This is a genomic window from Hymenobacter segetis (assembly GCF_054776495.1).
The window spans coordinates 340785-802157 of record NZ_BAAHBV010000001.1; the positions used below are offsets into that span (position 1 = coordinate 340785).

Annotated in this window: 394 protein-coding genes, 3 tRNA genes, 1 other RNA gene, 1 pseudogene and 1 riboswitch (1 of these 400 cut by a window edge); of the genes and pseudogenes, 183 read left to right on the plus strand and 216 right to left on the minus strand. The window is 61.1% G+C overall.

What is annotated here, in order from left to right:
• The 8 genes from ACYU70_RS01490 to ffs all read right to left on the minus strand — a co-directional run.
• Positions 1-421: the 5' end (the start) of a DUF6056 family protein gene (locus tag ACYU70_RS01490; RefSeq protein ID WP_342295790.1), read on the minus strand. 1082 nt of this gene lie to the left of the window's left edge; the window shows 421 of its 1503 coding nt (coding positions 1-421); the start codon lies at positions 419-421; its stop codon lies beyond the left edge, outside the window.
• Positions 422-427: 6 nt separating this feature from the next.
• Complete coding sequence (locus ACYU70_RS01495) at positions 428-1486, minus strand: Gfo/Idh/MocA family protein (RefSeq protein WP_342295792.1); 1059 nt, start codon at positions 1484-1486, stop codon at positions 428-430.
• Positions 1487-1495: 9 nt separating this feature from the next.
• Positions 1496-2605 carry a DegT/DnrJ/EryC1/StrS family aminotransferase gene (locus tag ACYU70_RS01500; RefSeq protein ID WP_342295794.1) on the minus strand — a complete coding sequence of 370 codons (1110 nt, stop codon included), beginning with the start codon at positions 2603-2605 and terminating at the stop codon, positions 1496-1498.
• 85 nt (positions 2606-2690) lie between these two features.
• Positions 2691-3587, minus strand: coding sequence for a glycosyltransferase (locus ACYU70_RS01505; RefSeq protein ID WP_342295796.1), 897 nt, complete (start codon positions 3585-3587; stop codon positions 2691-2693).
• A gap of 31 nt (positions 3588-3618) precedes the next feature.
• A complete protein-coding gene (locus ACYU70_RS01510; protein WP_342295797.1) occupies positions 3619-4305 on the minus strand; it encodes a cell division ATP-binding protein FtsE in 687 nt (228 codons plus the stop codon).
• A 4-nt stretch (positions 4306-4309) separates the two neighbouring features.
• Positions 4310-4513, minus strand: a complete 204-nt coding sequence (locus ACYU70_RS01515; protein ID WP_208174678.1) for a fructose-6-phosphate aldolase — start codon at positions 4511-4513, stop codon at positions 4310-4312.
• An 83-nt stretch (positions 4514-4596) separates the two neighbouring features.
• Positions 4597-5253 (minus strand): fructose-6-phosphate aldolase, encoded by a 657-nt coding sequence (gene fsa, locus ACYU70_RS01520; RefSeq protein ID WP_342295800.1) that lies wholly within the window; start codon positions 5251-5253, stop codon positions 4597-4599.
• A gap of 94 nt (positions 5254-5347) precedes the next feature.
• An RNA gene (gene ffs, locus ACYU70_RS01525) (signal recognition particle sRNA small type) lies at positions 5348-5445 on the minus strand.
• Positions 5446-5721: 276 nt separating this feature from the next.
• Between ffs and guaA the strand changes: the two genes are divergently transcribed.
• The 3 genes from guaA to ACYU70_RS01540 all read left to right on the plus strand — a co-directional run bounded on the left by guaA (position 5722) and on the right by ACYU70_RS01540 (position 8368).
• Positions 5722-7257 carry a glutamine-hydrolyzing GMP synthase gene (guaA, locus tag ACYU70_RS01530; protein WP_342295801.1) on the plus strand — a complete coding sequence of 512 codons (1536 nt, stop codon included), beginning with the start codon at positions 5722-5724 and terminating at the stop codon, positions 7255-7257.
• Positions 7258-7438: 181 nt separating this feature from the next.
• Positions 7439-8134 (plus strand): type 1 glutamine amidotransferase, encoded by a 696-nt coding sequence (locus ACYU70_RS01535; RefSeq protein ID WP_342295802.1) that lies wholly within the window; start codon positions 7439-7441, stop codon positions 8132-8134.
• 18 nt (positions 8135-8152) lie between these two features.
• A complete protein-coding gene (locus ACYU70_RS01540; RefSeq protein WP_460615871.1) occupies positions 8153-8368 on the plus strand; it encodes a hypothetical protein in 216 nt (71 codons plus the stop codon).
• On the opposite strand, the gene dgt is transcribed toward ACYU70_RS01540, so the two are convergent.
• Both dgt and ACYU70_RS01550 read right to left on the minus strand, forming a co-directional pair.
• Complete coding sequence (gene dgt, locus ACYU70_RS01545; RefSeq protein WP_342295803.1) at positions 8365-9744, minus strand: dGTP triphosphohydrolase; 1380 nt, start codon at positions 9742-9744, stop codon at positions 8365-8367. The genes ACYU70_RS01540 and dgt overlap by 4 nt on opposite strands.
• 122 nt (positions 9745-9866) lie before the next feature.
• Positions 9867-12878: a M1 family metallopeptidase gene (locus ACYU70_RS01550; protein ID WP_342295805.1), complete on the minus strand. Its 3012-nt coding sequence runs from the start codon at positions 12876-12878 to the stop codon at positions 9867-9869.
• Between the two features lie 206 nt (positions 12879-13084).
• On the opposite strand from ACYU70_RS01550, the gene ACYU70_RS01555 reads away from it, so the two are divergent.
• On the plus strand, positions 13085-13513 hold the full coding sequence (locus ACYU70_RS01555) for a DUF1810 domain-containing protein (protein ID WP_342295807.1): 429 nt from the start codon (positions 13085-13087) through the stop codon (positions 13511-13513).
• 77 nt (positions 13514-13590) lie between these two features.
• Positions 13591-14106 carry an SdpI family protein gene (locus tag ACYU70_RS01560; protein WP_342295809.1) on the plus strand — a complete coding sequence of 172 codons (516 nt, stop codon included), beginning with the start codon at positions 13591-13593 and terminating at the stop codon, positions 14104-14106.
• A gap of 102 nt (positions 14107-14208) precedes the next feature.
• On the opposite strand, the gene ACYU70_RS01565 is transcribed toward ACYU70_RS01560, so the two are convergent.
• Entirely contained in the window at positions 14209-14889 is a 681-nt protein-coding gene (locus tag ACYU70_RS01565; RefSeq protein WP_342295811.1) for a DUF1361 domain-containing protein, read from the minus strand.
• 151 nt (positions 14890-15040) lie between these two features.
• On the opposite strand from ACYU70_RS01565, the gene ACYU70_RS01570 reads away from it, so the two are divergent.
• The 5 genes from ACYU70_RS01570 (at position 15041) to ACYU70_RS01590 (ending at position 20673) form a co-directional block, all read left to right on the plus strand.
• On the plus strand, positions 15041-16912 hold the full coding sequence (locus ACYU70_RS01570) for an ABC transporter substrate-binding protein (RefSeq protein WP_342295813.1): 1872 nt from the start codon (positions 15041-15043) through the stop codon (positions 16910-16912).
• Positions 16913-17061: 149 nt separating this feature from the next.
• Positions 17062-18360 carry a glutamate-1-semialdehyde 2,1-aminomutase gene (gene hemL, locus ACYU70_RS01575; protein WP_342295815.1) on the plus strand — a complete coding sequence of 433 codons (1299 nt, stop codon included), beginning with the start codon at positions 17062-17064 and terminating at the stop codon, positions 18358-18360.
• 28 nt (positions 18361-18388) lie between these two features.
• The gene (locus ACYU70_RS01580; RefSeq protein WP_342295816.1) at positions 18389-19297 is read left to right on the plus strand and encodes a hypothetical protein; all 909 of its coding nucleotides are present in this window, start codon (positions 18389-18391) and stop codon (positions 19295-19297) included.
• Positions 19298-19455: 158 nt separating this feature from the next.
• Positions 19456-19995, plus strand: coding sequence for a dCTP deaminase (gene dcd / locus ACYU70_RS01585; RefSeq protein ID WP_342295817.1), 540 nt, complete (start codon positions 19456-19458; stop codon positions 19993-19995).
• Positions 19996-20127: 132 nt separating this feature from the next.
• Positions 20128-20673 (plus strand): hypothetical protein, encoded by a 546-nt coding sequence (locus ACYU70_RS01590; RefSeq protein WP_342295818.1) that lies wholly within the window; start codon positions 20128-20130, stop codon positions 20671-20673.
• 111 nt (positions 20674-20784) lie between these two features.
• Here ACYU70_RS01590 and gldC read toward each other — a convergent pair whose 3' ends face one another.
• On the minus strand, positions 20785-21129 hold the full coding sequence (gene gldC, locus ACYU70_RS01595) for a gliding motility protein GldC (RefSeq protein WP_342295819.1): 345 nt from the start codon (positions 21127-21129) through the stop codon (positions 20785-20787).
• 120 nt (positions 21130-21249) lie between these two features.
• Positions 21250-22374 carry a DNA polymerase III subunit beta gene (dnaN, locus tag ACYU70_RS01600; protein ID WP_342295821.1) on the minus strand — a complete coding sequence of 375 codons (1125 nt, stop codon included), beginning with the start codon at positions 22372-22374 and terminating at the stop codon, positions 21250-21252.
• Positions 22375-22552: 178 nt separating this feature from the next.
• Between dnaN and ACYU70_RS01605 the strand changes: the two genes are divergently transcribed.
• Complete coding sequence (locus ACYU70_RS01605) at positions 22553-23464, plus strand: DUF2971 domain-containing protein (RefSeq protein ID WP_342295823.1); 912 nt, start codon at positions 22553-22555, stop codon at positions 23462-23464.
• A 10-nt stretch (positions 23465-23474) separates the two neighbouring features.
• Here the strand turns inward: ACYU70_RS01605 and gldG are convergent, their stop codons facing one another.
• The 4 genes from gldG to ACYU70_RS01625 all read right to left on the minus strand — a co-directional run bounded on the left by gldG (position 23475) and on the right by ACYU70_RS01625 (position 27689).
• Positions 23475-25211: a gliding motility-associated ABC transporter substrate-binding protein GldG gene (gene gldG / locus ACYU70_RS01610; protein ID WP_342295825.1), complete on the minus strand. Its 1737-nt coding sequence runs from the start codon at positions 25209-25211 to the stop codon at positions 23475-23477.
• Entirely contained in the window at positions 25211-25936 is a 726-nt protein-coding gene (gldF, locus tag ACYU70_RS01615) for a gliding motility-associated ABC transporter permease subunit GldF (RefSeq protein ID WP_342295827.1), read from the minus strand. The genes gldG and gldF overlap by 1 nt, the downstream gene beginning before the upstream one ends.
• 150 nt (positions 25937-26086) lie before the next feature.
• Entirely contained in the window at positions 26087-26995 is a 909-nt protein-coding gene (gldA, locus tag ACYU70_RS01620) for a gliding motility-associated ABC transporter ATP-binding subunit GldA (RefSeq protein ID WP_342295828.1), read from the minus strand.
• A gap of 1 nt (position 26996) precedes the next feature.
• Complete coding sequence (locus ACYU70_RS01625; RefSeq protein ID WP_342295829.1) at positions 26997-27689, minus strand: SDR family oxidoreductase; 693 nt, start codon at positions 27687-27689, stop codon at positions 26997-26999.
• Between the two features lie 120 nt (positions 27690-27809).
• On the opposite strand from ACYU70_RS01625, the gene ACYU70_RS01630 reads away from it, so the two are divergent.
• Complete coding sequence (locus tag ACYU70_RS01630; protein WP_342295830.1) at positions 27810-28514, plus strand: GIN domain-containing protein; 705 nt, start codon at positions 27810-27812, stop codon at positions 28512-28514.
• 14 nt (positions 28515-28528) lie between these two features.
• Here ACYU70_RS01630 and ACYU70_RS01635 read toward each other — a convergent pair whose 3' ends face one another.
• Complete coding sequence (locus ACYU70_RS01635) at positions 28529-29260, minus strand: SDR family oxidoreductase (protein ID WP_342295831.1); 732 nt, start codon at positions 29258-29260, stop codon at positions 28529-28531.
• A gap of 90 nt (positions 29261-29350) precedes the next feature.
• On the opposite strand from ACYU70_RS01635, the gene ACYU70_RS01640 reads away from it, so the two are divergent.
• On the plus strand, positions 29351-30082 hold the full coding sequence (locus tag ACYU70_RS01640) for an MlaE family ABC transporter permease (RefSeq protein WP_168674183.1): 732 nt from the start codon (positions 29351-29353) through the stop codon (positions 30080-30082).
• A gap of 77 nt (positions 30083-30159) precedes the next feature.
• Positions 30160-30975 carry an ABC transporter ATP-binding protein gene (locus tag ACYU70_RS01645; protein ID WP_342295834.1) on the plus strand — a complete coding sequence of 272 codons (816 nt, stop codon included), beginning with the start codon at positions 30160-30162 and terminating at the stop codon, positions 30973-30975.
• A 73-nt stretch (positions 30976-31048) separates the two neighbouring features.
• Here the strand turns inward: ACYU70_RS01645 and ACYU70_RS01650 are convergent, their stop codons facing one another.
• The 4 genes from ACYU70_RS01650 to ACYU70_RS01665 all read right to left on the minus strand — a co-directional run bounded on the left by ACYU70_RS01650 (position 31049) and on the right by ACYU70_RS01665 (position 34404).
• Entirely contained in the window at positions 31049-31585 is a 537-nt protein-coding gene (locus ACYU70_RS01650) for a metal-dependent hydrolase (RefSeq protein WP_460615872.1), read from the minus strand.
• Positions 31586-31716: 131 nt separating this feature from the next.
• Positions 31717-32349, minus strand: a complete 633-nt coding sequence (locus ACYU70_RS01655) for a bifunctional nuclease family protein (RefSeq protein WP_342299583.1) — start codon at positions 32347-32349, stop codon at positions 31717-31719.
• Between the two features lie 213 nt (positions 32350-32562).
• Positions 32563-33540: an electron transfer flavoprotein subunit alpha/FixB family protein gene (locus ACYU70_RS01660; protein ID WP_342299584.1), complete on the minus strand. Its 978-nt coding sequence runs from the start codon at positions 33538-33540 to the stop codon at positions 32563-32565.
• A 123-nt stretch (positions 33541-33663) separates the two neighbouring features.
• Complete coding sequence (locus ACYU70_RS01665; protein ID WP_342299585.1) at positions 33664-34404, minus strand: electron transfer flavoprotein subunit beta/FixA family protein; 741 nt, start codon at positions 34402-34404, stop codon at positions 33664-33666.
• A gap of 154 nt (positions 34405-34558) precedes the next feature.
• On the opposite strand from ACYU70_RS01665, the gene ACYU70_RS01670 reads away from it, so the two are divergent.
• From ACYU70_RS01670 to ACYU70_RS01700, 7 genes are all read left to right on the plus strand, one after another.
• Positions 34559-34897 (plus strand): tetratricopeptide repeat protein, encoded by a 339-nt coding sequence (locus ACYU70_RS01670; protein WP_342299586.1) that lies wholly within the window; start codon positions 34559-34561, stop codon positions 34895-34897.
• Between the two features lie 253 nt (positions 34898-35150).
• Positions 35151-35915, plus strand: a complete 765-nt coding sequence (locus tag ACYU70_RS01675; RefSeq protein WP_342299588.1) for a DUF937 domain-containing protein — start codon at positions 35151-35153, stop codon at positions 35913-35915.
• Positions 35916-36055: 140 nt separating this feature from the next.
• Positions 36056-37363 (plus strand): TolC family protein, encoded by a 1308-nt coding sequence (locus ACYU70_RS01680; RefSeq protein ID WP_342299590.1) that lies wholly within the window; start codon positions 36056-36058, stop codon positions 37361-37363.
• Between the two features lie 88 nt (positions 37364-37451).
• A complete protein-coding gene (locus tag ACYU70_RS01685; protein WP_342299591.1) occupies positions 37452-38531 on the plus strand; it encodes an efflux RND transporter periplasmic adaptor subunit in 1080 nt (359 codons plus the stop codon).
• A 113-nt stretch (positions 38532-38644) separates the two neighbouring features.
• Positions 38645-41803 (plus strand): efflux RND transporter permease subunit, encoded by a 3159-nt coding sequence (locus ACYU70_RS01690; RefSeq protein WP_342299594.1) that lies wholly within the window; start codon positions 38645-38647, stop codon positions 41801-41803.
• A 276-nt stretch (positions 41804-42079) separates the two neighbouring features.
• Positions 42080-45229: an efflux RND transporter permease subunit gene (locus tag ACYU70_RS01695; protein WP_342299596.1), complete on the plus strand. Its 3150-nt coding sequence runs from the start codon at positions 42080-42082 to the stop codon at positions 45227-45229.
• 183 nt (positions 45230-45412) lie between these two features.
• Positions 45413-46462, plus strand: coding sequence for a methyltransferase domain-containing protein (locus ACYU70_RS01700; protein ID WP_342299598.1), 1050 nt, complete (start codon positions 45413-45415; stop codon positions 46460-46462).
• 67 nt (positions 46463-46529) lie between these two features.
• On the opposite strand, the gene ACYU70_RS01705 is transcribed toward ACYU70_RS01700, so the two are convergent.
• The 12 genes from ACYU70_RS01705 to pseC all read right to left on the minus strand — a co-directional run bounded on the left by ACYU70_RS01705 (position 46530) and on the right by pseC (position 59678).
• A complete protein-coding gene (locus ACYU70_RS01705) occupies positions 46530-48017 on the minus strand; it encodes an oligosaccharide flippase family protein (RefSeq protein ID WP_342299599.1) in 1488 nt (495 codons plus the stop codon).
• A gap of 86 nt (positions 48018-48103) precedes the next feature.
• Positions 48104-49414, minus strand: coding sequence for a DUF7033 domain-containing protein (locus ACYU70_RS01710; protein WP_342299600.1), 1311 nt, complete (start codon positions 49412-49414; stop codon positions 48104-48106).
• Positions 49415-49498: 84 nt separating this feature from the next.
• Entirely contained in the window at positions 49499-50806 is a 1308-nt protein-coding gene (locus ACYU70_RS01715) for a glycosyltransferase family protein (RefSeq protein ID WP_342299602.1), read from the minus strand.
• The gene (pseI, locus tag ACYU70_RS01720) at positions 50806-51849 is read right to left on the minus strand and encodes a pseudaminic acid synthase (protein ID WP_342299603.1); all 1044 of its coding nucleotides are present in this window, start codon (positions 51847-51849) and stop codon (positions 50806-50808) included. Before pseI ends, ACYU70_RS01715 begins: the two co-directional genes overlap by 1 nt.
• Positions 51850-51972: 123 nt before the next feature.
• Positions 51973-52617 carry an HAD family hydrolase gene (locus ACYU70_RS01725; RefSeq protein ID WP_342299606.1) on the minus strand — a complete coding sequence of 215 codons (645 nt, stop codon included), beginning with the start codon at positions 52615-52617 and terminating at the stop codon, positions 51973-51975.
• A gap of 127 nt (positions 52618-52744) precedes the next feature.
• A complete protein-coding gene (locus ACYU70_RS01730) occupies positions 52745-54709 on the minus strand; it encodes an NAD-dependent epimerase/dehydratase family protein (RefSeq protein ID WP_342299607.1) in 1965 nt (654 codons plus the stop codon).
• The gene (locus ACYU70_RS01735) at positions 54681-55274 is read right to left on the minus strand and encodes a GNAT family N-acetyltransferase (protein WP_342299608.1); all 594 of its coding nucleotides are present in this window, start codon (positions 55272-55274) and stop codon (positions 54681-54683) included. The genes ACYU70_RS01730 and ACYU70_RS01735 overlap by 29 nt, the downstream gene beginning before the upstream one ends.
• Positions 55275-55397: 123 nt before the next feature.
• Entirely contained in the window at positions 55398-56144 is a 747-nt protein-coding gene (locus tag ACYU70_RS01740) for a class I SAM-dependent methyltransferase (protein ID WP_342299609.1), read from the minus strand.
• 28 nt (positions 56145-56172) lie between these two features.
• Positions 56173-57060 carry a class I SAM-dependent methyltransferase gene (locus ACYU70_RS01745; protein ID WP_342299610.1) on the minus strand — a complete coding sequence of 296 codons (888 nt, stop codon included), beginning with the start codon at positions 57058-57060 and terminating at the stop codon, positions 56173-56175.
• Positions 57057-57791, minus strand: coding sequence for a glycosyltransferase family protein (locus tag ACYU70_RS01750; protein WP_342299612.1), 735 nt, complete (start codon positions 57789-57791; stop codon positions 57057-57059). Before ACYU70_RS01750 ends, ACYU70_RS01745 begins: the two co-directional genes overlap by 4 nt.
• Positions 57791-58444, minus strand: coding sequence for a pseudaminic acid biosynthesis-associated methylase (locus tag ACYU70_RS01755; protein ID WP_342299614.1), 654 nt, complete (start codon positions 58442-58444; stop codon positions 57791-57793). Before ACYU70_RS01755 ends, ACYU70_RS01750 begins: the two co-directional genes overlap by 1 nt.
• Positions 58445-58496: 52 nt before the next feature.
• Positions 58497-59678 (minus strand): UDP-4-amino-4,6-dideoxy-N-acetyl-beta-L-altrosamine transaminase, encoded by a 1182-nt coding sequence (pseC, locus tag ACYU70_RS01760; protein WP_342299616.1) that lies wholly within the window; start codon positions 59676-59678, stop codon positions 58497-58499.
• 68 nt (positions 59679-59746) lie between these two features.
• Here pseC and ACYU70_RS01765 point away from each other — a divergent pair, with 68 nt between their 5' ends.
• The gene (locus ACYU70_RS01765) at positions 59747-61981 is read left to right on the plus strand and encodes a T9SS type B sorting domain-containing protein (protein ID WP_342299618.1); all 2235 of its coding nucleotides are present in this window, start codon (positions 59747-59749) and stop codon (positions 61979-61981) included.
• 83 nt (positions 61982-62064) lie between these two features.
• Here ACYU70_RS01765 and pseB read toward each other — a convergent pair whose 3' ends face one another.
• A complete protein-coding gene (gene pseB / locus ACYU70_RS01770; RefSeq protein WP_342299620.1) occupies positions 62065-63084 on the minus strand; it encodes a UDP-N-acetylglucosamine 4,6-dehydratase (inverting) in 1020 nt (339 codons plus the stop codon).
• A 162-nt stretch (positions 63085-63246) separates the two neighbouring features.
• On the opposite strand from pseB, the gene ACYU70_RS01775 reads away from it, so the two are divergent.
• Positions 63247-64719, plus strand: coding sequence for an MBOAT family O-acyltransferase (locus tag ACYU70_RS01775; RefSeq protein ID WP_342299622.1), 1473 nt, complete (start codon positions 63247-63249; stop codon positions 64717-64719).
• 8 nt (positions 64720-64727) lie between these two features.
• Positions 64728-65651 (plus strand): hypothetical protein, encoded by a 924-nt coding sequence (locus ACYU70_RS01780; protein WP_342299624.1) that lies wholly within the window; start codon positions 64728-64730, stop codon positions 65649-65651.
• Between the two features lie 71 nt (positions 65652-65722).
• On the opposite strand, the gene ACYU70_RS01785 is transcribed toward ACYU70_RS01780, so the two are convergent.
• Positions 65723-69124 (minus strand): T9SS type A sorting domain-containing protein, encoded by a 3402-nt coding sequence (locus ACYU70_RS01785; protein WP_342299626.1) that lies wholly within the window; start codon positions 69122-69124, stop codon positions 65723-65725.
• Positions 69125-69179: 55 nt separating this feature from the next.
• Positions 69180-70499, minus strand: coding sequence for a glycosyltransferase family 4 protein (locus ACYU70_RS01790; RefSeq protein WP_342299629.1), 1320 nt, complete (start codon positions 70497-70499; stop codon positions 69180-69182).
• Positions 70500-70656: 157 nt separating this feature from the next.
• Here ACYU70_RS01790 and ffh point away from each other — a divergent pair, with 157 nt between their 5' ends.
• The 3 genes from ffh to ACYU70_RS01805 all read left to right on the plus strand — a co-directional run bounded on the left by ffh (position 70657) and on the right by ACYU70_RS01805 (position 73909).
• A complete protein-coding gene (gene ffh, locus ACYU70_RS01795) occupies positions 70657-72021 on the plus strand; it encodes a signal recognition particle protein (RefSeq protein WP_342299630.1) in 1365 nt (454 codons plus the stop codon).
• Positions 72022-72334: 313 nt separating this feature from the next.
• The gene (locus ACYU70_RS01800) at positions 72335-73060 is read left to right on the plus strand and encodes a cytochrome b/b6 domain-containing protein (protein WP_342299632.1); all 726 of its coding nucleotides are present in this window, start codon (positions 72335-72337) and stop codon (positions 73058-73060) included.
• A gap of 15 nt (positions 73061-73075) precedes the next feature.
• Positions 73076-73909, plus strand: a complete 834-nt coding sequence (locus tag ACYU70_RS01805) for a molybdopterin-dependent oxidoreductase (protein WP_342299633.1) — start codon at positions 73076-73078, stop codon at positions 73907-73909.
• 102 nt (positions 73910-74011) lie between these two features.
• Here ACYU70_RS01805 and ACYU70_RS01810 read toward each other — a convergent pair whose 3' ends face one another.
• Complete coding sequence (locus tag ACYU70_RS01810; RefSeq protein WP_342299635.1) at positions 74012-74305, minus strand: hypothetical protein; 294 nt, start codon at positions 74303-74305, stop codon at positions 74012-74014.
• 90 nt (positions 74306-74395) lie between these two features.
• Entirely contained in the window at positions 74396-74572 is a 177-nt protein-coding gene (locus ACYU70_RS01815; RefSeq protein ID WP_342299637.1) for a DUF2256 domain-containing protein, read from the minus strand.
• Positions 74573-74725: 153 nt separating this feature from the next.
• Here ACYU70_RS01815 and ACYU70_RS01820 point away from each other — a divergent pair, with 153 nt between their 5' ends.
• Together ACYU70_RS01820 and ACYU70_RS01825 are read left to right on the plus strand one after the other, a co-directional pair.
• Entirely contained in the window at positions 74726-75469 is a 744-nt protein-coding gene (locus ACYU70_RS01820; protein WP_342299638.1) for a class I SAM-dependent methyltransferase, read from the plus strand.
• A gap of 95 nt (positions 75470-75564) precedes the next feature.
• Positions 75565-75993: an acyl-CoA thioesterase gene (locus ACYU70_RS01825; RefSeq protein ID WP_342299640.1), complete on the plus strand. Its 429-nt coding sequence runs from the start codon at positions 75565-75567 to the stop codon at positions 75991-75993.
• Between the two features lie 78 nt (positions 75994-76071).
• Here ACYU70_RS01825 and ACYU70_RS01830 read toward each other — a convergent pair whose 3' ends face one another.
• Positions 76072-76641 carry a DinB family protein gene (locus ACYU70_RS01830; protein ID WP_342299641.1) on the minus strand — a complete coding sequence of 190 codons (570 nt, stop codon included), beginning with the start codon at positions 76639-76641 and terminating at the stop codon, positions 76072-76074.
• Between the two features lie 157 nt (positions 76642-76798).
• On the opposite strand from ACYU70_RS01830, the gene ACYU70_RS01835 reads away from it, so the two are divergent.
• Positions 76799-78208 carry a hypothetical protein gene (locus ACYU70_RS01835; protein ID WP_460615873.1) on the plus strand — a complete coding sequence of 470 codons (1410 nt, stop codon included), beginning with the start codon at positions 76799-76801 and terminating at the stop codon, positions 78206-78208.
• 75 nt (positions 78209-78283) lie between these two features.
• Here ACYU70_RS01835 and ACYU70_RS01840 read toward each other — a convergent pair whose 3' ends face one another.
• Entirely contained in the window at positions 78284-79267 is a 984-nt protein-coding gene (locus tag ACYU70_RS01840; RefSeq protein WP_342297904.1) for a pyruvate dehydrogenase complex E1 component subunit beta, read from the minus strand.
• Positions 79268-79350: 83 nt separating this feature from the next.
• On the minus strand, positions 79351-81159 hold the full coding sequence (locus tag ACYU70_RS01845; protein WP_342297903.1) for a tetratricopeptide repeat protein: 1809 nt from the start codon (positions 81157-81159) through the stop codon (positions 79351-79353).
• 162 nt (positions 81160-81321) lie between these two features.
• On the opposite strand from ACYU70_RS01845, the gene ACYU70_RS01850 reads away from it, so the two are divergent.
• On the plus strand, positions 81322-81540 hold the full coding sequence (locus tag ACYU70_RS01850) for a PspC domain-containing protein (protein WP_046242767.1): 219 nt from the start codon (positions 81322-81324) through the stop codon (positions 81538-81540).
• 218 nt (positions 81541-81758) lie between these two features.
• Here the strand turns inward: ACYU70_RS01850 and ACYU70_RS01855 are convergent, their stop codons facing one another.
• The 13 genes from ACYU70_RS01855 to ACYU70_RS01915 form a co-directional block, all read right to left on the minus strand.
• Positions 81759-82811 (minus strand): glycosyltransferase family 2 protein, encoded by a 1053-nt coding sequence (locus tag ACYU70_RS01855; RefSeq protein ID WP_342297899.1) that lies wholly within the window; start codon positions 82809-82811, stop codon positions 81759-81761.
• A complete protein-coding gene (locus ACYU70_RS01860; protein WP_198070429.1) occupies positions 82801-83139 on the minus strand; it encodes a YbaB/EbfC family nucleoid-associated protein in 339 nt (112 codons plus the stop codon). The genes ACYU70_RS01855 and ACYU70_RS01860 overlap by 11 nt, the downstream gene beginning before the upstream one ends.
• 120 nt (positions 83140-83259) lie before the next feature.
• Complete coding sequence (locus tag ACYU70_RS01865) at positions 83260-84906, minus strand: T9SS type B sorting domain-containing protein (RefSeq protein WP_342297898.1); 1647 nt, start codon at positions 84904-84906, stop codon at positions 83260-83262.
• Between the two features lie 462 nt (positions 84907-85368).
• Positions 85369-86862: a histidine ammonia-lyase gene (gene hutH, locus ACYU70_RS01870; protein WP_342297897.1), complete on the minus strand. Its 1494-nt coding sequence runs from the start codon at positions 86860-86862 to the stop codon at positions 85369-85371.
• A 230-nt stretch (positions 86863-87092) separates the two neighbouring features.
• Positions 87093-88526 (minus strand): histidine--tRNA ligase, encoded by a 1434-nt coding sequence (gene hisS / locus ACYU70_RS01875; protein WP_342297896.1) that lies wholly within the window; start codon positions 88524-88526, stop codon positions 87093-87095.
• Between the two features lie 255 nt (positions 88527-88781).
• Positions 88782-89147 carry a hypothetical protein gene (locus ACYU70_RS01880; protein WP_342297894.1) on the minus strand — a complete coding sequence of 122 codons (366 nt, stop codon included), beginning with the start codon at positions 89145-89147 and terminating at the stop codon, positions 88782-88784.
• Positions 89119-89463, minus strand: coding sequence for a hypothetical protein (locus ACYU70_RS01885; RefSeq protein ID WP_460615874.1), 345 nt, complete (start codon positions 89461-89463; stop codon positions 89119-89121). Before ACYU70_RS01885 ends, ACYU70_RS01880 begins: the two co-directional genes overlap by 29 nt.
• 118 nt (positions 89464-89581) lie before the next feature.
• Entirely contained in the window at positions 89582-90433 is an 852-nt protein-coding gene (locus ACYU70_RS01890; RefSeq protein ID WP_342297890.1) for a hypothetical protein, read from the minus strand.
• Positions 90434-90669: 236 nt separating this feature from the next.
• Positions 90670-93210: a TonB dependent receptor gene (locus tag ACYU70_RS01895; RefSeq protein ID WP_342297888.1), complete on the minus strand. Its 2541-nt coding sequence runs from the start codon at positions 93208-93210 to the stop codon at positions 90670-90672.
• A 557-nt stretch (positions 93211-93767) separates the two neighbouring features.
• Complete coding sequence (locus ACYU70_RS01900; protein ID WP_342297886.1) at positions 93768-95216, minus strand: toxin-antitoxin system YwqK family antitoxin; 1449 nt, start codon at positions 95214-95216, stop codon at positions 93768-93770.
• Between the two features lie 120 nt (positions 95217-95336).
• A complete protein-coding gene (locus ACYU70_RS01905; protein WP_342297884.1) occupies positions 95337-96521 on the minus strand; it encodes an acetyl-CoA C-acyltransferase in 1185 nt (394 codons plus the stop codon).
• A gap of 148 nt (positions 96522-96669) precedes the next feature.
• Entirely contained in the window at positions 96670-97677 is a 1008-nt protein-coding gene (locus tag ACYU70_RS01910; protein WP_342297882.1) for a hypothetical protein, read from the minus strand.
• Positions 97674-98654 (minus strand): VWA domain-containing protein, encoded by a 981-nt coding sequence (locus ACYU70_RS01915; protein WP_342297880.1) that lies wholly within the window; start codon positions 98652-98654, stop codon positions 97674-97676. The genes ACYU70_RS01910 and ACYU70_RS01915 overlap by 4 nt, the downstream gene beginning before the upstream one ends.
• Before the next feature lie 229 nt (positions 98655-98883).
• On the opposite strand from ACYU70_RS01915, the gene ACYU70_RS01920 reads away from it, so the two are divergent.
• From ACYU70_RS01920 to ppk1, 7 genes are all read left to right on the plus strand, one after another.
• A tRNA-Ser gene (locus ACYU70_RS01920) sits at positions 98884-98971 on the plus strand.
• A gap of 79 nt (positions 98972-99050) precedes the next feature.
• Positions 99051-99124: transfer RNA gene (locus ACYU70_RS01925), tRNA-Pro, on the plus strand.
• A 19-nt stretch (positions 99125-99143) separates the two neighbouring features.
• Positions 99144-99217 (plus strand) — tRNA-Arg (locus tag ACYU70_RS01930).
• Between the two features lie 293 nt (positions 99218-99510).
• Positions 99511-101058, plus strand: coding sequence for a T9SS type A sorting domain-containing protein (locus ACYU70_RS01935; protein WP_342297878.1), 1548 nt, complete (start codon positions 99511-99513; stop codon positions 101056-101058).
• Between the two features lie 237 nt (positions 101059-101295).
• A complete protein-coding gene (gyrB, locus tag ACYU70_RS01940; protein WP_342297877.1) occupies positions 101296-103290 on the plus strand; it encodes a DNA topoisomerase (ATP-hydrolyzing) subunit B in 1995 nt (664 codons plus the stop codon).
• A gap of 69 nt (positions 103291-103359) precedes the next feature.
• Positions 103360-103740 carry a RidA family protein gene (locus tag ACYU70_RS01945; protein ID WP_342297875.1) on the plus strand — a complete coding sequence of 127 codons (381 nt, stop codon included), beginning with the start codon at positions 103360-103362 and terminating at the stop codon, positions 103738-103740.
• Between the two features lie 54 nt (positions 103741-103794).
• The gene (gene ppk1 / locus ACYU70_RS01950) at positions 103795-106149 is read left to right on the plus strand and encodes a polyphosphate kinase 1 (RefSeq protein ID WP_342297873.1); all 2355 of its coding nucleotides are present in this window, start codon (positions 103795-103797) and stop codon (positions 106147-106149) included.
• Positions 106150-106374: 225 nt separating this feature from the next.
• Here the strand turns inward: ppk1 and ACYU70_RS01955 are convergent, their stop codons facing one another.
• The 3 genes from ACYU70_RS01955 to ACYU70_RS01965 form a co-directional block, all read right to left on the minus strand.
• Positions 106375-107364: a Ppx/GppA phosphatase family protein gene (locus tag ACYU70_RS01955; protein WP_342297871.1), complete on the minus strand. Its 990-nt coding sequence runs from the start codon at positions 107362-107364 to the stop codon at positions 106375-106377.
• Between the two features lie 103 nt (positions 107365-107467).
• On the minus strand, positions 107468-108691 hold the full coding sequence (locus tag ACYU70_RS01960; protein ID WP_342297869.1) for a BamA/TamA family outer membrane protein: 1224 nt from the start codon (positions 108689-108691) through the stop codon (positions 107468-107470).
• Positions 108692-108940: 249 nt separating this feature from the next.
• On the minus strand, positions 108941-112660 hold the full coding sequence (locus ACYU70_RS01965; protein ID WP_342297867.1) for a BamA/TamA family outer membrane protein: 3720 nt from the start codon (positions 112658-112660) through the stop codon (positions 108941-108943).
• A gap of 112 nt (positions 112661-112772) precedes the next feature.
• Here ACYU70_RS01965 and ACYU70_RS01970 point away from each other — a divergent pair, with 112 nt between their 5' ends.
• Positions 112773-114269: an FAD-dependent monooxygenase gene (locus ACYU70_RS01970; RefSeq protein ID WP_342297865.1), complete on the plus strand. Its 1497-nt coding sequence runs from the start codon at positions 112773-112775 to the stop codon at positions 114267-114269.
• A gap of 239 nt (positions 114270-114508) precedes the next feature.
• Here ACYU70_RS01970 and ACYU70_RS01975 read toward each other — a convergent pair whose 3' ends face one another.
• From ACYU70_RS01975 to ACYU70_RS01995, 5 genes are all read right to left on the minus strand, one after another.
• Complete coding sequence (locus tag ACYU70_RS01975; RefSeq protein WP_342297863.1) at positions 114509-115066, minus strand: metal-dependent hydrolase; 558 nt, start codon at positions 115064-115066, stop codon at positions 114509-114511.
• A 205-nt stretch (positions 115067-115271) separates the two neighbouring features.
• The gene (locus tag ACYU70_RS01980; protein ID WP_342297861.1) at positions 115272-115505 is read right to left on the minus strand and encodes a hypothetical protein; all 234 of its coding nucleotides are present in this window, start codon (positions 115503-115505) and stop codon (positions 115272-115274) included.
• Positions 115506-115700: 195 nt separating this feature from the next.
• Positions 115701-116390, minus strand: coding sequence for an SIR2 family NAD-dependent protein deacylase (locus ACYU70_RS01985; protein ID WP_342297859.1), 690 nt, complete (start codon positions 116388-116390; stop codon positions 115701-115703).
• Between the two features lie 202 nt (positions 116391-116592).
• A complete protein-coding gene (locus ACYU70_RS01990) occupies positions 116593-117009 on the minus strand; it encodes a pyridoxamine 5'-phosphate oxidase family protein (protein WP_342297857.1) in 417 nt (138 codons plus the stop codon).
• Positions 117010-117123: 114 nt separating this feature from the next.
• A complete protein-coding gene (locus ACYU70_RS01995) occupies positions 117124-117831 on the minus strand; it encodes a hypothetical protein (RefSeq protein WP_342297856.1) in 708 nt (235 codons plus the stop codon).
• Between the two features lie 388 nt (positions 117832-118219).
• Here ACYU70_RS01995 and ACYU70_RS02000 point away from each other — a divergent pair, with 388 nt between their 5' ends.
• The 3 genes from ACYU70_RS02000 to ACYU70_RS02010 all read left to right on the plus strand — a co-directional run bounded on the left by ACYU70_RS02000 (position 118220) and on the right by ACYU70_RS02010 (position 121213).
• The gene (locus ACYU70_RS02000) at positions 118220-119590 is read left to right on the plus strand and encodes an AAA family ATPase (RefSeq protein ID WP_342297854.1); all 1371 of its coding nucleotides are present in this window, start codon (positions 118220-118222) and stop codon (positions 119588-119590) included.
• Between the two features lie 29 nt (positions 119591-119619).
• The gene (locus ACYU70_RS02005) at positions 119620-120123 is read left to right on the plus strand and encodes a hypothetical protein (RefSeq protein ID WP_342297853.1); all 504 of its coding nucleotides are present in this window, start codon (positions 119620-119622) and stop codon (positions 120121-120123) included.
• Between the two features lie 268 nt (positions 120124-120391).
• Positions 120392-121213 (plus strand): alpha/beta fold hydrolase, encoded by an 822-nt coding sequence (locus ACYU70_RS02010; protein ID WP_342297852.1) that lies wholly within the window; start codon positions 120392-120394, stop codon positions 121211-121213.
• A 181-nt stretch (positions 121214-121394) separates the two neighbouring features.
• Here ACYU70_RS02010 and ACYU70_RS02015 read toward each other — a convergent pair whose 3' ends face one another.
• From ACYU70_RS02015 to ACYU70_RS02025, 3 genes are all read right to left on the minus strand, one after another.
• Positions 121395-122105, minus strand: coding sequence for a pirin family protein (locus tag ACYU70_RS02015; RefSeq protein ID WP_342297851.1), 711 nt, complete (start codon positions 122103-122105; stop codon positions 121395-121397).
• The gene (locus tag ACYU70_RS02020; protein ID WP_342297850.1) at positions 122105-122683 is read right to left on the minus strand and encodes a nitroreductase family protein; all 579 of its coding nucleotides are present in this window, start codon (positions 122681-122683) and stop codon (positions 122105-122107) included. The genes ACYU70_RS02015 and ACYU70_RS02020 overlap by 1 nt, the downstream gene beginning before the upstream one ends.
• Before the next feature lie 93 nt (positions 122684-122776).
• Positions 122777-123493 (minus strand): pirin family protein, encoded by a 717-nt coding sequence (locus ACYU70_RS02025; protein WP_342297849.1) that lies wholly within the window; start codon positions 123491-123493, stop codon positions 122777-122779.
• 166 nt (positions 123494-123659) lie between these two features.
• Here ACYU70_RS02025 and ACYU70_RS02030 point away from each other — a divergent pair, with 166 nt between their 5' ends.
• Positions 123660-124331 carry an HAD family hydrolase gene (locus tag ACYU70_RS02030; RefSeq protein ID WP_342297848.1) on the plus strand — a complete coding sequence of 224 codons (672 nt, stop codon included), beginning with the start codon at positions 123660-123662 and terminating at the stop codon, positions 124329-124331.
• Positions 124332-124334: 3 nt separating this feature from the next.
• Here the strand turns inward: ACYU70_RS02030 and ACYU70_RS02035 are convergent, their stop codons facing one another.
• Entirely contained in the window at positions 124335-125183 is an 849-nt protein-coding gene (locus ACYU70_RS02035) for a DUF4846 domain-containing protein (RefSeq protein ID WP_342297846.1), read from the minus strand.
• 67 nt (positions 125184-125250) lie between these two features.
• On the minus strand, positions 125251-127743 hold the full coding sequence (topA, locus tag ACYU70_RS02040) for a type I DNA topoisomerase (protein WP_342297844.1): 2493 nt from the start codon (positions 127741-127743) through the stop codon (positions 125251-125253).
• A gap of 278 nt (positions 127744-128021) precedes the next feature.
• Between topA and ACYU70_RS02045 the strand changes: the two genes are divergently transcribed.
• From ACYU70_RS02045 to ACYU70_RS02075, 7 genes are all read left to right on the plus strand, one after another.
• Positions 128022-132422 carry a methyl-accepting chemotaxis protein gene (locus ACYU70_RS02045; protein ID WP_342297842.1) on the plus strand — a complete coding sequence of 1467 codons (4401 nt, stop codon included), beginning with the start codon at positions 128022-128024 and terminating at the stop codon, positions 132420-132422.
• A 41-nt stretch (positions 132423-132463) separates the two neighbouring features.
• A complete protein-coding gene (locus tag ACYU70_RS02050) occupies positions 132464-132994 on the plus strand; it encodes a chemotaxis protein CheW (protein WP_342297840.1) in 531 nt (176 codons plus the stop codon).
• A gap of 70 nt (positions 132995-133064) precedes the next feature.
• A complete protein-coding gene (locus ACYU70_RS02055; RefSeq protein ID WP_168674249.1) occupies positions 133065-133451 on the plus strand; it encodes a response regulator in 387 nt (128 codons plus the stop codon).
• A gap of 105 nt (positions 133452-133556) precedes the next feature.
• Positions 133557-135197 carry a chemotaxis protein CheA gene (locus tag ACYU70_RS02060; protein WP_342297837.1) on the plus strand — a complete coding sequence of 547 codons (1641 nt, stop codon included), beginning with the start codon at positions 133557-133559 and terminating at the stop codon, positions 135195-135197.
• A gap of 56 nt (positions 135198-135253) precedes the next feature.
• A complete protein-coding gene (locus tag ACYU70_RS02065) occupies positions 135254-135886 on the plus strand; it encodes a chemotaxis protein CheC (RefSeq protein ID WP_342297835.1) in 633 nt (210 codons plus the stop codon).
• A gap of 176 nt (positions 135887-136062) precedes the next feature.
• Positions 136063-137154, plus strand: coding sequence for an agmatinase family protein (locus ACYU70_RS02070; protein WP_342297833.1), 1092 nt, complete (start codon positions 136063-136065; stop codon positions 137152-137154).
• A 26-nt stretch (positions 137155-137180) separates the two neighbouring features.
• Positions 137181-137519 (plus strand): phage holin family protein, encoded by a 339-nt coding sequence (locus tag ACYU70_RS02075; protein ID WP_342297831.1) that lies wholly within the window; start codon positions 137181-137183, stop codon positions 137517-137519.
• A gap of 80 nt (positions 137520-137599) precedes the next feature.
• Here the strand turns inward: ACYU70_RS02075 and ACYU70_RS02080 are convergent, their stop codons facing one another.
• The 4 genes from ACYU70_RS02080 to ACYU70_RS02095 all read right to left on the minus strand — a co-directional run bounded on the left by ACYU70_RS02080 (position 137600) and on the right by ACYU70_RS02095 (position 143285).
• Positions 137600-138472, minus strand: coding sequence for a DUF4349 domain-containing protein (locus ACYU70_RS02080; protein ID WP_342297829.1), 873 nt, complete (start codon positions 138470-138472; stop codon positions 137600-137602).
• 179 nt (positions 138473-138651) lie between these two features.
• Positions 138652-139956 carry a UDP-N-acetylglucosamine 1-carboxyvinyltransferase gene (murA, locus tag ACYU70_RS02085; protein ID WP_342297826.1) on the minus strand — a complete coding sequence of 435 codons (1305 nt, stop codon included), beginning with the start codon at positions 139954-139956 and terminating at the stop codon, positions 138652-138654.
• A 132-nt stretch (positions 139957-140088) separates the two neighbouring features.
• A complete protein-coding gene (locus tag ACYU70_RS02090) occupies positions 140089-140826 on the minus strand; it encodes a DUF4290 domain-containing protein (protein ID WP_342297823.1) in 738 nt (245 codons plus the stop codon).
• A gap of 209 nt (positions 140827-141035) precedes the next feature.
• On the minus strand, positions 141036-143285 hold the full coding sequence (locus tag ACYU70_RS02095; RefSeq protein ID WP_342297821.1) for an ATP-dependent helicase: 2250 nt from the start codon (positions 143283-143285) through the stop codon (positions 141036-141038).
• Between the two features lie 102 nt (positions 143286-143387).
• On the opposite strand from ACYU70_RS02095, the gene ACYU70_RS02100 reads away from it, so the two are divergent.
• Positions 143388-143966 (plus strand): DUF3109 family protein, encoded by a 579-nt coding sequence (locus ACYU70_RS02100; protein ID WP_342297819.1) that lies wholly within the window; start codon positions 143388-143390, stop codon positions 143964-143966.
• Between the two features lie 102 nt (positions 143967-144068).
• Here ACYU70_RS02100 and ACYU70_RS02105 read toward each other — a convergent pair whose 3' ends face one another.
• Positions 144069-144527, minus strand: a complete 459-nt coding sequence (locus ACYU70_RS02105; protein ID WP_342297818.1) for a peptidylprolyl isomerase — start codon at positions 144525-144527, stop codon at positions 144069-144071.
• A 195-nt stretch (positions 144528-144722) separates the two neighbouring features.
• On the opposite strand from ACYU70_RS02105, the gene ACYU70_RS02110 reads away from it, so the two are divergent.
• Entirely contained in the window at positions 144723-145358 is a 636-nt protein-coding gene (locus ACYU70_RS02110; RefSeq protein WP_342297815.1) for a fasciclin domain-containing protein, read from the plus strand.
• A gap of 74 nt (positions 145359-145432) precedes the next feature.
• On the opposite strand, the gene rsgA is transcribed toward ACYU70_RS02110, so the two are convergent.
• From rsgA to ACYU70_RS02130, 4 genes are all read right to left on the minus strand, one after another.
• On the minus strand, positions 145433-146404 hold the full coding sequence (rsgA, locus tag ACYU70_RS02115; protein WP_342297814.1) for a ribosome small subunit-dependent GTPase A: 972 nt from the start codon (positions 146402-146404) through the stop codon (positions 145433-145435).
• Positions 146401-147654: a 3-deoxy-D-manno-octulosonic acid transferase gene (locus ACYU70_RS02120; RefSeq protein WP_342297812.1), complete on the minus strand. Its 1254-nt coding sequence runs from the start codon at positions 147652-147654 to the stop codon at positions 146401-146403. The genes rsgA and ACYU70_RS02120 overlap by 4 nt, the downstream gene beginning before the upstream one ends.
• Before the next feature lie 47 nt (positions 147655-147701).
• Positions 147702-148286: a peroxiredoxin gene (locus ACYU70_RS02125; RefSeq protein WP_342297809.1), complete on the minus strand. Its 585-nt coding sequence runs from the start codon at positions 148284-148286 to the stop codon at positions 147702-147704.
• A 163-nt stretch (positions 148287-148449) separates the two neighbouring features.
• Complete coding sequence (locus ACYU70_RS02130) at positions 148450-149733, minus strand: aspartate kinase (protein ID WP_342297807.1); 1284 nt, start codon at positions 149731-149733, stop codon at positions 148450-148452.
• A 339-nt stretch (positions 149734-150072) separates the two neighbouring features.
• On the opposite strand from ACYU70_RS02130, the gene fbp reads away from it, so the two are divergent.
• Positions 150073-151131, plus strand: a complete 1059-nt coding sequence (fbp, locus tag ACYU70_RS02135) for a class 1 fructose-bisphosphatase (protein ID WP_342297805.1) — start codon at positions 150073-150075, stop codon at positions 151129-151131.
• A 189-nt stretch (positions 151132-151320) separates the two neighbouring features.
• On the opposite strand, the gene ACYU70_RS02140 is transcribed toward fbp, so the two are convergent.
• From ACYU70_RS02140 to yihA, 3 genes are all read right to left on the minus strand, one after another.
• On the minus strand, positions 151321-151938 hold the full coding sequence (locus tag ACYU70_RS02140) for a DUF5606 family protein (protein WP_342297804.1): 618 nt from the start codon (positions 151936-151938) through the stop codon (positions 151321-151323).
• A 120-nt stretch (positions 151939-152058) separates the two neighbouring features.
• Positions 152059-152517, minus strand: a complete 459-nt coding sequence (locus ACYU70_RS02145) for an energy transducer TonB (RefSeq protein ID WP_342297802.1) — start codon at positions 152515-152517, stop codon at positions 152059-152061.
• 83 nt (positions 152518-152600) lie between these two features.
• Complete coding sequence (gene yihA, locus ACYU70_RS02150) at positions 152601-153221, minus strand: ribosome biogenesis GTP-binding protein YihA/YsxC (RefSeq protein WP_342297800.1); 621 nt, start codon at positions 153219-153221, stop codon at positions 152601-152603.
• A 435-nt stretch (positions 153222-153656) separates the two neighbouring features.
• On the opposite strand from yihA, the gene ACYU70_RS02155 reads away from it, so the two are divergent.
• The 4 genes from ACYU70_RS02155 to ACYU70_RS02170 all read left to right on the plus strand — a co-directional run bounded on the left by ACYU70_RS02155 (position 153657) and on the right by ACYU70_RS02170 (position 158401).
• Positions 153657-155906, plus strand: coding sequence for an OmpA family protein (locus ACYU70_RS02155; RefSeq protein WP_342297797.1), 2250 nt, complete (start codon positions 153657-153659; stop codon positions 155904-155906).
• A 178-nt stretch (positions 155907-156084) separates the two neighbouring features.
• Positions 156085-156813, plus strand: coding sequence for a bifunctional demethylmenaquinone methyltransferase/2-methoxy-6-polyprenyl-1,4-benzoquinol methylase UbiE (gene ubiE / locus ACYU70_RS02160; RefSeq protein WP_342297795.1), 729 nt, complete (start codon positions 156085-156087; stop codon positions 156811-156813).
• Positions 156762-157565 carry a type IX secretion/gliding motility protein PorT/SprT gene (gene porT / locus ACYU70_RS02165; protein WP_342297793.1) on the plus strand — a complete coding sequence of 268 codons (804 nt, stop codon included), beginning with the start codon at positions 156762-156764 and terminating at the stop codon, positions 157563-157565. The genes ubiE and porT overlap by 52 nt, the downstream gene beginning before the upstream one ends.
• A gap of 89 nt (positions 157566-157654) precedes the next feature.
• On the plus strand, positions 157655-158401 hold the full coding sequence (locus tag ACYU70_RS02170) for an SDR family NAD(P)-dependent oxidoreductase (RefSeq protein ID WP_460615875.1): 747 nt from the start codon (positions 157655-157657) through the stop codon (positions 158399-158401).
• Positions 158402-158462: 61 nt separating this feature from the next.
• Here the strand turns inward: ACYU70_RS02170 and ACYU70_RS02175 are convergent, their stop codons facing one another.
• Positions 158463-159113, minus strand: a complete 651-nt coding sequence (locus tag ACYU70_RS02175) for an alpha/beta hydrolase (RefSeq protein WP_342300818.1) — start codon at positions 159111-159113, stop codon at positions 158463-158465.
• Between the two features lie 23 nt (positions 159114-159136).
• The gene (gene cdd, locus ACYU70_RS02180) at positions 159137-159637 is read right to left on the minus strand and encodes a cytidine deaminase (RefSeq protein ID WP_342300817.1); all 501 of its coding nucleotides are present in this window, start codon (positions 159635-159637) and stop codon (positions 159137-159139) included.
• Between the two features lie 172 nt (positions 159638-159809).
• On the opposite strand from cdd, the gene ACYU70_RS02185 reads away from it, so the two are divergent.
• From ACYU70_RS02185 to ACYU70_RS02195, 3 genes are all read left to right on the plus strand, one after another.
• A complete protein-coding gene (locus ACYU70_RS02185) occupies positions 159810-161156 on the plus strand; it encodes a saccharopine dehydrogenase family protein (protein ID WP_342300814.1) in 1347 nt (448 codons plus the stop codon).
• Positions 161157-161226: 70 nt separating this feature from the next.
• The gene (locus ACYU70_RS02190) at positions 161227-162165 is read left to right on the plus strand and encodes a hypothetical protein (RefSeq protein WP_342300812.1); all 939 of its coding nucleotides are present in this window, start codon (positions 161227-161229) and stop codon (positions 162163-162165) included.
• Between the two features lie 68 nt (positions 162166-162233).
• A complete protein-coding gene (locus ACYU70_RS02195) occupies positions 162234-162926 on the plus strand; it encodes an ATP-binding cassette domain-containing protein (protein ID WP_342300811.1) in 693 nt (230 codons plus the stop codon).
• Between the two features lie 2 nt (positions 162927-162928).
• Here the strand turns inward: ACYU70_RS02195 and ACYU70_RS02200 are convergent, their stop codons facing one another.
• The 6 genes from ACYU70_RS02200 to ACYU70_RS02225 form a co-directional block, all read right to left on the minus strand.
• On the minus strand, positions 162929-163654 hold the full coding sequence (locus ACYU70_RS02200) for a tRNA1(Val) (adenine(37)-N6)-methyltransferase (protein WP_342300810.1): 726 nt from the start codon (positions 163652-163654) through the stop codon (positions 162929-162931).
• A 7-nt stretch (positions 163655-163661) separates the two neighbouring features.
• Positions 163662-164135, minus strand: a complete 474-nt coding sequence (gene rnhA / locus ACYU70_RS02205) for a ribonuclease HI (RefSeq protein ID WP_342300809.1) — start codon at positions 164133-164135, stop codon at positions 163662-163664.
• A 1-nt stretch (position 164136) separates the two neighbouring features.
• Positions 164137-164697, minus strand: coding sequence for a MarC family protein (locus ACYU70_RS02210; protein WP_241934125.1), 561 nt, complete (start codon positions 164695-164697; stop codon positions 164137-164139).
• A gap of 108 nt (positions 164698-164805) precedes the next feature.
• Positions 164806-165873 (minus strand): aminotransferase class V-fold PLP-dependent enzyme, encoded by a 1068-nt coding sequence (locus ACYU70_RS02215; protein ID WP_342300807.1) that lies wholly within the window; start codon positions 165871-165873, stop codon positions 164806-164808.
• 417 nt (positions 165874-166290) lie between these two features.
• Positions 166291-166737 (minus strand): type II 3-dehydroquinate dehydratase, encoded by a 447-nt coding sequence (gene aroQ, locus ACYU70_RS02220; protein ID WP_342300806.1) that lies wholly within the window; start codon positions 166735-166737, stop codon positions 166291-166293.
• Positions 166738-166763: 26 nt separating this feature from the next.
• On the minus strand, positions 166764-167141 hold the full coding sequence (locus ACYU70_RS02225) for a four helix bundle protein (protein WP_342300805.1): 378 nt from the start codon (positions 167139-167141) through the stop codon (positions 166764-166766).
• A 45-nt stretch (positions 167142-167186) separates the two neighbouring features.
• Between ACYU70_RS02225 and xerD the strand changes: the two genes are divergently transcribed.
• The 8 genes from xerD to ACYU70_RS02265 all read left to right on the plus strand — a co-directional run bounded on the left by xerD (position 167187) and on the right by ACYU70_RS02265 (position 177672).
• Positions 167187-168086: a site-specific tyrosine recombinase XerD gene (gene xerD, locus ACYU70_RS02230; RefSeq protein WP_342300804.1), complete on the plus strand. Its 900-nt coding sequence runs from the start codon at positions 167187-167189 to the stop codon at positions 168084-168086.
• Between the two features lie 280 nt (positions 168087-168366).
• Positions 168367-171387: an FtsK/SpoIIIE family DNA translocase gene (locus tag ACYU70_RS02235; protein WP_342300802.1), complete on the plus strand. Its 3021-nt coding sequence runs from the start codon at positions 168367-168369 to the stop codon at positions 171385-171387.
• 169 nt (positions 171388-171556) lie between these two features.
• The gene (locus ACYU70_RS02240) at positions 171557-172201 is read left to right on the plus strand and encodes a LolA family protein (RefSeq protein WP_342300800.1); all 645 of its coding nucleotides are present in this window, start codon (positions 171557-171559) and stop codon (positions 172199-172201) included.
• 68 nt (positions 172202-172269) lie between these two features.
• Positions 172270-173571: a DUF2851 family protein gene (locus ACYU70_RS02245; RefSeq protein WP_342300799.1), complete on the plus strand. Its 1302-nt coding sequence runs from the start codon at positions 172270-172272 to the stop codon at positions 173569-173571.
• On the plus strand, positions 173568-174881 hold the full coding sequence (locus ACYU70_RS02250; RefSeq protein WP_342300797.1) for a hypothetical protein: 1314 nt from the start codon (positions 173568-173570) through the stop codon (positions 174879-174881). The genes ACYU70_RS02245 and ACYU70_RS02250 overlap by 4 nt, the downstream gene beginning before the upstream one ends.
• Before the next feature lie 129 nt (positions 174882-175010).
• A complete protein-coding gene (locus tag ACYU70_RS02255; protein WP_342300795.1) occupies positions 175011-175643 on the plus strand; it encodes a NeuD/PglB/VioB family sugar acetyltransferase in 633 nt (210 codons plus the stop codon).
• A gap of 100 nt (positions 175644-175743) precedes the next feature.
• Complete coding sequence (gene trhO, locus ACYU70_RS02260; protein WP_342300793.1) at positions 175744-176685, plus strand: oxygen-dependent tRNA uridine(34) hydroxylase TrhO; 942 nt, start codon at positions 175744-175746, stop codon at positions 176683-176685.
• Positions 176686-176790: 105 nt separating this feature from the next.
• A complete protein-coding gene (locus ACYU70_RS02265; protein ID WP_342300792.1) occupies positions 176791-177672 on the plus strand; it encodes a nucleoside phosphorylase in 882 nt (293 codons plus the stop codon).
• Positions 177673-177837: 165 nt separating this feature from the next.
• Here ACYU70_RS02265 and ACYU70_RS02270 read toward each other — a convergent pair whose 3' ends face one another.
• Positions 177838-178143, minus strand: a complete 306-nt coding sequence (locus ACYU70_RS02270; protein WP_342300790.1) for a hypothetical protein — start codon at positions 178141-178143, stop codon at positions 177838-177840.
• A gap of 108 nt (positions 178144-178251) precedes the next feature.
• Entirely contained in the window at positions 178252-179265 is a 1014-nt protein-coding gene (locus tag ACYU70_RS02275; protein ID WP_342300788.1) for an acyl-CoA reductase, read from the minus strand.
• A gap of 196 nt (positions 179266-179461) precedes the next feature.
• Between ACYU70_RS02275 and ACYU70_RS02280 the strand changes: the two genes are divergently transcribed.
• The gene (locus tag ACYU70_RS02280) at positions 179462-179812 is read left to right on the plus strand and encodes a 4Fe-4S dicluster domain-containing protein (RefSeq protein WP_342300786.1); all 351 of its coding nucleotides are present in this window, start codon (positions 179462-179464) and stop codon (positions 179810-179812) included.
• A gap of 79 nt (positions 179813-179891) precedes the next feature.
• Here ACYU70_RS02280 and ACYU70_RS02285 read toward each other — a convergent pair whose 3' ends face one another.
• Both ACYU70_RS02285 and ACYU70_RS02290 read right to left on the minus strand, forming a co-directional pair.
• Positions 179892-181100, minus strand: coding sequence for an N-acetyl sugar amidotransferase (locus ACYU70_RS02285; protein WP_342300784.1), 1209 nt, complete (start codon positions 181098-181100; stop codon positions 179892-179894).
• Between the two features lie 135 nt (positions 181101-181235).
• The gene (locus ACYU70_RS02290; RefSeq protein ID WP_460615876.1) at positions 181236-182120 is read right to left on the minus strand and encodes a carbon-nitrogen hydrolase family protein; all 885 of its coding nucleotides are present in this window, start codon (positions 182118-182120) and stop codon (positions 181236-181238) included.
• A gap of 413 nt (positions 182121-182533) precedes the next feature.
• Between ACYU70_RS02290 and ACYU70_RS02295 the strand changes: the two genes are divergently transcribed.
• Complete coding sequence (locus ACYU70_RS02295) at positions 182534-185164, plus strand: valine--tRNA ligase (RefSeq protein ID WP_342301611.1); 2631 nt, start codon at positions 182534-182536, stop codon at positions 185162-185164.
• Positions 185165-185246: 82 nt separating this feature from the next.
• Here the strand turns inward: ACYU70_RS02295 and ACYU70_RS02300 are convergent, their stop codons facing one another.
• The 15 genes from ACYU70_RS02300 to ACYU70_RS02370 all read right to left on the minus strand — a co-directional run bounded on the left by ACYU70_RS02300 (position 185247) and on the right by ACYU70_RS02370 (position 198064).
• Positions 185247-185444: a hypothetical protein gene (locus tag ACYU70_RS02300; RefSeq protein WP_198068127.1), complete on the minus strand. Its 198-nt coding sequence runs from the start codon at positions 185442-185444 to the stop codon at positions 185247-185249.
• A gap of 109 nt (positions 185445-185553) precedes the next feature.
• Entirely contained in the window at positions 185554-186945 is a 1392-nt protein-coding gene (locus tag ACYU70_RS02305) for a dihydrolipoamide acetyltransferase family protein (RefSeq protein WP_342301609.1), read from the minus strand.
• A 258-nt stretch (positions 186946-187203) separates the two neighbouring features.
• On the minus strand, positions 187204-187599 hold the full coding sequence (locus ACYU70_RS02310; protein ID WP_342301608.1) for a hypothetical protein: 396 nt from the start codon (positions 187597-187599) through the stop codon (positions 187204-187206).
• 58 nt (positions 187600-187657) lie between these two features.
• Positions 187658-188263 (minus strand): hypothetical protein, encoded by a 606-nt coding sequence (locus ACYU70_RS02315; protein ID WP_342301606.1) that lies wholly within the window; start codon positions 188261-188263, stop codon positions 187658-187660.
• Between the two features lie 303 nt (positions 188264-188566).
• Entirely contained in the window at positions 188567-188971 is a 405-nt protein-coding gene (locus tag ACYU70_RS02320) for a hypothetical protein (RefSeq protein ID WP_342301604.1), read from the minus strand.
• 87 nt (positions 188972-189058) lie between these two features.
• Complete coding sequence (locus ACYU70_RS02325; RefSeq protein WP_342301603.1) at positions 189059-189421, minus strand: hypothetical protein; 363 nt, start codon at positions 189419-189421, stop codon at positions 189059-189061.
• Positions 189422-189573: 152 nt separating this feature from the next.
• The gene (accC, locus tag ACYU70_RS02330; protein WP_342301602.1) at positions 189574-190920 is read right to left on the minus strand and encodes an acetyl-CoA carboxylase biotin carboxylase subunit; all 1347 of its coding nucleotides are present in this window, start codon (positions 190918-190920) and stop codon (positions 189574-189576) included.
• A 126-nt stretch (positions 190921-191046) separates the two neighbouring features.
• Positions 191047-191514, minus strand: coding sequence for an acetyl-CoA carboxylase biotin carboxyl carrier protein (gene accB / locus ACYU70_RS02335; RefSeq protein ID WP_342301601.1), 468 nt, complete (start codon positions 191512-191514; stop codon positions 191047-191049).
• A gap of 83 nt (positions 191515-191597) precedes the next feature.
• The gene (gene efp / locus ACYU70_RS02340) at positions 191598-192161 is read right to left on the minus strand and encodes an elongation factor P (protein ID WP_342301599.1); all 564 of its coding nucleotides are present in this window, start codon (positions 192159-192161) and stop codon (positions 191598-191600) included.
• Positions 192162-192297: 136 nt separating this feature from the next.
• The gene (locus ACYU70_RS02345) at positions 192298-193308 is read right to left on the minus strand and encodes a beta-ketoacyl-ACP synthase III (protein WP_460615877.1); all 1011 of its coding nucleotides are present in this window, start codon (positions 193306-193308) and stop codon (positions 192298-192300) included.
• A gap of 148 nt (positions 193309-193456) precedes the next feature.
• The gene (gene plsX / locus ACYU70_RS02350) at positions 193457-194398 is read right to left on the minus strand and encodes a phosphate acyltransferase PlsX (protein WP_342299746.1); all 942 of its coding nucleotides are present in this window, start codon (positions 194396-194398) and stop codon (positions 193457-193459) included.
• A 119-nt stretch (positions 194399-194517) separates the two neighbouring features.
• Positions 194518-194748 carry a 50S ribosomal protein L32 gene (gene rpmF, locus ACYU70_RS02355; protein ID WP_241934098.1) on the minus strand — a complete coding sequence of 77 codons (231 nt, stop codon included), beginning with the start codon at positions 194746-194748 and terminating at the stop codon, positions 194518-194520.
• Positions 194749-194816: 68 nt separating this feature from the next.
• The gene (locus tag ACYU70_RS02360; protein ID WP_305031445.1) at positions 194817-195350 is read right to left on the minus strand and encodes a YceD family protein; all 534 of its coding nucleotides are present in this window, start codon (positions 195348-195350) and stop codon (positions 194817-194819) included.
• A 103-nt stretch (positions 195351-195453) separates the two neighbouring features.
• Positions 195454-196488 (minus strand): 4-hydroxythreonine-4-phosphate dehydrogenase PdxA, encoded by a 1035-nt coding sequence (gene pdxA, locus ACYU70_RS02365; protein ID WP_342299744.1) that lies wholly within the window; start codon positions 196486-196488, stop codon positions 195454-195456.
• Between the two features lie 118 nt (positions 196489-196606).
• Positions 196607-198064, minus strand: a complete 1458-nt coding sequence (locus tag ACYU70_RS02370; protein WP_342299743.1) for a leucyl aminopeptidase family protein — start codon at positions 198062-198064, stop codon at positions 196607-196609.
• Positions 198065-198266: 202 nt separating this feature from the next.
• Between ACYU70_RS02370 and rsmA the strand changes: the two genes are divergently transcribed.
• The 5 genes from rsmA (at position 198267) to ACYU70_RS02395 (ending at position 202593) form a co-directional block, all read left to right on the plus strand.
• Complete coding sequence (gene rsmA / locus ACYU70_RS02375) at positions 198267-199097, plus strand: 16S rRNA (adenine(1518)-N(6)/adenine(1519)-N(6))-dimethyltransferase RsmA (protein WP_342299741.1); 831 nt, start codon at positions 198267-198269, stop codon at positions 199095-199097.
• Positions 199098-199125: 28 nt separating this feature from the next.
• Complete coding sequence (locus tag ACYU70_RS02380; protein ID WP_342299739.1) at positions 199126-200091, plus strand: NAD(P)-dependent oxidoreductase; 966 nt, start codon at positions 199126-199128, stop codon at positions 200089-200091.
• Between the two features lie 101 nt (positions 200092-200192).
• Positions 200193-200669, plus strand: a complete 477-nt coding sequence (gene greA / locus ACYU70_RS02385; RefSeq protein ID WP_342299737.1) for a transcription elongation factor GreA — start codon at positions 200193-200195, stop codon at positions 200667-200669.
• Between the two features lie 161 nt (positions 200670-200830).
• Positions 200831-201661 (plus strand): nuclease A inhibitor family protein, encoded by an 831-nt coding sequence (locus tag ACYU70_RS02390; RefSeq protein WP_342299735.1) that lies wholly within the window; start codon positions 200831-200833, stop codon positions 201659-201661.
• A gap of 101 nt (positions 201662-201762) precedes the next feature.
• Entirely contained in the window at positions 201763-202593 is an 831-nt protein-coding gene (locus ACYU70_RS02395) for an alpha/beta hydrolase family protein (protein ID WP_342299734.1), read from the plus strand.
• A 5-nt stretch (positions 202594-202598) separates the two neighbouring features.
• Here ACYU70_RS02395 and ACYU70_RS02400 read toward each other — a convergent pair whose 3' ends face one another.
• Entirely contained in the window at positions 202599-204071 is a 1473-nt protein-coding gene (locus ACYU70_RS02400) for a DNA/RNA non-specific endonuclease (protein WP_342299732.1), read from the minus strand.
• Between the two features lie 120 nt (positions 204072-204191).
• On the opposite strand from ACYU70_RS02400, the gene ACYU70_RS02405 reads away from it, so the two are divergent.
• The gene (locus ACYU70_RS02405; protein WP_342299731.1) at positions 204192-204917 is read left to right on the plus strand and encodes a Bax inhibitor-1/YccA family protein; all 726 of its coding nucleotides are present in this window, start codon (positions 204192-204194) and stop codon (positions 204915-204917) included.
• Between the two features lie 431 nt (positions 204918-205348).
• On the opposite strand, the gene ACYU70_RS02410 is transcribed toward ACYU70_RS02405, so the two are convergent.
• Entirely contained in the window at positions 205349-205591 is a 243-nt protein-coding gene (locus ACYU70_RS02410) for a hypothetical protein (protein WP_342299729.1), read from the minus strand.
• A 75-nt stretch (positions 205592-205666) separates the two neighbouring features.
• On the minus strand, positions 205667-206578 hold the full coding sequence (locus ACYU70_RS02415) for an alpha/beta hydrolase (RefSeq protein WP_342299728.1): 912 nt from the start codon (positions 206576-206578) through the stop codon (positions 205667-205669).
• A 147-nt stretch (positions 206579-206725) separates the two neighbouring features.
• On the opposite strand from ACYU70_RS02415, the gene ACYU70_RS02420 reads away from it, so the two are divergent.
• A complete protein-coding gene (locus ACYU70_RS02420) occupies positions 206726-209293 on the plus strand; it encodes an alpha-amylase family glycosyl hydrolase (protein ID WP_342299726.1) in 2568 nt (855 codons plus the stop codon).
• A 190-nt stretch (positions 209294-209483) separates the two neighbouring features.
• On the opposite strand, the gene aspA is transcribed toward ACYU70_RS02420, so the two are convergent.
• The gene (gene aspA, locus ACYU70_RS02425; protein ID WP_342299724.1) at positions 209484-210890 is read right to left on the minus strand and encodes an aspartate ammonia-lyase; all 1407 of its coding nucleotides are present in this window, start codon (positions 210888-210890) and stop codon (positions 209484-209486) included.
• A 236-nt stretch (positions 210891-211126) separates the two neighbouring features.
• On the opposite strand from aspA, the gene ACYU70_RS02430 reads away from it, so the two are divergent.
• Positions 211127-212878, plus strand: coding sequence for a DUF885 domain-containing protein (locus tag ACYU70_RS02430; RefSeq protein ID WP_342299722.1), 1752 nt, complete (start codon positions 211127-211129; stop codon positions 212876-212878).
• A gap of 88 nt (positions 212879-212966) precedes the next feature.
• Positions 212967-213725, plus strand: a complete 759-nt coding sequence (locus ACYU70_RS02435) for a YdcF family protein (protein WP_342299720.1) — start codon at positions 212967-212969, stop codon at positions 213723-213725.
• Positions 213726-213796: 71 nt separating this feature from the next.
• Here the strand turns inward: ACYU70_RS02435 and ACYU70_RS02440 are convergent, their stop codons facing one another.
• The gene (locus ACYU70_RS02440) at positions 213797-215191 is read right to left on the minus strand and encodes an NAD-dependent succinate-semialdehyde dehydrogenase (RefSeq protein ID WP_342299718.1); all 1395 of its coding nucleotides are present in this window, start codon (positions 215189-215191) and stop codon (positions 213797-213799) included.
• A 273-nt stretch (positions 215192-215464) separates the two neighbouring features.
• On the opposite strand from ACYU70_RS02440, the gene ACYU70_RS02445 reads away from it, so the two are divergent.
• From ACYU70_RS02445 to ACYU70_RS02480, 8 genes are all read left to right on the plus strand, one after another.
• Positions 215465-216025 (plus strand): RNA polymerase sigma factor, encoded by a 561-nt coding sequence (locus ACYU70_RS02445; RefSeq protein WP_342299716.1) that lies wholly within the window; start codon positions 215465-215467, stop codon positions 216023-216025.
• 7 nt (positions 216026-216032) lie between these two features.
• Complete coding sequence (locus ACYU70_RS02450) at positions 216033-216944, plus strand: anti-sigma factor (protein WP_342299714.1); 912 nt, start codon at positions 216033-216035, stop codon at positions 216942-216944.
• Positions 216945-217077: 133 nt separating this feature from the next.
• On the plus strand, positions 217078-217617 hold the full coding sequence (locus ACYU70_RS02455; RefSeq protein WP_342299713.1) for a heme NO-binding domain-containing protein: 540 nt from the start codon (positions 217078-217080) through the stop codon (positions 217615-217617).
• Positions 217618-217661: 44 nt separating this feature from the next.
• Positions 217662-218000 carry an arsenosugar biosynthesis-associated peroxidase-like protein gene (locus tag ACYU70_RS02460; RefSeq protein ID WP_342299711.1) on the plus strand — a complete coding sequence of 113 codons (339 nt, stop codon included), beginning with the start codon at positions 217662-217664 and terminating at the stop codon, positions 217998-218000.
• 26 nt (positions 218001-218026) lie between these two features.
• Positions 218027-219076: an arsenosugar biosynthesis radical SAM (seleno)protein ArsS gene (gene arsS / locus ACYU70_RS02465; RefSeq protein ID WP_342299710.1), complete on the plus strand. Its 1050-nt coding sequence runs from the start codon at positions 218027-218029 to the stop codon at positions 219074-219076.
• A gap of 126 nt (positions 219077-219202) precedes the next feature.
• Positions 219203-219640: a rhodanese-like domain-containing protein gene (locus ACYU70_RS02470; RefSeq protein WP_342299709.1), complete on the plus strand. Its 438-nt coding sequence runs from the start codon at positions 219203-219205 to the stop codon at positions 219638-219640.
• On the plus strand, positions 219633-220283 hold the full coding sequence (locus ACYU70_RS02475) for a TIGR04282 family arsenosugar biosynthesis glycosyltransferase (RefSeq protein ID WP_342299708.1): 651 nt from the start codon (positions 219633-219635) through the stop codon (positions 220281-220283). The genes ACYU70_RS02470 and ACYU70_RS02475 overlap by 8 nt, the downstream gene beginning before the upstream one ends.
• A 96-nt stretch (positions 220284-220379) precedes the next feature.
• Positions 220380-221273, plus strand: a complete 894-nt coding sequence (locus ACYU70_RS02480; RefSeq protein WP_342299706.1) for a hypothetical protein — start codon at positions 220380-220382, stop codon at positions 221271-221273.
• Between the two features lie 150 nt (positions 221274-221423).
• Here ACYU70_RS02480 and ACYU70_RS02485 read toward each other — a convergent pair whose 3' ends face one another.
• From ACYU70_RS02485 to ACYU70_RS02495, 3 genes are all read right to left on the minus strand, one after another.
• Positions 221424-222785: a hypothetical protein gene (locus tag ACYU70_RS02485; protein WP_342299705.1), complete on the minus strand. Its 1362-nt coding sequence runs from the start codon at positions 222783-222785 to the stop codon at positions 221424-221426.
• A gap of 16 nt (positions 222786-222801) precedes the next feature.
• Entirely contained in the window at positions 222802-224259 is a 1458-nt protein-coding gene (locus ACYU70_RS02490; RefSeq protein ID WP_342299704.1) for a cellulose synthase family protein, read from the minus strand.
• 178 nt (positions 224260-224437) lie between these two features.
• On the minus strand, positions 224438-225136 hold the full coding sequence (locus tag ACYU70_RS02495; protein ID WP_342299703.1) for a glycosyltransferase family 2 protein: 699 nt from the start codon (positions 225134-225136) through the stop codon (positions 224438-224440).
• Positions 225137-225230: 94 nt separating this feature from the next.
• Between ACYU70_RS02495 and ACYU70_RS02500 the strand changes: the two genes are divergently transcribed.
• Genes ACYU70_RS02500 through ACYU70_RS02510 form a run of 3 tightly spaced genes read left to right on the plus strand, consistent with a single transcriptional unit; the run spans position 225231 to position 227179 of the window.
• On the plus strand, positions 225231-225686 hold the full coding sequence (locus ACYU70_RS02500; RefSeq protein WP_342299702.1) for a peroxiredoxin: 456 nt from the start codon (positions 225231-225233) through the stop codon (positions 225684-225686).
• Between the two features lie 7 nt (positions 225687-225693).
• Positions 225694-226149, plus strand: coding sequence for an SRPBCC family protein (locus ACYU70_RS02505; RefSeq protein ID WP_342299700.1), 456 nt, complete (start codon positions 225694-225696; stop codon positions 226147-226149).
• Between the two features lie 37 nt (positions 226150-226186).
• Positions 226187-227179: an alpha/beta fold hydrolase gene (locus ACYU70_RS02510; protein WP_342299698.1), complete on the plus strand. Its 993-nt coding sequence runs from the start codon at positions 226187-226189 to the stop codon at positions 227177-227179.
• 77 nt (positions 227180-227256) lie between these two features.
• Here the strand turns inward: ACYU70_RS02510 and ACYU70_RS02515 are convergent, their stop codons facing one another.
• Positions 227257-227772 carry a GNAT family N-acetyltransferase gene (locus tag ACYU70_RS02515; RefSeq protein ID WP_342299696.1) on the minus strand — a complete coding sequence of 172 codons (516 nt, stop codon included), beginning with the start codon at positions 227770-227772 and terminating at the stop codon, positions 227257-227259.
• A gap of 466 nt (positions 227773-228238) precedes the next feature.
• Here ACYU70_RS02515 and ACYU70_RS02520 point away from each other — a divergent pair, with 466 nt between their 5' ends.
• A complete protein-coding gene (locus ACYU70_RS02520; protein WP_342299694.1) occupies positions 228239-229093 on the plus strand; it encodes a hypothetical protein in 855 nt (284 codons plus the stop codon).
• Positions 229094-229864: 771 nt separating this feature from the next.
• Here ACYU70_RS02520 and ACYU70_RS02525 read toward each other — a convergent pair.
• The 3 genes from ACYU70_RS02525 to ACYU70_RS02535 all read right to left on the minus strand — a co-directional run bounded on the left by ACYU70_RS02525 (position 229865) and on the right by ACYU70_RS02535 (position 232984).
• Entirely contained in the window at positions 229865-231223 is a 1359-nt protein-coding gene (locus ACYU70_RS02525; protein ID WP_342299692.1) for a 4Fe-4S binding protein, read from the minus strand.
• A 174-nt stretch (positions 231224-231397) separates the two neighbouring features.
• Entirely contained in the window at positions 231398-231628 is a 231-nt protein-coding gene (locus ACYU70_RS02530) for a hypothetical protein (RefSeq protein ID WP_342299691.1), read from the minus strand.
• A 24-nt stretch (positions 231629-231652) separates the two neighbouring features.
• Positions 231653-232984, minus strand: a complete 1332-nt coding sequence (locus ACYU70_RS02535; RefSeq protein WP_342299689.1) for an NAD(P)/FAD-dependent oxidoreductase — start codon at positions 232982-232984, stop codon at positions 231653-231655.
• Between the two features lie 383 nt (positions 232985-233367).
• Here ACYU70_RS02535 and ACYU70_RS02540 point away from each other — a divergent pair, with 383 nt between their 5' ends.
• From ACYU70_RS02540 to ACYU70_RS02550, 3 genes are all read left to right on the plus strand, one after another.
• Positions 233368-234159: a DUF547 domain-containing protein gene (locus tag ACYU70_RS02540; RefSeq protein WP_342299687.1), complete on the plus strand. Its 792-nt coding sequence runs from the start codon at positions 233368-233370 to the stop codon at positions 234157-234159.
• A gap of 80 nt (positions 234160-234239) precedes the next feature.
• Positions 234240-234671: a hypothetical protein gene (locus tag ACYU70_RS02545; RefSeq protein WP_342299686.1), complete on the plus strand. Its 432-nt coding sequence runs from the start codon at positions 234240-234242 to the stop codon at positions 234669-234671.
• 295 nt (positions 234672-234966) lie between these two features.
• Entirely contained in the window at positions 234967-235674 is a 708-nt protein-coding gene (locus ACYU70_RS02550; protein WP_460615878.1) for a peptidase associated/transthyretin-like domain-containing protein, read from the plus strand.
• Between the two features lie 161 nt (positions 235675-235835).
• Here the strand turns inward: ACYU70_RS02550 and ACYU70_RS02555 are convergent, their stop codons facing one another.
• The 3 genes from ACYU70_RS02555 to ACYU70_RS02565 all read right to left on the minus strand — a co-directional run bounded on the left by ACYU70_RS02555 (position 235836) and on the right by ACYU70_RS02565 (position 238573).
• Positions 235836-237314, minus strand: a complete 1479-nt coding sequence (locus ACYU70_RS02555; RefSeq protein ID WP_342301509.1) for an APC family permease — start codon at positions 237312-237314, stop codon at positions 235836-235838.
• An 81-nt stretch (positions 237315-237395) separates the two neighbouring features.
• Positions 237396-237926, minus strand: a complete 531-nt coding sequence (locus ACYU70_RS02560; protein ID WP_342301508.1) for a hypothetical protein — start codon at positions 237924-237926, stop codon at positions 237396-237398.
• Positions 237927-237979: 53 nt separating this feature from the next.
• Positions 237980-238573: a hypothetical protein gene (locus ACYU70_RS02565; protein WP_342301506.1), complete on the minus strand. Its 594-nt coding sequence runs from the start codon at positions 238571-238573 to the stop codon at positions 237980-237982.
• 134 nt (positions 238574-238707) lie between these two features.
• Here ACYU70_RS02565 and ACYU70_RS02570 point away from each other — a divergent pair, with 134 nt between their 5' ends.
• The 3 genes from ACYU70_RS02570 to ACYU70_RS02580 all read left to right on the plus strand — a co-directional run bounded on the left by ACYU70_RS02570 (position 238708) and on the right by ACYU70_RS02580 (position 243152).
• Positions 238708-241470 carry a hypothetical protein gene (locus ACYU70_RS02570; RefSeq protein ID WP_342301505.1) on the plus strand — a complete coding sequence of 921 codons (2763 nt, stop codon included), beginning with the start codon at positions 238708-238710 and terminating at the stop codon, positions 241468-241470.
• Positions 241471-241684: 214 nt separating this feature from the next.
• Positions 241685-242749 carry an AAA family ATPase gene (locus tag ACYU70_RS02575; protein ID WP_342301503.1) on the plus strand — a complete coding sequence of 355 codons (1065 nt, stop codon included), beginning with the start codon at positions 241685-241687 and terminating at the stop codon, positions 242747-242749.
• A gap of 214 nt (positions 242750-242963) precedes the next feature.
• A complete protein-coding gene (locus ACYU70_RS02580; RefSeq protein ID WP_342301502.1) occupies positions 242964-243152 on the plus strand; it encodes a hypothetical protein in 189 nt (62 codons plus the stop codon).
• Positions 243153-243187: 35 nt separating this feature from the next.
• On the opposite strand, the gene ACYU70_RS02585 is transcribed toward ACYU70_RS02580, so the two are convergent.
• Both ACYU70_RS02585 and corA read right to left on the minus strand, forming a co-directional pair.
• Positions 243188-243856, minus strand: a complete 669-nt coding sequence (locus ACYU70_RS02585) for a helix-turn-helix transcriptional regulator (RefSeq protein ID WP_342301501.1) — start codon at positions 243854-243856, stop codon at positions 243188-243190.
• 232 nt (positions 243857-244088) lie between these two features.
• Positions 244089-245294 (minus strand): magnesium/cobalt transporter CorA, encoded by a 1206-nt coding sequence (corA, locus tag ACYU70_RS02590; protein ID WP_342301499.1) that lies wholly within the window; start codon positions 245292-245294, stop codon positions 244089-244091.
• Positions 245295-245486: 192 nt separating this feature from the next.
• On the opposite strand from corA, the gene ACYU70_RS02595 reads away from it, so the two are divergent.
• From ACYU70_RS02595 to ACYU70_RS02620, 6 genes are all read left to right on the plus strand, one after another.
• A complete protein-coding gene (locus tag ACYU70_RS02595) occupies positions 245487-246476 on the plus strand; it encodes a hypothetical protein (protein ID WP_342301497.1) in 990 nt (329 codons plus the stop codon).
• A 203-nt stretch (positions 246477-246679) separates the two neighbouring features.
• On the plus strand, positions 246680-247948 hold the full coding sequence (locus tag ACYU70_RS02600; RefSeq protein WP_342301495.1) for an MATE family efflux transporter: 1269 nt from the start codon (positions 246680-246682) through the stop codon (positions 247946-247948).
• A 35-nt stretch (positions 247949-247983) separates the two neighbouring features.
• Positions 247984-248937, plus strand: coding sequence for a glycosyltransferase family A protein (locus ACYU70_RS02605; protein WP_342301493.1), 954 nt, complete (start codon positions 247984-247986; stop codon positions 248935-248937).
• 29 nt (positions 248938-248966) lie between these two features.
• Positions 248967-250724, plus strand: coding sequence for a hypothetical protein (locus ACYU70_RS02610; protein WP_460615879.1), 1758 nt, complete (start codon positions 248967-248969; stop codon positions 250722-250724).
• Positions 250725-250892: 168 nt separating this feature from the next.
• On the plus strand, positions 250893-251873 hold the full coding sequence (locus ACYU70_RS02615; RefSeq protein WP_342298301.1) for an acyl-ACP desaturase: 981 nt from the start codon (positions 250893-250895) through the stop codon (positions 251871-251873).
• A 493-nt stretch (positions 251874-252366) separates the two neighbouring features.
• Complete coding sequence (locus tag ACYU70_RS02620; protein WP_342298299.1) at positions 252367-257265, plus strand: M4 family metallopeptidase; 4899 nt, start codon at positions 252367-252369, stop codon at positions 257263-257265.
• Between the two features lie 92 nt (positions 257266-257357).
• Here ACYU70_RS02620 and ACYU70_RS02625 read toward each other — a convergent pair whose 3' ends face one another.
• Positions 257358-258191 carry a bifunctional transcriptional activator/DNA repair enzyme AdaA gene (locus ACYU70_RS02625; protein ID WP_342298298.1) on the minus strand — a complete coding sequence of 278 codons (834 nt, stop codon included), beginning with the start codon at positions 258189-258191 and terminating at the stop codon, positions 257358-257360.
• 234 nt (positions 258192-258425) lie between these two features.
• The gene (locus ACYU70_RS02630; RefSeq protein ID WP_342298296.1) at positions 258426-258707 is read right to left on the minus strand and encodes a DUF427 domain-containing protein; all 282 of its coding nucleotides are present in this window, start codon (positions 258705-258707) and stop codon (positions 258426-258428) included.
• Positions 258708-258870: 163 nt separating this feature from the next.
• On the opposite strand from ACYU70_RS02630, the gene ACYU70_RS02635 reads away from it, so the two are divergent.
• From ACYU70_RS02635 to ACYU70_RS02655, 5 genes are all read left to right on the plus strand, one after another.
• The gene (locus tag ACYU70_RS02635) at positions 258871-259977 is read left to right on the plus strand and encodes a vWA domain-containing protein (protein ID WP_342298295.1); all 1107 of its coding nucleotides are present in this window, start codon (positions 258871-258873) and stop codon (positions 259975-259977) included.
• Between the two features lie 131 nt (positions 259978-260108).
• Entirely contained in the window at positions 260109-261659 is a 1551-nt protein-coding gene (locus ACYU70_RS02640; protein ID WP_342298293.1) for a sigma 54-interacting transcriptional regulator, read from the plus strand.
• A gap of 204 nt (positions 261660-261863) precedes the next feature.
• On the plus strand, positions 261864-262283 hold the full coding sequence (locus ACYU70_RS02645; protein ID WP_342298291.1) for a hypothetical protein: 420 nt from the start codon (positions 261864-261866) through the stop codon (positions 262281-262283).
• Positions 262284-262380: 97 nt separating this feature from the next.
• Positions 262381-263142: a COG4705 family protein gene (locus ACYU70_RS02650; RefSeq protein WP_342298289.1), complete on the plus strand. Its 762-nt coding sequence runs from the start codon at positions 262381-262383 to the stop codon at positions 263140-263142.
• Positions 263143-263223: 81 nt separating this feature from the next.
• On the plus strand, positions 263224-263718 hold the full coding sequence (locus ACYU70_RS02655) for a DUF4112 domain-containing protein (protein WP_342298287.1): 495 nt from the start codon (positions 263224-263226) through the stop codon (positions 263716-263718).
• Positions 263719-263778: 60 nt separating this feature from the next.
• Here ACYU70_RS02655 and ACYU70_RS02660 read toward each other — a convergent pair whose 3' ends face one another.
• Positions 263779-265512 (minus strand): M14 family metallopeptidase, encoded by a 1734-nt coding sequence (locus ACYU70_RS02660; protein WP_342298286.1) that lies wholly within the window; start codon positions 265510-265512, stop codon positions 263779-263781.
• A 299-nt stretch (positions 265513-265811) separates the two neighbouring features.
• On the opposite strand from ACYU70_RS02660, the gene surE reads away from it, so the two are divergent.
• Positions 265812-266678, plus strand: coding sequence for a 5'/3'-nucleotidase SurE (gene surE, locus ACYU70_RS02665; RefSeq protein ID WP_342298285.1), 867 nt, complete (start codon positions 265812-265814; stop codon positions 266676-266678).
• A 30-nt stretch (positions 266679-266708) separates the two neighbouring features.
• Here the strand turns inward: surE and ACYU70_RS02670 are convergent, their stop codons facing one another.
• The 3 genes from ACYU70_RS02670 to ACYU70_RS02680 form a co-directional block, all read right to left on the minus strand.
• Entirely contained in the window at positions 266709-266963 is a 255-nt protein-coding gene (locus ACYU70_RS02670) for a hypothetical protein (RefSeq protein WP_342298284.1), read from the minus strand.
• A 36-nt stretch (positions 266964-266999) separates the two neighbouring features.
• Positions 267000-268379 carry a sensor histidine kinase gene (locus tag ACYU70_RS02675; RefSeq protein ID WP_342298283.1) on the minus strand — a complete coding sequence of 460 codons (1380 nt, stop codon included), beginning with the start codon at positions 268377-268379 and terminating at the stop codon, positions 267000-267002.
• A gap of 185 nt (positions 268380-268564) precedes the next feature.
• The gene (locus ACYU70_RS02680; protein ID WP_198068200.1) at positions 268565-269245 is read right to left on the minus strand and encodes a response regulator transcription factor; all 681 of its coding nucleotides are present in this window, start codon (positions 269243-269245) and stop codon (positions 268565-268567) included.
• Between the two features lie 186 nt (positions 269246-269431).
• Here ACYU70_RS02680 and ACYU70_RS02685 point away from each other — a divergent pair, with 186 nt between their 5' ends.
• Both ACYU70_RS02685 and ACYU70_RS02690 read left to right on the plus strand, forming a co-directional pair.
• Positions 269432-270052: a phosphoglycerate mutase family protein gene (locus tag ACYU70_RS02685; RefSeq protein ID WP_342298281.1), complete on the plus strand. Its 621-nt coding sequence runs from the start codon at positions 269432-269434 to the stop codon at positions 270050-270052.
• A gap of 235 nt (positions 270053-270287) precedes the next feature.
• Positions 270288-271709 (plus strand): M28 family peptidase, encoded by a 1422-nt coding sequence (locus tag ACYU70_RS02690; protein ID WP_342298279.1) that lies wholly within the window; start codon positions 270288-270290, stop codon positions 271707-271709.
• An 80-nt stretch (positions 271710-271789) separates the two neighbouring features.
• On the opposite strand, the gene ACYU70_RS02695 is transcribed toward ACYU70_RS02690, so the two are convergent.
• A complete protein-coding gene (locus ACYU70_RS02695) occupies positions 271790-272632 on the minus strand; it encodes an OmpA family protein (RefSeq protein WP_342298278.1) in 843 nt (280 codons plus the stop codon).
• Positions 272633-272796: 164 nt separating this feature from the next.
• Between ACYU70_RS02695 and ACYU70_RS02700 the strand changes: the two genes are divergently transcribed.
• The 6 genes from ACYU70_RS02700 to ACYU70_RS02725 all read left to right on the plus strand — a co-directional run bounded on the left by ACYU70_RS02700 (position 272797) and on the right by ACYU70_RS02725 (position 279839).
• Positions 272797-274593: a S8 family serine peptidase gene (locus ACYU70_RS02700; RefSeq protein ID WP_342298276.1), complete on the plus strand. Its 1797-nt coding sequence runs from the start codon at positions 272797-272799 to the stop codon at positions 274591-274593.
• A gap of 59 nt (positions 274594-274652) precedes the next feature.
• Positions 274653-275345 carry a hypothetical protein gene (locus tag ACYU70_RS02705; RefSeq protein ID WP_342298274.1) on the plus strand — a complete coding sequence of 231 codons (693 nt, stop codon included), beginning with the start codon at positions 274653-274655 and terminating at the stop codon, positions 275343-275345.
• A 243-nt stretch (positions 275346-275588) separates the two neighbouring features.
• Positions 275589-276209, plus strand: a complete 621-nt coding sequence (locus ACYU70_RS02710; protein WP_342298272.1) for a hypothetical protein — start codon at positions 275589-275591, stop codon at positions 276207-276209.
• A gap of 91 nt (positions 276210-276300) precedes the next feature.
• Positions 276301-276912, plus strand: a complete 612-nt coding sequence (locus tag ACYU70_RS02715) for a DUF4920 domain-containing protein (RefSeq protein WP_342298271.1) — start codon at positions 276301-276303, stop codon at positions 276910-276912.
• A 143-nt stretch (positions 276913-277055) separates the two neighbouring features.
• Positions 277056-279179, plus strand: coding sequence for an NAD-dependent DNA ligase LigA (gene ligA, locus ACYU70_RS02720; protein WP_342298270.1), 2124 nt, complete (start codon positions 277056-277058; stop codon positions 279177-279179).
• A 138-nt stretch (positions 279180-279317) separates the two neighbouring features.
• Positions 279318-279839, plus strand: coding sequence for a hypothetical protein (locus tag ACYU70_RS02725; protein ID WP_342298268.1), 522 nt, complete (start codon positions 279318-279320; stop codon positions 279837-279839).
• A 163-nt stretch (positions 279840-280002) separates the two neighbouring features.
• Here ACYU70_RS02725 and ACYU70_RS02730 read toward each other — a convergent pair whose 3' ends face one another.
• Positions 280003-280938 carry a polysaccharide deacetylase family protein gene (locus ACYU70_RS02730; protein WP_342298266.1) on the minus strand — a complete coding sequence of 312 codons (936 nt, stop codon included), beginning with the start codon at positions 280936-280938 and terminating at the stop codon, positions 280003-280005.
• Positions 280939-281176: 238 nt separating this feature from the next.
• On the opposite strand from ACYU70_RS02730, the gene dapA reads away from it, so the two are divergent.
• Positions 281177-282061 (plus strand): 4-hydroxy-tetrahydrodipicolinate synthase, encoded by an 885-nt coding sequence (dapA, locus tag ACYU70_RS02735; protein ID WP_342298264.1) that lies wholly within the window; start codon positions 281177-281179, stop codon positions 282059-282061.
• Between the two features lie 335 nt (positions 282062-282396).
• On the opposite strand, the gene ACYU70_RS02740 is transcribed toward dapA, so the two are convergent.
• From ACYU70_RS02740 to ACYU70_RS02755, 4 genes are all read right to left on the minus strand, one after another.
• Positions 282397-283656: an O-antigen ligase family protein gene (locus ACYU70_RS02740; protein WP_342298263.1), complete on the minus strand. Its 1260-nt coding sequence runs from the start codon at positions 283654-283656 to the stop codon at positions 282397-282399.
• A gap of 44 nt (positions 283657-283700) precedes the next feature.
• Positions 283701-284444, minus strand: a complete 744-nt coding sequence (locus tag ACYU70_RS02745; RefSeq protein WP_342298262.1) for a (Fe-S)-binding protein — start codon at positions 284442-284444, stop codon at positions 283701-283703.
• Positions 284445-284456: 12 nt separating this feature from the next.
• On the minus strand, positions 284457-285308 hold the full coding sequence (locus ACYU70_RS02750; protein ID WP_342298261.1) for a hydroxymethylglutaryl-CoA lyase: 852 nt from the start codon (positions 285306-285308) through the stop codon (positions 284457-284459).
• A 72-nt stretch (positions 285309-285380) separates the two neighbouring features.
• The gene (locus ACYU70_RS02755) at positions 285381-285914 is read right to left on the minus strand and encodes a TapB family protein (protein ID WP_342298260.1); all 534 of its coding nucleotides are present in this window, start codon (positions 285912-285914) and stop codon (positions 285381-285383) included.
• 180 nt (positions 285915-286094) lie between these two features.
• Here ACYU70_RS02755 and ACYU70_RS02760 point away from each other — a divergent pair, with 180 nt between their 5' ends.
• The 3 genes from ACYU70_RS02760 to ACYU70_RS02770 all read left to right on the plus strand — a co-directional run bounded on the left by ACYU70_RS02760 (position 286095) and on the right by ACYU70_RS02770 (position 287410).
• On the plus strand, positions 286095-286340 hold the full coding sequence (locus tag ACYU70_RS02760; RefSeq protein WP_342298258.1) for a hypothetical protein: 246 nt from the start codon (positions 286095-286097) through the stop codon (positions 286338-286340).
• Positions 286333-286671 (plus strand): hypothetical protein, encoded by a 339-nt coding sequence (locus ACYU70_RS02765; protein WP_198068216.1) that lies wholly within the window; start codon positions 286333-286335, stop codon positions 286669-286671. Before ACYU70_RS02760 ends, ACYU70_RS02765 begins: the two co-directional genes overlap by 8 nt.
• 85 nt (positions 286672-286756) lie before the next feature.
• Positions 286757-287410 carry a cytochrome c oxidase subunit 3 gene (locus ACYU70_RS02770; protein ID WP_342298255.1) on the plus strand — a complete coding sequence of 218 codons (654 nt, stop codon included), beginning with the start codon at positions 286757-286759 and terminating at the stop codon, positions 287408-287410.
• A gap of 99 nt (positions 287411-287509) precedes the next feature.
• Here ACYU70_RS02770 and ACYU70_RS02775 read toward each other — a convergent pair whose 3' ends face one another.
• Positions 287510-289804: a T9SS type B sorting domain-containing protein gene (locus ACYU70_RS02775; RefSeq protein ID WP_342298254.1), complete on the minus strand. Its 2295-nt coding sequence runs from the start codon at positions 289802-289804 to the stop codon at positions 287510-287512.
• A gap of 188 nt (positions 289805-289992) precedes the next feature.
• Here ACYU70_RS02775 and ACYU70_RS02780 point away from each other — a divergent pair, with 188 nt between their 5' ends.
• Positions 289993-292065 (plus strand): M1 family aminopeptidase, encoded by a 2073-nt coding sequence (locus tag ACYU70_RS02780; RefSeq protein ID WP_342298253.1) that lies wholly within the window; start codon positions 289993-289995, stop codon positions 292063-292065.
• Positions 292066-292144: 79 nt separating this feature from the next.
• On the opposite strand, the gene ACYU70_RS02785 is transcribed toward ACYU70_RS02780, so the two are convergent.
• The 3 genes from ACYU70_RS02785 to ACYU70_RS02795 form a co-directional block, all read right to left on the minus strand.
• A complete protein-coding gene (locus tag ACYU70_RS02785) occupies positions 292145-292780 on the minus strand; it encodes a hypothetical protein (RefSeq protein WP_342298252.1) in 636 nt (211 codons plus the stop codon).
• Between the two features lie 195 nt (positions 292781-292975).
• A complete protein-coding gene (locus ACYU70_RS02790; RefSeq protein ID WP_342298251.1) occupies positions 292976-293416 on the minus strand; it encodes a DUF2147 domain-containing protein in 441 nt (146 codons plus the stop codon).
• 612 nt (positions 293417-294028) lie between these two features.
• Positions 294029-294925 (minus strand): C40 family peptidase, encoded by an 897-nt coding sequence (locus ACYU70_RS02795; protein WP_342298250.1) that lies wholly within the window; start codon positions 294923-294925, stop codon positions 294029-294031.
• 135 nt (positions 294926-295060) lie between these two features.
• On the opposite strand from ACYU70_RS02795, the gene ACYU70_RS02800 reads away from it, so the two are divergent.
• Positions 295061-296875 (plus strand): M61 family metallopeptidase, encoded by a 1815-nt coding sequence (locus ACYU70_RS02800; protein ID WP_342298249.1) that lies wholly within the window; start codon positions 295061-295063, stop codon positions 296873-296875.
• 102 nt (positions 296876-296977) lie between these two features.
• Here the strand turns inward: ACYU70_RS02800 and ACYU70_RS02805 are convergent, their stop codons facing one another.
• From ACYU70_RS02805 to ACYU70_RS02835, 7 genes are all read right to left on the minus strand, one after another.
• On the minus strand, positions 296978-298942 hold the full coding sequence (locus ACYU70_RS02805; RefSeq protein WP_342298248.1) for a KUP/HAK/KT family potassium transporter: 1965 nt from the start codon (positions 298940-298942) through the stop codon (positions 296978-296980).
• Between the two features lie 109 nt (positions 298943-299051).
• Entirely contained in the window at positions 299052-299741 is a 690-nt protein-coding gene (locus ACYU70_RS02810) for a hypothetical protein (protein ID WP_342298247.1), read from the minus strand.
• Positions 299742-299837: 96 nt separating this feature from the next.
• The gene (locus ACYU70_RS02815) at positions 299838-300470 is read right to left on the minus strand and encodes an FKBP-type peptidyl-prolyl cis-trans isomerase (RefSeq protein ID WP_342298246.1); all 633 of its coding nucleotides are present in this window, start codon (positions 300468-300470) and stop codon (positions 299838-299840) included.
• Between the two features lie 237 nt (positions 300471-300707).
• A complete protein-coding gene (locus tag ACYU70_RS02820) occupies positions 300708-300842 on the minus strand; it encodes a hypothetical protein (RefSeq protein ID WP_262905905.1) in 135 nt (44 codons plus the stop codon).
• A 120-nt stretch (positions 300843-300962) separates the two neighbouring features.
• Entirely contained in the window at positions 300963-301526 is a 564-nt protein-coding gene (locus ACYU70_RS02825) for a pseudouridine synthase (RefSeq protein WP_342298244.1), read from the minus strand.
• A 93-nt stretch (positions 301527-301619) separates the two neighbouring features.
• Positions 301620-302696: an OmpA family protein gene (locus ACYU70_RS02830; RefSeq protein WP_342298243.1), complete on the minus strand. Its 1077-nt coding sequence runs from the start codon at positions 302694-302696 to the stop codon at positions 301620-301622.
• Between the two features lie 178 nt (positions 302697-302874).
• Positions 302875-303750, minus strand: a complete 876-nt coding sequence (locus ACYU70_RS02835; protein ID WP_342298242.1) for an aldo/keto reductase — start codon at positions 303748-303750, stop codon at positions 302875-302877.
• Between the two features lie 214 nt (positions 303751-303964).
• On the opposite strand from ACYU70_RS02835, the gene ACYU70_RS02840 reads away from it, so the two are divergent.
• Positions 303965-305053, plus strand: a complete 1089-nt coding sequence (locus tag ACYU70_RS02840; protein ID WP_342298240.1) for an adenylate/guanylate cyclase domain-containing protein — start codon at positions 303965-303967, stop codon at positions 305051-305053.
• Positions 305054-305123: 70 nt separating this feature from the next.
• Positions 305124-305561, plus strand: a complete 438-nt coding sequence (locus tag ACYU70_RS02845) for a hypothetical protein (RefSeq protein ID WP_342298238.1) — start codon at positions 305124-305126, stop codon at positions 305559-305561.
• Positions 305562-305650: 89 nt separating this feature from the next.
• On the opposite strand, the gene ACYU70_RS02850 is transcribed toward ACYU70_RS02845, so the two are convergent.
• Positions 305651-307585, minus strand: a complete 1935-nt coding sequence (locus ACYU70_RS02850; RefSeq protein ID WP_342298236.1) for an acyl-CoA synthetase — start codon at positions 307583-307585, stop codon at positions 305651-305653.
• A 201-nt stretch (positions 307586-307786) separates the two neighbouring features.
• Between ACYU70_RS02850 and ACYU70_RS02855 the strand changes: the two genes are divergently transcribed.
• Positions 307787-308701: an outer membrane beta-barrel protein gene (locus tag ACYU70_RS02855; RefSeq protein ID WP_342298234.1), complete on the plus strand. Its 915-nt coding sequence runs from the start codon at positions 307787-307789 to the stop codon at positions 308699-308701.
• A gap of 830 nt (positions 308702-309531) precedes the next feature.
• Positions 309532-310050: an SgcJ/EcaC family oxidoreductase gene (locus ACYU70_RS02860; protein WP_342298233.1), complete on the plus strand. Its 519-nt coding sequence runs from the start codon at positions 309532-309534 to the stop codon at positions 310048-310050.
• Positions 310051-310320: 270 nt separating this feature from the next.
• Here the strand turns inward: ACYU70_RS02860 and ACYU70_RS02865 are convergent, their stop codons facing one another.
• From ACYU70_RS02865 to ACYU70_RS02890, 6 genes are all read right to left on the minus strand, one after another.
• Positions 310321-311322, minus strand: coding sequence for an NADP-dependent oxidoreductase (locus ACYU70_RS02865; RefSeq protein WP_342298232.1), 1002 nt, complete (start codon positions 311320-311322; stop codon positions 310321-310323).
• 299 nt (positions 311323-311621) lie between these two features.
• Positions 311622-312335, minus strand: a complete 714-nt coding sequence (locus tag ACYU70_RS02870) for a TRADD-N-associated membrane domain-containing protein (RefSeq protein WP_342298230.1) — start codon at positions 312333-312335, stop codon at positions 311622-311624.
• Between the two features lie 103 nt (positions 312336-312438).
• Entirely contained in the window at positions 312439-315858 is a 3420-nt protein-coding gene (locus ACYU70_RS02875; RefSeq protein WP_342298229.1) for a methylmalonyl-CoA mutase family protein, read from the minus strand.
• 75 nt (positions 315859-315933) lie between these two features.
• Positions 315934-316278, minus strand: a complete 345-nt coding sequence (locus ACYU70_RS02880; protein ID WP_342298228.1) for an SMI1/KNR4 family protein — start codon at positions 316276-316278, stop codon at positions 315934-315936.
• 95 nt (positions 316279-316373) lie between these two features.
• A complete protein-coding gene (locus tag ACYU70_RS02885; protein ID WP_342298227.1) occupies positions 316374-316781 on the minus strand; it encodes a GlcG/HbpS family heme-binding protein in 408 nt (135 codons plus the stop codon).
• Between the two features lie 253 nt (positions 316782-317034).
• Entirely contained in the window at positions 317035-317883 is an 849-nt protein-coding gene (locus tag ACYU70_RS02890; protein ID WP_342298226.1) for a hypothetical protein, read from the minus strand.
• A 462-nt stretch (positions 317884-318345) separates the two neighbouring features.
• On the opposite strand from ACYU70_RS02890, the gene ACYU70_RS02895 reads away from it, so the two are divergent.
• The 6 genes from ACYU70_RS02895 to ACYU70_RS02920 all read left to right on the plus strand — a co-directional run bounded on the left by ACYU70_RS02895 (position 318346) and on the right by ACYU70_RS02920 (position 327423).
• The gene (locus tag ACYU70_RS02895; RefSeq protein ID WP_342298225.1) at positions 318346-319764 is read left to right on the plus strand and encodes a BON domain-containing protein; all 1419 of its coding nucleotides are present in this window, start codon (positions 318346-318348) and stop codon (positions 319762-319764) included.
• Positions 319765-319853: 89 nt separating this feature from the next.
• Positions 319854-320084, plus strand: a complete 231-nt coding sequence (locus tag ACYU70_RS02900; RefSeq protein WP_342298224.1) for a hypothetical protein — start codon at positions 319854-319856, stop codon at positions 320082-320084.
• Positions 320085-320166: 82 nt separating this feature from the next.
• A complete protein-coding gene (locus ACYU70_RS02905) occupies positions 320167-321063 on the plus strand; it encodes a universal stress protein (protein WP_460615880.1) in 897 nt (298 codons plus the stop codon).
• A 98-nt stretch (positions 321064-321161) separates the two neighbouring features.
• Entirely contained in the window at positions 321162-323849 is a 2688-nt protein-coding gene (locus ACYU70_RS02910; RefSeq protein ID WP_342301342.1) for a cation-translocating P-type ATPase, read from the plus strand.
• Positions 323850-324180: 331 nt separating this feature from the next.
• Positions 324181-325005, plus strand: coding sequence for a universal stress protein (locus ACYU70_RS02915; RefSeq protein WP_342301341.1), 825 nt, complete (start codon positions 324181-324183; stop codon positions 325003-325005).
• 39 nt (positions 325006-325044) lie between these two features.
• Positions 325045-327423, plus strand: coding sequence for a phosphoketolase family protein (locus ACYU70_RS02920; protein ID WP_342301340.1), 2379 nt, complete (start codon positions 325045-325047; stop codon positions 327421-327423).
• Positions 327424-327590: 167 nt separating this feature from the next.
• On the opposite strand, the gene ACYU70_RS02925 is transcribed toward ACYU70_RS02920, so the two are convergent.
• Genes ACYU70_RS02925 through ACYU70_RS02935 form a run of 3 tightly spaced genes read right to left on the minus strand, consistent with a single transcriptional unit; the run spans position 327591 to position 330163 of the window.
• Positions 327591-328565 (minus strand): MlaD family protein, encoded by a 975-nt coding sequence (locus ACYU70_RS02925; RefSeq protein ID WP_342301339.1) that lies wholly within the window; start codon positions 328563-328565, stop codon positions 327591-327593.
• A gap of 47 nt (positions 328566-328612) precedes the next feature.
• Positions 328613-329395, minus strand: coding sequence for an ABC transporter ATP-binding protein (locus tag ACYU70_RS02930; protein WP_342301338.1), 783 nt, complete (start codon positions 329393-329395; stop codon positions 328613-328615).
• Between the two features lie 9 nt (positions 329396-329404).
• Positions 329405-330163 carry an MlaE family ABC transporter permease gene (locus ACYU70_RS02935; RefSeq protein WP_342301337.1) on the minus strand — a complete coding sequence of 253 codons (759 nt, stop codon included), beginning with the start codon at positions 330161-330163 and terminating at the stop codon, positions 329405-329407.
• A 258-nt stretch (positions 330164-330421) separates the two neighbouring features.
• Here ACYU70_RS02935 and ACYU70_RS02940 point away from each other — a divergent pair, with 258 nt between their 5' ends.
• Both ACYU70_RS02940 and ACYU70_RS02945 read left to right on the plus strand, forming a co-directional pair.
• Positions 330422-330925, plus strand: a complete 504-nt coding sequence (locus ACYU70_RS02940) for an Hsp20/alpha crystallin family protein (RefSeq protein ID WP_342301335.1) — start codon at positions 330422-330424, stop codon at positions 330923-330925.
• A gap of 234 nt (positions 330926-331159) precedes the next feature.
• Positions 331160-331576: a globin family protein gene (locus ACYU70_RS02945; protein ID WP_342301334.1), complete on the plus strand. Its 417-nt coding sequence runs from the start codon at positions 331160-331162 to the stop codon at positions 331574-331576.
• On the opposite strand, the gene ACYU70_RS02950 is transcribed toward ACYU70_RS02945, so the two are convergent.
• Together ACYU70_RS02950 and ACYU70_RS02955 are read right to left on the minus strand one after the other, a co-directional pair.
• Positions 331539-332237 carry a Crp/Fnr family transcriptional regulator gene (locus ACYU70_RS02950; RefSeq protein WP_342301333.1) on the minus strand — a complete coding sequence of 233 codons (699 nt, stop codon included), beginning with the start codon at positions 332235-332237 and terminating at the stop codon, positions 331539-331541. The two genes, ACYU70_RS02945 and ACYU70_RS02950, sit on opposite strands and share 38 nt — an antisense overlap.
• Positions 332238-332438: 201 nt before the next feature.
• Entirely contained in the window at positions 332439-333995 is a 1557-nt protein-coding gene (locus ACYU70_RS02955) for a L,D-transpeptidase scaffold domain-containing protein (RefSeq protein ID WP_342301331.1), read from the minus strand.
• Positions 333996-334389: 394 nt separating this feature from the next.
• On the opposite strand from ACYU70_RS02955, the gene lepA reads away from it, so the two are divergent.
• From lepA to ACYU70_RS02980, 5 genes are all read left to right on the plus strand, one after another.
• On the plus strand, positions 334390-336177 hold the full coding sequence (gene lepA / locus ACYU70_RS02960; RefSeq protein WP_342301328.1) for a translation elongation factor 4: 1788 nt from the start codon (positions 334390-334392) through the stop codon (positions 336175-336177).
• Between the two features lie 153 nt (positions 336178-336330).
• The gene (locus ACYU70_RS02965) at positions 336331-337242 is read left to right on the plus strand and encodes a bifunctional 5,10-methylenetetrahydrofolate dehydrogenase/5,10-methenyltetrahydrofolate cyclohydrolase (RefSeq protein ID WP_342299450.1); all 912 of its coding nucleotides are present in this window, start codon (positions 336331-336333) and stop codon (positions 337240-337242) included.
• A 203-nt stretch (positions 337243-337445) separates the two neighbouring features.
• Positions 337446-338027: a 7-carboxy-7-deazaguanine synthase QueE gene (locus tag ACYU70_RS02970; RefSeq protein WP_342299454.1), complete on the plus strand. Its 582-nt coding sequence runs from the start codon at positions 337446-337448 to the stop codon at positions 338025-338027.
• 8 nt (positions 338028-338035) lie between these two features.
• Positions 338036-340012 (plus strand): OmpA family protein, encoded by a 1977-nt coding sequence (locus ACYU70_RS02975; protein ID WP_342299448.1) that lies wholly within the window; start codon positions 338036-338038, stop codon positions 340010-340012.
• Positions 340013-340620: 608 nt separating this feature from the next.
• On the plus strand, positions 340621-340995 hold the full coding sequence (locus tag ACYU70_RS02980; protein ID WP_342299446.1) for a hypothetical protein: 375 nt from the start codon (positions 340621-340623) through the stop codon (positions 340993-340995).
• A gap of 86 nt (positions 340996-341081) precedes the next feature.
• Here the strand turns inward: ACYU70_RS02980 and ACYU70_RS02985 are convergent, their stop codons facing one another.
• From ACYU70_RS02985 to ACYU70_RS03005, 5 genes are all read right to left on the minus strand, one after another.
• Entirely contained in the window at positions 341082-342371 is a 1290-nt protein-coding gene (locus tag ACYU70_RS02985) for a citrate synthase (RefSeq protein ID WP_342299445.1), read from the minus strand.
• A 204-nt stretch (positions 342372-342575) separates the two neighbouring features.
• A complete protein-coding gene (mnmE, locus tag ACYU70_RS02990; protein ID WP_342299443.1) occupies positions 342576-343997 on the minus strand; it encodes a tRNA uridine-5-carboxymethylaminomethyl(34) synthesis GTPase MnmE in 1422 nt (473 codons plus the stop codon).
• The gene (locus ACYU70_RS02995; RefSeq protein ID WP_425293337.1) at positions 343994-344692 is read right to left on the minus strand and encodes a metal-dependent transcriptional regulator; all 699 of its coding nucleotides are present in this window, start codon (positions 344690-344692) and stop codon (positions 343994-343996) included. The genes mnmE and ACYU70_RS02995 overlap by 4 nt, the downstream gene beginning before the upstream one ends.
• A 96-nt stretch (positions 344693-344788) precedes the next feature.
• Positions 344789-345799, minus strand: a complete 1011-nt coding sequence (locus tag ACYU70_RS03000; protein ID WP_342299441.1) for a 3-oxoacyl-ACP synthase III family protein — start codon at positions 345797-345799, stop codon at positions 344789-344791.
• Positions 345800-345910: 111 nt separating this feature from the next.
• Positions 345911-347086, minus strand: coding sequence for a glycosyltransferase (locus ACYU70_RS03005; RefSeq protein ID WP_460615881.1), 1176 nt, complete (start codon positions 347084-347086; stop codon positions 345911-345913).
• A gap of 84 nt (positions 347087-347170) precedes the next feature.
• On the opposite strand from ACYU70_RS03005, the gene ACYU70_RS03010 reads away from it, so the two are divergent.
• A complete protein-coding gene (locus tag ACYU70_RS03010; protein WP_342299438.1) occupies positions 347171-347995 on the plus strand; it encodes a 2,3,4,5-tetrahydropyridine-2,6-dicarboxylate N-succinyltransferase in 825 nt (274 codons plus the stop codon).
• Between the two features lie 177 nt (positions 347996-348172).
• Here the strand turns inward: ACYU70_RS03010 and msrA are convergent, their stop codons facing one another.
• Complete coding sequence (gene msrA, locus ACYU70_RS03015) at positions 348173-348709, minus strand: peptide-methionine (S)-S-oxide reductase MsrA (RefSeq protein WP_305031167.1); 537 nt, start codon at positions 348707-348709, stop codon at positions 348173-348175.
• Positions 348710-349064: 355 nt separating this feature from the next.
• Positions 349065-349952 (minus strand): 3-hydroxybutyryl-CoA dehydrogenase, encoded by an 888-nt coding sequence (locus ACYU70_RS03020; RefSeq protein WP_342299432.1) that lies wholly within the window; start codon positions 349950-349952, stop codon positions 349065-349067.
• Between the two features lie 216 nt (positions 349953-350168).
• Here ACYU70_RS03020 and ACYU70_RS03025 point away from each other — a divergent pair, with 216 nt between their 5' ends.
• Positions 350169-350327 (plus strand): lmo0937 family membrane protein, encoded by a 159-nt coding sequence (locus ACYU70_RS03025; RefSeq protein WP_342299431.1) that lies wholly within the window; start codon positions 350169-350171, stop codon positions 350325-350327.
• A gap of 84 nt (positions 350328-350411) precedes the next feature.
• Here ACYU70_RS03025 and ACYU70_RS03030 read toward each other — a convergent pair whose 3' ends face one another.
• Positions 350412-351239 carry a hypothetical protein gene (locus tag ACYU70_RS03030; RefSeq protein WP_342299430.1) on the minus strand — a complete coding sequence of 276 codons (828 nt, stop codon included), beginning with the start codon at positions 351237-351239 and terminating at the stop codon, positions 350412-350414.
• A gap of 101 nt (positions 351240-351340) precedes the next feature.
• The gene (locus tag ACYU70_RS03035) at positions 351341-352963 is read right to left on the minus strand and encodes an ABC-F family ATP-binding cassette domain-containing protein (RefSeq protein ID WP_342299429.1); all 1623 of its coding nucleotides are present in this window, start codon (positions 352961-352963) and stop codon (positions 351341-351343) included.
• 284 nt (positions 352964-353247) lie between these two features.
• Here ACYU70_RS03035 and ACYU70_RS03040 point away from each other — a divergent pair, with 284 nt between their 5' ends.
• Positions 353248-353718, plus strand: a complete 471-nt coding sequence (locus ACYU70_RS03040; RefSeq protein WP_342299428.1) for a DUF4199 domain-containing protein — start codon at positions 353248-353250, stop codon at positions 353716-353718.
• A 332-nt stretch (positions 353719-354050) separates the two neighbouring features.
• Positions 354051-354311, plus strand: coding sequence for a hypothetical protein (locus ACYU70_RS03045; RefSeq protein ID WP_342299426.1), 261 nt, complete (start codon positions 354051-354053; stop codon positions 354309-354311).
• A gap of 67 nt (positions 354312-354378) precedes the next feature.
• Here ACYU70_RS03045 and ACYU70_RS03050 read toward each other — a convergent pair whose 3' ends face one another.
• Complete coding sequence (locus tag ACYU70_RS03050; RefSeq protein WP_342299424.1) at positions 354379-354792, minus strand: hypothetical protein; 414 nt, start codon at positions 354790-354792, stop codon at positions 354379-354381.
• Between the two features lie 127 nt (positions 354793-354919).
• Here ACYU70_RS03050 and ACYU70_RS03055 point away from each other — a divergent pair, with 127 nt between their 5' ends.
• Positions 354920-355714, plus strand: a complete 795-nt coding sequence (locus ACYU70_RS03055; RefSeq protein ID WP_342299422.1) for a murein L,D-transpeptidase catalytic domain family protein — start codon at positions 354920-354922, stop codon at positions 355712-355714.
• Between the two features lie 108 nt (positions 355715-355822).
• Positions 355823-356635, plus strand: a complete 813-nt coding sequence (locus tag ACYU70_RS03060; protein WP_342299421.1) for a M48 family metalloprotease — start codon at positions 355823-355825, stop codon at positions 356633-356635.
• A 248-nt stretch (positions 356636-356883) separates the two neighbouring features.
• Here ACYU70_RS03060 and ACYU70_RS03065 read toward each other — a convergent pair whose 3' ends face one another.
• Entirely contained in the window at positions 356884-357519 is a 636-nt protein-coding gene (locus ACYU70_RS03065; RefSeq protein ID WP_342299420.1) for an LON peptidase substrate-binding domain-containing protein, read from the minus strand.
• Between the two features lie 154 nt (positions 357520-357673).
• Between ACYU70_RS03065 and mtgA the strand changes: the two genes are divergently transcribed.
• Together mtgA and ACYU70_RS03075 are read left to right on the plus strand one after the other, a co-directional pair.
• On the plus strand, positions 357674-358435 hold the full coding sequence (gene mtgA, locus ACYU70_RS03070) for a monofunctional biosynthetic peptidoglycan transglycosylase (protein WP_342299418.1): 762 nt from the start codon (positions 357674-357676) through the stop codon (positions 358433-358435).
• Between the two features lie 105 nt (positions 358436-358540).
• Positions 358541-359008 carry a YybH family protein gene (locus ACYU70_RS03075; RefSeq protein WP_342299416.1) on the plus strand — a complete coding sequence of 156 codons (468 nt, stop codon included), beginning with the start codon at positions 358541-358543 and terminating at the stop codon, positions 359006-359008.
• 178 nt (positions 359009-359186) lie between these two features.
• Here ACYU70_RS03075 and ACYU70_RS03080 read toward each other — a convergent pair whose 3' ends face one another.
• Both ACYU70_RS03080 and ACYU70_RS03085 read right to left on the minus strand, forming a co-directional pair.
• Positions 359187-359594 (minus strand): hypothetical protein, encoded by a 408-nt coding sequence (locus tag ACYU70_RS03080; RefSeq protein ID WP_342299414.1) that lies wholly within the window; start codon positions 359592-359594, stop codon positions 359187-359189.
• Between the two features lie 111 nt (positions 359595-359705).
• On the minus strand, positions 359706-360230 hold the full coding sequence (locus tag ACYU70_RS03085; RefSeq protein ID WP_342299412.1) for a hypothetical protein: 525 nt from the start codon (positions 360228-360230) through the stop codon (positions 359706-359708).
• A 250-nt stretch (positions 360231-360480) separates the two neighbouring features.
• Between ACYU70_RS03085 and ACYU70_RS03090 the strand changes: the two genes are divergently transcribed.
• From ACYU70_RS03090 to ACYU70_RS03115, 6 genes and pseudogenes are all read left to right on the plus strand, one after another.
• Positions 360481-360759: a hypothetical protein gene (locus ACYU70_RS03090; RefSeq protein ID WP_342299409.1), complete on the plus strand. Its 279-nt coding sequence runs from the start codon at positions 360481-360483 to the stop codon at positions 360757-360759.
• Positions 360760-360768: 9 nt separating this feature from the next.
• Positions 360769-361116, plus strand: a complete 348-nt coding sequence (locus ACYU70_RS03095) for a hypothetical protein (RefSeq protein WP_342299408.1) — start codon at positions 360769-360771, stop codon at positions 361114-361116.
• A gap of 65 nt (positions 361117-361181) precedes the next feature.
• Positions 361182-362771: pseudogene (locus tag ACYU70_RS03100) on the plus strand (type I restriction-modification system subunit M).
• Positions 362772-362775: 4 nt separating this feature from the next.
• Positions 362776-364008, plus strand: coding sequence for a restriction endonuclease subunit S (locus ACYU70_RS03105; RefSeq protein WP_342299406.1), 1233 nt, complete (start codon positions 362776-362778; stop codon positions 364006-364008).
• A gap of 23 nt (positions 364009-364031) precedes the next feature.
• Positions 364032-367370: a type I restriction endonuclease subunit R gene (locus ACYU70_RS03110; protein WP_342299404.1), complete on the plus strand. Its 3339-nt coding sequence runs from the start codon at positions 364032-364034 to the stop codon at positions 367368-367370.
• Positions 367371-367449: 79 nt separating this feature from the next.
• Positions 367450-370800 (plus strand): SNF2-related protein, encoded by a 3351-nt coding sequence (locus ACYU70_RS03115; RefSeq protein WP_342299402.1) that lies wholly within the window; start codon positions 367450-367452, stop codon positions 370798-370800.
• 5 nt (positions 370801-370805) lie between these two features.
• Here the strand turns inward: ACYU70_RS03115 and ACYU70_RS03120 are convergent, their stop codons facing one another.
• Positions 370806-371909 carry an App1 family protein gene (locus ACYU70_RS03120; protein WP_342299400.1) on the minus strand — a complete coding sequence of 368 codons (1104 nt, stop codon included), beginning with the start codon at positions 371907-371909 and terminating at the stop codon, positions 370806-370808.
• A gap of 194 nt (positions 371910-372103) precedes the next feature.
• Between ACYU70_RS03120 and ACYU70_RS03125 the strand changes: the two genes are divergently transcribed.
• Entirely contained in the window at positions 372104-373225 is a 1122-nt protein-coding gene (locus ACYU70_RS03125) for a DNA topoisomerase IB (RefSeq protein WP_342299398.1), read from the plus strand.
• A gap of 99 nt (positions 373226-373324) precedes the next feature.
• Here the strand turns inward: ACYU70_RS03125 and ACYU70_RS03130 are convergent, their stop codons facing one another.
• A complete protein-coding gene (locus tag ACYU70_RS03130) occupies positions 373325-374866 on the minus strand; it encodes a hypothetical protein (RefSeq protein WP_342299396.1) in 1542 nt (513 codons plus the stop codon).
• 78 nt (positions 374867-374944) lie between these two features.
• A complete protein-coding gene (locus ACYU70_RS03135; RefSeq protein ID WP_342299394.1) occupies positions 374945-376561 on the minus strand; it encodes a hypothetical protein in 1617 nt (538 codons plus the stop codon).
• Positions 376562-376718: 157 nt separating this feature from the next.
• Here ACYU70_RS03135 and ACYU70_RS03140 point away from each other — a divergent pair, with 157 nt between their 5' ends.
• Positions 376719-378323, plus strand: a complete 1605-nt coding sequence (locus ACYU70_RS03140) for a hypothetical protein (RefSeq protein WP_342299391.1) — start codon at positions 376719-376721, stop codon at positions 378321-378323.
• On the opposite strand, the gene ACYU70_RS03145 is transcribed toward ACYU70_RS03140, so the two are convergent.
• Both ACYU70_RS03145 and ACYU70_RS03150 read right to left on the minus strand, forming a co-directional pair.
• Positions 378320-379039, minus strand: a complete 720-nt coding sequence (locus ACYU70_RS03145; protein ID WP_342299390.1) for a spheroidene monooxygenase — start codon at positions 379037-379039, stop codon at positions 378320-378322. The genes ACYU70_RS03140 and ACYU70_RS03145 overlap by 4 nt on opposite strands.
• A gap of 96 nt (positions 379040-379135) precedes the next feature.
• Positions 379136-379648 (minus strand): pyridoxamine 5'-phosphate oxidase family protein, encoded by a 513-nt coding sequence (locus ACYU70_RS03150; RefSeq protein WP_342299388.1) that lies wholly within the window; start codon positions 379646-379648, stop codon positions 379136-379138.
• Positions 379649-379890: 242 nt separating this feature from the next.
• Here ACYU70_RS03150 and ACYU70_RS03155 point away from each other — a divergent pair, with 242 nt between their 5' ends.
• Positions 379891-380490, plus strand: a complete 600-nt coding sequence (locus ACYU70_RS03155; RefSeq protein WP_342299386.1) for an acyl carrier protein phosphodiesterase — start codon at positions 379891-379893, stop codon at positions 380488-380490.
• 162 nt (positions 380491-380652) lie between these two features.
• On the opposite strand, the gene ACYU70_RS03160 is transcribed toward ACYU70_RS03155, so the two are convergent.
• Positions 380653-381168, minus strand: coding sequence for an FKBP-type peptidyl-prolyl cis-trans isomerase (locus ACYU70_RS03160; RefSeq protein ID WP_342299384.1), 516 nt, complete (start codon positions 381166-381168; stop codon positions 380653-380655).
• A gap of 227 nt (positions 381169-381395) precedes the next feature.
• On the opposite strand from ACYU70_RS03160, the gene ACYU70_RS03165 reads away from it, so the two are divergent.
• Both ACYU70_RS03165 and ACYU70_RS03170 read left to right on the plus strand, forming a co-directional pair.
• Positions 381396-382565, plus strand: a complete 1170-nt coding sequence (locus ACYU70_RS03165; protein WP_342299382.1) for an SMP-30/gluconolactonase/LRE family protein — start codon at positions 381396-381398, stop codon at positions 382563-382565.
• A gap of 151 nt (positions 382566-382716) precedes the next feature.
• A complete protein-coding gene (locus ACYU70_RS03170; protein ID WP_342299381.1) occupies positions 382717-384315 on the plus strand; it encodes a catalase in 1599 nt (532 codons plus the stop codon).
• A 74-nt stretch (positions 384316-384389) separates the two neighbouring features.
• On the opposite strand, the gene ACYU70_RS03175 is transcribed toward ACYU70_RS03170, so the two are convergent.
• The 3 genes from ACYU70_RS03175 to ACYU70_RS03185 form a co-directional block, all read right to left on the minus strand.
• Positions 384390-384851: a T9SS type A sorting domain-containing protein gene (locus ACYU70_RS03175; protein WP_342299379.1), complete on the minus strand. Its 462-nt coding sequence runs from the start codon at positions 384849-384851 to the stop codon at positions 384390-384392.
• A gap of 213 nt (positions 384852-385064) precedes the next feature.
• A complete protein-coding gene (locus ACYU70_RS03180; protein ID WP_342301007.1) occupies positions 385065-387056 on the minus strand; it encodes an AAA domain-containing protein in 1992 nt (663 codons plus the stop codon).
• Between the two features lie 84 nt (positions 387057-387140).
• Complete coding sequence (locus ACYU70_RS03185; protein WP_342301006.1) at positions 387141-387500, minus strand: hypothetical protein; 360 nt, start codon at positions 387498-387500, stop codon at positions 387141-387143.
• A gap of 518 nt (positions 387501-388018) precedes the next feature.
• Here ACYU70_RS03185 and ACYU70_RS03190 point away from each other — a divergent pair.
• Positions 388019-389593: an FAD-dependent oxidoreductase gene (locus ACYU70_RS03190; protein WP_342301005.1), complete on the plus strand. Its 1575-nt coding sequence runs from the start codon at positions 388019-388021 to the stop codon at positions 389591-389593.
• A gap of 41 nt (positions 389594-389634) precedes the next feature.
• On the opposite strand, the gene ACYU70_RS03195 is transcribed toward ACYU70_RS03190, so the two are convergent.
• The 8 genes from ACYU70_RS03195 to ACYU70_RS03230 all read right to left on the minus strand — a co-directional run bounded on the left by ACYU70_RS03195 (position 389635) and on the right by ACYU70_RS03230 (position 400786).
• Positions 389635-390744: a VWA domain-containing protein gene (locus ACYU70_RS03195; RefSeq protein WP_342301004.1), complete on the minus strand. Its 1110-nt coding sequence runs from the start codon at positions 390742-390744 to the stop codon at positions 389635-389637.
• 166 nt (positions 390745-390910) lie between these two features.
• Positions 390911-393253 carry a DUF5682 family protein gene (locus tag ACYU70_RS03200; RefSeq protein WP_342301002.1) on the minus strand — a complete coding sequence of 781 codons (2343 nt, stop codon included), beginning with the start codon at positions 393251-393253 and terminating at the stop codon, positions 390911-390913.
• Positions 393254-393361: 108 nt separating this feature from the next.
• Positions 393362-394264 (minus strand): NAD(P)/FAD-dependent oxidoreductase, encoded by a 903-nt coding sequence (locus ACYU70_RS03205; protein ID WP_342301001.1) that lies wholly within the window; start codon positions 394262-394264, stop codon positions 393362-393364.
• Between the two features lie 324 nt (positions 394265-394588).
• Positions 394589-395581, minus strand: coding sequence for a hypothetical protein (locus ACYU70_RS03210; protein WP_342300999.1), 993 nt, complete (start codon positions 395579-395581; stop codon positions 394589-394591).
• Positions 395582-395617: 36 nt separating this feature from the next.
• Positions 395618-396712, minus strand: coding sequence for an ATP-binding protein (locus ACYU70_RS03215; RefSeq protein ID WP_342300997.1), 1095 nt, complete (start codon positions 396710-396712; stop codon positions 395618-395620).
• 3 nt (positions 396713-396715) lie between these two features.
• Entirely contained in the window at positions 396716-399748 is a 3033-nt protein-coding gene (locus tag ACYU70_RS03220) for an SWIM zinc finger family protein (RefSeq protein WP_342300995.1), read from the minus strand.
• Positions 399749-399865: 117 nt separating this feature from the next.
• Positions 399866-400225 (minus strand): hypothetical protein, encoded by a 360-nt coding sequence (locus ACYU70_RS03225; RefSeq protein ID WP_342300993.1) that lies wholly within the window; start codon positions 400223-400225, stop codon positions 399866-399868.
• Between the two features lie 15 nt (positions 400226-400240).
• Positions 400241-400786, minus strand: coding sequence for a hypothetical protein (locus ACYU70_RS03230; protein WP_342300991.1), 546 nt, complete (start codon positions 400784-400786; stop codon positions 400241-400243).
• Between the two features lie 55 nt (positions 400787-400841).
• Here ACYU70_RS03230 and ACYU70_RS03235 point away from each other — a divergent pair, with 55 nt between their 5' ends.
• Both ACYU70_RS03235 and ACYU70_RS03240 read left to right on the plus strand, forming a co-directional pair.
• Positions 400842-401324 carry a hypothetical protein gene (locus tag ACYU70_RS03235; RefSeq protein ID WP_460615882.1) on the plus strand — a complete coding sequence of 161 codons (483 nt, stop codon included), beginning with the start codon at positions 400842-400844 and terminating at the stop codon, positions 401322-401324.
• Between the two features lie 76 nt (positions 401325-401400).
• Positions 401401-405096 (plus strand): AAA domain-containing protein, encoded by a 3696-nt coding sequence (locus tag ACYU70_RS03240; RefSeq protein ID WP_460615883.1) that lies wholly within the window; start codon positions 401401-401403, stop codon positions 405094-405096.
• Between the two features lie 33 nt (positions 405097-405129).
• On the opposite strand, the gene ACYU70_RS03245 is transcribed toward ACYU70_RS03240, so the two are convergent.
• The 4 genes from ACYU70_RS03245 to ACYU70_RS03260 all read right to left on the minus strand — a co-directional run bounded on the left by ACYU70_RS03245 (position 405130) and on the right by ACYU70_RS03260 (position 409965).
• On the minus strand, positions 405130-406050 hold the full coding sequence (locus ACYU70_RS03245; RefSeq protein ID WP_342301448.1) for an FKBP-type peptidyl-prolyl cis-trans isomerase: 921 nt from the start codon (positions 406048-406050) through the stop codon (positions 405130-405132).
• Between the two features lie 55 nt (positions 406051-406105).
• Entirely contained in the window at positions 406106-406537 is a 432-nt protein-coding gene (locus tag ACYU70_RS03250) for a ribosomal maturation YjgA family protein (RefSeq protein WP_342301450.1), read from the minus strand.
• Between the two features lie 26 nt (positions 406538-406563).
• A complete protein-coding gene (locus ACYU70_RS03255; protein ID WP_342301452.1) occupies positions 406564-407388 on the minus strand; it encodes an oxygenase MpaB family protein in 825 nt (274 codons plus the stop codon).
• Between the two features lie 258 nt (positions 407389-407646).
• Positions 407647-409965, minus strand: coding sequence for an efflux RND transporter permease subunit (locus tag ACYU70_RS03260; protein WP_342301454.1), 2319 nt, complete (start codon positions 409963-409965; stop codon positions 407647-407649).
• A 181-nt stretch (positions 409966-410146) separates the two neighbouring features.
• On the opposite strand from ACYU70_RS03260, the gene ACYU70_RS03265 reads away from it, so the two are divergent.
• The 4 genes from ACYU70_RS03265 to ACYU70_RS03280 all read left to right on the plus strand — a co-directional run bounded on the left by ACYU70_RS03265 (position 410147) and on the right by ACYU70_RS03280 (position 413011).
• Positions 410147-410386 carry a hypothetical protein gene (locus ACYU70_RS03265; RefSeq protein ID WP_342301456.1) on the plus strand — a complete coding sequence of 80 codons (240 nt, stop codon included), beginning with the start codon at positions 410147-410149 and terminating at the stop codon, positions 410384-410386.
• A gap of 116 nt (positions 410387-410502) precedes the next feature.
• Positions 410503-411606 carry a type I restriction endonuclease gene (locus ACYU70_RS03270; protein ID WP_342301457.1) on the plus strand — a complete coding sequence of 368 codons (1104 nt, stop codon included), beginning with the start codon at positions 410503-410505 and terminating at the stop codon, positions 411604-411606.
• 87 nt (positions 411607-411693) lie between these two features.
• The gene (locus tag ACYU70_RS03275; RefSeq protein WP_342301459.1) at positions 411694-412488 is read left to right on the plus strand and encodes a thymidylate synthase; all 795 of its coding nucleotides are present in this window, start codon (positions 411694-411696) and stop codon (positions 412486-412488) included.
• Positions 412489-412516: 28 nt separating this feature from the next.
• Complete coding sequence (locus ACYU70_RS03280; RefSeq protein WP_342301461.1) at positions 412517-413011, plus strand: hypothetical protein; 495 nt, start codon at positions 412517-412519, stop codon at positions 413009-413011.
• A 21-nt stretch (positions 413012-413032) separates the two neighbouring features.
• Here ACYU70_RS03280 and ACYU70_RS03285 read toward each other — a convergent pair whose 3' ends face one another.
• The 4 genes from ACYU70_RS03285 to ACYU70_RS03300 all read right to left on the minus strand — a co-directional run bounded on the left by ACYU70_RS03285 (position 413033) and on the right by ACYU70_RS03300 (position 418010).
• The gene (locus tag ACYU70_RS03285; protein WP_342301463.1) at positions 413033-413848 is read right to left on the minus strand and encodes an aminotransferase class IV; all 816 of its coding nucleotides are present in this window, start codon (positions 413846-413848) and stop codon (positions 413033-413035) included.
• Between the two features lie 98 nt (positions 413849-413946).
• A complete protein-coding gene (locus ACYU70_RS03290) occupies positions 413947-416427 on the minus strand; it encodes a T9SS type A sorting domain-containing protein (RefSeq protein ID WP_342301465.1) in 2481 nt (826 codons plus the stop codon).
• A gap of 68 nt (positions 416428-416495) precedes the next feature.
• Entirely contained in the window at positions 416496-417632 is a 1137-nt protein-coding gene (gene dprA, locus ACYU70_RS03295) for a DNA-processing protein DprA (RefSeq protein ID WP_342301467.1), read from the minus strand.
• 6 nt (positions 417633-417638) lie between these two features.
• The gene (locus tag ACYU70_RS03300) at positions 417639-418010 is read right to left on the minus strand and encodes a MerR family transcriptional regulator (protein ID WP_342301469.1); all 372 of its coding nucleotides are present in this window, start codon (positions 418008-418010) and stop codon (positions 417639-417641) included.
• 126 nt (positions 418011-418136) lie between these two features.
• Here ACYU70_RS03300 and alaS point away from each other — a divergent pair, with 126 nt between their 5' ends.
• The 6 genes from alaS (at position 418137) to ACYU70_RS03330 (ending at position 426697) form a co-directional block, all read left to right on the plus strand.
• A complete protein-coding gene (gene alaS / locus ACYU70_RS03305; RefSeq protein WP_460615884.1) occupies positions 418137-420818 on the plus strand; it encodes an alanine--tRNA ligase in 2682 nt (893 codons plus the stop codon).
• A gap of 133 nt (positions 420819-420951) precedes the next feature.
• Entirely contained in the window at positions 420952-421710 is a 759-nt protein-coding gene (locus tag ACYU70_RS03310; RefSeq protein ID WP_342300037.1) for a TonB family protein, read from the plus strand.
• A gap of 152 nt (positions 421711-421862) precedes the next feature.
• The gene (locus tag ACYU70_RS03315; RefSeq protein ID WP_342300039.1) at positions 421863-422789 is read left to right on the plus strand and encodes an SPFH domain-containing protein; all 927 of its coding nucleotides are present in this window, start codon (positions 421863-421865) and stop codon (positions 422787-422789) included.
• A 95-nt stretch (positions 422790-422884) separates the two neighbouring features.
• On the plus strand, positions 422885-423739 hold the full coding sequence (locus tag ACYU70_RS03320) for an energy transducer TonB (RefSeq protein ID WP_342300040.1): 855 nt from the start codon (positions 422885-422887) through the stop codon (positions 423737-423739).
• A 146-nt stretch (positions 423740-423885) separates the two neighbouring features.
• Positions 423886-425340, plus strand: a complete 1455-nt coding sequence (gene gatB / locus ACYU70_RS03325; RefSeq protein ID WP_342300041.1) for an Asp-tRNA(Asn)/Glu-tRNA(Gln) amidotransferase subunit GatB — start codon at positions 423886-423888, stop codon at positions 425338-425340.
• A 235-nt stretch (positions 425341-425575) separates the two neighbouring features.
• Positions 425576-426697 carry a TlpA disulfide reductase family protein gene (locus ACYU70_RS03330; RefSeq protein ID WP_342300043.1) on the plus strand — a complete coding sequence of 374 codons (1122 nt, stop codon included), beginning with the start codon at positions 425576-425578 and terminating at the stop codon, positions 426695-426697.
• 74 nt (positions 426698-426771) lie between these two features.
• On the opposite strand, the gene ACYU70_RS03335 is transcribed toward ACYU70_RS03330, so the two are convergent.
• From ACYU70_RS03335 to ACYU70_RS03355, 5 genes are all read right to left on the minus strand, one after another.
• Complete coding sequence (locus ACYU70_RS03335) at positions 426772-427521, minus strand: hypothetical protein (RefSeq protein ID WP_342300045.1); 750 nt, start codon at positions 427519-427521, stop codon at positions 426772-426774.
• Between the two features lie 56 nt (positions 427522-427577).
• A complete protein-coding gene (locus ACYU70_RS03340) occupies positions 427578-428096 on the minus strand; it encodes an acyl-CoA thioesterase (RefSeq protein WP_198068335.1) in 519 nt (172 codons plus the stop codon).
• 149 nt (positions 428097-428245) lie between these two features.
• Positions 428246-430474, minus strand: coding sequence for a M43 family zinc metalloprotease (locus ACYU70_RS03345; RefSeq protein ID WP_342300047.1), 2229 nt, complete (start codon positions 430472-430474; stop codon positions 428246-428248).
• Positions 430475-430629: 155 nt separating this feature from the next.
• Positions 430630-430848 carry a hypothetical protein gene (locus ACYU70_RS03350; RefSeq protein WP_342300049.1) on the minus strand — a complete coding sequence of 73 codons (219 nt, stop codon included), beginning with the start codon at positions 430846-430848 and terminating at the stop codon, positions 430630-430632.
• A 372-nt stretch (positions 430849-431220) separates the two neighbouring features.
• Positions 431221-431883 (minus strand): protein-L-isoaspartate(D-aspartate) O-methyltransferase, encoded by a 663-nt coding sequence (locus tag ACYU70_RS03355; protein ID WP_342300079.1) that lies wholly within the window; start codon positions 431881-431883, stop codon positions 431221-431223.
• A 159-nt stretch (positions 431884-432042) separates the two neighbouring features.
• On the opposite strand from ACYU70_RS03355, the gene ACYU70_RS03360 reads away from it, so the two are divergent.
• The 6 genes from ACYU70_RS03360 to ACYU70_RS03385 all read left to right on the plus strand — a co-directional run bounded on the left by ACYU70_RS03360 (position 432043) and on the right by ACYU70_RS03385 (position 438659).
• Complete coding sequence (locus tag ACYU70_RS03360; protein ID WP_342300051.1) at positions 432043-433464, plus strand: sugar transferase; 1422 nt, start codon at positions 432043-432045, stop codon at positions 433462-433464.
• A gap of 248 nt (positions 433465-433712) precedes the next feature.
• The gene (mnmA, locus tag ACYU70_RS03365; RefSeq protein WP_342300052.1) at positions 433713-434873 is read left to right on the plus strand and encodes a tRNA 2-thiouridine(34) synthase MnmA; all 1161 of its coding nucleotides are present in this window, start codon (positions 433713-433715) and stop codon (positions 434871-434873) included.
• Between the two features lie 39 nt (positions 434874-434912).
• On the plus strand, positions 434913-435716 hold the full coding sequence (locus tag ACYU70_RS03370; protein WP_342300054.1) for a hypothetical protein: 804 nt from the start codon (positions 434913-434915) through the stop codon (positions 435714-435716).
• Positions 435717-435760: 44 nt separating this feature from the next.
• Complete coding sequence (locus tag ACYU70_RS03375; RefSeq protein ID WP_342300056.1) at positions 435761-437455, plus strand: S8 family serine peptidase; 1695 nt, start codon at positions 435761-435763, stop codon at positions 437453-437455.
• Positions 437456-437599: 144 nt separating this feature from the next.
• Positions 437600-437923: a hypothetical protein gene (locus tag ACYU70_RS03380; RefSeq protein ID WP_216688795.1), complete on the plus strand. Its 324-nt coding sequence runs from the start codon at positions 437600-437602 to the stop codon at positions 437921-437923.
• A gap of 145 nt (positions 437924-438068) precedes the next feature.
• Positions 438069-438659, plus strand: a complete 591-nt coding sequence (locus ACYU70_RS03385) for a riboflavin synthase (protein ID WP_198068342.1) — start codon at positions 438069-438071, stop codon at positions 438657-438659.
• 104 nt (positions 438660-438763) lie between these two features.
• Here ACYU70_RS03385 and ACYU70_RS03390 read toward each other — a convergent pair whose 3' ends face one another.
• From ACYU70_RS03390 to hemF, 3 genes are read right to left on the minus strand one after another with little or no spacing between them, the layout of a single operon-like run.
• Positions 438764-439378, minus strand: a complete 615-nt coding sequence (locus ACYU70_RS03390; protein WP_342300059.1) for a flavodoxin family protein — start codon at positions 439376-439378, stop codon at positions 438764-438766.
• Positions 439379-439390: 12 nt separating this feature from the next.
• Positions 439391-439969: a phosphatase PAP2 family protein gene (locus ACYU70_RS03395; RefSeq protein ID WP_342300061.1), complete on the minus strand. Its 579-nt coding sequence runs from the start codon at positions 439967-439969 to the stop codon at positions 439391-439393.
• The gene (gene hemF, locus ACYU70_RS03400) at positions 439962-440879 is read right to left on the minus strand and encodes an oxygen-dependent coproporphyrinogen oxidase (protein WP_342300063.1); all 918 of its coding nucleotides are present in this window, start codon (positions 440877-440879) and stop codon (positions 439962-439964) included. Before hemF ends, ACYU70_RS03395 begins: the two co-directional genes overlap by 8 nt.
• A 153-nt stretch (positions 440880-441032) precedes the next feature.
• On the opposite strand from hemF, the gene ACYU70_RS03405 reads away from it, so the two are divergent.
• Positions 441033-443225 (plus strand): alpha-ketoacid dehydrogenase subunit alpha/beta, encoded by a 2193-nt coding sequence (locus tag ACYU70_RS03405; RefSeq protein WP_342300065.1) that lies wholly within the window; start codon positions 441033-441035, stop codon positions 443223-443225.
• A 68-nt stretch (positions 443226-443293) separates the two neighbouring features.
• On the opposite strand, the gene tamL is transcribed toward ACYU70_RS03405, so the two are convergent.
• Positions 443294-445945 (minus strand): translocation and assembly module lipoprotein TamL, encoded by a 2652-nt coding sequence (gene tamL, locus ACYU70_RS03410; protein ID WP_342300066.1) that lies wholly within the window; start codon positions 445943-445945, stop codon positions 443294-443296.
• Positions 445946-445959: 14 nt separating this feature from the next.
• Between tamL and ACYU70_RS03415 the strand changes: the two genes are divergently transcribed.
• Positions 445960-446718, plus strand: coding sequence for an RNA methyltransferase (locus ACYU70_RS03415; RefSeq protein ID WP_342300067.1), 759 nt, complete (start codon positions 445960-445962; stop codon positions 446716-446718).
• A gap of 182 nt (positions 446719-446900) precedes the next feature.
• On the opposite strand, the gene ACYU70_RS03420 is transcribed toward ACYU70_RS03415, so the two are convergent.
• From ACYU70_RS03420 to ACYU70_RS03430, 3 genes are read right to left on the minus strand one after another with little or no spacing between them, the layout of a single operon-like run.
• Complete coding sequence (locus ACYU70_RS03420) at positions 446901-448049, minus strand: hypothetical protein (RefSeq protein ID WP_342300069.1); 1149 nt, start codon at positions 448047-448049, stop codon at positions 446901-446903.
• Between the two features lie 24 nt (positions 448050-448073).
• Positions 448074-449171: a hypothetical protein gene (locus tag ACYU70_RS03425; protein ID WP_342300071.1), complete on the minus strand. Its 1098-nt coding sequence runs from the start codon at positions 449169-449171 to the stop codon at positions 448074-448076.
• Between the two features lie 11 nt (positions 449172-449182).
• Positions 449183-449743 (minus strand): RNA polymerase sigma factor, encoded by a 561-nt coding sequence (locus ACYU70_RS03430; RefSeq protein WP_342300073.1) that lies wholly within the window; start codon positions 449741-449743, stop codon positions 449183-449185.
• A 136-nt stretch (positions 449744-449879) separates the two neighbouring features.
• Between ACYU70_RS03430 and ACYU70_RS03435 the strand changes: the two genes are divergently transcribed.
• Positions 449880-450419 carry a hypothetical protein gene (locus ACYU70_RS03435; protein ID WP_342300075.1) on the plus strand — a complete coding sequence of 180 codons (540 nt, stop codon included), beginning with the start codon at positions 449880-449882 and terminating at the stop codon, positions 450417-450419.
• Between the two features lie 6 nt (positions 450420-450425).
• Here the strand turns inward: ACYU70_RS03435 and ACYU70_RS03440 are convergent, their stop codons facing one another.
• From ACYU70_RS03440 to ACYU70_RS03465, 6 genes are all read right to left on the minus strand, one after another.
• Positions 450426-451709: a chloride channel protein gene (locus tag ACYU70_RS03440; protein WP_342300077.1), complete on the minus strand. Its 1284-nt coding sequence runs from the start codon at positions 451707-451709 to the stop codon at positions 450426-450428.
• A gap of 49 nt (positions 451710-451758) precedes the next feature.
• Positions 451759-451832, minus strand: a riboswitch (Fluoride riboswitch).
• A 107-nt stretch (positions 451833-451939) separates the two neighbouring features.
• Positions 451940-453640, minus strand: coding sequence for a hypothetical protein (locus ACYU70_RS03445; protein WP_460615885.1), 1701 nt, complete (start codon positions 453638-453640; stop codon positions 451940-451942).
• A gap of 37 nt (positions 453641-453677) precedes the next feature.
• On the minus strand, positions 453678-454055 hold the full coding sequence (locus ACYU70_RS03450) for a cupredoxin domain-containing protein (RefSeq protein WP_342301472.1): 378 nt from the start codon (positions 454053-454055) through the stop codon (positions 453678-453680).
• Between the two features lie 54 nt (positions 454056-454109).
• Positions 454110-456377, minus strand: coding sequence for a heavy metal translocating P-type ATPase (locus tag ACYU70_RS03455; protein ID WP_342301474.1), 2268 nt, complete (start codon positions 456375-456377; stop codon positions 454110-454112).
• Between the two features lie 195 nt (positions 456378-456572).
• Positions 456573-456941: a CoA-binding protein gene (locus ACYU70_RS03460; protein WP_342301476.1), complete on the minus strand. Its 369-nt coding sequence runs from the start codon at positions 456939-456941 to the stop codon at positions 456573-456575.
• A 68-nt stretch (positions 456942-457009) separates the two neighbouring features.
• Positions 457010-457435, minus strand: a complete 426-nt coding sequence (locus ACYU70_RS03465; protein ID WP_342301477.1) for a hypothetical protein — start codon at positions 457433-457435, stop codon at positions 457010-457012.
• 143 nt (positions 457436-457578) lie between these two features.
• On the opposite strand from ACYU70_RS03465, the gene ACYU70_RS03470 reads away from it, so the two are divergent.
• On the plus strand, positions 457579-458256 hold the full coding sequence (locus ACYU70_RS03470; protein ID WP_342301478.1) for an RNA polymerase sigma factor: 678 nt from the start codon (positions 457579-457581) through the stop codon (positions 458254-458256).
• Here the strand turns inward: ACYU70_RS03470 and ACYU70_RS03475 are convergent.
• Positions 458253-459824, minus strand: coding sequence for an NAD(P)/FAD-dependent oxidoreductase (locus ACYU70_RS03475; protein ID WP_342301479.1), 1572 nt, complete (start codon positions 459822-459824; stop codon positions 458253-458255). The genes ACYU70_RS03470 and ACYU70_RS03475 overlap by 4 nt on opposite strands.
• A 149-nt stretch (positions 459825-459973) precedes the next feature.
• Between ACYU70_RS03475 and ACYU70_RS03480 the strand changes: the two genes are divergently transcribed.
• Positions 459974-461293, plus strand: a complete 1320-nt coding sequence (locus ACYU70_RS03480; RefSeq protein ID WP_342301480.1) for an MFS transporter — start codon at positions 459974-459976, stop codon at positions 461291-461293.
• Positions 461294-461373 lie beyond the last annotated feature (80 nt).

A 461373-nucleotide genomic window follows, 5' to 3' on the forward strand; every position in this document is an offset into this window, starting at 1 on the left:
GCCACGCGCCCGACCACGCCAGCGCCGCGCCCCAGCCCAGGCGCGCGGCCGTGAGAGTGCGCAAGGCCAGCGCCTGCACCCCCGCTGTGGCCCCAAACAACGCCAGCGCAAACCAGCGCACGCCCGCTTCCCAGCCATAGGTGAGCGGATTGAGGGCGGTGAGCCACAGCCCGGCGGTGTAGCGGCCGGTCCAGGTGGTGTAGAGGTGGCGCAGGGCGGGCAGCGCGCCCCGGTCGCGGGCCAAGGCCGCATTGCCATAGTCGTCCCAAAACGGCTGGTTGTACCCGCACAGCGCCAGATACGGCAGCAGGAGTACCGCCAAGGTCAGAAACACCACTGCCGGCTTGTGGGCCAGTAGCCAGCGCAGGCCCGCTCGCATCCTTGGGCTGATGGTATAATCGGAGTAGCGGGCGGAAGGCATAAGTGCTTAGTGAGCGCGGGAAATACTACCGGGGCCGGCTGGCCGCAGCGCGTAAATCCGCTCAATTATCTCCACCACTTTCAGGCCTTCCAGCGCATTGGTGGTGGCGAAGCTGCGGCGCTGCACGGTATCCACCACGTTTTCGATGACCTGGACGTGGTTGGCGGCCGAGCCCTGGAAAGGGCCGTAGTCGTTGGCGGGGCTGGTGGGGGGCAGCGTGGGCAGCTGGTAGTTTTCGAGGTGGCAATACTCCACCTTGTCCATGTACTGGCCCGCGATGCGCAGGCTGCCGCGCTCGGCCACAACGGTAAGGGAGCTTTCGAGATTGCGGTCCCACACGGCGGTGCTGTAGCTGAGGGTGCCGCTGCCGCCGCGCAGCAGGTCAAAGGTGACGAGGCCGCTGTCCTCAAAATCCGTCAGTCCTTCGTGGGTGAAGTCGCGGAACCGGGCCGAAATGTTGGTGATATCGCCAAACACCCAGTACAGTAAATCAACGAAATGACTGAATTGGGTGAACAGCGTGCCGCCGTCCAGCGCCTGCGTGCCCTTCCAGCCACCGGGCTTGTAGTAGCGCGCATCACGGTTCCAGAAGCAGTTCAGCTGCACCAGAAACACCTGGCCCAGGCGGCCTTCGTCGTACACCTGTTTCAGCCAGGCCGCCGGGGGCGAGTACCGGTTTTGCATCACGCCAAATACCAGCTTGCCCGTTTGCAAGGCCGTGTGCACGATGGTTTCGGCATCGGCCTTGTGCAGGGCAATGGGCTTTTCGATGACGACGTGCAGGCCGTGGCGCAGGCCGGCCACCGCCTGCGGGGCGTGCAGGCCGTTGGGCGTGGCCACGGTAAGCACGTCGGCGGCGGGGCCGGTTTGCAGGTATTCGTCCAGCGAAGCGAAGAACGGCACGTCCGGAAACTCGGCTGCAAGGTCGGGCTGGAGGGCGGCGCGCACATCAATCAGGGCCGCCAGCGCAGCACCCTCGTGGCGTGAAACCAGCGCCGCGTGGCGGCGGCCGATGTGGCCCACGCCGCAAATGGCAAAACGAACTTCAGGGGTAGAGTTGCTCACGAAACCGAATTAATTCCCAAAGAAAGCCCCAACGCGCCCGATGACGTATTCCTGCTGCTCCACCGTCAGCAGCGGATGAATGGGCAGCGATAGCACCGCCTCGCACAGCCGCTCCGCCACCGGAAACTGCCCCGCCCGGTAGCCTAGGTAGGCATACGCCGCCTGCGCATGCACCGGCAGCGGGTAGTAAATCATGGTCGGCACCCCGCACTTCTGGAGAAACAATTGCAGCTCATCGCGCCGGCCAGCTTCCTCCACCTGAATGGTGTACTGATGGAAAACGTGACTGCTGCGCTGGTCGCGGGTCGGGATGATGATGCCGGGCACAGCGGCCAGCGCCGCATCGTAGCGGGCGGCTACGGCCTGGCGGGCGGCCGTGTTGGCGGGCAGTTGCCGCAGCTTCACCCGCAGCAGGGCAGCTTGCAGGGTGTCGAGGCGGGAGTTGAGGCCGATGTGCTGGTGGTGGTATTTGCGGCTCTGGCCGTGGTTGGCGAGCTGGTGGAGCAGGGCCGCGCGGGCCGCATCGCGGGTGAGGAGCGCGCCGCCGTCGCCCAGGCCGCCCAGGTTTTTGGAGGGGAAAAAGGACGTGGTACCGATTTCACCCACCGCGCCGGCAAAAGCCGTTTCGTCGTTTTGGAACTGAAACGTTGCGCCAATGGCTTGGGCATTATCTTCAATCAGGGCCACGCCGTGGCGGGTGGATATCGTGCGCAAGGCCTCCAAGTCAGCACATTGGCCGAATAGATGAACGGCCACGATAGCGCCGGTGCGTGGCGTAATGGCCGCTTCCACCGCAGTCGGGTCAATGTTGAACGTATCAGGCAGCGAATCAACCAGCACTGGTTTCAAGCCCAGTAAAGCGGCGGCTTCCAGCGTGGCCACGTAGGTGAAGGCGGGGATGATGATTTCGGCCCCGGCCGGCAGTTCCAGGCTCATTAGGGCCAGGGTGAGGGCATCGGTGCCGTTGGCGCAGGGGATGATGTGCGCACCACCCAGGTACTCGCCCAGCTCGGCCGCGAACTGGCCCACGGCCGGCCCCTGGATGAAAGCCGCCGTATCCAGCACCTCCCGCATGGCCTCGTTCAAAGCCGGTTGCAGGGCCGCGTGTTCGGTCGCCAAATCGAGTAACTGAATAGGAGAGGGCGGGGCGGGAAGAATCAAAACAGAGCCAGAAAAAGAGGGTCGCCAAAGATACCGACCAAACTCAGGCCAACTCCCGCAGCAGCCAGTAGAGTTTCAGCAAATCGAGAAGTGGCAGGCGCGGCGCGGCCGAGAGCAGCTGGCGGCGCAACCCCGGCACCGCCGCGCCCAGCGTGGCCCGGGCCGCCGGGGCCAGCCCCAGCCGGCGCAGGCGCAGGGCCATTTGCAGCAGGCGCGAATCGGTGCCCAAACCATCCTGGCGGTACACCTGGGCCAAGTTGCGCACGGCCTGCTCACTTTTTTTTAGGAACACGGCGGCCGGCTCCAGCCCATCGTGCAGCACGGGGTTATCGAGATGTAGAATGGCGACCCGAGCCGCCGCCAACTCCACGCCGAATTTGGTATCCTCGTGGCCGTAGCCGGTCAGGCGCTCATCGAGCGGAAACCGCCGGAAAATATCGGCCCGAATCAACGCATTATTAATGGTAAGCTGGCCGTAGGGCGCGGCCTGGCGCACGGCAGCGGGCCGGGCTTCGCGGGCCTGGCCGTAGTGCCAGCGCAGGTATAAGGTGGGGTCGGCGGGTGGCGCGCTTTCGTAGCCGGTGCCGCCGATAAGCACGGCGGCGCGCCCCAGCGCAATGGTGTAGCGGGCCAGGAACTGATTGTCGGGCAGCAGGCTGTCGTTGTCCAGCAGCAGTAGCCACTCGTGCTGCGCGACGGCGGCCAGCTGGTTGCGGATGGCGGCGCGGCCCACATTCTGCGGCAGTTCGCGGTAGTTCACGCCGGGCAGGTTGCCCAATGGCCGGTTAAGCCGGCGGAATTCCTCACTGGAAAAATCATCCAGCAGCAGAATTTCTACCGGGCCGGGCCAGTCGGAAATCTGGGTGAGCAGCGAATGAATTAATTCCCTGACGGCGCGATTAAAAACCGGAATTAAAACGGATAAGCCGGCTGCTGCCATCGGTAAAATAATTCAGCTTGGTGGCTAAAAACTAAGCGCTAAAACGGCGGGCCGAATCCAGCAATTCGCCGTCTTTGCACGTCAGCACACGGTGCGGGTATTGCTCAATTAACTGGAAGTTGTGCGTAGCCATCAGAATAGCCGTGCCCGCATTATTAATCTCGCCGAACAGCTGCATGATGCTAGCCGAAACGTCTGGGTCGAGGTTGCCGGTGGGCTCATCGGCCAGGAGCAGCACGGGCTCGTTCAGCATTGCGCGGGCTATTACTACGCGCTGCTGCTCGCCGCCCGAGAGGCGGTGCGGCATCCGGTTGGCCGCGCCGCTCAGGCCCACGCGCACCAGCACGTCCGAGATGCGCTGCTGCTTCTGCGACTTGCCCTTCCAGCCCGTGGCGTTGAGCACGAACATGAGGTTTTCGGCCACCGTACGGTCGCTCAATAGCTGGAAATCCTGAAACACGATGCCCAGCTTGCGGCGCAGATACGGCACTTTGCTGGCGGGTAGTTTCGGCAGCGAAAAGCCCGCCACCGTGCCCATGCCGCTTTGCAGCGGCAGGTCGGCATACAGCGTTTTCAGCAGGGATGATTTGCCCGAGCCGGTGCGGCCCACGAGGTAGCAGAATTCGCCTTTTTCGAGAGCAAAACTCACGCCCTGTAATACGGCCTGTTGCTCCTGCATTATCGTGGCGTCGTGCAGCTCAATAACGTTCTCGGTCATACAGTTACAAACTCAACGGACGCAATTTGCCAAACTCCAGCCCCGAAATCACGGCGGCCAACTCCGTTTCCTTGCCTTCGAGGCCGTAGCGGTGCAGGTCCTTCAGCGGCCGGTCGGCCCGGAAATAGGCAATGAGCACAAAGGCTTCGTCCCGCAATTGAATGTAGTCGGGAATTTTGGCCTTGCCTTTTACTTTGATGATGTACATGGTGTGTAGCGCATGCTTTAGCTTGCGCGTTTGGATGGCCGATAATCTTCAACCGGGCGCAAGCTAAAGCATGCGCTACAACACTACGAATTTACCTTCTTGTGGTCGGCCAGGAACGTTGCCAAACCCTTGTCCGTGAGCGGGTGGTTCAGCAGCGCCATAATAACGTTGAGCGGGCAGGTCACCACATCGGCCCCGATTTCGGCGCACTGAATGAGGTGCGGCACGTGACGCACTGACGCGGCCAGCACCTCCGTGGGGTAGCCGTAGTTGCTGAAAATCTGCACAATCTGCTCCACCAGCTGCAGGCCATCGTGGCCAATATCGTCCAAACGACCCACAAAAGGGGAGACGTAAGTTGCGCCGGCTTTGGCGGCCAGCAGGGCCTGGCCGGCGGTGAAAATCAGCGTGCAGTTGGTCTTGATGCCTTTGTCGGAGAAGTACTTGATGGCTTTTACTCCGTCCTTAATCATGGGCACTTTCACCACGATGTTGGGGTGCAACTCGGCTAACTCCTCGCCTTCGCGGATGATGCCGTCGAAATCGGTGGCAATGACTTCGGCCGACACGTCGCCGTCCACCAACTCGCAGATTTGGCGGTAGTGGGCCATCACGTTGTCGATGCCGCGGATGCCTTCCTTGGCCATGAGCGAAGGGTTGGTAGTCACGCCGTCGAGGACGCCCAGCTCCACGGCTTCGCGGATTTCGGCCAGATTGGCGGTGTCGATGAAGAATTTCATGCGGTTGGGGAGTAAAAAAGTCGGCCCCAAAGCTACTCATTCGCCCGCCAAAATTGCGGAACAGAGCAGCGCCGGGGCCGACCAGAAAGGGCAAAAAAAAGCAAGCCAAAATCGCACCGCTACAACCACCTACCCTTGCTACCTTCCGGTCCTGGGGGAGTTCAGCGGGAGCTGGTCGTTCTGACTTGCCGATGCAAAGATAGGCAGGAAAGCGCCCGAACGACAACTCCCCTCCTTAAAAAAGGAGGGGACGCTGCCGCCCTGCGGCAGCTGGGGTGGTTGTACTCGTTGAACGACTGATGTATGAGCCGTGAAAAATTATTGAAAAAACTACTGCGGCTGGCTTTCTGCCATCGTTCAACCATCGTTCAACGGACACAACCACCCCAGCTGCCGCAATGCGGCAGCGTCCCCTCCTTTTTTAAGGAGGGGAGTTTTATCGTTCTATCTGCTCCCTACCTTTGCACCATGGAACGACTTATCATCCTTGATTTCGGCTCGCAGTACACGCAATTGATAGCCCGACGCATTCGCGAATTGCATGTGTTCTGCGAAATTCACCCCTACACCCACGCCCCGAACCTCGTCCTCAGTGATGATATTCGGGGCGTTATTCTTTCCGGCTCGCCGTGCTCGGTACGCGATGCGGATTCGCCCAACCCCGACCTGAGCCACATCCTGGGCCGGGTGCCGGTGCTGGGCGTGTGCTACGGCGCGCAGCTGCTGGCCCAGCAGGGCGGGGGCGAGGTGACGCCCGCCACCATCCGCGAGTATGGCCGGGCGCGGCTGTCGTCGCTGGATGTCGCATCGCCGCTATTGGCCGAAATGCACCTGGAATCGCAGGTCTGGATGTCGCACGGCGACACCATTGAGCGCCTGCCGGCCGGTTACAACATCATCGCCAGCACGCCGGAAGTGGCGGTGGCCGCCTTCAAAATTGAAGGCCAGGACACGTATGGCATCCAGTTTCACCCCGAGGTGACGCACTCGACGGAGGGCAAGCTGCTGCTGCGCAACTTCGTAGTCGACATCTGCCAGTGCGCCCAGACCTGGACGCCCGACCACTTCGTGGATTCGGCCGTGACGGCCCTGCAAAACACCATCGGTCCGGATGACCAAGTGATTCTCGGCCTTTCGGGCGGGGTGGATAGCAGCGTGGCGGCGCTGCTGCTGCACCGTGCTATCGGCCCGCGTTTGCACGGCATTTTCGTGGACAACGGCCTGCTGCGGAAGGATGAGTTTGCCAACGTGCTCAAAGCCTACGAAGGCCTCGGGCTGAACGTGACCGGCGTGAACGCCGCGCCGGAATTCTACGCCGCGCTGGCGGGCATCAGCGACCCGGAGGGCAAGCGAAAAGCCATTGGCCGCACGTTTATTGAGGTGTTTGACCGCGAGGCGCACAAGGTGCAGGGAGCCGCGTGGCTGGCCCAGGGCACGATTTATCCCGATGTAATTGAGTCGGTGTCGGTACACGGCTCGTCGGTGACCATCAAAAGCCACCACAACGTGGGCGGCCTGCCCGATGACATGAACCTGAAAATTGTGGAGCCGCTGCGCATGCTCTTCAAGGATGAGGTGCGGGAGGTAGGTGCCGCTCTGGGCCTACCCGCCGACATTCTCAACCGCCACCCCTTCCCCGGTCCCGGCCTGGGCATCCGCATCCTCGGCGACATCACGCCCGAGCGGGTGCAGCTGCTCCAGCGCGCCGATGACGTATTCATCAGCCTGCTCAAAAAGCACGACCTCTACAGCCATGTGTGGCAGGCAGGTGCCATGCTGCTGCCAATCCAGAGCGTGGGCGTGATGGGCGACGAGCGTACCTACGAGCAAGTGGTGGCCCTGCGCGCCGTGACCAGCGTGGACGGCATGACGGCCGACTGGGCGCACTTGCCTTATGAGTTTCTGGCCGAGGTGAGCAATAAAATCATCAACCAAGTGCGGGGGATTAACCGCGTGGTGTATGACATTTCGAGCAAGCCGCCGGCGACGATTGAGTGGGAGTAAACGCTCTTCCTGAATTTAAAAGAACGTCATGCTGAGCGCAGTCGAAGCATCTCTCCCGCAATAGCAAATCCTTTCGATTGGATTGCTTGCGCGGTAGAGATGCTTCAGCTGCGCTCAGCATGACGTTCTGATTTATTACCCAAAATCGACAGAAATTATGCGCTTCCACTGCCTCCAACACATGCCTGCCGAGGGCCCCGGCCACGCGGCCGACTGGCTGGCGGCGCACGGCCACTCACTCACGTTCACCAAGCTATTCGAGCCCAACCCGGCATTCCCGGCGCTGGCTGATTTCGATGGGCTGCTAATTCTGGGCGGGGCCATGAGCGTGCACGATGAGGACAAGCTGCCGTGGTTGCGCGCGGAGAAGGCGTTTATCCGTGAAGCGCTGCGGGCGGGGAAGATTACGCTGGCTATTTGCCTGGGGGCGCAACTGGTGGCCGAGGCGCTGGGCGGCGAGGTGCGGCCCAACCACGCGCCGGAAATCGGATTCTGGACGGTGCGGTTTTCGGCGAAGTCACTGGAGCACCCGCTGCTGCGCGGGTGGCCCGAAAAGGCAGCCATGCTGCACTGGCATGTGGATACGTTTACGGTGCCGCCGGGGGCCTTGCGGGTGGGGATGTCGGCGGCTACGGCTACGCAGGGCTTTGTGTGGGGCGATGGGGTGATTGGCCTGCAGTTTCACCCTGAGATGACGGTGCCGATGGTGGAGCAGCTTATGGCTGATGAAGACCACGAGCAGGCCGAGGAGCAGGAATTTGTGCAAACGGCGGAGCAGATTCGGGCCAAACTGAAATCAGTGTGGAAAGGGCGCAAGCTGCTGGAGTCGCTGCTGGAGAATCTGGTGGCGCTGCATGAGGGGGAAATAAATTCATAACCCAGAAAGCCGGTAAAAATGAACTCTCATTTCTTGCTTTTGGGCGGGCTTATTCTCTTTCTGGCCTTCTGTGCTTGGTTGACTTGGCCGGGGCACAAACCTGCTCCCGGGCAGATGCGCTGGAAATTTGCCTTAAAATGGGGTTGGTTTATGCTCACGCTGATATGCATCATTTTATTGATGCTCCTCTTTGTGATGCACTTGATTCAATATCCTTACGACGCCACCTACTAAAACCCCTTCGGCAGCTCAATCCCCTTAATCGTCTTGTATAAACTCAGCGCGTTCTGGTCGGTCATGCCGGCCACGAAATCGGTGAGCAGGAGTATTTTCTCGTAGGGTGAGACGTGGGCCTGGTGGCCTTCGGCGCGGAATTGCTCGGGGAGTAGCAGGAGCAGCTTACGGCTGCGGTGGCCTTGGCTTTTATCAAATACGGCGCAGAGGAAGGCATCGAGCAGGCCGCCGAGGACTTCGAAGCCAGCGGCTTCAATTTCGAGGACCGGGCGACTGCGGTAGAGCTGGTTGATGCTCAGGCGCTGCACTTCCTGCAAATCGGCCCAGCAGCTGAGTTCTTTGATGAGGGACTGGTCGTACTCGCCGCGCAGGATGGCGGGGGCGTGGTGGGCGAAGAGGGCGGCCAGCTCGTTCACCAGCTTGCCGATGAGGCGGGCACGGACGTAGCCCAGCTCCTCGCGCCAGTCGTGCCACTGCACGCTGCCGACGCGGCCGGCGGGGTCGTTGAGCATGCGTTTGAGCAGCGGCAGGCCGGTTTCGGGCGCGATGAGGCCGAGCTTGAGGCCGTCCTCGAAGTCGATGATGCGGTAGCAGAGGTCGTCGGCAGCTTCGACGAGGAAGGCCAGCGGGTGGCGGTGGTAGAAACCAGCGGCGGCATCTTTGGGCAGCAGGCCCAGTTCGGCGGCGACGTGCTGAAAGCGGGCGCCTTCGGTCTGGAAATGGCCGTATTTCTTTTCGGAAGCCCCGCCCACTTTGGCGGCCTCGGACACCAGGCTGGGCTTGGGATATTTGGTGAACGCGCCCAGCGTGGCGTAGGTGAGGCCCAGGCCGGCGGTGCCGGTGCTGTGCGCCGCGTAGGTGTGCGTGAGGATGCGAAAACCGGCCGCGTTGCCCTCAAAATGCTGCAAGTCGGCGATTTCGGCGGCGCTGAGCTGCGCCAGATACGGCGCGGCGGCGGAGCTGAGGAAGTAGCTGCTGATGGCGTCCTCGCCGGAGTGGCCGAAGGGCGGGTTGCCGATGTCGTGGGCCAGGCAGGCGGCGGCCACGATGTCGCCGCAGTCCTGGTCGAGGTTGGGCAATTGGGCCGCTAGTTCGGCATCAGCTTCCATTAAGTGGCGGGCGGCGAGGCGGCCCAGCGAGCGGCCCACCACGGCGGTTTCGAGCGAGTGGGTGAGGCGGGTGTGCACGAAATCGGTTTCGGGCAGGGGCATCACCTGGGTTTTGCGCTGCAAGCGCCGGAACGCGGAACTGAACACCACGCGGTCGTAGTCCTGCACGAAGGCCCCGCGTACGGGGGCGGCGCTGGCGGGCGGCAGCTGCTGGTCGGGGAAGCGGCGCTGCGAGAGCAGGCGGGGCCAAAGCATAGAAGCGGGCATGGAGTGCGTAGGGAAAAGAATGTTATTCTGTCATCCTGAGCGCAGCGAAGGACCTTATCACGCCAGAACAAGCCGCTCAAACGTGACAAGGTCCTTCGCTGCGCTCAGGATGACAATAATAATTACCGCGCCAGCTGCTCATCGAGCTGCCGGAAGGGGTTGAGCGTGTTCAGATTCAGGACAAACCGGATGCGGTCGGTGAAATCCTGGCGGCTGGCGGGGAAGCCGTTGGCGTACTGCGAGCCGGCCACGGGCAGGTAGAAGCTGAAGATATCGCGCACCACGGGCACCACCAGGCCGGCATCATAATAGAGGCGCTGGGCGGTGCGGGTGGTCGATTCGCTGGTGCGGAAATAGTCGTGGGTGGCCCCGAAATCGGCGAAGACGGCGAGGCGCGTGACCGGCAAATCGGCTTGCAGGTTGAGGGTGCTGAGCCACTTGGTATCGGCCACGGGCAGGAAGCCTTTGAAGGCGCCGTCGCGGTCGTCGGTCTGGTGGAGCTGGGCCGTGACGCCGTGCGATATCTGCTGGCGGTCGAGGAAGGCGGTTTGACGGCGGTAGTCGGGGCTGCCGCTCAGGCCGAGCACGAACTCGGGGCTGCTGGGCTGCTGTAGAAACCGGCCGCCGAACAGGCGCACCTGCACTTTGCGGCTGGGTGAGTAGAAACGGAAATAGCTGGTGCTGGCCCGTAGCAGCAAGGCCTGGCGGTTGTTGGCATCGTCGGCGCTGCTGGCAATCATGCGGTTCAAATCCACGGCGGCGCTCCAGCCTTGCAGGCCGTTGGCGTGGCTCACGCGGTAGTCCACGGCCTGAAACACACCGGTCCGGTTGCGGTCTTCATCGGCCACAATGGTGTTGGCCACGGTGAGGCGCTGCTGCGGGGCCGCGCCCGGCGCGTGGGGCCACGCAAAGCTCACACTCGGCTCATATTTAACGTAGCGCTCGAAACGCTGCACGCTCATGGCAATAGTTGCCTGCCGCGAGAAGTGCTGCGGCAGCACGTTGAGCTGGATTTGACCGATGCCATTCAGCTCATTCCGGCTGAAGCTGTACATGGGCATGGCCAGGTATTGCAGGCGCTTGGGGGCCAGCGGGCTATTATAGAACGCCGCGCCAAGCATGAATTTATCGGAGGTATTGGCCCCTAACACTGGCAGCCAGCTGATGGTGGCCTTGTCCCAGCGCTCCACGCTGGCCAGCGGCCGCAGGCGAATGGGGGTGAAGCGCGAAGGATGGTCGGCCACAGTGAGGCGGTCGTTGCGGCGGTTGAGTTCGGGCGTGACGTAGTTGGCATCCACCACGAGGGCGGCCACGTTGGCGCGCTTGAAGTTGAGCTGGCTGGTGGCTTCCTCCTCGGCGTTGGGGTCGGTGTTGCCGAAGGGCGTGGTCCAGAGCGTTTCGAGCACCTTGCCATTGGCATCGACGGACGATACCGGCACGGCCCAAGGCGTGGGCGAATCGGTGCGAACCAGCACCTTCACCAAGTCGTTGAAGCTGGCCAGGGTCTGCAAATCCGCATCGTAGTGCTGGGTATTGGTCATCATTCCCTGGAAAAACCAGCCCAGCTTCTGGCCCGTGCTTTCCTCAAACACCATCTGCATATCCTCGGGGTAGGGGTGCTTGAACTGCCACCGCTCGTAGTAGAGGTGCATGGCGGCATCGAACTTCTCCTGGCCCAGGTAGCCCGCCAGGTACTTCAGGAGCGAGCCCGTTTTCTGGTACACCACAATGCCGTAGTTCAGCGTGGTATAATCGGCCGAGGAGGGGCCCTGCACCGGCTGGTCGAGCCCCCGGCTGGCCAGGGCTTGGTAGGGCACTTGGTCGAAAGCCGACCGGGGCAGCTTCTCAAGGCCGAAGGTGCGGGCGATGCGCGGGCTCTGGGCAAAGCCCATGAAGCCGCCGGGCTTCACCGTGTCGAGCTCGCTCACGCGGCCTTCCACGTAGGTGTTCACGCCCTCGTCCATCCACGGGAAATCCCGCTCATTCGAGCCCAAAATGCCATAAAACCAGTTGTGGCCCACCTCGTGCACAATGGCGCTGGGCATGGTTACGGTCACCATCGGGTACTCCATGCCGCTGCCGGCACTCAGAGCACCATCCACGGCCGTGGCGGCCGAGTAGGGGTACTCTCCCACCCATTTCGAGTAATAGGTGAGGGCGTCGTTCACGTCCTGGAGGCCCTTTATCCACTTCGTGGCCTCTTTGTTGGTGAAGAGAACCCACGAGGTGACGGTGCGACCCGAGGGTAGCATCACGCCGCTTTTCAGCACGTTGAAGCGCTTATCGGCAAACCAGGCAAAGTCGTGGATGCGGTCCTGCTTGTAGCGCAGGGTTTTGGTGGTGGCGTCGGAAGCCGGGAATTTCAGGTCGGTGCCGAAATCCTGGGCGGTTTTCTTGGCGGCGGCGGTGGCGGCCAGGGCGTCCATGCGGGCGCGCTCGTCGGGGTTTTGCAGCTCGCCGGTGGCCCCCACGGTGTAGTTGGTGGGCAGGGTAATGGTGACGTCGAACGAGCCGAATTCGGAGTAGAATTCGCCCTGGTCGAGGTAGGGGATGGGGTGCCAACCGCGCCGGTCCAGCACCGCCGGCTTGGGGTACCACTGCGTAATCTGGTAGCTCTGCCCCACGTGCCCAAACCGCGAAAACGACGCCGGAATCTTCACCCGAAACGGCGTGCTAATGGTTGCGCTGGCCCCCACCGCCAGCGGCTGCGGCAGCACCAGCTTGGCAATGTCGGCGTTTTTGGGGTCGAATTCGAGCTTGGCCGCTTGGCCATTCACCTTGAAATCGAGCCCGTCGATAAAGCCCCGCCCCTCAGCTGGCGCAAATTGATACGTGCGCTTGCCGTCGCGCAATTGCTGCTTCGCAAAAGCCGTGGAGTTGTCCTTGTAAGCATTCGGCCACAGGTGAAACCAGATGAAGGTGAGGGCCTGTGGCGAGTGGTTGATATAAGTCAGTTCCTCGCGCCCGGTGAGGAAGTTGGTCTTGTCATCGAGCGTTACATCGATGGAATAATTGACTTCCTGCTGGAAATAAGGGCCGGCCACTTTGGACGGCGTGGGCTTGGGTGTGTGGCGCTGGGCCAGGGCCAGGCCGGGCAGCAGGGCCAGCAGGCCGACGAGTATGCGTTTGGTCATGCTTCAATGAGGGCTTGGGAGTAGCGTTGTGCCCTTGGGACGAAGCTACGGCGCGGCTGCTGACTGACCGCGCCAGCCGGTTTGCAAGTCGCTGCTTGGCTGATGCGAGCGCATGTATCGTAGAAGTAACCTATGGCGCGGCCAAGCGAAGTGGCCACCCCGCTGCTCAAACCATATTTATCCTGGGCACAGCCAATTAGCTTCCTATGAAAGACAACTTGGACCGATTCACCGACGCGCAGGACCGCAACTACCGTGATGCACTGGCCGAAATACGCAACGGCCACAAACGGACTCACTGGATGTGGTACGTTTTTCCCCAAATCCAAGGGCTGGGTAACAGCGAATGGGCGCAGTTCTACGCTCTAGTCGATGCTCAGGAAGCGAGGGATTACTTGTCGCATCCCGTTTTGGGTGCCCGGCTGCTGGAAATATGCCAGGTGCTACTTGGGCTGGCATCCAGTGATGCCCACGCTATTTTCGGCAGCCCGGATGACCTGAAGCTGAAGTCTTCGATGACGCTGTTTGCGTCGTTGGGTGCCAGCCCGGTTTTTCAGCAGGTGCTGGATAAGTTTTATGGCGGGGTTCAGGATGAAAAAACGCTGCGTATCCTGGCCGCATCGGCCAATTCCTGAACACCTTTGGTAATGAAAAGCTGACTGCCGCGATAAATGCTTCAGGAAGAAAAGGCAGGTCAGTTTATAGCCAAAGAATGGAAGCAAGACCGAAAATTGACGTGCCCCCAACTCCGGCAGATAAGGCTGCAGAGTTGCTCGCTTGGGGGGCGCTGGCCCTGCTTTGGGGCTTCACCGTCTGGAGTTTTTTCCACCTGCCCAATACGATTCCCATTCATTTCGACGCGGCCGGCGTGCCCGACCACTACGGCAAAAAAGACAGCATCCTGATGCTGCCGCTGGTGGCCACGGGGCTTTTTGCGGCGATGACGGCCATTGTAACGGCCTTCAGCAAATTCCCCCACGCCCTGAATTACCCTGTCACCATCACGCCCGCCAATGCGCTGGGTCAGTACCGCGCCGCCATCCGGATGGCCCGGGGCTTGAGAATCGGAATGGTGCTGATGTTTCTGCTGCTCGTGTTTCAAACCGCCCAAACTGCCACCGGCCGGGCCGATTCCCTGGGGGCGTGGACGCTGCCTGTCACGCTGGGGTTGCTGGTGGGGCTGCCGGGCCTGTGCTATTGGATTACCGTAGCCAGCGCACACAAGTAATGTGGAGACGAATTATTGCGTCTCGTCGCTGAACGATGACGTGGAAATGGCGCGGCCGACGAGACACAACTATGCGTCTCTACATTAAGCCACCGACGACGACTATTGCTCGTGCGTGCGTCCCATGAGCCGCACCGTGCCGTAGCCCACCATCAAAAACAACCCGAAAACCAGCGTCACGCCCCACGTGCCGGGGAAGGAAAAGGGGTGCAGAATCCGGTTCACAATATCAAAAAACAGCGTGAGCGGGTTGGTGAGGACGTCCCACGAGTTGAAGCGCAGGTAGCGGCCCAGGTAGATGCCGAAGCTGCTGAGCAGCAGCGCCACCGTGGCAAAGCCCCACCCGGCCCCGAAGCCCAGGCGCTGCTGCACCAGCCGCTGCATGTCGGAGAGGGAGGCGTAGGCCAGCATCAGGCCGTTCCAGGCGCAGCTCAGTATCAGGGCCAAATCGTACCAGAGCGGCACGCCGGGGCGGGTATCGAGGTGGAATAAATCGGTGAGGATGTAGGGCGCGTTGGGGAAAAACAGCAGCCACGCCGCGCCCACCGGCACCAGCATCCGCGCCCGCAACGGCCCCTTAGCCGTGCCCAGCATGGTGCTGAGCGCAAACGGCACCACGGCCAGAAACAGGTTCCAGAGCAGAAAGAGGAACGTGAGGCGGCCCGTCATCAGCACCCGGCCCGCCACCAGCAGGACACTCAGGGCCACGGACGCGGCCAGGACGAACACCAGCGTGAGCCGGGCGCGGGTGAAGGGCTGGCTGGAAAGGGTGGTTGCTTGCATAAGGTTAAAGTTAATGCCGAAGCGCCGGGCAATGGTTATTTCAATTCCGGCCAAACGACAACGCGCCGCCCGGCGGGCTGCGTGCCCGCCCCCGGCATTTATGGCTAATTTTGCACTGCTTACCACAGGGGCAAGCGTGTTTTCTGGTTCAATGACGTTTATTCCTTCGCTGCGGCGGTCGCTTCGGTGGCTGGCAGCCGGCCTGCTGCTCACCAGCCCCGCGCTGGCCCAAACGCCGGGTAAGCCCCAGCCGGCCAGCCCTGCGCCAGCTGCCAGGCCGCCAGTTGCTAAGCCGGCCACCGCTCCGCAAGCCAAGCCAGCGCCGGCTACCACTCAGCCGGCCAAGCCGCAGCCTGCTAAGCCCCAACCCACTAAACCCAAGCCCACCGCCGTGCCGCCCGCCGAAGCCGGCGTGCGCTACCGCAGCGGCAAAACCCAGCTCGATCAGGGCAACTACGCCGCCGCCCTCGCGCAGTTGGAGCCCCTCGCGCAGCCCACCGCCCGCTTCGCCCGCGCCGCCGATGCCGCCTACCTGGCCGCCGTGGCCAACGCCCGCCTCAAGCAGTGGCCCGAGGCTGAGCAGCTCCTCAACCTGCTCCGCACCGAGTACCCGGCTTACCCGAATATGCCCGATGCGCTGTTTCTGCAAGCGCAGGTTTCCTTTGAGCAGGAGGATTTCGATACGGCGCTCAAAACCCTAACCCAGCTGCCACCCGATAAGCTGGTGGCCGAGCGCGAGGCCATGAAGGCTGCCTATCTGCCGCGCATAAAGGAGCGCAACACTTGGCAGCGCAACCTGCGCCGCTACCCTGACGACATCACCTTGGCCCGCGCCTACGCCGACCACCTCATCGCCGGCGGGGCCTTCACCGATGCCGACCGCCCCCAGCTCGACGAGCTGATTGCCAAGTTCAGCTTCGACCGCGCCTATTACACGCCGCGCCCCCGGCCTGTCTCGGTGAAGAAAACCAGCTACAACGTGGCCGTGCTGCTGCCCTTCGAACTGAACGACCCCAGCTGGCAGACCCAGCGCAAAAACCAGTTCGTAACCGACCTGTACGCCGGCCTGCGCCTGGCCCAGGACAGCCTTCAGCGGGCCGGCCGACCCATCCAGCTTTTCGCCTACGACACCGGGGCCGACACCCTCACCCTGAAGCAAACCCTGGCCCTTCCCGAGCTGGCCGGTATGGACATGCTCATCGGTCCGGTCTATAAATCGGGGGCCAAGCTGCTGGGCCGCTACGCCCGCGAGCACCAGATTATCTGCGTCAATCCGCTCTCGCAGGATGGCGATTTGGTGCTCGATAACCCCTGGCACTACCTGTTTGCGCCCAGCTCGGCCACGCAGGGGCGGGTGGCGGCGCAGTTCGCGCTCAATGCCTTCGGAGCCGGCCGACCGGGCCTCGTGCTGTACGAAGACAGCAAGGACGACGCCGACTTCGCCACCGCCTACAAAGCCACGTTTGAGGAGCAGGGTGGCAAAATCAGCGCCCTGCGCCGCTTCAACCCCGATGTGGACGAGAGCCTCGCCGCCGCCTTCGCCGGGCCGGAATTGGCCGCCGCCAGCCACGTTGTGGTCGTGTCCGATAACCGCCGCATTGGCCCCTACGCGCTGCGGCTGGTGCAACAGCAGCCCGCTGCCACGCGCCCTGGCGTGCTGGCCCCCGGCTCCTGGCTCGATAACCCGCGCCTCGACGTGAGCCAGCTCAACGGCCCCGCCACCTACTTCATCCAGCCCAAATACTACGACGAGCAGGGGCTGGGCTTCCGCCGATTCCGGCAGCTGTATTTGCAGCGCCAGCACCTGCCGCCGTCGCTTTTCGCCAGTCAGGGCTTTGAAATGCTGCTGTATTTCGGCAACGTGCTGTTTCAGTATGGCCCGGCGTTTCAAACTGGTTTGTCCACCGCGCCGCAGGCCACGGGGGCCATCTTTGAAGGCGAAAGCTATCCCGGCGGCGCGCACGACAACCAGGTGGTGCCCATCGTCAAGCTCAGCGGCCTGGAGTATCAGGTGATGCGCTAGACCATTTTACAATTGATAAAACGTCATGCTGAGCGCAGCCGAAGTATCTCGCGTGCAGCAGTAATCAATTTACGAGTGCAACGAAGCGAGCGAGATGCTTCGGCTGCGCTCAGCATGACGTTCTGAACCGACTCAACAAAATCACTTTCATGCTCAACCTCACCACTTCCGCTGCCCTTTTCGAACGTGCCAAAACCCTCATTCCTGGCGGCGTAAACTCGCCGGTGCGTGCCTTTCGCTCGGTAGGCGGCTCGCCCGTTTTCATGCAGAGCGCCCACGGGGCCTGGCTCACCGACGTGGACGGCAACCAATACGTTGACTTCATCAACTCCTGGGGGCCGATGATTCTCGGCCACGCGCCGGAGGTGGTGCTTGATGCCGTTCGCGCCGCCCTGCCCAACTCGCTCAGCTTCGGCGCGCCCACGCACCGCGAGGTCGAAATGGCCGAGCTGATTCGCGAAATGGTGCCCAGCATTGAAAAAGTGCGCCTCGTGAACTCCGGTACGGAGGCCTGCATGTCGGCCATCCGCGCCGCGCGGGGCTATACCGGCCGCGCCAAAATCATCAAGTTTGAAGGCTGCTACCACGGCCACGGCGACGCCTTCCTGATTGCCGCCGGCAGCGGTGCCCTCACCGCCGGCGAGCCCGACTCGGCCGGCGTAACCCAGGGCGTGGCCCAGGATACCCTCACCGCGCCCTACAACGACCTGCCCGCCGTCGAAGCCCTCATCGCCGCCAATCCCGGCCAGGTGGCGGCCCTCATCCTGGAGCCCGTGGTGGGCAATATGGGCCTGGTAATTCCCGCCGAAGGTTTCCTGCAAGGCCTGCGCGACCTGTGCACCCAGCACGGCATCGTGCTCATTTTCGATGAGGTGATGACCGGCTTCCGTCTCGCGCCGGGCGGCGCGCAGCAGCTCTACGGCATCAAAGCTGACATGACGACGCTGGGCAAAATCATCGGCGGCGGCCTGCCCGTAGGCGCTTACGGCGGCCGCGAAGACATCATGAACTGCGTAGCCCCGGCCGGCAAAGTGTACCAGGCCGGCACCCTCTCCGGCAACCCCATGGCTACTGCCGCCGGTATGGCCCAGCTCCGCTATCTGCACGAGCACCCCGAGCTCTACACTGCCCTTGAAGCCAGCAGCGCCCGCCTCGCTGACGGTACCCGCCAGATTGCCGCCGAGCTTGGCCTGAACTACACCGTGAATCGCGTGGGCTCCATGTTCAGCTTATTCTTCACTGATAAGCCGGTGAATAATCTGGACGATGCCAAACACTGCGATACCGCCGCGTTCGGCCGCTATTTCCACGCTATGCTGAACCGGGGCATCTACCTCGCGCCCTCGCAGTTCGAAGCGCTGTTTGTGTCCACGGCCATCACCGATGAGATGGTGGAAAAATACCTGACCGCCTGCCGCGAATCGTTGAAAGAAGCTCACAGCTTGTAACGCACGTTAAATCTGCGACCTTTGCCCAATGCTAAAATTCCGTCTGCTAAGCCTGCTTTTGTTATTTGCGGCGTTTGCCCACGCCGAAACGCCCGCTCAGGCCAACAAGCGCCTCTTCGATAAAACCGTCGATGAGTTGAATTTCCGCACCATGGAAACGGTGTACGATAAGTCGTTCACCCGGGGCAAGTTTCCGCTCACGCTACGCACCGCCGCCGCCCGCCGCGCCTTCGATGGCTTCGGCGACAACAAGGCGCTCAAGCAGCTGTTTCTGAACTATAACGGCATTGCCGAGCGGTATAAAAACCGTTTCGGCAACGGCCCCCTCACGCTGGCGGAGTTTGATAAACAGCTGAAATCGGTACTGCTGGATAAGAACTTCGAGTTCTTCATTCACAACCTGCCGCGCGATGAGCGGGTGTCGCTCATCCGGGCCGAGCAGCGCCTCATTCAGCAGGCCAGCGCCCAGTTCAACGACTCCGGCGCGGCCGCTGGCCCCACCGTGCCCGTTGCCGATAACGGCGCTCAGCCCGAAGCCCCCGTCACCGCCCCGCTCACCACCAACGACACCGACGGCCCCCAGCCGGAAACCACGCCCGCCGCTACAGCCGACGACGAGGCCCCGCTCACCAGCGCCCCCGTGATGCCGTCCGGCCCCGCCCCGCACCACGACTGGCTCGACTACCTCACCCTGCTGCTGAGCCTAGCCAGTGCTGGGATGCTCTTCCACCTCATTACCAACGTGCTGCCCGGGCTGAATCGCCGCATCAATAACCTCAGCGCCGAGCCGGAGCCTGAACCAGAGCCCCGCAGCTTCGCCAGTCGCCTGCGGCCCAACCGCAACCCTGGCGGCCTGCGCGAAGACCGGTACGAGGACGACGAAGACGAGGAAACCGAAGGCGAGCCCGCCGGCCCGTACCGCCACGACGACGACTAAAATCGTGTGGCGACTTTTATCACATGCGCCAATAATTCGGTCATGCTGAGCGCAGTCGAAGTATCTCTACCGCAGCAGTAAACGAATTACTTGCGCAATAGAGATGCTTCGACTGCGCTCAGCATGACGTTCTTTTTAACCGGAATTAACAATCCCCAATGATTCTTACCGACCAGCAAATCCTCGCGGAAATCGAAAAAGGCACCATCGTTATCGAGCCCTACGACCGCAGCTGCCTGGGCACCAACTCTTACGATGTGCACCTCGGCAAGTACCTCGCCACCTACCGCGATGAGGTGCTGGACGCCCGCAAGCACAACGAGATTGATACTTTTGAAATCCCTGAGGATGAAGGGTACGTGCTCCAGCCCGGCCGCCTTTACCTCGGCGTGACGCAGGAATACACCGAAACCCACGCCACTGTGCCCTTCCTCGAAGGCAAGAGCAGCGTGGGCCGCCTTGGCATCGATATTCACGCCACGGCCGGAAAGGGCGACGTGGGCTTTTGCAACCATTGGACGCTGGAAATCAGCGTGTCGATGCCCGTGCGGGTGTACCGAAATATGCCCATCGGCCAACTGATTTACTTCACGGTGCAGGGCGATGTAAACACCTTCTACAATCGCAAGGAAAACGCCAAATACAACGACAAAACCGATAAGCCGGTAGAGTCGATGATGTGGAAAAATAAGTGGTAGAATATAGCGTTGAGGTAATTCAGGGACGATAATTCCGAACCGTGCCGCGCTTTTTTGCGTTGAAATCGGTGACTGCGCCGCTCAGGGCTGGCCCGGTCCTTGCGTAAGTGTGCAACTGAAACCCCTACGACGATGACGACGAAAACTGCTTTTGCTTCTCTTTTGCTGGCGCTTCTGGCCGGTTCTGCTGCCGCCCAGCAGGGGCCCAATAGCACCGTGGCCGTGCAGGACAAAACCCAGTCCAGCCCCCGCCTCAACCCCGTGCAAGCCCGTGCCGACCGCCTCAGCGAGCAGATGGTGCGCGACCTGCACCTCAATAACTACCAGGCCACCAAGCTCCGCGCCGTGAATGCCGATAAAATTGCCAAAATGGCGGCCATCGAGCGCAAAAACGCTGGTAACCAACGGCTGATTGATGAGCAGTGCAACGGTGTCTGCAAAGAGCGGGACCAGGAATTCCAGGCCTTCCTTAGCAATGACCAATACAGCAGCTACTTCGGCTCCCGTGGTGTCTACAATAAGACTGACCGGGATTTCGCCAGCCAGTCGGCCAGCATTTTGCTTACCAATTCGATACAGAACCCGTCGCCGGCCCGTGCTAACGACGCTTCTATTGCCCCAACTAGTACCCGGCCTACCAACCGCCCCGCTGGCAACCTTGGCCGCAATGCCCGATAAATTGTAGCGCACGCTTTGGCTTGCGCCTAAATATGAAAAGCCCTGCCGGATATATCCGGCAGGGCTTTTTTATGGGACTTCTGTTCTAGCATGCACAAGCTAGAGCCTGTGTTACAGGCGCTCCTGCGTTTGTTCCTGCTTATCCAGGTATTCCGACAGCTCTTTGCAAAGCGCGCGCATCTTGTTGGCCATTTCCTTGTCGTCGGTAGCCGTCACGATGTTCTCGGCCATCGAGCCAATGTTGTCGACCACGAAGCGCTTCATCTCGTCCACGGGCATGTCCTTGGTCCAGAGGTCAATTTTCATGGTACCAGCTTGCTCCCGGTCCCACAGCGCGATGTTGATGGCTTTGGCGAAGTGAATATCCGGCCCCGCATCGGTGGCCGACCAGCTGATGGCCTCAGGTACTTTGTTGTCGTCGAGGGCGATGCTGAAGCGTATTTCTGATTTTTTCATAGAGGGTAAAAATGTGTCATCCTGAGCGTAGCGAAGGACCTTACCAAATCAGAACGGCTGTCGTTCGGTGGTGATAAGGTCCTTCGCTACGCTCAGGATGACAGTTTTGGAGGCAAAAAGTTAGACGTAGTTGTTCAGCATCACCGGCATCACCAGCATCAGGATGCTTTCGTTGTCATCCGGCGTGGTGGGCATGAGCAGGCCGGCGCGGTTGGGTGTGCTCAGCTCCAGGGTGATTTCCTCGGAGTCGATGTTCGAGAGCATTTCGAGCAGGAAGCGGGCGTTGAAGCCAATTTCCATGTCCTCGCCGTCGTACTGGCAGGTGAGGGTTTCCTTGGCTTCGTTGCTAAAATCGAGGTCTTCGGCCGAAACCACCAGCTCGGAGCCGGCTAGGCGCAGGCGCACCTGATGAGTGGTTTTGTTGGAGTAGATGCTGATGCGGCGCACCGAATTCAACAGCTCCGACCGGTTGATGATGAGCTTGTTGGGGTTGCTCACCGGAATCACGTTTTCGTAGTCCGGGTACCGCTCGTCAATCAGGCGGCACACGAGGCGCATCTGGTTGAAGGAGAAGAAGGCGTTGCTCTGGTTGAACTCGATTTTCACCGGCGTGGCCTCCGAGGGCAGCGTGCCTTTCAGCAGGTTGAAGGCTTTGCGCGGGATGATGAGGTTGGCGGTTTGGCCCGCGCCCACGTCCTGGCGGCGGTAGCGCAGCAGGCGGTGGCCGTCGGTGGCCACGAAGGTCACCTGCGAGTCGGCCAGCTGCACGAGGATGCCGGTCATGGCCGGGCGCAGCTCGTCGGTGCTTACCGCGAAGATGGTTTTGTTGATGGCGCGGGCCAGCGACGAGGAGGGCATCTCAATCGGGGCCGAGCCCTTCACCACCGGCACGCGGGGGAAGTCGGCGGCATTCTCGCCGGCCAGCTTGTAGCGGCCGTTCGAGGAGCTGATTTCGATGGTATAGGTTTCCTCGTCCAGCGTGAAGGTGACGGGCTGGTCGGGCAGGTTCTTGAGGGTATCGAGCAGGATGCGGGCGGGCGCGGCGATGCGGCCGGTGTCGCGGGCCTCCACGGGCAGCTCGGTAATCATGCTCGTCTCCAGGTCGGAGGCGGTGATGGTGAGCTTACCGGCCTCAATTTCAAAGAGAAAGTTCTCCAAAATGGGCACCACGGGGTTGTTCGTAACCACGCCGTTGATGCTTTGCAGCTGCTTGAGCAGCGCGGAGGATGATACGATGAATTTCATGGTGCGAGGCTAGGGCTAGGAATTAGGGAGGGCAAAGATAGGGGGTGCGGTTGGGGTTTGGAAGGGGCGCGGTCAGGGAGAATGGAATGAGCAGGACAGACAAACTGATGTCAGAATAATCGGTAGCTCATTCTGAACTTCGACTTAACTTTTCAAGACGAAGTAACATTTTCTACCAATGCAATACCCGAAAAGACTCCAACAGGCCGCGAAGGATTTGAATGTGTCGATGCAGGAAATCACAGACGCATTAGCTGGTAGGGGACATTACGTCGAAAACAAGCCGACAACTAAACTCTCCGTAGAGCAACTAGATATTGTAGACGGAATTCTGAACGGTGGTAAAAGAGCTTCTTCATCAACTCTTGAAGTAAGTAGCCGAGATGCAACAACGTTTCAAAAGCTCGAATACATTAGGAGGAAAATTGGCCACCCCAAAACCTTTTTCAAGTATTTCGGGACACAAGACCATCATTTTTCTAGCTTAGAAGATGGGTACATTTACCTGTCTCCACCTTCCTATTTCAATGACCCATTCGATTGCTCACTTGACTTAGTAGATTTTTCCAGCCGTACTAATACGGACTTCAATAAAAGAGCTGTCGAACGATTTAAACAGCGAGTCAAGGACATTGGAGTATGCTGTTTCTCCAGAATCAATGACTCTATATTGATGTGGGCACATTATGCGAATAGCCACCGTGGTTTCTGTTTGGAATTCAGTTCTGATAGCGAGAATCCTTATGGCATCCATCCATTAGATGTATGCTATTCAGAAATGCTAGTCAAGCTGAACTTTCACAATCAGGCAGATGATGCCATTGCTAATATGATTTTCACAAAATCATTGGACTGGAAATACGAACAAGAAATGAGGTGTATTGCTGACGGCCTTGTCAGCCAGAATGATAGGAAAAAGCATTTTGATGCTTCAACAATGAAGGCCGTTTACCTTGGTGTCAAGTGTGAAGAAGTAACAAGTGAAAAGATAAAAGACATTGTCAGAAGAAAATATCCTTTGACAAAGGTGTATCAGGCATCAAAAAGCTCTGATTCTTTTTCGATTCAATTTGACACAGTGAGCATCTAAAGATTTGTTGCTACCCGGCAAACCCCGCATAGCGTCGCTTGCGCCGCCAGGCCCGCACGGCCCCGAAGACCCCCAGCAGCACTAGCGGCGCACCGAGGTTCAGCAACTGCCAGCGGCGGCGCTGTTCGGCCAGCTTCACTTTGTCGAGGGGGCGGAGGGTGATTTGCTTGCCGCGCACGGCGATGAGGCCGGTTTCGTCGAGCAGGTAGTCGGTGGCGTTCAGGACTAGCTCGCGGTTGGCGAATTCGGTGTTGGCGAGGCGGTCAAAGCCCAGGCGGTAGGGATTGCCGGTTTTGGGGTCAACTTCGGAGCGGATGAAGTCGCCATCGGAGAGGACGAGGATTTTGCTGGGCTTGGCATTGGCCGGCTTTTCGGGCTGAAACTGCAGGGTGCCGGGCCGGGCGCGGTTGGCGAAGAGCGAGGTGAACTGGCCTTCGAGCAGGTAGGCCACCGGCTGGAAACCCTTCTGGTAGAGCTTGGGGTTGGGTTCGAGGCGGGCGTCGTTGAAGTTGATGGGCACCGGGGCGGGCAGCACGCGGGTGTAGCGCGAGGTGGTCATCAACGGAGTTTTGCGGATGCCGGTGGCCTTCACTGTATCGAGGCTGCCCGTGAATTTCAGGTACACCGCGTCGAGGTTGCGGGTGATGGGGTGGGGGCTGAACTTGTTGATGAGCGGGTAGAGCTGCCAGGGCATGGGCTCTATTTTGGGCTTGTTGCCGTCCATGCCGGTCACGAGCGGAATTTGGCCGCTGTTGAGGTCGAGGAGCAGGTTCTGGTTCAGGCGCAGGCCGTATTTGAAGAACAGGTCGTCGAGGTTGAGGTTGTAGGGCGTGGCCAGCGCCACGCCGTTGCGGGCCACGCTGTCGAGGTCCACGCGCAGGGCATCGACGAAGAACATGGCCCGGCCGCCCTGGGTGATGAACTGGTCGAGCTTGAACTTGTCGTCTTCCGAGTAGGGCGTTTTTGGCTGGGCCACCACGATGGCATCGAGCGTACTCAGGTCATTGTCCTTCACCTTGCTCAGCGTCACGCGAAGCACGTCGTACTGCTGCTGCCAACTGCCGAGCATGTCGCCGGCCTGCACGTTGTCGAGCTCGCCGTGGCCTTCCACTACACCTATGCGCTTGCGCAGGGCCGGAACCAGCGTGCGGATGGTGCTGGCCAGTTCATATTCCAGCCCTTCGATGCTTTGGTTGAGGCGCACCTCGGCTGGTGCGGCTTGGTTGCCGCGTAGCAGGAGCACTGATTTATCGTGTCCGCCCACGCTCACCACGGCGTAAGGGAAAATGATTTTTTCGACGCGCTTGCCGTTTTCGGTGGCCCCGAGGTTGGTGGGTTTCAGGCCTTTTTTGAAGAGGGTTTGGTAGAAGGCGTTGCGGGCGGCTTCGGTGCTGCCGGCGCTGGGGTCGATGAAAATGTAGTTCAGATTGGCCCCGCCGTAGACCTGGAACTCGGTCAGGGTTTCGCGCACGCCCTGCTCCAGGCGGCGGAAGGCGGGCGGGAAATCGCCGGTGAGGTACACCGTGATGGTGACCGGCTGCTTGAGGTCGCGCAGCAGCTTCTTGGTCGCGTCCGACATGGTGTAGCGCTTTTCCTCGGTCAAATCGAGCCGGAAAAAGAAGCGCTGGGCCGTGAAATTGAACAGCAGCAGCAAACCCACTACCGCAGCAAACTGTAGCAGGTCGCGCTGCTTGCGGGAAGCCGGCACCGGAGCGGCCATCGGCGAATTTGTCAACGTATTTTCCATTACCAGTTACGACTCCGTAAAGCCAGGCGCGTGGCCTGCAACGCCACCGCCACCACGCTGAAGAAATAAACCAAGTCCCGCGAGTCAATCAAGCCCTTGCTCAGGTCGCGGTAGTGGGCTGCAATGCCCAGTTGGCTAACATAATAAGCCGAGCTGCCTTGCAGCACTGAGGCCAGCGAATCGAAGCCCGAATACACCAGAAAGCAGCCCACCACGGCCACCAGAAACGCAATAATCTGGTCGCGCGTGAGGGCCGAAGCCAGAATGCCAATGGCGGCGAACACGGCTGCCAGCAACGCCAGCCCCAAGTAGGAACCCACCGTGGCGGCCGAGTCGATGTTGCCCTCGGGGCTACCCAGTTTGTATACCGAGTAGTAGTAGAGCAGCGTGGGCACCAGCGCCAGCAGCGCCAGCAGCAGGCAGGCCAGGTACTTACCGCCAATAATCTGCCCGTCGGTTAATGGCCGCGTCAGCAGCAGTTCGATGGTGCCGGCCTTCTTCTCCTCGGCAAACGTGCGCATGGTGAGGGCCGGAATCAGGAACAGGAAAATCCATGGGGCCAGATTGAACAGCGTTTGCAGGTCGGCGTAGCCGTAGTCGAGCACGCTACTATCGGGGAAAACCCAGACGAACAGGCCGGTCGCAATCAGGAAAACCCCCAGCACCACGTAGGCCACGGGGGAGTTCAGGAAGGCGTTGAATTCTTTTTGGAGGATTGTTAGCATTTTTTGCCGTTTGTCATCCTGAGCACAGCGAAGGACCTTATCGCGTCCGCTTTGTCAGTTTGATGTCAAATAAATCAAATGATTTACTGCTTGCTGTTCGCTCATCATTAGGTCCTTCACTACGCTCAGGATGACAGGCGACTAAAATAGTTACTTCGTCAGTTCCCCAAACACTTCCTCCAGACTCTGCTGCTCCTGCCGCAGCCCCAGCAGAATCCAGCCTTCCTGCCCAGCCAGGCGCGACACGGCGGCGCGCACGTCGGTGCCCGGCGCGGTGCGCAGCAGTACCGCGCCATCGGGCGCTAACTCGACATGGCGTACATTGGGCAGCTTGGCTAGCTTGGCGGAATCAACTGCGCCCTCGAATTCGGCGCGGACTACGGTTTCGCCGGCGGCGCGGGCAGCCAGCTCGGCCACCGGGCTGTCGGCCACCAGCTTGCCCCGGCTGATGATAAGCACGCGCGAGCACAGCGCCGTGACTTCGGGCAGAATGTGGGTGCTGAAAATGACGGTTTTATCCTCGCCCACCTCACGGATGAGTTGGCGAATTTCCAGAATCTGGTTGGGGTCGAGCCCGGTGGTGGGCTCGTCGAGGATGAGCACGTCGGGGTCGTGGATGAGGGCTTGGGCCAGGCCCACGCGCTGCCGGTAGCCTTTGCTGAGCGCTCCGATTTGCTTGTTCTGCTCGCGGCTCAGTCCCACGCGGCGCACCAGCTCGCTCACTCGGTTGCGCAAGTTAGAGCCGCGCAGTCCGTGCACCGAGCCGATGAATTCGAGGTACTCGTGGACGTACATGTCCAGGTAGAGCGGGTTGTGCTCGGGCAGGTAGCCCACGTGGCGGCGCACTTCCAGGCTGTCGGTGAGCACGTCGTAGCCAGCCACGCGTACGGTGCCGGCGGTGGGGGGGAGGTAGCCGGTGGCAATTTTCATGGTCGTGCTTTTGCCCGCGCCATTCGGCCCGAGGAAGCCCACAATTTCGCCCTTGCCCGCCGTGAAGCTGATGTTGTCCACGGCATTCTGGGTGCCGTAGGTTTTGGTCAGGTGCTCGATTTCTACCATGTTATTTGACCTGCGCCGGGCGCAGTTGAATCTCGGAAATCATCGTGGTGTCTGGCGCTTCGATGGCATGTACAATGGCGGCCGCAATGTCTTCGGGCTGCATCTTGTATGGGTCGGGAGTGGCACCGGGCGCTTTGCCGTTGAAGTTGGTTTCGACTGAGCCGGGCATGACGCAGGTAACGCGAATGCCATCCGGCCGCACCTCCTTAAACAACGCATCCGAGAAGCCGCGCACCGCAAATTTGGTGGCGCAGTAGCCCGACATGCCGGCCGTGCCCGCCGTACCGGCCAGCGAAGCCACGTTCACGATGTGGCCCGTGTGCTGACGCTTCATTTGCGGTAGCACGGCGCGGGTGCAGAGAAAAGTGCCCAGCACGTTGGTGTCGAACATCGTTTTCCAATCCTCGGTCTTGAAGCCATCGACCTCGCCCATGATGCCTAGGCCGGCGTTGTTCACCAGCACATGGATTTCGGGGCCCAACTCGCGCTGGGTGTTGGTGAAGGCTTCGGTGATGGAATGCTCATCCTGCACATCGCACTCAAAAAACTGGAACCGGTCGTGCGCCAGGCCTTCGGGAGCTGAGCGCGCCCAGCCGGCCACGGCCGCGCCGCGCGCCAGCAGGGCTTCCACGGTGGCGCGGCCAATTCCTTTGCTTGCGCCCGTGACGATGGCAACTTTACCGGTGAGGTCCATTTATCTTTGGGAAAAGTAAGGCTGAATATGCGCAATACGAGTTTGCGGCCGCAAGTTAGCGGCCTGGGAGGGTTTGGGGTACCGCGCGGGCTGGGCCGGTTTGGATTAGGCCTGGTCTTAATGGCAGGATTGACTACCTGCGGCCCCGGCCACGGCACCGATTGCCTGAAAAGCACCGGCACCATCGTCACCCAGCGCCGTGAGGTAGATGCCGACCTGGTCACCGTCACGGCCTTCGACAACGTGGACCTGCGCCTCGTGCAGGACTCGCAGACCTACGCCGAAGTGCGGGCCGGCGAAAACCTCATCAGCGACATTGTGCTCACCCGCAAAGGCAACGCGCTCGAAATTACCAACACCAGCACCTGCAACTGGGCCCGCAGCTACGACACGCCCCGCGAAGTGACGCTGCACGTGCCGCGCATCCTCAACGTGTTTTTGCGCGGCCAGGGCAACACCAGCACCGTGGGCCAGTTTGAGCAGGATACCATCTTTTTTCACCTCATCGGGGCCGGCGACATGGACCTCAACGTAAAGGCCCGCCAGCTGTTCCTCGACCAGTACGAGCTGGGCGATATCACGGTGCGGGGCTCCACTGAGGGCTTGCGTTTCGACTTGGGTGGCTCGGGCCGGCTTTTTGCTCAGGGCATTACGCCCAAGCGTTGCTATTTTACCCTGACGCGCGACAGCGATGGCGACGCCCATGTCCGAGCCTCTGAGAACCTGGGCGGTACCATAGCCGGCAACGGCACGCTGTACTATGGCGGTTCCCCAACGGTCACGGACATTAAAATAACCGGCAACGGCAGCAAGAAAGCCGAGTAGTCTAACGGCTCAACTTATAAATCGCCCAGCTGCGGCCGAATCAGCAGCTCCTCCACCACGGCGTAGGGGGATAGGGAAAAAGCTGAAAACAAGGCCTCCGCAACGTCTTCGGCCTGCACAAACCGCTCCTTGGGCAGCTCCACACCGGCCCAGCTAGCCGTGAGGGTAGGGCCAGGTAACACGGCCGTAACGCGCACGCCGCTGGCTTTCAGCTCCTCGCGTAGGTTTTTGGTGAAGCCCAGCAGTGCGTGCTTGGAAATGCCGTAGGAGCCGCCATTCGGGTAAGCCGTGATGCTGGCCGTAGAGCAAACCGTGAAAATGTGCCCGTGGCCCTGCGCAATCAGGCCTGGCAGCAGCGGCAGCGTCACGTCATAAGCACTCAATAAATTAACGGCCAGCATCTGGCGCAGCTGGGAGCCGTCGGCGGGCTCATCCTGCAAGCGGCCGGGGATGAAGGCCCCGGCGTTGTTCACTAATACCTCAACGGGTAGCCCCAGGCCCAGCACAAAAGCCGTGAAACGGGCGCAGTCGCCCTGCTGGCTAAGGTCGGCGGGCAGGGTGTGCAGCACGGCCCCGGGAACTTCGGCCCGCAACTCGGTTGTAAGCGCGGCCAGGTCGGCAGCTGAGCGGGCGCAGGTGGCCACCGGATAGCCGGCCTGCAGAAAGCGCGCCACCACGGCGCGACCAATACCTTTGCTGCCGCCGGTGACGACAATTAATTTTTCGCTCGTTTGGGCTCTGTTCATCTGTTTTACGTAAGGTGGCGAAGCCCCCAAAGTTCTGCTTGCAGCAACCGCCGCGCCCAAACTTCGGTTTTTATTCTTCAACAAACTCTCATGCTTAAAACTTTCGGCTCGTTTGTCCTTTTCCTGCGGGGCATGGTCACGCGCACGGAGCGGTTCAGCGTCCTCTGGAACCGCACCATCGACGAAGCCATCCTCATCGGGGTCGATTCCATTGTCATCGTGTCCATCGTGTCGGCCTTCATCGGGGCCGTTACCTGCGTCCAGATTGCCTATAACCTGACCAATCCGCTCATTCCGCAGTCCACCATCGGCTACATGGTGCGCGAAATGACCATTCTGGAGCTGGCCCCCACCATCACCAGCATCGTGCTGGCGGGCAAAGTGGGGTCCAGCATTGCCGGCGGCCTGGGCACCATGCGCATCACTGAGCAGGTGTCGGCACTGGAAGTAATGGGCATCAATTCCACGTCTTACTTGGTGCTGCCGCGAATTCTGGCGGCGCTGCTCATGTTCCCGCTGCTGGTAATTCTAGCAATGCTGTTGTCCATTCTGGGCGGCTACCTGGCCGGCACCCTCACCGGCGTCATGACGGCCCAGGACTACATCGAAGGCATCCGCACCGATTTCATTCCTTACAACATCGTCTTCGCCCTCATCAAGGCCGTGGTATTTGCCTTCCTAGTATCGGGTATTTCGGCCTTTAAAGGCTACTACACCACCGGCGGTGCCCTCGAAGTAGGGGCAGCCAGCACCGGTGCCGTGACCAATTCCATCATCGCCATTCTCATTGCCGACTTCGCCCTGGCGGCCCTGCTGCTGTGATTTTGTTGTCAGCTGCTTGTTATTGATAAACGACAGGCGGACACCATCAAACTGACAACGAACAACTGATAACTACCATGATTGAAGTATCTAATATCGAAAAATCCTTCGACGGCACGCCCGTTCTGAAAGGCATTTCGTGTGTGTTCGAAACTGGCAAATGCAACCTGCTGCTCGGCGGCTCAGGCACCGGCAAAAGTGTGCTCCTGCAATGTATTGTGGGTCTGATGAAGCCCGACATCGGCTCCATCACCTTTGATGGCACGGTGTACACCAATAGCAAAATCGATATCCGCCAGGAAATCCGCCGCAAAATCGGGATGCTGTTTCAGGGCTCGGCCTTGTTCGACTCCATGACGGTGGCCCAGAACGTGGAGTTTCCGCTGCAGATGCTGACGCCCGAAATGTCGCCCGAAGAGCGGCGCGACCGGGTCGAATTCTGCCTCAAGCGCGTGGGCCTGGAAAATGCCGGCAACAAGATGCCTGCCGAAATTTCGGGCGGCATGAAGAAGCGCGTGGGCATTGCCCGCGCCATTGCGCCGCAGTGTACCTACCTATTTTGCGACGAGCCCAACTCCGGCCTCGACCCCGCTACCAGCATCAAAATCGACAACCTGATTCACGAAATCACTCACGAATACAACATCACCACCGTCATCGTGACCCATGATATGAACTCGGTGATTGAGATTGGCGAGCACATCATCTTCCTGCACCAAGGCAAAAAACTCTGGGACGGCACCAAGGACGAAATTCTGAACGCCAAAGTCCCCGAGCTGCGCGACTTCATCTTCAGCAGCAGCCTCGTGCGCGCCGCCAAGCGCGTCGATGAAGAAACCGAAGGCGGCATGGCCGCTTTCGCTGAGGAAAGCGAATCTGGCGGCGGTATCTAATCCCGTCATATTTCACAAAAAAAGCCCCGTCTCTGCTAAGAGACGGGGCTTTTTGCATAGCGTAAAGCACGGGTTATTCTGTTGGCAGCAGTAGTTTCAAGTGGCCCAAATGGTGCAGTCCGTGCCAGGCATACAGCGCCAGGGCTTGGTCGAGGGTCGACTTGCGCTGGTTGCCGGGGTGGTAGAACGTGCGCTGCCACTGCTCCTCGGTGAGGTGGTGCAGCAGCGTCACCCAGCGCGAATGCAGCGCCTCCAGCAGCGTCAGCGACACCGTTATGGGCGTGGCAGCCACATCGGGCAGTTCGGCCCAGGCCTGCTCGTCGTAGGGGCAGATGGTGGGGTTGTCCTCCGTCAGGGCCAGGCGGAAGCGGACGTAGCTGTTGATGTGCGAATCGGCGACGTGGTGGATTACCTGGCGGCCGGTCCAGCCGCCAGGACGGTAGGGGCGTTGCAGGCCCTCGCCGCCCACCTGGCGGGCCATGGCCGTGAGCTGAGCCGGCAGCTCGGCCAACTGCTGAATAAACGCCGTGCGTTCGGCAGGGGCGAGGGGGCTGGTGGGCAGCTGCGGCCGGCCAATGGGGTATTTGAGTGGGTCGAGGTTGGAGTCCATAACTGCAAAGAAAACGAAAACGCTGCCCCCGATGAGAAGGCAGCGCTTTCAAAAGGCATCAATAACGGAAACGGGAAAGCGGAACCACAAAAAATCTGTTTTATCCGCTAAAATCCGTTAAATCTGTGGTCTTAGCCGTTGCGCTTGTTCAACTCGTCGCGGATTTTGGCGGCTTTCTCGTAGTCCTCTTTTTCGAGGGCCTGGGCCAGCATTTTGGTCAGCTCGTCCAGCGAAACCTGGCCGCTGGGCTCGCGGGGCTCGGGCTGGGGACGGTTGGCGCGGGGCGAGTCCGTGTCGTTGTCTTCGTCCTCATCTTCATCGTCCTCCTCAGCTTCGCTTTCGGCTTCGTCGAGGTCGGAAAGGATAATGCCGGCTTCGCTTAGCACGCTTTCAACCGTATAGATGGGAACACCGAAGCGCAGGCCGATGGCAATAGCGTCGGAAGGCCGGGCATCGATATCGAATGTCGTCGCCCCGTCGGAGCATACAATGCGTGAATAAAAGACGCCTTCTTTGAGGTCAGAAATTACCACTTCCAGAATCACAACGTGCACGTGTTCAGCAAAAGATTTGAACAGGTCGTGCGTGAGAGGCCGATTGGGGCTAATCTTTTCTATCTGAATGGCAATGCTTTGTGCTTCAAACATGCCGATAATAATGGGCAAGCGGCGGTTGCCGCCCTTCTCGCCCAGAATCAGCGCGAAGGAGCCAGATTGTGACTGGCTGGACGAAAGGCCCAGGATTTCAAGCTGGATTTTTTTCAAGGGAATAAGGAACTGGGTGTCTTGGAAGCGGAAAGGAGGGAGGGGCCGGGCCGAAGCCGGTAGACAGGATGTACGTGCAAATAAAGAAAAGTCCGGGTATCTGCGGCCAAAACCTACCGTAGAAACCGGAAATGCTGAAAAAAGATTGGGGACCCGGCCCGCGGCTTCTTGCGAAAACCACCGGACCGAGTCCCCAATGCCTGCACAGTAAACCTAGTTAAGGGCCTTTACAGCGGCGGTTAGTTTGGGCAGTACGTCAAAAACGTCGCCCACGATGCCATAATCTGCCGCTTTGAAGAAAGGAGCTTCCGGGTCTTTGTTGATGACCACAATCACCTTCGAGCTATTCACGCCGGCCAGGTGCTGGATGGCACCCGAAATGCCGCAGGCAATGTACAGGTTCGGCGAGATGGTGATGCCGGTCTGGCCCACGTGCTCGTGGTGAGGGCGCCAGTCAACGTCCGATACGGGCTTGGAGCAAGCCGTAGCCGCACCCAGAGCCTTAGCCAGGTCCTCAATGAGGTGCCAGTTCTCGGGGCCTTTCATGCCGCGGCCACCCGATACCACGAGTTCGGCCTCGGGCAGCAAAATGCCGCCGGCTTGGTCCTGCATCACCACTTGCGTGGGCGCATCAGCAAAATCAGCGTCCGATAGCTGGGCTGCGAAGCTTACCACTTCGGCCGTTTTGCCAGCATCGTGCTTGGCTTCGGTCGAGTTTTTCTTCACGGCGATGATTTTGCGGTCACCACTCAGTACCACGTCCGAAAACGCCTTGCCCGAGAATGCGCCCCGCTTCACCGTGAACTGGCCGCCGTCGGTTTTGGGCAGCTCTACCACGTTGGTGGCCAGGCTGGCCTTCAGCCGCACCGAGAGGCGCGAACCTACTGCCGCGCCAATGTTGGAGTTAGCCAGTACGATGATTTTAGCCTGTTCCTGCTCGGCTGCCGTGGCGATGAGCTTCGTGTAGGCATTGTTTACGAAATCCTTGAGGCGGGGCTCAGCATCGTACAGCACTTTCGTGATGCCCTGCTCGCCGAGCTTGGCCAAGTTGGCCTCATTGGCTTCGCCTACGGCAATGGCCGTGGCGGTAGTGCCCAGTTGGGCAGCCACCTGCGCCCCGTAAGAGGCTACTTCGAGCGACGACTTTTTTACTTCGCCGTCGGCGCATTCAACTACAACTAATACAGACATGATTTTTATTTTTTGTCATCCTGAGCGCAGCGAAGGACCTTATCACGCTGGCGCTGTTAGAATTGGGGATTGCGACGAAAGCAGCCGTGATAAGATGCTTCCTCCGTCAGCATGACAGACGAATTAAATAACCTTGGCTTCGTTGCGGAGCAGCTTGATGAGCTCGCCGGCATTTTCAGCGTCGATGAGCTTCACGCCCTGCTTTTTGGGCGGCAGCGCGTACTCGGCTACGGTGGTGCGGGCGGGCTCGCCCACGGCGGTCACCACTTTCAGGGGCTTGGTGCGGGCCGTCATGATGCCGCGCATGTTGGGAATGCGGGGCTCGCACATGGGCTGCTGGCACGAGGCCACGAAGGGCGTGTTCACGGTCACGATTTCCTTGCCGCCTTCGATTTCGCGCTCCAGCGTGGCGGTGTTGCCGCTCATATCCAGCTTCATGGCCGGGGCCACGGTCGGGATGCCGAGCATTTCGCCCACCATGCCGTGCACCTGGAAACCGTTGTAGTCGATGCTTTCCTTGCCCATCAAAATCACGTCGTAAGCACCCTCTTTGGCAACGGCCGCAATCTGCTCGGCCACGAAGTAGGCGTCCTGCGGCGCGGCGTTCACCCGGATGGCGTCATCGGCCCCGATGGCCAGCGCCTTGCGGATGTTGGGCTCCGTGTCGGCTTCGCCTACATTCAGCACAGTTACGGTGCCGCTGCCGGCGGCTTCTTTCAGTTCGATGGCGCGGGTGAGGGCGTACTCATCCCAAGGGTTAATCACGAACTGCACACCGGCCTTATTGAACTCCTTGTTATCGGGGGTGAAGGCAATTTTGGTGGTCGTGTCGGGCACGTTGGAAATACAAACCAGAAACTTCATCTAAGCGGGATTAGGGTGGCGAAATCGAATGAAAAAGGCTGCATGCATAACAACCTATAGTAGCTTGCCGGTTTCCGGTAGCCAATCTTTAACAAGGGATATGCGGTGGAAAAGCCGCAATTTTGCCCCAAAGGTAAACAAAACTCCTGCCCTGATGAACACTCCGACCACTCGTTTGCAACAGTTATTGGCTTTCTATGCCGATGACCCCACCGATGCCTTCACCATATATGCCCTGGCTACCGAATACCGCGCCCAAGAGCCGGAACGGGCCTGGGAATTTTATCACAAACTCTTAACCGAACACCCCGATTACGTGGGCACTTACTACCACGCCGGCAAGCTTTTGGAGCAATTCGGCAAAAAGGATGAGGCCGAAAAAGTGTACCGCACCGGACTGAAAACGGCCCGCGCCGCCGGCCAGCAGCACGCTGCCAGCGAGCTGTTGCAAGCGCTGAATAGCTGCCTCGGGCTTGATTACGAGGACGACTAACGGTTAGGTAGCCTATAGAAAAAAAGCCCGGCAAACTGTCGGGCTTTTTTCGTTGGCTGAGTGCGGGATGGTATGCGAATTTGGCCTTTTATGCCTGAAAATGGGAAGAGCTTTATTTCATTCAGCAGGCAAATTTTGAGTTTGGTCGGGCAAATTTTGAGTTCCGCCGCGTACATAATGCTTATGCTATTACTATTTAGCTACTTTGCATCGATACCACGAGAAAGATTCTACCACATCTTCCTGTTCTGCCATGTCTGCACTGTTCTCTGCCATTGCCAAAGCCTTTCCCCGTGAGCTGATTAACCACCTGGCTGCCCGCCTGGGCGAGGGCGAAAACGGCATGAAGCGTGCCGTGGAAGGCGTGCTGCCCGTGATGATGGGCGGCATGGCCCGGCAAGCCGAAACCTCGGATGCCCAATTGCTTTTTGAATGGAGCAGCCGGGCCTATCAGACGACGCGGTACGGGCTGGGCAGCGTGACCGGAATGCTGGGCATTCTGGGCAGTGGCCAGGAGGCCGGCAGCGCCATGATGCAGGGCGAAACGCTGCTGCTGGTGTTGTTCGGCAATTCCTGGCAGACCATCGCCGCTTCGGTAAGCCGCTACGCGCAGGTGAAGCGCACCACAGCCAGCACGCTGCTGACGTTGGTGGGGGCGGTGCTGCCGGGCCTGCTGGGCCAGTATGCCGAGCGTAACCGGCTGTCGGCGGCGGCGGTTTCGGCGAATTTAATTGGCATCAAAAACCAGCTCAGCACCTTGCTGCCCCTTGATTTGCGGGCTGTGGCCGATGCCTTGGGCCTGACGGCCGGCACCCAGCCAACGAAGGGCCGGAACCGGGAAGGGCGGACTATTTCCTGGGCGCTGCTGCTGATACTTACGGCGTCCCTGGGCCTGCGTAGCACTCCCCCAGACCTGTGGGCCCATGTGCTGCCAACGGTTTCCTCGCAGCTGGTGCAGGGGTATTTGCTGGCGGTGCAGGTAGCCGGTGGAGTGGCCGGACTGACGCAGACCATGTAGGGGCCGCCCGGCCCGCAAAAAACTGGCCCCTTGAAAAATGGGTGTTCACCGAGGTTTAGCGGGCGTTCGAGGGGTAAAAGGAACATTCATTTTATCCTCATACAGGTACTGGCACCTTTGTCAGGAAATCAACGCCAATTATGTCCCGCTTTCCTTTTCTGGTTCTTTTTGGGGCGTGGTGCCTGGCCGCTCAGCCGGCAGCCGCCCAAAGCGCCGCGGCCGTCCAGGCCTCCCCAACTGACACCATTCGCCTGACGCTGCCCGACGCCGAGCAACGCTTCTTCCAAAACAACCTGGCCGTGCTGGCCCAGCAGTACAACGTGACGGTGGCCCAGGCACAGGCCGTACAGGCCCGGCTGATTGACAACCCCACGCTGTATGTAGAGCAGGACGTGCTGCGCCGTCGCATTGGCCGCCCTACGGTGCCAGAGGGTACCGCCAGCAGCCAGGCTGTGGTGACGGTGCAGCAGCTGTTTTCGTTGGCAGGGCGGCGCAAGGCAGCTGGCCAAGCTGCCCAGCAAGGGGCTGTGGTGGAGCAGTACAACCTCCAGGACCTGCTGCGCAACCTGCGCTACCAGCTGCGCACCACGTTCTACGACATCTACTTCAAGCAACAGACGCTGAAGGCTTACGCTACGGAAATTGCCTCGCTGACGCGCACCGTGGGCCTGTACCAAACGCAGTTTGAGAAGGGAAACATTGCGCTGAAAGAGGTGATTCGCCTGCGGGCTTTCCTCTTTACGCTGCAAAGCGAACGGCAAACCCTGCTCAACGACGTGGCTTCGGACCAGACCGACCTGCACGTGCTGGTGCGCGATGCGACAGGCACCCAGTTTGTGCCGGTGGTGGACGTGAACAAAACCCGCGACCTGAGTCTGAAAAGCTACTCGGAGCAGCAGCTGGCCGATACGGCCCTGGTGCTACGCACTGACCTGAACGCCCGCCGCGCCACCGTGGAGCAGCAAAACCTGAATCTGCGCCTCCAGCAAAAGCTGGCCACGCCCGACCTAGCCGTGGGCTACACCTATGACAAAGCCGGCTCCTACATCGACAACTACCAGGCCCTGACGCTGGGCATTGCCGTGCCGATTTTCAACCGCAACCAAGGCAATATTCAGGTGGCGAAGGCCCAGATTGCCGGTAGCAAGCTGCTGGTGGACCAGCAGCAGCTGGTGGTCCAGAACGAGGTGCACCAGGCCTACCAGCTGGCCGCCCGCAACGACGACCTTTTTCAGAACACCGACCGCGACACGGCACCCTTTGCGCGGCTGATGGTGGGCATTGAGCAGAGCTATGCCAAGCGCATTCTGAGCGTGGTGGAATACCTGGACTTTTTCGAGTCTTACAAGAATAACCTGGTGCAGCTGAACACCTTGCGGGCCAACCGCGTGCGGGCTTTTGAGCAACTGAATTTTGCTATCGGCAAGCCCATTTTCCGGGCCGAATAATTTCGGCTTAGCTACCGCCGCAACTGTCTTAATCCTGAAAATATCATAAGCTGCTGGCCCAAGGCCATTGGCTAACACCTACCTCCTGATGAACCGCTCCTTTCTAGCATTGCTGACCGCCGTAACCTTGGTTGGCTGCTCCAAACCCGAAGTCAAAGAAGAAAAGAAGGAGGGCTTCCGCCTGTCCGACACCATGATGCAGCAGATTGTGCTCGACACGGTGCGCCTGCGCCCAGTGCAGGACGAACTGGTGCTGACCGGCGAAATTGCCACCGACGGCGACAAAACGGTGAAAGTGTACCCGCTGGTGGGCGGCGTGGTGGAGCAGCTGAAAGTGCAGCTCGGCGACAAGGTGACCAAAGGCCAGGTGCTGGCCGTCATCAAATCGGGCGAGATTGCCGACGTGCAGAACCAGACTACCGCCGCCAGCTCCGACCTCGACATTGCCCGCAAGAACTTGGCCGTGGCCGAAGACATGTACAAAGCCGGCCTGAACTCAGAGCGCGACGTGGTATTGGCCCGCGCCGAGGTGACCAAAGCCCGCGGCACGGTGGGCAAAAACGTGAAGCAGCTCAGCGTCTACGGCATCGGGGCCGATGGGATGTACACGCTGCGCGCGCCGATTTCGGGCTTCATCACGGAGAAGAATGCGACTGACCACGAGCAGTTTAACAACGACAACGTGGGAAACCTGTTCACGGTGAGCGACCTGGACGATGTCTGGATTATGGCCAACGTGTTCGAGTCGGACATCTCGAAGGTGAAGGAAGGCTATTCGGCCGACGTGACCACGCTGAGCTACCCGGACAAGCATTTCCGGGGCAAGATTGACAAGGTGTTCAACGTGCTCGACCCCGACAGCAAGGTGATGAAGGTGCGCGTGCGCCTCGAAAACCCCGGCTATCTGCTGAAACCCGAGATGTATGCGCAGGTGCGCGTCGAGAACACGGAAGGGGCGAAGGCCCTGGCCGTGCCCGCCAAATCGGTGGTATTTGACAAGGACCGCAACTTCGTGATGGTGTTCAAGGACCGCACCCATGTCGAGACTCGGCCCGTGACCATCAGCAAAACGGTGGGCGATTACAGCTACGTGACCTCGGGCCTGAAGCCCGGCGACGTAGTGATTGCCAAAGACCAGCTGCTGGTTTACGACGAGCTGAACGACTAATCAGATAAGGTTGATATTGACTCCGAGCAATGGCTTTTTGGCCTTGCTCTGGGACAATACTGCCTTTATAATCTACCCAATCATCATTGTTTCTTCACTGTTAGAAACTGAAAATGAACAAGTTTATTCAAGGCATTATTGCCTTTTCGCTTAAGAATAAGGGCTTCATCTTCCTCATGACGCTCGTGGTGGTGGTGATGGGCATCGTGAGCTACCGGAACACGCCCATCGAGGCCTTCCCGGACGTTACCAACACCGAAATCACCATCATCACGCAGTGGCCTGGCCGCTCGGCCGAGGAGATGGAGAAGTTCGTGACTGTGCCCATCGAAATTGCCCTGAACCCGGTACAGAAAAAGGCCTCGGTGCGCAGCACCACGCTGTTCGGCCTGTCGGTGGTGAAGGTGATTTTTGACGATGGCGTGGACGATGCCTTCGCGCGCCCACAGGTGAACAACCTGCTGCGCGAAGTGGACCTGCCCGACGGCATCACGCCCGACGTGCAGCCGCCCTACGGCCCCACCGGCGAAATCTACCGCTACACGCTGGAAAGCAAAACCAAGACCGTACGCGAGCTCAAAACTCTGCAGGACTGGGTGATTGAGCGCAACCTGAAAGCCGTGCCCGGCGTGGCCGACGTGAACAGCTTCGGCGGCGAGGTGAAGGACTACGAAATCTCGGTGAACCCCGGCAAGTTGCAGGATTTCGGCCTCACGCCGCTCGACCTCTATACGGCGGTGCAGCGCTCCAACATCAACGTGGGAGGCGACGTGATAAACGAGGGCCAGCAGAACTACGTGGTGCGCGGCATCGGCCTGCTGAACAACATCTCCGACATCACCAACACGGTGATAAAGAACGTGAACGGTGTGCCGATTCTGGTGCGCGACGTGGCCAAAGTGACCGAAAGCGCCCTGCCGCGTCTGGGCCAGGTCGGCCGCGGCTTCGAGGACGACAAGCTGGAAGGTATCGTGGTGATGCGCAAGGGCGAAAACCCTTCGGAAGTCATTGCCCGCCTGCATGATAAGGTGGAAGAGCTGAACTCAAAAATCCTGCCGCCCGACGTGAAGATGAAAACCTTCTACGACCGGCAGCAACTCATCGATTTCTCGACGGAGACGGTGATTCACAACCTCATGGAAGGCATTGTGCTGGTCACGCTCATCGTGTTCCTGTTCATGGCCGACTGGCGCACGACGGTGATTGTGTCGGTGATTATACCGCTGGCGCTGCTGTTTGCCTTCATCTGCCTGCGCTTGCGCGGCATGAGCGCCAACCTGCTGAGCATGGGCGCGATTGACTTCGGTATCATCATCGATGGCGCGGTGGTGATGGTGGAAGGGCTCTTCGTGGCCCTCGACCATAAGGCGCATGAGCTGGGCATGGAGCGGTTCAATAAGCTCTCCAAGCTAGGCTTGATTAAGAAGTCGGGCCGCGAGATGGGCAAGTCGATTTTCTTCGCCAAAGCCATTATTATCACCGCGTTGCTGCCGATTTTTTCCTTCGAGAAGGTGGAAGGCAAGGTGTTCAGCCCGCTGGCCTGGACGTTGGGTTTTGCCCTGCTGGGCGCGCTGATTTTCACCCTCACGCTGGTGCCGGTGCTGGTGAGCATCCTGCTGAAAAAGAACGTGAAGGAGAAGGACAACTTCTTCGTGCGCGGCGTGAACAACGGGGCCAACCGTTTCTTCCGCTTCACCTACGCCCGCAAAACGGCCACGCTCATCATCGCCTTCGTTGTGACGGCCGTGGGCCTGTATTCCTTCTCATTCCTGGGCTCGGAGTTCCTGCCGGAGCTGAACGAGGGCTCGATTTACGTGCGGGCGCAGCTGCCGCTGAGCATCAGCCTGGAATCCTCAAACGAGCTGTGCAACCAGATGCGGCGCGACTTCCTGAGCTTCCCCGAGGTGAGCGACGTGGTGAGCCAGACCGGCCGCCCCAACGACGGCACCGACCCCACGGGCTTCTATAACAACGAGTTTCTGGTGCAGCTCAAGCACACGCCGGAAGTGGAGAAGAAGATGAAATCAAAGGCCTACCGCGAGGATTTGGTGGAGCGCATGAAAGCCAAGCTCGACAAGTTTACGGGCGTCGATTTCAACTTCTCGCAGCCTATTACCGACAACGTGGAGGAAGCCGCCTCGGGCGTGAAAGGCTCCATTGCCGTGAAGATTTACGGTACCGACCTGGCTACGCTGGAGGCCAAGGCCCGCGAGGTGTATGAGGTGCTGAAAACCGTGAAGGGCATTGACGACCTAGGCGTGTTGCGCAACATCGGCCAGCCCGAGTTCCATGTCGACCTCGACGAGCGCCGCATGGCCAGCTACGGCGTGAATAAATCGGACGCCAACTCGGTGCTGGAAATGGCCGTGGGCGGCAAGGAAGCCACACAACTGTACGAAGGCGAGCGCAAATTCCCCATCCGGGTACGCTACGAGCCCCAGTTCCGGCAGACGCCGGCCGAAATCGCGGCCCTGATGGTGCCCACCCAATCGGGCAAAACCATTCCGCTCTCCGAAATTGCCAACATCGGCTCCGTCACCGGCCCGAGCCTGATTTACCGCGACGACAACCGCCGCTTCGCTGCCGTGAAATTCAGCATCCGCGGCCGCGACATGGGCTCTACCATCAAGGAAGCGCAGGAAAAAGTGAACCGCCACGTGAAGCTGCCCGCCGGCTACGAGCAGAAATGGACCGGCGACTTCGAGAACCAGCGCCGCGCCCAGCAGCGCCTTACGCAGGTGGTGCCCATCTCGCTGGGCCTCATCTTCTTCATCCTTTTCATCCTGTTCAGCAACCTAAAGGATGCCGGGCTGGTACTGCTCAACGTGCCGTTTGCCATTATCGGCGGCATCGCGGCGCTGCTCATCACGCACACCAACTTCTCGATTTCGGCCGGTATTGGCTTCATCGCTCTGTTCGGTATCTGTATTCAGAACGGCGTGATTCTCATCTCCGTCTTCAAGCAGAATCTGGTCAAGAAGCACTCGCTCGACCATTCTATCAACGAAGGCGTGATTTCCCGGGTGCGCCCGGTGGTGATGACGGCCCTCATGGCCACCATCGGCCTGATGCCGGCCGCCATCTCAACGGGCATTGGCTCGGAGACTTCCAAGCCGCTGGCCATCGTGGTAATCGGTGGTTTGATAACGGGTACCATCCTCACGCTCTTTGTGTTCCCGCTGGTGTTCGAGCGCTTCTACCGCTCAGAGCACACCAAGTACGTGGCGCTGCCCGGCGAGCCCGGCTACGTGGAGCCGGTGGCTACGCACTAACCAGCTGTAGCGTGGACTCTGCGAGTCCGCGCCTGCCCGAACGACATCTGCTACGCGCGGACTCTCAGAGTCCACGCTACATAAAAAAAGCCCGCTGCCTTAACCAGGTGGCGGGCTTTTTTTATGCTTTCCGGCTTCATATATCCTTCACGGCTTCATAAAATCCTCATTGTTTTCTCATCAACTTTTCACCAGATTCTCATTTTCCGGCCGGCAACTATTCAAATAGGCCGCCATCGCAACTCGACACGTCGCTGCTTCCCACCACGCACTTGCATGAATAAGTTTATTTCCGGCATCGTTGCCTTCTCGCTGAAGAACCGCTTCTTCATCTTTTTCATGACGGCGCTGCTCGTCGCCGGCGGCACTTACAGCTACGTCCACACGCCCATCGAAGCGTTTCCGGACGTGACGAATACCCAGATGATTATCGTGAGCCTCTGGCCTGGCCGCTCGGCCGAGGAGGTGGAGCGGTTCGTGAGCACGCCCATTGAGGTGGCGATGAACTCGGTGCAGATGAAAAGCAACATGCGCAGTATCAGTATGTTTGGCTTATCGGTGCTCAAGATAAACTTCGAGGACAACGTGGAAGATTTCTTCGCCCGGCAGCAGGTGAACAACCTGCTGAGTGGGGTGAATTTGCCGGTCGGGTGCGACTCGCACGTGCAGCCGCCTTACGGTCCCACCGGTGAGATTTTCCGCTACACGGTGCAGAGCCGCACCGGCCGCAGTACCAACGAGCTGCTTGCCATTCAGGACTGGACGGTGGAACGGCAGCTGAAATCCGTGCCCGGCGTGGCCGACATCGCGGCCTTCGGCGGCACGCGTAAGGTGTACGAAATCAGCGTAAACCCTGCCATGCTGGCCAAGTACGACATGACCCCGCTGGAGGTATTCGAGGCCGTGCAGAAGTCGAACATGAACGTGGGCGGCGACGTGATTGAGAAGAACTCGCAGAGCTACGTGGTGCGCGGCATCGGCCTGCTCACCAAGCCCGAAGACATCGGTAACATCATCGTCAAGGACATCAACAACGTGCCCGTGCTGGTGCGCAACGTGGCCAAAGTGACTGAAAGCAACGCCCCTCGTGTGGGCCAGGCTGGGCTGGACGACCAGAGCGACGTGGTAGAAGGCATCGTCATCATGCGCAAGGGTGAAAACCCCGCTGAGGTGCTGGGCCGCGTGAAGGCTAAAATCGCCGAGCTTAACGAGAAAGTTCTGCCCAACGACGTGTACCTCAAAACGTTCTATGACCGCGACGTGCTGATGGACCACTGCACGCACACCGTAATCCACAACCTGATTGAGGGCATTGTGCTGGTGACGCTCATCGTGCTCATCTTCATGGCAGATTGGCGCACTACGCTCACGGTGGGCGTGGTGGTGCCGCTGGCGCTGCTGTTTGCCTTCGTGTGCCTGCGCCTTAAAGGCATGAGTGCCAACCTGCTGAGTATGGGCGCGATTGACTTCGGTATCATCATCGACGGGGCCGTGGTGATGGTGGAGGGCATTTTTGTGGTGCTCGACCACAAGGCGCATCAGGTGGGGATGGAGAAGTTCAACAAGCTGGCCAAGCTGGGCATGATTAAGAAGACCGGCGGCGAGCTGGGAAAGGCCGTGTTCTTTGCCAAGCTGATTATTCTGACCTGCCTGCTGCCCATTTTCGCTTTCGAGAAAGTGGAGGGCAAGATGTTCAGTCCGCTGGCCTACACGCTGGGCTTCGCCTTGATTGGCGCACTGATTCTGACCCTGACGCTGGTGCCAGTGCTGTGCTCGCTGCTGCTCAATAAGGATGTGAAGGAGAAGAACAACCCAGTGGTGAATTTCTTCGACAACATCGTAACCAGCGCTTTTGGCTTCACTTATCGCCACAAGCTGTTGAGCTTTGGAGTGACGATGGCCATTGTTGTGGCCGGTTTATATTCCTTCAAGCTGCTGGGTTCGGAGTTTCTGCCGGAGCTGAACGAGGGCGCGCTGTGGGTAGAAACCAAGCTGCCGATGTCGTCCTCGCTCACCGAAACCAACAAGATGGCGGCCAACTACCGCCGCATCCTGCGCTCATTTCCAGAGGTGACTTCGGTGCTGAGCCAGACCGGCCGCTCGAACGACGGCACCGACCCCTCGGGCATCTACTACGTGCAGGCGCAGGTCAACCTCAAGCCCAAGGAGGAGTGGAAGCGCAACATCACAAAGGAGCAGCTGATTGACGAAATGGACAAGAAGCTGAAGGAGTACCCCGGCATCATTTTCAACTACTCGCAGCCCATTATTGACAACGTGGAGGAGGCGGTGGCCGGCATCAATGCCGCGCTGGCGGTGAAGATTTTCGGCAATGATTTGAAGGAGCTCGACGGCAAGGCCAATGAGGTGATGAAAGTGCTCGGCGGCGTGCGCGGCGTGAAGGACCTGGGCATTCTGCGGAACCTGGGCCAGCCCGAAATGAGCGTGCGCCTCGACCAGACCCGCATGGCCGCCTACGGCGTGCAAACGGCTGATGCACAGACAGTAGTGGAGATGGCCGTGGGCGGCAAGGCCGCCACCCAGATTTACGAAGGCGAGCGCAAGTTTGACGTGACCGTGCGCTACCCCAAGCAGGACCGCGACACCGAAGCCAAGATTGGCGAGCTGCGCGTGCCCACCATCCGGGGCGGCAAGGTGGCGCTCAAGGAAATTGCCACCATCAAAACCGAAAACGGCCCGGCTTTCGTGTACCACGATAATGGTCAGCGCTTTATCGCCGTGAAATTCTCCATCCGCGACCGCGACATGGGCTCGACCATCGCCGAAGCGCAGAAGAAAATGGACCAGACCATCAAGCTCGGCAAGGGCTACCGCATTGAGTGGGCCGGCGAGTTTGAGAATCAGGTGCGGGCCACCAAGCGGCTCACGCAGGTGGTGCCGGTGTCGCTGGTTATCATTTTCATCCTGTTGTTCATCACCTTCGGCAACGGCAAGGATGCCGCGTTGGTGCTGGCCAACGTGCCGTTTGCACTCATTGGTGGCATCGCGGCGCTGCACATTACGGGTGTCAACTTCTCGATTTCGGCAGGCATCGGATTCATCGCGTTGCTGGGGATATGTATTCAGAACGGCATCGTCCTGATTACCGTATTTAAAGAGAACCTGCGCAAGAAGATGAGCCTGGCCGAAAGCCTGCGCCTGGGCGTGGCCTCGCGCGTGCGCCCCGTGGTGATGACGGCCCTCATGGCCATGATTGGCCTGTTCCCGGCGGCGCTCAGCACGGGCATCGGCTCCGAAACGCAGAAGCCGCTGGCCATCGTGGTGATTGGCGGGCTAGTAACGGCCACGGTGCTCACGCTGCTGATTTTCCCGCTCATCTTCGCCTTCTTCTACCGCGAAATGCACCAGGATGGCCCGGCACCCAAGCGCGTGAGTGAGGAGCGGCCGGTGCTGGTGGGAGCGTAGGCCTGTAGCGCGGGCTCTGTGAGTCCGCGCCCGTATGCGCCGTAGGGAACAGTTTAAACGAAAACCGGGCAGGCGCGGACTCGCAGAGTCCATGCGATAGTTGGAAAGAACTTCGGGCGTCCAAACCAGTTGTTCCCGGCACAACGTATTTTCGACCTCAACTATCGAATTCCCTCTCCAGATATGGCTTCTTCCGAAACCCGCGCTCAGGTGCAGGACTACTACGGTACCCAGCTGCAAACCAGCCAGGACCTGCTCACCAATGCGTGCTGCACCGACGATATTCCGTTGGCCCACCGCCGCATTCTATCGCAGCTGGAGCCGGAGGTGCTGGAGAAATACTACGGCTGCGGCGTGTGCATTCCCGAGGCCATTGAAGGCATCACGGTGCTGGATTTGGGCTCCGGCTCGGGCCGCGATGCGTATCTGCTCTCAAAGCTGGTGGGCGAAAACGGCCACGTTATCGGCGTAGATATGACCGGGGAGCAGCTCGACGTGGCCCGCCGCCACATCGACGCCCATACCGTCACCTTTGGCTACTCTAAACCCAACGTGGAGTTTCGCCACGGCTACATCGAAGACCTGAAATCGGCCAATATCGCCGACAATAGCGTGGACTTGGTGGTGAGCAACTGCGTGCTCAACCTGAGCACCGATAAGGAAGCCACCTACCGCGAGATTTTCCGGGTGCTGAAGCCCGGTGGTGAGCTATTCATCGCCGACGTATTTGCCGACCGCCGTGTGCCCGAAAACCTGCGCCAGGACCCGGTTTTGTACGGCGAATGCCTGAGCGGCGCTATGTACACCGAGGATTTCCGCCGTCTGCTGCTGCGCCTGGGCATCAACGACTACCGCCTGATGAGCAGCCGCCGCCTCACCATCAACAACCCCGAGATTGAGGCCAAAGTGGGTAATATCGGCTTCTACTCGCTCACGGTGCGTGCCTTCAAGCTCGACATCGAAGACAAGTGCGAAGACCACGGCCAGGTGGCTACTTACCTGGGCACCGTGCCAGGCCAGCCCCACCAGTTCGTGCTCGATGACCACCACACCTTCGAAACCGGCCGGCCCATGCTGGTGTGCGGTAACACGGCCGCCATGGTGGCCGACACGCGTTACGCGCCCCATTTCAAAGTGCTGGGCGATACCAGCCAGCATTTCGGTTTGTTCGACTGCGGGCCTTCGCCGGTAGCGGTGGCGGCGGGCGAGGCGGTGAGTGGCAGCTGCTGCTAAACAGCGTGTTTTTGCTTTAAAAAGAAGGGTGGGCCAGAAGATGGCTCACCCTTCTTTTTTGTAAGAATCAGCGCGTGAGTCGAGCTCGTAGGCTGGCCAACAAGTTGGCGGCCTCCGGCGCGGTGCCGGTGAGCAACACGCCGGCCCCGTAGAGCACCGTGAGCACACCGCCGCGCATGAGCAGCGTGAGCCAAGCATTGCCGGTTTCGGGCAGAACCCAGGCGATGAATCCTGCCACGGCTGCCACGGCCAAAATGCGTGCAATCTGGCCATCAAAGGGCTGCATACCGTAGTTGCGCCACACAAACCACGTCCGGATGGTGTTGATGCTCACCAGCGCGATGCAGTAGGCGAGGGCCGCGCCGGCCAGCTCCATACGCGGAATCAGCAGCCAGTTGAGGGCGACCACGGCGGCGGCGAGCGAGATATTGAACACCAAATCAAACCGGTAGCGCGGCGACGTAGCCACGATAATGCTGTTGACGCCCGTGATGCCATCAAACAGCCGGCCGGCTAGCAGCAAGAGCACGGCCGTGGTGCCCACCGCGAACTCGGGCCGGTGAATGAGGCCGTAAATGAAATTAAGATTCAGGCCAATACCTAATGCTAAGTAGCAGCCCAGCAGTGTGTTGATGCGCGTGCTGCGTCGGTAGAAATCGGCCATTTTAGCCATGTTGCCTTCTTTCCAGTATTCGGCAATGAGTGAAAACGCCGTCTTATAGAGCGCCCGGAAGGGCAGGACCAGCGCCGTACTCACATTGGTGGCAATGAGGTAGATGCCGGCCGCCGCCAGGCTTACTTTGGTGCCCACCATCAGGCTGTCAATGTTGAGCAGCACCGTGCCCGAGATGTTGCTCAGCAGCACGAAAGCCCCAAAACCCAGCATCTCACGCAGCGGCTTGATGCGCAACGCCGCCCGCGTGGGCCGCAAATGCAACTCACCAATGGCCGCCAGGTAGATTGCCAGCAACACCGCCACCACCGCGTAAGCCCCCACGTAAGCCAGTACGAAGCCGTGGAAGCTGATAACGCCCTGACTGTAAGCCACGGCGGCCCCCACCAGCATCAGCCGAAGCAGGATTTCCTGGCAAAAGGAGGAAAAGGATGTGTGATAGAGTGACCGCAAATAAGCATCCTGCAACGAGCCCAGCATAATGCAGCCCGCCAACGCAATGGCCGCTAGGTAGTGCGGCGAAAGCAGCGCCGCGTCGCCCTTAGCGTACCATTGCAGCAGCAGCGGCTTGCCCACCAGCATGGCCAGCGCCACCACCACAAAGCCCAGCAGCGGCGGCCCCAGTAGCAGCGGAAAGAAGCCCGCGTGGTTGCGCCCCTGATTCCGAAAAAATGGGAAATACCGGATGCCCATGTTGGCGAATCCGAAGGATGCCACCTGTGCCCCAATGGTCGCCATGGGCAGCAATACGCTGGCCGTGAGGCCAATCTGGGCCGGCGAGAGCAGGCGCGGCAGCACCAGAATGGTATTGGCAAAGCCGATGGCGAGGCCGACGTAGGAAATCAGGGTGTTGCGGATGCCCTGGCGCTGAACGATGCCCAATTAGGATGGTATTGAATGAATTGTAGCACATGCTTTTTGCTTGTGCCTTGCCTGACGGGCACAAGCTGAAGCATGTGCGACGGGCCTCAAAGTTCGGCCACAATCCGGCTTCCAGTGAGAAAAGCCGCCCCGCGCTGCTGCAAATAGCCCATTATTTCGGCAAACTGACGCGGGCCGGTCACCCGGTTGGCCGGGTCGAAATGGTCGTTGTGCCAGAGCACGGTGGCTACCCCACCGAACCGCTCAATCTCCTCAAACATGGGCCGGAGTGCGGGCATGATTTCCTCGGGTTGCAGCTGCAAGTAGTTGGGATGGTGCAAGGTAGCGTCCATCACATTGAGCGGGATTTCGAGGAAGCTACAGGCGGTACCCGTTGAGAAGTTGAAGGGAAAAAACGGCAAGCAATAGGAGTTGCGAAAGCCGAAATGCTCAGCAAATCCCAGGGTGGAATCATAGGCGAAGCTGCCGCTGGCCTCGACCAATGCGGGGGTCGTGCGGGGCTCCCAGCAGAGGTAGTGGAAGCGCAGGCCGTCACCGTCTGGTTTCAGGGTTGCTTTTTCCTGGTTCAATCGGACAGCCTCTTTCGCAGTGCCGATGCTGCCATGCAGGCCAATTTCAAAGCCCTGTTGCTGGAGTTGATGCAGGCGTTGGCGAAGGGCCGTGTTAAGGGCGTAGTCGGCATTCGGCGTGCCATTAGCACCTTTCCTAAGCTCTGGCAACATGAAAAAGGTAGAGGCCGCGCCGTATTCCGCCACGGTATCGGCCACGGTTTCCAGGTTGTCCCAAGCATCGGGCCGCGTCAGGTGCTGCCACAGCTGCTGGCCGAAATGCCAAAGCCGGCCCTGCTTCAGCGCGGCTTTAGCAGGCGCTTTCCAAGCACTGCGTAGGTTGTCGATGTCATGGGTGATGAAGGCCGCGAAAGGAGCCGTGCAGTCCCAGCGCCGGGGCTGCAGTGGCTGGCCAGTGACATGCTCCATGGCCGTTTTCAGCACGTCGAAGTAGTAGTTCACCACCGGCAGCGCCACGAAATCATAACTCTTTTGAATGCTGGCTGCATAGGGGAACCGCCCGTGCCGGTCGCGCATATCAGCGAAATATTCCTGCCAGCCGCTGAGTAGGTAGAAGGCCGCCGAGATGACATCGGCGTTGATAACGACACGGCCGGGATACCGGTCGAGCAGTGGGGACTCGGGCCGGCTATCGAAGAAAAACGGCACCCGCTGCCCGGACCATTCGCGGTAGTTCGGAGCTGCCGGGTAGGGGCTTTGGCCCTGAAAAAAGTCGTCCGCCAGGTCAGCCACTTCGATGGGCCGCTGGCTGCCAACGTAGCCAATCAGCTCCGATGGCACGTCCACATAGGCCAACTGAAAATGCCGCAACACATAGGCCAGCCGCATTTCGGTTGAAACCGGAACGGTGCTTATCGGGGGCGGAGTAGTGGCCGATGGCATGGCTTTTATTTGTATAAAACTAGACGATTATCAGCTGGTTGTGATGGATTGATTCAGCCAGTTGTTTAGCAGGTTTGCGGTGTGTAACTGGCTCCGGCCTTCATCGGGCGTGCCCAGCGTGGCGTTGTAATAAGCAGCGCGGAGGTAGAGGTCGGCGGGCTTGTGCAAGGCGTAGCGGCGCAGGGCGGCCGCCAGTTCGGCGGGTGTATCGGCACGCTCCACGAGGCCGCGCGCGGCATAGCCATAATAGTCGTTTGTGAGGGCAAAGGTGCCGAAGCGGAAGTAAATGCTGGCCACGTTCAGGAGCGTTGCTTCGAGGTGCGTGGAGGTGTCGGCGGCAACCAGCGCGTCCTGCCGTAGCAGGAAATCGAACACGTTTTCCTGGCGGGCGCTCGACCATTGCAACGCCGGCAGCAGCTTCCGCAGCGGCTCGAAGTCGCGGCCGTCGCTGGGGTGCGGGCGCAGGGTGAAGGTGAGGTGCGGCAGCTCGCGTAGCAGGTACACCAGCGTGTCTACCAGGGCCGGCATGGGGTCGTGGATGTTGCAGGCGATGCCTACCCGGCGCACGGTTGGGGCAGTGTTTTTCTGATTTAAATAAGCGTCGGCCTTGGGCATGCCCACCAACTCCACCCGGCCCTGCACGGGGCCGCATAGGCGGTACTTGTCCAAGGCATCCTGGCCTTCCAGTAGGCTCAGGTCGAAGCCCAGGGGTGGGAAGTTGGCACTCACACTGGCGTGTTGCACGTAGGCCGTGGGCACGCCCTCGGCGCGGCAGGCCAGCAGTAGGGAGCGGGTGTCGTCGTTGTGGTCGTTGGAGAATATCACGGCCCTGGGCCGGTAGTGCCGCAGCGCCCGCCGGTACACTTCGTAGTAGCCGATGGCGTAGAAAATGAAGTCAAAAAACCGCCAGGCCCGGCCGCCATCAGTTTTCAGCAAACCAAAAAACGAGATAGGAAATTGCCAGTAATACAGCAGCTTGCTTCGCAAGGAAAGCCGGTTCACTGCTGCGTTATAGCGCCCGATGTTCTTGCCTTGCCCCGCCACCAGCACGGCATCCGGCCGGGACTTTTGGATGAATTCCAGCGCGTCGTAGTTATTGGCACTCACCACGTAGAGCCATACCTTGCCGTGCAGGTCGTCGCGGTTTTTTATCGGCTTGATGATGTTGCCCACCAGTCGCAGGCCCGCGTAGCCCAGCACCCGCGCCAGTCGTTTTGCCGGGTTGGCTGGCGAAATATCGGCCAGCGCCGCCGGGGGCAGCCCCGCGAATATGGTAGTGAAGCGCAGCTGCAAAATGTCGCGCAGGCGCGGGATGAGCGGCAGGGTTCGGGCCGGCATTACAGCGCCTCCCAAGTCAACGGGGTGCCGGGTTTCAGGTCTTTGGCGGCTTTGCGGCCCAGCACCACGTCCCAGTGGCGCGGCCACAGGCCATCGCCGGGGCGAATGATTTTCAGGTTATCCGTGGTGAATTCCTCGCCCGCCGCAATGGGCTTGGCCACGTAAATGCTGCGCTTGTAGAGGCGGCTTTTCTCCTCACCGGTCTGGATGCAGAGCTGCACCGTGCCTAATGCCTGGTGGGCACGCTCGGTTTCCTCAACCAAGCTTTTTAACTCGTGCGGCTCCAATGAAAAGGCAGAGTCCACGCCGCCCTCGGCCCGGCTCAGGGTAAAGTGCTTTTCGATGACGCAGGCGCCCAGGGCCACGGCAGCCACGCTCGCGCCCACGCCCATGGTGTGGTCGCTCAGGCCGATGGGGCAGCCGAAAGTTTCGGCCAGCACCGGGATGGTGCGCAGGTTGGTATTGGCCGGTGAGGCGGGGTAGGTGCTGGTGCATTTCAGCAGCACCAGCTCGCGGCAGCCGGCTTCGCGCAACACCCGCACGGCATCGTCAATCTCGGCCAGGGTGGCCGCGCCGGTGCTCACAATCACGGGCTTGCCGGTAGCAGCTACCTTGCGCAGCAGTGGCCAGTGGGCATTTTCGAAAGAGGCAATCTTGTAGGCAGGCACGTCCAGCGACTCCAGAAAATCAACCGCTGTCTCATCAAACGGTGAGCTGAAGGCCAGCATGCCGTGTTGCCGGGCGCGGGCAAACAGCTCGGCGTGCCATTCCCAGGGCGTATGGGCTTCCTCGTAGAGCTTATACAGGTTCTTGCCTTCCCACAGCGACTGGCCTTCCTCGTCAATGGCAAAGCCGGTGTCCATCGTAATGGTGTCGGCGGTATAGGTCTGAAGCTTAAGGGCATCGACGCCGGCAGCGGCGGCGGCATCTACCAGAGCCAGGGCGCGGTCGAGGCTCTGGTTATGGTTGCCGGACATTTCGGCGATGATAAACGGCTTGTGCGCGGGGCCAACCGGACGGCCGCCGATGGTGATTTCGGTCATGGTTTTGGGGGGGGGCGAATCGGAAGCACAAAGGTACACGGGCTATCGCGCGATGTAGCGCGGACTTTTAGTCCGCGAGTATACTGGCTGCGCGGTGGAAGCCCCGCGGACTAAAAGCCCGCGCTACAACTCATCCAGCGAATGAATGCGGCGGTCTGCCTCATGTGCCGCATCGGCCTCGTAGTGGGCATAATTTCCGCGCAAAATCCGGACTGTTTTGAATCCCAGCGGCTTGATGCCCACAAAATCCTTGCGCACGTTGTCGCCCACGTAAGTCACTTCTTCCGGCTTCACACCTTCGCGCCGGCAAATCAGCTGGAAAACGTGCGGGTCGGGCTTGGCGCGGTGGCGGCCGTAGCGGTTGGTGAGGTAGGCGTGGCGCACCCGGCCGGTCAGGCCTAGCGCGGCCACTTTGCGGGCCTGCACTTCCTTGTGGCCATCGGTCACAATGTAGAGTGGCCAGTTGGCGAAGCGGGTGAGGCAGCGCTCAGCATCCGGAAATAAGCTCAGCGTAGGCTTGTGCTGCCGGTAGGTGCGTAGGCAGGCCGCCACCAGCGCCTTGCTCCACCGGCCGTGCTGACGTAGCACGTTATCAAAGACTTGCCCGCGCCCTTGCACGGCTTCCTCGGCAATCATGCCAGCTGCCAGGGTTTCGGCGGGCACGTCCAGTAGCGGGCTCAGAAACTCCGCCACGGCCCGGAAACCACTGTGCACGTAGCTCAACTCAGGGTACAGCGTGTCGTCGAGGTCGAAAACGAGAACGGGCATAAAGTAGGGTGCGGGGCTCGCCCCCGCCCGCCATTGAATGGTCACCTATGACTGACTGGTCGCTGGCTAAAAATTAAAATCTTTCAACGGCGGGCGGGGCAAGCCCTACCGGGTATGACCCCGCACCCTACACCGCTACCACTACATCGGTGGCCATTCGCACCTGCCGCAGTGGCCCCGCCACCGGCCGAAACGGAAACTGCTGCAAATCAGCCCCCGCCGCTTCCTGCAAAAACCAGAAGAACGAATCTACTCCCGCCGCGATGCCCAGCGTGGAGGCCCCGCCAAAACGGCTATTGCACTCGATGATGTGTAGGCCGTCATCAGGCGTGAGCAGCGCTTGCAGCACAAACGGGCCGTAGAGGCCCAGCTTTTCAATAATGGGCGTGAGGCGGGCCAGCAGTTGTGGGTCGTGGAAGGTGGTGGTTATCTGCGACTCGCCGCGCACTACCACGTCGCGGGTGCGGGCCACCAAGCCATGTACCCGGCCAGAGCGGCTCACGTAGCCATCCACGCTGATTTCGCGGCCTTGGATGAAGGGCTGGAAAATGGGCTCGGATAGGGTTTGGGCGTGGGCCACGGCGGCGGCGTAGGGCAGGTTGAGGCCCAGGCTGAGCGAGCCGGCCCCGTGCCGCTCCTTCACCACGAAGGCAGCGTTGGGATTGGGCTGGTCGCCGGCCAGCGTATCGATGCTGAGGCTGGTGGGGATGATGGGTAGCCCATTTTCCTGGCCGAAGGTGCTGAATTCGAGCTTGTCGAGGCAGCGCTGCACGGCTTCGGGCGGGCTCACCAGCACGGCAATGCTGGCATCGGCCAGGGCGGCGCGGTGCCGGCTCCAGAAAGCCAGTTCGCCGTCGCGGGTGGGGATAATGCGCGTTATGCCCTGGGTCTGGCAATGGCCGATGATGGCTGACAGGTGCTCGTCGGTCGTCATGGGCATCGCCCAGCTTTCATCTGTGAAGTGAAAGCCGAGGGCTTGCGGGTTGAGGTCGCCGCCCACGATTTTGATGCCTGGATTCAGGCGCTTGGCGGCATTTTTTACCGCATGGGCCAGCGGCACCTTGGCCGAAATACTGCTGATGAGAACGTGGCCCGGACCTTTCGCAGCCGATGCTTCGGTAGCAGCTAGGGTGTCCTGGCGGGCGCGCTCAAAGGCGATGATTTCAGGAATGGCTACTTCAAGCGTAGTTGGGGGTAGCCAGTCTATCTGGCTCGACCACAAAGTCATATCCGCTTGTGAAGCTTCAAACGGAATGTCAGAAGCCACGTATTTGGCCCGCATTCCGGGGAAGTTTTGCTTCAATACATCTACCACCTCGGCCACGCGGCGGGCGCGGCCGGTGCCTAGATTCACGAGGCCGGTCACGGTTTCGGCGGCGGCCAAGCGGAGCAGGCCTTCGGCCGTGTCGGCGGCGTAGAGGTAGTCGAAAAACGACTCGGCCCCATACACCGTGATTTCTTCGCCCGCCAGCAGCATCCGCACCCAGCGCGAGGTGATGTCGCGCCCGTTGCGCCCATAGCCGCGGTAGATGCGCGGGGCCACCGTGCTGAACTGCTGCGCCCGAAACGTGTCGAGAAAGCGCAGCTCGATTTCGTGGGCCAGCTTGGCCATGCCCGTCAGGTTGCGGGGCAGGATGGGGTCGGTTTCGCGTAGGCTGCGGGGCGCGGCCGGCACTTCCGTGAAGTTGTAGAGGGCCGGGTCGTAGATGAGGTAGCTGGAGGCGAACACCACGCGGCGTAGCGAGGGCAGGTCCTTCTGCACCGTCATCAGGTGGTGGCTGAGTTGCACATTGTGCCGGAAATTCTCCTCCCAGAAGCCGTAGGTTTCGGTGGAACGCTCGAAAGTGGCGGCGAGGTGGATGAACAAATCGGGCGCAAAATCTGCGATTTCCGCTTCGGTGAGGAAGTTTAAATCGCCCTGCCGGTACTGGAATTGGGCTGGGAAATCAACCGGACGCGGCTTGATGTCGCCCACCAGCACTTGGATATCAGCATTGAGCGTAGCCAGGCGGCGCGTCATCTCCTGACCAATTACGCCGGCCCCGCCGCTGATGAAAATTCGTTTAAAGGGCAATTCCAAAGGCTGTGGCATAGTCGGCGGCCAGTTGGCCGTGCATCAGTGAATCGGTAAAAGTACCCGGCGCAAGCTGGATATGCTGCCGCAAACGGCCTTCCAGCTGAAAGCCGGCTTCTTCCAGAATGGCAATGTGGGCCGGCCGGATGTCGTAAGTTTCGGTGAAAAGGCGGTTGAATTTCAAGCCCTCAAATGCCACCTGGCCTAGCAGGCGCAGGTGCGCCAGGAAATCCTGCCGGTATGTAGCTGCATCGGCCGCCCGCGTGGGTTCTACCAGAAACGAAACCTCGGCCCGCAAATCCAGCCAGGAAATATGGACCAAGCCGCCGTAGGCAATTAGCTCACTATCATGCAGCAGAGAAAAAAGCAATTGACCCGGCTTTTCCTGCTCAAATAGCGGCAATACTATGCGCTGAAAGTAAGTGTCTTGCTGCTCAGCGGTGAGTGGTGCGGCTTGGCGCAATACTTCCAGTTGCGCGTTGCGCCAGGCGCGGATGGGCTCCCGGTCCTCGTATCGGATGGGGATGAGGCGGTAGGCTCCGTAGCGGTATTCGGCTTGCGGGAGGGGGCGGAAGGTGGTCACGGGATGAAATTAAAGAACGTCATGCAGAGCGTAGCGAAGCATCTCGCGTGACTCAACTAATTCTATTTCAACAATTGAATTGCTACCACACGCGAGATGCTTCGCTACGCTCTGCATGACGTTCTACACCACCAAATAAGAAATCAGCGGGTTGAGCGGGCTGCGGCGCAGGGCGTAGTTGGCCACGCCAAACACCTCATCAAACGCCAGTGTTTCGCCGGGAAACTCGGGGCAGTTCAGCTCATCGAAAGCCACGATGGCCCCTTTGGTCAGGCGCGGCCGGATGGCTTCGAGGCAGGCCTTGGTGGGGGCGTAGATGTCGAAGTCGAAATAGGCGAAGGCGATGACGGTTTCGGGGTGGTCGCGCAGGTAGCGGGGCACGGTTTCGGAGGCGTCGCCGGCCACCAGTTCAAACTTGCGCTTGTGCGGGATGGGGCTGTCTGCCTCGTGCAGGGCCAGGATTTCGGTGAGGTATTCCTGGTAATTTTCGGTCACACCGTAGTCGCCTTCCTTTACCCGGTCACCGTCCTTCACATCCACCGATGGGAAACCGCCGAAGGTGTCGAATCCTATTATTTTCCGGTTGTAGTTGAACGGCTCGTAGATGCCGCGCAATGCGTGCATCAGCGCCAGGTTCTGGCCCCAGCGCACGCCGAATTCCATGGCTACCCCGTGCACCGGGATGATTTGCTGGTAGAGCTCGGTGAAGAACAGCAGGCGCGAAAACGTCTGCCGGTTCAGGTACAGGCCCAGATTGTTGAGCAGCTCGGTGTTCGGAATCGGCGACTCGCGCAGGGTTTGGGCGAAGCCTTCGCGGCGCGACTGCTCGGGCGCGGAAGCCCCGCTAAGCACGGAAATAGGAGAGGACATGGACATGATATGGGGCGTTGGCCAGCACTTAGGCCGGCTGCAAAAATGCAACAATACTGCGGCCCAGCCCAACGCCGGCCAGGGCTTCGTAATAGGCCGCCACAGCCGGTAGAGGGGCAGTGCGCAGCAGGAAGTTGTCCTGGGCCAAGCGGGCGCGGTGAGCGCCTTTCCCGGCCGTGCGGTCCATTACGTAGTTAGTGGCTGGGTTTAACAAGTTGAGGTCAATTGGTTGGTCGCCAATGATTTTAGCGACGCGCCAGTTGGTTGCTTCAGCAAGATTGCGCAGACCAGGCTGGGTGAAGTAGGATAGGTGGTCGGGCAACACAACCCAGAAGGTCCGGTCAATTTGGCCAGTGTCGAATAGGTGCTGTTGCAGAGCCGAGAAATCATTGGGCACATCAACCACCAGGACACCTCCGGGCTTGATTAGCTGCCGGCAAAGGTGCAGCAAGTCCGCCGGTTCGAGCACATGTTCCAGCACGTTATCGAGCCAGAGCACATCGAATTGCTGACCCGCTGCCACTAGCTTTTGCACTTCCTCATACAGGTCGCCGGTGCGCAGCTTTTCCCGTAGCGCCGGGTGAAACTTCTCCAAACTGAAGCTGCTGAAATCCAGCCCCAGCACGTCCCAGCCCTGCCGTTGGAAGTAGTCCAGCGCCCAGCCCTCGCCGCTGCCGATGTCAAGAAACGAGCCCGTACCCTTTGCCTCGCGTAGCTGCTCCAGCACCCAGTGGCGCAGGCGCAGCTTGCCTTCGATGTGCTCCAACTCCTCGGCCGGGTACTCGGGCTGGTAGGTGGTCAGGTTTTCCTGATAGTAGCGTTTGGCGTAGTAGTCGCGCAGCTCCTCTGGGGTAGGCTTGTGCTTAATTTCGTAGAAGCCGAACTCGTTCTGGCGCAGGGTATCGGGCAGGGTCATGTGGTTTTTTGCTCGATGTGCGCGTTCAGGGCCATTATTTCGGGGTGGGCTTCAAGCAGGGCCAGCAGGTCGGCCACGTTCAATTGGTCGGCGTGGTGCTGTTCGATGAGCGCCTTGAGCACAGCGTAGTCTTCGGCCGTATCCAGCGTGATGCGGAAGCGGCTGAAGTCGCCGCCGGGCCACACCTCGTCGCGGTAAATGACGCGGCCGGCGGTGGCCGGGTCGGCTTTCAGGTAGGGCGTGACGTGCTCCCGCTCGTAGGGCAGCGTGGCGTTGGCATAAGCCTCCGCCAGCATTTTCATCGAGAAAATCTCGAAATCCAGTCCGCGCGGGAAGGTGCGGACAATGGAATTGGAGCGGTACACCAGCGGGTTGCCTTCCTCCAGATAACGTTCTACGGCGGCCCCAATCAGCGGGCCATCCACCAGCGGGCAGTCGGAAGTGACGCGCACGATTACATCGAGGCCAAATTTCCGGGCCGTCTCGTAGTAGCGGGCCAGCACGTCGGCCTCGCTGCCCCGGTGGTAGGGGATGCCATTCGTTTCGGCGTAGGCGGCCAGCACGTCGTCGGCCGGCTCGGTGGTGGTGGCCAGGTAGATGGGCAGGCCGCTTTGCAGGGCGCGGGCTACGTGGTAGTCCAGCAGCGGGCGGCCGCCGGCGGGGAGTAGCACCTTGCTCGGCAGCCGGGTGCTGCCCATCCGCACCTGCGAGATGATGCCGGCGCGCTGCATTATTCGGAAATTTTTTCGAGCAGATACACCACGTCTTGGTTGCCGCGCTCCGCATCGTTGATGTAGGGATAGAGCTTTTGCTTCACCAAGCGCAGGTTCGGGAAGTGGTCCAGAAATACCTGGGCGAAGTCAGTTTTCCAGAGGAAGCCCTCATTGCCGCGGTACTTAATGGGCGTGGTTTCGGGAGCGTAATACTCGTAGCCCATGATGTAGCGGCGCGAGGTACGCACCATTTCGCCCATGATGCGCGGCAGGTCCTCGGGCGCGATGTGGATGAGCACGCCGTTGGTGCAGGTCACGTCGAAGTAGTTATCCTTGAAGGGCAAATCGAAGCCGCTGCCTTGCAGGATATTCACGCCGCGCACGAAATCGCGGGCTTTTTCCACGGCATACTGTTGCAGCTCAATGCCGTACAGGTTGGTGAAGCCTGCGGCTTGCAGGCCCACGAGCTGCATCCCGGTGTTGCAGCCCACTTCCAGAATCCGGGCCTCCCGGGGCAGGTCGCCGAGGAATTCGGCGTTCATCTCCAGCTTGGTGTGGCCGTAGAGGTCGCGGTAAAAGGAGTTCCACTCGTCGAGCGGGCGCGAGTTGCGGTCGGTGTATTCACGGCCGAAATCGCCGGACCAAAAGTCTTCTTGTTGGGTGTGCTGCAAGGGGAAGGTGTTATTTTAGAACTGGAATCAAAAGCGCGTCATGCAAAGCACCTTATCCTTCCTTCTGCGTTAAAAATTCGCTGATGCACGCCACCACGTAGGCCTGTTCCTCGTCCGTGAGCGTGGGGAAGAGCGGGATGCTGAGGCAGTGGGCGTAGTAGGTTTCAGATAGTGGGAAGTCGCCGGCCTTCCATCCTAGGTCTTCGTAGTAGGGCATCCGGTGCACCGGAATGTAGTGGACCTGAGTGAAAATCTGCTTGGTTTTCAGGAAGTCGTAGAGGCCTTTGCGGTCGGCTACTTCGATGATGTAGAGGTGGTAGGCGTGGCCGGGGCGACCGGGGGCCAACACGGTGAGGCCTAGCACCTGGGCAAAGGCGGCATCATACTGCGCGGCCAGCTGGCGGCGGCGGGCGAGGCCCTCATTGGCGCGGGCAAGCTGGCTGAGGCCGAGGGCGCAGTTGAAATCGGGCAGGCGGTAGTTGTAGCCGAGTTCCTGCATTTCCATGTACCAGCCGCCGTCGGGCGCGCGCCGCAGGTCGGCCGGGTCGCGGGTGATGCCGTGGGTGCGCAGGCGCAGCAGGTGATGGAACAGCGCCTCGGAGTTGGTCGTAATCATGCCGCCCTCGCCGGTGGCAATATGCTTGACGGGGTGGAAGCTGAAGATGGCCAGGTCGGCAAAGTTGCCGTTGCCGCAGCGCTGCTCCTGGCCTTTCGAGTCGATGAAAAAGCCGCCGGGCGCGTGGCAGGAGTCCTCAATAATCCAGAGGCCAAACTCATCGGCCAACAGCCGGGCTTCTTCCAGATTCACGGCCAGCCCGGCGAAATCAACCGGAATCAAACCGGTAAAATGGCCTTTCGGATGCGTTTCGAGCAACTCCCGCACCTTTACCAAATCAATCAAACCCGTTGCCGGGTCGATGTCGGCAAAGTGGACTTCGCCGCCGCAGTAGCGCACACAGTTGGCCGAGGCCGAGAAGGTGAGCGGCGTGGTGATGACGCGCTGGCCGGGCTGCACGTTGAGTGCCAGGGCGCAGAGGTGCAATGCGGCCGTGCCGTTGCTCACGGCCACGGCATAGCGGGCCCCTACGTAGGCGGCAAACTGCTTTTCAAACTCGGCCACGGTGGGGCCTTGCGTCAGGTAGTCGGCGTGCAGGGCGGCCGTGACGGCCGCGATGTCGGCCTCGGTTATGTGTTGGCGGCCGTAGGGGAGTGGCCGGGTGGGTTCAAAGCTCATGCAACCCAAAGATAGGGGGAAGGGTCGTAGCCAAGTAGAGCAGTGCATTTGCAATTACTTTTGGAGGAATGAAGAGACTTTTAAGCAAGCCCTGGCAATTGGCCTTTATGGTGGGGCTGTGGCTGACGCTAGCGGCACCCGTGCAGGCACAGCGTGAGTATTTTAACTGGCATTTTGGCGACAGCGCGGCCATTTCCTTCGTGTCTCCAACTCTGCAGACCACGGTGCTGCTCGATGGGCACGTAAAATTTCCACAGGGCGTGGCTTCGATGTCGGACGGGGCCGGGCGTTTCCAGTTTGCCTCCGATGGCTACGTGGCCTGGGACCGGACCGGCCGCCTTATGCCGGGCCGTAACGTTTCGCAGGTGTTGCGTCCCTACGGTTACAACCGCCGCCAGGTGATGGCCGTGCCCGCACCGGGTAGCACCTCGCGCTACTACGTGTTTGCCAGTCAGCGCGAGTTTTACGCCAACGAATTTCCGGTGAGCGGCAGCACGCCGGTTTACTTGCCCTATGTGGTGGTGGACATGACCATGCGCAATGGCCTGGGCAGCATTGTAGCGCACGACAGCCTGCAAATTCCCCTTGGCCTGGTACAGCGCGTTTCGGTGCCTAGCGGCCTGGGGTGCAACTGGGCGGCCGTGCGGCACGCCAATGGCCGCGACCTGTGGATGGTGGGCATTACGAGAGAAGGGCATTACCTGAGCTGGCTCCTAAACGCAAACGGCGTAATGGCTACGCCCGTGGTCAGCTCCACCAACCGCTGGTCCAGTATCAATGGCATTCTAAAGGCTTCGCCCGATGGCCGCGGGCTGGCCCTGCTGGTGAATGCATATGAAGTAGGTTTCTCGTGGGCACAGGGCCGGTTGGAAATCAGTAGCTTCGATGCCGCAACCGGCCAGGTAAGCAATGTGCAGGCGCTGCCCACCCGGTTCAAGGGCTACCGCTACCCACCGTCCAGCAATGGAACTTTTACAACGACGCTGCCCCGGCTGGACGGGCTGGAGTTTTCGCCCGATGGCGCACGGCTCTACGCCGATTCGGCCGGGGTCAACCTGCTGCAATACAATGTGCTGGCTGGCTCGGCTCAGGCCATCGACGATAGCCGTACGGCCATTCGGCCCGTGTCAGGCGTCAGCCCCACGGGCTACCTAACCGATATGAAGCTGGGCCCCGATGGCCGAATCTATCTCACGTACGGCGGCAGCGGCTTAATGAGCTGCATTGCGGTGCCCAACGCCCTAGGCCAAGCCTGCCAGTTGCAAGCGGGCAGCTTCAGCCTGCGGGGGCGCTCGGCAGGCACCGGCACGCTGCCGCTTTCTGCCAACGACCTGAACCTGCCACCCGTGGTGGTGGGCAGTGCCGGCAGCATTGCCGCCGGCAGCGGCTGTGCGGGCACCCTCATCCAATTCATGTCTTCGCTGAGCCCGTTTGTGACGGCGGCATCCTACGATTGGAATTTTGGTGACCCCGCTTCCGGTGCCCTCAACAGCAGCGGCGGCCAGGCTCCGGGGCATATTTACCAGCAGGGTGGTAGCTACACTGTCACGCTGCGCGTCACGGCCATCAGTGGCCAGCAATACATGGCCACGCAAACGGTCCAGGTGCAGGCCAGCCCGGTGGTGACGCTGGGGCCGGCCCTCCGGTCGGTTTGCCAAGGGCAATCCGTGGTGTTGAATCCGGGGCCACAGCCGGCCGGGGTCGTTTTTGCCTGGCAGGATGGCTCAACCCAGCCCACATTCCTGGCCCGGCAGCCGGGGCTCTACACGGTGCGCGTAACCAATGCGTTGGGCTGTAGCACCACGGCTAGCGCCCGCGTCGAATGGCTGGCCGCGCCGCCTTCCTTCCTGGGCAACGACACCACCATTTGTCTGGAAACGCCTTACCTGCTGCGGCCCCGTCGCCCGCAGCCCAGCGGCAGCACCTGCCTCTGGCAGGATGGCTCCACGGCGGCCAGCCTGCTAGTCCAAAGCCCCGGCCGGTACGAGCTGGAAACCACCAACGCTACGGGCTGCACCGAACGCTCTGCCATCGTCATTAGTGATGGCAACTGCCCGATGGTGCTGCCCAATATCATCACGCCCAACGGTGACCGGGAAAACGAATGTTTCGTCATCAAAAACCTAAGCACCAGCAACTGGCAGCTTGAAATATACAACCGCTGGGGCCGGCAGGTTTACCAGAAGCGCGGCTACGATAATACCTGGAATGCCCCCGGCCAGCCCAATGGTGTCTATTTTTACCTGCTGCGAAATGTTGTGACCGGCGAGCAGCGCAAAGGACAGCTGGAAGTTTCACGCTAGGCAAGCGGCACCATCTGAACACAAAAACGGCCACCCTTTTGGAGTGGCCGTTTTTGTTTGAAAGAAGTCGGTGACGCTACCTGCTACACCTGAAAATCGGCATCGACGTGCAGACGGATTTCGTCCCGAATCTGCTCCGCCGTCAGCCATTCCTCGTTGTTGAACGAATCGTATTGGAAGCCCAGCGGCACGCGCTTGCCGTCAAACTCCTCGATGAATTTGTCCACGTCCCAAGTGGGCATGGAGGGCAGAATGACGTAGTAGCGAGCCAGCTCGACGGTGCTCAGGGCGTCGGTTTCGGTAATCATGGCCTCGTGCAGCTTCTCGCCGGGGCGGATGCCCACGATTTTCTGCTCACACTCCGGGCCGATGGCGCGGGCCACTTCCGTGATTTTGTAGGAAGGAATTTTCGGCACGAAAATCTCGCCGCCCCAGGCGTGCTCCAGCGCATAAAGCACCAGGTCCACGCCTTCCTCCAGCGAGATGTTGAAGCGCGTCATGTCGGGGTGGGTGATGGGCAGCACGCCGGTGTGGCGCTGCTGCAAAAAGAAGGGCACCACCGAGCCGCGCGAGCCGATTACGTTGCCGTAGCGCACCACCGAAAAGCGCAAATCACGCTTGCCTTTCATGTTATTGGCCGCCACGAAGAGTTTATCGGAGCACAGTTTGGTGGCGCCGTAGAGGTTGATGGGGGCGGCGGCTTTGTCGGTGCTCAGGGCCACCACGTCCTTCACACCGCAGTCGAGGGCGGCATTAATCACGTTTTCGGCCCCGAAAATATTGGTCTTGATGCACTCCATCGGGTTGTACTCGGCGGCGGGCACCTGCTTGAGGGCGGCGGCGTGAATCACGATGTCGATGCCTTCGCAGGCGCGGTGCAGACGCTCGCCATCGCGCACATCGCCAATGAAATAGCGAATGGCCGGGTACTTGGCCGGGCTGAATTCCTGGCTCATCTCATACTGCTTCAGCTCGTCGCGCGAGAACACCACGAGGCGCTTCACCAGCGGAAATTGTTCGAAAACGGTGCGGACGAATTGCTTGCCGAAAGAGCCGGTGCCACCCGTAACGAGGATGGATTTGTGGTTGAGGTCGAGAGCCATGAAAATTGATAAGCCAAAACAGGACTGCAAAAGTAGTCGGCAGGAATGTAGCGTGGACTCTGCGAGTCCGCGCCCGGGCAAACGAGAACGGCCTAACACGGACTCGCAGAGTCCACGCTACATTCCCGACCTTTGGCCTGCGGAGCTGCTTCCGTGCCGCAAATGCTATTCAATTCCCTTCATTTCCTCGTCTTTTTCCCGATAGTCGTCGGGCTGTATTATGGCTTGCCGCCGCGCTGGCGCAACTCGCTGCTGCTGGTGGCCAGCTACTACTTCTACATGAGCTGGCGGGCCGTATATGCGCTGCTGCTGCTGGCCACCACGCTGCTCGACTACTACAGCGGCTACCGCATGAGCCAGCTGCCCACCAAGGCGCAGCGGCGGCCCTGGCTCTATCTTAGCCTGGCCAGCAACCTGGGTACGCTGTTTGTTTTCAAGTACTTCAATTTCTTTCGGGACAGCATTGCACAGCTCGCTGCTACACTTCACCTGCCCATTGGCACGGGGCCGGCGCTGGGGTTGCTGCTGCCGGTGGGCGTGTCGTTCTACACGTTTCAGTCGGTGGGTTACATCATTGATGTATACCAGGGCCGGCTGGAAGCAGAGCGGAATTTTGGGCGGTTTGCGCTGTTCGTGGCGTTTTTTCCGCAGTTGGTGGCTGGGCCCATTGAGCGCGGCGGGCATATGCTGCCGCAGTTCCGCCGCGAGCATGAATTTGATTATGCCCGCATCGTGAGCGGCCTGCGCCTCATGGCCTGGGGCCTGTTCAAAAAAGTGGTGGTGGCCGACCGGCTGGCCCTGCTCGTCAACCCCGTTTTCAACAATCCCCGCCAGCACCCCGAAGGCCCTCTGCTGGTGCTGGCCACGCTGGCCTTTACTTTCCAGATTTACGGCGACTTTTCGGGCTATACCGACATGGCCCGGGGCGCAGCGCGGGTGTTGGGCTTCGATTTCAACCTGAACTTCCGGCAGCCCTACCAGTCGGCTTCGGTGCCGGAGTTTTGGCGGCGCTGGCACATGTCGTTGTCAAGCTGGTTTCGGGACTACCTATATATCCCGCTGGGTGGCAGCCGGGTAGCACCAAGCCGGGCTTATTTCAACCTACTGGTGGTGTTCCTCGTGAGCGGCCTCTGGCACGGGGCCAACTGGACATTTCTGGTCTGGGGTGGCTTGCATGGCATGTATCTGGTGCTCAGCACCTGGGCAAAACCGTGGCGCGAGCGGCTGGCGCAGTTCACTGGGCTAGCGGCGCGGCCGGGCATGCGGCAAGGTTTGGGCGTGTTCATTACGTTCGTGCTGGTGGCCTACGCCTGGATATTTTTCCGCGCCAATACGCTGAGTGATGCCCTGTTCATCAGCCGGCATTTATTCAGCGGCTGGCAGAATCTGCACGGCCGGCAGCTCGCCACGCTGCTGCTCGATTTCTCCCAGCACTACCGACCCGAGCTGGCCGTGGCCGCCCTCGGCGTGGGCCTGATGCTATTGGTAGAATACTTCGCCAGCCGGCGCAGCCCGCAGGTGTGGCTGGCCGCGCAGCCCTTTGCCACACGCTGGGTGGGTTACGTGGGGCTCGCGCTGCTCATCCTCTACTTGGGCATTTTCAACAGCACTTCGTTCATCTACTTTCAGTTTTGAAAATGCTCGTGCGGACTGCTGTTTCAAAGTTGCTGCTGCGCCTGGGGCTGCTGGGCGGGGCGGGCTTGCTGGGCGCTATGCTGCTGGCCCCCGTGGTGCTGCGGGGTGGGGTCGATGCCTTTTATGGCCGATTCACGAGCCCGCCGGCCGGCTCGCTGATTTTGGGTACGTCGCGGGCGGCGCAGGGCATCCGGCCGGCGGTGCTGGCGGCGCAGCTAGGCGGGCAGTTCGAGGGGCCGATGCTGAACTATGCGTTCACGCTCACGCACTCGCCCTACGGCCCGGCCTACCTAGCCAGCATCCGCCGCAAGCTGCGGCCCGAGGTGCGCCACGGCCTGTTCATCCTGGCCGTCGACCCGTGGTCGTTGTCGCTCACCGGCCCGGAGGGGAGTTTCCCGGAAACCCAATCTTTTATCGGCCAGCTCCACCAAGTTAGCCAGAATCCCAACCTGCCTTACCTCACCCGCTACCAGACCAAGCCGCTCTACCGCCTGCCCCTCGACTACGCCACCGCCACCGAGCGCCTGCACCCCGATGGGTGGCTCGAAGTCAATATCGGTACTGACAGCGCCCAGGTGCGCGCCCGCACCGCCCGCAAATTGCAGGATTACCGCTTATTAGCGGCCAGCCAGCACCTCTCGAGCGGGCGCTTACAGGCCCTGCGCCAAACCATTGCCTTTCTGAAACCGCACGGCCGCGTGGTGCTGGTGCGCCTGCCCGTGGGAAGTTCATTGTTGCAATTAGAGCAGGTTTATCAGCCCGGGTTCGAGCAACTGATGCGCCAGACGGCCGCTGATTTTTCCGTACCATATCTGGATTACAGCGCCCGGCCCTACGCCACCACCGACGGCAACCATCTGCAAAGGGCGGCGAGCGCGGCTTTCAGCGAACAACTGGCCGAAGATTTAGCCGCCAGGCTTCAGAGAAAGTAATTTAACATCATAAGAAACAAAAAAGGCTTTCCAGATATCTGGAAAGCCTTTTTTAGTCAACTTAAGTGTGATTACTCCACTACTACCCGCTTGGCGATGGCGGCCGTGCCCAACTGAATACGTAACGTGTACACGCCTTTGGCCAAGTCTGCTACGTCAACGGTTGTGGCCGCACCGCTGTCAGCGAGTTGAATATTGCTCCGGACCTGCTGGCCCAGGCTATTGAACAGGGTGGCTTGTGCCGGGAGGCCGTTGGTCATTTTAGGAACCAGCACTGAGAAAGTAGCGTGGGCCGGGTTGGGGTAAAGCACTACATCGGCAGCCGCCAGTGCCGCGCTGGTGGCCAATGGACCAGCCGCCGGCCCAAACCGCAACTCAAAGCGCCCAACCAGCGCTTGGGCAGCTTGCTGTGCAGTCACCGTGAACGAGTAGCTGGCCTGCTGGCGTAGATTAATTTGCTGGTTGGTCTGGGCATCGACCAAGTAAGCATCCAGGCCGGTGGGGAGGTTGAGCAATTGCTCGGCACTCAGCGTGTAGCTGCCCGCAGCGGGCACGCCAATGCTTAGCGGCATGACCGTGGCAGCGGTGAATTGGGACAGGCCCGCAATGGCCTGGGCCAGGCTGCCGACGGGCAGCGCACCGAGGTTCAGGCCGCTGGAATTGAGCAATTTCACGGCATCATATTGGGAATCGAGGCCGGGAGTAGCCCCGGCTTCAGCGTACACAAACAGCGCATCAGCCGGGCCGGTGCTGCCTTGCAAGGCCAGCTGCACCAGTGGACGGGCATCGGCAGTGCCTCGGCGCACGGGTACCTGCATGGTGTAACTGGTGACGCGCTGGGCGTTGCGGAACGTGAGGCTGCCTGCCGACTGCCCCGCGCTCACTCGCACGAAAAAGCCCTGGCTGCTGCCAATAAGCGGGCTGCCGCCCACGCCGTTGGCGTAGGTGCGGTAATTTCCCTGGTATTGGTTGCTGCTCTCGAACACGTACATGGCCGCGTCGAGGTTGGGACGGTCGGTACCGTTTACCAGGCTCCAATCGAGCGGGGCAGGGTAGGGATTGCCTACGAAGGCCCAGCCAGCATCGGTGGCCGTTGCGCCCGTGTTGCGGGCCAGCGGCACGGTCAGGTCGCCGGTGTTAAGGGTGCCATTGAAATCAACCGTTTCCGAAGCCATGATATTCACGTTATAGCCACGGCCTGGCGTCAGCGCATCGGTAGTACCCGCCGGCGAAAACCAGCCCTTATCGAAGGCGCTGGAGGTATTAGTGGTAGTGGCCAGGCGGCTCTGGTCGTAGCCATATACCGTGGGGAACGGCTTAATCGACCCTGGCGTGGCCGAGGTATTGTAGGTGGCATTCAGCACCGGCGCGAAGCCGGGCGTTGCCAAATCGGCTACCGTAGTGGCTGCCACCGGGGCGCTGTAGTGCCGGTAGCCCAGGCCATTATTCACGCTGCGGTCGAGGTAGCGCTGCACCAGGGCCGTGCTGCCCTGCACAATGCCCGTGCTGCTGTTCACCACCAATGCCGTACCGGCCGCCCCCGAGGGCAGCGTCAGGCTTTTCCCATTTAGCACGAGATTGCCGGTACCGCCCACCGTGAGCACCTGCATCACCGTTTCGGCCGTATTCAGGGTCACGGTGTTGGCGTTGGTCGTGGTCAGGTTGCGAACCTGGCTGGGTAGGGCAGCCCCGGTCACCTGGGCCACGGTACCGTTATAGATATAGCTGGCATCGTTGCTGAAGCTGCGACTGCCCGTCAACTGCACCGAGCCGACGGCACCTGTCGCCTCAATCCCAGCTGCATCGCAGATGCCCAGGGTGCCGCCGGCCGCCAGCACAAAGCTGCCCGAGCCCGTCAGCGGCTGGCAGTTGGTCAGCAGCGTGCCGCCATCCTGAATCGTGAGGGTGCCCACCACCGTGAGGCCGCCGGTGAGGGTGGCCGTGCCCGCGCCGCCCGTAGCCGGGCCGGTGATGGTTACGTTGCCGTAAGTGCCGTTCACGTTCTGCGGGGTGCTCACCACGAGGTCGGGTAGCGCCGAAAGCTGATTAAGCCGGACGCTAATCGTGGCGCTGGCAAAGTTGGCCGCAAGAAAGTCCAGGTCGCCGTCGTTATCAATGTCGGCAGCAGCCACGCCATTGGGGTTAGTGCCTACTGATACAGTGCTGCTAGTGCCAAAAACACCAGCCCCGTTGTTCAGGCGCACGGTTACGTTGTTCGAATTAAAGTTAACCACGACCATATCCAGGTCGGCATCGCCGTCGAGGTCGGCGGCCGCGATGCTGGTTGGGCCGGCTCCGGTTGAATATTCAGTGCCGCCTCCAAAGCCGCCGCTGCCGTTGTTGAAGCGTACGCTGGCGTTATTGCTGCCGAAGTTGGCGCTCATCAAGTCCAAGTCGTTATCCCCGTCGAGGTCACCCAGCGCCACCCAACGCGGGCGGCTATCTAATACGGGGTCCGAACCGCCGCTGAAGGTACCGTTGCCGTTGTTCAACCGAATACTGACCGTAGAGCTGGAAGTGCCCCAGTTGGCGGTCAGCAGGTCTAAGTCGCCGTCGCCATCCACGTCGCCGGTTTGAATATTGAAGGGAAGCGTCCCAACGCTTATGGTTGAGCCGCCACTGAAGTTGCCTGCGCCATCATTCATTCGCACCATCACGTTGTCACTGGCTCCGTTGGCCACCAGAAAGTCGAGGTCGCCATCGCCATCCAAGTCCGCTGTGGTCACACTTTGGGGCTGGCTGCCTACCGTATAGTCGGTGCCGCCACTGAAAACGCCGCTTCCATTGTTGAAGCGCACGCTCACGGAATTGGCGTTGTAATTGGCCGTCAGCAGGTCCAGGTCGCTGTCGCCGTCAATATCAGCGGTTGTCACGCTGCGCGGCTGGCTACCCACGCTGGGGTTCGACCCGCCGCTGAAGCTACCGCTGCCATTGTTGAGCCGGACGCTAACCGAAGCGCCGCTGAAAGTGGGCGAGAGCAGGTCCAGGTCGCCGTCATTGTCCACGTCGGCCACCGTCACATTATAAGGACTGGTACCCACGCCCGGGTCCGAGCCGCCGCTAAAAGTGCCGTAGCCGCCGGTGGCCGCCGCCGTAAATTGGAAAAGACGCGGCGTAGCCAGCGCCCCGGCGCTGCTGCGGGCCGCAGTAGTTACGCCCACGCGCACAGTTTCGCCCGGCCGGAAATCGAAGCCGGGGGCAAACGTCAGCTGGTCGTTGTTGAGAGCAGTAGTCCCACTGGTATTCGTGCGCAACCCGCCACGCTGGCTGCTAAAAACCCGTAAGGCTGACTCCGAACCCGCCAGAAGCGGCTGGCTGAAACGAACGGTTACCGGCGTGGTACGAACCGCCGCCTTCTGATTGGCCATCGGCGAAACGGAGGTAATAATGGGCTGCGCCGCCGCTGACAGCATCAGCAGACTCGGTAGCAGCGTCAGTCCCGCAATTTTGACGTGGTAGAAACGTGTTGTCATAAAAAAGGAAAGGCGAATGGAAAGGAAAATGAGGCTAAAGTAAGTGGTTGAAAGTCTAGCTCCTATAGGATGCTACAAGTTCTGCCAACTGCCCCGCCAGCGCCCGGCGCGAGTACCGCGAATGGCTCACCGCCGGCAAATCGAGGCTTGGATTGCTGCGCCACTGTGCCACCAGCGCTTCCAGCGTTTCGCGCATCAGGGTGGTGTCTTCGTAAGGCAGGGCCTGGCCCGCGCCGCATTCCTGGAGCAGGTTGTCGGCATCGGAGCCGGCCGGGCCTACGCAGAGAATGGGCTTATTGGCGGCCAGATATTCGAATACCTTGCCGGGCAGGATGCCGAAATTGCGCGGCACATCGGGAATACCCATAAGCAGGACAGAGGCACTCAGCAGATATTCCACCGACTCATCGTGCGGCACAAAAGGAATGAATTCGGCGAGCTGCAGTAGGCCGGCCTGCTCAATCTGCCCGCGCAGCTGGGCCGAAACCTGCCCCACGAAACGCAGCCGCACCGGCACATCGGGGTGAGCGGCGGCGCAGGCGGCCACGGCTTCCAGCAGGCGGTTGATATGGTAGAGCTCGGTGATGGTGCCGGTGTGGGTGATGCGCAGGCAATCGGTGGGCGGCTGCGAGGGCTGGCGGAAATCCGATTCGTCGTAGCCGTTGGGCAATACGTGAAACTTCGCGGCCGGCACCTCCGGCAGCTTGGCTGAGAACAGCCGTTTGGTTTCGGGCGAGGTCACCAGCACGGCGTCGGCCTCGGTCAGCACCTGACGCTCGTAGCGCGCATCCAGCCAGGAAGCCAGGGGCGTGTGGTGCAGGTCTTTGTAGTAGTAAATATCCGTCCAGGGGTCGCGCATATCGGCCAGCCAGCGCAGGCCGTGGCGGCGCTTCAGCTCCAAGCCAATGAGCTGGGTAGAGTGCGGCGGCGACGACGTGAGCACGGCATCAAACTGCTCGCCGGCGGCCAGCAGTTTCTCCACGGCGGCCAGGGCATGGCGGTTCCAGCCCCGGCGTGGGTCCGGGATGAACAGGTTGCCCCGCACGAAGCGTAAGGCCTTCTGCATCAGGCCCGGCTTGCCTTCGTTGGCAAAGCCGCCGTAGGGCACGGCGCGGCCCGTCAGTTTCTTGTAGCTCTCAAAGGGCTCCGAGGTTTTGGTGCGGATGACGCGCACGCTGGGCGGCACCTCTGCCAGCAGGCTTTCATCCAGCACGGGGTAGGTGGCCTGGTCCACGGCCACGGTTATCACCGTGGGCTCCACGTTGAAATGGCCCAGGTGCTTCACAAACTTGAGGCATCGCTGCACGCCGGCCCCGCCCGACGGCGGCCAATAGTAGGTGATAACGAGCAGGCGCAGAGGGCGGGATGATGACACAGCAACCGGAAACAGAAAGCGGGCCGCGAAGGTACGCCCGCTGCCGGTTTTCGGCCTTTTATGGTTACTTTTGGGGTTCAGTTTCAGCCTGATTCCGAGGGGCCGCCCCGCACCAAATCAGCGTAATCAGTTCAATCAGCGCTAAATCAGCGATTCAATGTTCGATAATCTCTCCACCAAGCTCGACCGGGCCATTAAAACCCTTAAGGGCCAGGGCAGCATCTCTGAAATCAACGTCGCGGCCACCATCAAGGAAATCCGCCGCGCGCTGGTCGATGCTGACGTTAACTACAAGGTTGCCAAGGATGTAACCGATAAAATTAAGGAGGCTGCCATGGGCCGCGACGTGCTCACAGCCGTATCGCCGGGCCAGCTCATGGTCAAAATCGTCTACGATGAGCTCACCGAGCTCATGGGCGGCGAGAAGAAGGACATCACCATCAAGGGCGACCCGGCCGTAATTCTCCTCTCGGGCCTGCAGGGCTCGGGCAAAACCACCTTCGCCGGCAAGCTGGCCAGCTACGTGAAGAAGCAGGGCCGCAACGTGTTGCTAGTGGCCTGCGACGTTTACCGCCCGGCCGCTATCGACCAACTCAAGGTGCTCGGCGAGCAGATTGGCGTGGAAGTGTACTCGGAAGTCGAGAACAAGAACCCCGTCGAAATCTCGCGCAACGCCATCGACTACGCCCGTAAAAACGGCAAGAAAGTAGTCATCATCGACACCGCCGGCCGCCTGGCCGTCGACGAGCAGATGATGCGTGAGATTGAAGCCGTTAAAGCGGCCATCAACCCCAGCGAAACGCTGTTCGTGGTGGACTCGATGACCGGCCAGGACGCCGTGAACACCGCCAAAACCTTCAACGACCGCCTGAATTTCGACGGCGTGGTGCTCACCAAACTCGACGGCGACTCGCGCGGTGGCGCGGCCCTCAGCATCCGGGCCGTGGTGGAGAAACCCATCAAGTTCATCTCGACGGGCGAGAAGATGGACGCGCTGGACCTGTTCTACCCCGACCGCATGGCCCAGCGCATCCTGGGCATGGGCGACGTGATTTCGCTGGTCGAACGCGCTCAGCAGCAGTTCGATGAGGACGAAGCCAAGCGCATCAACGCCAAGATTCGGAAAAACCAGTTCAACTTCGATGACTTCCTCTCGCAATTGGAGCAAATCAAGAAGATGGGCAACATCAAGGACCTGATGGGCATGATTCCGGGCATGAGCAAGGCCATGAAGGACGTGGAAATCGACGATGACGCTTTCAAGCCGGTTGAGGCCATCATCAAGAGCATGACCAAGCAGGAGCGGGCCAACCCCGACCTCATCAACGGCTCGCGCAAAAAACGTCTGGCCAAAGGCTCCGGGACTGATATTCAGCAGGTAAACGCGCTGATGAAGCAGTTTGAGGATATGCGCAAAATGATGCGCACCATGAACAAAATGAGCCAGACAAAGGGTGGCATGGCCCAGATGGCCAAAATGATGGGTGGCATGAAAGGTGGTCCCGGCGGCATGATGCGCTAAGCCCTCAATACCAATTGAAGAAAGGCCCGGGCGTTGTGTCCGGGCCTTTTTTATGATTTCAAGGGGCTGAAAATTAGGCTATTTTAATAAAATCTGCGGATGCGGGAATTTTTTGGTGCAATTCTTGTTGGCATCCTCGTGAAAGAATAGTTTTTTAAGGTGTTTTGGTATGGAAAGAGGCATCCCTTTGGGGTGCCTCTTTTTTTTGGTGCATTGTGTAAGGAAGCCGCCCTGTCCGCGTCAGGCTGGGAAAGGAGCGGGTGTTGAGGCCCGGCGTACCTTGCGTTCGTTCTGTTGCACCTTTTGTGGTTTTATGAAGCAGCTTGTTGAAAAGCACCCGCTGGCCATTCGCTGGTTTCACTGGGTCAACTTCCCCGTTCTCAGCCTCATGATTTGGAGCGGGATGTGGATATACTGGGCCAATGACGTGTACCGTCTGGGCTGGGGCAAGACCACACTGGTCAAGTTCTTCCCGCAGTCGTTTTACGAGGCTTTCCACCTCGACCACAAGCTGGCGCAGGGCATGAGCTGGCATTTCGTGCTCATGTGGGTGTTTTTCCTGAACGGCCTGCTGTACGTGAGCTACACCATCTTTTCAGGCGAATGGCGCTACCTTCTCCCTAACCGGTATTCGTTTAAAGAAGCTATTCTGGTAACGCTGCACGACCTCGGGCTGTACAAAAAGCCGCTGCCGGTGCGCAAATTCAATGGCGCGCAGCAGATTGCCTACACCTCAGTCATCATTATGGGACTGGGCTCGTTGCTCACGGGGCTGGCCATTTACAAGCCCACACAGTTTAGCTGGCTTACACAATTGCTGGGTGGATATGAGTTTGCACGCATCATCCACTTCGCGCTCACCATTGGCTACGTGTTGTTTTTCATCGTGCATATCACGCAGGTAGTGCGGGCGGGCTGGAATAATTTCCGCGCCATGGTGGCCGGCTTTGAAATTGAGGAAGTCGACCCCGTCACGCACCAGGTGGTGGCTGGCCCCACGGCGCTGCCTGCCGCTGATGCTTCCCTTTCGCCCAAATAATTACCGCTGTTCGGTATGACTGACCATTCTTCCGCGCCCGCGCCGCTCGACGGCCCTGGTGCTCCGCTGCAATCCGAAGCGGCCGTGCTGGCTGAAGCCCGCCGCCGCTCGCGCCGCTCATTTATTGGGTTAGGGCTGGCTGGCCTGGCCGGCATTGGGGGCTGGCGCTGGCTGATTTCGCAGCCCGCCGATGAAGGCATTCCGCGGCCGTTGCGCAAGGTGCTCGATTTTAATAGCCGCCTCAGCCAGGCCTATTTCAAGGAAACGCGCCTGGCTCCCGAGTTCGCCCGCAGCCGTGCCAAAACGCCCCGCGAAAACGGCGACGTGGGGCTTGATGGCGATGTGGACCCCGCCACCTGGCGGATGCGTGTGCAGGGCTACGGCACCGGCAAAACCCAGGAATTTACGCTGGCCGACATCAAAGCCCTGCCCAAAGTGGAAATGACCACTGAGCTCAAGTGCATTGAGGGCTGGAGCGTGGTGGTGCACTGGGCCGGGGCGCGGCTGTCTGACTTCCTGGCCCATTACCCGCTGGCTACCCGCAGCGGCCGCCCGGCCGACCCGCTAAACCCGCCCGCCGACCTTGCGCCCTACGTGGGCATGCTCACGCCCGACGAGCAATATTATGTGGGCCTCGACATAGCCAGCGCCCTGCACCCGCAAACGCTGCTGTGCTACGAAATGAACGGCGAGCCGCTCACTTCTGCCCACGGTGCGCCTTTACGTTTGGTTACGCCGCTGAAATACGGCATCAAGCACCTCAAGCGCATCGGCACCATCGCCTTTGCCGATTCCCGCCCCAAAGATTATTGGGCGGAGTTGGGCTACGACTGGGATTCGGGACATTAGACACGGGCGCTGCAAATTGTCATTCCGACGAAGGAGGAATCTGAGTAAAACCGCTCAAACGGCCCTACTCAGATTCCTCCTTCGTCGGAATGACAATTTCTATTAATGCACCACGCGCACTTCGTAGCGCTCGGGCTGGCTGCCGAGGGCGGGCACGTGCCACGCGCCCACGCGGCTGGGGCCGTAGCCGAGGTTCACTTTCACCCATTCGTCGCGGGTGGGAAGCAGGGCGATAATTTCCTGCTCCAGTCGGGTGCGGTCTTGTTGCAGGGCGGCGGTGTTCTGGCCAGCGGTTTCGGCGGCTTTGCGCAGGGCTTTTTCCGCGTCCAGGAAGGCTTGCACCTTTTCTTCCAGCGGAATGAGGTTGGGATTGAGGTAGTCGAGGTTGGAGGCCATAAAAAAGCGGCTGGAAAATCAGCGAATTGGTAAGTGTACGGAGCTTTTCAACGCAGCCCCGGTCCCAAAAGATACGGCCGCGCTGCGCAGCTAAGCCGGAGCTGGGCCGGTGGTACCGGAGGCGGGACGGTTGCGCTGGCACTTTTCGCCACAGTATTTTACCTCATCCCAGTTAGCGCGCCACTTTTTGCGGTACTCGAATGGCCGGCCGCAGGTGACGCAGATTTTGGTGGGCAGCTGGCCTTTACGGAGTTTGGCTGGAAGCATAATGCGGGATTGAGCAGGGGTGTAGTAGCCAAACGCCCGGCCCCGGCGCGAAGTTTTGGGTAATTTTGACTGTTGTTAGGTTGTGAAGCGTAGTTGCCCCGAACCCCGGCCGTAGCGCGAACTCATTGCCCAACATGCGCTTTTAATTTCCTTATGACCACAACCACCGCCCCCGACGTGCTGGGCCAGGCCCTGCTCGACTACCACCACGGCAAAGCCGGCGCTACCGTCACCGTACATTGCAGCGCCGCCGATGACGAGCCGTTGCCCGCCGCCTACTTTTTTCGTACCGTGCTGCAAATGCCGGAACTGGAGCGCCTGGCCCTCGACGAAAGCCGGGGCCGCGTGCTCGACCTCGGGGCCGGGGCCGGCTGCCACAGCCTGGAACTGCAAAACCGGGGCTTCCAGCACGTGAAGGCCGTGGACGTATCGGCCGGCTCCGTGCAGGTGATGACCGAGCGAGGCGTGCGGACCGTGGCCCGCCACGATTTATTCGCCCCGCTGCCGCCCACCGAGCTGCCCTACGATACCATCCTGCTGCTCATGAACGGCCTCGGCCTGACCGGCACCCTCGATGGCCTCGACAAATTCCTGGCCCACGCCCGCACCCTGCTGGCCCCCGATGGCCAGATTCTGGCCACGTCCTCCGACGTGCGCTACCTCTACGAAGACGAGGACGGCGCGCTGCTCATCAACCTCAACGGCCCGTACTACGGCGAAGTCGAGTACACCCTCAGCTACGATGGCCGCACCGGCGAGCCCTTCCCCTGGCTGTTCGTAGATGCCGCGCTGCTTAATGACGCGGCCGAAACTGCCGGCTACACCGCCGAATTCCTCAGCGAGGATGAGAACGACCAGTATCTGGTGCGCCTCATGCCGCAAGGAGCGAAAGGTTAGCAGCCAGTTGCTGGTTGTCATTTATTGGCAACAAAAGGCCTCGTCAGCAACGGCTGAAAATCAAAAACTGAAGTATAAAAATTAACAACGAAATCTTGACTAACGCCATCACTTACCGCACCCGCTGGGCCGACATGGACCCGAACGGCCACATGCGCCACTCCGCTTACGCTGACTATGCCGCCGACCAGCGCCTGGTTTTATTGGCCGAATGGGGCTACGACATCAAGGAATTTGCCCGCCTGCGCCTGGGGCCCATCCTGTTCCGCGAGGAAACCACCTTTCTCAAGGAAATCCACATCGGCGAAGAAATTCGGGTGGATAGCCGCCTGCGCAGCGTGAACGACGACGGCACCCGCTGGAGCATCACCCACACCATTTACAAAGCCGATGGCCGCGTAGCCGCTACCGTGGCCGTGGACGGGGCCTGGCTCGACCTCGACAAGCGCAAGCTCACCACGCCGCCCGCCGAGCTTAGCACGGCCTTCCGCGCCCTGCCGCTTTACGAGGCACCGGTGAAGTAGACCGAACCGATACAGAAGCAAAAACGAGAGCCCTCCGAATTGTCAATTCGGAGGGCTCTCGTTTTTCGTTCAGGTGCCCTAAGCCTCTACTGGTAGTACTCTGCCGGCGGGCCGCAACGCCTTGGTAATGCGGTCCATTTGCTGTTGATGGTGGAGTAAATGGTCCACCAGGTGCTCCATTACCTGATAGATAGTGATGCGGCCGGAGCGCGGGTGCGGAAACACCGCCCGATTCTGCTGCCGGCTCGGAAACTCGTTGAGCAGGCGCTCCAGCTGCCGGCGCGATGCCTCCCAGGACTTGCGCATTTCGGGCAGGGTGGGCACTTGGCCGGTATCGGTGAGGGTGGCCACCCCGCGCGGCGCTTTGAACTTGAGGCCGGGCAGGCGCAGCAACAGGCGCACGAACTGCACCCGTAGCCGGGTAAAGAGGCTCACCTTGGGCAAAAGCTCCTCCGCCTGGAGCTTCTTCTGCACGTATTTGAGGATGTTATCCTCAATAAAAAACAGGTGATGCACTACCTGCACCGCCGACCATTTGCCCGGCGCGGGGGCGGTGTTCTGGTCCGGCCCCAGCGCTTCGGCCGAAGCCAATAGGTGCTCAGTGGCCCGTTCGAGCTGTTCAAATTTGAGGTGAAGGCGGTGATTCATGCGGGTGGGGAGGATGAAAAAGAGCCTTACGGCAGAGCAGGGGTAAAAGGTACGGCGACAATCTGATTGGTTTCGCGGCCGGATTTGGGTGGCGTATTTGGCCTGATAAACTGGGGCAATGCGTATGCTCCGGCCGGTACCTAGTTTTGCAGCACTCATGCCCATTCGTTTCTCGTTCCTCTCGGCCCCATGGCCTGCCCGCTGGCGGGTGCTGGCCGTGTTGGCACTCTACGCCGCTTATCTGCCCCTGAGCGGCTACACAGTTAACCAGTTCCGCTTCGATGCGGCTGAATACTGGGAGTTGTCGCTGAAATTCACGCAGAGCGGCGGGTTTTCGCTTCTGGCTTTTGATACTCCGCTGCGAGGCTACCTGGGGCCGCTGCTGGTGCTGCCGGCGCGGCTGCTGTGCCACTTCACGGGCTGGTCGATGCTCACCGGGGCGCGGGTGTTGGGGGCGGGCTGGGCGGCGATACTGTTCGGCGTGGCTGTGCCGCAGCTATGGGCGCAAGCCACGGGCCGCGCCCTGAGCGGCGGCCGCTGGCTGGTGCTGCTCGGGCTCACGTTGATTTTCTGGCGCGACTATTTCAACTTTACCCTCAGTGATGTGCCCGCGCTGGCATTGCTGCTGCTAGGCCTGGCGGCCCTGTCGCGGCGCGGCTGGGGTTGGGCCGCAGTAGCCGGCTTGATGCTGGCGGCGGCCATTAATATCCGGCCCATTTACCTGGCCAGTGCGCCGGGCATGCTATGGCTGTTGCTGCGAAAGTCTCAGCCGGGCTCCGGCTCCCGCCCGGTACTCTGGCGGCGTGGGGTGGGGCTGGCGGTCGGGCTGACACTGCTGTGGCTGCCGCAGCTGCTCATCAACCTGCGGCATTTTCAAACCCCGACCCCGCTGGTGCTAGCCCGGCTGCCCGGCACCGCGCCGCTCTATTTGATGCAGCTGACTTGGGGTACCGCTTTCCAACGCTACGAATCTAGTCTGGTGCCGGAAATTCCCCGTTCGCTGGTTTACGCCGATTCCGCCGGGCAGTATGCCCTGCTAGGTGAGCCCGGCCACCGATTTAACAGCTACGGACAGTACGTGCAGTTTGCGCTGCACCAGCCGGTTGCCAGCAGCGGGCGCTACCTCCGCCACCTGTTCAACGGCTTGGATATTCGCTTCCCAACGCCCTATCCCCGGCAGCTACACCCGCCGGGGCAGGCGTCGTTGCGGCTGCTGAACTATGCGCTGCTGGGCTTAGGCACATGGCTGGCTTTATCCACATGGCTGAAAAACCGCCGGGCGACGTGGAAGCCCGTGGCAGTGGGCACGCTTCTGGCATTGCTACTGCCGTGCCTGCTGGTGCTGCCCACGCTCATGGAGTGCCGGTTTCTGCTGCCGCTGCATCTGCTGGTGCTCACGGTGGTTGCGGGTACGTGGCAGCCGGGTGCATGGTGGCTTGGGTCCGGCACTCCTGTGCGTCGGATTGCCTTTACTGTGGTTGCCGTCGGCTGGCTATGGGGCTGCTGGCAATTATCCGAAGCCACCGCCGGGCAACTGCGCCCGCCGAGTGAGGCACCGCAGGAATAATAGCCTCTCGCATCAACATTAAAAAGGCCCCGTCAGCTTTCGCTAACGGGGCCTTTCAATTATCATAATTCAGTCTTACACCTTGGCGTAGGTCACTTCCTTCACGGCCTTCACCACGCGGGCCACGTTGGGCAGCGAGGCTTCGATGAGGGTGGGGGCGTAGGGCAGGGGCACGTCGGCGCAGGTGATGCGGATGACGGGCGCGTCGAGATAATCGAAGGCGCGGCGCTGCACGATGTAGGCCAGCTCGCCCGAGATGCTGGCCAGCGGCCAGGCCTCTTCGATAACCACCATGCGGTTAGTTTTCTTCACCGAGGTGATGAGCGTGTCGTAGTCAATCGGGCGCACCGAGCGCAGGTCGATTACTTCGGCTTCGATGCCTTCTTTGAGCAATTCGTCAGCGGCAGCGTAGGCGATTTTCATCATTTTGCCGAAGCTCACGAGCGTGACGTGCTTGCCCTGGCGCACGATGTTGGCTTTGCCGATTTCGAGCAGGTACTCTTCTTCGGGCACTTCGCCCTTGTCGCCGTACATCAGCTCCGACTCCATGAAAATCACCGGGTCGGGGTCGCGGATGGCTGATTTCAGCAGGCCCTTGGCATCGTAGGGGTTCGAGGGAATCACTACTTTCAGGCCGGGGGTGTTGGCAAACCAGTTCTCGAAGTTCTGCGAGTGCTGGCTGCTGAGCATGCCGGCATTGCCTGTGGGGCCACGGAACACGATGGGGCAGGAGTACTGTCCGCCCGACATCGAATAGAGCTTGGCGGCCGAGTTAATTACCTGGTCGATAGCCACCAACGAGAAATTGAAGGTCATGAACTCGATGATGGGAATCAGCCCGTTAGCAGCCGCGCCTACGCCGATGCCGGCAAAGCCCAGCTCGGCAATCGGGGTGTCAATCACGCGCTCAGGGCCGAACTCGTCGAGCATGCCCTGGCTTACTTTGTAGGCGCCGTTGTACTCGGCCACTTCTTCGCCCATGAGGAACACCCGCGGGTCGCGGCGCATTTCCTCGGACAGGGCCTCGCGCAAGGCCTCACGGAATTGAATTTGACGCATGGTTTTCTTTAGGGTAAAGCCGGTTTTCAGCCGTTTGGCAAAGCTACGACAGGCACGGGCGTTGGGCCAAAGCTAATTGGCGCTTACTTGAGGGCATCGCGAAATACCTTGCCCTGCGCGTAATCCTGAAACTCCAGGTCCTCCACGGCGCGCTGGGCGTAGGCACGGTCGAGGGCCACGGCCTGCTTGAGGAAGGTGCCCACGGCGGCTTCGTTTTTCTGGCGGGCGGCTACTACGGCAAAGCCATAAATGGGCGCGGCGGCCGTGGGGCGCAGGGTTTGGGCCAGCTGGTACTGTTCCTTGGCCAGCTCGTAGTGCTCGCGGCCTACTTCGATGAGGGCGCGATTGAGGGCGTTCTGGTAGCTGGGACCGGCGTATTGCAGGCTGCGCAGCGCCTCGTCGGGTTGGCCGACTTCGATTTCCAGCGCGGCGCGGTCGGAGAAAATTTTGCGCAGCAGCGGGCGCGGGCCGCCCAGCTTGATGGCGTAGTCGTAGTTCTGGAGGGCTTCGAGGCGGTCGCCGGCGCGGTGGTAGGCGGTGGCGGCGTGGTAGAAGAACTCGGCCGTGGGGTTGCGATGGGCGGCCAGCGTGAAGTTGACGGCCGCGCGGCGGTAGTAGGCCTTCTGGATTTTATCGGTGGGCTCTTTTTCGGCGCGCATCAGCAGCACCACACCCAGGTTGTGGAAGGCTTCCCAGCTGTTGGTATTGGCGGCTGAGACTTCGTAGATGCGTTGTTTTTCAGCTAATAAAGGCGTGAGGGTAGCGGAATAGCGCAGCTCCTCGGGGGTGAGGGCATCGGTTTCGATTTGTTTCTCGACAATCTTTTTTGAGAGCAGATACACTTCCGAATCGTAGCGCTTGGGGGCGGTGTAGGTGACGGCCACGGTGCCGAAACGCAGCACGGGGTAGATATACTGCTCGATGTAATCGAAGGAAGAAAGCCGGTGCAGGGCCTTTTCCTTCTGCTCGAAAGTGCCCTTGGTGTCGTTGATTAGGGTGACGACGGAGTCAATCTGGTCGGCTTTCAGGGCCGAGGTCGTGACTTTTTGCAGGAAGGTGTCCCACTTGCGCACGTAGGCCAGTGTGTCGTAGCGAATTTCCTCGTTCTTATTGAGATAAGAGAAGTTTTTCACGCGCTGCTTGTAGTAGTAGAGCAGCATCCGAACGCGTTTACTGGCCAGCAAGCGGTTGTGGGCGTCGGTGGAGTCGGGCGAGTGGCCCGCGATGATGAGCACCTGCCGGGTGTGCTGGTTGGCGTCAATCAGGTCTTCGAGGGCGGCCACGTTAGTGCCCAGGTAGCCCCGGATAAACCACTTGTCCTCATCGAAGAAGAAGGGCAGGACGCGGGTGCCGCTCATGTTGTTGCTGGCGCGCTCGGGCAGTAGCGCCAGGGCAGTGTCTTCGCGCACCACCAGGCGGGCGGGGTCGGCAATGCCGCGGGCCACGCGCACGTCGGCGGGGGCGCGGAGGATTTTGCCGTTCTTTTTCAGCTCGCGCACCTGGGCGTGGGCCAGCAGCTCACCGGGATTGCGGCCGGGCGTGTTGGGCAGGGTAAATTTTTGAGTGGCGAGGAGTTGGCCCTTGTGCTCGTCGTCGTACACGAAGTTGCCCGACGTGAAGGTGATGCGGCCGAGGGTGTCTTCGCGCAGGCCGTGCTCGTAGCGGTAGCGCAGCAGCAGCTCGTAGGCCACGCCTTTGTGCAGGTGTTGGGCGGGCACGCGGGCTTCCACGGCGAAGGGAACGGCCTCGCCCGAGGCCGTGAGCACGGCGGGGCGGGCCACCACGGTGCGCCCGGCTTCGGCCTGCTTCAGCACCCGGGGCAGGGTGCAGGCCGAGAAAAATACGGTGGCTGCCAGCAGCCCGTGGGCCACTGGCCGCAAATAATTACGCATTAAAACACCTGAGGTGGGAAAACAAAAACCGCCCTTTCTAACGTAGAAGCCCCAAAATTAGTCGGCTTCCGAGGGGCGAAATTACACCGGGCGGGTTGCCCTTGCCTGGTGAGTGCCTTATCTTAGCCCAGAGAAACTGTTTTTGGCCAGCCCTTATTTCCCATGAAACGCTTCACCGACTACCTCGAAACGCAGTCCTTTGGCCTGTGCTCGGCCCTGGCGCAGAAGTGGGGCTTCAGCACCCGCAGCGTCCGGCTGTCGTTCGTGTATGCCTCGTTTTTCACGTTTGGCTCGCCCATCGTGCTTTATTTCGCTGGGGCGTTTTGGATGAATGTGCGGCGCGCCATGCGCCAGCAGCGCAGCACCGTTTGGGATTTGTAAATGGCATCTGTCATTGCGAGTGGAGCGCAGCGGAACGCGGCAATCTGTCCTCTCTTGGCAACAAGCTTTAATTATGTGAAAAGCCCCGGCTCTGGATTAGAGTCGGGGCTTTTTTATGTCGGGGCTTTTTTATAAGGTTCGTCACATCTCAGGGCTAGTCGCATCGGGAGGACGGATTGCCGCGTTCCGCTGCGCTCTACTCGCAATGACAGACTTCTTTATTTCAGCCCTAACTCGCTGAACTTGCGCTTGCCTTTTCCAAAATACGCCCACACCAAGCTGCCATCATACACCCCAGCGCGGTCTCGCACCCGCAGGTGCGGCCGGGCGGCCCGACGCTTCTTCTGCCAGTAGCCAAAGCTGCCATAGAAGCTGAAATGCGCCCGTAGCACGGCCCAGAAATTCCCCAATTGCCCGCTCAGTAAAAATCGCAAGCCCGCCACGCCATCTAGGACGAGGCGCTGGAACATGGGGCCGTACAACTCGCCGGGCGCGGCGTTTTTGTAAAGCAAAGCCAAGCCGTTGCGGAAGTTCAAATACGTTTTGCGGGGGTTGGTTTTGTGCAGAGTGCCGCCGCCGACGTGCTGCACAGCGCTGCCACCGTGGTACCAGACTTCGTGGCCGGCATTCTGCAGCCGCCAGCAGAAGTCGATTTCCTCCATGTGCGCAAAAAAGGCCGGTTCTAGTCCGCCAAGGGCTTGCCAAGCAGTGCGCCGCACCATGAGGCAGGCCCCGGTAGCCCAAGCCACGGGGCGTGGGTCGTCATACTGGCCGAGGTCTTTTTCGAGGGTGTCGAAGAGGCGACCGCGGCAGAAGGGGTAGGCTAAGCGGTCGAGGTAGCCGCCGCCGGCTCCCGCGTACTCAAATGACGTAGGGTCGATTTGGGACAGGATTTTGGGCTGCACGGCGGCAATGCGCGGGTTGGCTTCGAGCAGGCCGCGCAACGGGCGCAGCCAGCCCAGCGTGACTTCTACATCGGAATTCAGCAGCACGAAAAACGGGCTGTCGACTTGCGCTAATGCCTGGTTGTAGCCTTCGCAGAAGCCCCAGTTGCGGTCGAGCAAGAGTAGCTCCACGGTCGGAAAGTCTCGGGCCAGCAGCTCCACCGAGTTGTCGGTGGAGGCGTTATCGGCCACGATTACGCGCGCGCCGTCGGCGTGGGCGACCACGCCGGGGAGGAAGCGGTGCAGGAATTTCGCGCCGTTCCAGTTCAGGATGACGATGGCCACGTCGGCGCAGGCGCCGGCCGGGGCCGCAGTGTTAGGCCCCAAAACCGCTCAAATCGAGGCCGGGTACGTTGGGCATCAGGCCGCTGGTTTTGCGCTGGAGCTCCTGGCGGGCCAGTTCGGCGGCTTCGTCGAGGGCCTTGTTCACGGCGGCTACCACGAGGTCAGCCAGCATGTCACGGTCCTGCGGGGTGAGGAGGGTTTCGTCGATTTCGAGCTTGAGGATTTTGCGGTGGCCGTTGGCCGTGGCGCGCACCATGCCGCCGCCGGCTTCGCCCGTGGCGGTGATGTGCTGGATTTCCTGCTGGGCCTGCTGCATCTTGTCTTGCAGCTCTTTCACTTTGCCCATCATGCCGGTGATGTCGAATGCCATATTGCTAGTTGTCAGTTATTAGTTGTCCGTTGTCAGTGAACAGGAAGAAGGCCAAAAAGGATGCCTCACAGCGTCGGTATTGACTGAAATTCCCCGCAAAGGTGGCGGTGGGGCGTGGTTTTATTTCAGAATGGTAACCGAGCCCGTGGCTGAGAATGGCTGGCCGTCCTCGTTATTCTGCTGAAAGCGCCACACATACGCGCCCAGCACCGGGGCGTGGCCTCTGATGGTGCCGTCCCAGGTTTCGCTGCGCTGGGTACCGCGAAAAACCTCCTGACCGTTGCGGTCCACCACCACGAAGGTGTAGTTGTTCAGGTACTTGCCCTTTACTTCGAGTACGTCGTTCAGGCCGTCGCCATTGGGCGTGAAGGCGGTGGGAATGGTGAGCGTTAGCTGCCGCGTGAGGCTGGCCAGGTTGGAATAGCTGAACGTGCCGGTCGGCAAACCTGCCCCACTGATTTGCAGGCGGTAGCGCAGCACCTGGCGGTCGGTGGGCGGGGTGAGGTCGGTATACGTATTGCCCGTCATGGCTACGGTGCTCAGTATGGAGCCATCGGCGGCGAGACGCTGGAGGGTGTAGGTGGCCGGAATAGCGGGGTCGGGGCCGGTGAAGGCCGTCCAGGTGAGGGCGGTGGTGCTGCCGTCGGCATCGGCGGCGCTGGCCGAGAGGATGGCCGGGCAGGTGGCCGGGCTGGCGGGCGAGATGTTGCCGCAGAAATCCACGAGGCGCACCGAGTAGCAGGGCGGGCTGGCTTTGAGGGTAGCCAGGTCGGTGGAATCGCGGGGCGCACGTAGCGAGGCGACGGGTTTGCCGAAATCGGTCGGTGCGCCGCTGCCAGCCGTACGGCTGTAGTGCAGTGAACTGCCAGCGGGCAGGGTGGGCGTGGCCAGCGTCGGCGTCAGCACCACCACATTATTAAGGTTGAAGCTGGCCACCAGGCGGGGCTGTGGCGGCGGCAGTTTTGATACCGTGCGGATGGCAAAGGGATTGGAAATAGCCACCCCGCCGCCCGGCTGCGTGGCCGTTACCACATAGGTGTAGCGGATGCCGCATTGCACGTCGGCATCCTCGAAGCCATCGCCTGTGCGGGTGAGTGTGTTGATGGCCGTGCCGTTGCGGGTGACGGTGTAGGCGGTGCCGGGGCGGAAGCCGTTGGCATCGTCCAGCACCAGCTGGTTGAGGTTGCTGGCCGATGCGCCGGTTAGGCTCAGCGTGCCGATTTCGAACGAGGCGTCCGGGCTGCCGCCGCAATAGTCGGCGCGGGCAATGCGGTAGCGGCCTTTCACCGTGCCGGGCACAGGGAAGGGGGGGCTGCCCGGCGGCACGTTCACGTGGGGCACCACGTCCTGAAAGCCGGTGCCGGTTTCAACCTGCAGGGTGTAGCGGTAGCCGGCCGGCAGGTTGCCCACGGCCAGCGTGGCCGTGCCGCTGGGCAGTGGGGCACTGAGCGTGAGGCTGGTGAGAGTTGGTTTTACGGCCGGAGCCAATGTGCCTACGGGCTGGGTGGCGGTTCGTTCGCACACGTTATTATCCTTGTAACGGCCCGTGACGGTGACGGAAGTAGCGCCCATTAAGGGCACAAACAGCGGCTGGTTATACGCAATGGGCTGGCTCGTGCCCGTGCCAGCCTGCACCTCATATCTGTTGTAAGTAGAATCGGTGACGGTGACCAAGGCCGCGCCGCCGGGGCAGGGCGCTACCGTGAAGACGGGCAGCGGGGTATCGTAAACCTTGAAGTTGCGGATGTAATACGTGTCTTTTCCCACTTCATTTGCCAGTTCCGAAACTGTAACCGGCCCGGCTGCCGTGGGCGTGTAGGTATAGGGCAGATAATTGGTTGGAAAGCAACGCGGATTTGCGTTGATGTATGTCGCATCTGTTCCTGGCAGGACGCCATAGCTTAGCTTGTCTAACGGAATATTGCGGCCGGGGCATTGTTCAAACCGAACTGGCCTTCCCACGCAAAATGCATCAACATAGCTGTTGCTAATTATATCGACGGCCCGAAACGTGCAACTCAACTGAACCTGGTTGGGGCGGGCACAGGGGTTCGTCTGTGCCTGGGCCAAGGTGCTCCAAAGGCAAAGAAGAAAAAAGCAGCGGTTCACCAACTTCATAAGCTGTACTCGTAACAAGACGTGCGGCATTGCTTGGGCCGCATGAACTCCTGACCGCAAACCTTATCAAAAGGTGCCGCAATCGGTGGCATTACGCCGAAACAGCCCGCTTTATTGCCAGTCAAACTTACGGACGAAGGCGGCGGCTTTGTGCAAATCCGGGTACAGTACCCGGTCGCGCACCACGAATTTTACTTCCTGCCCGAAGGCTTCCACTACGCGCTCCAGCGCCTCGGAGGTGCGGCCGGGGCGGCGGAAGGCCAGCGCCTGTACGGCCGTAAGCAGTTCGATGCCCAGCACCTGCTCCACGTTTTCGATGACGCGGCGGGCCTTGGTGGCGGCGTTGGCACCCATGCTCACGTGGTCTTCCTGGCCGTTGCTGCTCACGATGCTGTCGACCGAGGCGGGGGTGCAAAGCTGCTTGTTCTGGCTCACGATGCCGGCGGCGGTGTACTGCGGAATCATCAGGCCGGAGTTCAGGCCGGGCTCGGCCACCAAGTAAGTAGGCAGGCCGCGCTGGCCGGAAATGAGCTGGTAGGTGCGGCGCTCCGAGATGCTGCCCAGCTCGGCCATGGCAATGGCGAGGTGGTCGAGGGCCAGGGCCAGGGGCTGGCCGTGGAAGTTGCCGCCGCTCAGAATCAGGTCTTCGTCGGGGAAGATGTTGGGGTTGTCGGTGACGGAGTTGCACTCGGTTTCGACCACCTGGGCCACGTAGGCCAGGGCATCGCGTGAGGCCCCGTGCACCTGCGGCTGGCAGCGGAAGGAGTAGGGGTCCTGCACGGCCAGGCGGGGCTGGGTTTGCAGCTCGGAGCCGGCCAGCAGCTCGCGCAGGCGCTTGGCCACCAGCACCTGCCCCGCGTGGGGCCGGATGCGGTGCAGGTTCTCATTAAATGGATGCGTGCAGCCGCCAAACGCTTCGGTGGAAAGTGCCCCGATGACATCGGCCGCGGCCGCCAGGCGCTGGGCGCGTAGCACGCCATCCACAGCGTAGGCCAGCATAAACTGGGTGCCGTTGAGCAGGGCCAGGCCTTCCTTGGCTTGCAGGGTCAGTGGCTCCCAGCTGAAGAGGCTCATGGCGTCTTCGGCGCTGAGGCGGTAGCCCTGGTAATTGACTTCGCCCAACCCTAAAAGTGGCAGGCAGAGGTGGGCCAGCGGGGCCAAATCGCCGGAGGCTCCGAGACTGCCCTGCTCGTACACCACGGGCAGCATTTCGCGGTTGTACATGGCCACAAGGCGCTCGGCGGTAGTCACCTGCACGCCGCTGTGGCCGTAGCTCAGGCTCTGGGCCTTGAGGAAAAGCATGAGGCGTACAAGGTTTTGCGGAACTTCGGCCCCGGTGCCGCAGGCGTGCGACATCATCAAATTTACCTGCAATTGGGTGCGCTCCTGGGGGGCAATGCCCACATTATACAAGGAGCCGAAGCCGGTATTGATGCCGTAAATCGGCTGGTCGTCGTGGGCCAGACGCTCGTGGAGGTAGGTGTGGCAGGCGGCAATCTGGGCCTTAGCGTCGGTGCCGAGCTCGACGGGGCGGCTGTCGGCCAGCAGGGCAGCCAGCGCGGCCAGGGTGAGGGGCTGCGCGGGCGAAATGGTGTGGGTGGGCATTAAAAAGGGGCGGGTGGTGAAGTTGGGGGCAACAAAGAACGAAAAAAACTCCCCTCCTTACCAAGGAGGGGATGTTCGAGCCAACGGCTCGGACGGGGGTGGTTGTGGCGTTGAATGCTATTGGAACGAACTGCCAACGGCGCGCAAGCCCTAACCACCCCCGTTTCAGCTTCGCTGAAACATCCCCTCCTTGGTAAGGAGGGGAGTTTGTTGTTCAATACAATTCCTGATTACTCCACCGTCAGCGCCGCCACTACTTCGCCCAGCGGCAGCACGCGCTCCACGCCGGAGGCCATGATTTTCACCTTGGCCACGCCGGCCGCGATTTCCTCCGGGCCGAGCACGATGACCAGCGGAATGCCCTTGGCATCGGCGTACTTGAACTGCTTTTGCAGCTTGCTCACGTCGGGGTATAACTCGCTGGGGATGCCGGCGGCGCGCAGTTGCGCCAGCAGCGGCAGGGCGGCCCGGCCGCTGGCCACGTCGAAGTGCGTGATGAGGCAGCGGGTGGGAGTCTCAGCCGTCATCGTGAACAAATCCAGCGCCTCTAGGCAGTCGTACAGCCGGTCCACGCCAAACGAGAAGCCCACGCCCGACACGCCCGGCAGCCCGAAGGAGCCGGTGAGGTTGTCGTAGCGCCCGCCGCCGCTCACGCTGCCCATCTGCACGTTGTTGATTTTGACTTCGAAAATGCAGCCCGTGTAGTAGGAGAGGCCCCGCGCCAGGGTGGGGTCGAATTCGAGCCGGTCGAACTGCCGGAAACCGGAGGCCACCAGCAGGTCGCGCACCTCGGCCAGTTCCGTCAGGCCCCGGTAGCTGGCGGTTATTTCATCGGTTGCGGCCGAGTCTTCGGCCGCCGTGGGGCGAGTGCCGTCGGGCTCCACGCCAGCCGTCACGAAGCCGGCCAGCAGGCGCTGGAGCTTCTCCTCGTAGCTGCCATCCACCCCGAGCAGGGCAAACAGCGTGTCAATGGTCGGCTCGGTAAAGCCGCGTTCCAGCAGCTCCTTGGTCACGCCGTCGCGCCCGATTTTATCGAGCTTATCAATCGCCACGAACAAATCCGTCTCCCGTCCTTCGCCGCCCAGCGCCTGGTGAATGTTGCGCAGCACGCCCCGGTGGTTGATTTTGATGGTGAAATCGTGCAGGCCGAGGCCGTCCAGCACCTGGGCCATCATGAGCACGATTTCGGCTTCGCAGAGCAGCGAGTCGGTGCCCACCACGTCGGCATCGCACTGGTAAAACTCGCGGTAGCGGCCGCGCTGGGGACGGTCGGCGCGCCACACGGGCTGCATCTGGTAGCGCTTGAAGGGGAAGGTGAGGGTGCCCCGGTTCATGGCCACGTAGCGGGCGAAGGGCACGGTGAGGTCGTAGCGCAGGCCTTTTTCGGCCACTTTGGGCAGCAGGGCTTTCGAGCCGGTAGCCAAATCTTCAGCCGTCACGTCCTTGGCAAAATCGCCGGAGTTCAGCACCTTGAACAGGAGCTGGTCGCCCTCGTCGCCGTACTTGCCGGTGAGGACGGAGAGGTTTTCCAGCGTCGGCGTTTCGAGCGGCGCAAAGCCAAACGACTCGAACGTGCGGCGGATAACGTTGAAAATGTGTTGGCGGCGCGCCACCTGCGCGGGGCCAAAGTCGCGGGTGCCCTTGGGAATACTCGGTTTTTGCATAACGGGGCAAAGGTAGTTGGGCCCCGCCGATGGCCCACGGATGGCGCGGGCCTGCGGCCCGTGCCGACTATTGGCAGGCTTCCAGCCTGCAATCGTTGAACAAAACCCAAACGGCGCGGGCACCCGCGGGCCTGGAGGCCCGCCAATAGCCGGCACGGGCCGCAGGCCCGCGCCATCCGTTTCCTCACCCAGTACAAAAAAGCCGCTTCCCTCGCAGCGGAGGAAAGCGGCTTACGTAATGCCAACCTAGTTCTTTTATGCCTTGGCTACTTTCGCGGCCCGTACGGGCTTCTTGCGCTCGCTCTCGCGGATGCCACCGCACTGCTCGTACTCGCTGCTGTCTTTGGTCAATTTCTGGCCCACGCCCGTGAGCAAGGCACTCGATTTCTTGGCCAGCACTTTTTCCGACGCGTCCAGGGTATTCTTGAGCGCGTCGAGGGTTCTGCGGGCCTCGTTGTAGTTGCTGAGGTTGGTTTTCACGGTGTCCATCTGTTCCTGATAGGATTTCATGGTGTGGCCGTTGCCCAAATCGAGCTTGCCGTCGGGGTCGATGGCTTTGAGGCCATTCATGCGTTTGGTCGCGGCGGCCAGCTCAGCCGATTCGCGTTGGATAGAAGCCATGTTGTGGAAATTTTGGTAAAGAAGTAGATGAAGAATTCGTGCCTGATTGGCCCGGCCAAACTACGGGAAATAATTGAATTTCAGGCGTGAAATCAGCCGTATTGCGTGTGGAAATATTCGATGCCAGTGCCGGAGAAGAAATTGCCGAATCCGAGAAAGACTTAACTAGTACCAGCAACTCTTTTACCAACGCTGAATAAGACTTGACCAGCATTAGTAAAGGCTTTTCCGGTAGTAGAAAAGACTTATTCAAGGCTGGCAAAGCCTTTACTGACAGTGAAAAACCTTTAACCAATGCTGGATAAGTCTTTTCCACTACCAGAAAAGCCTTTACTAATGCTGAAATAAAAGTTAGTAGCTCACCGGAAGAAGCAAAAAGCCGCTCCAGATGCACTGGAACGGCTTTGCGGTGTCTCCTTGGGCTGCGGGGTGACTTAGAAGCGCTTCACGCCAAGGACTTTGAGTACCGTGTAATGCAATTGAGGATTGCCAAAACTGCCTTGGAACGTGGTATCAGTACGTAGCCGAATGCTTAAATAGTCATTGGGCCTCACGTCGACAAGGCCCTGATGGAATTCCTCTAGCCACGCCGTATCGGCCATTTTTGCGGGAATAGTGTGGTTTTTCAATACCAACTCCCACATGGCTTCGCCCATAAAATCGGGCCGTTTGATTCTAACCAGATACTCGTTTTCGGACGTTTCAGTATTCGTCGCAAGCAAAGCCCGGAGGTTCGAGGTATCAAAGTTGGGATTGATGCGGGCATTTCCGAATTGCGAACGGTAGTCGGCGTAATCGTTAGAACGTAGGAGCGCGGCGGCCCGAACAATGTCCTCAATCAATCCCACAAGTTTGATGGATGGAATCTGGCCCGGCACCATTAAGGGGTTGAATGTTTCGGTGGGAGCCATCGATTCTAGAGAGATGCGCAGGTTTTCGATTTCCTGTGCGTCGGTAAAGCTCTCTTTCCCTTCCAATAGCTTTAATAGGTTATACTTCGCTTTTAGCAAAAAATGGCCGACCAGTTTTTTCCAGTCGAAGTTCTTGATAGCTTCGTCGGGGATGCCGCGCAATAAAATAGCCAGCTTTGACCGGATGGAACCTGCTTCTACATCGTCCAGAATCAACTCGGCGTGCAGCTCGGGAAGAATAGATTGCGCTAGTAATTCATCGAATTTGGTAAAGGCAGTCACCAAATCTGCAATGGCCTTAAACACCCGTTGCGGGGTTTGGCTTTGCCGCTCAAACTGGACATACAATTCAAATTCAGCGACGACTACTTCCATTTTATAAATGCTGAGTAATTCCTGAAATCACACCCTTCATCTCAGTGATAATGGTGCAACGCATTATACAATGAGCCGCGAAGTAACGGAGCTTATTATGTAATAAACTGCGGCATTTATTTTAATATCATTCAAAACACAAAACCCCGCCGCCGGAGAACCGACGACGGGGTTTTTCGCAGAAAGAAGAAGGTGAGAAAAGCGGGGTGGCAATGGGTGGTAAAAGGAGGTTAACCTCAGCCGCCGAAGCCGCCACCGCCCTGGGGCGCGGCCTCGATGCGGCCCGGCTTGGCCTTGCTGGCCCCGATGTACCAGGTGAAGCCCAGCCAGCCCACGCGGGTTTCGTCCTTGCTGTAGCGGGTGCTGCTCAGGGCATCGGTGGCGATTTCGGTGCGGTACACGTTGGTGTTGAAGAGGTCGGAAACGCGCAGGGTGAGGGCGGCGCGGTCGGAGAAGAGGCGCTGGCGCAGGGCCAAATCGACCTGCCCCCAGGCCAGCTGCCGGCCCTGGGCCGTGAGCGAGGCCGAGCGCACGTTGCCGCTCAGCTGCATTTCCAGGGTGGGGCGGATGGTGAAGTTGTTGGCGAGGCGGGCGCTGCCCACCAAGGCCGTGCGGTTGTTGGCGATGCCGTTGCCGGCAATCTGGGCGCGGTAGAGGCTGGTGCTGGCAGTCACGCGCCACCACTTGGCCAGGGGCTGGTTGAGGCTGAACTCGGCCCCGAGGTTGGTGGTGGTACCCAGGTTGTCGTAGGTTTCGGCGGTCACGAGGCCCGCGCCGGCCCCGGCCAGGCGGGTAGCCGTGGTGTCGATGAAGCGCAGGCGCTGGATGGAATTGGTGGTGATGCGGGCAAACAAGGTGCTGGTGATGGTGGCCTGCCCGATGGTGAGCTGGTGACCCAGCTCAATGTTGTTGCTGAACTCGGCCTGCAAGCGCGGGTTGCCGAGGCGGTAGCTGCGCGGGTCCTGGTAGATGGCCAGCGGCAGCTGCTGCATGAAGTTGGGGCGGTTGAGGCGGCGGGCGTAGCTCAGCTGCAGGCGGTTCTGGCCGGCTTCCTTGCCAAAGTCCCGGCTGATGAGGGCCGACGGGAAGAAGCTGAGGTAGTCCTGGCTGAGGCTGCCGCGCTGGGCAATGCCCTCGCCGCCCTGGATGGAGCCGGACAGGTAAGTGTATTCGGAGCGCAGGCCGGCCTGGGCGTTCCACTTCTTGCCGAAGCTGTGCTGGGCGGTCACGTAAGCGGCGGGCACCACCTGCTGCGAGGTGTAGGTGAGCGAGCGGGTAGGGTCGTTGCGGAAGTCGTCGGGGCGGGCTTCGCTGGTGGCATAGCCGAAGCTGTTGCTGCCGTCGTTGGCCTGGCGCTCTACTTTAGCCCCCATTTCGAGGCGGCCTTTGCCGTCGGCCAGGGGGTGGGTGTAGTCCACCTGCCCGTACTGCACGTTGGCCAGCAGCTCCAGCAGCTGCCGGGTGCCGGGCTGCGGCACGCCCACCGAGCCGGCTTCGGCGTACTGCCGCTGCACCACCGGCACGTTGGCGTCAATCACCACGCCGCCGAAGTTGGCGCTCAGCTCGCGGCCCTTGTGGGCTTCCCAGGTGCGGCGGTAGTTGCTGTTGAAGTTCAGGACTTTCACTTTCACGTCGAGGTCCTGCCGGCCCCGGGCGCGCTGCACGGCGTCGGCGTTGGTTTGCTGGCCCAGCTCCTGGCTTTCGCCTTCGATGTTGCGCTCGGTGCTGCCGTTCACGCTCAGGCCCAGGGTCTGGCTTTTGGGCAATTCCAGGTCCACGCCGGCCCGTAGCGAGTGGTTGCGGTGGATTTCGTCGCCCACGCTTACCTGCGTGGTGCGCACGGTTTCGCCGGGGCCCAGCAGGGCGGTTTGCTCGGCGTGGCCGTGGCTGCCGTAGGTCACGTCGCGGCCGTCGTAGCCGGCGGTCCAGGTGGCTTTGCCCACCTTGCGGCTCAGGCTGAGGTTGCCGCTGTATTTGTCGGCGGTGCCCAGGTTGATGGCGGCCGTGCCATTGGTGCCGGTCTTGGTTTCTTTCTTGGTGATGAGGTTGATAACCCCGCCGCCGCCGGCCGCGTCGTACTTGGCCGAGGGGTTGGTAATCACCTCAATCTGGGCAATGCGCGAGGCCGGAATCTGGTCGAGGCGCTGGCCGCCGCCACCGCCGCCGTTGCTCACGCCCGCCGGCTTGCCATCAATGAGGATGGTGATGTTGGAAGTGCCGCGCATCGAAACCGTGCCGTTCACGTCCACGCTCACCGAGGGCACATTCTGGAGCACGTTGGCCGCCGTGCCGCCCACGCTGCCCAGGTCCTTCTCCACGTTGATGACGCGCTTGCCCAGCTCTTCCACCACGGCCGCTTTCTGGCCCGTCACCACCACTTCACTCAGCTTGGTAGCCTTGGCCGCGCTCATCTTCAGGCCCGATAATTCGACCGAAGGCGCGGCAGCTGTAAGGGTAAAGCGGCGGCGCAGCACGCCGTAGTTCAAGTCCTGCACCCGCAGCAAGTAAGTGCCCAGCGGCAGCGCAGCCGCTTTAAAAGTGCCCTGCTCCGTGGTCTGGGCCACCGCCACAAAGGTGGAATCGGCCGAGCGCAGCAGCAGCACATCGGAGAAGGGCACGGCCTGGCCGGAGCCAGCCTCCACCAGGCTGCCGCTCACGCGGCCGGGGCCAGCGGTTTGGGCCATAGCCGCCCCAATGGGCAGGAACATCATCGTAGCCGAAGCGAGCAGCAGGCGGCCAAAGCAGAAACCAGTGAGTGGCGTGAAAAAGGTTTTCATGGTGCAGCGAAAAAGATGAGGTCGGGCGAGGGGCGGCTCAGGTCCGGCAGCGGCCGCGGTTCCGCTGGGGAGGTGAGGGGTCCGGGGCCCGAATCCCCGGTGAGTGAGAAGCCGCGCCGGGTAGCGGGCCGTCTTTGGTACGCGCTGACGGCAGCTACTGGGCGTTGTATGGAACAAATGTAAAGCAGGTACTTTGTAACGCAAGGTACTGGTTAAATAAATTTCTGTTAAGCAAAGCTTTTGAGATTGTTACCAGTTGAAATTCAGATTATAAGCGCCAGAAAAATAATTTTGGCGTAGGGGCCTCGGAAGGCGTGGCGGAGGAATGGGGTTCGAAGCGTTAGATGCCGGGTTGCATCCGGCGGTTGCCTGAGTTATTTAAAATCGACTCAAGAGCAAAAAAAAAGCCCCGCCTAACAGGGCGGGGCTTTCAGTGCAACAGTAAAATGCACGTCATGCAGAGCGCAGCGAAGCATCTTTACTGCGCAACTAATTGATTTTACTATTGAGGTAAAGATGCTTCGCTACGCTCTGCATGACCCTCTTGTATCCAAACACTACTTCCGTTTCAGCGGGGGCCGGGGCTTGGCTTTGGGCTGTTTGATGGGGTCGGTGACCTGCTGGCCGTTGCGGTAGGTCACGGTGCGGTCCACGGTGGTGCCATCTTCCTTGTAATAAGTCCACACGCCGCTTTGGCGGCTGTTGCGGTACAGGCCGTTCACGGCCACCGTTCCATTCTCGCGGTATTCTTTAAACGGCCCCTGAATCTGGCTGCGCACGTAGGTGGTTTCCTTGCGCAGCTTGCCCGAGGCAAAGTATTCCTGCCCCACACCGCCCAGAAAGCCGTTCAGATACGTCTGCTTGGTCTGCACCTGGCCATTCTCGAAATAAGTAATCCGGTCGCCCACCAGGCGGCCGCTGGGGCCGTAGGTTTCCTGTTTGCGCACGGCCTTGCCGTCGGGGTAATAGTCGCGCCAGGTGCCGGCGGGGCGGTTGTTCTTGTACTGCTCTTCGGCCTGCACCACGGCGGGCGCGGCGTCCTGGTAGCGCGTGATTTTGCGGTCGCGGCCGTTGTTGCTATAGTCGGTTTCCTCGTGCAGGTGGCCGTTTTCAAAGTATTCCAGGCCATGGCCCGTGGGGATGCCGTTGCGGTACGTCAGCTTGCTCTTGATTTGGCCACTCTCGTAGTAGCTGGTGGCGGGGCCGTCGAGGTTGCTGGTGCCAGTGGGCGGGGCCACGCGCTTGGTCAGGTCGTCGCCAAGCTGGTTTTTCACGGGGCGCTGCACCAGCGGAGCGGGTGCGTAGGTGCTCTCCGTCTGGAGCTTGCCGCTCTGGTAGTAGCTGCGGTAGCGGCCCCGGCCGTTCTTATCGGCCAGCACTTCCACCTCAATCTGCCCGTTCGGATAATACGTTTTGTAGGGACCCGACAGCAGCCCGCGCGTGAAGCTGCCCTCGCTCTGCACCGCGCCGTTGGGGTAGTAGAATTTCACCGCGCCGTTGGGCTGGCCGTTCTCATAGTTCACCTCGGCCTGGGTTTTGCCGTCAGGGTACACGGCTTTCAGCGGCCCGTTGGGCTGGCCCTTCACCAAAGTGGTTTTCAGGCGGATGGAACCATCGGGATGGTAATAGGTCAAGTCGCCGTTGGGCTCATCGTCCACAAAAAAGCCGGCCTGCGCCACTTTCCCATCATCATAGTAGGTTTTGAAAGGCCCCTGCCGGACGCCATCCTGATAAGTAGCCTCCAGCCGCCGCGTGCCGCTGGGATGAAACTCCACGTAGGCCGAATCGCGCTTGCCCTGCCGGAAGCTGGTCTGCTGCTCCAGTTTGCCGTTGCGGTAAAAACGCTTGTAGCTGCCCTGCGGCACAGTATCGGCCGCCACCAAGGCCGTATAAACCTCGCGCTTGGTCGTTTTCAGCGAGTCGTAGTAGGTGATGAATCGTTTCAGCCGCTGCCCATGCGAGGGGAGGGCCAGCAGCAACAAACAAAAAGGCAACAAATATTTCATAGGCGAAAGAACGCAGGAATTGCTATTTCCGTGCGGAAGGGCTTCTTGCTAAAATTCGGGCCAAAAAAAGCCCCGCCGGTTTCAAACGGCGGGGCTTTCGGAATTTAATTATCGAAAAGGCTACAGCGCCTCCACCACAATGGCGCTGGCACCGCCACCACCGTTGCAGATGCCCGTGACTCCAATTTTGCCGCCCTCGTTCTTGAGCACGTTCATCAGCGTGGTCACGATGCGCGCGCCCGAAGCTCCCAGCGGGTGGCCCAGGCTCACGGCTCCGCCGTACTTGTTCACCTTGCCGCCGTCCAGGTTCAGCAGCTTATTGTTGGCTAGACTCACCACCGAGAAAGCCTCGTTGATTTCGTAGAAATCCACGTCAGCGGCCGTCTTACCGGCGTTTTTCAGTGCCTTCGGAATAGCCAGCGAGGGCGAAGTGGTGAACCACTCCGGAGCCTGCTCAGCATCGGCGAAGCCCAGAATGCGGCCGATGGGCGTGAGGCCCAGCGCGTCGGCTTTCTCGCGGCTCATCAGCAGCACGGCGGCCGCGCCGTCGTTCAGCGTCGAGGCGTTGGCGGCCGTCACGGTGCCGCCTTCTTTAATGAAAGCGGGTTTCAGGGTGGGGAATTTGGCGAAATCTGCTTTCAGGTATTCCTCATCATCCTCAATCACCGTGGTTTTGCCGCGGCTCTCGATGGTGACGGGCACAATTTCGTCTTTCTTTTTGCCGGCCTTAGCAGCGGCGGCGCTGCGGGTGTAGCTCTCGATGGCGAAGGCATCCTGCTGCTCGCGGGTAATTCCCATTTCCTTGGCCGTGTGCTCGGCCGCGTTGCCCATGGCGTAGTCGTTGTACGGGTCCCACAGGCCGTCGCGTACCAGGCCGTCAATCATCTGGCCGTGACCATATTTCGCACCGAAACGAGCCTTGTCGAGGTAGTAGGGCACGTTGCTCATGCTCTCCATGCCGCCGGCCAGCACCACGTCCGACTGTCCCAGCATGATGCTCTGGGCGGCCATCATAATGGCTTTCGAGCCCGAAGCGCACACTTTGTTCACGGTCGTGCATTCCACGGAGTCGGGTAGGCCGGCTTTCTTGGCGGCCTGGCGGGCCGGAGCCTGGCCCAAATTGGCCGAAATCACGTTGCCCATAATCACCTGGTTTACCTCCGAGCCGGCCACGCCGGCCTTGTCGAGCGCGCCCTTGAGTGCAATAGCGCCCAACTCAGTAGCCGACAGCGAAGCGAGGGACCCGCCAAATGAGCCAATCGGCGTGCGAACGGCCGAGATGATGACAACTTCTTTAATCTGCATAATCAGGAAAATGAAAGGGTTGGGGTGGGATGGTGAATCAGGCCGCAAAAGTACGGATTTCAAACGCACCGGCCGGCAGTTTGCCTAACAGTCGTTAGCCGTGGCGAGTTGCGATGATGAATGACTTCCCAGAATAACGATATAAAACCTACCACGTCGGTTTATCGGGGTCGGGCTTCTGCATAGTCGGCCGCGTAAGCTGCTGCAAATACTGCTGCTCCTGCGCCCGCAGCGTTTCCAGCAGCTGTCGGGCCTGGGCCGGACTCAGGTTCATGGCTTGCAGGCGCTCGCGCTGGGTTTGCAGGCTGAGGTCGGCAGCCGTAGCGGCATCTGTGCCGGGTCGGTTGCTCCTGCCGCCCGCTGCCGAGCCGGCCGTAGCACTGTTGCGGTCCAGACCGCGCTGGGTGCCGGGTGCGTTGCCGCTGGCCACGGGCTGCGCCGGTCCGGTGCCGGGAGTCCGGCCACCATTGGCGGCGTTGCCGGGGCTTACGGCAGGACGTTGGTTATCCGGCTGGCCCGCCGCGTCGGGTCGGCTGGACTGGGGCGCGGTCGGGGAGGGCGGGGCCGTCTTGTTATCATCGACTTCGCCCTTGCGGTCAGTGCCCGCCTTTTCACCCGGCTTATTTTTCTCCATTGATTTCTTATCGTTCGAGTCTTTGGGCTTGCCAGGAGCTGGCGCTTTGGACGGGGCCGAAATCTGCGGGCTGTTGGGCCGGCGGGCCAGGTAGTCGCTCACGGCTTCAAAGTCGAACCGCGCCCCAGCATTAGTAGGGTCGAGCAGCAGCGCCTGCCGCAGCAGGCTCAGCGCCTGCGCCAACTCGCCCCGCTGCGCCGCCAGCACAGCCAGCTGTTGCCGCGCAATGCTGCCCAGCCGCGCCGGTGTGCCCGCCAGCAAGCGCCCATAAGTAGCCTGCGCGGCCTCTGGCTGGTTGGCCAGCACCTGCGCATGAGCCAGATTAAGCACTAGGCGCGGGTCCGGGCTTTTCTGGCGTTGGGCCGCCAGCGCCGCCGCAAAAGCCCGGGCCGCCCGCGAGGCATTACCCCGGGTGTACGCGGCCGTCGCGTCGGCCACGGCCACGTTGCGGTCGCGCACGCCCGTCAGCAGGTGCCACGCCGGGCCGCCCAGCATTAGCAGTAGTAGCACCGCGTATTTCATGGCCGGATAACGGTGATGGTGAGCGCCACATCCAGCGCCAGCAGCAGCAGCGCCGCCGCCAGCGGGTAGCGGTAACGGTTATCGGCCACAGCCACGGTGCGTACCTGCTCGGCAGTGCCCTGCATGGCCCGTAGCGAGCGCAGCAACGGCCCAAACCCGTTCTGCTGGTTGGTCAACTCCACGTATTGCCCGCCGGTTTGGGCCGCCAGCTGCAGCAGCGGAGCTTCGCGCAGACGGGTTTGCACGGCCCGGCCCTTTCCATCTACCACAAAGCTGCCGTTGGCCTTCGGAATTTTGGACCCCACCGCCGTGCCCACCCCAACTGTATATATCCGCGCCCCGGTGCGGCCCAGGGCGCGCAGCGTGGGCTCCAGGTTTTCGCCAAAGTCCTCGCCATCACTCACCACCACCAGAGCCGTGGCGCGGGGTGGGGCAGGGCTGCCGGTACTGGGGGCCACCGTCAGGCGGCTCAACAGCAATTCCAGCGGCGCTTGCAGCGTGGTGGGGCCGGCCGGCAGCAGGCTGGTGCGCAGCGTGGCAATAAAAGTTTGCACGGCCGCTTGGTCATACGTGAGCGGGCATTGCACCACCGCCTCCGCCCCAAACACCACCAGCCCCAGCCGGTCGGCCGGGAACTGCACCACCAAGTCTTGCAATTCCGCCTGGGCGCGCAGCAGGCGGGTAGGGGCCACATCGGTAGCATCCATCGAGCGCGACACATCCACCAGCAGCCACACGTCTTTGCCGGCCGTGCGCACGGGCCGCTGGCTCACGCCCAGCGACGGCCCCAGCACGGCCGCCAGCAGCAGGCCACCCGCCACGATGCGCAGCACGGCCTTCCAGCCGCGGTGGTGCGGCCGGCTGCCCAGCAGATGCGCCAGCCGGCCGCCCCGCCGCCAGTGCCATACCAGCAGGCCCAGCATCAGGCCCAGCGCCAGCGCCGCTACTATAAAATCAGGATAAGCCCAGGTCAGCACGTTCGGTCAGAATGAGCACCAATATTACTACGCCTGGCCGGGCTACCCATTTTTTTGCATTAGTTGACAGGCGCAAATCAGCACTTCAAACGCTTGATTTAGTTAGCAGATAGGCCCGCGCGGAACCCTTCGTTTTTTAACAGCGCAGATATTTTTTTCGGCAAAAGCATGGCTCTTTCAGTTCGGCCCGTATATTTGCACCCGCTTCAGACGGAAGCGAACAACAGCCGGAGAAGTGGGTGAGTGGCTGAAACCAGTAGTTTGCTAAACTGCCGTAGCTCTAAAGGTTACCGGGGGTTCGAATCCCCCCTTCTCCACTATAATGTTGGGTTGCGAAAGCAGCTCGTTGGGGCTCCACCCAATAAGTCGTTTTCTAAACTCAACATTATTTTTTTTCGGGGTGTAGCGTAGCCCGGTATCGCGCCTGGTTTGGGACCAGGAGGTCGTAGGTTCGAATCCTGCCACCCCGACATTTTTTTGCCCCGTTTCGACCCCGTAGCTCAGCTGGATAGAGCAACTACCTTCTAAGTAGTCGGTCTTTGGTTCGAATCCAAACGGGGCCACTGTACAAGGCCCTCCCCCCGCGGGGAGGGCCTTTTGCATTTTCAGGCTGTTGCTTTCAAAACGAAGGGCTACAGTAGTGATAAGCACTCAGCAGCGTGCCTGGCAGAGCCCCACCATTCCCGGTTTTGCCGAAGCTCATCCGTTATTTTGAGGTAAAATCCACAACCCTTCTTATCTTGGAGCCCGAATAGCAACCTTGCCAGCTAATGGCCGGAGGTTGCCATTCATTTCATCACCCACCCCCGTTTGATTTTCATTTTCCCTCTTCACCCCTTTTAACATCTTAGTTGTCATGAAGAAACAGTTACTTTTCCTGGGCCTGCTGGGCTTAGCCACCCAAGCTCGCGCGCAGAGTCCCTGGACCCTGGTTAACTATCCCAACAGCAACATCCTGACCCAGTATAATATCAATGACATCCACACTCTGTCGCCAACCGTGGCTTGGGGCGTAACGTCAGATAAGGTAGCTACTGGGGCTCCGGCTGCTATTCCCAATACCTTTATTCGTACGAATAACGCGGCGGGCGATGAATTTGATTTCAACTCCGTTACGCTGACTACCGACGGGGCTGTGCCAACGGCTCACTCCGCAACGCTGGGCAATATTTCCGGGGTCAGCGACCTCATCGCCGTGGCGGCTGCTTACCCTGGCAGCACTTTTGTGCAGCCCACCAACGGCTCGCCAGCCTATGGCGGCGAAATCCGCAAGACCACTGACGGCGGCACGACCTGGCTCAACAAAACCGTTGGTAAGTTCGTTGGCGACGGCTCTTTCTGTAACTGGGTGCACATGTTCAACGCCACGACCGGCGTAGCCCTGGGCGACCCTACCGGCAAGACGGCTACTAACCCGGGCGTTTTTGAAATTTTGCGCACCGTTGACGGTGGCGAAACCTGGAACCGCCTGACGGCGGGCGTTCCCGCACCCCTGCTGGCCGAATACGGCAACGCCGGCGCCTTCTACGCTTCTACCTCCACGCCGGGTACGCTGTGGACAGGCCTGGCTTCGGCCAATAGCACCGACCAGGTGCGGGTGTTCAAAACGACTGACTTTGGCTTGACTTGGACGGCTTCGGCCATCATCCCGAACATCATCGGGTCCATCTCGCAGTTGACTTTCAAGAGCAATAACCTTGACGGCATTGCTTACGGCTACGTCATCACGGGCTCGGGCTCCAGTGCCACAGTTACCGGCATCAACTACGCCCGCACCAGCGATGGCGGCCTGACCTGGTCGCCCTTCACGCCCGTAAACACGGCTACCGGCAGCTTCTTCCGCAATGCCATCGATGCCGTTGGTAATACGTACTACAGCACCGGTCCGCGGTACCCCGTGCCCACCACCGGCCAGGTTCCCGAAGATTTCGGTTTCTCTTCCAGCACCGATGGCATCAACTGGACTAACATTACGGTTTCCGGCAGCAATCTGAACAATCCGGGCTATTTCTTCTGCATGGACCTGATTGCCGGCACCGCGCCTAACAGCGTAGTGGGCTACGGTGGCCTCTACACGGATGTGAACGGCCTGGGCGGTGTCTACAAGTATTCGCGCACGACGCTGGCCACCCGCAATGCGGCCCTGCAAAGTGCTTTGAACGTGTACCCCAACCCCAGCGCTAACGGCCAGTTCAGCATAGACCTTGGCTCGGAGCTGAAAGCTGGCGCACAACTCACCGTTTCGGACGCTTTGGGCCGTCAGGTGAAGTCGCAGACGTTGAACGCCGCCACTGTTGGCTCGCGCAAAGTCAACCTCGACCTGAGCGGCGAGAAAACCGGTGTGTATACCCTGCAAATCCGCACGGACGCCGGCCTGGCCACCCAGAAGATTGTGATTGACTAAGTAGCTAGCCTTCTTTTGAAAAGGGCCTTTCTCTGCGGAGAAAGGCCCTTTTTTTGTGCCGGTTTGCAGGCCCTGGACGGGACTGCCACGAACCCCTTTCCAGCGCACAGGAAAATGAAAAAATCCGAGGATAAATGGCGCGAAAAATACTCAAAATGGGATTAAATATGTACTTTTGAGTGTTCAGTACCTAGCCGCCCGTGGGGCGGTTTTATGACCTGATTTAATCCCGCCCTCATGAGCGAAACAACAGCAAAGATTCCCCAGTCGGACTATTCGGCCGACAGCATTCAAGTTCTCGAAGGATTGGAGGCCGTGCGCAAGCGGCCCAGCATGTACATCGGCGACACCGGCCTGAAAGGCCTGCACCATTTGGTGTGGGAAGTGGTCGATAACTCGATTGACGAAGCCCTCGCCGGGCATTGCGACCTGATTAACGTGACCATCAACGAGGACAACTCGGTGACCGTGCGCGACAACGGCCGCGGCATTCCCGTGGACTGGCACGCCAAGGAAGGCAAGTCGGCCCTGGAAGTGGTGCTGACCGTGCTGCACGCTGGCGGCAAGTTCGACAAAGGCTCCTACAAAGTATCCGGTGGCCTGCACGGCGTGGGCGTGAGCTGCGTGAACGCGCTCAGCACCGATCTGAAGGTGACCGTGCGCCGCAACGGCCACAAGTACGAGCAGGAGTATAAAATCGGCTTCCCGCAGTACCCGGTGAAGGAAGTGGGCGATACCGACGAGCACGGCACCGAGGTGCAGTTCCTGCCGGATGCCACCATCTTCTCCGAAACTGAGTACCGCTACGACACCGTGGCCTCGCGTCTGCGCGACCTTTCGTACCTCAACAAAGGCATCCGCATCACCCTCACCGACCGTCGCGAGAAGCTGGATAGCGGCGAGTTTCGCGGCGAAGAGTTTTACTCGACCGGCGGCCTGCGCGACTTCGTGCAGTACCTCGACGGTGAGCAGCGGCCTTCGCTGCTCTCGGAACCCATTTACGTGGAGAGCGAGAAGGGCGGCACGCCGGTAGAAGTGGCTCTGCAGTACAATACCTCGTACCAGGAAAATGTCTATTCCTACGTCAATAACATCAACACCATCGAGGGTGGCACGCACGTAGCGGGCTTCCGCTCGGCCGTGACGCGGGTGCTCAAGAGCTACGGCGACAAGAACAAGCTGTTCGAAAAAGCCAAAGTGGAAATCACCGGCGACGACTTCCGCGAAGGCCTCACGGCCGTTATCTCGGTGAAGGTGATGGAGCCGCAGTTTGAAGGCCAGACCAAAACCAAGCTGGGCAACTCCGAAGTGAGCGGTGCCGTGAACTCGGTGGTGGGCGAAATCCTGATGCAGTACCTGGAGGAAAACCCCAACCAGGCCAACCGCATCATGGAGAAGGTGATTCTGGCCGCCAAGGCCCGTATTGCCGCTCGTAAGGCCAAGGACATGGTGCAGCGCAAGGGCGTACTCTCCTCAAACAGCCTGCCGGGCAAGCTGGCCGACTGCTCGGAGTCGGACCCCGAAATCTGCGAGCTGTACCTCGTCGAAGGAGACTCGGCTGGTGGCACGGCCAAACAGGGGCGCAACCGGGCGTTTCAGGCCATTCTGCCGTTGCGCGGTAAAATCCTGAACGTGGAGAAAGCCCAGGAGCACCGCATTCTGGAAAACGAGGAAATCAAGAACATGATTACCGCGTTGGGCGTGAGCTTCAACGAGCGCAAGTCGCTGGCCTTCACGACGGAGGACGACGGCACCGAATCGGGGCCGCTGAACTTCAGCAAGCTGCGCTACCACAAGGTCATCATCATGACTGACGCTGATATCGACGGCTCGCACATTCGCACGCTGATTCTGACCTTCTTCTTCCGCTACATGCGCGAGCTGGTGGACCGGGGCATTATTTACATCGCCCTTCCGCCGCTCTACCTCGTGAAGCGCGGCAAAGAGGAGCGCTACTGCTGGACCGAGGAGGAGCGCAGCCAGGCCCAGGAAGACCTCGGCCGCGGCAAGCCCGAAACGGTGAACGTGCAGCGCTACAAAGGCTTGGGCGAGATGAACGCCGAGCAGCTCTGGACCACCACTATGCAGCCCATGACCCGTACCCTGAAACAGGTAACGGTAGAATCGGCCGCTGAGGCCGACCACCTGTTCTCGATGCTGATGGGTGATGAAGTGGCCCCGCGACGGGATTTCATCGAGCGCAACGCCAAGTACGCGAAACTCGACGTTTAACTTCCAACTCAATGGAAAGGCCCGCTGCAAAGTGGGCCTTTTCTTTTGGTAACTCTTCCATTCTAATCGATGCGACAATTAATTTCTTCCGGTGCGCCGTGGGAGGCCGTGGTAGGTTATTCCCGGGCCGTGCGGGTAGGCAATGTGGTAGAAGTGGCCGGCACCACGGCCCAAGATGGCGACACCGTAACTGGCACCGATGCCTATTCCCAAACCAAGCGCGTGCTGGAGAAAATTGGGGCGGCACTTAATGCAGCCGGTGCATCGTTTGAGGATGTAGTGCGTACGCGAATGTTCGTGACCGACATCTCGCAATGGGAAGAAGTGGGGCGGGCGCACGGCGAAGTTTTTGCGACAATCCGGCCGGCGGCGTCCATGCTGGAAGTTAAGGCACTGATTGACCCGCGATTGTTGGTCGAGATTGAAGCCACCGCTATTATTTCCGCGTAGAGTGTTATTCCCGGGGCATATTTCACGTATTTTGCCCTGTCATCCTTATCCATTATGAAGCTCTTCAAGTCCGCCGACCTTATCCGCAAAAGCAAATACATCAGCCGCGATTTGAGCTGGCTACGGTTCAACTACCGCGTGCTCGACCAGGTGCAGGACGCCAGCCGGGGCCTATTTGATAAGCTTAAGTTTCTGGCCATCACCAGCTCGAACCTGGACGAATTTTTCATGATTCGCGTGGGTTCGCTGTATAATTACCTTGATTACGGCAAGGAGCGGATTGACTACTCGGGCCTGCGTGAGCTGCCGTTTCGGCGCAAGCTGTTGGATTTCGCGCATCGTTTCGTGAACGACCAGAGCCTGACGTACCTGAATGAGCTGAAGCCGAACTTTGAAAAGAACGGTTTCAATATTCTCAAGATGAGCGACCTAACGGAGTTGGAAGTGAAGAAAGCTGACGGCTACTTCAAGAACACCGTGTTTCCGCTGCTCACGCCGATGGTGTACGACTCGTACCATGGCTTCCCGCTGATGATGAACCAGATGCTCATCTTTGGGGTGGTCACGCGCATTGGCAACGGCATTGCGGTGGGCCTGGATGGCGAGGCCGAGAAAGGGCAGGAGCGTCTCACCTTTGTGCAGATTCCGCAGAACCTGACGCGGTTTTTTGAACTTACGCGCAAGGACAAAGTCATTTTTGTGCCCATTGAGGAAGTGGTGCGTGAGTTTCTGCCGCGCCTGTTCCGCAACGTGGAAATTGTATCGGCCGACCTGTTCCGCATCACCCGCAACGGGGATTTCACGCTGGAAGAGTCGGATGATATTGATAATGACTTTATCAAGGAAATTCAGGTGGGCCTGAAAACCCGCAAGCGCGGCCGCGTGGTGCGCGTGGAGGTGGAGCCGAACGCCTCGCCCGTGCTGATGAACGTGCTGCGCGAGCGGTGGAACATTGATAACGGCAACGTATTCGTTATCAACTCGCTGATTGACTTGAAAGGCCTTTGGCAGATTGTGCGCCACCCCAATTTCCGGGGCCGCGCCGCCAAGACGCCGGCTTCGGTGCAGCCGCTGAGCCTGCCCGAAGGGGCCGACGAAAACCTGTTTGAATACCTCAAGCACCACGATGTGCTGCTGCACCATCCCTACAACAGCATCGAGCCGATGGTGCGGCTGCTGGAGCAGGCGGCCGTGGACCCGCACGTGCTGGGCATCAAGCAGACTATCTACCGCCTGGCCGATGACTCGCGCGTATCGGCCGCGCTGCTGAAGGCGGCCGAGAACGGCAAGCACGTTTCGGTGCTGTTTGAGGTGAAGGCGCGCTTTGACGAGGAGAAGAATATCCGCGAGGGCGCACGGCTGGAAAAGGCGGGCTGCTTCGTGATTTATGGGGTGAGCAAGTACAAGACGCACACCAAGTTGCTCATGATTATCCGTAAGGAGGGCGAGAAGGTGACGCGCTACGTGCACATCGGTTCGGGCAACTATAATGAGCAGACTTCGCGTCTCTACACTGATGTTAGTTTGCTGACAACCAACGACGTGTATGGTCACGATGTGTCGGAATTCTTCAACGTAATCACCGGGCACTCGCAGCCTGACGATTACGAGTACCTCATCACCGCGCCGAAAGACATGCGGCAACAGCTCATTCACCTCATTCGGGAGGAAGTCAAGCACGCCAAAAAAGGACTGCCCAGTGGCATCGTGATGAAGATGAACTCGCTGGAAGACAAGGAGATTATTGATGAGTTTTATCGGGCGGCGAAGGCAGGCGTGCCTATTCGCTTCATCGTGCGCGGTATTTGCTGCCTGCGGCCGGGGCGGCCGGGCCTGAGCGAGAACATTGAGGTGCGCAGCATCGTGGGCGAGTATCTGGAGCACACGCGGCTGTTTTACTTCCACAATGGCGGCGATGCCAAGGTGTATGCTGGCTCGGCCGATATCATGGTGCGCTCGTTTGACCGCCGCATTGAGGCGCTGTTCCTGATTGTGAATCCGCAGCTCAAGCGGGAGGCCATCAATATCCTGATGATGAATATGATGGACAACCAGAATAGCTACGTGATGCGGGAGGATGGGGCCTATATCCGGCAGCACCCGGCTCCCGGCGAGCCGGTGGTGAATGTGCACAAGGACTTCTTCAAGCGTGATGAGGCGCAACTGGCCACTGCCACGGCTGAAGGCCTGCTAGCCCTGCTGGGCGTGCAGGCTCAGCGCCGCGCCGATGTGGCGGCTGCTCTGGAAGCGTCGGAAGCTGCCGCCGCGCTCACCGCATTGGAGTCTGTGGAAGCCAATACGCAGGATGATTCCTTCGGCGAAGGCGGGGAACCCGACGACGTGTGCGAGGACGATGCCACGCCCGTGGGGCACATTGACGAAGCGGCAGTGGGAGCGGCGCAGGTGTAGGCGGACTGAGCCGTTTGTCATTGCGAGCGAAGCGCGGCAATCCGTCCTGTAAAAACCAGACATTCTCTTTTACCAGAAAGCCCCGATACTTCGCAGTATTGGGGCTTTCTGTTGGCAAAAAAAGCTTTGTCATATCTCAGGGCTAGTCGCACTGAGAGGACGGATTGCCGCGCTTCGCTCGCAATGACAGGTGGGCACTTCACTCACGCAATGATGACCTTAGCCTTACTCCATTTCGGCGGGCTGGTTCTGCACGTCGGGAACGGGGAGGATGGCGGGGTGGCCGCCTTCGGGGCTTAACTCGTCGAAAAACTCTTCGAACAGGGCTTGGAGCATGCCGTCTTTCAGGCCGATATCGGGCACGACCATGGTGGTGACGTTGGCCCACTGCATGGCCGAGAGGTAGATGTGGCCAGCGGGGATGATGACGTCGGCGCGGTCGGGGTTGAGCATGGCCACGTTCACGCGCTCGGTCATGCTGAGGCCGGAGAGGCGCTTGAGCGTGGTTTCGATGGCGCGGCGGGTGATGTGCTTGTCGGGGGCCGAGGAGGTGAGGCTGTAGATTTTGTTGATGTTGCCGCCCGTGCCGATGGCGCGGGTGACGTGGTATTGGCGGGCGTTGTGGCGTACCCAGGCTTCCATGCGGGCCCAGAGCTCGGCCTGGGCTTCGGTGCCGACTTCGCCGCTTTCTTCCTGCTGCATGCGGCGGATGGAACCGATTTCGAACGACTGCGCGGCCACCTTGCGGCGGTCGTGGTAGATGTTGAACTCGGTGCTGCCGCCGCCTACGTCGATGTGTAGGTAGTGGCGCTTGTCTTCCAGCACGTGCTCGATGACGCGGTTGATGTAGAAGGCTTCGTCCTGACCGTCGATTACCTTGATTTCCATGCCCAGTTCCTGACGCACGCGGGCGGCAATGGCCGCGCCATTGGCGGCCGAGCGCATGGCCGAGGTGGCGCACACGAGGTAGTGGGCCACGTCGTGCACTTCCATCAGCAGGCGCAGGGAGTGCAGGAATTTGACGAATTTTTCCTCCTTGGCGGGCGAAATCTCGCCGCTGGCAAACACGTCCTCGCCCAGCCGCATGGGGAAGCGCACGTATTCGACGCGCTTGAGGCGGTAACGGCCTTCGTAATACAGCACAGCCGATATCTGACAACGAACGGCGTTGGACCCAATATCAATGGCGGCGAGCTTGCGAAGGGGGAAATTCATGCAGGAGCGGGGGATAAATAAAACCCAAAGGTAAGCCGCCGGGCGGGGCTTTGGGCATCGATTTTGGTTGCCCGGCAGGCGGGCGGGCTGAATCCTTGCTTACTCAAAAAACCTCACCCAGGTTTAGCGAAAGGCCATTGGAGCCGTCGGCTCCGAAGCCGTAGTCGATGGCCAGATTGGTGTTGGAAACCTTGTTGAGGCGGACGCGCAGGCCGGCCCCGGCGGCGGGTACTATTTTTTCGAAGCGCCGGCTTTCCTGCTCGGTCACGCTTTGAGCATTGGCGAACACCACGCCACCCAGCAGGTGGTTGCGGCTGATGCCGTAACGGTATTCGACCTCGCCGTAGAGCAGGTCATCGCCCCGAAACCGGCCCTGGATGAAACCGCGGCCGGTGTTGCTGTACGTGTCCCAGCCGGTGCTGGGCAGGTCGAGGAAGGGCGGATTGCCGGCGATGGTGACGGCGTTGTAGGACCAGAAAGCCAGGATATTGGCTGAGCGCGGCGAGGGGTGCAGGTAGGTGCGGGCGTCGATAAGCAGCATTTCGGAGGCGGTGGTGCTGCCGAAAGACTTCAGATTGGTGCGCAGTTGGGTGCTGAGATATTCGCCGCCTTGCGGGTTGATGGCATTGGCGCGACTGTCGTGCAAAATCGACAAAACCGGCCCCGACGACACCGATGTGCCCTCAATCCCGTAGCGGTAGCGCGAAATCCGGCTCACCTCGCGGAAGCTGTTACGGCTCACGATGTCCCAATGGTAGTCGAGCTGATAGCCCAGGCCCGCGTACCAGGCCGGGGCCACGCGTCGGAGGGCGCTTTCGTAGATGCGCAGGTAGTCGTAGTTCATGCTCACCACGCGGTCGGTGGTGCTGGTGTACATGCCCAGGCCGTAGGTGCTTTGGGGATAGCGCATCAGCCGCCAGTCGCCCACGAAATACCAGCGGTTATCGGGCAGCCAGATGGAGGAGGTGGCCGTGATGATGAGCTGGTCGTTGGCGGTGTAGGCCGCCCCGGCCAGCACGGTTGAGACGTTGGCTGCCGGGCGAGCGAAGGCTAGGCTGAACGCCAGCTGTGCGATGCCACCGGTTTGCTGGGTGTAGCCGAGTACGGGCACCACCAGTAGGGCCTTCTGGCCGTGTTGTAGAGAAAGCGAATCGTGGGCGGGCAGGCGCGGGAAGGCCAGTCGGGCCACGTCCACGATATCGGCGGAGGCCGGGAGGGGTGGCGCGTCTTGGCCGTGCGCGGTAAGCGCAATGCCCAGGATGAGTAGCGGCCCGGCGGCCACGGCGCGTTTTTGCCGTAGAAAAGAGGCGCGGAGCCAAGATAACATAGGAGGGTAACCGAAAAGGGCCGGACTGGTTTCGGCCGGCTGTTTTGGCATAGACCTCGAAGGTAGCCGAAGGTTACATCGGGCGGCACGGCATTCGGCCAATGGCCGGTACGGGTCGACGTTGCGGCAATTGAGGCCGTTAGAGAGGTCGGTTCGTGAAGTAGGGTGCGGGGCTTGCCCCCGCCCGTCGTTGAACAACAGTCGTTCAGCGACGGGCGGGGGCAAGCCCCGCACCTACTACTTGTTTAATTACTTATCCAACCGGAAACCCAGCCCGAACTGAATGAGCGAGCTTTCCACCGACTTCTGATAGGATACGGCGAAGGCCAGCGTTTCGACCACCGGGGCGATGTAGAAGCCCGCACCGTAGCCCGAGTGCCAGCCGCTTGGCGAAGCACCCTGGTAGTACACGCGGCCCTGGTCGTAGAAGCCAAATACGCCGTAGTAGAAGGGCAGGAAACCATTTTTGACCTGGCCGAGGGCGAGGCGCAATTCTGTGTTGTAGTAGAGGCTGGCATCGCCGCTGAAGCGGTTGCGGTAGTAGCCGCGCAGGCCTTCGTTCTGGCCCAGGCTGGCAAATTTGTAGAAGGGAATGTCGTTGTCGGGGCCGTAGTTTTTGGCGCCGCCTCCTTTCAGCACGAGGGTGACGGGGATGCCGATTTTGGCCGTGCCGTAGTATTCGGCGAAACCTTGAGTGAGTCCGAAGTTGCTTTTGGTGCTGGTGAGCTGGTAGTAGCTGTCGTGTTGCACGCGGATGCGGACGCCACGCTGGGCGAAGCCGGGACGGTTGCGCAGGTCGAGGTCGAACACGCCGTTCAGGCCAACTAAGCTCTGCTGGCTGGTGTTGGGCCGCACGTCGGCCGGGCGGGTGTTGATGGTGCCGAGGTAGGTATTGTCGCCAAAGCTGCTGGTATAATTCTCATACGTGGGGCCGACGCGGATAACGCTGCGCTGGAGGAAGGTGCGCTCCAGGAAGGCATTCACGGTGTAGCCCTGGTAGCGGGCGTTGTAGAATTTGTTGTCGTACAGCGTCTGGTCGAAGCCGGTGTTGTTGCCCAGCCCGAAGAAGCGGTAGAAGGGGAAGTAGCTGCCGTAGCTGGCCGTGGCTCCCACGTCAACTTTGCCAATGGCATAGCGGTGCCGCGTGCTGGCCGTGAGCTGGAACAAGCCGTTGATACTGCCCTGCACATCGAACGAGTACATATTCTTATACCCCGGCTTGCGGAAGCCCTGGCGCAGGAAGGTGATGCCCGCGCTGGCACCGAATCCGTCGTTGGCGTTGTAGAACAGGCCGATGCTGGGCCGGTAGCTGTTGAATTCGAACTGCTCCCGGTCGTATTCATTCACGCCGGGGCGTGTGCTGGTGCGGTTGTCCGATTCCGAGCCAAGCTGTAATTCGGTATCGGGCAAGTCGTAGACTTTGGTGAGGCGGCGCAGACCGCTGGCGGTGGAGTTGTCGGCAATTTTATCCTTGCCGTCGCCGCCAATCACGCGCACTAGAATGCTGTGCTTGCCACCGTCGCCCGTCACAGTGAATACGTCCTTGCCGCCGAGGCCGTAGAGGCAAACTTCCTGCGTTTCGTTGGGGTTGAAGGTGCGGTCGAACAGAGCCGCGCCTTTGGGGTTTTCGGTGTCGCCAGCGCGGTCAAACATCTGCACGCGCACCTGGCCGCCGGGCAGCCGGTTCACCTGGAAAACTTCGCCCTTGTTGGAGCCAACCACGTCGACGCGGCGGGCCAGTAGGAGGTAGTATTCATCGATAGCCTTAGGCAATTCCTGAATACGGGCCTTTAGCTTGCGGTTGATATCCTGCGCCGACAAGGACTGGATTTCGGCCGGGAGTTGGGCCGTGGCCCCGTCGATAACGGCAGGCGTGATTTTGGCTTGTAGATATTTAGCGGCTTCCTGCCACTGCTCGCGGGTGAGGTCCTGGAGCAGGAACCTGTCGAGGTGGCGGGCGGGCCAGTTCAGGCTTTTCATGTCCTGAAACTTGGTTTCAAAACCTTCGATGCTGGGCACGGCCCACTCGCGGTTGGCGAGGTAGGTGAGGAAGCCATTCCAGAGGGTGAAGCTCTGGTCGCGGTCGCGCGGGATGGGGCGGTAGAGCGTGCCGCCGTCCTTCTGCTTGTAGCCGGCCCATTTCCAGTTGTCCTCGTGCTTGCCGAAATCGGCCACCAGCATGTCGAAGGCGCGGGCGCGGGCCAGAGCGGGCTCGTCCACCTTGTTGTCGTGGTCCTTGTAGAGCTTGCGAAACAGGCCGAAGCTGCGCGTTACCTCATCGGAGCCGCCGAAGCCGGGCAGGTTGGGCTTGGGGTCTTTTGGCGAGTCTTCGAGGGTGCCGAGCAGATTGGCATATTCGGCGCGGTAGGGGCCGAGTTGCTGGTTGTCGGGCAGGCGGAACAGGCGCGGACGGGCGTGCAGAATGTCCGTCTGGTCCAGCATATAGCTGATGGGCAGGTTGCTGTACGGGTTGGCCGTGGCCGTTACGTCGCGCAGCACATCCGAGGCAATGGAGTTGCGCAGCTCGGGCGGCAGAATCTTGGTCACGTCCTTGTCCACGGAGCGGAAAACGTATTCCGCACTGTCGGCCGCAATGAGCTTGAGGGAAGTGGTCTGGCGTCCGCCGCCCTTGCCGGTGGGGCGCAGACCGCCTTTTTCGGCGCTCAAATCCAGCGTTTTCACCGTGACGGGTTGCAGCCACGACGAACGGTAGATTTTGCCGATGAAGAAATTACGGCTGCCGGTGGGCTTGTATTCCGGGCCGGGCACCACGGTGGTCGTGGCCTGGAAAGGCGCGTCGGGTTTGGCTTCAGCTACGGTTTTGGTAGCGCCGGGGCAGTTGGTGATGAACGGGTTGGCGGGGGCTTTCTGGTCGCCACCCTCGGCGCAGCCTGAGCGAAAGAGGGTGGCGGAGTAAGCGTCTTTGGCCGCCTGGCCTTTGTCATCGAAGGTGAAAACGTGCGTCTTCACGGTGCCATCGGCGAAGTATTCGAGTGTAGTATAGCCTTCCTCACTTTTGCTGTAAAGCGACTGGCCTTTGGCCCCCACATGCTCACTCTCGGCAAAGCTGCCGCTCACCACGTGGTAGTTGCCCTGAAAGGGCGTGATTTGCAGGCTAAAGTCGTGGGCGGCGGCGTAAATCACGCCGGGGTTGCTTTGCAGCGTGTTCAGCAGCTCTTTTTTCAACTCCTGGTAGCGCGGGTTGGCGAGGTCGCGCGGGGTGCCCACGTTCTGGCGGTAGGCCGCGTAGATGGTGCCGAACACCGGCGGGCTGAGGTGGCGCGAAAGCGGCTCGTGGCCGCCATACACGCCGTTGGTAACCACCGGGTGGTGGCCCAGCAGCAGCACGTTCTTGTTCTTGGTTTCGTCAATCAGGTCCTGCAGCTGCTCGCGGAATTCCTCCTTGGTGAGAGTCTTACAGTCAGTGTCGGGTGCTTCGGGGCGGTCGAAGGGATGAGTGAACCATGGGGTATTGATGGCCACGAGGCGCACCAGCGGGGCCACGTCCACCACTTCGGGACCGGGGCAGCCGTTGGTGGGGATGAAGGCATTCTGGCCGGGCAGCTGCTGCTCGATGTATTTTTCGAGGCGGCGCACGGCTTTGAGGCCGGCGGGGCCGGAGTTAGCCCAGTCCTTATCGCCGGGCAGGAAGTAGATTTTGCCCTGCGGTAAGTCCTTTACCAGGGCAATGAGCTGGTCGGCGCGGTCGCGCTCGGCTTGGGCCAGGGCGGTGTCGCTTTTGGCCACCAGGCCGGTATTACCCACGATATCGCCGAGGTGCACCACGGTGAAAGGACCGGTTTGCTGCTCCAGCGTAGCACGTAGTAGCTTGAGGCGGGCGGTGGGCAGCTCGGCCTGGGCGGTGTTGCCCAGCAGGAAAACGGTGTGGGCCGGGGCCTGGGCAAAACCGGGAACCGAAGCAGTAAGAAGTAGCCCCGCAAAGAGGGCGCGAACGTAGCGAAAAGGCATAAGCGAAGAAGATATAGCCTTCTTCTACGGCAGAGGAGTAGGGTGCGGTTATTTCCAGCGGCTTGAAAGACACATTCGCCTATATTTACCGCCCAACGGGCCGCCTTCGCCGATGAATTCAACTGCTGCTAACGTGCTGATTGCCGGGGCCGGCCCCTCGGGGTTGATGCTGGCGCTGGAACTGTGCCGCCACGGCGTGCGGCCCCGCATTATCGACCCGCTGCCCGGCCCGTCGCCCCTGAGCCGGGCCCTGGTCATGCACGCCCGCACTCTGGAGCTGCTCGACCGGCACGGGCTGGCCGATACATTCGTGGCTCAGGGCGAAATGGTGCGTGGCGTGGCCCTGCGCCGGAAAGGTCGCGTGGCGGCCAAGCTGCCATTGGGCCGCATCGGTGAGGGGCTGAGCCCGTTTCCCTTTGCCCTGACCATCTCGCAGGACCAGACCGAACGGCTGCTGCGCGAGGCGCTGGCCACCCACGGCGTGGCCGTGGAATGGAACACTAGCCTCACCGGTCTCACGCAGGACGCGGCCGGAGCCACCGCCACGCTGCAAGCCCCCGGCCAGCCGCCCGAAACGGTGGCTGCCGCATACGTAGCGGGCTGCGATGGGGCGCACTCCGCCGTGCGGCACGCGCTGGGCATCGGCTTTCCGGGCGGGACGTATGAGCAGGTTTTTTTCGTGGCCGATACCGTAACCGAGGGCTTGGACGTGGATGCCCGGCTGGGGCGACTGCTGGAAGTGTCGCTGGCCCCGCGCACCTTCAATGCCTTCTTCCCGATGCCGCAGGGGCGGATGCGCGTCATCGGCCTGCTGCCGGATGGGCTGGCCGCGGAAGCCGCCAGCTTCGCCGCCGTGCAGCCGGGACTGGAGGCGGCCGAGCACGTCCGGGTGCAGTCGGTGAGCTGGTTTGCCACCTATCGGGTGCATCACCGGGTGGCCGACCATTTCCGGCAGGGTCGGGCATTTCTGGTAGGTGATGCGGGCCACATCCACAGCCCAGCCGGCGGGCAGGGCATGAACACCGGCCTCGGCGATGCCGTGAACCTGGGCTGGAAAATCGCTGCCATGCTGCAACACGCCGCCCCCGAGGCCCTGCTCGATACCTACGAGGCGGAGCGCATTCCCTTTGCCCGGCAGCTGGTGGCTACTACCGACCGCGCCTTCACCGGGGCCACGCGGGCCACGGCGTGGGCCAGCTTCGTGCGCAGCTGGGTGGCCCCGCTGCTGCTGCCGCTGGCCGTGCGTGTGCCCGCCATCCGCCGGCTGATGTTTCGCACCATCTCCCAGATTGGCATTAAGTACCCGCATTCGCCTTTGAGCCAGGGGCGGGCAGGCAGCGTGGCGGGCGGCCAGCGGCTGCCCTGGGCCGCCGGGCGCTACGAGGCGTTGCGGCCCGTGGGCTGGCATCTGCTGCATGTGGGCCCGGTGCCGGCGGCGCGGGCGTGGGCGGCAGCGCATTCATTGGCCGTCACAGAAGTTGCTCCCGCCGCTGCCGAAACGCCGGGCACCGTGTACCTCGTGCGGCCCGATGGCTACGTTGGAATAGTGGCGGCTGCGTTTAATGAAGCAGAGTTTGCCGCCTATGCCCGGCAGTGGCTGGGGGAATAGGGTACCAGTATTCAATTTAACTAAGTTGCGGCATGTCGGGCCAGCCCCAGCGGGGCGGCATATCGGTAGTAAGTCCTATAGAATTGACGTTAAAGCCCCAGCGGGGCGACATTCGTCGAACGAGTGTCGCCCCGCTGGGGCTTTTGAAATTTTAGCAGCTGTCGTTTCTACCGATATGCCGCCCCGCTGGGGCTATGGGCCGATACGCCGCTGATAGGGTAGCTCATTGACCTAGCGGACTAGCGCTGCACCAGTTTTTCCTCGCTCCGACCAACCCATAGCCTCTGCCAGCCCAGCAACAGCAGGCACGGCAGGCCCACCCATAGGGCTTCACTGGCCAGCACTCGCAGCCCCCTGGCTCCGAAGAAGCCCCGGATGCTCAGGGGTGATACTTTGATGGGCCGGAAGGGGAAGAAGTAGCGCTCCAGGTGCCAGGGGCTGAAGAATGCCACACCCAGGCCGCCGGTGGTAAGGGCATCGAGCACGCCGTGCGAGGCGGTGGCCAGGAACAGCAGCAGCGCCAGTCGCGCGGCGGGTGGCCGCTGGCCGGGGCGGGCCAACTGGGCCAGCAAAGTGCCTATGGCAGCTACTACAATGGCGGCCAGCAGTGAGTGCGTCAGCCCCCGATGGCCCCAGAGGCTGTCGTAAGGCACGCCCAGGCGGTAGCCTATCGAATCCACATCGGGCAGGGCGGCGCAGAGGGCGGCGGCCACCCAGTAGGGCCAGTGCCGATGGTCTGGGAGCAGGAGCTTGCCCAGGGTGGCCCCCAGGGCGGCGTGGCCAAATGCGGAAGCCATGAAAAGTGGGCAGGGAAAAACGCGACTGGTCCGCCTACCGGGGGCAGGCGGACCAGCGCGAAAAGGGAGTATTGGATTACCAGCGGCGAATAATGCCGGCGCGCTCAAGCAGCCACAGCACCACGACGATGCCCACGATGATAAGGGCTTTGGGCCAGAATTCGCGCCAGAAGCCGCGGGTGGGCGGGGTGGACATAGGGCGGGCTTACACGTCCATTGGGTCGGCCATCACCATGTGGTGCACGGGCAGGACCACAAATTCGGGGTGGTGGCGCAGGTCTTCGTGGTTGCTCAGGGCCCAGTCGAAGGCGGCTTGTTCGGTATTGAAGGCTTCGGGGGCTCCCGCAACTGGCCTAAGCATCATGTGATTGTGCTGGTGGGCGGCGTCGTGTTCGTTGCGTAGGCCGAACAGCTGGTATTTGGTGACGAGTCTGTACATGGCGCTAAGGTAGAAAAGAGAAGGTATTCGGTGGATGAAATTTTTCGATAATGGAATGACGGGTGACGTATGGTCTATCTGTCATCCTGAGCGGAGCGAAGGACCTTATCACGCTCGCTGTCGATAGAAATTACTGCAAGCTGTTCAGCGGCGATAAGGTCCTTCGCTGTGCTCAGGATGACAAATAGATTCTAATCACCCTTCCCCTGCCAGCTCCTTCAGCACCTTGGGCACGCCCGTACTGGCCGCCTCGGCCACGTAGCGTACGCCGCGGCGGCCGGCCTCGGGCTGGTGCGGGTCGATGACGAAGACGGGGCAGGTGGCGGGGGCGTAGTGGAGCAGGCCGGCCGCCGGGTACACTTGCAGGGAGGTGCCGACTATTAGAAGGGCATCGGCGGTAGTGACGGTTTCGGCGGCTTCTTCGATGGCGGGCACCATCTCGCCGAACCAGACGATGTGGGGGCGGAGCTGGTGGCCGTCGGGGGCAAGGTCGCCGAGGTTGATGTCGCCGGGGCAGTCGTAGACGGTGATTTCATCGGCTACGGAGCGCATCTGGTTGAGCATGCCGTGCAGGTGCAGCACGTCGGTGGAGCCGGCGCGTTCGTGCAGGTCGTCCACGTTTTGGGTGATGATGCTGACGCGCCAGTTGGGCTCTTCCTCGAAGCCGGCCAGGGCCAGGTGGGCGGCGTTGGGCTGTACGGTGCGGGCCTGGGCGCGGCGCTGGTTGTAGAAATCAAGCACCAGGGCGGGATTGCGGGCGAAGCCTTCGGGGGAGGCTACGTCTTCGACGCGGTGCTCTTCCCAGAGGCCGTTGGTGTCGCGGAAGGTGCGGATGCCGGACTCGGCCGAGACGCCGGCACCGGTAAGGACGACGAGGTGTTTCATGATTTTTGGGTAGGAGGGTGGGATGGTTAGGAGGGTAGGAGTTGGGAGAACCCCGTTATAGAACGTCATGCTGAGCGGAGCCGAAGCATCTCTACCGCAATAGTAAACCCTTTCGATTGGATTAGTTACGCGGTAGAGATGCTTCGACTGCGCTCAGCATGACGGCCTTTTTGCCTGACTGACGCTCTACAATTCCTGACGGCTACAGCGTCACTTCGCCATCCTGTTCGCCGTGCCAGAACTTGATGCGCTTGGCCTGCACGCGGATGAGCACGATGCCGGGGGTATCAATCCCGTCTTTGAACCAGCGCTTGAGCTCGGGCAGCCAGTGCTTTTCGAGCGTGGCTTTTTGGCGGATGAGGGTGGCGGTGCCCACTACGGATACATAAAGCCAATCGGGGCCGGAGAAGCCGAGGCTGACGTGCGGGTTTTCGGTGATGTCGGCGACGGTGCGGGAGCCTTCGTAGGTGAAATAGTAGGAATTGCCGTCGTATTCCACATCGCCGTTGTTGCTCATGGGGCGGGTGCTGAGGTGGCCGCGGCTGGTGTGGGTGGTGAGCAGGGCGATGTCGAGCTTCGCCATTTTGGCGGCGACGGCTTTGAGGGTGGTTTCGGCCATGATGTTTGGGCGGGAAAGGAGTGAGGGCGGAGTACGTAGGGAGGGTGGCGGTTGTTCATGGAAAAAGCCCGCTGCGGGGCAGCGGGCTTTGAAACAAGCGGGTGATGGGGCAGCCTAGGCTTTGGGCGGGGCCGCATCGGCGCGGCCGGCCGAGCCGGGGCGGTCGACCACGGCGCGGGCATCCATGACGCGGTTGTAGAAGTCGGCATCGCGGCGCTTGTATTTGCGCATGAGGCGCTGGAAACGGTCTTTGAGCAGGGTGCCGAGCTCGGCAAACTCGGCGCGGAGGCTCACGCGGGTGGCCTTGCCGTCGACCTGGGCCTGGCGGGGGGCGGTTTTCAGGCCGTTGAAGGCGGCGATGGCTTCGGCTAATTCCTTGATGCGGGCTTTGTCGATGCCGTATTCGTCTTCGAGCACGGTTTTGTGGTTGGGCAGCTCGGCGAGCAGGGCGGTGGCGACGTCGGAGAGGCGGGAGCCGCGCAGCTTGAGCATGCCGGTTTCGTTGTAGTCGGCGAGGGCTTGCAGGGCGGGGAGCTTCTTTTCAGAAGCGTAGGCGAAGACATCGCCGGCGATTTCGGCGGTAACGATGGCGAGGGTTTCGCGGGCGGTTTCCTTGTCGGACTTGCCGCCGGCGGGGGCTCCGGCATTGGCCGTGCGCTGGGTGGCGGTGCGCAGGGGCTGCATGTCAGCAATGATTTCGTCGAGGCGCTGAGCTACGGTTTGCAGCGCCTTGTCATTGGCATAGGGGCTGGGGTCAGTTTTGAGGGCGGCAGAGAGGGTTTCGGCGGCGCTGAGGCGGTTGTCCTGCTTGGCGGTGAGCATGTGTTTGGGGAAGAAAACAATGAAAAAAATGGGAGACGCAGCAGGGGGCGGAGCGCGGAAAGGCGCGGCCGGGGGGAGGAAAGGCGGGGCGGGGGTTCGGCTCTCCGAATCCTTGATTCGGAAGCCCGGGGCGGGACGTCGGAGACGTGGGGCGGGAGGTAGGAGAGCCGGGGCCGAAGGCCGGAAAGGCGGGGCGGGAGGTAGAAAGGTTGAGGCGGAAGGTAGGAAAGGCGCGGCGGCAGGTAGGAGCGCTGGGGCGGGAGGTAGGGAAAGCGTGGCGCTAGGTAGGAAAAATTGTTGGGATTATCAGGGAATGGGGGCCCCGTACCTATTCCCGCCGGCGGGCAAGTGGGCCTGAATCTGCACGGCAGGGGCTTACTTTGCCGCTATGGCTAAAAAAACAATTTCTGCGCCGGCACCCGCGCCGGCTAACCGCCCGCCGTACATGCTCATCGAGGAAATCCGGGTACAGGGGTATAAGTCGTTGGTGGATGCCACGCTACACGTGCGGCCGCTGACGCTGCTGACGGGCACGAATAGCTCGGGGAAATCGAGCATCATGCAGCCGCTGCTGTTGATTAAGCAGACGATGGAAGCGCCGTATCAGCCGGCCGGGGCGCTGGTGCTGAGTGGGGCGCACGTGCAGGCGGAAACGGCGGCGGAATTGGTAAGTAAGATTGGTTCTAATTCCGAAAGCCCGTTTGTTTTAACGTCAGTAGGCTTCAATAAAATGGTCAACTCTAATATTCCAATTTCTATTGAATTCGCATATAGTAAAGACGGCACAAATTTCCGTCTCATTTCGCAGCAAACAGTATCTGAAAATGACGAAAATTACAGAGTAAGAATTGAGCCTGAATTCACCGAAGAGGATATGCCAAATATCCTTCTAGCAGCAATAAATGAATACGAAGGAGAGCCCATTAAATCTTTGTGGACGGAATATCACAATGGTTTTTTAGAACTTCATTACATCGGCAAGGACGATAAAAAGCGAACGACCAGCAGCGGAGCGTATTTAGAAACAAGTCTTGCTTCGCTCATGCATATACCAGGTTTGCGTGGCGCGCCACAGCGCAGTTATGCAGCTACTTTCTTCAAAGAGCAAATAAAAGGCACCTTCGACCTTTATGCTGCCGGCACCGTCAGCCAGTGGCAGCAGCAACAAGACACTGAGAAACTAGCGAAACTCAACGACTACCTGCGCCGCCTCGGCCTCACCGATTCCGTCACGGCGAAAGTGAAAAACGCCAACGAAGTAGAGCTAAGCGTGAGCCGCCTGCCCGCCGGCAGCAAGGGCAAGCCTCGCAAAGCCGACATGGTGAACATTGCCGATGTGGGTATCGGCGTATCGCAGGTGCTGCCGATACTGGTTGCTCTCATCGCGGCGCAGGAGGGGCAGATAGTGTACGTGGAGCAGCCGGAGCTGCATTTGCACCCCCGGGCGCAAGTAGCAATGGCGGAGCTGCTGGCCGAGGCTGCCAACCGGGGCGTGCGCGTTATAGTGGAAACGCACAGTAGCTTGTTGCTGCTGACGGTGCAAACGCTAATTGCACAAGATAAAATCAAGAATACCGACGTGGCACTGCACTGGTTTGCGCGGGATGCCAAGGGGGCGACGACGGTAGATTATGTGCAACCCGACGAGGACGGGGCGTATGGGGAGTGGCCGGAGGATTTCGGGGATGTGGAGTTGAAGGCGCAGGATGCGTACCTGACGGCGGTAGGGATGCGGCACTTTGGCAACGCGGTGAAATAATGCGGCTGCCAACTACTTCGCGCCGCCTCGTGGTGGATACCAATGTGGCACGTTCAGCTAGCGAAAGCCTGCATCCGGTTTCGGATGCCTGCCGACGGGTGATGGAAACGATGTTTGACGGACAGCACTATGTTGTGCTATCGGCTACGCAGTTCATGGAGTGGCAAAAGCATCAGTCGGGTTATTCTAAGCGGTGGCTGGTTCGCATGAAGGCAAAAAAGCTCTGGCACATTCTGGCACCAGAGCCGGATAGTGGATTAGCAGCCCGGGCCAAAAAAATAGCATGTACCGAAGCGGTGCGACAGGAGATATTGAAGGACCTGCATTTGCTGGAAAATGCGCTGACGACTGACAAAGTCGTGTTGTCGATGGAAACGAATGTTTTCGACCTTTTCAGCGAGCACAAGAAGGTGCTGAAAGTGCCACATCCGGTGGCGTGGGTGAATCCGAAGGATGATATTGACGCTTGCGTAGCGTGGATAGAGGCCGGGGCGGATGTTGCGAAGGCGCGTTGTGTTCCGGCCAGCGCTTAGCGAATCAGAAGCCCCAGAAACGTGAAACGCGCCGCCGCTCCCGTAACCGGAGCAGCGGCGCGTTTTTGGTGTTGCGGGTGTGGGCTGCGGCCGGTAGGCGCGGGGAGCCGGCTCACCTCGGCGGATGCTGTTGAGGAAATAGATAATATTTAGGAAACATTATATTCTGGCGCCTGGCGGTTAGCTTTACAAGGCAGGGCTGCCGGGCGGCATACCACAACGCCGGTGCCCTGACGCCTTTTCTCACCTTATTTACTGCAACGTACTTATGGCAACAATCACGGTAAAAGACGGAACCGAAATCTATTACAAGGACTGGGGCACGGGCCAGCCGCTGGTGTTTCACCACGGGTGGCCGCTGTCGAGCGACGACTGGGATTCCCAGCTGATGTTTTTCCTGAATAAGGGCTACCGGGTTATCGCGGCCGACCGCCGCGGGCACGGCCGCTCGGGGCAAAGCTCAACCGGCCACGACATGGACACCTACGTGGCCGATATCATCGAACTGGTCGACCACCTCGACCTGAAGGATGCCGTGCACATCGGTCATTCTACGGGCGGAGGGGTAGCCATCCGCTACGCCGCCCGGGCGGCGAAGGGCCGCGTGGCCAAGGCGGTGCTCATCAGCGCCGTGCCGCCCCTGATGGCGCAAACCCCCACTAACCCCGACGGCGTGCCCATGTCGGTATTTGATGAAATCCGGGAGAGCACGGCCACCAACCGGGCGCAATACTTCCAGGATTTCTCCATGCCCTTCTATGGTTACAACCGCGAAGGAGCCCAGATAAAGCAGGGCATCCGCGACAACTGGTGGCGGCAGGGCATGAACGGCGGAGCCAATGCCCACTACCTCGGCATCAAGGCCTTCTCGGAAACCGATTTCACCGAGGACCTCAAAAGCGTGGCCGTGCCCGTGCTGCTGCTGCACGGCGAAGACGACCAAATCGTGCCGTTTGCCATCAGCAGCGCCAAGTCCATCAAGCTGCTGCAACATGGGAAATTGATTTCGTACCCCGGTTTCCCCCACGGTATGCCTGCCACGGAGGCTGCGACTATTAATGCCGATTTGCTGGCCTTTATTCAGGGCTAGGGGATTCTAGCTTGTTCTTGATTCAACAAAAAAGCTGCCCTGGTATGGGGCAGCTTTTTTGTGTTATTGGGTTGGTAGCCCAGTTGTAGAGACGCATAATTGCGTCTCGTCGGCCGCATCGTTCGGATATCGTTCAACGACGAGACGCAATTATGCGTCTCTACGCGTTTCAAATAACCTTTTAATGGTTAATCGGGCATTCAATGAGCAGAAACCGGGTATCGGCCGCTGCTTCGAGGCTCACGCTGTCCGTTTCCCAGATGCCGAGGCTGTCGCGGGTGCCTACTTCCTGGCCGGCTACCGTTACGGAGCCGCTGATGACGAACAGAAACAGCAACTTATTCAGCGGCTTGAAGCTGTAGGCCACCGTTTGGGCTTCGGTATAGTAGCCGAGGGAGAGCTTGGCGTTCTGGTTAATCCAGCAGTGGGCCTGGCCTTCCTCGTTGCTCACGATGGTGGTGAGCTTATTGGGGCGCTGGGCTTCCGGGAACTGGCGGCGCTGGTAGCGCGGGCCGATGTTCTGGAGCTTGGGCTCAATCCAGATTTGCAGGAAATTCACGTCGGTATCGCCCACGTTGTGCTCCTCGTGGCGCAGGCCGGAGCCGGCGCTCATAATTTGCACCCAGTCCTGGTGCACCACTTCAGTATAGCCGAGGGTGTCCTTGTGGTTCATGCTGCCGGCCAGCATCACCGAAATGATTTCCATGTTGGCGTGGCCGTGAATGCCAAAGCCGCCGCCGGGCTGCACCACGTCGTCGTTGAACACGCGGAGCAGGCCGAACCCGCTACGCTCGGGGTCGGGGTAGGGGCCGAAGCTGAGCGAGAGGTGGCTTTTCAGCCAGCCAATGTCTTTGAGGCCGCGGTCGGCGGCGCGGGTGAGGCGGGTTTTCATTAGGCGGGCAGCTCGTTCTGGAAGGCGAATTCTGCTACCGGCTTGCGGCTGCGGGCGGCTTTCTCGCGGCTCAGGTAGGGCTCTTCAAGTTGCTCGGCTTCGCCGATGTAGCCCAGGGCCATTATCACGGCCGGGGTCAGGTTATCGGGGAGGTTGAAGTCGCGGCGGGTTTTCTCACGGTCGAAGCCGCCCATGAGGTGGCCGTGCAGGCCCAGCGCGGTGGCTTCGAGGAAGAGGGTAGCGTTGGCCGCGCCGAGGTCGTGCATGGCCGCGCCGTTGGGCTGGCCGTCGGCGTTGGCCGTTTGGGCCAGGGCGATGATGAGCACGGGCGCATTTTTGGCCCAGGGTTGGTTACCCGGCACCAGACAATCGAGGATTTTTTGGAAGGCAGCCGTGTCGGCCTTGTGGGCATAGATGTACTGCCAGGGCTGCAAATTCATGGCGCTGAAGGCCCAGGAGGCAGCTTCAAACACTTGGTTCAATTTCTCCTGCTCCACGGGCTGGGCCGCGAAAGAGCGCGGGCTCCAGCGGTTGCGGATGAGCTCGTGGACGGGGTAGGTGGTGGGGGCGGGTTTCATAAGGTTGGGTTGGTACTTGGTATTGGGTAGTCAGTAGTGAGATTTATTCCGGGATTCGGCATTCCGTCTCACTACCGACTACTGCAACAAAAGTTAAAATTCCATCGGTACTTCCATCAGCAGCAGCTCGGCGTTGCTGTCGGCGCTGATTACCAGTTTGTCGGTTTCCCAGATGCCGAAGCCGTCGCGACGGTGCAGGGCCTGGCCGTTGATGGTCACGTCGCCTTCCAGCACGAAGGCGTAGACGCCGTTGCCGGCCTTTTTCACGGCGTAATCGGTCGTAAAGCCTTTATCGAGGTTGCCGATGTGGAACCAGGCATCCTGGTTGATGTGCGGGTTGGTGCCATCGCCGGCGGGCGATACTACTTGCAGCAATTGGTTGTGGCGGGCCTCCGGGGCGAAGGTTTCCTGGCCGTAATTAGGCTTGATGCCGCGCTCCTTGGGGAACACCCAGATTTGCAGGAATTTTACTTCCTGGTGCTGGTTGTGGTTTTTCTCGGAGTGGGCCACGCCGGTGCCGGCGCTCATCACCTGCACGTCGTTCTGGCGGATGACGGTTTTGTTGCCCATCGAATCCTGGTGCTCCAAATCGCCGGACAGCGGGATGGAGATAATCTCCATGTTATCGTGCGGGTGCTTGCTGAAGCCCATGCCACCGGATACGGTGTCGTCGTTCAGCACGCGCAATGCGCCGAAATGCACGCGCTCGGGGTTGTTGTAGCCGGCGAAGCTGAAGGTGTGAAAGGAATTGAGCCAGCCATGATTGGCGTGGCCACGGGTGTTGGCGAGATGCAGAACGGTGTTAGCCATGATAGGGGCTTTGGTTAGGTGCTTTGATATGACAAATGTATGTACATTTGATGTATATACATCATTGACCGCAAAAAAGTTTTCGGACTTCTATTATTTCCACTGAGAGTAAGGGCTGGGCAACTAGCCGGTACCTTTGCCGACAGTATTCCCTGCTTCCGCATTCATGATTCGTACGGTAATCTTCGACATGGACGGCGTCATCATCGACACCGAGCCCATTCACCACGACGCTTTTTTTACGCAGTTTGCCGAGCTGGGCATTCCCGTTTCGGCCGCTGAGTACGCCACTTTTCTGGGCAAGTCGACGCGCAACGTGTTCCAACTCCTCAAGCAGAAGTACGGTCTTTCTCAAGACGTAGAAGACATGGTGCTGCGCAAGCGCGAGCTGTTCAACAAGTCCTTCGACGAAGATGCCACCCTCGACCTGCTGCCCGGCGTGCGCGTGCTCATCGAAGACCTGCGCCGCCACGACGTGCAGCTGGTCGTAGCGTCCTCCGCCTCCAAAGCCACCATTGCCCGGGTGTTCGACCGCTTCGGACTGGACGAGTATTTCACGCACCGCATCAGCGGCGAGGATTTCGCCGAGTCCAAGCCCAACCCGGCCATCTTCCTCCGCGCCGCCGAGCTGGCCGATACGCCCGTCACCGCCTGCATCGTCATCGAAGACGCGGCTAACGGCGTGGCAGCCGCCAAGGCGGCCGGCATCTACTGCATCGCCTACGTCAGCCCGCATTCCGAAGGCCAGAACCTGCACCAGGCCGACCGCATTATCCGAAGTTTCGACGAACTCAGTGCCATTAGCATCGAAGCCATTGTGCCAGTAATCCAGGCCTAGCAGCTACTCAAACCGCTTCAACTCCTCGCGGGCAAACGTCCATTCCGGCGTATTAAATTCGGCCACGGCCGGCCCAGGCACCGCGAACCAAGCTCCAAGCGCGGGTGCGTCAATATTGCGCAGTACATGGATGCTCTGCGCTGGCATATAACTCTGCGCCAGTAGCACGTATTTCTGATGTGTTGTCGGATTTTCGGCCACATCCACCACCAGCACCGCGTGGCCGGGCGCGCCGCCGTGAATGAGCACATCGCCGGGCTGCACCTGCGGCAGCGGTACCGGGCGTAGCTCCCGGCTCAGGGATTTCGTGCCCGCGTAGCCGAACGTGGGCACCAGGTAGCGGGCCAATGCCGCGTGGGTAGGAGCCTCGGCAGGTCGGGTAGCAGGCAGCACTTCCTCATTCGCCACCCGAAACGTGCGCCCCGCCACGAAATCCGAAAACCAGAAATCATAGCCCGTGGTGAGGTGGAAATGCACCTTGTTTGGGTCGTGACTGAACACGTACTCCGCCCGCAGCCGAATGACAGCATCCGCGCACTGCTGCAAATCCTGGGGCGGCACGTCGATGTCGACCACGGCTGCTACCACGTCCTGGCGGTCTTTTAGCTTTCCGTCAAACAAGCGGGCCTGGGTGCCGGCTGGGCGCAGGGGCAATCCACGTAGCCACTCGCCCCAGCTACCGGCTGTTACTGCCAGGCGCTGGCAGCCTTTCGGTGTAGGAAAGCGCGTAGCCAACGTCGCATCATTTGCGTGGTTGAGCCACAGATAGGCCGGCTTGGCAACAGGCCCAGCTGATATTCCTGCCAACAGACTAAGTACTGAGGCCAGAAATAATAGGTTGATAATCGCCATGCGTGCTTAAGCAAAAAGCCCGCATCGTGCGGGCTTTTTGTGAAACTCAAACGGCGGAAAGTCGCAATTATTTTGCTTTTGCTGTGGCAGTTTTGGCTGGGGCTTTTTTAGCAGCAGGCTTTTTAGTGGCGGGTTTCTTGGCCGCCGGCTTCTTGGCTGCTGTGGCTTTCGCAGCCTTCTTGGCTGGTGCGTCCGAATCCTTTTCCTCCTTGGCGGGAGCGGCTTTCTTGCCGAAACGGCCGCCCTTAGGCTTCTCGGGCGTGGCATCGGCCAGCTCGATGCAGCGCTCCAGGGTCAGTTCCGTGGGCTCTTCGCCTTTGGGAATCTTCACGTTCTTCTTGCCCGCCACGATGTAGGGGCCGAAGCGACCATTCAGCACTTGGATATCGGGGTTTTCGGGGAAACTCTTGATGAGGCGCTCCGCGTCGGTTTTGCGCTTGTTCTCAATCAGGGCCACGGCTTCTTCGGCTGTGATGGTGTGCGGGTCCTGCTCCTTGGTGAGGGAGAAGAACTTGCTGTCGTGCCGGATGTAGGGGCCGAAACGACCCAGCGCAGCCGTCATGGCTTTGTCCTCAAACTCACCCACTACGCGGGGCAGCTTGAACAACTCCAGCGCGTCTTCCAGCGTGATGCTTTCGATAAACTGACCCTTGCGCAGGTTGGCGTAGGCGGGCTTGGTTTCGCCTTCGGTATCGCCCAGGGCCACGTAGGGGCCGTATTTGCCCAGGCGGGCCGATATGCGCTCGCCGGTTTCGGGGTGCACGCCCAACTCGCGGGTAGCGCCTACAGTGCTGCGGTCGATGTCCTGCCCGGCCTCAATGGTCGCGTGGAACTTGCCGTAGAAGCCGGTCAGCATCTGCGTCCAGTTCTCGTGGCCGTTGGCAATTTGGTCAAACTCGTCCTCCACCTTGGCCGTGAACTGGTAGTCCACAATCACCGGAAAGTGAGCCACCAGAAAGTCATTCACAATCATGGCCGTATCCGTCGGGAACAGCTTAGCTTTCTCTGCGCCGTAGTTCTCGGTTTTTACTTCGGTCTTGACGGTGTTATCCTCCAGCGTCAGTACATGGAACTTGCGCTCCTTGCCCTCACGGGTATCTTTTTCCACGTAGCCGCGCTTCTGCACGGTGCTGATGGTAGGCGCATAAGTCGAAGGCCGGCCAATGCCCATTTCCTCCAGCTTTTTCACCAGCGAAGCCTCGGTGTAACGCGCCGGGGGCGACGAAAACCGCTCCGTGGCGCTCAGGCGCTGCAAGGGAAGGTTCTGCCCCACGCTCAACGGCGGCAGGCCGCGCGAGAAGCTCGATTCGCCGTCTTTGGCATCGTCCTCATCCTCGTCGTCCTTGCTCTCCGCATACACTTTCAGGAAGCCCTCGAACGTAATCACCTCACCCGTGGCCGAGAGCGTAACGCCCGGCTGCGTGCTGATACCAATCACGGCCGTGGTGCGCTCAATTACCGCCTCTGCCATCTGCGAAGCCATGGCCCGCTTGCGAATGAGGTCGTACAAACGTTGCTCCGACGCATCCGAGCCCGCTTTCACCGCGCTGAAATCAGTAGGGCGAATGGCTTCGTGCGCCTCCTGAGCCGATGCCGACTTGGTCTTAAAAGTGCGCAGGTGGTGGTATTCCGCACCGTAGGAAGCCGTAATAGTGGCTTGCGCACCTGCCAACGCTTCCTGGCTCAGGTTCACCGAGTCCGTCCGCATATAGCTGATTTTACCAGCTTCGTACAGCTTCTGAGCCACGCTCATCGTCTGGGCCACCGAGAAACCAAGCTTGCGCGAAGCCTCCTGCTGCAAAGTCGAAGTCGTGAACGGCGCAGCGGGGCTGCGCTTGCCGGGCTTCTTGTCCAGGCTTTCGATTTGATACGAAGCGCCTACGCAGCGCTCTAGGAAAGCCTCGGCTTCGGCGCGTACCTTATAACGAGTGGGCAATTCGGCTTCCAGCACCGCACCACGGCCGGCATCGAAGCGGGCCACCACGCGGTAGGCGCTGGCCGAAAGGTGGTTGGCCACCTCGCGCTCGCGCTCCACTACCAGTCGCACGGCTACGCTTTGCACGCGGCCAGCGCTCAGGCCGGGCTTCACCTTTTTCCAGAGCACGGGGCTCAACTCGAAACCCACGAGGCGGTCGAGCACGCGGCGGGCCTGCTGGGCATTCACCAAATCCTGGTTCACCGTGCGCGGGTCGGCGATGGCGGCCAGAATGGCGTTTTTGGTGATTTCGCGGAAAACAATGCGGCGCGTTTTGGCTTCGGGCAGGTTCAACGTTTCGGCCAAATGCCACGAGATGGCTTCGCCCTCGCGGTCATCGTCACTCGCTAACCAGACGGTTTCGGCTTCCTTCGAAAGTTTTTTTAGCTGCGCGATGAGTTCGCGCTTGTCCGGCGAAACCACGTAAGTAGGCTTGAAACCATTGGCAATGTCGATGGCATTATTGTCCTTCGGCAAGTCGCGAACGTGGCCGTAGCTGGAACGCACCACGAAATCCTGGCCGAGGTAGCCTTCAATGGTTTTCGCCTTGGCCGGCGACTCGACGATAACTAAATTCTTGACCATGTGGGCGGGTAAGGGGTGCGGCAGTAGGAATGGGGGCTGTGGAGGTGAAACGACCAGCTGCGACGAAAAGTTAAAATTGGCCGCAAAGATGCCGCTTAATTCTTAGCAGTCGCATTCGGTAGCAATAATCCGGCCGGAGCCGCGCTCCGGGAACGACTCTGCGGCCCGACGGGTTCAGCGCCGTAGCGGATGGGGTTACCTTTGCTTATTCGCGGCTAACCCCCGTACTTCGCCCTCCAATTAGCTTTCCCCTTCCCGACTCGATACCCGTACTATATATGGCTTCCCCCCAGAATCCGCGACCCAAGGCTCGTCGTACTGCTGCGCTTACTACGGATGTCACTGACGGCGCAACGCCGGACGCCGGCGCGGTTTCGTCGCTCGACGTGGTGCGCACCAACAACGACCTGACCCGCAAAAAGGGCGGCTCGCGCGGCTCCGTCGACACTCAGGACCCGGGCTACGTCAACGACCAGCTCAACCGGGTGCTTTACGCCCTCGATGCCTTTAAGAAGGGCGATGTATCGGTGCGGCTTACCAAGCAGAACGACGACATCTTCGCCGAAATCGCGGAAGCCTACAACTCGATGGTGGACATGATTGCCGGGGTAGGGGGCGAGGTGTCGCGCATCTCGAAAGTGGCCGGGGTAGAGGGTAACCTCAAGGCGCGGGCTTCGGCCGACGGCGCCGCCGGCTTCTGGCGCGACATGATTAACAACATCAACGGCTTGGTGGACAGCATCGCCGTGCCGGTGTTGGAAGTGGGCAAGGTACTGAAGAACATCAGCCGCGGCAATCTGGACGAAAGCTTCCAGATTCCGGTATCGGGCGACTTCAAGTTGATGGCCGAAACCATCAACAAAACGATTGATAACCTGAACATCTTCGCCGGCGAGGTAACCCGTGTGGCGCAGGAAGTGGGCACCGAAGGAAAGCTCGGTGGCCAGGCTTCGGTACCAAACGTGGGCGGTATCTGGAAAGACCTGACCGACAACGTAAACAACATGGCCTCAAACCTCACCGTGCAGGTGCGGGACATTGCCAACGTAGCCACGGCCGTAGCCAAAGGCGACTTGTCTCAGAAAATCACCGTTGATGTAAAAGGGGAATTCCTGCAGCTGAAGCAGAACCTGAACCAGATGGTGGACTCGCTGAACCTGTTTGCCGGCGAGGTAACCCGCGTGGCCCAGGAAGTGGGTACGGAGGGTAAACTCGGCGGCCAGGCCAGCGTGCCCAACGTAGCCGGCGTGTGGAAAGACCTGACGGACAACGTAAACAACATGGCCAGCAACCTGACTTCTCAGGTGCGGGACATTGCCAACGTAGCAACCGCGGTAGCTAAAGGCGACCTGAGCCAGAAAGTAACCGTTGATGTAAAAGGCGAGCTGCTCCAGTTGAAGCAGAACCTGAACCAGATGGTAGACTCGCTCAACCTGTTTGCCGGCGAGGTAACCCGCGTGGCGCAGGAAGTAGGCACCGAAGGCCGCCTCGGTGGTCAGGCCTCGGTACCCAGCGTGGCCGGCGTATGGAAAGACCTGACCGACAACGTAAACTACATGGCCTCGAACTTGACGAGCCAAGTACGAGACATTGCCAACGTGGCAACTGCGGTTGCTAAAGGTGACCTGACTCAGACGGTTACCGTCGATGTAAAAGGGGAATTCCTGCAGCTGAAGCAGAACCTGAACCAGATGGTGGCATCCCTCAACCTGTTTGCCGGCGAGGTAACCCGCGTGGCGCAGGAAGTGGGCACGGAAGGAAAACTTGGCGGCCAGGCCAGCGTGCCCAACGTGGCCGGTGTGTGGAAAGCCCTCACCGACAACGTAAACGACATGGCCGCGGCTCTCACCTCGCAGGTACGAGACATTGCCAACGTGGCAACGGCCGTAGCCCGTGGTGACTTGAGCCAGAAGATGACGGTGAACGTGAAGGGCGAAATCCTGGAGCTGAAGAACATCCTCAACCAGATGGTGGACTCGCTCAACATCTTCGGTGACGAAGTAACCCGCGTGGCCCGCGAAGTAGGTACCGAAGGCAAGCTCGGCGGCCAGGCCGTGGTGCCTCGGGTAGGCGGCACCTGGAAAGAGCTGACGGACAACGTGAATACGATGGCCAGCAACCTGACCTCGCAGGTGCGAGACATTGCCAACGTGGCCACGGCCGTATCGAAGGGTGACCTTTCGCAGAAAATCACGGTAGATGTAAAAGGCGAGCTGCTGGACCTGAAGGACAACCTCAACCAGATGGTGGACTCGCTGAACATCTTCGCCGGCGAAGTAACCCGCGTGGCCCGCGAAGTAGGCACCGAGGGTATCCTCGGCGGTCAGGCCAACGTGCCAAAAGTGTCTGGCACTTGGAAGGATTTGACGGACAACGTGAATACGATGGCCAGCAACCTGACCTCGCAGATGCGGGACATTGCCAACGTGGCCACGGCCGTAGCTAAAGGTGACCTTTCGCAGAAAATCACGGTTAACGTGCGCGGTGAGCTGCTCCAGTTGAAGGAAAACCTCAACGAAATGGTGGACTCGCTGAACATCTTCGGTGACGAAGTAACCCGCGTGGCCCGCGAAGTAGGTACCGAGGGCAAGCTCGGCGGCCAAGCCAAAGTGCCCAACGTACGTGGTACTTGGAAAGACCTGACGGACAACGTAAACACAATGGCCAGCAACCTGACCTCGCAGGTACGGGACATTGCCAACGTGGCAACGGCCGTATCGCGTGGCGACTTGAGCCAGAAGGTTTCGGTAAACGTCAACGGCGAGCTGTTGGACCTGAAGGACAACCTGAACCAGATGGTGGACTCGCTCAACATCTTCGCCGGCGAGGTAACTCGTGTGGCGCAGGAAGTGGGCACCGAAGGCAAGCTCGGCGGCCAGGCCAGCGTGCCAAACGTGGCCGGCGTGTGGAAGGAACTGACCGACAACGTAAACTACATGGCCTCCAACCTCACCACGCAGGTACGGGGTATTGTTAAAGTAGTAACTGCGGTATCGAAAGGTGACTTGACGCAGAAGCTGACGCTGCAAGCCAAAGGCGAAGTGGCCGACCTGGCCGACACCATCAACAGCATGGTGGATGACCTTAACCGTCTCGCCGTCGAAGTAAGCCGCGTGGCTAAAGTGGCCGGGGTGGAAGGCAAGCTGACTGAGCGTGCCACGGTAGGCGGCGTATCGGGCAGCTGGAAAGAGTTGGTGGACACGCTTAATGCCCTGCTCGAGTCCATCGCCTCGCCGGTACTGGAAGTGGCCCGCGTGGTACGCGCCATCTCGGAAGGCGACTTGACCCAGCGCGTAGACGTGCCGACCACGGGCGACATTCTGGCCATGGCCGATGCCCTGAACCTCGCCGTTGAAAATCTGAATGAACTGCTCGGCGAAATCAACGACTCGTCGCAGATTGTGGGTACTTCTTCGGAAGAAATGGCCGGAAAAGGGCAGGAAATGAGCCGAGTAACTGTCGATGTGGCCCTGGCCATGCAGCAGATGGCCGAAGGTGCTCAGAACCAGGCTTTGAAAACAGACCAAGCCTTCAAGCTGATTGAAGAAATCATGCAGGCCACCAAGGAAACAGCCAACAAAGCCGATGTCGTGAACAAATCGGCAATCCTGGGTGAGCAAACCTCGCAGCTCGGTCTGAAAACGGTGGCCGAAGTGGTGAAAAACATGGAAGAAATATCCAGCGCCGCTTCGCAAACCTCGCGCACAATCGAAGTACTAAGCACCCGGTCGGGTGAAATCAGCAAGTCGCTGGGCGTGATTACCGACATTGCCTCGCAAACCAACCTGCTGGCTCTGAACGCCGCCATCGAAGCAGCCCGCGCCGGGGAAGCCGGCCGTGGTTTCGCCGTAGTAGCCGAAGAAATCCGGAAGCTGGCCGAAAGCTCCCGCCGTTCGGCCAACGAAATTGCCACGCTGGTTGACGACGTGAAAAAGGATACGACCACGGCGGCCACGGCTATTTCGACCATGGAAAACCGGGTATTGAAAGGCAAGAACGCTACGTTCGAAGCCAGCTCGGCCTTTAAGAACATTGCCACCAGCAGCGGCGAAACGCTCCGCACCTCGCGTGACATTCTCACGGCTACCGAGGTTCAGAAAACCTCGATTGGCGACGTGGTGAAATATGTGGAAGAGGTGGTAGCCATTGCCGAGCAAACGGCTACCGGCACCCAGCAGGTAGCCGGCACGGCCAAGCAACTGTCGACAGCTATGCAAGAGTTGACTACTAGCTCGCAGCGCCTCACCGACATTGCCGACGACCTTCAGGCCGGCCTCGAAACCTTCCAGCTCAGCTCCTACGAGCCGGAGCCGGAGCCGGAACCCATACGCCGGGGTGCCCGCGATACCTACCGCGCCCGCGAATCGTACGCCCCCGCGCCACAGCCGCAGAACGGCATGGCCGCCCGCCGCTCGCAGAGCCGTGCCGAAGCTGCGCCGGTTGCTGAAACCAGCCGGCAGCCAAACGCTGCTCGTCGCGTCCGCTCGGAAGCAGCAGCGCCGGTAGCGGCTCCGGCCCCCACCCGTCGGGAGCGTCCGGCCCGCGTGCAAGCCGTAACCCGGCCTGTAGAAGTTCAGCCGGAAGCAGCCGTGAATGGCAAAGCAGCGAAGAATGGTCAGGCCGCTAAAAATGGCCAGGCCAACAAGGCTGCGACCAAATCAAAGGCCAAAACCAAGTAATTCTCAACCCATTCGTTTAGCCCATTTTCGACTAATCCCGCATGGCTGAGATTGAAATAACTGCTCCCATTGCCAAAGCCGAACGCCCTAAGCCCGCCGAACTGGTGCAGCTTATCGTGTTCCGCTTGGGCGATGAGGATTATGGCATTCGCATCGAGCAGGTGAAGGAAGTGACCGTCACGCCCGACGTGGCTCGCATGCCCAAAACCCCGCCTTTCATCAAGGGCATTGCCAACCTGCGCGGCGATATTATTGCCATTCTGGACCTGGAAGAACGGTTCCGGCTGCGGCCAGCCGGCCGGCCAATTCCCGAGCGCAGCTACACCATTGCCGTCGAAGCCGCCGACTACGTGCTGGGCCTGATGGTACGCGAAGTGCCGCGCCCCTTTACCATGCCGCTCAGCCAGATTGAGCCGGCCCCGGAGTTCGTGCAGGACTCCAGCACCCGCGACAAATACCTCGAAGGCATCGCCAAACTGCCGGAAGGCGGCATTATCATCGTGCTGGACATGCGCAAGCTCCTGACCCCAAGCGAAGTGATGCGCCTGCCGGGCAAAACGGCATCTTCGTAGCCCCGGCCCCGTACAAAGGTGGCCCGCAACTACGCTCGGCTACCCGTTAAATCTCACGTTCCCCAATTCCATGAATAAGCGCATCCTCATCGTCGACGACTCCTTCTATATGCGTACGATGCTCAAAAACATGCTCACCGATGCCGGCTACGAAGTAGTAGGCGAGGCAGCAAACGGCGCACAGGCGGTGGAAATGGCCGCTTCGACTTCCCCCGACCTCATCACGCTCGACGTAATTCTGCCCGACAATACCGGCCTGGACGTGCTGAAAAGCCTCCGCCAGATTCAGCCTTCAGCCAAAGTGGTAATGTGCAGCGCTGTTGGCCAGGAGGTTATCGTGACCGAAGCCATTGAAAATGGTGCCCTGGCTTACATCGTGAAGCCGTTCTCGGAAGAGAAAGTACTGGAAATTGTGGGTGCGGCGCTGCAAAACGACGCTTCTGAGCAGGCTGCGTAAAGTGCGGCTACAACATTCCGTCTCTGTGCCACATTCCTTCGGAAACGATGGAATGTGTCTGTGTGCGCCGGAAAGTTGGTTTATTAACTCAATTTCTAAGGCCTAATGAAAACGCGCGACCAGGAATACCGGGAGCTTTTCATGGCCGAAGCGCTGGAGTATTACGACTCCATGAGCCGCCATTTGAGCGAGCTTGAGCGCAACCCCAATGCCGGCCCGGCCCTGAATGAGCTGTTCCGGCTCATGCACAACCTCAAGGCTAATGCCCGCGCCATGGGCTTTACCGATTTGGGCGAGGTTGCGCACCATCTCGAAACGCTGTTTGGGCTAATTCGGGACCAGGAGCGCACGTTCAGCGGCTCGCTCATCAAAGTGGTTTTTGCCGGCGTTGATGCGCTGGGTAATATGATTCGGGCAGTGGGAGCCAACCAGCCGCTTCCGGATGCCAAGGCGTTGCTCGACAACCTCGACCGCTTGGTGCGTGGCGAAGAGCCGATACTGGACGAAGCCGAAGAAGCAGAGTCTGAGGAGGAATCGGGCAAGAAAATGGAGCTTTCGGACCTGGTGTATATCCAGGTTAAAAAGCTTGATAATCTGCTAAATCTGGTAGGGGAATTGGTGATTGACCGCGACCGGATTATGACCCTGGCGCAAGAAATTGGCAACCCCGCGCTGCTGGCCACGGCCCAACACTTGTTCCGCATTTCCGACGACTTGCAGTACAGCGTGATGGATGCCCGCCTGGTAGGCGTCGGGGTGTTGCTGAACAAATTCCCTCGCGTGGTGCGCGACGTGGCCAGCGCCGAAAGCAAAGAAGTTGAGCTCACCCTCAGCGGGCAAGATGTACAGATTGACCGCAATATCCTGCAAATCATTACCGATGCGCTGTTGCATTTGGTGCGCAACGCCGTCAGCCACGGCCTTGAAACCACGGCCCAGCGGGCAGCAGCCGGCAAGTCGGCCGTTGGTCACCTGACACTTTCGGCCCTGACTGAGCGTGACGACGTACTTATTCAGGTGCGTGATGATGGTCGGGGCATCGATACCGAAGCCGTGCGCCGCAAAGCCGTGGAGCGTGGCCTGACCACAGCCAGCGTGGCCGCCACCTTGGATGAGCAGGCCGTGTGGGCTTTCCTGTTTGAGCCCGGCTTCTCGATGGCCAGTAAGATTACCGACATTTCGGGTCGCGGCGTAGGCCTCGATGTGGTGAAGCTGGCGCTTGACTCGTTAGGCGGGCAATTGCGGGTGGAATCGCAGCTGGGCGTGGGCACTACGTTTACGCTGGTGCTGCCCACGTCTATTGCCGTGAAGGGCGCGCTGCTGATTGAAGTAGACGAACGGCCCTACGCCATCCCGCTGATGCACACGGATACTGTACTAGCGCTGCAACCCGACCAGATTTCGGTGGTCGGCGGCGTGCTGGTAACTCATGTGCAGGGCCAGGCCGTGCCGCTGATACCACTGCGGATGCTGCTGCACGACGAGGGTGACGAAATGCTGCCCTTCGCTGATAAAAACGACATGACCGGTGCCCAGCAGGTACTGGTCGTGAATTACAATAACCGCCGACTGGGCTTGTTGGTTGACCGGTTTATCCGGCAGCAAAACATTGTCATCAAGCCCCTTAGTAAACCCCTGGATACCATCGACCTGTTTGGTGGAGTTACCCTGCTTGGCAGTGGGCAAGTTTGCTTGGTGCTCGATGTGCCGGCCCTGACTCGCCTGTTTCTGACCAAACGCCCTTAATTTTCCTTCTTTCACCCCCAGTCCTCGCAGCTGCACTTTCCCCTATCTTTGACGTTATGGATTTATCGATGACTGAGTTAGAGCGTGATATAATCCGCGAGATTCTTAACATCGGCTTGGCCCGTGCCGCCGATTCATTCGCTGTAATCGCCCAGGAACGGGTGCTGCTTGAGGTGCCCAATATCGATTTGCTGATGAGCGACGATATACTGCACCGCGTGCGCGATTACCAGACCCGTCACGTGCCCATTCAGTCCGATATCCGGGGTGATTTTAATGGTACGACGCTCATGTTCTTCTCGGGGCAGCACGTCCAGCGTCTCTCGCGGGTGTGCCTGCGAATGCAAACCACTGAAACCTTAGAGTTGAACGAGTTGCAGGAATCCCTGCTGCTCGAAATCAGCAACATTATCACTGGGGCTTTGGTGACTCAGCTGGCTAATATTCTCAAGGCCAATATCTACGGTGCGCCGCCCGTGGCGCCCAAGGGTGATATTGCGGAGAACCTGCAGAGCCTGTTGCCAGCGCAGCAGCTACAGCCGCTCATTTTCTCCGTTATCACGCAGTTTTCGGACCGCGACAACACGGTGGAATTGCCGCTGATGCTGTTTTTTGACCGCGTGACGTTCCAGAAAATTCTGGAAATCATTCGCAGCTACGACTTCCTGGGTAGCCAGATGTCGGCCTAATAACGTTTTTGGGAATGCTTAACCGCGTTCCGGCCCGTCATGCCGCGCCGGCCGTTACAACTCCCCTACGAGCCCGTTCGCTGAACTGGGCTGGTGTGCTGGGACTTGCAACGGCCGGCGCGGCATGACGTTCTTTTTCGCCTTCAACTTTACTGTTTACATACGCATCAATTCCAATGTCTAAAGCGGACGCCCTAGCCCAGAAAATTGCTTCTTTCGACCCCAACGCGCCCGGCGATGCGGACAGCGGCCTGTTCGGCCTGCCCTTCACGCCCGAGGAGGCGCAGGTAGTGGTGGTGCCCGTGCCATGGGAGGTGACCGTGAGCTACCGCGCCGGTACGGCCGCTGGCCCAGCCGCCATCCGAGAAGCCTCGTTGCAAGTGGACCTGTACGATTCCGACGTGCCCAATGCCTGGAAGCTCGGGCTGGCCATGGAGGAAGCGGATGAAACCATTGCCGAAGCCAGCCGCAAACTGCGCCCGCTGGCCGCCGATTACATCGGCTGGCTGGAAGAAGGCCAGCCCGAAGCCGACCGCAAAAAGCACGAAACTGTGCCCGCCCAGGCCACGGCCGAAGGCGACAAAATGCTGCAATGGCTGAAAGCCAAAACCGGTGCCCTGCTCGATGCCGGCAAAGGCGTGGTGGTGCTGGGTGGCGACCACAGCACGCCGCTGGGCTACCTGCACGCGTTGGCCGAGCGCCACGAGGAATTTGCCATTCTGCAGTTCGACGCGCATTGCGACCTGCGTCCGGCTTACGAAGGTTTCAAATACTCGCACGCCAGCATCATGCACAACGCGCTGGAATTGCCGCAGGTGAAGAAGCTGGTGCAGGTGGGCATTCGGGACTTTTGCCAGCAGGAGGCCGATGTTATCGACCAGTCTAATGGCCGGGTGGCGCTGTTCAGCCAGCGGTTTTTGAGCGACGAGAAATTCGCCAAGAAATCGTGGAAGAAGGTGTGTGGCAAAATCATCGCCCAACTGCCCAAAAAGGTCTATATCAGCTTCGATATCGACGGCCTCGACCCCAAGCTGTGCCCCGGCACCGGCACGCCCGTACCCGGCGGCCTGGAGTTTGAGGAAGCCACTTACCTGCTACGCTCCATCGTGCGCGAGGGCATCCAAATCATCGGCTGCGACCTGAACGAGGTAGCGCCCGGCGACACCGAGTGGAATGCCATCGTGGGCGCGCGCCTGCTCTACCAACTTTGCAACTGGATGGCCGTATCGCAAGGGCGGCTGCCGGCCAAAGGCATGCATGCCGAGTAGGCTTCTTTCACCTTAACCCTTTTGCCATGTTAGGATTCATTCTCAAATTCATTCTTACCGCCGTGCTGGTGTATGGCCTCAGCATGGTGCTGCCGGGCGTGGTGCTGGGCGGCGTGGGCAGTGCGGCCATTCTGGTCATCGTGCTGGGCATTCTGAATGCCATCGTAAAGCCCATTCTGCAAATTCTGGGCTTTCCCATCACGGTGCTCACGCTGGGCCTGTTTCTGTTGGTTATCAACGTCATCATCGTGAAATTGGCCGATTTCCTGATGAGCAGCTTTGATGTGCACGGCTTTCTGAATGCGCTGCTGTTCAGCATCGCGCTGTCGGTGGTGAATGCCGTGGTGGATTTGGTGATGGATTAGATTTTATTGCTAATACCCAAAAAAGGGCTTCCCGCGCGTGCGGGAAGCCCTTTTTTGTTACGCATTTATTCTGGTTTACGTCAGGCAGCTACCTGCCGCTGACGCCACCGGCGCAGGGCCCAGCCGCCCGCTCCCATCAGTAGTAATAAAGGCCAGATGTTGGTGAGAGCAACTACCAACTCCAGCACAACCGACCAGCCCCGGTAAAAGGCCGTGAGGAACTGCGGGGAAAAGTCGTGCATGGGAGTTTGAGGTGCGGGCGTTGGCAATACTTGGAAGTAGTGAAGCGTCAGAGTTGCCCAGTCGGCGCGGGTGCCGAACCGTTGCAACTGCGACTCAGTAGTGGCGGCATCAGCCCGTTGCCGCCGGATTTCGCCCTCCAGGTGGGTGCGTTCGTCGGGAGAGGTGGCGCGGGCTAGCTGCTGGCGTAGCTGGGTTTCGGAAGTCTGTTGTTCTTGGAGATGGGCGGCCGTTGCGAGTACATCAGCCGTGATATCGGCAGAGGCAATGTCTTTGTTCTCGATATGGCCCAGCCTTCCTAGGGCGGATACCAGGGCTACAAACTGAGCTGGCGGCACTTTTACCGTCATTTCCTGGCGGCGCTGGCCATCGGCGCGGGTTTCGTGGGCGGTACCGAGATAGGCACCGTGGTGCTCCAGTAGCGCATTGATGCGGTCGGTGGCTTTGTCGAAATCCTCCACCTCCATGTTCAGTTCGGCCTGATAGGCGACCGAGTGCCCGGGCTGGACCTTGGGTGTGGCAACTACCTCGGGTTGTACCGCTTGCTCATCAGGCATTGCCACTGTTGTGGGCTGCGAAGTAGTGGATGAGGCGGGAGCCTGATTGTTTGCGGTGGCCGGTTCGGCGGCAAGGGCAATAGTTTCGTCGGATTTGGATTGGCTGCACCCGGCCAGCCCCAGTCCGAGCAGGACGGGAATTATCAGGAATTTCATCGGCAATGAATTGGGAAAGCTGAATGGAAAAGGACTCAGCGGCGCAGCTGAACCTTTATCCAAATTCAGCTTTTCGGTAACCCGATGGGGCAAAAAAACAGCCCGACCTGTAAGGGGCGGGCTGTTTAAAAACTGCGTTGCGATATCCGCAATAGGGCTTTTAGGTATCAATAAAAAAACTATAGGCGGCGAATATCAGCCCCCAGTGCATTCAAGCGCAGGTCGATGTTCTGGTAGCCGCGGTCAATCTGCTCCACGTTTTCGATGGTGCTTTTGCCTTCGGCCGACAGCGCGGCGATGAGCAAGGCTACGCCGGCCCGGATATCGGGCGAAGTCATGGTGATGCCGCGCAGGCGGGTGCGCTGGTCGAGGCCGATGACGGTGGCGCGGTGCGGGTCGCAAAGAATTACCTGCGCGCCCATGTCGATGAGCTTATCGACGAAGAACAGGCGCGACTCAAACATCTTCTGGTGAATGAGGACTGTGCCCTTGGCCTGGCAGGCCACCACGAGCACAATGCTGAGCAAGTCGGGGGTGAAGCCGGGCCAGGTGTGGTCGCTCACCGTCAGGATGGAGCCGTCGAGGTAAGTAGCAATTTCGTAGTGCTCCTGGGCCGGAATGTAAATGTCATCGCCCCGGAATTCCAGTTGGATGCCCAGCTTGCGGAAGGTGTCGGGGATGAGGCCGAGCTCGGGAATCTGGCAGTCCTTGATGGTGATTTCGGAGCCCGTCATGGCCGCGAGGCCGATGAAGGAGCCGATTTCAATCATATCCGGCAGCATGCGGTGGTCGGTACCGCCGAGCTTCTCCACTCCCACGATGGTGAGCAGGTTGGAGCCAATGCCTTGGATATTAGCGCCCATGCGTACGAGCATGCGGCACAGCTGCTGCAGGTAAGGCTCGCAGGCGGCGTTGTAGATGGTAGTGGTACCTTCGGCCAGTACGGCGGCCATCAGGATATTAGCGGTGCCGGTTACCGAGGCTTCATCGAGCAGCATGTGGGTGCCCTGCAACTTGCCTTCCACCTTGATGCGGTAGAAATCAGTGCCTTCGAGCGTGAGCTTGCCGCCCAGCTTTTCGAGGCCCAGAAAGTGCGTATCCATCGGCCGGCGGCCGATTTTGTCTCCGCCCGGCTTGGGCAGCTGGCAGCGGCCGTAGCGCCCCAGCATGGGGCCGAGAATCATAACCGAGCCGCGCAACGCGCCGGCCTGGGCCACGAACTCGGGCGTGTCCATGTAATCAAGGTTGACATCCTCGGCCTGGAAAATGTAGGTATCGGTGGCCAGTTTGCCCACTTTCACGCCCATGTCGCGCAGCAGCTCGATGAGCTTGTTGACGTCGCGGATGTCGGGGATATTGCTGATGGTTACGGGTTCCGGAGTCAGCAATACCGCGCAGAGAATCTGTAGGGCTTCGTTTTTGGCGCCCTGGGGCGTGATTTCGCCGCGCAGTGGTTTGCCGCCGCGTACTTCAAATGCAGCCATTGAGGTTGGATTGGGATTCTAAATGAAGAACGTCATGCAGAGTGCAGCGAAGCATCTTTACCGAGCAATGCAATCATTTACTGTTGCGGTAAAGATGCTTCGCTGCACTCTGCATGACGTGCTGGAAATAAATTATTGAGGGGGCTGTTGCGGCTCCTGGCTGCGGCCTTTCTTACGCTTCTTACCGTTTTTGTTGCTAAAGCTATTGCCCCGGTTGTCGCGGTCGCGGCCTTCGCGGCGGTCGCGGTTCTGGCCTTCGCGCTGCTGCGGCTGGGGTACGATGAACGGCTTGGTTCCCGCCGGAGCGGCTGGCATCTCAAACAGGCCTTCGCTGTCCACCACGGCCGCGTCGAGCTTGAGCTGGCCGCCCGAGAGCTCACCCAAATGCCGCAAAATGGTCACATCCTTGGCGTTTTCCTTGTTGTGCTGGCGGTAGAGGAACTTCATAGTTCGCCCAATCTGGATGGTGGCCTGCTCGCGCTCGGCCGCATCCTCCAGGGTCAGGGCTTTCGCAATCAGCGCCTCAATGGCTGCGCCGTAAGCGCGCAGCTTGGGCGCGGTGCGGGGGTAGGGCACACGGCCGGGCTTTTCGGTGCGTACCGTGAGGCTGCGCAGGGCTACGGGCGCTTCCAGGGCCACATCCTCGCCGGCCATGGCGTGCAGGTGGTTCCAGAGGCGGGTCTGGATTTCGGGCAGGTCGCGCAAAGCCGGTTGCAGGCGCAGCATGAGCTGCACAATGGCGGTGGCGCGCTTGGTACGCTCGGCCACGTCCTCAATGTCTTTGAGGCCCTGAATGAGCTGGTAAGTGCTGTGCCCGTATTCGCGCACCAGCAACTGCAGGTGGAAGGGCAGGGAATTAATATCGGTCATAAAAAGCAGGAGGGAGGCCGCCAGAGGCGGGGCTCAGGCCAAAGATACGGCGTTGGGGCCGTCGTGTAGTGCATGAAAGCACGTCATGCTGAGCTTGTCGAAGCATCTCTACCGCGCAACTAACTATTAAAAGTTGCAACGAAGCGGTAGAGATGCTTCGACAAGCTCAGCATGACGTTCCTAATTAACCGTTCGGAAGCATCGAAAACCTAATGCACCCGCAGCTTTGCGAAACTCAGCAGCAGCACTTTCTCGCCCACTTCCTCGAATTGAATGGTGGCTTTGGTGGTTCCCTGCTGGGTTTCAAGCGCGCTCACTGTGCCGAAACCGAACTTGGCGTGCTCCACGCGCTGGCCAGCTTGCAGCTTGGATGTGTCAGAAGGCGTGAAGTCGGCCGGAGCTACGTACTTGGTGGCCTGCACCTTGCGCGGCGGTGTCGGAATCAGGTTCGAACGACGCTCGAAAACGTGCTGGAACGGGCCCGGCTCGCCCGCACCCGGCCCGGAAGCAAACTTGAAGTTGACGTACTGCGGGTCAATCTCGTCCAGAAAGCGGCTTTTTTCGCAGCTGCGCAGGTTGCCCCACTGGTAGCGCGAGGTAGCGTAGCTCAAGGTCAGCTTCTTCTCGGCCCGCGTAATGGCTACGTAGAACAGGCGGCGCTCCTCCTCCAAATCGGCCCGCGAGGTAATCATCATCTGGCTCGGGAAAAGGTTTTCCTCCATGCCCACGATGTACACGTTGCGGAATTCCAGTCCCTTAGCGGAGTGAATAGTCATCAGGGTCACGGCTTCACCTTCCTGCGCCGCGTCCTTCAGGTCCGAGTCCGTTACGAGGGCGATGTCCTGGAGGAACGCGCCGAGGCTCTTGTCCTCACGCTCGGGGTCATCCACGTATTCCTTGATGCCGTTGAGCAGTTCCTGGATGTTCTCATAACGCGAAAGGCCTTCAATGCTTTTATCGGCATAAAGCTCCTCAAGCATCCCGGAGTTTTTGGCGATGAATTTGGCCGCTTCAAAAGCATCCTCCTTCTCGGCAACCACAATATAGCTCTTGATTTTTTCGGCAAATCCTACTACTGGATTGCTCACCCGCGCCGGCATAAACTGGTCGGCGTGGGCCACTACTTCCCACAGCGTATGGTTGGCTTCATCGGCCGTGGTAATCAATTTGCTGATGGTGGTGTCGCCAATGCCACGCTTCGGGTAATTAATTACCCGGCGAATGGCCTGCTCATCATTTTGGTTAACCGTAAGGCGCAAATAGGCCACCAAATCCTTGATTTCCTTGCGCTGATAAAACGACAGGCCGCCAACAATTTTGTATTTGATATTTAATTTTCGCAACGATTCTTCCATCGCGCGGCTTTGCGCGTTGGTGCGATAGAGAATGGCAAAATTGTCGTACGACAAATGCCCATTCATCTTGTCCTCGAAGATGGAATTGGCCACCAGTTTACCTTCCTCGTTGTCCGATGCGGCTTTCAGAACTTCAATCAGCGTCCCATCCTCATTCTCCGAAAAGACATCCTTGCGCAACTGTGCCTGATTGTTTTTAATCACTGAATTCGCGGCCCACACGATATTTTTCGTGGAGCGGTAATTCTGCTCCAGCTTAAATACCTGCAATTCGGGGTAATCCTTTTCGAAATTCAGAATATTGGAAATGTCCGCGCCCCGGAAGGCGTAAATACTCTGCGCATCGTCGCCCACCACGCAAATATTCCGCTCCTTCGCCGCTAGTTTGCGCGTAATTAAATACTGCGAATAGTTGGTGTCCTGATATTCGTCCACCATCACAAACCGGAACATATTCTGGTATTTATTCAGAATATCGGCGTGGTCCCGGAACAGCACGTTAGTATTGAAGAGCAGGTCATCAAAATCCATCGCGCCGGCCTTGAAACAGCGCTGCTGATACTGCTGGTAGAGCACACCGATTTTGGGCCGCAGCGCCGCCTCATCGTCAGCCTTGATGGCGGCATCGTTCAGGTACTGGTTATAGGAAATCAGCTTGTTCTTCGCGGCTGAGATGCGGCCCAACACCAGACTAGCTTTGTATAGCTTGTCGTCCAGCTCCAGCTCTTTCACAATCTGGCCAATCAGGGTTTTTGAGTCCTGCGTGTCGTAGATGGTGAAGCTGCGCGGGTAGCCGATTTTATCGGCCTCGGAACGCAGGATTTTGGCGAAAACCGAGTGAAAGGTGCCCATCCAGAGGTTGCGGGCGGCGGGGCCAACCACCTTTTCCACGCGGGCACGCATTTCCTTGGCGGCCTTGTTGGTGAAGGTGAGGGCGAGGATGTTGAACGGGTCGACGCCCTTTTCGAGCAGGTTGGCGATGCGGTAGGTGAGCACCCGGGTTTTGCCCGAGCCGGCTCCGGCGATAATCATGCAGGGGCCTTCGGTTTGCATCACCGCGGCGCCTTGCGACGGATTCAGGAGGGAAAGATAATCTAGTGCCATGTGCGAAATAAGCCGCCTTTTGGGCGGGTCTACAAAGGTACGGAGCCCCGGGCAGGGGCGGGCCATCATTTCGGGCCCGCGCCGCCGGGGTTATCTTTGTGAATGATTATTATCCAGGAAACGGTCATTTCCGATGACATCGCCGACAACTTTTTCGTCTGCAACCTCGACGCCTGCAAGGGGGCCTGTTGCGTGGAGGGCGACCTCGGCGCGCCGCTCGAAGAGCCCGAGCTGAAGATTCTGGAGCAGGAATACGCCAACATCAAGCCCTTCCTCACCGAAGCCGGGCAAGCCGCCATCGAGGCCCAGGGCCTCTACATCAAGGACTGGGAGGGCGATTTCAGCACCACCACGATTGACGACAAGGAGTGCGCCTATGCGCTCTGGGACGAGCGCGGCATCCTGAAATGTGGCATCGAACAGGCCTATCTGGCCGGGGCAACCACGTTCAAAAAGCCCATCAGCTGCCACTTATATCCGATTCGCATTACGAAATACGAAGGGTTCGACGCGCTGAACTATGACCGGTGGAATATCTGCAACCCGGCCTGTGACTTCGGCGGTAAGCTGGGCGTGAAAGTGTACCAGTTTCTCAAGGAGCCGCTGATTCGCAAGTATGGCGAGAGCTGGTACGGGCAGCTGGTGCAGGAAATTGAGAACCCGACGCCGGAAAAGAAGTAGCCTCGCTGTCATCCTGAACGCAGTGAAGGACCTTACCACGCCAGAACAAGCCGTTCGAGCGTGATAAGGTCCTTCACTGCGTTCAGGATGACAAAGAATTTTCTATGCCTCCGTCACCACAATTTTCTCAATTTCGTCGTTGGGCGTAATTTTGTCGATAACGTCCACGCCATCCACAACTTTGCCGAACACGGTGTGCACGCGGTCGAGGTGGGCGGTGTTGTCGCGCGAGTGCACGATGAAGAACTGCGAGCCGCCCGTGTTTTTGCCGGCGTGGGCCATGCTCAGCGCGCCGCGCTCGTGGTACTGGTGGCCGCCGCTGGTTTCGCAGTCGATTTTGTAGCCGGGGCCGCCGGTGCCGGGCTGGCCTTTGGCACCTTCGCGGGTGTTGGGGCAGCCGCCCTGAATCACGAAATTCGGGATGACGCGGTGGAATTTCAGGCCGTCGTAATAGCCTTTCTCGGCCAGGTCGGTGAAGTTTTTAACGGTTTTCGGAGCGTCCTGCTCGTAAAACTCAACTTTCATTACACCTTTCTTGGTGTGGATTTCGGCAGTTTTCATGAATCGCAGATTTTTAGCGGATTAAACGAATTTCCCGGAAGCAGTTACTGCTTTCGGCGGGCGAAGGTAATAATTTGATGCGCTTACGAAACATCCGGCATAGGCTGTTACTTCGTAAGCTCACAGCCGTAGGGTTACTTACGGCGTTTATCTTTTTTCGCTTAGCTGCTTTTCTTCTTTCACACTATCTGTTTCATGAAAAAATCATTTGCTCCCCTGTTGGTTGCCCTCGCTACCTCTCTAATGCTGGCTAGCTGCGGCAACGACAAGCCCGCTACTACCGAAACCGAAACCGTTAGCACCGTAAACCCAGCTGATTCCCTCGCGGCCATTGCTGGTGATTCGGCCCGCATGGCCAAGCCCGAAGGCGTGATGGTGGACGGCGTGGCCATGACGGCCGATAAAAACATCGTAGCCAATGCTTCCGGTGCCAAGAGCGTAAGTACTCTGGTTGCTGCCGTGAAGCAGGCCGGTTTGGTTGAAACCCTGAGCGGTACGGGTCCCTTCACCGTATTCGCGCCCACCAACGCGGCCTTCGAAAAGCTGCCCAAAGGCGCAGTAGCCGGCCTGATGGACCCCGCCAGCAAAGCCAAGCTGGCCGGCATGCTCACCTACCACGTCATCCCCGGCCGCCTCGTGGCCGCCGACCTGAAAGACGGCCAGGAGCTGACCACCGTGAACGGCGAAAAGCTGCACATCACTGTGAAAAACGGCCAGATTATGGTTGGGAACGGCAAAGATGCCCCCGCCACTGTGCAAATTGCCGATGTGATTTCGAGCAACGGCGTGACCCACGTAATTGATAGCGTGGTGCTGCCCACGGCGAAGTAACTCGACCTGTTGACAAAAGAAAGGCGGCCACTCATGTAAGAGTGGCCGCCTTTCTTTTGTCTCTGCTATTTCAATTAGTGTCGGTTATCCTCGCCCGCCAGCATACTCAAATAGCTGTCATAGCGAGGGAGGGCGATGCGGCCCTGGTCCACGGCTTCGCGCACGGCGCAGCCGGGCTCGTGGGTGTGCTGGCAGTTGTGGTAGCGGCACTGGCCCAGCAGGGCGCGGAATTCGGGGAAGTAGCCGGCCAGCTCGGCGGGCGGCAGGTCTACGAGGCCCAGTTCTTTGATGCCGGGCGTGTCGATGATGAAGGTACCGGGGCGCACTTCCAGCATTTCGGCGAAGGTGGTTGTGTGCACGCCTTTGTCGGAAAATTCGCTGATTTCGGCGGTTTTCAGGTCGAGGTCGGGCACCAGGGCGTTGATGAGTGTGCTTTTGCCCACGCCGGAGTGGCCGGCCAGCAGGCTTACTTTGCCATCGAGCAGTTGGTCGATTTCGGCCACGCCCTCGCCGGTGGTGGCGGCACAGGTGCGGCTGGGGTAGCCCAGGCTGGCGTACATCCCCGCAATCTGGGCCTGGTACTCGAAGCCGTCCTCGTCGTACAAATCCGTCTTATTAAAGAGCAGCGTGACGGGAATGTGGTAGGCCTCGGCCGTGACCAGAAACCGGTCGATAAACCCGAATGACGTGGCCGGCGACACCAGCGTAACCACCAGCAGCGCCTGGTCCAGATTAGCCGCTACAATGTGGACGTGGCCGGTTTTGTGCACCGAGCGGCGCACGATGTAGTTGCGACGCGGCGCGATGTGCGAGATAACGCCTGCGCCCTCGGTCTGGGCTTCGATGCTGAAATCGACCAGGTCGCCCACGGCCAGCGGGTTGCTGGCTTTCAGGCCTTTTATCTTGAATTTGCCGCGCAGGCGACAGCGGTACAATTGCCCGGTTTCGAGGCCGCGCACGATGTACCACGAGCCCGTGGATTTCACCACGATGCCGTGTAGCAGGCCGGTGGGGCCATCGGGGAGGTAAGAATCAGCGGTTTTCATCGGGTGGGAGTGAGGGTGCGCAGGGCGGCCATGATGGTGCGCGTGGCCCCGGCCTGGTCGTGCACGTAGTCGAGAATGGTGTCCTGGAGGCGCAGGCGGGCCTCGTCAGTGTTCCAGAGGTAGGTGAAGGCGGCTTCCAGCTCCGCGCCGTTGTGCACGGGGAACGCGCCTTTCATCGCCACCAGCTCCACGGCTTCCTGAAACTTGCCATACGTAGGCCCGAAAAACAGCGGCAAGCCGAATGCCGCCGCTTCCAGTGTGTTGTGCAGGCCCTTGCCGAAAGCGCCGCCCACGTAGGCATACTCCCCAAAGCGGTAAAGCTGACTCAGCAGGCCCACATTATCAAACAGCAGCACGCGGAACAGGCCCACGGTAGCCGCATCGGCCAGCGAATACCGCTGCACTGGCCCTGGTAGTGTGGTTTCGACCAGGCGCAGGTTTGTTTCCGTGACTTCGTGCGGGGCGATGAGCACGCGCAGCTCCGCGCCGTAGCGTTGCAGCAGCGGGAGCAGCACGGGCAGGTCTTCGGCCCAGCTGCTGCCCACCACCAGCACCGGCGCGCCATCGGCCACGAAGGCATCGACCAGCGGCAAATGGCGGGCCGGGGCCAACGCGGTGGCCACCACGGTATCGAAACGGGTATCGCCGGCCACGCTCACCTTGTCAATTCCGGCATCGCGCAGCAATTGGGCCGAGGCTTCGTTCTGCGTGAAAATGTGCGTGAAGCGCGTCAGGATTCTCCGAAAGAAGCCGCCCCAGGGCTTGAAAAACACCTGCTCAGGCCGGAAAATGGCCGACACGACAATGGCCGGAATTCGACGCTGAAAAGCCTCGTTCAGGTAATGATACCAGAATTCGTACTTCACAAATACCACCAGCCGGGGCTGCACGATATCCAGAAAAGCACGGGCGTTGGCGCGGGTATCCAGCGGCAGGTAGAAGATGTAGTCAGCACCCGGCCAGTTTTTGCGGATTTCGTAGCCTGAAGGCGAGAAAAACGTGAGCACTACTTTGGTGTCGGGATGCGCCTGCCGGTAGGCCTCAATAAGTGGGCGGCCCTGCTCAAACTCGCCCAGCGAGGCGCAGTGAAACCACACGCGGGGCGCGGCATCGGCCCCAATCGTATTTCGGATGTGGGCCAACAGCCCACGCCGGCCCGCCACCCAGGCCGCAGCCTTGGGTACAAACGGCGCTAACAGCCGGAGCAGCAGGCCATACAGGCCCAGGGCGATATCGTAGAGGAAAAGCAAGCCCCAAAATTACGCACTACGCGCCTAGTCGATGTTTCGGGGCACGATTAAACCCCTTTATCGGCTTCCCAATCCACGGGGCAGGCCTCGCCGTTGTTCTCGTAGTATTGCAGCGCGTCAATCATGCGCAGGGCCTCGGTGAGGCTGCGGCCCAGCGGCCGGTCATTCACTAATTGGTGCCGCACGATGCCGTCGCGGTCAATCAAAAAGAGGCCCCGATAAGACATTGGCGAACCCACGAAAGTCATTTCGCCCTGCTCGGCGTAGTCGTAGTGGCCGCCCAGCACGTCGTAGTTGGCCGAGATGGTTTTGGTGGCATCGGCCACCAGCGGGTAGGTCACGCCGGCAATGCCGCCCTTGTCGCGGGGTATTTCCTGCCAGGCCAAGTGGGCGTAGTGCGAATCAGTGGAGCAGCCCACCACAGCCACGCCGCGCTGCTCAAACTCCGCCAGCCGGTCCTGAAACGCCAGGATTTCGGTGGGGCACACCCGGCTGAAATCGGCGGGGTAGAAGTAGAACAGGACGTGCTTCTTGCCCAAGTAGCGGTCGAGCGAAAACTCTTCTTCGGTCTTGCCGTCAATCACGGCCGTGGCCTTAAAGGAAGGGGCGCGCTTGCCCACGAGAACTGCCATGCGGAGGGGGATAGGTATTGGTTATTCAAATAATTTGTCATCCTGAGCGCAGCGAAGGACCTTATCACAAATGAGCAATAAGGTGCTAACGTGATAAGGTCCTTCGCTGCGCTCAGGATGACAAACGCTTTATCTACTGCCTGGGTTGGCTTTGCCGCCCGCCTCACCCCTGGCACACAAACTGAAACGTATGCCGCGTGCGCTGCTCCAGCAGCAGCCGCTTGCCGGCCGTGAGACGCGCAATGCTGGCCGCATCGTAATTCTTGATGGTGAACAGCGTGAGGCCCGTGTTGTAGTGCAGCGTGAACTGCTCGCGCAGCAAATCGAGCAGCTGATGCACCCGCCGCTCCGAATAATCGACGCACACCGAAAAGCTGATGGCCGAGTTCTGCATCACGTTAATCTTGAGCTTGGCCTGCGCCAGCGCCCCAAAAATCACCGCCATGTTCTCCTCCGAGATAAATGAAAAGTCCTTGCTCGCAAACGACAGCAGCGCCTGGTCCGTCTTCCGGATAAATGCCGGGGCCAGCGCCGGATGCTGGCAGTCGTGAATGAGCGTGCCCTCCGCCGCCGGGTCCAGAAACGACTTCACGCGCAGCGGAATGTTGCGGTCGGCCAACGGTTTCAGCGTTTTTGGGTGGATGACGGATGCGCCGTAATACGCCATCTCAATGGTTTCGCGGTAGCTGATTTCGGGGTAGCGCACCGTGTCGGGGAAAATCTTAGGGTCGGCGTTCAGCAGCCCCGCCACGTCTTTCCAGATGGTCACCGACTCGGCCCGCAGGCAGTAGGCCAGGATGGCGGCCGTATAGTCGGAGCCTTCGCGGCCGAGGGTGGTGGTGCGGCCGTCGGCCGTGCCGCCAAGAAATCCCTGTGTGACAACAATGCCTTTTGCCAGCAGAAGGGGCAGCGTCTCAGCGATGTTTCGCTCGGTTTCGGGCCACTTTACTCCAGCGTCTCGCCAGTTTTCGTCCGTTCGAATAAGGGGCCGGCAGTCTAGATAGTGTACGGGTCCGTACCAAGCCAACAGCAGCGCCAGCACGCGGGAAGCCAATAGCTCTCCAAAGCTTACCACTTGGTCATATTGCTCATCAAAATTGCCGTTTAAGTCGACTTGCTTCAGACGAGACTCAAGTTCCTTGAACAAAGCTTCCGTTTCGTCATAAACATGTTCGCTGCCGAAGCTGATGGGGATGACGCCTGCTATAGTATCGAAATGGTATTTTCTTAGCGCCGCAAGTTGAGATTGGCAACTCTTGCCAGCGTAAGCCAGCTGGAAAATCTCTTCCAGTGCATTGGTCGTCTTGCCCATTGCCGACACCACAATCACCAGCGGCCCCTGCGGCCCGAAGTCCCGCACAATGCGGCAGAGGTTAAGAATAGCCGCTGCATCTTTCACAGACGCGCCGCCGAATTTATACACCTGAAGTCCCTGTATTTTCTCCATAGGCTCCAAAAGTAGCGCCGCCGGCCGCAAACGCGCTTTTCAGGTCAGTGCGCTACCAAAATAAGGCGGTACGCCACCCTTTATGGGCAGTGCGGCATCGTTTTCGGACAGTGCGCCAGCGGTCCAGGGTAGCGCGCCACCGAGTTAGGGCAGTGCGCTACCCTTTTCAGGCAGCGTGCCACCTTTCTTGGGCAGTGCGCCAGCCTTTTTGGGTAGCGCACTGCCTTTTTAGGGTAGCCTGCCGGCCCCACCGCGAAAGCAACCGATTGCACTTCGCCCCGGCTAGAGTAGCTTTGTTGGGCATTCCCGCTACCTCAATTCGATTTCCCAATCCGCTATATGGACCACAATAAACTGGCCCTGCCCGTCGGCACCACCCTCGACCGTTTTATCATGCGCAAGCAGGAGGATTTCCCCTACGCCACGGGTGAGCTCTCCCAGCTGCTGCGCGACATTGCCCTGGCTGCTAAGATAGTTAACCGAGAAATCAACCGCTCCGGCCTTATCGATATCGCCGGGGCCTACGGTAGCCAGAACGTGCAGGGCGAAGACCAGCAGAAGCTCGACGTCATCGCCAACATCCGCTTCATCCGCGCCCTGCGCAACGGCGGCGAAGTCTGCACCATCATCTCCGAAGAAGACGACGAGATGATTCAAACCGGCAACAACCAGGGCAAATACGTGGTGGCCATCGACCCCCTCGACGGCTCCAGCAACATCGACGTCAACGTCAGCATCGGCACCATTTTCAGCATCTACCGCCGCGTGTCGCCCACCGGCCGCGAAGGCACCGCCGCCGATTGCCAGCAGCCCGGCACCCACCAGGTGGCCGCCGGCTACGTCATCTACGGCTCCAGTACCATGATGGTGTACACGACCGGAAATGGCGTGAATGGCTTCACCTACGAGCATTCGCTGGGCGAATTCTTCCTCTCGCACCCCGACATCATCACCCCCAAAACCGGGGCCATCTACTCCATCAACGAAGGCAGCTCCGACTCCTTCTCACCCGGCGTGGCCGCCTTCGTGCAGCAGTGCAAGGATAATAACTTTTCGGCCCGCTACATCGGCTCACTCGTGGCCGATTTCCACCGCAACCTGCTCAAAGGCGGCATCTACATCTACCCCGCCACCGCTAAAAACCCCAACGGCAAGCTGCGCCTCATGTATGAGTGCAACCCCCTCGCCTTCATCGTGGAGCAAGCCGGCGGCAAAAGCAGCAACGGCCACCGCCGCACCATGGAAATTGAGCCCCAGGCCCCGCACGAGCGCTGCCCCGTCTTCATCGGCAGCAAAGAGCTGGTGGAGCAAGCCGAAGCCCTCATTGCCCAGCACCAGCACGCTGCCAAAGAGCAGCCCGCCAAAGAGCCCAAAGCCAAAGCCGACGCTGCGAAATAACGGTGGGCAACAACACTAAAAAGAACGTCATGCTGAGCGCAGCCGAAGCATCTCTACCGCAGTAGTAAACAAATTACTTACGCGGTAGAGATGCTTCGACTGCGCTCAGCATGACGTTCCACTCAACTATAACAAAAAAGCCGCTCCTGATTTCAGGAGCGGCTTTTTTGTTGCTTAAGAAAGTCGAAATTACTCGGCCTTCTTGCGGCTTTTCTTAGCTGGGGCCGCAGCCTCCGGGTTGCCTTCAGCATCGGAAGATTCATCCGCTGCGCCAATCACGCCGCCAGTGCTCAAGGGCTCATCAGCGCTAGGCTCAGCCGCTTTCGCAGCTTTGGTCGATTTGGCTTTGGCCTTTGGAGCCTCGTCCGTAGCGGCCGAAGTTTCTTCGGTGGCTTCCGTAGCGGCGGCCGCTTCCTGGTAGGGGCGGTGCTTGCTCACGATGTCGTACCAGCTGGCCAGCTTCTTGATATCGGACAGGTACACGCGGTCGCGGTCGTAATCGGGAATCACGCCGGCCAGGAAATCGGTCAGCTCGCCTTCGCTCGACTTCGCCGTCACGGGCGAGGCCGCGCCGTGCTTCTGATAAATGCGCTCGAATACTTCCGTCAGCGGCACCGTCTCTTCGGGGTCCTGGGTATAGATGGAAATCTCCGACAGCAGCGACACTTTGTTGCGGGCCGGGGCCAGCGTGCGGGTTGCTTTTTCGTCGAGGCTTTCGACCAGCACGCCGTGGCGGGCGGCGCGCACCAGGCGGTACAGGCCGGGCATGCCGCTGATAGCGGCCAACTCTTGCAATTCGTAGGGCATTTTTGGGAATTTTGAGAATGAGAAATGAAGAACAAAGAATGAGGAATGAAGCACGAAACGCCGTGGGGCATTTCACCAGCTTCATTCCTCATTCGTCCTTCTTCAGGGCAAAACTACGGACTATTGCGCTTCCAGCGCGTTCGAGCCCGTCACACCCAGCTTGAACACAATGGGCAAGCTGGCCCGAATGGGCAGCTCCGGCTTTTTAAACTTCAGCAGGCGCGCTACGCGCAGGGCTTCTTCGCCCGTGCCGCCGCCCAGCTGCTTCACAATACGCATGTCCTGCATCGTACCATCGGCATTCAGCTGAAAGCTGATGATGCACTGGCCCTGAATGCGGTTGCGCTTGGCCATCGGCGGGTAGTGCAGTTCCTTGGCAATAAACTCGTACATGGCCACCTGGCCACCTTCGTAGTACTCCGCCACGGGGATGGATTTGCCCACTGAGCCGATGCCGGTGCCCTGCTCCGTCTGGGACTTGGGCGGCGTAGTGTTAGGAGTGGTTTGGGCGGCGGCCGGCGCGGCAGCCATCAGCAACAGGCCCAGGGCCAGCTGCGGAATGGAAATGTTTTTGGTCATGATGTTAATAAAGGGGCGGGGAAAAACGAGAGGAAAACGCAGCCCGTGCGGGCCAGTGGGCGGTTGGCAATTTAAGGGCCAATCTACGCATTAGCGGCGGCATCGGCCTTCCACTCGCTATTCACCTCCGTAATAAAGTCCAGCACCTCATCGCGCCCCAGCCCGGTTTCGGCCGAAGTCAGGAAATAGCGCGGCAGCTCGTCCCAGATTTCGCTCATCTTGCGCAGGTAGTCGGTCACCAGCGCCTTGGTCTGAGCCGTCGACTGCTTGTCGGCCTTCGTGAATATCATCACGAACGGAATGCCTTCTTCGCCCAGCTTTTCCATGAATTCTAAATCGGCCGCCTGCGGGGCGTGGCGCGAATCAATCAGCACGCACACGCACATCAGGTTGGCCCGGTTGCGCAGATAGTAATTAATCATCTTGGCCCATTCGGCCCGCGAGGTTTTGCTCACTTTGGCATAGCCGTAGCCCGGCAAATCGACCAGAAACCAATTATCGTTGATGACGAAATGATTAATTAATTGCGTCTTGCCCGGAGAGGACGACGTTTTGGCCAGCCCCTTGCGCTCCGTCAGCATATTAATAAGCGACGACTTGCCCACGTTGGAACGGCCGATAAAAGCGTATTCGGGCATAGTAGGAGCGGGGCACAAATCGGCCCGCGAATTACTGGTCAGAAAGCGCGCGTCGTGAATAATCATGGATAAGGCGGGGAATAAACGGGAAATTAACGAGCCGCAAAATTACGCCGGAATGCAACCCGATGATGAATAAATAAAAATGCAGCAATGAATGGCTATTTCATTGGTGCTTCTATATTTGCGCGGCATGCCAGCCAAACCAGCAGGCCACTGCTGCCGCACTCGACCACACCGAAATGGCCGAAATTTTGCCAAAAACCGCTTTTCGTAAGCAAACAGCCTATCTTTGCCCGTCATTGGCGTTGCCATGACGTGGCTCCGTGTGGGCTTTTACGCCCGGTAGCCGGTTACCTTCTGCGCAAATGCGCATTAAAGCCTAACCCTATCGTGGTTTTTCAGTATAAGCCCAAAATATAGTTGCCTGCTGCTGCCTCCGGCGTGGCATTTCCACTTACAACCCCTTCAGAAATTTCTTTTTTTCAAACCTCTCCTCCAATGGACAACTTATCCAGAAGGTTACTGCAAGCGTCGTGCGCCGTTGCCCTCACCGCCGCAATCGCCTCCCCGGCTCAGGCGCAAAGCACGCGTAAGGACCTCAAAACCGGCAACAAGTTCTTCGAGCAGGAAAACTACCGCGCTGCCCTGCCTTACTACGAAAAGGTATTGGCCAAAGACCCGAACAACGCCAAAGCGCTGTTCAACGCCGGCATTTCCTACATGTCGTTCGACAAGGAGAAGGCCAGCGACTACATCTACAAAGCGCAGAAGCTGAAGCCGAAAGTTTCGAAAGACGTGGAATACTGGCTCGGCCGGGTTGACCACCTCAACTACAACTTCGACGAGGCCGTGGCTCACTTCCAGGCCTACAACGCCACGCTGAAGAAAAACGACCAGCGCAAAGAGGAGTTGGCGCAGTGGATTCAGCACAGCAAAAACGCGAAAATCCAGTTCAACTCGCCCAAGGATATCTTCGTGAAGAACCTGGGCCCCACTATCAACACGCAATTCTCGGAGCACAGCCCCGTGATTTCGTCGGATGATAAAATCCTCATCTTCACCTCGCGTGGCGAAGCCGTAACCGGCGCTACCGGCAGCGTGAGCGACAAAAAGAACAAGAGCGTTGCCGCCGACGGTGAGTACTATGAAGACATCTTCGAAGCCACCCGCGTTGACGACGAGAACTGGCAGAAGCCCCGCTCGCTGAGCGGCGTGCTGAACGGCAAAGGCCACGATGCCTCGATTCAGTTGTTCGACAACGACACCAAGATGTTGATGTACCGCAACGACAACAACGGTGACATCTTCGTGACCGACAAAACTGGTGGCGACTGGTCGGCTCCCAAACCCCTGGACGGCAACATCAACTCGAAAGCTTTTGAGTCGGATGCCTTCATCACGCCAGACGGCCTGACCATTTACTTCTCGACCGGTAAATACTCGGAAGATGGCACGCTGGACCTCTACACTTCTACCCGCACCTCTACTGGTTCGGACTGGGGTACGGCTCGTTCGCTCGGTGCTAACATCAATACCAAGTACGACGACGACAGCCCCTACCTGAGCAAGGACGGCAAGACGCTGTACTTCTCGTCGCGCGGCCACAACACCATGGGCGGCTACGACATCTTCAAGTCGGAGTACGACGAAGCCGGCCGCAAGTGGGGACCGGCCCAGAACATGGGCTACCCCGTGAACACGCCGGACGATGACTCCTACTACCGCCTGAGCCCCGATGGCTCATACGCTTACCTGAGCTCGTACCGCATCGGCGGCTACGGTGAGAAGGATATCTACACCATCAACTACATCAAAAACGCCAACATCGTTGGTAAGGTGTTCTCGTCGAAAGACAGCACCACGGTAATTCCGGGTGTGGAGCTGGTATTCAGCGGTTCGCAGGCTGATAAAACGGCCCTGAGCTTCCGCGATATTACCAAGCCGGATGGCGCTTACCAGGTGGCTGTGCTTTCGGGCCGTACCTACCAGGTAGCTGTTAGCAAGGATGGTAAGCCGATTGAGACGCAGGAATTTGCCGTGCCGGTATCGACGAACGACTCGACGACCATCACGAAGAATTTCTACATCAACTACGTAGATACTACGGCGAACAACATGTTCGCTACCAAGAACATCTACTTCGATACCGACAAGTACAAGCTGCGTCCGGAGTCGATTAAGACCCTGAACGAAATCAGCCAGGTGCTGACGGCTAACCCCGGCATCAACATCTCGGTTGAAGGCCATTGCGACTCGCGTAACACCGACGAGTACAACATGGTACTCGGCCAGAACCGCGCTAACGCGGCCTTCAACTACCTGAAGAAGCAGGGCGTTGCTGAGGCTCGTATGACGACCGTGAGCTACGGCGAGCGTCGTCCTGCCGCGCCGAACGATTCGCCCGAGAATATGCAGCTTAACCGTCGCGACGAGTTCAAGGTGGTTCTGAAGGAAGGCGAATCGATGCCGACCATGACGGCTCCGACCAGCGGCACCGGCACCGGCATGAGCGGTTCCTCGACGACCACGACCACCACGGCTGTTCCGCTGACCCCCGGCAAGAGCAAAGTGAAAATGGCCGACGGCACCAAGGTGAAAACCAAAGTGGACGAGGACTCGGATAAAGTGAAGGTTAAAACCAAAGGCTCGGCCGGCGACAAATCGAAGACCATCACCAAAGACGGTGAACTCGACGCGAAAGCCAAGGATGCCAACGGTGAAAAAACCAAGGTAAAAGCTAAGAACTAATTATCGTTCAGGCTACTAAGTTGGGAAGCGGGCCGGGCAATTTGTCCGGCCCGCTTTTATTATCAAGCGTTTCGGAATGCTGTTTTTCTTTTATGGCAGTGTCCGCTAACAAACCAGCCCGATTGGGCGTTGGGGGAGAACAATTTTCCCGCTTCATTAACGTTCTTTGCGCCCGCACATGGCCGTCGTACCCTACAAAGACAATTCCGCCGACAAGAAATCGCAGGTTGCCCAGATGTTTAACTCCATCGCGGGCAAGTACGATTTCCTCAATCATTTCCTCAGCGCAGGCACCGACATTTACTGGCGGCGCAAAGCGGTGGACGAGCTGAAAACCCTGCGCCCGGCCCGCATTCTAGACATTGCCACCGGCACCGCCGATTTTGCCATTGAAACGCTGCGAGCCGCCGCGCCCAATGCCCAGGTGACTGGCGTCGACATTTCGGAAGGAATGCTGGAGGTGGGCCGGCGCAAGCTAGCCGCCAAGGGCCTGGGCCATCGCATTCAGCTGGAGCTCGGCGACTCGGAAAACCTGCCGTTTGAAGACGGTGAGTTTGATGCGGTGACGGCTTCGTTTGGGGTGCGCAACTTTGCACATCTTGAAAAGGGCCTTTCCGAAATGCGGCGCGTGCTGCGGCCGGGGGGGAAACTTGTTATCCTGGAATTCAGTAAGCCCAGTGCTTTTCCCTTAAAGCAAGCGTATAACTTTTACTTCCGTCGGGTACTGCCGGTTTTTGGTAAGATGATTTCCAAAGACCAGTCGGCGTACACTTACTTGCCGGCCTCGGTGCAGGCCTTCCCCGACGGCCCCGATTTCCTGGCAATTCTGACCAAAGTCGGCTTCAAAGAACCTGCATGGCAACCACTCACCTTCGGCATAAGCTCCATTTACACCGCGCAGAAGTAAAGCGCCTGATGCTGCTGGGCTTGCTGGCGCTGCTGCTGCCCACGGCGGCCATGGCGCAGCGCAAAGCTCAGTCGCGGGCCAACCGGGGCAAAAACGGTACGCTCAAATCCATCACGGTGAACAATCTGCCGGGCTACGATGACCGGTGGTTTCACCCGGGCATGTACATCAGCGGCTCCGCTTCGCGGTTCGTGATTGAGCAGTCGAGTGCCTATATCTCCAGTCAGAACGTGACGGCCAATTCCATCTACAGCCCGAGCCTGGGCGTGGGTTTTATTGCCGATGCGCGGATTGGTGGACCTCGTTCGCCGTTTATTTTCCGCTTTGCGCCGGGGGTTAACTTCCTGACGCGGAAAGTGGAATTTACGCCGCGCAATTACCCGGCACGGGACTCGGTGGTGACGCAAGAAGTGACCTCGACGGTGGTGCAGTTTCCGCTGCTGATTAAGTATCAGTCGGACCGGCGACGCAACTCGCGGATGTATATGATTGCCGGCATCAACCCTAGTGTCACGGCCAGCAACCGCCGTAGCGACCCATTGCGCAACCAACTCAAGGCGCTCGGCAGCGACCTGACGTTGGAATATGGCGTGGGTCTGGATTTGTTTTATCCGCTGTTTAAGCTGGCCCCGGAAATACGATTTTCACACGGACTGAAGAACCTGCTGGTGGGGCACAATGACGTGTTCAGCAACAGCCTGCAAAGCATCAGCACCAATTCGGTGACGCTGTACATTAACATTCAAAACTAAAATTCGGGTAGTCGGTATTGGGTATTCGGTAGTTGGACAAAAGCATTCTGACTACCGAATATCCACTACCGACTACCTTTTACAATACCATGAAAACTGCATTCGTAACCGGCGCGTCATCGGGCATTGGCCGGGCTACGGCGGTGGCACTGGCCAAGGCCGGATATCAACTGGTAGTGACCGGGCGGCGGCGCGAACGGCTCGATGAACTGGCGGCGGAACTGGCCCCGGTGCCGGTGCATGTGCTCACGTTCGACGTGCGCGACCGGGCGGCGGTAGATGCGGCGGTAGAGACCTTGCCCGAGGCACTGCGTGCGCCCGATGTGCTGGTGAACAACGCCGGCGGTGCCCACGGCCTGAACCCCATCCAGGCCGGCGACCCGGCCGACTGGGACCAGATGCTGGATGCCAACGTGCGCGGCCTGCTGAACGTGACCCACGCGCTGCTGCCGGGCATGACGGCCCGCCAAACGGGCTTTATTCTGAATATTGGCTCCATTGCCGGGCAGGAGGCTTATGCCAACGGCAACGTGTACTGCGCCACCAAGGCCGCCGTGCAAATGCTTACCAAAACCATGCGCCTCGACTTGCTGCCTACCGGCGTGCGGGTGGCCGAGGTGAACCCAGGAGCAGTGGAAACCGAGTTTTCGCAGGTGCGCTTTAAGGGCGATGAGGCGCGGGCGGCGAAGGTGTACGAAGGCTTCGAGCCGCTGAAGCCGGAGGATATTGCCGAGGTGATTGTATTTATGGTGACCCGGCCGCCGCACGTGACCATTGCAGAGGTGCTGGTGCTGGCGGGCGCGCAGGGCGCGGCTACTACGATTAACCGGAAGTAATTCGCTTCAAATAGAAAAGGCCCGCCGGTTGCGCAAATGCGCAACCGGCGGGCCTTTTCTATTATCCTGAGACGGCTAGCTTTTCTAGGATGGAACGGTTTAGCTCGTGCTTTCCGGCGAAAGTGAGCAACTGCGCGTCGGCCCCGAATTGCTGTAGTAGCTGCTGTTGCTGTTGGGCCTGGGCCGTGGAAATGTACTCGTCATCGGAGCCGATGACGACGGAAACCGGCAAACCCTGGAGGAGCTGTTGCACGGCACCGGGAGCAACATCCTCGGGGAAGCCGCCGGCCCAGAGAATGAGGTGAGCGGGCCGGAAAGCCGCCTGCGCCAGCCAACGGCCCACGGTGGCCGTGCCTTGAGAAAAACCCAGCACGGTGACTTGCACCTCGGGCGGACACTGCGGCAGCACGGCGGCGGCCAGTTGGTTGAGGAAACCAATGTGGTCGTCGATTTCGTGCAGGCGGTCGTCGCGGGTCATCCAGCTGGCGCCTACGCGGCCGCCGTTGCCGCTGAGGTAAAAGCGGGAAAGGCCTTCGGGGGCGATGATGACGGTGGTGGGGTCGGCGTCGGCCAGAAAGGCGAAGTGACGGATGAAATACGCCGCCAATTGCCCATAGCCGTGGCAGATGAACCACACGCGCCGCGTTTGGGGTGATAATTCACCCAGTTGCTGATAGCGGGCGGTGCGGGCAACGGTTAGGTGGCGCTCCATGAAATAGTAGCGACGGCTACCGGCTACCCGGCGGGCGGCAGGTCATCGGCCGAAAAGCAGAAGGGCATGAGGGCGCTGAGGGTATTGAAGCGCAGGATGGTGCCGTCGCGGCTGGGCAGCAGCAGCGGGATGGGCTGGCCCTGGCGGGTCTCGTATTCCAGCATCACCTGGCGGCAGGCCCCGCAGGGCATGGCCGGGCCAAACTCGCCGTGGCCGGGGCGGGCGGCCACGGCCATGCCCACGATGGGCGCGTGGCCGGGCTGGGCGGCGGCGAGGCCAAACAGGGCCGTGCGCTCGGCGCAGAGGCCCGAGGGATAGGCGGCGTTTTCCTGGTTGGTGCCCTTGAAAATGGTGCCATCGGCGAGGAGCAGGGCGGCCCCGACGTGGAAGCCGGAATAGGGGGCGTAGGCGTGCGTGGTGGCATCGCGGGCGGCTTGCCAGGTGGTTTGCTCGGCGGGGGTGAGGTCGGTAGCGGCGTCCAGCTCTTCGAAGTCAATAAGCTGCTGGCGGGAATTGCGGGCCATGCGGATGGGATTAGGGGGCGGCGAAGGTAATACGGAACAGGGGATAAGGGATAGAAAATAAGAAAGAAAGGAATAGGGGGCAGGGGAAAATGGGCTCGGTGGGAAGGAGTTCTCCCGCCTTAATAATTCACCAGTGTCCTCTCCCTTATCCCTTATTCCCCATATTTGCCGCATGACTTCCCGCCTTTTGCTTCTCGGGGCCGGCCGCTCGGCCTCGTCCCTCATTCAGTACCTGCTGCGCCACGCGCCCACCGAAAACTGGTTCCTGACCGTGGCCGATGTGAACCCGGCGCACCTGGTGCCGGTGCTGGCCGCCCACACCGAGTACGCCCGCGCCGTGCCCTTTTCCACCGATAACGAGGCGCAGCTGGAAGAGCTGGTGAGCCAGGCCGATGCCGTGATTTCGATGCTGCCGGCCGCCCTGCACCCCGTGGTGGCGCGGGCCTGCGTGCGCCACGGCCGCCACCTGGCCACGGCCAGCTACGTGAGCCCCGAGATTCGGGCGCTGCACGAGGAGGCCCAGGCGGCGGGCGTGACGCTGCTCATGGAATGCGGGCTCGACCCCGGCCTCGACCACATGTCGGCCATGCGGGCCATTGCCCATATCCGGCAGCGTGGGGGCATCATTACGAGTTTCAAAAGCTACTGCGGCGGCCTGCTGGCCCCGGCGGCGGAGGGCGACAATCCGTGGAAATACAAGTTCACCTGGAACCCGCGCAACGTGGTGCTAGCGGGCCAGAGCACGGCCAAGTTCCTCGAAAACGGCCTGCCGCGCTTCATTCCCTACCAGCAGCTCTTTGCCCGCACCGAAACGCTGGCGGTGCCCGAATACGGCGACTTTGAAGGCTACGCCAACCGCGACTCGCTGAGCTACCGCGCGCCGTATGGGTTGGAAGATATCCCGACCATCCTGCGCGGCACGCTGCGGCGGCCGGGCTACTGCGCCGCCTGGCACGCGCTGGTGCGCCTGGGCCTGACCGATGATGCGGTGAACCTCGACAACCCCGAAACCATGACCTGGGCCGAGCTGGTGGCCGCCTACCTGCCCGCCTCCCACATTCCGCACCTCGACCTGGCCCAGCGCACGGCTACCTACCTCGGCCTGAACCCCGCCGGTGAAGAAATGGACCGCCTGAGCTGGCTGGGCCTGTTTTCGGACCGGCCCGTGGGCCATGCCCACGCCACGCCCGCCCAGCTGCTGGAGCGCCTGCTGGCCGAAAAGTGGCAGCTCCAGCCCCACGACCATGACCTGATTGTGATGCAGCACCTCTTCGAGTTTGAGCTGTCCGGCACCATGCACCGCCTCACCTCCTCGCTGGCCGTGGAGGGCGACGACGCCACCCACACCGGCATGGCCAAAACCGTGGGCCTGCCCTTGGGCATGGCCGTTCGCCGCCTGCTGCGCGGCGAAGTGCCCCAGCGCGGCGTGCTCATTCCGGTGCAGGCGGATTTGTACGAGCCGATTCTGGACGAGCTGGCGGCGTATTACGGCATTGTCTTCCACGAGGAAGAAGCGTAGTGGCTTTCGCCGGGCAATACGCGCTGGCAACCAGGCGTTGGAGCGCGGTATGATGTCGCTATGGGCTTATTTGCGGTTGCGTGTCCGGCTGCTGGGCCGGTTGCTGCGCGAAATCGGGCTGCTGCGACTGGCGCTGCTGGCTCCGGTGCTGCTGGCGGCCGGGGGCCGGGGCTTGATACTGGCAGCCCCGCACCCGCAGGGCCAATGGGCAGTACCAATACTCACGTTCCTAACACTGGGGTCGGCCCACCGCCAGCGGGCCGACTTACGCTTTCTGTTCATTAGCGCGCCGCACTTTCGGCGCTGGCTGGCCGTGGAATACCTGCTGCTGGCGCTGCCTCTGGCATTAGTACTGGCTATTTTCAACGACTGGGGTGCGGCCCTGCTGACGCTGATGCTGCCCGCCACGGCGGCCCTGTTGCCGGCGGCCCGCGACAGCCGCAGCACGCAACACCGCGCCCGCAGCCTGTTTCGGAGCGAGGCGTTTGAGTGGGTGAGCGGGCTGCGCGGCGGGGGCCTCTGGGCCTGGCCGGTGCTATTGGCCGGGGCGCTGTGGCAGCACGCCTCGCCGCTGGGGCCGGGCGTGGCACTGGTAGCGTGGCTGCTGGTACTGCTGGCCTGCTACGGCACCCCCGAGCCCGTGACCATGCTGGTGCTGGCGGCCCACACACCGGTGCAGTTTCTACGGCGGCGGTTGGGGCTGGGTGTGGTCTACGCGGCGCTTACGGCGGCGCCGTTTTTCTGGCTGCTGGCGGCGGGGCCGGCCGGCGTGGGCGGCACGGTAGCGGTGGGTGTGTTCTGGCTGGGGCTGGTGGCGCTGCTGATTCTCACCAAATATGCCTTCTATCCCAATGCCACGCATATTCGCACCACGCAGGCGCTGGTGGTGGGCGTAGCGCTCACGCTATTTGCCCATCCGGTATACCCGGTGCTCTTGCTGGTGGCGGTGGGCGGCTTGATTTGGCAAAGCCAGCGGCGACTGCGGGCGGTGATAGGGATGGTGAGTTAAGAGGTAAAAGCCAGGAGTTAAGAGCTGACTGATGACTTGATGTGACGACCTTTTTTTGATTGAATGGTATGCTGGAAATTGTTAATCTGCGCAAGGCCTACGGCTCGCACGTTGTGCTGCACGATGTTAGCCTGAACCTGCTTCCCGGCACCATTCATGGCTTGGTGGGAGCCAATGGCGCGGGCAAAACCACGCTCATCAACTGCCTTTACGGGCTGGAAAACGACTTCATCGGCACCATCCACGATACGGCGGGGCCGGCCGTGCGCGAGCACACGGGCCTGCTGCCCTATGAGCCGTATTTCTACCCGCGCCTCACCGGGCGCGAGTATCTGGAGTTTTGCCTGCAGGCGCGGGGCCGCACCATCACGGATTTTGTGGGCTGGAACCAAATCCTGGAACTGCCCCTCGACCAGTACGCCGACGAATACTCGGCCGGGATGCGCAAGAAGCTGGCCCTGCTTGCGCTGCTGGTGCAGCAATTCGACTACCTTATTCTCGATGAGCCCTTCAACGGCCTCGACCTCGAAGCCAACCTGCTGCTGAAGGCCATCCTGAAGCGCCTGCGTGACCGGGGTACGGGTATTCTGCTCACCTCGCACATCCTGGGGGCCCTCACCGAAACCTGCGATGAAATCTCGGTGCTGGTAGATGGGCGGGTGCAGCGGCACTATGCTGCCAATGAGTTCGGCACGCTGGAGCACGACTTGCTCGATAGCCTGCACCGCGAAAAGCTGGGCCTGCTGGCCGGGTTGGTGTAGCGCTACAGCGCCAGATAAAACCCCGCCAGTAGCGCCCGAAAATCCGCCGAATACTCCGCGTCATTTTCCGCCGTGCGGATAATCAGCGCCGTTTCCCGCAACACCGCCGCCTCCCGTCGAAACCCGGTGATGTGCCGCAATGCTTTGCTGCCGGGGCGGTGCCGTACCACCAGCCGCGTGGTTGCGTGCAATCCTGCTACCGCCGCTACCTGCTCGAATGCCCGCATCTCGGGCGGTGGCAGCAGCACGGTGAGCAAGCCCACTGGCGAGAGAAAATCCGCCGCAAAAGCCGCTAATGCTTCAAAAGAAAGCGAGTCGGCCGCCTCGTGGCGGGCGGTGCTGCGGGCCGCATCCGGCGAGCGGAGCGACTGCCGGAAAAACGGCGGGTTGCAAACAATGTGGCTAAATAGTTCGGGCCGCGTGGCCACATAATCAGCCAAACTCATGGCCCGCACGTCAATGCGCCCGGCCCACGGGCTGGCCGCTGCATTGGCCGCCGCTTGAGTAGCGGCTGCCGCGTCAATCTCCACCGCTTCGATTGCGACGGTGGGGTGGCGCTGGGCGGCCATGAGGGCCAGTAGGCCCGTGCCGGTGCCAATGTCCAGCAGGCGGGTAGCGCCGGTGAGGTCGGCGGCCGCGCCCAGCAGGCAGGCGTCGGTGCTCACCTTCATGGCGCAAGCGCCTTGCTCAATGCGGAACTGCTGGAACTGGAAATAGTCGTTGGGCATGAAACGGCTACAGCAGGGATTTGGTGGCCTCGATGGCCTCGTACCCCTCATCCACCAGCAGGCCTTTGCCCAGCGCGCTTTGTACGGCCAGCACGTCGCAGCGCTCGTTTTCGGCGTGGCCGGCGTGCCCTTTTATCCAGTGGAAAGTGACTTTGCGCTGCTTGTAGATGCGCAGGAAACGCCGCCACAGGTCCTCGTTGGCCTTCTTGCCGAAATCAGACTTCGCAGCCCAGCCGAATACCCATTTCTTCTCCACGGCATCGACCACATATTTCGAGTCGGACACGACACGGATGGGCAGGTCGGGGCGCGTCACGGCTTCGAGGCCGACAATCACGGCCAGCAGCTCCATGCGGTTGTTGGTGGTGCGGCGGAAGCCCTGGGTGAGCTCTTTCTCGTGGGGGCCGTAGCGCAGAATGGCGCCGTAGCCGCCCGGGCCGGGGTTGCCGCGGGCCGAGCCGTCGGTGAACAGATGAATCATCTTAAAAATTAGCCTTGAATAACTTGATGGCAATGGCCAGCAGAATCACGCCGAACACGCGGCGCAGCACGTCCTCGCCGGCTTTGCCGAGCTGGCGCTCAATCCAGGGGCTGGTTTTGAGCACGGCGTAGACGAACACGAGGTTGAGCAGGATGCCGACCAGGATGTTGGGCAGCGTGTAGGCGGCGCGCAGCGAGAGCAGCGTGGTCATGGTGCCGGCCCCGGTGATAAGCGGAAACGCCAGCGGCACGATGGAGCCGGTGCTGGCCGTGAGGTCGGAATGAAAAAGCTGGATGCCGAGTATCATTTCGAGCCCAATGAGGAAGATGATGACCGCGCCCGCCAGCGCAAAACTCTCGTTATCGACCCCAAACAACCGCAAAATGCTCTGGCCCAGAAACAGGAAGGCCACCATCAAACAGCCCGCCACGAAGGTGGCCAGCTCGGCCTTAATTTGCCCTTCGCGCTGCCGAATTTGGATGATTATCGGGATGGAGCCCACGATGTCAATCACCGCGAAGAGCGTGAGCGTGACGGAGAAGATTTGCTGGAGATTGAGCATGGGGAGGTTGCTTTAGGTAGGGGCGGGGCCTGCCCCCGCCCGCCGTTCGCGCCGTTGCAACGATTCCGTGCAACGGCGGGCGGGGGCAGGCCCCGCCCCTACAGCATATTATCCAGGGTATTCCTTCGCGAAAAACTGCACCAGGGCTTCCATTGCCGCATCGGGCACGGCGGGGAAGTTGGCGATGCGGATGGTGGTGTTTTTGAGCGGGCCGTAGCCGCTGCCCAGCTGCAGGCCCGCTTCCTTGGCTTTGGCTTTGATTTCCTCAATCAACCCGGCCTCGCCGCGCAGGCCGATGACGGTGGTGGAGCGGGTTTCGTAGTTGTGAATGAGGGGCGTGAGCGGGGTGGCCTGCTCGAAGAAGGCGTAGAGCTTTTCGGCGCGGTCGGCGAGGTGCTGGTGCACAGTTTTGATGGGCTCGCGGTCGGCCAGCACGCGGCTCATGAGGTAAATGCCCAGCACGTTGGGTGTGTAGTTGGTCTGGTGGTTGAGCATCTGGCTCAGCATGGCGGGCAGCGCGTTGTAGTGGGCGCGGTCGTTCACGAGCTTGGCCTGGGCCACGGCGCGGGGCGATAAAATCATCACGCCCAGGCCGGCGGGCAGCCCGAAGCACTTCTGCACCGAGCCGTACCAGATGTCGGCCTTGATGTATTTCAGGTTCAGACCGGCCAGCGAGCTGGTGGCATCCACGGCTAGCAGCGCCCCGCCGAGGCGGTTGTAGAGGTTCAGGATGAAGCCTTCACGGAGCTGGGTGGCGGTGCTGGTTTCGTTCTGGGTGATGCAGACGAGGTCGGTATCATCGGGGGCGAAGGGCAGGCTGGCGATGTCGGGCAGCTCATCGAGCCCGAAGCTGAGGCCCGTGCTGGCCGGCCGGATGGCCTTGGCGTACTTGTACCACTTCTCGCCGAAGTCGCCATTATAAAGGTGGAACGAGCGGCGGGGGGTGAGGCTCTGGGCCAGGATTTCCCAGCACTCGGTGGCCGAGCCGGTGAACAGGACGGTGTAGTCCTGCGGCACGTTGAGCTTGGCTTTGAGGTCGGCCACGGTCTGGCGGACCAGGGCGGTCACTTTTTCGGAGCGGTGCGGGGCCGAGAGCCAGCCCTCGTCAAAGGCATCGGTGAGGTACTGCCGAACGGCGGGATATACGGCCGAAGGCCCGGGATTGAAAGTATACATGAGGAAGAAAGGCTAGAGGAGAGGGGCGCCGCCGCCGCAAAGGTAGCGGCTACGGAAAGTGCCACGAGAATGATTTTACGGCGCAATGGTCGTTCCAACGCCAAAACATTCTTCCCATTGCTTCACCCCCGGTTTCCAGCTCTTTGCCGACTGTTTACACCTCTTAGCTAATAGTTTCAGCCATTTTGTTTCCTGTTTCTACTGCTTAGCTATTGCCTTCTACCTCTTTGTCGTTTGTTTCCAGTGTTAAGCTACTTTTTTCAAGCATAATGCTACTATTTTCCATATCATAGTTGCGGTTTTTCACTGATGGAAAACCGCAACTATGATATAACAAACCGCCGCATGATGCTGGAAACTGATAGCAAAAAGCCGGAAATCATCTTCATTACCCCGGAAACCGATAACTATCAGTCATCAGACCCGAAAGCCCACCCGTTTGGGCGTCTGGTTCACGAACCACTGCACGGCGAGACGGTAGCTTTCGAGCCCGAAGCCGCTGATGCTGCCGGCGCAGTGCCGCCCAAAGAGGCTTTTCTGGCGGAAGTCCTCGCGGGCGTGCAGGTTGCTCAGGTGCACCTCCACCACGGGCGCGCTGATGGCGGCCACGGCATCGGCCAGGGCCACGCTGGTGTGGGTATAGCCCCCGGCGTTGAGCACGATGCCGTGGTGAATGAAGCCGACTTCGTGCAGCTTGTCGAGAATCGCGCCCTCGTGGTTGGATTGAAACTGCGTGAGCTTCACTTGCGGGAAGGCTTCTTCGAGCTCGGGGAAAAAGTCTTCGAAGGAGCGGTTGCCGTAGATGCCGGGCTCGCGGCGGCCGAGCAGGTTGAGGTTGGGGCCGTTTATTATCAGGAGGTCCACTTTAATTATGAATTAGAAATTATGAATTATGAATTGGGGGTGGCGTTTGTTTTTGCATTGGTTTTGGTCGAAAGCAGGATGCTGGACAGCAGCTTGCTGATTTCGAGATTATGGATGTGAATAGAATCAAAAGCCTCAGTGGGCAAAAAGTCGTTGTCATGCAGTAGGCGCAGCCAGTAGGAGGTTTCCCGCGCTTCCTTTGCAGCGATATTGAGCTTGTTGATGAAGTCGGCAGTAGAGCTGGCCGCCAGTGCCTCCTCTACATTGGCCCCAATGGAAGTGCCACTTCGGAGGAGTTGTTTTGATAGCACGAACTCCCGTTGCTCGCCTACCAGATACTTGTAAGCCTTAATAATGCGCGAAGCAAACGCATACGACTTCTGCTGAATAATATTCTCCTTCATCCCGCAAATAACTCATAATTCATAATTCCGAATTTATAATTAAATATGACCTGGCCAATTTCTATTAAGCAATTCGACGGCTACCTGCGCCTCGAAAAATCCCTCTCGCCCAACTCCGTGGAGGCCTATGTGCGCGACATCACCAAGCTCCAGCAGTTTCTCATTATTCAAAAGCTGCACGTCGGCCCCACGCAGGTGAGCACCGAAGTGCTGCGCGAATTCCTCAACACCCTGCAAGGGCTGGGCCTGAGCGCTACCTCGCAGGCCCGCACACTCTCGGGCCTGAAGGCGTTTTTCAGCTTCCTCATCATGGAAGACCTGCTGAAACTTGACCCCACCGATACTCTCGAAGCCCCCAAAACCGGCCGCCACCTGCCCGATACCCTCAGTTACCCCGAAGTAGAGCAGCTTCTGGCCGCCATCGACCTGAGCACCGACGAAGGCCTGCGCACCCGCGCCCTGCTCGAAGTGCTCTACTCGTCCGGCCTGCGCGTGAGCGAGCTCTGCGACCTGCGCCTGAGCAACATCTATACTGACGAAGGCTTTATGAAAGTAGTGGGCAAGGGCAACAAGGAGCGCCTCGTGCCCGTGGGCCGCGAAGCCCTCAAGCACCTCAACTTCTACCTCAGCGGCGTGCGCGGGCATTTGGATATCAAGCCGGGAAGCGAAGATTTCGCTTTCCTGAGCAAGAATGGCCGGCCGTTGTCCCGCATCACGGTCTTCACCACCCTCAAGAAACTGGCCGAGCAGGCGGGGCTGCGCAAAACCATCAGCCCGCACACGCTGCGCCATTCCTTCGCCACCCATTTGATAGAAGGAGGGGCCGACCTGCGCGCCGTGCAGGAGATGCTGGGCCACGCCAGCATCACGACCACCGAGATTTATACGCACTTAGATAGAGACTTTCTGCGGCAGGTGATTACCGAGTTTCATCCGCGCAGTTAGGATGGGGTGGGGGAGGGATGCCGAACGAAACTCCCCTCCTTACCAAGGAGGGGACGCTGGCGCGAAGCGGCAGCTGGGGTGGTTGTGGCGTCTGCATCAGTTATTACGGAATGTAGCCTTACAAAAACTGCGCAACGCCCACAACCACCCCCGTCCGAGGCTGCGCCTCGAACATCCCCTCCTTGGTAAGGAGGGGAGTTGTCGTTCCGATACCTCGATTTAATTCATCTGTCCGTTTACCGCCCGCATTGTGTAAATTTGACCTTTCTGCACCCGTCGAATGGCCGATAATCGTTATAAAAACCCTCCCGCCGGCCCCTCGGCTAACCGCCCGAACGAGCCCAAGGCCAACCGGCGCAACGAGCCGCGCCCCAACGGCCCGGCCCCCGAGCCCGCTCCCGCCGCCCGCCCAGAGCCCCGCCCCGCCGCCGCCAACGTGCCCAAAGCCGCCCGCGCCGCCCAACAAGCCCCCATTGCCAAACCCGCCAAGCCGCCCCGCGCCCCTCGCGGCCCCCTGCCCGGCGTAGGCAACCTGCTGAGCCTGCTGCGCGACCGTCGTTTCCACCTTTTCGTGGGCTTCGGGCTGCTGCTGGGCAGCCTCTATCTCACCATCGCCTTCACCTCCTTCCTCTTCACCGGCCACGCCGACCAGAGCGTGGTGGGGGCCATGAGCACCATCCCGGTGCGGGAAGCCGGGGCCGAATCGCACAACTGGCTGGGCCTGCTCGGGGCCTGGGCCGCCGAGCTGTTCATCTACAAACTGTTTGGGGTGGCGGCGTTCGCACTCATTCCCATCGTGTTTTTCCTGGGGTATAAGATTGTGTTCCGCGCCGCGCCGGTTTCGGTGAGCTACATCCTGGCGCTGGGCCTGTTCAGCATGGCCTGGCTGAGCATTTTGCTCGGCTACGTGGTGGTGTCGTTGGCTGCGCCGGGGGCTGACCCCGTGCTTGCTCACCGCCTCGATTTCCTGTGCGGTGGCGTGGGTTTTGAAGCTGCTTCCTGGCTCGACAGCCTCATCGGCTGGGGCACGGTGCTGTTGCTGGCCTTCGCCCTGATATCGTTCGTGGTGTTCTTTTTCAACGTCACCAGCCTCAACCTGGGCCGCTTCCGCAGCCTCAGCACCGAGGACGATGCCGACGAAGACGCCGAGCTGGAAGCCGAAATTGCCGCCGAGCAGGCTGCGGCGGTGGCCCCTCCGGTTGCTCCCGCCGCCCCGGCCATGACGCTGAAAACCCGCCCGGCCGCGCCGGAGATTACGGCTACTACTTCCGCCACAGTTGCGGCCGGCGGTATGCAGGCCGCCGGCCCTTCTTTGGAACTTGATGAGGATGACGACACCGATGAGGCTTCGGTATTTGTAAAAGAATATGAGCCGGCCCCCCGGCCCGGCGCTGGACTGCCACTGGCCGTGGCCGGCGCAGTGGTTGCACCAGCGGCGGGAGCAGCTATGGGCGCGGCTACTTCGGCTGCAGCCGCCGCTTCGACGGTAGCAGCCGCGTTGCCGCTGGCCGTTTCTGGCCCGTCGTTCTCCATCGAAATGCCAACGGCGGAGGAGGAATTGGCCGTAGTAACTAGCGTGCCCGCGTCCACCATTCCCACGCCGCTTTCGCTGGCTGATTTGGCCGATGGCGACGCGCCCTTGCCGGCTTCGCGCCCTGTGCTGCCAATGCCTGCCGCCCGCCCGCTCGAAATCACCGTGCCCGGCCGCGACGACCTCGACCCCAACGCCGGGGCCGACATCGCCGCCGTGGCCGATGAGGACGAAGATGCCGACGCCATGCCTGCCGGCAACTACGACCCCACGCTGGACCTCGCGCGCTTCCAGTTCCCCACCCTGGAGCTGCTCAACGACTACGGCATCGCCAAGGCCCAGGTAACCAAGGAAGAACTCGAAGCCAACAAAGACCGCATCGTGGAGACGCTGGGGCACTACGGCATCAGCATCGCCAGTATTAAAGCCACTATCGGCCCTACGGTTACGCTCTATGAAATCGTGCCTGAGGCCGGTGTGCGTATCTCCAAAATCAAGGCCTTGGAAGATGATATCGCGCTGAGTCTGGCCGCGCTCGGCATTCGTATCATCGCGCCAATTCCGGGCAAGGGCACCATTGGTATCGAGGTGCCGAATACGAAGAAGGAAATGGTGAGCATCCGCTCGGTGCTGGGCTCGGAAAAGTTCGCCAAGACCGAAATGGACCTGCCCATTGCCTTCGGCCGTACCATCACCAACGAAGTATTCGTGGCCGATTTGGCCAAAATGCCCCACTTGCTGATGGCCGGGGCCACGGGTCAGGGCAAGTCGGTGGGCTTGAACGTGATTCTGGCCTCGCTGCTCTACAAGCGCCACCCCGCCACGCTGAAATTCGTGCTCGTCGACCCCAAAAAGGTGGAATTGAGCATTTTCAATAAGATTGAGCGCCACTACCTGGCCAAGCTGCCCGACACCGACGAGGCCATCATCACCGACACCAAGAAGGTGGTGAACACGCTGAATTCGCTCTGCATGGAGATGGACCGGCGCTATGACCTCCTCAAAGAAGCCGGCTGCCGCAACCTCAAGGAGTATAACGCCAAGTTCATTGAGCGCCGCCTCAACCCCAAGAAAGGCCACCGCTTCCTGCCCTTCATCGTGCTGGTAATCGACGAGCTGGCCGACCTCATGATGACGGCCGGCAAGGAAGTGGAAACGCCTATTGCCCGTCTCGCGCAGCTGGCCCGCGCCATCGGCATTCACCTCATCGTGGCCACCCAGCGCCCTTCGGTGAACGTGATTACCGGCATCATCAAGGCCAACTTCCCCTGCCGCATCTCCTTCAAGGTGACCAGCAAAATCGACTCGCGCACCATCCTGGACACCGGCGGGGCCGACCAGCTCATCGGCCAGGGCGACATGCTGTTCTCGGCCGGGTCCGACCTGATTCGGGTGCAGTGCGCCTTCATCGACACGCCGGAAGTGGACCGCGTCTGTGACTTCATCGGCGAGCAGCAGGGCTACTCCGATGCCTACCTGCTGCCCGAAGTTGCCGGGGCCGACGGCGATGCCGGCAGTGGCAACGAGGAAATGGACCCCTCGGAGCGCGACTCCATGTTTGAGGACGCGGCCCGCTGCATCGTGCTGCACCAGCAGGGCAGCACCTCGCTTTTGCAGCGCAAGCTCAAGCTGGGCTACAACCGTGCTGGCCGTTTGATTGACCAATTGCAGCATGCCGGCATCGTGGGACCGTTCGAGGGCAGCAAGGCCCGCGATGTACTTATTCCGGATGAGTATCAATTGGAGCAATTACTCAATTCCATGAAATAGCGCCGAATGGCACGAGTACCGCGAAATTTTATTTCGCGGTACTCGTGCCGAGGTAGCTTTTTTTTCTTCATCGGCGCTTCATTGGCATTTTGGCCGGACGTTTGTTAAACGAAATCCGTATGAGGCTTTTCAAGCCCAGCACTAGCGTCTTTTGAACTCTCTTCTTCTAATGAAAAAATCAATTTCTTTCCTGTTGCTCGCGGTTTCGCTGGCCTTGCCCGCCGCCGCCCAGCAGGACCCCAAGGCCGGTAAAATTCTCGACCAGATGAGCGCCAAATACCAGGCGCTGAAAGCCTTTCAGGCTACTTTTACCCAAACGCTGGAAAACCCCAGCGCTAAAGTGAAGCAGAACATCAACGGCGACATTGTGGTGAGCGGCCAGAAATTCCGCCTCAAAATCAGCGGCCAGGAAGTCATCAACGACGGCAAAACCACCTGGACCTACCTGAAGAACGAAAACGAGGTGAACATCTCCGATTCGGACCCGGATTCGCAGGAAATGTCGCCTTCCCAGATTTATACGATGTATAAAAAGGGCTATAAGTACAACTACGTGCAGCAGGTGACGGAAAGCGGCGAGCCGCTCGACGTGATTGAGCTGGCCCCCGAAAACCGCCAGAATGACGTGTTCAAAGTACGGTTGAAGGTGCGGAAGAAGGACGCGTCGGTGAAAAGCTGGCAGATGTTCAAGAAAAACGGCAACCAGTACACCTTCCTCATCAAAAACTTCAAGCCCAACCCGCCCACCGATGCCGGTACGTTTGCCTTCGACAAGGCCAAGTACAAAGGCGTGAAGGTAGTGGACCTGCGCTAATCTTCGGAAATAACGTGATTTGAGAAACGGCCCGCTTCGAAAGAGGCGGGCCGTTTTACATTTGCCCCATGCGCGAAGATTTCTACCACTACGTCTGGCAGCACCAGTATTTTGATAAGGCCGACCTGCGCACGGCCGACGGCGAGGAAATCCAGGTATTGAAGCCCGGCCACCGCAACGCCGACGCCGGCCCCGATTTTCTGAATGCCCGCCTGCGCGTGGGCGACGTGGAGTGGAATGGCGCGGTAGAAATCCACCTCCGCGCCTCCGACTGGACCCGCCATAACCACCAAATCGACCCCAAATACGACCAGGTAATTCTGCACGTAGTGGGCCAGCACGATGCCGACGTGGCCCGCACCAATGGCAGCCTGATTCCCGCGCTGGCCCTGCAAACCCGCCTCGCCCCCGAGTTGCTGACGCGCTACCAGGCCCTGGTGGATGCGCCCGCCGCCGCGCCCTTGCCCTGCGCTCCGCTGCTTAATCTGGTGCCCGAAATCACCCGCACGATGATGGCCGAGCGCGCCCTGCTGGAGCGCGTGGAGCGTAAAGCCGACGACGTGATGGCCCTGCACCAACACCTCGGGCAGGACTGGGAGGCCACCGCCTACCACGCGCTGATGGCCGCTTTCGGCTTCCAGAAAAATAGCGAGCCACTGGCCCGTCTGGCCAAATCCCTGCCGCTGGCCGTGTTGCGCCGCCACCGCCACGACCAGCGTCAGCTCGAAGCCCTGCTATTCGGGCAAGCCGGATTCCTGGTTGATAATGAGGAGACTGTCACCGATGACTACATCCGGGACTTGAGGCAGGAATATGAGTTTCTGCGGCACAAATACAGCCTGGCGGATGCCGCCCTGGCCGTACATGAGTGGAACTACCTGCGTCTGCGGCCGGCCAACTTTCCGCCCGTGCGGCTGGGCCAGCTGGTGGGCTTGCTCCATGCCCGGCCGGCCTTGTTCGATGCCTTGCTCACGGCTCAAAGCGTGGCCGCGCTGACGGAATTTTTCCAGGCACCCGCGCCGGCGTACTGGCGGGCGCACTTCCGGCCCGGCCGGCCGGGCAAGGTGCCGGGCCTCGGCAAAAGCAGCATCGACCTGCTCATCACCAACGTGGTGGTGCCGCTGCGCGTGGCCTATGCCCGCTACGTAGGCAAACCCGAGGTAGTAGAAAGCAGCGTGGCCCTGCTGAGCGAGCTGCCGGCTGAGCACAACCAATACACCGACGTGTACGCAGACCTGGGCTTTGCCCACCGCACAGCGGCCGACTCGCAGGGCCTGCTGGCATTGCATAAATCTTATTGTGCCCCGCGCCGCTGCCTGCACTGCGCCATCGGCAGCCGGCTGGTGCAACAACCCCGCGTGGTCCGGTGAAAATAGCACTGGCCATTTTGCTCAATGCGGGCCTGCTGGCCGGGCTGCTGCCGTGGCTGTGGCGGCAGTGGCGCGAGGCCCCGGCCGCTTGGTGGCGGGCTGCGTTGGTGATGGGCCTGGGGGGGCGCATAGCCATGGGCCTGATGCGCAACTGGGATTTGCAGCTTGATGCCAAGTTCATGAATGACCTGAGCCAGCCCATCACGGCGCAGCTCTGGGCGCATCCGGCCCAGGCCTGGCAGACGCTTACGCAAGCCGTGACGCTCATTCATATCATCAATTACACAGCTGTTTTTCAGGGATTTTCCAATACTTGGTTCTTCATCAAAGTGCTGGCGTTTCTGAACCTATTTTCGGGCGGCATGGGCTGGCTGAACGGATTCTACCTGAGCCTGTTCACGTTTGTGAGCAGTTGGCAATTGGTGCGGGTGCTGGCCCGGGTATTCCCGGCCACGCCGCCTGGGGCAGGGGCGGTGGCGTTTTTGCTGTGGCCATCGGTGTGGTTCTGGGCCACGGGGCTGAGCAAGGAATCACTGTTAGTCGGCACCGGAGCATGGCTGACGGCGTTGGTGCTGGAACGGCTGTATGATGAGCCCGGGCATCGGCCACCCGCCCCCTGGTGGAGCCGGGCCGGCTGGTGGCTGGCTGTCGTACTATTGGCCTACGTCCACTTCAAAATGCGCTACTTTTTTGCCGCGCCGCTGCTGGCCGTGCTGGTGGGCATAGCGCTGGTGCGTGGCCTGCAGGTGCGCGGGCTGGCGCGGACCCGCTGGGCGCAGGCCGTGGCGCTGCTGGCGGTGCTGGGCTCCGGCCTGTGGATGGCCCAACAGATGAGCGTGGCCTTCAGCGTGAATAAATTTACCAACCAGGTGGTGCGCGTGTACACCTCCGACCTGCCCAAACTGGTGGGACGGCCCCATTTCGAATACCCCGACCTGCGCCCCACGCTGGAAAGCGTGCTGAGCTACGCCCCGCTGGCCGTGGCCAATACCCTCACGCGACCCTACCTGGGCGAGTCCCGCGACCTGCGGCTAGCCGCCGCCGGGGCCGAAAACCTGCTCCTGTTGGTCGTGGTGATGGTGGCCGCCGTGGGTGCGGTGCGGGGCCGGGCAGGCCACCTGCCGTTTGTGCTGGGGCTGGGGCTGGTGATTTTTTGCATCGTACTGGCGGCTTTGATGGGGCTGACGACGCCCAACCTGGGCTCGCTGCACCGCTACCGCAGCGACCTGATGCCCTACCTGGTGCTGCTGCTGCTGCAAAACGGCTATGCGGCGGCGGCGTTACGGCGGCTTGGATTTCGGGACAAATAGCCCTTGGTCCAATCCTCACGTCGTTCCAAAATCACCCCTGCGGCGCGTGCCGTACCTTTGCACGTCCGGGCCTGGCCGCGGCGCAATTTGCGGCCCGCCGGCCCGGCCTCCCTCATCCGAATTCCCTCCATGGAAAACCCCGTTATCATTCTTGGTGCCCAAACCGTGGGCACCGCCGCCCTCGACGCGTTTCTTTCCAACGACGTGGTCGTGTACTGTATGCTCGACGACGATAAAAAGCTGCAAGGCACCGAGCTGCTCGATGTGCCCGTGATGGGCAATACCGACGACGGCGAGTTGCTGAAACTCCTCGGCAAGAAGTGCGAAGTTTTCGTGGCCACCGAAGACACCGCCAGCCGCCGCAGCCTCACCCAGATGCTACGCACCGAGTACGAAGCTGTGCCCGTAAACGCCATCCACGAGCGCGCCAGCGTGTCGAACCACGCCACTCTGGGCCACGGCAACTACATCGGCCCCAACGCCGTGGTAGCCGCCACCGCCACCCTCGGCGATGGCTGCCTGGTGGGCGCCAACGCTGTGGTAGAAGCCCGCGCCACCGTGGGTGACTACGCCCAACTGGGCAGCGGTGCCCTGCTCGGAGCCGATACCAAAGTAGGCGAACAAGCCTTCATCGGTGCCGGTGCCGTGGTAGTGGCCGGCGTGAAAATCGGCGACAAGGCCCGCGTCGGGGCCGGCTCGGTGGTAGTGGCCGACGTGGCCAACGGCCAGACGGTATTCGGCAACCCGGCAGTGAAAGTCTGAAGAGAATTATGAGTTATGAATTAGAAATTATGAATGCCTGGTTAGCGCGTTACTCATAATCTCTAATTCATAACTCATAATTTAAAATTCATAATTAAATATGTATCAGGTTCTTCTTTACTATTGCTATACGCCGCTCGAAAACCCTGAGCAGTTCCGCGATGAGCACCACCGCTTGTGCCTGGCGCTGGATTTGCGCGGGCGCATCATCGTAGCGGCCGAGGGGCTGAACGGCACGGTATCGGGCACGCGCGAAAGCTGCGCCGCCTACATGGCCGCCGTGAAAGCCGACCCGCGCTTCGCCGCGCTGGAGTTCAAGGTGGACGACGTGGAAGCTCACACCTTCCAGAAGCTGCACGTGCGGGTGAAATCCGAAATCGTGCACAGTAGCCTGCACCATGTGCGGCCCCACGAGAAAACCGGCCAGCATCTTTCGCCCGAAGAATTCAAAGCCCTGAAGGACCGCGACGATGTGGTGGTGGTCGACGTGCGCTCTGACTACGAGTATAACCTCGGCCGTTTCAAAAACGCGGTGACGCTGGATATCGAGAATTTCCGCGATTTCCCCGACCGCATCGAGCGCCTCAAGGAGTTCAAGGATAAGAAAATCCTGACCTACTGCACCGGCGGCGTGAAGTGCGAAAAAGCCAGCGCCTACCTTCTAGAGCAGGGTTTCGAGAACGTGTACCAGCTGCACGGCGGCATCATCAAGTACGGCATTGAGGCCGGAGGCGAGGATTTCGACGGTCAGTGCTACGTGTTCGACAACCGCGTGGCCGTTGACGTGAACCGCGTGAACCCCACCGTGATATCGCGCTGCCACCACTGCCATCAGCCCAGCGCCCGCCTCATCAACTGCGCCAACCCGCACTGTAACGCCCACCTGCCACTCTGCGAAAGCTGCGGCGAAACCCTGCAAGGAGCCTGCTCCGAAGCCTGCGCCCAGCATCCCGACATGCGCGTGTACGACGGTACCGGCACCTACCCCAAGCTCAGCAACCACTATAACCCGGCCCAGGGCCTCGCTTCCTACAAAGCCTGAATTTAGTAGTCTGTATTGAATAGTCAGTGGCGGTATTTGCTGTCAATTTTCTTTTCTTGCCGATTATTCCGCTGTCTGATTTCTGACTACTCAACACCGACCACGATGTCAATTCCCAATTCCGAGCTCATCCTCAATCCCGACGGCAGCATTTACCACCTCAATCTGCTGCCCGACCACATTTCCGACACCATCCTCACCGTGGGCGACCCGGCGCGGGTGGCTCAGGTCAGCCGGCATTTCGATTCAGTTGAGTTCGAAACTACGCACCGCGAATTCGTGACCCACGTGGGCTACTACCGCGGCAAGCGCCTCACCGTGCTCAGCACCGGTATGGGCACCGACAACATCGACATCGTGATGAACGAGCTTGATGCGCTGGTCAACATCGATTTCATGGCCCGTGAAGTGCGTCCCGCCGAGGAGCGCCTGAGCCTGCGCATCATCCGGCTGGGCACCAGCGGCAGCCTGCAGGCCGATGTGCCCATCGGCACCATGCTGGCCACCGAGCACGCCGTGGGCCTCGACAGCCTCATGCAATTCTACCCCCTCATGGAAACCGGCCTCGAAACCGAAGTAGCCACCGAGCTGCAAAAGAGCCTGGGCCTGTCCTTCACGCCCTACGTGGTGCGCGGCTCCGACCTGCTGCGCGAGCAGTTGGGCGCGGGCATGACCATGGGCAACACGCTCACTTGCCCCGGCTTCTACGGCCCCCAGGGCCGCAGCCTGCGCCTGCCCCTGCGCCAGCCCGACTATATCTCCCGCCTCCAGAATTTCCGCCACCAGAGCGGCGAAGGCGAATTCCGTCTCAGCAATTTCGAGATGGAAACGGCCGGCTACTATTCCTTGGGCCGCCTGCTGGGCCATGAGGTGTTGTCGTTGAACGCCATCGTGGCCAACCGCGCCACCGGCGAGTTCGCCGAGAATGCCGGTGCCGTGGTTGATGCCATGATTGAGCGCACACTCCAGCACTTGGTGGCGAAGTAAGGGCAGGAGAGCTGCAAAGGCAGTACCAGCCAGAACAAATAAAAACGGTCATGCTGAGCGCAGCCGAAGCATCTCTACCGCAATAGTAAATGAATACTTGCGTGGCAGAAATACTTCGGCTGCGCTCAGCATGACCGTTCTGCTTTTCTTTTTGGCCGAAATCGACTAATAAAAATCGAATCCCAGCACCGCCCGCAACGGCAGCGAGGAGCCAGATTTCAATGTAAGATGCTCGGCATCGGCGGCCCAGATGGTGGTGGCCACGCGCTTGGTCGCGCCGTCGGCCGTCTGGAAATAGATGTCGAGCTTGCCGTGGTAGGCGTTGCCCAGGGTCACGGCGCGGTCGGCATCGGCGCGGCGGCGCTGGCGGTCGGCTTCGTTGGGCAGCACATCGTCGTGGCCGAAGTGCATGGTGGCTATTTCTTCCTTCTCAACAATCTCAACAGTATCAGTAGGATAGGTAAAAGACATGGCGGTAATAGGTAAGCGGGTGGGTGGAGGAGATGGGGGCAAAGTGCCCCCATTGGTCTATCCAAACGATAAACTACCCGCCGAAGTCTGATTTTTCGATGAAAATTTCTAGGGCAGCTGCGCCAGAAATTCCATCGTGTCCACGCGGTCGGCGTACTCGTCCACGCCCGGTGCCTGGGCTTTGCCAAACGGCACGCTGCCCGCAAACCGCCCACTGGCCGACACCACGCACTGCGTCTGGGCCGCCACGTCGGTGAGCTGGTCTACGAGGTCAACTTCGCTGGCATATTCGGTGTAGTGCACCACCGAAATGGGCGACACCAGCGCCGCGTTGCGCGTGAGCAGCAAGAAGCCGGTGTCGTAGTGCGGCACCGCATTCACCAGCAGAATACTCTTGTTGTAGTCGTAGTTATTGTTGTATTTGTGGTGGTTAAGCACATGCTCGAAACCTTGCAGCGCATCGAGCAAAGGCACGAAATCATAGCCCTCGGGCACGAACAACTTGCTCACATTGCGACAGCCGAGGCCGTAGTATTGAAAAATATCCGGCCCCAGCAGGGCCAGTTCCGCGCCGGTTTCCTGGCCCGTGAGCACGGCCACGCTGGTCCGGTTGCGACGGATGAGGTGGGGCCGCTGGCCAAAATAAAACTCAAAGTATCGCGCCGTATTATCCGAGCCGGTGGCGATGAAAGCATCGGCCGCGTTCAGGCGCGGCAGCACTTTGATAAAATCTGTGAAGCGCGGCTCAATCCTCACCAGCTCCTCTATCAGCAAGGTCATCAGCATGGTATCGTCAGCGCTGAGTTTGGCCAGCAGGACGTGGCCGCTGAGCAGCACGCACAGCAGGTCGTGGAAGCCGACCATGGGAATGTTACCGGCCATCACCACGCCTACTTGGTGCACGGTGGTAGGTTCGGTGGGGTAGCGGGCGGCCCAGTGGCGCAGCGGCTCTTCGGCCAGCAGGTGCGCGATGCCGGCCACGGCGGCCGTTACGTTGGGAAGGTCGAACCAGGCATTTTGGTTGCGGGCGCGGGCCGCTAGGGTGGTCAGCTCATCGGTAGAAAGTGTGGTGAGGCGCTGGCCGAGGGCCACAAATGCCGCTAGGCGTTCGGAATGATTCATGAGAAAAGGGGAGGGCGCGGACTGCCAAAAGGACCCGCACGGAAGATTACCCGGCAAAATTGGCTCAAACTGTGCAAACCCAGCCGTTGTTGGTTAATTTTGCAGGCCCAAAGAACGGCGCGGGGCGGGCGTTTTACGTAAAGCTCCCTCGTTCTGCTTTGGTTTCCTCACTTCACCTCCCGAACCCCGACGCCCCATGGCCATCATGATAACCGACGAGTGCATCAACTGTGGTGCCTGCGAGCCGGAATGCCCCAACAATGCTATTTACGAAGGCGGCGCGCAGTGGCGCTGGGCCGATGGCACCACGCTGAAAGAAGTAACCGCCGCCGATGGCACCGTAGTGTCGGGTACCGCCCCGCAAACGCCGGTTTCGGACGAGTATTACTACATCGTATCGGATAAATGCACCGAGTGTGTAGGCTTCCACGAAGAGCCGCAGTGCGCCGCCGTGTGCCCCGTAGATTGCTGCGTGGACGACCCCGACTACCGCGAAACCCGCGAACGTCTCCTCGAAAAGAAAGATTGGCTGCACATTGCTGCCTAACCTGTTCGCCAGCAATTTTTGCTCAAAAAGAAAGGCCGGTTCCTATACAGGAACCGGCCTTTCTTTTTGAATTCATGGCTCAGGTGCCGCAGTTAAAGTATTTATCGTAAGCCGATTCGGGAATCAGGTTGAGCCGGCTCATGAGTTTGATGGGGCCGCGCAGCAGCTGGAGCAGCGCATAGTTGTTGGGGTAGTCGTGGAAGGTTTTGGGCGGGGCGGCCACAATGGCATCGAACTCGGCCCTCGTCAGCCCCAGGCGCTTGATGCAGAGCTGGATAACGGCTTCGTCCTCAATGGAATTGATGTGGGAAATGCGTTCCAGGGCATATTCCCGGCTCATCTGGCCCGAGCGTATTAGCGCCGAATAATTGAACAGCCGCCGGTCGATGTTAAACTTGACGCGGTTGAGGTAGTAAATCAGACTCTGGTAAAGGTCATCGGAATAATGCGCGCCGGGGCTTTTCCAAGCCAACTCGCGCACCAGCAGCTCATCGACCTCGGTGCGCACATAATCAAGGTGATAGAGTAGCGTCACAGTTTTAATACGCCGCACAAAAGCGTAGTAAAACATCTCCTTGATGCCCAGATTGAAGCCCGGGTCTGCAGGCTGCCAGCGCCGTAGCGGCACCGTGCCGAACTGCTTGTGCACAGCCCGCAGGTAGCGGCCATCCAGAAAATTCCAACTCAGCGGAGCAATGCCCTCGGTGCGAAACGACTGGCCGATAATCAGGTGCCGAATACCTTCCTTGGCCGCCACGCCATACAAGGCGGTGGCAATGCCCAGGTCGGTGCCTTCCTCCATATCGGGCACGGAGGCTTTCAAAAAGGCAATTTTCAGGTCTTTCGACTCCCGCCAGTCCGAGGTAATGGTGCGCAGCTCCACGCCCAGGCGCTGGCAGGTGCGCACCATGTTTTCGCCGGCCACAGGATTGCCGAAGCCGTCGTTGAAATGCACCGCCAGCGGGCGCAGCTTGAGCTGGGTGACGCAGTACCATAGCGTGTAGGTGCTGTCGCGGCCGCCGCTCACGCCCACCACGCAATCATAGCGGCGCTTGCGGCCGGCTTGGCGCATCTCTTCGGCTTGGCGTCGCACGGTTTCGCGGCCGGCTTCGCCAAGTGGGAAAGCCGTTTCCATGCGGTCATGCACTTCGCAAAAAGAGCAGGTGCCTTCCGAATCAAAAGTGATGCCCGGCGCAGTGGTATCCATCACACACCGGGCGCATCGCTGATAGTCAGCCGCTGAATCCGTTGTGGCAAGGAGGTCCTGGGAGCGTAATTGTGTTAGCAATGGAGGTGGAAATAAGGGGGCTGTATAGAGAAATATGGGTGTACAGCAAAGACGAATTGTGAGGCACTTCGGGTGGGTGGTAGTTAAACGGAAAGCAAGGATTTCGGTAGGAAATAATAATTCTGAAGCAGGTGTTTAAGGCAACTGGTCGAAGCGGTAGCCTTTGCGCTGGAGCATGAGGCCGATATCGGTGCCGCGCTCCGGGCGGTGGGGACGGGCCAAGTCGGCCACCACCAGCTGGCCGGCAAACTCATTGAACGCCCCCTGCGCACGCACGCCGTGGGCATCAACGGCCAGGGAGCAGCCCACGCTTTTCTTGCCCTCATACGGCCCGCCCACGATGTAACCAACGGACGTTACACTGACCACCACTACGTTGTAAAGCTGGGCAAGGATGGAAAACGGCTTCACCCATTTCTCCTGATAGGGGTCGTGCTCCTCGGTGATGGAGTAATCCACGGTCCATGAGGCCGGCGCGATGATGAATTCGGCGCCCATCCGGGCCAGGGTGTGGCCAATGGGCAGCCCGTCGAGGTAGTTGTCGGCGCAGATATTCACCCCGATTTTGCCCAGTGGCGTGTCCACCACGTTCAGCGTCTGGCCCACGGCGTAGTACGGCTGCTCAACATCCAAGAGGTTTATCTTGTGATACTTCACGATGATGTTGCCTTGAGGGTCGATGAGAATAGCGGCGTTGAAGTTGCGGCCATCGGCGGCGCGCTCAGTGAGGCCGGCGCACACGTAAATCTTGTGGAGGGCCGCCGCTTCGCACAGCATATTGCTATACATGCCGGGAATGGGTTGGGCCTCGTAGAGGGCGCTGGGGTGCGTCCAGGCAAAATCCAGGGTTTCCGGCAGGAGCACCAACTCACAATTTTGGGCGGCGGCTTCGGCAATCTGCTCCACGGCCCGAGCTAGGTTGCGGGCGGGCTCGCCGCCCTCTACCAGCAGTTGCCCCAGGCCAATGCGCAGGGTGCCAATCGGGGCCGGCACTTCGGGCAAAGCCGGAACCGGAGGCACAGGTTTGCGAAAAGAAAAGAGCGAAGCCATGAATTATTGCTAAAAACCACACTGAATCATTCGGAAGGTACAAAGAGCAGATTAAACTTTAAGCCCTGAGTACTGTCGGCAACTTTCAAAATGATAAGCTTTTATTGGGCTTGGGGCAATATGATTTTGGATAATAAAAATATTAAAAATTTAACATGTCATTGAAATTCAGTGCAAATGGACGGAGATTGAATGGTTTTTGGCAAGGATGGCTGGCGGGCGTTAAAAGCATTGCCAGTGGGGTGACAACGGAGAACTTTCTGTGGATTTGGTGAAGTCGTCTGGTAGTAGGACAGGGTAATAAGTTGGGTTGGGCCTAATTGCTTATTCTGCCGCAGTTCTAATGCCTATTTTTGTTGCTTCTGCTACTTGCACAACTCCCCATGTCCCTCGCCACCACCTATTCGCCTACCGACGTTGAAGCCAAATGGTACCAACGCTGGCAGGAGCAGGGCTTTTTCAAAGCCAAACCCAACCCCAAGAAGAAGCCTTATACCGTAGTAATCCCGCCGCCAAACGTGACGGGCGTGCTCCACATGGGGCATATGCTCAACAATACGATTCAGGACGTGCTGGTGCGCCGAGCCCGCATGCAGGGCAAGGAAGCCTGCTGGGTGCCCGGTACCGACCACGCCAGCATCGCCACCGAGGCCAAAGTAGTAGCCTTGCTGAAAGAGCAGGGCATCAATAAAACCGACCTCACCCGCGAGCAATTCCTCAGCCACGCCTTCGAGTGGAAGGACAAGTACGGCGGCATTATTCTGGAGCAGCTCAAGCAGCTCGGTGCCTCGTGCGACTGGGACCGCACGCGCTTCACGATGGAGCCGGATTTGACCGATGCCGTGCTCCGCGTATTTGTGGACCTGTATAACAAAGGCCTGATTTACCGTGGCGTGCGCATGGTGAACTGGGACCCCGAAGGCCGCACCGCCATTTCCGACGAGGAGGTGATTGCCAAGGATGTGCAGGCCAAAATGTACTACCTCAAATACGCCGTGGTAGGGCAGGAGGACCAGTTTCTGACCGTGGCTACGTCGCGCCCCGAAACCATCATGGCCGACGTGGCCGTGGCCGTGAACCCGAATGACCCGCGCTATGCCCACCTGGCTGGCCAGAAAGTGCGCATCCCCCTGCTGGGCCGCGAAATCCCGGTGATTTTCGACGAGTACGTGTCGATGGATTTCGGTACGGGTGCGCTGAAAGTGACGCCCGCCCACGACCTGAACGACTACGAGCTGGGCGTGAAGCACAACCTGCCCGTTATCGACATTCTGGCCGACAACGGCACGCTGAACGAGAAGGCCGTGCTCTACGTGGGCCAGGACCGTTTCGCGGCCCGCAAGCAGATTGCCAAGGACTTGCAGGAAGCCGGCTTGCTCGAAAAAATCGAGGAGTACGCCAGCATCGTGCAGACCTCGGAGCGCACCAAGGCCGTGATTGAGCCCAAGCTCAGTCTGCAGTGGTTCATGAAAATGGAGCAGATGGCCAAGCCCGCGCTCGACGTGGTGGAAAACGACACCGTGAAGCTGCACCCGCCCAAGTTCAAGAACATGTACCGCGCCTGGATGGAGAATGTGCGCGACTGGTGTATATCGCGCCAGCTCTGGTGGGGCCAGCAGATTCCGGCCTATTACCTGCCCGATGGCACGTTCGTGGTAGCCCTCACCGCCGAGGATGCCTTGCAGCAAGCCATTGCCCAAAGCGGCAAGGCCGACCTGCAACTGAGTGACCTGCGTCAGGACGAGGACGTGCTCGATACATGGTTCTCCTCGTGGCTGTGGCCGATTTCGGTATTCGACGGCTTCAAAGACCCCGACAACGCCGACATCAACTATTTCTACCCCACCAACGACTTGGTGACGGGTCCGGACATCCTCTTCTTCTGGGTGGCCCGCATGATAATGGCCGGCATTGAATACCGCCAGGAAGTGCCGTTCAAAAACGTGTACCTCACCGGTATTGTGCGCGACGCGCAGGGCCGCAAGATGAGCAAGCAACTCGGCAACTCGCCCGACCCGCTCGACCTCATTGCCCAGTACGGCGCCGATGGCGTGCGAACCGGCATGTTGTTCTCGGCTCCCGCTGGCAACGACCTGCTCTACGATGTGAAGCTGGTGGAGCAGGGCCGCAACTTCAGCAACAAGCTCTGGAACGCCTTCCGCCTCGTAAAAGGCTGGGAAGCCGATGCGTCGCTGCCCTTCGTGAATGAAAAGGCCGTGACGTGGTTTAATGCCAAGCTGCAAGCCGCCATTGTCGAGATGGACGACCATTTCGAGAAGTTCCGCATGTCGGATGCGCTGATGACCATCTACAAGCTGGTGTGGGACGATTTCTGCGCCCAGTACCTAGAAATGGTGAAGCCCGTCTACCAGCATCCCATCGATGCCGAGAGCCTGCGCCACACCACCGCCTACCTCGAAACGCTGCTCAAGCTGCTACACCCCTTCATGCCCTTCATTACCGAAGAGCTGTGGCACGAGCTGGCCGAGCGTGGCCCCCGCGACTACGTGACCGTGGCCCCCTGGCCCCGCGCCACCGCCCCCGCCAATACCGCCGAAACGCTGGCCAACATGGACAAGGCCCTAGCCATCGTAGCCGGCATCCGCACCGTGCGCAACCAGAAAAACCTCGGCCCCAACAAGCCGCTGACGCTGGTAGCTAAAACCGACGAGCCGCAACTCGTGACCGACTACGAAGGCATCATCCGCAAGCTGGGCAGCATTTCGGAGGTGAGCTTCGCCGATGCCGGCCCCGCCGCCTCGGTAAGCTTCGTGCTGGGCGGCAGCGAGTTCTTCATCCCCCTCGAAGGTCACATCGACATGGCCGCCGAGCGCACCCGCCTCGAAAAAGAGCTGGAATATGCCCAGGGCTTCCGCGACTCGGTGCAGAAGAAACTCGGCAACGAGAAATTCGCCCAGAACGCCAAGCCCGAAGTGCTGGAAAAGGAGCGTCAGAAACTGGCCGATGCGGAGGCTAAAATCGCCGCGCTGGAACAGGCATTGAAAGGATTGTAAACGCAATTCTATTTAATGCAAAAAGCCGCTTCCTAATTCCAGGAAGCGGCTTTTTGATTTTCAGGTGCAGCAGTGGTCAAGGCTACTGCGGAATGCCGCCCGGTTGCTTTTTCTGCAAGGGCGCGAGTTGGTTCTGAAGCTGGAACGTGACCTTTTGGCAATCAGCAAAGCGCTGCTCCGAAAGTTTCAGTGCCTTTTCAGTGGCATCGAGTTGTTGGTATAAATAGCCAATGAGGCCCAGCGCTAGCACCAGCGCCCCGAGGAAAACAATATTTTTCATAAATGGATAAAAAACTGTCATCCTGAGCGTAGCGAAGGACCTTATCACGTCAAAAAGTTCTAGCGCGATAAGGTCCTTCGCTACGCTCAGGATGACAAAATAGGGTTGCTTAAATCGCCGTGTTCGGGTCGAACTGCTCCAGATAATCGGCCACTTTGCGCACGAACATGCCACCGAGCGAGCCATCCACAACGCGGTGGTCGTAGCTGTGGCTCAGGAACATGAACTGACGGATGCCGATAAGGTCGCCCTGTGGCGTTTCAATCACGGCAGGCTTCTTCTTGATGGCCCCCACGGCCATGATAGCCACCTGCGGCTGCATGATGATAGGCGTGCCCATCACGTTGCCGAACGAGCCCACGTTGCTCAGCGTGTAAGTGCCGCCTTCCAGGTCCTCGGGCTTCAGCTTGTTGATACGGGCGCGGTTGGCCAGGTCGTTCAGCTTTTTGCTCAGGCCGTTGAGGTTGAGCTGGTCGGCGTTGTGAATGACGGGCACGATGAGGTTGCCGCTGGGCAGGGCCACGGCCACGCCGATGTTAATGTCGCGCTTCTTGATGATGTAGTCGCCATCAATCGACACGTTAATCAGCGGGAAATCCTGGATGGCGCGGGCCACGGCCTGGATGAAGATGGGCGTAAAGGTGAGGTTTTCGCCCTCGCGCTTCTTGTAGGCATCCTTGTGCTTGTTGCGCCAGTTCACGATGTTGGTCACATCGGCCTCCACGAAGCTGGTGACGTGGGGCGAAATGCGCTTCGAGTCCACCATGCGCTGCGCAATCATCTTGCGCATCCGGTCCATCTCAATCAGCTCCTGGCCGCCGCTCACGCTGGGCACGGGCTTGACGCTGGCAGCTGGGGCCGGAGTGGGCGCAGCAGGAGCGGGGGCTGCCGGTACAGCTTGCGGTTGCGGAGTAGCCGCTGGAGCCTGCACCGAAGCCGTAGCCGCGGCCACCGCCGTCAGCGAGGGCTTGCCGGCGGCCACGTAATCGAGGATATCCTTCTTGGTGACGCGGTTTTCCTTGCCGGTGCCGGGCAGGTACTCCAGGTCCGTCATGCTCACGCCTTCTTCGCGGGCGATGCTGAGGACCAGTGGCGAAAGGAAGCGGCCGGGCTGGTGCTCAGCCCCGGCAACCGCGTGAACGGGCTGCGGAGCCTGCGGCTCGGGCAGGTAGGGCACGGCGCTGCCGTTGCTGGAAGGCGCGGGGGCGGCTTGTGGGGCGGCCGGGGCACTGGCCGGAGCCGCAGCGCCAGCGGCGGCCGCATCGGTTTCCATGATGGCGATGGGCGCGCCCACGGCCACCACTTGGCCTTCCTGCACCAGAATTTCCGTCAGCACGCCGGCGTAGATGGCCGGTACTTCGGTGTCAACTTTATCGGTGGCTACTTCCAGCACTGATTCATCCTGCTCAATGGTGTCGCCAACTTGCTTGAGCCATTTCAGGACGGTGCCTTCCATGATGCTTTCGCCCATCTTGGGCATCGTCATTTCCACTCGTGCCATATTATAGGAGGGGGATTTGGGGAATTAAGGGTGGGGTGGGAGTTTGGTGGGGCAAAGGTAGCCAGAAAGCCGAACGCCCCCGGCTCATTGAGCGGCGGGGGCGTTTTTTTGAATAAATCCAGCCGTCGGGCGGCCGGGAGCTAGCGTTTCGGGACCCGCAAAGGGAGCGGGAGAAGCAAAACGCCCCTGGCGCACGGGGCGGCGGGGGCGTTTTGTGTTCTTTGCAAAAATAGCGACTGGCAACGAACAGCCAGCAGCTTAGCGAATGATAAACCGGAAGGTGTAAAAGCCCGTGGCGCGTCCCGGTGCGCCGTTGATAGCAACGAAGCGGGCTGTTTCCAACGCCATGCGGCACAGGGCTTCCTGCCGGGCCGATACCGTGCTGCTCACCGTGACGACGGAATCCAGGGTGCCGGCCGCATTGACCACCAGCTTGAAGCGGGCCTCCCCCGATTTCTTATCTAAGGCCGCAACCCGCGGCACTGCTTCGAAACGCCAGCCCGTTTTGTCCAGTTCGCTGGCGGCAGGGCGGCTGCCCAGCATCGGGGGCGCACCCGATAAAGCCGATTTTGGTTCTTGGTCCAGTGCCGCCTGCGCGTGGGCATTCGGCGCGAAGCAGTAGATGCAAAGACCTAAAAGAAGAACATTTTTCATCGGGGAAAAAAGGGGCGGTTGGTGGTCCGGAGGCGCTAGCCGTTGTCGCTGCATGCCCCTACCGCCCCCCGTGCATCGCCGCCACGATATCCGAGGCTTGCCCCACGGGCCGGTCGTCCTTCATGAGCTGCACGTAGTACTCGAAGGAGCCGCTGAGGCCGGTTTCGGTGTCGATGTAGGGCGAGCGGGAATCGAAGGCCAGCATGTGGCCCCACTCCTTAGCGCCGGCGGCGCGGCGGAACACCTGCACGCCGTCCTGGCCGTTTTTGCTCCATTTCAGGACCAGGCCCTCGGCCGAGTCGCGGATTTCGAGGCTGGGCCGCAGGGTGGCGAAGTCGGTTTCGCCGGGGGTGACGAGCCACTGGCAGTCCTTGCCGATGGCCTCCGTGTAGCCGGGAGCGGTTTTGGCGCGGGCCACCTCGGCGCGGGTTTGCGTTTCGTAGGTGCGGATGGCTTTGTCGCGGGCCGCCACTTTGGCAGCGGAGGTGGCCAGGGCATCGGCGGCGTCGGTGGTGGCTTGCAGCACGGCGGCATCGGCGGCGGCGCGGGCGTTCACCTCCTCCGGCGTAAGGCCAAGGGCCTTGGCGTAGTCGGGGCGCTTGCGGGTTTGCAGGCCCACCCAGTCGGTGAACTTCGGTAGCGTGTTGGGAAAGAAATCAGCCATGGGTAAAAAAGAGATTGTGGGTTAGGTAAGGCACAATAGTAACTGAATTTTAGCGGATTCCGGGTGCTGCCATTCCCCGGTTCCTCCGCGCCGGGGCCGGGACGAAACCTGCCAGGGCCGGGCGCTATCCGGCCGGGGCGGGATTTAATCCGGTCGGGGCCGGATAGCGCCCGGCCGGGGCCGGATTTAATCCAGTCGAGGCCCACTGCTACCCGGTCGGGACCGGATTTAATCCGGTCTGGGCTGACAACCATCCGGCTTCGGCCGGGGCAAATCCGGTCGGGGCCGGGCCGGCTTCTGGGGCTACTGCGGCACCTCCATCGCCTTGAAATGCTTGGGGCGTAGCCGCCGTCGAACGTAGGACGGCAGGGGCCAGCCCTGCTCGTACTGCCGCACTACGCCGCCTTCCCGCTCCTGGCTGTAGCGGAAATATTGCCGGGTGCCCAGCGCCGTAGGCACCGCGCCCAGCAGGCCCAGCAGCACCCACGCGCCCGTTTGTCCGTGCATCAGCTCGAAGCCCGTGCCTGTGAGGCCAGCCATGCCGTAGCCGGAATCGCGCAGGCCCTTGAAGCGGCGCTCCCGAAACAAATTGTGCACGGCATAGGCCGTATCGCGGGGCGGCGGGGCCGCCGCCTGGCCCACCGCACGGCGCAACGGGCCAAAAGAGAGAACGAATAGCAGGCAAGCCGGGAGAAGCCGTGGACGCATAAAGCAACGAAAAAGGGCCGAAACTCTCCGTAAGAGTTCCGGCCCGGGGGCAGGGTTGCAAGGCGACCGCAGCCCGGCGGCGGCCGCCTATTTCTCCACCGTGATTTCGGGAATGCCCTCCTCGTTCAAATCGCCGCCCGTGGCCGCCGCATCGGCCCGAAACGTGGTGAAACAGATTTTACTGTTCTTCGCAAAGCGGCTTTCCGGGTCGTTGATGATGACGACGTGCTCGAAGGTGCCAAACTCCTTGCCCTCGTACATCAGGGTTTTCTTGATGCCCATACCGGGCTTGTTCAGCACATCCACGTAGGTGGCGCGGCCCACGCCCTTCGGCCCCGGCTTGGCGTAGAGCACCAGGGTTTCGATGTTGCCGTTGCATTCGTCGGCGCAGGAGGTGAGGGCGGTGCTGGCCAGCGCCGAAAAAATCAGGGATTTAAAAAGGCGATGCATACAAGTCGAGGTAAAAGGTCAAGCCCCGGCGGAGCGGCATTCGTTGGAGCGAGTGTCGCCCCGCCGGGGCTTTGGATACAGATGAGGCGGTGAGTTACCACCGGCATGTCGCCCTACTGGGTACGACTCTGCTGGGGCTGAAAATTACGAGACTAAATCGTCGAGAAATCGAACGACTGCTCCAGAAACGCCGTGGTAAAATTACCCGCCTTGAAATCCTCGTTATCCATCAGCGCCAAGTGGAAGGGGATGGTCGTTTTCACGCCTTCCACCACAAACTCGCTCAGGGCGCGCTTCATTTTCACGATGCACTCCTCCCGGGTCTGGGCCACGGTGATGAGCTTGGCAATCATCGAATCGTAGTTGGGCGGAATCTGGTAGCCGGCATACACGTGCGTATCCACGCGCACACCGTGGCCGCCGGGGATGTGCAGCGTGGTAATGCGGCCCGGCGCGGGGCGGAACCCGTTGCGCGGGTCCTCGGCGTTGATGCGGCATTCCATAGCGTGCATCTTCGGGAAATAGTTTTTGCCCGAAATCGGGATGCCCGCCGCCACCTTGATTTGCTCCTTAATCAGGTCGTAGTTGATGATTTCCTCCGTCACCGGGTGTTCCACCTGGATGCGGGTGTTCATCTCCATGAAGTAGAAATCCCGGTTGGCATCCACCAAGAACTCAATCGTGCCCACGCCCTCGTAGCCAATGGCCGAAGCGCCCGCAATGGCCGCCTTGCCCATTTTCTCGCGCAGCGCGTCCGTCATAAACGGCGAAGGCGCTTCTTCCACCAGCTTCTGGTGGCGGCGCTGGATGCTGCAATCGCGCTCCGACAAGTGGCAGACGTGCCCGAACTGGTCGCCCACAATCTGCACCTCAATGTGGCGCGGCTCCACCACGTACTTCTCCAGGTACATGCCGTCGTTGCCAAACGCGGCCTTCGATTCCGTGCGCGCATCGTCCCAGGCTTTCTGGAATTCGTCGTCGGAATGAATGATGCGCATGCCGCGCCCGCCGCCGCCAGCCGTAGCCTTGATGATGACGGGGTACTTAATCTTGTTGGCGATTTTCTTGCCCTGCTCCACCGATTCGAGCAGGCCCTGCGAGCCCGGCACCACCGGCACGCCGGCCTTAATCATGGTCGCCTTGGCTGTAGCCTTGTCGCCCATCTGGTTAATCATCTCGGGCGAGGCCCCGATGAACTTGATGCCATTCTCGGCGCAGATGCGCGAGAATTCCGCGTTTTCCGACAGGAAACCGTAGCCGGGGTGAATGGCGTCGGCGTTGGTAATCTCACAAGCCGCAATCAGGTTGGGCATGCTCAGGTAGCTGTCTTTCGAGGCCGGCGGGCCGATGCACACGGCCTCATCGGCAAACTTCACGTGCAAGCTTTCCCGGTCGGCGGTCGAGTACACGGCCACCGTTTTGATGCCCATTTCCTTGCAGGTGCGGATAATGCGCAGGGCAATTTCGCCCCGGTTGGCGATGAGTATTTTCTTGAACATTTGGGTGGGAGCGTCAGGGTTAAAACATGTCATCCTGAGCGGAGCGAAGGACCTCATCACGTTTGAACGACTCGTTCCGACTTGATAAGGTCCTTCGCTCCGCTCAGGATGACAAAGGAAAAAAAACTACTCAATCAAAAACAAGGGCTGGTCGTACTCTACCGGAGTGGCGTTGTCCACCAGCGCCTTCACGATGCGGCCGCTTTCTTCGGCTTCAATCTCGTTGAACAACTTCATCGCCTCGATGATGCAGATAACCTGTCCTTTTTCCACCATGTCGCCTACCTGCACGAAGGCCGGCGCTTCCGGACCGCTGCTGCGGTAGAAGGTGCCAATCATGGGGGCCTTCAGGGGCTTGTAGTTGCCAGCGGGTGCTTCCGAAGCTGCTGTCGGGGCGGCGGGTGCGGCTACTGGTGCGGGGGCTGCGGCTACGGGAGCGGGCGCGTGAGCTACCGGGGCTGCCATCGTCGTTACGTGCTTGGTATTGGGGTCGCGCTGTACCGAGATTTTAAATTCTTCGGTTTCAATGTTGACCTTATTCAAGCCCGATTTGGCGATAAAATCGAGCAGTTCCTGGAGTTCTTTGGCTTTCATTGCAGCGTCCTTTTTGGGCGGGTTTGACATGTTCAATCAGCGGCTGGTTGCGCGCTATCAGCTATTAAGTATCGGCTTAAATCCTACTTTACGCGCTCCACGTAGCTGTAGTCGCTGGTCTTGATGCGGATTTTGGTGTCTACGTCAACGAACAGCGGCACCTGGATGCGGGCACCGGTTTCTACGGTGGCGGGTTTCAGGGTGTTGGTGGCGGTGTCGCCGCGCAGACCGGGCTCGGTGTAAGTAACTACCAGGTCCACGGTGGTGGGCAGTTCGGCCGTGAGGGGCTGCTCGGTTTCGGCGTGCATGAGGATGGTGACCTCCTGGCCTTCCTTCATGATGTCGGCGAAAGGCACCAGCTCCTCGGACAGTACAATCTGCTCGAAGGTCGAATTGTCCATGAAGTTGTAGCCGTAGTCGTCCTTGAAGAGGAACTGATGCGGGCGCTGCTCCACGCGGGCCGTCTCCACTTTCACACCGGCGTTGAAGGTGTTATCAATGGTGCGACCGGTTTTGATGTTGCGCATTTTGGTGCGCACAAAGGCGGGGCCTTTGCCGGGCTTCACGTGCTGAAACTCGGTGATGACGTGCAGCTCGTTGTTGTAGTTAAGAACGAGCCCGTTGCGGAAGTCGGCGGTTGATGCCATGGTTTCTAAACTTTTAGCTGACAGCCGGGGGCTATCAGCTGTTTTGTGGGTGTTTTTATGAGCAGTTATTCAACAGCTAAGGGCTATTAAACAACTGAAAATCCAAAGGAGTGACAAAGCTAACAGCTAATGGCCATTAGCTAACCGCAACGCTGTTGCCATCATACGCCCATTTGAGGTAGATGGAGCCCCAAGTGAAGCCGCCACCGAAGGCCGCCAGCACGAGGTTGTCGCCGCGACGTAGCTGGCTTTCGTAGTCGGCCAGGCACAGCGGGATGGTGGCGTTGGTGGTGTTGCCGTAGCGGTCGATGTTCAGCATCACCTTCTCCGGACCCACGCCCATGCGGTTGGCGGTGGCGTCGATGATGCGCTTGTTGGCCTGGTGAGGCACCAGGAAGGCCACGTCGTCTTTGCTGAGGTGGTTGCGCTCCATTACCTGGGCGGCCACGTCGGCCATGCTCTTTACGGCAAATTTGAAAACCGTAGCGCCCTCCTGATAGATGTAATGCTCCTTGGCATCCACGGTGGCGTGTGATGGCGGGCGGCGGCTGCCGCCGGCTTTCTGGTGCAGGTAAGCTTCGCCCGAGCCGTCGGTGCGCAGTACCTGGTCGAGGATGCCGAAGCCATCGGTGCTGGGTTCGAGCAATACGGCCGCCGCGCCGTCGCCAAACAAGATGCAGTTGGCGCGGTCGGTGTAGTCCACGATGGCCGACATTTTATCAGCGCCCACCACAATCACTTTTTTGTGCGTGCCGGCCTGAATGTATTGCGCGCCCGTGGCCAGCGCAAACAGAAAGGTCGAGCACGCTGCGTTCATATCAAAGCTGAACGCCTTGGTGACGCCCACGCCGTTGGAAATGATATTAGCGGTGGCTGGAAACAGCAAATCGGGGGTGGTCGTGGCGCAAATCAGCAGCTCCACGTCCTCGGGATTGGTGCCGGTTTTCTCCAACAAGCGCTGCACTGCCTTGATGCCCATCACGGAAGTACCCTGGTTCTCGCCCTTCAGAATCCGCCGCTCCCGGATGCCGGTGCGCGACATAATCCACTCGTCGTTGGTATCCACCAGCTTTTCAAGCTCGGCATTGGTTAGCACATAGTCGGGCACATAGGAGCCCACACCAGTGATGGCGGCAGTAATCTTCATACGGGCAAAAGTAGGCGGGGCAAGCGTAAAATGGGAATTCGGGCGGCTGTGCGGCCGAGTTCGGCCACTCAACCCTCCGGCAATGAGCGCCAAGCGTCTAAAAAAAATCCGGCCGAAGCCGGAGGTTTTTCACTGCCGGGAACCGGGGCTAAGACTTAAAAGTAGCCTTTATTTGGTCAACAATCCCGGAGTCGGCCATATTGAAGCCCTGCACCAGCATGTTGCCGATGGCCAGAGGCGTGCTACGCCCGTGCCCGATGATGGCGTTGTCGTTGATGCCCAAGATGGGCGAACCACCCACGGCCTCGTAGTTGAACTTGTCGAAGAACGGGTCGTGGATGTGCTTCTGCTCCATCATTTCGTAGATGGATTCGGCCATCTTTAGCAAAATGTTGCCCGTGAAGCCGTCGCACACAATCACGTCGGCTTTCTCGTTGAACATGTCGCGGCCTTCCACATTGCCCACGAAGTTGATGTGCGGGTTCACCTTCAGCAGCTGGTGCGCGGCCTGGGTGATGGGCGTACCCTTGCCCTCTTCCTCGCCCAGGTTCACGAGGCCCACTTTGGGCTGCTCGATGCCCAGCACATAGCGGGCATACAAAAATCCGAGCTCGCCGAATTGCTCCAGCATCTCGGGTTTGCATTCGGCGTTGGCTCCCACATCAAGCAGGATGCCGAATTCGCCGGTCATTTTGGGAACGAAGTTGGCGATAGCCGGGCGAATAACGCCGGGCACGGCCTTCACCGTGAGCATGGCGCCTACGAGCATGGCACCCGTGTTGCCGGCCGAGCAGAAAGCATCGACTTCGCCCGCGAGGAGCATTTTGTAGCCCACGGCAATACTCGAATCCTGCTTCTGCTGGAAGGCTTTGGCGGGGTGTTCGCCCATGTCGATTACCTGCGACGCGGGAACGAACTCGAGCGCGGCTGCGGCGGGGCCGGCAGCCTGGAGCAGGGGACGCACGGCGTCTTCCTGGCCGATGAGGACAATGGTGGCCCGGCCGGCGAGCTTTTCGGCGGCCAGTAGGGCACCCGCCACGGCGGCTTGGGGGGCGAAATCGCCGCCCATTGCGTCGAGGGCTATTTTCATGAAAGAGGTGTTTGGAGGGAGGTCAGCGGAAAGTCAAAAGTACCAAAAATCCGGCCCCGCTGGCTTAAAAAAGGAGCGAGGCCGGACCATGTGGTGCCGCGAAGTAACAACCAAACGCGCTATTCGTCGTCTTCGGCAACGTCGGCTGCCGGGGCAGCGTTGGTTTTAGCGTAGTTTTTGATGGCCAGCTGGCCGTTGTGGTACAGGTCGCCGTCTACCACGTACGCCTTGTGGCGCAGGTGCAGCTCGCCCGTGTTGGGGCACAAGGTCACGGCCTTAGGGGTCAGCTTGTAGTGGGTACGACGCTTGTCGCGAACGGCGGAAGAGGTGCGGCGCTTAGGATGTGCCATGGTTGAGTTGAAATTAGGGGATTGAAGTTGCGGTTAACGAGTGGGGAGCGACTCGGGGCACTGACGGATTAATTCAAATTGCGCAGCGCGGCCCAACGTGGGTCGGCCGGCTCGTCGTCGTCGGGCGCATCATCGGCAGGACGGGTGCTGAAGATGAGCTTGGTCGGCGCGTCGGGGTTATCGTCGGCCTCGTCCTGGAAGCGCGGGTGCAGCTTCTTCATGGGCAGGGCCAAACCAATGTAATCGTAGAGGTGCTGGGCGAGGGGCAGAGTCTGGGTTTCGGGCGTGATTTGCAGCACGTTGTCGTCCAGCTCCTTGGCCTCGTCGCCGAAGCGCACCAGCAGTTGTTCGTGAATGTCCAGCGGCTGGTCGAACTCATCAAGGCTCCGGTCGCAGGTGAGCTGCACGGTGCCGGTGATATGGAAGTTCAGTGTCATCAGCCGCTCGGTTTTAATGAGTTCCACGTCGGCGTGCAGGTGGCCTTGTTCCACCAGAGGCTGGTCGAATAAGGCGAAGAATTCGGGACCCAACTCGAACTCAAAGTGGTGCGTTTTCAGCGCCAGCTTGGCCAGGTTGAGGTCGTATTTGCTTTCTTTTTTCACGGTCGGCTGGATAGCAGGGGGCAAAAGTAGTGAAAATCCGGCTTTTTGCCAAAAAAACGGCTAAGTTTCTCGGTAGCAAGTTGCCAGAAAAGCCCTTTTACGGCTACCGCGCCGAGCGCGGCTGAGCATCTTCCCAGCGCTGTTTCCAGATGTCGCAGGCCAGATACACGGCGGCGCGGAAAGACGATTCATCGGCTTTGTACTGGCCGGCTAGGCCGTAGGCGGTGCCGTGGTCGGGGGAGGTGCGGACTACCGAAAGCCCGGCGGTGAAGTTTACGCCGCGCTCGAAAGCCATGAGCTTGAAGGGAATCAGGCCCTGGTCGTGGTAGAGGGCCAACGTGGCATCGAACTGCCGGAACTGCTGGGTGCCGAAGTAGCCATCGGCCGGGAAAGGGCCGACGACGAGGTGGCCGTCGTGGGCAAATTGCTGGATGACGGGGGTTACGATATCACCTTCTTCCTTGCCGAGCAGGCCGTTTTCGCCGGCGTGGGGGTTGAGGCCGAGCACGGCAATGCGCGGCTTGAGGATGCCGAAATCGTTTTTAAGCGACTTGAGCAATAGGGTGATTTTGGTGCGTAGGAGCTCCGGTGTGAGGCGGGCGGGCACGTCCTTGAGCGGAATGTGGCCGGTGACGGTGGCAATGCGTAGGCCCGCGTCCTCATCCACCAAGAACATGAGGCTTTCGGGGGCCTCGAAGTAGCTGGTGAGAAATTCGGTGTGGCCGGGGTAGCGGAAGTCGTCGGCTTGGGTATTGTCTTTGCTGATGGGGGCCGTCACGATGCCATCGAGCTTGCCGGCCTTAAGGTCGCGGGCGGCGCAGAGCAGGCTTTCGCGGGCGGCCGCGCCGGTGGCGGGGGAGGGCTGGCCGGGGGCAAGAACGAAATCCTCATCCCAGCAGGTCACGGCGTTGAGGCGGCCGGGGGCGATGTCGGCCGCGTCGCGCAGCTGGCGAAACTGGAGGTGCTCGGTATCGGCGGGGGTGGGGAAATCGTCGAACAGCGCCGTGGCCGTGCCGTAGATGACGGGCGTGCAGATTTTCAGCAGGCGCTCATCGAGCAGGGTTTTGTAAATGACTTCGGGGCCGATGCCGGCGAGGTCGCCCACGGAGAAGCCGAGGCGGGGGAGGTTGTGGGGCATTGTCAGGAGAGGAACGTCATGCAGAGCGCAGCGAAGCATCTCGCGTGCAGCAGTGACTCATTCGATTGGGTAAGTGGTGGCACGCGAGATGCTTCGCTGCGCTCTGCATGACGTTCCTTTAGGCAATGTGCTTGGTCAGAAACTCATACAGCAGGCGCACGCCGGTGCCGGTGCCGCCCTTGCCACGGTAGCTCTCGGGCGCGGTGAGGAAGGCCGGGCCGGCGATGTCGAGGTGAATCCAGGGGTAGCCCACGGCGAAGCGTTCCAGGAACTTGGCGGCGGAAATGTGGCCGGCTTCGCCCTTGCCCAGGTTGCTGAGGTCGGCGATGTCGGACTTGATGTGGTCGGCATACTCATCCCAGAGCGGAAACTCCACGAGGCGCTCGTGCACGGTGTAGCCGGCTTCGGAGAGTTTTTGCAGGGTGGCGGGCTCGGCGGTACCCATGGAGGCCGAGGCTTCGGTGCCGAGGGCGCGCACGGCGGCGCCGGTGAGGGTGGCGAGGTCGATGACCAGCTCGGGCTCGTAGCGCTTGGCGAAGCTGAGGGCATCTGCGAGGAGCAGGCGGCCTTCGGCGTCGGTGTTTTTTACTTCGACGGTGAGGCCGGAGTGCATCGTGATGACATCGCCGGGAGCGTAAGCGAGGCCGCCGGGGCGGTTGTCGGTGGCGGGCACGAGGCCGATGACGTGCAACGGGACCTGGTTTTTGGCCAAGGCGAAGAGGGTGCCGGCCACGGCTGCGCCGCCGGCCATGTCGCACTTCATCATGTCCATGCTGTTGGGCGTGGGCTTGAGGCTGAGGCCGCCGGTATCGAACACCACGCCTTTGCCGACGAGGACGTAGGGCTTCTCGTTTTTGGCGTTGGCGGGCTTGTATTCGAGGATGCTGAAGGTGGGCGGCTCGGGCGAGCCGAGGTTGACGGCGAGCAGACCGCCCATGCGCAGGGCTTCGATTTTGGCCAAGTCGAGAATGTCGGTGGTGTAGCCGGCTTCGTCGCCGGCCTGGGCCATGCGCTCGGCAAACTGCACGGCGTTCAGCTTATTGAGGGGGGCGTTGACAAGGTCGCGGGCCAGGATAACGCCTTGGAGCAGTCCATTCAGCTCGTGGATTTGGGCGGCGGTGGCGGCGTTGCCGACCAGATAAACTTCTTTCAGCGCCGGGGCTTTGCGCGATTTCTCGTCGGTTTTGTAGCCTTCGAACTGGTAGGCGGTCAGGGCCAGGCCTTCGGCCAGCAGCAGGGCCGCGTTGGGCGTGGCGCTGAGGTTCTGGATGAAAACTTCGGCGGTTTTTTCGGTTTTAAGCTGGCCGTGAAGGGTGTGGCCGGCGCGGCGCAGCTGCTCGGCTACCTGGGCGGCGGTGGGCTTATCGGCGAGCACCACGAAGAAGTGGTGATGGCTGAAATGATTGAGATGAACGAGCTTCTGGTCGTCGGCGAGGGCGGCGGATACGTACTGGCGGGCCGCGGCCGAAAGGTCGCCGGCGGCGGCATCGGGCAGGGTAGTGGTGCCAGTGGGCAGAATGAAAACCTGCGTGGACTGGGCGGGCGCGGTGGCCGCGTGAGCGAGGGCTAAGGACATAAGCGGAGTTGAAGGCCGTAGATTTGAGGCCGCAAGGTACTGTTTAGGTAGCAAGGTTTTTCTGACGGTAGTTATAGACCGTCAGGCTGAGCTTACCAAAGCATCTCTGCTGCGCAAATACCCCAGGCTGATGCAACGAAGCAGTAGAGCTGTTTCAGCAAGCTCAGCCTGACGTTCTGCTAATACATTAAAAGACATTCCCGTGAATACCGTTCGCCCCAAAAAGCATCTGGGCCAGCACTTTCTGGCCGACCCGAATATTGCCCGCAACATCGTGGGCGCGCTGCAGCTGCCCGATGGCGTGAAAGAAGTGCTCGAAATTGGGCCGGGTATGGGTGTACTCACGCAGTACCTGCTCCAGAACCCGGCCTACCAGACCAGCGTGGTTGAAATTGATACTGAATCAGTAGCCTATTTGAAAGTGCACTACCCGGCGCTGGCCGACCGCATCTACGCCACTGATTTTCTGAAGCAAAGTCTGGCCACGATGTTTCCGGACCAGCCGCTGGCCATCATCGGCAACTTTCCCTACAATATCAGCAGCCAGATTTTTTTCGCGGTGCTCAACAACCGCCAGCAGGTGCGCGAGGTGGTGGGCATGATTCAGAAGGAAGTGGCCCAGCGCCTGGCCGAGCCGCCCGGCTCGAAAACTTACGGCATCCTGAGCGTGCTCTTGCAGGCCTTCTATAAGATTGAGTATCTGTTCACGGTACCGCCGCACGTTTTCAACCCGCCGCCCAAGGTGGAATCGGCCGTGGTGCGCCTCACGCGCAACGACACGCTGCAGCTGGACTGTGACGAGAAGCTGTTTTTCCGGGTGGTGAAGCAGGCGTTTCAGACGCGTCGCAAGACGTTGCGCAATGCGCTGAAACCGTTCGGAATGCCGGCCGAAGCCACCACCGACCCCATTTTCGAGAAGCGCGCCGAGCAGTTGGGCGTGGCCGATTTCGTGGGGTTGACGCAGCGCGTGGCGCAGCATCAGGCGGCGGGGGCATCACTGCCGGATTTGAATATTGACGACGTGGCTGAATAAATAGTGGCTGAATAAATATCTGAATACCATGAGCGTTTGCCTCGTTGTTGACGAAATGCACCCCTCGCTGCAACCGCTGCTCCAAAGCATCGGTGTCGAAATCGATTACCAACCCAACCTTACCGCTGCGGAAGTGCCCGCTGCCCTCGCCGCCAAGCCTTACGAAGGCTTAGTAGTGCGCAGCAAATTGCGCGTGACCGCCGACTTGCTCGCCCACGGCCCGCAGCTGCGCTACGTGGCCCGCGCTGGGGCCGGCACCGATAATATCGACGAAGCCGCGATGGCGGCGGCCGGCGTGACGCTGCTGAACGCGCCGGAGGGCAACCGCGACGCGGTGGGCGAGTTTGCCGTGGGCCTGCTGCTGGGGCTGCTGCGCAACATTGTGCGGGCCGACCACGAGGTGCGCCAGGGCCAGTGGCGGCGCGAGGCCAGCCGGGGCGAGGAAATCGGGGGCAAAACCATTGGCTTGCTGGGCTATGGGCACATGGGCCGGGCCTTTGCGCGGCGCTTGGGAGCATTTGGCTGCACGGTGCTGGCGCACGATAATGACCCGGCCGTGACCACCGACGGCCACGCCACCTTGGTGCCGCTGAATGAGTTGCAGGCGCGGACCGACGTGCTCAGCCTGCACATTCCGTACTCGACGGCCAATCATCATTTTGTGGATGAAGCCTTCCTGGCCGGTTTCGCCAAGCCGATTTGGGTGATGAACACGGCGCGGGGCGAAGTAGTGGACCAGGCCGCGCTGGTGCAAAGCCTAAAGGCGGGCACGGTGCGCGGCGCGGCGCTCGATGTGCTCGATAATGAGAAGCTCAACAACCTCAGCCCGGCGCAGCAGGCCACGTTCGATTCCCTAAGAACTGCCCCGAATGTGGTGCTCACGCCGCACGTAGGCGGTTGGACATTTGAGAGTTATGCGCGAATTAACGAAGTGCTGGTGGAGAAAATTCGGGCTTTTCGGGCCGGGGCGCTGGGGGCAAACGCGGGGAGCTAATTCGTTTTGCGTATCTTTGCTGGGAACCTAAGAAGGGAGAACGGTTGGCAGTGCCAGCCGTTCTCCTTGCTTTTTAGCCAAACCGTCAAGCATCTACTCCCATGGCCACCACCATCAATTATTACACCCCCGAGGGCCTGCAAAAACTGAAGGATGACCTCCAGGACCTCAAAATCCGGGGCCGGGCCAAGGCCGCTGAAGACCTGCGCGAAGCCCGCGACAAAGGCGACCTGAGCGAAAACGCCGAATACGATGCCGCCAAGGACGCCCAGGGCCTGCTGGAACTCAAAATATCGAAGCTCGAAGAGGTGCTGGGCAACGCCCGCCTCATCGACGAAACCAATATGGATTTCAGCAAGGTGCTCATCATGAGCAAGGTGAAGCTGAAAAATCTGAAGAACAACATGGTGCTCGACTACACCTTGGTGGCCGAGGAAGAGGCCAACCTGGCCGCCGGCAAAATCTCGGTGAAGTCGCCGATTGGCAAAGGCCTGCTGGGCAAATCGGCCGGTGATACGGCCGAAATCACGGTGCCCGCCGGCAAGCTGCAGTTCGAGATTCTGGAGATTTCGCGCTAGTAGGTTAGTTGTCAGTTGCTCGTTGTCAGTTGTTAGGGCAGTGCCGAAAGGTGCTGCCCTAACTGTTTTTGGTCGGTGAGGCAGCCGGAGGTAGTTGCTTCTCGTTTATTTGCATCAGCGACCTGACAACGGACAACGAATAACTAACAACCAACCCGCCCATGCCTTCGATTTTCTCCCGCATCGTTTCCGGCGAACTGCCGGCCTATAAAGTGGCCGAGGATGGCCGCCACCTGGCTTTTCTCGACATAACGCCGCTGGTGGAAGGCCACGCGCTGGTGATTCCGAAAAAGGAAGTCGACTACATTTTCGACATGCCGGCCGATGAGCTGGCGGCGCTGCACGTTTTCGCGCAGCGCGTGGCCAAGGCCGTGCAGGCCGCCGTGCCGTGCAAGCGCATCGGTGTGGCCGTGATTGGGCTGGAAGTGCCGCACGCGCACATTCACCTCATTCCGATGAATAAGGTGTCGGACATGAACTTCGCCAACCCCAAAATCAAGGTGCCCGAAGACCGGATGAAGGAATTGGCCGCCGCCATTGCCGCCAAAGTGGAAGGTGGCAGTGGCTTGGCCGAGGCCAAGCCGTCCGGCGCTACTGCCGCCGCCGCCGTGCCGGCCGAGCTGCAAAAGCAGGTGGCCGGCCTGCACTTTATGAGCGAATCGGACGCGCCGCTGGAAGCGGTGGCCTATACCGCGCCGGGTGGCGAACTCAGCAACGCCGCGCTGCTGAAGCTGCTGGGCGAGCCGGCCGATGCCAAAGTAGAAACCGTGGAGCTGACGCAGTTTCTGCGCAACCACACGGCCGATGATGGCGTGCTCGGCGACGTGGCGCTTTCAAACCGCTACAAAGCCCTGCAAATGTTTATGAAGCAGGACATGGACGGCGTGCAGGTGTACCGCGTGGGCAGCGGCCCGCAAATCCACGCCTACGCCCTGGGGCGGATGGCGGACGGCACCCTAGCCGGCTTCAAAACGGTGCTGACTGAAACGTGATGAAAACCGGCCGGTGCCCATTGGGTACGGCGGGCTGCAACGATGGGGGAGAAAGGCTGTCTGTAGCGACAGTCTTTCTCCCCCATTTTTGTTTCCTGCTTATGTGCCGCGTTCTACTGGTGAGTTTTTTCTTGTTGCTGAGCTCCGGAGCCTGGGCGCTGAAGCCCAGCCGCGAGTGGGTGGCCACGCCCGATTCGCTGGGCCTGCGCTACCAGACCACCGCCCTTGCTACGCCCGACCACGCCCAACTGGCCGGCTGGATAGTGGAGCCCGCCGCCAACGTGCCCGACCAGCACACGACCATGGTAATGGCCTACGGCGACATGAACAACATGTCGTATTTCATCTATCAGGCGCAGGCGCTCAGTAAGGCTGGCTACCGGGTGTATATGTTTGATTACCGGGGTTTCGGGCACAGCAGCGACTTTGCCATTGAGCAGCAACGGCTGTACTACCCCGAGTTCAGCACCGACCTGCGCACCGTGCTGGCCGATGCCCGGCTGCGCTACCCGCGCAACCGCACAGGCATTATTGGCTTCTCGATGGGCACTATTATGGGCTCGGAGGTTGCGGCCACCAGCAAATGCGACTTTCTCATTGCCGAAGGCTACGTGGCCAGCCCGCAACGGCTGGTAGCTGCGGCCTTTCAGCGAAGCCAGAAAGTGGTGACGCTGCCCGCCGAGGCGGCCGACTATGCGCTGGTAGCGCGCCGCGTGAATTGCCCTTGGCTGCTGGTGGGCGGCACCGCCGATAAAAACACGCCATTGGCCGACTCAGTAGTAGTGGCGCGGCAGGCCCGGTGGCGGCAGCGGCGGCAGGTGCTCTGCTTCGAAGGTGGGCACCAGGAAGGTTTTTACCGGTTGAGCGAGGCGGAGTACGGCGACAAGTACGTGCGTGAGGTGACGCGCTTTCTGGCTGCAAAGCGGAGCTAGGGCGGCTACTCCGCCCGGCCGGTGTCCACCAGCTTTTGCAGGCGGGCCTGGGCGGGGCGGGGCAGGGCGCTGAGCAAATCGAGGCCGGTGGCGGCTTCGATTTTATCGACGGAAGTCAAATACTGCCGCCAATCGGGGCTTACGGTGTTATTGTCGTTGGGTGTGTCGACGGCCAGTACGCGCACGGCTGGGTCGGTGGCAATGCGCTGGAGGTCGTTGGTGCCGTCGGGCAGAATGACCATGACTTTCCAGATGCGGGCAGGTACTGTTACGCGGCCCTGGTCGAGGGTTTCGAAGAAGCCGTTGGCGCCGGTGCCGCCGCGGCCGTAGCTGCCCATGATGACGTAGATTTCCTGGCCGCGCTGCACTTGCGAGCGGCCGTATTCTTCGAGGTGGGCCCAGGTTTGCTGGTTGTTGTGCGGGGCCTGGGGCACCATGTTGGTCATCAGGAAGGTGTTGGAATTGGCGTCGAGGTCGGCGGTGCGGTCGCCGCTGGGGCAGTTGTGGCCTTTGTCGAAGCCGGAGCGGGCGTAGCTGGCGGGCGTCACCTGGTAGAACTGGCGGGGCAGGGCGGCATCGGGCCGGAAGTTGTTCTGGCGCGGGGCCTGGCCGAGGTCGGCTTTGTCGATGTGCCAGCTCACCCAGGTGGGGGTGCCGCGCGGGGCGTTGTAGCCGATGGTGAATTCGGGATGGACGAGCAGGTAATTGCTGGCGTTGTTGGGGTCGGAAGTCGCGCCGCTGGGGTTGCCGAGGGCCATATTGGCATCGTTGGGGTCCTGGGCGGTGCCCGTGCCGGTGCCGGCCGGGTACTGCGTGGTGGCCGGCGCGGGCTGCTTGGCCGGAGCCTGCGGATTATTTCGATTTTCAAAGTAGCCGCCCGTGGCCCCGGCGCCCACGGCCACGGCGGGGCCGGCGGCGGTTTCGAGGGTGATGTCGTCGATGTCGAGCCGGTTTTTCGGGCCGCTGGTTTTGCGGATTTCCAGGCGCAGCGGCTCGTTGGCGAGGCCTGCGAAGACGTGGGGCGTGAGCGCGGGGCCGCTCGTGACCACCGGCGCGCCGGTGCGGGCGTAGGTGCGGCCGCCGTCGCGGCTCAGCCACAGCTCCCAGGTGCTGGGGCCGTCCTGGCCGTAGGCGGCGGCCGAAATGGTGATGCGCCGCACCCCGGCGGCGGCATCGAAGCGCATGGAAATGCGGCCCAGGTTGCGCAGGCGGGCGGCCCGCTCGCCGGCCTTGTGGTCCTGCGGGCTGCTGCCGATGAGGGCATCCTGAAAGTGCCAGGCCCCGGTGGCCAGGGGCTCGTCGGCCTCTTCGTAAGCGCCCTTGCTGCCGGCCTCGAAGGTTTCGGGGAAGGGAGCGGGGGCGGGCGTTTGGTGCGCGGAGGCGGGCTGCCGGGTGGCGGAGGCGGAACCGGTTTCGGCGGATTGCGGCGAGCAGGCGAGCAGGGCAAAAGCCGCCGCGAGGGGAAGAAAGCGTAGCATGGGGCGAAGATATGCGCCGGGTTATTGGGGCCGGGGCACGTTGAACTCATTCAGGAGCCCGGGCATTTGCTTAGCTTAGCCGCACTATTCACTTTTCACTCCCTTTCGCTTACCTGTTTTATGGAAGACAATCAATTCAATCCCGAGCCTCGGTCGGTACAAATCTCGGCCGAGGAAGCCGCGGAAATTCAGTCCCGCTTTTTTGCGCAGGTGTACGGCTGGATGGCCGCCGGCCTGGGCCTGACGGGCGGCATTGCCATGTTCGCCTCCACGTCGCCGGAGCTGATAAACTTCGTTTTTGGCACCCGGTTCGTGTTTCTGGGGCTGATTATTCTGGAGCTGGTTATCGTGGGTTTTCTCTCGGCCCGCATCTTCGACTGGAGCCTGGGCAAGGTGCAGGCGGCCTTCGTGGGCTACGCCGTGCTGAATGGCGTGACGCTGAGCTGCGTGTTTCTGGCCTATACCTCCGCGTCCATCGCCTCCACGTTCTTCGTCACGGCGGGCACGTTTGGCGTCATGAGCCTCTTTGGCTACTTCACCAAGGCTGATTTGTCGGGCTGGGGCAAGCTGCTGAGCATGGCCGTTATCGGCCTGGTCATCGCCATGGTGGTCAATATCTTTCTCAATAACTCGGTGCTGGAAATCGTCACGTCCTTCATCGGAGTGCTGATTTTTACGGCCCTCACGGCCTACGACACCCAGAAACTGAAGCAGCTGGCGCTGCTGGGCGTGACGGAAGGCGAGGAGATGAGCCACAAGGCTTCCATCCTGGGTGCGCTCACGCTGTATCTGGATTTTGTGAACCTATTCCTGTTTCTGCTGCGCATTTTCGGGCGGCGGCGGTAGCGCCAGTTTGCTGCTTCTTGATGGTGCTAAAAAGGCCCGCTGGTATTGCCAGCGGGCCTTTTTGCTTGTTCAGTTTGGCGGGGTAGGCGCTGGTAAGGCAGAAGATAATGGGGGCCATTAGCCGCGCTCCGCTCCGGGCAGTCGTCGTGGCCGGGGTTTAAATGAGTGAGACTAGGATTTTTCTGTGTGAACCTTGGATTAGGAAACCTGTGGCGGGTGTTTGGAGAGTCGTGGCGGCCGTTTGGAAGGCTGCGGCGAGGGTTTGGGGACTCGTGGCGGCCGTTTGGAAACCCGTGGTGAGTATTTGGACAGTCGGGGCGGCAGTTTGGATAGGCGTGGCGAGGGTTTGGGTCGCCGTGGCGTAGGTGGGGGTGGTTGGGGCGATGATTTGGAGAACCAGCCGGTATTAACCCAATTTCAACCCCAGTCAGCTATTGCCCCGCCGGCTGGTCGACCTGGCCCTGGGTGCCGCCGTTGCTGATGGCGTTGGCCTCGGCCCCCTTGGGGATGCCTTTGGTGTAGTGGTCGTAGCGGGCGGCGCTGTCGGCGGCGGCTTTGGCGTGGCCGTGGGGGTGTTTGGTGGGGTTCAGGCCGTAGGGGGTGCCGTCGGGCTTGTGGCCGCAGCCGGCGAGGAGGGCCAGCAGCAGCAGGCGCGGGAAAAGGGGGGTGAGCATGAGCAGGCAGGGGGGCTGATGAAATTGCCCATGCTAACGGCCAGCTGGCTACGGGAGGTGCATTTTAAGCCCGATTTAATGTGGCACCGTCGTGCCGTTGGCCTGCAATACATTGGTCAGAAACAGCACCTGGTAGGGCAGGGCCGTTTGCCAGTATTCCCAGGTGTGGGCCCCGGGGCGCTCGGTGTAGTCGTGCGGAATGTGGCTGTACACGAGGCGGCGGTGCAGCTCGCGGTTGATGTCGATGAGGCCGTCGTCCACGCCGCAGTCGAAGATGAGGGGCAGGGCGTTGCGGTGCATCTGGTCGACCAGACTGATGACGGAATTGGCGGCGAAGCGCTCGGGATTATCGGTTTCGGAGCCCAGAATCGGGGTCCATAGCTTGGCCCGCTGGGCGGCATCGGCGGGGGAGAGCTTGCGGTTGAGGCTGGTCAAATCGAGGGCCCCGCTCATGCTGCCGGCGGCGCAGTACAGGTCCGGGTGGCGGGCCGAGAGGTAGAGCGCGCCGTGCCCGCCCATACTCAGGCCGGCGATGACGCGGCCCTTGCGGTCGGCCACGGTGCGGTAGGTCTGGTCGATTTTCTGGATGATTTCCTGGGTGAGGTAGGTTTCAAACTGGCTGTCGGGGCTCACGGGGCTGTTGAGGTAGAAGCTGAAGGTTTCGCCCTCGGGGTTCACGATAATCAGGTTGTACTGGTCGGCCAGGCGGTGGAGGAGCTGCTTGTCGGGCGTCTTGTTCAGCCAGTCGGAAAAGTGGCCCCAGGCCCCGTGCAGCAGGTACAGCACCGGGTAATTGGCCTTTTTATTCTTCGCATAAGAAGCCGGGAGCACCACGGCGGCGCGGTAGGTTTTGTGCATGGCCGCGCTCGGAATGGCCAGGGTATCGACGCGGGCGGCGCGGGCCGCGGTGGCGGTGAGGAGCAGGCAGGCGAGGAGCAGGAGGCGGAAGGGGAGCATGGTTGGGGGCAGGGTAATGATGGTGGTCATGCAGAGCGTAGCGAAGCATCTTTACCGCAATAGTAAATCCTTTCGATTGGATTACTACTGCGGTAAAGATGCTTCGCTGCGCTCTGCATGACGGTCTGGCGGTCCGGCGGCGTACCTTTAAGCTTTGATTCTATTAAATATTAATCAATGAAATTTCGCTTACTTATTATTTCGCTGCTGGCCGGTTGGGGCAGCGCGCAAGCCAATCAGCTCACGTTTCGGGTTGATATGGGCACCACGGCCGTGCCCGCCGGAGGGGTGCACGTAGCGGGTAATTTCCAAGCCGCCGCCGGCTTTCCGGCCGACTGGAACCCCGCCACCACGGCCCTGACCGATGCCGACGGCGACCATGTGTGGGAGGCCACCGTGAACGTGCCGGCCGGCACCTACCTCTACAAATTCGTGAACGGTAACGGGTGGAATACATCCGAGCTGGTGCCCGCCACCTGCGGCATCACCGATGGCGGCGGCAACGTGAACCGGCAGGTAATCGTGGGCGGCTCGGCCGTGCGGCTGCCCATCGTGGCGTTTGCCGGCTGCGCCCCGCAGCTGCGCTTTGCCGTGGACATGACCGGCCAGACCGTGGCCCGCACCGGCGTGCACGTGGTAGGTAATTTCCAGGCCCTGGCCGGCTACGGCTCAAACAACGACGCCACCGCGCTGCCCCTGACCGACGACAACAGCGACGGTATATATGAGGTGACGATTTCGCTGCCGGCCCCCGGCATGTTCCAGTACCGCTTCGTGAACGGCAACACCCTGGCCGGGGCCGAAACCATCCCAGCCGCCTGCGGCACCGCTGATGCCACAGGCACCCTCACCCGCGTGGTGAACGCCACCGCCGCCGTGAACACCACGCCGAGCTACTGCTTCGGTACCTGCACCGCCTGCAACGGGGCTACGCTCACCAGCTACCCGACTTATTGGTGGAATGATGCGGTGTTTTACGAAGTATTCGTGCGCAGCTTCTACGACAGCAACGGCGACGGCAAAGGCGACTTCGTGGGCCTGACCCAGAAGCTGGACTACCTGAACGACGGCAACCCCGCCACCACCACTGACCTGGGCGTGACCGGCCTCTGGCTGATGCCCATCATGGACTCGCCCAGCTACCACGGCTACGATATCAACGACTACAAGGCCGTGGAGCCGGATTATGGCACGATGGCCCAGTTTGATGCCTTCCTTGCCGCCGCCCACCAGCGGGGCATCAAGGTGATTTTGGACATGGTGCTCAACCATTCGTCGAGCCAGAATACGTGGTTCACGCAGTCGGCCGCCAGCACCACCAGCCCTTATCGCAACTGGTATTTGTGGTCGCCTACTGATTTGGGCTTTGGGCCATTTGGCAATGGCTGGCACCTGCGCAACGGCCAGTATTACTACGGTGCTTTCTATGACGGTATGCCCGATTTGAACTGGCGCAACCCCCAGCTCAAGGCCGCGATGTGGGATGTGGACCGGTTCTGGCTGCGCAAAGGCGTGGACGGCTTCCGGCTCGATGCCGTGCGCTACCTGGTAGAAACCGGCACTACCACCGCCGACACCCCCGAAACCCTCGGCATTCTGGAAGAATTTCACGACTCGCTGAAGGCCGTGAACCCGGCCGCGCTGTCGGTAGGTGAGGCCTGGACCAATACCACTGCCGTGGTTCCCTACGTGCGCAACAGCCGGCTGGACCTGTGCTTTGAGTTTGACCTGGCCAGCAGCATTATCAGTGCCGTGAGCACGGGCAGCCCCACCGCGCTGCGCACCCAGCTCAACCTGGTGACGAGCCTTTACCCGCGCCTGCAATACGCCACCTTCCTCACCAACCACGACCAGAACCGCGTGTTCGACGGCCTGGGCAGCAATGTGGCCCGCATGAAGCAGGCGGCGGCGCTCTACCTCACCATGCCCGGCGTGCCGTTCATTTACTACGGCGAGGAAGTGGGCATGGCCGGCACCGGGGCCGACGAAGACAAGCGCAAGCCCATGCAGTGGACGGCCGGCACGCAGTCGGGCTTCACCACCGGCACGCCCTGGCGCGGCATTAACTCCAACTTCGGTACCTACAATGTGGCTTCCGAGCAGGCCGACCAGAACTCGCTGCTCAGCCACTACAAGAAGCTCATCGGCCTGCGCACCGCCAACGAAACCCTGCGCAAGGGCTACTACCTGCCCGCCACGTCATCGGCTGCTTCGGTAATGGCCTACGCCCGTGTTTTCAATCAGGAAGCCACGCTGATTGCCGCCAACCTGGGCAGCACGGCGGTTAGCGGCTCCACGCTCTCGCTCGCTATGTCGACGCTGGCTGCCGGTACCTATCAGGTAACTGAGCTGTACAGCGGCCAGGCCGCCGGTACCGTCACGGTAAACGCGCAGGGCGGTTTCAGCAGCTTCGCGACGACGCTGCCGGCTTTGGCTGCCAACGAAACCTGGGTGCTGCGTCTGCGCTCTACCACGGCCACCAGCACGGCCAGCGCGCAGCCTGCCTTCGCCGTGGCCCTCTACCCGAACCCCACGGCCGGCGCGGTTCGCCTGGCCCTGGCCGCCGCCCCGGCCGCCCAAAGCCAACTCCAAGTATTCGACCTCACCGGTCGCCTGCTGCAAACCCGCAGCTTCAATGGCAACAGCTACGCGCTGGAAACCAGTGGTTGGGCAGCTGGCACGTACTTCGTACGGGTGCAGTCGGGCGCGGCCTTGGCTATGCAGCGGCTGGTGGTGGAGCGGTAAGGCTGTTGGCCTGAACTGAGACAAACCAGCAAAAAAGAACGTCATGCTGAGCGAAGTCGAAGCATCTCGCGTGTGGTAGTAAATCAATCGTTAGACGAAAGAATTACTAATGCACGCGAGATGCTTCGACTTCGCTCAGCATGACGTTCTGCTTTATTGACGTTCAATGACGAGACGCAAGTATGCGACTCTACTTCATAAACACCGGCCGAATCAGATTTTCAAACGTGAAAATCTCATCCCATTTCTCCTGCGTCAGCAAGCCGCGCTCGGTCACGGCAATGTCGTGGACGGACTTGCCGGTTTTCAGGGCTTCCTTAGCAATATCGGCCGAGGCTTCGTAGCCGATAACCGGGTTGAGCTGCGTGACAATGCCAATGCTGTTGCGCACGAGGCTTTCGGCGTGCTCCTTGTTGGCCGTGATGCCCACCACGCACTTTTCGCGCAGGGTGCGGCAGGCGTTGGTCATGTAGGAAATCGAAGTGAACAGCGCGAAGCTGATAACCGGCTCCATCACATTAAGCTGCAGCTGGCCGGCTTCGGCCGCCATCGTCACCGTGAGGTCAGCCCCGATGACGTAGAATGCCGTCTGGTTCACTACTTCGGGCACAACGGGGTTCACCTTGCCGGGCATGATGCTGGAGCCCGGCTGCAAGGGCGGCAGGTTAATTTCGTTAATGCCCGTGCGCGGACCGCTGGAGAGCAGGCGCAAGTCGTTGCAGATTTTGGAGAGTTTCACGGCCGTGCGTTTCAGCACGCCGGAGAGCTGCACGTAAGCGCCCGTGTCGTAAGTGGCTTCGAACAAGTCGCCGGCCAGGCTTAGGTTGAGGCCGGTGATGGTGCGCAGGTGCTCGGTCACGAGTTCGGGGTAGCCGGTAGGCGCGTTGATGCGCGAGCCGATGGCCGTGGCACCCATGTTGATTTCATCAATCAGCCGGCGCGAGTCGTCGATGCGCAGCAGTTCCTCGCGCAGGTTGGTGGCGAAGGCGCGGAACTCGTCGCCCATGCTCATCGGCACGGCATCCTGGAGCTGTGTACGGCCCATTTTGAGGATGTCGCGGAATTCCTCGCCCTTCTGGGCGAAGGCATCGGCCAGCGCGCCAAGGGTTTCGCGATAGCCTACTAGCTTATTGTTGAGCGCGATGCGGAAGGCGGTGGGGTAGGCGTCGTTGGTGCTTTGCGAGCAGTTGACGTGGTTGTTGGGGTGGCAATACTGGTAGTCGCCCTTGGCGTGTCCCATGATTTCGAGGGCTACGTTGGCGATGACTTCGTTGGCGTTCATATTCACCGACGTGCCCGCGCCGCCTTGTATCATGTCGGTGAGAAACTGGTTATCAAACTCGCCGGCGGCCACGCGGTCGCAGGCGGCGGCAATAGCGTCGGCGATGTTGGCGGGCAGCACGCCGAGCTCTTTGTTGGCCAGGGCCGCGCCTTTTTTCACGTAGGCGAGGGCCTGCACGAAGAGCGGCTCATTCTTGATGGGAATGCCGGTGATATCAAAATTTTCGAGCGCACGCAGGGTTTGGATGCCGTAGTAGGCGGTGTCGGGCAGGCTGCGTTCGCCGAGGAAATCGTGTTCGATGCGGGAAGTGGGCATGGGGAATTTTTGGGTGGGAAGATGGGGCTTGTACGGAATGGCCGAATGGTGGGACAAACCTACGGCGGCGCTTTGCAACGTGGCGGGTTTTTGCGTGTGTGTAGGTTTGTCGCACGTCATGCCGAGCGTAGCGAAGCATCTTTACTGCTTCGTTGCAGCGGTATTAATTACTATTGAGGTAAAGATGCTTCGCTGCGCTCTGCATGACGGAGGTTTTCAACCGCCAAATACAACCCATGAAATTCCGTTACCTGCCCTTGCTGGCCCTGGCCCTCGCCAGTTGCTCTCACGCCGACAAAACCGCCACCACCACCGGCCCTGATGCCCGTTTCGATGCCTTCAAAACCAAGTTCATTGAAGCCCTGTGGCGGCAAAACCCGGACTACGCCTCCAGCATGGGCTACCACAAATACGACTCGCTGCTGCTGATTCCCAACGCCGCCCAACGCCAGGCCGATGACGCGTTCGCCCAAAATAATCTGGCCGCGCTCGGCAAATTCGCCCTCGACAGTCTCTCGCCCAATAACCAGATTGACCTGCGCCTGCTGCGCAACGAACTGCGGGCCGAGCGCTGGTACGCCGACACCCTCAAAACCTGGCAGTGGAACCCGGCCAGCTACAACCTTGGGGCCTCGGTGGGTGATTTGCTCAACGGCCGCCACTTCCGGCTCGACCGCCGCCTGCGCAACATCTCCGACAAAATCAGCCACGCCGCCGAGTTCTACGCCGCCGCCCGGGCCAACATCAGTAACCCGACGAAGGAGCACACGGAACTGGGCATCAAACAGAACGCGGGCGGACTGGAGGTCTTTGGCTCCGCACTGGCCGATTCGGTGCGCAAATCGGGCCTGAGTGAAGCGGAGAAAAAGACCCTGACTGACCGCGTGGCCGCCGCCCGCACGGCCGTGCAGGGCTACATGGATTTCCTCAAAAACGACGTGCTGACGAAAGGCCAGTTCCGCTCGTTCCGCATCGGCAAGGAGCTGTTCGACCAGAAATTTGCCTACGATATTCAGTCGCGCTTCACAGCCGCCGAAATCTACCAGCAGGCCCTCAAGCACAAGGCCGAGCTGCTGCACGACATGGGCCACCGCGCCGCGCGGCTCTATCCCAAATACTTCCCCGGCCAGAAAGCCCCGGCCGATACCCTGGCCCTGATTACGGCCGTCATCAACCAGTTGACGTTGAAGCACGCCCCGCGCGACAGTTTTGTGGACGCCGTGAAGCGCCAGATTCCGACGCTGGTGGCCTTCGTCAACGAGCACAAACTATTAACCCAGGACCCCAGCAAGCCGCTGGTAGTGCGCGAAACTCCGCTCTACATGCGCGGCAGTGGGGCAGGAGCCAGCGTATCGGCCCCCGGCCCCTACGATAAAGGTGCGAACACCTACTACAACGTGGAGCCGCTGCCCGCCGAGTGGACGCCCGCCCAAGCCGAAAGCTACCTGCGCGAATACAACGACTACACCCTCCAGATTCTCAACATCCACGAAGCCATTCCGGGCCACTACACGCAGCTCGTGTACGCCAACCGCTCACCTTCGCTGGTGAAAAGCATTTTTGGCAATGGGGCCATGGTAGAGGGCTGGGCCGTGTATTCGGAGCGCATGATGCTGGAAAGCGGCTATGGCAACAACTCCGACGAAATGTGGCTAATGTGGGACAAGTGGAACATGCGCTCGACCCTAAACGCTGTCATTGACCACGCCATTCAGGCCGAAAACATGAGCGAGGCCGATGTAGTGGCCATGCTGCGCCGCGAGGGCTTCCAGGAAGAAGCCGAGGCGCGGGGCAAGTGGCTGCGCGCCACCCTAAGTCAGGTGCAGCTCAGCAGCTACTTCACCGGCTACACCGAGATTTATGCCCTGCGCGAGGAGCTGAAGCAGAAGGAAGGCAAAGCCTTCGACCTGAAAGCTTTTCACGAAAACTTCCTCAGCTACGGCAGCGCCCCGGTGAAATACATTCGGGAGTTGATGCTGCGCAAATAAGCCGAACCTGAAAGCCGAAGTGCGCGCTGAGTTTAATCGCCTGCGCGGCTTCGTGTCCGCCCAAGGGTAGCCGGCGCTACCTTTGGGCGTGTTTTTTCTGCTCTCGAAGGTTCTCGACTTTGTGCTGCTGCCCACCGTGTGGCTGGTAGTTTTTCTGATTGTGGCGCTCGTAGCCCGGCCGCCGCGCCAGCGCCGCTGGCTGCTGGCCGCGCTGGCGCTCACGCTGCTTAGTACCAACCCGTTTCTGGTAAACGAGCTGCTGCTGGCCTGGGAGCAGCCGCCCGTAGCCCTGGCCACCCTGCCCCGCCACGCCGATGCCGCCGTGCTGCTCACGGGCATCACCAACGTCAATAAATCGCCGCACGACCGGGTGTACCTCGGCCCCGGGGCCGACCGCCTCACGAGTGCGCTGTGGCTGTACCGGGCCGGGCGGGTGCGCCGTATTATCGTGTCGGGCGGCTCAGGCGCGGTGCAGGCCAAGGCCCACACCGAAGCCGACGACCTGACGACACTGCTGCGCTTGGCGGGTGTGCCCAACTCAGCCATCATCCGCGAAGAAAAAAGCCGCAACACCCGCGAAAACGCGCTTTTCACCAAGCAGTTGCTCACACCCGAGCAGGACACGCTCATCCTCGTCACCTCGGCCTTCCATCAGCGGCGGGCCATGGGCTGCTTCGCCAAAGTTGGACTGCACCCCATCAGCTTTCCAGCTGGCTACCGCAGCGCCGACCGCCGCCTCTCGCCTGATTCTTGGCTGGTGCCTAGTGCGGAGGCAATGGTCAATTTCAGCCTGCTGGTACACGAGGTGACAGGCTGGTTGACGTACAAAGTGTTAGGTTATTTGTAGGGTGCGGGGCTTGCCCCCGCCCGCCGTTGAACTACCATTGCTCAACGGCGGGCGGGGGCAAGCCCCGCACCCTACTCCGTTTTCGCCACCGTCGCCACTTCCTTACCAATCCAAATCGACTTCTGATTGACGAACTCGCGGATGCCCAGATAAGAAAGCTCGCGCCCGTAGCCTGACTTCTTTACCCCGCCAAAGGGCATTTCGGACATCGATTTCACCAACCCATTCACGAACACGGCACCGCTTTCAATCTGGCGGGCCATGGCTTCGCCTTTTTTCGGGTCCGAGGTCCACACGGCCGCACCTAGGCCGAAGCGCGAATCGTTGGCGAGGCGCACGGCATCATCGGCGTTTTTAGCTTCGAGCACCAACGCTACCGGGCCAAATAATTCTTCGGAGTAAGCGCGCTGGCCGGGCTTGATATTCGACAGAATCATGGGGCGGAAGAGGGCGGTGCCGGGCTTGGCCTGCCCGCCGAAGAGTTCCACTTTCGCGCCCTGGGCCACCGAATCATTCACTTGTTGGCTGAGCTCGTCGGCCAGGTCGGGGCGGGCGAGGGGGCCGTATTGGGTGGCCGGGTCGAGCGGGTCGCCGGGGCGCAGGGCTAGGAGGTGGGTTTTTAGGTGGCCGATGAATTCCTTCAGCACCGGCTTTTCCACTATGAAGCGCTTGGCGGCGATGCAGCTCTGGCCGCTGTTTATCATGCGACTTTGGGCGGCGGTTTTGGCGGCCAGCGCCACGTCGGCATCGGCCAATACAATGAATGGGTCGGAACCGCCCAGCTCCAGCACGGTTTTCTTGATGTGCTGCCCGGCGGCGGCGGCCACGGCCGCGCCCGCGCCTTCGCTGCCCGTGAGCGTCACGGCCCGCAGCCGGTCATCGGCAATGAGCTTTTCCACCAAGTCGGACCCGATGAGCAGCGTGCGGAAGCAGGCCGGCGGCAGGCCCGCATCGTGAAAAATCTGTTCCAGCGCCAGGGCGCACTGCGGCACGTTGGAGGCGTGCTTAAGCAGGCCCACATTGCCGGCCATGAGGGCCGGCGCGGCAAAGCGCACTACCTGCCAGAAGGGGAAATTCCACGGCATCACGGCCAGCACCACGCCCAAAGGCTGGTAGCTGATGAAGCTGCGGCCGGCATCGGTTTTGATGAGTTCATCGCTGAGAAATTCCTCGGCGTGGTCGGCGTAGTAGTCGCAGCAGGTGGCACATTTCACGGCCTCGGCGCGACCGTCGGTAATGGGCTTGCCCATTTCCAGGGCCATGAGGCGGGCCAATTCGTCCTGCCGCTCGCGCAGCAGGGCGGCGGCCCGGCGCAGCACCCCGGCGCGGTGGGCAAACGTGGTGGTGGGCCAGGTGGCCGCCGCCCGGTGCGCCTGGCCCAGAATACGCTCGGTTTTGGCCCAGCTGAAAGGGGAGAAGCGGCGCAGCACGCGGCCGGTGTAGGGGTTGTAGGACTCGATGGGCATTGCGAAAAAGTAAATCGAGAGGAAGAAAAATTAAGGGGAAAGCAGGGCGCAGAGCAGCGGCAAAAATCGGCCACTTGGTACAGTCGGTAAGTAGCTGGTCAACATCATAGCCCCGCCGGGTGTTGTGGCGACAGCCGGGCCGCAAGGTGCAGCTTCCGGCTTCGGTTGCGGCCCGCAAAAGACCGTATACGGGCAATTGCGCGGCACACCGTATTTTCGTGCGCTTCGCAAGGCCCCGCCTTTCCGCTTTATTACTCACTTTCAGTCACTCCCGTGTCCGATAATCCGTTAATTTCCCTACCACCCGCCGCCGAGGAGGACCTGGTCCGGCGCCTCCAGGCCCGCGACGAATCGGCCATGACGCTGTTTTACGACCGGTATTCGGCCGCGCTCTACGGCGTCATCTTTCGCATCGTGAAAGCCGAGGACGAGGCCGAGGACGTGTTGCAGGAGGCACTGGTGAAAATCTGGAATGCTTTCGCCAGCTACGACCCCACCAAGGGCCGGCTATTCACCTGGGTGCTGAACATTTGCCGCAATCTGAGCATCGATAAAATCCGCTCACGGCAGCACCGCGTAGGTAGCAAAACAACGGGGTTGGACGACAGTCTGACGGCGCAGCGCCAAGCCGCGCCTACGTCATTCCGCCCCGAGCACATTGGCTTGCAGGAAATTACCCAGAAACTTATTCCCGAGCAGCGCCAGATTATCGACATGCTCTATTTCGAGGGCTTCACCCAAAGTGAGGTGGCCGAGGAGCTCAACATCCCTTTGGGGACGGTGAAAACCCGCGCCCGCACCGCTATCAAAGTCCTAAGCAAACTTATTCGCTGAACCAACCGTGGAAAACTTCCAAGACTATATAGAATCGGGCATCCTGGAGCAATATGCTCTCGGCGAGCTCTCGGCCGCTGAGCAGGCGGCCGTGGAAGCCCAGGCCGCCAGCCACCCCGAAATCCGGGCCGAGCTGGAGCAGGTTCAGGCAGCGTTGGGTTTCTACGCCGAAGCCCACGCCATCACGCCCCCCGCCGCCATGCGCGAGCGGGTGTTGAACAACGTACTAGCCCAAATCTCGGGCTCCTCCGCCAACACCAGCCTCCGCGCCGACGTGGATGCCGTAGCCCAGACCACCAGCCGCCCCGCCGCCAGCGCCCCGCAGCCCGTTGCCACCCCCACTGAAGCCGTAGTACGCCCCATGTCGTCCGCGCCCGTGGAGGTGCCGGCCAGCCGCTCGGGCTGGGCCATTGCCGCCTCGGTAGCCTTGCTGCTGAGTTTGGGCGGCAATATGCTGCTGTATTCGAACTGGAAAAGCGCCAGCTCGGAGCTGGTGGCTTTGCAAAACGAGCAGTCCCGCTTCGCCACCACCTCGCAGGTAGTGGAGAAGAAACTCGGCGCGCTGCAACAGGAAAACGAAGTGCTGCGCAACGATGAGTTCCGCGCCGTGGCTTTGGCCGGTACAAAAACCGCCCCCACGGCCCACGCCCGTGTGCTGTTCAACCCCGCCACCCACAAGGTGTACGTGGACGTGCGCAGCCTGCCGCCTCTGCCCGCCGACAAGCAGTACCAGCTCTGGGCTCTCGATAAAGGCAAGCCGATTGATGCCGGTGTGCTCACCGTGGCCACGGCCACCGGCGAAGGCCTCCAGCACATGAAGGACATTGCCAGCGCTCAAACTTTTGCCATGACCGTGGAACCCGCCGGTGGCAGCGTAGGTCCCACGCTGAGCACAATGACGGTGGTAGGCAATATTTAGCCCCTCCACAATTAATGGTTTAGCCCGTGAAAATCAGTTGTATTTGGTTTGACCGAAAATAAACATTGCCGCCTGTTGGCCGTTTGGGCTGGCAGGCGGTATTGTTTATCAAACGAAAAATCTTCTTTAAATCATGCACGGCACCATTCTGACACTCCTAAAACGCTACGTGCAAACCCAGTACGACCACAGCACCTGGGTGAAGCTAATGGAACTGTCGGGCCTCGACAAAGTAGAATTCGACCACAAAACCGTGTACCCCGACGAGCACATTTATGCCCTCGTGGGCCATGCGGCCGAGATGACCGGCCTGTCGGCCGGCGAGCTGCACGAGAAGTTTGGTGAATACCTGGTGCCTGACCTTATGTACATGTATCAGCGCCTGCTCAAGCCCGAGTGGAAAACGCTGGATATGCTGGAAAACACCGAACTAACCATGCACAAGCAGGTGCGGCAGGAGCACAGCGAGAACTCGCCGCCCGTGCTCGAAGTCAGCCGCCTCGGTCCCAATGAGCTGATGATTGACTACGTGTCGCCGCGCCGTATGGGTGGGCTGGCGGTGGGCATCGTGCGCGGCGTGGCCGCTTACTACGACGAAGCCGACCGCATCGACGTGATGCCCACCACCACCGAAGACGGCGAACGGGTGCGGATTCACGTGCGTCGGCGCTAGCTTATCTTTTCCTGATTTATCTGTTTCAATTCATTTTTTCAACCATGAGCGACGCTTCTTATTACAACCCCGCCGACCTGGCCAAATTTGGAAAAATCTCGGAATGGCAGCCCGAAATGGGCCGCAAGTTTTTTGATTATTACGGCGAGGTCTTCAAGGAAGGTGCCCTGACAGAGCGCGAGAAGTCGCTGATTGCCTTAGCTGTAGCTCACGTAGTGCAGTGCCCGTACTGCATCGATGCCTACACCGCCGACTCGCTCCAGAAAGGTGCCGACGAGGCCCAGATGATGGAAGCCGTGCACGTTGGCGCTGCCATTAAGGGCGGGGCCACGCTGGTGCATGCCACCATGATGATGAACAAGGCCAAAGAGCTGTCGATGTAAGTCGGAGATTACTGTAAATCAAGTTCATGAAATCTCTCCACGCCCAGCACCACGCGCTGGCTGATTCCAACTATCAACTCGATGTCCTCAACCCGGCGCAGACGGCGGGGGCGCGCTTTCCCGCCTTCGGGGCCAAACTGCGCGAAACCGGCCTGCTGCCGCTGCGCCCCACCGAAATGAAGGTGCTGCAGGTGAACGTGGGCAAAATGTGCAACCAGGTGTGCAAGCATTGCCACGTGGATGCCGGCCCCGACCGCACCGAAATCATGACCCGCGAAACTATGCAGCAGTGCCTGGATGCGCTGGCGCAAACCGACATCCAGGTGGTGGACCTCACCGGTGGCGCGCCCGAGATGAACCCCGATTTCCGCTGGTTCGTGGAGGGTATTTCGGCCCTTGGCCGGCAGGTTATCGTGCGCTGCAACCTCACTATCATCGTAGCCAATAAGAAGTATAACGACCTGCCGGAATTCTTCGCCAAGCATGGTGTGCAGGTGGTGTCGTCGCTGCCGCACTTCGCGGCTGGCCGCACCGATGCCCAGCGCGGCGAAGGCGTGTTCGACCGTTCGATGCGCGCCCTGCACATGCTAAACGCCGTGGGCTACGGGGTGGAAGGCTCGGGCCTGAACCTGGATTTGGTGTACAATCCGTCGGGCGCGTTTCTGCCTGGCAACCAGGCCAGCCTGGAGCGCGAGTTCAAGCAGCGCCTCACCCGCGACCACGGCGTTAGCTTCAATAACCTGTTGGCTATTACCAATTTGCCGGTCAGTCGCTTCCTCGATTATTTAATTGAAAGCGGTAACTACGACGGCTACATGGACAAGCTGGTGCAGGCCTACAACCCCGTGGCCGCCGCCAATGTGATGTGCCGCAGCACCATCTCGGTGGGTTGGGACGGCCTGCTCTACGACTGCGATTTCAACCAGATGCTGGACCTGCCGGTAGCCGCCAGTAGCACTCGCCACATCCGCGATTTCAACCTTGATGCCCTGCAAAACCGCAGCATCGTTATCAACCAGCACTGCTACGGCTGCACTGCCGGCGCGGGCTCTAGCTGCGGCGGGGCCACGGCTTAGCGGTAAGCCGGATTTAAAAAATTCTCCATGAATTGGTTTCGTCTTGTTCTCATCAGCCTGATTGCCGGATTATTGGCCTTGAGCGCGTGTGGGAGCGGGGCAACCGACGAAGCCGCTTCTTCCAGTATGCTCTATAAGCAACTGCTGCGCACCCTGTACCGCAATACCGTGCCCACGGTACCGGCGGCCGCATTGGCGCAGGAACTGGCCGCGCCCGCCCCGCCGCTGTTGCTCGACGTGCGCACACCCGCCGAATACCGCGTGAGCCACCTGCGCGGAGCCCAATTTGTGCCCTTCGATTCCATCGCCACCGCGCCGTTTGCCGGCCTCGACCGCAGCCAGCCCGTGGTGGTGTACTGCTCGGTGGGCGTGCGGAGCGAGCGGCTGGGCGAGCGACTCCACGCGCTGGGTTTCCGCAACGTGCGCAACCTGTATGGCGGGCTGTTTGAGTGGGTGAATGAGGGCCACCCCGTGGTAGATTCCACCGGTCCCACCACCAACGTGCACCCATATTCCCCGTTCTGGAGTCCTTGGCTGAAGCGGGGACGAAAAGTTTATGAATGAAGACCTTGCGGCCCGCGCCGCTCAATCGAAGAGTGATGCTCATCTGCTGGTATTTGCCCGCGTGCCAGCCTTGGGCCGGGTAAAAAGCCGGCTGGCAGCCGGGGTGGGAGAGCCCGCCGCCTTGGCGGTTTATCACGAGTTGCTGGCCATTACCAATGCCGCCGTGGTGGCTGCGGGCGTACCGGCTACTATCTGGCTGGCCGATGCCGCCGGCGCGGAGCCTACCGCTGCCGAAGCCCACGAATGGGCCACCCACCACGCCAAATGCCAGACCGAAGGCGACCTCGGCGCGCGCATGGCAACGGCCTTTGCAGTAGCATTTGAAACGGGAGCGGGCCGGGTAGCCATCATCGGGACCGACTGCCCGGGGCTGAACGACACGCATCTTAACCAGGCCTTTGCGCTGCTCGAAACCAACGACTTGGTGCTGGGGCCGGCCACCGATGGCGGCTACTATCTCCTCGGCCTACGCCAGCCCCAGCCCGAGTTGTTCCAGAACAAAACCTGGAGCACCGATTCGGTTCTGTCTGATACCCTTGCTGATGCCGCTGGTCTGGGCCTGCGCGTAGCCTTACTGCCCACGTTGCGCGATGTGGACGATGCCGCCGACCTGGCCGCGTGGCGGGCTGAGCGCGTGAATTAGCGCGGTTTTTGCCCTGCGGTTTTTGCTTGTGCTGCTTTTAGGCTCATCCGTAGCATGCGACTCCTATATTCGCTCTTCCAAATCCCGCCCGTTGTTATGAGTTGCTTTCCGCTGCGCCTGTTGATGCCTACGCTGCTGGTAGGCCTGCTCGTGGGCAGCTGCCATCCCGCCGAGGACAAACCGGTAAAAGCCCGCACGCCGGTTTCGGCCCAGGCCTTGCAAGCCGTTATGCCTTATTTCGACCAGAACTGGGCCATGCGCAAGCTCTGGGAAGATGGCTTGGCCGAAGTGGCGACCTACGACGCCGAGCGGGTGATTTATAAGAAGAAGCGCACGTTTGAATACACGCAGATTACGGTGAAGGAAGAGTTCAACCAGCAGTTCAACGTGAAAACGGACGATTACAAGCGGGATGACCTGTTTCCAGTGATGAAAATCAACCAGTTCTGCAGCATTCCGGCCGATGAGTACCCGTATCACTACCTCACGTCGCTGTTTTTCCGGCGCGACCAGCCGGTATCGCTGTTCAAGATGTCGTCCTCGTCGCAGGAATGGTGCGGCAATACCTTCAAATCCATCATCGATGATGGGGTGAACTTCGAAATGTGGTATCATTCCTACTGGGACGGCCAGGGCGATAACAGCCGCGACCTGCGCCGCGACATCTTCCTCGAAGATGCGCTACCGTACACGCTCCGCGCCCTAAAATTCGACCAGAAGCCCAGCTTCCAACTGGTGGTACTGGACTTGCAGCAGACCAACAAAGTCACGCCGCCGGTCTACTACCAAGCCCACCTCACCACCGCCGAAGCCCCGGCCGCCGATGCCCCCGAGCCCGCCTGGCGCGTGGCCGTGACGCTGGCCCCCGGCAAGGAAAACGTGTATTGGTTCGCCAAAAATTACCCCAACATCCTGCTCCGCCAAACTACCTGGGACGGCCGCACCCTGCGCCTGAAATCGACGCGCCGCTACGCGTATTGGCCTAAGTAGAGTGTATTTAAGTAGAATGTATTAGGGCATGCGACAGAAACGGTCATGCAGAGCGTAGTCGAAGCATCTCTATCGCACAACTAACCCCAAATGGAGGAAATGGTACTGCGGTAGAGATGCTTCGACTACGCTCTGCATGACCGTTCTCTATTATTCAGTTGCCACTTCACTGCTGCGCGAATACAGCGTCAGTTCCCAAGCCAAAACCCCAAAAACAACCCCATACTCCAGCGCCACCAGCCACAGATTCTCAGTGTAGGCACTGGTCTGGTAAGTGGCGTAGGAAAGCACCGCCAGCCCGCCCCACACCAGCGGAAAGCGGAACCGCGACAGCACCCCCAGCCCAATGAGCAGCGTGAGATACCACGGGTGCACGGTGGTGGCCAGGGCATAATACGCGGTGAGCATCAGCAGCAGCGTCTGGGCTAGGGATGCCGTAGTGAGGCGGCGCTCGCGCCACGCCAGTCCCAGCCCAAGCAGACCACTGGTGAGCGCCAGCGCCGGCCCGATGCGGGCAATTTCATTGTAGGTGGTGAGCCGATAGCCGATGGCCCGAAGCACGTAGTAAATGCTGGCATTGAACTCGAAGCTGCGGAAATAAAGGTTCAAACTACGGCTGATGTTGACGAACAGCGCCACCGACAAAAACGGACTGAACAGCACCAGCAGCGTGCCCGCCACCACGCCCGCATACGCCAGAAACCGTCGCCAGCCCAGCCGCCGCACCAGCAGCGGCAGCACCAGCAGCGGCAGTATTTTGGCCGCCACGCCCAGCGCCAGCGCCCCCGCTGATTTGGCCCATTGCTGCCTACTCAGCAGCCAGATGGCTAGTAGCAGGAAGCACAGGGCCAAGGCTTCAAAATGCAGGTTGCCGGTGAGTTCGACGATAACAAGCGGGTGCAATAGGTAGCGCAGCGCCCGCGCCCGGGGCCAGTTCATTTCGGCCAGCAACGCCAGCAGGAGCCAGGTCGTGCCGGCTTCGGCCGCCAGAATTACTAGGCGCAGGCAGGTAATGAAGCCACGCTCAGAAGTGGGAAATAGGCGGGCCGCGCCGCCGAATACCGCCTGGCACACCGGCGGATACACCGAGTAGTAATGCGGCGAATTGAGCTGTCGGTACAGCTGCTGAAACTCGGGCAGCACGGCGTTGCGTACGGCGGCATCGGGCAGGGCGGTGCGGGCGCCGTCGGCAATGATTTCATCGGGCCGAAGCTGGAAGGGGTTGACACCGTGCGCCACCAGCAGACCATCCCAGCGGAAGCGGAAAATATCGTCGGAAAAAGCCGGGGTAGCCGGCAGCCACAGCAGCCGGAACGCCAGCGCCGCGCCAAGGCCCCAGCGCAGCGGCAAGCGGCTGTGCAGCAGCCACACATATGCTCCCAGCGCCACCGCAAACAGGCCGGCTAACTGGCCAAAATCAGCCCTCGGCGTGGCAAATGCCAGCCCCGCATACGCCGCGCCGGACAGCAGCAGCGCCACAACCTGAGAAATGGAAGGCAGCTTGAGAGACAAGGGGTTCAGATATTGTTTAGCTGTTGTCGCGGATGGAAAAGTAGCAAATGGCCGCGAAGCCAATGGTCAGCAGTGAGTGGAACGGCAGCAGTCCGAAATCGTCTAAGTAAATGCCGGCCACGAGGCCAAATGCAAAGTAAGCCGCGAGTACGCCCTCCAAAATGACCAGCCAGCCCACGCCGCCGGTGCGGTAGCGCCGCTTGCGGGCAGGGCTGCCGGTGCCGGCCTTGGGCGTGCGCACAAACGGCGTGCGCCGCCCCAGCCAGCCGAGAATCACGGCCCGCGCATTGTGCAGGGTCAGGCCCATCGAAACCGACAAAAACAGCAGGAAAAAGCCCGGGTAGCGCCACAGCGGCTTGTCCGGATGGGCCAGCCGCCAGGCGGTGTAGTAGTAGTAAATCAGCGGCGTAAACCCAATCAGAAACACTGACGCCAGCTGAAACACCGCCTTGTACTCGTGGTAGTGCGCCCGCACAAATACCAGCGGCACGCTCAGCAAAGCCATAAGCATGATGACGATGTACACCGAGCTATTCAGCAGATGGAAGGTGGCTTGGAGCTTCACGGGGAGCGGCTGCTCGGAGCGCCACATGTTGCCCAGGTGCTTGTGGGCGGTTTCGGCCGCGCCCTTGGTCCAGCGGAACTGCTGCGATTTGAGGGCATCCATCACGGCGGGCAGTTCGGCGGGGGCCACTATTTCAGGACGGTAGACGAAGCGCCAGCCGCGCAGCTGGGCGCGGTAGCTCAGGTCGAGGTCTTCGGTGAGGGTGTCGGTGTGCCAGCCGCCGGCATCGTCGATGCAGGCACGCCGCCACAAGCCGCCCGTGCCGTTGAAATTGATGAAAAAGCCCGCCGACGTGCGCCCCACTTGCTCTATAAGAAAGTGTGCGTTCAGCCCGAATGCCTGTAGGCGCGTGAGCAGCGACTCGTCCTCATTAAGATGCCCCCAGCGGGTTTGCACCACGCCCACCTGCTTATCCTGCAAAAAGTAGGGGATAGTGCGCCGCAGGAAATCCGGGTCGGGCACAAAATCCGCATCAAAAATGGCGACGAACTCATCGGCGTTTTCTTCGAGCCCGTAGCGGAGTGCACCGGCTTTGTAGCCCTCGCGGTTGGGCCGGCACACGTGGCTGATGCGCAGGCCCCGGGCGGCGTGGTAGGCCACGCGGGCCTCCGCCAGCGCCACGGTGGCATCGGTCGAGTCGTCGAGGACTTGGATATGAAGTAAGTCAGTGGGGTAGTCGAGGGCGGCGGCGGCATCGATGATGCGCTCCACCACGTTTTGCTCATTGTAAAGCGGCAGCTGCACCAGCACGCGGGGCCATTTGGCGGGTGCGGGTGGGGGCGGGGGCAGCCCCTTGGCGTAGGCGCGCAGCGCCAGCCGCGTAAGCTGCCATTGCCCCGCACTGAACCCCAGGATAAACAGCAGGCACAGGCCGTACAGCACCACCAGCAAAATGGGCAGTACCGCCATTAGATATGGAAAATCAATTTTTGTAACAATGCGAAAAAACGGCCTGTTGTGGCCTCCTGTCATCCTGAGCTTGCGAAGGACCTTATCGTTGATGAAGAGTTTGCGGTACGCTCAAACAAGGCAGCCGTGATAAGGTCCTTCGCAAGCTCAGGATGACAGTGAAAGATGACGGGAAATATTACCAGTACTTAAAAATCGTCCACAGAATCTTGTAGCCCGCCCCGAGGGTGCCGCGCACCGTGCCCGACACCTTGCTCGTGCCGATGCGCTTGCGGTAGCGCACGGGCACTTCCACGGTACGCAGGCCTAGGCGGGCGGCTTTCACCTGCATTTCCACGGTCCAGCCGTAGGTTTTGTCTTCCATGCCGATGCGCAGCAGGGCCGGAGTCGTGACGGCCCGAAAGGGCCCCAAATCGGTGACGGTGCCACCGTAGCGGATGTTTAGTAGACGGGCAGCCAGCCAGTTGCCAAACCGCTGCTGGGGCAGGAGGGAGCCTTTTTCGCGCACGCCCAGGGCGCGGGAGCCGATGACCAGGTCGGCCTCCCCGCGCAGAAGCGGGGCCAGTAGTTCGGGCATTTGTTCGGGGAAATCGGAGTGGTCGCCGTCGAGAAATACGACGAGGTCGGGCCATTCGGATTGCGGCCGGCCGAAGGCGTAGGCCATGCCCGCCAGGCAGGCGTAGCCGTAGCCGGGGCGCGGCTCGCGCAGCACGGTGGCCCCGCTGGCCCGGGCGATTTCGGCCGTGTTGTCGGTCGAGTTGTTATCGACCACGATGATTTCCTGGGCCAGTCCGGCCGGAATTTCGGCCAGCACCAGGGCAATGGCCCCGGCCTCGTTGTGGGCGGGAATGATGACGCTGACGCGGGGCTGGGGCATGAAGCAGAATAACTAACGAAACACAAAGATGCCGCCGCCGCCGTAAAGCCGCACCGTGCCGCTACCTTGCGGCCCTATTTCAATCTTCAGTTATATGCTCCAGGTAGGCCAGCCCGCTCCCGATTTCACCCTCACCACCACTACCGGCGAAACCTTCCGCCTGGCCGACCAGCGCGGCCGGCACTTGGTGCTGTATTTCTACCCCAAAGACGACACCCCCGGCTGCACCGCCGAAGCCTGCTCGTTCCGCGACCAGTACGAGGATTTCAAGGACCTCGGGGCCGAAGTAATTGGCATCAGCTCCGACAGCGAAGCCTCGCACCAGAAATTCACCCAGAAGCACCGCCTGCCCTTCGAGCTGTTGGCCGACACCGACGGGAAAGTCCGCAAGCTCTATGAAGTACCCCGCGCCCTACTGGGCCTGCTGCCCGGCCGCGTCACGTTCGTGATTGATAAAAACGGAATTATTCAGTACATCTTCAACTCGTTGAGCGGGGCCACGGACCATGTGAGCAACGCCAAAAAAGTGCTGGAAGGACTGCCCGCGTAAGCAGCCAATGGCACGCATTGAGTTGGAAATGATAGTGCAAGCGCCGCCTGAAGCTTGCTATGCGCTGGCTCTGAACGTGGAGGCGCATCTTGCCTCTACCCACCAAACGGGGGAGCGAGTGATAGCCGGCCCCGCCGATGGGCAGCTGAAACTCGGTGACGTAGTGACCTGGGAAGCGCGCCACCTAGGCATCCGCCAGCGCCTGACCGTGCGGATTACGGCGGCCTCGCCGCCGCACTATTTTCGGGATGAGCTGGTGCGAGGAGCTTTTCGAACCTTGCGGCACGACCATTATTTCGATGCCGTGCCGGGCGGCACTCGTGTGCGCGACGTTTTTGAATTCAGCAGCCCGTTGGGGTTCGTTGGGCAGTGGTTTGATAAGCTATTCCTGAAACGTTATCTGACTCAGTTTTTGCAGGCGCGCAATGCGATGTTGAAACAGCAGCTTGAGCAAAGGCGCTAAGTTCTTCGTAGAAGCAAACTCACCAATTGCTTCCCAGATGCCCCGTTTCCTGCTGCTGCTGTTGCTGCCCCTGCTACTTGCCGCCACTGCCGCGCCGGCCCAGACCTCGCCGCTCAACGCCACGCTCGATGGCTACGAGTACCCGTTTCCGGTCCATTACTTGCCGCTGAAGCTGGAAGGCCAGGCCCTGCGCATGGCCTACATGGATGTGCCGCCGACTGCCAAATCCAACGGCCGCACCGTGGTGCTGCTGCACGGCAAAAACTTCTTCGGGGCCTACTGGCGCGAGACGATTAAGACGCTGGCCGGCGCGGGTTTCCGGGTGGTGGTGCCTGACCAAATTGGTTTTGGCAAGTCAGATAAGGCCGATATCCACTACTCGTTTCATCAGCTGGCGCGCAATACCAGGCGTTTGCTCGATACGCTGGGCGTGAAGCAGGCCGTCATCGTGGGCCACAGCATGGGCGGGATGCTGGCCACCCGCTTCGCTCTGCTTTACCCCGAAACCACCGAAAAGCTGGTGCTCGAAAACCCCATCGGCCTGGAAGATTACCGCGTGGGCGTGCCCTTCCAGACCGTGGACCAGGCCGAAGCCACCGAGCTGAAAAGCACCGAAGCCAGCATCCGCAAGTACCACGCGACCTATTATCCCAACGGCTATCCGGCGGCCCACGACCAATGGCTGCTGCCCCTGGCCGCCCAAACCAAAAGCCCCGATTTCGCCAAAGTAGCCCGCGCCAACGCCCTCACCTTCGACATGATTTACCAGCAGCCGGTGAGCTACGAATTCAACCGAATTAAGGTGCCCACGCTCCTCATCATCGGTCAGGCCGACCGCACGGTGGTGGGCAAAGGCCTCATAAAAGACCCCAAAACCCTGGCCCAAATGGGCCAGTACCCGGCGCTGGGCCGCCGCACCGCCGCCCAAATCAAAGGGGCGAAACTGGTAGAGATTCCGAACGTGGGCCACATCCCGCATCTGGAGGCTCCGGCGCAGTTTTACAAGGCGCTGCTGGGGTTTTTGGGGTAGGGCTAAGTACTGTGAAGTTTCATTAGCAGTACTTGACTTATGCTTAAACGACCCTTTTCGTGGTCCACCAGCACCTTTTACTGCTGCCATTCTGCCTTTAGGACAGACATCACGATTTTATCATGGAACAGGCCGTTGCGACAGCAGGCCGCTCTCAGGCGCCCCTCAACCACAAAGCCGGCTTTGGTATAGGCTTTTATGCCGCCCAGATTCGATTCGGAAACCGTGAGCATAATGCGATTGAACCGATGCACGGTAAAGCCCAGTGTTAGTACCTGTTTCGTCACCGCCGTGCCCACCCCTTTCCCCCAGTAGGCTTTCTCCCCAATCAGGATGAAATATTCGCCCGACTGGTTGGTGGTCGAAAGGTTCGAGAGGCCCGCGTAGCCAATCAACGCATTGGTCTCTTGCAGGTAAATGCCGAGGTTGATGCTCTTCTCATCCTGTAAGGTCGCCGCGAACCAGTGGTCAATCTGCGCCGGCGTCTTCAGGCCTTGGAAAGCGGACAGCGAATAGTGAATGACTTCGGGGTCGCTAATCCAGGGGTAAAAACAGGCGCCTTCTTCCGGCTGCATGCGTGCTAGCTTAATCATTGCAGTATTTTGAGCGAAGGTAATATCCTCCTTTTGCTAGTCAGGCAGTTTTTCTGGATACCAATTGCCGCCGCGGTGTCAGGGAGTGACGCGTTCAGTTGTTCGGCGAACAAATCCCCAGCAAACGTCCTCCTGTTTTAAGGGCGTGTCGCGGAGCCAGTAATTGGTGGACCAAAAACAAGAGCAGCGTTGATAGGGACGCTAGAGGGAGTCAGAAAGTGGGGCTACAAGTACCTCGCAGGTAGTCCCACTTTCTGACTCCCTCTAGCGCCAATTAGGCCCTTTCCTCTGACCGGGGCCAGCAAGGGGGGGCTTTCTGAGCCAATCATGCGCAGCAGTGGGTGTGTATCAGACAACCCCCTGGCGACCGGTAACCAACGGTCCGCGTCCTCGTGCTAGTATTGTAAATATATTTATAATATATTTAATATAAATGCCATCAACTGCTGTTGCCACCTAGACTCATATGGTCCAGCTCCGTGCCCCCGCCGTTTGGTCATCACCGCTCGCAGGGCCTTTCCGCTGGTCGGCGTTCCCGCTGGTGCTGCTGGGCCTGGCGCTGCTGAGCGCCTGCGTGAACACCCGCAAAACCAGCACTGTGTACCTGCCCCGGGGCCAGACGCTGTACCGCGCCGCGCCCACCCCGACGGGACAACCAACCGCCCTCGTGCTGCCCCGCCGCACGCTGGCCCAGATGAGCCTGACCGAGCAAACCGTTGCCATTACGCTGCTGCCGACCGGGGTCGGGGCCGATACGGCCGTCCGGCAATGCTTCTTCGCGTCGCCGGGCAGGGGGGCGCGGGGGGGAGGCCCGCGGTACTACGCCGGGCAGAAGCTCCACTTCTTCGAATCCTACCCCATCTTTCAGGCCATTACCGTTCCGGTCAAGCTGCGCCCGGGCGTGGGCGATACGCTCGGCTCGCGCGCTGGTGGCGGCTTCGACGTGGGCATTTCCTGGGGGTGGAAAAACTCCTTCCACACCTACCAAAACCTCTACTACCGGCCCACAGGGCAGTTTCTCAGCCGGAAGATTTCGCAGTTTTCCCTGGTGCCGGGCGCCTTTCTCACCGTCGGCACCGAGGAATTGAACAACGACAAAAACAATGTCAAGCACCGCATCCACTACATCCGCGAAGTGCCCATTCTCTCGCCCGGCGGCTACCTGGTCATCGGCGTGAACCGCGCCAACGTGGGCTTTGCCTTAGGTGCCGATTTTGCCATTGGCCCGGAAGCCAGTAACTGGATTTACCACGGCCGGCTCTGGCTGGGCCTGGTGCTCAGCGTAGACCTGCTCGCCAGCCACGACCCATTCGACTTCTGAGGCCGCCCCGTCCGACCGGCAGCCGTCAGGGGGCGCATTGACGGAGCCTTCAGTGGGTGAGCAATGCCAGTGGTGGAGAGATGCACTGCCACTCGGTTGGGGGCCAGGGAATGGCTGGAGGATAGAAAAAAATCCCTCCTTTTGTTATTCGGACCCTCTCCGAAGGCCTATTTTATCCCTGCGCGCCTAGCTGCGGTCCCCGATTCGATGATTCCGGCCAAAACATCGGAATAAGCACCTCGGCTGGAGTGGGCCAGCACGATAGGCTGGTTCAGTTGCACGCATATTTTGCAATGGGCGCGCAGGTGGTCCTGGCCCGGATGGCGGTCCTCCAAGGCAATGCTATGACCCAGCTGGCAGGCCTCGTTGTCGTGCCAAACGGCCACGCTACCCAGGTGGGGCGTCAACCGATTATAAAAGGGGAGCGTTTGCATGAGCTGTTTTGTAAGGTGTAAAGATTAAATATAACTATAATTTAATTAATTGGTGGCAAGTATACCTGGCAGGTCTGTGTTTTCCCTCTATCGACGTGATGATTTCGCCCCCGTTGGGACTGCACCGCGAGCGCAACGAACACCGTAACGCAGCCCCACTTTTATGTGAATACATGCCTGATGCCAGGCGGTTCGCAGGTCAATCTAATGCGCGTGCGCGGAGAGTTTAAGAAACTCGTTCACCAATCAAAATTCAGGAAACCTCGCTAAGTCACGAGTTTCGTGCACACCACGCCTTCAGGCTTGGCAAGCTCTATTCTTTCCTATTCTGAATCAGCTAACTCAATATTCGAAGCGAATCTGCGTGAATCAGTGGCGACGCTTGGTACCGACCCTCGCGCGGGCCATTCTCCAGGTTGAGCACGCCGCGGGGGCAGGCGGTGCTGCACATGCCGCAGCCCACGCACGAGGCCCGGACGATGGGCGCACCGCGCTGGGCGTACTGCTGCACGTCGATGCCCATTTCGCACACGTTGGAGCAGTTGCCGCACGAGATGCACTGCGCCCCATTGGTGCTGATGCGGAAGCGGGAGAAGTGCTTTTGCAGCAGGCCCAGGTAGGCCGCCATGGGGCAGCCGAAGCGGCACCACACCCGCGAGCCCATGATGGGGTAGAACCCCACCCCAATCACCCCGGAAAACACTGAGCCGATGGCAAAGCCGTACCACTTGGCGGCCACGTTGCCAGCTTCGCCCAATAGGTTGCTGCCGGTGGCAAAATGCACCCACAGCAGGGCCGTGATGGCAATTATCAGCCCCAGCACAGGGTAGATGATGCGGACTTCCCAGCGCCAGGCAGCGCGGCTTTTGTCGGAGAGGTGGCGGTAGGGGTCGCCGGCGGTTTCGGCCAGGCCGCCGCAGCCGCACACCCACGAGCAGTACCAGCGCTTGCCGTAGAAGTAGGTGAGCACCGGCGTGGCCACCAGCGACATCACCGCGCCCCAGAACACCATGAACACGCCCAGGCCGCCCTTTTGCAGCAGCGAGGTAACCGTGCCGGGAAACAGGTAGTCGTACTTCAACGGCCAGAAGTAGCTGAAATAAAACTCCGGCTGCTGAAAAAACTGGAGCAGCCCTGGAATCAAAAACGAGAAACCCAGTTGGAAAAACATCACCGAAACGGTGCGGATAACCTGGTAACGCGAGTGCCGGTATTTCCACAGCGCCCGGCTGCCCATCAGCAGCACGGCCAGCGTGTAGAAGGTGCCGTAGAGAAACCATTGGTCGGCCGGCCGGGCGCGCAGCGCCTGGCTGAGGCCGTCGAGCGGGTGAATCAGGTTGTTGAGCAGGCCGAAATTGCCCTGGCCATCGTCGTTGCTAAACCAGTACAGCACCACATAGAAACCCGTGAGCACCAGGCCCGTGACCCAAGCCACGGCCCCGCGCCCGGTGCTGGCCCGCAGCCAGAGGTTGTCCTGCTGCACGCCAGATGGGTGCCGGCCAAATTTCAGCCAGCTCCAGGCCAGCGTGCCGGCACTCACCAGCCCTACGGCCAGCCAAAACCAAGTGTTGCGGCGGCTGGGGTCAGCATCGGCCAAGGCCAGGAGCAGCGCTAGCAGGCCGCCGGCCACCACGGCCAGCGTGAGCTTTTCGGCGGGAGAAGTCGCGGGCAGGGGCGGGGTGAGGGTGGGCGTCATGCAGTGTAACAGGATGATACGATAGAGAGACGGACATGCTGAGCGGAGTCGAAGCATCTCTACCGCAGTACTATATCATCTACGATTGGGATTAGTTGCGCGGTAGAGATGCTTCGACTCCGCTCAGCATGACGGGCGACTTAAAAAACGACTATCAATTGCCATCAATCCTTCCTAATGGTGGTGATGATGGTGCGGTTCATCGGGTTTACCGAAGAGGTTGATGAGCGTGCCCACGATGTAGAATCCTGACCAGCATACATAAAGCCAATTGAAGCCCGCCGGCAGACGGCCCACGAAGAAGTGCAGAATCAGGTGTGCGCCGGCGCTCATCAGCAGGCCCGTGAGGGCGATGAACTGGAAGCTGTTGAGGGCCGAGGGACGGTATAGCTTGGAGAAATCCACAGAAAAAAAGTTGAGTGACGAAGGCTACAGACGTGCAAAAAGTCCCTTGCGCTGCTTCAGCGCTACGGATTGCCCGGGAAACTGTCGGTTGAAGTCGGCCACGATGGCTTTTTCGTGCTGCGGAAAAAACTCTGGGTCGAAATTGGCCGCACCTAAATGGCTCATGACCGTGGCTACGGGCGTGCGCTGCGCAATCCACTGCTCGCACACGGCGTGGCGCAGGCGCAGGCCCAGCGCGTTGAAACCCACCACGGCGTGCGGGGCTTCGCTTTGGAAATACACCCGCACCGCCGTTCGACTATTCGGGTGCTCCCAGTAAAAGCTGGTGAGGCCGGGCGTGGGGCCAGCCGGGGCCTGGCCGTAGGTCTGGTATTCAAGGTTGAAGAACTTGGCCGAGTTGAACCAGATGCCGCGTCGGTAGTGCATGGGCTGCCCGCAGATGGTGTGGGCCACGGTTTCGCCCTGCATCCGGCCGGTGTACCAGAGCTGCTCGATGGGCACTTCGCCCGTGCCGGGCTGGCGGTGCTGGGCACAGTCGCCGGCCGCGAAGACGTTGGGTACGTTGGTCCGCAAGAATTCATCAACCAGAATGCCCTGGGCAGTTTCCACGTTCGAGGTGTTGGCCAGCGTGAGGTTGGGCGTGACGCCGGTGGCCAGGCCCACCCACTGGCAGGCAATTTCCTCGCCGGCTGTGGTCACCACGGCGCGCACGCGGCCGTCCGCATCGCCCAGAATCTCGCGCAGCTCGGTGCCGTAGCGCACCGCAACGTGGTTTTCCTGGAACTGGCGGTCCACCAGGTTAGCCTCCTCGGGCGGCAGCACCGAGGCCCAGTAGCGGGCCTCGCGCACGAGCACTAAGGGCTCGATGCCGCGGGTGTGCAGCATCTCGGCCAGCTCTACGCCGATGAGGCCGCCGCCCACCACCACGCCCCGGCCGATGCCGTGGGTGTCGCGGGTCATGGCTTCCAAATCGGGCAGACCGTAGAGGCCCTGCACGCCGGCCAGGTGCTGGCCGGGCCAGCCAAAGAGTTTGCTTTCGGAACCAGTGGCCAGCAGCAGCTGGTCGTAGGCGAGGGTGGTGCCGTTGTCGAGGACGAGCAGGTTTTCGGCGGTGTTGAGGGCGGTGGCGGTGGCGTGCACCAAGGCCAGCCGGTTTTCTGCCCAGAACCAGTCGGCGTAGGGCTTGATGTCCTGCGCCCGCAAGTGGCCCATGTACACGTACATCAGCGCGGTGCGGGAGTAGTGGTGGGCGCTTTCGCTCGATACCAGCGTGATGCGGGCCTCGGGGCGCAGCCGGCGCACGGTCAGGGCGCACGTCACGCCGGTAATGCCGTTGCCGAGGATGACGAGGTGCATGGGCCGGGAGGAAAATATTCTGGCCTCAAATGTAGCGACAAGGTGGGCCGGGTGGGCGGCGGCCCCGCCGCTTCCGCCGCGCCAGGCCGCCGCGGGCTACGCACCATCACCGGCAGCCGCAGAATAATTCTAATGCCGTCTCGTATTCCACCGGCGAAAAATGCGGATGACAGTCGAGGAACCGCATTAATCGAACCGCTGAATACGGAAATGACAGACTATTTTTTGGAATAGAAAGGTCCTCAACCCACAATTCGTTACGGAATGCTGGAAACTGGAATGCCAGGTTTTCTCAAAATGGGAAAATCGAAAAAGTGTAAATCTGATGCTCCGGTCCGGTAGTAAGTTTCGAGTCTTCGAACACTTGCTAAACTACTTACTTTATGAAATTCTGCTACGCCTTCGGAAAGTTTTGGGCTTTACTGTTGCTGAGCCTGATGTTGGGTGGCACCGCTATGGCCGGTGAAGTTGCGCCGCTCACGGCCGCGTCCATCACCGCGCAGACCACGGCTTTCCTGCAAAAATTTGTGAACAAGGAAGGCAAGGTGAGCTACGAAACCCTGCAACGCAACCCCGAAATGCTGGACGCGCTACTGAGCAACATCGGCGATTTCGACCTGGCGAAGGCCGGAGCAGTCGACCAATATGCTTTTTATCTGAATGCGTACAACGTACTGGTTATCGGCGAAATAATTAAAAATTATCCGCTCACGTCGTTGCAGGACATGCCCGGCTTTTTCAACCGGGTGCGGATGCGCGTGGGCCGTGAGTTGCTCACCCTCGACCAGATTGAAACCGACAAGCTCCGCAAAATTTACGACGACCCGCGCCTGCATTTTGCCCTGGTGTGCGGCACCAACAGCTGCCCCCGCCTGAACCGCGTCGCCTACGTGGGCAAGGACCTGTTTGCGCAGCTGAACAACCAGGCCCGGTTTGCTTTGCTCGACCCGAGCTATGTAAAGGTTGACGACGCGAAGAAAATTGTGCGGCTGCCCGAAATCTTTCAGTGGTACGAGAGTGATTTCAGCACCAGCGGCAAAACGGGCGTGATGTACGTCAACCAGTTCCGCAAAAATGACCGCATTCCCACCTGGTACACGGTTGAATATTACCCCTACAACTGGAGCCTGAACGACCAGAAGCGCACCGATTCCGAAATCATGGCCAGCAAATAAGCGTCGGCCGGGCGTCATGCAACGCATTGCCGGGGCCTGCGTAAGCCGGGAGACACTTCATCCTCAGACTTCCCACGCGTATGATTCCCGATAATAGCAACGGCAACAGTACCGACCCCAACGAAGGCGAAAACGCCGATACCACCGAAAATCAGCAGTTTCCGAAAAACGAAAAGCTGGAAAAGGAAAAAGAATACCAGCAGGACCAGAGCAACGGCAAAGCCAGCAACGACCCCACCGCCGCCCGCAACGTGGGTGCCAATGGCTACACCCAGCGCAATAACCAGAAGGACCAGCTCGAAAACCTGCACATCGGCGGTTCCGAAACCAGCCCCCAGGGCGGCAACGACCACACTAACGCTGGCGAGCAGGCCCAAGGTCCCGGTTTCGAGGCCGAAGGCAGCTTCGAGCTGGACCACAACCTGCGCACGCGGGAGCAGGAGTTTGGCGAAAAAGCTCCCAGCGGCCCCGCCAAGCCCTCCAACGACGGCGAAGCGCCGGGCAGCGAATAAGGCGCTACCGGCATTCTGAATGCGATAATTGACCGGCCGGGCCGGAGCCTGCTGCGACTATGGTCCGGCGGCTCCGGCCCGGTTTTATTATGCGCTAGCCACCAATGTGCTAGGGCCAAGCTGAACGGTAGATAAGGGCATTGGGGCAACGACTTCAATTTATCTAATCAAAAAAAGGTTAGCTGCGGCAGATAACGCTGCAAACGCTTAACTTGCGCAGCCTATTTGGATAGGTGGCTTTTGGCCAATAAATAAATCCCGCGCAAGCATTAACCCACCCATTACTTTTTTAACGATGAATTCAGAAAATCTACCCAAGGTTGAAAACGAGCCTTACAATCCGAACCTGGATGCTCAGGATGAGGATGTTGTATCGGGGGGCAACAACAAGCTGACCTACATTCTGGTGGGCGTGATTCTGGCGCTGGTGCTGGCCTACGTGGCCCTGCCCAAAGGCGGCGGTACCGGCCTGGCATCGGTGACGCCCAGCTTTATGCTTGACGATGCGGCCGTGACGGCCACCGCGCCCACCTCGGCCGATAGCATTGCCGCCGGCCTCAAAGCCGCCCCGGCTGCTGCCGAAGAAGAAACCACCACCAAAACCACCACCAAAACGGTAGCAAAACCCACCGCTACTGTCCCCACTGCCACGCCTGCAGCTGCCCCGGTCGTAGCAGCGGCGGCAGCCCCGGTAGAGGCCGCTCCGGCGCCCGCACCCGTGGCTGCTCCCGAGCCCGCCGCCCCGACTACCGTTACCATGTCGGGCAAGATTGAAGACGAGAACGGCCGGCCGCTGGTAGGTGCCACCGTGCTGCTAAAAGGCAGCAGCAAAGGCACCAGCACCGACGCCAATGGCAACTACACCATGGAAGTACCCAGCGGCGACAACACCCTCATCTACGGCTACGGCGGCTACGACGATGAAGAAGTACGCAACACTGGCAGCAAGCCCGTGAACGTGACCCTCACGCCCCGCGCCAAAGCCAGCCGCAAGCGCCGCTAGGTTTTCGGTCAGGATATCAAATGAAAAAAGGCCTCCCACAATGGGAGGCCTTTTTTGTGCCATTAAAATGAAAGGTTGTCATTCCGACGAAGGAGGAATCTGGATAAATCCGGAGAGTATTCTCCTCAGATTCCTCCTTTGTCGGAATGACAAAATTAGCGCTACGCCTCAACCTTGCCCCCGAAGCGGCGGCCAAACAGGAAGTACACCGGCAGGCCCAGCGCCACCAGACCCAGGCCCCGGCGCGAGAATTCGGCCGTGTCAGGCGCGATGAGCAGGATGATGCAGAAGGCGCTGGCCAGCAGTACGTAGAGGCCGGGCACCAGCGGGTAGCCCCAGGCGCGGTAGGGGCGCGGGGCCTCGGGCCGGGTGCGGCGCAATACGAAAATGCCGATGATGGTGACAACGTAAAACAGAATTACGGCGAACATCACGTAGTTGAGCAGCTGGCCGTAGGAGCCGCTGAGGCAGAGCAGGCAGGCCCAAAGGCACTGCGCCCACAGGGCGCGGCCCGGTACGCCCGCCCCGTTCAGCTGGGCCAGGCCGGGGAAGAACAGGCCGTCCTTCGCCATGGCAAAGTAAGCGCGGGAGCCGCTGAGAATGATGCCGTTATTCGCCCCGAACGTGCTGAGCATGATGAGCACGGCCATGACATAAGCGCCGGCTTTGCCGAGGACTGATTCGGCCACTGCCGTGGCCACGCGGTCGTCGGTGGCGTACTGGATGCCGCGGCCGGCCAGGGTGGCGGCTTCGGGGGTGCCGTGCAGGGGCAGCACCAGAAGGTACACGATGTTGATGAGGATATAGAGGGCCGTGACGATGGCCGTGCCGATGGCCATGCTGCGCACCAGCGTGCGCTCGGGGTTCTGGATTTCCTCGCCCGCGAAGCCGATGTTGTTCCACGAATCGGAGGAGAAGAGCGAGCCCGTCATGGCCATGCCGATGGCAATGACCAGCGAATAGCCGCTGATGGGCAGCGGCGCGGCGCTCACGCCGGGGGCCGGGTAGCGGGTGGCCGTCCAGAGGTCGGCGAAGTTGGCGGCGATGGCTTCGTGGTTCAGCCCCAGCGCCACGCCGAAGATGATGAGCAGCGCCAGCGCCACCAGCTTGGTGCTGCCCAGCACGTTCTGGATGAGCTTGCCGGTGCGCACGCCCTGCGCATTGAGGGCCGTGATGCCGATGATGAGCACAATGGCCAGCAACTGCACGCTGCTGAACTCGAAGCTGCCGGCCTGAAACAGCACGTTTTTCACGCTGAAATAGGGCAGGAGCACGCCAGTGAACTTGGCGAAGGCCACGGCCACGGCCGCGATTACGCCGGTTTGAATGACGAGAAACAGCGTCCAGCCATAGAGGAAGGCCGTGAGGCGGCCGAATGCCTCGCGCAGGTACACGTACTGGCCGCCCACTTTGGGGAACATGCTGGCCAGCTCGCCGTAGCTGATGGCCCCGGCCATGGTGATGAAACCGGTGAGCAGCCACACCACCAGCAGCCAGCCGGCGCTGCCCACCTGCCGCGCAATGTCGGCTGAGACGATGAAGATGCCCGAGCCTATCATGCTGCCGGTGACCAGCATAATGGCGTCGAAAAGATTGATGGCCCGCTTGAAATGCGGTTGGTCGGGTTGAGGTTCGGTCATAAAAGAGCTGAGATTTTTGTCAAAGAAAACGAAAAGGCCCGCCGTGGACGGCGGGCCTCGCAATTAAAAGTCCGGAAAGCGCTAAAATTCGCTGCGGTCGTACCAGCTGCGCATGCGCCACGGGTCGTTGCGGTTTTTGCGCACCAGCACCAGCCGGGCCGTGCCCGTGCCGGAGAATCGCTCGTCGTCGCGTTGCTCGATGGTGAGCAGGAAGGAGCGTTCCACGCTGGCCAGGGTGTCGGAGGCCAGGGTATCGGAGCTGGGCAGGTACTGCGTCCATTGCAGGTTGATGGAGCGGGCGGCCCGGAAGAGGCGGTAGGTGGTGTTGGCGTCCACGTCGCGGGTCCAGGAGCGGTCCAGGTTGGCGGCGAAGTCGCGGTAGGTGAACTTGAATTTGGGCGAAAGCAGTTGGCCGTAGAGCGTGGAATCGCGCAATTGGTAGGCCGAGCGGAACCGGTCGAAGAAGCCGCGCACGTACACGGGGTTACCCAGCAGCTCGTTTTGGTCGGTGGGTACCTCATCCAGGGCCGGGGCGAAGGGATTGCACGCGGGCACCGTCAGCATCAGCACAATGCCCGAAAGCATGACGGTGGAACGGGACGGCAATTTCATGAGGCGAAATATACGAATATGGCGGAAAGGTTGAGCTTTGCGCCGCGAAAAGCTTAGTGCGAGCTGAAGTATTTCTTCAAATCTGTCCAGCACAGGCCGGGGGTGGTGCGCTGGTCGCGCCAGGCCACGATGCGCCACTCATTGTTGCGACGGCGCAGGATGAGGCGCATGTTGCCCTGCAATACGCCGGCGTGAAAGGCGGTGTCCTGCTGCGTGATTTTGAGCTGATAAAGGGCTGAAACTTCGGCCGAATCAGTGGTATAGAGCTGGTCGCGCCGGCCGCTTAGGGTGAGGGTGTTGGTAGTGCCGGTGGGGGTGCGGCGGCGCAGGCTGGTGAAGTAGGTGGTTTCTTCGGGCACGCTCCAGTTGGCGAAGAGGGCTGGCGAGGAGCCGGCGCTGGTGGGGTCGGGCACGAAGCGGTAGTCGGGGCCGCTGAAGGTGCGCTCGTAGTTGCCCACGTTCACGCTTTGCACGGCGGTGGTGAAATTGGCCAGTAGAATGTCAATCTGGGTGGGCTGAATCCACTCGCTGGCCGAAGCCGCAGGCTCGGGCTCGCGCAGCTGGAAGCAGGCCGGCTGGGCCAGCAGCGCCAGCCCGCCGAGAACCCGGGCGGCTTTGCCAGTGAATGCAGCGGGCCAAATGTTCATTAAAAAGCAGGGGAGTGGTATTTAGCAGAAAGATACGTGGCGCGAGGCGTTCCCAAAACAAGCCGATGCCAGGCCACTTGCCTGCCAACCCGCTTCCCGCCGTACTTTCGTCGCCCGTCATCCGCTTCCCCTGCATGTCCCGAAAGCTTCTGGCGTTATTTACCGCGCTGCTGTTGCTGCTCACACTGGCCACGTACGTCTACTATCGGCGCACGCTGGCGGCCGTGCCCGTCGACCCCTACGCCCTGGTGCCCGACGACGCGGTGCTGGTCCTGAGCACCCTCGACCACCCCGCGCTGGTGCGCCACCTACAGGAAACCGAGCTGTGGGACAACCTCACGGCTGTGCGCTACTTCCAGCAGGCAGCGGGCCACCTGGCCCTGGCCGACAGCCTGGCCGGGGGCAACGCCCGCCGCCGCAACGCCCTGCTGAATCTGCTGGGCCGCAAGCTCGTTATCACCTCCGTGCACGTCACCGGCCCCGGCGAGTTCGACGTGCTGTACCAAGTGCCGCTGAGCCGCGTGAGCGAGTACCGGCAGGTGCGCAGCCTGCTCGAAACCCTGGGCCGTGACCCCCGCTACCGCCTCGCCACCCGCGACTACGAAGGCCAGGAGCTGACAGTGCTCACCGAGCAGCGCACCGAGTTAGGCATCACCGTTTTCAACTACCGCAACCACCTTCTCATCAGCACCAATGCCAGCCTGGTAGAGGCGGCCGTACGCCGGCTGGCCCACCCCGATGCGCCCACCGTGCTGGCCAGTTTCGGCACTACTGACTTGCTGAAGCTGCGCGGCGTGGATGGCTCGCTGCTGATTAACTACCGCCGCCTGCCGCAGTTTCTCGACGTGCTGTTTCGGCGCGATGCCCACGGGCAGGTCGACCAGCTCACGGGGCTGGTTTCGCAGGGGCTGCTGGGAATGAAGCTGGACGGCAGCCGGGTGCAGCTCCAGGGGTTTTCGAATCCCGAAACGGCCCGGGGCACGCTTCAGCAGCGGCTGAGCGGGCAGCCCGCGCAGCCGCTGGGCCTCAGCGAATTCATGAGCACGCGCACGGCCATGCTGCTGCACCTGGCCGCCCAGCCAGCGCGCACCTGGCCCCGGCCCGGCACCCCGCTGGTCGACTCGTTGGGCCGCAATGCCGCGCTGGATAGTCTGCGGGCCACTTTTGGGGGCGAAATGGCTATTGGTTATCTGGCGGCGGTGGCGGCTGGCAGCCGGCCGGGGCGGCTGGCCTTCGTGCGCTGCCCGGTGCCGGCACGCACGGCCCAGTGGCTGGCCCGCCTGCGCCGCATCGAGGGCAACTCGCCAGCGTTTACCAAAGTGGGCGCTTATGAAATTCACCCCGTCGGCTTCTCGGAAGCGGCCGTGCTGGGGCCGCTACTCGCCCCCGCCCGCCCCGGCGCGGTGGAGGTGACGGCCAATGCGGGTGTGTTGGTGGGCAACTACCTCGTGCTTTCCGATGAGCTGACCCTGAACGGCTACCTCGCCGACGTGGTGGCGGGCCGCACCTGGGCCCAGACTCCGAGTCAGGTGTCTTTCCTCCAGGAAACCCTGCCCCGCGCCCGTCTGAGCATTTTCGTGGATACGCGCAACAGTTGGAACGCCCTGCTGGGTGTACTCACCGAAGACCGCCGGGCCGGCTTGTTGCGCAATGAGGCCCTTTTCAAGCGCTTCCCGCAGTTCGCCTTCCAGCTGGTGCCAGCTGAGAACGAGGCTGCGCCCGACGCTCAATACTATACCCAGCTGCTGCTGCGTCACCCCGACCTGGGCCCGGCTACGGCGCAGGCCGGCGGCGCAGCAGCCAACGGCCGGGTGCTGAACTTCAAGCATCAACTGGTGGGAATGCCTACGGTGCTGCCCGCGCTGGGCACCCGCATTCCAGCCGTGGTGGTGCAGGATTCGGCCCATGTCCTGCACTTTGTGAATGCCGATAACGTGGTGCTGTGGTCTGATACGCTGGCCGGACTGGCTGTTGGCCAGATGCTGCTGCCCAGCGGCGGAGGCGTGCCGGGCGGCCTGCTGCTGGGGGCCGGCCACCGCCTGCACCTGCTGGCCAACGACGGCAGCGCCGTCCTGCCGTTCCCCCTCAACCTGCCCGATACCGTGCGCGTGGCCGCCCTGCTGACCGCCCCCGCCGGTCCCGATGCACCCGCCCGCCTGCTGGCCCGCACCGCCGGCAACGACTTGCTTTTGCTCGATGCCAAAGGCCATTTATTTCCCGGCTGGCAGCCCAAGCGGCTCGATTTTCCGCTGGCCGGCGAGCCCGCGCTGCTCAGCGTGAGCGGGCGCGACGTGGTGGTGGCCCCACTCCAGAACGGCTACGTGTACGCCTTCGATGGGCAGGGTAACTTGTTTCCCGGCTTCCCGCTGAGCCTGGGGGCGCGGCTGGCCGGCAACCTGCTGGTGCAGCCGGGCAGCACCCTGGGCCGCACCCACCTGATGGCCGTGAACCAGCACGGCGAGTTGGTGACCTTCACCCTGAGCGGCGACATCCTTACCCGCCGCCGGGTGGCTACCTGGAGCCGTACGGCCCGCTTCCACTTGGTGCCGGATGCGCGGGGACGCAGCTTCGTCATCACCCGGGAAGATGGGAATCAGCTCGATGTGTACCTGCCCACGCAGGTGGCCCCGCTGCTCACCCAGCGCTTCGTGACTTCGGGCGACAAGCCGGTGCAACTCTTCGATTTCAGCAATGGCCGGCGTATCATCGCCATCACGGAGCCGGGTCCGGGTCAGGTGTCGCTCTACAACGCCAAGGGCCAGCTGCTGGGCGATGCACCGCTGCCCAGCACCGGCCCCGGCGTGGGCCTGAGCTACGACGCCACCACGGATGCCTACCAGCTGGTCCGCATCGTGGGCCGCGAGCTGCGCCGCACGGAGCTGAAGGTGGCGCAGTAGGGTGGTGGGTTGGTGAATTGGCGGGTTGGTGGAGTAGTCTGAATCGAAGAAACGTCATGCTGAGCGCAGTCGAAGCATCTCTACCGCAATACTAAACCTGATTACTTGCGCGGTAGAGATGCTTCGACTGCGCTCAGCATGACGTTCTTTTAACTCAAACCAACCCGCCAACCCGCCAACCCACCAACCCACCAACCCACCAACCCACCAACCCATGACCCTACCACTCCGCACCGGCCTTGTGGTCGGCAAGTTCTGGCCGCCGCACCGGGGCCACCAGCTGCTGCTTGAAACTGCCGCTGCTCAGGTAGCTGAGCTGCTGGTGCTGGTGTATGCCAATCCGGATTCGGAAACCATGCCCGCGCCGGTGCGGGCCCAGTGGCTGGGCGAACTGTACCGGGGCGATGAACTGGCCGCCGGGCCGCATATTGGCCGCACGCCGTTGCACATCTTCGCCCTCACTGCCGGAGCTGATGGCGTGCCACCCGACGTGGCCGATGACTTCACACAGCGTGAGTTTGTGCGGCAGTGGCTGGCCCGGCAGGGGCTGCATATCGATGTAATATTCAGCAGCGAGGCCTACGGACCGGGCTTCGCCGAACAGCTGGGCGTAGCGCATGTGAGCGTGGATGCCGCCCGGGAGCGGGTGCCCGTATCGGGCACGCTGGTACGGGGCAATCCGGCGCAATATGCGCGCTACCTGCACCCGCTGGTGGCGGCGCAGCTGGGCGCGGTGCCGCCGGCAGAGGTGCCCCGCGTGGTGTTTCTGGGAGCCGAGAGCAGTGGCAAATCGACGCTGTGCGCGGCCCTGGCCGAGGCCTGTGGCACGGTGTGGGTGCCCGAATACGGCCGCACCCTGCACGAGCAGAAAAACGGCAACCTCGATTACGAGGACCTACTTTACATTGCCCGCCGCCATGCCGAGTTGGAGGATGAAGCTGCCGCCCAGGCCCACGGCGTGCTGTTTTGCGACACCAACGCGGCCACCACGGCGCTGTATTCCTACTACTATTTCCACCGCTGCGACCCGGCTTTACGCGCTATGGCGGCCGTGTGCGGGCAGCGCTACGCCCACACCTTCGTGTGCGCGCCCACCGTGCCCTTCGAGCAGGACGGCTGGCGCGGCCCCGAAGCGCTCCGCAGCTTCCAGCACGGCATGATACTGATGCAGCTGGACTACTTCAATATCCCCTACACGCTGGTGGAAGGGACGGTAGAGGAGCGGGTAACGCAGGTGCAAAACGTGGTAGGGGCATGGCCTGCCCCCGCTCGTCGTTGAACGGTATCATTGAAACGGTGCATAGGTCCGGGTGGGGGCAGACCCTACCGGGTACGACCCCGCCGATACAAAACTATCGGCCCGTCAAAGCCCAAGTCCCAGCATTCTCGCTACCTTAATGGCATCGAAAGAGCAGTACCGCACCAACTTAGGCTGGCTGCCGGCATCGCCCACTCGCCTAGCTAACTCCAGCCGAATCTAACCAACCATTCCCATGTCGGAAACTGCCGAAAAAGACGCCGAGCAAACCCCGCTGCCCGCCCCGCAGCCGTTGCTAACCGACCCGCCCTATTCCGGCGGCGGCGACATCCACATCGGGGAAGGCCAGGAGCATCATTTGCCCCACGAAGGCACGCATCAGCCCACCAAGCCCAAGCCGTCCGGCAACCCGGGGCAGGAATAGCAGGGGAAGCCCGGGCACAGGTCCCGGGCCTTGCCTCAAATCAAATTAAATGCCCGCGCATACTGCCCCAGGTCGAAGCTGTTGGTCGCGTTCAGCTTCTGACGGATGTTGCGGCGGTGGGTATCGGCGGTTTGGGCCGAGATGTTGAAGGCCGCCGCAATGTCCTGCGAGCTGTGGCCTAGCGCGAGGCTGCCCAATACCTCGCGCTCGCGGGCGGTGAGGCTGGCGAAGGTGGCCGATTTCTCGCGCAGGAAGGTGTTTTCATCGAGCAGCCGCTGCACTTTGGCCGTGATGTGGCTTTTGGGGTCGATGGGCGTGGCGAAGCTGATGATGAGCAGGGGCCGGCCGGCGGCATCCTGGGCCAGCACCCGCACCGAACTCAGGTACCAGGCAAAGCTGCGCTGCGGCCCCGTGCGTACCTGCTGGAAAAACGTCACGGCATAGCTCAGGTCGTTGCGTTCCAGCAGCTCGGCTATCTGGGGGACGTACTCGTGCGCTTCTTCCCCATTAAAAAAAACCGGGTGGTAGTTTTCGCCTAGGGCCAGCAGTTCGGCCATCGTCGTGTTGAGCGCCTGCAGGCCCCAGTCCGACATATACAGCACCCGGCTGCAATCGCCGCTCAGCACGATGACTGCGCCGGGGTATTCGTTGGCCAGCGAGGCAACTCCCGCTATTCGGTGGGTAATGATTTGTTCATCAGTCATGCAGAGTAAAGAAGTTGCCAAATGAAAAAAGTTTAGTGAGGTGACAGGGCCGAATAAGCGGATGAGTAGCTATTGGTATATAAGAATGGATGGAAAGGTAATGAGGGTTTGATGAAGATGGCCGCTAGTTAGCGGAATAATATTTACCCGTCAGGGAATTATATAAAAAAAGAAGTCCCGGCGGGATGGCCGGGACTTCTTAGCAGGAATGATTTGAGCGCACCGTGGTGGGCTACCGATTGGTAAGCCAGCCCTTACGGTAGAAGTAAAAGAGCTGCGTGGCCACTACCATGCCCATGGCGAAGAGCACCATAGGGTAGCCCCAGGGGCTGTAGAGCTCGGGCATGTTGCGGGGCAGCAGGTGGCCGTGCTCATCCACGTGCTGGAAGTTCATGCCATATAGGCCCACCACGAAGCTCAGGGGGATGAAGATGGTGCTGATGATGGTGAGCACCTTCATCACCTCGTTCATGCGGTTGCCCTGGTCGGAGAGGTAGAGGTCGGTGAGGGAGGAGATGTTGTCGCGGTAGCTCTCGGCCAGGTCCAGGGCCTGGATGGCGTGGTCGTAGGCGTCGCGGTAGAAGATTTTAAGGGTTTCGGGCATGATTTCCTCGGGCAGGCGCAGGATTTCCGCGATTTTATCGCGCTCCGGGTACACCAGCCGGCGGAAGCGCACCACGTCCTTCTTGATGCGCAGGATGCGGTTGAGGAGGCGGCGCGGGCGCTTATCGGCGAAAATGGCCTCTTCCAGGTCCTCAATGTAGTCGCCGATGGCGGCCATGGTGGGGTAGTAGTGGTCGAGCACCACGTCGGTGAGGGCGTAGGCCAGGTAGAGCACCGGGTGGCGGCGCAGGGTGCTGAAATTGCTGCGGATGCGGGTGCGCAGGGAGTCGAGGCAGTCGTCGTAGTCGTCCTGAAACGTGAGCACGTAGTTCGGGCCGGTGAAGATGGAGAGCTGGTCGTCGTCAATTTCCAGGTCGCGGGTGAAGTCCGTCATGCGCGACACCATGAAGAGGCGGTTGTCGTCGAAAACGTCAATTTTGGCCCGTTGGTAGTCGTTCAGCACGTCCTCCATTTGCAGGGGGTGGAGGCCGAAATCCTGCATCATCTGCTCAATCAGGGGCAGGTCGCCGTAGCCGCGCACGTCAATCCAGTGCTTGAGCTCGGGGTGCTGGCGCAACTCGTCGAGCAGCTCGTCGTAGCGGTCGGTGTATTCTTGCTCGGTGAACGTGCTGTCGTCATACGACATCAGGAACAGACGCGGCTTGAGGGCCCCGGGGCGGATGTTGAGCGTGCCGGGGCGCTGGCCCACCTGCTGCTCGCGGGCCTGCCGGGTGGCCTCGCGGTCGGTAATGGTGTACGGGGCCGCCCCGGCGGGCTCGGTGAGGGCCGGCGAGCGGTTGGGGGTGGCCTGCGGATTGGAGCTGAGGGGATTCATGCAGCGGGGAAGTAGCGAAAGCGAGGCGCAATTTCGGCCCTTACGCGTGGCGATAGGATGAAGATGCCTTCATTGGGCCAATTGGGCGGGTGGCGCAACTGCCGGCCCCGGCGGCGGGCACTCAATCTGTGCCGTACTTTGCCGGGAAAGCCACACGATTAAGCGTTGAAAAGTACGGATTCTCTGGTTGCAATGGAGGCGGGCGCGGCGGGCCCCGCGGCGGCGCTGGTAGTGGCCGTGGCCGAAAGCGGCCCCCTCGGCCCAGCCGAGCCCCGCCTGCCGCTGGCCTTCGAGTCGTTTCTGTACCTGCGCCCCGCGCACCAGGCCTTGCAGGAAGCGGCCGGTCCGGTGCTCAGCTTCTACCTCGAAGACCCCGCCGCCGGCCGCACCGTGGCGCAGCTGCACGTAGCCCTGGGGCCGGCCGCCGATGAAGCCCGCAGCCCCGCGCAGGCCCCGTTCGGCGGCGTCCAAATGGCTCCCGGTTTGCCGCTGCTCGCCCTGCACCAAATCCTGGACACGGCCGAAGCAGCGCTGCGCCAGCGCGGCGTGCGTCGGCTGGCCCTGCGCGGCTATCCTTTCGCCTACGACCCTGCCGGGGCCGCCGCCTTGGCCGAAACCCTGCGCCAGCGGGGCTACCGCGTGGCCCTGGCCGAGCAGAACTACCACCTCGACCCCGCCCTGCCTTACGAAGCTCACCTGCACCCTTCGGAGCGCCGCCGGCTGCACAAGTGCCGCCGCGCCGGCCTGCACTTCGAGCAGGAGCCGCCATTTCTGCTGCCCCGGGCGTATGATTTTATCCAGGCCTGTCGGCAGGAGCGGGGGCAGGCGCTGTCGCTGCCGCTGGTGCGAGTGCAGGAACTGTTTCGGCGCTTTCCGAAGGAGCATTTCCTGTTCTCGGTGCGCCAGGCCGATGGCGAATGGGCGGCGCTCACGGTAGCCATTCAGGTGAATAAGCAAGTGCTGTATAACTTCTACCCGGCCAGCCCGCTGCGTTGTAATTCCTTCAGCCCGGTGGTGCTGCTGAACGAGGGCCTGCACGCTTTTGCCCGCGCCAGCAACATGGCCGTGCTCGACCTCGGTACTTCTACGCTTGATACCGGGCCAAATGCGTCGCTGCTGCGCTTCAAGCGGCATTTGGGCGGCGTGGCGGGGCTGCGGTTGAGCTGGGAGCGGGAGCTATAGGGGAGATGCAGAACGAAAACTCCCCTCCTTACCAAGGAGGGGATGTGGCCGCGAAGCGGACACTGAGGTGGTTGTGACGTTGAACAAGAACGTTGGGCTTTCCCATACGAAATCGGCCAATGCCCACAACCACCCCCGTCCGATGCTATGCCTCGAACATCCCCTCCTTGGTAAGGAGGGGAGTTTCCGTTCTTTGCGCCCATATGCCCACTACCACTTCCCCCACCAAATCCCCCATCCGGCACTTTGTGCGAGGCTCACTGGGCACGGGCGTGGCGGTAATGGCACGGGCGGCGGGCTCGCTAATCGTCAACAAGCTGTTTGCGACGTACGCGCCGGCCGGTGGCCTCACCCTGCTGGCCCAGTTCCAGAACCTGATGGCTATGCTCACCACCCTGCCCTACGATGGCGTGCAGGTGGGCCTGGTGAAGTATCTCGCGCCGCTGCGGCCGGGCAGCCCGCGCTACCGTGCTTGGCTGGGTGCGGCCACGGTCCTGAATGCGGCGGCGCTGCTGGCCGGGGCCGCCGTGCTAGCAGCGCGCGGCCTGCTGGGCTGGGGGTGGGGGAGTCTGGCGGTGTTCATGCTGGGCATAGCGCTGATTACCGGGCAGGCGATGCTAGGTAGCGTGCTATTGGCGGCCGGCAAGCTGCGGGCCTACATCGGCCTCACAGTAGCGCTGGCGGTGTTGGGCACTGCCGCCACGGCGGCGACGCTGCTGGGCGGCTGGCCGCTGCGGGTGGTGCTGCTGGCCTACCTAGTGGCGCAGGGCCTCACGCTGCTGCCAGCGCTGGGGCTGGCGACACGGGCCGGGCTGCTGCGGCACCTGTGGCCGGCCGCGCCCGTGAGCCGGCTGGCGCTACGCCGGCTCAGCCAGTTTCTGCTGATGGCAGTGAGTACGCTGCTCTTCGGCAAGGCAGTGGACTACGTGCTGCGCGACTATCTGCTGGCCACTTTCGGCCCGGCGCGCACCGATTTGTGGCAGGCCGTGGCTAAGCTCTCGGATAACTACACCATGGTATTTGGGGCGGTGATGAGCAGCGTGTTTTATCCCCGGCTGGCGGCGCTGGCGGGGCAGCCGTTGGCGGCGCGGCGTTACCTGCGTGGCGTGCTGGGTCTGCTGGCCCCGGTGCTGGCCGTGGGCCTGGGCCTGATATTCGTGTGCCGTGACTGGCTGCTGCCGCTGCTGTTTGCGCCCCGGCTGCTGGGGGCGCGGGAGTTTCTGGCCCCGCAGCTACTAGGCGACTGGGCCAAGCTGCTGAGCTGGCTGTTCATTTTCCAACTAACTGCCCGGGCGCGCACGGGGCCGTACGTGGCGGTACAGGCGGGCTCGGCGGCAGTTTTTGCGGCCTTGCTGGTGCTGCTGCTGCCGCGTTTGGGGCTGGCCGGCGCGGTGTGGGCCCACGCGGTGCGGTATGGCGTGCTGCTGCTGGTGTGCGGAATCTGGCATTTGAGAACGAAGCATGAAGGATGAAGAATTTTTCTTCGGTTCATTTGCCCCGAATCCCTATGCCCAATTCTTCATCTCCCATTCCCCATTCTTCATTAAACGCAGCGCCTGTCGTCACTATTGTGGCGCTGTGCCACAACCACGCGCCGTTTCTGCGCGAGGCGCTGGATTCCATTCGGGCCCAAACCTATCCGCACCTGGAGGTATGGCTCGTGGACGATGCCAGCACCGACGACAGCCCCGAAATCCTGCGCGAATACGCCGCCCAAAATCCCGCCTGGCACCTGCTGCTGCTGCCCGAAAACATGGGTAACTGCCGCGCCTTCAACACCGCTTTCGTTCAGAGTAAAGGCGAATTCGTGATTGATTTTGCCACCGATGACGTGCTGCTGCCAGCGCGGGTGGCGCAGCAGGTGGCGCAGTTTCAGGCTGCCGCGCCGGAGGTGGGCGTGGTGTATTCCAACTGCGAACTGATTGACGAAGCCAGCCACTCGCTGGGCCTGCACCACCGGCCCGACGGCCCCGGCCAGCTGCAGCCCGCACCCGCCAGCGGCTGGGTTTTTGCCGAAGTGCTGCGGCGCTATTTCATCAGCACGCCCACCATGATGATGCGCCGCGCTTGCCTTGAAAGCCTGGGCGGCTACGACGAAACCCTGGCCTACGAGGACTTCGATTTCTGGGTGCGTGCCAGCCGCGACTGGCAGTTTCTCTACCTCGACGAAGTGACCACCCGCAAGCGCAAGCACCCGCGCAGCATGAGCGCCAAAGCCTACCAGCGCCACGACCCCTACCTGGCCTCCACCATGCGCGTCTGCGACAAGGCCCTCGACCTGGCCCGCACCTACGCCGAGCGCGCCGCCCTGGCCACCCGCCTGCGCTGGGAGTTGCGCAAAGCCCTGCGCCACCGCCACGCCGCCCAGGGCCGAGCCCTCTACGCTCTGCTGCGCCAGACCGGTCACGCCACCACCCTCGACCACTTGTTGGGCCAGCTGGCCCGCCTGCCGCTGGGCTGAAACCCGCCCGCAGTCCCGTTCTTGCGCCCATGAACTGGTTGCTGGCCCCCCGTGTGCGTACCGTGCTGCTGCCCCTGGCCCTGAGCGTGGCCACGGTGCTGGGCCTCGGCAGCTATTACGAAACCAACGACGATGCCACACTGGCCTGGCTTTTCAGCGGCGTGCTGGCGCTGAAGCCGGTGCCCTCGGTGCCGCTGTATCTGCACGGCTACGGGCATCTGCTGGCGGCTGCCTACACGGCCGCGCCCGGCGTGCCGTGGCTGGGGCTGCTACTGGGCACGCTGCTGGTGGCGGCCACGGTGCTCACCTTCGCGGTGCTGGATAAATTGCTGCGGCCGTACCTGCGGCCGGGGCCATTGGCGTTGGTGCTCACGTTGTTTTTCGGGCTGGCCTGGTTGGAGCACTGGCTGTGGTTCAGCCACGGACGGGTTGCGCTGCTGCTGGCAGGGGCGGGGGTGCTGTTTGCGGCCCAGCGGGCCGGCCAGCGCGGGGCACTGCTGCTGGGGCTGCTGGCTTTGGGCGCGGCGTGGCTGGTGCGGCCCAGTCTGGCCGTGCTGGGAGTCATTGCCGTGGTGCCGGCGGCCGTGTGGCTGGCGGGAAGCTGGCGGCGGGCGGCTCCTGTTTTGGCCAGCGCGGCGCTAGGCCTGCTGCTGGCCACCAGCATTCTCCACTGGCAGCAAACGCCGGCCGAAGCCCGCGCTCAGCGCCGCGATGCCGCTTTCAGCCGCATTCTGGATTTCGACCAGCTCCGCCCGCAGCCGCGCACCCCTGCCGATAGCCTCGGCACCGCCGCCATCAATCTGTGGCTGCTGGGCGATTCCACGGTGGTAAACGAAGCTCTGATTCAACGCGCCTACCACTTCGATGCAACAGATTTTCTGGCCCACGAAGTGCCCGCCAAGCTGCGCCAGCGGCTCCTGCTGCTAGGGCGCGACTACTTCCCGCTGCTGCTGGCGCTGGCGGCCACGGCCGTGGCCGTAGCCCGCCGCCGGAGGCGTGCTAGTTGGTTCTGGTTGGTGCAGTTGGGGTTTGTTGGAGGACTGGTTTTGCTGGCCGGCTTGTTCAAGCTGCCGCCCCGGCTGGCGCTGCCGCTGCTCGATTTCTGGCTGCTGACCAATGTGATTTTCTGGCTGAGAAAGGCTGAAGGAGTTCCTGAAAGCGAAGCGTCAGCTGGAGCCAAAGCAGCTGAAGAAACTGAAGTGGCACTAGTAGCGGCAAGTCACAACCGTCAGGCTCCTCTCTCTTTTGGGGAGGGACTGGGTGGGAGGTTCTCCCGTCCTGCTACCATCGCAATATTTCTACTAATTACCACCCTCTACGCCGCCAAAACCTGGCACCGCCACCAGGTACTAAGCCGCGAGCTGCAGCAGCACGAAAGTGCCCTGGCTGCCATCAGCCGGCCGGCAGGGCGGGTGCGGGTGTTGGCCGGCACCAACGATTTCCTGAAAAGCCTCTCGCCCTTCCGCCCGTATTCGCCCGGCCCCGGGCCGGTGCTGCTGCTCACCGGCTGGCCCGCGCACGATGCCTCACAGGCCGCACTGCGCCAATCCCTCAGCGGCACCACCGACCAAACGGAGTGCCTGCGCCGGCTGGCCAACCGGCCGGGCATTGGCCCTGATGCTCCCGTTGTGTGGCTGCTCAGCCCGGGCACGGCCGCCTGGCTTGAGCGCCGTACCGCTTTCGATGGCCCCCGGCTGTTATTTTCGTCCCAACGGCCCTTGCCGTCTGCCGCCGCCGATTCGGCAGTCTGGCTGTACCAGGCGGCGCTGCAGTTGAAAAAAATGTAATTTACTGAGGCCCAAAACGGGCTTCAAACCGGGCTGACTGGGGCGAATCTGGCCTTTTTGCGCCCTAATGCCATAATCTTATAACCGCCCCCCTACGGTTGGGGCAGACCTTTGTTGCGCGAAAAGCGTTTCTTCATTCACCCCTCACGCTTTTTTCGCCTCATTTCTATGCAAACCTCCATATCGATAACCCGCGGCGAAGTTCTGCAACAGATGGAAAGCTTCGTGAAATCGAACATGAGCACCTTCCTCAAAAGTGTGGAAGAAAGCTGGCAGCCCGCCGATTTCCTGCCCGATTCGCGCCGCGACACGTTTTTTGACGAAGTAAAAGAGCTGCGCGAAAAAGCCGGCAGCCTCAGCTACGACCTGCTGGCCGTGCTCATTGGCGACACCATCACCGAAGAGGCCCTGCCCAACTACGAGGCTTGGTTCCACGAGCTCGACAACATCAACCGCGACCGCAACAACGGTTGGGCCGAGTGGATTCGGGGCTGGACGGCCGAGGAAAACCGCCACGGCGACCTGCTCAACCGCTACCTCTATCTGAGCGGCCGCGTGAATATGCGTGAGTTCGAAGTGAGCACGCAGTTCCTCATCAACGACGCCTTCGACCTCGGCACGGCCAACGACCCGTACCGCGCCTTTGTGTACACCAGCTACCAGGAGCAGGCCACCAACATCTCGCACCGCCGCGTGGGCCAGCTGGCCCGCACCGCCGGCGACGACCAGCTCTCCAAAATCTGCGGCATGATTGCGGGCGACGAAAACCGCCACGCCCGCGTGTACAAGGCCTTCGTGAGCGAGATTTTCAAGTACGACCCCTCGGAAATGATGCTGGCCTTCGAGGACATGATGCGCAAGAAAATTGTGATGCCGGCCCACTACATGCGCGAAATGGGCGTGGAAATGGGCAAAACCTTCGGCCACTTCACCGATGCCGCCCAGCGCCTGGGCGTGTATACCAGCAACGACTACACCGACATCCTGGACTCGCTCATCGCCGACTGGGACATCGAGCACCTTAAGGACCTGACCGGCGAGGCCGAAAAGGCCCGCGATTACGTGATGGCCCTGCCCAACCGCCTGCGCCGCGTGGCCGACCGCATGCCCGTACCCAAGCTGGAGTACAAGTTCAAGTGGATTAGCTAACCCCGCCCGCTCATCGGGCACGAACTCCGGTTAGCTGCCCGTCAACCGCCGCTTTGGTCGCCCCGTGGGTGCCCGAAGCGGCGGTTTTGCATTCGGGGCTCGGGGTATTGCCATAGGCCGGTTGTTGGGTTGGTATATATTGTTTTGTAAAATACATTGTTGAAATAGTTTAATAAGTGAGAGTCTTTTTTGGTTCTCCGGTGAATCAATATGATACAGCTCAGTTTGTGGTAATGTGCTGGCTATAGGATATTTCGGTTAATAATTGATATTGATTTTAAAATATAGTATTTGGATTATTATTCTTGTAAATAGGCAATCTATATTCGCCGTTTGAATCTGCTGGCCAATTAATTCCGGCTTCGTGGCCGGACCGCTTTGCCTGAGCAGAAATCCCCATCGGCACTGGCTTCAAAGCTGCTGCCAATGAAGCGGCCAGCCTGTTCGGCTACCTGCTGTATTCATCATTATTGTCACCATTCAACCCGTTCGGATGCCCCAATTCTTTACCCAATTCACTACGCTCAAGGCCACGGTAGCCCTCCGGCGTGGCCGCGCGGCCGGCGTGCTGCTGGCGCTGCTGGCCGGCAGCCTGGCCAGCCAGGCCCAGCCCATTGCCGGCCTCAGCCCGCAGGCGGGCGCACCGCTGTTGCGCTCCATAAAGGCCCGGCCGGCTCTCAGCCAGGCCCTGCAGGTGCTGCGCCAGGAGCTGGCCCTGACGACTAACGATGAGCTGCGTCCGCTACGCACCGAAACCGACGAGTTGGGCATGGTGCACCAGCGCTTCCAGCAATACTACCGGGGCGTGAAAGTGGAGCACGGCGAGCTGAGCGTGCACGCCCGCACGGGCCGCATCGAGTCGCTGAGCGGCGAGCTGCTGCGGGCGGCGGCCATGCCGGCCGTGCAGCCCGGATTGTCGGAAAGCATGGCCCTGCAACATGCCCTGCAATCGGTGGGAGCGAAGGTGTACCAGTGGCAGGTGCCCGGCGAGGAGCAGGCCCTGCGCGCCACCACCCACAATGCCAAAGCCACCTACCTGCCCAAAGGCGAGCTGGTGCTGTTGCCCGACACCCGCCAGGCGCTGGCCAGCGCCCCGCTGGTGCTGGCCTGGAAATTCAACATCTACGCCCACCAGCCCGTGAGCCGCGCCCTGATTTACGTGGATGCGCAGACCGGCCAGGTGGTGCTGCGCGATGCCATCATCAAGCACCTGAATGCCACGGGCACCGGGGCCACGCGCTACCTGGGCCCGCGCGCCATCTACGCCGACCAGTTTGGCGGCGGCTACCGCCTGCGCGAGAGCGTGCACGGCAAAGGGGTGGTGACGCTGAACTGCAAGAAATCGAACAGCTATTCGGCGGCCGTCGACTTCGTCGACAACGACAACAGCTGGACGGCCGCCGAGTACGACAATGCCAACTTCGATAACGCTGCGCTCGATGCTCACGTGGGGGCCCAGACGACCCAGGACTACTGGACCACCGTGCACGGCCGCGACTCCTTCGACGACAAGGGCAGCGTGCTGCTCAACTACGTGCACTACGACGACGTGCCCGGCGGTGCCGGCTACGAAAATGCCTATTGGAACGGCACGGCCATGACCTACGGCGACGGGGCCACCACCTTTAAGCCCCTGACGGCGGTGGACGTGTGCGGCCACGAAATCGGCCACGCCGTGTGCGAAACCACGGCCGGCCTGATTTACCAAAACGAGTCGGGGGCGCTGAACGAAGGCCTGTCCGACATCTGGGGGGCCTGCGTGGAAAACCACCTCGACCCGAGCAAGCAAATCTGGCTCATTGGTGAGGACATTATGAAAGCCGGAGGGGCTTTGCGCTCGATGAGCAACCCCGGTCAATACGGCCAGCCCGATACCTACCAGGGCACCAACTGGCAGGCTACCACGGCCAGCCCCACTTCCAGCAACGACTACGGCGGGGTGCACAACAACTCCGGTGTGCTGAACTACTGGTTCTATCTGGTGTGCCAGGGCGGCTCGGGCACCAACGACAAAGGCACGACTTTCAACGTGTCGGGCATCAACATCAGCAAAGGTGCCCGCATTACCTACCGCGCCGAGCGCCTGTACATGCCGGCCAGCTGCACCTACGCCGGGGCCCGCGCCGCCACCATGCAAGCAGCCATCGACCTCTACGGGCTGGGCTCGGCCGAAGTAACGGCCGTGGCGCAGGCCTGGCGGGCGGTGGGCCTGGGCGAAGCTGCCCCCACCATTACGGGCTTATCGGTAGCCAGCGGCACCGTGGGCCAGACCGTCACGCTGACCGGTACCAACTTCGGCACCACCTACCGCGTGCAGTTCAACGGCACCGATGCCACCGTGGCCACGCTCACCTCGACCACCAGCGTAACTGTCACGATTCCGGCCGGGGCCACCACGGGCACCATCGTGCTCACCACGCCCAGCGGCACGGCTACTTCGACCACGTTCACGGTGCTGAACCCGGGCCCGACGCCCACGCTCGTGAGCTTGGCGCCCGCCGGCGGGGCCACTCAGGGCAGCGCCATTACCCTGACCGGTACCAACCTGTCGAGCGCCACGGCGCTGAGCTTCAACGGGACGGCGGCAACCTTTACGGCCGTTAGCGCCACCACCATCACCACTACGGTGCCGGTGGGGGCCACCAGCGGGGCCATCAGCGTGACCACGCCCAACGGCATTGCCAGCATCAGCTTCACGGTGCTGCCGGCGCTTACCTCGTTTTCGCCCACCAGCGGCCCTCCCGGCACAGCCGTTACCATCATTGGCACCACGCTGACCGATGCAGTGAACGTGAAGTTCAACGGCATGTACGTGGCCAACTACACCGTCGTGAATGCCACCACCATCACCACGCAGGTACCGGTGGGGGCCACTACCGGGCCGCTCACGGTGCGCACACCCGATGGCACGGCCACCGGCCCCATCAACTTCACCGTCACGCCGGCGGTGGTGTTCACCAGCTTCGCGCCGGCCAGTGGGCCGGTGGGCACGGTGGTGACGCTGACCGGCCAGGGCTTCACGGGCGCTACGTCGGTGACGTTTAATGGCACGGCGGCGACGGCCTTCACCGTGGCTTCGGACCAGGAAATCTGGGCTACGGTGCCTGCGGCCGCACGCTCGGGCTACATTGCCATCAACACGGCCAGCGGCACGGCTACGTCGAGCCGCATGTATGAGGTGACGGTGACTTCGGGCGCGCCGGTCATCAGCAGCTTCTCGCCGGACAATGGGCCGGTTGGTACATCAGTGCTTATCAACGGCTCGAATCTGAGTGGCGTGACCGCGGTTACCTTAAATGGTACACCCGCCACCTTCAGTGTAAATGGCGGTGGCAACCGCATTACCACCTCCGTCCCCGCCGGGGCAACTTCCGGCCCGATATCGCTCGCTAACTCCGTCGTGACCGTGCTCACCAGCACCGATTTCTACGTAACGCCGGCCAATGACCTGGTGGCCAATGCCATTGCCATTGGCTGCGGCAGCGTGACGAATGGTACCACTTTCGGTGCCACCCACACCGGCGACCCGGCCACGAACTGCACGGGTGCCACCCTCACTACCAACACGGTGGGGGTGTTCTACAAGTTTGTGGGCCAGGGCGGTAACGTAACGGTGGGCACTTGTGCCAATGCCAGCTACGATGGCCAGGTGGCCGTGTACAGCGGCCCAACCACCAGCCTGGTGTGCGTGGGCGGCGACGACGATGGCTGCGGCGCGGGCGGCGGCGCGGCCACGCTCACGTTTGCGGCCACGGCGGGCACCACTTATTACATCTATGTAACGGGCTACTACAACAGTGCCAGCAACCCGGGCGTGGGCAACTTCACCCTCACGCTGACCTGCGCCGACCTGCCGGTTATCAGCAGCTTCACGCCCACCAGCGGCCCGGGCAGCACCAACGTGGCCATCACCGGCAGCCGCTTCACCGGGGCCACGGCCGTGAGCTTCAATGGCACGCCGGCCACCTTCACGGTGAATTCGGCTACCAGCATCAGCACCACGCTGCCCACCGGAGCCACCACCGGCCCGATTACGGTGCAGACGCCGCTCGGCACGGGCGTGTCGGCCAGCTTCTTCACGGTGCTGCCACCCGCTATCAGCGTCTTCACGCCGGCGCTGGGGCCGGCCGGCACCACGGTGCTGATTACGGGCAGCAACTTCACCGGCATCTCGGCCGTGCGCTTTAATGGCGTCGATGCGGCCAGCTTCACCGTGAATTCGCCCACGCTGATAACTGCGACCGTGCCAGCCACGGCTACCACCGGTACGGTGGCAGTAGTGGGCAGCGGCGGCACCACCACCACGTCGGCTTCGTTTGAGGTGCTCACGCTGTTTATGGGCACCTATAATCAGTGTTTGAGCACTACGCCCATCAGCAGCACCGGCACCGGTACCTGGCAGTGGCTGCGCGCGGCCAACGGCCAGCTGGTGGCCGCCATCAATGACCAGGGCTTTGCGCTGGGGCAGGTTTCGGCCGAATTTACCCTCAACCAGGGCAGCGTGCGGGTCGATGGCCGCGGCAATGAATACCTCGACCGCAACTGGCACCTCATCACCCAGAACCAGTTCCCGGGCCGCAACGTGCTGGTGCGCTTTTACGCCGCCAACGCCGACTTTAGCACCTACATGGCCGTGAACGACGGCGACGCTTCCGATGCCACCAGCCTCACCCAGCTTCGCCTCACGCAGTATCGGGGTGCCAACGAAGACTGCCAGATGGCCAACAACTCGACCCCGCGCGAACTGCGCCTGCTCACGCCCGCCGCGCCCATCACCCCGGCCGGCAGCAACTGGTTTGCCCTCGAAGCCACGGTGGCCGACCATTTCTCGGAGTTCTACATCAGCGGCAATAGCATCACCCCGCTGCCCGTCGAGCTGGTGGCCTTCTCGGCCGAGCGTATCGGCTCGCGGGTGCTGGCCCAGTGGCGCACTGCCCAGGAACTCAACAACCAGGGCTTTGTGCTGGAGCGCTCAGCCGACGGCCGCAGCTACGCCGATGCTTCGACTTTGCTGCCCGGCGCGGGCAGCAGCACGGCGGCGCACGCCTACTCGTTTACCGACGTGGCCGCCCCCGCCGCCGCTACCTACTACCGCCTGCGTCAGCTCGATGCCAGCGGCGCGGTGGCCTACTCGCCCGTGGCGGTGGTAGCCGCCGTGGCGGCTTCGGCCACTAAGCTGGTCTGCTTCCCGCAGCCGGCGCACACCGGCACTACTGTAGTTGGTGCCATGCCGGGTGCCCGCCTCACGCTCTCCGACGCGCTGGGCCGCACGCTGGCCACCACCACTGCCAGTGCCGATGGCCGGGCCGAACTGGCCCTGCCCGCCGGCCTGGCCGCCGGGGTGTACGTGGTGCGCAGCGGCACCCAGGCCACCCGCTTGGTGGTTGAGTAAGCTGACCCGCGCCGCCTGACGGCAGCCCCATAAAAAACGCCCCGGCCTTATGGACCGGGGCGTTTTTTATGGGGCTGCTGTTTGTTGGTGAATCAGGCTGCCTGCGGCTCGGCCCGTGCCGCCTCGTAGCCCACCAGCGCCGCCTTGCGTGTGCTGCCCCAGCGGTACTGCCCCAGCTCGCCGGTGCCGCGAATGACGCGGTGGCAGGGGATGAGGTAGGCCACCGGATTGGCCCCGATGGCGGTGCCCGCCGCCCGCACGGCCGCGCCGCGCTCGGCGGCTTCGGCCAGTTGGGCGTAGGTGCGCAGTTCGCCCTCGGGCACCCGCAGCAGCGATTCCCAGATTTTGAGCTGGAATGGCGTGCCTTTCAAATGCAGGTGCAGCCGGGCGGTGGGAGGGAAGTCGCGGGTGAAAAACTGCGCCACCTGGGCGTGGGCACCGGTTTCTTCAGCGGCAAGCGTGGCATTGGGCCACTCCGTCCGCAACTCGGCCAGCGCGGCAGCTTCGTCTTCGATGAAGGCCAGCTTGCAGATACCTTTGGCGGTGGAGGCCACCAGATAAGGGCCGAACGCGCTTTCACCAAAGCTGTATCGAATGGCCAGAGCAGCCCCACCGTGGCGATATTCGCCGGGCGTCATGGCTTCCAGGGTCACGAATAAATCGTGCAGGCGGCCGGTGCCGGAAAGGCCGGTTTCATGCGCCGCCTCAGCCACCGAGGCTTGCTGGCGCAGCAGCTGCTTGGCGTGGTCCAAGCTCAGGTATTGCAGGAATTTCTTGGGCGACACGCCGGCCCATTCCTGAAACTTGCGCTGGAAATGAAACGGGCTCCAATGGGCCTGCCTAGCCAGCTCATCAAGGTCGGGCTGGGTTTGGAAATGGGCCTGGGCGTAGGTGAGGGCGGCGGCGATGCGCTGGTAGTCAGTCATGGGAATGATTCGCTGATTGACTACAAAATTCGCACTGGATGAGCAGGGTAGAAACCCGATTCTTGCGCAGTTTGGGTTGAGAGGGGAACTCTGAAATAAAAAGAACGTCATGCTGAGCGCAACCGAAGCATCTCTACCTCAGAAGTAAACCCATTCGATTGGATTACTTCTGAGGTAGAGATGCTTCGGCTGCGCTCAGCATGACGTTCTAATGTAACTGAGTCGAGTAGCGGTTTACTTTTCCACTCGCACGCCTTTCCAGAACGCTACGCGGCCTTTGATTTCCAGGGCAGCGTCCTTGGGCTCGGGGTAATACCAGGCGGCATCTTTGTTTTTTTCGCCGTTCACGGTCAGCGAGTAGTAGCTGGCGCGGCCTTTCCAGGGGCAGCTGGTTTGGGCGATGCTGTCTTCAAAAAACTCCTTTTTGATGGAATCAGCGGGGAAATAGTGGTTGTTCTCGATGACGACGGTGTGGTCGCTCTCGGCCACAACGGTGTTGTTCCAGATGGCTTTCATTGGGTGGGATGTAGCGAAAGTGTCATTCCGAGCAGAGCGAGGAATCTGGAGAATGCGGTTATCACACCTCAGATTCCTCGCTCTGCTCGGAATGACAGATGAGCCAATTGAACATTGCCCGCACCGTGCTTGTTTTCCAAGCCTATCCTGAAAGAGAAATTATATGGCCGTTGGCTTCCGCTTCCGCGATTTTGTGCCCGAAGACCAGCCCGAGAAGGGCTTCGAGTCGTTGTTTAAGCTGTTCATGCAGCTCGTTACCATCACCTCCGGCGACGTAGGCGAGGCCCTACAGTGGCTCAATGAGCTCGACAAGCAGTACGGCCTCACCGATGACAACTACGGCATGGGCAACTTCATCGATGACCTGAAAAAGAAGGGCTACATTGATGAGAATGAGCAGCAAAAGGGCGAATTCAAAATCACGCCCAAGACTGAGCAGGGCATCCGCAAGAGTGCGTTGGAGGAGATTTTCGGCAAGCTGAAAAAGAGCAGCACCGGCAACCACCGCACGCCCCATACCGGCCAAGGCGACGAGCAGAGCACCGACCTGCGCGAGTTCCGCTTCGGCGACTCGCTGGAGTCGATTCAGATGACCGAATCCATCCGCAACGCCCAGCTCAACCACGGCATGGAAAGCGGCGAGTTCATGCTGACCGAGGGCGACCTGGAAGTGCGCGAAAACGAGCACAAGTCGCAGACCAGCACCGTGCTGATGATTGACATCTCGCACTCGATGATTCTCTACGGCGAGGACCGTATCACGCCCGCCAAAAAAGTGGCCATGGCTCTGGCCGAGCTCGTGAAGCAGAAATACCCCAAGGATTTCCTCGACGTCATCGTGTTTGGCAACGACGCCTGGCAGATTGAAATAAAGGATTTGCCCTATCTGCAAGTGGGGCCGTACCACACCAACACCGTGGCCGGCCTGGAACTGGCCATGGACCTGCTCCGCAAGCGCAAAACGCCCAACAAGCAGATTTTCATGATTACCGACGGCAAGCCCACCTGCCTGAAAGAGCCCGGCGGCTACTACAAAAACTCCTTCGGACTCGACCGCAAAGTGGTGAACAAGACCCTGAACCTGGCCGCCGCCGCCCGCCGCGTGAAAATCCCCATCACCACGTTCATGATTACCTCCGACCCGTATTTGCAGAAATTCGTGGAGGAATTTACGGAGGTGAACCAGGGCAAGGCCTATTATTCGGGCCTGAAAGGACTGGGGCATCTGGTGTTCGAGGACTACAAGAAAAACCGGCGCAAGACGCTGTAAAACCCTCTTTTTCTGTCATGCTGACGAAGGAAGCATCTTATCACGGCGGCCTTTTTCAGTTCTCTTAATGCAAACGGCGCGGACGTGATAAGGTCCTTCGCGCTGCTCAGGATGACAATTTAACCCATTTCATGGCCAACGACCAGCTTCCAACCAACCATTCCGCACACATCACCACTTTGGGCCAGCTGAAAAAGTCTGGCTACAAGCCCCGCACCGTGAAAGCCGAGTTGCGGGAAAACCTTATCCGCAAGCTGCGCCTCAAGGAGGACGTGTTTCCCGGCATTTTCGGCTACGACGAAACGGTGATTCCCGAGTTGCAGCGCGCTATTCTGGCCGGGCACCACATCAATTTGCTGGGCTTGCGCGGGCAGGCCAAAACCCGCATTGCGCGGCTGCTCATCAACCTGCTCGATGAGTACATGCCCGTGGTGGCCGGCTCGGAGCTGAACGACGACCCGCTGCAGCCGCTGTCGGTGTTTGCCAAAAACCTCATTGCCGAGCACGGCGACGACACGCCCGTGACCTGGATGCACCGCAACGACCGGTACACCGAGAAGCTGGCCACGCCCGATGTGTCGGTGGCCGACCTCATCGGCGATGCCGACCCCATCAAAGCCGCCACGCTGAAACTGCCGTACTCCGACGAGCGGGTGATTCACTTCGGACTCATTCCGCGGGCGCACCGGGGTATTTTCGTGATTAACGAGCTGCCCGACTTGCAGGCCCGCATTCAGGTGTCGCTGTTCAATATTTTGCAGGAGGGCGATATTCAGATTCGCGGCTTCAAGGTGCGGCTGCCGCTCGATATCCAGTTTGTCTTCACGGCCAACCCGGAGGACTACACCAACCGCGGTAGCATCGTGACGCCGCTCAAGGACCGGATTGATGCCCAGATTATCACGCACTACCCGAAGTCGATTGAAATCGGCAAGCGCATCACCAAGCAGGAAGCCCGCATCAAGGACGAGCAGAAGGGCATGGTGACGAGCAACGAAGTTATCCATGACCTCGTGGAGCAGGTGGCTGTGGAGGCACGCGGCTCCGAGTTCGTGGATGCCAAATCGGGCGTGTCAGCCCGCCTCACCATCTCGGCCTATGAGCAGGTGATTGCGGGGGCCGAGCGCCGGGCGCTGGTGAACGGTGAGAGCAATACCTACGTGCGCCTGGGCGACTTCATTTCGGCCGTGCCGGCCGTGACGGGTAAGGTGGAGCTGGTGTATGAGGGCGAGCAGGAGGGCGCGGGTATCGTGGCCGAGAAGCTGATGGGCAAGGCCATCCGCACGCTCTTCCTGAATTATTTCCCCGACCCCGACAAGAGCAAGAAGCTCAAAAACCGCCCCTCGCCCTACAAAACGGTGCAGGAGTGGTTCGGCAACGGCCACACGCTGGATTTGCTGCACGACGCCAGCACCGAGGACTATAAGAAAGCCCTCGACCTAGTGCCCGGCCTGCGCGACATCGTGACCGAGCTGCACCCCAACGAAACGCCCGAGCACACTTATTTCCTCATGGAATTCCTGCTCCACGGCCTGAGCGAGCACAGCCTGATTTCGCGCAACCGCCTCACGGCCGGCGCGCAGTTCAAGGACTTGCTCTCCTCGATGTTCACCATGCCCAGCTTTGGGGATGGCGATGAGGACGACGAGGACGAGGAGGAGAAGCCGCGCCGCCGCCGGTAGGGTAGTAGCGCGGACTTTTAGTCCGCGACTAAACTGAAGAAGCCCCGCGTACCCACCGGTATGCGGGGCTTTTGCGTGTTCCGGGATTCTGTTTTTTTGCGAATCGAGTTGCTCAAGCCCCCAATTTTTAGCCGCTCCGCCCGCCCTAAATGCGACTGCTGCCCGGCGGCATCGTAGTTTTGGCCGCTCGCCGTTTTCTGCGCCATGAACCCTCCGCTTCCCATCCAGTTTGCCTACCGTCCCGACCTGGACCTGTTCACGGCGCGTTGGCTCACTTTTCACACCCACAGCACAGAACGGTCCGAGTACGAGGCCGTGCTGCGAGCACCGGAAGCCCTGGGCACACCGCACTGGCTGTTTGACGTACGCCGCCGCCCCACCACCAACGCCGACGCCGCCCGCTGGGTCACCACCGACTGGCTGCCCCGGGCCGCCGCCCTGGTGCGCCCGGCTCACCTGCGCCTGGCTTTCCTGGTAGCGCCCGTGCGGGCCGAGAACCTGCGCGCCGATGATGAGCTGCGCGCCGTGATGGAAGCGGCCTACGCCGCCACCGATGCCTTTGCCCTGCGCACTTTCACCGATGAGGGCGCGGCCGTGGCCTGGCTGCTGGGCCAGCTGGCCTAGCCGATTTGCGAGGTAGCGTTTCCCTTTCCGGCGGGCCGCCACAGGAAATCAACAGGAAGGCCGCCGATTATTGTCCGGTTATCATTCCAACTTGCTGATGAAAAAAATCGCGGAAATCACCCTGCTCTTCTGGATAATGAAGATTTGTGCCACCACGCTGGGCGAAACTGCCGGCGACCAGCTGGCCCAGACCATGAAGGTGGGCTACGGCACCAGCTCGGTTATTTTGCTGGGCTTTTTTGTGGTGGTGCTGGCGGGGCAGCTGGCCGTGTCGCGCTACATTCCGGCCCTGTATTGGGCCACCATTCTGGCCACCAGCACGGCCGGCACCACCATTTCCGACTATATGGACCGCACCCTGGAGCTGGGCTACGCCACCGGCTCGCTGATACTGGTGACCCTGCTGGGGCTGGTGCTGGGCCTGTGGTGGCTGCGCGAAAAATCCCTGTCCGTCACCGACATCAAAACCCGCACGGGCGAGGTGTTCTACTGGGCGGCCATTCTGGTGTCGAACACGTTGGGCACGGCGCTGGGCGATTTCCTGGCCGATGATTCCGGGCTGGGTTTTGGGGGCGGGGCCCTGCTCATCGGCGGTGCGCTGGCGGTGCTGGTGCTGGCGTATTACTTCACCGGGATTTCGCGGGTGCTGCTGTTCTGGGTGGCGTTTGTGCTCACGCGGCCGTTTGGGGCCACGTTTGGCGACTTGCTCACCAAGCCGGTGGCCAAAAACGGGCTGGGCTTCGGCACCCAGGGCTCCTCGCTCATCCTTTTCGGCCTGCTGGTAGCGCTGGTGCTGTACGAAACCTTCCGCAAGCAGCCGGAGGCCGGGGTTGAGCCCGACCGCCTCGCGCCCCGCTAGGCCGTGCCGCCGGGCCGGTTGCGCAGCGCTCGGGCCATCATTTAGCCCGTAGTATACGTACAGGCCCCCAAAGCCCGCCTTATGCTCCCTCGCCCGCAGCCGCCGCTCCCTTCTTCCTTCGATGCCGATGAGCGCCTGCGCTGGGTCGAGCGCGTGGCCCGGCTCATGGACAGCCAGTTCCGGCTGCCCGGCACCCGCTTCCGCTTCGGCCTCGACCCGCTGCTGGGGCTGCTGCCCGTGGTCGGCGACCTGTCCACCACTGTGGTTTCGGTAGCGTTGCTGATGACCATGTTCCGGCACGGGGCCAGCGGGGCCGTGGTGGTGCGCATGGCCCTCAATATCCTCATCGATACCGTGGTGGGCGGTATTCCCATCCTCGGCAACGTGTTCGATTTCGCCTACAAAAGCAACGAGCGCAACGTGGCCCTGTTGCGCCGCCACTACGCCGAGGGCCGCCACAGCGGCAGCGGCCGGGGCCTGATAGTACTGCTGCTGGTGGTGCTGGTGGCCGTGGTGGGGCTAGTGGGCTGGGGCAGCGTGGCGTTGCTGCGCTGGGGCTGGCATTATTTCAGTTAAGAGTTAAGAGTTATGGGTTGGGGGCTGGGCGATTTTAACTCCTAACTGCTAATTCTTGACTCACAATTTCCCTGTGCCCAGCCAGCGTGCCACCGGGTAGCGGTTGTGGCCGGGCTCGTGGTAGGCCGAGTTCAGGTACACCCACTCCAGCTGGGCGGGGCCGTTGGCGGCGAAGGCGGCGTTATCTTTTTTGAGCTTTTCGAGGCGCTCGCGTAGGGCGGGGTCGCGGCGCAGCAGGTCGGCGGCCAGGTCCTCAAATACGTAGTCGGAGTAGTGCTCCTTCTGCTGCAGCACGCTATCGAAAAAGCCCCAGGCGAAGAACGAATCGGTGGCCTGCGGCTCCAGGGTCTCCATGAGGTAGCGGGTGGGCGCGGCTTCATTCAAATAAACCACCAAATCGCCGGGGTGGAAAGTGACGGTTTCTGGCCGGGTTTGCAGGCGCACCTGGCTGTGCACGTAATGGCCCTCGAAGGGCCGGGGCGTGGTTTTGAAATCCTCGAAATAATAGACTTCCACTGGCGCGGTCACCTCGCGGGCCAGCGGCTCCAGCGTGGCCCCGTTGCGGCGCAGGCGCTCGGCCACCTCGGTCCAGGCTTTGGGGATGATGTAGGCGGTGGGCCGGCTGGCGGTGGTGGTGGGTTTGAAGGTATTGAAGTACTGCACCGGCCGGGTGAAGGGCGCGGCGCGGTCGTAGTACAGGCGCGGCTGGCCGCTCACTTCGCTGGGCTTCATCTTGCCCTCGTAGCCCCGGAACTGCACGGTTTCGGGCGTGCTTTCATCCAGCGCCCAGGTGAGGGGGAAGGCGGTTTGGGTGGCCATGTCGGCGGTGGCTTTGGCGCGGGCGGCGGCCAGGGCGGGGGCCTGCTGCCCCACAGTTTCGAGCATGGTCAGCAGGAAATCATAGGTGGAATGCACGCGGGGCGCGAAAGCCTTGAGCATGTGCGTCTCGGGCATGAAGCCGATGGTGTTGAACAGCGCCGCGTAGCCGGTGGAGTAGCGCGGCGTTTCGAGGAAAGCCCGCAGGCCGCTCTCCGGGGTCTGGCCTTCAAAGTCGACGTAGGGCGTCATCGGCCACTTCTTTTTCTCCATACTCTTATACAAAGCAGGCAGCATCTGCCCCTGCAGATAAGTGCCCAGCGCCGGGGCCAGCTTGCTGTGCTGGGTGGCAATGAGCGTCATGGTGTACTGGTAGTCGGCCCCATTCGACGTGTGCGTTTCCACAAACACATCGGGCTGCCACTTCTGAAACAGCGCCGCGAAGGACTGCGCGTTGCGCGATTCCTGCTTGATGTAGTCGCGGTTCAAATCCAGGTGCCGCGCATTGCCCCGGAAGCCGTAGGCGGCCGGCCCGTTCTGGTTCACGCGGGTGGTGGAGTTGCGGTTCAGCATCCCATCAATGTTATACACCGGCACGATGACCACCGTCACCTGTTCCAGCAGCTTCGCCAGCGACTTCTGCTGCATCATATCCCGCGCCAGCATCATGCTCGCGTCGATGCCCTCCGGCTCGCCGGGGTGAATGCCGTTCTGGATGAACAGAATGCGGCGGTTTTTGCGGCGGGTGCTGGCCGGGTCGGCATCGCCGTCGGCGCTCAGCACTACTTCGTGCAGCGGCAGGCCCGCGTCGGTCGGGCCGGCCTCGGCCAGGTGCAGGTGGGTGGGATAGGCGGCGGCCAGCTTCTGGTAGTAGGCGAGGCACTCGGCGTAGGTGGCCGTGGTGTTGCCGGCTGGGTCGTTTTCAAACGGCGTGCGCCAGGCCGGGGCGGGCGCGGGCAGGGTGGGAGCGAGGGTCATGAGCGAAGCAAGGAGAAAGGCGAACATAGCTGCAAAGGAACGGTTAGAACGGGGACGTGAGAACAAAACTCCCTTCCTTACCAAGGAGGGGACGCTTGCGCGAAGCGCAAGCTGGGGTGGTTGTAGGCGTTGGAATACGCTCGAACGAAACCCGAACGAAACCCGCCGCCCGTCGTTCAACGCCCCAACCACTCCCGTCCGCGCTTCGCGCGAACATCCCCTCCTTGGTAAGGAGGGGAGTTTTTTCGCCCAGTTTCTCCCTCCACCTACCTTTGCCCAACCCCAAACACCCTTTGCCTATGTCCGCCGCCCTCCCGCGCCCCCTCATCCTCGTCTCCAACGACGACGGCATCACCGCCCCCGGCATCCGCCACCTCGTCGAAGCCATGGTGGCCCTCGGGGCCGAAGTTGTCGTTGTTGCCCCCGATTCGCCGCAGTCCGGCATGGGCCACGCCATCACCATCGGCCACGCCCTGCGCCTCACCAAAAATCCGGTTTTTGGGCCCGAAGTAGATGCATACGAGTGCTCCGGCACCCCAGCCGACTGCGTGAAAATTGCCAAGCATTACGTGCTTAAAGACCGCACGCCCGACCTCGTGGTGTCCGGCATCAACCACGGCTCCAACGCCTCGGTAAACGTGCTGTACTCAGGCACGATGTCGGCCGCCATTGAAGCTGCGATTGAAGGGCTCCCCGCCGTGGGCTTCTCCCTCTGCGAGTACGGCCCGAACGCCGATTTCTCGCACGTCGGCGAGTGGGTGACCCAGGTGTGCCGCCACGCCCTCGACCACGGCATTCCCGCCGGCACGGCCCTCAACGTGAACATCCCCAAAAACTCTGATACGCCCATTGCCGGCCTGCGCCTGGCCCGCCAGGCCCGCGCCAAGTGGCAGGAGGAGTTCGACCGCCGCCTCGATCCCTACCAGCGCCCGTACTACTGGCTGGTGGGCCAGTTCGTGAACCTCGACCCCGGCACCGATACCGACGAGTGGGCCCTGGCCAACAACTACGTATCCATCGTGCCCTGCAAGTTCGACCTCACCGCCGCCCACGGCCTGGACCACCTCAGCGAGCGGTGGCAATTGCCGCTGCCCGAAACGCAGGTGGTGGCCACGCCGCCCCAGCCCGTGCCCTCGGAAGACTACGGCGTGGCCAACCAAGAGTAGCCAAGCCCATTTTAAATAACAAAGCCCCGGCTAATTAGCCGGGGCTTTGTCATGAACGGGTAGTGCGGCTTTGCGCAGTTTGGTGGGTGGAGGCCGGTGGTCCGCTACCGGCCGCACCATTTTGGGCGGCATGGGCGCGGTGGTCGATTTGCGCACCACCACCGGCGAGGTGGTTTGGGTGGGCAGGGGCAGGGCGCTGCGGTGCAGGGCCACTACCTCAGTTCCCAGAGCTACTATTAGCACCAGCAGCAGGCTACCAAGCAGGAGTTTGAGCAGAGTACGCACGGAAAGTTGAATAACTGCCCGAAACTACTAGTACCCCTATGAAGCCGGCATGAACCCCACCGGCAAGTTGGCGGCGGGCTGAAAATCGAGAATAAACGCCGTGCCCCGGCCCACTTCCGACTCGGCCCGCAGCGTGGCCCCGTGGAAGCCCGCAATGGTCTGGGCAATGGGCAGCCCTAGGCCGTAGCCCTCCGGCGAGCCGGGCGCGTTGGAATTGAAGCGCCGAAACCGGTCGAACAGGTACGGAAGGTTTTCCGGCGAGATGCCGGGGCCGGAATCTTCCACCCGCAGCGTGTAGCCGCCGGTGGGCAGGGGCCGGCCCAGCACTCGGATGCTGCCGCCCTCGCGGTTGTACTTGATGGCGTTGGAGAGCAGGTTGCGCAGCAGCGTGTGCAGCAGGCTGGCGTTGGCCTGGGGGCGGGTGTCGTCGCCGGTGATGTCCACTTCTAGGGTGATGTCGCGCTGCTGGCGGCGGTCGTCCAGTTCCTCGGCTACCTCGGCCACGACGGTGCTCAGGCGTACGGATTCGTTGCGCAGGTACTGCTCGTTTTCGATGTTGGCGATGAGCAGCAGGGTGCGCACGGTATTGCGCAGGCGGTAGAGCGTGCGCTGCGATTCCACGATTTGCTGGGCGTGCGCCTCGGGCAGGGTGGGGTCCTGCAGCATGTTCTCGAAGCGCGATTGCAGGATGCTGGCCGGTGTGAGCAGCTCGTGGCTCACGTTGCTCATAAACTCCCGCTCCTTGGCGAAAGCCGACTGCACCTGCCGCATCAGCGAGTTCAACCGGTCATCGAGCCGACGAAAGTCAGTAGTATCAGTATCAATGGGTTCAAACTGAAAATCCGACGGCTGACGAATGCCCCGCAGCTTGCGAATAGTCAGCTCGCGCAAAGGCTCCAGCAGGTAGTGGGCAAAGGCCGCATCGGACAGCACGGTGAGCAGCGAGGCCGCCACCAGTACCCACAAGGCCAGGTTGCGCAGCGTGCCCGTCAGCAGTTCCACCGTCTCCAGCGATGAGCCAATCTCAACCCGAAACGCGGGCTGATTCGGGGCCTGGGCGGGCCGCGCAAAGCTCAGAATCCGAAAATCCTCCACCTGCTGGTCCACCTGCCGGGGCTCCTCAAAAATGTGCTCGGGCGGCAGGGCCTTGCCGGCGGGCAGCGGCGTGAGGGTGATGTATTCCTGCTTGAAGATGTTGTAGTCGGCGTAAGTCTCGGCCCGCTCGCCGCGTTCGAACGCCTGCAGGCCATCGCGAGCAATGAGGGCCAGCACCTGCTGCTTTTTGGCGCGCAGGTGCAGGTCGGTGTGCGCCACGGCTACGCGCTGCACGATGGGCGGAATCACCAGCGCCCCCAGCAGCACCAGCAGCAGCTTGGACAGGGCATTGAACAGGGCAAGCTTGGCTTCGAGACGCATGGTTTTCGGTTGTCATTGCGAGTGGAGCGCAGCGGAACGCGGCAATCCGTCCTGTAAAAGTCAGACACTTTCTGAAAACGACAAGCCCCGGAACTGTGCGGTGCCGGGGCTTGTCACATTATTTGGTTGGTCGCTGAGAAAAGGACGGATTGCTTCGCTCCGCTCGCAATGACAGGCGTTTAATTTTACTCCGCTGCCCGGTACCCAATCCCGCGCACCGTCTCCAGAAAATCAGCCGAGGCGAACTGGGCCAGCTTCTTGCGCACGTTTTTGATGTGCACGTCGATGTAGTTCGAGTCGGAATCGTCTTCGAGCACGTTGCCCCATAGGTGCTCGCCGAGCTGCAGGCGCGTGAGCACACGGCCCCGGTGCAGCAGCAGGTAGTGCAGCAGGTCGAACTCCTTTTTGGTGAGGGGCACTTCCTGGCCGCCGTGGCGCACGATGCGGGCATTGGGGTCCATGCTAAAGCCTTGGCCGAAGGTAATTTCCGGGCGCTTGAGGTTGAACTTGCGGCGCGTGATGGCCTGCATCCGGCTGGTGAGTTCCAGCAGCGAGAAGGGCTTGGGCAGGTAGTCGTCGGCCCCGAGGTCGAGGCCGCGAATGCGGTCGTCGAGCGCGCCGCGCGCGGTGAGGATGATGAACGAGGCCTCCTGGTTTTCATTCAGCCGGGCTTCGCGGAGCAGGTCGAGGCCGTCGCCGCCGGGCAGGCCCAGGTCGAGCAGCACGAAGTCGTAGCTGCTCACGTACAGTTTTTCCGACGCCTCGGCGTAGGTGTAGGCCGAGTCGACCAGGTACTGGGCTTGCAGCAGAAACTGCCGCATTTCCTGGTGCAGGCTTTTTTCGTCTTCGATGAGCAGAACGTGCATGAAGGGGATTGGGGGTTGAGGTGCGGGGAGAAGGGCTTTGCGGCGGCGAGCGGCCGAAAGGTCCGGATTCCGTCAGCAACATACGGCATAGCCGTCTGAACAGCACATGAAGCCGTCCCAAATTCAACCCTTATTCCCAATTACGGCGTAATTTGCTGAGCACATTCACCGTCTTTTTCCTTTCCAATGACTCAGCGTTTCTCCTTATTAATGTGGCTGATGGCCGGCCTGGCCGCTTTCGCCGGCCCTTCCGCCGCTCAGGCCCCGGCCGCGACCAAAGTCAAAACCAAAATCAAGCCCGTGGTAACCACGATATATATTGTGCGGCACGCCGAAAAAGATTCGACCTCCGACCGCGCCGACCCCACGCTCTCGCCCCTGGGCCAGACCCGCGCCCTGGCCCTGCGCCAGACGCTGCTGCGCCACCACCCCGCCGCCCTGTTCACCACCGACACCAAGCGCACCCGCGCCACCCTGGCCCCGCTGGCCGAAGCCCTGAAACTGGAGCCGCAGACCTACGACCCCAAACGGGGCCGCGACCTCGCCGACCGCATCCTAAAAGAATACGCCGGCAAATCGGTGGTTATCGTGGGCCACTCCAACACGGTTTTATCACTCATTGATGATTTCGGGGCCACCCCGCCGGTGGAAGAAATCGGCGAGCACGACTACGAATACCTATTCACGGTGCGCGTGGCGGAAGGCCTCATGCCCACCGTGGACATGCGCGGCTACGGCCCCGAGCGCCGTCCGGGCATCAAACTGGGCAAGGCTGCACCCATGGTGCCGGCCACGCCGGTTAAATAGCCATCGCCAATAACCGAATCGGTAAAAATGAGCAAGGCCGTAATCCTTCGCCGCGTTGCGGGAGGAGTTACGGCCTTGTTAGTTATTGGCGGCTGGTACGGCCGCCACAGCGTTTCTCCGGCTTAAAATAACCGGTGCCGCACCCCACAATGGCCCGCTGCCGTACTTTCGCCCACGCCCGGCCACTACGGTCGCGGCTTCAGGTCGTCGCTCTATGCATTGTCACGTTAAAAAAATGCTGGTTTTGGCCGGCGCATTGTTGGTAATCAACGCTCCAAGTGAAGCGCAGTCGCACAGAAAGAACAAGGCGGTACCCGCGTCCGTTGCTGCGGCAAAATCCGACCAGACCGACTCGCTGGCGCTGCGCAAAATCTTCGATGAAGCCCTGCTGCGCGGCGAGAGCTACGAAAATTTGCGCTACCTCACCGGCAATATCGGGCCGCGTTTGTCGGGCTCGCCGCAGGCCCAGATGGCCGTGGAGTGGGGCAAGGCCACCATGGAAAAAGCCGGTTTCGACCGCGTGTATTTGCAGGAGGTGATGGTGCCGCACTGGGTGCGCGGCGGCAAGGAGCGCGGCGAAATCATTGGTAATAAGGACAAAGGCGTGCGGGTGCCGGTGTGCGCCCTGGGCGGCTCGGTGAGCACTGGGGGCAAGCTGAAAGCCGGCGTGGTGGAAGTGCACAGCCTGGAGGAAGTGAAAAGCCTGCCCGAAGCGGCTGTGAAAGGCAAGTTCGTGTTCTATAACCGTCCCTTCAACGATGCCCTCATCGAGCCGGGCGCGGCCTACGGCGGGGCCGTGGACCAGCGCGCCAACGGGGCCATCGAAGCCGCCAAGCGCGGGGCCGTGGGCGCCCTAGTGCGCTCCATGACCAGCGCCCGCGACGACAACCCACACACCGGCACTATGCGCTACGCCGAGGGCGTGACCAAAGTGCCCGGCGCGGCCCTCAGCACCAACGCCGCCGACAAGCTCAGCCAGCTCCTCAAGGCCAACCCTGACCTGCAATTCGAGTTGGAAATGGAGTGCATCACCCTGCCCGAGGAAAAAAGCTATAACGTAGTGGGCGAAATCAAGGGCAGCAAATTCCCGCAGGAAATCATCACCGTGGGCGGCCACCTCGACTCCTGGGACCTCGCCCAGGGCGCGCACGACGATGGCACCGGCTGCGTACAAAGCATTGAGGCTCTGCGCCTGCTCCGCGCCGCCGGCTTCAAGCCCGAGCGCACGCTACGCGCCGTGCTCTTCATGAATGAGGAAAACGGCACTCGCGGCGGCAACGAATACGCCCGCCTCGCCGCCCAGAATAAGGAAACCCACCTCGCTGCCATCGAGTCGGACGGGGGCGGGTTCACGCCGCGCGGCTTCACCGTGGAGGGCGACCCCGCCACCGTGGCCAAGCTGGCCCGGCTGGCGCCACTGCTGGTACCTTACCACGCTGCCGACGTAACGGCCGGCCACTCCGGCACCGACATCGAGCCCCTGCAAGCCGCCGTGCATCCCAAAGCCCTCATCGGATACAAGTGCGACTCGCAGCGCTACTTCGACATCCACCACACGGCTGCCGACACCTTTGATAAAGTGAACCGCCGCGAGCTGGAGCTGGGCGGGGCCAGCATGGCTTCCTTAATTTACCTTCTGAGCAAGTACGGCTTGTAACAGACACTAAGGGACAGCCCAACGAAACGGCCCCACCCGCGCAAGCAGGTGGGGCCGTTTCGTTAGGCTGATAATCAAGCTTAATTCTGATTCAGAATCGAGAACAGCTCGTCCAGCTTGGGCGTCAGGATGATGTCGGTGCGGCGGTTCAGGGCCTTGTTGGCGGGAGTGTCGTTGGCGGCCAGGGGCAGGAACTCGGCCCGGCCCGAGGGCGTGACCTGGGCGGGGTCCATGCCGGCGGAGGTGAGCAGGCGGGTGATTTCGGTGGCGCGCATCACGCTCAGGTCCCAGTTGTCGCGGGCCCCGCTGGCGGTGGTGCCTTTGATGGGCACGTTGTCGGTGTGGCCTTCCACCAGCACATTCACGTCTTTATTGTCCTTGAGGGCGGTGGCCAGCTTGCGCAGGGCATCCTGGCCCTTGGGGTCTACTTTGGTCGAGCCCGATTTGAAGAGCAGCTGCTCGGAGAGCGACACATACACTTTGCCGTTTTTCACGCTCACCTGCAAATCTTGGGCGTTGAAGCCCAGCAGCGCGTCCGAAACGCGCTGGCGGAGGGCTTTGGTGGCGGCGTCTTTCTGAGCCAAGGCATTCTGAAGCTCGGCGATGCGGGCAGTTTTGCTTTGCAGGTCGGCCTCTTTGCTTTGCAGGTCGGCATTTTTGTTTTTGATGTCGGTTTCGGCATCGCCCAGGTTCTGGTTCAGCTGGTTGACCTGCTGGTTTTTGTTGAGCAGCGAGTTGCGCAACTCTTCCTCGTTGCGGGCTTTGGCCGAGGCCAGGGCACTTTTTTCCATCGCGAGCTGGTCGCGCGATTTGGTGAGCTCGGAGTTCTGCTGTTGCAGGGCCGCAATTTCTTTCTGGTTGCAGCCGGGCAGAGCCAGCAGCGTGGCACCTAGTAGCAGGGTGGGGAAGAGGCGAAAATTCATAAGAGCGAAAGAAAAGTAAAGAAGTCAATTAGACCTCAAAATGGTCCAGCCTTAAAACGGAGCCCGCTGGCAAGGGTTATCTTTGGCGAAATACTATGCACTTTTCTCCTTTAGTTACTACCGTTTGGAAGCGGATGGGGCCAAGCCGCCGGGCTGCCAGACTGGTGCTCTCCCTGCTGGGCGCGACCGGGCCGGTGGCTGCTATGGGCCAGCCCGGTACTTCGCTGCCTGAAAATCAACACCCCTCGGAGCGCTACTGGGTGACGCTGCGCGACAAAAGCGGCGTGCGCTTCGACCCGGCGCGGTACTTTTCGCCCGCCGCGTTGGCCCGCCGCACCCGCCAGCACTTACCGGCTTTTGATGCCACTGACCTGCCCGTGCGGCCCGATTACGTGGCCGCCATCACGGCGCGGGTGGATACCGTGACGCTGGTCAGCCGCTGGTTTAATGCTGTAGCCTGCCGTGCTACGCCCGCGCAGGCCGCCGCGCTGCGGGCGTTGCCCGGCGTGGCCAACGTTGAGGAATGGCCGCTGCGCAACGTTGAAATAGCCGCTCATTACTCCACCAACTCATCAGTCCTCCTGCCCGCCAGCTCGCCCAAGCCCATTACGGCCAACGACTACCTGCTGGCCCGCCGCCAAACGGCCCACCTCGACGGGGCGGCGCTGCGAGCCGCCGGCCTGGCCGGGCACGGGATGCGGATTGCCGTGTTCGACGTGGGCTTTCGGGGGCTGCCGGAGCATCCGGCGTTTCGGGAGCTGATGGCGGGCAAGCGCATCGTGGCCACCCATGACTTTCTGAGAAACCGCGACGACGTATTCATCGGCGGCAGCCACGGCACCGAGGTGATGGGCTGCCTGGCCGGCCGCCTGCCCAGCGGCTTCAGCGGTTCACCCGGTCTCGCGCTGGGCCTTGCGCCGGATGCGGAATACCTGCTGGCCCGTACCGAGCAGCTGCACCGCGAGAGCTACGCCGAGGAAGAAGCCTGGCTGGCCGCCGTGGAATGGGCCGACCGCCTCGGGGCCGACATCATCAATTCCTCGCTGGCCTACACCGAGCAGCGCTATTTCCCCGAGCAGATGGACGGCCACCGCAGCCTCATTGCCCGCGCCGCCAACCTGGCCGCCCGCAAGGGCGTGCTGGTGGTGAGCGCCGCCGGCAACGACGGCGACGACGACTGGGTCCGCATCGGCACGCCCGCTGATGCGGACTCGGTGCTGGCCATCGGCGGCCTCGACCCCGAAACCGGCCTGCACGTCGATTTCAGCTCCTACGGCCCCACCGCCGACCGCCGGCCTAAGCCTAATCTGGCGGCGTTTGGCATCGTGCTCACCACCACGCCGGGGGGCGGCTACGAGCGGCTGGAAGGCACCTCGTTCGCCTCGCCGCTGGTAGCGGGCTTTGCGGCCTGCCTGTGGCAGCAGCACCGGGAACTCACGGCCATGCAGGTGTTTCAGGGGCTGGAAAAATCGGCCGAGCTGTATCCTTATTTTGATTACGCTCATGGCTTTGGGCGGCCCCGTTTTGCGCACTTTGCGCCTGCGCATGCGGCAGTTTCTACTGTGCCCACGTTCGATTTTGTGCCCCGTGATAGCCTGATTGCCGTCATCATTCGTCCCGAGGCTGCGCTGCGGTCGGCCGAAATGCTGCCCCTCATGGCCGACCAAAGCGAACCCGTACTACCCGCCGCCACGCCCACTCCGGAAGCCAAAAGCCCCGCCGACAACGTGCCCCGCGTGGGCCGCGAGCAGCCCGTGGCTCCCAGCCCCGCGCCGCTGCCCGAGCCCAACTACCCGGCCTACCTCTACTGGAACCTGGCCGACCGGCGCGGGGTATTGCGTCGCTACGAAACCCGGGCCGTCACGCAGCGGCTGGTGGTGCAGGTGCCGCGCCGCTTCTTCAGCGGGGGCAACGTGCTGCGCGTTCATTTCAAAGGCTATACGGCCACGTATTCAGAATAATGCAGCCCGCGAAATTGAACAGTCAATTGAAACCGGCAGGAGCGAAGCGCCGCGGGCTAATGCTGCTGGGCTTGCTGGCCGGCGCGTTGCCCGCCGCCCGCGCCCAGCAGGTGCTGGTGCAGGCCAACGTGGCCGATGACACCGTGAAAACGACTTTTGGTCCCAACCGGCGCTACTTTGGCCACGCGTATTTCGGCTACGGCTTGCTGGCCGGCCCGGCCAGAGCAGGTGCGGCCGTGCGCTACGGGCTGGGCTCGGCCGAGCTGCGTGGCGGCGGGCGGCTCAAGTTTCGGTTTAGTCAGGCATTGGCCTTCAATGCCGATTTGGGCTATACTTACCAACGCTATAACCTGGCGCAGAACGGTCAAAAACTCGTGCCAAGCCCCAGCCTGCACCGCGAAGAAAGCCTGGCCCTGCACCAGCTGTATTCCGAGCTCAGCCTGCGTCTGAACTACGGCCGCCGTGGCAATGCCGTGGGCCGCTACTTCGACCTGCTGGCCGGCGGCGGCTGGGTGGCCGCCACCTCCCACAGCACCGAAGACGAACCCGCTCCAGGCATCGGCTCCGTCGAAACCACCGAGCATGGCCTGCCTTACCTGCGGCGCTGGTGGGGCGGGGTGGGCGGGCGCGTGGGCGTCGACCGCTACGCCCTCACGGCGCGCTACCGGCTGTCGTCGGTGTTTGGGCCCGGCTACGCGGCCTGGCCCGAATTGCCCCGCTGGACGCTGGGGGTTGAAGTGGGCTTGTTCTGAGCAATGTGCCGCTGTCATTCCGACGCAGGAGGAATCTGAGTGAATTCGTACAACGGTTATCGTCAGATTCCTCCTGCGTCGGAATGACTGATAGTGCTCCAAAAGGCCGAAGTCAAACCCATTGCTGCGTATTTGCCGTAAAATCCCCCACGCTGGCCGCCCGTGTAGGTTTTCTATATAGCATCGGCTTCATTTTCCATCTTACCTTCGTGCATTGGGCCTCCTTCGGTCATGCTCCATTTTATGAAAATCAAACATCTTCGACTTTCTGCCCTGGCGCTGCTGGCCGCCGGTTTCACGCTCCAGCTGGCCTCCTGCGTGAGCACCGAGCGCGAGGTGAGCAGCGCTGCCACCGACCCCCGTTCTACTTACACGCCGCCGCCCGCTGGCAGCCGCGTGCGCGTGAGCGGCAAAACGGTGCTCAACACCGTGAGCGCCACCCACTCGTTTTCGGACCCGGCCACCAAGGATAATTTTATTTTGCAGCTGCGCGGCCCCCGCGTGCTCACGGCCCAGGCCCACCTCATCGTGACCAGCAGCACCGGCGATACGTTGCGCCACGAGGTGCTGCCCGCCCGCGCCCTGCTTAGCCACACCGACATTGCCGACCCACAATCGGCCAGTGTGCGCGACCAGGAAATCGCCATTTTGCAGGGCATGAATAACTTCTTTGCCGATGCGCATTTCATGCAGCCGGCTATCCCGGCCGGCAGCGAGCAGCCCGCTGAGGTAGATGCCAAAACCTGGTCGGCCCTGCGCGAAGACCCTGCCACCGTGGGCTTCGACTATACCGGCGCGGGCGGGGCCGAGCGCCGCATGGCCTACGTTCGTAAGTTACGCAAAGCCGTGGTTATTAGTCAGTAATAGGTATTGTCCTAATGCTGTGCTTCGGCTAGCCGCCGAGCCATTTAGTACGGCGGCCTCCCATCTGCTTCAATTTCCCATTACTTGAATCATGAAATTCCTTCTTTCTTTTGCTGGCGTACTGGTCGCCATTCTGCTGTTGCTGAAATTCTTTCCTTCGGCTCCCATTAACCCCGTGCTGCCCGTGCCCCAGGGCCAGCAGGAAGTAAACGGCCACGATTCTGAAGTGCCCAAAGGCGCGGGTGCCGAGGGCGAGGGCGAAGAGGAGGACGGCGAAGCCCCCGGTAACACCAGCATTGCCCCGGCCACTCCCGGCCAGACCTACGGTGCGGCCATCACGCCTGCCGGCGCGTTGCCCATGAGCGCCCTCGCTACTGCTCTCGGCAGCCGCGATTCGGCGCAGGTGAAGGTGGTGGGCAAGGCCACCGCCGTGTGCCAAGCCAAAGGCTGCTGGATGACCTTACCCACTGCCGACGGCCAGCAGATGCGCGTCCGTTTCCGCGACTACGCCTTTTTCGTGCCCAAAGACCTCAGCGGCCACACCGTAGTGGTAAGCGGCTGGGCGCACCGCGAAACGGTGAGCGTGGCCGACCAGCAGCACTACCTGCGCGATGCCGGCAAGCCCGAGTCGGAAATCGCCGCCATCACCCAGCCCAAACAGGAGCTGAACTTTATGGCCGACGGTGTTCTGGTGCAGAATTAGCGGTTAGTCCCTGACCCTGATAACAGTAGAAAAGCTGCCCAGTCGGGCGGCTTTTTCTGTTTTATCGCTTGTTTTGGCGCGCCGCCGTAGCTTGCGTGTCTTGTTATAATTGACTTCGATTTGCCGCGTCCGGCACTCCCGCCATGCCCGATACTCCCGCCATTCAGCACCGCATTCAGGCCCTCACCGAGCAGCTGCACTACCTCAACCACCAGTATTACCAGCTCGATATTTCCGAAATTCCCGACCAGGAATTCGACCAGTTGCTGGCGGAATTGCAGCAGCTCGAAGCCGCGCACCCCGACCTGGCCCTGCCCAACTCGCCCACCCGGCGCGTGGGCGGCACCATCACCAAGCAGTTTCCCACGGCGGTGCACCGCTTCCCCATGCTCAGCTTGGGCAATACCTATTCCGAAGACGACTTGCGCGAGTTCGACGAGCGGGTGCAAAAGGGCTTGGAGGGCGCGCCCTACGCTTACGTCTGCGAGCTGAAAATTGACGGCGTGGCCATGAGCCTGCGCTACGAGCACGGCCAGCTGACCCAGGGTGTGACGCGCGGTGACGGCACCCGCGGCGACGTGGTGACGGCCAACGTGCGTACCATCAGAACCCTGCCACTGGCCCTGCGCCCCGGCCCCGACCAGCCCGACGACTTCGAAGTGCGCGGCGAAGTTTTTCTGCCGCTGCCGGTATTCGAGGAGCTGAACGCCGAGCGCGAGCAAAATGGCGAAGCCCTGTTTGCCAACCCCCGCAATGCCGCCAGCGGCACCCTCAAGCTCCAGAACTCGGCCCAGGTGGCGGCACGAAAGCTGCGGTTTTATGCCTACTCGCTACTCACGCCCGGCCGCCATTTCGCTAGCCACAGCGCCGCCCTGGAAGCGCTAACTCAATACGGCCTGCCCGTTTCTGACACATGGCGTCGGGCCTCCAACATCGAGGAAGTGCTGGATTTCGTGCACTACTGGTCCAAAAAGCGTTTCGACCTTCCCGTAGCCACCGACGGCATCGTCATCAAAGTTGACAACCTGCGCCAGCAGGACCAACTGGGCTACACCGCTAAAAGCCCGCGCTGGGCCATCGCCTACAAGTACCCCGCCGAGGCCGCCCGCACCCGCCTCAACGACGTGCTCTACAACGTGGGCCGCACCGGGGCCGTGACGCCAGTGGCCGTGCTCACGCCCGTGCCGCTTGCTGGCACCGTGGTGAAGCGCGCCACCCTGCACAACGCCAACCAGATTGAGCTGCTCGACCTGCGCCTCGGCGACCTGGTTTACGTGGAGAAGGGCGGCGAAATCATCCCCAAAATCACCGGCGTGGACCTCGCTTCCCGGCCCGCCGATGCCGTGCCCATCCAGTACCCTACGGCGTGCCCGGCCTGCGGCACGCCGCTGGTGCGGCCCGAGGGCGAAGCCCATTTCCGCTGCCCCAACGAGCGTGGCTGCCCGCCTCAGCTCAAGGCCCGGTTGGAGCATTACGTGTCGCGTAAAGCGCTTAATATCGATGGGCTCGGAGCCGAAACCGTGGGCCGTCTATTCGATTTAGGCATGGTGAAAACCCCCGCTGACATCTACGACCTGCCCGCCCGCCGGCCCGAATTGGTGACGCTGGAGCGCCTCGGCGAAAAGAGCATCGACAACCTCATTGCCGGCATCGAAGCCAGCAAGCTGGTGCCGTTTCCGCGCGTGCTGTTTGGGATGGGCATTCGTTACGTGGGCGAAACCGTGGCCCAGAAGCTGGCCGCCCACTACCGCAGCATTGATGCGCTGATGGCCGCCACCGCCGAGGACATGGCCGCTGTGCCCGAAGTGGGAGGTGTGATTGCCGTGGCCGCCGCGCACTGGTTTCAGCAGCCCGAAAACCGGGAGCTGGTGGAGCGTCTGCGCCAGGCCGGCGTGCAGCTGGAAGTAACCGGCGAAGCCCCCGTGCCCGCTTCCGACCGACTGGCCGGCCTCACGTTCGTCATCTCGGGCGTGTTCGAGCAGCACAGCCGCGAGGAATTGCAGCACCTCATCACCTCCAACGGCGGCAAAATCACGGGTTCCATCAGCAAGAAGCTGAGCTACCTCGTGGCCGGCGACAACATGGGCCCCGCCAAGCGCGAAAAAGCCCTGGGCTTTAAAGTCCCCATCATCTCCGAAACCGACCTGATGGGCATGCTGCCCGCCGCCGATGCTGGAGCGCCCGAAGAAGCTGCCGCCGCTACCGAAGCACTGGTGCCGCCCGCGCCCGCTGCGGCGGGGCCGGGTCAGCAGGGCTCCCTGTTCTAGCCCGAGCGGCCGGGGAAATTAGTAAAAAGCAGTAGGAAGACCGAAACCCGTATATTCAGCTTGGTTCGATGCAAATAATTCGGCTAAGTTTTTGTCTATGGGCTGAAATACCGACCTTTGACCTCCATTTTCCCATCCATGCGCGCACTTCTTCTTTTTGCATTCCTCTTGGGCCAGGCCATTTGTGCCCCTGCATTGCGGGCGCAGTGTGTTTCGCTGGCCGACCTGCTGGCCATTGGAGCCGAGCCGACGGCTCTAACGTCGCCCAAAGTGGTGACGGACCACCTCACTTTCGAGTGGACGTACGTCGGCCCTACCGCCACCGTGCGTGAGGCGGCCTGGACATTCGTGCCCTCCGGCAGCACCGCCCCCTCGGCCCGCCTGCAAATGCGCGCCCAGCGCCCCGGCCAGGACGTGGTGTTGAAAACCACCCAGGCCAGCTGCGTGCGCGAGCTGAACCGCGAGCTCAAAAGCCGCAAGCTCACCGCCCAGCCCGTAACCTGCCCCAGCTGCGAAGCCGTGCGCTATCAGGGTCCCGACTTCGAAGCCACCATCTACAGCCAGATGAAGGGCGAATTTCCCTTCGTGATAGTGGTGCACCAGGTGCCGCCCGGTATGCCGCCCGCCGCCAGCGGCACCGGCGGCGTGAAAGCTCCGTGAGTTTTATGTAGGGTGCGGGGCTTGCCCCCGCCCGTCGGTCGCACCGTTCCAACGATTCCATTCAACGACGGGCGGGGGCAAGCCCCGCACCCTACTTCGTTTAATCACAAAAAAGCCCCGTCAGCAATTGACGGGGCTTTTTTTGTTGGGTAATCCAGCTCGCTTAGAACGACTGCACGATGTTATTGCGCAGCGTCTTGGGGCTCCAGTAGCCGCTGGCGATGATGCGGCGGATGGTGAACATGGGGTCCTGCTGGTCGCGCTTTTCGGCCAGCGAGAAGGCGGCCACGAAGCCGCGCTTCTTCAGCTCGGGGAAGGCCTGGGTGTTCCACAGGCCGAAGGGATAGGCGAAGTAGTTGATTTTCTTGCCCGTGATTTCTTCCAGCGTTTTGGTGGGCTTGTCGATTTGGGTTTCCCAGTCTTTGCCCTGGTATTTCTTCACGTTGTGGTGGTCCCAGGTGTGCGAGCCGATGATGTTGCCTTCGTCGGAAAGCTGCTTCACCATGGCTTTGGTCATGTAGTGGGGGCGGCCCAGGCTCACGGTCATCACGAAGTACATGGCCTTGTAGCCGTACTGCTCCAGCGTGGGCCGGGCAATGGTGAACTGGTCGAGGTCAGTGTCATCAAACGTGAGCATGATGGGCTTGCTCGGCAGCTTGGCCCCGGTGGTCATGTAGGCGTAAAGCTGGTCGGGCGAAATGGTGTGGTAGCCCGAGTCGGCCAGCATCTTGATGTGGGCCTTGAAGGTGGCAATGGGCGTGATGTAGTCCTTGGCACCCTTCGAGTCGCGGGCCGTCCAGTCCCGAATCTGGTGGTAGCAGAGGATGGGCACCTGCGGCCGGGCCAGAATGGCAGCTGCGTCGCCAGCCTTGCTGGCCGGGATGGAGCTGGGGGCCGGGGCGGGCGTGGCGTTGGCCTCGTCGGTAGCGGTGGCGCGGGTGCCGGAGGTTTCGGCGGCGGCGGGGTCGGCGGCCGAGTCGGCGGGAGCGGCCGAAACCGTGGCGTTGCTGTTGGCAGCTTCGCCGGTGGTGGCGGTTTTAGAATCGCAGGCGGCCACGGCGAGGGCTGCCAGCAGGAGGGAAGCAGAAGAGAATTTCATTGTAACACGCACGAAGCCGGGCTTCGCAACTTGGGGGAATAAGGGGATGAATTCAATTTAGGGTAAGCACAGCACATCATGCAGTAAGCACGTCATGCAGAGCGCAACGAAGCGGGCAAGATGTTTCGCTGCGCTCTGCATGACGTTCCTGTAAACAATACCGAAACAATGCCAGCGCCGAATAGCAGCCCTACCTGCTACTTTTGCAGCCCACAAAACTAACTCCCAAACTCCCGGCATGAACAAATCTGGCTCCCGTCTTCCCGCGTTTCATGGCACGGGCGTGGCCCTGGTCACCCCCTTCACCCCGGAACAGGCCGTGGACTATGCCGGCTGGCGCCGCCTGCTCGATTTCTGCATCGAGGGTGGCGTTGAGTACCTCGTGGTGAACGGCACCACCGGCGAGTCGCCCACCACCACGGCTGCCGAAAAAGTTGAGCTGCTGCGCGTAGCCGTTGAGCACGTGGCCGGCCGCGTGCCGCTGGTCTACGGCATTGGCAGCAACGACACGGCCGCCGCCGAAGAAGCTCTGCGCACCACCAACCTCAGCGGCGTGGCCGCCATCCTCTCGGCCAGCCCGGCTTATAACAAGCCCAGTCAGGCCGGCATCATTGCCCACTACACGCGCCTGGCCGATGCCAGCCCGCTGCCCATCATCCTCTACAACGTGCCCGGCCGCACGGCTTCCAACCTCACCGCCGAAACCACGCTGCGCCTCGCCCAGCACCCCAACATCATCGGCATCAAGGAAGCCAGTGGCTTTATGGAGCAGTGCATGGCCATCGCGGCCCGCAAGCCGAAGGACTTTCTGCTGCTCTCCGGCGATGACATGCTTACGCCCGCCCTCATTGCCTGCGGCGGCGAAGGCATCATTTCGGTGCTCGCCAACGCCTTCCCCAAACGCTTCGCCGACCTCACCCGCGCTGCGCTGGCCGGCGATTTTGCCGCCGCCCGCGAGGGCCTGTTCCACCTGCTGCCCCTCAACCCGCTCATGTATGAGGAAAGCAACCCCGTGGGTGTGAAAGCCGTGCTCGAAGCCCTGGGCGTGTGCGGCGCGGCCGTGCGCCTGCCGCTGCTGGAAGCCACCGAGGGCCTGAAAGACCGGATTCGGAAGGCGCTGTAAGGCCCGTGCCGGGGCCCTCGAAGCCCCGGCACGGGCGTGCAACGATACAGCGGAATTCAGAAACAGGACAGTACCGACGTGCAACGATACACAGGGGTTCAAAAATAGGACAACGCCTCGGTGCAGCTATACACAGTATTCTGAAATGCGAACAGCGTCTTGGTGCAACAATACATCATGGTTCAAAATCAGGACAGCGATTAGTTCCCACTATACACCGGGATTCAAAATTAGGACAGCGAGTAGTTCCTGCTATACATCGGGCCTGTTAAAGGATACACCGCGCCGTGCCCACGATACAGCGGGGAATAGTTGCGATACAAAGTTCCGTCCGTTTACCGCACCTCCGGCCCGGCAAGGGATTCGGTGGCGCGGCGCTCGCCGGCCACCACTAGGAAGCCGTAGCCGAAGACGAACAGGTTCAGGCCCAATTGTAAGTCCAGTGGCGCATCGACCAGCATGCTGGTGGCCTGCATCAGCATGAAGAGCCCGATGGCGGGCTGCCGCCGTGCCCAGGGCCGGGTGAGGGGCCAGCCCATCACGGCTAGCAGCAGGGCCAGGCCCACGATGCCGCCGCCCACCATGGCTTGCAGAAATTGGTTGTGCACCTCGATGCGGTTTTCAGGCCGTAGGCCGAAGCCCTGCCAGTCGTACTGGTTCATCATGGCGGCGCGGGCATCGGCCGGGGCCACGCCCACCAGCCAGTGCTGGGCAATGACGTGGCCCGCCGTTTCGATGGCCGCCAGCCGGCGCGACAACGAATACTCGTTGATGTCGTGCCCCTGGGTGAACTGTTCAATGTCCCATTGCGTGGCCTGTACCCGCTGCTGCACCGATTTCAGCCCGTGGTGCGCCGCCCACGGCCCCAGCACCAGCAGCGCCAACAGGCCTAGGCCCAGTGCCAGGTGGCGGCGCAGCAACAGGCGCACCACCACGGCAAATAAAGCCGTGTAGAAAACCAGCAGGCCCGTGCGGTAGGCCAGTACGTGCAACGTGATAACTGCAGTCGCCGCCGCCGCCAGCAGCGCCCCGCGCAGCAGCCGCCCCGCCAGCGCCTCGCGGCGTAGCAGCAGCCCCCAGTAGCAGCCCAGGGCCAGCATCACCCCAAACGAGATGTGGAAAATGTGGGTGAAAGTCGGCATGTTCTTCCCAAAAATGATGTCCTCGTTGGCCGAGGTAGGGTTTTGCCAGTATTGCACCACGGTAACCAGCCCCAGGGCCGCCACGCCCAGTACAAACGTGCTGCCCACCGCCAGGCGCTGCCCCCGCGTGAGGGGCACGGCCAGCGTGAAGGCCAGCGGCACCGCCAGCCAGGTCAGGTCGCGGAACAACTCGTGCCGCCACACCAGCAGCTCCGTGGTGTAAAAGCCACTTATCAGCAGAAAAACCACCACGGCCGCCGCCCGCATGGCCGCCCCGTTCCGGAAATAGCCGGGGATGGCCTGCCGCAGCTGCGGGTTGGCCAGGGCCGCCACCACGCCCACAATGGGCGCAATGGCAATCAAAGCCCGGGAAGCCAGCAGGCCCGCAATGCCCGCCAAACAAGCCAGCAGCAGCAGATACTGCGAGAGCCGGCCGGATAAATAATGCTGCACGAAAGAGATAAGGAGAAGGAAACAGGGATAATGCTAAGGACCAATTACCAGCCGCTGGCCAGCACATCGGCCACGTGCAGGCACTTCAACGGCAGCTTCTCCTTTTTAATATAGGATTCGAGGTGCATGAGGCAGCTCACGTCGGTGCTCACAATGAAGTCGGCCCCGGTGTCGAGGGCGTGCTCCACTTTCTGCTGGGCCATGGCCACCGAAATGGCTTCAAACTTCACCGCAAATGTGCCGCCGAAGCCGCAGCAAGTGGTGGTTTCGGCCATTTCGAGGCGCTCCAGGCCGGCCACGGCATCCAGCAGCTGGCGTGGCTGGGCCCGCAGGCCGCACTCGCGCAAGCCCGAGCAGGAGTCGTGGTAGGTGTACTTGCCGGCCAGCCGCGCCCCCGGCACGGCCGTGATGCCCAGCACATCGACCAGGAATTCGGTCAGCTCGTACACGCGGCCCTGCACGCCCTGGCAGGCAGCCTGCTCGGGCCGGCCCGCGTACAAATCGGTGTAGCTGTTGCGCACCATGCCCACGCACGAGGCCGAGGGGCTCACGATGTAGCGCTGCTGGTCGGTGGCGGGGGCGGCGAAGTCGGTGAGGAACTTGTCGGCCACAGCGCGGCTCTGGTCCACGTAGCCGGCGTTGTAGGCCGGCTGGCCGCAGCAGGTTTGGTTGGGATTGTAGTTGACTTTCACGCCCACCCGCTCCAGCACGCGCACCATGTGCATGGCCGTGGCCGGGTAAAGCTGGTCGACGAAGCAGGGGATGAAAATATCGACGGTGGTCGGCATCAGCACGAAGTTTTAATGAAACCCAAAGACCTGACCTGCGGCCGCCCGGGCCTCCCCAAACGCCGCCAGGTCCAGTCCCGAATCTACTCCCTTTTCGGCCAGAAAAGCCAATAAATTCTCAGTAGCCATGTTGCCTGTCAGCTCATCGGCCGCCATCGGGCAGCCCCCGATGCCGCCAATCGCGCCATCGAAACGGCGGCATCCAGCCGCATAGGCGGCGGCCACTTTCTCGTGCCAGCTGGTGGGCGTGGTATGCAAATGCGCCCCGAACTCAATGGCTGGGAAGGCCGGAATCAGGGCTGAAAACAGCGGCTCAATAGTAGCCGCCGTGCTGGCCCCAATGGTATCGGACAGCGCCACGATGCGAATACCCAGCGCCGCCAGCTTACTGGTGAAATCGGTCACGATTTCCGGGTTCCAGGCATCGCCGTAGGGATTGCCGAAGCCCATGGAGAGGTAGGTAACCAGCGTTTTGCCATGCTGCTCGCAGCGCTCGTGCATGGCGGCTACCTCGGCCAGTGCTTCGGCCGGGCTCTGATTGGTGTTGCGTCGCTGGAAGGTTTCAGAAACGGAAAGCGGAAAGCCTAAGTAGCTGATTTCTGGATGTTGCAGGGCTGCATCGGCTCCGCGCAGGTTGGCCACGATGGCCAGCAGCTTGGTGCGGGTGGCGCTCAGGTCGAGGCCGGCCAGCACTTCGGCCGTGTCGCGCAGCTGCGGAATGGCTTTGGGCGACACGAAGGAGCCAAAGTCCAGCGTATCAAACCCCACTTGCAGCAGGGTGTTGAGGTAGGCGGTTTTGGTGGTGGTGGGAATGAAGTCGGGCAGGCCCTGCATGGCATCGCGCGGGCATTCAATTAGCTTCATGGGCAGCAGGAGTGAGGGGGCGGATTTGGGGAGGCCCCAAAGGTAGTCGCCCACGCCGCCGTGGGCCGTACGCTACCGCAGTTTGCTCAGCACCCGGCTTTGCAGCAGCTGGCCGTGGCTATCATAATAATCGGTTTTGATAAGGCCGACGGCGGGGTCGTAGTAATCGACCTGCCTGCCGCTGCTTTTCACCTTCAGGCCGGGCTGCGGCGTGGTAGATTGCACGTATTGGCTCGCCACCGGATAGCAGCTGAACGTGCCGGCCGGCACCGTCACCAGCGTCGGGGCCAGGTCTTTCCGGACTTGCATAAGTGTGGCGTCCAGTTTGGCCTTCGCCGCGCTGCCCAGCTGGGCTACTGCCCCGGCCGGGGCAGCGGTGGCTTTGCCCTCCGCATCAAGCAGCTCATATTGAAGATTCCGGCCTTCGGGCAGGCTCGTCGCAGAAGCATCGCCGGCAAATGGGCCACTGGGCTCAAACGTCAGGTCGGCAATGTCGGCGATGCGGGGAAAGCGAGTGGCTTCTTTGGAAAGCTGGGCCTGGGCGGGAGCCGAAATCAACAGCGAAATGGCCACCGCGGGCAGGGCGCGGATAATTGGAAAACGCATTGGACGAGAAATAATGATAGCAGTCGGAGGGGCTTTACGCAGGATTCCAGCGCGGCGGATGAAGTAGCAACTCTGGCCTGCGCATTGCGTTAGCAGGGGCAAAGGTCGTACTTTCGGCCGGCCAGCCCGCTTTAACGGGCGTTTTGACCCCTCGGTTTTCACCATCCATCTGCTGTTTTTATGCCTGATTCCTCCTCTCCCAACTGGGCCGATATGGCCGCCTCGCTGCTCGGCAAGCTCTCCGGCGGCGTCGAGCTAAGCTGCGCCTTCGACCAGATGGAGCTGCAAGTGCCCAACCCACAAAACCCCAACGCCCCCGCCGCCACTTGGAAGCTGAACGGCTCGCTGCGCATCCGCACGCGAGGCGACCAGCCTGCCTCGGCGCCGCAATTGCCCACCAGCAGCACCCCCAATCCCGGTGCCTAGCACGCTCGAAATCGAAGCCCAGCTGGTCATCAACTGGAATGGCCACGCCTTGCAGCTGGCCGCCGCCGGTACCTACCTCATCCTGAACATCCCCAGCCAGCAGGTGCTCGACGAGCTCACGGCCGGCCCGCCCAAGCCGCCGGGCACCCCCAAAGCTCCCAAATCCAGCGGCCCCGACCCGCTCCAGCAAATCAACGACCTGGCCCGGCAGCTGGGCTGGGTGCTTGACCTGCGCGTGGGCGGCAAAACCTACGTGACCTTCGGCGTGCAGCGCACCCCCAAAATCACGCTCAATGCCGTGCTGGGCAAGATTGGCTCGTTCTTCAAGTAGGGCGCAACTTTCGGGCAAATCCGGCTGGTTGTGCAACTAATTATCACGGCGTTAGTTTTGGTAGTATCCCCTTTGGTGCTACCCCATGAACTCCGAATTCGAACGCAATAAGCAGGTTGGAGCGCGACGAAACCCGTCGTCGTTTGGCCGGATTGAGCGCCTGCCGCCGCTGCTGGTGGCGGGCTACCTGGCCATGGTCGCCATCGCCATCATGTTCCTGATGCTGGTGGCGGCCTACGTGACCACCCGCCTGCGCAGCGGGGTGCCCACCGGGCTGCACGCGCTGCCCCGTTACTTTTCGCTCAGTACCATTGTGCTGCTCCTGAGCAGCTACACCATGGGCCAGGCCCGGCGCCTCTACGCCCAGGACGACCTGGGCAGCCTGGCCCGCTGCCTAGGGGCCACGCTGCTGCTGGGCTGCGTATTTGCCGGCCTGCAAGTGCTGGGTTGGCGCGATTTGATGACCCAGGGTGTGTTCTTTCAGGGCCTTACCAGCACCAGCAGCGGCCAGTTTATCTACCTCATTTCGGCCCTGCACGTAGCCCACCTGCTGGGCGGAATGCTCTTTTTGCTGGCGCTACTGCTGCGCGTAACCCACGCCGACCGTGACGCTGTGCGCTCGCTTGTGTTCATTCGCAACCCCTATCATCGCCGACAATTACAACTCATGGGCACCTACTGGCACTTCATCGACGTGCTGTGGGTTGCGCTGTTTGCCGTCTTTCTTTTCATGTATTGAAATTGAAATTGCCGGGCATTGACTGTTGATTTTCAACGCGAAGGGCCGCTCCATCTGGAGCGGCCCTTCGCGTTGAAAATGGGTTGGTATTGAGCCCGATTACGGCTTCACCTCCAGCCAGCCCTTGAACGAGCGGCCATCAGTGTAGGTCACCAGATAGTAGTACAGCCCGCCGCTGCCCTGGCCGGGCCAGCGGAATTCCCGGTCATGCGACTCAAACAGTTGCTGCCCCCAGCGCGAGAAAATCCGGACGCTGGCAAACTGCTCATCGCAGAAGTTGAGCGGCAATTCCGGCAGACGGAACTCATCGTTTATCCGGTCACCGTTCGGGGTGATGATGTTGTAGAGCTTAAGCTCCGGCGAGTCGGGCCGGATGACCTCGAAGCGCACGGTCTGCTTTTGGGCGGCGGGCCGGCAGGTGGCATCCACCAGTTGGAAGGTCACATCCAGCGGGCGGTGCAGCACCACGGCATCGCAGCTCACATCCCAGCGGAAAGTGCCGGCGGCCACGCCCACGCCGTTCTGGGCCGTGAAGCGCATGCCGGCTTCGGCCAGCGAAAAGTTTTCGCTGGTAGCAGTCAGCGTCAGGCCGTCGCGGTCGGCATCAAACCCGGCCAGCGCGGTGGTGAAGGTGGCCCCCAGCGGCAGCCGCACTAAAGGAAGGACCCCGGGGCCCGCCGGCAGTGGGAAAAGCGGGCTGGCTGTGAGCACGGGCGGGGTATTGGCGTAGCGGACGATGATAGGCACCGAAACCGTGGTCGCCTGCCGCGCCTCACAGGGCGTAGTGGCCGCCGCAAACTGGAATACCAGCAACGAATCCGGACCCACGGCCCGGCAGTCCACGCGCCAGCTGAAGCGCCCCAGCTGCTGGTTGCCGGCCGGGGCTTGCGTGAGGGTAGCCCCCAGGCTGCCGGGCGAAAATCCCTGCCCGGTCATTTCCAGCTGAATGGGGTCGTTATCAGGGTCGGCTCCCGTCAGGTTGAAGGTCACCAGGTCGCCCACGCGCACGTGCAAGGGCAGGGATGGCCCGGCCGTGGTAGTGAGCGTGGGCGGCGAGTTGGGCGGGGGCACCGAGGTGAAGGCCACGCGCACGGTATCGCGCTTGGGCAGGCTACAGCCGTCGTCGCCTACCACCACGTCCAGCAGGAAAACCTTGCCGTGGGTGTTGATGCAGTCAGGAAAGCAGAGGGTGGCCGTGAGCGTATCGGGCAGGCCGGGACTGCGCACCGCGCCGCTGGTGGCCGTGGTGAATGCCGGTAGCAGGCCCGAAAAATTGACCGGACTCAGCGACAGCGTGAGGCGCGAGTTGGGGTCGGGGTCGGTGAAGCGCAGGCGCACGCAATGGTTGCCGCCCGGCACCAGGTGCAGGGTGTCGCGGCCCGGCCGGTAGGGGACGTTGCTGGCGGTGGCCGGCAGCAGCACCATGCTGGGCTTGGTGTTGGTGGGGCAGTTGAGGACCATCAGCTGGAAGTCGCGGCGCGACTCGCCAATTTTTTCGCCCTTGCGGTATTCCGAGCAGCTCACGCCAAACACGAACAAGCCCAGGTTGCTGGGCCGCACCGTGAGCCGCCCCGTAAAGCGGTTGATTTGCAGTGTGGGTGTGCCCGGAATCTGATTAAGCGTGCCCAAAGGCGGCAGCGCGGGCTGGCCGGGCAGCGCCGGGGCCGGCTGCTGCCAGGTGATGGGGGAATAGGGACCCGGCGAGGCTACGGCCGGCTTGGGCTGGTTGGCGTTGGAATGCCCGTTGAGTGGGGTCACCAACTCGTACACCAGCGAGTCTTTATCGGCATCCTGGCCGCCGAAATCGTAGTAAAACAGCTCGTTGCGGCAGGCGTAGTCGGCCAGGGGCGGGAAAATGCGCGGGGTGGAATCGTAAAAAGGCTGGCCGCGCCGCACCACTGATGGAAATTCGAGGTAGAAGGTTTGGGCTGCCCCGCCGGGGTCCACAATGTTGCTGATGGAGTTGTTGCGGCAGCATCGCTCCACGGCCGCGTAGTAGCCCTGGGGGCCATTGTACGTGCCGGCCGGGAGCGAAATTACCTTGCTATACACCAGCCGGCGGGTGCTGAGCGTGGGCTTGGCGCAGGCTGGGTTGGTGTAACTGACGAAGGTGTTGCTGGTGAGAGGCAGCAGCACATTCATCATCCGGTTGTTGGTGGCTTTGTCGAAAATACTGGCCGTCAGGTCGGCATCGAGGGCGCTGGGACTGCCGTTGTAGGCGTCAAAGTAAAGGTTGAGCAGGAGGGTGTACGAGTCGCCGGAATTGTGCACCAGCTCCATCTCACCCCCGACTATATGCGTCGCTTTTGCCGGCCCCGCCAACCCCAGCCAGCCCAGTATAAATAGCAGAAAACCAAATGAAAAGGGCTGGAGCAGGCGGGGGCGGTAGAGCATGCCAAACGGGAAAAAGCAAATTAAATCCTGATAAAGCCGAAATATACGCCCGCTCAGGGCAATAGTAAGCCGGGCGGTGGCCGGTGCCGGCCAAGCCATTTTGCCCATAGCCAACGTACCTTCGGATACTCAATGCTCAACCGGCGCAGACCGGATTCGATTTCCTTAATTTTCCACCTTATTTCCCTATGCACCGTCACCTCTACGCGCTAGTTACCAGTTGCTTGCTCAGTATTCCCGCGCCGCTGCTGGCGCAATCTGCGCCCACCGCGCCCCGGCAAATTTTGGCCGGTCCGGATGCCGGATTGGTCTGTGCGGCGGGCCGCATTGCCAATGCCCAGCGCACTGCTACTTCATCGGTGGCGCACCGCGCCAAGATGAACCGCTACGATGTCAAGTATTACAAGCTCGACCTGGCCCTGGAAAATACCTCGCTGAACGTGGCCGGCTCGGTGCTGATGCGGGTGCGGGTGGGCAGTCAGGCGCTTGATTCGCTGGCGTTTGAGCTGTACCAGGCCCCGGCGGGTTCGCCGGCCGGCACGGCCACGCTGCTCATCGACTCGGTGGTGGTGAACGGGAAACGCTCGCCCGGCATCCGGCGGGTGGGGCAGGACGTGAACGCGAAGCTGGCCCAGGTGGCCCCCGCCAATGCCCTGGCCGATGCCCGCATCTACTACCACGGCACGGCCCCGAGCGGCAACTCGGCCGCCATTGGCAACGGCCTGAGCAACCGCACCGAGGGCCAGATTGGCTTCAACAACGTTATTCCCTACAACATCACCTACAGTCTGTCGGAGCCGTTTTCGGCCCACGAGTGGTTCCCGTGCAAGCAGGTGCTCACTGATAAAGCCGACTCCAGCGACGTGTGGGTGACCACCACGCTGCCTAATAAAGTGGGCTCCAACGGCGTGCTGGCGCGCACCGTGAGCCTGCCCAACAACAAGGTCCGCTACGAGTGGAAATCGCGCCATCCGATTGATTATTACCTCATTTCGGTGTCGGTAGCGCCCTACGTGGAGTATGTGAACTACGCCCATCCCACGGGCGGGCCGACGGTGCCCATCGTCAACTACCTGTATAACCAGGATGCGCTGACGTATTACCAGTTCGAAATTGACCGGACGCCCGCCTTCATCGAAAACTACTCCAATCTGGTGGGCCTCTATCCGTTTGCCAACGAAAAGTATGGCCACAGCATGGCCCCGCTGGGCCTGGGCGGCGGCATGGAGCATCAGACCATGACGACACAGGACGGGTTTTTCTTCAACCTCACCGCCCACGAGCTGTTTCACCAGTGGTTCGGCGACAACGTGACCTGCGCTTCGTGGGAGGACATCTGGCTGAACGAAGGCTTTGCTTCCTACGGCGAATACCTTTCGTATCAGACCTTTGCCACGGCCGCTAATGCCCGCACCTGGATGGACAATGCCCACGCTATGGCCCAGCAAAACTCCGGCAGCGTGTACGTGGCCGATACCACCAACGTCGGCCGCATTTTCAGCACTGCCCTGACGTACAAGAAGGGTGCGGCCGTCATCCACATGCTGCGCTACCTGCTGAACGATGACGTGAAGTTTTTCCGCGCCCTGCGCACGTACCAGACCACTTACCGAGGGTCCACGGCGCATACCGCCGATTTGCAGCGCATCTTCGAGGCCGAAGCCGGCTTCTCGCTCACCTATTTCTTTCAGCAGTGGTTTCGGGGCAATGGCTACCCCACCTTCAATGGCCGGTGGAACCAAGTGGGTAGCACCGTCGTGCTCCGCGTGACCGAAACGGCCTCGGTGCCCGCCGTCACGCCGTTTTTCGACACTCAGGTTGACTACCGCCTCACCTTCACCAACGGCACCACGCAGACGGTGCGCCTGCGCCAGTCGCAAGCCACCCAGACGTTCCAGTTTACAGCTACCGGCATGGCATCCAGCATCGCCGTCGACCCCGACCAGTGGATTCTGGACCTGCCCGCCCCCGCGCCCGTGCGCGACAACAGCCTCGCCCTGGCCACCCGCGCCACCGCTGGCGTGGCCCCGCTCACCCTATTCCCCGTGCCCTGCCACGACCAGCTACAGCTTGCCGCCGTGCCCGCCACCACCGCCCGCGCCGAAGTGGTGGATGCCACCGGCCGCGTGGTGCTGCGCCAGGCCCTGCGCACCGCCCAGCCCCAGCTCGATACCCACGCCCTGGCCCCGGGCCTATACTATCTGCGCCTGCTCGGCTCCGGTGGCGACATGCTGGGCCGGGGGCAATTCGTGCGGGATTAGCTTTTCGTTTTAGCCCAAAAAAGGCCGCTTCCGGATTGGGGCGGCCTTTTTTGGGCTTTAATACAATGGCTCCGAGCCATTAGAACTGGCTATGATACTCTGAAATCAGTGCCTGGGTGGCCGGCGTGGGCGGCGGCGCATCGAGCAGGTGCTGGAGCAGCTCATCGAAGGAGCTGGCGGGCGTGAAACCGGGTTGCAGCACCGCGTTGCTGGTGATGCGGATGAACATGGGCTGCCCGTTTACCGCCACCAAATCAATGGTTACCAAGCCGAATCGCTGATTACAATTGCCCGTTTCGGGGCAGTCGGTGGGGTTGGGCTTGAAGAGCTGCTTGAGGACGGTTTCACGCAGGTGCTGCTTGCGCTGGGTGCATTGGTCAGCGCAGGCGCGGTGGTAGCCCAGGCCGAGCAGTCGCTCGCCCAGGTGCTCATAAAAATGCCGGAAATTGCCCGGCCCGATGGTGGGGTCGAAGAAAAACATGGCCCCCTGGCGGCCCGCCTCGTGCATGATTTGCACTTGCAGGCCCCGGCTGCCGCCGGCCCCGCCTTTGCGCAGGTGGTAGGCTTTGTAGTAGGGTTCCAGCCAGTTCAGAAACACGCGCTGCTCTACCCAGCGGGCGTGCCGCCGGGCCTGCGCCGCCGTGAGGGCGACGGCGTGCCAGGCCGCCGGGGCGGCCGCTTTGGGGCGGAACAGCTGCTGAATGAAATCGAACAAAACAGGGGACGTTAGTGGAGTCGAAACACCGGCTTGGGCAAATAGTTTAGGCGCGGCGGGCGGCTTGAACCTTCAAATATGCTCAAATAAGCCCAATTGGCAGCCGCAAAGCCGATACCATGCCACAAAAAACGGCCGGCCTTCTGGGTAGAAAGCCGGCCGGAGCACTAGCGGGGCAGGAGGAGGTTGCTGGGGTTATTTCACCCGCGTCCAGGTCTGCGACTTGCCGATGAGCGAGAAGCCGATGTAGCCTTTCACTTCCATCGTGTTCTGGCTTTCCATTTTCATGTAGCAGGAGTAGGTTTTGCCGGTTTCGGGGTCGTAGATTTTGCCATCGTCCCACTTGTTGTCGCTGTCGTACTTGAAGCCCTGCATGAACACCAAGCCCAGGCGGGGGCGGCTGCGCAGCTTGGGGTCGGGGTTTTGCGAGTCGGTTTTGGGCTTGCCGGTAGCGGGGTCATTGGGAATGGTCAGGCTCACAATTTTGCCGCACAGCTTGTCGCCGCACTTGTAGATTTCAAAGGTGGCTTTCTTCTCCGAATTGGTCCAGATGCCCAGCGGCGACATGGTTTGGGCGGAGGCCATGCCAGCGAGGCCCAGCACGAGGGCAACCAGTAAGAGCAAGGTTTTTTTCATTTCTGAAGAATGGATGAGGTGGGTTTGAGGGGAAAAGGTAAGCAAAAAATTCAGAGGCCAAGCCAGCTGGCCGCACATTATTGGTATGGCAAGTTTACGGCCAAGTTTGTGCGATGGGCCAACCGGGAGAAAATCAAGGATTGTCTGGAAAAATAATACCGCTGTTAATCAGTCTTAAAGCCGCTTTTTGAGCGGTATCGCCCCAAAAAAGCCAGGCAGATTTTGAACCTTAGCCCCCGCTATTAACTTTACCGCTCAGTAGTGAGTGCTACGACCCCATTTAAGCGGCCCCAAGGTGCTGGGCTGCGCAAATGAGGCTATTTCGAACGTAAAGAAAGGAGGTACAAAATGTCTAGTAGTCCCAAACAAATCCTGCCAAGCCTGTCGAATGTCGTACGCTTCACCGCAGTACGCGCCTAACAACAGCTTCGTGGGGTAGCTCCTAAGGCTGCCCACATTCGGCCAGGTCTTATCTGAAAGACGCCGGAACTGCACCCCAGTTTCGCCGCTTGGTAAGATTTGAAGGATTAGATGCCCGGTTTGCCCAGCCGCCCTTTAGTGGGACGGCAAAGGCAGGCCGGGCATCGCTGCGTTTAATGGAATCTGGCTGGCTTACTTGCTGACCTTACTGGCCGGGCGCTTCCTGGCAGCTGTATGAGCTGGCTTGGCCGGCAGCTTGCGTTTCGCGGTGGAAGTCGAGTTCTTTTTAGCCGCCACGGTGGTTTTAGCATGCGCTTTCTTCACCACCGCCTTCTTCCACACGGTGGTTGAAGACGCTGCGTATTTCTTCGTCGCCAGCCGCTGGGGAAGCGCGGGTACGGGCACGGCCACTTCTGCCACGGCCACTCGGCGGGGAGGCAGAACGGCTACGCGTGGTGTGCTCGCTGGGGCCGACAGCAGCTTCGGCCGCGCCGTGGCTACGATGCCGGTGCCCGGCCCCAGTACCCGCCGCACCTGCATGAAGCGCCGTTCGTAGTCGGAGTTCTCTACCTGACTCACTTTCACAAAGGGCTCGCGGCGCGATGATGAGGCGTGCACGAAGCGCAACGGCAGCTCGCCCCGCCTCGATATCACGATGCCGGCGTGGCCCGGCGTGGTGCTGGTAGTAGCCGTGCCGGTGAATACGACGATGTCGCCGGGCTGGGCCTCGGCGCGGGCTACGGGCCGGCCCACGTCAATGAGCAGCGCCGTGGAATGCGGCACCGGCACCCCGAAATGGGCAAACGTGTACATGATGAACCCCGAGCAGTCGAACCCGGTGAGCGGCGAGGTGCCGGCGTACACGTAGGGCGTGCCGCGCTGGGCCAGCCCGAAGGCCACGATGCTATCGGCGCGGGGCGGGAGGGCGGCGGTGGCGGCGGTGCGCAGGGAGGCCGGCTGGGCGCGCAGGTCGGCGTCGGCCAGCCCGGTTGCCGTGGCGGGTTGGGCGGGCTTGTGCTTGCCCAAGCGCGGCAGGATGGCCACCATTGCCAGCAGCAGCCCTACAAAAATCATCCAGATATATCGCATACAAAATTCCGGCAAAAGGAGCGGGGCCGCCGGAAAAGCGCCACGCTAGCTCCTAACGGCGGGGCTGCCCGCTAGGTTGGAGGCAACCCGTGGGGCTTACTTTGTGCCCTTGCTTCCCATTTAGACATTTTTCGAATGCTTAGAAATTCAAACGTACTACTTCGCACCGCTGCTTTGGCGGGACTGCTGTTGGCAACTGAGGGTGTTAACGCGCGCCCGGCCGCCGTGGTGCCCACGCTCCGCTACACGCTGGCTATGCCGCTGCCGCAGTCCCACTACTTCGAGGTGAAGATGGAATTGGGCGGCTTTTCGGCCGACTATACCGATGTGAAAATGCCCGTGTGGGCGCCCGGCTCGTACCTGGTGCGCGAATACGCCAAGAACGTGGAGGGCTTCGAGGCCCAGACCAGCGGCGGGCAGGCCCTGGCAGTGGAGAAAATCAACAAGAATACCTGGCGGGTGCGCCACCCCAAGCAGGCAAGCTTCCGGGTGAGCTACCGGGTTTACGCGTTTGAGCTAAGCGTGCGCACGTCGTTTATCGACGCCGACCACGGCTACCTCAACGGCAGCAGCGTGTTCATGTACCCGGCCGATAACAAGATGTTGGGCAGCACGCTGACTGTGCAGCCCGCCGCCGGCTGGGAGAAAGTGAGCACGGCCCTGCGCCCCGGCCCCGGCAAGTTCACTTACAAAGCCGCGAGCTACGACGAGCTGGCTGATTCGCCGATTGAAATCGGTAACCAGAAAGTATTGGAATTCACCGCCAACGGTACCCCGCACCAGGTGGCCATGTACGGCACCTACACTACCGACGATACCAAGCTGGTGGCCGACATGAAGCGCGTATGCGAAGAAGCGCACCGCGTGGTGGGCCAGAATCCGCTCGACCATTACGTATTCATCGTGCACAACCTGGAGCGTGGCGGCGGCGGCCTGGAGCACCTGTATTCGACCACCCTAGAGGTGAGCCGCGCCGCCTATGGTACCGATGCTGGTATGAAATCCTTTCTGGGCCTGGTGGCGCACGAGTATTTCCACCTCTGGAACGTGAAGCGCATCCGGCCCGTGGCGCTGGGGCCGTTCAACTACGACCAGGAAAACTACACCCACATGCTCTGGGTGAGCGAGGGAATGACCGAGTATTATTCCAAACAGATTCTGGAACGCGCCGGTGTGCTTAGCAAGGAAGAGTACCTGGGCAAGCTGGGTAATGCTATTACGGAGGTGGAAAACACGCCCGGCAACCGCATTCAATCGGCCGCCGAGTCCAGCTTTGATGCCTGGATTAAGTATTACCGGCCCAATGAAAATGCCAACAATACCCAAATTAGCTACTATTCCAAGGGCGACCTGATTGGCACCTGGCTCGACTTGAACATCGCGCAGGCCACCAACGGCGCGAAGCACCTCGACGACGTGATGCGTCTGCTCTACGACACGTATTATCTGAAAGCCAAACGCGGCTTTACCGACCAGGAATACCAGGATGCCGTGGCCACCGTGGCCGGCCGCCGCTTCGACGAGTTCTTCCAGAACAGCGTGTACGGCACCAAGCCCATCGACTTCGCCACCGCCCTCGGCTACGCCGGCCTCACGCTGACCAGCGCGCCGCTGAGCACTGATGGCACGCTCGGAGCCAACTTCTCGAATCGCACCGGCAAATTGCTCGTGGCCAGCGTAATTCGTGACGGTGCCGCCTGGAACACCGGCCTCAGCGCCACCGACGAAGTGCTGCTCATCAACGGTGCCGCACCCAGCGATGAAACGGTGAAAACCCTCATCAGCAGCCCCGTGGGCACCGAAGTGAAGCTGCAGGTGCGCCGCGACGGCCTCACCCGCGACATTACCTTGAAGGCGCTGCCCAACCCGGACCGCAAGTTCACGGTGCAGCCGGTGGCCAGTCCCACCGCTGCCCAGCAGAAAGTGCTGGCTAAGTGGCTGGGGAAATAGTGAGCGAACACACGGATTGTCCGTTGGCAACTCACTAGAAGTTATTCGCAACAAAAAAGCCCTGTGCATGCACAGGGCTTTTTTGTTGAATCAAATGGTCGGTTACTTAATCCGCTTTAGTGCCACTTCGCGCACCGGCGCAATTACCAGCGGCACCTTTTCCACCTTCACGGAAGAAGTGTCGAGGCCAAAATATTGGTCCTCAGAGGCGATGAATTGGCGGATGTAGAAGTAGGCCTGCATCACCAGTTTCTCCACGGTCGGGAAGTCATTCTCGATGCTGAGGAATTTTTCCAGCACTACGAAGCGGAAATCGCCGGTGACGTGCTGCTTGCTCAAGGACTCGTAGCGCGAGGTGATGTCCACTTCCTTGTTACGCACCAGGTCCTCAATCACCTTGCGGAAGTAGAGGTTGATGCGCTGCTGCACCCGGAATCCGAGCCGGAAATTGATGCGGAACACGTCGTCCTTAGCCACTTCGGTCACTTTGTACTCCATCGTATAAGGCTCGTCGGTGGTATCGACGTGGATGAACCAGTAGATATCCGCCCGCTTGGGGCGCTTCTGGAAAATGGAATAGATGATTTTCTGCTCGATTTCGGTGCTGCGCTCGGCCGAAGTCAGGAATACGAGGTGAGTCGAGTATTTCGGGATGGAATCATCGTCGCTGAGCTGCTTGAGAGCATCCACATAAGGCTCCAATCGCACGAATTCCGTGAGGCGACGCTTGATGTAGAAAGCCTTGAGCCACACGTACATCACGGCCATGAGCGTGCCGCCGATGGCCAGCGAAACCCAGCCGCCGTGCGGAAACTTAATCATGTTGGCAATCAGGAACGAGCCTTCGATAATGCCATACACCACCGCGAACAGAATGATGAGCGGCAGGGCCACCTTCTTCATCCTCAGCCACATAGTGAGCAGGATGGTGGTCATCAGCATGGTCAGGGTGATGGCGAGGCCGTAGGCGGCTTCCATGTTTTCCGACTTTTTGAAGTACCAAACCACCCCGATGCAGCCCAGCAGTAGCAGGCGGTTCATGCTGGGCACGAAGAGCTGGCCCTTCACGTCGGTGGGGTAGTTGAGCTTCACTTTGGGCCACATATTCAAGCGGATAGCCTCGGCCACGAGCGTAAACGAGCCTGTGATAAGGGCCTGCGAGGCAATGATGGCCGCGATGGTGGCGATGCCAATCCCGATGAGCAGAAACCATGAAGGCATCAGCTCATAGAACGGGTTGCGGCCGCCGAGCTTCTCGTCCAGGTGGCCCAGCAACCACGCGCCCTGGCCCAAATAGTTGAGTAGCAGTGTAGTCTTGACAAAAGTCCAGCTGATGCGAATGTTGCCCTTGCCGCAGTGGCCCAAGTCCGAATACAGGGCTTCGGCCCCGGTAGTGCAGAGAAAAACTGAGCCCAGCAGCCAGAAACCACTGGGGTAGTGCACCAGCAAATCGTAGGCGTAGTAGGGGTTGAAGGCCTTGAGGATGATGGGGTTCTGGATAATCCAGCTCATGCCCAGCACGCCCAGCATGGTGAACCACAGGAACATTATCGGCCCAAAGGCCTTGCCTACAATCTGGGTACCAAAGCTTTGCAGTAAGAATAGGCCGGCGATGATGCCAATAACGATGAACACAATAATGTCCTGCGTCAGGGCCGGATACACGGCTTTCAATCCTTCTATCGCCGATGACACCGAGATGGGCGGCGTAATCACGCCATCGGCCAGCAGGGCCGAGCCGCCGATAATGGCCACGGCGGAGAGCCAGGCCCCGCGCCGCCGCACCAGGGCGTAGAGCGAAAAAATGCCACCTTCGCCGTTGTTGTCCGCGTTCAGCGTGAGCAACACGTACTTGACGGTGGTTTGCAGGGTGAGCGTCCAAATCACGCAGGAAATGCCGCCGAGCACCAGATGGGCATCAATCATGTCCGGCACCTTGGCCCCTTTCAGGATGGACGACATCACGTAGAGCGGCGAAGTGCCAATGTCGCCGTAAATGATGCCCAGGGCAATCAGCAGCCCCGCCCCAGAAATGGCGGTGTGCGAATGTTTCGTATCGGAACTCATAGTAGGGTAAGGGTCGGGTATCGGGGGCTACAATTGGTTTACGGGGCGCGAAGGTAGCAGATGCGCTCCGGCCAGCAGCCTTACGGCAGTACGCCGGTAGTCGGCTAAATCAGACACCAGTATTGTAAGCTGTCGGGTCATAAGGACTTGCCGGACCAGCGAAGCCTGCGGCGGCGTCTGCCGCTTGCTGGGCGGCCAAGCGCATGGCTTCGTCATGGGCGGCCAGCTCGGCGGCGGCCCGGCGGGCATCGTAGTCATGCAAGCGGAAGATGCGGCGGTTCAGCTCGGCGCTGAGGCGCTGCCAGGGCGCGGTTTCGCCGGGCAGGGCGAAGTTCACTACCTCGCGGCCCAGGCGGTGCAGGCGCAGGCGGTTGGTGCCGCGGTGCCCGTAGGCCAGCAGCAGCGCTGTGGTTACCATGCCCAACATGGCCGGGCCGGTGCGCAGCTGGTTTTGCAGAAAGGCAATCATCACAAAGGCCAAGCCCAGGCCGCCCAGCAGATACCACAGTATCCACTTTACGGGCGTGATGTCGGCCCGTTCCAACTCACGCAGCGAGAATTGCCGGCCTCGCACCGTTACGCTGTTATCCGTGAGAATTACGCGGCCGTCGGCGGACCGCTCCTCGGGCAGGGGCGGCAGTTCCGGCAGTGGCTCGGGGGGCGGGGCGGGCTGGTAGTAGGGCGCGGCTGGCGCGGGCACAGCTTCCGCGCCGGGTGTAGGCAGCAAAGAGGCCCCGGAAGGTTGTTCCGGGGCCACGTTGGGCTGGTCAGCGGGGGGCTGAGCTTCAAAGGGATTCATGGTCTTGGAAACAGCCGGAATGGTGCTGGTGGGGCGGCTCCAGGCGGGGGCCGCCGTGCGGGTAGCGGCGGGGGAGGCCCCCGCCGCTACGCTCGCTCAGTTGTTCACTTTCAGCAGCTCCACGTCGAAAATCAACGCGGTGTCGCCGGGGATGTCGCGGCCTGCGCCGCGCTTGCCGTAGGCCAGGTCGGAGGGGATGTAGAGGCGGTACTTCGAGCCTTCGTTCATTAGCTGCAGGGCCTCTGTCCAGCCGGCAATTACGCCGTTGACGGGGAAGGTGGCGGGCTGGCCGCGCTGGTAGCTGCTGTCGAACACGGTGCCGTTAATCAGGGTGCCGTGGTAGTGCGTGGTTACCGACGATTTCAGGGTGGGCTTGGCGCCGGTGCCCTGCGTGATTACCTCGTACTGCAGGCCGCTGGGCAGGGTGGTGACGCCGGGCTTTTTGGCGTTTTCGGCGAGGAAGGCTTCGCCTTCAGCTTTGTTGTTCTTCATGGATTCGGGGTCTTGGGAATTATCGTCTTCGTCGGCACCGCCCATTTGCTCCTGCAATTGCTGCATGGCGGCCTGCATCTGCTCCTGGGTGAGGCGGCTGGGGAGGCCCTGGAGGCCTTCTTTCAGCGCGCCGGCCAAGGTATCAACGTCCAATTCGAGGCCCTGCTGGGCAAAATTGCGGGCCAAGTCGCGGCCAATGATGTAGCTCACCTGAGCTTGGTGGGAATCGAGGTTCATAAAACCAGGAGGGGGATTGGTGAAGCTGCCGCGGCTGCGGCCACGAGGGCCACCACCGGCAGCCGGTGAAAAAAGTGTTGAACGGGTTACGCCGTTGCCGGGGCAAGGTTCCAAAAGCCGCGCCGAACCGCCCGGGCCCGCCGCATTGGCCGATGCGATAACAAAAAAGCCCGGCTAATGGGCCGGGCTTTTTCAGTAATAACACTGATAGAATGCTGCGTAACGATAAAATAAGGCTTAGCAGTAGTGGTGCTGGTCGTCGTCGCCGTGGAAGAAGAACGTCAGGTCCAGGTCGGCCAGTTTGGCAGCCAGGTAGGTCACGCCGCCCAGAAGCAGCAGCGAAGAAAACGAGAAAGCAGTGGTTTTTTTCATATCAATAAGGCATAAGGCTAGTGTCGAATGCTGGTGCAAAGATACGACAGTCGAAGTTAAATGTTATGCATGCAGCATAAAATAATGATTTAATAATGGACTAATCCACGCTGGCGGGGTTTACAAACCGAAGTCCGGCACTTCCACTACCGCGCCCGGAGCTAGGTCACCAAGCCAGATATCGCCCACCCGCACCCGAAACAGCCGCAGCGTGGGGAAGCCCACGGCCGCCGTCATCTTCCGAATCTGGCGAAATTTGCCTTCGGTGAGGGTAATGCTGACCCAGGAAGTGGGGCCGTGCCGGTCGTCGCGGATTTTGCGGGTGCGCGGGGCGAAGCTGGGAGCAGGGTCGAGGCGGCGGGCGGCGCAGGGGCTGGTGAGAAATTTCTCGCCGTGGATGCCGATTTCGACTCCGGCCTGCATCTGGTTTAAAGCATCTTCGGTCATTTGCCCGTCGACCTGTGCATAGTATTCCTTTTCGACCTTTTTGCTGCGTACGTACTCGCTCATCTGGCCGTCGGTGGTGAGCAGGAGCAGGCCTTCGCTGTCTTCGTCGAGGCGGCCGATGGCCATGATGCCTTCGGGGAAATCGTGGAACTCGCCCAGCTTTTTCTTCTTGGCTTCGCCCACAAACTGGCTGAGGTAGCCGTAGGGCTTGTGAATGAGAAAGTGGCGATGGGACATGATTTGGGAAGTAGCGCGGACTCTGCGAGTCTGCGCGTGGGCGGCGGATTGTGTTGGCAGGCGCGGACTCGCAGAGTCCGCGCTACGGGGTAGTTATTTTATTTCCTCCACTTCCACGCGCCGGTTGCGGGCGTCGGGCGAGGGGTGGAGCGGGTGCGAGTCGCCGTAGCCAATGGTGCTGAGGCGCTCGGGCGCAATGCCGGCTTTTACCAGGTAATCTTTCACGGCATCGGCGCGCTGCTCGGAGAGGAGCTGGTTTTTGTCGGGCTCGCCGATTTTATCGGTGTAGCCGGCAATGCGCAGCCGCAAGGTAGGGCGGGCCTTGAGCTCGGTGGCCAGCTGGTCGAGGGCCGGGGCGGCGGTGGGCATCAGCTCGGGCGTTCCCAGCCGGAAAAGCACGGTGGGCAGCACCACTGGAGCTGGCGCGGCGGGCAGAATAGGCGCAGGCACGGCCGGAGCTTTGGCGACTGAGTCGGCGGGCGGCGTGGGTGGTGGCGGGGGCGTGGGTGCCGGGGTCGGTTTGGCCCCGCTTACCTGAATGGTGATGGGCACTACCGGGCTTTGCTCCGTTGGGTAATAGGCCTGCTTGAGGTAGAAGGTGGTGGTTTTGCTGAGCTTGGTGCGGTAGGTGTTGCCGGCGGCCAGGGGCTGCTGTAGCTCGGCATCGGCGAACCAGAGCACGTTGCGGCCCGATACGCGGATGGTGCTTTCGGTGCCGGCCGGAACGGTGGCCGGCGATTTCAGCTTGACGCGGTAGAAGGTGAACGTGCCCACGCTGCAGTCGCCCACGGGGCGGTAGGTGGCGTGGCCGGTGAGCTTCTCTAGGGCGGGGTCGTAGGTGAAAGTGATGGAGCCGTCGCACCAGTAGCTGGTGGGGGTGCGGCCGGTTTCGTTCAGCTTGCTCTCGTGTTCGAGGCGCAGGCCGGTGGCGGTGCGGCCGCCCTGCATCTGGAAGGTGACCGAAATACCGGGGTTGCCGCCCACTTCCTGGTAGAGCACGCCGAATATATCGGTGCCCTTGCTTTTCTGGAGGCGCAGCACGGCGGGCCAGTAGGCATTGGGCTTGCTGGTTTCAGATTCGACTCCCTGCCATATGCCCGTCAGGGATTGGGCGTGCACCGGGGCGGCCAGCAGTAGCGCCCCCAGGCCATACCAAAAGCGGCGTTTCATGTCGTCAGAAATAAATAGACCAGGAATTTTGTCGGACGAGTTATGGACACCGGTCATACAAAAAGGCTGCCGGAACACATTCTGGCAGCCTTTTAGCAGGGATAATGACAATGTTGCTTACTGTCGGAGGCGGCCTGCTGCCCGGTCTTTATTTTCCGGGCTACTTCCACCATCGGCGCTATCTAGCTAGGTACGCCATGTCTTCCGCGCTCAGCTTGATGTCGGCCGCCTTGATGTTTTCCTCGAAATGCGCCAGCGACGACGTACCGGGAATGGGCAGAATCCAGGGCGACTTGTGCAGCAGCCAGGCAATGTTGAGCTGGGCCTCGGTGGCGTTGTGCTTGCGGGCTATTTCGGCCAGCTTGTTGCCGGCGTTGGGCAGGCCGTGCACCAGCGAGAAGAAGGGGATGAGCGGAATGCCGTGCTGCTCGCACAGGGCCAGCACTTCTTCGCCGCCCCGGGTTTCGCCGTACGGCGCGCTCAGGGAAGTGCGCTGGGCGTAGCCGTACATATTCTCTACGGTGGCAATTTCGCCCAGCTTCAGGCCGGCTTCCAGCTCCTCGCGGTTCACGTTGCTCAGGCCCACGTGCAGGATTTTTCCTTCCTGCTGCATCTCAAACATGGCCCCGAGCTGCTCATCGAGCGGCACCGCGCCGTGGCCCATCAGCCGCAGGTGTACCAGCTGAATCTGCTCGCGCTTCAGGGTGCGCAGGTTGTTGTCGATGGCAGTGCGCAGATTTTCGGGGGTGTTAAAAGCCACCCAGCTTTTGTCGGGCTTGCGGGTGGCCCCCACTTTGGTGCAGATAATCAGGTCGGCCGGGTAGGGGTGCAGGGCCTCGGCGATGAGGCGGTTGGTAATGTCCTCGCCGTAGTAGTCCGCGGTGTCAAGGAAGTTTACGCCCGAGTCAACGGCTTTTTTCAGAATGGCCAGCGCCTGGGGCCGGTCGGCGGGCTCGCCCCATATTTCGGGGCCGGTGAGGCGCATGGTGCCGTAGCCGAGGCGGTTGACGGTAAGCGGCTGGGCGGAGTTTTGGGCAATGGTGATGGTGGGCATGAGCAGTGTTAAGGGGTTAGGTAGTTAGAAGACGGTTGGCGGGCCGGGATGTTTGAAATATAAAACGGACCATTAGCGGGAATTGGGCTTCATGCTGAGCGAAGTCGAAGCATCTCTACCGCAGTAGTAAATGAATTGCTCGCGCAGTAGAGATGCTTCGACTCCGCTCAGCATGACGGGCTAACCAGCGCAATTTCTGCGTAATTCGCGCTCTATGGCTTTCACTTCCTCGCCCTGGCGGCGGCCCCTGCAACGGTTCTACTGGCATTCGGTGCTGGCGCTCACGCTGTTTTTTGTGCTGGGCACGCTGCTGCTGGTGCTGCTGGTGCGCGGCACACTTTCGGGGCTCGATGTGCGGCTGGCGCTGGAAGTGGGCGGGCCGGTGGGGCTGCTGGTGGCCGCGCTCGAAGTGTACGTGTACCCGCAGCTGTTTGCGCGGGTGCGGCTGGTGGCGCGGCTGGGCCTGGGCATGCTGTTCTACCTGGCCGGTTTCTGGCTGATGCTCTTTCTCATCCGCCGCATCTTCGGCAATGCCGTCGACAACACCCTGCTGGCCGCGCTTGATGCCGAGGGGTTCCAAAGCTGGCGCGCCCTGGCCATCCGGCCCGAGGGCAAGGCTTTCGTGCGCTTGCTCACGGGCTATGGCATCCTCAGCTTATTCACCTCATTGCTCTATCAGCTTAGTAATAAGATAGGCCGCCCCGCACTGTTGCGGCTGTTTCTGGGGCGCTACCACCACCCGGTGGCCGAGCAGCGCATCTTCCTGTTTGTCGATGTGAAGGGCTCCACGGCGCTAGCCGAAGAGTTGGGCAACGAGCGGTACAGCCACCTCATCCGCGACTTTTTCTTCGACATGGGCGCGCCCATCGTGGCCCACCGGGGCGAAATTTACCAGTACGTGGGCGATGAAATCGTGGTGACCTGGGAGTGGCGGCCCGGCATTGAGCAGGCCCGGTGCGTGCGCTGCTTCTTTGCCATGCAGGAAGCCATCAATCGCCGCCGCGACTACTACCTGCGCACCTACGGGGCCGTGCCCGCCTTCAAAGCCGGCCTGCACGGCGGCCCGGTGATGGCCACCCAGGTAGGCGCGGTGAAAACCGAGCTGGTTTTTCACGGTGATGTGCTCAATACCACCGCCCGCATCGAGGCCCAGTGCAACGCCCTGCAGAGCCGCCTACTGCTCTCGGCCTCGCTCTACGAGGCGCTTCCGCACCCGCCCGAATTTAAGTTTGAGGCCCTGGGCGCATTTCCGCTGCGAGGCAAGGCCGGCACCGTGGCATTGTATTCGGCCGAAATCCAATGAACGGGCGGTAGTCAATTGCCTGTTATTTTCGCCTTTGCACAACCAATGCCGCTTACCCGAAAAGGCTTTTATGGCTACTTATTTCGATGATTTCGCCGAGCCCGAAGCGGTGTCGCCGCCCCAGGGCAGCATGCCTGAAGCCGCTACCGAGAAAGCCCGCCGGCCCAGCCTCACCGGCGCGGTAGCTACCACCGCCACCAAGCTGCTGCCCCTGGTGGCGCTGCTCGATTCCATCCAGCCCTCAGTGAGCAAAGAGTCGGTTTTCCGCATCCGGCGCAAGAAAATCAAGCAGCACTTCACCGCCGTCTACGCCGAGCTGCACGCCGAGTGCCCCCGCCGCGAAGCCTTGGTACACGCCTTCCAGGCCTTGGCCGAGCTGGTGCAGGAAGAAACCCGCGACATCAGCAAAGACGAGCTGAAGCAGGCCGCCAAGGAAGTGGTGCTGGCCACGCTCCAGAATGCGCCGGCACTTATAAACATCGCGCACCAGGCCCGGTTGCTGACGTAGGGGCGGGGCCTGCCCCCGCCCGTCGTTGAACGGAATACATTGCAACGATGCGAAAGGGCGGGCGGGGACAGGCCCCGCCCCTACATCGTTCATGCCCGCCGCACGTCATATGGCACCGCCATCCCCAGCAGGGCCTGCACAATAGCTTCATCCGCAGCCGCGCCGCTCACCGAAATTTCCGCCACCAGCCCGCGCTGCTTGTCGTCGCGCACGGTAATGGAATCCACCGTCAGCTCCGGCACCACTGCCAGGTGGCGGTGATACACCCGGCTGATTTCCTGCTTAGCAAGCGCCGGCTTGAAGATTTTGCCGATGGCCGTGAGCGGCAATTCGGCCGCCGTGTAAACCTGCTTAGGCCAGGCGGCGCGCTCGGGAATGTTGGCTTCGGCGAAGGCGCGTAGCTCACCCTCGGTGGCTTCCTGGCCGGGGGCGAGGGTGACGTAGGCCACGGGCAGCTCGCCGGCGTGGGCGTCGGGGCTGCCGATGGCGGCGGCCAGGGCCACGGCGGGGTGGGCCATCAGGGCATCCTCGATGACTTTGGGGTCGATGTTGTGGCCGCCCCGGATGATGAGTTCCTTCTTGCGGCCCGTGATGTAGAAGCCGCCCTGCGCATCCATCCGGCCCAGGTCGCCGGTGTTGTAGTAGGGGCCCTGGCCGTCGCCGGTGTCCACCCAGATGCCCTTGTTGTGCTCGGGCTGCAGGTAGCCGTGGAAGATATTGCTGCCCCGTACCACCATTACGCCGCTTTCTTCGGCTTCGGCGAAGCGCTGGAATTCGCCGGTCAGCTCGTCCAGAATCACAATCCGCACGTCCTGATACGGCACGCGCAGGCCGATGCTGCCCGGCATGGGCGCGCCCGCCAGCGGCCCCACCACGCTGATGCAGCTGCCTTCGGTGAAGCCGTAGCCTTCCACCAGCCGCAGCTTGGTGCGTTCTTCAAACGCCCGCAGCAGCTCCACCGGCAGCGGGGCGGCCCCGCAGATGGCGTAGCGCAACGAGCTTAAGTCGTGCCCCTCGACCGGCAACGTGAGCAACTTGCTGAAAATGGTGGGCACGCCGCTGAACAGCGAGATGCGGTAGTGCGCCACCAGCTGCCAGAAATTATCGAGAATGCCCGGGCCCCGGTAGCCCGCCGGACTGCCCAGCACCACCGTGTGGCCCAGCAGCCACGGCACGCTGCCCGTCACCACCACGCCATTCACATGGAACAGCGGCAGCCCGCAAAAGAACACCAGCCGCTCGGGCGCGGCCTCGCCGCCCAGCAATTGCGAGGAGGCAAACGTGGTGCTCGTGATATTATAATGCGTGAGCGGCGCGATTTTGGGCGTGCCCGTGGTGCCGCCGGTGTGGAAGTAGCAGGCCACATCCGTGGGCGCAATGTGCCGGGCCGATACCAGCCGGTTGCCGCGCTGGCGGCGGCTGGCCTGCGCGAAATCCACCACCTGAATGCCCGGCAGGCTGGGCTTGGGCTGCACCAGTCGCATTGCGCTAACCAGCAGCCGCTGCGTCGGCGGCAGATAATCGAGCAAATCCACCGTCACCACCGTGCGCAGCGTGGGCACCAGCGGGGCCACGGCCGCCACCTTCTGCCAGATATCGGTTTTGGGGAAGGCGCGGAGCGTGACGAGCACCTTGGTGCCGGCCGCGTTCAGGATTTCGGCAATCTGGGCTGGCTCCAGCAGCGGGTTCAGCGGGTTCACGATGCCGGCGGCCTGACCGCCCCAGAGCGTGAAGTGGGTTTCGGGCAGGTTGGGCAGCAGGTACGATACCACGTCGGTGGGGCCCACGCCCAGCTCGTGCAGCATGTTGGCGGTCTGGTAGCAGCGCTGCACCAGCTGCGCGTAGGTGAAATCGACCGACTCGGTGGGCCGCTCGCCGCTGAATACGAAGCGCAGGGCCAGCGCGGCGGGGTTGCGGTCGCGGCCGCGTTCGAGCAGGGCCAGGGTGTGGGCGGGCACGGGCTGGGCGGCCAGCGGCGTTTGCTCAATGGTTAATATGTCGTCGAGGTTGCGGTAGCCCGGCATGTAAAAGAGGGGGAGAAGAGTTGGCAGAAGCCGTAGAAAATCGGTTTTTTATCAAAAGTAGGCAGGAAGCCGCCCGGCCACCCTGGGTACGTACCCAGGCGCTTGCTACGGCTGGGCCGGGTGGGCCTGCCCGGTTAAGAACCGCTCATTACCTTCGCCGGAATCATTGCCTTTTCATTTTTTTAACAACTACTCATTTTAATGACGCTCCGCTTCCTTTCCCTCTCCACCGTGGCCGCTTTGCTGGCCGCCGCGCCCGCTGCCCGGGCCCAAACCACCATCAGCCTGGGCCTGCGTGCCGGGGCCAACCTGGCCACCCGTGCCGGCGACGACCCCGCCTACCAGTTCAGCAATAATAACAGCGGCACGGCCACCATCGTATCGAACACGCAGCAGAGCTACAATCGCCAGGCCATCGTTGCCCCGCAGTTTGGCGCGGTACTGGACGTGCGCTTCGGCAACCTGGCCCTGCAGCCGGCCGTGCTGTTCTCTCAAAAAGGGGTGGAGCAAACGCTCGATGCCACCACCACGACCACCTACTCGTTTGGGGGCGCTCCCTTCTCCAAAAGCACCCTCACCGAGAAGCTGCACAGCACCAGCCGCGCCAACTACCTCGAAATCCCCGTAAACCTGGTGTACACCACCGGCGGCGACCACGGCTTCCAGGTCTTTGCCGGGCCCTACGTGGCGTTTGGCATGGGCGGGCGCACCGAGATTGAAAACCAGGGCAACTCCACCAGCAACAACGGCGGCAGCAGTAGCAGCACCAACAACTACTACAACTACGGCAACACGTTCTTCATCTACCGCGACACCTACCCCGGCGCTCCGGTCACGGGCACAGGCACCGGCAGCAACGCTAACACTTACCCCGCGCCCTACGACGCCAACAGCGGCCCCGTGGTGGCCCGCCGCTTCGATGCCGGCCTCAATGCCGGCATCGGCTACCGCTTCCGGGCTGTGCAGGTGCAGCTCGGCTACGGCCTGGGCCTCGTGAACCAGCAAACCGGCAAGGCCCCCGCCTTCAGCACCGAGCCCACGGCCTACCGCCAGCGCGTGGCCCAGCTCACGGCCACCTACTTCTTCAGCCCCGCCAAAGCCGCCAGCGCCCTCTAGCGCCGGCCGGGAGCACGCGCATAAAGCAAAAAAAGGGGATGGCCTGCGCGCAGGCCATCCCCTTTTTTATTGCTGCTTACCCCGCTCACGCCACCCCAACTGGCGCGAGTTTAGGCGCAGCCGTAACTCGTGACTGCCCTTGACGCGGAGGCTGCGCCTGCGCTGCCGCAACGCGGCAAGGCCATACCGCGCCGTCACGGGCTGCCGGGTCGTTCGGCTGCGAGGCGCAGCCTCGCCCGGATGGTAGGCACGAGTTACGGCTACGCCTAAACTCGCGCCAGTGTATGCGCCGTATTTCGGGAGCAGGAGATAAGGCCGGCCAGTAGCCTAATCAGGAGGGTGGTTCGCAGCATGTGTATCCGGGCCTGCATTAGTGGGCAGTTGAATGAAGGTAGGCACCGGGCCGCAAGTACCAGCGGGACTGGCTACTGCCTCAGGCGCTGCGTCACCTTGCCATGCGCGTTCAGCAAGTTCAGCCTGGCCAAACTATTTCCTTCTGCATTTTGGCGAGCTACACTTCTGTTTAGGCGCTTTAACACAATGGTTTTGATGAGCGGCAAAGGCAGGACTCACGTCAGCCGTGCGGAGTGCGACCCGCTATGCTTGAACCCGTTCGATTTTAAGCCTAGCGTAACGCCCTGCTTTTAGTCCGCAGTTAGGGAGTAAGAAGGAATGGGTAAAATAATATTATAAATATATTATTTACTATATTTGATTGTCTTCGCTGCGATATCTGGCAGCAGGTGGGTATTGACCATGCCCGCCGGCCTTTTTTGCCAGTTAGCATTGCCCCGATACATTCATCTTTTCACTTTTCGCACTCCAATGCCATGAAAAAGTTATTACTAGGTATCGTCGGATTGTTGGCCAGTCACCTGGCTTCGGCCCAGCTAGCACCCGCCGACGACAAGGCCATTCGTGCGGTCATCAGCCATTGGGACGCCAACCTGAACAATCACCACTTTCAGGAAATGACCACCTACACCACCAAGGATATCAGCTTCATCACCCCGATTGGCATGCATTGGAGTGGGCAGCAGCAGGTGATACAGGGCCATACGGGGCTTTTCAGCTCGATGTACAAAGGGGTGCCCTTCAAGCCCTCCAACATGACGGTGCGCTCCATTGCGCCGGATGTGGCGGTGGCGAATGAGGAAATGCTCATCGGCACTTCCTACCCCCCGGATGGCGTCGACCGGGGCACCAACAAGCAAGCGCCCTGGCGGGCCATCGAAACCATGGTGCTGGTGAAGAAAAGCGGCCAGTGGCTGGCGGCGGCCGGCCAGGTAACCCCAATTGACGAAAAGGCCATGAAACAGACCCATGCCGTTGCCAGCGCCAAAAAGTAAGCCTCCCGCTGGTCAGATTTGGCCAGCCAATCCCCAATGAAAACCGCCCCGGTAGCTGCTCTAGCTGCCGGGGCGGTTTTTGTTTGGCTCCCTGTGGTTATCTAAGCTCTTGCTATAATGAGTAGGGGCGGGCACTTGGGAAGCGCCCCAAGCCGCTGCCGAAGCGGGCCGCGTGCAGGTAATATAGCAAAACGGCACCCCAACGACTTCGCTTCCGACAGGGAAAGCAACAGGTAAAGCTCCTGACCTTTGCCGGTTTCGAGTAAAAATTTAGCTCAGCTTAATCACCACTTTGCCCTTGGCCCGTCCGGTTTCAAGGTATTCCAACGCCTTCTTGGTGGCCTCAAACGGGAACACCCGGTCCACCACCGGCCGAACGATGCCGGCATCCATGAGCGAACCAAGCTCGCGCAGCTGCGCGCCGCTTGGGTGCATTAGCAGGAAGGAATAACTGGCGTGATGCTTTTTCGCAAGCCGGCGGATGCGGAAGCTGAGCAGCCGTATCACCTGCTGCAAAAACCAGTTCATGCCTTGGTCTTTGGCAAACTGCGGGTCGGGCGGCCCGGCCACGGAAACGACTTTGCCGCCGGCTTTCAGCACCCGGAAAGACTTATCCAGCGCGTCCCCGCCCAGCGTGTCCAACACAAGGTCGTACCCCGCCAATACGTTTTCAAACGCCTCTTTTTTGTAGTCAATGACCAGGTCGGCCCCCAGCTTTTGCACCCAATCCACATTGGCCGTGCTCGTGGTAGTGGCCACAAAAGCCCCCCAGTGTTTCGCCAGTTGAATGGCCACCGTGCCCACGCCGCCCGAGCCGGCGTGAATGAATACCCGTTGCCCGGGTTGCAGCTGGCCTACGTCGCGCAGCGTTTGCCAGGCCGTGAGGGCCACCAGCGGCATGGCCGCGGCTTCTTCCATGGTGCTGCTGGTGGGTTTGGGGGCCACGGCCGCTTCGTTCACGGCCACATATTCGGCAAAAGCCCCCATTCGGTCCACGTCGACCCGGGCATATACCTCGTCGCCGGGCTTAAACTGCGTCACATTCGCCCCAACCCGCGCCACCACGCCGGCCGCGTCGTTGCCCAAAATGTGCGGAAAGCGCAGTGGCAGCACCTGTTTGAGTTGCCCGTCCCTGATTTTAAAATCCACCGGATTGACGCTGGCCGCTTTGACCTGAATCAACACATCATCCGCTCTTACCAGCGGCTCCGGCATCTCGGCGGCCTGTATCTCTTTGTTGCTGCCGTAACGCGTTAGTACAAATGCCTTCATGTTGCGAAGTGTTGAGGGAGTGCGCTCATCCAGCGGACGCGAGATGTAGCCCTCACAAGGTAGGATAAATGCCCCGCGTCCCCAAAGCCGCTGCCGAAGCGGGCCGCGTCGCTGCGCCGCGCCCGGCTGGGCGGCGAGGGGCCTTTACGCACCACACCCTGCCCTCCCGAGGTGGGGAAGGCAGGGTGTGGGGGATTTTCCGGAAGTTTTGCCTTGTGGCATTTGAAGTTAAGTCTCCATTTCTACTAAACCCTTGCCAATTAAGAGAAGGCAAGATTTATTATTGGTCATAAGTATTTCTACTTTAAGCTTCTTTCAAGCAGAGACAAGATTATACGTTCCTCTAAATTGCTTCTTCTTTCTGCGTTAGGATTGTTTTTCGCAAGATTGATAGATAGCATTGTGTCTTGAATTTTTATTAATTGACCAAAAAATAAATTAACTTGCTCTATACTTTTTTTGTACATGAAGAAATAGGCTGCTCCTATAAATTCTGAAATAACGCCAGCAATTGTTGTTAAATAAGTTACTTCTATTTTTATTACTTCAAAATACTTAAGCCAAATACCGCCTAATATTGTTATCAACCCAATTACTATCGCGAATATGCTGAACATGAAACTGCTTCTGGCTTGCCCCTTATTGATAGCATAATATTCGTTTAGCTGATTTAAGCTTAATTGGATGGTGTTGAAAATATCTAAGTCGTTTTTGTCTTCTATTTTTTGGGTTATTTCCTCCCTTTCCTGGTGTATCTTATCTAACTCGATTTCAGTTACTCCTTTTCTGGAAGAAATTAAGTAAGATATAAATGAGAAAGCTGTGATTATAGGTATTATAAAAAAGAAAATTGAGGTAAAATTAACATAATAGCTGAGCTGTTCTTTGGTTCCATATAAGGTTAGATATATTAATAAAGTTATGCCCGAAACTATGGCCAATAAATTAATGAACAATGTTGCATTTCGTATTTTTTTATTGAAAAATATAACTTGGCCTAATTTTTCAAACACGATGCTGGTGAGAGTTGATGACATATGATGACTTGTTTGTAATGAAAAAGCCAGTATGATTCCGTTTTTGAACCATACTGGCTTGTTAAGAATCTTATGCAAACTACATATTCCGCCGGTACTGCCCGCCGACCTCAAACAGCGCGTTCGTAATCTGGCCGAGCGAGCAGTATTTCACCGTTTCCATCAGCTCGGCGAAGAGGTTGCCGTTGGCCACGGCCACTTGCTGGAGCTGCTTGAGGCGCGCCGGGGCCTGGTCGGCGTTGCGCTGGTGCAGCAGCTGGAGCATGTCGATTTGGTACTGCTTTTCCTCCTCCGTGGCCCGGATAACTTCGGCCGGCACCACCGTGGGCGAGCCCTTCGACGAGAGGAAGGTATTCACCCCGATGATGGGGTACTCGCCGGTGTGCTTCAGCATCTCGTAGTGCATGCTTTCCTCCTGGATTTTGCCGCGCTGGTACATGGTTTCCATGGCCCCGAGCACGCCGCCGCGCTCCGTGATGCGGTCGAATTCGAGCAGCACCGCCTCTTCCACCAGGTCGGTCAGCTCCTCGATGATGAAGGAGCCTTGCAGCGGGTTCTCGTTCTTGGCCAGCCCCAGCTCGCGGTTGATGATGAGCTGAATGGCCATGGCCCGGCGCACCGATTCCTCGGTGGGCGTGGTGATGGCCTCGTCATAGGCATTCGTGTGCAGCGAGTTGCAGTTGTCGTAAATGGCATACAGCGCCTGCAACGTGGTGCGGATGTCGTTGAAGTCGATTTCCTGGGCATGCAGGCTGCGGCCCGAAGTCTGGATGTGGTACTTCAGCATCTGGCTGCGGGCGTCGGCACCGTACTTCAGCTTCATGGCCTTGGCCCAGATGCGGCGCGCCACCCGCCCAATCACGGCGTATTCGGGGTCGATGCCGTTGGAGAAGAAGAAGCTCAGGTTGGGCGCGAAGTCGTTCACGCTCATGCCCCGGCTCACGTAATATTCCACGAATGTGAAGCCGTTGCTCAGCGTGAGGGCCAGCTGCGTAATCGGGTTGGCGCCCGCCTCAGCAATGTGGTAGCCCGAAATGGACACGGAGTAGAAATTCCGCACCTTCTCGGTGATGAAATACTCCTGCACGTCGCCCATCAGGCGCAGGGCAAACTCGGTGCTGAAAATGCAGGTGTTCTGCGCCTGGTCTTCCTTCAGGATGTCGGCCTGCACGGTGCCGCGCACCTGCGTCAGCGTCTTGGCCTTGATGGCGGCGTACACGTCGGCCGGCAGTACGTCTTCGCCCGTCACACCGAGCAGCAGCAGGCCCAGACCGTCGTTACCGGCCGGCAGCTCGCCCTGGTAGCGGGGACGGGGCTGGCCCTTGGCCGCGAAAATCTGGTCGACTTTGGCATCGACTTCCTCCGTCAGCCCGTGCTCCTTAATATATAGCTCACACTGCTGGTCGATGGCCGCATTCATGAAAAACGCCGCCAGCGTAGCCGCCGGGCCATTAATGGTCATCGAAACCGACGTGCTGGGGTTGGCCAGATTAAAGCCCGAATACAGTTTCTTGGCATCATCGAGGCAGGCGATGCTTACGCCCGCGTTGCCGATTTTGCCGTAGATGTCGGGCCGCAAATCCGGGTCCTCGCCGTACAGCGTCACCGAGTCAAAGGCCGTGCTCAGGCGCTTGGCGGGCAGGCCCATGCTCACGTAGTGAAAACGTCTGTTTGTTCGCTCCGGCCCGCCTTCACCGGCAAACATCCGCGTCGGGTCTTCGCCCTCGCGCTTGAAGGGGAACACGCCGGCCGTGTAGGGGAATTCGCCGGGGAAATTCTCCTGCATGGCCCAGCGCAGCCGGTCGCCCCAGCCCGTGTAGCGCGGCACCGCCACCTTCGGAATCATATTCCCCGAGAGCGACTTGGTGTGCGTCTGCACCCGGATTTCCTTGCCCCGCACCGAGTACACGTACTCCGGGTTGCGGTAGTTCTGCAGCGTGTTTTCCCAGTTTTCGAGAATGGCCTGGCTGTCGGCATCGAGCCGGCGGAGCTGCGTTTGCTTGTTCTTTTCGAACTCGCCCACCATGCTGTCGCTGCTCTTTTTCTCGTCGCGGTAGTGCTGTTCCAGCTTCGCAAACGCCCCGGCCACTTCCGCGATGTTGGCCTGCTCACGCACGCGCTGGTCGTAGGCGCGGTTCGTCTCCGCAATCTCGGAGAGGTAGCGCGTGCGGTGCGGCGGGATGATGTAAATCTTCTCCGAGTCCTCGGCGCTGGTTTCCAGGTGCGAAGCAAATAGGGCCCCCGTCTTGGTTTCCAGCATCTTCAGTACCGCCCGGTACAGCCGGTTCATGCCCGGGTCGTTGAACTGGGAGGCGATGGTGCCGAACACCGGCATCTGGTCCGTGGGCGTGTCCCAGAGGCCGTGGTTGCGCTGGTACTGCTTGCGCACGTCGCGCAGCGCATCCAGCGCCCCGCGCTTATCAAACTTGTTCAGCGCTATAACGTCGGCGAAATCCAGCATGTCGATTTTCTCCAACTGGGTGGCCGCGCCGTACTCGGGCGTCATCACATACAGGCTGGCGTCGGAGTGCTCGATAATTTCGGTGTCGGATTGGCCGATGCCGGAGGTTTCGAGGATAATCAGGTCGTAGTTGGCGGCGCGCACCACGTCTACCGCGTCCTGCACATACTTGCTCAACGCCAGGTTGCTCTGGCGCGTGGCCAGGCTGCGCATGTACACCCGTGGCGAGTTGATGGCATTCATCCGAATGCGGTCGCCTAGCAGCGCCCCGCCGGTCTTACGCTTGCTGGGGTCGACGGAGATAATGGCAATGGTCTTATCCGGAAAATCCATCAAAAAGCGCCGCACCAGCTCATCCACCAAGCTGGATTTGCCCGCGCCGCCCGTGCCGGTAATGCCCAGAATAGGCGCGGGGCGACGGTTGCTCAGATTCTGGTTCTGCTCGTTTTCACTGGTCTGAAACGCAACTACCAGGTCACCCTTTACGCGCTCAAACTCCTCGGGGAAGTTCTCCGCCGCCGAAATCAGGCGGCCGATGCTGCGGGCGTCCTTCTCTTTCACGTGGCCCACTTCGCCGTTCAAATTCTCGCCGGTCGGAAAATCCGCCTGCTCCAGCAGGTTGTTAATCATCCCTTGCAGGCCCATAGCGCGGCCATCATCGGGCGAGTAGATGCGGGTGATTCCGTAGCCTTGCAACTCGGCAATCTCGGTAGGCAGAATCACGCCGCCGCCGCCGCCGAAGATTTTGATGTGGCCCGCGCCGCGCTCCTTCAGCAGGTCGTGCATGTACTTGAAGTACTCGTTGTGCCCGCCCTGGTAGCTGGTGATGGCAATGGCCTGGGCATCTTCCTGAATGGCGCAATCCACGATTTCCTGCACCGAGCGGTTGTGCCCGAGGTGAATCACCTCCGCGCCGCTGCTCTGGATGATGCGGCGCATGATGTTAATGGCCGCATCGTGCCCGTCGAACAAAGCGGCGGCGGTGACAATGCGAACGTGGTTTTTAGGCTTGTAGGGCGCGGTGGGAGCGGGGTGCATAGAAAAGTCGTTTTTGGGTGCGCGAAGGTACGAAAAACGCCCCGGCGGGGCGGCCGGGGCGGGGTTGGAAACGGGCTAGCAATATTCGGTTTGCAGATATTCCAGAAATTCAGACCACGTTCGGCCAACTACAATCGGAGTTTCTTCATCGTTGCCAATAAAAGGTGTTTGAATGAAATTGCCGGTTGTTTTCTCGATGGCAAAGGCCTCACCGCCGCCGTCAGAGCCAATTAGAAAATAGCCGGGACAGAACTCATCTGCTTTGTAGTCATTATTGAATTGTAGCAATTCATCGATTTCAATCAGGTAAGCTCCCCCAAATTCATACGTGCCTTCGGCATCAAGTAAATAGGCCAAATACTCCCGTGGAGGCGTAAAGCCAAGAGTATCTAAAAAGTCCTGCTGATACTGTGAGAGCATAAAGGGCTGAAGTGTTTTCAGTTGAGTTTTACTTATGAAAAACGCCCCGACAAAATAGCCAGGGCGTCTAAAATTAGCTTAAGCAGCGCCAGTTTCTATTGGTGCTCAATGGCCTTCATGCCGGCTTCGGCCACGGCGTGGTCGTCCTCCACGGTACTGCCCGATACGCCAATGGCCCCGATTACGTGGCCGTCGGCATCCTTAATGGGTAGTCCGCCGGGGAAGGTGATGAGGCCGCCGTTGGAATGCTCGATGCCGAAAAGCGAGCCGCCGGGCTGCGACAGGCCGCCGATTGCGCCGGTGGGCATATCGAAGTAGCGGGCCGTTTTGGCCTTCCGGATGGAGATGTCAAGCGAGCCCAGCCAGGCATCGTCCATGCGGATGAAGGCCGTGAGGTTGGCTCCGGCATCGACCACGGCAATGTTCATTTTTACGCCCATTTCGAGGCATTTCTGGTGGGCGGCCTGAATGGCGGCCTGGGCTTGTTGCAGGGTGATTCCCATAAAACTGGTGTGGATTGGGGTGAAAGATGGTGTTGAAGCCGATGCTTAGTTGGTTTTCTAAGCGGATTTCGACCCATTTGGTTGGCTCCGGCGCGGCAATTGCGATGATGGTAAATCAATTTGCGCGAATTGCCCGAGGGCTGCAAACGCACGAAATGCTGACCCAGGCCATTGAGGGCAGGTTATTTGGGTAGGAGCGAGGCATAAAAAAAGCCCCGGCTGGCCGGGGCTTTCGTGTTCGGTTTGAGTGAGATTAGCCGAAAGTCAGCGGCGGGCTCAGAGCCAGCCGCCACACCACGGCCACCATAATGGCTAGGCCCAGCAGGCCCCAGGCCACGCGCGTGGCTTGGGGGCGCTTCACGGTTTCGGAAAACACTTCGTTGAGGCAGCCCAGGGCCAGCGGGGTCACCAACAGGCCCATCATGGCCAGGTGCAGGCTTTCCTGCACGTTGAGGTAGGGCATTTTGGTGAGGGCAATGAAGACGCTGCCCGCCACCCAGGGCACTACGAGGGTGCTCACCACCATAAGCTGGCGGTTGTCGTAGCGCATCACCGTGTGCGAGTCATGGGCCTGCAGGAAGGCAATGGCCCCGAAATAGCCCAGGCCCAGCTGCACCAGCCCGGCCAGCAGCGCCAGTATCACGTTCAGCACATTGCCAAGGCCCAAGAGCCAGTCGGGCACGTACCAGAAGCCCGAATGCGTGAACGTATCGGCCAGCAAAGCCCCGAACACGGCGTTGCAGGAGTGAAAAGCCACCCACAGCAACAATAGCTTAAACTGCCCCCGTCGTGCCCGCTCGCCCCGCCAAAACCAGCGAAACGCCACCAGCCCCAGTATCAGGCACACCACCGGCCCGCTGCCATACACCGCGATGATGGCCGTGCGCCACCACTCGTTGTCGGCCAGGGTGTAGCGAATGGTACTGGGGTCCCAGATGCCGCGCAGCTGAAAGTGGTGCGACACGGCCAGCTTGGCCATCTGGTGCAGGCCCCACACCAGATAATAAGCCAGCACATACAGCGCCGTGCCGTTGGCGGCCACGATGTAGAACTTGCGGCGGTCGGTTTTAAAGGAAGAATAAGTAGCGGTTTCCGGTTGCATAGGCAGCTTAATTGAATCGGGCGAAATTGGGGAATCAGCAAAACTAAGCAGTTGGGCTGCAATTGCGCTGCCGCGCCACGCAGGCCCGGCGCACAGGGCAGGGCCCCGGCGGCTTGAATCCCGGCGTGGGGGTCGGGAAGGAATAATCAAAATCATGGAAATATATGATTGTTGTCACGGACTCGCGGCAGTGGGTGGGTGCAACTTGCAGTAATTGGTAAGCTACCGATTGAAACTGTTTACTGGCCTTTAAATAGCGCTGTTATGGTTACGCCCTCGCTTCTGTTTTCGCTGATGCTGGTGCTTGGCTTTCTGCTGATTAGCCTACGCCAAAGAGCTGCCGCCCCGCCTCAGTTTCCGGCTTACTAAGCCGCCCGGCGCGGCCTGCTTCGCCTCCTCCCGGGGCGGCGCACCGAGCGCGGCCTGCGCCCGGGTACTCCTTATTGTTTTCATCCCTTCGCCATGAAAAGCCAGCCCGCAACGCTTCACACGGATGAGCATTTGGCCGATGCCGACATCACGGCGGCCATCGAGCTGCTGTTTATGCTCAAGAAAGGCGTCACGTCGCACCTGGTGGATGTGGCCACGCACGAAGGCATTGTGGTCCTCAGCGGCTTCACCGACAACCTGCTGGCGCGGGAGCGGGCGGCCGAAGTGGCCAAAGCCGTGCGCGGCGTGCGCGGCGTGGTGAACGAGCTGGTCATCCGCACGCCCGATGTGCCCAATGCCGAGCTGCAGCGCCGGGTGACGCGGGCCCTGCAAAACGACCCCGCCGTGCGCCGCTACCAGGTGCGCAGCTACGCCAACGACGGCGAGGTTATCCTGGAAGGCACCGTGCAAACCTGGGCCGAGGAGCTGCTGGTGCTGCGGGCCCTGCGCGGCGTGCCCGGTGTGCGCCACGTGCACAACCGCCTGGTGGTGCACGGCGGCCCGGTAACCGCTGCCGATGAGGACATTGCCGCCCACATTCAGAATTGCCTGGCCTGGGACCTGCGCGTGAAAAGCCCGCTCGTGGACGTTGCCGCCGACCACGGCGCTGTGCGCCTGACCGGCACCGTGGGCACGGCGGCCGAGTATGACCACGTGCTGGCCACCGCCCACCGGGCCGGGGCCACCAGCGTCGATGCCACGCAGCTGCAAGTGGCCCCGTGGGCGCTGGATAAGATGCTGCGCCACCAGCGCTTTGCCCCGAAAGCCGACGCAGACGTGGCCCAGGCCGTGCGCGATGCCCTGCGCTACGACCCACGCTGCCAGCCCGATGCGCCCACCGTGCAGGTCGACCACGGCACCGTGACCCTGACCGGCACCGTGAGCAACCTGCGGGCCCGCCGCGCCGCCGGCCAGGATGCCCGCAACGTGCTGGGCGTGAAAGATGTGCACAACCAGCTCCAGGTGCACCCCGCCAAGCCGGTGGACGATGACGTGATTCAGCAGCAGGTGAAAGCGGCCCTGGCCGCCGATGCCTACCTGGCCGGCTACCACCTGCTGGTGAGCGTGGAGGACGGCCGCGTGCAGGTGGGCGGTTCCGTCGAATCGCACTTCGACCAGCAGCGTACGGCCGAGGTAGCCAGCGGCATCAACGGGGTAGTAGAGCTGGAAAACCACGTGCGCGTGGCCCCAACGCAGCCGCAGCCCGGCGATGACGACAACACAGCCGACCTCGAAGGCCCCGCCGCCGACCTGGCCCTGGAGCAGCGCATCCGGCTGCATTTCTACTGGTCGGCGCTGCTGCACGACCAGGAAATTGAGGTGCGTGTGGCCAACGGCCGCGCCACCCTCACCGGCACCGTGGATACGTGGCTGGAGCGGCAGCGTGCCGCCGCCGATGCCCGCGACTGCGGGGCCCGCGATGTGAACAATCATTTACGGCCGCTGCACTGAGAATAAGCGGCTCATTAGTAGTGTGTAATGCATATGATGATACGAATACAGCTTGCTGATAAACTTGTTAATCCACCTCATTCTGAATTATGACCCAGCCCACCCAAAAAACCGCTTTCCCAACCATTTCTCAGTCCCATCTCACTGCTGAATCACCTGCTTCCGGCCGCACCGCTTTCCCGTATCATCCGGCGCCGGAGCGCTACTGGGAGCCCCGCCTCCTGACTGAATTTGACTACCGCCTCGACGATACGCTGACCGAGGAGGCCGGCATGGCCCGCAATCCGGGCGTGCTGGGCGCTTACGCCGGTTCGTTTTGATGCGGAATAGCCGGTGGTGATGAAGCTGTTCAGGACGTCAGCCTTGTCGAATTCCTAAACTGCTTCACTATTTCATCTCACAATGAAAACTGCCCGGAAACTCTCCTTCATTGTCCTAACCAGCTTTTATCCCGAAGCACAGCGCGCCGTGCTTTATGCCGACGAGCTGGCCGGTGGCGTAGATGGCCGCCTGCTGCTGCTGCACGCCAACCGCATTTCCTTCTTCGATCCCTACATTTTCACCGGGGAAAGCTGGCGGCGGCAGGAGCTGGCCGATGAGCCCGGCATCAAGGCCATGCTGGCCCACCTGGCCGCGCACCTCCACACGCCGGCTACGGTGGAGCTCGTTACCGACCTGCTGCCCACGGCGGCCCAGGCCCTCACCCGGCAGCACAACCCCGCGCTGTTTGTGGTGGGGCGGCCCGCCGATGAAGCCGCTACCCCCGACCAAGTGAGCCTGATGCTGCTGGAGCTGCTGCGCGCCGTGCAGCTGCCGCTGCTGCTGGTGCCCCAGCGCACGGCCGCTGCCACGCCGCCCCGGCGCGTGCTGATTGCGGCCGACAGCGAGCCGTTTGTCCTGCCCGCGGCCATTGATGGGGTGAAGCAGCTGTTGCATCAGTTGGCCCCCCACGTCACCATCGTGCACGTATCGGGCATCGAAGACGACGAGAACTGCGCCCGCGCCAAGCACGCCGTGGAGCTGAGCGGCCTGACCACGGACCTGCCCGACGTAGAGCCGCGCGGCTACCAGTACAGCCGGCCGGCCGATGGCATTCTGGCCGCCATCAATGACGTGGGGGCCGACCTCGTGGTGCTCCTCACCCGCCAGCGCAGCTACCTCGGCGAGCTGTTTCACCACAGCGTGACGGCCGAAGTGCTGCGCCGCAGCCCCGTGCCCGTGCTGGCCGTGCCAGCCGCCGAGCCCACGGCAGGCCAGCGCCGGCAGGCCCACCACGCGGCCGATAATATGCTGGCCTAGGCAATGGGGCAGGGGAGTAATAAATTGTTTTTCTGAATATTATAGGCTATACTGTGGTATAGTTGCTATCAACTGGTTCCCCTCCCATTGCCGCCGTCATGCCCGAGCTCATCGAACTGCCGCCGTCGCCGGCAAGTGCTGCCCGCGTAGTCGGCCTCACCGAAGCAGAGGCCCGGGCCCGGCTCCAGCAATACGGCCCCAACGCCGTGGAGCCCATGGTGCCCGACAGTTGGTGGCAGGTGCTGCTGCGCCAGTTTCGTAGCCTGATTGTGCTGGTGCTGGGCGGGGCGGCGGGGTTTTCGTTTGCCTTCCAGGACCACGCCGAGGGCCTGGCCATTCTGGCCGTTATTGCCCTTAATGCCGGCATTGGCTTTTGGCTGGAGTGGAATGCCCAGGCCTCGATGACGGCCCTGCGCCGCCTGGGCCTCACCACGGCCCGCGTGCTGCGCGATGGCCGGGTGTGCGCCGTGCCCACGCACCACGTCACCATCGGCGATGTGCTGCTGGTGGAGGCTGGTGAAGTGGTGGCGGCCGATGCGGCGCTGTTCGAAGCCCAGCAGCTCCAGGTGAACGAGTCGGCGCTGACCGGCGAGTCGATGCCCGCCGGCAAGGTGGTGGACCCGGCCATGGGCGATGGGTGCGAGCTAAAATTCCCCGACAAAGCCACGGACTCGACCAGCCAGTTGTTTAAGGGCACGGCCGTAGTCAATGGCACGGGGCGGGCTTACGTCACGGGCGTGGGCAGCGGCACGCAGCTGGGCGAAATCACGCAATTGGTGCAGCATGCCGCCCGCTCGGCCACGCCGCTCGAAGCCAAGCTCGACCGCCTGGCCCGGCAGCTGGTGTACATCACGGTGGCGCTGGCGGCCGGCTACGTGGCCATTGGGCTAATGAAGGGCCAGCCGGTGTTCGGCCTGCTGAAAATTGCCATTGTGCTGGCCGTGGCGGCCATTCCGGAGGGTATGTCCATTGTGGCCACGCTGGCCCTTGCCTACGGCATGATGCGCCTGGCCCGCCACAACGTGCTGGTGAAGCGCCTGGCCGCCGTGGAAACCCTGGGCGGCACCGACGTCATTTTTACCGATAAAACCGGCACCCTCACCCAGAACCAGATGGCCGTGCAAACCGTGTGGCTGCCCGAGGGCCAGCTCCGGTTTCCGCTGGCCGAAGAGGCCGGCCAACCAGCCGCGCTCAGAGGCGAGGCCTACCAATTGCTGCTGCGGGTGGCCGTGCTGTGCAACAACGCCACCTACACGCCTGCCACCGCCGATGCCGCCCTCGGCGACCCGCTCGAAGTGGCCCTGCTGGCCCTGGCCCACGGCGGACCGTTTGACGTGCCGGGGGCCCAGGCCCACCTGCGCCTGGCCGAGCAGCCCTTCAACTCCGATACCCGCCTCATGGCCACCCTGCACCGGCAGCCCGATGGCCGGCCCTGGGTGGCCGTGAAGGGCGCTGCCGAATCGGTGCTCCAGCATTGTGCCGGGCAACAGCTGGCTGCGGGTGCCCAGCCCATTGGCCCGGCCGAGCGGGCCGAATGGCTGGGCCGCGCCAACGCGCTGGCCGAAACCGGCCTGCGCGTGCTGGCCCTGGCCTACCGCGAGCTGCCCGATGAGCACCAGCCCGACTGGGCCGACGAGCTGACCTGGCTGGGCCTGGTGGCCTTCCTCGACCCGCCGCGCTCCGAGGTGGTGCCCGCTCTGGAGGCCTGCCAGCGCGCCGGCATCCGGGTGCTGATGGTGACCGGCGACCACCCCGCCACGGCCCTCACCGTGGCCCACCAGGTACACCTCGCCAAGGATTCGGATACGACGGTGGTGACGGGCGACGAGCTGGAAAGCCTGCTTACCCATCCCAACGGTGAAGGCCGCCGCCGCTTGTGGCAGGCCCGGGTGTTTGCCCGCGTGAGCCCGGCCCAGAAGCTGGACCTCATCAGCTTATATCAGGATAAGGGCCATGTGGTGGCCATGACCGGCGATGGCGTGAACGATGCCCCGGCCCTCAAAAAAGCCGATATCGGCGTGGCCATGGGCCGGCGCGGGACGCAGGTGGCCAGCGAGGCGGCCGCCCTGGTGCTGCGCGACGACTCTTTTGCTTCCATTGTGGTGGCCGTGGAGCAGGGGCGCATCATCTTCACCAATATCCGGCGCTTCGTGCTCTACCTGGTGTCGTGCAACCTGAGCGAAATTCTGGTGGTGACGGTTGCCGGCCTGCTGGGCCACGGCGCGGGCCTGCTGCCCCTGCAAATCCTGTTTCTGAATCTGCTCACCGATGTGTTTCCGGCCCTGGCGCTGGGGGTGGGCAAGGGCAGCCCCCGCGTGATGCAGCACCCGCCGCAGGACCCGCAAGGCCCCATCATGCGCCCCGGCGACTGGCGACTGGCCATTGCTTACGCCGCCCTGATGACCGTGGCCCTGCTCACGGCCGACTACCTGGCCCGCAACCAGCTGGGCCTGGCCCCGGCCGCCGCCAATGCCGTGCTGTTTTTCGGGCTGTCGGCTGCTCAGTTGGTACACGTTTTCAACATGGCGGGCGGGCACACGCCGCTGTGGCACAACGATGTGCTGCGCAACGGCTACGTGTGGCTGGCACTGGCCCTGTGCTCCGGGCTGATAGTGCTGGCGTATGTGCAGCCGCTGCTGCACCGCCTGCTGGGGCTGCAAAAACTCACGCCGGTGGCCCTGCTGCTCATTGCCGGGCCGGCCGTGGTGACGCTGGTGTTTGGCCAGCTGCTGGGCCGCTTGATGGCCAGCAAGCGACCGGCCGCGAAAGCCCGGCCCTTCAGCTGAGCAGGAGTGAGGCCTCCTTTAGCTGCGGCTGGCGGAGACTACGGCTTGGCTGTCGGCAATGATATAATTCATATGCCGGGTTGATAATTCTTATGGTGCCCGGCACGTGCGCTGCTGAAATTTAAGGCAACTCCCAAGAGCGGTTCCAGGCAAGTAGGGCGCTTGATGACAGCGGCTTGAAGAAGCCTGATTACTAACCCGCCTCATCCATGGCAATACCAACTCCCCTGCGGGGGCAAGCTTGCCCCCGCCGTATTCGGTTGCGCTCCCCACCTGGCTCAGCGCCGGAACCGGTGGGGCGGCGCTCACCAATTCCTTCCGGCTTCCCGCTATGCAACCAACCTTCGTCGTTCTCTCCGACCTGAACAGCGCCTCCGATGCTGCGCTGCGCTACACCAGCCAGCTGGCCACGCAGCTGCCCGAAGGCCACCTTGTGCTGATGCACGTGTTTCAGGACCCGCTGCTGTTTCCCGAGGCGGCACTGATGACGCCCGTGACCACGCCTAGCCGCCACGCCGTGATGGCCGACCTGGCCCAGCGCGCCGACCACCTGCCCGTGCCCGCCGAGCCGGAGGTGACCATCGACACCCTCGGCCTGGCCCTGGCCGATGCCGTGCAGCGCCACCACCCGCTGCTGCTGGCCGCCGGCCGCGAGCACCCCACCAACCTGATTGAGCGCGTGCTGAGCAACATGGCGCTGCCCGTGTTGCAGGGCGCGCACTACCCGCTGCTGCTGGTGCCCGAAGAAAGCCACGACCCCGAGCTGCCCCACCGCGTGGTGGTGGCCGCCGATGACCAGCCCTTCTGGCTGACCGCCCCGTCGCTGGCCCTGGCCGACTTGTTTGAGGCCCTGAACCCCACCACCACGGTGGTGCACGTAGCCGCCACGGATGGCCCTTCCAAAGCCGGCATCGGCTTCGATGCGGTGCGCCGCACGGGCCTGTTTGGGCCTATCGATAATAACAGCCTGTATGAAGTGCGGGAAGAAGCCCCGGCCGACGGCATCCTGCACGCCGCCGCCGAAGTCAACGCCCAGCTCATTGTGGTAATGGCCCGGCCGCACACCCTGCTCGGGGGCCTGTTCCATCGCAGCGTGACGGCCCAGCTGCTGCGCCGCAGTCCGGTGCCGGTGCTTGTGCTGCCCACCACCGATTGAGCCGCCGCCCGGTTCCGCTCCCTAACCCCCCGCTTGCCCATGACTCCTGCTCTCACGACCGCGGCCGTGCCCCAGGCCACCCGCCTGGCCCAGCTGCACCGCTACTGGCTGGCCACCAACTACCTCGGGGCGGCCCAGCTGTATTTGCGCGACAACTTCCTGCTGGAGCGGCCCCTGCAGGCCGCCGACATCAAGCCGCGCCTGCTGGGGCACTGGGGCACACAGCCGGGCCTGAACATGGTGTATGCTCACCTCAACCGCCTGGTGCAGGACACCGAGGCCAGCCTGTTGCTGGTAACGGGGCCGGGCCACGGCGCGCCCGCCATTCTGGCCAACCTATTTCTGGAAGGCACTTTGGGTGAAGTGGACCCGCAATATTCCCTCAACCGCGCCGGCCTGGAGCAGCTCATTGGGCAGTTTTCGTGGCCCGGCGGCTTGCCCAGCCACCTGGTGCCCGGCACGCCCGGCCAGATTCAGGAGGGCGGCGAGCTGGGCTACTGCCTGGCGCACGCCTACGGCGCGGCCCTCGATAACCCCGACCTCATCGTGGCCTGCGTGGTGGGCGACGGCGAGGCCGAAACCGGCCCGCTGGCCGCCGCCTGGCATTCCAACAAGTACCTGAACCCGGCCACTTCGGGCGCGGTGCTGCCCATCCTGCATGTGAACGGCTACAAGCTGTCCGGCCCCACCATTTTTGGGCGGATGAGCGACGAAGAATTACATCACCTCTTCACCGGCTACGGCTACCAGGTGCGGTTTGTGAGCGGCAGCGAGCCCCATCAGGTCCACGCCGCCATGTGGCAGGCCCTGGACTGGGCGCACGCCGAAATCCGTCGCATTCAGGAGCACGCCCGGCTGGGGCTGCTCGATGGGGTGCCGGCCTGGCCCATCCTCATCCTGCAAACCCCCAAAGGCTGGACCTGCCCGTTCACGGTAGACGGCCAGGCCATCGAAAATACGTTTCATGCCCACCAGCTGCCCGTAGCCGACCCGGCCGGCCAGCCCAGCCAGCTGCCCATCCTCGAAGCCTGGCTGCGCAGCTACCGTCCGCAGGACCTGTGCAGTCCCCTCACCGGTGCCTTGTGCGAGGAGATGCTGAGCGGCTGCCCCGCCGGCGACCACCGCCTCGGCCGTAACCCGCACGCCAACGGCGGCCAGCTGCTGGTGCCCCTCAAGCTGCCCAATTTCAGTGATTATGGCGTGATGGTGCCCGCGCCGGGCGGCGTGACGGCGGCGGCCACCCACAAGCTGGCCACCTTCCTGCGCGACGTGTTTCGGCGCAACGAGGACGCCCGCAACTTCCGCGTGGTCTGCCCCGATGAAACCACCTCCAACCGCATGACGACGCTGTTTGAGGCCACCCAGCGCGCCTGGCTCGGCCCCCTGCACGAAACCGATGAGTACCTGTCTCCGGATGGTCGCGTGATGGAAATCCTGAGCGAGCACACCTGCCAGGGCTGGCTCGAAGGCTACCTGCTCACGGGCCGACATGGCGTTTTTGGGTGCTACGAAGCCTTCATTCCCTTGGTCGATTCCATGCTGAACCAGTACGCCAAGTGGCTCAAAGTAAGCAAGGAAGTGCCCTGGCGGCAGCCGCTGGCCTCGCTCAACTACCTGCTCACCTCGCATGTGTGGCGGCAGGACCACAACGGCTATACCCACCAGGTGCCCAGCTTCCTCAATGCGGTAGCGGCCAAAAAAAGCTCGGTGGCGCGGGTGTACCTGCCACCCGATGCCAACTGCCTGCTCGCCGTGATGGACCACTGCCTCCGCAGCCGCGACTACATCAATCTGATTGTGGCCTCGAAGTCCCCGCAGCCCCAATGGCTGGGCATCGAGGCCGCCCGCGACCATTGCAAACGGGGCATTTCGGCCTGGCACTGGGCCGGCAATGAAAGCAGCAGCGAGCCGCACCCACACCCCGACCTGGTGCTGGCCTGCGCCGGCGATGTGCCCACCACCGAAACCATCGCCGCCGCCGCCCTCATCAAGCAGCACCTGCCCGTCCTCCGCCTGCGCGTGGTAAACGTGGTGGATTTACTGGCCCTGATGGCTCCCGATGCCCACCCGCACGGCCTGCCCGAAGCCACGTTCCTAGGCCTGTTTTCGGCCGATGCGCCGGTGATTTTTGCCTTCCACGGCTACCCTTCACTTATTCACGAACTGCTGCATCACCGGCCTGCCCCGGCCCGCTTCCACGTGCGCGGCTACATGGAGGAAGGCCGCACCACAACGCCGTTCGATATGCTGGTAATCAACAACATGAGCCGCTACCAGCTGGTAATGGCCGCCCTCGACCGCATCACGGCCCAGCCCAACAGCCCGGCCCTCGCCCAGTTCTGCCAGCTCAAGCTGACCGAGCACGCCGCCTACATCCGCGAGCACGGAATTGATATGCCTGAAGTGCGGTGCGAGTAGGGGTTAAGGTGGATGAAAAACTATAGGAACGGTCATGCTGAGCGCAGCCGAAGCATCTCTACCGTACAATGCAATCCAATCATTAAGATTACTACTGCGGTAGAGATGCTTCGGCTGCGCTCAGCATGACCGTTCTTATAGTTTTTTGTATAACCCCACGCCAGAGTTCACTCCGCAGCCGCCCGCGCCTTATCCTTCTTAGCCTGCTTCCGAAAATACCCGCGCAGCAAAAAGTTGTGCTTCAGCGCATCCATGTTCTGGCTGAAGCCGGCCGTGCCCAGCTCCACATTGTGCAGGCTCTGGCGCAGGTTTCGGCCCATAGCCGTGTCGGTCAATAGGGTATTAAGCGGGCCGTTGGGGGTTTGAATCTGCTTCTTGAGGCCGGCCAGGGTATGGGCCAGGGTATCGGAAGTGTTGGCCAGCTGGCGCGTGGCGTGGCGCATGCGGCCGGCAAATGCCGTATCGGTGAGAAGGTAGCCGGCCGGCCCGCGCCCCTGGCGCAGCCCGTGCGTGAGCTGCTGCATATCGGCAGCCGAGCCTTCCAGCAGTGCCGTGGCCGCCGCCGCATTGCGCAGGCTGCGGTGCATTTCGGCGGCCAGCTGCTGGTCATTCAGCAGGCTCCAGAGCGCGTTGCTGTTGTTGATTTTGTGGGTAATCTCGCGCAGGTCTTTGGTGATGCCCACCAGGTTTTTATTCGATATGTTGAGCGTACCCAGCATGGCATCCAGGGCGAGCGGGGTGGTGGTGCGCAGCACGTCGCCGCTTTCGATGGCCGGGGCCGGGGCGGGCATGGCCTTCAAATTAATGATGGTATTGCCCACCAGCCCATCCGTGCCGATGGAAGCCACCGCGTTTTTCTTCACAAAGGGCTGCACCTCCCGGTTCAGGCTCAGGCCCACGCGCACGGTGCTGTCGTTCAGAATGCGGATGTCCTTCACCGTGCCCACGCTAATGCCGCCCAGGCGCACGTTATTGCCCGTGAGCAGGCCCGATACGTTCCGAAAATCGGCCTGTACTTCCAGCGAATCGCCAAACAGATTCTGCTTGCGGCCCAGCATAAACAGCACGGCCACTAGGCAGCCCAGCCCGACGAGCACGAACAAGCCCAGGCGGAAATATGTACTGGCAGGGCGCTGAGGCATGGCGGAGAGGGGGTTAAAGGGTGACTATTCGACGACTCACCTGTTGACTATTCGGAGAAAAACTCGTGGATGGCCGGGTCGGTACTGGCCTTCAGTTCGGCGTAGGTGCCCTGGGCGTAGCAGCGGCCATCCACCAGCAGGGCCACGCGGTTGGCGGTGAGGCGCACGCAGTTCATGTCGTGCGAGATGATGAGCGAGGACGTGCCATATTTCTGCTGCACTTCCCGGATGAGCTGGTCGATTTCGCGGGCCGTCACCGGGTCGAGGCCGGTGGTGGGCTCGTCGTAGAGAATGATATCGGGCTGCAAGATGAGGGTGCGGGCCAGCGCGATGCGCTTGCGCATGCCCCCCGACAGCTCGGCCGGCATCATGTCGATGGTGTGGCCCAGCCCCACATCTTCGAGGGCCTGGCGCACCAGCTTGTCCTCCTCGCCGGGGCTGTGCGTCAGCCAGTGCCGCCGCAGGGGGAACAGCAGGTTTTCGCGCACCGTCATCGAGTCGTAGAGCGCATTGCTCTGAAACAGGAAGCCCACCTTGGCCCGCAATTGGTCGAGGGCGGCGTGGTCCAGCGTGGCCACGTCCTGGCCCAGCACCGTGATTTGGCCCGCGTCCACCGGCAGCAGGCCGATGATGCACTTAATCAGCACTGACTTGCCCGCGCCCGACTTGCCCAGCACCACCACGTTTTCGCCCCGGCGCACCTCCAGCGAAAAGTTGCGCAGCACCTGGTTGGTGCCAAACGCCTTGCTGACGTTGGCCACCGTGAGCACGATTTCGGCAGCGGCGGGGGCCGGCGCAGGCGCGGCCACGGGAGCAGGGGCGGGCAGCATCGGAAGCGGTTAGTTGAGGCCCAGCAGGCCGGTGGTCTGCACGGCCAGCAAATCGAGAATGAAGATGACCAGCGACGAAGCCACCACCGCCGAGTTAGCAGCCTGGCCCACGCCCTCGGTCCCCTTGTCGGCATAATAGCCTTTGTAGCAGCCAATTATGCCCACGGCAAAGCCAAAAAAGAAGGTTTTGATAACTGCCGGCACCACGTCGCCAAAGGTCAGCGACGACACAATGTTGTTGGTGAACAGGGCCAGACTGGTCACGCCCTTCAGGTTGATGCCGAGGAACGACGCAAACAGCCCAATGGCATCGGCTATGATGGTGAGCACCGGCAGCATGAGCGTAGTGGCCAGCACCCGCGTGGCCACCAGATACTTAAACGGGTTGGTGCCCGATACTTCCATGGCGTCAATCTGCTCGGTCACGCGCATCGAGCCCAGCTCGGCCCCGATGCTGGACCCGATTTTGCCCGCGAAAATCAGCGCCGTGATAATCGGCCCCATTTCGCGGATGATGGTGAGGCCCACCATGGTCGGAATCCACGACTCGGCCCCGAACTGGGCCATGGTGGGCCGGCTTTGCAGCGTGAGCACCATGCCCATAATGAACCCCGTGATGCCCACCAGCGGCAGCGACTGGTAGCCCACCACAAAGCACTGGTGCAGCAGCTCCTGCACCTCGTAGCGCGGCCGAAAACCCTCCTGAAAAAACCGCCCGGCAAACCGGGTAATGGCGCCGGTTTCGGCAACGGTGGTACTGGTGGCCATGGCGGCGGCGGTGAGTGGGAGTGGGGCGCAATGCGCCGAATATAGTGGCGGAATCACCCTGCAAGGTGACGGCCAAACGGGGTCGAAATCCATGTGCAAAGTCATGGCATCGTTTGATTTATGTCATGGATTGCCGGGGCGGTATCTGGCAAATTTGGATATCTGATGGCGGTTACCCATCAGCGCTGCTTTGCCATTTTTCCGCCATCGATACCGTCGTGCTTTTCTATTCCATTCACCCCAAACACTTAAAACGCCATGAGCAACATTCAAAAATATCAGGACTCGTTTTTTGACGTGATGCCTGCCCGCTTCAGCACCCTGCTCGACCGGTTTTTTGACGATAACATGCCCATGCGGGGCCAGATGAACCGGTTCTTTCCCAAAGTCGACACCTACGAAACCGATACGAGCTACGACATCGACGCCGCCCTGCCCGGCATGAAGGAAGACGATATCAACGTGAGCCTCGACCAGGGCCGCCTCACCATTTCGGGCGAGCGCAAGTTCGAGAATGAGCGCAACGACCGGCGCTACCACGTCATCGAAAGTTCCTACGGCTCCTTCATGCGCACCTTCCAGCTGCCCGATGCCGCCGAGGCCAATAAGATTGACGCCAGCTTCCACAACGGCGTGCTGCACGTGCACGTGCCCAAAGGCACGCCCAAAACCACCCAGCAGCGCATTCCCGTGCACAACGGCCAGGGCAAAAACGCCGACCAGGGTAAAAACATCGACCAGGGCCAAAACGCCAAAAAGTAAGGCCTAATTATTATTATTCGCCGGCGGCGTTCCATCGTCAGGCACCATGAAAGCCCCGGTTTTCATGGCGCCTGACGATGGGACGCCGCCGGCAATTAGGAGGGTAGCCAGTCCGGCACGCCGCCTGCCCAAAGGGGGGTGAATGATATATATCAATTAATTAGGTGATTGTTACCATGGCAACCGCAGGCCGAAACGCCCAAATTTGCAAGCTTACCACCCCATCATCGAATCATGACAGCGTACCTCCCTTCTGATTTGGCTACTCCTTCGCAACGCCACCGCTTTGTAGAGCTATTTGCAGCCCTCATTGCCGAAGACGACCTGCTGGGGCCGGTTTTTGGGGGCGCAGGGCGCGTTTCACGGGGCGAGTACGCTTGGTGGGAGCAGGCCCTGACCGGCATGCGCTACTACGGCCGTCTCCTGGCCAATACCGCCGCGCAGCTGCCTTGCAATGCCTATTTCGGGCGCTGGTGCGCGCTGCTGGAAACCACCTTCCGGCAGTATTTCCACGGCCCCAACGCGGCCGAGGCCCAGGGCTATGTGCTGAACCTGGCCACCATGCTGGGGCACTGGCGCATGGCTCAGCAGCGGCACCCGGCATTGGCTCAACTTAGTCATACAGGGTCGAAATCTCAATTAGCCGCTTGATATCCAGGATGGTGATGCTGCTGCCCTTGGTGCTGAGCACGCCCTCCGCCTTCAGCTCGGCCATGAACCGGCTTGCGGTTTCGCGCACGGTGCCCACCAGCGCGGCCAGGTCATCGCGCGAAATCGTGAAGCTGGGCGGCCCATCGGCCGGCTGCTGGTAGGTGCGCAGCAGCAGGAGCAGGGCTTCGGCCAGGCGCTCGCGCACGGGCTTGTAGGCCAGGTGCAGCATTCGTTCCTCGGTTTCGGCCAGCTCGTTGGCCATCAGCTTCATCAGTGAAGTGGTAAACCCCTGATTGTGCTCGATGAGCTGAAAAAAAACCGATTTGGGAATGAAGCATACCTCGGCCTCATCCAGGGCCAGGGCATTAGCAATGTGGCCATTACCCGCCAGCAGCCCCCGGTAGCCCATGATATCGCCGGCCTTGGCCAGGCGGATGATTTGCTCCTTGCCATCGCCGCCCACTTTCGTCACCTTAAAATGGCCGGAGCTGATGCTGTAGAGCCCCGCCGCGTGGTCGCCTTCCCGAAACAGTATCTGCCCGCGTTGGTAGTGCTGAAACGTTTTTGCTGCGTCAATAAGCGCCGTATGCTGGCTGCTGGCCAGGATGGCATCGGCCCAGCTGCGGCACTCCGGGGTGTTAGTAGGGATAAATGACTTCACGATAGAAAGGGAATAGTTTCTAACTGCAATATATGATTATAATTATTATTATAAAATATTGTTATCCGGCTGCCTGGATATAAGCCGATTGAGCTCGGGTTTACCGTGCGCTAAATACCAGGCAAGTACCCCGCTATGGCCTAAGGCCGCCAGAAATTACTTATCTGGAAAATCCCCGAGCAGGCATCTGCCCTCTCCTTTTTATTCCCGTTGCCCGGCGAGGGCGGTATCACCGGCTCCCTTCGCCGGCGCACTCCGGCGCTGGGTCAGGCTGGCCTGGGCGCTGCGTTGGGCAGCCGTCTGCATATTCAGCAGCTGCCGCCGCAAGGTGGCGTCCTGCCCATACACATCGGGGTAGAAGCGCAGCCGGCCCGCCTCCACCGCGCAGGTGGCGTAGCGCACGTGCAGCGGTAGCGGGCGCTTCAGAAAGATGGTGCGGGGCTGCGGGTTGGCTTCGCACTGGGCCTCGGTGGGCAGCGCGGCGCTGGTGCTGTCGGGGCCCAGCAGGTAGGCCGCCAGGTGCATGGGGCGCTCCAAGTGCACGCAGCCTTCTTCCAGCGCCCGGTATTGGTTTGAAAACCGTTTCGGCTCGGGCGCATCGCTGAGGTACAGGCCGTAAGGATTGGGAAACCGGAAAATGATGTTGCCCAGCAGGTTGCCGCACCCCGGACTCTGGCGAATGGTATAAGGAAAGTTCTGCGCCGTGATGGCCTGCCAGTTCACGCTAGCCTGATTCACCGGCCGGCCCTGGGCATCAAATAAGCGGTAATTATTATTGGCCAGAAAATCCTGCTCCGGCGAGTACCGGGCATTGGCCTTCAGGTAAGGCAGGATGTGGCGCACTGCCACGCTACGGGGCACGTTCCACTCGGGCGCAATCGTGAAGGACGTAATCCGGCTATTCAAAGTAGGAGTGGGCTGCCCCGGCCGCCCAATGATGATGCGCTGGCTGAGCCGCACCCGGCCCTTGCGCACCACCTCCAGCCGATAAGCCGGCAGGTTCACCAGCAGGTATTCGCTCCCCGGGATGGCCGCCCAGCGCCACCGCTCCAGGGTCAGGGCCATTTGCTGGGCGCGCCGCTTGTGGGCCGCTGGATTGCGCCCACCGGGCTGCCGCCGCCAGCGTGCCAGCGCCTGCTGAAGCTCCCGATACTCGCGCTGCGGCGGCTGGCAGCGCAGCAAGGCCGCTGTAAAGCTGGGCGCAGCCAGGGCCCGGGCCACCCACACCGTTGGCCTGAACGGTACCCCCGCTTTTTCCAGCGGCGAAGGCGTGAAAGCATGCAGCTGCCCCCGCCGCAAATGGAGCGCAAACTGCACCACCCCATCCGTCAGCAGCACCTCGAAACGGGCCATTCGAGCCACCTGACCGGCCGCAGTGGCCGGATGCGCCAATGAGTCGGCCAGCGCCGTAAGTTGCGGTACATGGTACAGCGCGGGCGTCAGGCCATAGTCGCCGGCCCGAGCCAGGAGCGCCAGCGCCGCCCGGCCTTTTGCCCCGGTGCCAGCCCCTTCGCACCAGGCGGCTGAGTAGGTCCGCTTGGCATAAAACGCCTGCACCGCAGCACCATCGGCCAACGTCATCGGCAGCACCTGGCCGGCTGTTGGCCCGGTCAGCAGCGTCTTGATGCGCGTGGTCAGCGAGTCCGTTGGGTAATTAGTTGCTGGGGCACTAAGCGCGGCCGGCCGGTCGGCGCTGCTCAGTCCGAAAAGGATGGTCGTGAGCGAAGCCGCCAGCAGCATGGACTTTAACGGACGCATATTCAGGGCTATTGGTTGAGGGTAACAACCGGTAAAAGTGGCGGCCCCGCCGCTGCAGTCCTGTGATAAACGTCATGGCAACGCATGAGATTTCTCATCGACAGGCTTTTGGCACCTTTGCCAGCTCAGGTTGGGAGCCGCCCGGTTGAAAATTTGGGCCAATTCAATGCGTAGCATCGCCCAAAATCCCCGCTTCCAAACGAACACTACATCAGGCAGCCGCACCAGAATTCGCCCCCAGACATGCCAAATCGCGCAGACTAGTTATTCTGGTCGTAATTTGCAGGCTCAAGCTGGTAAAACGGGTACTAGGGTAACGCGAGGCTGGCCACCGCCCCGCCCAACTACCCAAAATTCCAACCGCCCCGCCAGCAGCCCAGAAGAAGAAATACCTGTGAAGAACATCCGCAACTTTTGCATCATTGCCCACATCGACCACGGTAAAAGCACCCTGGCCGACCGACTGCTGGAGTTCACCAGCACCGTGGCCAAGCGCGACATGCAGGCCCAGCTGCTCGACAACATGGACCTGGAGCGCGAGCGCGGCATCACCATCAAGAGCCACGCCATCCAGATGCAGTACCCCTACAAAGGGGAAATGTATACGCTGAACCTGATTGACACCCCCGGCCACGTCGATTTTAGCTACGAAGTAAGCCGCAGCATCGCCGCCTGCGAAGGTGCGCTGCTGATTGTAGACGCCTCCCAGGGCATCGAAGCCCAGACGATTTCTAACCTTTATCTCGCCATCGGGGCCGACCTGGAAATTATCCCAGTACTGAATAAAATCGACCTCCCGCACGCCATGCCGGAGGAAGTGACCGATGAAATCGTGGACCTCATCGGCTGCGAGCCCGGCGATATCCTGCACGCCTCCGGCAAAACCGGCATCGGCATCGAAGCCATTCTCAACGCCATCTGCGACCGCATTCCGGCCCCGAAAGGCGACCCGGAAGCCCCGTTGCAAGCCCTGATTTTTGACTCCGTCTTCAATTCTTACCGCGGCATCGAAGTTCTGTTCCGCATCAAAAACGGCACCATGCGCAAAGGCGACAAGGTGAAGTTTATGGCCACGGGAAAGGAGTACGGCGCCGATGAAATAGGCATTCTGGGTCTGAACCAGGAGCCGCGCACCGAAATGAGCGCCGGCAATGTAGGCTACCTCATCTCGGGCATCAAGGAAGCCCGCGAGGTGAAGGTGGGCGATACCATCACGCATGTGGCGCGGCCCACTTCCGAAGCTATCCAGGGTTTTGCCGATGTGAAGCCGATGGTGTTTGCCGGCATTTATCCCGTCGAAACCACCGAGTACGAGGAGTTGCGCTCGTGCATGGAGAAACTCCAGCTCAACGACGCCTCGCTGGTCTGGGAGCCTGAAACGTCCGTGGCCCTTGGCTTTGGCTTCCGCTGCGGCTTCCTGGGCATGCTGCACATGGAAATCGTGCAGGAGCGCCTGGAGCGCGAGTTCAACATGACGGTCATCACCACCGTGCCCAGCGTGCAGTTCCACGCCATCGGCACCAAGGACCAACTGCTGACCATCAACGCACCCTCCGAAATGCCGGAGCCCAACCTCATCAAGCTGATTGAAGAGCCGTTCATCAAAGCTCAGATTATCACCGCTTCGGAGTACGTCGGCCCCATTATCACGCTGTGCATGGACAAGCGCGGCATTATCAAAGGCCAGTCTTACCTCACCTCCGAGCGGGTAGAAATGACCTTTGAATTGCCCTTGTCCGAAATCGTATTCGACTTCTTCGACAAGCTCAAAACCATCAGCCGCGGCTACGCTTCGCTTGATTACGAGCTGATTGGCTTCCGCGAAGCCGATATGGTGAAGCTCGACGTGATGCTGAACGGCGAGAAGGTGGATGCCCTCTCCGCCATCGTGCACCGCTCCAAAAGCTACGAGTGGGGCAAGCGCCTCTGCGAGAAGCTGCGCGAGCTGCTGCCCCGCCAGATGTTCGACATCGCCATACAGGCTTCGATTGGCCAGAAAATCATTGCCCGCGAAACGGTGAAAGCCCTGCGCAAAAACGTAATTGCCAAGTGCTACGGCGGCGACATCAGCCGGAAGCGCAAACTGCTTGAAAAGCAGAAAGAAGGCAAGAAACGGATGCGCTCCGTGGGCTCCGTCGAAATCCCGCAAGAAGCCTTTCTGGCGGTGCTTAAAATTGATTGATTTGAAAAAGGCGGCTTTCGGGTCGCCTTTTTTATTGTCATGCTGACGATGGAAGCATCTTATCACGGCTGCATTCGTCAGATTTGGTAACCACATGCGGCGCAAGGCGTGAGAAGGTCCTTCGCTGTGCTCAGGATGACACATAATCCCTTTATGACTTCCGTAACCACCTCCAACCTCATCGACGGCAAGCAGACCGCCGAGGACATCAAAGCCGAAATTGCCATCGAAGTGGCTGCCCGCAAAGCCGCAGGCCATAAGGTGCCGCACCTCGCGGCCATCCTCGTGGGCCACGACGGTGGCTCCGAAACCTACGTGCGCAACAAGGTGCTGGCCTGCGAACGGGTCGGCTTCGCCTCCACGCTGCTGCGCTACGAGGACGACATCACCGAAGCCGATTTGCTGGCCAAAGTCGACGAGCTGAACCGCGACCCGGAGATTGACGGCTTCATCGTGCAGCTCCCGCTGCCGGCCCACATCAACCCCGAAAAGGTCATCGAAGCCATCCGTCCGGAGAAGGATGTCGACGGTTTTCACCCCATGAACATCGGCCGGATGGTGGCCGGTTTGCCGGCCCTGCTGCCCGCCACACCGTCAGGAATCGTGGAGTTGCTGAGCCGCCAGGGCATCAAAACCAGCGGCAAGCACGCTGTGGTTATCGGCCGTTCCAATATCGTTGGTACGCCGGTTAGCATATTGTTGGCCAAGAATTTGGATACGGCTAACTGCACGGTTACTTTATGCCATTCGCGCACTCAGAATCTGGCCGAAATCTGCCGGACGGCCGACATCGTGGTCGCCGCCATCGGCCGTCCCGAGTTCGTGACCGCCGACATGGTGCGGCCCGGCGCGGTGGTAATTGACGTTGGCACAACCCGCGTACCTGACGCCTCCAAGAAGAGCGGTTACACCCTGAAAGGCGACGTGAATTTTGCCGAGGTAGCACCCTTAGCTTCGGCCATTACGCCGGTGCCCGGCGGTGTCGGCCCCATGACCATCGCCATGCTATTGCTGAACACGCTACGGGCGGCGAAGGGCGAAATATACCCGCACCCAGCCGGCTGATTTTTAGGAATATTTGGTTATACTTAGCTCATACCGTACTTTTAAAGTCCGGCCTTGGGAACGGCGTGTCCTATGGTTGGTGTTCAGGCTGCTTCGCTTCCTGAGGCTTTTTTGTGATGATACCCGTGACGTTACTTACCCCCGAATTAATTGCATCTTCCGATGATGTGACGGCTGCCCCCGCCGGTACCTTTTTGCCCGTAATGGAGCAGTTCTATACCATTCAGGGCGAAGGGTATAACACCGGCCGCGCGGCCTATTTCATCCGGTTGGGCGGCTGCGATGTGGGCTGCGTGTGGTGCGACGTGAAAGAGTCGTGGGATGCCGACGCGCACCCTCGCCAATCTGTAGCCCAATTGGTAGAAGCCGTGCTGGCCTATCCCGGCCGCGACGTAGTCATCACCGGCGGCGAGCCGCTGATGCACAACCTAGGCCCGCTCACGGCCGCTTTGCAGGCCGCCGGCTGCCGCACTTGGCTCGAAACCTCGGGCGCACACCCACTCTCCGGTACCTGGGATTGGGTGTGCCTATCGCCCAAAAAATTCAAAGCCCCGCTGCCCGAAGTGCTGGCGGCCGCCCACGAATTGAAGGTGGTCGTCTTTAACGGGCACGATTTTGACTGGGCCGAAGAGCATGCGGCATTGGTTCCGGCTACTACGCGCTTATACTTGCAACCCGAGTGGAGCCGTGCCGCGCGCATGACGCCCGAGTTGGTAGACTACGTGAAGCAGCACCCGCGCTGGCAGGTGTCGCTCCAAACCCACAAATACCTCGACATTCCCTAGCTTACCGTATGCGTTGCAGTTCAGTGTTGGGGGCCCTGCGCCTCGGAATGATGTGTCTGCTGGGGCTGGCCTCTGCCGAAACGGCCTGGGCCCAGCTACCGCCCAAAGTGCAGACGCCCACCAACACCAAGGCCCGCAGCCTGCTCGAAAAAGCGCAGCAGCAAACCAAGGACCGGGATTTTATCAAGGCCGTTGAGACGCTGAACCAGCTCAACCAGAAGTTTCCCTCCTTCGGCGAAGCCTTCCTGCTGAAGGGCTCCCTGCTGAAGGCGATGGGCGACAACCGCGGCGCGCTGGCCGCCTACCGCGACGGCTTGGCCAAAGTTGCCGTCGAGCCCGTTCACGCCTCCGAATACCAGTTGCTGGGCGACCTAGCCCTGAGCTACGGCGAATATCAAACTGCCCTCGATGCTTACCAAAAGCTGATGAAGGTGGCCCCCAAAACCCAGAAAAACCTGGCCAAATCGCAGCGGCAGCTTCTCACCTGCGAGTTTGCCATTGATGCCATGAAGCACCCGGTGGGTGAAGCACCGGTGCCGCTGCCCGCCCCGCTGAACAGCTTCAAATTTCAATACTTTCCGGCCCTCACGGCCGACAATCGATTCCTGCTCTTCACGGGCCGGCCAGCGGCCAGCAGCGGCGAAGACCTGTACATAAGCCGCCAGAACAAGGACGGCTCTATGGGCGAGCCAGTGCCAATTTCGCCGGCCATCAATTCCAGCTACAACGAAGGCGCGGGCTCGATTTCGGGCGATGGCAAAACGCTGGTTTTCGCTTCCTGCGACCGGCCTAAGGCTATTGGCAACTGCGACTTATACATCTCGCGGCGCACCGGCAACAACTGGAGCCCACCCGTAAACCTGGGCCTCAACGTCAACTCCACGGAGTGGGATTCGCAGCCCTCGCTCTCGGCCGATGGCCGCACGCTGTACTTCACTTCGACCCGGCGCGGTGGTCAGGGCCAGGAAGACATCTATGTAACCACCTTGCAGCCCGACGGCAACTGGAGCCCCGCCCAAAACGTGGGTAAGCCGGTGAACACGGCTGGCAAGGACATGGCTCCGTTCATCCACGCCAGCGGCACCACGCTTTACTACGTCACCGATGGCCTGGTCGGCATGGGCGGGCTCGATGTATTCCGGTGCGAAAAGCAGCCGGGTGGCAACTGGAGCGAGCCCCGCAACCTGGGTTACCCGCTCAATACCTTCGAAAACGAAGCCTCGCTGTTCATCAGCTCCGATAACCAGAAGGGCTTTTGCTCACGCAGCCGCGCTTCGGAGGAGCCGCCCGGGGGCTACCGGCTATCGCGCGAGCGGCCGGTTGAACTGTTTGGGTTTACAGTGCCGCCGCCCGTGAAAGCCCGCGAAACCAGCACCTACACCCAGGGCCGTGTGTTCGATGCCAACACCAAAAAGCCGCTCAAGGCCGAGGTGAAGCTTTATGACCTGGATACCGACGTGCTCACGCAATTCGTGACTTCTGACCCCGAATACGGCGATTATACAGTGGTACTCAACGAAGGCCATCACTACGCCATGTACGCGGCGGCCGACAAATACCTGCTTAAAAGCCTCAGCTTCGACTATTCCAGCCAGCGTCCGTTCAACCCCACGGCATTGGATATCTACCTGGAGCCCGTGCGCTCTGGGCGCAGCGTGGTGCTGAACAACCTGTTTTTCGACACCAATAAGTACGATTTGAAGCCGCAGTCCCGCACTGAACTCAACCGCCTTATTGAGTTCCTGCGGCAGTACCGCGACGTGCAGATTGAAGTATCTGGCTACACCGACAACGTGGGCGCTCCCGATGCCAATTTGCAGCTCTCGCAGCGTCGCGCCCAGGCGGTGGTTGAATACCTGTCCGGCCACGGCATTTCCGTTACCCGGCTGCGCTCCAAAGGCTACGGCGAAGGTCACCCTTTGGCGGCTAATGATACCGAAGGGCACCGCCAACTCAACCGCCGCATCGAGCTGCATATTCTGTAATAGCTGGACTGCTCCATTTTTGGCAGCAGAGCCATAATGATTGATTGCGGGCTGCTGGCTTTTTAGCCGGGAGCCCGTTTTCGTTGATGGACTGGGCGATTCCCTCAGATTTGCCTTGAGCGAATAGCAGGTAGAAAAAATGGTAGTCTGCTCGGTTCAACAACCTAAAGGTGGTTGTGCGAATTAGTAAAAGGCAGCAAAATTGATTATGTTAGGCACTTTGCAGTATCAGTAATGCCCTGTAATCGGTTGCCGCAACTGCATCGACTGGCGTTTCGGGCACTTAAATCAATAATTGAGAGAATAGCTCATGAGAGCCTTTTTACTTAAAGCAAGGCTTTAAGTGAGGCGAAATATAATTGCACTCGCCAGGAAAAATATATGGTTCGCCCACTGGCGGACTTTTTTTTTGCCTCAGCAGCCAATTTTTTTAATTAAATCAAATATTTATAAATCAGTTGTTTATGCAACGATGCAAAAACCTTGAAATTAAAAAAGTGACAGAAAAAATATTTTTCGTTCAAATTAATTATTTGTCTATGTTTGATGAGCCCAATTGCACTCCAGCAGGGCACTTGACTTATCTCATCACCCATAACCCCACATCCATGAAAAATTTGTTTCTGGCTACTTGCTTTGCTGCGGGTGTTACTGTTGCCCCGGTGGCCGTGGCCGGCCCCGGCGACGGCGCTTACTCGCACGCTATGATGGCGCGGGCCACCACGCTCACCCGGGCGCTGGCGCAACACGTGCATTTCAACGAGGCCCAGTACCTCGCCGTGAAGCAGCTGCATCTGAATATGCTCACCGAGCGGCGCGACTTGGAAATCATCCTCAACGGTGCCAGTGCCGAAGAGCGTGATACCCAGCTTGCCCAGGCCCAGCAGCGTTACGAAACGGAGCTAGCTGGCATCCTGCAGCCCCAGCAGCTGATTGCGTATCAGAACCTTCGCACCAACTTTACCGCGCACCGCCTGAAATAGGGGAGGGCAACCTTCCCGGCCGGACACGAAAAAGCCCGCTCCATAGAGCGGGCTTTTTGTTTTTTAGTCTAATTGAGCAGCGGCGACTAGCGGGCGTCGATTGCCGTGTAGTCGCGCTCCAGCTCGCCGGTGTAAATCTGGCGGGGACGGCCGATGGGCTCTTTGTTCTCGCGCATCTCTTTCCACTGGGCAATCCAGCCGGGGAGGCGGCCCAAGGCGAACATTACCGTGAACATCTCGGTGGGGATGCCCAGGGCTTTGTAGATGATGCCCGAGTAGAAGTCCACGTTCGGGTACAGCTTGCGCTCGATGAAGTACTGGTCGGTGAGGGCGGCTTGCTCCAACTCCTGCGCTATTTTCAGCAGCGGGCTGTCCTGCATGCCGAGGGCTTGCAGCACTTCGTCGGCGGCTACTTTGATGATTTTGGCGCGCGGGTCGAAGTTCTTGTACACGCGGTGGCCGAAGCCCATGAGGCGGAACGGGTCGTTCTTGTCCTTTGCCTTGTTGATGAACTTGCTGGTGTCGCCGCCGTCTTTTTCGATGGCTTCCAGCATTTCGATAACTTCCTGGTTGGCACCGCCGTGCAGGGGGCCCCACAGGGCGTTGATGCCGGCCGAAACCGAGCCGTAGAGGCTGGCGTTGGCCGAGCCCACGAGGCGCACGGTGCTGGTGGAGCAGTTCTGCTCGTGGTCGGCGTGCAGGATGAGGAGCTTGTTGAGGGCGCTAACCACTACGGGGTTGATTTCATACTTCTCGGTGGGGAAGCTGAACATCATGTAGAGGAAGTTGGCGCAATAGTCCATGTCGTTGCGCGGGTAGTTCAACGGATGGCCCATGTTGTTCTTATAGGTCCAAGCCGCGATGGTCGGCATCTTCGCCAGCAGGCGAATGATGTTGAGTTCCATCTCCTCGGGGCTGAGGTCGGGCGACACACTCTGCGGATAGAAGCCGGTGAGGGCGCAGATGAGCGACGACAGGATGGCCATGGGGTGCGTAGCCGACGGAAAACCGTCGAAAATCTTCCGCATGTCCTCGTGCACCAGCGTGTGCTTGGTGATTTGGCCGCTGAAGTGGCTCAGCTCGGCCTCGGTGGGCAGGGTGCCGTAAATCAGCAGGTAGGCTACTTCCAGGAAGCTCGACTTTTCGGCCAGCTGCTCAATGGGATAGCCGCGGTAGCGGAGGATGCCTTCCTCACCGTCGAGAAAGGTGATGGCGCTTTTGGTGGCGCCGGTGTTTTTATAACCCGAATCGAGGGTGACGTAGCCGGTCTGGTCGCGCAGCTTACCGATGTCAAATGCCTTTTCGTGTTCGGTGCCTTCGATTACGGGCAAGGTGATGGACTTGCCGTCGAGGATGAGTTCAGCAGTTTCTGCCATGGGCGGGAGGGGTGTGAGGGAAATAGAGTGCGAAACTAAGCCATAGGCCGTAAGCCGGGAAATTTTAACCAGACTTTAACCCGGGGTATTACAATCCAAGGCGCACTAAGTTTGGTAAAAACGGCTTAAAAAGCTAAAATACGCCGCTTGGCAACGTTTGCGTCGATTTACCCGAGAAGTTGAGAATGCAGTTTTAAGGACGGGTTATTTGCCGATGCAGAACTGGGTGAAAATGCTCGTGAGCAAATCTTCGGAGGAAATTTCACCGGTGATTTCACCCAGCGCGGATAGGGCGTGGCGGAGGTCGGCGGCCAAAAGCTCAGTGCCGAAGCCGGTATCGAGGCCGGTTTGGACGGCGGCGAGGTGGGCAGCGGCGGTTTCGAGGGCGCGGGCGTGGCGCACGTTGGTCACGATGGTGGCGGAGGCGTTGTTTTTGAGCGCCGAGCCACGCACTTGCTTTACTAAAGCCGTTTGTAGGGCTTCGATGCCTTGATTCTGGCCGGCAGCCAGTAGTACCAACGGAATTTCGTTGGCGTTGCTGGTGGGATTGTCCCGAAACTCAGTTTCAAAAGCGGCAATAGATTCAGCGGAAGCTAGGTCCGTCTTATTGCCCACGGCCAGCACGGGAAGCTTTAGCCCAGTGGTCAGCGCCAGGATTTCGGCACGTACTTCCGCTGGCGTCAGTTCGGCTAAATCGAACAAATAGAGCAATAATGAAGCCTTGCGCACCCGCTCCCGTGTACGGGCCACGCCAATGGCTTCCACTTCATCGGCGGTATCCTCGCGTAGGCCGGCCGTGTCCACGAAGCGGAAACGGAGGCCGTCGATGCTCACTTCATCCTCGATAAAGTCGCGGGTGGTGCCGGGAATGGCCGATACTATGGCGCGCTCCTCGCGCAATAGGGCATTGAGCAGGGTGGACTTGCCGGCATTGGGCCGGCCGGCGATGACGGTGGTGATGCCGTTTTTGATGACGTTGCCCAGCTCAAAGGAGCGGAGCAGGCCCCGCACCACGCCGCGCACCTCGGCCAGCAGCGCGGCCAGGCCGGTGCGGTCGGCAAACTCCACGTCTTCCTCGCCGAAATCCAGCTCCAATTCCAGCAGCGCCGCGAATTTGATGAGACGGGTGCGGAGCTCTCGCAATTCCTGTGAGAAGCCACCGCGTAGCTGGTTTAGCGCTACTCTATGACTCAACGCGGAGTCGGCGGCGATGAGGTCGGCCACGGCTTCGGCCTGGGCCAGGTCCATCGCGCCGCTCAGGAAAGCGCGCTTGGTGAACTCGCCGGCTTCGGCCAGGCGCGCGCCGTGGCGAAGGAGCAGGGCCAGCACCTGGCGCACCACGTAGTCGGAGCCGTGGCAACTGATTTCGACCACGTCTTCGCGGGTGAATGACTTCGGAGCGCGGAAGAGGCCGACCACCACTTCGTCGAGAATTTCGCCGCTGTTGGGGTCGCGCAGGGTGCCGTAGTGCAGGGTGTTGCCGGCGGCTTCGGCGAAGCTTTTTTTGGAGAATACGGACGCGGTGATGGCCACGGCGGCGGGGCCGGAAAGCCGGATAACAGCCAGCGCGCCCGCGCCCGGCGGGGTTGAAAGCGCGACGATAGTATCGGAGAAAAGTGTGGTCATGCCGTTACAAACAAGTTGCGGCTCACTTCGGCCGAGATGAGGGCGGTGCGCTCACGGTTTATTCTGAGCTCGAAGGAATTATCAAAAGCTACCTTGTCCAGGACTTCAACTAACGCGCCCAGCTGCAAACCTACTTTGTCGAGGTATTGGAGGAAGGGCGCGGAAGTGTTTTTGACGGCCGCCAGGGTGCCGGATTCGCCGGTGCAGAGGTCGGCCAGCAGGCGGTGAGCCGGGCGGCGGATGGCCCCGTCCTCGGCGGGAATGGGGTCGCCGTGCGGGTCGAGCGCCGGGTGGCCCAGGAAGGCATCGAGCCGACGCATGAGCAGCGGCGACTGCACGTGCTCCAACTCCTCGGCCACCTCGTGCACTTCATCCCAGTTGAAACCGAGCTGCTGCACTAGGAAAACCTCCCACAGCCGGTGCTTGCGAATGGTGAGCAGCGCCAGGCGCTGGCCTTCGGCAGTTAGCCGCACGCCGCGGTATTTCTCGTAGTTCAGCAGGCCTTTTTCGGCCAGGCGGCGCAGCATGTCCGTCACGGAGGCCGCGCGGGTATCCAGAGCGGCGGCGATGCGGTTGGTGCTCACGCCGGCGGTGTCGGGCTCAGCCTCAGCCAGCTTGAAAATGGCTTTGAGGTAATTCTCCTCGGTATGGCTGGGCAGTTTGGCGGATGGGAGACTGGAGGGAGATTCGCTCATTCAGAACAGGGGTGGAACAGGAGGGCCAGTGCAAAGCTGCATGTAAAAATGCGCGCTTCACACCGGCCCAAACTGCTCAACCTAAAAGTTAGCTACTTAAAATTTCAACAGCGCCGAGGCCCAGGTGAAACCCGAGCCGAAAGCGGCCAGACACACGAGGTCACCGCGCTTGATTTTGCCTTCCTGCACGGCTTCGCTGAAGGCCAGGGGCACCGAGGCAGCGGTGGTGTTGCCGTAGCGCTGGATGTTGCTGAACACCTTGTCGTCGCCGAGGCCCATTTTCTGCTGCACGTACTGGGTGATGCGCAGGTTGGCCTGGTGCGGGATGAGCATGTCGATGTCGGAGGGCTGCATGCCGTTCTGGTCCAGCGCCTCCTTTATGACCTGCGGGAAACGTACCACGGCGTGCTTGAATACGTTCTGGCCGTTCATGTAGGGGTAGAGCTCGGCTTTGTTGGCCATGATGTACTCCACGCGGTTGTCGCGGTTCGAGCTGGGCTCTTTCACGATGAGCTCCTCGGCGTGCTCGCCCTGGGCGTGCAGGTGGGTGCTGAGGATGGCGTGCTCGGGCGAAGTGCTGGGGCGAAGGACCATCGCACCCGCGCCATCGCCGAAAATGACGGAAACGCCGCGGCCTTCGGGCGACTTATCGAGGCCGGAGGAGTGGATTTCGGAGCCTACTACCAGCACCGTGTCGTACATGCCGGTGCGGATGAACTGGTCGGCCACGGAGAGGGCGTAGATGAAGCCCGAACACTGATTGCGCACGTCGAGGGCGGGGCAGTTGTTGGTCATGCCCAGCTCGCGCTGCATGAGCACGCCGGAGCCGGGGAAGAAGTAGTCGGGGGAGAGCGTGGCAAACACAATCATTTGCACGTCATTGGGCTGCAGACCGGCCATTTCCAGGGCCTTGCGGGCGGCGTTGGCGCCCATGTTGGCGGTGGTATCGGTGCCTTCCTCAAACCAGCGGCGCTCCTGAATGCCGGTGCGCTCCTGAATCCAGGCATCGGAGGTGTTCATCATCGGCTCCAGCTCGGCGTTTTTAACCACGCGGCTCGGAACGTAGTGGCCGACCCCGGCGATGAATGAGTGACGTAAAGTTGCCATGGATGGGAGAGGGAAAAGTGGGCTAGGGGAGTGAGAACCGCCGCAGGGGCCGGAATAAAATCGATGAAGTAACTACGTGCTACGGGCAAATTGGGGCGCAAAGGTGGCAGGTTAAATCACAGTATCCAGCAAATGCCACAATTTTTTGCCTTCGCCGTCCCAGAGTACGTCGGTGGGAATGCCGTGGGGATAGAAGGAGTGTCTTTGCAGCCGGACTACCAACGCGGCGGCATCAATTGGCTGTCCGAAGTCAACCGACAGCCCCGCGCTGTAGGCATCCAGCACTTCCTGCCACAGCGGATTGGGCGAGGCCAGAACCGGCAGCCCGTGGGCCAGGTACTCAAACAGCTTGGTAGGCCGGCAGCGTTCCGAGCTGGGGTGCGGCCGGTAGGCCAGCAGGCCCAGGTGGCTTTGGCCGATTTCCGCCACGATGTCGGCGTGGGCCACCGGCTGCACGCCGCCGATGAGCGTGAGCCAGTCAGAATTCCGGGCGGCTGTTTCCTGTAGCTGCCGCAGCAGCTCGGGTTGCTGGCAGAAGCCGATGATGGTGAGCCGCACCCCGCCGGGCCACGCGGCGCGGAGCTGTTCGGCCAGGGCAATGGCTTCCCACACGCCATTGAGCTCCGAAATAGTGCCGGAGTAGAGCAGGCGTAGCGGTTCGGTGGGGGACGGCAGCTTTATCGGTTGCTGGCGTAGTATTTCGCCTAACTGGGGCTGGTACTTGTTTTCGAGCACGACCACGCGGGACGGCGGCAATTCATTCAGAAACGGCAGCTCGTCCGCGTAGCTAGCTTCGGCCAGAATGACGCCCGCCGCCCGCCGCACCGTCCGCGCCTCCACCCAGCGCAGCCCGGCGGCCAGCCAGCGCCGCGTGAAACCTTGGTACACCCGCTGTGTCGAAACGTTGAGGGCGTAGTTTTCGCGGATGTCGTATACGAACTTGCGTCCCTTCTTCAGCCAATGCCAGAGCAGCGTGAGCGGCAACAGTTCCGGGGCGTGGACGATAACCAAATCAGGCTTCAACCGGCGCAGTAGCTGCCAGTAGCGCAATTGCGTCGCCAGGCGCTCCAGGCTCAGCCGGGAGCCCTTGAAAATGCCGTGTTGGAAAACGCCGGGCGCGGCTAGAGAAACTGACGGCCCCGCCGCGTTGCGTCCCGCTACGTGAACCTGAACCTGCGGCCGGCCCGCGAGGGTTTCGGCAAACTTGCCCCGCATACGGGTATCGTCCACCGGCTTCAATACCGAAGCCAGCAAAACCACCAAATGAGAAGAACCGGAGCCAAGCACGGCCCAAAGATGGTAGTTTTGCAGCTTCTAAAGTAACTGCGGCCCCAACGGGGCGCTTTTCATATCTCTTCTTCGCCTTCTCAAATGGCTGACCTGCAAACCCAAATCGAAGCCGCCTGGGCCGACCGCGCCCTGCTCCAAACGCCCGAAACCAAAGCCGCCATCGAGCACGTCATCGAAGAGCTGGATAAAGGCCGCCTGCGCGTGGCCACCCCGCCCGCCGAAGACGGCGGCGAATGGACCATCAACGAATGGGTGAAAAAGGCCGTGATTCTGTACTTCCCCATCCGCCAGATGAGTACGCAGGAAGTGGGCCCCTTCGAGTACCACGACAAAATGCTGCTCAAAACCGACTACGCCGGCCAGCAGGTGCGCGTGGTGCCACCCGCCGTGGCCCGCTACGGTGCGTTTCTGGCCCCCGGCGTCATCCTCATGCCCAGCTACACCAACATCGGCGCCTACGTGGGCGAGGGCACAATGGTGGACACCTGGGCCACCGTGGGCAGCTGCGCGCAGGTGGGTAAAGGCGTGCACTTGAGCGGCGGCGTAGGCCTCGGCGGCGTGCTGGAACCCGTGCAGGCGGCCCCCGTCATCATCGAAGACGGCGCGTTCATCGGCTCGCGCAGCATCCTGGTCGAAGGCTGCCGCATCGGCAAAGAGGCAGTGATTGGCGCGGGCGTCACCATCACCGGCAGCACCAAAATCATCGACGTAACCGGCCCCGAACCTAAGGAGTACCGTGGCTATGTGCCGCCGCGCTCAGTGGTTATTCCTGGCTCCATCGCCAAGCAGTTTCCGGCCGGCGAATACCAGGTGCCCTGCGCCCTCATCATTGGCCAGCGCAAGCCCAGCACGGATTTGAAAACGTCGCTGAATGACGCGCTGCGCGATTTTGGGGTGAGTGTATGATTTTGGGGTGAGTGTATAATGTAGGGGCGGGGCTTGTCCCCGCCCGGACGTTTGTACCGCCTGAACGATTCCGTTCAACGTCCGGGCGGGGGCAAGCCCCGCCCCTACAAAAAAGGCCGCTTCCCACGAAGCGGCCTTTTTTATTCCTAAGATTCCTCGCTGCGCTCGGAATGACGGTTACACCCCCGCCTTCAACTTCTCGCCGAACAAGGCCTTCACCTTGTCCACCTTCGGCCGGGCCACAAACTGGCAGTAGGGCTCATGGCCGTGCAGGTTGAAATAGTTCTGGTGGTAGTCCTCGGCGGGGTAGAAGGTGGGGGCGGGCAGAATCTCCGTCACCACGGGGTTGGGGAAGGCGTGGTTGTCGTTGAGCTTTTTTTTATACTCCTCCGCGAGTTGCTTTTGCTCCTCGTTGTGGTAGTAGATGCCCGAGCGGTACTGCGTGCCCACGTCGTTGCCCTGGCGGTTGAGGGTGGTGGGGTCGTGGGTTTTCCAGAAGATTTCGAGCAGCTCCTTATAGCTGATAACGGCCGGGTCGAAGGTGATGTCGATAACCTCGTTGTGGCCCGTGAGGCCACTGCACACTTCCTTATAAGTCGGGTTGGCGATGCGGCCCCCGGCGTAGCCGGACACCACTTTCTCCACGCCCTTCAGGTTTTGAAATACGGCCTCGACGCACCAGAAGCAGCCGGCGCCAAATGTTGCTTTTTGCATGGGTAGGATATTGATTCGTTGTGTTTGATAACAACGCGGTAGACGTAGCGGAGGTTATTTCCTTACAGCTTACCAAAGGGTGGGCCGGGGCCGTACCGAGGTACGATGCCCTTGCTGACCATCCGAAAGTGCGTCGTACCTCGGTCCGATGCACTTTCGCATTACCCGGAATGGCCTCGGACCACGGTAGGGTCCACTTCCGGTATTGCAAAAAAGCCTCGTACCTCGGTACGGTCGGCTTTGGGGATTGCGGAAGGGCATCGTACCTCGGTACGGTCCACTTCGGGCAAACAAAAAGCGGCCCATACCGAGGTACGGGCCGCTTTAGCAATTTCAAAACCAGGCCAGCCGGCTTCTATTTCCGGAACCGCTCCGCCACCACCAACTCCTTCGAGCCGGCCGTGTGCTGGTAGAAGCCCTCGCCCGATTTCACGCCCAGGCGGCCGGCCATCACCATGTTCACCAGCAGGGGGCAGGGGGCGTATTTGGGGTTGCCCAGGCCCTCGTGCAGTACCTTGAGGATGGCCAGGCACACATCCAAGCCAATAAAATCGGCCAGCTGGAGCGGCCCCATCGGGTGGGCCATGCCCAGCTTCATCACTGTGTCAATCTCCTCCACGCCCGCCACGCCCTCAAACAGCGTGATGATTGCCTCGTTAATCATCGGCATCAGAATGCGGTTGGCCACGAAGCCGGGGTAGTCGTTCACCTCCGTGGGCGTTTTGCCCAGCTGGCGCGAGAGGTCCATCACCTGCTGCGTCACCGCATCGGAAGTAGCGTAGCCCCGAATCACCTCCACCAGCTTCATCACCGGCACGGGGTTCATGAAGTGCATGCCAATCACCTGCTGGGGCCGCTTGGTCACGGCCGCGATTTTGGTGATAGAAATCGACGACGTATTCGAAGCCAAAATGGCATCGGCGGGCGCGTACTGGTCCAGGTCGCGGAAGATTTGCAGCTTGAGGTCCACGTTTTCGGTGGCCGCTTCCACCACCAGGCCCACGCCGGCCACGCCGTCGGCGATGGAGGTAAACGTCTTCAGGCGGCCCAGGGTGGCCGTTTTATCCTCTTCGCTCAGGGTGGCTTTGGCCACTTGGCGGTCGAGGTTTTTGGTGATGGTGCCCAGGGCACGGTCCAGCGCCGGCTGGTTGATATCAATCAGGGAAACCGAAAAACCGTGCTGGGCAAATACGTGGGCAATGCCATTGCCCATGGTGCCGGAGCCAATAACGGCGACGTTCATAAGTAGCGGAAAAAGAGTGGGTGGGAAGAGAATAACGGCCTATCAAGCCGCCGTCACAAAGCTACGGTAGCATTGGTAAGCGGCGTTTTTGTTTGCGGGAAATGAAATATTTTTTCGTTTAGGATATCTTTTTAATAAACACCCCGTACAAAGCCCCAGAGACACTTCTCTAACATTTTTTCACCTCCCCTTCATTCTTCTTAACACCTCCAAGCCATGGGCAACCTTCTGTATATCATCGCCGTCATTTTGGTCCTCATCTGGGCAGTAAGCTTCTTCGGCGGCTTCTTCACGGGCGGCATCATTCACGTCCTGCTGGTTATTGCCATCATCGCCATCCTGCTGCGTGTCATTAGCGGCCGAAGCGCTGTCTAGCGCACCCCGCAAGGGTTAACTTAAAACCACAAAAAAGCCGCGCTGGTACATCCAGCGCGGCTTTTTTGTGGTTGTTCGGTTCCGCTATTTCCCAATGTTGAATAGCAGGCTGAAGCGCAGATTGAAACCGGGATAGAGCGAAAAAACGGAGTTGCCGAAATTGTACAGGCCCAATACATCAACGGCCGCATTCTCGCCCAAATACGAGCGGTAGCCAATGCCTGCCAGCGGCGAGCTCACGGTGCGGTTAATTTTTGCCAGATAACCATTGCCATCATAGCCCGCCAATTGTGCGTTGGTTACCTCATATTCGCCGTGAATAAAGAATTCTTTGTACACGATGTACTGCGCAAAAACCTTAAAGCCCAGGCTGCTGCTCGAAAGGCTATTGGCCCCAGCGGCCGTCAGGGAGCCGTTTGGGGTAGGGTAAGTGAAGCCGTAGGTCCGATAAAAGTTGTCGGGCGAAAGCGAGTAGTTGTTGTAGGCATATGAAATGCCCGGGCCGATGGCAAACTTATCCGTAATCCGAAAGCCAATGGCGGGGGCCAGGCTGGCGTTGAAATTGCTGATTCCATCCACCGAACTGTAGCCCAGGCCCAGGTTGGTGTACAGGAATTTCCTCGTTGGTGGCTTGTCTTCCGCGCCGCCGGCTTTGGTGTTCTTCCGGTTGGGGAAATCCAGGCCCGACGGCGCATCGGGTGTCGACTGCACCGGGGCGTTGTACGTCGGCTCGGGAGTGGGTTCAGGGGCCGGGGTGGCGGGCACCGGCGTGGGCTCCACGGGCCGGGGCGGGGCCGGCTGCGGTGCGGGCGGGGCCGTGTTCAGCACGGGCTTGTCTTGGGCCTGCGCCCGGAAAGTGGGCAGCCCAGCCGCCGCAACCAACAGCAGTACCGGAAGCAAATGACGTTTCATGCGAAGGATATATGAAGGAGGAAGGAGAGAGTTGACGCAGTCTGCAATCAACGAAAGCGGCCGGAAAATTATTCATTTTCCGGCCGCCATTCGTCGATTACTTAAGCCACTTGGTACATTTTCTGGCGCTGGGCTTTCAGCGTTTCATCGGCCAGGTATTCCTCGTAGTTCATGCGCCGGTCGATGATGCCGTCGGGCGTGAGTTCAATGATGCGGTTGGCCACGGTTTCAATGAACTGCAAGTCGTGCGAGGCAAAGATGAGCGAGCCCGTGAACTCCTTCAGGCCGTTGTTCAGGGCCTGAATGCTTTCCAGGTCCAGGTGGTTCGTCGGGTCGTCCAGCACCAGCACGTTGCCGCTTTCCAGCATCATTTTCGAGAGCATGCAGCGCACTTTCTCGCCGCCGCTCAGCACGTTGGGCTTCTTCTGCGATTCCTCGCCCGAAAACAGCATCCGGCCCAGCCAGCCGCGCACGAAGCTCTCGTCCTTCTCCACCGAGTACTGCCGCAGCCAGTCCACCAGGTTCATGTTATCGGCCTGGAAGAAGGAGCTGTTTTCCTTCGGGAAATAGCTTGGCGTAATGGTGGTGCCCCACTTATACTCGCCCTTGTCGGGCGTAGCCTCGCCAAAAATAATATCGAACAGGAGGGAAGCCGCCCGGTCGTCGCGGCCCACAATGGCCACCTTATCGCCCTTATCAAGCGTGAAAGTCACATTTTTCAGCACCGACTGGCCGTCCACTTTCTTGCTCACGCCTTCCACGGCCAGCAGCTGGTTGCCGGCTTCGCGCTCCGGCTTGAAGGCGATGTAGGGGTAGCGGCGCGACGAAGGCTTGATTTCCTCCAGCGTCAGCTTTTGCAGCAGCTTCTGGCGGCTGGTGGCCTGCTTCGATTTCGAGGCGTTGGCCGAGAAGCGGCGCACAAACTCTTCGAGCTCCTTGCGCTTGTCTTCCGTTTTCTTGTTCACGTCCTGGCGCTGGCGCAGGGCCAGCTGGCTGCTCTCGTACCAGAACGAGTAGTTGCCGGGGTACATCGTGATTTTCGAGAAGTCCAAATCAGCCATGTAGTTACACACGGCGTCGAGGAAGTGGCGGTCGTGGCTCACCACAATCACCGTGTTCTGGAACGAGTCGAGGAAGTTTTCCAGCCAGAGCACGCTCTCCGCGTCCAGGTTGTTGGTCGGTTCGTCGAGCAGCAGCACGTCGGGGTTGCCAAAAAGGGCCTGAGCCAACAGCACGCGCACTTTTTCGCTCGCACCGAGGTCCGACATCAGCGCGTAGTGCTTGTCCTCCGTGATACCGAGGCCAGAGAGAAGCTCAGCAGCTTCGTAGTCCGCGTTCCAGCCCTCCAGGTCGGCAAACTCGCCTTCCAGCACGGCGGCGCGCTCGCCGTCGGCATCCGTGAAATCAGCCTTGGCGTAGAGCGCATCCTTCTCCTGCATCACCGCAAACAGGCGCTGGTGGCCCTGAATCACGGTTTGGAGCACGGGCTGGTTGTCGTAGGCAAACTGGTTCTGCTTCAGCACGGCCAGGCGCTGGCCGGCGGGCATTTCCACCGAGCCGGTGTTCGGCTCCAATTCGCCCGACAGGATTTTCAGGAACGTGGATTTGCCCGCGCCGTTGGCCCCAATGAGGCCGTAGCAGTTGCCCGGCAGAAATTTAACGGTAACGTCTTCAAACAGCACGCGCTTCCCGTAGCGCAGGCTCACATTGGTGGTCGAAATCATTCAGTCAGAAAATAGTAACTCACAAAAACCGCGCATTTGGCGCGCGGCAGCCCGGCAAAATTACGCAACAGGACCCCCGCTGGAATCGTTGCGAAAAAAGTAGTTGACAAGCCTGCCGAAAATAACTAACTAGCAGGGCAATTAGTGCCCGGAGCCACCCACCACGTCGCCTCCCGCACCCCGACCATTTTGGATACAACCCTCGGCTACCGGGGCAAGTATAGCTAGCGTAGCAGTAGTTGCCGGCGAGCCGGCCGAGTCTTCACCTTTTACCACTTACGGGCATGGCAGACAATCAATTGACTTCCGAAAGCAATGGCTTCCGCATGGGCGCGCTCACGGCCGCCGTGCTGGTAGCCTACACCGGCATTGCCGCTTTAGCCGGATTCCTGGGTAAAATCGAAGCTGGCACGCTCGATATCTTTATTCTGGCGGGGGGCGTGGTGCTAGCCATTCGCCGCCTCCGGCAGGCCAAGGGGCGGCATATGACCTATTTTCAGGGCTTTGGCACCGGCATCATTGCGGCCCTGGTGGCCTCATTGCTGCTGGGCGCTTTCTTCTGGCTGTTGGGCGGCGTTAGCCAGGCCGCCATTCGGCAAATCCAGGCGCGGGACTTGTTCGGGGCCGACCTCGGCGTGCTCATCAGCGGCCTGGGCATCATCCTTCTGGGCACAATGACCGGCGTGGTAACGGCGCTCATTGCCATGCAGTATTATAAAGTGCCTGAACATCAGCCGATAATGGGTGTGGAGTAGCTGGCTTTTATGTGGATTTGAAACATGAAAAGGCCCTTTTAAGGGCCTTTTTTTTGAGCTCAACAGCATTACATTTTTCGGATTTTATAAGAAAAATTAGACAAAACAGAAACTAAATAATAACTTGCAACTGTTTGAGAAAAACTCAGCTCGTGGTTGCTGACAAAAAGATGTTTTTTATGTCCAAGTATTCTCTCATAATCGTTTTTGCACTGGCTTCTTTTTCAGCCCGTGCTCAGATGTCGGACCGGCTCTCCGAACACCCAAGTGCAAGAATTACCGTAGTCCGGAAATCCTCCGCCGAACAAGCCGCCGTAGCCGAAACCCGGGAGATGACCAATCGGCTTCATCTCAACGAGGGCCAGTTTCTGAAGCTGTTGCCCCTGAATCGGACCAAGCTGGCCGGCCTGCACAGCATCGACCAGCAATACAAAGCCGATGAGGCCACCCGCGCCGCCAAAGCCGCCGAGCTGGAAGCGCAGTTTGAGCAGGAGTGCAGCCGCATTCTCACGCCTTCGCAGCTCAGCCAGCTCCAGCAGCAAAACGGCCAGCCCAACAACACCCCTGCCAACACCGGCAACGGCCTCGGTTAAAATTTCCACCGCTAATACAAGAAAGGCCCGCCAATATTTTGGCGGGCCTTTTTTTGTCTAAACAGCTTCATTTTGTTGACAGCGGGTCGGTCAGCACTTCGGTGACGGTGCCCAGCGGGCCGAAGCGCAGGCTGATGCAGGCTGCGCCCGAGCGGGCATGGCCGGGATTGCACTGCGAGCCGGGCTCTAGGTAGTAGTAGTACACTTTTTCGGTGCCGGCCCGCAGCTCTTCCTCATCGGGCGGGCCGAGCAGGGCGTTCACGTCATCGGCGCGCGCTTCGTAGAGCTGCTCTTTGGCTTTGGTGAGGGCGGGTAGGGCCGCGCGGCGCTGGTTTTTGCAGGCGTAAGGGTCAGCGCGCCAGGCGGTGGCATCGAAGCCGGGCACCTGGGGCAGGGCGTGCCCGCAGCCAAATAAGAGGGCGCTGCCAAGGGCCACACCGGCCAGCTGCTTAAAAAAAGGAGAAAAAAAAGCGGCTGACATCAGAAAAAAGCGAAATAAACGTTTGGGGATGGTAGGGACTTAGCGAAACTAAGCACTATTTTTGGCTTGGCTGTGTATAGGGGCTTGTATAAAAATTATTCAAATCTCATATAGCTTTAATTATTTGATGACCAGAAAGTTTTTTTCCACTATTGCGGTATTGGGTCTGTTTGCGGCTGCCAACCCGGCGGCGGCCCAGAGCCAAAAGGCGGTTGTAGGGGCACTGCCGGTACCAGCCCGGCGGGCCTACTACCAGGTAGCCTTTATGCAGCAGGCCGTGGCAATGTATGCCAAAATGGGCCTGGGTGCATCCGGATTGTCATTGCCGGTGTTTCGGGAAGGGCTGGCGGGCTACTACAACCTGCGCTCATCGGGCAACTACGCGGCGGCCCCGCCGGTGCTCACCCTGATTGACTTTAGCCAATCCAGCCAGCAAAAGCGGCTGTGGGTTATCAACGTAGAAAAATGCAAAGTGCTGTTTCATACGCTGGTGGCCCACGGCAAAGCCAGCGGGGAGGACCGGCCGCTGGCGTTTTCCAACAAGGACGGCTCAGAGATGAGCAGCCTGGGGTTTTATCGCACGGCTCCAACTACTTACGTAGGCAAACACGGCCTGTCGCTGAAAATTGAAGGCATGGACCCAGGCTTCAATTCCAACGCCGAAAGCCGGGCCGTGGTGGTGCACGGGGCCGAGTACGTGTGCGAGGATTTTGTGAAAGCCCACGGCCGCCTGGGGCGCAGCCAAGGTTGCCCGGCGCTGCCAGTGGCTGAGACGGAAGCCATTGTGAAAACCATTCGGGGCGGGAGCGTGATATACCTGCACGGGCCGGCGGGCGCGGGCTACCGCTCGCAGTGGCTGAACGTGGACACGGCGGCTTCGGCATTTGCCAGCCAGCGCGGCGGCACTGGGCGAATGCAATAATTAAATAACCAGAAGTTGAAAGGTGCGTTTAAAGCGCATCGGGCGCAGCCCGTAGCAGTGAGCTATGGCTGCGCCCGTTTCTTTTTCACCCTTTTTCTTCCCCCTGTCATGCGCTTAAATCTCCGTTTCATCATTGCCATCATTGTGGCGGCGGTGTCTCTGTTCGGCTACTATTTCAATACCTCTAAGAATGAGGTGACCGGCGAAACCCAACACGTTAACATGAGCGCCGACCAGGAAATTGCCCTGGGCGTGCAGGCGGCCCCCGAAATGGCCGCCCAGTACGGCGGCGAAAGCCCCGATGCCCGCGCCACGGCCGCCGTGCAGGCGGTGGGCCAGAAAATCATCAGCAGCACGAAGGCGGGTCAGACGCCTTACAAGTTCCAGTTTCACCTGCTGGCTGATGACCATACCATCAATGCCTTCGCGCTGCCCGGTGGGCAGGTGTTCATTACCCAGGGTTTGCTGAAAAACCTGACCTCGGAAGGGCAGCTGGCGGGCGTATTGGCGCACGAAATTGGCCATGTGGTGGGCCGGCACTCGGCGGCGCAGGTGGCTAAATCGAACCTGACGCAGGGCCTGGCCGGGGCTGCCACCATTGCCTCGTATGACCCCAACAGCCCCGGCAGCTCAGTGGCTAAAGCGGCTGTAGCCGCCGCCATTGCCAAGGTTATCAGCCTGCGTTTCGGCCGCAACGACGAGCTGGAGGCCGATAAGCTGGCCGTGGATTTCACGCCTAAAGCTGGCTACGACCCTCGTGCCATGATAAAAGTGATGGAAATGCTGCAAAGCCAGGAAGGCCGCAGCAGCACGCCCGAATTCCTGAGCACGCACCCCGACCCAGGCAACCGGATTGGCGAGCTGCAAAAGGAAATTGCGGCCGAATACCCGCAGGGCGTACCGGCCGGGTTGAAGCAGTAGCGGCCGTTTGTCATTGCGAGTGGAGCGCAGCGCAACGCGGCAACCGAAGGTCAGCGTAGCTAATCCGTCCTCTCATAAGCGACTAGCCTTGTGATGTGACAACGCCTTTTTTAACAACAGAAAGCCCCGATACTTCGCAGTATTGGGGCTTTCTGCTAAAAGAAAGTGTCTGGTTTTGACAGGACGGATTAGCTACGCTGACCTTCGGTTGCCGCGTTCCGCTGCGCTCCACTCGCAATGACAGACGGCTAGAAGTTAGGCGGCGTCAGGTTTTTGAAGTGGCCATTGAGCCGCACCCGGTCCTTGAGGCGCTCGGTTTCGAGCACGACGGGCAGGATGGTGTCGAGGTGCTCGCGGACCATTTCCTGGCGCTCCTGCTCGCTGGTGGTGGCCAGGAGCTGGTATTCCTGCTCGGTGCTGAAGCCGATGTGGTGGGCCACGTCGAAGATGCAGTAGTCGGGGGCCAGCTCCAGCAGCAGCTTGCGCAGGCCGAGGGCTTCGTAGAGCTGGCGGACCTGCTTGGTGATGATTTCGCGCAGTACCGGGTCGGGCACGTCGTCCTGCACCACGTCTTCGACGAGGCCACCGGCGTAGAGCTTGCCGGGGGCCTGGCGGTAAAATTTGTTGATGCGAAACACGCCCACGGCCTTGGTGCGGATGTCGAGCTCGCCGCTGGCGTAGGTTTGCTCCACGCTGATGAGGCGCATTTCGGTGCCTAGCTCGCTCAGGGAATTGTCGAGGTAGGGCGGGATGCCGAAAGTGGTATTTTGCTCAATGCACTCGCGCACCAGCTGCCGATAGCGGGGCTCGAAGATGTGCAGGTTCAGTTTTTCGCCCGGAAAAACGACCAGATTTAGTGGGAACAGCGGAATCAGGCGGGCCATGGGCAGCGGAACGAAAAGGGATGTAACTACCGGCTTAACAACGGGAGGCAGCAGTTGGGTTTTGGGCGGCCGGATGGCACCCGTGGCGGGTGAAGCCGGCGGCAAGGTAGGCGCGAAAGCCAAAACCCCGCCGGCCCCGCTACTTTTGCGCTCCATGCCATCTGCCAAGCTGATTCCCGACGTTTCCATACTGCTCAAAAGAACCGGCCGCCTGCTGCTGCAAGTGGCGGCCGCGCTGTTTCTGACTTCCATTGCCTGGGTGCTGATTTACCGTTGGGTATCGCCCCCAGCCACCTGGCTGATGCTGGACCGCCGCGCCCACGCGCCGGTGGGCCTGGGCTACTACGGCATTCAGGAGGAGCCCCGGCACATTCGCTACCGGTTCCGCAGCCTCGACGAAGTGGCGCCCAGCGTGCCCCTGGCCTTGGTGGCGGCCGAAGACCAGCGCTTCCTCATCCACCACGGCTTCGACCTGGATGCGCTGACCAACGCCGCCAAACGCAACTGGAACGGCGACGGCAAGCACATCGTGGGCGGCAGCACCATCTCGCAACAGGTGGCCAAAAATGTGTTTCTGTGGCAGGGCCGCAGCTACATACGCAAGGCCGCCGAGGCGTATTTCACGGTACTCATTGAGACACTCTGGAGCAAGCGCCGCATCATGGAAATGTACCTCAGCGTGGCCGAGATGGGGGATTGTACCTTCGGCGTGGAGGCCGCCAGCCAGCGCTACTTTGGCAAGCCCGCCAGCCAGGTGAGCCCGGCTGAGGCGGCGCTATTGGCCGGGGTGCTGCCCAATCCGCTCCGCTTCCGGGCCTCGAACCCCGGGCCGGTGGCGCGGGCCAAGCAACTGCGGGTGCTGCGGAATATGCGCCGGCTGGGCGGCACCCGCTACGTGGCCGAGATGCTGAAGTAGAGACGCGACCCATCGCGTCTCGGCGGTCGCGCCGCCTGGGTGTCGTTTCAATCAACCGTTCAACGCCGAGACGCGATGGGTCGCGTCTCTACAATCGTTCAAATTATGCGGCAGACTTTGTACCTAATATGCCTGTGCTGCCTGAGCCTTGCCGGCTGCACCACGGCACGTTCAGCAGCCACCGATAACCCCACCGCGGCCCGCCGGGCCATCGTGCAGGTGCTCACGACCCAAACGGCGGCCTGGAACCGGGGCGACATTCCCGGTTTCATGCAGGGCTACTGGAAGTCCGATTCGCTGGTGTTCATCGGGCGGAAGGGGCCGACTTATGGCTGGCAGCCCACGCTAGCCAACTATCAAAAGAATTACCCTGACGCGGCCGCTATGGGCCAACTGGATTTCAGCGGGCTGCGCGTGACGCTGGTGGCCCCCACGGCGGCGCAGGTGGTGGGGCGCTGGCACCTGGCGCGGCCGGCGGCGCTGGGCGATTTGCAGGGGTATTTCCTGCTGGTGCTGCGGCAGGTGGAAGGCAAGTGGGTGGTGGTGGCCGACCACACCAACAGCAGCCAGTAGCGCGACCCTGTCGTCTGTCATCCTGAGCTTGCGAAGGACCTTCTCACCATTGAATAATTTTGCCGTAATCGAAACGATGGCAAGCGTGATAAGGTCCTTCGCAAGCTCAGGATGACAGAATAAAAAAAGCCCGCTCCAAACCGGAACGGGCTTTTTCGATGGAAATAACAGCGTTTGCCTATATTTTGTCGCGGCGGGCCGTCACGGCGGCCACGAAGGTATCGAGCGTGGCAATGCCGTCGGTAAGGGTATCGCGGTCCAACTCTTTTTCGAGCAGGGCGGTGGTTCCGTAGTTCTCCACTTTGCTGGTGAGGTTGTTGGCGCGGGTTTCGTAGCGGTTGAGCATGTTCTGGTTGCGGCGCTTGTCGTCGCCGTCGGCCAGGGCGGCTACTACGGGCGTGAGGCCGGCAATCAGGGCCTGGGTGGCAGTTAGCTCGGTGGTAGCGCTGGTAGAATCGTCCCAGTTGTCGAGCTGAAACTGGAGGTTGTTGAGGCGGTTCGCCAGGCCGGTGCGCTCGCGCTGTTTGGTGGCGAGCAGGGCGTCGCACTCGGCGATGGTAGTGAGCAGATTTACGGAAAAAGCCATAAGTGTAAACAGTGAAAAGGGTAGTTGAAACTGCCGGCTCGCTCCCGCGCTCCGTTGGCCCCTAAACCACTATCAACCAATCTATATTGTGCAGTAAATCACACAATCTTTTCATGACGTTTCCGTTGCGGCCAGCTCCTGCGCGGCCGCCTCAGCTTCGGCCCGCAGCCCGGCAATGCGTACCCGCAGCCGGGCCTGGGCGGTGCTCCCGCTACGGTCCAACTCGGTGCGGGCTTCAGCCACGAAGCCTGCCAGCCACGCCGGGGCTGCGGTGCCCGCCGGGGCCAGCGCGGCCGTGAGCACGGGCAGGGTCGCCAGCCGCCTTCTGGCCCAAGTGGCGCGGGGCGGTATCTGGCTTAGCTCGTAGGTGAGCTGGTCGGCGCGGTGCTGGCAGGCGCGCTGGTGCTTTTGTAGGGCGGCGGTGTCGGGGGCTTCGGGGGCGGGCTCGGCCTGGGTGCTTTGCCGGGCCAGCGTGAGGGCGGCCTGGGGCAGAGCGGCGGGGAGGGGCAGGGGGCGCAGGCCGCGCTCAACCTGGGATATTACTTCTCTGCTCAAATTGAAGTAATTGCCCAATTCAGTTTGGCTGAGGCCAAAAAATGCGCGCAATTGAGCCAATAACACGGTAGGGGTGGGCATTGTGTAAGAGTTGTGTTGCTTCCGGTTTTTAGGTAACGTTAAAAAGCGGAAGCAATTATGGGCCGGCTTTGCTTCCGCTTTTTGGCAAGAGGTGGAAAGCGGAAGCAAAAGGGCTGCTCATTAAAAGAAATACAGCCGACGGCACGCTTTTTTTGCCTAGCTTGCGCCCCCCTTTATCCACACAATTCACTGGCTGCCGCTGCGCAAGCTGCTGAATCTAATCAGGCTGCTCTCAGCCCCCCAAACTACCATGAGTGACACGCTCGAAGTCCAGATTATGCCCACCACCGGCTCGTTGTATCAACGAGGGTTCGACATCGACACGATGGAAGTGGAGCCGGGCGAGACGTTTAAAATCAATAACAAATACCAGGGGACCGTCAGCTGCGAGGAAGAGGAATACATATTCTGGGACAGGGACGAATTCACTAACCGGAAGGAGCAGGCCGACCCCAACGATACCTACCTGCTGCGCCCCGGCAGCTACCTGTTCCATGAAGACGGCATCACCATCGAAAAACTCAAATAGACCCCTGGTATGATTCACGTAATGGTAGTGCCCGAAACCGAAGAGTTCAAAGACTTCGTGAAACACGATGACTTGATTTTCATCAACCTGAATTTGGGCGTGCCCAACTTTGCGGGCTGGCAGGCGCGGTACGCCGCTCCCTATTGGATATCGGGCGAGCGCGGTGTAAAAAGAATTTATCACATTAAATCGGTCACCAACGACGGGCAGAGCACCGTACTCGCGCTGGGCAACTCTTTCGTGCTGGACGAAGCCTGGGACGAGATGGAGCAGGCCCGCCGCTTTGCCTACTTCCCGCTGAAAAACTTCGGCTTTGTGGAAGTGCAGGAGGGCGTGCTGATGAAGTATAAAGTCTAACGGCCGAACTTGTGACAATGGATAGGCAGCGGGCGCAGGCTCGCCGCAGGAATGAATAAATAAAAATGGCCAAGACCAAGAAAGAAACCGCCGAGGAGCCGCTGGAAAAGCAACTCTGGAAAACCGCCGACAAGCTCCGCAAAAACATTGATGCCGCCGAGTACAAGCACATTGTGCTGGGCCTCATCTTCCTCAAATACATTTCCGATTCCTTCGAGGAGCACTACGCCAAACTGCTGGCCGGCGAGGGCGAATACGCCGGGGCCGACCCCGAAGACAAGGACGAATACAAGGCTGAAAACGTGTTTTTCGTGCCCGAGTATGCCCGCTGGCAGTTCCTGCAAAACCACGCCAAGGCCAGCCAGATTCTCATCAAAGACACTGAAGGCAAGGACATCACCGTGGGCATTGGCGGGGCAGTGGACAATGCCATGGACTGGATTGAAAAAGATAACGCCCCGCTGAAGGGCGTGCTGCCCAAGGTATTTGCCCGCCAGAACCTGGACCCCACCAGCCTGGGCGAGTTAATTGACCTGGTGGGCAACATTGCGCTGGGCGACGCTAAGGCCCGCAGCGCCGACGTGCTGGGCCGCGTCTTCGAATATTTCCTGGGCGAGTTTGCGCTGGCCGAGGGCAAGAAGGGCGGGCAGTTCTACACCCCGCGCAGCGTGGTAGAACTGCTAGTGGAAATGCTGGAGCCCTACGAGGGCCGCGTGTACGACCCCTGCTGCGGCTCGGGCGGCATGTTTGTGCACTCCGAGAAGTTCGTGACCGGGCACCAGGGGCGCCTGAACGACATTTCCATCTACGGGTAGGAAAGCAACCAGACCACCTGGCGGCTGGCCAAGATGAACCTGGCCATCCGGGGCATCGACAGCTCGCAGGTGAAGTGGAACAGCGAGGGCTCCTTCCTTAACGACGCGCACCGCGACCTGAAGGCCGACTACATCATCGCCAACCCGCCCTTCAACGTGAGCGACTGGGGCGGCGAGCTGCTGCGCGCCGACGGCCGCTGGAAGTACGGCGTGCCGCCCGCCGGCAACGCCAACTTCGGCTGGATGCAGCACTTCATCCACCACCTGGCCCCCACGGGGCAGGCGGGCGTGGTGCTGGCCAAGGGGGCGCTCACCTCCAAAAGCTCGGGCGAGGGCGACATTCGCCGGGCGCTGGTGGAGGCCGGCCTCATCGACTGCATCGTGAACCTGCCGGCCAAGCTGTTTCTGAACACCCAGATTCCGGCCGGCCTGTGGTTTATGAACCGCAACCGCCGGGGCGATGCCCGCTTCCGCGACCGCAGCGGCGAGATTCTCTTCATCGACGCCCGCAACCTGGGCTTCTTGGTGAACCGCCGCACCCGCGAGCTGAGCGACGACGACATCAAACGAATTGCCGACACCTACCACCAGTGGCGCACCACCGGCGGCAGCTACGAGGACGTGCCCGGCTTCTGCATGGCCGCCCCCCTGGCGCGGGTGCAGGAGCTGGACTACGTGCTGACCCCCGGCCGCTACGTGGGCCTGCCCGACGACGACGACGAGTTTGACTTCACCGAGCGCTTCACCACGCTACGGGCGGAACTGGAGGCGCAGCTAAGCGAGGAAAGCGTGCTGAACAAGCTGATTGCGGATAACCTGGCGAAGATTTTAACGGCGTAGAGATATGAGCGGGCAGACGGAAATAATGTGGGGGGAAGTAGCAGAAATCGCTAGCGCCAATGAGTGGAAAGATACACTGCTAGATGAGGTCGCTGATATTATCCCTGGCTTTGCGTTCAAAAGCCAAGAATTTGGTAGTCGTGGCGAGGTCGTAATCAAGATAAAAGACATAAACCAAGGCTTTGTTGATTTTAACAACACAGACAGAGTTGTTACTTTAAATTACGCTAAAGGCAAGCTTGATAAATATCGTATTTCTTTCGGCGATTACGTGGTTGCAATGACGGGTGCGACTATTGGGAAAGTTGGACGAGTTAAGCTTAATAAAACGGCGTTGATAAATCAGCGCGTTGCTAAAATCAAGTCAAAACCGGGTATTAGCAATGATTTTGTTTACTACTGTCTTTCTGGGGAGGACTTTCAATTGTTCATTCAGAATAATATCGACAGTAATAGCGCCCAAGAAAATATCAGTGGAGGTAGCATAGGACGGTATCCAATATTACTGCCACCGTTGGCGGAACAACGAGCCATTGCCGGTGTCTTATGCAGCCTAGATGACAAAATAGACCTGCTGCATCGGCAAAATGCCACCTTGGAAGCCTTGGCGGAAACGCTGTTTCGGCAGTGGTTTGTGGAGGAGGCAAAGGATGAGTGGGAAGAGCGCAAAGTGGGAGACATTGCTACTCATCTTAAAGTGGGCATAAATCCTGTTGCTAATCCCACGGTGATGTACCACCAATACAGTTTGCCAGCCTATGATAATGGGCAAGTTCCAACTCGGGAATTGGGACTAGAAATATTGAGCAATAAGTACGAGGTTTCACCCAACACCATTTTGATTTCAAAGTTGAATCCTCGCTTTCCCAGAATATGGGCAATCGGTAATAGTATAGAGGATAATTCGGTCTGTTCAACTGAATTTCAGGTTTTCAAACCTAAAAAGCAGAGCCTGTATGCGTACTTCTATTTCCTTATTAAATCGGAAGATGTTGTTGGCGAAATGACAATGGCTGCTTCTGGTACAAGCGGAAGCCACCAGCGAATAAGACCAGAAGACATTCTGAATATTAAAGTGAGAATCCCATCTATTGAAAAGGCTGAAGAATTCTCCTCGATAACCCAAGGATTTATTGATAAAGCCGATAAAGACCGGCGCGTGATTCAAACCCTTTCCACCCTGCGCGACACGCTGCTCCCTAAGCTGATGAGCGGGGAGGTGCGCGTCGCCTACTAACCCCCATTCCCGCCCCTCTACCCATGGCGAAACTCACCGAAAACGCAATCGAAGAATACGCCATCGAGCTGCTGGAGCAGCTAGGGTATCAGTACGGCTACGGGCCGGCGCTGGCCCCCGGCGAGCCCACCGCCGAGCGGGCCAGCTGGGCCGATGTGCTGCTGCTGGAGCGGCTGCGCACCGCCATCGCGCGCCTCAACCCCACCGTGCCGGCCGAGGCCCGCGAAGATGCCCTGCGGCAGGTGCGCGACATTGCCTCGCCCGAGCTGCTGGCCAACAACGAAACGTTTCACCGCCTGCTCACCGAGGGCGTGAAAGTGGGCCGGCAGCAGGACGGGCAGGAGCGGGGCGAGGTGGTGTGGCTGGTCGATTTCCAGCACCCCGACCGCAACGAGTTCCTGGCCGTGAACCAGCTCACGATAGTGGAAAACGGCCACACCAAGCGCCCCGACCTGGTGCTGTTCGTGAACGGCCTGCCGCTGGTGGTGCTGGAGCTGAAAAATGCCGCCGACGAGAAAGCCACCCTCCAGACCGCCTACAAGCAGCTCGAAACCTACAAGGCCCTCATTCCGGGCCTGTTCACCTACAACGGCCTGCTGGTCATCTCCGACGGCCACGAAGCCCGGGCCGGCTCGCTGTCGGCGGGCCTGAGCCGCTACATGGCCTGGAAGTCGGCCGACGGCCTGGCCGAAGCCTCGCCGCTGGTGGGCCAGCTCGAAACCCTGATTCGGGGCATGCTGGGCCCGGCCACGCTGCTGGATTTGCTGCGCCACTTCGTGGTGTTCGAGAAGTCGAAAAAGGAAGACCCCAAGACGGGGGTAATTGCCATTACCACGGTGAAGAAGGTGGCGGCCTACCACCAGTACTATGCGGTGAACGCGGCGGTGGCTTCCACCCTGCGGGCGGCCGGGCACACGCCGGAGACAGGCGAATTAACAGAACGTCATGCTGAGCGCAGCCGAAGCATCTCGCGTGCAGCAGTAAATCAATCGAGCGACGAAGCGGTAGAGATGCTTCGACAAGCTCAGCATGACGTTCAGAAAGCCCCCGACGCCCAGGAAGACCCTGTCCGCTACGGCCTGCCCACCGTGAAAGCCCAGCCCTTCGGCGACCAGAAGGCCGGTGTGGTGTGGCACACCCAGGGCAGCGGCAAAAGCCTGAGCATGGTGTTCTACACCGGCAAAATCGTGCTGGCCCTCGACAACCCCACCGTGCTGGTCATCACCGACCGCAACGACCTCGACGACCAGCTGTTCGATACCTTCGCCGGCTCGACGCAGCTGCTGCGCCAGGAGCCCCGGCAGGTGGAAGACCGACAGGAGCTGAAAACCCTGCTGCGCGTGGGCTCGGGCGGGGTGGTGTTCACCACCATCCAGAAGTTTCAGCCCGAGGAAGGCAACGTGTACGAGGAGTTGTCGGCGCGGCGCAACATCGTCGTCATTGCCGACGAGGCCCACCGCACGCAGTACGGCTTCAAGGCCAAAACCGTGGACGTGAAAAACGAGGCCGGCGACGTGGTGGGCAAAAAAGTGGTGTACGGCTTTGCCAAGTACCTGCGCGACGCCCTGCCCAACGCCACCTACCTGGGCTTCACGGGTACGCCGGTCGAGAAAACCGACGTGAACACCCCGGCTGTGTTCGGCAACTACATCGACATCTACGACATCGCCCAGGCCGTGGAAGACGGTGCCACAGTGCGCATCTACTACGAAAGCCGCCTGGCCAAAGTGAGCCTGAGCGAGGAAGGCAAAAAGCTGGTGGCCGACCTCGACAAAAGCCTGGACCAGGAAGGGCTGAGCGACCCCCAGAAGGCCAAAGCCAAGTGGACGCAGCTCGAATCCCTGATTGGCAGCGAGCAGCGCATCGGCAGAATCGCGGCCGACATCGTGGCCCACTTCGAGCAGCGGCAGGAAGTATTTGAGGGTAAGGGGATGATAGTGGCCATGTCGCGGCGCATCGCGGCCGAGCTGTACGCGGCCATTGTGGCCCTGCGGCCCGACTGGCACACCGACGACCTGACAACAGGACGCCTGAAAGTGGTGATGACCTCGGCCTCGTCGGACGGGCCCGACATTGCGAAGCACCACACCCACAAGGCCCAGCGCCGCGCCCTGGCCGAGCGCATGAAAGACCCCGCCGACCCGCTGCAACTAGTGATAGTGCGCGACATGTGGCTTACGGGCTTCGACGCCCCGAGCATGCACACGCTCTACATCGATAAGCCTATGCAGGGCCACAACCTGATGCAGGCCATTGCCCGCGTCAACCGCGTGTACAAGGACAAACCCGGCGGACTGGTGGTGGACTACCTGGGCATCGCCTCCGACCTAAAAAAGGCGCTGGCCTTCTATTCCGATGCCGGCGGCAAAGGCGACCCGGCCGAAACCCAAATACAGGCCGTGGCCCTGATGGCGGAGAAGCTGGAAGTGGTGCAAGCCATGTACCATGGCTTTGCTTACGACCACTACTACGACGCCGGCACCGCTCAAAAGCTGTCGATGATATTGGCCGCCGAGGACCACGTCCTGGGGCTGCCCGATGGGAAGAAGCGCTACATCTACGAGGTAACGGCGCTGTCGCAAGCATTTGCCATTGCCATTCCGCACGAGCTGGCCATGGCTGTGAAGGAAGAAATCGGCTTTTTTCAGGCCGTGAAGGCCCGGCTGGCTAAATTCACCACCGGCAGCTCGGGCCGCAGCGACGAAGACATCGAAACCACCATCCGGCAGGTGATTGACAAGGCGCTGGTGTCGGAGCAGGTAATTGACGTGTTCGACGCGGCCGGCATCAAGAAGCCCGATATTTCCATCCTCTCGGAGGAATTCCTGCTGGAGCTGAAGGGCATGCAGCACAAGAATATTGCGCTGGAAGTGCTGCAGAAGCTGTTGCGCGACGAGATAAAAGCCCGCGCCAAATACAACCTGGTGAAAAGCAAGTCGCTGATGGAAATGCTGGAAAGCGCCATCAAGCGCTACCACGCCAAGATTATCACCGCTGCCGAGGTTATCGACTACCTCATCAAGTTGGGCCGGGAAGAAGTAGCCGGCATGGACAGCGAAGCCGCCGCCATGGGCCTCACCGACTATGAGTACGCCTTCTACTCGGCCGTGGCCAACAACGACAGCGCCCAGGAGTTGATGCAAAAAGACAAGCTGCGCGAACTGGCCGTGGTGCTCACCGAGCGGGTGCGCAGCAATGCCTCTATCGACTGGACCATCAAGGAAAGCGTGCGGGCCAAGCTGAAAGTCATTGTGAAGCGCACCCTGCGCCAGTTCGGCTACCCGCCCGATATGGAGCTGCTGGCGACGGAAACGGTGCTGAAGCAGGCGGAGTTGATTGCGAATGAACTGACAAAGAAGTAGGAATATCTCGGTATAAGCCAGTGTGAGGTGAAGAAGTATTTACATTTGATATGTTAAAAATTCACTCTCTTGCTTCCTCGTGCCTAAACCTAACTCTACCCAGCACGTCCTAAATTTCGATGGCCCGAAGTGGCCGCCGCAACACCTCCTTCCCATTAACTGGTTGCCCAGGCAGCAGCGGGTAGGGCCTTGGTTTTTGCGCGACCTGAAGGCTTCGACCGAATATGGCATCATTACGGGCTTCACTTCACTGAGCGAGCTGGTAACCCTGTTCGGAGGGAATAAGCATCAGTTGCCGCCATTTCAGGCGGTGCGGGTGATGCTGGGTTTTGAGCAGGAACCCAGGGCCCGCGATAAAAAAGGGTGGCCGGTGCACCAGCCGCTGGCCAATGAAATCCGGGATTACTGGCTGCGGCGCGGCATTTCCATTGTGCACGGCGGCGCCATTCTGCGCACCATTGCCCTGCTGGAAGCGCCACAAGGTTGGCTGCAAATGCGGCTGTTGGATGGACTGCACGCCAAGCTCTACGTGGGCAACACCCACGCCATGCTGGGGTCGAGCAATTTCAGCCCCTACGGCCTGGGCATGAACCGGCAGATTGAAGCCAACGTGCGCTATAAGCGCCAAAGTCGCAGCCGCGCTATTGCCAAACGTTATGAGTACGTGCGGCAGCTAGGGCAAAATTTCTGGGACGAGGGCGTTGATTATAATGCCCGAGCAGTAGAACTGCTCAAGTCCCTGTTGCAAGTCGTGACTTGGCCCGAAGCCCTGGCCCGTGCCATTGCCGAAATTCTGGAGGGCGACTCGCTATTTGAAGCCGGTGGCCTGCTGGCCGATGCGCCCAGGCTGTGGCCGCACCAGCGGCAAGGCGTAGCGCAGGCGCTTTACGTGCTCGACCATCTCGGCAACGTGCTAGTGGCTGACCCCACCGGCTCGGGCAAAACCAAGTTGGTCGGCACCTTACTGGTGGCTTTGGAACGACGCAAACAAGCCCGGCAGCCCCGGCCGCTCAATCTGGCTGTGGTTGCGCCGCCATCCATCTTGGATGACTGGCAGGATTGCTGCCTGAAACTGGGCCGGGCCGGGGTAGAACGCATTTCAGGCGGACAACTCAGTAAGAAGGAAGGTGCACCCGACCCGTACCGCATCCGCGAAAAGCTGCAATTGGTCGATGTGTTGGTGCTGGATGAAGCACACCGCTACCTCAATGCGCGCAGCCTGCGCACCCAGCAGCTAGTGCAGCACAGCTACCAGCATTTGCTCCTGACCACGGCTACGCCCCTGAACCGGCATGCTACCGACTTGCTTCGGCTAATCGAATTGCTGGACGTAGATAACCTGTCCGATAACGACTTGCTCACGCTGGAACGGCTGCGTGGCAAGCCCCTGCGCAGGTTCGATGAAGCTGATGTGGAACAGCTGCGCCAGTTTGTGGGCCAGTTTCTGTTGCGTCGTACTCGCTACGAATTAACCAGCCAGATAAAACGCCAGCCAAAAGAGTATGAGCGGCCGGTCCCGTTGCGTGGCTGCAATTATCCTGATCACAAGCCGCATCCTTATAAAACCGAGGAAACCTCCGCAGACCAGAAAATTGCTGAGCGAATGCGTGAGGTAGCCGAGCAATTAGTTGGTATTCGCTATTTGCTTGACCTGAACCCCAAGCAAAGCCATTACCTGACCGACGAAGAAAAGCGTCGGTACCTGGAGAAGCGAGTGGAGTTAGCGCCATATCTGGCCCGGTTCACTTTGCGCCAGGCATTACGTTCTTCCAATGCGGCTTTATATGAGCACTTAGCCGGTGCTCAAGCTGCGGCTGATGCTTTTGGCCTTGTAGAATTGCCTGCCACCAGGCTTAAAACACAGGGAGTAATTCAGCAATTGGAAGCTGTGCTGAGTGCTGGCAGCTTACCTAAACGTGACCCGGAAAAGCTGCCAACCGCGCTAATCCCCCAGCCCTGGCTGCACGACGCGGCTGCATGGCAGGTTCATTGCGCAGCTGAAATTGCTATTTACCGGGAGCTATTGGAATTACTCAGTCAACTTACGGAGTCGCGTGAGCGCGGCAAGGTGCAACTCATTGCCAAATTATTGGGCGAGGGTAATCATAAGCTGGTGCTGGCATTCGACCATTCGCTCATTACACTGGAGCGGTTGCGGATGCTTTTTGAGGAGCAGCAACTGACAGGCCTCGAAAGTTTCACGGTAACCGGTGCCCAACAAAAAGCCCGTAGGCGGCTGGAAGGGGATTTTAAGCTGGGTTCATCCGCCAGTGGGATAGTTGCCTTTTGCTCAGATGTGGTATCAGAGTCGCTCAACTTGCAGCAAACCTCGGACCTTGTCCAACTCGATATGCCCACGGTATTGCGCGTGGCTGAGCAGCGCCTGGGACGACTAGACCGCCTCGATAGTCCTCACGAAACCATTGCTTCTTACTGGCCTAAAGACAGCCCGGCCTTCTCGCTAAAAGCGGACGAACACCTGATTCAAGCCCTGCGACATGCTGGTCAATTAATCGGCAACAACCTAGTGCTACCTGATGAGCATTTGGCGGATTATGTTGATAAGCTGGAGCACAATAGCATTACCAAATCGTTGAATCCCTTTCGTCAGGCTGGGCGCGACGAAGCTCGTTGGACCGGCTTGCAGGACGCGCTGCAACCAGTGCGCGAGCTTAAAACAGGACCTAATCAACTGGTACCCCAAGCGACGTATGAAAAAATATGGACTTCCCGCGAGTCTGTAAAGTGCCGGGTGAGTTACGTTGCTGCTGAGCAGGCATGGGCCTTTTTCGCGCTACGCAGTAGCACTACCCGCAGTGGCAACTGGTATATGTTGGTTGACGATGAGTCACCCGAGTCGGATTTAGGCCGCATTTGTCAAGCCTTGCAGCTACGTTTAGCTGGTCAGCCGGCCAAATCGTTGGCTTGGGAAGACGGCGATAATTACCTGAACCATTTCCTGCAAAAACTGCAAGCTGCCGAACGGCAGCTTTTGCCCAACCGTGCCCGGCGAGCTCTGGAAGTAGGCGAAGCCATTGTGCGGGTGCACCTGAAAAGTATTGGAAAGGACAAGGCATCAACCTCTGACCCTCGCGCCGTTTTATTGCGCCAAGTCCTGAGTTTATTTCAGCCAGCAAAAACGCTGAGTGGACCAGAATCCAGCCGCGACGAAGTCATGGTTGACTTCGGGAAGCTGGCGGCTCATTGGCTGCAGTTGTTATTACCTCATGTAAGAAAATTGCGTCAGGCCAATAAGAACCATCGGCACATAATCAGCCTCAAAACCTTGAAAAAGCACGGTGCTGAAATACTGTTACCGATTGAGGTACTTCAGCATTTATTGGATGAAGCCGGAGTATTGCCGACTGTAGATTATCGCATTGCTGCTTGCATTATTGGAGTAGCCAAGCAATCTGAATTAGTGGATTAGAAATTTTACACTACCAGCCCCAGCGTGGCCGCGTGCGCGGCGGCCGTCGCATAATCTGCTACCAGTAGCATGGGCACGTCTTCGCGGTCCAGCTCCTCGATAATTGGCCCGACCAGGGCGGCCCGTTCCGGCACCTGCACGTCGCGGATGTAGATGGCGCGGATGCGGCCGGGGTGGCGGCGCACCACTTCGCGGTAGATGCGGGCGTCTTCCTGGCCGCTGTCGCCGAGCAGGACGAAGGGGAGCGTGGGGTAGGTGGTGAGCAGGTCGTCGATTTCGTGCAGCTTGTGGGCGAAGTGGATGGCGGCCGAGCCCGTGACGCCGGGCGGGGGCGTGGTTTTGGGGCGGGCAATGCTGAGGTCGCGCAGCAGGAGCGGGCCGGTGGGGATGTCGTGCAGCTTCAGGAATTCCGCGAGCAGGTCGTAGAGGTTCCAAGGGCTGCTGCTGACGAAGAAAAACGGGTTGTCGGGCCGGCCGGTGCGGCCGTGCTGGAGGCGGCGGTAGAACTCGGCCACGCCCTCAAAGGGCTGTTTCGACTGGGCATTGCTGAACAGCACGCGGCCCAGCATCTTGAAAATATTGGTGGCGCTGGTTTCAAATACCGTGTCGTCGAGGTCGGAAATCACGCCGAACTCGGCACTGGCGGGTGGCACCAGCACGGCGGCTTCGGTGGCAATAGCTTTAGTGGGCGGCCGGAGGAAGGAGGGCAGCCGGGCTACGCGCACTGGCACCGGGTACCAGAGGTAGGCCACGGGCGCGGGCAGTTGGTGCGGCTCGATAACGAGGGTGAAATAGCCTTCGTCGTCGGTGGTGACGAGGTGCTGGCTGCCGTCGGGCAGCTCGGCGATGAGGTCGGCCCCGGCCACTTCGCGGCTGTTGAAGCGGCGCACCATGCTGCGGAAATTGCGCCAGCCGGAGTCGGTGGCGGTGGCGGCGGTCAGGCCGGGGTCGGCCAGCAGGCGGCCTTTGATGTAGAACTTTTCGGCCGTGCCGTAGCTGCGGTAAGCATCGATTTGCAGGGGGCGCAACCAGCCGCGGCGGGCCGAGAAACGGGTGTAGAGGTGGTCGCTCCACTCGGAGAGATTGGAAAGAGCAGCAGGCAGCTTCATGGGGCAAACCTACGGCTGAGGGATGGCAATGGCTGATGTAGGGCGGACTTTTAGTCTGCGAGAGAAGGGTGTTGAAGTGATGTGCAGTCGTTTGAACTCGCGGACTAAAAGTCCGCGCTACAGTGGTACGGCCTCTGCTGGCCTTTTTCCGTAAAACCCCGACGCCCAAATTCAAGGCTACTTCTACTCTATCCATGCCCACCACCGCCACCGCTCACCCCAAAACCCGTAAAAAGTCGCTTCCGCCCCAGGATGAGGCGCATATCGTGTACAAAGACCCCGCCCGGCAGGCCGAAATGGCCGGGCTGCGCTACGCCACCGACCAGGGTCCCGGCCTGACCCGCAAGCCCACGCGCACCGGAAACTTCGTGTACCACGACCCCAAAGGCCAGAAAATAACCGACCCAAAAACGCTGGCTCGTATTAGCAGCTTCGTGATTCCGCCGGCCTGGACGGAGGTGTGGATTTCGCCCTCGGCCACCACGCATTTGCAGGTAACGGGCAAAGACAACCTCGGCCGCAAGCAGTACCGCTACCACCCGGCTTGGGACGAAGTGCGCAGCCTCACCAAGTTTTCGCGCCTGCGCACCTTCGGCGAAAAGCTGGGGCCCTTGCGCGAGCAACTCCGCAAAGACCTGCGCCGCGCCGCCCTCGACCGCGAAAAAGTGGTGGCCCTGGTGCTCACGCTCATGGACCAGTCGTTTATCCGCGTCGGCAATAAGGAGTACGCGAAGAAAAACGGCAAATCGAAACCCAGCTACGGCCTGAGCACCTTGCAGGACAAGCACGTGGCCATCGAAGGGGCCAAGGTCAATTTCAGCTTCGTGGGCAAAAAAGGCGTGCCGCACGACGTGACCCTGCACGATGCCAAACTGGCCCGGCTGGTGCGCAAGTGCAAGGAAATTCCGGGCCAGCACTTGTTCCAGTTTTACTCTGCCGATGGGCAGCGCCACGCCCTAGAATCGGGCGATGTGAACGACTACCTGCACCGCCACACCGGCTTGCAGCTCTCGGCCAAGGACTTCCGCACTTGGGGCGGCACCGTGAAAATGGTGAGCTGCCTGGAGGCCGTGCTGAACGAAGAGCCGCAGCTGGCCCCCGAAAAAGTCATCAAAAAAGCCGTGAAGGAAGTGGCTACCGGCCTGGGCAACACGCCCACGGTGTGCTCAAAATATTACATCCACCCGCAGGTGGTGGAGCTGTTCAAATCGGGCCAGCTGATTGAGTTCTTGCGCAAGCACGACGCCGAAACCCACGCTGATGACCCGCTAACACCAGTGGAGCGGCTGGTGCTGAAGATGCTGGCGCAAGCCTGAAAAGGAGGTAGGGTGCGGGGCTTGCCCCCGCCCGTCGTTGAACGATTGATGTTCGACGACGGGCGGGGGCAAGCCCCGCACCCTATCTCATGCAGCTTCTTATTCCTCCGGCAGCTTGTCGTAAGCCCGTTTAACGGGCGCACTTTCCTGTGAGAATCGGATACCCTGGCCACCGTTGCCCGCGCGAAACTCATCATTGCCCGCGCCGCCGTAAATGCGAATAGCAGGCTTGCTGGCCGCATTCGCGCCATGGTTCTCAACCGTGAAAACATCATCACCCGCCAATCCTTCCAGTTGAATAAGCCGCGTCTCAGCCGGCAAAAAGGCACGGTGCAACAGCGGTACACTCATAGCACCGGCCGCCAGTGACCGGACCGTTACCACCGTCGAATCGGCATAGCGCTCGATGATGAACTGCTCGGCTTGAGCCGTGCCGCCGATGCGCGGGCGCCTGGCTAATCCAAGATAAAAGCCATCAGCCAAAGTCGGTAGGGCGGCGCGGCGGGCCTGCAGGGAAGCGATGGTGCGCGGGCCTTCCAAGGCGAAGGCAGCCGGGGGCAGGTGGTGAACCGCTCGGGTAATGAGCGTGTCGGACAGGCGCTGCTGCATGGCCATGGCGGCGGCCCGGAACTGGGCGCGGCTCAGACCATTGAGAATGCGTTGGTCGAGGTAGTGGCCGGAGGACATCAGGCCCGATGGATTTTTATAGCGCGGGCCAAACGTGGCCCAGTGGCGCAGAAATACGTGGCCGATGAGCCAGCCCAATGCGCCATCATCGAGGCGATAGAGGACCATGTCGCGGTCCTTGGGCAGTGGCACGAGGGCGGCGGGGCCGGCCTCGGTAGGGCGGGTCACGGCCCAGCTCCACTGGCCGGGGTGGCGGTCCCAATCGCCCAGCCAGCCATCCAGCAGACGGGCTCGGAGCAGGTCGGTGGGGGCAAAGCGCTGCTCGGGGCTGGCGAAAGCGGCGGCAAAAGCCTTGGTGCTATTTATAATGGCGGCGGGCGGCGGGGTGGTGGGGGCGGCTTTTTCCTCCAGGTAAGCCAGCTGGCCCCGGAAGTGCCGCAGCGAATCGGTCTGAAAAGCCGGGTCGTCGGCTCGAACGTAGAACAGGCGCGGGGAGGCGTGGGGCACGCCGGCGGCGGCGGCCAGCGGCGGCACCACCAGCGCGGCGTAGGGGTTGGTGGAGGAAATATTATCGCGCAGCACATTCACCAGGAAGGTGCCCCGCACCAGCTCCGGTGTGGCCCGAATGGGGTCTTTGTCAACGGTGCGCACCACGTAGGCGCGGCCATCGGCGCTCGACAGACTCAGGCTGGTGCTGTTGAAGCCGCCTCCCACTTTGCCGGGCGTGAGGCCGCCGGGGTGGGCGGTGGCCAGGTGCAGCACCGGCGCGGCTACCGGGGCCGCCCAGGTGGGGCGGTGGTGCCGGCCCACCAGCGCGTTATACAACCCGCCGTGCCGGGCGTATTGCCGGCCGGCGGTGGCCCGGTGCACGCTATCGGCTGTGGCGGGCGGGGGGGCGGTGGCATCGAGCCGGGCATCGGGCTGAAAAAACTGCCTGCGCACGCAGCCGGTGCCGAGCAGCCCAGCCAGTGCGCCTACCATCAATGTATAAAAGCGCAAACGGACGGGTATCAAAAGCAAGCGGCGTAATAGGGTTGGGCTTTGAACGGCTGGGGGCTGAAAAAGGCTGGCCGATTTTGGGAGGCGTCCCGATTAATCATCGTTTAGCCGGTTGAAGGCGCGGTGTTTCTTTCTGGGCAGGCTGGGGCGGAGGCTGCCGGCGGCCGTCACGTCGGAGGCTTCATCGAAGAGCTTGAGCCGCCGGCTGCTGCCTTGCAGTAGCAGCTGGTCGTGGCCCTCGCCGCCGTAGAGCAGCACGGGCATGGGCCGGTGGGTGGCGGCGGTGGTTACTTCAAACACGTCGTCGCCGCCCAGGCCGTCGAGGCTCAGCTCCTGGGTTTCGGCAGTGAAATACGTGCGCCGGAACCGGAGTGAGTCGCCAGCCGAGAGCTGGCTGAGGGCTTTGCAAAAGATGCGGACGGTGGTGGAGTCGGCGTAGCGGTGCACCACGAATCGCTCGGCCTCGGCCGTGCCGCCCAGCGTGGGCTCATGGGCCAGGGTGAGGTAATATTCATCGGCGGCCTGCGGCAGGGTTTCGCGCCGGGCCCTGAGGGTGGTGCCGAGGCGCGTGCCTTCCAGCGCGTACACGGCGGGCGGCAGGCGGTGCAGGGCGCGGTCGATAACGGAGTCGGGCAGGCGGCGCTGCAAGTCGTGGGCGGTGCGCTGGAAGTCGGCCCGCGTCATGGCCGAGAGGCCGCGCTGGTCGATAAACTTCGCTTGATACACCAGGCCGGCCATGTTGTTGTACTCGTTGCGAAACGTCTGGAACTGCGGCGCGATGAACGGCCGGGCCGCCAGCCAGGGAATCACCCCGTCATCGAACCGAAAATACACCTGGTCGCGGTCCTTCGGAATGCCGACGTAGCGCACGCGGCCCCCGGTTTCTTTGAACTGGGCCCAGGTCCACTGCGCCTCGTGCCGGTCCCAGTCGCCGAGCCACACATCGAGCAGGCGGGCGCGCAGGAAGGCGGGCTGGTCGATGAAGTAGGAGGGGTGGTGGTACACCTTTTTCAGCATGGCCTCGCCACCGTCAAAATCGATGGCATTGGCCAGGTCGGGCGTGCGGGCGTCGGGGTTGTTATACTTTTCTTCGAGCAGCGCCAGCTTGCCCTGAAACCGGGCGGAGGACTCGCCCAGGCCGGTTTCATCGGGCCGCACGTACACTAGGCGCGGGCGGGTGTGGGGCACACCGGCCGCCTGCGCCAGCGGCGGCACGGTGAGGGCTCCGTAGGGAATGGCCGCCGAAGTGGCATCGCGCACCACGTTGAGCACGAAGGTGTGGCGCAGCACCAGCGGCAGGGTTTTGTAGGGCTCTTTGTCGAGGGCGCGCAGGGCGTATTCGCGCTGCTGTCGTCCCTCTAGGGTCATGCTGATGCTTTGGTAGCCACCGCCGGCCTTGCCCGCCGTGAGGCCGCCGGGGGCGGCGGTGGCCAGGTTCAGCACCGGCACTTTGACGGGGGCGGCCCACACGCGGCGGTAGTGGCGGCCCAGAAAAAACTGGTAGAACCCCGAGTGGCGGTTGTATTGGCGGCCGGCGGTGGCCAGCACCGAATCGGCGGAGGCCGGCAGGGCGGCGGTGCTGCCGGGGCCCACGCGGGCATCGGGCTGGAAATAATTGTGGCGGGCGCAGCCGCCGGCGGCCAGTCCCAGGCCCAGCAGCACCAACAGGCGCGGGCAAAAGCTGGGGCAGCGAACAAAAGGATAAGGCATTCGGTGAAGGCGGCAAGCGCGAATGAGCCTTTAACGCAACTTCCCCGTAAAGGTGGGCAGCGGCTAGCCTCAACTATGCGTTGGACGGCTTCTTTTGCCGGGAAATACTTGCTTTTTAGCCCCGATGAGTGCTCCGCGTTTTGGAAAATTGCTGCTTATGCCGGGCTTAACTACTGAATGGGGACCGTGGGCGCGGGGCTGCTGCGCCGGCGCGGCGGCCATGGTGTTGGGGGGCTGCGCCGAGCACAAAGCCTCAGGCGCGGCAGCGCCGCAATGGAGCGCCGACTCGGCCACGGTGCGGCTGGCGGCCGGGCCGCAATATGCCCGTGGTGCCGTTTGGAAGTTCTTTTTTGGCAAGCACTACCGCAGCGTGTGGGCTACTCCGGTCACGGTGCCGGTGCTGCGGCTGGCCACCGCCGTACCCGGCGGCCTGGTGCCCCTGCAGGCCGGCGGCAGCTACCAGAGCCACACCCTGCGCCTGTGTGCGCCCGATGGCCGCGAGTACGTGCTGCGCTCCGTGGACAAGGACATGAGCGCCGCGCTCAGCCCCGGCTGGAAACGCAACCTGCTGCGCGGCCTGCTCAAGGACCAGACCAGCGCCACGCAGCCCTTTGGGGCCTACCCGGCCGCCTACCTGGCCGAGGCGGCCGGGGTGCTGCACGCCAACCCCCGGCTGGTATTCGTGGGGGCGGATGCCGGCCTGGGCAAGTTCAAAGCCAGCTACGCCAATGCGCTGTACCTGCTTGAGGAGCGGGCCGACGGCGACCAGCGCCTGGTGGCCAGCTTCGGCCACGCGCCGCAGGTGGTGAATTCGCACCACATGCTGGCGGCGTTGCGGCGCTGGCCCAGCGCCCACGTTTCCGCCCGGGCCTTCCTGCGCGCCCGCCTGCTCGATATGCTGGTGGGCGACTGGAGTCGCCGCGAAGACCAGTGGCGCTGGGCCACGTTTCCGCAGGCCGGCCGGCTGGCCTTCCGGCCTGTGCCGCGCGACCGTGACCAGGCATTTTTCCTGTTTGATGATGGCCTGGTGACGCGGTTGGTGTCATGGTTTGCGCCTAAGTACCAGACGTTCCGGGCCACCATCCGGCTGGAAAACGTGGACGGCCTCACCACCACCGCCCGCGCTCTCGACCGCACGCTGCTCACCAGCCTCAGTGCGAATGATTTTCGGGAGGTGGCTGATTCTGTGCGGGCCAGCCTGAGCGATGCCGTGTTGGTTCAGGCATTCAACTCCGGCCCGGCCGAAATGCGGGCCAGCCTGGCGGCGAAATTCGTGCCCATGCTGCGCACCCGGCGCGAGCAGCTGCCCGCCGTGGCCCAGCAGTATTACGCGCTACTAAATAAGCAGGCCTGGCTGATTGGCACCGACCAGGCCGAACGATTTATCCTGAGCGAAGTGGGCGGCAGCCTGCGCGTGCAGCTGCTGGCCCAGCGTCCCGGCCAGCCCGATAGCCTTGTGACAGACCGCACCTTCAACCGAAAAATCACCCCCCAGCTTGACCTGTACGGCCTGGGCGGCGACGACGTATTTGAGCTGCGCGGGGCGTTGCCGCAGGGCATTGCCGTGCGTTTATACGATGGGGCGGGCCGCAACCGGGTAATCACCACAAAGGGCGCTACGCCGGGCAATGTTACGTGGTACACCGGCCCTGGCGAGCGGATTACCGCGCATCCGGCCGGGGTGCAGGTGGAAGCCGACCCAACCCCCGAGCTTACGGCCAACGGCCGCGCCTGGCTGCACCGCTACAATCTGCGCGATTAACCCGGCCCCGTCAATAGTTCGCCCAGCGGCTCCCGACCATCAATGGTGCCCTCGCTGCTCAGCACCTGGAAGCGGGCGAACAGTTCCTCGGCGTACCAGTTTTCGCGGCGCGTGAGCTTGATGACTTCGCGGTGTTTGGCGTCCTTATAAGCGTATTCCTGCATGGCCCTGGCCGATTCCCACACGCTGAACGTGGCCTGCCGCACCAGCGGCAATTCGCCCAGCCCGATGGCGGCCCGCACGCCCACCGCGTGGGCCAGCGCCGCGCTGGTGGGCTCCACAAATTTCCAGAAGCGCGGGATTTTGCGCCAATGGATGCTGGCGCGGGTGAGCACGGCCACGGGCGTTTCGGCAAGGGCTGAACCGGCGTTGCTGCTGTAATCAAACGGGTTTTTGCCATCCCACAGGCCCTGGGATTTGATGGGGGCGAGGCGCACGGTCCATTGCTCGGCGCTGCGCTGCTGGTAGGCGGCCCACACTGGATTTCGGCTGAAGAAGGCCTCGGCAAAGGCCACATCTTCCCACACGGCCATAAAGCCGTAGCGGTCGAAATTGGGCCACGCGCCGAAACCGTTGGACGCCCCACTGCCTAGCAGCTTGAAAAACCGGAGGCCCGGCACCCGTTGCAGCTGCGGGGGGGCGGTGCCCATTTGGGCCAGCGCCCAGCGTCGGTGGCCGGGTTTCAGGGTGAAAACGGTGAGGGTAGTAAGGTGCATTCGGGAGATGAGCGGGCAAGCCGCCGGGCAGCGGGCTGCAAGCAACAAAAAAAGGCCGGAATTGCTTCCGGCCTTTCAGAATCAGGATTTCAAAACCTACTTCACCTGCACCTGGGCGTGCTGGTTCACGTCGTCGTCCTTGCTGCGCTCGCCCGTTACCACGGCCCGCACGTAGGCGTAGGCCTGCACCAGCAGGCTGCTGGGCGAATCCCAGTATTCGGCCTTTTCAATGTCAACTTTGAGGACATTGATGCGTGGGTCTTCCTTGCCTTTGGGGAACCAGCCGCGCATGGGCTCGCTCCAGAGCTCGGCAATTTTGGCTTCGTCGCGGTAGGCATTTGCGCGGCCCGATACCGAGGCGTACACATTGCTGCTCGGGTCGGAGTAGCTCAGGTTCACCTGGCTGTCTTTTTTGATTTCGTAAACTTTAGCCGACTCGGAGTCGGTGAGGAAGTAGAGGGCACCGTCTTCGCCGGGCTTGATGGTGGCCATGGGCCGGCTGTGCAGGCTGCCGTGCTCGTCGGTGGTGGTGAGCATGGCCATGCGCACTTCCTTGATTTTTTCGAATAACTGGGTCAGGTCGTGGGTTACGGGCGACTTATCGGACATGGGGAAGAGAATTGGGGAGGTGAAAGAATAGGCCGGACCAAAACATGTGGGCGGCGAATTGGCTTACGGCAGCCAGCCGGCCGGGGTTGAATAATCTCGTTCGGGAAGTGGTTATTAGCGGAACGTCATGCAGAGCGCAGCGAAGCATCTTTACCGTAGAAGTAACCCAATTGATGCAGATTACTGTTGCGGTAAAGATGCTTCGCTGCGCTCTGCATGACGAGCATCACCCTCCCCCTCAAATGAATTTTCTGGCCCATCTTTTCCTCTCCGGCTCGCCCGATTCGGTCACCTATTCCGATATCCTGCTGGGCAACTTCATTGCCGACTCGGTGCCCGGCCGGCAGCTCGAAAAATACCCGCCTGCCGTGCAAACCGGCATCCGCCTGCACCGTGCCATCGACACCTTCACCGACCAGCATCCCGTGGTGCGCCGCAGCACCCAGCGCCTGCGCGCCGCCGGCTACGGCAAGTACGCCGGCGTGATTTCGGATATGTTCCTGGACCATTTCCTGGCCCATAATTTCCCGGAATATTCGTCCGAAAGCCTGCCCGATTTTACCCGCCGCGTATACGCTTTACTGAATTCCCGCGAAGCTGAAATGCCGCCCCGCGTGCAGCAGATGCTGTTCTACATGGTGCAACATAACTGGCTGCTGGGCTACGCCGAAATCGAAGGCATCCGCCGCGCCCTTAGTGGCCTGAGCCGCCGCGCCTCGGCTGGCTCCGGCATGGAAACGGCCGCTACAGAGCTGGTGGCGAACTATGCAGAATATGAGGCGGATTTTCGGGCGTTTTTTCCGGAGTTGCAGGCGTATGTGGAACTGTCATTGCGAACGTAGCTGTCATTGCGAGCGCAGCGAAGCAATCCGTCCTGTACAATGTGATGAGCCCTAAAATGTGACAAGCCCCGGTACTGTGCAGTGCCGGGGCTTGTCGCTTAAGAATGGTTCTGGTTTTGTCAGGACGGATTGCTTCGCTGCGCTCGCAATGACAGGAAAGCCTTAGTGGTGGTGGCCGCCTTCGCCGTGCACGTGGCCGTGGGCCAGCTCCTCGGTGGTGGCGTCGCGCACGTCCTGCACCTTGCCGTGGAAGTGCATTACCATGCCGGCCAGGGGGTGGTTGAAGTCCATATGCACGGCGGTGTCGCCGATGCTTATTACCTTGGCCTGCATGTGGTTGCCTTCGTTGTCGGCCATGGGCAGGAAGTTGCCGGGCTGGAGCATTTCCTCGTCCAGCTTGCCATCGATGAGGAAAACTTCTTTGGGGATTTCGACCAGTGCCTGCTCGTCGTAGTCGCCGTAGGCCTGCTCGGGGGTGAGGCTGAACTGGAACTCATCGCCGGGGTTTTTGCCATCGAGCTGGGCTTCAAACTCTTCGGGCAGGCCGCTGTGGCCGAACAGGAAGACCATAGGCGCATCGGCCTCGGCCGATTCGACCAATACTTTTTCCTGGTTTTCGTCGGTCACACTGAGGTCGTAGGTGATGGTGACGACTTTTTTATCGCTGATTGCAGCCATGAGCAGGGAGGGCGGGCCGGTTAGGGCGGCCGCGGGATTTGGAGGGTGGTAAGAAAAATTTTCGGCAAGATAGGTACGCAAGCCCAGCAGAAAAGGCCGGCCACGGTGGCAGTTTGCCCAAGCGAAGCCGAAATGATAGCGCAACCCATGGCCCGGGCAGCCGTTAAGAATCAGCCCGATTGGGCCTGCTAATGCCCTTTTTTTCCATTCTTTCTACACCCAAATCCATGCGCAAGCTATTTTCGCTGCTGTTTGGCGGCGCGCTATTGGCTGGTTGCCAGTCGAACCCACCGAAAACCCAGGACGAAGCCGTGAGCAAAGAAGCGGTGGTGCAAACCGACGCTTCGGCCCAAAAAGCTGCCGCCCCGGCCGATACCATGGGGCTGCCGGCCGGCTCAATCCCCACCATCGGCAGCCCGAAGCTGCTTTTCACCCTCGACGACGCGCACAACACGCCCGACGGCTTGGCGCTGGCCCCCAACGGCCACCTCATTCTCTCGGTGCCCAACCTGGCCGACACCAGCCATCCGGCTTCGCTGATGGAGATTGACGGCACCACCATCAAACCATTTGCCACCAACCTGCCCGTGGAGCCAACTACCAAAAAGGCCGCGCCCATGGACCTGGCTTTCGGCCCCGATGGTAACCTCTACTACGCCGAAAACCAGTACGAAAACAGCAAGGATTTTAAATCGCGCCTGATGAAGGTGACGATGAAAAACGGCAAGCCCGGGGCCATTACCACGGCCGTCGACAACTTCGCGCTGGCCAATGCGGTGGTCTGGAAAGGCAACACGATTTACGTGACCGACAGCCAGTGGGACCTGCCCGACAACGACAAGGGCAGCGCCATTTTGAAGTTTTCCTTGGCCGAACTGAACAAGGGCACCGTGCACCTCAAGCCCAAAACCAAGGACCCGCACGTGCTGGCTATGTTCTCGACGACGGTGAACGAAACCGGCGTGGACAACGGGGCTGATGGCCTGGACTACGACAGCAAGGGTAATTTTTACACCGGCTCCTTTGGCGACGGCAAGCTTTACAAAGTGTCGCTGAACCCGGACGGCAGCTTGGCCAAGCAGGAAACCCTGACGTTGAGCTGCAAGCAGATTCCGTGCGTAGATGGCCTCATCATTGACCGTGCTACGGACCTGATGTACCTGTGCAACTCCCGCGAAAATTCCATTGAAACGGTGGACCTGCGCAACGGCAACAAGGTGACCACGCTGGCCCAGAACCCCGACACCGACGGCAGCGGCGGCAAGCTCGACCAGCCCGCCGAAGTGCTGCTGAAAGGCAAGCGCTTATACATTTCCAACTTCGACCACCCGGTGAAACACTTCGCCAACACCAAGTCGGATGCCCCGCACACCATGTCGGTTATTGACCTGAACTAACGCCGCTTAGCTACCCGACGGATGAAGTTTTGATGACGCTAATTGCTTCATTAACAAAATTTTGGCATTATTCAACAATGCGTGCCGGGGTGGGTTTTAGACGTGTTCTTTTGTACAAATAAATCTATCAATTCAACCAATAAATTGCATCATGGCTAAGAGTCCCCCCAAGTTCGATACCCCGAATTCTCCCCAGCCCGCCGACCTCAGTGGCGGCGACAAAATCACCACCTCGTCGGGCCGCCCGATTGATGACACCCAGAACTCCATCACCGTGGGCCCGCGCGGGCCGGTGCTACAGGAAGACTACAGCGCGTTTGAGCGCCTGGCCCATTTCAACCGCGAGCGGGTGCCCGAGCGCGTGGTGCACGCCAAGGGCGTGGGCGCGCAGGGCAAGTTCACGGTCACGCACGACATCACGCAGTACACGCGCGCCAAGCTGTTCAGCAAGGTGGGCAATGAGTGCGACATGCTGGTGCGCTTCAGCACGGTAGCCGGCGAGCGCGGCTCGGCCGATACGGCCCGCGACCCGCGCGGCTTCTCGCTGAAATTCTACACCGAAGGCGGCAACTGGGACATGGTGGGCAACAACACGCCGGTGTTCTTCGTGAAGGACGGCCAGAAGTTTCCCGACTTCATCCACAGCCAGAAGCGCGACCCCTACACCAATCTGCGCAGCAAAACCATCATGTGGGATTTCTGGAGCCTGATGCCCGAAAGCTTGCACCAAGTGCTCATTCTGATGAGCGACCGGGGCACGCCCTACGGCGTGCGCCACATGCACGGCTACTCGTCGCACACGTTCTCCATGATTAACAAGGACAACGTGCGCACTTGGGTGAAATACCACTTCCTCACCCAGCAGGGCATCAAGAACTTCACCGATGCCGAAGCCAACGAAATGGCCGGCCTCGACCCCGATTTCGCCCAGCACGACCTCGTGGATGCCATCACACAGGGCAATTTCCCGAAGTGGAAGATGTTCATCCAGACCATGCCCGAGGAGCAGGCCGCTACCTATAAGTGGAACTCGTTCGACATCACCAAAGTGTGGCCCCACGCCGATTTCCCGCTACAGGAAGTGGGCGTGATGGAGCTGAACCGCATTCCCGAGAACTACCACGCCTTCGTGGAGCAGGCCTCGTACTCGCCCGCCAACATCGTGGACGGGATGGGTTTCTCGCCCGATAAGATGCTGCAAACCCGCATCCTGAGCTACCCCGATGCCCACCGCTACCGCGTGGGCGTAAACTACGACCAGCTGCCGGCCAACCGCTCGCCCTTCGCCACAAGCCACTACCAGCGCGACGGCCATATGGCCCTAGGCAACAACGGCGGCCCGGGCGTGAACTACTACCCCAACTCCTTCGGAGGCCCCACCGAGGACAAGAGCGTGAGCGACTACGCCTACCCCGTGGAGGCGACCAAAGCCGCCCGCTTCGACCGCAACGCGCCCGGCGACGACGACCATTTCACCCAGCCCGGCAACCTGTTCCGCCTCATGGATGCCAAGGCCCAGGAAGACACGATTAAGAACATCGTGGGCCATATGTCCGGCATCGAAGGTCCCAAAAAGGATGAAATCATCGCCCGCCAGCTCGGCCATTGGTTCAAGGCCGACCAAAAACTCGGAGCCGGCATCGCCGCCGGCCTGGGCGTGAAAGTAGACGGGCAAAAATCCAACGGCCAAGACCATAAGCAGTATGCGCCGCCCGCACCGCTGGACAAGGTGCCGCACGGGGCGAAGTAAGGAATTCGATTCAATTGAGAAAGGCCCGCTGGAATATTCCGGCGGGCCTTTTTGTGTGAAATTTATGTTGAGCACTACTTCCGCACAATCTTGAGCGTGCGATGAGAAGCATGATGGCTGATGCTTAACACATATACGCCGGATGCCGGAGCTGCCGCCTCGGGCAGCTGCAACACGTTGCTGCCGGCCACAAGCGTGGCCGAGCGAGTGAGCAGCGCCCGCCCCACGGCATCGTGCAGCACGATGGTAACCGGGCCGGCCTCGGCGGTGCGCAACAATAGGTTTAGCTCCGGGCCGAAGGGCTGGGGGTAGGCCTGCACGGCAAAGCCAACGGTGGCAGGAACCTGCACGGTGCGGACGGGCGAGTAGCTGGCGGTGCCGTCCTTATCAATCTGGCGCAGGCGGTAATACACTAACTCGGCGGCGTAGCGGGTCACCCAGAGCAGGCCGGCGGGGTCCTGCACCAGCTCATGGATGAGCAGGCGGCCCAGCAGCGGGTCGCGCTGCCACGTCTGGGCGCGGCCGTGGCAAGGCAAGGAGCGCCCAGCAGCGCAATCAATAGGAAAAGTAAAAATTGACGCACGGGCAACGGGAAAAGCAAGCGCGAAATAACTGCCGCAATGGTACTTACTCAGGAGCTTATGTCGCCGTGGTAGGGCGCGGGGCTTGCCCCCGCCCGTCGTTGAACGATTGATGTTCAACGACGGGCGGGGGCAAGCCCCGCGCCCTACAGTTCAATGAAATGCGACTTAATCCTGCAACTCCCAAGCCGTCCTATATCCCCCAATCAGCTCCACGTACTCAATCAGCGCCTTGAAAAACGGGTGGGCGCTGAGCGTCGAAGAGTCGCCGACGAGCAGCAGCTTTTTGCGCGCCCGGGTCATGCCCACGTTCATGCGGCGGATATCGCTCAGGAAGCCGATTTCGCCGTGGGTGTTGCTGCGGGTGAGGGTGATGGCGATAATGTCGCGCTCCTGGCCCTGGAAGGAATCCACCGTGCCCACGCTGAGCTGGCGGTGTAGCATGAAGCCACTGAGCTCGTCGTTTTCCTCAATGGCGTCCTTCAGATAGTTGATTTGGGCGCGATAGGGGGCAATTACGCCGATGCTGAGCGGGTCTTCTTCGTGGTCGGCGGGGTCGTAGGGTTCCAGCAGCTGCGCGAGGCGCTTGAGGAGCAAATCTGCTTCTTCGGGGTTGGCGGTGGAGCGGCTTTCGGGGATGGTGATTTCCTGGAAACCGAAGCCGGCCGTGTCGAGGAATTCCACGGGCAGGTCGGGGGCGAAGCGCAGGTCGTAGGCATCGAGGCCGGCGTGCCGCACGGTTTCGTAGGGCGTGAGCTTGCTGTCGTAGAACTGGTCGGAGCTGAACTGCATGATTTGCTCGTGCATGCGGTACTGCACCGTGAGCATGCGGGCCGTGCTGGGCTGGCGCTTGATGGCCTTCTCGAACAGCGTTTCGCGCAGCGCGCCGGCTTTGTCGCTCTTCACGGTGGGCGGCAGCTGGTGGTGGTCGCCGGCCAGAATCACGCGGTTGCCCTTGGCAATCGGAATCCAGCAGCCGGGCTCCAGGGCCTGGGCGGCTTCGTCGATGAACACGGTTTCGTAGGTGAGATGACGGATGTTGCGGTTGCTGGCGCCCACCAGCGTGCACGTTATCACCTGCACTGATTCCAGCAAATCCTCGGTGATGTAGCGCTCCAAATCGTCGGCCTGCTGGAAGAGCATCCGCGCTTCCTCCTTCAGCATTCGGCGCTGCTGCTGCTCCTCGTACCCGAAGTTGCGGACGTGTTTGCTGGCGGTTTCGCGGTACTGGTCGGCCGTCTGGCGCATCGAGCGCATCTCGTTGTAGCTCTTGTGGGCCATCACCTGGGCATCGAGCGTGTGCTCCAGCAGCAGGTCGGAAACCCGCGATGGATTGCCCATCCGAATAACATTCACGCCGCGCTCGGCCAGCTTTTCCGTCAGCAAATCGACGGCCGTGTTGCTGGGCGCGCACACCAGCACGCGCCGCTCGCGCCGGATGGTTTCCAGGATGGCCTGCACCAGCGTGGTGGTTTTGCCGGTGCCGGGCGGGCCGTGGATGATGGCCACGTCCTTGGCCGCCAATACGTGCTTCACGGCGGCCAGCTGCGAGTCGTTCAGCGGGCTGGGATAAAACAGGTCAGTAGCCTTTTCCTCGCGGAAACGGGCTTCCTTGGCCCCCAGCAGGATGTCGCGCAGCTCGGCCAGGCGGTCGCCGTAGGCACCCATTACCTTGCCCAAGGCGTAGTCCATCTCGCGGTAGCTCACTTCGTCGAAGGTGAGGTCGATGCCCATTTTATGGCCTTCGGTCACCCAGTCGGGCAGGTCTTCTTTGGTGGTGGCGAGCAGCAGCTTGTTGCGCCGCACGCTGGTGATGACGCCGTTGAGCGTGGGCCGGTCGGTGGCCGAGCGGCCGGGCACGTTGCCAAACAGGGCCGCGTTCTTGCCCACCTGAAACAGGTGCAGGCCCTGCTGGCCGGCGGGCCGCTCCAGCTCCAGCACCACCTTGCCGCCGAAGCCAATGTCTTCCTGCGTGATGGTGACGGGGTACCAGGTGAGGCCGCGCTGCTGTCGCTCAGAGATGCTGGCTTTGGCGTTTTTAAGCTTGAATTGCTCCAGGTCTTCCTGCTGCTCCAGCTTCATCAGGGACTGGACGTGGCGCAGTTCCTTTTCAATGGCGTAGGGGTCGACGGGGGCGAAAGTGGGGGTGGTATCGGACAAAAGAATGCGGGTTGGGTTCGTTGAGTATTGTAACAACGAAATGGGGTAATATGTGGCCAAAAGGCTCTGGAAAGAACCTTGGATTTATTCGTCGGCTACTTTACGAACATAGCGTTTCAGCTCTTCAATGTCTTGAAACACGGGGCAAACTACCGAAGCGAATTCTTGAACAGCCTCTTCGCTGTCTGCATACATATCCAACTGAAATCCTTCTTCATCAAAGTCCATATGGTCTGCCAAATCCGGGGCACTGCCTTCAATAATCAGCGTGACTATATCAACAAGCGAAATCAGCCCTTCAGCTGGGCTATACCTCTCAAATAGCGTCTTGTAAGCCGTTAAGTCCGGGGATTCAAAATCAGCTACAATCTGATACATCTGTTCGGGCGAACCATGCTGCGCACCATTCGCGAAAGTGATGCTGAAAGGGAAATATTTGTCCATAATTTGATTCTGACAAAGGTTGACTTTAGCTGGATATTAACAAAGGTCGGAGGTAGCCGGAGAAACCCGGAGTAGTTCGCCGTAGGGTGCGGGGCTTGTCCCCGCCCTGCGTTGAACGGAGTCATTGTAACGATGCGAACGTCCGGGCGGGGACAAGCCCCGCACCCTACTGCAAATTGCTCTCGGGTCATATTCTCGTTTCCTTGGCAACGATGCCTGCCGCGCCCGCGACGATAGCAGCGGAGGCGTCAAGCATAGCTGTAGTGACGTCATGTCATGCTGCCGAGGTGGCTAGCATAGCTGCCGTGGCGTTATGTCATGTTGCCGGGCTGGCTATCATTGGTGCCGGGTTGACAAGCATTGCTGCCGGGCTGGCAAGCATTGCGGCGGAGCCGACAAGCATCATTGCCACGGATGGGAGCACCGCTGCCGGCCCGGCATATCCGGCGGTTTCGCTAAAAAGCCACGCGGCACGTATGAGAAGTGCTTTCCCGACTACTCATACTTCCTCAACCCCCATGGCTGCTCCCACCACTCCGCCGCTCACCGGCCCCGATTTTGTTGCCGATGGCCTCGCTCTCGCCGACTTGGCCGATGGCGCGATGACCACCGGCCATGCCCACGGCGAGGCCGTGCTACTGGCCCGGCGCGGCGACGAGCTTTTTGCCATCACCGCCAAATGCAGCCACCTGGGCGCACTGCTGGGTAAGGGCCTGCTCGATGGGGAAACCGTGCGCTGCCCCTGGCACCATGCCTGTTTCAGCCTGCGCACCGGGGAGGCCCTGCGCGCCCCGGCCCTCGACCCGCTGCCGTGCTGGACAGTGGAACAGCGCGACGGCCGCGCTTACGTGACCGGCAAGCAGGAACGCGACCCGCTGGCCCCCGTGGCAGCGGCCGAGCCCCCGGCGCACCCGGCCGCCGTGGTCATCGTGGGGGCCGGCGCGGCGGGCAGCGCGGCCGCCGAAATGCTGCGACGCGAGGGCTACGAGGGCCGCATTACGCTGCTGGATGGTGAGGCCGAAGCGCCCTATGACCGCACTATGCTCTCCAAAAGCTTCCCGGCCGATGAGAAAAAGCCGGTGACGCTGCGGCCCGCCGGCTTCTACGCCGAGCACAACATTGAGGTAGTCCACGGCGAAGTCGCCAGCATTGACGTGCCCGGCCGGCGCGTGCTGCTGGCCGATGGTGTGGCGCACGCCTATGAGGCGCTGCTGCTGTCCCCGGGGGCCGCGCCGGTGCCGCTCGACATTCCGGGCCACGACCTGCCGCAAGTGCATATGCTGCGCTCGCTGGCCGACCACCGCGCCATCGTGGCCGGAGCCCAGGGGGCGCGGCGGGCGGTGGTGCTGGGGGCCAGCTTTATTGGGCTGGAAGTAGCTGCCGCCCTGCGCGGCCTGGGCCTGGAGGTGCACGTAGTGGCCCCCGATAAGGCCCCCCTGGCCAAGGTGCTGGGGCCGGAGCTGGGCGCAATGGTGCGGAAGCTGCACGAGGAAAAGGGCGTGGTTTTTCACTTGGAGCAAAAAGCCGAACGCATCGAAGCCGGCGCGGTGATGCTCGCGAACGGCGAGCGCCTGCCCGCCGATTTGGTGGTGGCGGGCATCGGGGTGCGGCCCCGGCTGGCGCTGGCGGAGGCCTCCGGCCTGGCCATCGACCGGGGCGTGACGGTGAACGAATACCTCGAAACCAGTGTCCCCAGCATCTTCGCGGCCGGCGACATTGCCCGCTGGCCCGACCCGCACTCCGGCCAGAACATTCGCGTGGAGCACTGGGTGGTGGCCCAGCGCCAGGGCCAGACGGCCGCCCGCAACATGCTGGGCCTGCGCGAAAAATTCGACGCCGTGCCCTTCTTCTGGAGCAAGCACTACAACCTCTCGATTCGCTACGTGGGCCACGCCGAGAAGTGGGACGAGGCGGCCGTGAGCGGGGATTTAGGACAACAGAAATGCTCGATTGCCTACCGGGCCGGGGGCAAAACCCTGGCCGTGGCCAGCGTGCAGCGCGACCTCGAAAACCTCCGGGCCGAAGTAGCGCTGGAAAGCGACGATGAAGCGGCCCTGAGCCAGCTGCTACGCGGCGGCACTGCCGCGGGTTGAAACCGCTACGGGCGTGATGATTGCACAAGCTAAAGCCGGTGCTACACCTCCAGCTTTTGCCCCTGAATGGCCTTAGCCATCAGCTCCGGGAACTTGGCCGGGGTGCAGGCGAAGCTGGGAATATCCAGCGCCGCCAGCTGCTCGGCCACGCGGCGGTCGAAGCTGGGGGCACCGTCGTCGCTCAGGGACAGGAGGACTACGATGTTTACTCCGGCGGCTTTGAGGGCGGCGGCGCGCTTTATCATTTCCTTTTCATTGCCGCCTTCGTAGAGGTCAGTGATGAGGACGAGGATGGTATCGGTAGGGCGGGTGATGAGCTGCTGGCAGTAGGTGAGGGCCAGGTTGATATCGGTGCCGCCGCCCAACTGTACGCCGAACAGTAGGTCCACCGGGTCATGCAGGTTTTCGCTCAGGTTCACCACGGCCGTATCGAACACCACCATGTGCGTTTTCACAGCTTTCAGCGAAGCCAGCACGGCCCCGAACACGCCCGCATAAACGACAGACGAGGCCATAGAGCCGCTCTGGTCTACGCAGAGCACAATTTCCTTCAGCGCCTGCCCGCGCCGCCCGAACCCCACCAGCCGCTCGGGAATAATGGTTTTGTGGGCCGCCTGGTAGTGTTTGAGGTTGGCTTTGATGGTCGCGCCCCAGTCGATTTCGTGGTAGCGGGGGCGCGGGTTGCGCACGGCCCGGCTCAGGGCGCCCTGCACGGCCTGGCGCAGCGGGTTGCTGAGCTTCTTTTCCAGCTCGCGCACCACTTTGGTGATGACCTCGCGGGCGGTGGCTTTGGCCTTCTGCGGCATCACCCGGCTCAGCGACATCAGCGTGCCCACGAGGTGCACATCGGCCTGCACCGTGCGCAGGATTTCGGGCTCCAGCAGCAGCTGGTTCAGGCCCAGGCGCGTCATGGCATCCTGCTGCATGATGGCCACTACTTCGGTGGGGAAATACTCGCGGATATCGCCCAGCCAGCGGCTCACGCGGGGCGCGGAGCCGCCCAGGCCGGCCTTGCGCTCGGCCCGGTCGCCGTCGTAGAGGGCGGTGAGCACGTCGTCCATGCGGCCGTAGTCGGGCGGCATCGGCACGGCGTTTTGCGCATCGGCGGCGCTGCCGAGAACGAGTTTCCAGCGGCTTAGTGTGGTGGGCATAGATGTTGGTAGTTTTGGTAGTTGTTACATTGATTTAGAACGTCATGCTGAGCGCAGTCGAAGCATCTCTACCGCATTACCAAATCATCCATTGGATTTACTCTTCGCGGTAGAGATGCTTCGACTGCGCTCAGCATGACGTTCAGGTTTTATCCTGACAAACAATTTAACCCCCCAGCAACACCCGTAGCCCCGGTAGCACCCGTGCCCCGCGCTCCCAATCAAAATCTACTTCCGCAACCGACACCGATGTGGCCTCATCTGAACTCGCAATTTCCAGAATCTGCCGCCGCTCGGGCAGCGAGAAATCGGTGAAGGCGCGGCGCAGCAGGGGCACGATTTCGCGGAAGGTTTCTTCCTGTAATTCACTCAGCCAGGTATCGAGCAAGTCGAATAATTCGCGGTGATGGATGAGCAGCAGGCCCGAGCCGCGCAGGAAACCCTCAATCCAGGCGGTGGCGTAGTCGGTGGGTTGGGCGGGGGCCAGGGCGAGGCCGAGGGTGACGGACGTGGCGGTGGCATCGGCCTGCTGCGCGTCGAAGAGCAGGCGGGCGGCGGCCCCGGCCAGCAGGCCGTTGGTGGGCGCGTGGCGCAGCACAGCGGCCAGGGCCGTGTACCAGTCGGCTTCGTGGGCGTCATTTTGGAGCAGGCGAATGGCTTGGTGGGTGGCTTCGATGCGCTCCAGAAGCGGCTTGGCAGCATCATAATTCAGCCCCGCGCAGGCGGCGGTCAGGCCGATGCACAGGCGCGGCACCAGCTGCTGCACCACCTGGGCCACCTGGGCGGTATCGGTGCGGCGCACGTTGCCGTAGCGCAGCACTTGGGCCAGCGGGGGCAGGGCGGCCAGCAGGTGCGTCACGTCCCGCGTATCGGCCCCGATGGTTTCGAGCCGCGCCACCAGCGCCGGAATGGCCGGGCCGAGGTCGGCGCGCAGGGCTTCTTCCAGTAGGGTGCTCACGGCTTCGAGGCTGGTGGCTTCGGCGGCGCGGGTGGTGGCGCGGCTGGCGGCGGCGGTGAGGACGGTGTTGCCCCAGCGGCCGGCCTCAATCACGGCCAGGGCCATTTCGGGCTCCCATTCCAGCGTCCAGATTTCGTGGAAGGTGCCGCTTTTGCCAGCCACTTCTTCGGGCTCGCCCCAGTTGATGTCGAGCAGGCGCAGGCGGTGCAGCAGGTGGCTGCGGTCGAGTTGGGCTGGCTGGCGCAGGTCGAGGTCGAGCGGTTTCGAAATGGCTTCGGGCTTGAGGCGCAGGGTCTTTTGCTGCTGGGCCAGGTCCTGCTGCAAGGGCGTGGCGGGCAGGCTCGCTGGCACTTCGCCCAGCTTCACGCCAATCACCAGCTCCTTGTGCACTAGCGCCAGCGGCTCGGCGTAGCCCCCACCCAGGATGACCACGGCGGCTTCCTGCAACTCGTCGATGCCCGGCAGCGCCAGGCCGCGCACGGCGGCCAGGGCCGCTGCCAGCCGCACGCCCTCAATGGCGTGGGCCGAGGAAGCATCCACGTCCTGCCCGCGCAGCAGGCGGGTGGCGCGCACCATCCAGTGGGTCAGGACTTCGGCACGAGGCTGGGCGAAGAGCAGCTCGTACCAGGCGGGGGAGAGCACGCCCGCGCCGTAGCCGGAGCTGAAGGACAGCCGCTCGTAGGTCCACGGAATCCAGGTGGTTTCGGTGGGGACTTTCTTCAAGCCTTTGAGGCGGGCTTTGTCTTCCTTTTTGAATAGGTCGGTCTGCAATACCGGGGCATGCCAGGCTCCGCACACCACCGCTACGCGCGGGTAGCCCTGGGCCAGGGTGGTGCGGAGGGTTTCGCGCATGAAGGCCTCGCGCAGGAGGGTTTCTTCGGTTTCGGGGCGTTTTAATTCTTCGCGCAGGGCCGTCATCATGTCCAGCACCACGGCGAAGGTGTCGGCGTGGCCGGGGGCGTGTTCGAGGTGGGTTTCCCACCATTGCTCGGAGTCGGTGTAGCCGGCCAGGCGGGCAATGTAGGCGACGGGGTCGGCGTCGGGTTCAACGATTTCGCCCTCCGCGTTAACCTCACCCCCTGACCCCCTCTCCAAAAGAGAGGGGGCACCGGTTATGCTTTCTTCAGCTTTGTCGGAAGAGTTTTCCTCACGAGCCGGTGCCCCCTCTTTTTTGGAGAGGGGGTCAGGGGGTGAGGTTGACGCTAGGGCCGCCACCGCGTCCCGCATGCCAAACCGCAGGCTCATCGGCAAATCCATGCAGCGCACATGGGCTCCGTTGCGGGCGCACCACTGCACGGCCTGCCACTCCGGCGAGAACTCGGCGAAGGGTAGGAACGAGGCCTGTCCTTGCTGTTTGGGGTTGTAGACCAGCAGGGCTACCGGCGGGCGCAGCTCCGGGTGGGTGGCGGTGGCCAGGGCGGCTTCGGCATCGGCGGGGCACTCCAGCAGCACGATATCGGGCCGGAAGGCGTCGAGGGCGGCCACGAGGCTGGCGGCGCTGCCGGGGCCGTGGTGGCGGATGCCGAACAGGCGGAGGTCGGGGGTGGGCATGAGCGGCGCGGGGTTGGGCAGGGGCTGCAAATGAACAACACCCCGCCCAACCCCGCGCCGCCAGGCCAGTAGCGCGGACTACAAAGTCCGCGCTACAAGCAGCCGGGCCTAGAAACGCTCTTCGATTAGCCCCATGTTGATAAGGGCACCGGCCTTGCCGCCGGCGGCCACGGCGGCCGAAACGGCCCGGAAGCCCGTGGTGGCATCGCCGGCCGCGAACACACCGGGCACGCTGGTGCGTTGGAAATCATCGACCTGCACGTGGCCCATTTCGGTGAAGGCGCAGCCCAACTGCCGGGCCAGAGGGCCGGACTGCTCAAACGGCACGCGGGCAAATACCGCGTCGAGCGGGCGGGCGCTGCCATCGGCCAGCTGCACGGCTTGCAGCTGCCCCTGGGTGTGGATGATGCCGGCCAGCGGCTTTTCTTCGATGGTGATGCCGTGGCGGGCGAGGGTCTGCCGCTGGGCGGGGTCGAGGGTGGCGGGGCCGTCGGTGAAGAGGGTGAGGCGGGGCGACCAGTTGTGAATGAGGCGGGCGAAATCGAAGCCCACGTCGCCGTTGCCGATGACGCCGAGGCGCTGGTCGGCTACTTCATAGCCGTGGCAGTAGGGGCAGTGCAGCACCGAAATGCCCCAGCACTCGGCAAAGCCGGGCAGGGCGGGCAGCAGGTCGATGACGCCGGTGGCGAGCAGCAGCCGGGCGGCGGTGGGGGCGGCCCCGGCGGCGGTTTCGACGCGGAAGCCGCCGCCGGGGAGGGCGGTGGCGGCCAGGGCTTCGTCGTTGCGCAGCTCGATGGTGGGGTAGTGCTGCACCTGGGCCAGGGCCTGGGCGCGCAGGGCGGCGGGGGTGGCCCCGTCCTGGGTGAGGAAGTTGTGGGAGTGGGGCGTTTGGCGGTTGCAGGGCCGGCCGGTGTCGAGGAGGAGCACGCGGCGGCGGGAGCGGCCCAGGGCCATCGCGGCGGAGAGGCCGGCGTAGCTGCCGCCGATGATAATGGCGTCGAAATCGGGCATAGAGGAAGAGGGAAGGAAGCAGCCGCGATACCTGCGGGCCATCGGGGCGGACGCGGGCAGCCGGATTCCCTTACAAAAAACCTGTTTTACCCGCCGACACGCTGCTGCATCCGGCAGATATCCTACTGACGCTAAAATATATCCTACTAGCGGCCGAAGATATCCTACTTCCTATAAAAGGTATCCTACTGGCACCTGTGGACACGGTGCTGGCACTGGAAGATATCCTACTGACGCTTGAAGATATCCTAGTGGCGGGTGTGGAATCGGTGCTGGCGGGTGTTGGGGATAGGCTAGACTTCTTCTTTCGCTGGTTTGGGCGCTCTAATCGGCTTTGATTAATTTCATAGTCTTGTTTTGCTCGATAATAATCTTGTCACCACCGAATGCGTTAAGCCCTCCACGGATTTCACCTAAGCTGTAAATCAAACTGATAGGGTCCGTGAAAGTATATCTTATATAATCATAAGAATTTGAATAAAGGCCATCCTTGCTTTTAGGGTAACTCTTAAATAGCTCTTTATTGTATTTGGGGAGCATCGCATTGATAAGAGCTTTCTCTGCATCAAGGAAGATTGATTTCTGACTAGGTAATGAATAGCCCATCATTAAATCCACAAATTCTTTGCTGCCCGATTTGGCTCCGAAACTTTGAATGTGTGTATTTTCTTTAAAAGCAAAGAAAAGAATGGCTATCTCGTGAGTAGGTAATGAGCCAAATACGATTGGCTCTTCAAGTGAAAGTATGTTCTGCAACGCATCATGCCCGGATAATCTTTGCCAAACTCTTTGGTCAGTTGCTTTACCAACATAAAGGACTTGATATTTTGTAAAGTTTCGAATATTTCCTTCGATATCAGCAATGATACCGCCGTTCCATATGTTTTGGAGTAACTTCTCTGGTGTAAACCATACGATAAATTTTCCTAACGTTTTTTCATCTTCACCTTCATATATCTTAAATCCTGCCACATAGTTCATAGGCATTTCTCCTAAATTGCTCTTAGGATTGTGGGCACCTGCCGAAATTAACACATACTTTGAAGGGTCAATGTTGAAGCACTCCTGAAATAAGGGAACCAAAACCCTTAAAATATTTGGATTGTTTTCTTGGCGTATTTCTAAGTCTATCATTCCATCTTCCGAATAATAATTCAGATTAGAGAAGTATAATTCTGGCCGTTGGCATATTGCGTATAAATTGCTGTTTATTAGATTTGCCTGAATGTCAGTGTCATCTTTCAATAACGCAAAATCACGGTTTGATAGGGGGCTATAAGCTAATTTTAATTGATTGATAATTAATTTCGACCCCATTGTAGTGAATGTTTGGTGTTGGGTTTTAATACACAGTTACTCCACAACCTCCCGACAGGCCCTATACAAATCCTTCCAGCCATCCCGCTCCTTGGCTACGGTTTCGAGGTATTCGAGCCAGACGACGCGGTCGGGGGTGGGGTCTTTGATGACGGCGCCGGTGAGGCCGGCGGCCAGGTCGTGGGCGCGCAGGGTGCCGTCGCCGAAGTAGGCGGCTAGGGCCAGGCCGGAGTTCATGACGGAGATGGCTTCGCCGGTGCTCAGGGTGCCGCTGGGCGACTTGAGCTTGGTTTTGCCGTTGTCGGTGACGCCCTGGCGCAGCTCGCGGAAGATGGTGACGAGGCGGCTGATTTGCTCCAGCGCGGGGGCTTCGACGGGCAGCTGGAGGGGCTGGCCCTGCTTGGCCACGCGGGTTTGCACGATGTGGACTTCCTCGGCCAGGGTGGCGGGCAGGGGCAGCACCACGGCGTTGAAGCGGCGGCGCAGGGCGCTGCTGAGCTCGTTCACGCCGCGGTCGCGGTCGTTGGCGGTGGCGATGACGTTGAAGCCCTGGCGGGCCTGGATTTCGGTGCTGAGCTCGGGGATGGGCAGCACCTTTTCGGAGAGCATGGTGAGCAGGGTGTCCTGCACGTCGGAGGGGATGCGGGTGAGCTCTTCGATGCGGACGAGCTGGCCGGTTTCCATGCCTTTGTAGAGCGGGCTGGGCACGAGGGCGGCCAGGGAGGGGCCTTCGGCGAGGAGGCGGGCGTAGTTCCAGGAGTAGCGGAGGCTGTCTTCGGCGGTGCCAGCGGTGCCCTGCACCAGCAGGTTGGTGTGCCCGCTGATGGCGGCGGTGAGGTGCTCCGACACCCAGCTTTTGGCCGTGCCGGGCACGCCGAGCAGCAGCAGGGCGCGGTCGGTGGCCAGGGTGGCGACGGCAATTTCCATCAGCCGCCGCTGGCCGATGTACTTGGGCTCGATTTCGAAGCCGTTATCGAGCTTGCCACCCAGCAGGTAGGTGACCACGGCCCAGGGCGAGAGGTGCCAGCCGGGCGGCTTGGGGCGGTCGTCGGCGGCGCGGAGGGCGGCGAGCTCTTTGGCGTAGAGGTCTTCGGCGTGGGGGCGGAGGAGGGTGGGCGAGGGAGCGGCCATGGGTTAGGAAATTGAAGGAAGGAAAGGTTCGGTGAGGCTGGCGGTGAGCTGCTGGCGAAAATGCAAGGAGTCGATGAATTGCTCGATTAGGGGAGCCACGAGGGGGTGGCTTTCGCCCACGGGCCGGAGCGCGGCGGTGCACTGCGCGGCCAGCGCCGGAGGCACGTAGCTCGCCAGGCGGTAGAGCAGGGTGGAAAGGCGCTGGTACGGCTCGCCGTAGGGATTGGTGACGAGGGGGGCCAGCACGTCGGCAATGTGCTGGAGCGCCGCGCTGACGATATCGGCGGGCCAGGGCGCGAAAATGTAATTCAGGATGTCGGGCAGGAGAAACGGCGCGCGCTTGTCCTGGAGCGGCAGCAGCGTGCGGAGCAGCGCTATTTTCTCGTCCTCGCTCAGCAGCCAGGTCAGGTGCGTGACTTGCTGGTGATGCAACAGGTTGGGCTGCGTGAACTGGTGCCGCAGCAGGGGCGCGGCAAACGTTTTGTCCTTGTGCAGGTAGGCTGACCGCGACCAGGCCCGCAGTAGCAGGCTCGCCCATTCGGTGGCTTCGGCCAGGCTCAGGAGCTCCTCGGCCGATACTTGCAGGTGTGCGGCCCAGCGGCTGTGGGGCAGCAGCGTGAGCAGCTGGCCCAGCTGGCCGGCCCGCTCGCCGCCCTCGAACTGGTCGTCTTTCTGCTCGATGCCGTCGGCCAGCCAGGTTTTATCCCAGGTTTCGGGCAGGGCTACTTCCAGCTTGTTGCGGCCAATCAGGGGGCGTTTCAGGGTGAGCAGGGGGGCGGCGCGCTGCCACAGCCGTTCCACCAGGGCCGAATGGGGCAGCGGTGCCAGCAGCGGCACCACCGTTTGCCGCACCTCCTTGCTTTTCGAGCCCAGGTAGGTGGCCAGCAGGAGTTCGTCGGCTCCGGTCACGGTGTGCTGTAGCTCGGCCAGCAGGGCCGCCTGGGTGGCCGCGCGTTCGGTGGGCAGCGCGGCGGTCAGCAGCTGCCGGGCCTGTTCGGGGTCCGACTCGTGGAGCCGCTGGATGAAGAAGCGACGCTCGTGCAGGGTCCCCGTTTCCCAGGTCGCCAGGTCTTGCGAGGGGTGCACGTTGGCCAGCACCGGCTGCCAGTCGGGGTTTTGCTGCGCCAGCCAGTGGCCCCGCTCGCCCAGGATGGCCGACAAGGTGCCCGGCAGGTGCAGCCGCAAATCCGAATTGCCGAGCGCAGCCACCAGCAGCACCGGCGGTATCAGGCGCTGGTGCTCCACCATCAGCGTCCAGTAATCGGTGCGAAAAGCGGAATAGCGGTTGCCGGCCAGCAGGGCCCGGAAACACTCCGTGCCGAGGGGCCCCAGCGGCACCCGGCTTTCGGCGGGAGCGGGGGCCGGCGGTGGCGGGGCGGCAGCGGGCCGGAAGCCGGCTTTCTGCAGCACGGCCAGGGTGCCCGCCGCCAGCAGGAGTTGTTGCTCAGCGCCGTCGGCATCGGCAGTGCCAGTTGACGGTGGCGAGATGGCTGTGCCGCTCTGCCGGGTGCCGAGCAGGGCGGTACGCAGCAGCTGGGCAGGGGAGGGAAGCGGGAATTGGCCGGGTTCCACCGCTGCTTGCTGCAGTTGGGGCCGGTTATCGGGGCCCTGACTGGAGGAGGTTTCCACGGCTCTGGCTGTTCCGGCCCAGCTGCTTAAAGGACGGAAGGCCCGGCCGTCCCATTCGCCAAAGAGGGTGAGCGGGTGGCCGCCGCTTTGGGCCAGCAGCTGCCAGGGCACATCCTCATCGGCGAAGCGCAGGGGCAAAGCCCCGTCTTCGGGATGGTGCAGGAGCCAGCGGCCATCGGGCTGCCGCGTTGGCAGGACCTGGGCCAGGGTGGCGGGCCACTCGCGCAGCCAGGGCTGGCGGGCCAGGGCGCTGGCGTAATCATTCAGCAACTGGCTGATGGACTGGCCGGGCGGCACCACGGTTTCCGGCACCGTACCGTCAAACTTTACGTTGACCGGGGCGGCCCGCAGCGGCAGCAGGCCGGGATAGAAAACCAACTCGCCCAGATATGCGCCGTGTGGAATAAACGGCGTGTTGAACGGCTGCCCGCCGAACGAAAACTCCAGCACCAGCGCCGTTTGGCCGGTTTTGCGGCCGTGCAGCCAGGTGCGGCGGGCCGTCAGGCGGTCCTCTTCCCAGCGGAATTGGCCCAGCACGCGCCAGGAGTCGGCCACGGGCGTGGCGTTGGCGAGTAAGTCCTCTTTTTTCAGGTTGATGCCGACTTGCTGGAGTACCTCGGCCCGGGCATCGGGGGCAAGATTGGGGAGGTTCTGGAAGGTGCGGGTCAGCAAATACAATTCGCCGAGGCGGCCCAGCAGGCGCGGGGGCCAGTCGGCGTGGGCGTGGCGCAGGGTGGCCAGCTCGCGCAGGGTGGCGGCCAGGCCGGGCAGCTGGTGGTCGACCAGCCGGGCGGCCTGGCTTTCCCAAAATTTTGGCGGCTGCTTGTCGAGCGTGGCGAGGCCGGCGCGCATCAGGTCTTCGAGCCAGGCTATGAGGTCTTCGGCCCCGGCGGCCATGCGGGCGAGGCGCTTGGGGTCGACGGCTGGCGTTGTTTGACTTTGAAGCGGCGTTTCAACGGCCGCCGTTTCCTCCCTAACAAACGGAGAGACCGGGCTTGCTTCGTCGGCCAGTAATTCAGTTGCTACAGTCGCTTTAGAAACTTTAGAAGCGGGTTTTTCAGCCTTTTTCTCTTGGCTTTGCTGGCGTTTTTCCAGCCACTCGGCCAACCAGGCAGGTGGCGTATTGCCACCAAAAAGCTCCGGCTGGCGGGCCATGAGTAGGATCAGGCCCGCGCCGTGCTTGCAGGGAAAAACCCGGCTGGGGCAGCTGCACTTGAAGGCCGGCTCCGTCAGGTCGATGCCGGTGAGGTAGGGCTTGGAGCCGCTGCCGGCGCAGTCGCCCCAGGCTGCCGTTTCGGTGCGGCCCAGATTGGCCCATTTGGCGGGTTTCAGCAGCTCCTGGCCCCGTTTGAGGGTGCCGGGGGCGGTGATGAGGGCGAGGGCTTGCGCTTCAGAATAGGAAATCATGCGGGGCGGGGCAGGCACCAAAAGTATGTAGCACATGCTTTAGCTTGTGCGGTACCAGGCAATTCGATTTCGCAACGGCACAAGCTGAAGCATGTGCTACAGCCCCACGCCCCAGTTTCACGCAAAAAAGTCGTCCGGGTCGGCTTGGCTCAGGTACTTGCGCAGGGACGACAGCGTACCGAAATATGGCAGCACGCAGGCCAGAAACTCCTCGGCAATGGCCGGGCTGGCGGCGTAGGCCACAAACGTGTGGCCGCTGTCGGCAAACTCTATTTCATCGAGCAGCGCGGGTTGGTGCTCTTCGATGATGGTTTCGAGGTGCTCGGCCCAGGAAGCCGCCGTGCCGCCGAAGCCGAAGTGCTGAAATAGGGCGTAATAATCCTCCAGCCCGCCCACATCAGCAAAAATCACCAGTTGGTACTCGGGCGAAATGGGAGGCGGGGCGGGGGCGAGCTGAAACGGAAAAGTGGCCGACATGGGCCAAAAGTACGCCTACCGGCGCCGGCGCAACGCCACCACCAGCCCCACACACAGCACGGCGAGGCCGGCAATGAGGGCATCGCGCACGAAATGGCCCTGCTTGGCTTCGGCCACTTCGGCTTCGAGGTCGCGCTGGCGGGCCAGTTGCTGCTTTTCGCGCTGGCGCAGGTTTTCGGTTTCGTTGGTGAGCTCGGAGAGGCGCTGGGCAGTCAGGTTGCGGTCGTCGCGCGAGCTGGTTTCGAGGTGGGTGGTGGTTGCGGCCAGGCGCACGGAATTGGTCTGAGCCGCCTGGGCGGTGCGGTTGAGCACGTCCACAATCTGCTGGTCCTTATCCACGATGCCTTGCAGGGCTTCTACCACTTCCTCTAAGTCTTTTTTGGAGGGCTTGTTGCCGAACAGGCTGTGGCGCTGGGCGCTGGCGGCCGTGTAGCGGTCGGTCAGCGCTTTGCGCTCGGCCAGCAGGCCGGGCAGGGGCGAATCCGGGGTGATGGCCGGTGTCTGGGCGGCCGTGGCCAAACTCCAAAAAAGCCCGCCACTGAGTACCAGGGAGCGAAACAATGGGCGGCGGGTGGTTATTTGCAAACTGTCAACCAAGGGAAACAAGGACGTACGCATGAAGAAAATTCAACTAATGAAAAAAGGCAGCCTCTTATTGCTCGGGGCGCTGAGCGTGTGGAGCTGCGAAACGGCCCGACCCAAAACGCCGCCCACCTACGGCGGCGCGGCATCGGAAGGCCTCTACGAAAAAGGCGGCAGCGGCGTGCTGCCCTTCCTGATTCAGGCCACCAGTTCGGACGATACCTACGGCTTTACGGCAAACAACCCGGTGCGGGTCGGCGGCGGGCGCGAAGCCGGCGTGCGCAACCAGCAGCGCTACCTCAACGCCCTGCTGGGCCCCAGGGGCGAACCCATTAATTACGAGCACGAAGGCAACTGCTGCGCGTTTAAGATTGGGGATGGCGGCATCGACAACGAAGGCCAGCTCGACGTGTATTCCATCACTTGGAAAGGACAGAAGCAGCCCCTCAAACTCTACCTGAATATGTACGAGGAAGGCCCGCTGGCCGCCCCCGTGGGCCTGAGCGCCGCCCGCTAGCCCAGCCGGCAGCGGGCCGGCCGGAGCCGGAAAACCGTTACTTTTATAAGTCCGGCCGCTATTTCTCTACCTTCCGATGCCCACCCGCTACTACTCCCGCCTCGCCGCGCTGGCCGCCGACCCCGCCGCCGCGCCCGCCGACCAGCTCCCCAAGCTGCGCAAGCTGCTCGAAACCGTGCTGCGCGACGACTGCAAGGCCCGCGAAGCCCCGTTTATCGACCTCAACCAGGCAATCGGCCAGGCCGCCTACACCCATGAGTTGCCCGCCGCCCTGCGCCAGCAGCTCCAAGCCCTGCGCCTAGCCGCCAACCTGGTGGTGCACGAAAGCTACGCCGGCACCCGCGCCGAAACGGCCCAGGGCTTCGCGGCGGTGGCGGCGCTGGTGCTACACCTCACCGGCGCGGCCTACGCCGGTCCCGCGCTGCCCCGGATAGTGGCTGAAACTGCCGCGCCCACCGAAACGGCAGAAATAGCCGGTACCGCTGCGGCCCACATTCCCGAAGCCGCCGCCAGCACCACTTGGCGCGTGCGGGTGCTGCACGCCGACCTGGCCACCGGCGCGCTCACCGTCGAGATGGCCGCGCCCGCCGATGGCCGCCCCGCCGGTCCCTTCGGTCTGCTGCTGCCCGCCGCCTATGAAAACGTGCTGCCGCTGGCCGCCGCGCTGCATCCCACGCTGCACCTCATCGGCCCGGTGCTGCTGGCCGATGGCAGCGTGCGCGCCCGCCGCGTAGTGCTGGAGCCCGACTACCTCATCAGCGTCACCACCATTGCCGAATGCGCCCAGCGCGACGGCACCATCCCCGAATGGGCGCTGCTGAACGCCTTTTTACCCGATGAAACCTCGCGCCCGCTGGTACTCGGAAACCTGGTGAACCTGCTGCTTGATGAGGAAGTGAGCCACGCCGGCCGGCAGGAAGAACTGAAGTCGAAACAGGAAGCCGCCGCAAAACGGCAGCAGCGGGAGCGGCTGGCGAAGCTGGCCGGCCACGCCATTGCCACCGCCGAGCCGGAAGCGGCTTCTGAAATGGCTAATTCGGAGGCTGCGGGTAACTCCCAATTCGAACTAACAACTGACAACGAACAACCGACACCGAAAGAATTCGACCTGGAAACGTTCTTCCGGGGCCGGCTGTTCCGCTCGGCCCCGCTCTCGCTCAGCACCCTGCCCGAGTTTCAGACCCGCACCGGCGTGCCCGAACTGCTGAACGACCTGCGCCGCCACCACCGCACTCTGCGCGAAACCCGCGCCCTGGGCTTCGTGGCCGCCAGCCGCACTGGCTACCAGCAGGAACCTCTGCGTCTGGCCGACTGCTTCCTCGAACCCACCTTCCTCTCGGCCACCTACGGCTTGCAAGGGCGGCTCGATTTGCTGCACGAAAGCAGCACCGGCTACGACCTGATTGAGCTCAAAAGCTCGACCAAAGTGCCCCACGCCGAGCCTTGGACCAACCACGCCGCCCAGGCCCAGCTCTACCGTCTGCTCCTGGAATCGGTATTCGGGGCCGATGGTGAAACGGCTGGCCGGGGCCGCACCAGCATTCTGTACTCCAACGCGGCCAGCGGCCAGCCCGCCGTGCGCCGCGTCGACCAGGACCAGGACCTGATTGACCGCTTGCTCTCGGCCCGCAACCAGCTCGTGGGTACCGAACTGCAGCTGGCCCGCGCCACCGGCCCGCGCCAGACGGCCCACCTGCTGGCACCCGTGCTGCACCCCAACCTCATGGCCCTGCCGCCCTTCGGCAAAGCCAAAGCCGAAAAAGTAGCCAACGCCTGGGCCGCCGCCGACCCCGTGGAGCGCGCCTACTGCCTGGAGCTGGCCCGCTTTTCGGCCCGCGAAATGCGCCTCACCCTGCTCGGCGACGAAGCCCGCCCCGGCGATGCCGGCGGCCAGGCCGGCCTCTGGCTATTGCCCCAGGCCCGCAAGTATCAAAATTTCAGCCTGCTCGATGACCTGGAGCTAATCGAAGACCACAGCGGCGCACCCGATGATGCCCGCGACAGCCTCGGCCCGCACCTCATTTTCCAGCGCCCGGCCGGGGGCCGCGAAGTCAATTTCCGCGCCGGCGACACGCTGATTCTCTACCCACGCCGCCGCAACTCCCGCGAAACCGCTGCCGCTGAGGCTTCCGAAGTAACGGCAGTTTCTAACTCAGCCGAAGCCAACCCACCAGCCCACCAACCCACCAACCCACCAATCCACCAGCTCAGCGTCCTCGACGCGCAAGTAGTAAAAGTCGTCCTCGCCGAAGACCTCGGGGCCGATGGCCGCGTGGTGCTCAGCGTGCGCAACCGCCGCATGGCCCCGCGCTACCTGCTGGGCCACTCGCACTGGGCCCTGGAGCCCGATACCTACGACACCTTCCGGCGCGAGTGGGCAGGCCTCTCGTCCTTCCTCAGCCTGAGCCCGGAGCGCCGCAAGCGCCTGCTGGCCCGCACCGGCCCGCGCGAGCCGGAGGGCTGGAACCCCGCCGCCGCGCCTGCCACCACGGCCCCCGAAGTAGTGGCCCGTGCCCTGGCCGCGCCCGACTGGTTCGTGCTCTGCGGCCCGCCCGGCACCGGCAAAACCCGCAGCGTACTGCGCGAGCTGGCCGAAAATCTCTACAAAGAAGACAAGCAGGTGCTGCTGGCCGCTTACACCAACCGCGCCGTGGACGAAATCTGCGAGCAGCTGGTGGAAGCTAAACTGCCGTTTATTCGGGTCGGTTCACGGTTGGGCACGTCGCCGCAGTACCGGCCGTATCTGCTCGATGCCATGATTGCCGACTGCGGCAGCCGCCAAACCGTGCGCGCCCGCCTCACGGGCACGCCTTTTTACGTGGGCACGGTGGCAAGCCTGCTGGGCAAGCCGGAGTTATTTATGCTCAAGCAGTTCGACGTGGCCGTGGTGGATGAAGCCAGCCAGGTGCTGGAATCGCCGATGCTGGCGCTGCTGGCTAAGGTGAAGAAGTTCATTCTCATCGGCGACCACCGCCAGCTGCCCGCCGTGGTGGCCCAGGAGCCCGAAACCAGCGCCGTGGCACCGGAAGTAGCCGATTTGCTGCGCGAAAACCTTGGCCTCACCAACCTGCGCAACTCCTACTTCGAGCGCCTGTTCCGCCGCGCCGAGGCCCACTGGCCCCACGCCCACGGCACCCTCGCCGACCAGTACCGCATGCATCAGGAGCTGGCCGTGCTCGTCAACCAAGACTTTTACGAAGGCCAGCTGCGCTGCCCACAGCCCTGGCAGGCCGCCCCGATGGACCGCACCGCCTGGCCCGCCGGGACTGATGATTTCACGGCCGCGCTGCGCCGCCAGCGAGTGGTTTTTGTGCCCACCCAGCGCCAGCCCGAGGATTTGTCCATGAAGGAATCGGCCCAGGAAGCCGAGCTGGCCGCCCGCGCCGCCGCCTACGTGGCCCAAGGCTACGGCCCCGATTTTAACCCCGAAACCACGCTCGGCATCATCGCCAGCTACCGCAATCAAGCGGCCCGCATCCGCGCGCGGCTGGCCCAGTTGGCCCGCGAGCTGGCCCTGCCCGCCCTCGCCCAAATCAGCGTTGACACCGTGGAGCGCTACCAGGGCAGCCAGCGCGAGGTCATCATCGTGAGCTTCTGCTGCCACCACGAGCACCAGCTGGAGCTCATGGTATCGCCCGACGAAACCGGGCAGGTCGACCGCAAGCTCAACGTGGCCCTCACCCGCGCCCGCCAGCAGCTCGTGCTGCTCGGCAACGCGGAAATGCTGAGCCGCGCCCCCCACCACGCGGCCCTGCTGGCCCGGGTGCGGTAGCGCGGCTCCGCGTCATCCGTTTATTAACCCGTTCTACTTGATATCCACCACTTCCACCTCGAAGCGCAAGGCTGTATTGGGGCCGATGCTGGTGGAAGCGCCCTGCACGCCATAGGCCAGCGCCGACGGCAATAGCAGCTCTGCCTTGTCGCCTTTGTGCATCAGGGCAATGCCCTCTTCAAAGCCCGTAATCAGCTGGCCGCGCCCAAAAGTGAAGGTTGTCGGCGTGTTGTTGCGCAAGGACGAGGCATCGAACACCGTACCGGTGGCATCAAACAAATGGCCGGTGTACAGCATCGTAACCGTGTTGCCAATGGTCGGCCGCACGGCGCTGGCGTTGGTCGTAACGGGCAGAAAGTAGAGTCCGGAAGCCTGTTTCTGAGCAGTGGTAATGTTTTTGGCGCTCAGGTAGCTCGTAATCAGGTTGTCATCATACACCGGCACGTTCACTACTTCCACCTCGAAGCGCAGGACCGAATTTGCCGGAATGCTGCCTACCGCCTTCGTGCCGTAGGCCAGCCCGGAAGGTATCAGAAACTCTGCCTTATCGCCCACGTGCATCAGGGAAACCCCTTCATCAAAGCCGGGAATAACCTGGTTCGCGCCCACCACAAAGGTCAACAGGGGGTTGCTGTGCTTGGAAGAAGCATCGAACACCGTGCCAGCCGCATCCAGCAAATGGCCGGTGTACAGCACCGCCACCGAGGAGCCGATGGCCACTTTAGCAGCCGCAGGGTTCGTGCTGACCGGGATAAACTGCAGGCCGGAAGGCTGTTGCTGAGCGGTGGTAATATTTTTGGAAGCCAGGTACTTGGTGATGGTTTCCTGGTCAACCCCGCTGTAATCCACGACTTCGGGGTCATCCTTCTTGCAGGCGGTGGTGAACACGCCGGCACCGGCCAGCATCATCAATAAGAACAGGCGCGTAAATACGGCGGAAAAATAGGATTTCATAGGCTGGTTTTTGGGAGTAAAAATAGGGCATTAAGGTCCGTAGAACATGAATTTGCTATCCGGCGTTCGCGTTTTTTGCTAGGGCAATGGCCCGCGCGGTCGCAACTTTCCCCAGCCGAATTGAGCTTAAGCCGGCCTCAAGACCCAGCATCAGCCCTATTCCCAGCGTGTAGGCCAGCAGGTCGACCCACTCAAACTGGCTGCCCAGCACGATGCGCGCCACCCGCGAATGCTGCCAGCCCAGCCAGCTCAGCAGGTGTACATATTGTAATGTCTCAATTAGATAAGCCGTGAGCAGCACCCCCAAGGCCACTTTCCCCGGCGCGGCCGTCAGCATACCCCGGGCGAGGCAATAGAGGAAAATGGTGGCCAGAAAATCGCCGGCGTAGGGCCGAATGATTTTATCATGTATGTACAAGGCGATAAAAACTTCCAGCAGGAATAATAAGCTGGCTGCCAGTAAATAATGCTTCCGAATGCGAATCATGCGACGATTAAAACCGATGTGTGTAATCAACCGTGGCGCATCGGGCACCGGCGAGCCTGCTGCATGGCCACCGCCGGCTCGGCCAGCATCACCGGAGCCGCGTCCAGCGCCTGAATCCGGTACAGATATTCCGTCGGCAGCATGGCATTCTTCGCCGACTGGCTCACCCGCCAGCGCCGCGTAAGGCGGTAGAAAACCACGGCTGGGCTTATGAAAACACCGACTGGTAATTGCAAAAGCTGCCGCACCCGGGCTGGCACCACCAGCCCCTGCACCAGCCGCAGCAGCCGGTAGCGCGGCCCGCCCAGGTGGCGTCGGTATTGAAAATACAAGTCTGCGGTGTAATTGCTGGCGGCCGTGTCGCGGGCTAGGTGCAGCTCGCGGGCGGCCCGCCATTCGGCGTAGGAGGTAGGCAAATCGGGCACGCCCATCCGCCGTCCCACGCGGCAAAACACCGCCACAATCTCCTCGCGCTCGGCCTCGGTCAGGGGCCGTTCCAGCACCTCAAAAGCCCGCATGGAGTAGCCGATGAGCATAAACAGCACGTCGCGGTAGGCCCAGGCCGGAATGGCCTGCCCCCGGCGCGCCTCCACCGCCGCGTGGATGGCGGCAATGCTGTCGATGGCCCGCTCGGCCCCGGCGCGGTCGGCAAACACGATACGGCGGGCGTATTCAACCGTGGAAAAGAGCCGCGCCAGCGGGTCGGCGGGCAGGCGGCCGGTGAAGTAGAGCCAATCCACCGCCTTGTTGAGAGCGAACTCGGCTGCCGCCCCGGCAAAGATGAACAGCACCGTATCGGCAGTGCCCCAGATGCGGCGCACGATGGAATTGGGGGCTACGAAGTAATCCATGTTGTATTGCTGACGGAGGTAAAATCAGAACACCGGGCGGAGGTCTGATAATTCTGGTGCAAATTTATGAAGAACTTTGTAATTCAAAGTAAACTTCCCGAATTGGCTTGATATGAGTAGGGAGCGGGGCCTGCCCCCGCCCGTCGTTGAACAGCTACTTAAGCCTCGTTCAACGACGGGCGGGGGCAAGCCCCGCTCCCTACACCTTGTTTCTATTGCGGCTGCAAATCAGATTTTAGCCTTCCCAATCCGGCTCAGCTATCTGCTGAGCAAGTCGGGCACCGCCTTTCCAACTGTCGCCACCTTCGGCCGCTTGTAGAAATACAGTATCAGCAGCGGCAGCAGCGTCAACTCGGCCACCACGCCGAACAGCAGCGTCAGTCCAATCAGCAGCCCGACGTAGAACGTGCCATCGAACTTCGAGAACAGCAGCGTGGAGAAGCCGCCCACCAGAATGAGCGAGGTGGTAATAACGGCCTTGCCGGCCAGCAGATACGTGTAGCGCACCGCCTTGAAGATGTCCGGTTCCTTGCCCAGGGTGAGCCGCAGCTTGCTGATAAAGTGAATGGTGTCATCAACCGCGATGCCGAAGGCGATGGTGAAAATGATGCTCGTGCTCACCTTCATGTTCACGCCGGCCAGGCCCATCACGCCGGCCACGATGATGATGGGCAGCAGGTTGGGAATGAGCACCACAATGGTCATGCGGAAGGATTTGAACAGCGCCAGCACGATGAGCGTGACCATCGCCACGTCGATGGCCATGCCCTGAATCATGTTCAGGGTCAGGTTTTCGTTGTTTTTGTCGATGAGGTTGGACGAGCCGGTGAGGCGGGTGCGCAGCACGGTGCTGTCGGTGCTGGTGCGCAAGTAGCGGCGCAGGGCGGCGTTCAATTTGTCGGCCCGGATGCTGCCCACGTCGGCCATGCGGCCGGTGAGGCGGCCGGCCGAGCCATCGGGCAGGGCCAGGGCGCTGAACTCGGGCCGCTTGCGGAACTGCCGGAGCTTGCCGCGCAGACTGCGCAGTTCCAGCGTGTCGGCGGGCAGGCGGTAGTCGGCCAGGCCGCCGCCGTGCAGGGCCTTGCGCACCGATTTCACCAGTGTGACGGGCGAGGCCGCGAAGCGCAGGCCGTAAGTATTCGCCAGATAGCCTTCGATTTGCTCGGTCTGGCGTAGCACCCCCAGGTCGTAGATGTCGCGGCCGGATGCGGGTTTCAGCTCCAGCTCAAAGGGCCGCACGCCGGCAAACTGCCGGTCGAAAAAGGCGAAATCCTGCCGCACCGGGTCGCTTTTGGAAAGGTCATCGAGCAGCGAGGAGTTGATGTGCACCCGCGTGGCCAGCCCGATGGAGGCCGCCAGCACCAGCCCGCTCAGCGTAAATATCAGCCGCCGCCGCACCAGCACCTGCCGAAACAATCGCCCCAGCACGCCGTCCCAGCTGTGGCCCTGGCGGCGCGGCTCGCGCAGTTGGGGCTTGCCCAGCAGCACCAGCATGGCCGGCAGCAGCGTGAAACTGAGAATAAAGGCCAGAATAACGGCAATGCCCGTGAACAGCCCGAAGTTGTGAATGGGCCGAATCGTACTCGTCATCAGCGTGAAAAAGCCCAGGCTGGTAGTGAGCGCCGACAGCCCTGACCCAAACCCCGATTCCTTAATCGTGACGCGCAGCGCGTCCTTCTTGCTGGCCCCGTAGCCTAATTCACTCACGTAGCGGCTGATGATGTGAATGGTGTCGCTCATGCCCACCACAAACAGCATGAGCGGGAGCAGGGCCGTCATCAAATCGATGCTGACCCCGAACGCGGCCATGATGCCCAGGCCCCACAAAATGGCCCCCAGCACCACCACCAGCGGCAGCACCACGCCCCACCACGTCCGAAACGTGAGCCACAGCAGCCCCGTCACCAGCAGCACCGACAGCGACATAAACACCACCAATTCCCACTTCAGCCGGTCCACAAATACGGATTGCGCCACGATGCGCCCCGCGAAATGCACCCGCTCCTCGGGAATGTGCAGGCGGGCCAGGCCGGCACGCAGGTTGGTGAACAACGTGTCGCCGGGCGGCTTTTCGAGGTCGGGCGTGAGCTGGAGCACCAGGGCCAGTGCGCGGGCATCGGGGCTGAACACGTTGCCGATGAGGCCGGGCGTGTGGTAAATCAGGACGGAGTCGGCGGCGCGGCGGGCGGGGTCGGCGCGGTAGGCGTCGGGGTGCAGGTAGGGGAGGCTGAACACGCCGAGGCCCTCCACCACGGTGTTGGCCAGCGTGGTGGGCGAGGTAACGTGTAGCACGTTCTTTTGCCGGGCGGCCAGGCGGGTCAGAGAATCAACCTGGGCCAGAAAAGCGGGGTCGAACACGGTGCGGCCGGCCGGGGCTTCGAGGCCCAGCAGCAGGTAGTCGTTGTCGTTGCCGAAGCGCTGGGTGTAGCCCTGGTAGTAGTCCAAGTCGGGGTCGCCGGCAGGGTAGAAGTCGTTGAAATTGTAGTTGAACCGTAGCTGGGCGACGAAGAAAGCGCTCAGGGCCGTGAGCAGGCCCAGCACGAGCAGGGTGGTATGGGCGTAGCGACGAAGGGACATCGGAGGGCCCCCGCGCCCGGCCCCCGCCGGGCGGGACCCGGACGGGCGGCAATTCGTGAGCAAAAAGGAGAATCAAACTTCCATACGCCCCACCCCTCAAAATGTGCGGCAGCGGTGTATCTTAGAGCCTGAAAACCGTGCGTTTTCCCCTTTTGTTTCCCCTCACCCCACTTCGTTTATCATGAAAAATACCCTGCTCGCCCTCGCCCTGTTTGCCTTCGCCGGCACCACCGCTTTCGCCCACGACGGCCACGACAAAGACGGCAAAAAAGGCAAGAAAGAAACCTGCACCAAAGACATGAAGGCTTCGTGCACCAAAGACATGAAAGGTGGCATGGCCGGCGGCTCGTGCTGCATGAAAGGCGGCAAAACCGCCAGCGTGAAGCCCGCCGCCAAGTCGGAGGCTGCCGCCAAGCTCTAATCACCGCCGGCTCCGGCCGCCGCTGAGAACCAAAAAAGCCGCTTCGGAAACGAGGCGGCTTTTTTATTATCCAGAAATTCATAAGTTTACCCAGTTTTCTACCAACCCCAAAATTTATGGAGCTTATTGACCAACTGACTAATCTGGCATCGCGCGCTCAGAAGCAGATTACGCATATTCAGACCGAAGAAGCCACGAAAACAGCGCTGGTAATGCCGTTTATCAATGCTCTCGGCTATAATGTGTTTGACCCTACGGAAGTTGTGCCAGAGTTTATTTGCGATATCGGCACGAAAAAGGGTGAGAAAATTGACTACGCCATTATGCGCGATGGCAAACCAATCATTTTAATTGAGTGCAAACACGTTGGCAGCGACCTCAATATCAACCATGCCAGCCAGTTATTTCGGTATTTCCACGTAACCGAAGCGCGGATTGCAGTTCTCACCAATGGACTTGTGTACCGGTTGTTCACCGATTTGGAACAGCCAAATAAGATGGATGAGCGGCCTTTTCTGGAATTCGACCTCGCCAGCTTCAATGAGAACGATGTTGCTGAAATCAAAAAACTCAGTAAAGCCAGCTTCAACATTGAGGATATGCTTTTTGCCGCATACAACCTCAAATACATGCGGGCTTTCAAAAAATATTTTGAAGAGCAATTCACCCAGCCGTCGGCCGATTTTATAAACTTCGTTTCGAAGCAGGTGTACGAAGGTGTGTTAACTCCCAAGCTCAAAGAGCAATTCAGCATCTTGGTGCATCGCTCGTTTCATCAGTTTCTGAATGACAAAATATCCATGCGATTGCGGTCAGCAATGATTGATACCAGTGGGCAGAGCTTATTGGTGAACGACGTGCCGGCAGCACCAGTAATGGAACCGACGGTTGGAACTGATACAGATGGCAAGGAAAAAGATATTGAAACGACTGTTGAGGAGACGGAAGGCTTCATGATTGTGCGAGCCATCCTCCGTAAAACCGTTCCGGTTAATCGGGTGGTAATGCGGGACGTGCAATCCTACTGCGGCATTTTGTTGGATGATAATAACCGTAAGCCCATCTGTCGGCTTCATTTCAACAGCAGCAAAAAGTATGTGACGCTGTTTGACATTGAAGGAGGTGAACGAGTCGATATTACCTCGCTCGATGACTTGTATGGCATGGCTTCCCGGATTCGAGCCGCCGTGCAGAAACATGAAACGAAAGTGGCTGTTTAGTTAGTCATTGGCTTTTATACAGATGAGGAAAGCTGCCTGAACGGGCAGCTTTCTTTATTTTTGAGGGCACCGTTACGTCCCCACCCCATGCGCCAATACCAAGCCCTGCTTCGCCAAATCCTCGACACCGGCACCGTGAAAACCGACCGCACGGGCACCGGCACGGTGTCCATTTTCGGCCCGCAAATGCGGTTCAACTTGGCCGAGGGCTTCCCGCTGGTGACCACCAAAAAGGTGCATTTGAAGAGCATCATCCACGAATTATTGTGGTTCCTCAAGGGCGATACCAACATTGCCTACCTCAAGGAGCACGGCGTAAAAATCTGGGATGAGTGGGCTGATGCCAACGGCGACCTCGGCCCCGTGTACGGCCACCAGTGGCGCTCCTGGCCCGACGGCCACGGTGGCCACATCGACCAGATTGCGCAGATTATCCAGCAGCTCAAGACCCAGCCCGACTCGCGCCGCATCCTCGTTTCGGCCTGGAACGTGGCCGAATTGCCCGAGATGAAATTGCAGCCTTGCCACGCCCTGTTCCAGTTCTACGTGGCCGATGGCAAGCTCTCGTGCCAGCTCTACCAGCGCTCGGCCGACGTGTTTCTGGGCGTGCCGTTCAACATTGCCAGCTACGCGCTGCTCACCCTCATGGTGGCCCAGGTGACGGGCCTGCAACCCGGCGAGTTCATCTGGACCGGCGGCGACACTCACCTCTACAGCAACCACCTCGACCAAGCCCGCCTGCAGCTGGAGCGCGAGCCCCATCCGCTGCCCCAGATGCACATCAACCCGGCCGTGACGGATATTTTCGGGTTTCAGTACGAAGACTTCAAGCTGGAAAACTACGAGCCGTGGCCGGCCATCAAAGCGCCGGTAGCCGTATAGGCGGCACATGAGAAATGGCGCGCTGGGAATGATGTTGGGGGGATGCGCGCTGCTGGCGGCCGGCCCGGCCCGGGCGCAATATGCCGCGCCGGGCTTCCCCATGCTGCCGCAGGGCCGCCTGCCGGTGGTGAAGGCTCCCGCAAAACTGCAGTCGCCCATCCTGCCGCGCTTCTGGCACGAGGCCGACCCCGGCAAGCTGGCGGCGGGCCGCACGGAGTTTTTCGCTTTCGTATCGGAGCACGCCAAATTCCCGGACGGGGCCAAGCCCACCGCCGCGCAACCCAGGGCCCCGCTGCCCACCGGCCGCCTATTGGTGCGCGTGCTGGTGCGGCCCGATGGCTCGGTGCGCCAGCCGCCCCGCGTGATGCGGCGCGAGCTGGCCCTGCCCGAAAGCGCCTACCCGCCCAGCGCCATTCAGGCTCTTGATGCCGAGGCGCTGCGGGTGCTGGGGGCCTTGCGCTTCGTGCGTTCCAAATCGGCGCAGGACTCGCTAATTGTGCCCATGCGCTTTATTGAGCAATAATGGGCGGCCGATAGGGCTGCATCAAACCGTTGATGCCAGCGCGCTCCATAAAGCATCAATTAACGGGCTCGAATCAGAGAAAGTAGCGTCGGCTACTTGCCGAATCACCCGTAGGGCCGCCACGTTGGCCGTGAAAACGGCATCGGCTGCTAGAAGAGCTTCTGGCTCAAATAACCCTTCGGAACACTGAATGCCTGCCGCCTGCGCCGCCCGGAGCACCTGCGCCCGGCGCACGCCCGCCACGCAACCGGTTTCAAGCGCGGGCGTGAACAGCACCTCACCCTTCACCCAGAAAATAGCCGCCGCACCCGCCTCAGCTACGTGTCCGCCAGCATCACAAAGAATGATTTCATCCAGCCCGCGCTGCTGCCGCTCGTGGGCGGCACGCACATAGAGCCACGCCTGCGGGCCTTTGCAAAAGCTCAGGGGAGAGAAAATAGAATGGGTTTCCAGCGCGAAATCGGCTTTGGCGATGGGCGTTTCATCCGGCACGAAGGATTCGGCGGTAGCCAGCCATTCGGTGGCCCCGGTGTTGGGGGTGTAGCGGCCGCCGCCGGCGCGCCAGAGCTGCAGGCGCAGGCGGGCGGCGGGCAGGTGGCTGGCGGCGGCAAGGCGGGCCAGGGCGGTTTCGAGGGCTTCTGGCGTGGCGAGCGCGGGGGGCAGGGTGAGGTAGAGGGCGGCGGCGGCCCGGTGCATGCGCTGGCAATGGTCGGCGGCGAGGCGCAGGCGGTTGTCGGCGAAAATCAGGGTTTCGAAAAAGCCATCGCCGAAGGCCAGGCCCCGGTTGGGCAGGGGCAGGGCGGCGGTGGGCAGCAGGTGGTTGTTGAGCAGCAGCATGGGGCGCAAGGTAGGGCCGGCCGCCGGCCCAGGCCCACAAAAAAAAACGGACGAGCCCGTGGGCCCGTCCGTTTTTGGCTGATGACAACCGGAGTAACTTATTGCACCTGCACGCGGCGGGTCACCAGGCCTTCGGCATAGGTCACGCGCAGCACGTAGTTACCGGCAGGTAGATTTTCAATGGCCATATTGGCCGGGGCGATGCCGTTGAAAGACTGGTGACGCACGGTGCGGCCCAGCACATCGAGCAGGTCGAGGGCCTCAGGGTGGGCGCTGGCGTCGGGGGCCACGGTGAGAGTGGTGTGAGCGGGCACGGGCCAGGCTTCGGTGTGGTCGGCCACGGCCTGCGGGGCCTGCACGTGCAGCACGTTGCTGGCCGTGAGGCGGGCCAGGGCCATGGCCGGCTGGCCGTTGATGGTGGTGAAGCTGCCGCCCACCATCAGGGTGCCATCGGGCTGCACCAGCAGGGCGCGTACGGTGCTGTTGGGCACGGCAGTGGCCGCAAATGTGGCATCGGCGGCCCCGGTGGGCAGCAGGCGGCCCAGGTTGGCGGGCAGGCCGGTACCGGTGAACGAGCCGCCCACCAGAATGCGGTTGTTGGGCTGCACCAGCAGCTTATACGCGGTGCCACTGAAGGCGGGCGGGGTAAAGCCGGTGTCGTGGGTGCCGTCGGAGTTGAGGCGGGCCAGGCTGCTGCGGGAAGTGCCGCCCACGGCCGAAAACAGCCCGCCGACCACTACTTTGCCATCGGCCTGCACGGCCATATCGTTCAAGCCCGAATTGACGGCAATGGTGGTAATGGGCGTTTGGACGAAGCTGGCATCCTGCGCGCCGGTGCTGCCTAGGCGAAGTACGGTTCGGTAAGAAGTTCCGCTTGTGGGCGTGTAGTTGCCGGCTATCAGCAGCTTGCCATCGGGCTGTAGCGCCAGCGACTGCAAATAAGCAAGGCGCCCCGAGCTCAGCGTTGGCACAAATGACGCATCGGCCGAGCCATCAGTCATCAGCCGCCACAGGCTGTTGTTGAGAGTACTGGCGTTGTTGCTACCCACCAGTACGCGGCCGTCGGGCTGAAGCAGCATCTGGGAAATGGACCGGCCGGCCACGCTTGGCGCGCTGAAGCTGTTGTCGAGGCTGCCGGTGGCTTGGTAGCGCTGCACCGCCGCAAAGGTGGCCACCAGCACCCGGCCGTCGGGCTGCAGGGCCAGCCGCGTAACGGGGGAAACAATAGGCGCACTCAGGGCGAAGCTGCCGTCGAGGGAGCCATTGGGATTGAACCGCGCCAGCCGCCGCACCGTCTGGCCATTAATCTCGTTAAAGCCTCCGCCCACCAGCAGCTTGCCGTCGGCCTGCCGCACGATTGAGGTGATGACGCCCGGTGACTGAATCAGGGGCTGAAACGACGTGTCAAGGGCCCCGGTGCTGGTGAGCTGCACGAGGGGCTGGTCGATGACTCCGCTAAAACTGTTGAAGCTGCCACCCACCATCACCCCGCCGCTCGCCAGCAGTGTGAGCGAATAAGGCTGGGTATTGGGGACGGTGCTGGTCTGAAAAGTGGCATCAACGGTGCCATTGGTATTGAGGCGAGTCACCCCGGAGCTGCTTGGCGTGCTGCTAACCAGGATTTTGCCGTCGGGCTGCAGCACGATGGCATCGCCGTAGAAGGAATACACGGAGTAGGGCACCTGGAGCTCAGTGGGTGGCGTGAATGAATTATCGATGCCCCCATCAGGCAGCAAGCGCATGAGCCCGTTGGCCGCGCCGCCCAGCGGGCTCAGGTAGCCGGATGCCAGGATTCGGCCGTCGGCTTGCACGGCCAGGTTGTAGGCCGCATCGTACTGGGAGAGGTGGGCATCGAAAGTGGAGTCAAAGCTGCCATCGGCGTTTAGTCGGGCCAGGCCGTTGCAGGTCACGCCATTATAAGCGGTGAAAAAACCGCCAATCAGGAACTTGCCGTTGGCCAGGGGCACCACGGTGAGGATTTCATCATTGGCCCCGGTGCCCGCGTTGAACGTTGCATCGACCGTGCCCGTGGCGTTGAGCCGGGCAATGTAGTTGGTGGTCGCGCCATTGAAATGGTCGAAGTAGCCCACCACCAGCAGCTGGCCATTGGGCAGCGGCAGCATGTAATCAATGCCTCCGGCTGCGCCATTTATCTGGGGGCCGGTGCCGGGGTTGAGGGACGCATCGGCGGTGCCGTCGGCATTGAGGCGCAACAAGCCGTTGCGGGTGATGCCGCCCGCCGTCACGGGACTGCCAAAACCCGTCAGCAGGAGCTGGCCATTGCTCTGTCGCACCACCCGGAACATTTGCGAAGTGGTGCCAACATTCTGCTGGAAGGCTGCATCCTGCGTACCATTCGGGTTGAGGCGCGTCAAAAAGCTGGTCGCTACGCTGTTAATCCGGCTGAACCCGCCCACCACCACGCGCTTACCATCGGGCTGTTCCAGCGCCGAATACACCGTGCCCGGACTGTAAATGGACGCCGGCGTGAAGCCTAAGTCCAGGCTCTGGGCCGCCAGCGGCTGGCTACTGCCGCCGCCCACGAGCAGAATAATCGCAACAAGTAGATTTTTTTTCATTAGGAAAAATGTGATTTTGAAAGGATAATGATGTGAGATTGATGGAGTATTCGGTGGTGAATATTTTACTAAATTAATCCAAACTTCTTGCCCGGCAATGCCCGCACCACCCCCCGAAACTCCAGGGCCAGCAGCAGCGAGGCTACGGCATAAATGGCAATCTGGGCTTTCCAAGCCAGCTCGTCCATTTGCATTTCGCGGCCGGGTGCCGCCGCCAGCACGGTTATTACGGCAAATTCCTCGACCGTGAAATCTGTGGCTGAATAAGAGGAAACGGGCTTGAACTTGCCCGACTGGTGCAGGGCCGCGTCCCAGTTCAGGAGCTGCTCCAGGTCGCGGGGCTCGGCGTAAAGGGCAGCTTTGTTGTCCCGAATCAGGGCATTGCAGCCGGCCGAGGCAGCCGAGCCCAGGTTGCCGGGCACAGCCAGGACGTCGCGGTCGTAGCTCAGGGCCAGCTCGGCGGTTATCAGCGCGCCTCCTTTGATGGCGGCTTCCACCACCACGGTGCCGTCGCTCAGGCCGGCGATGATGCGGTTGCGGGCCGGAAAGTTGTAGCGGTCGGGCGGCGTGCCAAAGGGAAATTCGGTGAGCAGGCCGCCCTGTTCGCGCATTTTCTCGGCGGTTTTGCGGTGCGCGGCGGGGTAGATGATGTCCAGCCCGGTGGCCATCACTCCCACGGTTTCGAGGCCTTCCTGCAGGGCAGCGCGGTGCGCCATGATGTCGATGCCGTAGGCCAGGCCGCTCACTACCAGCGGCCGGTGCGGCAGTAGCCCGGCGATGATGCGCTCGGTTTGCTCGCGGCCGTAGTCGGTGGCCTGGCGGGTGCCCACGAGGGCCACGGTTTTGGGCGCGTTGAGGTCGGCGGTGCCCTGATAGTAGAGAATGGCCGGCGCGTCGGGAATCAGCTTGAGGCGGCTGGGAAAGCGCTTGCTGGTATAGAACAGGATTTCGACGCCATCCTTTTCGGCCTTCTTCAAGTCGGCTTCCGCTTTGCGAAACGCCTTTTCGCGCTCCGGCCCGGTCAGGATTTTGATGGTGGCATCGCCCACGCCGGGAATGCGGCGCAGCTTGCCGGGCGGCATCATCAGCACGTTTTTGGCCGCGCCGCCGTAGCTCATCAGCTGCCGCGTGAGTTGCGGGCCGATGCCGGGTAATAGCGTAAGGGCCAGCTCGTGGAAAAGGGTGTCGTTGGTAGAAGCAGGCATGGAAGGCTATTCAGCAACGTCGGGGTCGGCTTTGCCGGCCGCTTCCACTTCCTTCTTCAAACTCATCAGAAACGCCCGCACCTTCTCCAGACTCTGCACCACGTCAATCTTATCCTTGAGCTGCGGGCCTTTCTGCTTGAGCATGTCGCGCGCGCCGGGGATGGTGTAGCCGCGCTCCTTCACCAAATGGTAGATGGTGCGGAAAACCTCGATGTCCTGCGGGGTATAGAGGCGGTTGCCCTTCTTGCTGCGGCGGGGGCGCAGCTCCTCAAACTCGGTTTCCCAGAAGCGCACCAGCGACTCGGCCACCTTGAACTGGGCGGCTACTTCGCCGATGGTGAAGTACTGTTTCTCAATGCTGCGCTCTTTATAGGGCATATGGCTACCTTTGCAAATACTCCGAAAAGTAGCCTAAAATTCGCAGCTATGCGCAGTGGTGGGCTTATTTGGTGGAGATAATCCAACGGTTTCTCATCTTTCGCCAACTCCGGGTTGGTGCTTCCTATGTCACTCCCCACCGCTTCCGCTGTTCGCCAGCAGTTTCTCGATTTCTTCGCTTCCAAAGGCCACCACATCGTGCCCTCGGCCCCGATTGTGGTGAAGGACGACCCCACGCTGCTGTTCATTAACTCGGGCATGGCCCCGTTCAAGGACTATTTCCTGGGCAACAAGCCCGCGCCCTACAAGCGCATTGCCGATACCCAGAAGTGCCTGCGCGTGAGCGGCAAGCACAACGATTTGGAGGAAGTAGGCTACGACACCTACCACCACACCATGTTCGAGATGCTGGGTAACTGGTCGTTCGGCGACTACTTCAAAACCGATGCCATTGCTTGGGCCTGGGAGCTGCTGACCGAAGTGTACAAGCTGGAAAAAGACCGCCTCTACGTCACCTATTTCGAGGGTGATAAAGCCGATGGCACCGGCCCCGACACCGAAACCCAGAACCTCTGGCGCCAATACACCACCGACGACCGCATTCTGCCCGGCAACAAGAAGGACAACTTCTGGGAGATGGGCGACACCGGTCCCTGCGGCCCCTGCACCGAAATCCACATCGACCTGCGCTCCGACGAGGAGCGCGCCGCTACCCCCGGCCGCGAGCTGGTGAACGCCGACCACCCGCAGGTGGTGGAAGTGTGGAACAACGTGTTCATGGAATTCCAGCGCCTGGCTGACAAGTCGCTTATCAAGCTGCCCGAGCAGAGCGTGGACACCGGCATGGGCTTCGAGCGCCTGATGATGGCTGTGTCGGGCGTGAAGTCGAACTACGACACCGACGTATTCCAGCCGCTCATCCAGTTCATCGCCAAGGAAGTAGGAGTGGAGTATCACGGCACCGCCCCCGCCAAGGTGACGGACCAGCCCACCACGGAGAACGAGAAAACGGACATCGCCATCCGCGTCATTGCCGACCACATCCGCACCATCGCCTTCACCATTGCCGATGGCCAGTTGCCCAGCAACGTGAAGGCCGGCTACGTCATTCGCCGCATTTTGCGCCGGGCCGTGCGCTACGCTTTCTCGTCGCTCAATCAGAAACAGCCCTTCCTGTATAAGCTGGTGCCCGTGCTGGCTGAGCAGATGCGCAATATTTTCCCCGAGCTGAAAGCCCAGACGGCTTTCGTGCAGCGCGTGATTGAGGAGGAGGAAATTGCCTTCCTGAAAACGCTGGAAACCGGCCTGCGCCGCCTCGATGCGTTGGAAGAAACCGCCCGCGCCAACGGCGGCGTGATTGATGGCAAAACGGCGTTTGAGCTGTCCGACACCTTCGGCTTCCCGCTCGACCTCACGGCCCTCATCGCCCGCGAAAAGGGCCTGACCGTGGACGAGGAAGGCTTCCAGAAGGAGTTGGCGCAGCAGAAAAACCGCAGCCGCAACGCCCAGGAAACCGAGCAGAGCGACTGGGTGACGGTGGCCGATTCGGACGAGCAGCCGGCCTTCGTGGGCTACGATTTGGACGAGGCCCCCGCGCACATCCTGCGCTACCGCAAGACCACGGCCAAGGGCAAAACCGAGTACCAGCTGGTGCTCGACCAAACCGCCTTCTATGCCGAAAGCGGCGGGCAGGTGGGCGACACCGGCTACCTGGAATCGCCGCTCTCCAAAGTGCGCGTGATTGACACGAAGAAGGAAAACGACCTCATCGTGCACACCGTGCTGGACTTGCCGCAGGACCTGACGGCCAGTTTCCTGACCATCCCGGACGCCGCCCGCCGCACCCAGATTCGGCAGAACCACTCGGCCACGCACCTGCTGCAAGCCGCCCTGCGCGAGGTGCTGGGCAGCCACGTGCAGCAGAAAGGCTCACTCGTGAACGAGAAGCTGCTGCGCTTCGACTTCTCGCACTTCACCAAAGTGACCGATGCCCAGCTGCGCGAAATTGAGCAGCTGGTGAATGCCCGCATCCGCCAGCAAATCCCGCTCGACGAGCGCCGCAACGTGCCCATTGCCGAGGCCAAAACCCTGGGCGCCATGGCCTTGTTTGGCGAAAAATACGGCGAATTCGTGCGCGTCATCACCTTCGACCGCGACTATTCGGTGGAGCTTTGCGGCGGCCTGCACGTGCCCAATACCGGCACCATCGGCTACCTCAAAATCACGGGAGAAAGCGCCGTGGGAGCCGGCGTTCGCCGCATTGAAGCCGTGACGGGTGTTGGGGCCGAAGCCTACGTCGACCAGCAGCTCGACCTGCTGAACCAGGTGCGCGAGACGCTGGGTAACCCCCAGCACCTGCTCACCAGCATCGAGAAGCAAAACGAGGAAATCATCAGCCTGCGCAAGCAGATTGAGCAGTTCGAGCAACAGAATATCAACCAGCAGAAAGACCAGCTGGTGGGCAAAGTGAAGGAGCTGAACGGCGTGAATTTCCTGGCCGCCCAAGTGCATGCCGGCAGCGCCGACGCGCTGAAAACCCTGGCCTTCAACCTGCGCCAGGCCGTGCCGAACCTGGTGCTGGTGCTGGGCGCGGAGGTAGACGGCAAGCCGCAGCTGGCCGTGATGCTGGCCGACGAAATTGCCCAGGCCGGCAAGCTTAACGCCACCACACTGGTGCGCGAGCTGGCTAAGGAAATCCAGGGCGGCGGCGGCGGACAGCCGTTCTTCGCCACGGCCGGCGGCAAGAACGTGGCCGGGCTGGCGGCGGCTATTGCCAAGGCCGAATCGGCTGTAACGGCGGCACTGTAATAGCCCCACTGATTCAAATGCCCAAAGCGGCGGCTCAAAGCAATGGAGCCGCCGCTTTGGCGTTCCTGATATTGCTGTCAGTGCTGTATTAAGGCTGATTTTCTACTTTCCCAATCTTAAATTTCTACCACCCATGACCAAGTTTTGGAGCACCCTGCCAATACTGGCCAGCCTGGCAACGGCTCCTGCCGCCGCGCAACAACCTGTGCCACCCACTCGCCACGAGCTGCTCGACTCGACGCACGCCGTAATTGCCACCGCTACCGGGGCCCGCTACCGCCGCGACATCGAATACGCCGACAGCGTGCGCGGCGTGGTACGCGAGTTTACCCTCGCCGGCCAGATGCTGCGCCAAAGCCACTATGAAAACCTGCGCACCCAGCGCCTCGACGGCCTTACGGAAGCTTGGTGGCCCAATGGACAGCTCTGCTTGCGTGAGGAGTACACGCATGGCAAGCGGCTGGGCGAACTGCGTCTTTATTACGAAAACGGCCAATTAAAGCGGCGGGCCCAGTACGGCGAAAGCGGCACGAGCACCGGCGAATGCTACGGACCAGAAGGCCAACTGCTGCCGTTTTTTGAATACGAAGTCATGCCCCGCTATTCGCGGGGCGATGGCGGCTTTATGGCCATCGTGCAGGCCATTTCCAACAATGTGAAATACCCGCGCGATGCCCTTAAAGCCAAAGCCGAAGGGCGCGTGTTCGTCAAGTTTGTGGTGACCAAGCGCGGGGAGGTGGCCGAGATAAAGATTGTGAAAGGGGTATATCCGTCCATCGACCAGGCGGCCTTGCAGGCCGTGCGCGAGTTGCGCTCCTTCACGCCGGGGCAGCAGGACGGGCAGGCGGTAGCAGTGTCGTTCACGGTGCCTATCACGTTCAGGGTGCAGTAGGGCGCTGCGCAGTTCTGCGCCAATAGATGGGCCGACGCGGATAAATTTGACGGACGGCGGCGAAAGTCCTGTAATGCCCGGCCGCATAGTGCGATACACTGGCTGCGACTATTACATTTGAACCGTCGACTCACCATTTTTTGGCTCCTGCCATGTCCACCTTTGCCCTCGCGCTGCTCATTCTCATTGGCCTCACGTTATTTCTGTGCTACGTCATTGTGCCGCAGGGCACGGTGGCGGTGGTCACGGTATTCGGTAAATACCGGCGCATCATGATGCCGGGACTGAACTTCAAGCTGCCATTCATTGAGGCGGTCTACAAGCGGATTTCCATTCAGAACCGCTCGCTGGAGCTGAATTTCCAGGCCATCACCGTCGACCAGGCCAACGTGAATTTCAAGGCCATGCTGGTCTACGCCGCCTTCGACCAGAGCGAGGAAGCCATCAAAAACGTGGCCTTCAAGTTTGTGGACGAGCAAAGCCTGATGCAGGCGCTGGTGCGCACCGTGGAGGGCAGCATCCGGGCCTTTGTGGCCACGCAGCGGCAGGCGGCCGTGCTGAGCCTGCGCGGCGAAATCGTGCTCCACGTGAAGGACCAACTCGATGCTACGCTCGAAAGCTGGGGCTACCACCTCATTGATTTGCAGCTCAACGACATTGCTTTCGACGAGGAAATTATGCGCTCGATGGCCAAAGTAGTGGCCAGCAACAACCTCAAAGCCGCCGCCGAAAACGAAGGCCAGGCCCTGCTCATCACCAAAACCAAGGCTGCCGAAGCCGAAGGCAACGCCATCAAAATCGCGGCCGAGGCCGAGAAAATCGCGGCCCAGCTGCGCGGCCAGGGCGTGGCGCTGTTCCGCGAGGAAGTGACCAAGGGCCTGGCCCACGCCGTGGAGGAAATGACCAAAAATAACCTCGACCCGGCGATGGTCTATTTCTCAATGTGGACCGAGGCCATCAAGCATTTCGCCGAACAAGGCCAGGGCAACGTCATCTTCCTCGACGGTTCGAACGAAGGCATGAACAAAAGCCTGCAGCAAATGATGGCCATGCAGCAGCTCCAGCAGCCGCTGAAGTAAGTTGGGGCCACCGTTTCGGCGGCCGGTACGTAATTTCGGGGAGTTGAGAGCGAGGGACTGTTTCCCGGGCCTTCAGCTCCCTTTTTTCTTGTCTGGTGAAAACACGGTTACTGTATCTGGGGCTTTTGCTGGCGGGGCCGTTGGCCGGCCGGGCGCAAGCGCCCCGGGCCGCTACGCCCAATCCCATCAGCAGCTATTTTACGCCCGATTTTCAGCCTTCTTCCGCCTCCGATACCACGGCGCTGTGCGCCGAAACCACGTTCCGCGACAGCCTGAGCGGTATTACGCGGGTGTATTATCCGTCGGGGAAGCTCAAGCAATACATTCCGTACCTCAACGTGGCGCGGGGCGTGCGCTACGGCTGCCTCACCACCTGGTACGAGAACGGCCAGATGTGCACCAAGGAAGACTACGTGCGCGGCGTGCGCCACGGCGACCTGCTCACCTATTACCCCGACGGTACCCTCAAGCGGCGCGAGCATTGCCAGGATGGCCGCTGCGGCGTGGGCATCTGCTACGACGCCAACGGCTCCCCCGTGCCCTATTTTGCCTACGAGCAGCTGCCGCTGTACCCCGGTGGCGAGGAGCGCCTGCTGAAGGAGCTCAACAAGGCCGTGCGCCTCAACAGCCAGGAACTGGCCGCCGCCCGCCGCGCCACCCGTCACCTGCCCGATATGGTGCAGTATGGCTGGCGGCGCGAGGTGGACGTAGAGCTGGCCGTGGCCGCCGACGGCCGCATCACCAACGCCCGCGTGGTGCAGTCCACGGCCGGTTTTTTGAATAGTGCCGTGCTGCGGGCCGTTACCAAGCTCCAGCGCCAGTTTGTGCCCGGCCGGCGCGATGGGCAGGTGATGACCAGCTTCCTCACGGTGCCGCTTTTTTATACCCTCGAAGCGCCCACCCGCCAGCCGAATTATGGCGGCTACGGCAGCCCCCGGATGCGCCGCTAAGCCCCGCCAACCATTCTAGGACTGGCCGATTCAACCACATCGAAGCCAAAAAACGGCTGCCAGCGGACCCATCATGCGGGCTGGCTTCTGCCTACCCGTTACCTTTAAGGCTAAATACCCAGTAGGACCCCGCGTTTTTTCAGAATATGGACGAAGCCACCCTTGCCAAATACCAGCCCGTTATCGGTCTGGAAGTTCACGCCCAGCTGCTCACGCACAGCAAGATGTACTCTTCCGATGAGAACGAGTACGGCGTTGCCCCCAACACCAACCTGTCGGTCATCACCCTCGGCCACCCCGGCACCTTGCCCAAGGTGAACCGCACGGCCGTGGAGTTTGCCATGAAAATGGGCCTGGCCACCAATTGCCAGATTCGGCGCGACAACCTGTTTGCCCGCAAAAACTACTTTTACCCCGACCTACCCAAGGGCTACCAGATTACCCAGGACAAAACCCCGATTTGCTACGACGGCCACCTCGAAGTGCGCGTGGGCGAGGAGCTGAAGCGCATCGGCATCACCCGCATTCACATGGAGGAAGATGCCGGCAAATCGATGCACCTGGCCGGCGAAACCGAAACCCTGGTCGACCTGAACCGCGCCGGCGTGCCGCTCATCGAAATCGTGAGCGAGCCCGACATCCGCACCGGCGACGAAGCCTACGCCTACCTCACCGAAATCAAGAAGCTGGTGGAGTACCTCGGCATCTGCGACGGTAACATGGAGGAAGGCTCGCTGCGCTGCGACGCCAACATTTCGGTGATGCTCAAGGACGCCAAGCAGTTCGGCATGAAGGTGGAAGTGAAGAACATGAACTCCTTCCGCAACGTGCAGCGCGCCATTGCCTACGAAATCGAGCGGCAGATTGCCATCATCGAAGCCGGCGAGGAAGTGGACAGCGAAACCCGTGGTTTCGACGCTGCCAGCGGCACCACCAACGGCCAGCGCAGCAAGGAAACCCTCAACGACTACCGCTACTTCCCCGAGCCGGACCTGCCGCCACTGGTGATTTCGGACGAGTGGCTGCACCGTGTGGCCGCCGAGCTGCCGGCCCTGCCGCAGCAGCTCTACTCGCGCTTCGTGGGCGAGCTGGGCCTGAACGACTACGACGCCTCCGTGCTCATCGACCAGAAGGAAGTGGCCCTGTTTTTCGACGACCTCTCGCGCCTCACGCCCAACGCCAAAGCGGCGGCCAACTGGGTAATGGGTCCCGTGAAATCGTACCTCAACGAGCGCGCCCTCACCATGGCCGATTTCCCGCTTGACGCCGCCCAGCTGGCCGGCATCATTGACCTGATTGACGCTGGCAAAATCAACTATTCAGTGGCCAGTAAGCAGTTGTTTCCGCACCTGCTGGAGCACCCCACCGCCAACGCTACCGGCGCGGCCGAAAGCCTGGGCCTGCTCACGCAAGCCGACAACGGCGAGCTGGCCGGCCTCGTGCAGCAGGTGCTCGATGCTAACCCCGCCAAAGTAGCCGAGTACCGCGCCGGCAAAAATTCCCTTACCGGCATGTTCATGGGCGAACTCATGAAGCTCACCGGCGGCAAGGCCGACCCCAAGCTGGCCAACCAGCTGCTCCGCGCCGGGCTGGACGGGTAGTTTGTCAGCTAGAATAATGACTAGAACGTCATGCTGAGCGCAGTCGAAGCATCTCTACCGAGTAATCCATTCGATGGGTTTACTATTGCGGCAGAGATGCTTCGGCTGCGCTCAGCATGACGTTCTCATTAATACCATTCCTAAATTCCGTTCGGGTTTCTGAGACCCGGAACAAACCTCTAACGGCCTCGCGTTGGCCATTTTGATTCACCAGTTCACGCACATGCCTCACCCCATGATAAAATCTGTTTTTCTGGCCGCCACCGTGCTGGGCATGGCTAATGCCTGCCAGAATGCCGCCGCCGCCGACGGCTACGAGATTTCGGGCCAGCTGAAAAATGCCCCGACCGGCACGGTGCTGCACCTTTCGGAGCTCAATTCCAACCAGTTTGTGGAGAAGGCCACGGCCAAAACCGATGCTGCCGGCAAATTCTCCCTCAAGGGTGCGGCGGTGGCCCCCGGCATCTACCAGCTCAAATTGGACGAAGCCAACCAGGTGCTGCTGCTGCTCGATAACAAAACCCACTTAGAGCTGAACGGGGATGCCCAAAAACTGCCCGCCACCTACAGCGTGAAAGGCAGCAAAGAAGCGGAAATCCTGCGCCAGCTGGCGCAGGTGATGGAAGGAAGCAAGGGCCAGCTCGAAGCCATTGGCAAGCGCTACAATGCGGCGGGCCAGGCCGGCAAAACCGAGGAGATGAAGGCCATCGAAAAGGAGTATTACGCCATTCAGGGCCGCAACACGGCCAAAATGAAGGCGCTTATCCGGCGCAATGCCACGTCCGTGGTGAGCGGGTTTGCGGCGGGTGCTTTCATCAATCCCGACGAGGAATTTCAGTTTGCTGATTCCCTGGCCGCTATTCAGCGCAAGGCTAACCCCAATTCGCCCTTCACCAAGGAGCTGACGGCCCGCCTGGAGCCCATGCGGGCCACTGTGCAGGGCGCGATGGCTCCCGAAATCAACCTGCCGCAGCCCGACGGCTCCAAGCTGGCCCTCAGCAGCCTGCGCGGCAAGTACGTGCTGATTGACTTCTGGGCGAGCTGGTGCGGCCCCTGCCGCCAGGAAAACCCCAACGTAGTGCAGGCCTACAACCAATTCAAAAACAAGGGCAAAGGCTTCACCATCTACTCCGTGTCGCTGGACCAGGAGAAGGGCAAATGGGAAAAAGCCATTGCTGCCGATGGCCTCACCTGGCACCACGTGTCGGACCTGGCTGGCTGGCAAAGCGTGGCCGGGGCCGCCTACGGCGTGAAAGCCATCCCGCAGTCGTTCCTGGTGGACCCTCAAGGGAAAATCATCGCCAAAAACCTGCGTGGCGAAGCCCTTGCCGCCAAGCTGGCCGAAGTGCTGAAATAGACTGCGCCAACAGCAATAAAAAAGCCCCGTCTGATTTCAGACGGGGCTTTTTTTGTGCCTAAAAGAAGTCGGGTTTACCCCAGAAACATGCGCTGTAAGCCGGGCCAGAGGCGCTTTTTCAGGCTCACGTCATACTCCACCAAATCGACGGTAGCCGAAGCTAGGTAGGCTAGGCCGAGGTTGGGAAACAGCACCGGCTCATAAATCTGGGTGTTGCGGATGGTGGTGTCGAGCAGGTTTTTGCCGAAGGCCACGATGCGCGTGGCGGCCAGCTCCCGGCGCAGGTTGGCCAGCGCCACGGGCAGCTCTGATTCGACATTGACCAGCAGCACGTCGGCCATCACCAGATTCAGGGCCTGGAGCATTTTGTTGAGAAACACGTTGCGGTGCACCTTCATAAACTGTTCCGACGGCAGGCGGAACAGCAGGATTACCCCCTGCACGTTGTCGCCCATCACCGTGAATGGCGTGAGCATAACCGGTGGCACGGCCGGGGCCGTTGGGGCCTCCGCAACGGGAGTCGTCGCCGCCGGGCGGGGTGCCTCGGGCGCGGGCGGCCCCGCCGCTGCCACCGGATGCAGCGCACTCGAAGTAAGCCGCTCCAAGCCCGCCGAAGGCTTGCTATAAGCCATTGGCGGCATGCTGGAGACGCGGGGCGGCGCGGCTGGCTCCGGTTTCGGGGCCGGCGGTGGTGCGGGCGCGGGCTGGACCGCAACGGGAGCCTGGGGCGCGGCGGCCGGCTCGTCGGCCGCCGGTTCGGCGGGCACGTAGAGCGTCACGTCGGTGTAGAAGTTTTGCAGAAAGGCCAGCTTTTCGGCAGACATGGCGCGGCGGATGAAGTGGGAAAAATCGGGCTGATTTACCGGGGTAATGATACCGATTATTTCAAATCGAACAAAGCCTTTAGCTCCTGGGCTTCGGCGGGCTGCATGCGGCCGGCCAGCACGAGGCGCAATTGCCGGCGGCGCAGCGCCCCTTCGTAGAGGCTGATTTCGGCTTCGGTTTCGGGCACTGCTTCAGGCACGTCGATGGGCCGGCCGCTCTGGTCCACGGCCACGAAGGTGAAGAAGGCCTCGTTGGTTTTGAGCTTGGTGCCGCTGGGAATGTCTTCGGCCCACACATCAATGTGCACTTCCATGCTGGAGCTAAAGGCCCGCGTGACTTGGGCCTGCAGCGTCACCACGTTGCCGAGGCGGATGCTGTCGCGGAACGACACGTTATCAACCGAGGCCGTGACCACGATGCGGTTGGAGTGCTTCTGGGCCGCAATGGCGGCGGCAATGTCCATGAGGTGCATCATGCGGCCCCCCATGAGGTTGTTGAGGGTGTTGGTGTCGTTGGGCAGTACCAGCTCGGTCATGATGACGAACGAGTCGGCGACGGGTTTTTGCTTGCGCATGGAGATAAAGTAAAGCGGCCTGCGGGCGGCGGAAAATATTGTTGCAAAGGTACGGCCCCAGGGCAGCGGTGGCCTGAGGTCGAAAAAAAAGCCCCGTCCGATTATCGGACGGGGCTTTTTCAATTCAGCAATGAATGCTGGACGTGAAACTATTCCACGTTGAGCTTGCTGGTGAAGGTTTCGCCATCGAGCGAGATACGCACCACGTACACACCGGCTTTGAGGGCGTGGCCGGCGCTTTGCAGCGACACGCTCTGCTGGCCGGCACCGTACATCTTAGCGGGCTGCGACACCACGTTGCGGCCCAGCATGTCGGTGAGGCTCACCTGCACGTTGGTGGCCGCCGTCAGGTTGAGGTGCACGGCCGTTTCGTTGGTCATCGGGTTGGGGTACACGCTGATGCCGCGGCTGGCGAGGGCGTCAGCTTTAGTAGCCAGCGGGCCGGCAATGCGCAGGTTGTCGAAGTAGAAGTTGTTGCCCTGCGACGTGCCGTTCACCATCTGGAAGCGCACTTTGAACAAGCCGCTGCCCTGGAACTGGGCCGGAATGGCTACCGTGGTGGTCTGCCAGTCGGTGGTGCTGGTGGGAGCAAAGTTGTCGATGGGGACGAGGCCCTGGGTGGTGAGGTCCGTCACGTTGAGCACGGCAGGAGTCGACCAGGTTACGCCGCAATCACTGCTGAAGGAAATGCGCAGCTGCTCGTTGCTGGAAATTGTGCGCAGAGCGAAAGCCCGCGAGAAGCTCAGCGTGGCCGGACGGGGCACTGAGGCCAGGTTTATGTTGGGCGTGATGAGTTGCGTGGTGGCACCCGTTGGAAGTACCCGGTCCTGAACAATCAGATAGGCGGTGCCGGCGGCGGCGGGCAGGGTGGTTTGCCGCGCCCAACGGTAGTTCGGAGCTGCAATCCCGGCGCTGGTGAAGCCCGAAGAGGTGTAATTGCGCAGCGTGGGGTCCGGGAATAGGTTCGGGAAGCTGGCATTTTCAAACGACTCCGTGTACGGGGCCGTTTCGCCGCCCGTCGGGCCTTCCACCCGAATATAGTTGGTCACCGAGACGCTGTTAGTGCCTGCGGTGTTGCTCACGGTTTCGGTGACAGGATAGAAGCCTGCTGCCGCGTACGACACCGAAACGGTAGAACCCGTAGCCGTGGCGGGCGTGCCGCCGGGGAACGACCACGAATAAGTGAGCGAGCCGCCGCCCGACGAGAAGTTGTAGGAGTAGTCCTTCAGCGTCACCGGCGTGTTGATGCACACGCTGGTGCTTGAGCCCGTGGCGGGGGCGAAGGCTATCACCGGGGCGCAACCGTTGGCAGGAGCCACATAGCCATCGTTGGTGCCCGTGGCAATCAGGTTGGCCGGGGTAGAGAGGCCGGTGCGCACGGGCGAAGTAGCCAGTACGTTACGCATGAGCTGCTTTTGGCCATCTGTGAACATTACTTCGCAGGCATAGTCCATAATATTTTGCACGTTGGCAACTTGGCCGCAGGGCGAATAGGATAGGTTGCAACTGAAAGTGCCATCGGTGGGAGGGGTGTCTGCTACGTAGTCGGTACCGCTGCAATCGCCCGTGCCGGGGGTGTTGGTTTGACCCCAAGTATGGCTCAGACCAAAGTAGTGGCCTATTTCGTGGGTACCGGTGCGGTCCGTGCCGCGTGCAGGGTTGCTAGTGCCCGTGGTGCCAAAAAAGTCGTGGCGCTCCACAAAGCCGTCGCGCGTGCTCGTAGAATTCTGGGGCAGGTTTGAGTAGCCCAAGATGGTGCCGCCACTGGGCGTGGGCGTACCAATTGTGCTAACAATCCAAATGTTGAGATAGCGCATCCGGTCCCAGATAACCAGAGACTGCACTGCACCGCTCTGGTCATCGTTCACTAGGCTGGGGGCGTAATGACGAGTAATACCCGTGGTGCAGTTGCCATTGGGGTCTTTTTTTGCAAGGCGAAACTGAAAGCCTACCGCCGCCGCCCGGGACCGGAAAAGCGATAGAATGCTGGTTGTGTCGGCATTTCGCTTCTGATAATCAATGTTAAGTTGGTCGATGGCACTATTAATCTGCCGGTCGCTGATGTTATCGACACCCCCAGAGTGGATGACGTGCACTACCACCGGAATAGTAACATCAGTAACGTATGACGTTTTGTAGTTGCCGCTGCGCTTCTGTGCGGCCGCCATGGCTTCCAATTGCTGGTAGTATGCCTTTTGGGCTTCGCGGGCACCGGGATGCTCGGCGAAGTATCGCTCCTGCTCGGCCACGGCCCCGCACCAGTTGGGGCTGCGCTCGTCGGTTTTGCTGGGGTTAAAACTTTTGTTTTGGGCGCTGGCACTCAGGCCGGTCAGGGCCAATGCCAGGGTCAGCGCCGTGGGTATTAGTTTTTTCAACATGAGGAAAAATTAGGAGAAAAATTAGGTTGATTAGAAGAGGGGGAAGAAAAAAGCGGCTGGGTCCGCAAAAAGATTTGCTCCAATGGCAGGGCTTTCAAATTTACCAAAAAAACCCTGAATAAAACCCATCCCAAGGGGGAAAAAGCAAGCTGAAATCAGGGAATCACCACTTTGCTGGCGGAACGCCCATTGGCGGTCCGTAGTTCAACCAGATAGATTCCGGCTGCCGTGCGGCGGCAGGGGCAGGGTTTGCAAGCTGGCGCGGCCAGGCCCACCGGGCGGCCCAGCAGGTCGGTCAGGTGCTGCTCGACCGGGCCGGAGGTTGCCAGCGTGAATTCCACCACTGACTCGGCCGTGAGCGGGTTGGGAAACACCCGGGCCGTCCCGCTGCCGGCAGCGGGACGGCCCCCACGGCCGCGCCCGGCTGCCGGGCAAAAGCCGCCTGCTGGTCGCTGTCGAAAGCACAACGGTAGCCGGTCTGGTGCTCGGGGTATTTCCGTACCACGCCTGCCGGCGTTTGCGCCGTGGCCACGAGGCTGCCGAGCGCAAACGCCGCACTGATAAGCCCGACCTTAAAAGGCCGTAACATTTTTATCATAAGCAGGAGGGCGGGTGGGAAAAGCCGGGGAAAAGGGGAGGGAGGAAACTATCCTGGCCAGCCTTGCATCTGGGGGGGGAAAAGGCAGCAGGAGGGGAATCGCAGGCAAATTACCCCTGAGAAAATGCGAAAAGAATGAAGCGGAATTCTACGAGCGCCAGCCCCCGGCCCCGAGCAGCGGTACGAACCGGAAGTCTTCAAATTCTTCGCGCACAAAGGCCTCGGTGCCTTCGCGGGTCACGCGCACCATGCGCTGGGTGTGGCTGCCCCCCACGGGTATTATCAGGCGGCCGCCCACGCGCAGCTGGCGCAGCAGGGCGGGGGGCAGCCCCGGCGCGCCGGCCGTAACAAGGATGGCATCGAACGGGGCGCGGTCGGGCAGGCCCACCGAGCCGTCGCCGCAATACAGCCCGGCCCCACCGGCCCCCAGCGTGGCCAGCAGCTGCCGGGTGCGGGCAAACAGCACCTCGTTGAACTCGATGCTGTCGACGTGGGGCGTGAGCTGGAGCAGTACGGCGCACTGGTAGCCCGAGCCGGTGCCCACCTCCAGCACCCGGTCAGTGGGTTTCAGGTCGAGCAGCTGGGTCTGGTAGGCCACGGTGTAGGGCTGCGAAATCGTCTGGCCCTCGCCGATGGGAAAGGCTTTGTCCTGGTAAGCGTGGGCCTCGAAGGCGGGCGCAAAAAAGAGGTGGCGCGGCACGGTGGCGATGGCCTGCAACACCCGCTCGTCGTGAATGCCGCGCCGCCGCAACTCGCGGGCCAGCGCCCGCCGTTGTCCCTGATGGCGATAAGTATCGTGAAGCGGTGAGATGATAAAGGGCTTAATTAAAATGAATAAAAGCCGGGTGCGGACCGATGGAGGCCCATTGGCCGGCCCAAAAAGAAGCCGCCGGACAACTACCCGCTGTCCCTACCTTTGCCGGGAGCGGTACGTCCCACAGACCGCGAAAATACTACCCCGCCCACCGTTTTGCAGTTAATTCGTCGCTTTCAATATATCAAGCTGGTGGCCGCCGATTTCGGCGCGGCGCTGGTTGCCTGGATGTGCTTTTACCTCGTGCGCAAATATTTGCTCAACGAGCTGACCGGCTATCACTTCACCGAAGGCGTGCTGTTCGACCTCACCGGGTCGGCCGTATTCATCGCCATATTCTGGACGGTGCTCTACGCGCTGGTGGGCGAGTACCGCGACATCTACCGCAAGTCGCGCCTCGGCGAAATCCTGCGGCTGGCGCGCGTGGCCATGCTGGGCGCGGTGGTCATCTTCTTCACCCTGCTGCTTGATGACCAGGGTGTGGTGAACTACCGGGCTTACTATAAGACGTTTACCGCGTACTATCTGCTGCATTTCTTCATCACGGCCGTGCTGCGCACCGTGGCCGTGAGCAGCGTGCAGCGCCAGATTCGCAAGCAGCGGATTTTCTTTCCCACGCTGCTTGTGGGCTCCAATACACTGGCGTTGAATACCTTTCATGAGCTGTCGCGCACCAGCCGGCACCTGGGCCTGCGCATGGTGGGGTTCGCGCCCGTGGGCGATACCATCGACCCGGCGCTGGCCGCCGAGCTGCCCGCGCGCGGCTCCTACCAGCGCCTGCCGGCCCTGGTGCGGGCCCTTAAAATTGAGCAGGTGGTTATCGCCATTGAGCCCAGCGAGCACCTGCTCATCCAGGACATTCTGGCCCTGCTGGAAGGCACTCCGGCCCGCGTGAGCATCCTGCCCGACCTGTATCAGATGCTGCTGGGTTCGGTGAAAGTCAACCACTTATTCGGGACGCCGCTCATCGAAATCAAGCAGGACCTGCTGCCCGTGTGGCAGGTGATGCTTAAGCGGATTATCGACGTGGTGGGCTCGGCGCTGTTCCTGCTGCTGGCCAGCTGGGTCTACGCCTTCACGGCCGTGATGGTGAAATTGTCGTCGCCCGGCCCGGTGTTTTACCGGCAGGAGCGCATCGGGCGCGACGGCCACCCGTTCCGAATCATCAAGTTTCGGTCAATGTTCACCGACGCCGAGAAAATGGGCCCGGCCCTGAGCTCCGACCACGACCCGCGCATCACCAAGTGGGGCCGCTTTATGCGCAAGGTGCGGCTCGATGAGCTGCCCCAGTTCTGGAACGTGCTGAAAGGCGACATGAGCATTGTGGGCCCGCGCCCGGAGCGCCAGTTTTTCATCGACCAGATTGTGAAAATCGCGCCCCACTACCGCCACCTGCACCGCGTGCGGCCGGGCCTCACCTCGCTGGGCCAGGTGAAATACGGCTATGCCGAAACCGTAGCCCAGATGGTGGAACGGCTCAAATTCGACATTCTCTACATTGAGAACATGAGTCTGGCTATGGACTTTCGGGTGCTACTTTATACGTTGAAGATTATTGTGGAAGGGCGGGGGAAGTAAGTGCCGCCTGTAATTGCGAGGAGGCACGACATTCCGCGCATGAAGCGGCGTCAATCCGTCCTGTGCAATTTGCTAAGCTCTGAGATGTGAAAAGCCCCGGTACTATCCAGTGTCGGGGCTTTTTGGTAGAAGAATGGGACTGGTTTTGACAGCACGGATTGCTCAGTCGTGCCTCCTCGCAATGACAGACGCTACCTTTGCGGTTGCCAGCCGGAACCATTCAAGCTCCGGGTGAATTGCAACCCACTATGAATACCGAAGTAAAAGGAAGAGTCCTCGTCGCCATGAGCGGCGGAATTGATAGCAGTGTAGCCGCCGTGCTCCTGCACGAACAAGGCTACGAAGTGGTCGGGATGACCATGAAAACCTGGGACTACGCCAGCGCCGGCGGCTCCAAAAAGGAAACCGGTTGCTGCTCGCTCGACAGCATCAACGATGCCCGCGACATTGCCGTGCAGCTCGGCTTCCCGCACTATATCATTGATATCCGCGACGAGTTTGGCGACTTCGTGATTGATAATTTCACCGACGAATACCTCGCCGGCCGCACGCCCAACCCCTGCGTGCTCTGCAATACGCACATCAAGTGGGATGCCCTGCTGCGCCGCGCCGACCAGCTTGGCTGCCAGTACATTGCCACGGGTCACTACGCCAACATTCGCAAGGATGAAGAAACCGGACGCTTCGTGGTGAGCAAAGGCCTCGACGAAAACAAGGACCAAAGCTATGCCCTCTGGGGCGTGAGCCAGGAGAGCCTGAGCCGCACGCTGTTCCCGCTGGGCGGCATGCGCAAAACCGAGATTTATGACGAAGCCCGCCGGCGCGGCTTCACCGAGCTGGTGAACAAGCCCGAAAGCTACGAAATCTGCTTTATCCCTGATAATGACTACCGGGGATTCCTACGCCGCCGCGTGCCGGGCCTGGAGGCGCGCGTGGCCGGCGGCAATTTCGTGACCAAAAACGGCCGTGTCATCGGCAAGCACGAGGGCTATCCGTTCTACACCATCGGGCAGCGCAAAGGGCTGGGCGTGGCCTTAGGCTATCCCGCGTTCGTCCTCGAAATTCGCCCCGATACCAATGAAGTGGTGCTCGGCAACTACGAAGAGCTGGCCAGCACGGCCACCGTGGTGGGCAAGCTGAACATGGGCAAACTGGCCAATCTGGCTGGCCGTGGCTTGGTGCCGGCCGTGGTGAAAGTGCGCTACAACCACGACGGCTCGCCCGCGTTTCTGGAAGAAGTGGACGGCAAAATCCGCGTGTATTTCGAAGAGCCCGTGCACGCCATCACGCCCGGCCAAGCCGCCGTATTCTACGACGGCAACGACGTGCTGGGCGGCGGCTGGATTGAGCGCCACGTAATTGGCGAATTTCCCTTACCTTTTGCCGCTACAGCCACGGCTGAGCAATAATTCCTTTCCAAATAACCCGCTGCGCTACTCATGCAACGAATGAATTTTTCCTGGAATCTGCCGGCGACTACCCGCCGAATTAGCTTGGCCCTGGCAGCGGGTGCGCTGGCAATTGGCTTTGCTGGCTGCAAAGAAAACACGGTGGAAATCCTGCCCGATGCGGGCCTGAGCTACTACCCGGTGGCCGTGGGCAACTACTGGATTTATGCCGTGGCGGATTCCTCTTGGAGCCGGGCCAACGGCCAGGGCAGCCAGGTAACGCCCAGCGTACTCACGGCCACCTCTTTTCAGTTCCGGGAAGCCATCACCAGCTCATTCGCTGATGCGGCTGGTAAAACTGCTTACCGACTGGTGCGCTCGAAGCGACTGACGCCTGCGGACCCCTGGGTCGACGACAGCATCTTTACCTTGAGCCCCACGGCGCAATCGGTTATTCTCAACCGCAATAACCTGCGCACGTTGGAGTTGATTTTCCCGGTGCGCGAAGGCCGCCTGTGGAATTTCAACGCTTACAGCAATAACTCCGAAGACACGGTGACGGCCGAAACCCGCCGCTACCGCCGCGTGGGGGAGCCCTTTAGCACCACCGCCGGCGGCATCACCAAAGCCTACCCGGCCACCGTGACCACCACCAACGAAGGCACGGCGCAGGAGGATGACGCTTATTATGTGAAAACCTACCAGCAGGTATTTGCGAAGGGGGTAGGGCCGGTATTGCGGCGCCAGCGGCGCTTTACCAACTTTTACTATGTCAACTCTTCAGGTAGTGTGGTCTTCGTGCCTAAGTCGTACACTTTTGGCTATTCGCGCCGCGAAACGCTGATTGAATCCAAAGTGAATTAAGCCACTAGCTACTGAGTTTCCCCCCTCGCTGTTTCCCGCAACATATGGTGCCTTCTACGTTCAAATGGGTGAGCCTGGCCCTGGTGGCTGGCGCGCTGAATGCCCTGGCGGTCGCCCCGGCCTCGGCGCAGGGCACCGTGCGCCGGCATCTGGTGTATTTTCAGGATAAGGCCGGCACGCCGTTTTCGGTGGCGCAGCCGCAGGCATTTCTGTCGGCCCGGGCGCTGGCCCGGCGCAGCCGGCAGGGCATTGCCGTGCTCCCGCGCGACCTGCCCGTGAACCCCACCTACGTGGCCCAGATTCGGGCCGTGAGCGGCGGGCCGCAGGTACTCTACACGTCCCGTTGGTTCAATGCGGCCGTGGTTTCCTGCGATTCCCTCACGCTGGGCCGCATCATGGCCCTGCCCAAGGTGAGCCGCGCCAGCACCCTCAACCGGAGCGCCCGCGTGCCGAAGCCCTTTACCGCGCCCACGCAACTGCCTGAGCCCGCTGCCCGGACCACGGCCACGCGCGCCCAATACGGCCCGGCCTACCGCCAGGACCAGCAGATTGGGGCCCTGGCCATGCACGATGCCGGCTTCCGGGGCGAGGGCATGCAAATTGCCGTTTTCGACGCCGGCTTTCCCGGGGCCGACCAGATTGCGGCCTTGCAGCCGCTGTTTCTGGAGCAGCGCCTGGCCAGCACCCGCAACTTTGTGGATGGCGGCACCAGCGTGTACGGCCGCAGCGACCACGGCACCAACTGCCTGTCGACGATGGCGGCCAACCAGCCGGGGTTCTTCATCGGCACCGCGCCCAAGGCCACGTTCCACCTGTGCATCACAGAAGATGTGTATTCGGAACATCCCATTGAGGAAGCCAACTGGCTGGCGGCCGCCGAATATGCTGATTCGGTGGGCGTTGATGTCATCAGCTCCTCCCTGGGCTATACTGATTTCGATGTACCGTCCGTGTCCTACATCTACGCGGATATGACCGGTCGCAATGCCATCAGCTCGCGGGCCGCGACTATGGCCGCCCGCGTGGGCATGCTGGTAGTCAGCGCGGCCGGCAACGAGGGCAACCATGCCTGGCACTACATTTCGGCCCCCGCCGATGCCGACTCCATCATGACCGTCGGGGCCGTGGATTCGCTGGGCAACCACGCTTTTTTCAGCTCCTACGGCCCCACGGCCGATGGTCGCATCAAGCCCACGCTGTCGGCTATGGGCCAGGCCACGGCGGTGATTTCGCCCAATGGCGGTGCTTTTCGGGGCAACGGTACCTCGTTTGCCTGTCCCGTGCTCGCGGGCATGGCGGCCGGCTTCTGGCAGGCCAACCCCACGCTCACGGCCCAGCAGGTGATTGTGGCCCTGCGCAGCACCGCCACCCAGGCCGCCACTCCCGACAATACGCTGGGGTATGGCATCCCGAATTTCGTGACGGCCTACAACGCTCTGCACCCCAGCGCCCCGCTGGCCACCGTTTCGCCGGCGGCTAATGCTGCGGGTGCCCTGAGCATCTACCCCAACCCGACCGGCAATGGCCCGCTCACGCTGGTGCTCCCGGCCGCCTTGCGCGGCCAGCCGCTACGGGTGCGGGTGCTGGATGTCCGGGGCGCGGTGGTGGCGCAGCGGCAGCTGCCGGCTGCCGGTGGCGAAGAGGTTCCGCTCCGCCTCGGGCCGCTGGCCAAAGGCAATTATATCTGCGAGGTAAGCGCTGGCAGCACCTTGCGAACGGTAAAATTTGTGCAGCAATAAGCAGGTTCTCAGCTACTAAAAAAAGGTGCTTTGCGGCACCTTTTTTTGTTCGATTGTTCCGGGGTATCGGCTTGTTTTTGAGGTCGATAATTCGTAATTTTAAAGCATTAATTAACCTTCTTTTACTGCAGTAGAATGTTGCAAATGATGACGACTAAGCGCATCGGGCGCCGCCAGTTTCACTTTACCGTGCAAGGCAATAACTTTCACGAAACGGTGGCCGAATACGAGCGTTTGAGTTTTGCCGATGTGGCCGCCTGTGGCATCTGCGGGTCCGACAATCTGGACCTGACCAGCCGCGTGGCCCAGGGCAAGTTTAAGTACACTTCGGTGCGCTGCCTGGAGTGCCGGGCCGACGTGACCTTCGGCAAGCGGGAAGATGACGACCAGACCGTGTTCCTGCGCAAGAAAACCGGCGGCCTGCCCGGCGAGCTCGACTGGCGGCCCTTCGAGAAAGGCGACAAATAACCTCCGCGCCGACTTTGCGGTTTATAACTCCATCAACGGCACTCTGGCAGCAGGGTGCCGTTCTTTGTGTTCAGGAAACGGTAGAACTGCTATTCGGTTTGCCAGACTCCGCGAAATCTGACCAATCCGCTTAAATCCGCGATTCATGTTTACTGGAATTATTGAAGCCCTGGGCACCATCGTAGCCGTTGAAGACCAAGGCAGCAACCGTCATTTTACCGTGGCTTCGCCCTTTGCCGCCGAACTGAAAATCGACCAAAGCGTGGCCCACGACGGTGTGTGCCTGACCGTGGTGGCCGTGGATGCGGCGGCCGGCACGCACGTAGTCACGGCCATTGATGAAACCATGCGCGTGACCAACCTGAGCCAGTGGCAGCCCGGCCGCCACGTCAACCTAGAGCGCTGCCTGGCCGCCAACGGCCGTTTCGACGGCCACATCGTGCAGGGCCACGTCGATGCTACGGCCACCTGCCTGAGCGTGACCGACCAGGACGGCTCCTGGCTATTCCGCTTCGGGCACGAGGCCGGCCCCGGCCGCCTCACCGTGGAAAAAGGCTCAATCTGCGTGAATGGAACTAGTTTGACCTGTTTCGAGAGCACCGATACGGGCTTCACGGTGGCCATTATTCCTTACACCTATGAGCATACCAGCTTTCAGCAGTTGAAAGCCGGCGAAACGGTGAACCTGGAGTTCGACATCGTGGGCAAATACGTGGCGAAGCTGCTGGGCCGGTAGGCTGGCTGCCTAGTTAGGGCGTTGTCATTCCGACGAAGGAGGAATCTGGTTAAGACTGTCAAATTACAGTTTTCAGATTCCTTCTTCGTCGGAATGACAACGCCCTATTTGAATATTCTACTAGCTTCTTCACCGCTGGAGATTTCAGCTGCCGGAACTGTTTCTTCGGAAACGGCGAAAAAAGACCTGGCTCGGAGCAGCGCCGGGGCATCAAGCTGAATGTCATTGGGGCGCGAGCCCGTGCCGAAGAGGATGCCGCCCCAGCGCATTTGCAGGTAATTGGCCGTTAGGGTCAGGGAATCTTCCAAAGGCTGGGCTTCGGTGCGCTCGCCGCTGCTCACGGTAATGGCCCAGAGGGTTTTGCCCTGCATTCGCTCGCGGAAGTTCAGACTTGGGGTGCGCAGCCAGGCGCTCCAATGGTCGAGGTAGAGCTTGGCCGGAGCCGGCAGGCTGTACCAGTAGAGTGGGGCCACCAGCACCAAATCGGTGGCGTTTAGGGTGGCTTCGAGCAGGTGCTGGGCGTTGCCGATGGGCGGCTGAAAGGGGCCGCTGTGCCGCACATCGACAAAATCGGGCAACGGGAAATCAAGCAGGTGCATCCACTGCTGCTCGGTACCCGGGGGCAGCGGGTGGGCGGCGCAGTAGGCCAGTTGTTCGCTGTTGCCCAAGCGGCGGGTGCTGCACAGCAGGAAAAGGAAGTGCCGTTTTAACTGGCTCATAGTAGAAGGAAGCTACGCCTGGGCGGGCCACCAGCGCGGAGCCCAGCGCCGGAAAGCCACCGCTGCCAGCCACCCCATGATGGCTCCCACAGCGGCCCCGCCCAGTACGTCGGTGGGGTAGTGAGCGCCAAGATACATGCGGCTGTAGGATAACAACGCAAACCAGGCAAATACCCCGATTTTGAGGCCGCGAAAACGCCCGGGAGGTAGAATTATTGCCAAAAAAACGGCCAGCGCCATGGAATTAGCGGCGTGTGATGACAGGAAGCCGAACTGCCCGCCGCAGCCATCGGGCAAGTGCAGCAGGTGGTCCAGCGAGGCATCGTGGCAGGGGCGGGGCCTCCCGAAAAACGGTTTGAACAGCCGGCTGGTAATGCTATCGGCCAAGCCCACGGCGGCAATAACCAGCGGCAGCAGCAGCGCCGCGCGCCAGCGGAAATGGTATATCAGCCAGCCGATGAGCACGGCGTAGACCGGAAACCAAACCAGGCGGTTCGAGGCAAAAACCATCACCGCATCCAGCAGCGGGCTGTGGGCGTGGTTGATGGCTAGCAGTAATTGCCGGTCAAGCTGTTTGATGGCCTCAAGCATCGGCCAGCCAATCTACGCCCTTGCGGAGCCAGGCCAGGGTGCTGGCCTCCGGGGTGCCGGGGGCGGGCGGGGCGGGGTTGTAGGCCCAGCCGGTGCGCGGGGGCAGGCTCATGAGAATGGACTCGGTGCGGCCGCCGGTTTCGAGGCCGAAGCGGGTGCCGCGGTCGAAGGCCAAGTTGAACTCGGCGTAGCGGGCGCGGCGCTGGCTTTGCCAGGCTTCTTCGCGCTCGGTGAAGGGCAGGGCGTGGTTTTCGGCCATGAGCTGGGTGTAAAACGGGCCGAACAGCTCGGCCACGTCGCGCATGAAGGCGAATAATTCTTCGGCGGTGCCGTCCTTGCCCACAGTCAGTCTATCGTAGAAAATGCCGCCCACGCCGCGCGTTTCCAGGCGGTGCGGGAGGTAGAAATAGTCATCGGCCCAGCGCGTGAACTTGGGGTAGTAGGCCGGATTGTGGCGGTCGCACACGGCTTTCAGCTGCGCGTGGAAGCGGCGGGCCTGGGGCTCGTCCACGTAAATCGGGGTCAAATCGATGCCGCCGCCGAACCAGGCTTCGCCGTTGCCGGCCTCGAAATACCGCACGTTCATGTGGATGATGGGCACGCGCGGGCTGCGCGGATGCAGCACCACACTCACGCCGGTGGCGTAGAAATGAGGGTCGGGCATGTGCAGCTGGCGGGCGGCGGCCTCGCTCATGGAGCCCCACACGGCCGAAAAACCAACCCCACCTTTTTCGAGGATAGCGCCGTGTTCCAGCACTTTGGAACGGCCGCCCCCGCCGCCTTCGCGCTGCCAGGCATCGGTGAGGAAGGCAGTGGGGCCGCCGTCGGCGGCTTCGAGCTGCTGGCAGAGGCGAAGCTGAAAATCAGCCAGCCAGGCTTCAATTTCGGGACGGATGGTGGGAGAGGACATGCGGGGAGTTGGCAGTTGACGGTGAGTAGTTGATGGTGAACCGGGAGTGGTTTGTTTCCAATGATGCCCGGTTCGCGGCCAACTGTTGCCGGCGCAAAGATACGGACGAGGGCGCGGGGCGTACTTTTGCAGTCTCACCCCGCCCAGCCCCCGATGTCCGATTTTGCTGCTCCCGCCGCTCCCGATACCACTGACTTCGCCAACCCCCGCGTAGCCGCCGCAGCGGCCGCCGCCGCCGAGGCCTTTACCGCGCCCGCCACCGCCGCGCCCGCGCCCGATGCCAACCTGCTGCGCCGCACCTACCGCCTAATGCACACGGCCGCCGAAATGGCCGCCCTCTACGAAGAAGAAAAGGCTACCGCCTCGCGCTACGTGCACGCCACCGCCCGCGGCCACGAGGCCGTGCAGCTGGCCGCCGCTTTCCTGATGAATGGCAACGACTACGCCGCGCCCTACTACCGCGACGACGCGATGCTACTAGGCATGGGCCTGCGCCCGTATGAGCTCATGCTCCAGCTGCTGGCCAAGGGCGATGACCCGTTCAGCGGAGGGCGCACGTATTATTCGCACCCCTCGCTGCGGCGGGCGGGCATCCCGGTTATTCCGCACCAAAGCTCGGCCACTGGCATGCAGGCCATTCCGGCCACGGGCATGGCGCACGCCATCAGCTATTTTGAAAAGCAGGGGCTGGCGATTGAGTCGCTGAATAAATCGGCGGGCTGGCTGGCGGAGAAACCGTTGGTGCTGTGCTCCATCGGGGACGGGGCCATGACGGAGGGCGAGGTGGCGGAGGCGCTACAAATGGCCATTCTGCACCAGCTGCCCATCGTGTACCTGGTGCAGGACAATGACTGGGGTATCTCGGCCACGGGCCGCGAGATGCGGGCCATGAATGCCTACGAGTTTGCGGCCGGTTTCCCCGGCCTGCGCCGGATGCAGGTGGATGGGGCCGATTTTGAGTCGTCGCACACCGGCTTGGCCGAAGCGTTTGCGCACGTACGCGCCCGGCGCGGGCCGGTGCTGGTGCACGCCAAATGTCCGCTGCTGGGCCACCACACCAGCGGCGTGCGCCGCGAGTGGTACCGCTCCGACCTGGCCGCGCATCAGGAACAGGACCCGCTGCCGCGCCTGCATCAGCGCCTGCTGGCGTTGGGCGTGGATGAAGCCGCCCTGGCTGCCCTGCAGGCCGAGGCCCGCGCCACCGTGCGCGCCGACTGGGCCGAAGCCCTGGCCGCGCCCAACCCCGACCCGGCCACCTTCGCCGACCACGAATTTGCCCCGCCCGCCATCACCGAAGAAGCCGGCGAGCGCAGCCCCGCCGGAGCTGAAAAGGCCCTGATGGTGGACGCCGCCCTGCACGCGGTGGACGATATTCTCCAGGAATTCCCCGAGGCCCTGTTCTACGGGCAGGACGTGGGCGGCGAGCTGGGCGGTGTGTTTCGCGAGGCCGCGCTGCTGGCCAAAAAGTACGGCGATGCCCGCGTGTTCAATACGCCTATTCAGGAGGCTTACATTGTGGGTAGCACGGCGGGCATGGCGGCGGTGGGGGCGCGGCCCATTGTCGAAATTCAGTTTGCCGACTACATCTGGCCGGCGCTGAACCAGCTGGTGGAGGAACTCTCGAAATCATGCTACCTCACCATGGGCAAATTCCCGATTCCGGCCCTCATCCGGGTGCCGATTGGGGCGTATGGCGGGGGCGGGCCGTACCATTCGGGCTCCATCGAGAGCACGCTGCTCACCATTCGGGGCATTAAAGTGGTGTACCCCAGTAATGCGGCTGATATGAAGGGGCTAATGCGGGCCGCCTTCCTCGACCCCAACCCGGTGGTGATGCTGGAACACAAAGGCCTGTACTGGAGCAAAGTGCCCGGCACCGAAGAAGCCAAAACCGTGGAGCCGGCGGCGGGCTACGTCATCCCGCTGGGCGTGGCTGCCATTGCCCAGGCCGCCGATGCGGAGCAGCTGCGTCAAGGAGAAACTGCCCTCGTTGTGACTTACGGCATGGGCGTGCACTGGGCCAAAGCCGCCAGCCGCGACTTCCCCGGCCAAATCGAAATCCTCGACCTGCGCACCCTCAACCCGATTGATTTTGATGCGGTGACGGCCGCCACCCGCCGCCACGGCAAGGTGCTGGTGCTCACCGAAGAGCCGCTCATGAACAGCTTTGCCGAAAGCCTGGCCGGACGCATTCAGCGCCACTGCTTCACGGCGCTGGATGCGCCGGTATTCACATTGGGCGCGGCTAATTTGCCGGCCATCGCCCTGAATGTGGAGCTGGAAAAGCAGATGCTACCGAGCGCGGCCAAAGTGGCCGTGGCACTGGGCGAGCTGCTGGGGTATTAGCGTTAATTAACATAGTAAAGCCCTTCATGCGTCAACATGAAGGGCTTTTTTTTGCTTTGTTATTGCGTTTAAAATGGATACCCGATGCCCAGATTGAAGGAAATGGGGTTGGCGCTGGTGTCGAAGTTGCGCAAGGCCCATTTGTCGGCACTTGTGGGCGCGGTGGGGTCGTAGATTTTGGTGGCGATGTCGAGGCGCAGAATCAGGAACGTGAAATCGAAGCGCAGGCCGAAGCCCGAGCCCACGGCAATTTGCCGGTAGAAGGTGTTGAGCTGAAACTGCGCGTTGGGACGGAGGTATTCGCCGGTTTTGGGGTCTTTCTTTTCCTGCAAGCCCCACACGTTGCCGAAATCGGTGAACAGCGCGCCTTTGAAGAAGCCGTAAATCGGGAAACGGTACTCGGCGCTGCCTTCCAGCAGCAGCTCGCCGGGCTGCTCGGTGAGGTAGTCGCGCACTATTTGGCCACCGCTTATGCGCGTGGGCGTGAAACCGCCCGGCCCCAGGCGGCGCGGCTGCCAGGCCCGCAGGCTGGTGGAGCCGCCGGCAAAAAACGACTTGTCGTAGGGCACGATGTACTGCGGGTCGCTTTCGGTCGTGGTGGGGTCGTCGGTACGGGTGAGGGCGTGCACCGCACCACCGTTGAGGCGCCACACGAAATACGTTTGGGGCGTGAGGTGGTAGTAGCGCCGGTAATCGACGCTGATGCGGGCAAAGTCATACACGCTCAGGCCGGTGCTTTCGTAGAGCCCTTTGCGGTAGAAGCCGCGCGTGAGGCCGCCGATTTCGCCAAACAGCCGCAGGTAATAGGCGTCGCGGGTTTCGTTGAAATCGTTGGAGTTATACAGCGACGTGAAGCTGAAGCTCGGCTCGACCTGCTTGCTGAACGAGCGGTACAGCGAGGACCCTTCCGTGAGCTGCAAGCGCCGGAGGCGCACGTTGAACGAGTCGCTGGTGAAGGGCGTATTCACCAGCGTGATGACCACCGGCGAAAACACGTACTGGTGAAACGGCGAGCGCTGCCAGATATAATCCCAGGCAAACTCGAAGTTGGACCGGATGTATTCCGGGCGCTTCACATACGTTTCGGAGAGCGAGAAGCGGGTTTTGGGGTTGTAGCGCGTCAGGAAATAGTTGGTGCGGAAGGGCACCAGAAACTGCGGCAGCACCAGCGCCGCCGTGGCCCCCAGCTGCGTGGTGTACACGTTGTCCGTCGTGTTGTCGCTGGCCACGCGGGTGAGCTGGCCCTCGAAGCCGGCCCGCACGCCAAATTCCAGCACCTCGGCTCCGCCGAAGGGGTTGCGGGTTTTCAGGCGGTAGTTCAGAAATGGCCCCGGCAGGTAGGCCACGTAGGTAGCGCCCACCTCCACGGTCTGGGAGAATTTGGGCGCGGGCGAGGCGTTGATGACGGCCACCAGCTGGCCGGTGCTGGGCGTGCGGCCGGCGCTGTCGGCGGTGGGCGGGTCGGGCACCTTGCGGTAGTTCACGGTATTGAACCGGAACATGTCAAGGTCGGCCAGCTGGCGCTGGGTTTGAAGGGTATTGGTCAGGCTGTAGTGCTGCTCGGGGCGCACCAGCACCTTATTGGCCAGCAGGCCGGTGCTGAATTTCTGCTCGTAAGCGGCAAAGCGCACCGAGTCCGTGACCACCGTATCCGTGCGCACGCCCAGGCTGGGGCGGGCGCGCAGGGCGCCGGCCGTGCCGGCCCGCCGTAGGGTGTCGCCGGTGGCGCTGCGCAGGGTGCGGCCCACGCCGGCATCGGTGATAAAACGGACCTGGCGCAGCGTGTACAACCGGTGGCCCTGGCCCGGCCCGGGGTTGGCGATGAACGTGCGTAGCCGTACCGTAAATTTTTCGTAGCTCGTGTCGGCTTCGAGGGTGATGTACTGCTGGCGGAAATCGAAGTAGCCCGCGTTTTTGATGAGGGTTTCGAGGCGGATGCGCTCCTGGCCAATCAGGTCCTCGTTGTAGCGGTCGTTTTCGTGCAGCAGCGTGGCCGGCTGGCCCTGGCGCACCACGGCGGCCACGGCCGAATCGGGAATGCTGGGGGATTGCAGGCGGTAAAGAAACGGCTGGCCTTCCTTGATGTTATAGGTCACCGTCACGCGGCGGTACTGCTTGGCCGCGTCCAACGAATCGGGCTTGCTTGGGATAATCGAGCCCACGGCTTGCAGGGCCCGGAACACAATGCCGCGCCGGAAGCGGGCCGTGTCGGTAGCCGTTACCCGCGCCCGGAAAAAGCCCTGCGACCGTAGAAAGGTCGTCATCTGCTCCACCGATTTCTTGGTGAGGGCCGTGTCGTAAATAACCGGCGCTTCGCCCAGGCGCATGATGGCGTTGCCTTTGTCGAGGGCTAGCTGCTTGCGCTTCACCTTGCGCTCGCGCTGGTCGAGCAGCTTGCCCAACTCGGCCGAGTCGGTGCCAGCGGCTTTTATCTTGGCGGCGTAGGTCGTCTCGATGTTGCGCAGCTTGTTTTTGATACGCACCGAATCGTACAAGTTGAAGCCCAGGTGGTAGATGGCCAGCTTGGGCGGCAGCTTGGTGTTGGTCTTTTGCTGGGCCAGCGCGGTGAGGCGTTCTTTGTCGGCCTGCTCGATGCCCTTGATTTCGACGCGGCTGAGCAGGCGTTGGTTGGGCCGCAGCAGGCTGAATGGCGAACACGCCGCCAGCCCCAGCAGCGCGAGCAGCGGCCCGAGCCGGTGCGCAGGCCGTAGTTTTGGCAAATAAGTAACGAGTAATGGTTTCAAAAGCACTTGGCAAATACGTGCAGTCGCTGCACCAGAAGAAGTACCGGCACCGCCACGGGGCGTTCCTGGTAGAGGGGGGCAAAAGCGTGTTGGAGCTGCTAAGTTCCGACCTGGAAGTCGAACACATGCTGGGCACGGCCGAATTCATCGACGAAAACCGGGCCAGCCTGCCCGGCCGGCTGCCGCTCAGCGCCGCCACCGAAACCGAGCTCACCCAGCTCGGCACGCTGGCCACCAACACCACTGCCCTGGCCGTGGTGCGCCTGCCCGCCGAAACCCCGCTGCCGCTAACGCTGCCTGAATCGGCTTTGTTGCTTGTCCTCGACGAAGTGCGCGACCCCGGCAACCTCGGCACGCTGCTGCGCCTGGCCGACTGGTACGGCCTGCCCGGCGTGGTGCTCAGCCCCGGCTGCGCCGATGCCTACGCCCCCAAAACCGTGGCCGCCAGTATGGGGGCCTTCGCCCGGGTGCGCGTCTGGGAGCGTGACCTTGCCGAGTGGCTGCCCACGCTGGCCCCCACCGTGGGCATATTCGGGGCCGATTTGGAGGGCGACAACGTGCACCACCTCACCCTGCGCCCCGCCGGCGTGCTCGTGATGGGCTCTGAATCGCACGGCCTCACACCCGCTGTGGGGGCGGCCCTCACGCGGCGGCTGCACATTCCGCGCGGGGCCGGTGGCCAGGCCGAAAGCCTGAACGTAGCTATTTCGGCGGCTATTTTATTGGATAATTTCTTTCGGAATCAGTAGGGGTTTTCGGCCTTCAAGCAGCCCCAGACAGGTCCAAATAAAGAACGTCATGCTGAGCGAAGTCGAAGCATCTCTACCGCAAGAGTAAATGAATTACTTACGCGGTAGAGATGCTTCGACAAGCTCAGCATGACGTTCTGCTTTTGTCAAGGCTTAAGTCCGGCCGGGGGCAGCTTGTTGTTTTAGAAGCCCAAAACGTTCAGGCCGACGGTGAGCAGATGCGTTTTGGGTCCCTGGCCGTCTTTGAACAACTCATTCATGTTGTACTTGGCGAAAAGCTGCAGGGCGTGGAAGCCGATTTCGCCCTGCACCCCGTACGTCCAGGGGTTGAGGTTGAGGGTGCCGGTGACTCTATCCTTGCTATTGTAGTCGGAGCCGGCCAACCGGTATTCGGTGTTGATGTTGCTGGTGAGCCGGGTACCGCCGAAGCCGCCAATGCCGGCCGAAAGCGTGCGCTTGTCATATTTGTTGCGCAGCTTCATACGCAGCATCACGGGCAGGTTGAGGGTGCCGACGTAGAGGGTGGCCTCCTGAATCTGTTTGGTGTCGGGGGCCGTTTCCACGAACGTGAGGTTGTTGTTCTGCGCCCACTGCTCGTTGCCGGTCAGGCGCATGTAGTTGCCGCTGAATTCGGGGCCGATGGTGATGGCCACTTTCGACTTCTTGGTGTAGTGCAGCGGCTGCACGTAGTAGAGGCCGAAATTGAGGTACGTGGAGCGCCAGTTATTGAGCGAAGGCACTTTCAGGGCGGCTGTCGACGTCGAGTTCACCAGCGTGGTCAGGCCGATATCGAAGCCCAGCTCCACGGTGGCTCTGTGGCGGCGCTGTTCCCGTTTCAGCGAGTCGGCCCGGGACTTGGCCTTCACCTCGCCATCGGTGCCGATGCTGAAGGTGTTTTTGCCGTCCTCGTCCTTAGTGGTCGTGATGCCGAACTTATTGTTGAGAAATACCTGAACCTTGTTGTTGCTTTTGTCGCTGGTGCCGGGCTTGTGGGCCGTGACGCGGATTTCCTCGGGCAGGTTCTGGCCGGGCTGGTCCTTGTCGGGGTAGAAGCGCATCGTTACCTGGTCGGTAGTGCCGGTTTTAGCGGCGGCTTCGGCCTGGTTGATGTAGGTGGCCAGCCGCGAGGTGAGTGAGTCGAGGTGGTAGTTTTTCATGTCGCGCAGCTGGGCGGCGTTGCGCACGGTCAGGGTCAGGGTGGCTTTGTTGGGCAGGCGCACTACGATGGTGTCCTTAACAGTAGCGGCGGGCCGGAGGGCCGTGGCGCGGGCCGCGTTCAGCCCGCCCAGCGTGGTCATCAGCAGAAAGAAGGGGAGAAAAGCGCGTTGCATGGTTTCTAACGAGAAGAGGGTGAATTACAATTGAATGGATTTCGTGACCCGGTGGCCGGCCACGGTGGCTTGGATGGTCACGTTTTCGGGCAGGCCCGTGACTTCGGCCAGGTTCACCCGCTCGCCCCGCACCAGCTGGCCACCCATGTGAAGGAGGCGGCCGCCCAGCCGCCGGCGCTCGGCTGGTTCGGGGTTGGCGGCCAGGGCCGAGGCCACCGGGCGGGCGGGGCGGGCAGGGGCTTCGCCGTTGCGCACGTCCACCGTGATAAGCTCGGGGGCGGGCACCAGGCGGGCGGGGTCGATTACCGTCGCGGGCGCTGGGGTGGGCAGGTTGGCAGCGAGTACCGGGGCCGGCCGTTGCTCGTCAGCAGCGGGGGTATGGGCCGGGGCGGGCGTTGTCGTGCGGGCCACGAGGGTGGGCGAAGGGGCGGCCGCGTCCGGCTGCCGGTTGCTTCCCAGCGGGTGGCGCGGCGAAGGCCGCTCGGCCAACTTACTGGCCTTTGATGCGGTAGATGCGAGGGCCAGGGAGCGGGTTGCCTGAGCCGTAGTATTTTTTTGAATAGAAGTAGAAACCGGGTTTTTAGTAGTTGCAGGAGCATTCGTAGCGGCCACTGCTTCTTCAGAAATCGGTGCGGCAGTTGCCGGGGTAGTTGTTGCGGGAGCAGCCGTTGCATTGGGCACAGCAGCAACTATCGCAGGCTTCGTAATCGGGGCAGTAACAACTATTGCCGGTTTCGTGGTAGCGGTGTTCGCGCCCTTGCCTTTTTGCACGGCCACTTCATTGCCGCCCATATTTTTGGCCGGGAACCCCAGCCACAGGCCGGCCCCGCCGGCCAGCAGCAGGATGAGCACGGCGGCCGCCATTGCCATGGGCCACCATGCGGCGGCGCGGCGCTGGCGGGGGCGCAGGTGCTCGTCTTCGAGGCGCTCCCAGAGCTCCCGGCGCGGGGGCGTGGCGTGGGCGGCGAGGCGTTTCTGGAATAGCTCGTCGAGGCGCGGTTCGTGGGACTCGGGCTGGGGGGCGCTGGCTTGCAGGCGCGCCCAGAGGTCGTCGCCGGGCGGCGTGGCGTGGCCGTCGAGCTGGCGGCGGAATAAATCGTCGATATTATCTTCGGGAAGCATAGGGATAGGGGCTAATTCGCCGAGATGGCGGAAAACTGAACGCGCCGCTGGAGCATGGCGCGGGCCTTGCTCAACTGCGATTTACTGGTGCCTTCGCTGATGCCCAGCAGCTCGGCAATTTCCTGGTGGCCGTAGCCTTCCAGGGCGTAGAGGTTGAAGACGGTGCGGTAGCCGGTGGGCAGGGTGGCCAACAGGTTCATTAGGTCTTCGGCCTGGAGTTGGGTGTCGGCGGTGGCGGCGGTGGTGGCCAGGTTTTCGGGCTGGGCAAAGTCTTCAAACGACACGGTCATCATCTCGCGCTGGCGCAGCTGCATCAGGGCTTCGTTCACCATGATGCGGCGCACCCAGCCCTCGAAACTGCCTTCGAACCGGTAGTTGGGCAGCGCCCGGAACATCTTGGCAAAGCCCAGAATCAGAGCTTCTTCGGCATCTTCGCGGCGCTTGAGGTAGCGGCGGCACACGGTGAGCATCAGCCCGGCCAGCTGGTCGTAGAGCTGGCGCTGGGCCCGGTGCTCGCCCCGCACACAAGCAGCGATGAGGTCGGCTTCGGTCGTCACGGTAAGGGTGGGCACGGGAGCAGAAAGGATGGTGAGTTATGGCGGCAGATGCGGAAAGGGCGGGAAGGGTTGCCTGGGCAAGGAAGTTTTTTATCGTACTCCATTTGTGGGGTTCGAGGCAGTAGTTTCGCAGGTGCTAATCATTACCAGTATGCAAAAACTGCTACCCTTCTTCCTGTGCTCGTTGACTGTCTCGCGCCTGGCGGCGCAGGAGGCTCCCATCAAGCCCACCGTTTATCGAAAATACACCGTGGCCCTGGGCATTTTGGGCAACCCGAAAGTGTTGGGGGTGCAGGCGGAGGGCCGTTTCGGGCCGCATTTTGGCGGGCGGCTGGTGGCCACGCAGGTGTTCGATTCGCATCGGCAGAACGAATTCAGTGCCGGGGGCATCGGTCTACTCACTTATTACATTCCCTTGAAAAACCCGCGTCTGGAGCCGATGCTGGGCATTGGGGGCGTTTATTCGCTGTATCACTGGGACCTGGGCTCCAATGGCAATAAAGGCACCCTAACGGACTTCAACGTGGGCGGCGGCATGGGCTTGAACCTGCGTTTCAGTAATGATTTTCGGGCGGGTATCAATGTATTATTTGCCAATGGATTCGTGGCCGACTACCAAGCCGACGAGATGCGCGTTGCACACCGGAAGCTACTCGTGATGCCCGCCCTCACGTTTGATATTCTGCTGTAGGCCCCGCTAGGGCAGCTCGCGCAGCGGCCGGCCCTGGTGCCGGCCATCGCGCAAATGCTTGGCCTGGCCCACCACTTGCGCCCCGTAGATGCCGGTGTGGCCCGAGAACAGATACGCCACCACGCAGGCCAGCGCCAGGTACACACCCGCACTGGCCCCGAACAATTCCAGCCCCATCAGCAGACAGGCGAGGGGCGTGTTAGCCGCGCCCGCAAACACGCCCACAAAGCCAATAGCCGCCAGCAGCGCCACCGGCAGCGGCAGCACCAGCGCCAGCGCGCTGCCCAGCGCCGCCCCGATGAAAAACAGCGGCGTGACCTCGCCTCCCTTGAAGCCGCAGCCCAGCGTGAGAGCCGTGAGGGCCAGCTTCCAGGCGAAATCCGTGGGAGCGAGCGGGTGCTGAAAAGCTTCGACAATGACCGGGATGCCCAGCCCGCCGAAGCGAATAGGCCCGGCCAGCCATAGCAGGCCCGCTACCAGCACGCCGCCCAGCACCGGCCGCAACGGCGGGTAGCTGACGCGACTGAAAACCCGGCCAATGCCGTGCGTGAGGGTAGCAAATGCCCGGGCCGTGAGCCCGAACAGTGCGCCCGCCAGCAGCGTGCAGCCTAGCAACAGCGGCGTGAGGGGCAGCCCATCCAGCGCGGGGTAATGGGTATGGCCTACGCCCCACGCCCGCGTTACGAAATCAGTAAAAACGGCGGCCAAAAAGCTGGGCAGCACGGCATCGTACCGAATGGAGCCCAGCAGAAAGACTTCGAGCCCGAATACGGCCCCAGCCAGCGGCGTGCCGAACACCGAGGCAAACCCCGCGCTCATCCCCGCGATGAGCAGCAGGCGGCGGTCGCGCGGGCGCAGGCGGAGCCAGCGGGGGAGCTGGTCGGCGAGGGCGGCGGCCATTTGCACGGCCGTGCCCTCGCGGCCCGCCGAGCCCCCAAACAGGTGCGTAACCAGCGTGCCGCCCAGCACCAGCGGCACCATGCGCAGCGGCAGGCGCTGGCTGGGGCGGTGGATTTCATCAAGAATCAAATTATTGCCGCGCACCGCCCGGTCGCCGAAATACTGGTAGGCCATGCCGATGAGCAGGCCCGCCGCCGGCAGCAGCGCCAGCACCCAGGGGTGGGCTTCGCGCCAGCGCGTGACCCAGTCGAGCGACACCAGAAAGCCAGCCGAAGCGGTGCCGGCCAGCGCGCCAATTAGGCCGCAAATCAGCAGCCAGCGCAGCAGGAATAATAGTGCCGAGGTAAGAGATGTAGCCCGCAGTCGGGCGAGGGAGAAGGGTGGCAGCATTGGGGCGAACGGCAGGATGAGCTATGCGACGCGGCCGTCGGGGCTGCGCCGTTTCGTAGGAATCATCAGCGCGGGGCGCGGGGCTCCGGCGGTTCGCGGTGGCAATCCATCACCGTATTCTGGAGGGTAAATATAAACGGCGCTTGCTAGTGGTGCATTGGCTGGGATAAAAAGAAAAACGCAGCGCCCGATTACTGGCGCTGCGTTCAGCAACTAAGCGGTTATCAACTTTACATCTTCATGCCCGGCATCCCTCCGTGCTTCATCCCGCCGTGGCCCATGTGCATGCTCATGCGCGGGGCGATGAAGCGCAGGTACACTTCGAAGGAAAGCGGGTTCCGGCCGTAGGCGGCGAGCAGGGCGGTGTTCTCCTTATTATAGGTGTTGAGGGTGCCGGTGAGGCCGAGGTCGAGCCAGCCGGCTTTGGTTTTGGCGATGTATTTGGATGCGCCGATGGTGAAAGCCTCTACCGAGCGGTTGGCGTGGGCATCGTGGTCGGTAGGGGCGGGCAGCAGCAACTCGTCGTAGTTGAGTTGCAGCGTTTCGAGGCGGGTGAAGAGGTTGAACTGGCGGGCCTGGAGGTTGCTTTCGAGCAGGAAGGAATTGGAGTAGGTCGTTTCCTCGCCGATGCCGCTGTGGCGGTTCATGCCCCACACGGCGGTGGTGGAGAGGATGCTTTCCTTGCCCACGTTGGCATTGTGCAGCACCGAGGCGCTGGTGCGGTCCACGTTGTCGTTGGGTTCTAATTCTTCGGGGCTTTTGAGGTGGGCGGCCGAGACTTGCAGCGCTAGGTTGTCGGACGGGTTCACCGAGAGGCGGGCGCTGTAGGAATCGAAGCGCGGCCGGTCGAAGCTGTAGCGGTTTTCGTTGGGCTCGCGGCCCGTAAACAAGGAGCCTTCGAGCTTGGCGTTGCGGTAGCGCACGCCCAGCGTGGCCACGCCGAACTGAATGTGGGTGGCATCCTGCCAGTGGTGGCCCAGCGGGGCGGCGGGCAGGTTGGCCGCCGAAGGCCGGTGCATGAACACGGGCGGCCCGATGGCCGGCTCGCCGGGGTAGCCGAGGTAGGCGGTGAGGTCCACATCGGAGCTGGCGGCGTAGGTGTAGGCCACGGCCAGGGCGCTCACGAAATCGTGCGGGTGCTGGTGGTCGTGCAGCTTTTCGCCCTGCCACGACTCGCCGGTCTGGAACAGCAGCGGGTAGCCCGCGCCGCCCACCGTGAGCGGGTCGGCCGTCACCATGGCCTGGATGCTGAACAGCCCGCGCTGGCCCACCAGGTGGTTAGCCATGCCCATCACATAGGAGTTGGCGCGGAAATTAGCATCGCCGCGCAGGGCGCTATGGTTGAAATTCTGGCTGGTGTAGCGCAGGAAAACCGAGTACATCAGCATCACGTCCCAGCCTTTCGACTGGTACATCTGCATGTACATTGGGGATGAATCGGGGTGCCAGCTGGTGCCCGAGCCCTGGCGCGTCATGGGCAGGTTTTTGGAGAAGGAATTGCGCATTTCCATCATCATGCCACTGCTGTCGGCAGCCATGTCGGCGGTGCCCATGTTCATGCCGGGCATGTCGTGGCCTTGCATGTTGTGGTCGCTCATGCCGGGCATGGCGGGGGCTGGTGCAGTAGCGGGCGCGGTTGTCGGAGCCGGCGCGGGCATGTTCATGCCGGGCATATCCATTCCCGGCATGGCCGGGGCGGGAGCCACTTTGGCGCGGGTAGTATCGGCAGCGGCGGCGGTCGCGGCAGGTTTTGGGCGCGGTGTGGGGGCCGGGTGAGCGGCTTTGGGTTTGGGCCGGGGTGCAGCCGGCTTGGGTTTCGGTTTGGGCGCCGGCATTGGCATCGACATATCCATGCCCGGCATGTGGGTGTGTTGGGCGATAGCCGAAGTGCCCAGCAACAGGCCCAGAGAAGTCAGAAGAAGCGGTTTCATAAAATAGCGAGTTGGTAGCGTTGAAGGAGTTGAGCGGTTATTTCACGAGGAGGGTGCCGCGCAGCATGCCCATGCCGCAGGTGAAATCGAAGCGGCCCGGCTGCTGGGGCAGCAGCTCGATGAGCGTGGTTTTGAAGGCCGGCAGGTCGCGCCGAATGCTGAAATCAGGCAGCAGTAGTTCTTCGGAGCAGCTGTTTTCCTCGTCGCGGTAGAAATTCAGCCGCACCGGCTTGCCGCGCTCCACCTCAATAACGTCGGGCGAATAGCCGCCTTTTACGGTAATATCAACTTCCTGCACGCCGCCCGACGACGACACGGCGCTGGCCACCGGCCGCGATGAAAGAAAGAAATACCAGACCACAAACCCAGCCAGCGCCAAGCCGGCAATGGTGACGATGATTGAGGAAGCATCCATAGTAATGAGGGAATAAGGCCACGTCAGAAGGTACCTGGCCGGTATACATGTTGGTTATTCGGCCCGAAAGCCCCGTAGCCGCAGCGAGTTGGTGAGCACCGAAACCGAGCTCAGCGCCATGGCCCCGGCCGCCAGCATGGGCGAAAGCAGAATGCCGAACACCGGGTACAAGGCCCCGGCCGCGATGGGAATGCCCAGCGTATTATACACGAAGGCAAAAAACAGGTTCTGGCGAATGGTACGAATGGTTTGGCGGCTCAGCTCGATGGCCGTAACTACGCCCTGCAAATCGGAGCGCATGAGGGTAATACCGGCGGTTTCCATGGCCACGTCGGTGCCGCCGCCCATGGCCAGCCCGATGTCGGCCTGGGCCAGCGCCGGCGCGTCGTTGATGCCGTCGCCCACCATGGCCACCACGCGGCCCTCGGCTTGCAGGGCTTTCACCTGGGAGGCTTTATCGGCGGGCAGCACCTCGGCAAAGTAGCGCGTGATGCCCACCTGCCCGGCTACTTGGGCGGCGGTTTCGGGGTTGTCGCCGGTCATCATCACCACTTCGAGTCCCATTTTTTGCAGGCGCTGAATAGCGGTGCGGGAGGTTTCGCGCACGGTGTCGGCCACGCCGATGAGGCCAGCGGCTTGGCTGGCTACTGCTATGTAGAGCACGGTTTTGGCCTGTGCTAGCAGTTGGGCGGCCTGCGCCGCCAGCTCCGCCGAAAGCGTGATGCCCGCTTCGGCCAGCAAGCCGGCATTGCCGATGAGCACGGTCTGGCCCGCCACCGTGGCCGTGGCCCCCCGGCCTTCCACGGCCCGGAAATCGGTGGCTGACTGGGAAGCGGCCTTTTGGGCCTCGGCGTAGCGCACTACGGCGGCGGCCAGTGGGTGCTCGCTTTGTCGCTCCACGGCGGCGGCCAGCGCCAGCAGTTGCTCCGGGTTCTGGCCGGGGGCGGGATGGAAATCAGTCACGGCCGGCTCGCCCTGGGTGATGGTGCCGGTTTTGTCGAGCAGCACGGTGTTCACTTGGTAGGCTTTTTCCAGGGCCTCGGCGTTGCGGATGAGCACGCCGTGTTCGGCTCCCTTGCCGGTGCTCACCATGATGGCCGTGGGCGTGGCCAGGCCCAGCGCGCACGGGCAGGCAATGATGAGCACGGCCACAAAATTGACCAGCGCCAGCGGCAGCCGCGTACCCGCCGGGGCCAAATCGAACCACAGCACAAACGTGAGAATGGCGATAACCACCACCGTGGGCACAAAAACGGCGCTGACTTTATCGGCCAGCCGCTGAATGGGGGCGCGGCTGCCCTGGGCATCTTCCACCAGCTTCACAATCTGGGCCAGCAAGGTATCGGCCCCCACTTTGGTCACGCGGAAGCGGAAGGAGCCGGTTTTGTTGAGCGTGGCCCCGAACACGGCATCGCCGGCCTGCTTTTCCACGGGCAGGCTTTCGCCGGTGAGCATGGCTTCGTCGAGGGCCGAACGGCCTTCGGTGATGAGGCCGTCGGTGGCCACTTTTTCGCCGGGGCGCACCAGCACGATATCGCCCAATTTTACCTGATTGATATCCACGTCGATTTCCTGGCCGTCGGGCCGCACCACGCGGGCCGTTTTGGCCTGCAAGCCGATGAGGCTGCGCATGGCGGCCGAGGTCTGGGTTTTGGCGCGCAGCTCCAGCACCTTGCCTAGCAAAATCAGGGCGATGATGGTAGCCGTGGTGTCGTAGTAAACTTCGGGCCGCAGCCCCCGGCTGAGGAAAAACCTGGGCGCAACAGTGGCGGCGAGGCTATAGATAAACGCCGCGCCGGTGCCCACGGCAATCAGCGTGTCCATGTTGGCGGCCCGGTGTCGAAAGCCGTTCCAGGCTGACACGTAAAACTCGCGTCCGCTGAATAGCAGCACCGGCAGTGTGAGCAGGAGCAGGGCCCAGTTCAGGGCTTGCATGTTGAGGCGGGCCATCATCGCGGGCCAAAGCATCAGCATGCTCAGCGCCATAATCACAACGGCGAGCCCGGCCGCCACACTAAATCGGCGCTTGAGCTGGCGGTAGGCCTCAGCTTTCTGGGCGTCGATTTCGGCCTGACGGTCGGCCGCGCTGGTGTCGGGGGCACGTTCCACTACCCCGTAGCCCGCGTTTTCCACGGCGGCTTTCAGGGTGGCGGGCGTGGCCTGGCCGGGCAGGTACTGCACGGTGGCCTTTTCGGTGGCGAAGTTCACGAGCGCGCTTTGCACGCCGGGCGTGCGGGCCAGCGATTTTTCCACCGCCGAGGCGCAGGCGGCGCAGCTCATGCCTTCAATGTCGAGGGTGGTGGTTTCGGGGGAGGGTGACATATAGTACGAGCACCGGTGAGGAGGTGCCGGGTGATGGTGCAAAATTCGGGCATCCCGGCCCCAGGCATGTTACGGAATCAGGCCAAAAACATGCATAATTCGACCCTTGACAACTACCGGTTGCAGCCCCGTAAAAGCAAGCACGCCCCCCGAAACCAAGTTTCGGGGGGCGTGCCGCAGTAAATTCCAGCTCAGTTAATACTGCCCAATCGAGAGCAGCACCAGCGTACAGGCTTCCTCGGTCTGAATGCCGCGCTGCTGGGCCAGTCGTTCCAGCTCGGGGTTTTCGGTGCCGGGGTTGAAGAGAATGCGCTTGGGTTGCAGGTCCAGAATGTAGTCGTACCAGGCTGGCTGGTTTTGCGGCCCCACGTAGAGCGTCACCGTGTCGATGTCCGTTTCCTGAGGGCGGTCGGTGTGAATGTCGAGCCCGGCTACCTGGCCTTTGCGGATGCCCACCGGCACCACCTCGTGGCCGTGGTTTTTGAGCATGTGCGCCGCCCGATAGGAATAGCGGGCAGGATTATCTGAGGCTCCGAGAACGAGGGTTTTTTTCGGGGATTCCATAAGAGGTTAATACGTATAGAAAGACGCTTGAGCTTATATACGCAATAACCGCCCGCTGGGCTGCCGGGTTATGCCTGCGGCTGGCGGGGCGAGCTCAGGTGGGCAAGGGCCCAGGCTCCCACGGCCATCACCAGGTCGCGCACGGCCACGTCGAGGTAGCGGCCGCTGCCCAGCAGGGTCAGGGCAATGGCCGTGAGCCAGGCCATCACCACGCGAGCCCCAAGGTGGGGGCGCAGTAGCACCAGCGCGCCGGCCACTATTTCAATGATGCCCACCAGCATCATAAACGAATGCGCCGAAACCGGCAGCATCTTCACCAGGCCTGGCGCGAGGTAGGCCTCCCAGTTGGTGAGCAGGTTCGTGAATTTGTCGAGGCCAGCCACGATGGGCACCACGCCGTAGGTGAGGGTCAGGACCCGGACCACGGTATGGGCCGGGGTGGTTGCGGGCCGGGCAGCGGGCCCGGCGTAGGGAAAGTTGGCGGAAGGTAACATGGCAATGGGGGTTAAAAGGTTGTTGCCATTGGATGAATTACCCCTTCGGCGGGTTACATATTATAATATATATTTTATTGTAACCTGGCCACTGGTCGCCGCATCCAATAAATATCTCCAGCGCAAATCATCCCTGAATCATCATGCTGCCGTCCCTGGCCCTCATGCCGTACACGCCACTATCCGATGCGGAAGTCATCGGCCGGGTGCTGGCGGGCGAGAAGCAACTTTTTGAGCTGCTCATGCGGCGCTATAATCAGCGTTTGTTCCGCACCGGTGTGGCCGTATTGGGCCAGCCCGCCGCCGCCGAAGAAGCCATGCAGAATGCCTGGGTCAAGGCCTACATGCAGCTTGGGAGCTTTGCGGGCCGGGCCAGCTTTCCGACCTGGCTCACCCGCATCATGCTCAACGAATGCCTGATGGACCGGCGGCATCAGCAACGCTTTGTTGACCTCGAAACCGCATCCGACGACGAGCCGGAGCCCGTCGCTGATGTCCCAACACCTTTGCAAACCGTGCTGAACGATGAGTTGCGCGAAGCCCTTGAAGCCGCCGTGCAGGCGCTGCCCGACAAATACCGCAGCGTGTTTGTGCTGCGCGAAGTAGAAGGCCTGAGCGTGGCCGCCACCGCGGCAGCCCTGCAGCTCAGCGAGGCCAACGTGAAAGTGCGTCTGCTGCGGGCCCGCGAGCAGCTGCGCGCCCAACTGGCCGGTTTTGCCCCGCAGCACGCCTTCGCCTTCCTAGGCGCACACTGCACCCGGATGGTACGCCGGGTGCTGGCGCGCCTGGGCACGCTACCAATGCCGCTGCCCCGCAACTAGCGAAGTACCGCCGCCCTCACCGCCTCGGCGCAACGCTCGCCGTCCATCGCCGCCGACACGATGCCGCCCGCGTAGCCCGCGCCCTCGCCGCACGGGTACAGCCCCGCCACCACCGGATGCCGTAGCGTGTCCTTATCGCGCGGAATGCGGATGGGGGCCGAAGTGCGGCTTTCCACACCCACAATCTGGGCCGCATTGGTGGCATAGCCGGGAATCTTCCGGCCGAAATCGCGGAAGCCCTGGCGCAGTCGCTCGGCCAGCACCGGCCCCAGCACGTCGTCCATGCGCACCGACACGAGGCCGGGCTGATAAGAAGTTTCGAGCAGGCTGGCGGAGGTTTTGTTTTTGAGAAAGTCGCCGAGCAATTGGGCCGGAGCCTGCTGGGTGCCGCCTGCCGCCTGGCAGGCCAGCTGCTCAATCTGCTGCTGAAAGTGCAGGCCGGCCAGCGGGCCGTGCTGCTTCACGTCCATATCCGAAAGCTCCACGGCGGCCACAATGCCGGAGTTGGCAAAGCGCGAATCGCGGCGGCTTGGGCTCATGCCGTTCACCACTACCTCGCCGGGGGCCGTGGCCGCCGGCACGATGAACCCGCCCGGGCACATGCAAAACGAAAACACGCCGCGCTGCTCGCCGCGCACCTCCGTCTGGTGCACGAGCGAGTAGGAAGCGGCCGGCAGTAGCCCACGCTCGGCCCGGCGGTACTGCGCCTGGTCAATCAATTCCTGCTGATGCTCGACCCGTACGCCCAGCGCGAAGGGCTTGGCCTCGATGAGTACACCGCGCCGGTGCAGCAGCTCGTAGATGTCGCGGGCCGAGTGGCCGGTGGCCAAAATGGTCGCCTCCGCCTCAATGGCCTCGCCGCTGGCCGTGACCACGCCGCGCAGCTGGTTACTCTCCAGCAGCAGGTCGGTCACGCGGGTTTCAAAACGCACTTCGCCGCCCGCTTCGATAATTGCTTCGCGCAGCGCCTGCACCACGGCCGGCAGCTTATTGGTGCCGATGTGGGGGTGGGCGTCTACCAAAATATCGGGTGTCGCGCCGTGCTGCACCAGGCGGCGGAGCACGCGGCCTACATCGCCACGCTTGGTGGCGCGGGTATAGAGTTTGCCATCCGAATAGGTACCGGCCCCGCCTTCGCCAAAGCAGTAATTGGAATCAGGATTTACTATCTGGTCTTTGTTGATGGCGGCAAGGTCGCGGCGGCGCGTACGCACATCCCGGCCGCGCTCCAGCACGATTGGTTTCAGCCCCAGTTCCAGGCAGCGCAACGCTGCAAACAACCCTGCCGGTCCTGCGCCAATTATGAGTACACGGGGATTATTTGTTTTAACATTTGGATAAACAAACCAGGGGCCAAATAGCTCACTGGGTGGTGTAGAGAGGTATATGTCGGCGCGTAGGCGCACAAGTGCTTGCCGGCCCCGCGCATCAATAGAACGGCGGCGCAGATGCACAAAATCGGCTTCTCCCGGGGCTAATCCAGCCTGCGCTAGAATGGCTTCGTAGCGCGCCAACTCATCAAAAGCAACCTCCGGGGCGAGGAGGATTTCTAATTCTTGTTTTAACATTTGTGTAATATGAAAGGTGGCTATCCTTTTGGGTGCGGGCAGTTTATTGCTCAACGCAACTACAAAGTTACGGCCATTGCAGCGCGGCAATCCGAGCGAAAAAGCAAAAAGTCTCAGCCGTGGCAAGCCGCGAATCGTTTATTTGCCCCATGACTACAGCTACGCTTTCAACGCCGGCTTCGCGGCTACGCTCCATTATCAGCGGCTCCATCGGCAACCTGGTCGAGTGGTACGACTGGTACGCTTACTCGGCTTTTGCCCTCTACTTCGCCCCCGTCTTTTTCCCGAAGGGTAATGCCACGGCCCAGCTCCTGAATACGGCCGCGATTTTTGCGGTGGGCTTTCTCATGCGGCCGTTGGGAGCCTGGCTGCTGGGCGCGTATGCCGACCGCAATGGCCGCCGGGCGGCACTGCTGCTTTCGGTGCGGCTCATGGCCGGCGGCTCGCTGCTGATTGCGGCCGCGCCGGGTTACGCCAGTATTGGGGTGGCCGCGCCGGCGCTGCTGCTGCTGGCCCGGCTGGTGCAGGGCATCAGCGTGGGGGGCGAGTACGGCACCTCGGCCACCTACCTGAGCGAGATGGCCGGCGCGAAACACCGGGGCTTCTGGTCCAGCTTTCAGTACCTCACCCTGATGGGCGGGCAGCTGCTGGCGCTGGTGGTGCAGCTGGGCCTGCAGCAGCTGCTCACGCCGGCGCAGTTGGGCGAATGGGGCTGGCGCGTACCGTTCGTCATCGGGGCGCTGGCGGCGATGGGCGCGCTCTACCTGCGCACGCACATGGGCGAAACCGAGGCCTTCGAGCAGCAGCAAAATGCCGTTTTGGCCAACCCCGAAGGCGAAGGCCGCGCCCCTTCGCCCAGCCAGTTTCGCTTGCTGATGCAGCATCCACGCGCCGTGCTCACCGTGGTGGGCCTCACGCTGGGCGGCACGCTGGCGTTCTATACCTTCACCACCTACGCCCAGAAATTTCTGGTCAATACTTCGGGTTTTTCCAAGGAGCAGGCCACCCTGATTTCGTTCGGAGTGATGGCCGTGGCGCTGCTGTTTCAGCCCTTGCTGGGCGCCATTTCCGACAAGGTGGGGCGGCGGCCGGTGCTGCTTATGTTCGGCATTGGGGCCACGCTGGGCACGGTGCCGCTGCTGCGGCAGCTGGCCCAGACGCACGATGCGTGGCTGGCGGCGGGCCTGCTCATCGCGGCGCTGTTTGTGGTGAGCGGCTACACTTCCATCAGCGCGGTGGTGAAGGCGGAGTTGTTCCCGACCGAAATCCGGGCTCTGGGCGTGGGGCTGCCTTTCGCCCTCACGGTGGCCATTTTCGGTGGCACGGCCGAGTACGTGGCCTTATTCGCCAAGCAGCACGGCGTGGAAGAATGGTTTTACTGGTACGTGACGGGCTGCGCGCTGCTTTCGCTGCTAGTATACTGGCGTATGGGCGAAACGCGGGCTGAAAAGGGCACGATGGCGGAGTAGGCCCCTGGCGGGCTCGCATCGGTCAATCAAGTCTTCCTCCATACTACTTGCTTAAGCTCAGTAATATTATTATATTAGAG

Bases quoted from the DNA above. Each gene is read 5' to 3' on its own strand.
- ACYU70_RS02015 (WP_342297851.1), bottom strand. From the start codon at position 122,105: ATGAAAACCCGCCTCACCCGCGCCGCCGACCGCGGCCTCAAAGACATT.
- ACYU70_RS02030 (WP_342297848.1), top strand. From the start codon at position 123,660: ATGATTCGTACGGTAATCTTCGACATGGACGGCGTCATCATCGACACC.
- ACYU70_RS02780 (WP_342298253.1), top strand. From the start codon at position 289,993: ATGCACCGTCACCTCTACGCGCTAGTTACCAGTTGCTTGCTCAGTATT.
- ACYU70_RS01555 (WP_342295807.1), top strand. From the start codon at position 13,085: ATGAAAGACAACTTGGACCGATTCACCGACGCGCAGGACCGCAACTAC.
- efp (WP_342301599.1), bottom strand. From the start codon at position 192,161: ATGGCATCAACCGCCGACTTCCGCAACGGGCTCGTTCTTAACTACAAC.
- ACYU70_RS03270 (WP_342301457.1), top strand. From the start codon at position 410,503: ATGGAGCTTATTGACCAACTGACTAATCTGGCATCGCGCGCTCAGAAG.
- ACYU70_RS02575 (WP_342301503.1), top strand. From the start codon at position 241,685: ATGACCCTACCACTCCGCACCGGCCTTGTGGTCGGCAAGTTCTGGCCG.
- ACYU70_RS02415 (WP_342299728.1), bottom strand. From the start codon at position 206,578: ATGACCACCATCATTACCCTGCCCCCAACCATGCTCCCCTTCCGCCTC.
- ACYU70_RS02195 (WP_342300811.1), top strand. From the start codon at position 162,234: ATGCTGGAAATTGTTAATCTGCGCAAGGCCTACGGCTCGCACGTTGTG.
- ACYU70_RS02185 (WP_342300814.1), top strand. From the start codon at position 159,810: ATGACTTCCCGCCTTTTGCTTCTCGGGGCCGGCCGCTCGGCCTCGTCC.
- ACYU70_RS02915 (WP_342301341.1), top strand. From the start codon at position 324,181: ATGCAACCAACCTTCGTCGTTCTCTCCGACCTGAACAGCGCCTCCGAT.
- ACYU70_RS02955 (WP_342301331.1), bottom strand. From the start codon at position 333,995: ATGCGTCCGTTAAAGTCCATGCTGCTGGCGGCTTCGCTCACGACCATC.
- ACYU70_RS02305 (WP_342301609.1), bottom strand. From the start codon at position 186,945: ATGGCACGAGTGGAAATGACGATGCCCAAGATGGGCGAAAGCATCATG.
- ACYU70_RS03000 (WP_342299441.1), bottom strand. From the start codon at position 345,799: ATGGCAACTTTACGTCACTCATTCATCGCCGGGGTCGGCCACTACGTT.
- ACYU70_RS01975 (WP_342297863.1), bottom strand. From the start codon at position 115,066: ATGGCTTCCGCATTTGGCCACGCCGCCCTGGGGGCCACCCTGGGCAAG.
- ACYU70_RS02685 (WP_342298281.1), top strand. From the start codon at position 269,432: ATGACTCAGCGTTTCTCCTTATTAATGTGGCTGATGGCCGGCCTGGCC.
- ACYU70_RS03050 (WP_342299424.1), bottom strand. From the start codon at position 354,792: ATGTCAGCCGCTTTTTTTTCTCCTTTTTTTAAGCAGCTGGCCGGTGTG.
- ACYU70_RS01675 (WP_342299588.1), top strand. From the start codon at position 35,151: ATGTCTGCACTGTTCTCTGCCATTGCCAAAGCCTTTCCCCGTGAGCTG.
- ACYU70_RS01800 (WP_342299632.1), top strand. From the start codon at position 72,335: ATGAAGCAGCTTGTTGAAAAGCACCCGCTGGCCATTCGCTGGTTTCAC.
- ACYU70_RS02480 (WP_342299706.1), top strand. From the start codon at position 220,380: ATGAGTTGCTTTCCGCTGCGCCTGTTGATGCCTACGCTGCTGGTAGGC.
- dprA (WP_342301467.1), bottom strand. From the start codon at position 417,632: ATGCCTGCTTCTACCAACGACACCCTTTTCCACGAGCTGGCCCTTACG.
- ACYU70_RS02895 (WP_342298225.1), top strand. From the start codon at position 318,346: ATGAAAAGCCAGCCCGCAACGCTTCACACGGATGAGCATTTGGCCGAT.
- ACYU70_RS03040 (WP_342299428.1), top strand. From the start codon at position 353,248: ATGGCAGACAATCAATTGACTTCCGAAAGCAATGGCTTCCGCATGGGC.
- ACYU70_RS03290 (WP_342301465.1), bottom strand. From the start codon at position 416,427: ATGAAAAAAAATCTACTTGTTGCGATTATTCTGCTCGTGGGCGGCGGC.
- ACYU70_RS02640 (WP_342298293.1), top strand. From the start codon at position 260,109: ATGGCCAACGACCAGCTTCCAACCAACCATTCCGCACACATCACCACT.
- arsS (WP_342299710.1), top strand. From the start codon at position 218,027: ATGAAATCTCTCCACGCCCAGCACCACGCGCTGGCTGATTCCAACTAT.
- ACYU70_RS03020 (WP_342299432.1), bottom strand. From the start codon at position 349,952: ATGAACGTCGCCGTTATTGGCTCCGGCACCATGGGCAATGGCATTGCC.
- mtgA (WP_342299418.1), top strand. From the start codon at position 357,674: ATGCCATCTGCCAAGCTGATTCCCGACGTTTCCATACTGCTCAAAAGA.
- ACYU70_RS02175 (WP_342300818.1), bottom strand. From the start codon at position 159,113: ATGGAGCGCCACCTAACCGTTGCCCGCACCGCCCGCTATCAGCAACTG.
- ACYU70_RS02255 (WP_342300795.1), top strand. From the start codon at position 175,011: ATGGAAAACCCCGTTATCATTCTTGGTGCCCAAACCGTGGGCACCGCC.
- ACYU70_RS03330 (WP_342300043.1), top strand. From the start codon at position 425,576: ATGATAAAATCTGTTTTTCTGGCCGCCACCGTGCTGGGCATGGCTAAT.
- ACYU70_RS02795 (WP_342298250.1), bottom strand. From the start codon at position 294,925: ATGCGATATATCTGGATGATTTTTGTAGGGCTGCTGCTGGCAATGGTG.
- ACYU70_RS02855 (WP_342298234.1), top strand. From the start codon at position 307,787: ATGACGCTCCGCTTCCTTTCCCTCTCCACCGTGGCCGCTTTGCTGGCC.
- ACYU70_RS01670 (WP_342299586.1), top strand. From the start codon at position 34,559: ATGAACACTCCGACCACTCGTTTGCAACAGTTATTGGCTTTCTATGCC.
- ACYU70_RS01725 (WP_342299606.1), bottom strand. From the start codon at position 52,617: ATGCCCGTTCTCGTTTTCGACCTCGACGACACGCTGTACCCTGAGTTG.
- ACYU70_RS02690 (WP_342298279.1), top strand. From the start codon at position 270,288: ATGCTGGTTTTGGCCGGCGCATTGTTGGTAATCAACGCTCCAAGTGAA.
- ACYU70_RS02320 (WP_342301604.1), bottom strand. From the start codon at position 188,971: ATGCGTCCACGGCTTCTCCCGGCTTGCCTGCTATTCGTTCTCTCTTTT.
- ACYU70_RS03090 (WP_342299409.1), top strand. From the start codon at position 360,481: ATGAGTGACACGCTCGAAGTCCAGATTATGCCCACCACCGGCTCGTTG.
- ACYU70_RS01665 (WP_342299585.1), bottom strand. From the start codon at position 34,404: ATGAAGTTTCTGGTTTGTATTTCCAACGTGCCCGACACGACCACCAAA.
- ACYU70_RS01960 (WP_342297869.1), bottom strand. From the start codon at position 108,691: ATGTTATCTTGGCTCCGCGCCTCTTTTCTACGGCAAAAACGCGCCGTG.
- ACYU70_RS01835 (WP_460615873.1), top strand. From the start codon at position 76,799: ATGCCCATTCGTTTCTCGTTCCTCTCGGCCCCATGGCCTGCCCGCTGG.
- ACYU70_RS02110 (WP_342297815.1), top strand. From the start codon at position 144,723: ATGAAAAAATCATTTGCTCCCCTGTTGGTTGCCCTCGCTACCTCTCTA.
- ACYU70_RS02240 (WP_342300800.1), top strand. From the start codon at position 171,557: ATGAAAAAATCAATTTCTTTCCTGTTGCTCGCGGTTTCGCTGGCCTTG.
- ACYU70_RS03045 (WP_342299426.1), top strand. From the start codon at position 354,051: ATGACCAATCGGCTTCATCTCAACGAGGGCCAGTTTCTGAAGCTGTTG.
- ACYU70_RS02440 (WP_342299718.1), bottom strand. From the start codon at position 215,191: ATGCCCATCGAGTCCTACAACCCCTACACCGGCCGCGTGCTGCGCCGC.
- ACYU70_RS02885 (WP_342298227.1), bottom strand. From the start codon at position 316,781: ATGGGAATCACCCTGCAACAAGCCCAGGCCGCCATTCAGGCCGCCCAC.
- ACYU70_RS02050 (WP_342297840.1), top strand. From the start codon at position 132,464: ATGGCTGAGATTGAAATAACTGCTCCCATTGCCAAAGCCGAACGCCCT.
- ACYU70_RS01570 (WP_342295813.1), top strand. From the start codon at position 15,041: ATGACGTTTATTCCTTCGCTGCGGCGGTCGCTTCGGTGGCTGGCAGCC.
- dapA (WP_342298264.1), top strand. From the start codon at position 281,177: ATGAACAAATCTGGCTCCCGTCTTCCCGCGTTTCATGGCACGGGCGTG.
- ACYU70_RS03165 (WP_342299382.1), top strand. From the start codon at position 381,396: ATGCGCAAGCTATTTTCGCTGCTGTTTGGCGGCGCGCTATTGGCTGGT.
- pseB (WP_342299620.1), bottom strand. From the start codon at position 63,084: ATGGCTCTCGACCTCAACCACAAATCCATCCTCGTTACGGGTGGCACC.
- ACYU70_RS03140 (WP_342299391.1), top strand. From the start codon at position 376,719: ATGCCGGGCTTAACTACTGAATGGGGACCGTGGGCGCGGGGCTGCTGC.
- ACYU70_RS03135 (WP_342299394.1), bottom strand. From the start codon at position 376,561: ATGCCTTATCCTTTTGTTCGCTGCCCCAGCTTTTGCCCGCGCCTGTTG.
- trhO (WP_342300793.1), top strand. From the start codon at position 175,744: ATGTATCAGGTTCTTCTTTACTATTGCTATACGCCGCTCGAAAACCCT.
- gldF (WP_342295827.1), bottom strand. From the start codon at position 25,936: ATGCTAACAATCCTCCAAAAAGAATTCAACGCCTTCCTGAACTCCCCC.
- ACYU70_RS02130 (WP_342297807.1), bottom strand. From the start codon at position 149,733: ATGGAGAAAATACAGGGACTTCAGGTGTATAAATTCGGCGGCGCGTCT.
- ACYU70_RS02705 (WP_342298274.1), top strand. From the start codon at position 274,653: ATGCTGCTGGGCTTGCTGGCCGGCGCGTTGCCCGCCGCCCGCGCCCAG.
- ACYU70_RS03220 (WP_342300995.1), bottom strand. From the start codon at position 399,748: ATGATTTCCTATTCTGAAGCGCAAGCCCTCGCCCTCATCACCGCCCCC.
- ACYU70_RS02750 (WP_342298261.1), bottom strand. From the start codon at position 285,308: ATGAAGCTAATTGAATGCCCGCGCGATGCCATGCAGGGCCTGCCCGAC.
- pseC (WP_342299616.1), bottom strand. From the start codon at position 59,678: ATGAGCTTTGAACCCACCCGGCCACTCCCCTACGGCCGCCAACACATA.
- ACYU70_RS01850 (WP_046242767.1), top strand. From the start codon at position 81,322: ATGAAACGCTTCACCGACTACCTCGAAACGCAGTCCTTTGGCCTGTGC.
- ACYU70_RS02390 (WP_342299735.1), top strand. From the start codon at position 200,831: ATGCCTTCGATTTTCTCCCGCATCGTTTCCGGCGAACTGCCGGCCTAT.
- ACYU70_RS01640 (WP_168674183.1), top strand. From the start codon at position 29,351: ATGCTTAAAACTTTCGGCTCGTTTGTCCTTTTCCTGCGGGGCATGGTC.
- ACYU70_RS03315 (WP_342300039.1), top strand. From the start codon at position 421,863: ATGTCCACCTTTGCCCTCGCGCTGCTCATTCTCATTGGCCTCACGTTA.
- hemL (WP_342295815.1), top strand. From the start codon at position 17,062: ATGCTCAACCTCACCACTTCCGCTGCCCTTTTCGAACGTGCCAAAACC.
- ACYU70_RS02235 (WP_342300802.1), top strand. From the start codon at position 168,367: ATGGCCGATAATCGTTATAAAAACCCTCCCGCCGGCCCCTCGGCTAAC.
- ACYU70_RS02100 (WP_342297819.1), top strand. From the start codon at position 143,388: ATGATTATTATCCAGGAAACGGTCATTTCCGATGACATCGCCGACAAC.
- ACYU70_RS01900 (WP_342297886.1), bottom strand. From the start codon at position 95,216: ATGAAATATTTGTTGCCTTTTTGTTTGTTGCTGCTGGCCCTCCCCTCG.
- ACYU70_RS01775 (WP_342299622.1), top strand. From the start codon at position 63,247: ATGCTATTCAATTCCCTTCATTTCCTCGTCTTTTTCCCGATAGTCGTC.
- ACYU70_RS02755 (WP_342298260.1), bottom strand. From the start codon at position 285,914: ATGCGTTTTCCAATTATCCGCGCCCTGCCCGCGGTGGCCATTTCGCTG.
- ACYU70_RS03395 (WP_342300061.1), bottom strand. From the start codon at position 439,969: ATGCTTGAGGCCATCAAACAGCTTGACCGGCAATTACTGCTAGCCATC.
- ACYU70_RS03450 (WP_342301472.1), bottom strand. From the start codon at position 454,055: ATGGATGCTTCCTCAATCATCGTCACCATTGCCGGCTTGGCGCTGGCT.
- cdd (WP_342300817.1), bottom strand. From the start codon at position 159,637: ATGGCCCGCAATTCCCGCCAGCAGCTTATTGACTTCGAAGAGCTGGAC.
- ACYU70_RS02045 (WP_342297842.1), top strand. From the start codon at position 128,022: ATGGCTTCCCCCCAGAATCCGCGACCCAAGGCTCGTCGTACTGCTGCG.
- dcd (WP_342295817.1), top strand. From the start codon at position 19,456: ATGATTCTTACCGACCAGCAAATCCTCGCGGAAATCGAAAAAGGCACC.
- ACYU70_RS03150 (WP_342299388.1), bottom strand. From the start codon at position 379,648: ATGTCCGATAAGTCGCCCGTAACCCACGACCTGACCCAGTTATTCGAA.
- ACYU70_RS03240 (WP_460615883.1), top strand. From the start codon at position 401,401: ATGCCCACCCGCTACTACTCCCGCCTCGCCGCGCTGGCCGCCGACCCC.
- ACYU70_RS02310 (WP_342301608.1), bottom strand. From the start codon at position 187,599: ATGAAAAATGTTCTTCTTTTAGGTCTTTGCATCTACTGCTTCGCGCCG.
- ACYU70_RS02635 (WP_342298295.1), top strand. From the start codon at position 258,871: ATGGCCGTTGGCTTCCGCTTCCGCGATTTTGTGCCCGAAGACCAGCCC.
- ACYU70_RS02860 (WP_342298233.1), top strand. From the start codon at position 309,532: ATGAAAAAGTTATTACTAGGTATCGTCGGATTGTTGGCCAGTCACCTG.
- ACYU70_RS02090 (WP_342297823.1), bottom strand. From the start codon at position 140,826: ATGACCGATATTAATTCCCTGCCCTTCCACCTGCAGTTGCTGGTGCGC.
- ACYU70_RS01590 (WP_342295818.1), top strand. From the start codon at position 20,128: ATGACGACGAAAACTGCTTTTGCTTCTCTTTTGCTGGCGCTTCTGGCC.
- topA (WP_342297844.1), bottom strand. From the start codon at position 127,743: ATGGTCAAGAATTTAGTTATCGTCGAGTCGCCGGCCAAGGCGAAAACC.
- gyrB (WP_342297877.1), top strand. From the start codon at position 101,296: ATGAGCGAAACAACAGCAAAGATTCCCCAGTCGGACTATTCGGCCGAC.
- plsX (WP_342299746.1), bottom strand. From the start codon at position 194,398: ATGAAAATAGCCCTCGACGCAATGGGCGGCGATTTCGCCCCCCAAGCC.
- ACYU70_RS01630 (WP_342295830.1), top strand. From the start codon at position 27,810: ATGGCAGGATTGACTACCTGCGGCCCCGGCCACGGCACCGATTGCCTG.
- ACYU70_RS02545 (WP_342299686.1), top strand. From the start codon at position 234,240: ATGATTCCCGATAATAGCAACGGCAACAGTACCGACCCCAACGAAGGC.
- ACYU70_RS01985 (WP_342297859.1), bottom strand. From the start codon at position 116,390: ATGAAACACCTCGTCGTCCTTACCGGTGCCGGCGTCTCGGCCGAGTCC.
- ACYU70_RS03420 (WP_342300069.1), bottom strand. From the start codon at position 448,049: ATGCAACGCGCTTTTCTCCCCTTCTTTCTGCTGATGACCACGCTGGGC.
- ACYU70_RS03385 (WP_198068342.1), top strand. From the start codon at position 438,069: ATGTTTACTGGAATTATTGAAGCCCTGGGCACCATCGTAGCCGTTGAA.
- ACYU70_RS03105 (WP_342299406.1), top strand. From the start codon at position 362,776: ATGAGCGGGCAGACGGAAATAATGTGGGGGGAAGTAGCAGAAATCGCT.
- ACYU70_RS01515 (WP_208174678.1), bottom strand. From the start codon at position 4,513: ATGTACATCATCAAAGTAAAAGGCAAGGCCAAAATTCCCGACTACATT.
- ACYU70_RS01970 (WP_342297865.1), top strand. From the start codon at position 112,773: ATGAATTCAACTGCTGCTAACGTGCTGATTGCCGGGGCCGGCCCCTCG.
- ACYU70_RS02405 (WP_342299731.1), top strand. From the start codon at position 204,192: ATGGAAGACAATCAATTCAATCCCGAGCCTCGGTCGGTACAAATCTCG.
- ACYU70_RS02010 (WP_342297852.1), top strand. From the start codon at position 120,392: ATGGCAACAATCACGGTAAAAGACGGAACCGAAATCTATTACAAGGAC.
- guaA (WP_342295801.1), top strand. From the start codon at position 5,722: ATGGAACGACTTATCATCCTTGATTTCGGCTCGCAGTACACGCAATTG.
- ACYU70_RS02060 (WP_342297837.1), top strand. From the start codon at position 133,557: ATGAAAACGCGCGACCAGGAATACCGGGAGCTTTTCATGGCCGAAGCG.
- ACYU70_RS01810 (WP_342299635.1), bottom strand. From the start codon at position 74,305: ATGGCCTCCAACCTCGACTACCTCAATCCCAACCTCATTCCGCTGGAA.
- ACYU70_RS02105 (WP_342297818.1), bottom strand. From the start codon at position 144,527: ATGAAAACTGCCGAAATCCACACCAAGAAAGGTGTAATGAAAGTTGAG.
- ACYU70_RS01505 (WP_342295796.1), bottom strand. From the start codon at position 3,587: ATGGCAGCAGCCGGCTTATCCGTTTTAATTCCGGTTTTTAATCGCGCC.
- ACYU70_RS02170 (WP_460615875.1), top strand. From the start codon at position 157,655: ATGAAAACTGCATTCGTAACCGGCGCGTCATCGGGCATTGGCCGGGCT.
- ACYU70_RS02880 (WP_342298228.1), bottom strand. From the start codon at position 316,278: ATGCTCTCACAGTATCAGCAGGACTTTTTAGATACTCTTGGCTTTACG.
- ACYU70_RS02975 (WP_342299448.1), top strand. From the start codon at position 338,036: ATGCGTTGCAGTTCAGTGTTGGGGGCCCTGCGCCTCGGAATGATGTGT.
- ACYU70_RS02495 (WP_342299703.1), bottom strand. From the start codon at position 225,136: ATGCCCCAGCCCCGCGTCAGCGTCATCATTCCCGCCCACAACGAGGCC.
- ACYU70_RS02535 (WP_342299689.1), bottom strand. From the start codon at position 232,984: ATGCACCTCGTCATCCTCGGCAACGGCATTACCGGCGTGACGTGCGCC.
- ACYU70_RS01840 (WP_342297904.1), bottom strand. From the start codon at position 79,267: ATGCGTCAAATTCAATTCCGTGAGGCCTTGCGCGAGGCCCTGTCCGAG.
- ACYU70_RS03265 (WP_342301456.1), top strand. From the start codon at position 410,147: ATGAAAAATACCCTGCTCGCCCTCGCCCTGTTTGCCTTCGCCGGCACC.
- ACYU70_RS02600 (WP_342301495.1), top strand. From the start codon at position 246,680: ATGCCCACTACCACTTCCCCCACCAAATCCCCCATCCGGCACTTTGTG.
- ACYU70_RS03075 (WP_342299416.1), top strand. From the start codon at position 358,541: ATGCGGCAGACTTTGTACCTAATATGCCTGTGCTGCCTGAGCCTTGCC.
- ACYU70_RS03035 (WP_342299429.1), bottom strand. From the start codon at position 352,963: ATGATTTCGACCACCAATGTGAGCCTGCGCTACGGGAAGCGCGTGCTG.
- ACYU70_RS01830 (WP_342299641.1), bottom strand. From the start codon at position 76,641: ATGAATCACCGCCTTCACCTCAAATTTGAACAGCTCGAACGGGCCACT.
- mnmA (WP_342300052.1), top strand. From the start codon at position 433,713: ATGAATACCGAAGTAAAAGGAAGAGTCCTCGTCGCCATGAGCGGCGGA.
- ACYU70_RS03475 (WP_342301479.1), bottom strand. From the start codon at position 459,824: ATGTTAAAACAAGAATTAGAAATCCTCCTCGCCCCGGAGGTTGCTTTT.
- rsgA (WP_342297814.1), bottom strand. From the start codon at position 146,404: ATGAAAACCGCTGATTCTTACCTCCCCGATGGCCCCACCGGCCTGCTA.
- ACYU70_RS02225 (WP_342300805.1), bottom strand. From the start codon at position 167,141: ATGAAGGAGAATATTATTCAGCAGAAGTCGTATGCGTTTGCTTCGCGC.
- ACYU70_RS02605 (WP_342301493.1), top strand. From the start codon at position 247,984: ATGCCCAATTCTTCATCTCCCATTCCCCATTCTTCATTAAACGCAGCG.
- ACYU70_RS03125 (WP_342299398.1), top strand. From the start codon at position 372,104: ATGCCCACCACCGCCACCGCTCACCCCAAAACCCGTAAAAAGTCGCTT.
- ACYU70_RS01990 (WP_342297857.1), bottom strand. From the start codon at position 117,009: ATGGCCGAAACCACCCTCAAAGCCGTCGCCGCCAAAATGGCGAAGCTC.
- ACYU70_RS03185 (WP_342301006.1), bottom strand. From the start codon at position 387,500: ATGGACAAATATTTCCCTTTCAGCATCACTTTCGCGAATGGTGCGCAG.
- ACYU70_RS01880 (WP_342297894.1), bottom strand. From the start codon at position 89,147: ATGGCTTCTATCCAACGCGAATCGGCTGAGCTGGCCGCCGCGACCAAA.
- ACYU70_RS02835 (WP_342298242.1), bottom strand. From the start codon at position 303,750: ATGCCCACCATCACCATTGCCCAAAACTCCGCCCAGCCGCTTACCGTC.
- ACYU70_RS01945 (WP_342297875.1), top strand. From the start codon at position 103,360: ATGCGACAATTAATTTCTTCCGGTGCGCCGTGGGAGGCCGTGGTAGGT.
- ACYU70_RS02210 (WP_241934125.1), bottom strand. From the start codon at position 164,697: ATGCTCAATCTCCAGCAAATCTTCTCCGTCACGCTCACGCTCTTCGCG.
- ACYU70_RS02770 (WP_342298255.1), top strand. From the start codon at position 286,757: ATGAACTCCGAATTCGAACGCAATAAGCAGGTTGGAGCGCGACGAAAC.
- ACYU70_RS02905 (WP_460615880.1), top strand. From the start codon at position 320,167: ATGAAAACTGCCCGGAAACTCTCCTTCATTGTCCTAACCAGCTTTTAT.
- ACYU70_RS03200 (WP_342301002.1), bottom strand. From the start codon at position 393,253: ATGCCCACCCCCGACCTCCGCCTGTTCGGCATCCGCCACCACGGCCCC.
- ACYU70_RS02790 (WP_342298251.1), bottom strand. From the start codon at position 293,416: ATGAAAAAAACCTTGCTCTTACTGGTTGCCCTCGTGCTGGGCCTCGCT.
- ACYU70_RS02745 (WP_342298262.1), bottom strand. From the start codon at position 284,444: ATGCCGACCACCGTCGATATTTTCATCCCCTGCTTCGTCGACCAGCTT.
- ACYU70_RS01685 (WP_342299591.1), top strand. From the start codon at position 37,452: ATGAACCGCTCCTTTCTAGCATTGCTGACCGCCGTAACCTTGGTTGGC.
- ACYU70_RS02515 (WP_342299696.1), bottom strand. From the start codon at position 227,772: ATGATTAAGCTAGCACGCATGCAGCCGGAAGAAGGCGCCTGTTTTTAC.
- ACYU70_RS01785 (WP_342299626.1), bottom strand. From the start codon at position 69,124: ATGACAACACGTTTCTACCACGTCAAAATTGCGGGACTGACGCTGCTA.
- ACYU70_RS01605 (WP_342295823.1), top strand. From the start codon at position 22,553: ATGCAATACCCGAAAAGACTCCAACAGGCCGCGAAGGATTTGAATGTG.
- ACYU70_RS02265 (WP_342300792.1), top strand. From the start codon at position 176,791: ATGTCAATTCCCAATTCCGAGCTCATCCTCAATCCCGACGGCAGCATT.
- ACYU70_RS03455 (WP_342301474.1), bottom strand. From the start codon at position 456,377: ATGTCACCCTCCCCCGAAACCACCACCCTCGACATTGAAGGCATGAGC.
- ACYU70_RS02400 (WP_342299732.1), bottom strand. From the start codon at position 204,071: ATGCTACGCTTTCTTCCCCTCGCGGCGGCTTTTGCCCTGCTCGCCTGC.
- ACYU70_RS01700 (WP_342299598.1), top strand. From the start codon at position 45,413: ATGGCTTCTTCCGAAACCCGCGCTCAGGTGCAGGACTACTACGGTACC.
- pdxA (WP_342299744.1), bottom strand. From the start codon at position 196,488: ATGCCCCACAACCTCCCCCGCCTCGGCTTCTCCGTGGGCGACCTCGCC.
- ACYU70_RS01890 (WP_342297890.1), bottom strand. From the start codon at position 90,433: ATGGAAGTAGTCGTCGCTGAATTTGAATTGTATGTCCAGTTTGAGCGG.
- ACYU70_RS02825 (WP_342298244.1), bottom strand. From the start codon at position 301,526: ATGTCCCATCGCCACTTTCTCATTCACAAGCCCTACGGCTACCTCAGC.
- aspA (WP_342299724.1), bottom strand. From the start codon at position 210,890: ATGCCCACTTCCCGCATCGAACACGATTTCCTCGGCGAACGCAGCCTG.
- ACYU70_RS03235 (WP_460615882.1), top strand. From the start codon at position 400,842: ATGAAGAAAATTCAACTAATGAAAAAAGGCAGCCTCTTATTGCTCGGG.
- ACYU70_RS03380 (WP_216688795.1), top strand. From the start codon at position 437,600: ATGATGACGACTAAGCGCATCGGGCGCCGCCAGTTTCACTTTACCGTG.
- ACYU70_RS02560 (WP_342301508.1), bottom strand. From the start codon at position 237,926: ATGAAATTGCCGTCCCGTTCCACCGTCATGCTTTCGGGCATTGTGCTG.
- ACYU70_RS02925 (WP_342301339.1), bottom strand. From the start codon at position 328,565: ATGCCTCAGCGCCCTGCCAGTACATATTTCCGCCTGGGCTTGTTCGTG.
- ACYU70_RS02500 (WP_342299702.1), top strand. From the start codon at position 225,231: ATGCTCCAGGTAGGCCAGCCCGCTCCCGATTTCACCCTCACCACCACT.
- fsa (WP_342295800.1), bottom strand. From the start codon at position 5,253: ATGAAATTCTTCATCGACACCGCCAATCTGGCCGAAATCCGCGAAGCC.
- ppk1 (WP_342297873.1), top strand. From the start codon at position 103,795: ATGAAGCTCTTCAAGTCCGCCGACCTTATCCGCAAAAGCAAATACATC.
- ACYU70_RS03080 (WP_342299414.1), bottom strand. From the start codon at position 359,594: ATGGCTTTTTCCGTAAATCTGCTCACTACCATCGCCGAGTGCGACGCC.
- ACYU70_RS02410 (WP_342299729.1), bottom strand. From the start codon at position 205,591: ATGCTCACCCCCCTTTTCCCGCGCCTGCTGCTGCTGGCCCTCCTCGCC.
- ACYU70_RS02155 (WP_342297797.1), top strand. From the start codon at position 153,657: ATGGACAACTTATCCAGAAGGTTACTGCAAGCGTCGTGCGCCGTTGCC.
- ACYU70_RS01965 (WP_342297867.1), bottom strand. From the start codon at position 112,660: ATGCCTTTTCGCTACGTTCGCGCCCTCTTTGCGGGGCTACTTCTTACT.
- ACYU70_RS02800 (WP_342298249.1), top strand. From the start codon at position 295,061: ATGCTTAGAAATTCAAACGTACTACTTCGCACCGCTGCTTTGGCGGGA.
- ACYU70_RS02615 (WP_342298301.1), top strand. From the start codon at position 250,893: ATGCAAACCTCCATATCGATAACCCGCGGCGAAGTTCTGCAACAGATG.
- ACYU70_RS03445 (WP_460615885.1), bottom strand. From the start codon at position 453,640: ATGAAACCGCTTCTTCTGACTTCTCTGGGCCTGTTGCTGGGCACTTCG.
- ACYU70_RS02920 (WP_342301340.1), top strand. From the start codon at position 325,045: ATGACTCCTGCTCTCACGACCGCGGCCGTGCCCCAGGCCACCCGCCTG.
- ACYU70_RS02345 (WP_460615877.1), bottom strand. From the start codon at position 193,308: ATGAAGATTACTGCCGCCATCACTGGTGTGGGCTCCTATGTGCCCGAC.
- ACYU70_RS02815 (WP_342298246.1), bottom strand. From the start codon at position 300,470: ATGAACCTCGATTCCCACCAAGCTCAGGTGAGCTACATCATTGGCCGC.
- ACYU70_RS02280 (WP_342300786.1), top strand. From the start codon at position 179,462: ATGGCCATCATGATAACCGACGAGTGCATCAACTGTGGTGCCTGCGAG.
- ACYU70_RS03340 (WP_198068335.1), bottom strand. From the start codon at position 428,096: ATGCGCAAGCAAAAACCCGTCGCCGACTCGTTCGTCATCATGACCGAG.
- gldC (WP_342295819.1), bottom strand. From the start codon at position 21,129: ATGAAAAAATCAGAAATACGCTTCAGCATCGCCCTCGACGACAACAAA.
- ACYU70_RS03095 (WP_342299408.1), top strand. From the start codon at position 360,769: ATGATTCACGTAATGGTAGTGCCCGAAACCGAAGAGTTCAAAGACTTC.
- ACYU70_RS03390 (WP_342300059.1), bottom strand. From the start codon at position 439,378: ATGAGCCAGTTAAAACGGCACTTCCTTTTCCTGCTGTGCAGCACCCGC.
- ACYU70_RS03460 (WP_342301476.1), bottom strand. From the start codon at position 456,941: ATGGAATCCCCGAAAAAAACCCTCGTTCTCGGAGCCTCAGATAATCCT.
- ACYU70_RS03085 (WP_342299412.1), bottom strand. From the start codon at position 360,230: ATGCCCACCCCTACCGTGTTATTGGCTCAATTGCGCGCATTTTTTGGC.
- hisS (WP_342297896.1), bottom strand. From the start codon at position 88,526: ATGCAAAAACCGAGTATTCCCAAGGGCACCCGCGACTTTGGCCCCGCG.
- ACYU70_RS01845 (WP_342297903.1), bottom strand. From the start codon at position 81,159: ATGCGTAATTATTTGCGGCCAGTGGCCCACGGGCTGCTGGCAGCCACC.
- accC (WP_342301602.1), bottom strand. From the start codon at position 190,920: ATGTTCAAGAAAATACTCATCGCCAACCGGGGCGAAATTGCCCTGCGC.
- ACYU70_RS02845 (WP_342298238.1), top strand. From the start codon at position 305,124: ATGGCTACTTATTTCGATGATTTCGCCGAGCCCGAAGCGGTGTCGCCG.
- ACYU70_RS01750 (WP_342299612.1), bottom strand. From the start codon at position 57,791: ATGCAGCGCGCCGGCATCATCTCGCAGGTGCGGATGGGCAGCACCCGG.
- ACYU70_RS02650 (WP_342298289.1), top strand. From the start codon at position 262,381: ATGAAAAAAATCGCGGAAATCACCCTGCTCTTCTGGATAATGAAGATT.
- ACYU70_RS01980 (WP_342297861.1), bottom strand. From the start codon at position 115,505: ATGTACAGACTCGTCACCAAATACCAGCTGTTCGGCCTACGCAACGAA.
- ACYU70_RS02875 (WP_342298229.1), bottom strand. From the start codon at position 315,858: ATGCACCCCGCTCCCACCGCGCCCTACAAGCCTAAAAACCACGTTCGC.
- ACYU70_RS02660 (WP_342298286.1), bottom strand. From the start codon at position 265,512: ATGACCCTCGCTCCCACCCTGCCCGCGCCCGCCCCGGCCTGGCGCACG.
- ACYU70_RS03110 (WP_342299404.1), top strand. From the start codon at position 364,032: ATGGCGAAACTCACCGAAAACGCAATCGAAGAATACGCCATCGAGCTG.
- ACYU70_RS03275 (WP_342301459.1), top strand. From the start codon at position 411,694: ATGCGCCAATACCAAGCCCTGCTTCGCCAAATCCTCGACACCGGCACC.
- dgt (WP_342295803.1), bottom strand. From the start codon at position 9,744: ATGCCCGCTTCTATGCTTTGGCCCCGCCTGCTCTCGCAGCGCCGCTTC.
- ACYU70_RS03120 (WP_342299400.1), bottom strand. From the start codon at position 371,909: ATGAAGCTGCCTGCTGCTCTTTCCAATCTCTCCGAGTGGAGCGACCAC.
- ACYU70_RS02820 (WP_262905905.1), bottom strand. From the start codon at position 300,842: ATGAAAAAAACCACTGCTTTCTCGTTTTCTTCGCTGCTGCTTCTGGGC.
- greA (WP_342299737.1), top strand. From the start codon at position 200,193: ATGGCCACCACCATCAATTATTACACCCCCGAGGGCCTGCAAAAACTG.
- ACYU70_RS02140 (WP_342297804.1), bottom strand. From the start codon at position 151,938: ATGCCCTACGAATTGCAAGAGTTGGCCGCTATCAGCGGCATGCCCGGC.
- ACYU70_RS01625 (WP_342295829.1), bottom strand. From the start codon at position 27,689: ATGGACCTCACCGGTAAAGTTGCCATCGTCACGGGCGCAAGCAAAGGA.
- ACYU70_RS03260 (WP_342301454.1), bottom strand. From the start codon at position 409,965: ATGTCCCTTCGTCGCTACGCCCATACCACCCTGCTCGTGCTGGGCCTG.
- ACYU70_RS02035 (WP_342297846.1), bottom strand. From the start codon at position 125,183: ATGGCGATTATCAACCTATTATTTCTGGCCTCAGTACTTAGTCTGTTG.
- ACYU70_RS02430 (WP_342299722.1), top strand. From the start codon at position 211,127: ATGAAATTCCGTTACCTGCCCTTGCTGGCCCTGGCCCTCGCCAGTTGC.
- hemF (WP_342300063.1), bottom strand. From the start codon at position 440,879: ATGTCCTCTCCCACCATCCGTCCCGAAATTGAAGCCTGGCTGGCTGAT.
- ACYU70_RS02395 (WP_342299734.1), top strand. From the start codon at position 201,763: ATGTGCCGCGTTCTACTGGTGAGTTTTTTCTTGTTGCTGAGCTCCGGA.
- hutH (WP_342297897.1), bottom strand. From the start codon at position 86,862: ATGCCCACCCACACCATTTCGCCCGCGCAGCCCCTCACCCTGGCCGCG.
- ACYU70_RS03065 (WP_342299420.1), bottom strand. From the start codon at position 357,519: ATGGCCCGCCTGATTCCGCTGTTCCCACTAAATCTGGTCGTTTTTCCG.
- ACYU70_RS03025 (WP_342299431.1), top strand. From the start codon at position 350,169: ATGGGCAACCTTCTGTATATCATCGCCGTCATTTTGGTCCTCATCTGG.
- ACYU70_RS01995 (WP_342297856.1), bottom strand. From the start codon at position 117,831: ATGCTCACCGCCAAGCAGGACAACCGCCTCAGCGCCGCCGAAACCCTC.
- ACYU70_RS03425 (WP_342300071.1), bottom strand. From the start codon at position 449,171: ATGCTTCCCGAAGATAATATCGACGATTTATTCCGCCGCCAGCTCGAC.
- ACYU70_RS01635 (WP_342295831.1), bottom strand. From the start codon at position 29,260: ATGAACAGAGCCCAAACGAGCGAAAAATTAATTGTCGTCACCGGCGGC.
- ACYU70_RS01580 (WP_342295816.1), top strand. From the start codon at position 18,389: ATGCTAAAATTCCGTCTGCTAAGCCTGCTTTTGTTATTTGCGGCGTTT.
- ACYU70_RS02830 (WP_342298243.1), bottom strand. From the start codon at position 302,696: ATGAAACGCCGCTTTTGGTATGGCCTGGGGGCGCTACTGCTGGCCGCC.
- corA (WP_342301499.1), bottom strand. From the start codon at position 245,294: ATGAATCCCCTCAGCTCCAATCCGCAGGCCACCCCCAACCGCTCGCCG.
- ACYU70_RS02020 (WP_342297850.1), bottom strand. From the start codon at position 122,683: ATGAAACCCGCCCCCACCACCTACCCCGTCCACGAGCTCATCCGCAAC.
- rpmF (WP_241934098.1), bottom strand. From the start codon at position 194,748: ATGGCACATCCTAAGCGCCGCACCTCTTCCGCCGTTCGCGACAAGCGT.
- ACYU70_RS02715 (WP_342298271.1), top strand. From the start codon at position 276,301: ATGAAATTCCTTCTTTCTTTTGCTGGCGTACTGGTCGCCATTCTGCTG.
- ACYU70_RS02570 (WP_342301505.1), top strand. From the start codon at position 238,708: ATGTCCCGAAAGCTTCTGGCGTTATTTACCGCGCTGCTGTTGCTGCTC.
- ACYU70_RS02930 (WP_342301338.1), bottom strand. From the start codon at position 329,395: ATGCTGCCCGCCCCTGCTCCCGTGGCCGCGCCTGCGCCGGCCCCCGCC.
- ACYU70_RS03375 (WP_342300056.1), top strand. From the start codon at position 435,761: ATGGTGCCTTCTACGTTCAAATGGGTGAGCCTGGCCCTGGTGGCTGGC.
- ACYU70_RS01820 (WP_342299638.1), top strand. From the start codon at position 74,726: ATGACCACAACCACCGCCCCCGACGTGCTGGGCCAGGCCCTGCTCGAC.
- xerD (WP_342300804.1), top strand. From the start codon at position 167,187: ATGACCTGGCCAATTTCTATTAAGCAATTCGACGGCTACCTGCGCCTC.
- ACYU70_RS02055 (WP_168674249.1), top strand. From the start codon at position 133,065: ATGAATAAGCGCATCCTCATCGTCGACGACTCCTTCTATATGCGTACG.
- ACYU70_RS02065 (WP_342297835.1), top strand. From the start codon at position 135,254: ATGGATTTATCGATGACTGAGTTAGAGCGTGATATAATCCGCGAGATT.
- ACYU70_RS02200 (WP_342300810.1), bottom strand. From the start codon at position 163,654: ATGCCCAACGACTATTTCCAGTTCCAGCAGTTCCGCATTGAGCAAGGC.
- ACYU70_RS02965 (WP_342299450.1), top strand. From the start codon at position 336,331: ATGACTTCCGTAACCACCTCCAACCTCATCGACGGCAAGCAGACCGCC.
- ACYU70_RS01695 (WP_342299596.1), top strand. From the start codon at position 42,080: ATGAATAAGTTTATTTCCGGCATCGTTGCCTTCTCGCTGAAGAACCGC.
- ACYU70_RS03440 (WP_342300077.1), bottom strand. From the start codon at position 451,709: ATGCTGCCACCCTTCTCCCTCGCCCGACTGCGGGCTACATCTCTTACC.
- ACYU70_RS03280 (WP_342301461.1), top strand. From the start codon at position 412,517: ATGATGTTGGGGGGATGCGCGCTGCTGGCGGCCGGCCCGGCCCGGGCG.
- ACYU70_RS03465 (WP_342301477.1), bottom strand. From the start codon at position 457,435: ATGTTACCTTCCGCCAACTTTCCCTACGCCGGGCCCGCTGCCCGGCCC.
- ACYU70_RS03470 (WP_342301478.1), top strand. From the start codon at position 457,579: ATGCTGCCGTCCCTGGCCCTCATGCCGTACACGCCACTATCCGATGCG.
- ACYU70_RS02585 (WP_342301501.1), bottom strand. From the start codon at position 243,856: ATGACTGATGAACAAATCATTACCCACCGAATAGCGGGAGTTGCCTCG.
- ACYU70_RS02370 (WP_342299743.1), bottom strand. From the start codon at position 198,064: ATGTCCTTAGCCCTCGCTCACGCGGCCACCGCGCCCGCCCAGTCCACG.
- ACYU70_RS03480 (WP_342301480.1), top strand. From the start codon at position 459,974: ATGACTACAGCTACGCTTTCAACGCCGGCTTCGCGGCTACGCTCCATT.
- rnhA (WP_342300809.1), bottom strand. From the start codon at position 164,135: ATGATTCATCTGTTCACCGACGGCTCGGCCCGCGGCAACCCCGGCCCG.
- ACYU70_RS02520 (WP_342299694.1), top strand. From the start codon at position 228,239: ATGGTCCAGCTCCGTGCCCCCGCCGTTTGGTCATCACCGCTCGCAGGG.
- ACYU70_RS01680 (WP_342299590.1), top strand. From the start codon at position 36,056: ATGTCCCGCTTTCCTTTTCTGGTTCTTTTTGGGGCGTGGTGCCTGGCC.
- ACYU70_RS01715 (WP_342299602.1), bottom strand. From the start codon at position 50,806: ATGCCGGCCCGAACCCTGCCGCTCATCCCGCGCCTGCGCGACATTTTG.
- ACYU70_RS01560 (WP_342295809.1), top strand. From the start codon at position 13,591: ATGGAAGCAAGACCGAAAATTGACGTGCCCCCAACTCCGGCAGATAAG.
- ACYU70_RS02840 (WP_342298240.1), top strand. From the start codon at position 303,965: ATGGCTTTCACTTCCTCGCCCTGGCGGCGGCCCCTGCAACGGTTCTAC.
- ACYU70_RS02325 (WP_342301603.1), bottom strand. From the start codon at position 189,421: ATGCATCGCCTTTTTAAATCCCTGATTTTTTCGGCGCTGGCCAGCACC.
- pseI (WP_342299603.1), bottom strand. From the start codon at position 51,849: ATGACCGAAATCACCATCGGCGGCCGTCCGGTTGGCCCCGCGCACAAG.
- ACYU70_RS02850 (WP_342298236.1), bottom strand. From the start codon at position 307,585: ATGCCGGGCTACCGCAACCTCGACGACATATTAACCATTGAGCAAACG.
- ACYU70_RS02625 (WP_342298298.1), bottom strand. From the start codon at position 258,191: ATGACTGACTACCAGCGCATCGCCGCCGCCCTCACCTACGCCCAGGCC.
- ACYU70_RS02935 (WP_342301337.1), bottom strand. From the start codon at position 330,163: ATGGCCACCAGTACCACCGTTGCCGAAACCGGCGCCATTACCCGGTTT.
- ACYU70_RS01510 (WP_342295797.1), bottom strand. From the start codon at position 4,305: ATGACCGAGAACGTTATTGAGCTGCACGACGCCACGATAATGCAGGAG.
- ACYU70_RS03195 (WP_342301004.1), bottom strand. From the start codon at position 390,744: ATGCCCACCACACTAAGCCGCTGGAAACTCGTTCTCGGCAGCGCCGCC.
- ACYU70_RS02645 (WP_342298291.1), top strand. From the start codon at position 261,864: ATGAACCCTCCGCTTCCCATCCAGTTTGCCTACCGTCCCGACCTGGAC.
- ACYU70_RS03225 (WP_342300993.1), bottom strand. From the start codon at position 400,225: ATGTCGGCCACTTTTCCGTTTCAGCTCGCCCCCGCCCCGCCTCCCATT.
- ACYU70_RS01910 (WP_342297882.1), bottom strand. From the start codon at position 97,677: ATGAAATACGCGGTGCTACTACTGCTAATGCTGGGCGGCCCGGCGTGG.
- ACYU70_RS02595 (WP_342301497.1), top strand. From the start codon at position 245,487: ATGGAGGCGGGCGCGGCGGGCCCCGCGGCGGCGCTGGTAGTGGCCGTG.
- ACYU70_RS02980 (WP_342299446.1), top strand. From the start codon at position 340,621: ATGAAAAATTTGTTTCTGGCTACTTGCTTTGCTGCGGGTGTTACTGTT.
- ACYU70_RS03170 (WP_342299381.1), top strand. From the start codon at position 382,717: ATGGCTAAGAGTCCCCCCAAGTTCGATACCCCGAATTCTCCCCAGCCC.
- ACYU70_RS03250 (WP_342301450.1), bottom strand. From the start codon at position 406,537: ATGATTCGCATTCGGAAGCATTATTTACTGGCAGCCAGCTTATTATTC.
- ACYU70_RS03285 (WP_342301463.1), bottom strand. From the start codon at position 413,848: ATGCTGCTGCTCAACAACCACCTGCTGCCCACCGCCGCCCTGCCCCTG.
- ACYU70_RS02275 (WP_342300788.1), bottom strand. From the start codon at position 179,265: ATGAATCATTCCGAACGCCTAGCGGCATTTGTGGCCCTCGGCCAGCGC.
- ACYU70_RS01540 (WP_460615871.1), top strand. From the start codon at position 8,153: ATGAACTCTCATTTCTTGCTTTTGGGCGGGCTTATTCTCTTTCTGGCC.
- ACYU70_RS02070 (WP_342297833.1), top strand. From the start codon at position 136,063: ATGTCTAAAGCGGACGCCCTAGCCCAGAAAATTGCTTCTTTCGACCCC.
- ACYU70_RS03145 (WP_342299390.1), bottom strand. From the start codon at position 379,039: ATGCACCTTACTACCCTCACCGTTTTCACCCTGAAACCCGGCCACCGA.
- dnaN (WP_342295821.1), bottom strand. From the start codon at position 22,374: ATGAAATTCATCGTATCATCCTCCGCGCTGCTCAAGCAGCTGCAAAGC.
- ACYU70_RS02730 (WP_342298266.1), bottom strand. From the start codon at position 280,938: ATGAAATTCTCTTCTGCTTCCCTCCTGCTGGCAGCCCTCGCCGTGGCC.
- ACYU70_RS02315 (WP_342301606.1), bottom strand. From the start codon at position 188,263: ATGGCTGATTTCTTTCCCAACACGCTACCGAAGTTCACCGACTGGGTG.
- ACYU70_RS02680 (WP_198068200.1), bottom strand. From the start codon at position 269,245: ATGCACGTTCTGCTCATCGAAGACGAAAAAAGCCTGCACCAGGAAATG.
- ACYU70_RS02945 (WP_342301334.1), top strand. From the start codon at position 331,160: ATGACAGCGTACCTCCCTTCTGATTTGGCTACTCCTTCGCAACGCCAC.
- ACYU70_RS02270 (WP_342300790.1), bottom strand. From the start codon at position 178,143: ATGTCTTTTACCTATCCTACTGATACTGTTGAGATTGTTGAGAAGGAA.
- ACYU70_RS02215 (WP_342300807.1), bottom strand. From the start codon at position 165,873: ATGTATACTTTCAATCCCGGGCCTTCGGCCGTATATCCCGCCGTTCGG.
- ACYU70_RS02565 (WP_342301506.1), bottom strand. From the start codon at position 238,573: ATGAACATTTGGCCCGCTGCATTCACTGGCAAAGCCGCCCGGGTTCTC.
- ACYU70_RS01535 (WP_342295802.1), top strand. From the start codon at position 7,439: ATGCCTGCCGAGGGCCCCGGCCACGCGGCCGACTGGCTGGCGGCGCAC.
- surE (WP_342298285.1), top strand. From the start codon at position 265,812: ATGTCCGCCGCCCTCCCGCGCCCCCTCATCCTCGTCTCCAACGACGAC.
- yihA (WP_342297800.1), bottom strand. From the start codon at position 153,221: ATGATTATTCACGACGCGCGCTTTCTGACCAGTAATTCGCGGGCCGAT.
- gatB (WP_342300041.1), top strand. From the start codon at position 423,886: ATGGACGAAGCCACCCTTGCCAAATACCAGCCCGTTATCGGTCTGGAA.
- ACYU70_RS02125 (WP_342297809.1), bottom strand. From the start codon at position 148,286: ATGGCAGTTCTCGTGGGCAAGCGCGCCCCTTCCTTTAAGGCCACGGCC.
- ACYU70_RS02630 (WP_342298296.1), bottom strand. From the start codon at position 258,707: ATGAAAGCCATCTGGAACAACACCGTTGTGGCCGAGAGCGACCACACC.
- ACYU70_RS03370 (WP_342300054.1), top strand. From the start codon at position 434,913: ATGAATTTTTCCTGGAATCTGCCGGCGACTACCCGCCGAATTAGCTTG.
- ACYU70_RS02910 (WP_342301342.1), top strand. From the start codon at position 321,162: ATGCCCGAGCTCATCGAACTGCCGCCGTCGCCGGCAAGTGCTGCCCGC.
- ACYU70_RS02470 (WP_342299709.1), top strand. From the start codon at position 219,203: ATGCTCTATAAGCAACTGCTGCGCACCCTGTACCGCAATACCGTGCCC.
- ACYU70_RS03205 (WP_342301001.1), bottom strand. From the start codon at position 394,264: ATGCCCGATTTCGACGCCATTATCATCGGCGGCAGCTACGCCGGCCTC.
- ACYU70_RS03310 (WP_342300037.1), top strand. From the start codon at position 420,952: ATGACCAAGTTTTGGAGCACCCTGCCAATACTGGCCAGCCTGGCAACG.
- ACYU70_RS02760 (WP_342298258.1), top strand. From the start codon at position 286,095: ATGCCTGATTCCTCCTCTCCCAACTGGGCCGATATGGCCGCCTCGCTG.
- ACYU70_RS02580 (WP_342301502.1), top strand. From the start codon at position 242,964: ATGTCGGAAACTGCCGAAAAAGACGCCGAGCAAACCCCGCTGCCCGCC.
- ligA (WP_342298270.1), top strand. From the start codon at position 277,056: ATGCCCGATACTCCCGCCATTCAGCACCGCATTCAGGCCCTCACCGAG.
- alaS (WP_460615884.1), top strand. From the start codon at position 418,137: ATGTCACTCCCCACCGCTTCCGCTGTTCGCCAGCAGTTTCTCGATTTC.
- ACYU70_RS01550 (WP_342295805.1), bottom strand. From the start codon at position 12,878: ATGACCAAACGCATACTCGTCGGCCTGCTGGCCCTGCTGCCCGGCCTG.
- ACYU70_RS02475 (WP_342299708.1), top strand. From the start codon at position 219,633: ATGAATGAAGACCTTGCGGCCCGCGCCGCTCAATCGAAGAGTGATGCT.
- ACYU70_RS01860 (WP_198070429.1), bottom strand. From the start codon at position 83,139: ATGGCATTCGACATCACCGGCATGATGGGCAAAGTGAAAGAGCTGCAA.
- ACYU70_RS03055 (WP_342299422.1), top strand. From the start codon at position 354,920: ATGACCAGAAAGTTTTTTTCCACTATTGCGGTATTGGGTCTGTTTGCG.
- ACYU70_RS01740 (WP_342299609.1), bottom strand. From the start codon at position 56,144: ATGTCCTCTCCTATTTCCGTGCTTAGCGGGGCTTCCGCGCCCGAGCAG.
- gldG (WP_342295825.1), bottom strand. From the start codon at position 25,211: ATGGAAAATACGTTGACAAATTCGCCGATGGCCGCTCCGGTGCCGGCT.
- ACYU70_RS02555 (WP_342301509.1), bottom strand. From the start codon at position 237,314: ATGACCGAACCTCAACCCGACCAACCGCATTTCAAGCGGGCCATCAAT.
- ACYU70_RS02295 (WP_342301611.1), top strand. From the start codon at position 182,534: ATGTCCCTCGCCACCACCTATTCGCCTACCGACGTTGAAGCCAAATGG.
- ACYU70_RS03405 (WP_342300065.1), top strand. From the start codon at position 441,033: ATGTCCGATTTTGCTGCTCCCGCCGCTCCCGATACCACTGACTTCGCC.
- msrA (WP_305031167.1), bottom strand. From the start codon at position 348,709: ATGCAAAAAGCAACATTTGGCGCCGGCTGCTTCTGGTGCGTCGAGGCC.
- ACYU70_RS02805 (WP_342298248.1), bottom strand. From the start codon at position 298,942: ATGAGTTCCGATACGAAACATTCGCACACCGCCATTTCTGGGGCGGGG.
- ACYU70_RS02985 (WP_342299445.1), bottom strand. From the start codon at position 342,371: ATGGCAGAAACTGCTGAACTCATCCTCGACGGCAAGTCCATCACCTTG.
- porT (WP_342297793.1), top strand. From the start codon at position 156,762: ATGGCAACCACTCACCTTCGGCATAAGCTCCATTTACACCGCGCAGAA.
- ACYU70_RS03345 (WP_342300047.1), bottom strand. From the start codon at position 430,474: ATGTTGAAAAAACTAATACCCACGGCGCTGACCCTGGCATTGGCCCTG.
- ACYU70_RS02455 (WP_342299713.1), top strand. From the start codon at position 217,078: ATGCACGGCACCATTCTGACACTCCTAAAACGCTACGTGCAAACCCAG.
- ACYU70_RS02610 (WP_460615879.1), top strand. From the start codon at position 248,967: ATGAACTGGTTGCTGGCCCCCCGTGTGCGTACCGTGCTGCTGCCCCTG.
- ACYU70_RS03245 (WP_342301448.1), bottom strand. From the start codon at position 406,050: ATGAAATCCTATTTTTCCGCCGTATTTACGCGCCTGTTCTTATTGATG.
- ACYU70_RS02145 (WP_342297802.1), bottom strand. From the start codon at position 152,517: ATGACCAAAAACATTTCCATTCCGCAGCTGGCCCTGGGCCTGTTGCTG.
- ACYU70_RS03010 (WP_342299438.1), top strand. From the start codon at position 347,171: ATGGCTGACCTGCAAACCCAAATCGAAGCCGCCTGGGCCGACCGCGCC.
- ACYU70_RS02525 (WP_342299692.1), bottom strand. From the start codon at position 231,223: ATGACGCCCACCCTCACCCCGCCCCTGCCCGCGACTTCTCCCGCCGAA.
- ACYU70_RS02890 (WP_342298226.1), bottom strand. From the start codon at position 317,883: ATGCAACCGGAAACCGCTACTTATTCTTCCTTTAAAACCGACCGCCGC.
- ACYU70_RS02655 (WP_342298287.1), top strand. From the start codon at position 263,224: ATGCTCCCTCGCCCGCAGCCGCCGCTCCCTTCTTCCTTCGATGCCGAT.
- ACYU70_RS02810 (WP_342298247.1), bottom strand. From the start codon at position 299,741: ATGAATCCCTTTGAAGCTCAGCCCCCCGCTGACCAGCCCAACGTGGCC.
- ACYU70_RS03415 (WP_342300067.1), top strand. From the start codon at position 445,960: ATGGTTTCAAAAGCACTTGGCAAATACGTGCAGTCGCTGCACCAGAAG.
- ACYU70_RS01815 (WP_342299637.1), bottom strand. From the start codon at position 74,572: ATGCTTCCAGCCAAACTCCGTAAAGGCCAGCTGCCCACCAAAATCTGC.
- ACYU70_RS02300 (WP_198068127.1), bottom strand. From the start codon at position 185,444: ATGAAAAATATTGTTTTCCTCGGGGCGCTGGTGCTAGCGCTGGGCCTC.
- ACYU70_RS02550 (WP_460615878.1), top strand. From the start codon at position 234,967: ATGAATTCAGAAAATCTACCCAAGGTTGAAAACGAGCCTTACAATCCG.
- ACYU70_RS02490 (WP_342299704.1), bottom strand. From the start codon at position 224,259: ATGGCGGTACTGCCCATTTTGCTGGTGGTGCTGTACGGCCTGTGCCTG.
- ACYU70_RS02970 (WP_342299454.1), top strand. From the start codon at position 337,446: ATGGAGCAGTTCTATACCATTCAGGGCGAAGGGTATAACACCGGCCGC.
- ACYU70_RS02380 (WP_342299739.1), top strand. From the start codon at position 199,126: ATGAGCGTTTGCCTCGTTGTTGACGAAATGCACCCCTCGCTGCAACCG.
- ACYU70_RS02620 (WP_342298299.1), top strand. From the start codon at position 252,367: ATGCCCCAATTCTTTACCCAATTCACTACGCTCAAGGCCACGGTAGCC.
- ACYU70_RS02420 (WP_342299726.1), top strand. From the start codon at position 206,726: ATGAAATTTCGCTTACTTATTATTTCGCTGCTGGCCGGTTGGGGCAGC.
- ACYU70_RS02000 (WP_342297854.1), top strand. From the start codon at position 118,220: ATGGCTAAAAAAACAATTTCTGCGCCGGCACCCGCGCCGGCTAACCGC.
- ffh (WP_342299630.1), top strand. From the start codon at position 70,657: ATGTTCGATAATCTCTCCACCAAGCTCGACCGGGCCATTAAAACCCTT.
- ACYU70_RS02510 (WP_342299698.1), top strand. From the start codon at position 226,187: ATGCCCCGTTTCCTGCTGCTGCTGTTGCTGCCCCTGCTACTTGCCGCC.
- ACYU70_RS03255 (WP_342301452.1), bottom strand. From the start codon at position 407,388: ATGGATTACTTCGTAGCCCCCAATTCCATCGTGCGCCGCATCTGGGGC.
- ACYU70_RS01905 (WP_342297884.1), bottom strand. From the start codon at position 96,521: ATGCAGATTAAAGAAGTTGTCATCATCTCGGCCGTTCGCACGCCGATT.
- ACYU70_RS01765 (WP_342299618.1), top strand. From the start codon at position 59,747: ATGAAGAGACTTTTAAGCAAGCCCTGGCAATTGGCCTTTATGGTGGGG.
- ACYU70_RS03300 (WP_342301469.1), bottom strand. From the start codon at position 418,010: ATGCCCTATAAAGAGCGCAGCATTGAGAAACAGTACTTCACCATCGGC.
- ACYU70_RS02940 (WP_342301335.1), top strand. From the start codon at position 330,422: ATGAGCAACATTCAAAAATATCAGGACTCGTTTTTTGACGTGATGCCT.
- ACYU70_RS01650 (WP_460615872.1), bottom strand. From the start codon at position 31,585: ATGGACTCCAACCTCGACCCACTCAAATACCCCATTGGCCGGCCGCAG.
- ACYU70_RS03060 (WP_342299421.1), top strand. From the start codon at position 355,823: ATGCGCTTAAATCTCCGTTTCATCATTGCCATCATTGTGGCGGCGGTG.
- ACYU70_RS02710 (WP_342298272.1), top strand. From the start codon at position 275,589: ATGAAAATCAAACATCTTCGACTTTCTGCCCTGGCGCTGCTGGCCGCC.
- mnmE (WP_342299443.1), bottom strand. From the start codon at position 343,997: ATGACCACACTTTTCTCCGATACTATCGTCGCGCTTTCAACCCCGCCG.
- ACYU70_RS01805 (WP_342299633.1), top strand. From the start codon at position 73,076: ATGACTGACCATTCTTCCGCGCCCGCGCCGCTCGACGGCCCTGGTGCT.
- ACYU70_RS01710 (WP_342299600.1), bottom strand. From the start codon at position 49,414: ATGCGGCTGGCCTATGTGTTGCGGCATTTTCAGTTGGCCTATGTGGAC.
- ACYU70_RS02540 (WP_342299687.1), top strand. From the start codon at position 233,368: ATGAAATTCTGCTACGCCTTCGGAAAGTTTTGGGCTTTACTGTTGCTG.
- ubiE (WP_342297795.1), top strand. From the start codon at position 156,085: ATGGCCGTCGTACCCTACAAAGACAATTCCGCCGACAAGAAATCGCAG.
- murA (WP_342297826.1), bottom strand. From the start codon at position 139,956: ATGGCTGCATTTGAAGTACGCGGCGGCAAACCACTGCGCGGCGAAATC.
- ACYU70_RS02725 (WP_342298268.1), top strand. From the start codon at position 279,318: ATGCGCGCACTTCTTCTTTTTGCATTCCTCTTGGGCCAGGCCATTTGT.
- ACYU70_RS03030 (WP_342299430.1), bottom strand. From the start codon at position 351,239: ATGAAACGTCATTTGCTTCCGGTACTGCTGTTGGTTGCGGCGGCTGGG.
- ACYU70_RS02080 (WP_342297829.1), bottom strand. From the start codon at position 138,472: ATGAAATTCCTGATAATTCCCGTCCTGCTCGGACTGGGGCTGGCCGGG.
- ACYU70_RS02075 (WP_342297831.1), top strand. From the start codon at position 137,181: ATGTTAGGATTCATTCTCAAATTCATTCTTACCGCCGTGCTGGTGTAT.
- ACYU70_RS03435 (WP_342300075.1), top strand. From the start codon at position 449,880: ATGCAAAAACTGCTACCCTTCTTCCTGTGCTCGTTGACTGTCTCGCGC.
- ACYU70_RS03215 (WP_342300997.1), bottom strand. From the start codon at position 396,712: ATGGCCGCTCCCTCGCCCACCCTCCTCCGCCCCCACGCCGAAGACCTC.
- fbp (WP_342297805.1), top strand. From the start codon at position 150,073: ATGGACCACAATAAACTGGCCCTGCCCGTCGGCACCACCCTCGACCGT.
- ACYU70_RS03190 (WP_342301005.1), top strand. From the start codon at position 388,019: ATGGCTGCTCCCACCACTCCGCCGCTCACCGGCCCCGATTTTGTTGCC.
- ACYU70_RS02695 (WP_342298278.1), bottom strand. From the start codon at position 272,632: ATGAATTTTCGCCTCTTCCCCACCCTGCTACTAGGTGCCACGCTGCTG.
- ACYU70_RS01660 (WP_342299584.1), bottom strand. From the start codon at position 33,540: ATGTCTGTATTAGTTGTAGTTGAATGCGCCGACGGCGAAGTAAAAAAG.
- ACYU70_RS03160 (WP_342299384.1), bottom strand. From the start codon at position 381,168: ATGGCTGCAATCAGCGATAAAAAAGTCGTCACCATCACCTACGACCTC.
- ACYU70_RS02095 (WP_342297821.1), bottom strand. From the start codon at position 143,285: ATGGCACTAGATTATCTTTCCCTCCTGAATCCGTCGCAAGGCGCCGCG.
- ACYU70_RS01745 (WP_342299610.1), bottom strand. From the start codon at position 57,060: ATGACCCTGCCCGATACCCTGCGCCAGAACGAGTTCGGCTTCTACGAA.
- ACYU70_RS02995 (WP_425293337.1), bottom strand. From the start codon at position 344,692: ATGAGCGAATCTCCCTCCAGTCTCCCATCCGCCAAACTGCCCAGCCAT.
- ACYU70_RS01935 (WP_342297878.1), top strand. From the start codon at position 99,511: ATGAAGAAACAGTTACTTTTCCTGGGCCTGCTGGGCTTAGCCACCCAA.
- ACYU70_RS02900 (WP_342298224.1), top strand. From the start codon at position 319,854: ATGACCCAGCCCACCCAAAAAACCGCTTTCCCAACCATTTCTCAGTCC.
- ACYU70_RS03210 (WP_342300999.1), bottom strand. From the start codon at position 395,581: ATGGGGTCGAAATTAATTATCAATCAATTAAAATTAGCTTATAGCCCC.
- gldA (WP_342295828.1), bottom strand. From the start codon at position 26,995: ATGGTAGAAATCGAGCACCTGACCAAAACCTACGGCACCCAGAATGCC.
- ACYU70_RS01955 (WP_342297871.1), bottom strand. From the start codon at position 107,364: ATGAATTTCCCCCTTCGCAAGCTCGCCGCCATTGATATTGGGTCCAAC.
- ACYU70_RS01565 (WP_342295811.1), bottom strand. From the start codon at position 14,889: ATGCAAGCAACCACCCTTTCCAGCCAGCCCTTCACCCGCGCCCGGCTC.
- ACYU70_RS03335 (WP_342300045.1), bottom strand. From the start codon at position 427,521: ATGTCTGCCGAAAAGCTGGCCTTTCTGCAAAACTTCTACACCGACGTG.
- ACYU70_RS03155 (WP_342299386.1), top strand. From the start codon at position 379,891: ATGAATTTTCTGGCCCATCTTTTCCTCTCCGGCTCGCCCGATTCGGTC.
- ACYU70_RS02675 (WP_342298283.1), bottom strand. From the start codon at position 268,379: ATGCGTCTCGAAGCCAAGCTTGCCCTGTTCAATGCCCTGTCCAAGCTG.
- ACYU70_RS02460 (WP_342299711.1), top strand. From the start codon at position 217,662: ATGAGCGACGCTTCTTATTACAACCCCGCCGACCTGGCCAAATTTGGA.
- ACYU70_RS01690 (WP_342299594.1), top strand. From the start codon at position 38,645: ATGAACAAGTTTATTCAAGGCATTATTGCCTTTTCGCTTAAGAATAAG.
- ACYU70_RS01645 (WP_342295834.1), top strand. From the start codon at position 30,160: ATGATTGAAGTATCTAATATCGAAAAATCCTTCGACGGCACGCCCGTT.
- ACYU70_RS01730 (WP_342299607.1), bottom strand. From the start codon at position 54,709: ATGCCACAGCCTTTGGAATTGCCCTTTAAACGAATTTTCATCAGCGGC.
- accB (WP_342301601.1), bottom strand. From the start codon at position 191,514: ATGAAAGCCAAAGAACTCCAGGAACTGCTCGATTTTATCGCCAAATCG.
- ACYU70_RS02505 (WP_342299700.1), top strand. From the start codon at position 225,694: ATGGCACGCATTGAGTTGGAAATGATAGTGCAAGCGCCGCCTGAAGCT.
- ACYU70_RS02245 (WP_342300799.1), top strand. From the start codon at position 172,270: ATGCGCGAAGATTTCTACCACTACGTCTGGCAGCACCAGTATTTTGAT.
- ACYU70_RS02775 (WP_342298254.1), bottom strand. From the start codon at position 289,804: ATGCTCTACCGCCCCCGCCTGCTCCAGCCCTTTTCATTTGGTTTTCTG.
- ACYU70_RS01895 (WP_342297888.1), bottom strand. From the start codon at position 93,210: ATGAAAACCTTTTTCACGCCACTCACTGGTTTCTGCTTTGGCCGCCTG.
- ACYU70_RS02025 (WP_342297849.1), bottom strand. From the start codon at position 123,493: ATGGCTAACACCGTTCTGCATCTCGCCAACACCCGTGGCCACGCCAAT.
- ACYU70_RS02865 (WP_342298232.1), bottom strand. From the start codon at position 311,322: ATGAAGGCATTTGTACTAACGCGTTACGGCAGCAACAAAGAGATACAG.